The 352,410-nt window shown below is 66.4% G+C and carries 301 protein-coding genes, 4 tRNA genes, 1 rRNA gene and 4 pseudogenes (1 of these 310 running past the window's edge); 187 read left to right on the top strand and 123 right to left on the bottom strand.

The features are described 5' to 3' along the window. Nucleotides 1-188: 188 nt before the first annotated feature. The 5 genes from rrf to GFY24_RS07255 all read left to right on the top strand — a co-directional run bounded on the left by rrf (nucleotide 189) and on the right by GFY24_RS07255 (nucleotide 4,115). Nucleotides 189-305: ribosomal RNA gene (gene rrf, locus GFY24_RS07275) — 5S ribosomal RNA — on the top strand. A 114-nt stretch (nucleotides 306-419) separates the two neighbouring features. Beyond that, nucleotides 420-770, top strand: coding sequence for a YrdB family protein (locus tag GFY24_RS07270; RefSeq protein ID WP_153804115.1), 351 nt, complete (start codon nucleotides 420-422; stop codon nucleotides 768-770). Nucleotides 771-1,032: 262 nt separating this feature from the next. Next, nucleotides 1,033-3,078 (top strand): elongation factor G, encoded by a 2,046-nt coding sequence (fusA, locus tag GFY24_RS07265; protein ID WP_309230559.1) that lies wholly within the window; start codon nucleotides 1,033-1,035, stop codon nucleotides 3,076-3,078. A 157-nt stretch (nucleotides 3,079-3,235) separates the two neighbouring features. After that, nucleotides 3,236-3,661 carry an SRPBCC family protein gene (locus tag GFY24_RS07260; protein WP_194852769.1) on the top strand — a complete coding sequence of 142 codons (426 nt, stop codon included), beginning with the start codon at nucleotides 3,236-3,238 and terminating at the stop codon, nucleotides 3,659-3,661. Further along, a complete protein-coding gene (locus tag GFY24_RS07255; protein WP_153804113.1) occupies nucleotides 3,654-4,115 on the top strand; it encodes a MarR family winged helix-turn-helix transcriptional regulator in 462 nt (153 codons plus the stop codon). Before GFY24_RS07260 ends, GFY24_RS07255 begins: the two co-directional genes overlap by 8 nt. 1 nt (nucleotide 4,116) lies before the next feature. Here GFY24_RS07255 and GFY24_RS07250 read toward each other — a convergent pair whose 3' ends face one another. After that, nucleotides 4,117-4,941 (bottom strand): GNAT family N-acetyltransferase, encoded by an 825-nt coding sequence (locus tag GFY24_RS07250; protein WP_194852779.1) that lies wholly within the window; start codon nucleotides 4,939-4,941, stop codon nucleotides 4,117-4,119. Between the two features lie 102 nt (nucleotides 4,942-5,043). On the opposite strand from GFY24_RS07250, the gene GFY24_RS07245 reads away from it, so the two are divergent. The 10 genes from GFY24_RS07245 (at nucleotide 5,044) to GFY24_RS07200 (ending at nucleotide 14,899) form a co-directional block, all read left to right on the top strand. Continuing rightward, complete coding sequence (locus GFY24_RS07245; RefSeq protein WP_309230558.1) at nucleotides 5,044-5,691, top strand: HAD family hydrolase; 648 nt, start codon at nucleotides 5,044-5,046, stop codon at nucleotides 5,689-5,691. A 95-nt stretch (nucleotides 5,692-5,786) separates the two neighbouring features. After that, a complete protein-coding gene (locus tag GFY24_RS07240) occupies nucleotides 5,787-6,941 on the top strand; it encodes an ABC transporter substrate-binding protein (RefSeq protein ID WP_153804111.1) in 1,155 nt (384 codons plus the stop codon). 6 nt (nucleotides 6,942-6,947) lie between these two features. After that, on the top strand, nucleotides 6,948-8,783 hold the full coding sequence (locus tag GFY24_RS07235; protein ID WP_153804110.1) for an ABC transporter permease: 1,836 nt from the start codon (nucleotides 6,948-6,950) through the stop codon (nucleotides 8,781-8,783). Then, complete coding sequence (locus tag GFY24_RS07230) at nucleotides 8,764-9,633, top strand: ABC transporter ATP-binding protein (RefSeq protein WP_309230557.1); 870 nt, start codon at nucleotides 8,764-8,766, stop codon at nucleotides 9,631-9,633. The genes GFY24_RS07235 and GFY24_RS07230 overlap by 20 nt, the downstream gene beginning before the upstream one ends. Further along, nucleotides 9,626-10,369 carry an ABC transporter ATP-binding protein gene (locus tag GFY24_RS07225; protein WP_153804108.1) on the top strand — a complete coding sequence of 248 codons (744 nt, stop codon included), beginning with the start codon at nucleotides 9,626-9,628 and terminating at the stop codon, nucleotides 10,367-10,369. Before GFY24_RS07230 ends, GFY24_RS07225 begins: the two co-directional genes overlap by 8 nt. A 40-nt stretch (nucleotides 10,370-10,409) precedes the next feature. Then, entirely contained in the window at nucleotides 10,410-11,420 is a 1,011-nt protein-coding gene (locus tag GFY24_RS07220) for an LLM class flavin-dependent oxidoreductase (protein ID WP_153804107.1), read from the top strand. After that, on the top strand, nucleotides 11,417-11,908 hold the full coding sequence (locus GFY24_RS07215) for a hypothetical protein (protein WP_153804106.1): 492 nt from the start codon (nucleotides 11,417-11,419) through the stop codon (nucleotides 11,906-11,908). Before GFY24_RS07220 ends, GFY24_RS07215 begins: the two co-directional genes overlap by 4 nt. Further along, complete coding sequence (locus GFY24_RS07210; RefSeq protein ID WP_153804105.1) at nucleotides 11,901-12,542, top strand: peroxidase-related enzyme; 642 nt, start codon at nucleotides 11,901-11,903, stop codon at nucleotides 12,540-12,542. Before GFY24_RS07215 ends, GFY24_RS07210 begins: the two co-directional genes overlap by 8 nt. A 647-nt stretch (nucleotides 12,543-13,189) precedes the next feature. Then, entirely contained in the window at nucleotides 13,190-13,822 is a 633-nt protein-coding gene (locus GFY24_RS07205) for a TetR/AcrR family transcriptional regulator (protein WP_228566026.1), read from the top strand. Between the two features lie 213 nt (nucleotides 13,823-14,035). Further along, on the top strand, nucleotides 14,036-14,899 hold the full coding sequence (locus tag GFY24_RS07200) for an alpha/beta fold hydrolase (protein WP_309230556.1): 864 nt from the start codon (nucleotides 14,036-14,038) through the stop codon (nucleotides 14,897-14,899). A gap of 15 nt (nucleotides 14,900-14,914) precedes the next feature. Here the strand turns inward: GFY24_RS07200 and GFY24_RS07195 are convergent, their stop codons facing one another. Then, a complete protein-coding gene (locus GFY24_RS07195) occupies nucleotides 14,915-16,972 on the bottom strand; it encodes a prolyl oligopeptidase family protein (protein ID WP_153804103.1) in 2,058 nt (685 codons plus the stop codon). A 152-nt stretch (nucleotides 16,973-17,124) separates the two neighbouring features. Between GFY24_RS07195 and GFY24_RS07190 the strand changes: the two genes are divergently transcribed. The 3 genes from GFY24_RS07190 to GFY24_RS07180 all read left to right on the top strand — a co-directional run bounded on the left by GFY24_RS07190 (nucleotide 17,125) and on the right by GFY24_RS07180 (nucleotide 20,127). Then, on the top strand, nucleotides 17,125-18,102 hold the full coding sequence (locus GFY24_RS07190; RefSeq protein WP_153804102.1) for a dipeptidase: 978 nt from the start codon (nucleotides 17,125-17,127) through the stop codon (nucleotides 18,100-18,102). An 87-nt stretch (nucleotides 18,103-18,189) separates the two neighbouring features. Further along, the gene (gene lpdA / locus GFY24_RS07185; protein WP_309230555.1) at nucleotides 18,190-19,593 is read left to right on the top strand and encodes a dihydrolipoyl dehydrogenase; all 1,404 of its coding nucleotides are present in this window, start codon (nucleotides 18,190-18,192) and stop codon (nucleotides 19,591-19,593) included. A 93-nt stretch (nucleotides 19,594-19,686) separates the two neighbouring features. Continuing rightward, nucleotides 19,687-20,127, top strand: a complete 441-nt coding sequence (locus tag GFY24_RS07180) for a hypothetical protein (protein ID WP_153804100.1) — start codon at nucleotides 19,687-19,689, stop codon at nucleotides 20,125-20,127. 26 nt (nucleotides 20,128-20,153) lie between these two features. On the opposite strand, the gene GFY24_RS07175 is transcribed toward GFY24_RS07180, so the two are convergent. Beyond that, complete coding sequence (locus GFY24_RS07175; RefSeq protein ID WP_153804099.1) at nucleotides 20,154-20,543, bottom strand: helix-turn-helix domain-containing protein; 390 nt, start codon at nucleotides 20,541-20,543, stop codon at nucleotides 20,154-20,156. A 121-nt stretch (nucleotides 20,544-20,664) separates the two neighbouring features. Between GFY24_RS07175 and GFY24_RS07170 the strand changes: the two genes are divergently transcribed. Further along, entirely contained in the window at nucleotides 20,665-21,510 is an 846-nt protein-coding gene (locus GFY24_RS07170; RefSeq protein ID WP_153804098.1) for an SDR family oxidoreductase, read from the top strand. 98 nt (nucleotides 21,511-21,608) lie between these two features. On the opposite strand, the gene GFY24_RS43280 is transcribed toward GFY24_RS07170, so the two are convergent. From GFY24_RS43280 to GFY24_RS07150, 4 genes are all read right to left on the bottom strand, one after another. Further along, a complete protein-coding gene (locus GFY24_RS43280) occupies nucleotides 21,609-22,127 on the bottom strand; it encodes a transglycosylase SLT domain-containing protein (RefSeq protein ID WP_309230554.1) in 519 nt (172 codons plus the stop codon). Nucleotides 22,128-22,235: 108 nt separating this feature from the next. Further along, complete coding sequence (locus tag GFY24_RS07160) at nucleotides 22,236-23,567, bottom strand: RNA polymerase sigma factor (protein ID WP_153804097.1); 1,332 nt, start codon at nucleotides 23,565-23,567, stop codon at nucleotides 22,236-22,238. A gap of 7 nt (nucleotides 23,568-23,574) precedes the next feature. Next, nucleotides 23,575-23,931, bottom strand: a complete 357-nt coding sequence (locus GFY24_RS07155) for a YciI family protein (RefSeq protein ID WP_153804096.1) — start codon at nucleotides 23,929-23,931, stop codon at nucleotides 23,575-23,577. A gap of 89 nt (nucleotides 23,932-24,020) precedes the next feature. Then, nucleotides 24,021-24,398 (bottom strand): VOC family protein, encoded by a 378-nt coding sequence (locus tag GFY24_RS07150; RefSeq protein ID WP_153804095.1) that lies wholly within the window; start codon nucleotides 24,396-24,398, stop codon nucleotides 24,021-24,023. Between the two features lie 118 nt (nucleotides 24,399-24,516). On the opposite strand from GFY24_RS07150, the gene GFY24_RS07145 reads away from it, so the two are divergent. Together GFY24_RS07145 and GFY24_RS07140 are read left to right on the top strand one after the other, a co-directional pair. Beyond that, the gene (locus tag GFY24_RS07145; protein ID WP_153804094.1) at nucleotides 24,517-25,290 is read left to right on the top strand and encodes a TetR/AcrR family transcriptional regulator C-terminal domain-containing protein; all 774 of its coding nucleotides are present in this window, start codon (nucleotides 24,517-24,519) and stop codon (nucleotides 25,288-25,290) included. A 110-nt stretch (nucleotides 25,291-25,400) separates the two neighbouring features. Continuing rightward, the gene (locus GFY24_RS07140; protein WP_153804093.1) at nucleotides 25,401-26,042 is read left to right on the top strand and encodes a GNAT family N-acetyltransferase; all 642 of its coding nucleotides are present in this window, start codon (nucleotides 25,401-25,403) and stop codon (nucleotides 26,040-26,042) included. Between the two features lie 62 nt (nucleotides 26,043-26,104). Here GFY24_RS07140 and GFY24_RS07135 read toward each other — a convergent pair whose 3' ends face one another. The 9 genes from GFY24_RS07135 to ramB form a co-directional block, all read right to left on the bottom strand. Then, nucleotides 26,105-26,644 carry a carboxymuconolactone decarboxylase family protein gene (locus GFY24_RS07135; protein WP_153804092.1) on the bottom strand — a complete coding sequence of 180 codons (540 nt, stop codon included), beginning with the start codon at nucleotides 26,642-26,644 and terminating at the stop codon, nucleotides 26,105-26,107. Nucleotides 26,645-26,665: 21 nt separating this feature from the next. After that, nucleotides 26,666-27,424, bottom strand: coding sequence for a GntR family transcriptional regulator (locus GFY24_RS07130; RefSeq protein ID WP_153804091.1), 759 nt, complete (start codon nucleotides 27,422-27,424; stop codon nucleotides 26,666-26,668). A gap of 14 nt (nucleotides 27,425-27,438) precedes the next feature. Continuing rightward, nucleotides 27,439-28,131 carry an urea ABC transporter ATP-binding subunit UrtE gene (gene urtE, locus GFY24_RS07125; protein WP_153804090.1) on the bottom strand — a complete coding sequence of 231 codons (693 nt, stop codon included), beginning with the start codon at nucleotides 28,129-28,131 and terminating at the stop codon, nucleotides 27,439-27,441. Next, nucleotides 28,124-28,933, bottom strand: coding sequence for an urea ABC transporter ATP-binding protein UrtD (gene urtD / locus GFY24_RS07120; RefSeq protein WP_153804089.1), 810 nt, complete (start codon nucleotides 28,931-28,933; stop codon nucleotides 28,124-28,126). Before urtD ends, urtE begins: the two co-directional genes overlap by 8 nt. After that, nucleotides 28,930-30,096: an urea ABC transporter permease subunit UrtC gene (urtC, locus tag GFY24_RS07115; protein WP_153804088.1), complete on the bottom strand. Its 1,167-nt coding sequence runs from the start codon at nucleotides 30,094-30,096 to the stop codon at nucleotides 28,930-28,932. Before urtC ends, urtD begins: the two co-directional genes overlap by 4 nt. Further along, the gene (gene urtB / locus GFY24_RS07110; protein WP_153804087.1) at nucleotides 30,093-30,977 is read right to left on the bottom strand and encodes an urea ABC transporter permease subunit UrtB; all 885 of its coding nucleotides are present in this window, start codon (nucleotides 30,975-30,977) and stop codon (nucleotides 30,093-30,095) included. Before urtB ends, urtC begins: the two co-directional genes overlap by 4 nt. Before the next feature lie 141 nt (nucleotides 30,978-31,118). Further along, a complete protein-coding gene (urtA, locus tag GFY24_RS07105; protein ID WP_153804086.1) occupies nucleotides 31,119-32,393 on the bottom strand; it encodes an urea ABC transporter substrate-binding protein in 1,275 nt (424 codons plus the stop codon). Between the two features lie 302 nt (nucleotides 32,394-32,695). Continuing rightward, nucleotides 32,696-33,304, bottom strand: a complete 609-nt coding sequence (locus GFY24_RS07100; RefSeq protein ID WP_153804085.1) for a hypothetical protein — start codon at nucleotides 33,302-33,304, stop codon at nucleotides 32,696-32,698. Nucleotides 33,305-33,439: 135 nt separating this feature from the next. Next, nucleotides 33,440-34,849: an acetate metabolism transcriptional regulator RamB gene (gene ramB, locus GFY24_RS07095; protein WP_153804084.1), complete on the bottom strand. Its 1,410-nt coding sequence runs from the start codon at nucleotides 34,847-34,849 to the stop codon at nucleotides 33,440-33,442. 207 nt (nucleotides 34,850-35,056) lie between these two features. Between ramB and GFY24_RS07090 the strand changes: the two genes are divergently transcribed. Next, a complete protein-coding gene (locus GFY24_RS07090) occupies nucleotides 35,057-36,586 on the top strand; it encodes an ATP-dependent DNA ligase (protein ID WP_309230553.1) in 1,530 nt (509 codons plus the stop codon). 248 nt (nucleotides 36,587-36,834) lie between these two features. Here the strand turns inward: GFY24_RS07090 and GFY24_RS07085 are convergent, their stop codons facing one another. The 8 genes from GFY24_RS07085 to GFY24_RS07050 form a co-directional block, all read right to left on the bottom strand. Next, nucleotides 36,835-37,281: a DUF4254 domain-containing protein gene (locus tag GFY24_RS07085; protein WP_375336007.1), complete on the bottom strand. Its 447-nt coding sequence runs from the start codon at nucleotides 37,279-37,281 to the stop codon at nucleotides 36,835-36,837. A gap of 81 nt (nucleotides 37,282-37,362) precedes the next feature. Beyond that, nucleotides 37,363-37,686, bottom strand: coding sequence for a hypothetical protein (locus GFY24_RS07080; protein ID WP_153804082.1), 324 nt, complete (start codon nucleotides 37,684-37,686; stop codon nucleotides 37,363-37,365). Nucleotides 37,687-37,865: 179 nt separating this feature from the next. Then, complete coding sequence (locus GFY24_RS07075) at nucleotides 37,866-39,440, bottom strand: glycoside hydrolase family 20 protein (protein ID WP_228566025.1); 1,575 nt, start codon at nucleotides 39,438-39,440, stop codon at nucleotides 37,866-37,868. 5 nt (nucleotides 39,441-39,445) lie between these two features. Beyond that, a complete protein-coding gene (locus tag GFY24_RS07070) occupies nucleotides 39,446-41,050 on the bottom strand; it encodes a CocE/NonD family hydrolase (RefSeq protein WP_194852767.1) in 1,605 nt (534 codons plus the stop codon). Between the two features lie 281 nt (nucleotides 41,051-41,331). Beyond that, a complete protein-coding gene (locus GFY24_RS07065; RefSeq protein ID WP_153804079.1) occupies nucleotides 41,332-42,120 on the bottom strand; it encodes a DeoR/GlpR family DNA-binding transcription regulator in 789 nt (262 codons plus the stop codon). Next, nucleotides 42,117-42,992 carry a carbohydrate ABC transporter permease gene (locus GFY24_RS07060; RefSeq protein WP_153804078.1) on the bottom strand — a complete coding sequence of 292 codons (876 nt, stop codon included), beginning with the start codon at nucleotides 42,990-42,992 and terminating at the stop codon, nucleotides 42,117-42,119. Before GFY24_RS07060 ends, GFY24_RS07065 begins: the two co-directional genes overlap by 4 nt. Next, the gene (locus GFY24_RS07055) at nucleotides 42,989-43,885 is read right to left on the bottom strand and encodes a carbohydrate ABC transporter permease (RefSeq protein ID WP_228566024.1); all 897 of its coding nucleotides are present in this window, start codon (nucleotides 43,883-43,885) and stop codon (nucleotides 42,989-42,991) included. Before GFY24_RS07055 ends, GFY24_RS07060 begins: the two co-directional genes overlap by 4 nt. Further along, nucleotides 43,882-45,135 (bottom strand): extracellular solute-binding protein, encoded by a 1,254-nt coding sequence (locus GFY24_RS07050; RefSeq protein ID WP_309230552.1) that lies wholly within the window; start codon nucleotides 45,133-45,135, stop codon nucleotides 43,882-43,884. The genes GFY24_RS07055 and GFY24_RS07050 overlap by 4 nt, the downstream gene beginning before the upstream one ends. 121 nt (nucleotides 45,136-45,256) lie before the next feature. Between GFY24_RS07050 and GFY24_RS07045 the strand changes: the two genes are divergently transcribed. The 10 genes from GFY24_RS07045 (at nucleotide 45,257) to GFY24_RS07000 (ending at nucleotide 54,383) form a co-directional block, all read left to right on the top strand. Further along, the gene (locus tag GFY24_RS07045; protein WP_153804077.1) at nucleotides 45,257-46,201 is read left to right on the top strand and encodes an SIS domain-containing protein; all 945 of its coding nucleotides are present in this window, start codon (nucleotides 45,257-45,259) and stop codon (nucleotides 46,199-46,201) included. Between the two features lie 31 nt (nucleotides 46,202-46,232). Then, the gene (locus tag GFY24_RS07040; RefSeq protein ID WP_153804076.1) at nucleotides 46,233-47,171 is read left to right on the top strand and encodes an ROK family protein; all 939 of its coding nucleotides are present in this window, start codon (nucleotides 46,233-46,235) and stop codon (nucleotides 47,169-47,171) included. A gap of 67 nt (nucleotides 47,172-47,238) precedes the next feature. Next, nucleotides 47,239-48,480 (top strand): N-acetylglucosamine-6-phosphate deacetylase, encoded by a 1,242-nt coding sequence (locus GFY24_RS07035; RefSeq protein WP_153804075.1) that lies wholly within the window; start codon nucleotides 47,239-47,241, stop codon nucleotides 48,478-48,480. After that, entirely contained in the window at nucleotides 48,468-49,424 is a 957-nt protein-coding gene (locus tag GFY24_RS07030; RefSeq protein ID WP_309230551.1) for a hexose kinase, read from the top strand. Before GFY24_RS07035 ends, GFY24_RS07030 begins: the two co-directional genes overlap by 13 nt. Nucleotides 49,425-49,432: 8 nt before the next feature. Next, a complete protein-coding gene (locus GFY24_RS07025) occupies nucleotides 49,433-50,284 on the top strand; it encodes a class II fructose-bisphosphate aldolase (RefSeq protein WP_153804074.1) in 852 nt (283 codons plus the stop codon). Between the two features lie 107 nt (nucleotides 50,285-50,391). Beyond that, nucleotides 50,392-51,324: a hexose kinase gene (locus GFY24_RS07020; protein WP_309230550.1), complete on the top strand. Its 933-nt coding sequence runs from the start codon at nucleotides 50,392-50,394 to the stop codon at nucleotides 51,322-51,324. A gap of 97 nt (nucleotides 51,325-51,421) precedes the next feature. Next, complete coding sequence (locus GFY24_RS07015; protein ID WP_153804073.1) at nucleotides 51,422-51,829, top strand: hypothetical protein; 408 nt, start codon at nucleotides 51,422-51,424, stop codon at nucleotides 51,827-51,829. 99 nt (nucleotides 51,830-51,928) lie between these two features. Beyond that, on the top strand, nucleotides 51,929-52,756 hold the full coding sequence (locus GFY24_RS07010) for an ABC transporter ATP-binding protein (RefSeq protein ID WP_153804072.1): 828 nt from the start codon (nucleotides 51,929-51,931) through the stop codon (nucleotides 52,754-52,756). Next, complete coding sequence (locus GFY24_RS07005; protein ID WP_153804071.1) at nucleotides 52,753-53,583, top strand: ABC transporter permease; 831 nt, start codon at nucleotides 52,753-52,755, stop codon at nucleotides 53,581-53,583. The genes GFY24_RS07010 and GFY24_RS07005 overlap by 4 nt, the downstream gene beginning before the upstream one ends. Nucleotides 53,584-53,588: 5 nt before the next feature. Further along, entirely contained in the window at nucleotides 53,589-54,383 is a 795-nt protein-coding gene (locus GFY24_RS07000; protein ID WP_375336012.1) for an ABC transporter permease, read from the top strand. 4 nt (nucleotides 54,384-54,387) lie between these two features. Here the strand turns inward: GFY24_RS07000 and GFY24_RS06995 are convergent, their stop codons facing one another. Continuing rightward, nucleotides 54,388-54,753: a DUF4345 domain-containing protein gene (locus GFY24_RS06995; protein WP_153804069.1), complete on the bottom strand. Its 366-nt coding sequence runs from the start codon at nucleotides 54,751-54,753 to the stop codon at nucleotides 54,388-54,390. A 92-nt stretch (nucleotides 54,754-54,845) separates the two neighbouring features. On the opposite strand from GFY24_RS06995, the gene GFY24_RS06990 reads away from it, so the two are divergent. Continuing rightward, entirely contained in the window at nucleotides 54,846-55,949 is a 1,104-nt protein-coding gene (locus tag GFY24_RS06990) for an ABC transporter substrate-binding protein (RefSeq protein ID WP_153804068.1), read from the top strand. Nucleotides 55,950-55,954: 5 nt separating this feature from the next. On the opposite strand, the gene GFY24_RS06985 is transcribed toward GFY24_RS06990, so the two are convergent. Next, on the bottom strand, nucleotides 55,955-56,980 hold the full coding sequence (locus GFY24_RS06985; protein ID WP_153804067.1) for an XdhC family protein: 1,026 nt from the start codon (nucleotides 56,978-56,980) through the stop codon (nucleotides 55,955-55,957). Nucleotides 56,981-56,993: 13 nt separating this feature from the next. After that, nucleotides 56,994-57,626, bottom strand: a complete 633-nt coding sequence (locus GFY24_RS06980) for an NTP transferase domain-containing protein (protein ID WP_153804066.1) — start codon at nucleotides 57,624-57,626, stop codon at nucleotides 56,994-56,996. A gap of 78 nt (nucleotides 57,627-57,704) precedes the next feature. Here GFY24_RS06980 and uraD point away from each other — a divergent pair, with 78 nt between their 5' ends. From uraD to GFY24_RS06965, 3 genes are read left to right on the top strand one after another with little or no spacing between them, the layout of a single operon-like run. Beyond that, on the top strand, nucleotides 57,705-58,214 hold the full coding sequence (uraD, locus tag GFY24_RS06975; RefSeq protein ID WP_153804065.1) for a 2-oxo-4-hydroxy-4-carboxy-5-ureidoimidazoline decarboxylase: 510 nt from the start codon (nucleotides 57,705-57,707) through the stop codon (nucleotides 58,212-58,214). Then, nucleotides 58,211-58,528, top strand: coding sequence for a hydroxyisourate hydrolase (gene uraH / locus GFY24_RS06970; RefSeq protein WP_153804064.1), 318 nt, complete (start codon nucleotides 58,211-58,213; stop codon nucleotides 58,526-58,528). Before uraD ends, uraH begins: the two co-directional genes overlap by 4 nt. A 3-nt stretch (nucleotides 58,529-58,531) precedes the next feature. After that, complete coding sequence (locus GFY24_RS06965) at nucleotides 58,532-59,905, top strand: 8-oxoguanine deaminase (protein WP_153804063.1); 1,374 nt, start codon at nucleotides 58,532-58,534, stop codon at nucleotides 59,903-59,905. 10 nt (nucleotides 59,906-59,915) lie between these two features. Here GFY24_RS06965 and GFY24_RS06960 read toward each other — a convergent pair whose 3' ends face one another. Beyond that, nucleotides 59,916-62,666, bottom strand: coding sequence for a tetratricopeptide repeat protein (locus GFY24_RS06960; RefSeq protein WP_153804062.1), 2,751 nt, complete (start codon nucleotides 62,664-62,666; stop codon nucleotides 59,916-59,918). 217 nt (nucleotides 62,667-62,883) lie between these two features. On the opposite strand from GFY24_RS06960, the gene GFY24_RS06955 reads away from it, so the two are divergent. From GFY24_RS06955 to GFY24_RS06940, 4 genes are all read left to right on the top strand, one after another. Continuing rightward, nucleotides 62,884-63,261 carry a hypothetical protein gene (locus GFY24_RS06955; protein ID WP_153804061.1) on the top strand — a complete coding sequence of 126 codons (378 nt, stop codon included), beginning with the start codon at nucleotides 62,884-62,886 and terminating at the stop codon, nucleotides 63,259-63,261. Next, nucleotides 63,258-63,527 (top strand): hypothetical protein, encoded by a 270-nt coding sequence (locus GFY24_RS06950; RefSeq protein ID WP_153804060.1) that lies wholly within the window; start codon nucleotides 63,258-63,260, stop codon nucleotides 63,525-63,527. The genes GFY24_RS06955 and GFY24_RS06950 overlap by 4 nt, the downstream gene beginning before the upstream one ends. 122 nt (nucleotides 63,528-63,649) lie before the next feature. After that, nucleotides 63,650-64,468, top strand: coding sequence for a xanthine dehydrogenase family protein subunit M (locus GFY24_RS06945; RefSeq protein WP_153804251.1), 819 nt, complete (start codon nucleotides 63,650-63,652; stop codon nucleotides 64,466-64,468). After that, complete coding sequence (locus GFY24_RS06940; protein WP_153804059.1) at nucleotides 64,465-67,242, top strand: molybdopterin-dependent oxidoreductase; 2,778 nt, start codon at nucleotides 64,465-64,467, stop codon at nucleotides 67,240-67,242. The genes GFY24_RS06945 and GFY24_RS06940 overlap by 4 nt, the downstream gene beginning before the upstream one ends. Nucleotides 67,243-67,296: 54 nt before the next feature. On the opposite strand, the gene GFY24_RS06935 is transcribed toward GFY24_RS06940, so the two are convergent. Then, complete coding sequence (locus GFY24_RS06935; protein ID WP_153804058.1) at nucleotides 67,297-67,773, bottom strand: DUF1772 domain-containing protein; 477 nt, start codon at nucleotides 67,771-67,773, stop codon at nucleotides 67,297-67,299. 113 nt (nucleotides 67,774-67,886) lie between these two features. Further along, nucleotides 67,887-69,032, bottom strand: a complete 1,146-nt coding sequence (locus GFY24_RS06930; protein ID WP_153804057.1) for a lipase family protein — start codon at nucleotides 69,030-69,032, stop codon at nucleotides 67,887-67,889. A 459-nt stretch (nucleotides 69,033-69,491) separates the two neighbouring features. On the opposite strand from GFY24_RS06930, the gene aceA reads away from it, so the two are divergent. The 5 genes from aceA to GFY24_RS06910 all read left to right on the top strand — a co-directional run bounded on the left by aceA (nucleotide 69,492) and on the right by GFY24_RS06910 (nucleotide 74,919). After that, nucleotides 69,492-70,781, top strand: a complete 1,290-nt coding sequence (aceA, locus tag GFY24_RS06925) for an isocitrate lyase (protein WP_153804056.1) — start codon at nucleotides 69,492-69,494, stop codon at nucleotides 70,779-70,781. 280 nt (nucleotides 70,782-71,061) lie between these two features. After that, nucleotides 71,062-71,934 carry a 3-hydroxybutyryl-CoA dehydrogenase gene (locus GFY24_RS06920; RefSeq protein WP_309230549.1) on the top strand — a complete coding sequence of 291 codons (873 nt, stop codon included), beginning with the start codon at nucleotides 71,062-71,064 and terminating at the stop codon, nucleotides 71,932-71,934. A gap of 184 nt (nucleotides 71,935-72,118) precedes the next feature. Further along, complete coding sequence (gene metE, locus GFY24_RS06915; RefSeq protein ID WP_153804055.1) at nucleotides 72,119-74,437, top strand: 5-methyltetrahydropteroyltriglutamate--homocysteine S-methyltransferase; 2,319 nt, start codon at nucleotides 72,119-72,121, stop codon at nucleotides 74,435-74,437. Between the two features lie 72 nt (nucleotides 74,438-74,509). Beyond that, complete coding sequence (locus GFY24_RS42850) at nucleotides 74,510-74,632, top strand: hypothetical protein (RefSeq protein ID WP_255458611.1); 123 nt, start codon at nucleotides 74,510-74,512, stop codon at nucleotides 74,630-74,632. 89 nt (nucleotides 74,633-74,721) lie between these two features. After that, the gene (locus tag GFY24_RS06910) at nucleotides 74,722-74,919 is read left to right on the top strand and encodes an antitoxin (protein ID WP_309230548.1); all 198 of its coding nucleotides are present in this window, start codon (nucleotides 74,722-74,724) and stop codon (nucleotides 74,917-74,919) included. Nucleotides 74,920-75,089: 170 nt separating this feature from the next. On the opposite strand, the gene GFY24_RS06905 is transcribed toward GFY24_RS06910, so the two are convergent. The 6 genes from GFY24_RS06905 to GFY24_RS06880 form a co-directional block, all read right to left on the bottom strand. Beyond that, entirely contained in the window at nucleotides 75,090-75,341 is a 252-nt protein-coding gene (locus GFY24_RS06905; RefSeq protein WP_153804054.1) for a hypothetical protein, read from the bottom strand. Between the two features lie 131 nt (nucleotides 75,342-75,472). After that, nucleotides 75,473-76,084: a WD40 repeat domain-containing protein gene (locus GFY24_RS06900; RefSeq protein ID WP_153804053.1), complete on the bottom strand. Its 612-nt coding sequence runs from the start codon at nucleotides 76,082-76,084 to the stop codon at nucleotides 75,473-75,475. A gap of 76 nt (nucleotides 76,085-76,160) precedes the next feature. Further along, the gene (locus GFY24_RS06895; RefSeq protein WP_375336006.1) at nucleotides 76,161-76,340 is read right to left on the bottom strand and encodes a WD40 repeat domain-containing protein; all 180 of its coding nucleotides are present in this window, start codon (nucleotides 76,338-76,340) and stop codon (nucleotides 76,161-76,163) included. A gap of 83 nt (nucleotides 76,341-76,423) precedes the next feature. Further along, the gene (locus GFY24_RS06890) at nucleotides 76,424-77,101 is read right to left on the bottom strand and encodes a protein kinase (protein ID WP_309230570.1); all 678 of its coding nucleotides are present in this window, start codon (nucleotides 77,099-77,101) and stop codon (nucleotides 76,424-76,426) included. A gap of 8 nt (nucleotides 77,102-77,109) precedes the next feature. Further along, nucleotides 77,110-78,333: an AI-2E family transporter gene (locus tag GFY24_RS06885; protein WP_309230547.1), complete on the bottom strand. Its 1,224-nt coding sequence runs from the start codon at nucleotides 78,331-78,333 to the stop codon at nucleotides 77,110-77,112. A 63-nt stretch (nucleotides 78,334-78,396) separates the two neighbouring features. Next, nucleotides 78,397-79,449 (bottom strand): NAD(P)-dependent alcohol dehydrogenase, encoded by a 1,053-nt coding sequence (locus tag GFY24_RS06880; protein WP_153804050.1) that lies wholly within the window; start codon nucleotides 79,447-79,449, stop codon nucleotides 78,397-78,399. A gap of 107 nt (nucleotides 79,450-79,556) precedes the next feature. Here GFY24_RS06880 and GFY24_RS06875 point away from each other — a divergent pair, with 107 nt between their 5' ends. Beyond that, entirely contained in the window at nucleotides 79,557-80,288 is a 732-nt protein-coding gene (locus GFY24_RS06875; RefSeq protein WP_309230546.1) for a ZIP family metal transporter, read from the top strand. A gap of 87 nt (nucleotides 80,289-80,375) precedes the next feature. After that, a complete protein-coding gene (locus GFY24_RS06870) occupies nucleotides 80,376-81,479 on the top strand; it encodes a S1C family serine protease (RefSeq protein WP_228566023.1) in 1,104 nt (367 codons plus the stop codon). Here the strand turns inward: GFY24_RS06870 and GFY24_RS06865 are convergent, their stop codons facing one another. The 7 genes from GFY24_RS06865 to GFY24_RS06835 all read right to left on the bottom strand — a co-directional run bounded on the left by GFY24_RS06865 (nucleotide 81,480) and on the right by GFY24_RS06835 (nucleotide 88,659). Beyond that, complete coding sequence (locus tag GFY24_RS06865) at nucleotides 81,480-82,049, bottom strand: vitamin K epoxide reductase family protein (RefSeq protein ID WP_309230545.1); 570 nt, start codon at nucleotides 82,047-82,049, stop codon at nucleotides 81,480-81,482. Next, nucleotides 82,046-82,822, bottom strand: coding sequence for a thioredoxin domain-containing protein (locus GFY24_RS06860; protein ID WP_309230544.1), 777 nt, complete (start codon nucleotides 82,820-82,822; stop codon nucleotides 82,046-82,048). The genes GFY24_RS06865 and GFY24_RS06860 overlap by 4 nt, the downstream gene beginning before the upstream one ends. A gap of 249 nt (nucleotides 82,823-83,071) precedes the next feature. Next, a complete protein-coding gene (locus GFY24_RS06855; RefSeq protein ID WP_153804049.1) occupies nucleotides 83,072-83,923 on the bottom strand; it encodes a polyphosphate kinase 2 family protein in 852 nt (283 codons plus the stop codon). A gap of 103 nt (nucleotides 83,924-84,026) precedes the next feature. Continuing rightward, nucleotides 84,027-84,758, bottom strand: coding sequence for an ESX secretion-associated protein EspG (locus GFY24_RS06850; protein WP_153804048.1), 732 nt, complete (start codon nucleotides 84,756-84,758; stop codon nucleotides 84,027-84,029). Nucleotides 84,759-85,034: 276 nt separating this feature from the next. Next, complete coding sequence (locus GFY24_RS06845; RefSeq protein ID WP_153804047.1) at nucleotides 85,035-86,276, bottom strand: trans-acting enoyl reductase family protein; 1,242 nt, start codon at nucleotides 86,274-86,276, stop codon at nucleotides 85,035-85,037. Nucleotides 86,277-86,299: 23 nt separating this feature from the next. After that, nucleotides 86,300-87,733, bottom strand: coding sequence for an AarF/ABC1/UbiB kinase family protein (locus GFY24_RS06840; protein ID WP_153804046.1), 1,434 nt, complete (start codon nucleotides 87,731-87,733; stop codon nucleotides 86,300-86,302). Between the two features lie 194 nt (nucleotides 87,734-87,927). Then, nucleotides 87,928-88,659 carry a TetR/AcrR family transcriptional regulator gene (locus GFY24_RS06835; RefSeq protein ID WP_153804045.1) on the bottom strand — a complete coding sequence of 244 codons (732 nt, stop codon included), beginning with the start codon at nucleotides 88,657-88,659 and terminating at the stop codon, nucleotides 87,928-87,930. A gap of 127 nt (nucleotides 88,660-88,786) precedes the next feature. On the opposite strand from GFY24_RS06835, the gene GFY24_RS06830 reads away from it, so the two are divergent. The 6 genes from GFY24_RS06830 to GFY24_RS06805 all read left to right on the top strand — a co-directional run bounded on the left by GFY24_RS06830 (nucleotide 88,787) and on the right by GFY24_RS06805 (nucleotide 94,169). Next, nucleotides 88,787-90,133, top strand: a complete 1,347-nt coding sequence (locus GFY24_RS06830; RefSeq protein WP_153804044.1) for a DUF445 family protein — start codon at nucleotides 88,787-88,789, stop codon at nucleotides 90,131-90,133. A gap of 102 nt (nucleotides 90,134-90,235) precedes the next feature. Beyond that, the gene (locus GFY24_RS06825) at nucleotides 90,236-90,790 is read left to right on the top strand and encodes a helix-turn-helix domain-containing protein (RefSeq protein ID WP_153804043.1); all 555 of its coding nucleotides are present in this window, start codon (nucleotides 90,236-90,238) and stop codon (nucleotides 90,788-90,790) included. Next, entirely contained in the window at nucleotides 90,787-91,449 is a 663-nt protein-coding gene (locus GFY24_RS06820) for a heparin-binding hemagglutinin (RefSeq protein WP_153804042.1), read from the top strand. Before GFY24_RS06825 ends, GFY24_RS06820 begins: the two co-directional genes overlap by 4 nt. Nucleotides 91,450-91,572: 123 nt before the next feature. Further along, on the top strand, nucleotides 91,573-91,869 hold the full coding sequence (locus GFY24_RS06815; RefSeq protein WP_153804243.1) for a DUF2516 family protein: 297 nt from the start codon (nucleotides 91,573-91,575) through the stop codon (nucleotides 91,867-91,869). 84 nt (nucleotides 91,870-91,953) lie between these two features. Beyond that, nucleotides 91,954-92,934, top strand: coding sequence for an alpha/beta fold hydrolase (locus GFY24_RS06810; protein WP_153804041.1), 981 nt, complete (start codon nucleotides 91,954-91,956; stop codon nucleotides 92,932-92,934). Nucleotides 92,935-93,170: 236 nt separating this feature from the next. Next, complete coding sequence (locus tag GFY24_RS06805; protein WP_153804040.1) at nucleotides 93,171-94,169, top strand: alpha/beta fold hydrolase; 999 nt, start codon at nucleotides 93,171-93,173, stop codon at nucleotides 94,167-94,169. A 68-nt stretch (nucleotides 94,170-94,237) separates the two neighbouring features. Here GFY24_RS06805 and purU read toward each other — a convergent pair whose 3' ends face one another. Next, entirely contained in the window at nucleotides 94,238-95,128 is an 891-nt protein-coding gene (gene purU / locus GFY24_RS06800) for a formyltetrahydrofolate deformylase (protein ID WP_153804039.1), read from the bottom strand. Between the two features lie 183 nt (nucleotides 95,129-95,311). Next, a complete protein-coding gene (locus tag GFY24_RS06795; protein ID WP_309230568.1) occupies nucleotides 95,312-95,875 on the bottom strand; it encodes an N-acetyltransferase in 564 nt (187 codons plus the stop codon). A 70-nt stretch (nucleotides 95,876-95,945) separates the two neighbouring features. On the opposite strand from GFY24_RS06795, the gene deoC reads away from it, so the two are divergent. After that, nucleotides 95,946-96,605 (top strand): deoxyribose-phosphate aldolase, encoded by a 660-nt coding sequence (gene deoC / locus GFY24_RS06790; protein WP_153804038.1) that lies wholly within the window; start codon nucleotides 95,946-95,948, stop codon nucleotides 96,603-96,605. 66 nt (nucleotides 96,606-96,671) lie between these two features. Here deoC and GFY24_RS06785 read toward each other — a convergent pair whose 3' ends face one another. Further along, on the bottom strand, nucleotides 96,672-98,057 hold the full coding sequence (locus tag GFY24_RS06785; protein ID WP_153804037.1) for a DUF2993 domain-containing protein: 1,386 nt from the start codon (nucleotides 98,055-98,057) through the stop codon (nucleotides 96,672-96,674). A gap of 112 nt (nucleotides 98,058-98,169) precedes the next feature. Here GFY24_RS06785 and GFY24_RS06780 point away from each other — a divergent pair, with 112 nt between their 5' ends. Further along, nucleotides 98,170-98,772, top strand: a complete 603-nt coding sequence (locus GFY24_RS06780) for a type IV toxin-antitoxin system AbiEi family antitoxin domain-containing protein (RefSeq protein ID WP_153804036.1) — start codon at nucleotides 98,170-98,172, stop codon at nucleotides 98,770-98,772. Nucleotides 98,773-98,885: 113 nt separating this feature from the next. Next, the gene (locus GFY24_RS06775; protein WP_153804035.1) at nucleotides 98,886-99,677 is read left to right on the top strand and encodes a hypothetical protein; all 792 of its coding nucleotides are present in this window, start codon (nucleotides 98,886-98,888) and stop codon (nucleotides 99,675-99,677) included. A 54-nt stretch (nucleotides 99,678-99,731) separates the two neighbouring features. Here GFY24_RS06775 and GFY24_RS06770 read toward each other — a convergent pair whose 3' ends face one another. From GFY24_RS06770 to GFY24_RS06760, 3 genes are all read right to left on the bottom strand, one after another. Then, a complete protein-coding gene (locus GFY24_RS06770; RefSeq protein WP_375336005.1) occupies nucleotides 99,732-100,412 on the bottom strand; it encodes a class I SAM-dependent methyltransferase in 681 nt (226 codons plus the stop codon). An 86-nt stretch (nucleotides 100,413-100,498) separates the two neighbouring features. Beyond that, complete coding sequence (locus GFY24_RS06765) at nucleotides 100,499-101,014, bottom strand: DUF2505 domain-containing protein (RefSeq protein WP_309230543.1); 516 nt, start codon at nucleotides 101,012-101,014, stop codon at nucleotides 100,499-100,501. 31 nt (nucleotides 101,015-101,045) lie between these two features. Then, nucleotides 101,046-101,531: a DUF2505 domain-containing protein gene (locus GFY24_RS06760; protein WP_153804034.1), complete on the bottom strand. Its 486-nt coding sequence runs from the start codon at nucleotides 101,529-101,531 to the stop codon at nucleotides 101,046-101,048. 92 nt (nucleotides 101,532-101,623) lie between these two features. On the opposite strand from GFY24_RS06760, the gene GFY24_RS06755 reads away from it, so the two are divergent. After that, nucleotides 101,624-102,667: a UDP-N-acetylmuramate dehydrogenase gene (locus GFY24_RS06755; protein WP_153804239.1), complete on the top strand. Its 1,044-nt coding sequence runs from the start codon at nucleotides 101,624-101,626 to the stop codon at nucleotides 102,665-102,667. A gap of 63 nt (nucleotides 102,668-102,730) precedes the next feature. Further along, nucleotides 102,731-103,972, top strand: a complete 1,242-nt coding sequence (locus GFY24_RS06750) for an Ig-like domain-containing protein (RefSeq protein WP_309230542.1) — start codon at nucleotides 102,731-102,733, stop codon at nucleotides 103,970-103,972. Nucleotides 103,973-104,173: 201 nt separating this feature from the next. Here GFY24_RS06750 and GFY24_RS06745 read toward each other — a convergent pair whose 3' ends face one another. The 3 genes from GFY24_RS06745 to GFY24_RS06735 all read right to left on the bottom strand — a co-directional run bounded on the left by GFY24_RS06745 (nucleotide 104,174) and on the right by GFY24_RS06735 (nucleotide 106,384). After that, on the bottom strand, nucleotides 104,174-105,433 hold the full coding sequence (locus GFY24_RS06745; RefSeq protein WP_309230541.1) for a class I adenylate-forming enzyme family protein: 1,260 nt from the start codon (nucleotides 105,431-105,433) through the stop codon (nucleotides 104,174-104,176). Further along, nucleotides 105,430-105,585 (bottom strand): hypothetical protein, encoded by a 156-nt coding sequence (locus GFY24_RS06740; RefSeq protein ID WP_228566021.1) that lies wholly within the window; start codon nucleotides 105,583-105,585, stop codon nucleotides 105,430-105,432. The genes GFY24_RS06745 and GFY24_RS06740 overlap by 4 nt, the downstream gene beginning before the upstream one ends. 67 nt (nucleotides 105,586-105,652) lie before the next feature. Then, a complete protein-coding gene (locus tag GFY24_RS06735; RefSeq protein WP_153804032.1) occupies nucleotides 105,653-106,384 on the bottom strand; it encodes an SDR family NAD(P)-dependent oxidoreductase in 732 nt (243 codons plus the stop codon). A 97-nt stretch (nucleotides 106,385-106,481) separates the two neighbouring features. Here GFY24_RS06735 and GFY24_RS06730 point away from each other — a divergent pair, with 97 nt between their 5' ends. The 6 genes from GFY24_RS06730 to GFY24_RS06705 all read left to right on the top strand — a co-directional run bounded on the left by GFY24_RS06730 (nucleotide 106,482) and on the right by GFY24_RS06705 (nucleotide 113,301). Further along, nucleotides 106,482-107,306 (top strand): alpha/beta fold hydrolase, encoded by an 825-nt coding sequence (locus GFY24_RS06730; RefSeq protein WP_153804031.1) that lies wholly within the window; start codon nucleotides 106,482-106,484, stop codon nucleotides 107,304-107,306. 103 nt (nucleotides 107,307-107,409) lie between these two features. Beyond that, the gene (gene mshA / locus GFY24_RS06725) at nucleotides 107,410-108,777 is read left to right on the top strand and encodes a D-inositol-3-phosphate glycosyltransferase (RefSeq protein ID WP_375336004.1); all 1,368 of its coding nucleotides are present in this window, start codon (nucleotides 107,410-107,412) and stop codon (nucleotides 108,775-108,777) included. After that, nucleotides 108,774-109,292, top strand: coding sequence for a YbjN domain-containing protein (locus GFY24_RS06720; RefSeq protein ID WP_153804030.1), 519 nt, complete (start codon nucleotides 108,774-108,776; stop codon nucleotides 109,290-109,292). The genes mshA and GFY24_RS06720 overlap by 4 nt, the downstream gene beginning before the upstream one ends. 41 nt (nucleotides 109,293-109,333) lie before the next feature. Next, nucleotides 109,334-110,227, top strand: a complete 894-nt coding sequence (locus GFY24_RS06715; RefSeq protein WP_153804029.1) for an ROK family protein — start codon at nucleotides 109,334-109,336, stop codon at nucleotides 110,225-110,227. A 5-nt stretch (nucleotides 110,228-110,232) separates the two neighbouring features. Beyond that, the gene (locus GFY24_RS06710) at nucleotides 110,233-110,970 is read left to right on the top strand and encodes a phosphoglyceromutase (protein ID WP_153804028.1); all 738 of its coding nucleotides are present in this window, start codon (nucleotides 110,233-110,235) and stop codon (nucleotides 110,968-110,970) included. Nucleotides 110,971-111,249: 279 nt separating this feature from the next. Beyond that, a complete protein-coding gene (locus tag GFY24_RS06705; protein WP_153804027.1) occupies nucleotides 111,250-113,301 on the top strand; it encodes a CocE/NonD family hydrolase in 2,052 nt (683 codons plus the stop codon). Between the two features lie 83 nt (nucleotides 113,302-113,384). Here GFY24_RS06705 and GFY24_RS06700 read toward each other — a convergent pair whose 3' ends face one another. Then, the gene (locus GFY24_RS06700) at nucleotides 113,385-114,035 is read right to left on the bottom strand and encodes an NADPH-dependent F420 reductase (protein ID WP_153804026.1); all 651 of its coding nucleotides are present in this window, start codon (nucleotides 114,033-114,035) and stop codon (nucleotides 113,385-113,387) included. A gap of 88 nt (nucleotides 114,036-114,123) precedes the next feature. On the opposite strand from GFY24_RS06700, the gene GFY24_RS06695 reads away from it, so the two are divergent. The 3 genes from GFY24_RS06695 to GFY24_RS06685 all read left to right on the top strand — a co-directional run bounded on the left by GFY24_RS06695 (nucleotide 114,124) and on the right by GFY24_RS06685 (nucleotide 116,615). Further along, nucleotides 114,124-114,516, top strand: coding sequence for a helix-turn-helix domain-containing protein (locus GFY24_RS06695; protein WP_153804025.1), 393 nt, complete (start codon nucleotides 114,124-114,126; stop codon nucleotides 114,514-114,516). A 165-nt stretch (nucleotides 114,517-114,681) separates the two neighbouring features. Continuing rightward, nucleotides 114,682-115,929: an ATP-binding protein gene (locus GFY24_RS06690; RefSeq protein ID WP_309230540.1), complete on the top strand. Its 1,248-nt coding sequence runs from the start codon at nucleotides 114,682-114,684 to the stop codon at nucleotides 115,927-115,929. After that, nucleotides 115,926-116,615 carry a response regulator transcription factor gene (locus GFY24_RS06685; RefSeq protein ID WP_153804024.1) on the top strand — a complete coding sequence of 230 codons (690 nt, stop codon included), beginning with the start codon at nucleotides 115,926-115,928 and terminating at the stop codon, nucleotides 116,613-116,615. The genes GFY24_RS06690 and GFY24_RS06685 overlap by 4 nt, the downstream gene beginning before the upstream one ends. Nucleotides 116,616-116,806: 191 nt before the next feature. On the opposite strand, the gene GFY24_RS06680 is transcribed toward GFY24_RS06685, so the two are convergent. From GFY24_RS06680 to GFY24_RS06655, 6 genes are all read right to left on the bottom strand, one after another. Then, nucleotides 116,807-117,157, bottom strand: a complete 351-nt coding sequence (locus GFY24_RS06680) for a hypothetical protein (RefSeq protein WP_153804023.1) — start codon at nucleotides 117,155-117,157, stop codon at nucleotides 116,807-116,809. 250 nt (nucleotides 117,158-117,407) lie between these two features. Beyond that, the gene (locus GFY24_RS06675) at nucleotides 117,408-117,878 is read right to left on the bottom strand and encodes a hypothetical protein (RefSeq protein ID WP_153804022.1); all 471 of its coding nucleotides are present in this window, start codon (nucleotides 117,876-117,878) and stop codon (nucleotides 117,408-117,410) included. A gap of 14 nt (nucleotides 117,879-117,892) precedes the next feature. Beyond that, nucleotides 117,893-118,348 carry a hypothetical protein gene (locus tag GFY24_RS06670; RefSeq protein WP_153804021.1) on the bottom strand — a complete coding sequence of 152 codons (456 nt, stop codon included), beginning with the start codon at nucleotides 118,346-118,348 and terminating at the stop codon, nucleotides 117,893-117,895. Between the two features lie 42 nt (nucleotides 118,349-118,390). Continuing rightward, a complete protein-coding gene (locus GFY24_RS41020; protein ID WP_194852766.1) occupies nucleotides 118,391-118,945 on the bottom strand; it encodes a hypothetical protein in 555 nt (184 codons plus the stop codon). A 67-nt stretch (nucleotides 118,946-119,012) separates the two neighbouring features. Continuing rightward, nucleotides 119,013-119,684: a hypothetical protein gene (locus tag GFY24_RS41015; RefSeq protein ID WP_194852765.1), complete on the bottom strand. Its 672-nt coding sequence runs from the start codon at nucleotides 119,682-119,684 to the stop codon at nucleotides 119,013-119,015. 102 nt (nucleotides 119,685-119,786) lie between these two features. After that, nucleotides 119,787-120,767: a hypothetical protein gene (locus tag GFY24_RS06655; RefSeq protein WP_309230539.1), complete on the bottom strand. Its 981-nt coding sequence runs from the start codon at nucleotides 120,765-120,767 to the stop codon at nucleotides 119,787-119,789. Nucleotides 120,768-120,832: 65 nt separating this feature from the next. On the opposite strand from GFY24_RS06655, the gene GFY24_RS06650 reads away from it, so the two are divergent. The 9 genes from GFY24_RS06650 (at nucleotide 120,833) to GFY24_RS06610 (ending at nucleotide 129,738) form a co-directional block, all read left to right on the top strand. Continuing rightward, nucleotides 120,833-121,825: a Ppx/GppA phosphatase family protein gene (locus tag GFY24_RS06650; RefSeq protein ID WP_309230538.1), complete on the top strand. Its 993-nt coding sequence runs from the start codon at nucleotides 120,833-120,835 to the stop codon at nucleotides 121,823-121,825. Continuing rightward, entirely contained in the window at nucleotides 121,822-123,840 is a 2,019-nt protein-coding gene (locus tag GFY24_RS41685; protein WP_228566087.1) for a hypothetical protein, read from the top strand. Before GFY24_RS06650 ends, GFY24_RS41685 begins: the two co-directional genes overlap by 4 nt. A gap of 71 nt (nucleotides 123,841-123,911) precedes the next feature. Continuing rightward, nucleotides 123,912-124,793, top strand: a complete 882-nt coding sequence (locus GFY24_RS06640) for a sugar phosphate isomerase/epimerase (protein ID WP_309230567.1) — start codon at nucleotides 123,912-123,914, stop codon at nucleotides 124,791-124,793. Nucleotides 124,794-124,874: 81 nt separating this feature from the next. Further along, nucleotides 124,875-125,771: a thioesterase family protein gene (locus GFY24_RS06635; protein WP_153804020.1), complete on the top strand. Its 897-nt coding sequence runs from the start codon at nucleotides 124,875-124,877 to the stop codon at nucleotides 125,769-125,771. 34 nt (nucleotides 125,772-125,805) lie between these two features. Continuing rightward, nucleotides 125,806-126,627, top strand: a complete 822-nt coding sequence (gene proC / locus GFY24_RS06630) for a pyrroline-5-carboxylate reductase (RefSeq protein WP_153804019.1) — start codon at nucleotides 125,806-125,808, stop codon at nucleotides 126,625-126,627. Nucleotides 126,628-126,802: 175 nt separating this feature from the next. After that, nucleotides 126,803-127,054, top strand: a complete 252-nt coding sequence (locus GFY24_RS06625) for a helix-turn-helix domain-containing protein (RefSeq protein WP_228566073.1) — start codon at nucleotides 126,803-126,805, stop codon at nucleotides 127,052-127,054. A gap of 324 nt (nucleotides 127,055-127,378) precedes the next feature. Beyond that, the gene (locus GFY24_RS06620; RefSeq protein ID WP_003402602.1) at nucleotides 127,379-127,480 is read left to right on the top strand and encodes a 30S ribosomal protein bS22; all 102 of its coding nucleotides are present in this window, start codon (nucleotides 127,379-127,381) and stop codon (nucleotides 127,478-127,480) included. A 153-nt stretch (nucleotides 127,481-127,633) separates the two neighbouring features. Beyond that, nucleotides 127,634-128,728 (top strand): NAD-dependent epimerase/dehydratase family protein, encoded by a 1,095-nt coding sequence (locus GFY24_RS06615; protein WP_153804018.1) that lies wholly within the window; start codon nucleotides 127,634-127,636, stop codon nucleotides 128,726-128,728. Beyond that, nucleotides 128,725-129,738, top strand: coding sequence for a lysophospholipid acyltransferase family protein (locus tag GFY24_RS06610; protein WP_153804017.1), 1,014 nt, complete (start codon nucleotides 128,725-128,727; stop codon nucleotides 129,736-129,738). Before GFY24_RS06615 ends, GFY24_RS06610 begins: the two co-directional genes overlap by 4 nt. A gap of 61 nt (nucleotides 129,739-129,799) precedes the next feature. On the opposite strand, the gene GFY24_RS06605 is transcribed toward GFY24_RS06610, so the two are convergent. Beyond that, the gene (locus tag GFY24_RS06605) at nucleotides 129,800-130,855 is read right to left on the bottom strand and encodes an HAD family hydrolase (protein ID WP_375336003.1); all 1,056 of its coding nucleotides are present in this window, start codon (nucleotides 130,853-130,855) and stop codon (nucleotides 129,800-129,802) included. Between the two features lie 143 nt (nucleotides 130,856-130,998). Here GFY24_RS06605 and GFY24_RS06600 point away from each other — a divergent pair, with 143 nt between their 5' ends. From GFY24_RS06600 to GFY24_RS06575, 6 genes are all read left to right on the top strand, one after another. Continuing rightward, a complete protein-coding gene (locus GFY24_RS06600; RefSeq protein ID WP_153804016.1) occupies nucleotides 130,999-131,259 on the top strand; it encodes a glutaredoxin family protein in 261 nt (86 codons plus the stop codon). A gap of 341 nt (nucleotides 131,260-131,600) precedes the next feature. Beyond that, nucleotides 131,601-132,368, top strand: coding sequence for a redox-sensing transcriptional repressor Rex (locus GFY24_RS06595; RefSeq protein WP_309230537.1), 768 nt, complete (start codon nucleotides 131,601-131,603; stop codon nucleotides 132,366-132,368). Continuing rightward, complete coding sequence (locus GFY24_RS06590) at nucleotides 132,365-133,753, top strand: glutamyl-tRNA reductase (RefSeq protein ID WP_153804015.1); 1,389 nt, start codon at nucleotides 132,365-132,367, stop codon at nucleotides 133,751-133,753. Before GFY24_RS06595 ends, GFY24_RS06590 begins: the two co-directional genes overlap by 4 nt. Nucleotides 133,754-133,779: 26 nt before the next feature. Next, the gene (gene hemC, locus GFY24_RS06585) at nucleotides 133,780-134,823 is read left to right on the top strand and encodes a hydroxymethylbilane synthase (protein WP_375336011.1); all 1,044 of its coding nucleotides are present in this window, start codon (nucleotides 133,780-133,782) and stop codon (nucleotides 134,821-134,823) included. Nucleotides 134,824-134,896: 73 nt separating this feature from the next. After that, the gene (locus GFY24_RS06580; protein WP_309230536.1) at nucleotides 134,897-136,459 is read left to right on the top strand and encodes a bifunctional uroporphyrinogen-III C-methyltransferase/uroporphyrinogen-III synthase; all 1,563 of its coding nucleotides are present in this window, start codon (nucleotides 134,897-134,899) and stop codon (nucleotides 136,457-136,459) included. Between the two features lie 130 nt (nucleotides 136,460-136,589). After that, complete coding sequence (locus GFY24_RS06575) at nucleotides 136,590-137,021, top strand: hypothetical protein (protein ID WP_153804013.1); 432 nt, start codon at nucleotides 136,590-136,592, stop codon at nucleotides 137,019-137,021. A 112-nt stretch (nucleotides 137,022-137,133) separates the two neighbouring features. Here GFY24_RS06575 and GFY24_RS06570 read toward each other — a convergent pair whose 3' ends face one another. Continuing rightward, on the bottom strand, nucleotides 137,134-137,439 hold the full coding sequence (locus GFY24_RS06570) for a hypothetical protein (protein ID WP_228566020.1): 306 nt from the start codon (nucleotides 137,437-137,439) through the stop codon (nucleotides 137,134-137,136). Nucleotides 137,440-137,646: 207 nt separating this feature from the next. On the opposite strand from GFY24_RS06570, the gene hemB reads away from it, so the two are divergent. The 4 genes from hemB (at nucleotide 137,647) to GFY24_RS06550 (ending at nucleotide 140,215) form a co-directional block, all read left to right on the top strand. Next, on the top strand, nucleotides 137,647-138,624 hold the full coding sequence (gene hemB / locus GFY24_RS06565; protein WP_153804012.1) for a porphobilinogen synthase: 978 nt from the start codon (nucleotides 137,647-137,649) through the stop codon (nucleotides 138,622-138,624). A 16-nt stretch (nucleotides 138,625-138,640) separates the two neighbouring features. After that, nucleotides 138,641-139,153: a hypothetical protein gene (locus tag GFY24_RS06560; protein ID WP_153804011.1), complete on the top strand. Its 513-nt coding sequence runs from the start codon at nucleotides 138,641-138,643 to the stop codon at nucleotides 139,151-139,153. A gap of 298 nt (nucleotides 139,154-139,451) precedes the next feature. Further along, a complete protein-coding gene (locus GFY24_RS06555; RefSeq protein WP_228566019.1) occupies nucleotides 139,452-139,976 on the top strand; it encodes a hypothetical protein in 525 nt (174 codons plus the stop codon). Further along, nucleotides 139,973-140,215: a hypothetical protein gene (locus tag GFY24_RS06550; protein WP_153804010.1), complete on the top strand. Its 243-nt coding sequence runs from the start codon at nucleotides 139,973-139,975 to the stop codon at nucleotides 140,213-140,215. The genes GFY24_RS06555 and GFY24_RS06550 overlap by 4 nt, the downstream gene beginning before the upstream one ends. A 135-nt stretch (nucleotides 140,216-140,350) precedes the next feature. On the opposite strand, the gene GFY24_RS06545 is transcribed toward GFY24_RS06550, so the two are convergent. Further along, entirely contained in the window at nucleotides 140,351-140,785 is a 435-nt protein-coding gene (locus GFY24_RS06545; protein WP_309230535.1) for a hypothetical protein, read from the bottom strand. A gap of 240 nt (nucleotides 140,786-141,025) precedes the next feature. On the opposite strand from GFY24_RS06545, the gene hemL reads away from it, so the two are divergent. From hemL to GFY24_RS06500, 9 genes are all read left to right on the top strand, one after another. Next, the gene (hemL, locus tag GFY24_RS06540; protein ID WP_309230534.1) at nucleotides 141,026-142,363 is read left to right on the top strand and encodes a glutamate-1-semialdehyde 2,1-aminomutase; all 1,338 of its coding nucleotides are present in this window, start codon (nucleotides 141,026-141,028) and stop codon (nucleotides 142,361-142,363) included. Nucleotides 142,364-143,109: 746 nt separating this feature from the next. Continuing rightward, complete coding sequence (locus tag GFY24_RS06535; protein ID WP_153804228.1) at nucleotides 143,110-143,715, top strand: histidine phosphatase family protein; 606 nt, start codon at nucleotides 143,110-143,112, stop codon at nucleotides 143,713-143,715. Then, nucleotides 143,712-144,338 (top strand): TlpA disulfide reductase family protein, encoded by a 627-nt coding sequence (locus GFY24_RS06530; protein ID WP_153804009.1) that lies wholly within the window; start codon nucleotides 143,712-143,714, stop codon nucleotides 144,336-144,338. The genes GFY24_RS06535 and GFY24_RS06530 overlap by 4 nt, the downstream gene beginning before the upstream one ends. Nucleotides 144,339-144,340: 2 nt before the next feature. After that, nucleotides 144,341-145,159 carry a cytochrome c biogenesis CcdA family protein gene (locus tag GFY24_RS06525; RefSeq protein ID WP_309230566.1) on the top strand — a complete coding sequence of 273 codons (819 nt, stop codon included), beginning with the start codon at nucleotides 144,341-144,343 and terminating at the stop codon, nucleotides 145,157-145,159. Beyond that, on the top strand, nucleotides 145,159-146,784 hold the full coding sequence (locus GFY24_RS06520) for a cytochrome c biogenesis protein ResB (protein ID WP_153804008.1): 1,626 nt from the start codon (nucleotides 145,159-145,161) through the stop codon (nucleotides 146,782-146,784). Before GFY24_RS06525 ends, GFY24_RS06520 begins: the two co-directional genes overlap by 1 nt. Beyond that, nucleotides 146,784-147,773, top strand: coding sequence for a c-type cytochrome biogenesis protein CcsB (ccsB, locus tag GFY24_RS06515; RefSeq protein ID WP_153804007.1), 990 nt, complete (start codon nucleotides 146,784-146,786; stop codon nucleotides 147,771-147,773). The genes GFY24_RS06520 and ccsB overlap by 1 nt, the downstream gene beginning before the upstream one ends. 214 nt (nucleotides 147,774-147,987) lie before the next feature. Beyond that, complete coding sequence (locus GFY24_RS06510) at nucleotides 147,988-148,806, top strand: DUF6585 family protein (protein WP_153804006.1); 819 nt, start codon at nucleotides 147,988-147,990, stop codon at nucleotides 148,804-148,806. A gap of 126 nt (nucleotides 148,807-148,932) precedes the next feature. Continuing rightward, on the top strand, nucleotides 148,933-149,160 hold the full coding sequence (locus tag GFY24_RS06505) for a hypothetical protein (RefSeq protein WP_153804005.1): 228 nt from the start codon (nucleotides 148,933-148,935) through the stop codon (nucleotides 149,158-149,160). 324 nt (nucleotides 149,161-149,484) lie between these two features. Next, nucleotides 149,485-149,838, top strand: coding sequence for a glyoxalase superfamily protein (locus GFY24_RS06500; RefSeq protein ID WP_153804004.1), 354 nt, complete (start codon nucleotides 149,485-149,487; stop codon nucleotides 149,836-149,838). Between the two features lie 196 nt (nucleotides 149,839-150,034). On the opposite strand, the gene GFY24_RS06495 is transcribed toward GFY24_RS06500, so the two are convergent. From GFY24_RS06495 to GFY24_RS06490, 3 genes are all read right to left on the bottom strand, one after another. Next, complete coding sequence (locus tag GFY24_RS06495) at nucleotides 150,035-150,310, bottom strand: hypothetical protein (protein WP_153804003.1); 276 nt, start codon at nucleotides 150,308-150,310, stop codon at nucleotides 150,035-150,037. 98 nt (nucleotides 150,311-150,408) lie between these two features. Next, on the bottom strand, nucleotides 150,409-150,609 hold the full coding sequence (locus GFY24_RS43275; RefSeq protein WP_309230565.1) for a hypothetical protein: 201 nt from the start codon (nucleotides 150,607-150,609) through the stop codon (nucleotides 150,409-150,411). A gap of 71 nt (nucleotides 150,610-150,680) precedes the next feature. Continuing rightward, nucleotides 150,681-150,914, bottom strand: coding sequence for a BldC family transcriptional regulator (locus GFY24_RS06490; protein ID WP_067567119.1), 234 nt, complete (start codon nucleotides 150,912-150,914; stop codon nucleotides 150,681-150,683). A 225-nt stretch (nucleotides 150,915-151,139) separates the two neighbouring features. Between GFY24_RS06490 and GFY24_RS06485 the strand changes: the two genes are divergently transcribed. Both GFY24_RS06485 and GFY24_RS06480 read left to right on the top strand, forming a co-directional pair. Further along, complete coding sequence (locus GFY24_RS06485; protein WP_309230533.1) at nucleotides 151,140-151,469, top strand: DUF4229 domain-containing protein; 330 nt, start codon at nucleotides 151,140-151,142, stop codon at nucleotides 151,467-151,469. Then, nucleotides 151,466-152,551 carry a PLP-dependent cysteine synthase family protein gene (locus GFY24_RS06480; RefSeq protein ID WP_309230532.1) on the top strand — a complete coding sequence of 362 codons (1,086 nt, stop codon included), beginning with the start codon at nucleotides 151,466-151,468 and terminating at the stop codon, nucleotides 152,549-152,551. Before GFY24_RS06485 ends, GFY24_RS06480 begins: the two co-directional genes overlap by 4 nt. Nucleotides 152,552-152,597: 46 nt before the next feature. Here GFY24_RS06480 and GFY24_RS06475 read toward each other — a convergent pair whose 3' ends face one another. Continuing rightward, nucleotides 152,598-153,473: a helix-turn-helix domain-containing protein gene (locus GFY24_RS06475; protein WP_153804002.1), complete on the bottom strand. Its 876-nt coding sequence runs from the start codon at nucleotides 153,471-153,473 to the stop codon at nucleotides 152,598-152,600. A 140-nt stretch (nucleotides 153,474-153,613) separates the two neighbouring features. Between GFY24_RS06475 and GFY24_RS06470 the strand changes: the two genes are divergently transcribed. The 4 genes from GFY24_RS06470 to GFY24_RS06455 all read left to right on the top strand — a co-directional run bounded on the left by GFY24_RS06470 (nucleotide 153,614) and on the right by GFY24_RS06455 (nucleotide 155,276). Further along, nucleotides 153,614-153,913, top strand: a complete 300-nt coding sequence (locus tag GFY24_RS06470) for a hypothetical protein (protein WP_153804001.1) — start codon at nucleotides 153,614-153,616, stop codon at nucleotides 153,911-153,913. A 97-nt stretch (nucleotides 153,914-154,010) separates the two neighbouring features. Then, complete coding sequence (locus tag GFY24_RS06465; RefSeq protein WP_153804000.1) at nucleotides 154,011-154,232, top strand: helix-turn-helix domain-containing protein; 222 nt, start codon at nucleotides 154,011-154,013, stop codon at nucleotides 154,230-154,232. Continuing rightward, on the top strand, nucleotides 154,232-154,819 hold the full coding sequence (locus GFY24_RS06460; protein WP_153803999.1) for a Clp protease N-terminal domain-containing protein: 588 nt from the start codon (nucleotides 154,232-154,234) through the stop codon (nucleotides 154,817-154,819). The genes GFY24_RS06465 and GFY24_RS06460 overlap by 1 nt, the downstream gene beginning before the upstream one ends. 70 nt (nucleotides 154,820-154,889) lie before the next feature. Then, the gene (locus GFY24_RS06455; protein WP_153803998.1) at nucleotides 154,890-155,276 is read left to right on the top strand and encodes a phage holin family protein; all 387 of its coding nucleotides are present in this window, start codon (nucleotides 154,890-154,892) and stop codon (nucleotides 155,274-155,276) included. Nucleotides 155,277-155,278: 2 nt separating this feature from the next. Here GFY24_RS06455 and GFY24_RS06450 read toward each other — a convergent pair whose 3' ends face one another. After that, nucleotides 155,279-156,148, bottom strand: a complete 870-nt coding sequence (locus GFY24_RS06450) for a 1,4-dihydroxy-2-naphthoate polyprenyltransferase (RefSeq protein ID WP_153803997.1) — start codon at nucleotides 156,146-156,148, stop codon at nucleotides 155,279-155,281. A 60-nt stretch (nucleotides 156,149-156,208) separates the two neighbouring features. Then, nucleotides 156,209-156,664 carry an SRPBCC family protein gene (locus GFY24_RS06445; protein WP_153803996.1) on the bottom strand — a complete coding sequence of 152 codons (456 nt, stop codon included), beginning with the start codon at nucleotides 156,662-156,664 and terminating at the stop codon, nucleotides 156,209-156,211. Between the two features lie 80 nt (nucleotides 156,665-156,744). On the opposite strand from GFY24_RS06445, the gene GFY24_RS06440 reads away from it, so the two are divergent. After that, nucleotides 156,745-160,338 (top strand): BTAD domain-containing putative transcriptional regulator, encoded by a 3,594-nt coding sequence (locus tag GFY24_RS06440; protein WP_228566018.1) that lies wholly within the window; start codon nucleotides 156,745-156,747, stop codon nucleotides 160,336-160,338. A gap of 161 nt (nucleotides 160,339-160,499) precedes the next feature. Here the strand turns inward: GFY24_RS06440 and GFY24_RS06435 are convergent, their stop codons facing one another. The 8 genes from GFY24_RS06435 to GFY24_RS06400 all read right to left on the bottom strand — a co-directional run bounded on the left by GFY24_RS06435 (nucleotide 160,500) and on the right by GFY24_RS06400 (nucleotide 166,946). Beyond that, nucleotides 160,500-161,339, bottom strand: coding sequence for an ABC transporter permease (locus tag GFY24_RS06435; RefSeq protein WP_153803995.1), 840 nt, complete (start codon nucleotides 161,337-161,339; stop codon nucleotides 160,500-160,502). Beyond that, a complete protein-coding gene (locus tag GFY24_RS06430) occupies nucleotides 161,336-162,346 on the bottom strand; it encodes an ATP-binding cassette domain-containing protein (protein WP_153803994.1) in 1,011 nt (336 codons plus the stop codon). The genes GFY24_RS06435 and GFY24_RS06430 overlap by 4 nt, the downstream gene beginning before the upstream one ends. 128 nt (nucleotides 162,347-162,474) lie before the next feature. Further along, on the bottom strand, nucleotides 162,475-163,611 hold the full coding sequence (gene menE, locus GFY24_RS06425; protein ID WP_153804222.1) for an o-succinylbenzoate--CoA ligase: 1,137 nt from the start codon (nucleotides 163,609-163,611) through the stop codon (nucleotides 162,475-162,477). 109 nt (nucleotides 163,612-163,720) lie between these two features. After that, entirely contained in the window at nucleotides 163,721-164,071 is a 351-nt protein-coding gene (locus GFY24_RS06420; RefSeq protein WP_309230531.1) for a DUF3349 domain-containing protein, read from the bottom strand. A 25-nt stretch (nucleotides 164,072-164,096) separates the two neighbouring features. Further along, complete coding sequence (locus GFY24_RS06415) at nucleotides 164,097-164,390, bottom strand: hypothetical protein (protein WP_153803993.1); 294 nt, start codon at nucleotides 164,388-164,390, stop codon at nucleotides 164,097-164,099. Then, nucleotides 164,377-165,579 carry an anion permease gene (locus tag GFY24_RS06410; protein WP_309230530.1) on the bottom strand — a complete coding sequence of 401 codons (1,203 nt, stop codon included), beginning with the start codon at nucleotides 165,577-165,579 and terminating at the stop codon, nucleotides 164,377-164,379. Before GFY24_RS06410 ends, GFY24_RS06415 begins: the two co-directional genes overlap by 14 nt. A gap of 74 nt (nucleotides 165,580-165,653) precedes the next feature. Further along, nucleotides 165,654-166,040, bottom strand: a complete 387-nt coding sequence (locus tag GFY24_RS06405; protein WP_153803992.1) for a VOC family protein — start codon at nucleotides 166,038-166,040, stop codon at nucleotides 165,654-165,656. A 12-nt stretch (nucleotides 166,041-166,052) separates the two neighbouring features. Next, on the bottom strand, nucleotides 166,053-166,946 hold the full coding sequence (locus tag GFY24_RS06400) for a 1,4-dihydroxy-2-naphthoyl-CoA synthase (protein ID WP_309230529.1): 894 nt from the start codon (nucleotides 166,944-166,946) through the stop codon (nucleotides 166,053-166,055). A gap of 385 nt (nucleotides 166,947-167,331) precedes the next feature. Here GFY24_RS06400 and GFY24_RS06395 point away from each other — a divergent pair, with 385 nt between their 5' ends. Continuing rightward, complete coding sequence (locus tag GFY24_RS06395) at nucleotides 167,332-167,778, top strand: DUF6918 family protein (protein WP_309230528.1); 447 nt, start codon at nucleotides 167,332-167,334, stop codon at nucleotides 167,776-167,778. Between the two features lie 170 nt (nucleotides 167,779-167,948). Here GFY24_RS06395 and GFY24_RS06390 read toward each other — a convergent pair whose 3' ends face one another. Continuing rightward, on the bottom strand, nucleotides 167,949-168,776 hold the full coding sequence (locus GFY24_RS06390; protein ID WP_153803989.1) for a siderophore-interacting protein: 828 nt from the start codon (nucleotides 168,774-168,776) through the stop codon (nucleotides 167,949-167,951). Between the two features lie 88 nt (nucleotides 168,777-168,864). Between GFY24_RS06390 and menD the strand changes: the two genes are divergently transcribed. After that, nucleotides 168,865-170,499, top strand: a complete 1,635-nt coding sequence (menD, locus tag GFY24_RS06385; protein ID WP_309230527.1) for a 2-succinyl-5-enolpyruvyl-6-hydroxy-3-cyclohexene-1-carboxylic-acid synthase — start codon at nucleotides 168,865-168,867, stop codon at nucleotides 170,497-170,499. Here menD and GFY24_RS06380 read toward each other — a convergent pair whose 3' ends face one another. Together GFY24_RS06380 and GFY24_RS41010 are read right to left on the bottom strand one after the other, a co-directional pair. Beyond that, nucleotides 170,500-170,763, bottom strand: a complete 264-nt coding sequence (locus GFY24_RS06380; protein ID WP_153803988.1) for a hypothetical protein — start codon at nucleotides 170,761-170,763, stop codon at nucleotides 170,500-170,502. It abuts the gene before it with no gap. Between the two features lie 144 nt (nucleotides 170,764-170,907). Then, nucleotides 170,908-171,081: a hypothetical protein gene (locus GFY24_RS41010; RefSeq protein WP_194852762.1), complete on the bottom strand. Its 174-nt coding sequence runs from the start codon at nucleotides 171,079-171,081 to the stop codon at nucleotides 170,908-170,910. Nucleotides 171,082-171,099: 18 nt separating this feature from the next. On the opposite strand from GFY24_RS41010, the gene GFY24_RS06375 reads away from it, so the two are divergent. Both GFY24_RS06375 and GFY24_RS06370 read left to right on the top strand, forming a co-directional pair. Beyond that, the gene (locus tag GFY24_RS06375) at nucleotides 171,100-171,762 is read left to right on the top strand and encodes a hypothetical protein (RefSeq protein WP_309230526.1); all 663 of its coding nucleotides are present in this window, start codon (nucleotides 171,100-171,102) and stop codon (nucleotides 171,760-171,762) included. Between the two features lie 186 nt (nucleotides 171,763-171,948). Continuing rightward, nucleotides 171,949-172,440 carry a hypothetical protein gene (locus GFY24_RS06370; RefSeq protein WP_153803987.1) on the top strand — a complete coding sequence of 164 codons (492 nt, stop codon included), beginning with the start codon at nucleotides 171,949-171,951 and terminating at the stop codon, nucleotides 172,438-172,440. A gap of 6 nt (nucleotides 172,441-172,446) precedes the next feature. On the opposite strand, the gene GFY24_RS06365 is transcribed toward GFY24_RS06370, so the two are convergent. Further along, nucleotides 172,447-172,680 carry a hypothetical protein gene (locus GFY24_RS06365; RefSeq protein ID WP_153803986.1) on the bottom strand — a complete coding sequence of 78 codons (234 nt, stop codon included), beginning with the start codon at nucleotides 172,678-172,680 and terminating at the stop codon, nucleotides 172,447-172,449. Nucleotides 172,681-172,689: 9 nt separating this feature from the next. Next, the gene (locus tag GFY24_RS06360; protein WP_153803985.1) at nucleotides 172,690-173,310 is read right to left on the bottom strand and encodes a TetR/AcrR family transcriptional regulator; all 621 of its coding nucleotides are present in this window, start codon (nucleotides 173,308-173,310) and stop codon (nucleotides 172,690-172,692) included. 84 nt (nucleotides 173,311-173,394) lie between these two features. On the opposite strand from GFY24_RS06360, the gene GFY24_RS06355 reads away from it, so the two are divergent. Further along, complete coding sequence (locus GFY24_RS06355; RefSeq protein ID WP_153803984.1) at nucleotides 173,395-174,429, top strand: aldo/keto reductase; 1,035 nt, start codon at nucleotides 173,395-173,397, stop codon at nucleotides 174,427-174,429. Nucleotides 174,430-174,457: 28 nt separating this feature from the next. Here GFY24_RS06355 and GFY24_RS06350 read toward each other — a convergent pair whose 3' ends face one another. From GFY24_RS06350 to GFY24_RS06340, 3 genes are all read right to left on the bottom strand, one after another. Beyond that, nucleotides 174,458-178,993, bottom strand: coding sequence for a molybdopterin-dependent oxidoreductase (locus GFY24_RS06350; RefSeq protein ID WP_153803983.1), 4,536 nt, complete (start codon nucleotides 178,991-178,993; stop codon nucleotides 174,458-174,460). A 132-nt stretch (nucleotides 178,994-179,125) separates the two neighbouring features. Further along, a complete protein-coding gene (locus GFY24_RS06345) occupies nucleotides 179,126-179,842 on the bottom strand; it encodes a demethylmenaquinone methyltransferase (RefSeq protein ID WP_153803982.1) in 717 nt (238 codons plus the stop codon). A 92-nt stretch (nucleotides 179,843-179,934) separates the two neighbouring features. After that, a complete protein-coding gene (locus GFY24_RS06340; RefSeq protein WP_153804218.1) occupies nucleotides 179,935-180,354 on the bottom strand; it encodes a DUF3592 domain-containing protein in 420 nt (139 codons plus the stop codon). Between the two features lie 93 nt (nucleotides 180,355-180,447). Here GFY24_RS06340 and GFY24_RS06335 point away from each other — a divergent pair, with 93 nt between their 5' ends. Further along, on the top strand, nucleotides 180,448-180,951 hold the full coding sequence (locus GFY24_RS06335) for a DUF2505 domain-containing protein (RefSeq protein ID WP_153803981.1): 504 nt from the start codon (nucleotides 180,448-180,450) through the stop codon (nucleotides 180,949-180,951). 91 nt (nucleotides 180,952-181,042) lie between these two features. On the opposite strand, the gene GFY24_RS06330 is transcribed toward GFY24_RS06335, so the two are convergent. Next, the gene (locus tag GFY24_RS06330; RefSeq protein ID WP_153803980.1) at nucleotides 181,043-181,477 is read right to left on the bottom strand and encodes a VOC family protein; all 435 of its coding nucleotides are present in this window, start codon (nucleotides 181,475-181,477) and stop codon (nucleotides 181,043-181,045) included. Nucleotides 181,478-181,609: 132 nt separating this feature from the next. Here GFY24_RS06330 and GFY24_RS06325 point away from each other — a divergent pair. Continuing rightward, nucleotides 181,610-182,956: pseudogene (locus GFY24_RS06325) on the top strand (purine-cytosine permease family protein); the annotation flags it as partial. 15 nt (nucleotides 182,957-182,971) lie between these two features. Here GFY24_RS06325 and GFY24_RS06320 read toward each other — a convergent pair. Together GFY24_RS06320 and GFY24_RS06315 are read right to left on the bottom strand one after the other, a co-directional pair. Further along, nucleotides 182,972-183,391 carry a helix-turn-helix transcriptional regulator gene (locus tag GFY24_RS06320; RefSeq protein WP_153803979.1) on the bottom strand — a complete coding sequence of 140 codons (420 nt, stop codon included), beginning with the start codon at nucleotides 183,389-183,391 and terminating at the stop codon, nucleotides 182,972-182,974. Continuing rightward, a complete protein-coding gene (locus GFY24_RS06315) occupies nucleotides 183,388-184,662 on the bottom strand; it encodes a geranylgeranyl reductase family protein (RefSeq protein WP_153803978.1) in 1,275 nt (424 codons plus the stop codon). Before GFY24_RS06315 ends, GFY24_RS06320 begins: the two co-directional genes overlap by 4 nt. A gap of 173 nt (nucleotides 184,663-184,835) precedes the next feature. On the opposite strand from GFY24_RS06315, the gene GFY24_RS06310 reads away from it, so the two are divergent. Then, the gene (locus GFY24_RS06310; RefSeq protein ID WP_153803977.1) at nucleotides 184,836-185,858 is read left to right on the top strand and encodes a polyprenyl synthetase family protein; all 1,023 of its coding nucleotides are present in this window, start codon (nucleotides 184,836-184,838) and stop codon (nucleotides 185,856-185,858) included. Nucleotides 185,859-186,037: 179 nt separating this feature from the next. After that, entirely contained in the window at nucleotides 186,038-186,934 is an 897-nt protein-coding gene (gene htpX, locus GFY24_RS06305) for a zinc metalloprotease HtpX (RefSeq protein ID WP_153803976.1), read from the top strand. A gap of 67 nt (nucleotides 186,935-187,001) precedes the next feature. On the opposite strand, the gene GFY24_RS06300 is transcribed toward htpX, so the two are convergent. Next, nucleotides 187,002-187,493 carry a YajQ family cyclic di-GMP-binding protein gene (locus GFY24_RS06300; protein ID WP_194852761.1) on the bottom strand — a complete coding sequence of 164 codons (492 nt, stop codon included), beginning with the start codon at nucleotides 187,491-187,493 and terminating at the stop codon, nucleotides 187,002-187,004. Nucleotides 187,494-187,632: 139 nt separating this feature from the next. Between GFY24_RS06300 and GFY24_RS06295 the strand changes: the two genes are divergently transcribed. Beyond that, nucleotides 187,633-187,715: transfer RNA gene (locus GFY24_RS06295), tRNA-Tyr, on the top strand. Nucleotides 187,716-187,947: 232 nt separating this feature from the next. Beyond that, nucleotides 187,948-188,020: transfer RNA gene (locus GFY24_RS06290), tRNA-Thr, on the top strand. Here GFY24_RS06290 and GFY24_RS06285 read toward each other — a convergent pair. Further along, nucleotides 187,994-188,131, bottom strand: a complete 138-nt coding sequence (locus tag GFY24_RS06285) for a hypothetical protein (protein ID WP_153803974.1) — start codon at nucleotides 188,129-188,131, stop codon at nucleotides 187,994-187,996. The two genes, GFY24_RS06290 and GFY24_RS06285, sit on opposite strands and share 27 nt — an antisense overlap. Between GFY24_RS06285 and GFY24_RS06280 the strand changes: the two genes are divergently transcribed. The 24 genes and pseudogenes from GFY24_RS06280 (at nucleotide 188,096) to GFY24_RS41680 (ending at nucleotide 214,988) form a co-directional block, all read left to right on the top strand. Then, nucleotides 188,096-188,168: transfer RNA gene (locus GFY24_RS06280), tRNA-Met, on the top strand. The genes GFY24_RS06285 and GFY24_RS06280 overlap by 36 nt on opposite strands. 46 nt (nucleotides 188,169-188,214) lie before the next feature. Beyond that, nucleotides 188,215-188,385 (top strand): 50S ribosomal protein L33, encoded by a 171-nt coding sequence (rpmG, locus tag GFY24_RS06275; protein WP_029925945.1) that lies wholly within the window; start codon nucleotides 188,215-188,217, stop codon nucleotides 188,383-188,385. Nucleotides 188,386-188,595: 210 nt separating this feature from the next. Beyond that, complete coding sequence (locus tag GFY24_RS06270) at nucleotides 188,596-189,681, top strand: fused (3R)-hydroxyacyl-ACP dehydratase subunits HadA/HadB (protein ID WP_153804217.1); 1,086 nt, start codon at nucleotides 188,596-188,598, stop codon at nucleotides 189,679-189,681. A gap of 184 nt (nucleotides 189,682-189,865) precedes the next feature. Next, nucleotides 189,866-189,938: transfer RNA gene (locus GFY24_RS06265), tRNA-Trp, on the top strand. 61 nt (nucleotides 189,939-189,999) lie between these two features. After that, on the top strand, nucleotides 190,000-190,374 hold the full coding sequence (secE, locus tag GFY24_RS06260) for a preprotein translocase subunit SecE (RefSeq protein WP_309230525.1): 375 nt from the start codon (nucleotides 190,000-190,002) through the stop codon (nucleotides 190,372-190,374). A 115-nt stretch (nucleotides 190,375-190,489) separates the two neighbouring features. Next, nucleotides 190,490-191,272 carry a transcription termination/antitermination protein NusG gene (gene nusG / locus GFY24_RS06255; protein WP_309230524.1) on the top strand — a complete coding sequence of 261 codons (783 nt, stop codon included), beginning with the start codon at nucleotides 190,490-190,492 and terminating at the stop codon, nucleotides 191,270-191,272. Nucleotides 191,273-191,312: 40 nt separating this feature from the next. Continuing rightward, on the top strand, nucleotides 191,313-191,744 hold the full coding sequence (gene rplK / locus GFY24_RS06250) for a 50S ribosomal protein L11 (RefSeq protein ID WP_153803972.1): 432 nt from the start codon (nucleotides 191,313-191,315) through the stop codon (nucleotides 191,742-191,744). A gap of 81 nt (nucleotides 191,745-191,825) precedes the next feature. Next, nucleotides 191,826-192,536 (top strand): 50S ribosomal protein L1, encoded by a 711-nt coding sequence (gene rplA, locus GFY24_RS06245; RefSeq protein WP_153803971.1) that lies wholly within the window; start codon nucleotides 191,826-191,828, stop codon nucleotides 192,534-192,536. A 427-nt stretch (nucleotides 192,537-192,963) separates the two neighbouring features. Beyond that, nucleotides 192,964-193,530, top strand: coding sequence for a 50S ribosomal protein L10 (gene rplJ / locus GFY24_RS06240; protein WP_153803970.1), 567 nt, complete (start codon nucleotides 192,964-192,966; stop codon nucleotides 193,528-193,530). 64 nt (nucleotides 193,531-193,594) lie between these two features. Continuing rightward, nucleotides 193,595-193,969, top strand: coding sequence for a 50S ribosomal protein L7/L12 (gene rplL / locus GFY24_RS06235; RefSeq protein ID WP_153803969.1), 375 nt, complete (start codon nucleotides 193,595-193,597; stop codon nucleotides 193,967-193,969). 313 nt (nucleotides 193,970-194,282) lie between these two features. Next, on the top strand, nucleotides 194,283-195,341 hold the full coding sequence (locus GFY24_RS06230) for an ABC transporter ATP-binding protein (protein ID WP_309230523.1): 1,059 nt from the start codon (nucleotides 194,283-194,285) through the stop codon (nucleotides 195,339-195,341). Nucleotides 195,342-195,438: 97 nt separating this feature from the next. Further along, a complete protein-coding gene (locus tag GFY24_RS06225; RefSeq protein ID WP_228566068.1) occupies nucleotides 195,439-196,146 on the top strand; it encodes an ABC transporter permease in 708 nt (235 codons plus the stop codon). 51 nt (nucleotides 196,147-196,197) lie between these two features. After that, nucleotides 196,198-197,016: an ABC transporter permease gene (locus GFY24_RS06220; RefSeq protein WP_153804213.1), complete on the top strand. Its 819-nt coding sequence runs from the start codon at nucleotides 196,198-196,200 to the stop codon at nucleotides 197,014-197,016. Further along, on the top strand, nucleotides 197,013-198,368 hold the full coding sequence (locus GFY24_RS06215) for an MCE family protein (RefSeq protein WP_153803968.1): 1,356 nt from the start codon (nucleotides 197,013-197,015) through the stop codon (nucleotides 198,366-198,368). The genes GFY24_RS06220 and GFY24_RS06215 overlap by 4 nt, the downstream gene beginning before the upstream one ends. Continuing rightward, nucleotides 198,365-199,453, top strand: coding sequence for an MCE family protein (locus tag GFY24_RS06210; protein ID WP_194852760.1), 1,089 nt, complete (start codon nucleotides 198,365-198,367; stop codon nucleotides 199,451-199,453). The genes GFY24_RS06215 and GFY24_RS06210 overlap by 4 nt, the downstream gene beginning before the upstream one ends. Then, entirely contained in the window at nucleotides 199,453-200,460 is a 1,008-nt protein-coding gene (locus GFY24_RS06205) for an MCE family protein (RefSeq protein ID WP_153803967.1), read from the top strand. The genes GFY24_RS06210 and GFY24_RS06205 overlap by 1 nt, the downstream gene beginning before the upstream one ends. 2 nt (nucleotides 200,461-200,462) lie before the next feature. Continuing rightward, nucleotides 200,463-201,722 (top strand): MCE family protein, encoded by a 1,260-nt coding sequence (locus GFY24_RS06200; protein WP_153803966.1) that lies wholly within the window; start codon nucleotides 200,463-200,465, stop codon nucleotides 201,720-201,722. Next, a complete protein-coding gene (locus GFY24_RS06195; RefSeq protein WP_153803965.1) occupies nucleotides 201,719-202,972 on the top strand; it encodes an MCE family protein in 1,254 nt (417 codons plus the stop codon). The genes GFY24_RS06200 and GFY24_RS06195 overlap by 4 nt, the downstream gene beginning before the upstream one ends. Beyond that, entirely contained in the window at nucleotides 202,969-204,231 is a 1,263-nt protein-coding gene (locus GFY24_RS06190) for an MCE family protein (protein ID WP_153803964.1), read from the top strand. The genes GFY24_RS06195 and GFY24_RS06190 overlap by 4 nt, the downstream gene beginning before the upstream one ends. 138 nt (nucleotides 204,232-204,369) lie before the next feature. Beyond that, the gene (locus tag GFY24_RS06185; RefSeq protein ID WP_153803963.1) at nucleotides 204,370-205,269 is read left to right on the top strand and encodes a hypothetical protein; all 900 of its coding nucleotides are present in this window, start codon (nucleotides 204,370-204,372) and stop codon (nucleotides 205,267-205,269) included. A gap of 12 nt (nucleotides 205,270-205,281) precedes the next feature. Continuing rightward, complete coding sequence (locus GFY24_RS06180; RefSeq protein WP_153803962.1) at nucleotides 205,282-206,043, top strand: hypothetical protein; 762 nt, start codon at nucleotides 205,282-205,284, stop codon at nucleotides 206,041-206,043. Between the two features lie 615 nt (nucleotides 206,044-206,658). Continuing rightward, complete coding sequence (locus tag GFY24_RS06175) at nucleotides 206,659-210,144, top strand: DNA-directed RNA polymerase subunit beta (protein WP_309230522.1); 3,486 nt, start codon at nucleotides 206,659-206,661, stop codon at nucleotides 210,142-210,144. A gap of 133 nt (nucleotides 210,145-210,277) precedes the next feature. After that, the gene (locus GFY24_RS06170; protein WP_309230521.1) at nucleotides 210,278-214,231 is read left to right on the top strand and encodes a DNA-directed RNA polymerase subunit beta'; all 3,954 of its coding nucleotides are present in this window, start codon (nucleotides 210,278-210,280) and stop codon (nucleotides 214,229-214,231) included. Between the two features lie 100 nt (nucleotides 214,232-214,331). Beyond that, nucleotides 214,332-214,988, top strand: a pseudogene (locus GFY24_RS41680) (Uma2 family endonuclease). A 19-nt stretch (nucleotides 214,989-215,007) separates the two neighbouring features. Here the strand turns inward: GFY24_RS41680 and GFY24_RS06155 are convergent. Both GFY24_RS06155 and GFY24_RS06150 read right to left on the bottom strand, forming a co-directional pair. After that, entirely contained in the window at nucleotides 215,008-215,715 is a 708-nt protein-coding gene (locus GFY24_RS06155; RefSeq protein ID WP_153803958.1) for a hypothetical protein, read from the bottom strand. 107 nt (nucleotides 215,716-215,822) lie between these two features. Then, nucleotides 215,823-216,821, bottom strand: a complete 999-nt coding sequence (locus tag GFY24_RS06150) for a YafY family protein (protein ID WP_153803957.1) — start codon at nucleotides 216,819-216,821, stop codon at nucleotides 215,823-215,825. Between the two features lie 95 nt (nucleotides 216,822-216,916). On the opposite strand from GFY24_RS06150, the gene GFY24_RS06145 reads away from it, so the two are divergent. Continuing rightward, a complete protein-coding gene (locus GFY24_RS06145; protein WP_153803956.1) occupies nucleotides 216,917-218,053 on the top strand; it encodes an epoxide hydrolase family protein in 1,137 nt (378 codons plus the stop codon). On the opposite strand, the gene GFY24_RS06140 is transcribed toward GFY24_RS06145, so the two are convergent. After that, entirely contained in the window at nucleotides 218,037-219,005 is a 969-nt protein-coding gene (locus GFY24_RS06140) for a DMT family transporter (RefSeq protein ID WP_153803955.1), read from the bottom strand. The genes GFY24_RS06145 and GFY24_RS06140 overlap by 17 nt on opposite strands. A 39-nt stretch (nucleotides 219,006-219,044) precedes the next feature. Between GFY24_RS06140 and GFY24_RS06135 the strand changes: the two genes are divergently transcribed. Further along, nucleotides 219,045-219,575: a CGNR zinc finger domain-containing protein gene (locus GFY24_RS06135; protein ID WP_153803954.1), complete on the top strand. Its 531-nt coding sequence runs from the start codon at nucleotides 219,045-219,047 to the stop codon at nucleotides 219,573-219,575. Here GFY24_RS06135 and GFY24_RS06130 read toward each other — a convergent pair. Next, nucleotides 219,572-220,249: a TetR/AcrR family transcriptional regulator gene (locus GFY24_RS06130; RefSeq protein ID WP_153803953.1), complete on the bottom strand. Its 678-nt coding sequence runs from the start codon at nucleotides 220,247-220,249 to the stop codon at nucleotides 219,572-219,574. The genes GFY24_RS06135 and GFY24_RS06130 overlap by 4 nt on opposite strands. An 83-nt stretch (nucleotides 220,250-220,332) precedes the next feature. On the opposite strand from GFY24_RS06130, the gene mqo reads away from it, so the two are divergent. After that, nucleotides 220,333-221,841 carry a malate dehydrogenase (quinone) gene (gene mqo / locus GFY24_RS06125; RefSeq protein ID WP_153803952.1) on the top strand — a complete coding sequence of 503 codons (1,509 nt, stop codon included), beginning with the start codon at nucleotides 220,333-220,335 and terminating at the stop codon, nucleotides 221,839-221,841. Nucleotides 221,842-221,920: 79 nt separating this feature from the next. Continuing rightward, on the top strand, nucleotides 221,921-222,391 hold the full coding sequence (locus GFY24_RS06120; protein WP_153803951.1) for a PaaI family thioesterase: 471 nt from the start codon (nucleotides 221,921-221,923) through the stop codon (nucleotides 222,389-222,391). A 54-nt stretch (nucleotides 222,392-222,445) separates the two neighbouring features. Here the strand turns inward: GFY24_RS06120 and GFY24_RS06115 are convergent, their stop codons facing one another. Continuing rightward, nucleotides 222,446-223,453 carry an aldo/keto reductase gene (locus GFY24_RS06115; protein WP_153803950.1) on the bottom strand — a complete coding sequence of 336 codons (1,008 nt, stop codon included), beginning with the start codon at nucleotides 223,451-223,453 and terminating at the stop codon, nucleotides 222,446-222,448. Nucleotides 223,454-223,662: 209 nt separating this feature from the next. On the opposite strand from GFY24_RS06115, the gene GFY24_RS06110 reads away from it, so the two are divergent. Beyond that, nucleotides 223,663-224,499, top strand: coding sequence for a helix-turn-helix transcriptional regulator (locus GFY24_RS06110; RefSeq protein ID WP_309230520.1), 837 nt, complete (start codon nucleotides 223,663-223,665; stop codon nucleotides 224,497-224,499). 13 nt (nucleotides 224,500-224,512) lie between these two features. On the opposite strand, the gene GFY24_RS06105 is transcribed toward GFY24_RS06110, so the two are convergent. Genes GFY24_RS06105 through GFY24_RS06095 form a run of 3 tightly spaced genes read right to left on the bottom strand, consistent with a single transcriptional unit; the run spans nucleotide 224,513 to nucleotide 226,260 of the window. Continuing rightward, entirely contained in the window at nucleotides 224,513-225,499 is a 987-nt protein-coding gene (locus tag GFY24_RS06105) for a pirin family protein (RefSeq protein WP_153803948.1), read from the bottom strand. Continuing rightward, nucleotides 225,496-225,807, bottom strand: a complete 312-nt coding sequence (locus GFY24_RS06100) for a GNAT family N-acetyltransferase (RefSeq protein ID WP_153803947.1) — start codon at nucleotides 225,805-225,807, stop codon at nucleotides 225,496-225,498. Before GFY24_RS06100 ends, GFY24_RS06105 begins: the two co-directional genes overlap by 4 nt. Before the next feature lie 3 nt (nucleotides 225,808-225,810). Then, nucleotides 225,811-226,260, bottom strand: a complete 450-nt coding sequence (locus GFY24_RS06095) for a carboxymuconolactone decarboxylase family protein (protein ID WP_228566016.1) — start codon at nucleotides 226,258-226,260, stop codon at nucleotides 225,811-225,813. Nucleotides 226,261-226,443: 183 nt separating this feature from the next. On the opposite strand from GFY24_RS06095, the gene ribA reads away from it, so the two are divergent. Then, nucleotides 226,444-227,064 (top strand): GTP cyclohydrolase II, encoded by a 621-nt coding sequence (gene ribA / locus GFY24_RS06090; RefSeq protein WP_153803945.1) that lies wholly within the window; start codon nucleotides 226,444-226,446, stop codon nucleotides 227,062-227,064. Between the two features lie 39 nt (nucleotides 227,065-227,103). Here the strand turns inward: ribA and GFY24_RS06085 are convergent, their stop codons facing one another. After that, nucleotides 227,104-227,565, bottom strand: a complete 462-nt coding sequence (locus GFY24_RS06085) for a MerR family transcriptional regulator (protein WP_309230519.1) — start codon at nucleotides 227,563-227,565, stop codon at nucleotides 227,104-227,106. A gap of 230 nt (nucleotides 227,566-227,795) precedes the next feature. Between GFY24_RS06085 and GFY24_RS06080 the strand changes: the two genes are divergently transcribed. Continuing rightward, nucleotides 227,796-227,996: a hypothetical protein gene (locus GFY24_RS06080; protein ID WP_153803943.1), complete on the top strand. Its 201-nt coding sequence runs from the start codon at nucleotides 227,796-227,798 to the stop codon at nucleotides 227,994-227,996. 57 nt (nucleotides 227,997-228,053) lie between these two features. Here the strand turns inward: GFY24_RS06080 and GFY24_RS06075 are convergent, their stop codons facing one another. After that, nucleotides 228,054-228,545, bottom strand: coding sequence for a histidine phosphatase family protein (locus GFY24_RS06075; RefSeq protein ID WP_153803942.1), 492 nt, complete (start codon nucleotides 228,543-228,545; stop codon nucleotides 228,054-228,056). 226 nt (nucleotides 228,546-228,771) lie between these two features. Between GFY24_RS06075 and GFY24_RS06070 the strand changes: the two genes are divergently transcribed. Beyond that, nucleotides 228,772-230,442, top strand: coding sequence for an FAD-dependent oxidoreductase (locus GFY24_RS06070; RefSeq protein ID WP_153803941.1), 1,671 nt, complete (start codon nucleotides 228,772-228,774; stop codon nucleotides 230,440-230,442). Between the two features lie 71 nt (nucleotides 230,443-230,513). On the opposite strand, the gene GFY24_RS06065 is transcribed toward GFY24_RS06070, so the two are convergent. Continuing rightward, the gene (locus GFY24_RS06065; RefSeq protein WP_153803940.1) at nucleotides 230,514-231,020 is read right to left on the bottom strand and encodes a hypothetical protein; all 507 of its coding nucleotides are present in this window, start codon (nucleotides 231,018-231,020) and stop codon (nucleotides 230,514-230,516) included. A 126-nt stretch (nucleotides 231,021-231,146) separates the two neighbouring features. Then, entirely contained in the window at nucleotides 231,147-231,923 is a 777-nt protein-coding gene (locus tag GFY24_RS06060) for an acyl-ACP thioesterase domain-containing protein (protein ID WP_309230518.1), read from the bottom strand. Between the two features lie 172 nt (nucleotides 231,924-232,095). Between GFY24_RS06060 and GFY24_RS06055 the strand changes: the two genes are divergently transcribed. Together GFY24_RS06055 and GFY24_RS06050 are read left to right on the top strand one after the other, a co-directional pair. Further along, on the top strand, nucleotides 232,096-233,775 hold the full coding sequence (locus GFY24_RS06055; RefSeq protein ID WP_309230517.1) for a serine/threonine-protein kinase: 1,680 nt from the start codon (nucleotides 232,096-232,098) through the stop codon (nucleotides 233,773-233,775). A gap of 88 nt (nucleotides 233,776-233,863) precedes the next feature. Further along, a complete protein-coding gene (locus GFY24_RS06050) occupies nucleotides 233,864-234,838 on the top strand; it encodes an NADPH:quinone oxidoreductase family protein (protein WP_153803939.1) in 975 nt (324 codons plus the stop codon). Nucleotides 234,839-235,004: 166 nt separating this feature from the next. On the opposite strand, the gene GFY24_RS06045 is transcribed toward GFY24_RS06050, so the two are convergent. Together GFY24_RS06045 and GFY24_RS06040 are read right to left on the bottom strand one after the other, a co-directional pair. Then, nucleotides 235,005-235,319 (bottom strand): hypothetical protein, encoded by a 315-nt coding sequence (locus GFY24_RS06045; protein ID WP_153803938.1) that lies wholly within the window; start codon nucleotides 235,317-235,319, stop codon nucleotides 235,005-235,007. Between the two features lie 392 nt (nucleotides 235,320-235,711). Then, nucleotides 235,712-236,173 carry a hypothetical protein gene (locus GFY24_RS06040; RefSeq protein WP_153803937.1) on the bottom strand — a complete coding sequence of 154 codons (462 nt, stop codon included), beginning with the start codon at nucleotides 236,171-236,173 and terminating at the stop codon, nucleotides 235,712-235,714. Between the two features lie 247 nt (nucleotides 236,174-236,420). On the opposite strand from GFY24_RS06040, the gene GFY24_RS06035 reads away from it, so the two are divergent. Then, nucleotides 236,421-237,533, top strand: a complete 1,113-nt coding sequence (locus GFY24_RS06035) for a winged helix DNA-binding domain-containing protein (RefSeq protein ID WP_309230516.1) — start codon at nucleotides 236,421-236,423, stop codon at nucleotides 237,531-237,533. Between the two features lie 9 nt (nucleotides 237,534-237,542). On the opposite strand, the gene GFY24_RS06030 is transcribed toward GFY24_RS06035, so the two are convergent. After that, on the bottom strand, nucleotides 237,543-238,061 hold the full coding sequence (locus GFY24_RS06030; RefSeq protein WP_153803936.1) for an Lrp/AsnC family transcriptional regulator: 519 nt from the start codon (nucleotides 238,059-238,061) through the stop codon (nucleotides 237,543-237,545). Nucleotides 238,062-238,199: 138 nt separating this feature from the next. Here GFY24_RS06030 and hppD point away from each other — a divergent pair, with 138 nt between their 5' ends. The 9 genes from hppD (at nucleotide 238,200) to GFY24_RS05985 (ending at nucleotide 246,266) form a co-directional block, all read left to right on the top strand. Further along, the gene (hppD, locus tag GFY24_RS06025; protein WP_153803935.1) at nucleotides 238,200-239,381 is read left to right on the top strand and encodes a 4-hydroxyphenylpyruvate dioxygenase; all 1,182 of its coding nucleotides are present in this window, start codon (nucleotides 238,200-238,202) and stop codon (nucleotides 239,379-239,381) included. A 97-nt stretch (nucleotides 239,382-239,478) separates the two neighbouring features. Further along, nucleotides 239,479-239,625: a hypothetical protein gene (locus GFY24_RS06020; RefSeq protein ID WP_153803934.1), complete on the top strand. Its 147-nt coding sequence runs from the start codon at nucleotides 239,479-239,481 to the stop codon at nucleotides 239,623-239,625. Between the two features lie 64 nt (nucleotides 239,626-239,689). Further along, nucleotides 239,690-240,223, top strand: a complete 534-nt coding sequence (locus GFY24_RS06015; protein WP_153803933.1) for a DUF3558 domain-containing protein — start codon at nucleotides 239,690-239,692, stop codon at nucleotides 240,221-240,223. Continuing rightward, nucleotides 240,220-240,783, top strand: coding sequence for a DUF3558 domain-containing protein (locus tag GFY24_RS06010; RefSeq protein WP_153803932.1), 564 nt, complete (start codon nucleotides 240,220-240,222; stop codon nucleotides 240,781-240,783). Before GFY24_RS06015 ends, GFY24_RS06010 begins: the two co-directional genes overlap by 4 nt. Before the next feature lie 279 nt (nucleotides 240,784-241,062). Continuing rightward, nucleotides 241,063-241,437 (top strand): 30S ribosomal protein S12, encoded by a 375-nt coding sequence (rpsL, locus tag GFY24_RS06005; protein ID WP_019049359.1) that lies wholly within the window; start codon nucleotides 241,063-241,065, stop codon nucleotides 241,435-241,437. Between the two features lies 1 nt (nucleotide 241,438). Continuing rightward, on the top strand, nucleotides 241,439-241,909 hold the full coding sequence (gene rpsG, locus GFY24_RS06000; protein WP_030525248.1) for a 30S ribosomal protein S7: 471 nt from the start codon (nucleotides 241,439-241,441) through the stop codon (nucleotides 241,907-241,909). A gap of 175 nt (nucleotides 241,910-242,084) precedes the next feature. Beyond that, complete coding sequence (fusA, locus tag GFY24_RS05995) at nucleotides 242,085-244,190, top strand: elongation factor G (protein ID WP_309230515.1); 2,106 nt, start codon at nucleotides 242,085-242,087, stop codon at nucleotides 244,188-244,190. An 84-nt stretch (nucleotides 244,191-244,274) separates the two neighbouring features. Continuing rightward, nucleotides 244,275-245,465, top strand: a complete 1,191-nt coding sequence (tuf, locus tag GFY24_RS05990) for an elongation factor Tu (RefSeq protein ID WP_309230514.1) — start codon at nucleotides 244,275-244,277, stop codon at nucleotides 245,463-245,465. A 72-nt stretch (nucleotides 245,466-245,537) separates the two neighbouring features. Next, nucleotides 245,538-246,266 carry a carbon-nitrogen hydrolase family protein gene (locus tag GFY24_RS05985; protein WP_194852758.1) on the top strand — a complete coding sequence of 243 codons (729 nt, stop codon included), beginning with the start codon at nucleotides 245,538-245,540 and terminating at the stop codon, nucleotides 246,264-246,266. On the opposite strand, the gene GFY24_RS05980 is transcribed toward GFY24_RS05985, so the two are convergent. Continuing rightward, the gene (locus tag GFY24_RS05980; RefSeq protein ID WP_309230513.1) at nucleotides 246,263-247,060 is read right to left on the bottom strand and encodes an aspartate/glutamate racemase family protein; all 798 of its coding nucleotides are present in this window, start codon (nucleotides 247,058-247,060) and stop codon (nucleotides 246,263-246,265) included. The genes GFY24_RS05985 and GFY24_RS05980 overlap by 4 nt on opposite strands. Nucleotides 247,061-247,213: 153 nt before the next feature. Here GFY24_RS05980 and GFY24_RS05975 point away from each other — a divergent pair, with 153 nt between their 5' ends. After that, nucleotides 247,214-247,561, top strand: a complete 348-nt coding sequence (locus GFY24_RS05975) for a DUF1330 domain-containing protein (protein WP_309230512.1) — start codon at nucleotides 247,214-247,216, stop codon at nucleotides 247,559-247,561. Nucleotides 247,562-247,568: 7 nt separating this feature from the next. Here GFY24_RS05975 and GFY24_RS05970 read toward each other — a convergent pair whose 3' ends face one another. Continuing rightward, nucleotides 247,569-248,783 (bottom strand): NAD(P)/FAD-dependent oxidoreductase, encoded by a 1,215-nt coding sequence (locus GFY24_RS05970; RefSeq protein WP_153803929.1) that lies wholly within the window; start codon nucleotides 248,781-248,783, stop codon nucleotides 247,569-247,571. Between the two features lie 155 nt (nucleotides 248,784-248,938). Here GFY24_RS05970 and GFY24_RS05965 point away from each other — a divergent pair, with 155 nt between their 5' ends. The 4 genes from GFY24_RS05965 to GFY24_RS05950 all read left to right on the top strand — a co-directional run bounded on the left by GFY24_RS05965 (nucleotide 248,939) and on the right by GFY24_RS05950 (nucleotide 252,590). Continuing rightward, entirely contained in the window at nucleotides 248,939-249,289 is a 351-nt protein-coding gene (locus tag GFY24_RS05965; RefSeq protein WP_153803928.1) for an SPW repeat protein, read from the top strand. A gap of 5 nt (nucleotides 249,290-249,294) precedes the next feature. Continuing rightward, entirely contained in the window at nucleotides 249,295-249,915 is a 621-nt protein-coding gene (locus GFY24_RS05960) for a TetR/AcrR family transcriptional regulator (protein ID WP_153803927.1), read from the top strand. A gap of 98 nt (nucleotides 249,916-250,013) precedes the next feature. After that, nucleotides 250,014-251,231 carry a lipase family protein gene (locus GFY24_RS05955; RefSeq protein WP_153803926.1) on the top strand — a complete coding sequence of 406 codons (1,218 nt, stop codon included), beginning with the start codon at nucleotides 250,014-250,016 and terminating at the stop codon, nucleotides 251,229-251,231. Nucleotides 251,232-251,324: 93 nt separating this feature from the next. Further along, complete coding sequence (locus GFY24_RS05950; protein WP_153803925.1) at nucleotides 251,325-252,590, top strand: hypothetical protein; 1,266 nt, start codon at nucleotides 251,325-251,327, stop codon at nucleotides 252,588-252,590. A gap of 26 nt (nucleotides 252,591-252,616) precedes the next feature. On the opposite strand, the gene GFY24_RS41675 is transcribed toward GFY24_RS05950, so the two are convergent. Continuing rightward, nucleotides 252,617-253,150 carry a DUF3761 domain-containing protein gene (locus tag GFY24_RS41675; protein ID WP_228566015.1) on the bottom strand — a complete coding sequence of 178 codons (534 nt, stop codon included), beginning with the start codon at nucleotides 253,148-253,150 and terminating at the stop codon, nucleotides 252,617-252,619. 134 nt (nucleotides 253,151-253,284) lie between these two features. Here GFY24_RS41675 and GFY24_RS05940 point away from each other — a divergent pair, with 134 nt between their 5' ends. Both GFY24_RS05940 and GFY24_RS05935 read left to right on the top strand, forming a co-directional pair. Further along, a complete protein-coding gene (locus GFY24_RS05940; RefSeq protein ID WP_309230511.1) occupies nucleotides 253,285-254,025 on the top strand; it encodes a DNA alkylation repair protein in 741 nt (246 codons plus the stop codon). 224 nt (nucleotides 254,026-254,249) lie between these two features. Further along, a complete protein-coding gene (locus GFY24_RS05935) occupies nucleotides 254,250-254,789 on the top strand; it encodes a transglycosylase SLT domain-containing protein (RefSeq protein ID WP_194852757.1) in 540 nt (179 codons plus the stop codon). Nucleotides 254,790-254,874: 85 nt separating this feature from the next. Here GFY24_RS05935 and GFY24_RS05930 read toward each other — a convergent pair whose 3' ends face one another. Both GFY24_RS05930 and mftR2 read right to left on the bottom strand, forming a co-directional pair. After that, nucleotides 254,875-255,930 carry a ferredoxin--NADP reductase gene (locus tag GFY24_RS05930; RefSeq protein ID WP_153803923.1) on the bottom strand — a complete coding sequence of 352 codons (1,056 nt, stop codon included), beginning with the start codon at nucleotides 255,928-255,930 and terminating at the stop codon, nucleotides 254,875-254,877. Nucleotides 255,931-256,003: 73 nt separating this feature from the next. After that, a complete protein-coding gene (mftR2, locus tag GFY24_RS05925) occupies nucleotides 256,004-256,627 on the bottom strand; it encodes a mycofactocin system transcriptional regulator MftR2 (RefSeq protein WP_153803922.1) in 624 nt (207 codons plus the stop codon). Nucleotides 256,628-256,853: 226 nt separating this feature from the next. Here mftR2 and mftF point away from each other — a divergent pair, with 226 nt between their 5' ends. The 5 genes from mftF to GFY24_RS05900 all read left to right on the top strand — a co-directional run bounded on the left by mftF (nucleotide 256,854) and on the right by GFY24_RS05900 (nucleotide 304,402). Continuing rightward, the gene (gene mftF / locus GFY24_RS05920; protein ID WP_153803921.1) at nucleotides 256,854-258,254 is read left to right on the top strand and encodes a mycofactocin biosynthesis glycosyltransferase MftF; all 1,401 of its coding nucleotides are present in this window, start codon (nucleotides 256,854-256,856) and stop codon (nucleotides 258,252-258,254) included. A gap of 404 nt (nucleotides 258,255-258,658) precedes the next feature. Then, on the top strand, nucleotides 258,659-260,011 hold the full coding sequence (locus tag GFY24_RS05915; protein WP_153803920.1) for a GAF domain-containing protein: 1,353 nt from the start codon (nucleotides 258,659-258,661) through the stop codon (nucleotides 260,009-260,011). A 516-nt stretch (nucleotides 260,012-260,527) separates the two neighbouring features. Further along, complete coding sequence (locus tag GFY24_RS05910) at nucleotides 260,528-278,647, top strand: non-ribosomal peptide synthase/polyketide synthase (protein WP_309230510.1); 18,120 nt, start codon at nucleotides 260,528-260,530, stop codon at nucleotides 278,645-278,647. After that, nucleotides 278,647-304,137, top strand: a complete 25,491-nt coding sequence (locus GFY24_RS05905) for a non-ribosomal peptide synthase/polyketide synthase (protein WP_153803919.1) — start codon at nucleotides 278,647-278,649, stop codon at nucleotides 304,135-304,137. Before GFY24_RS05910 ends, GFY24_RS05905 begins: the two co-directional genes overlap by 1 nt. Before the next feature lie 46 nt (nucleotides 304,138-304,183). Next, the gene (locus tag GFY24_RS05900; RefSeq protein ID WP_153803918.1) at nucleotides 304,184-304,402 is read left to right on the top strand and encodes an MbtH family protein; all 219 of its coding nucleotides are present in this window, start codon (nucleotides 304,184-304,186) and stop codon (nucleotides 304,400-304,402) included. Between the two features lie 763 nt (nucleotides 304,403-305,165). Here the strand turns inward: GFY24_RS05900 and GFY24_RS05895 are convergent. Then, nucleotides 305,166-305,357: a DUF397 domain-containing protein gene (locus tag GFY24_RS05895; RefSeq protein WP_309230509.1), complete on the bottom strand. Its 192-nt coding sequence runs from the start codon at nucleotides 305,355-305,357 to the stop codon at nucleotides 305,166-305,168. Next, entirely contained in the window at nucleotides 305,354-306,247 is an 894-nt protein-coding gene (locus tag GFY24_RS05890; RefSeq protein ID WP_375336002.1) for a helix-turn-helix domain-containing protein, read from the bottom strand. Before GFY24_RS05890 ends, GFY24_RS05895 begins: the two co-directional genes overlap by 4 nt. A gap of 483 nt (nucleotides 306,248-306,730) precedes the next feature. Between GFY24_RS05890 and GFY24_RS05885 the strand changes: the two genes are divergently transcribed. Continuing rightward, the gene (locus GFY24_RS05885) at nucleotides 306,731-306,964 is read left to right on the top strand and encodes a hypothetical protein (RefSeq protein ID WP_153803916.1); all 234 of its coding nucleotides are present in this window, start codon (nucleotides 306,731-306,733) and stop codon (nucleotides 306,962-306,964) included. A gap of 13 nt (nucleotides 306,965-306,977) precedes the next feature. Here the strand turns inward: GFY24_RS05885 and GFY24_RS43190 are convergent. Continuing rightward, nucleotides 306,978-307,871, bottom strand: a pseudogene (locus GFY24_RS43190) (BTAD domain-containing putative transcriptional regulator). Nucleotides 307,872-308,171: 300 nt separating this feature from the next. Between GFY24_RS43190 and GFY24_RS05875 the strand changes: the two are divergent. Then, nucleotides 308,172-308,504, top strand: a complete 333-nt coding sequence (locus GFY24_RS05875; protein ID WP_153803914.1) for a hypothetical protein — start codon at nucleotides 308,172-308,174, stop codon at nucleotides 308,502-308,504. A 536-nt stretch (nucleotides 308,505-309,040) separates the two neighbouring features. On the opposite strand, the gene GFY24_RS05870 is transcribed toward GFY24_RS05875, so the two are convergent. Continuing rightward, nucleotides 309,041-310,249, bottom strand: a complete 1,209-nt coding sequence (locus GFY24_RS05870; protein ID WP_153803913.1) for a TetR/AcrR family transcriptional regulator — start codon at nucleotides 310,247-310,249, stop codon at nucleotides 309,041-309,043. A gap of 355 nt (nucleotides 310,250-310,604) precedes the next feature. Here GFY24_RS05870 and GFY24_RS05865 point away from each other — a divergent pair, with 355 nt between their 5' ends. Beyond that, entirely contained in the window at nucleotides 310,605-311,048 is a 444-nt protein-coding gene (locus tag GFY24_RS05865; protein ID WP_153803912.1) for an SRPBCC family protein, read from the top strand. A 12-nt stretch (nucleotides 311,049-311,060) separates the two neighbouring features. Here GFY24_RS05865 and GFY24_RS05860 read toward each other — a convergent pair whose 3' ends face one another. Then, on the bottom strand, nucleotides 311,061-311,381 hold the full coding sequence (locus GFY24_RS05860) for a multidrug efflux SMR transporter (protein WP_153803911.1): 321 nt from the start codon (nucleotides 311,379-311,381) through the stop codon (nucleotides 311,061-311,063). Nucleotides 311,382-311,418: 37 nt separating this feature from the next. After that, a complete protein-coding gene (locus GFY24_RS05855; protein WP_153803910.1) occupies nucleotides 311,419-311,757 on the bottom strand; it encodes a multidrug efflux SMR transporter in 339 nt (112 codons plus the stop codon). Between the two features lie 112 nt (nucleotides 311,758-311,869). Here GFY24_RS05855 and GFY24_RS05850 point away from each other — a divergent pair, with 112 nt between their 5' ends. Then, nucleotides 311,870-312,325: a MarR family winged helix-turn-helix transcriptional regulator gene (locus GFY24_RS05850; RefSeq protein ID WP_153803909.1), complete on the top strand. Its 456-nt coding sequence runs from the start codon at nucleotides 311,870-311,872 to the stop codon at nucleotides 312,323-312,325. Here the strand turns inward: GFY24_RS05850 and GFY24_RS05845 are convergent. Continuing rightward, the gene (locus GFY24_RS05845; protein ID WP_309230508.1) at nucleotides 312,322-312,918 is read right to left on the bottom strand and encodes a TetR/AcrR family transcriptional regulator; all 597 of its coding nucleotides are present in this window, start codon (nucleotides 312,916-312,918) and stop codon (nucleotides 312,322-312,324) included. The two genes, GFY24_RS05850 and GFY24_RS05845, sit on opposite strands and share 4 nt — an antisense overlap. Nucleotides 312,919-313,011: 93 nt before the next feature. Between GFY24_RS05845 and GFY24_RS05840 the strand changes: the two genes are divergently transcribed. From GFY24_RS05840 to GFY24_RS05815, 6 genes are read left to right on the top strand one after another with little or no spacing between them, the layout of a single operon-like run. Further along, nucleotides 313,012-314,598 carry a carboxyl transferase domain-containing protein gene (locus GFY24_RS05840; RefSeq protein WP_153803908.1) on the top strand — a complete coding sequence of 529 codons (1,587 nt, stop codon included), beginning with the start codon at nucleotides 313,012-313,014 and terminating at the stop codon, nucleotides 314,596-314,598. 8 nt (nucleotides 314,599-314,606) lie between these two features. Then, nucleotides 314,607-316,619, top strand: a complete 2,013-nt coding sequence (locus GFY24_RS05835) for an acetyl/propionyl/methylcrotonyl-CoA carboxylase subunit alpha (RefSeq protein WP_153803907.1) — start codon at nucleotides 314,607-314,609, stop codon at nucleotides 316,617-316,619. Then, nucleotides 316,616-317,776 carry an acyl-CoA dehydrogenase family protein gene (locus GFY24_RS05830; protein WP_153803906.1) on the top strand — a complete coding sequence of 387 codons (1,161 nt, stop codon included), beginning with the start codon at nucleotides 316,616-316,618 and terminating at the stop codon, nucleotides 317,774-317,776. The genes GFY24_RS05835 and GFY24_RS05830 overlap by 4 nt, the downstream gene beginning before the upstream one ends. Continuing rightward, nucleotides 317,773-318,267 (top strand): MaoC family dehydratase, encoded by a 495-nt coding sequence (locus tag GFY24_RS05825; RefSeq protein WP_309230507.1) that lies wholly within the window; start codon nucleotides 317,773-317,775, stop codon nucleotides 318,265-318,267. The genes GFY24_RS05830 and GFY24_RS05825 overlap by 4 nt, the downstream gene beginning before the upstream one ends. Then, a complete protein-coding gene (locus GFY24_RS05820; protein WP_228566014.1) occupies nucleotides 318,264-319,097 on the top strand; it encodes a CoA ester lyase in 834 nt (277 codons plus the stop codon). The genes GFY24_RS05825 and GFY24_RS05820 overlap by 4 nt, the downstream gene beginning before the upstream one ends. Before the next feature lie 11 nt (nucleotides 319,098-319,108). After that, nucleotides 319,109-321,046 carry an acetoacetate--CoA ligase gene (locus tag GFY24_RS05815; protein WP_309230506.1) on the top strand — a complete coding sequence of 646 codons (1,938 nt, stop codon included), beginning with the start codon at nucleotides 319,109-319,111 and terminating at the stop codon, nucleotides 321,044-321,046. Between the two features lie 29 nt (nucleotides 321,047-321,075). On the opposite strand, the gene GFY24_RS05810 is transcribed toward GFY24_RS05815, so the two are convergent. The 4 genes and pseudogenes from GFY24_RS05810 to GFY24_RS05795 all read right to left on the bottom strand — a co-directional run bounded on the left by GFY24_RS05810 (nucleotide 321,076) and on the right by GFY24_RS05795 (nucleotide 325,089). Further along, entirely contained in the window at nucleotides 321,076-321,384 is a 309-nt protein-coding gene (locus GFY24_RS05810) for a DUF4254 domain-containing protein (RefSeq protein WP_228566013.1), read from the bottom strand. Between the two features lie 213 nt (nucleotides 321,385-321,597). Next, the gene (gene add / locus GFY24_RS05805; protein ID WP_153803904.1) at nucleotides 321,598-322,623 is read right to left on the bottom strand and encodes an adenosine deaminase; all 1,026 of its coding nucleotides are present in this window, start codon (nucleotides 322,621-322,623) and stop codon (nucleotides 321,598-321,600) included. Beyond that, a pseudogene (locus tag GFY24_RS05800) lies at nucleotides 322,620-323,677 on the bottom strand (isopenicillin N synthase family dioxygenase). The gene add and the pseudogene GFY24_RS05800 overlap by 4 nt, the downstream one beginning before the upstream one ends. Nucleotides 323,678-323,682: 5 nt before the next feature. Beyond that, entirely contained in the window at nucleotides 323,683-325,089 is a 1,407-nt protein-coding gene (locus GFY24_RS05795; RefSeq protein ID WP_194852756.1) for a cytosine permease, read from the bottom strand. Nucleotides 325,090-325,232: 143 nt separating this feature from the next. On the opposite strand from GFY24_RS05795, the gene GFY24_RS05790 reads away from it, so the two are divergent. The 4 genes from GFY24_RS05790 to GFY24_RS05775 are packed head-to-tail and all read left to right on the top strand — an operon-like array spanning nucleotide 325,233 to nucleotide 326,838. Further along, nucleotides 325,233-325,829: an XRE family transcriptional regulator gene (locus GFY24_RS05790; RefSeq protein ID WP_309230505.1), complete on the top strand. Its 597-nt coding sequence runs from the start codon at nucleotides 325,233-325,235 to the stop codon at nucleotides 325,827-325,829. 58 nt (nucleotides 325,830-325,887) lie between these two features. Continuing rightward, complete coding sequence (locus tag GFY24_RS05785) at nucleotides 325,888-326,154, top strand: type II toxin-antitoxin system Phd/YefM family antitoxin (RefSeq protein WP_153803902.1); 267 nt, start codon at nucleotides 325,888-325,890, stop codon at nucleotides 326,152-326,154. Beyond that, the gene (locus GFY24_RS05780) at nucleotides 326,151-326,540 is read left to right on the top strand and encodes a type II toxin-antitoxin system VapC family toxin (RefSeq protein ID WP_309230504.1); all 390 of its coding nucleotides are present in this window, start codon (nucleotides 326,151-326,153) and stop codon (nucleotides 326,538-326,540) included. Before GFY24_RS05785 ends, GFY24_RS05780 begins: the two co-directional genes overlap by 4 nt. 34 nt (nucleotides 326,541-326,574) lie before the next feature. Further along, nucleotides 326,575-326,838 (top strand): DUF559 domain-containing protein, encoded by a 264-nt coding sequence (locus GFY24_RS05775; RefSeq protein WP_309230503.1) that lies wholly within the window; start codon nucleotides 326,575-326,577, stop codon nucleotides 326,836-326,838. A gap of 494 nt (nucleotides 326,839-327,332) precedes the next feature. Here the strand turns inward: GFY24_RS05775 and GFY24_RS05770 are convergent, their stop codons facing one another. From GFY24_RS05770 to GFY24_RS05760, 3 genes are read right to left on the bottom strand one after another with little or no spacing between them, the layout of a single operon-like run. Beyond that, nucleotides 327,333-328,370, bottom strand: coding sequence for a TIGR03617 family F420-dependent LLM class oxidoreductase (locus GFY24_RS05770; protein ID WP_153803901.1), 1,038 nt, complete (start codon nucleotides 328,368-328,370; stop codon nucleotides 327,333-327,335). A 60-nt stretch (nucleotides 328,371-328,430) separates the two neighbouring features. Beyond that, nucleotides 328,431-329,165 carry an ABC transporter ATP-binding protein gene (locus GFY24_RS05765; protein WP_153803900.1) on the bottom strand — a complete coding sequence of 245 codons (735 nt, stop codon included), beginning with the start codon at nucleotides 329,163-329,165 and terminating at the stop codon, nucleotides 328,431-328,433. A gap of 26 nt (nucleotides 329,166-329,191) precedes the next feature. Continuing rightward, nucleotides 329,192-330,250 (bottom strand): ABC transporter permease, encoded by a 1,059-nt coding sequence (locus tag GFY24_RS05760; protein ID WP_153803899.1) that lies wholly within the window; start codon nucleotides 330,248-330,250, stop codon nucleotides 329,192-329,194. 130 nt (nucleotides 330,251-330,380) lie between these two features. Here GFY24_RS05760 and GFY24_RS05755 point away from each other — a divergent pair, with 130 nt between their 5' ends. The 4 genes from GFY24_RS05755 to GFY24_RS05740 all read left to right on the top strand — a co-directional run. Next, nucleotides 330,381-331,535 carry a sensor histidine kinase gene (locus tag GFY24_RS05755; RefSeq protein WP_309230502.1) on the top strand — a complete coding sequence of 385 codons (1,155 nt, stop codon included), beginning with the start codon at nucleotides 330,381-330,383 and terminating at the stop codon, nucleotides 331,533-331,535. Nucleotides 331,536-331,552: 17 nt separating this feature from the next. Then, nucleotides 331,553-332,191, top strand: a complete 639-nt coding sequence (locus GFY24_RS05750) for a response regulator transcription factor (protein ID WP_153803897.1) — start codon at nucleotides 331,553-331,555, stop codon at nucleotides 332,189-332,191. A 47-nt stretch (nucleotides 332,192-332,238) separates the two neighbouring features. Beyond that, nucleotides 332,239-332,997, top strand: a complete 759-nt coding sequence (gene cobM / locus GFY24_RS05745; protein ID WP_153803896.1) for a precorrin-4 C(11)-methyltransferase — start codon at nucleotides 332,239-332,241, stop codon at nucleotides 332,995-332,997. A gap of 289 nt (nucleotides 332,998-333,286) precedes the next feature. Continuing rightward, a protein-coding gene (locus tag GFY24_RS05740; protein ID WP_153803895.1) for a non-ribosomal peptide synthase/polyketide synthase crosses the window boundary here: on the top strand, nucleotides 333,287-352,410 show its beginning. The gene runs 25,378 nt beyond the window's last position; only the first 19,124 of its 44,502 coding nucleotides appear in the window; the start codon lies at nucleotides 333,287-333,289; the stop codon falls past the right edge of the window.

Raw genomic sequence — 352,410 nt, 5'->3', positions numbered from 1 at the left:
GCCGGAACTGGAAGCCCGGTAACGGGTGCAGGTGACCGGTACTAATAGGCCGAGGACTTACCAACAAAGAAGCTACGCGTCCACTGTGCGGTATCTGAAACAACACACAGATCACCGAGAAGACAGATGAGAGAAGGGAATTCGTTCCCGGATCGGGTCTGGCTCTCTGTGTGACAGTTTCATAGAGTTACGGCGGCTATAGCGGTGGGGAAACGCCCGGTCCCATTCCGAACCCGGAAGCTAAGGCCACCTGCGCCGATGGTACTGCACTCGACAGGGTGTGGGAGAGTAGGACACCGCCGGAACATCATTCGAGAAGACCCCCAGCCTCCGGCTGGGGGTCTTTTTCGTATGTCCGAAACTTAGTTCGCGAGAGCACTGCTCTTGACTCGGAACGGTGATGCTGTAACCATGAGTGCATGACCACCGCGTCCCCTTGGGAAGTCCTGAATCTCACGCTCGCCTTTGTGCTGGAGCTCGTCGCAGTAGGAGTGATCGGGTACTGGGCGAGCCGGGCCGGGCGCAGCTCGATGACGAGGATTCTGTTCGGTGTCGGGGCGGCTGTCGCGGTCATGGTGCTGTGGGGGATGTTCGCGGCTCCGCAGGCGAGCTTCTCGGTCCCGGTGCTGGCGGTGCTCACCAAGCTCGTGGTCTTCGGTACGGCCACGCTGGCATGGTGGCGGCTCGGCCGTCGGGCGCTCGCGGTGGCCTTCCCGCTGCTCGTGATCGTGAACCTCGCGGTGATCCACTTCGGTCATCTGTCGCTCTGAAAAACCATGCGACAGAGGGGTTGTCGTGTTGGTACCGTCGTGCGAGCGATGCCGTCGGGGTGTCGTGAATCAGGAGGGAGCCGGAGATGCGTGACGCACGCACTACTGTCGCTGCCCGCCCTCGCTTCGAGGTGATCCTGGTGTCCTCGCCGGCTCGGTGCCGGCTGCGCGGCCGGTACTGAGTTACTCGGGCGACCTCTCTTTGGTTCGTCCGGAAATCGCGCTGTTCTGTATCCAGGATCAGCACGAAGGACGTAAGACCGTGCGTACCAATATTTCTCGGCAATCTCTCGATCATGTCCGTAATCTCGGCATTCTCGCGCACGTGGATGCGGGGAAGACGACTGTCACCGAGCGGATGCTCTTCCGCACCGGTATGACGCACAAGACCGGTGAGGTGCATGACGGCACCACCGTCACCGATTTCGATCCGCAGGAGCGCGAGCGCGGGATCACCATTTTCGCCGCGGCGGTGGCGTGCGAGTGGAGCGGTCACCGGTTCACGGTGATCGATACCCCCGGGCACGTGGACTTCTCGGATGAGGTGGAGCGGTCGCTGCGGGTACTCGACGGTGCGGTAGCGGTTTTCGATGCCGTGGCCGGAGTGGAGCCGCAGAGCGAATCGGTGTGGCGGCGGGCGGATCGGTATGGCGTGCCGCGGATCGCGTTCGTGAACAAGATGGATCGGGTCGGGGCCGACTTCGGCGCGGCCGTCGATTCGATTCGGGATCGACTGCATCCGATGGCATTGGCCGTGCAGCTGCCCATCGGTATGGAGGACGGGTTCACCGGTGTGGTGGATCTGGTTCGCATGCGGGCGATCACCTGGGTGGCGGGCTCACCGCTGGCAGGTGCGATTCCGGACCATCTCGCCGAGGCCGCTCGCAAGGCGCGTTTCGAACTGGAAGAGGCTGTGGCCGAGCGTCATTCGGCTGCACTGGACGAGTTCTACGCGCACTCCGGGCTCTCGGACGAGACACTTGTGCGGGCATTACGCGAGCTCACGCTGACCGGTGAGATCGTGGTGGTGCTGTGTGGTGCGGCGTACCGCGATATCGGTGTCGAGCCACTGCTGGACGCTGTCGTCGACTACCTGCCCTCGCCGCTGGATCGGCCTCCGGTGCGTGGTGCGGGGTTCGAACTGGCAGCGGATCCGGCGGAACCGCTTGCGGCACTTGTGTTCAAAGTGCAGGCGACCACAACGGGGCGGCTCACGTTCGTGCGCGTGTACGCGGGCACGCTCGGGAAAGGCGCTCAGGTACTGGATGCCGGTTCCGGGCGTATCGAGCGGATCGGCCGGATTCTGCGGGTGCAGGCCGATCGGCATGAGGAGCTGGAGCAGGCGGTGGCGGGTCAGATTGTCGCGGTGATCGGGCCGAAGCGGGCGCGCGCCGGGGCGACATTGTGCGCGCCGGATTCCGCCGTCCTGCTGGAGCCGCCGGCGATTACCGAACCGGTGGTGTCGGTGGCGGTGGAGGCGCGCACGAGTGCCGAAACCGAGCGGCTGGCAACGGCTTTGGCGCGACTGGTGGAGGAGGATCCGTCGCTGGTCGTGCGCACCGATCCGGAGTCGGGCCAGACGCTGCTGTCCGGTGTGGGCGAACTGCATCTCGAGGTGGCGGTGGAGAAGATCCGCCGCGAGCGCGGGATCGCGGTGGCGGTCGGGCGTCCGCAGGTGGCGTATCGGGAGACCGTATTGCGCGGGGTGTCCGGGTTCCGTTACCGGTATGCCAAGCAGAACGGTGGTCAGGGTCAGTTCGCGGATCTGGTGATCGATGTGGAACCCATTCCTGTCGATGCCGAGAAACTCCATGCCGCAAGCGATTTCGAGTTCCGTTCGACGGTGGTCGGTGGCCGCGTGCCCGCCGAGTATGTGCGGGCGGTGGAGGCCGGCTGTCGCGATGCCCTGACGGAGGGACCGCTCGGTGGTCATCAGGTGCTCGGCGTGCGAGTGACCCTCACTGATGGTTCGACGCATCCGGTCGACTCCTCGGAGCGGTCGTTCCGACTGGGTGGTCGTGCCGCGCTGCGGGAAGCCTTGCGAGCCGGTGAGATGGCTCTGCTCGAGCCGCTGGTCGAGTTGACGGTCACCGCACCGGAGGAGTCGCTCGGTGTGGTGCTCGGTGATATCGCCGCCCGGCGTGGTCGTGTGCTGGATTCGGTCACCCGGGGTGCGACGGTGGTGGTGACGGCGACGGCTCCGCTGGCCGAGGTGTTCGGTTACGCGACCCGTTTGCGTAGCCGCACACAGGGTCGCGGGACCTTCACCAGTCGTCCGCTCGGCTACGACAGGGCTCCGGTCCGGTAGTAGCTCGGAGGCTCGTCCGCCCGATCAGGTGGGGCCGGTCCGCGTAAACGCGGACCGGCCCCTTCTCGTTCGTATGACCCAAGGCGTCGATTGTTGTCGCGAATACGGTTACTGTTGTCGCAACAACAGAATCACCTCAGGGAAGTCAGGGCCGGTCATGATGTACTCGTTCATCGAAGAGGCAGTGATCAAAGGCGAGATCGACAAGGTTTGGGCGGTCGCGACCGATGTGGCGGCCTGGTCCGAGTGGGATCCGCACGAGGAGAAGTCGCGGATCGACGGACCGTTCGCGGCGGGCACCAAGGGCTGGGTCAAGCCCAAAGGTGCTCCGGCGGGCCCGTTTACGATTACCGCGGTCGAGCCCGGTAGATCGTGGACGAGTGAGGCGGGCATTCCGTTCGGGAAGCTGCGCGGGCATCGCACCTATAAACCGCTCGGCGACGGCACGCTGCGGGTGGCCGAGCAGGTGGAGGTCCACGGCCCGTTCGGTGCACTGTTCAAATTGATCTGGGAGAAGGCGATGCGGGCCGATATGCCGCGTACCTTCGCGGCATTGGAGCGGGAGGCGCTGCGGCGTGACTGAATCGGCGGCGGGGTCGCGCGGTATTCCGCGTGGCCCGCTCATGAGTCCGGGTTTCTGGTTGCATCACGCGGCCCTCGAATGGCGGGCGACCATGGAGCGGAATCTGCGCCCGCTCGGTTTGACGCCGACTCAGTTCAATCTGCTGGCGTCGGCGGGCTGGCTGGGGCGCGATGGTGAATTGCCGACGCAGCAGCAGGTCGCCGATATGTCCGGCGCGGATCGCATGATGGGGTCCAAGGTGATTCGCGTACTGGAGGAGCGAGGCTTGCTCATTCGCCAGCCCGATCCGGCGGACGCGCGCGTACTCCGAATCGAAATCACGGCTGCCGGAAGAGAATTGGCACGTAAAGGGGTGCGGACCGCGGTCGATACCGATCAGCAGATCTTCGGCGACTCCGGTGAGCGCCTGCGTGAGCAATTGCGACCCATTGCCGCACACCGGATTCCGGAGTGAATCACTTCACCAGGATGGCCCGGGTATAGAGCAGTGAGAAGCCGCGCCGCTGGGCGTTCTGCTGGGATTTGGAGCCGGGCTGGGTGGTGATGACGGCGATATCGCAGCCCGCCGCCGCGGCCTCGATGAGCCGGGCCGAGAGCAGCGCGGATTGGATTCCGTATCGCCGATGCGCGGGAAGTGTTGTGGCACCGGTGAGTTGGGCAATGCCCTGGGACATGCGCATACTCGCCACGCCCGCGATGCCCTGCTCGTGTATCGCGACATAGCGCTGTACCCCGGCGGCGGCGGTGAGATCGCGCATGGCGTCGGCGATGACGTCGCGCGGGAAGTCCTCGTGTGAGGCGACGCCCTGGGTGTCCGGGTGCGCGAATCCTTCGGTGACGATATCGAGCCAGATCTCGAATTCGCCTGCCCCGCTGTGCCTTATCTCGATGCCCGGCGGGGTGACGGGTTCGAGCGGTTCGGTGAGCGAGATGCCGAGCACATTCTCGTAGGAGATGAGCCGGTAGCCGCGCCCGGTGAGGAGTTCGCCGATTCCGGGATCGCCGAGGTGCGCCAATTCGACCTGTACCGGTGCGTCGCGGACGGCGAATTGCTTCTCCAGGGCCTCGAACTCGTGTTCGCCGGGGATACCGGCGAAGCCGAGTCCGGCGACCTTGTTGAGCGGGGAGCCCATGGCCGCGAAGGAGGCCACACCGCCGCCGATGGGTATGACGAATCCCGCTTCGTCGCCGAGGCGGGCGGCGGCGGCCGCGCTGCCGGTGGCGATCAATTCGGTCTCGACCCGTTCGATGCGGGCGCCGAGCTCGATATCGCAGAACAGGGGAGCGTGCTCGCTGGCCATGGCATCGAGCCTAGTTGGGTGGCGCAAGCGTTTTTCGGAGCCGCAAGCGCGGTGCGGTGTCGTGAACCGTATGGTCGGGGTGTGGCCTTTGATCATGTGGGCGGTGGTCCGAATGGACTCGTTGTCGGGTTCGACCTGGATATGACGCTGATCGATTCCCGTCCCGGTATCGCCGCGGTGTGGGATGCGATCGCCGCGGAGACCGGGGTGACGATCGATTCGGAGCTGGTGGTGTCGCGGCTGGGTCCGCCGCTGGCGGTCGAGGCGGCCGAATGGTTTCCGGAGGCGCGGGTGCCCGATGTGGTGGCGCTGTATCGGAAGCTGTACCCGGGATTGGCGATTATGCCGAGCGCTGACCTGCCGGGTGTGGTGGAGTCGCTGGCCGCCGTGCACGCGGCGGGCGGCAAGGTGCTGGTGATCACGGCCAAGAACGGTCCGCACGCGCAATTGCATCTGGATCATCTGGGCCTCGAGGTCGATGATCTGGTGGGTGGCGCGTGGGCGGAGGAGAAGGGTGCGGTGCTGCGCGAGCACGGCGCGTCCATCTATGTCGGTGATCATCTCGGTGATGTGCGCGCCGCGAAGGTCGCCGATGCAGTTTCGGTCGCGGTGACCACCGGTCCGTATGCGGCGGAGGAGCTTTCGGCCGAGGGCGCGGATGTGGTGCTGTCGGATCTCACCGCATTCCCGGCCTGGTTGCACGCATATCCGGATTCATCCCACCTTTGATTTCATGCTGATCGGAAGGGTGTTCGCGCGCCGCGTACCCGGATACCTTTGCGCTCCATGCCCGGCAGTGGCGCCGGCGAACGCAGAGGAATCAGATGAGCAAGCAGTGGTCCGGGTCGCGCCGGCTTCGGGTTTTGGCGGGTGTCGCGTCCGCGGCCATGGTGGCGGGATTGGTGTCGGCGTGCGGTGGATCGTCCGAGAACAGCGGCGACACCGTGTATTTCGGGGTTTCGGGGCCGAAGTCGGGGCAGTCCGCGGAGTACGGCCGACTGTGGCAGCAGGGGTTCGACCTGGCGCTCGACGAGATCAATGCCGCGGGCGGGATCAATGGCAAGAAGGTCGAATTGAAGTGGGAGGATTCGCAATCCGACCCGAAGCAGACCGTGCCGATCGCCACCAAGTTCGTCGGCGACAAGTCGATCATCGCCGAACTGGGCGACTTCTCCTCGCCCGCTTCGATTGCCGCGTCACCGGTGTACAACCGGGGCAAGCTGGTGCAGTACGGCTTCACCAATTCGGCGGTGGATTTCACCAAGGGCGGCGACTATTCGTGGAGTCCGTCCATCACCACCGATGTGTACCAGGAGCGCAACGCACAATGGGTGCGGGCCAAGGCCAAGAAGGTTTCGGTTGTCTATCTCGAAACCGACTGGGGTAAGCAGTCTTTCAAGTTCTTCCAGCAGTTCGCGCAGGAGAAGGGCATCGAGATCGCCTACTCCTCGGCGATCCTGCCCGATTCGCAGGACTTCCGGCCGGTGCTCATCAAGGGTCGCGATGCGAATCCAGAGGCGTTCGTGCACCTGGGTTACGGCCCGGACGGCGCGCTGATCGTCAAGCAGCTGCGTGATGTCGGGTTCGGCGGGCCGTTCTTCGGCGGCCAGAACACCCCGCAGTTCATTCAGCTGGCGGGCACCTCCGCCGAGGGCGACATTGTGAACGGTATCTACTCACCCGCCGATACCACTCCGAAGGTGCGGGACTTCACCACCAAGTTCCGCGACAAATTCCACACCGATCCGGGCGATTTCAATGTGTACGCCTATGACGCGCTGAATGTGCTGGTCAAGGCCGCCAAGTTCGGTGGCGCGACCCGCGAGGGCGTGCTGAAGGGGCTGCGCGAGATCAAGGATTTCGACGGAATCGGGTTGGGCACCTTCGCATTCGATCAGCAGACGCGGCGGCCGAGCGGAGTGAAGCCGATCGAATTGGTGCTGCGGAACGGCGCTTTCACGCCGACCGGAAATAGGTAGCCGGGAATGTTCGACACGCTGATAGCGGGTCTGGTGCACGGCAATGCGTATGCGCTCATTGCCGTGGGCATCACCCTGATTTTCGGGGTCGGCAATGTCATCAACTTCGCGCACGGTGCGATCTTTGCGTTCGGTTCGGTGCTGGGCTGGTGGCTGATCGCCCAGCACGGATTGCCGCTGTGGTTCGCGCTCATCGCGGTGGTCGGTGTGACCGCTCTGGTCGGGGTCGGTATCGATGTGCTGGCGGTGCGCCCACTGCGTCGCGCCCCGGCCATCGCGGCGCTACTGGCCACGGTGGCGGTGGGGTTGATTATCGAGAATGTGGTGGCGCTGGTGTTCGGGCCGGATACCCGGCCGTTCCCACAGGTGCTGTCCACCAATAACTTTCACGTCGGTGGGGTGCGCTTCGGCACCTCGGATGTGGTCATGTTCGGTATCACCATTTCGGTGATGTTGGGGCTGTGGGCCTTCCTGCGCTTCGGCCGGTACGGACTGGCGATTCGCGCCACCGCGCAGGATCCGGACGCGGCCGCGCAGATGGGGATCGGCGTCGGGCGCATTCAATCGCTGGCCTTCGCCATCGCATCGGGGCTGGGCGGGCTGGCGGGCATCTTCGTCGGCCTCTACAACTCGAATATCTCGCCGACCAGCGGCGGTGTCGTCGGTATGACCGGGTTCGTGGCCGCCACCATCGGCGGACTGGGCTCGATTCCCGGTGCGGTGCTGGGTGGTTTCGTGCTCGGCCTGGTGGAGGCGTTCGGTGTCTACACCTTCGGTGACGGGTATCGGGATCTGATCACCTTCGGGCTGCTGGTGGTGTTCCTGGTGCTGCGGCCGGGTGGATTGCTGGCGCGCCCGCCCGCCATCGAATCGGAGCCGCTGACCGGGACCTTCCTCGGTTCGGGACGGCAGTGGAGTATCCGCTGGTGGCATGCGCTGATCGCGTTCGCCGTTGTGGGACTGGTCATTCCGGTGGTGTCGAACGATTACGGCGTCTCGGTGGGTACGCAGATCGTGGCTTACGCGATCATCGCCGTCTCCATGACGCTGGTCGCCGGCTCGGCGGGACAGTTGGCCATCGGGCAGGCGGGGCCGATCGCCATCGGCGCGTATACCTCTGCGGTGCTGACGGTTTCACACGGCTGGTCCTTTCTGCCCGCCGTGCTGATCGCGGGAATCGTTGCGGCCGTGGTGTCTTCGGTGCTGGCCGCACCGCTGTGGCGGCTGGGCGGGCACTATGTCGCCATCGCCACCCTCGGAATCGGCATTGTGACGGTGGCACTGATCCGTAATTGGGAATCGGTGACGCGCGGCAGCTATGGGATCTTCGGGATTCCCGCACCGGAGTTGTTCGGATTCGAATTCACCACGCACACACAGATTTTCCGGCTGGAGCTGGTGGTGCTGGCGATCACCCTGGCTGTGATTCTCGGCGTACAGCGATCGCGCTTGGGCACCGCCATTCGAGCCATCGGCGCGGATGAGGTGGCGGCGCGTTCGGCGGGAGTGCCGGTGCGTGACTACAAGGCTCTCGCCTTCGCGCTGGCAGCGTTCTTCTCCGGAATCGGCGGTGCGCTGCTGGCGCACCAGTATTCGTATATCGATCCGACCGTATTCAACCTGCCGATGTCGCTGCTGGTGGTGACGATTCTGGTGCTCGGCGGGACGGCGTCACCGTATGGCGCGGTGCTCGGCGCGGCCGTATTGATCGGGGTGCCGGAAGCGCTACGGCTCGCGCCGGAACTGCGAATTGTGCTCTACGGCTTGGTTTTGCTGCTGGTCGTGCGGTTCCGGCCGCAGGGCATTCTGGTCAGGAGGGAACGTGTCCGAGTCACAGCCTGAACCGGTCTTGGCGGTCAGCGGTCTGCGGCGTTCGTTCGGTGGTGTGAAAGCTGTGGATGGATTCGAAATCACCATTGCGCCGGGCGAATTCGTCTCGATAATCGGGCCGAACGGCTCCGGGAAGTCGACCACGGTCAACCTGATATCGGGTGTCCTGAAGCCGGATGGCGGGGTGATCCTGGTGCGGGGCAAGCGGATTCGCCCGGGTCGGCCCGAGTACGCGGCGGCGGCCGGTATTGCCCGCACCTTCCAGAACGGCCGGGTATTCGGCAATATGACGGTCCGCGAGAATGTGGATGTCGGCCTGCAGACCACCCTGCGCGCGTCCCGCCCGCTGCGTGTCCTATCCGGAATTCCATTGCTGCGCTGGGTATCTCTGCTCGCGGAACTCTTTCTCGCACTGGCGCCCACACCGGCCGTGCATGCCGAGCGCAAGTCCGCCGCCGCCCACATCGACGCGCAACTCGCGCGCTTCGAAGAGCGGCTCGGCCCGCGCGCCGACCACGCCGCGTACACCCTGTCCTACGCCAATCGCCGCCGCACCGAGATCGCCCGGGCCTTGGCATCGGAACCCGATCTGTTGCTGCTCGATGAACCGGCGGCGGGTATGAACCAGACCGAAACCGCCGAAATCGGCAGGCAGCTGGCCGAATTGAAGGCACAGGGGCAGACCGTGCTGCTGGTCGAACACAAGATGGACCTGGTGCACGAGCTGTCCGATCGGGTGCTCGTGCTCGACGAGGGGCGGGTGATCGCGCAGGGAACCCCGGATGAGGTGCTGGCGGATCCACGCGTCATCGAGGCGTACCTGGGCCGTAGTCGCGCCGGGAAGGAGACCGCTCATGCCTGAATCCGATATCGTGCCGATCCTCGAATTCGACAGCGTCGTAGTGCATTACGGACCATCGCGGGCTTTGAACGAAGTATCCCTGCGGGTTCGGCCGGGCGAGATCGTTTCGCTGCTCGGCGGCAATGCGTCCGGCAAATCCACCACCATGAAAACCGCGCTGGGCCTGGTGAAACCGACCTCGGGCACGGTGCGCATCGACGGTGTGGATGTCGGCAATACGCCGCCCTCCGCGCGTATCAAGGCGGGTCTGGCCTCGGTTCCGGAGGCGCGTCGCGTCTTTCCCGCCATGACGGTGGCCGAGAACCTCTTCGTCGGCGGCTATATCCGCAAGGAACGCCGTTCGGTACTGGCCGCGCGGGCCGCGGAGATGTTCGAGCATTTCCCCCGCTTGGCGGAGCGGCGCAACCAGCGCGCGGGCACCCTCTCAGGTGGTGAGCAGCAGATGCTGGCCTTCGCGCGGGCGCTCATGAGTAAACCCCGGCTCATCTGCATGGATGAGCCCACCATGGGATTGTCGCCGCTGTTCGTGGATCGGGTGCTGGACGAAATCGCCCGGCTCAACCGGGAATTGGGGCTGGCCATCCTGATTGTCGAACAGCAGGCGGAGCTGGCGCTGAGCATCGCGCACACCGCGAATGTGCTGCGTTCGGGCGAGATCGTATTGCACGGACCCGCCGACGAACTCATCGACAATCCGGCGGTTCGCGACGCCTATCTGGGCAAGGTGACGGTGTGATCGGTCCGAAGCGTCCTACCCACACCGGATTGGAGACAGCATGACCCCGCGACATCTCGGGCTTTTCACCCGGCTGGTGCGCTCCGGCGAGAACGAGGATTCGGCCACCGTCTACCGGCACGCGCTCGAGCAATTCGAGCTGGCCGAGCGGCTCGGCTACGACGCGGCCTGGGTGGCGCAGCATCACCTGGATCCGGCGGAGGGCGGGCTGCCGTCACCGTTCGTGTTCCTGGCGCACGCGGCGGCGCGCACCCCGCGACTGCGGCTGGGCACCGCGATTGTCACCCTGGCCCTGGAGGATCCGATCCGGGTCGCCGAGGACGCGGCCGTACTCGATGTGCTCAGCGGCGGTCGACTCGAAATCGGTTTGGGCGCAGGGGGTTCCAGGCATGCCTTCGAGCTGTTCGACCTCGCCGGGGCGGATCGGCAACAGGTGTACGCCGACAAACTGGCCGCCCTGACCGCCGCCCTCGCGGGTGCGCCGCTGGTCGGCGGCCGTGCTTTGAATCCACCGGCGGGAACGCTGCGGAATCGGTTGTGGCAGGCCACCTTCTCCGCCTCGGGTGCGCGTCGTGCGGGACTGGCGGGGGATGGCTTGCTGCTGTCCAAGGCTCAGCCCCGCGATACCGCGACGGTCGGCGCGACGCTCTGGGAAATCCAGGAACCCCTGGTGGCGGCGTATCTGGCCGCACTGCCGGCGGCTGCCGAGCCCCGAATAGGAGCATCCCGAGGCGTTTTCGTGGCCGATGACCATGACACCGCGTGGGCGCTCGCCGAACGCGGTGCCGCGCGCTTCCTGGAGCAATTACGCCGCAATGGCGGTCCGGAGGTGGCGGGCACCGTCGAGGAGGTCCTGCAGGACTCCTTCGTCGGCACACCCGATGAGGTGGTCGCGAAGCTCTCGGCCGATACCGCGCTGCGGCAGGCCACCGATTTCATCGTGCAGGTGCATCCGGTCGATCCCGGCCGGGAGGCGACCCTGCGCTCCATCGAACTCATTGCCACCAAGGTTGCGCCGCAACTGGGTTGGCGGGAAGGAACGAAACAGTGACCGACAGTCTGATCGAAGGGAGTGCCGCCGCACGGGGCGCCACCCTCGATGTCATCGATGCCGTGCTGGGCGCGCACGCGGAATCGGTGCGCGAGCTTCGGCGCGAGCGACCGGCCGTCGTGGAGCACACCCGGGGCGTGTACGAAGCGCTGCTCAATGGCCCGGCCGCCGCGTCGGTGGGACGGGAGCGACTCATCGCCGCGGCGGTGGCGGTGGCCGAACTCGCCGGTGCGCCCGCGTTGGCCGCGCACTATGCCGGACTGGGAACCGTTCCGGCGCAGGGTGATCCGGTGCTGGCGGCGATTCTGCGGCATGCGGCGCTGGTGACCACCGCGCCCGCGACCGCCACTCGCGGGGATATCGACGCGCTCGCCGCCGCGGGGCTCTCGGACCGCGACATCGTGACGGTCGCTCAGCTCATCGGATACGTGCACTTCCAGGTTCGGGTATTGGCCGGACTGACTCTGATCGGAGCGGGACATGAGTGAGAACGCCACCGAGGTGCGCAGCGTCGAACCCGGCCGCCGCCCAGCGGGTTTCACCCAGGAACAGCTGGATTGGGTGCCGTGGGTGGAGCCGATCGCACTGGCCGACGCCGATGAGACCCAGGCCCCGCTGCTGGCGGGCGATCGCGGTATCGGCCCGTATTTCCGGGTGCTGGCGCGCAATGCGGAGGTGCTCGCGCACCGCAGCGGCAATGACAAGGAGATCTTCTACGGTCGCGGCGGATTGGCCCGTGCCGAACGGGAACTCGCCGCGACGGTGACCTCCCGGCACAACGGTTGCGAGTATTGCGCCTCGGTGCATTCGCGCTTCACCTCCGCACTCTCCAAACGGGCGGCGGAGGTGCAGCGGTTGCTGGACGAGGGCAATGGCGTGCGGATCGACGAAAGATGGGATGCGGTCATCGATTTCGTGGATGCGCTGGCGGCGAATCCGCCGCGCGGGGTCCCGGCGCATATCGAGCGACTGCGCGCGCAGGGCTTCAGCGACACCGAGATCCACGATCTGGTGTTGTCCGCGGCTTCGTTCTCCTGGGCCAATCGGCTTATGCTCACCCTCGGTGAGCCCGAGATTCCCGCTGGTAGGCCGAAATCTAGGGATATATCGGAAAAATTCTAGACTTTTCCTCGAAAAAGCTTCCCCCGGCTGGGTTCCGGTCGGTATGTTGCCGGTGGCAAACAGTCAGTGACGGCACTGACGCTGGTTATCGATCGGAGCACCACCCATGACCGACCTCATCTCTGACGTTCTCGTGCAGACCATCCTGAAGCTGATCGCGACCGGTTCGTCGAGCATCTCCGCCAAGTAGCCAGGCGAGTGCCACCTTTCGGCTACTGCGCGGAAGCCGAGGAGGCAGTGAGGGCCCGAACCCGGACGAGGGGGTCGGGCCCTTCGTCATGTCCGGGGGTGTGCGAAGGGCCGGCGGCGGTGATGCGCTGGCGGTTCGCGGGGTGCGAATATGCCGCGAAATAAATCCTAAAAAACTCCTGCAAAAGTATTCCGCCGAGTTCGACCGCTCTGTATCGTGTTGAACGGCAAACGATCAGTGACTTTCGGGCCAATGCGGCATCGGAATGCGATTCTCCCCCCGGATTCGCGTTCCGAACCCGGGGGCGGGTCCCCTGCCTTCACCCGCCGCCTCCGGGTGCGCCGCGGCGGCCCGAACCACTGAGCCAACTTTCGGCTATCGCGCGGGATACCGAAGGTGCAAACGAAGGGCCCGATCCATGACGAGGGGATCGGGCCCTTCGGTATTGTCTGGCGCAATGTCTCAGGAAACGAACGCGGGAAGAATGTACGCCGGGCAGCCCGTAGAAGACCGGCAACGGCAGCGTCGTGCACGTTTTCTGGAGTCCGGGCTGACGGTATTCGCGCGCGACGGATACGCGAACAGCTCCGTCGGCGCCATCTGCAAGGACGCCGGACTCTCCTCGCGGCAGTTCTACGAGGAGTTCACCGGGCGCGAATCGCTGTTGCTCGAGCTGTACGAGCAGATCGATCGCGAATCGCGGGAAGCCGTGGCGGCCACCATTGCCGATCACTCCGACGCCAGTGCCGTCGACATCATCGACGCCGCCGTACGCGCCTATATCGAGTCCATCGGGCGAGATCCGCGCAAGGCCCGGGTCGCGCTGGTCGAGGTCGTCGGCGCGGGGCCGAAGGTGGAGAAGTTCCGCCTGGAGCTGCGCCGCGCCTGGGGCGCGCTACTCGCCGGAGCCGCCGAGGATGCCGCCATGCACGGCGAAATCCCGCCCGGCGACTACGAAATGCGCGTGCTCGCCATTATCGGCGCGGTGAATTACGTGGTCGACGCCTGGAGCGGCTCCGAACCGCGGCAACCTCTCGACGAGGTCATCAGCGTGCTACGCCGCGTCATCATGGGTGCCGTCAGCGCCTAGTCACATCGCCCTCGGCTCGGTCACACCGAACCGCCTTCGGCCACACCGGTTTCTACCGTCGTGGTCGCGGCGGTCCGTGGCGTGCCCGCGAGTCCGAACGGGCCGTAGCGGCCCGTAGCGTTCGAATTGCGGGTCTGCGCGGTCTGACCCCCGCTGCGGAGTCCGCAGAGCGGCTGCGAGTACATGGGGCGGGTAAGCGGTAGCGTGCGGTGCGTGGAGACAGTGCCGATCCAGATGCCGGACGGAACAACCGTCACCGTGCGGCTGATTCCGGCGAAAGGCCCGCACCGGCATCCGATTACGCCCGATGCGCCCCGCCCGGTGGTGGTGATCGCGCCCGGGCTCGGCGTGCCGGGGGAGTACTACTCGCTGTTCGGAATCCCGCTGGCCGCACGCGGGTTCGATGTGGCTTTGCTGGAAATGCGTGGCAATGGCGACAGTCGGGAGCGCAATCGCAACGCGCCCGGCGGTTACGGCTATCAGGAATTGGTGTCGGTGGACTTCCCGGCCATGTTCCAGGTGGTGCGCGAACGCTTTCCGGACAGCACGCCGTACCTGCTCGGGCACAGTATGGGCGGGCAGCTCGGCATGCTGTACGCCTCGCGTATTCGCGGACGACTCGGCGGGCTGATTCTCGTCGCCTCCGGTACGCCGTATCACCGGGGTTATCGCGGACTCGCCGGGCCCGGGTTCCTGCTGGGCAGCGCGGCAATCTCGTTGACCGCCAACCTCGCCGGACGCTGGACGGGCGACACTATTATCGCTGGCAGCTTCGGCAGGCAGTCCCGGCTGCTCATCGAGGATTGGGCGCGGGTGGCCCGCACCGGGCGATTCCAGCCCGCGGGTGCGGATATCGATTACGAGGAACGTATCTCCCGGCTGAAGTTGCCGGTGCTGTCCATCACCATGACCGGTGACGATCTCACTCCGCCCGGCGCGGCGAGGCTGTTGCTGGAAAAACTTCCCAAGGCCGAGATCTCGACCTGGCACAACCCGGTTGCGCACGGGCACAACGGGTGGATCAGCGATCCCGGGAACACCCTCGACCGGGTCGAGAAATGGCTCCGGGACCGCTGATTCGCGACAGCGCCGTCAGGCGTCCTTCTCGATCAGGGTGCGGGTGAAGAACTCGTAGATGAGCGCGGCCTGGAACGCGGACTGCTTATTGTCCGCCGCGCCGCCGTGCCCGCCCTCGATATTCTCGTGATACCAGATCGGATGGCCCTGGGATTCCAAGAGCGCGGCCATCTTTCGCGCATGACCCGGATGTACGCGGTCGTCGCGGGTGGAGGTGGTGAGCAGGATCGGCGGGTATTCACCCTCCGGGTCGGTGTTCTGATACGGCGAATACCTGGCGATGTACTCCCACTCCTGCGGCTTTTCCGGGTCGCCGTACTCGGCCACCCAGGAGGCTCCGGCCAGCAGCAGGTGATAGCGCTTCATATCCAGTAGCGGCACCTGGCAGACAATGGCTCCGAAGAGTTCCGGATAGCGGGTCAGCATGACGCCCATCAGCAGACCGCCATTACTGCCGCCGACCGCGCCGAGCTGATCGTGTGTGGTGATGCCGCGGGCCACCAGATCGCGGGCGATGGACGAGAAATCCTCATACACCTTGTGCCGGTTGGCCTTTTGCGCGGACGTATGCCATTCCGGACCGTATTCGCCGCCGCCGCGAATATTGGTCATGACCCAGGTGCCGCCGCGCTCGAGCCAGCCCATGCCGGCCGCGCCGCTGTATGCGGGGGTACGGGAGACCTCGAAACCGCCGTAGCCGGACATGACCGTCGGGCCGGGAGAGCCCTGCCGATCCCCATGCCGCAGTACGAAATACGGGATCATGGTGCCGTCATCGGACCGCGCGAAGAATTGTTCGGTCTGCACGCCCGCCGCATCGAAGAATTCGGGTTCGCGCTTGAGTACCTCGGTGTGCCCGCTCACCGAACTCGACAGCAGCGTGGTCGGACTGGTGAAACCGCTTGTGGAGAGCATGAATTCGTCACCGCCCTCCAGCGGATCGAGATTCATGACGCTGGTGGTGGCCATCGGCGGGGTATCGGCCAGCACCTCGCGGGTCCAGCCGTCCGGGCCGGGGGTGAGCACATGCAGTTTGGTCTGCACGTCCTGCAGGGTGATGAGCAGCAGATGGTTCTCGGTCCAGCCGTAGCCGTGCAGGGCGGTATGCGAATCGGGGGTGAAGATCTCGTCGAAATCGCGTGCGCCGGACAGGAATCGCTCGAAATCGATGGCGATCAGCGCACCCGAGGGATGGGTGACGCCGTCGAGCTCCCACGGCGATTTCAGCTGTACCAGCAGCCAATCCTTGTACCAGGATTCCGACGCGTCGGTGGGGACGTCGAGATGCCGTAGCGTGCCGTCGGATTCGAGGAGATAGACCTCCTCATTGAAGAAATCGGTAGCACGGCCGACGAAATGCCTTTCGTAGCCGGGGGTTCGGTCGTAACCGGCGGAGACGGCCACATCGGTGGCGTCACCCTCGAAAACCGTTTCGGCGTCGGTCAGAGGCGTTCCGCGCTTCCAGCGCTTGGCGATTCGCGGATAACCGGAGTCGGTGAGCGCCCCCGGACCGAAATCCGTTCCCACATAGACGGTGTCGATATCGATCCAGCGAATCTCCGACTTGGCCTCGGGCAGCAGGAAGCCGCCGTTCTCGGGCTCGATGAAAACCTTTGCCTCGATATCGAATTCGCGCACCACCTTGGCGTCCGCGCCACCGCGGGACAGGCTGATCAGCGCCCGCTGCTGTTCGGGGCGCAGTACCGCGGCCCCACCCCACACCCAGTTCTCACCCTCGGCCTCGGCGAGTGCGTCGAGATCGATGAGGACTTCCCAGTCCGGCTCGTCCCTGGTGTACTCCGCGAAAGTGGTTCGCCGCCACAGTCCCTTGGGGTGCGCGCCATCGCGCCAGTAGTTGTACAGCCACCGCCCGCGCCGCCCCGGATAGGCGATCCGGGTATCGGTGTCGAGCATATCCAGAATCCGTGATTCGAGGCCACTGAACCGCTCCGAGGCCGTGAATCGCTCCAGCACCACCTCGTTGTGCGCCCGCGCCCAATCCAGCGCACGCTCACTGGTGACTTCTTCGAGCCACAGGTACGGATCCGTCACGCCCTCGTCAACACCGGTCATGCCTACATTGTTGCCGAGCCCCGGCGCGCGTGACGGCCGGTCGCCCCGGTTCGTGCGGGTTTGCCCGTTTCTCCGCGCCGGCGCCGGCCCGCTGATTCGGCGATCGTCAGTAGGATTGCGAGTTCGATGCCGATCCGCCAGGAGGTCCCGGATTGCTGTGGGAACAGCACTGCTGCCTGCCGCTGCTGCCGTCGGCCGATATCGCCGAATTGGCACGCTATCCACTCGGGTCGTATCTGTCGGTGAATGTGGGGTATTCGCTGCAATCCACTCGGGATTCGGTTGAGCTGATCGATCAATTTCGGCGGGATGCCTTGGCGGACGGCCGATTCCGGTTGGTCGAGACGATCGCCGACGCCGTTGAACCGGATCGGGATTCGATCGCGCTGGCGTTCGATCTGGAGGATTCCGCCCCGCTCGGCGGGGATCTCGACAATGTGAAGATGTTCTACGACCTGGGTGTGCGGTCGCTGCTGCCCAGCTACAACTACGCGAACGCGGCGGGGTGCGGCTGCCTCGATACCGTGGATACCGGTCTCACCGGGTACGGGCGCGAGTTGATTCGGACGCTGAACGAGGTCGGTATGTTCGCCGACGGCTCGCACTGCTCACCGCGCACCGGCCTCGATATCGCCGATGTCACGAGCGTGCCGATGATCTACAGCCACTCCAATTTCGCTGCGGTGTGGGCGCATCCGCGCAATATCACCGATGATCAGGCACGCGCCTGTGCCGCCACCGGTGGGGTGATCGGCATCAATGGCGTCGGTATCTTCCTGGGCCGCAACAAGCCTGGTGAGCGCGCCGAGCGTATCGAGGCCATGGCCGATCACATTGTGTACGGCGCGGAGCTGGTCGGAATCGAGCACATCGGTTTCAGCTCCGATTTCTCCTTCGACGGTGACGACTTCAATGACGAGGTGGCGCGGAATCCGGAGGTCTTCTCCGCAGAGTTCACGCGCTGGGGTCCATTGCAGTGGACTCCGCCGGAGGATCTGCTCGGCGAATCCGATGTTCCGGGTTTGGCTGCCGTGCTGGCGAATCGAGGTTTCTCGCCCGAGGATCGCGCCGCCGTCTGCCACGGAAATTTCGCGCGCATGGCCCGGCAGGTCTGGCGCGACCAGCCCTGAATTCCGGTGTTCGCCCTCTGATCAGCCGCTTCGAAACCGGGCAGGCTGGATGCGTGCGACCGGCGCGCCGGGGTTAGGCTCGCAGGCGTGACTTCCCACTACGATGTCGTCGTTCTCGGCGCTGGTCCCGGCGGTTATGTCGCCGCGATCCGCGCCGCTCAACTCGGCCTGCGAACAGCGATCGTCGAGCAGAAATACTGGGGTGGCGTGTGCCTGAACGTGGGCTGCATTCCGTCCAAGGCGCTGCTTCGGAACGCGGAGCTGGCCCATATCTTCCATAAAGAAGCCAAGACCTTCGGTATCTCCGGTGAGGTGAGCTTCGACTTCGGGGCCGCGTTCGACCGCAGTCGCAAGGTGGCGGACGGCCGTGTCAAGGGCGTCCACTTCCTGATGAAGAAGAACAAGATCGACGAGTTCGACGGCATGGGAACGTTCACCGATGCCAAGACGATCTCGGTCGCGCTGACCAAGGGCGGCACCGAGTCCATCACGTTCGACAACGTGATCATCGCGACCGGCACCGTCACCAAGCTGCTGCCGGGCACCTCGCTGTCCGCGAATGTGGTGACCTACGAGGAGCAGATCCTCACCCGCGACCTGCCGGGTTCGATCCTGGTGGTCGGCGCGGGCGCGATCGGCATGGAGTTCGCCTACGTTCTGAAGAACTACGGCGTGGATGTGCGGATCGTCGAATTCCTCGACCGCGCACTGCCGAACGAGGACGCCGACGTCTCCAAGGAGATCACCAAGGCGTACAAGAAGCTCGGCATCACCATCACCACCGGTGCGGCCGTGCAGTCCATCGATGACGACGGCTCCAAGGTGACCGTCGCGATCAAGGACAACAAGTCCGGTGCCGTCGAGACCGTCACCGTCGACAAGGTGCTGCAGGCCGTCGGCTTCGCCCCGCGTATCGACGGCTACGGCCTGGAGAACACCGGCGTGCAGCTGACCGATCGCGGCGCCATCGCCATCGACGATTTCATGCGCACCAATGTGCCCGGCATCTACGCCATCGGTGACGTCACCGCGAAGCTCCAGCTCGCGCACGTCGCCGAGGCGCAGGGCGTCGTCGCCGCGGAGACCATCGCCGGCGCGGAGACCCTGCCGCTGGGCGACTACCGCATGATGCCGCGCGCCACCTTCTGCCAGCCGCAGGTCGCCAGCTTCGGCCTCACCGAGCAGCAGGCCCGCGACGAAGGCTACGACGTGAAGGTCGCCACCTTCCCGTTCACCGCCAACGGCAAGGCCCACGGCCTCGGCGACCCGAACGGTTTCGTCAAACTCATCGCGGATGCCAAGTACGGCGAACTCATCGGCGGCCACCTCATCGGCCCCGACGTCTCCGAGCTGCTGCCCGAGCTGACCCTGGCCCAGAAGTGGGACCTCACGGTCAACGAGCTGGCCCGCAACGTCCACACCCACCCCACCCTGAGTGAGGCGCTGCAGGAGGCCATCCACGGCCTCGCCGGGCACATGATCAACTTCTGATCGGATCGCCCGCAGGACAATTCAATTCGGCCCGGTGCCAGTGAAAGTTGCTGGTACCGGGTCGTTTTCGTATCCGCCCGGTAGCTTGGTCCCATGACGGAGGGGACCGGCGTGCAGCCGGTGAAAAAGCGTGCGCGCCCGAATGCGCGGTTGGTGCTGGGTTTGGCGATGGGCTTGTTCCTCGGCGTATTCGCCACCCTGACAGTGCTGTTCATCGACGTGGACGTGCTCACCAGTCCACGGAATATCCAGATGCTGGTCGTCCCAACCACGGGTACCGCACTGGAGGGCGACCGCCGCATCATCGGCATCGTCGAGGAACGCAGCGGCCTCTTCCGGCGACACCAGGGGTACTACGTGTACGCGGGCTGCGAGGAAGACATGGGCTACGGCCACTTCGTCGACCTGGACTTCGGCATCCCGAGCCCCCCGGTGATCAAAGACGCGGTTGCGGAGTCGGGCGGCATCCGAGTGCGCTTCGACTCCGGCCACGAGTTGGTGATTCCTCCGAAGTCGCTCAACTGCTGGCGTTGAGGGGCGGGGTGTCGCCGGGGGCGGGGTCAGTCGCGGTGGTAGTCGTGCTGGGCCGCGACGATCTTCTCGATATTGGATTCGAGGATGCCGATGAGCCCGGCGAGTTGGTCGGCGACGTCGGCGCCGAGGTGGGTGAGGGTGTATTCGACGTGTGGGGGGATGGATTGCTGGACTTCGCGGTGGATCATGCCGTCGCGTTCCAGGTTCTGCAGGGTTTGGGAGAGCATGCGCTCGCTGATGCCGTCTACGCGGCGGCGCAGGGCGCTGAAGCGGGTGGGGCCTTCGCGCAGCGCCACCATGGCGAGTGCGCCCCAGCGGCCGGCCACATTCTGTAGCACCGGTCGGGAGGCGCAGTTCCGCGCGAAGACGTCGGCCTCCAGGGTGGGGTCGACGGTCTCCGGGTCGGGCGTGCTCATGATTCGAGATTACCTAACCTTTCGGGTTGCGGTGCGGGAATATCATGTGCTTACTATTAGTTAGTACACGTTGATACCGCAGCTCATTCCCTTGGATGCACCCGAATACCTGGAGGAAGTCATGACCGTCGCAGTCACCGGAGCAAGTGGTCAGCTGGGTCGTCTCACCGTCGAGGCGCTGCTGCGTGAGGGGGCCACACCCGTGGCCGTGGTCCGCGATGCCTCGAAGGTCGCCGATCTGGCCGAGCGCGGCGTCGAGGTCCGCGAGGCGAGCTATGACGATCCGGCCGCCCTGGATCGCGCCTTCGCGGGCGTCGACCGTGTCCTGCTGGTCTCGGGCAACGAGTTCGGTAGCCGAGTTACCCAGCACACCAATGTGATTCGCGCCGCCGAGCGGGCGGGCGTGGAACTGCTGGCCTACACCAGCATTCCGAACACCGAACGCAATGAGCTGATTCTCGCGCAGGAGCACCGCGGCACCGAGGCCGTACTGGATGAGGCGTCCGTACCAGTGGTGCGGCTGCGCAACGATTGGTACTGGGAGAACTACCTGAACGCGCTGGGTTCCGCCGTCGAGTCCGGCGTGTTCTATGGCGCCGCGGGCGAAGGCCGGGTGGCCGGGGCGTCTCGCGCCGACTACGCCGAGGCCGCCGCCAAGGTGCTCACCACTGACGGGCACGGTGGCCGGTCATACGAGCTCGGTGGCGCGGGACTCACCTATGCCGAACTGGCGCAGGCGATTTCGGAGGCATCCGGTAAGCCGGTGCGCTACCAGGATCTGCCGCAGGCCGACTACGCCGCCGCGCTGGTGCGGAACGGCGTGCCCGCGGGTTACGCCGCGGCGCTCGCGGACGCGGATGCCGGTATCGCGCAGGGCATTCTCGATATCGACAGTGCCGACCTGGAGAAGCTGCTGGGTCGCGAGGCCAGGTCGGCGGTCGAGGTGTTCCGGGCAGCCCTGAGCTGAGCGGGCCGGGTGGTCTGCGCACCGATCTGCATGAGCGGTCCCGCGCCGGAAATCCTCCGGGGGGACTGCTCATCATCGGATCCGGAACGCGGTCCGGCTCAATACCAGTGGTTTGCCTGCCAGAACGCCCAAGCCGCATTCGGACTGCCGTAGCGCTCGCACATGTATCGGTAAGCCCAGCGCAACTGGGTCACCGGATTGATCGGCCAGTCGAAGCCCGTCTCACTCATCTTGTGCGCGGGCAGCGCCTGCGCCAGTCCGTACGCGCCCGAGCTGGGGTTGATGGCGAAGGTCCGCCAACTGCTCTCATGGGTGATGATCTGATCGAAGGCGCCGAACTGGTCGAGCGGAACGATGGTGAGCGCGATCGCTTTCAGCGCCGGTTCGGGGTAGATGCCGGACGGGTCGGCGATCAATCCGATGACGGTGGACGAGGCGAACTCGGTGAGCTGGGGGAGTATCGCCGCAAGGGCGGAATCGCCGGTGGCCCCGACGGTGGTTGCGCCGGGGGTTCCGGCGGGTGTTTTGCCGGTGTCCGCGTGTGCGGCCGGACTGCCGACGCCGAGGAGTATCGGCGCGACCGAAATCGCGATAATTCCGAACGTTTTCGCAATCACGACTATCGGGCCAAAGGGTTCAACAGGGTGTAAACCGTACGCGGTCCGCACGATTCGATGGGGAGCCCGCTCGGTGAGTCGCCGACTGATTTGCCGGGTTTCAGCTGATCAGAGCTGCGTGCGGTCGCGCGGCGCGCCGAGCCGCTCCGCCCGATCGCGCAAAAGCGCTTGCTCGGTGCTGTTCGCGGTGAGTTCGGCCGCGCGCAGAAGTGCCGTGCGCGCCTCCGGGACGTGATCCAGCCGGGATAGCAGGTCACCCCGTACCGCGTGCAGCAGGTGGTAGTCGTCCAGCGCACCGGATTGCGCCGCTTTGTCGGCGAGTTCGAGCCCGGCGGCGGGGCCGTGCAGCATGGCCACGGCTACCGCCCGGTTCAATTCCACGATAGGTGACGGAAAGCGGTCGGCCAGAACGGAGTACAGGCCCGCGATGCGCCGCCAATCGGTCTCGGCGGCGGTCGGCGTCATGGCGTGTACCGCCGCGATGGCGGCTTGCAGCGCATAGAGTCCGGGAGCCCGGCCCTGCGTGCGGTTCAAGGCGTGCGCGCGGCCCAGGGCGGCGAATCCGCGCCGAATGTACAGCCGATTCCAATGCGCCCGATCCTGATCGGCAAGCAGCACAAGCTCATTCGCGTCGGTGCTGCGCGCACGGATCCGGGATGCCTGCAGTTCCAGCAGCGCCGCGAGCCCGTGCACCTCGGGTTCCTCCGGCAGCAATCCGGCCAGGATGCGCGCCAAACGCAGTGCGTCCGCACATAATTCGGCACGCACCCAGCGTTCGCCCGCGGTCGCGGTATACCCCTCGTTGAAGATCAGATAGATCACCTCGAGCACCGAGTCCAGCCGTGCGGCCAGCTCCGCCCCCTGCGGAACTTCATACTTGACGCGTTTGGTCGCGATAGTGCGTTTGGCGCGCACAATCCGTTGCGCCACGGTGGATTCCGGAACGATATAGGCGCGCGCGATCTCCCCGGTCGTGAGTCCGCCGACCATGCGCAGCGTGAGCGCCGCCCGCGCGGGTGGCGCGAGCACCGGATGGCAGGCCGTGAAGATCATCCGCAACAGATCGTCCGTAACCTCCGCCTCTTCGCCCGCCCCGCCGGAGCTCAGTGCGATCGACTCGGCCGAATCGGCGTGCTGTTCCCCGTGCTCGTCGATTCGGAGTTGATGCCCGAGTAATTCCAGCTTGCGGGCGAAGTTGGCGTCACGCCGAATCCGGTCGATGGCACGGTGTTTCGCCGTCAGCATCAGCCATCCGCCCGGATTCGGCGGCACCCCGTCGCGCGGCCACTGCTCCAGCGCCGCGACCAGCGCGTCCTGTGCCAGTTCTTCGGCCGTCCCGATATCCCCGGCCACCCGGGTCAATCCGGCGACCAGCCGCGGCCACTCGATTCGCCAGGCCGCCTCGACTGCCTGGCGTGCCTGCTCCCGCGGTGGCCGCATACCGGGTTCAGCCCTGGTCGTCGAGTTGGCGTACTTCGACTTCGATATCCCATTCCGGTCCGTGTACCCGCAGGAATCGCGAGGCCCATTCCGCCGCTTCGGCATTGGAGCGGGTTTGCAGCAGGCAGTAGCCGCCGATGTACTCCTTGGATTCGGTGAAGGGTCCGTCGATGACGGTTTGTTTCCCGCCGGTCTGGCGGATGCGGGTGCCCTCTTCGGTCGGCCGCAGGCCCGCCGTATCGAGGAGCACTCCGGCCTTGGTCATCTCCTCGATGAGCGTGTTCATATCCGCGATCAATTGTTCGTCCGGCCCGCCGTCGGGGGTCTTGGCCGGGTCGAGGCGAATCAGCACCATGTGTCGCATTGTTCGATCCTCTCGCTCTTCCTGTTCGTGGCGAGTCGCTTATCGGCCCACACCTACTCCTCGAATGGGAAGGATCGGAATCGACACGGCTAGACCCACTGCACGAGTTGGATCACGATTCCGTTGGGATCGAGGGTCTGGAAGTACCGCTCACCCCAGGGTTCGGTTTCGATGGGGGTGGCGATCGGGACGCCTTCGGCCTGGACGCGAGCGTATTCGGTGTCGATGTCCTCGACGGTGAAGACGACCAGGACGCCCTGTCCGGCGCTGCCCGCGCTGCTCGCCGGTTTGAAGGATTCCAGCCCGGTGCGCAGGTAGATGACATTGAGTCCGGCGTCCGGCCGGGTCAGGGAGGCGAAGCCGTCGGCGGACATGGCCTCGGTGAAACCGAAGTGGTCGATCAGGAATTTCGCCGAGGCGGCCGGGTCGGGGACGTTCAGGGAGAGGGCGGATGCGGTGATTTTCATGGGGTGCTCCTCGCTGCCGATAAATTCTGTACTAAGTACGCTGTACTTTGTACGTAAATTCCCGACGGGCCGCATCGTGATGCGCGTCACACGAATACGATCGGCGTGGAGGTGACGCATGGGTGCACGAGAACGCAGTAGTGCCGGGGATCCGGTGCGGACGCTGGAACTGCTGTGGCGCGAGCCCGGACAGGCCGGTTCGGCGCGTGGGCCGAAGCAGCGCACCACCGTGGACGCGGTGGTGGCCGCGGCCATCGAGATCGCCGATGGCGAGGGCCTGAACGCGCTCACCATGCGATCGGTGGCGGCGAAACTCGGGGTGACGCCGATGGCGACCTACACCTATGTCCCGGGCAAGGCCGAGTTGCTCGACCTCATGCTCGACAGCGTCTATCAGCGGATGTCTCGCCGGGAGCTCACCGGAATGCCTTGGCGTGAAAAGGTTTCCGTAATCGCGGCCGAGAATCGTGAACTGCTGGAACGGCATTCGTGGGTCGCCTACCTGCCGACCACCCGGCCCGCACTGGGTCCGGGCGTGACCGCCAAGTACGACCATGAACTACAGGCATTCGACGGGCTCGGCCTGACCGATCTGGAGATGGACGCGGCCCTGACCTACCTGCTCGGCTTCGTCACCTCGGTGGCCCGTATCGCCATCGATTCCGCGCGGGCCGCCGCCGACAGCGGTGAATCCGACGGGGAATGGTGGCAGCGCGCCGCCCCGCTGCTCGAACGAGTGCTCTCCGCCGACCGCTACCCGCTCGCCGTGCGGGTCGGAGCGGCCGCGGGGCAGGCGCACGACAGCGCGTACAGCGCGAACCACGCCTACGACTTCGGGCTGGCCCGTACCCTCGACGGTTTCGCCGCTCTCATCGAATCCCGCTCCGGCTGAACGGGATTCGCGCGTCGGCCGGCGAAACTTCCGGTGCGCCCCGCAGCCGGGCTGTGACCGATCGGGAATTTCCCGCGACAGTGCCCGGCCGCACGGGCAGAATTCCACTCATGGCGCGATCGATCCCGGCAATCGTTGCCGCCGAAGTCTTCACCCGAGCCGCGCAACCGGTGCTCCCGGCGGGCGAGGACCTGGTGTTGCGGCCGTGGCTGCGCCGCGACGCCCCCGAGGTGTTCACCGCCTTCCAGGACCCCGCGATTCAGCGGTGGCATCGGCGGACCGCCGAGACCGAGGAGGAGGCGGGGGACTGGGTGAGCGTATGGGTGCGGTCCTGGCATGCCGGGCGGGACGCGAATTGGGCGGTGGCCGACAGCCGGACCGGACGGCTGCTCGGGCGGGCCTCGCTCGTGGGAATGGAACTACCGCATGGCACCGCGGGCGTGGCCTACTGGGTGATGCCCACCGCGCGTGGGCGTGAGGTGGCACCGCGAGCGTTGGCAGCGCTCACCGCCTGGGCCTTCGACCACGCCGGGTTCCACCGCCTGGAGCTGCGGCACTCGGTCCACAATGCGCAATCCTGCCGGGTGGCCGCCAAGTGCGGCTTCGCGCTCGAGGGCGTCAACCGCAGCGCCACCCTGCATGCCGACGGCTGGCACGATATGCACCTGCATGCGCGGGTACAGGACGACCAGCCCACCGAAACACGCCCGCTCGCACTGGGTTCGCGCCCGCGTCATCGCGCCGAGCCGTAGCGGCGGTCACGGCCACGCGTGTGGTGGTCGAGCCGTCATCGCGGGGCCGTCACGGACCCGGGTCAGTGGTCTGTCTGGATGCGCAGGGCGGTGATGGTGCTGGCCAGGCCCTCGTACTGATTTGTCAGCAGCACGATTTCGATGAGGCGGCGCTCGTCGTAGTGGGTGGCGAGGGTCTGCCAGGTGGGCTCGTCGAGGTCGCGGGTGGTGACGAGTTGGTCGACGGCCGTCAGCAGCGCGCGTTCCTTGTCGTTCCAGCCGGGGGCGGACGGGCCGGTACGGATCCAGTCGAGTTTCTCCTGGGTGACGCCCGCGCGTTTGCCGAGGCGGATGTGATGGTCCATCTCGTAATCGCATTGCCGCAGGTGGGCTACCCGAATGATGACCAGTTCGGATTCGTAGCGGCGCAGCCGGCCGCCGGGCATGAGCTTGCCGGAGAAGTGCAGCCAGCCGCGGAACAGGCCGCCGGTGCGGCCCAGGGTGCTGAACAGGTGGGCGTCATCGGTGCCGGCGGCGCGGGAAAGCGCTTGCCAGACAACCCAATTGATCGGACCGAGTTCCCGGAGACGGCCGGGGGCTATGCGTGGCTGCGTCGACACCATGCCCAACGCTAACAGGGGTGTTCATTCCCGCACAGCCTGTGCGAGTTTGGTGAGTTCCAGGGCTCGGCGGGCGCGGGTCAGGACGTGGGCCCGGGAACTGGTCAGGTGCGCAAGCAGGGTGCGCAGGGCGGCGTCCAGGTCGCCGGCCAGGAGGCTTTCGGCTATGGCTATGTGGTCCTCGGTCATGGCGGCTACGCGTTCGGCGGTGGGCAGGTCGATGGCGCGGACCGGTCGGACGCGGGCGTGCACGGTGGCCAGGGCATCGGCCAGCGCCGAATTGCCGCCCGCCGCCAGGAGTGTCGAGTGGAATTGTTCGTCGGCGGCGATGAGCGCGGCCCCGGGTTCGGGCGGGTTGTCACGCATCTGCCGCCACAGTTCGAGTTCGCGGCGCACGGCTGTCGCGTCGTGCAGCAGCGGCGTGGCCCCATAGGTGTAGCCCGAGTCGCCGGTGTATCCGGCGTCGAGGTCGCCGAGTCCGACCGGTGTGGTCTGCAGGCGCTGGATTCCCCTGGCCTCCAGCACGATTCGCAGTTCGTACAGATCGCCGAGTTCGTCGACCCGCGGTCGGTAGGGGTAGAGCCCGTCGGTGTGGCGTTCCAGCAGTCCGTCGGCGTAGAGCCGGGCCAGCGCCTCCCGGACGGGGGTGCGGGAGACGCCGTAGTTCTCGGCGAGGCGCTCCTCGCCGAGGCGTTCGGTCGGTGCCAGCACCCCGGCCGCGAGATCTCGCTGTAGGGCCAGGTAGACCCGATCGGACAATGGAATACGCCCCCTGCGCGCCATGTCGGATCGCCTGATCAGATCGCCATGGCCAGTCGGACATCGGACTCCGCGCCCGCACCACCCGCCCCCGTGGAGGTGATGCGACCCGATTGCAGTACGTAGTACTGCTGTGCGGCCTGCAATGCGAAGCCGATGTGCTGTTCGACCAGCAGCACGCTCAAGCCGCCGCGATTGGCGAGATCGATGATGGTGCGCTCGATTTCGGCCACGACGGAGGGTTGGATGCCCTCGGTCGGCTCATCGAGAATGAGCAGTTTCGGTTCGGTGATGAGAGCGCGGGCAATGGCGAGCTGCTGGCGTTGACCGCCGGAGAGCAGTCCGGCCTTGCGGGTGAGCAGTTCCTGCAATGCCGGGAACAGATCCAGGGATTCGGCGATCAGTTCCTTGGCGCGTTTGCGGCCGTCTGCCACCACCTGCAGGTTCTCCATGGTGGACAGCTGTGGGAAGGACTGCTGCCCCTGCGGCACATAGGCGATGCCGCGTTTGACCCGGCGGGACGGGGACATCTTGGTGATGTCCTCGTCATTGAAGCGGATCTTGCCGGATGTGGTGGGTAGCAGGCCGACCGCGGCGCGCAACAGCGAGGTTTTCCCGGCGCCGTTGTGCCCCATGACGGCCACTACACCGTCGCTCGGAACAGTAAGGGACACACCGTGAATCACCTGCGTGCGGCCGTAACCTGTGTGTAGGTCAACGAGTTCAAGCATGGGCTGCCTCTTCCTTCTCGTCGCTGTCGGCCTCGGCTGCGGTGATCGGCGGCAGCTCGCCCGCCGCCGCGGTGCCGAGGTAGACCTGCTGCACCTTGGGGTCGGCCTGTACTTCTTCGACGGTGCCTTCGCTCAGGACGCGGCCACCGGCGAGCACCGTCACCGAGGTGGCGAAGGCGCGCATGAAGTCCATATCGTGTTCGACGACCACGACCACGCGGTCATTTCCGATGCGGCGCAGCAGGTTTCCGGTCTCCTCGCGCTCCTCGGCGCTCATGCCCGCGACGGGTTCGTCGAGCAGTAGCACCGCGGCGTTCTGCACCAGCAGCATGCCGATCTCCAGCCACTGCTTCTGGCCGTGCGCGAGAATTCCGGCGGGCTTGTCGCGCAGGGCGGTCAGGCCGATGGTCTCCAGGGCGGCTTCGATGGCGGGGAGCACCGACTTGCGCTTGCGCAGCAGGGTGAGCGCGGAGCGTCCCGAGCCCGCCGCGATATCGAGGTTCTGCAGCACGGTGAGCTGTTCGAAGACGCTCGCGGTCTGGAAGGTGCGGCCGACGCCGAGCCGGGCGATCTGATGCACCTTCTTGCCGATCAGTTCACTGCCGGACTTGCGCGCCGATCCGGTGGCCGGGGTGAGACCGGTGATGGCGTCGATGAGGGTGGTCTTACCCGCGCCGTTCGGCCCGATCAGGAAGCGCAGATCACCTTGCAGCACAGTGAGATCCACCTCGGAGACGGCTTTGAAACCGTCGAAACTCACCGAGAGGCCCCGGATTTCGAGGTATTCGCTGTCCATTGTCATGCCTGCACCTTCACTTCGTCATCGGCCGCCGCGCCGGTGGACATGACCGAGGCGACAATGGCCGCGCCCGCGCCGACGGACGGCCCCTCGGGCTTCGCGGGACGGAAGCGTTCGCCCAATTGCCTTGCCATCGGCCACAATCCGACCAGACCGGCGGGCAGGAAGCCGACCACGACAATGAACAGCGCGCCCTGGATGTAGGTCCAGCCCGAGGGGAAGTTCTCCGACAGGGTGGTCTGCGCCCAGGCGACGCCGATCGCGCCGAGTACCGGGCCGAGCAGGGTGGTGCGGCCGCCGATGGCGACGCCGATGAGGAAGGCGATGGAGGGCACCACGCCGATATCGGCGGGGGAGATGATGCCGACGATGGGGGTGAACAGCGCGCCCGCGATACCCGCGAAGAACGCGGCCACCACATAGGCGACGATCTTGATATTGGCCGGGTCGTAGCCCAGGAAGCGGACGCGTTCTTCCTGATCACGCACTGCCACAAGCAATTCGCCGTAGCGGCTGTTCATCAGCTGGCGCGCGACGGCGACCACCACGAGCAGCGCACCGGCCGCGATGAAGAACAGCATGCGGCGGTTCACCGGATCATCGAGCCGGAATCCGAAGAATGTCTTGAAATCGCTCAGGCCGGTGAAACCGCCGATGGTCTGCTGTCCGGTGAGCAGAATCGCCAGCGCCGCCGCGAGCGCCTGGCTCAGGATGGCGAAGTACGCGCCCTTGACGCGCCGCTTGAACACGCCGAAACCGAGTACCGCGGCGACGGCTGCCGGTAGCACCAGAATCCCCAGGATCGCGACCGGTGCCGAGGCGAAAGGCTGCCAGTAAGAAGGCAATTCGGAGATACCCGCGATGGACATGAACTCCGGCACATCCTCGTGCGCCTTGGCGGCATCGGCCATCTGCATATGCATGGCCATGATGTACGCGCCGATACCGAAGAACACGCCCTGCCCGAGCGTCAGCATGCCGCCGCGCCCCCAGGCCAGCCCGATACCGACCGCGACAATCGCGAAGCAGAGGAATTTGGCGAGCAGGCTCAACCGGAAATCGCTGAGCGCCGCCGGGGCGATACCGAAGAGAACGATTGCGGCCGAGGCGAATCCGCCCACGGCCTTGAACGAGGAATTGGCATTGAGCCGCTGAATGATTGTCATGCCAGGCTCCGGGTGCGGACGGTGAACAGGCCCTGCGGGCGTACCTGCAGGAAGATCACGATCACCACGAAGACGATCACCTTGGCGACCGAGGCGGTGGTCGAGTATTCGACGAACGAATTCAGCAGGCCCATACCGAAGGCCGCGATGACGGTGCCCTTGATCTGCCCGAGGCCGCCGATGACCACCACCAGGAAGGCGTCGACGAGGTAGGACTGCCCGATGGTGGGGCTGGTGGAGCCGATCAGGGTGAGCGCCACACCGGCGACCGCGGCCAGGCCGGAGCCGATGAAGAAGGTGCTGATATCGGTGAAACGCGAAGAGATGCCGGAGGTTTCGGCGAGACTGCGGTTCTGCACCACGGCGCGGATGCGCCGGCCCAGCGGGGTCGTCTTGAGCGCGGTGGCCAGGGCGATGACCGCGGCGACGGCCAGCACCATGATGAAGATGCGGGTCTTGGGTACCACGGTTCCGGCAATGGAAATGCCGCCGGTCAGCCAATCGGGGGCCACCACATTCTTGGCGGGCGCGCCGAAGATATCGCGGGTGACCTGCTGGAGCACCAGGCCGACGCCGAAGGTGACCAGCAGGGTGTCCAGTGGGCGGTCGTACATCCAGCGGATGAGCCCCATTTCCAGGGCCGCGCCGAGCAGACCGCCGACCAGGAAGCCGACGAACAGCGACACGATCAACGCGACGCCGGTGGAGTGAATGACTTGCTGCACAACGAATGTGGTGTAACACCCGGCCATGATGAATTCACCGTGCGCCATATTGATCACGCCCATCTGACCGAAGGTCAGCGACAGACCGAGCGCGGCGAGCAGCAGGATCGAGCCCAGGCTCAAACCCGTGAAGAGCTGTCCGACAGCGACTTCCATTGTGAATACCTCTGTGGTTCTCTCGCGCCGCCGTGGCGGGGCAGCGCGTCGTAGGTGATTCTCATGGCCGGGATAGCCGCCGTAACGGCCGGTGCGGGGATGGGGTCCCGCACCGGCCGCCCCTCATCGGCGGCTACCGGATTACTTGAGGCCCTTGGCCCAGTCGTAGGACTTCAGGTAAGGGTCCGGCTGCACGGCCTTGCCGGAGTCCCACACCGTGTAGATGAGTCCGTCGGCGCGGATCTCACCGATGCGGGCGGTCTTGGTGATGTGGTGGTTGGAGCCGTCGATGGTGACGGTGCCTTCCGGGGCGTCGTAACTCACGCCGTCGGCAGCGGCCTGAATATCGGCGACCGCGAAGGACTTCGCCTTCTCGACCGTGTTCTTCCACAGGTAGACCGAGGCGTACGCGGCCTCCATCGGGTCCGAGGTGGGCTTGTTGGCGCCGAAGGCGGCCTTGTACGCGGCGACGAACGCCTTGTTGGCCGGGGAGTCGACGGTCTGGTAGTAGTTCCAGGCGGTCAGCTGCCCGGTGATGTTCTGCGCACCGATGCCCGCGACCTCTTCTTCGGCGATGGAGACCGAAACGACCGGCATATCAGTGGCTTTCAGGCCCGCGTTGGAGTACTCGCGGAAGAACGCCACATTGGAGTCACCGTTGAGGGTGTTGAAGACCGCGCCCGCCTTGGAGTTGCGGACCTTGTTGACGATTGTGGAGAAATCGGTGGAGCCCAGCGGCGCGTAGTCCTCGCCCTTGATCTCGATACCGTTGGCCTTGGCGTACGCCTTGATCTCGCGGTTGGCGGTCTGCGGGAAGACGTAGTCCGAGCCGACCAGGTAGAGGGAGGTGATGCCCTTCTGCTTCAGGTAGTCCAGGGCCGGGACGATCTGCTGGTTGGTGGTGGCGCCGGTGTAGAAGATGTTCTTGCTGTCCTCCAGGCCCTCGTACTGGACGGGGTAGTAGAGCAGCGAGTTCAGGGTCTCGAACTTGGGCTTCATGGCTTTACGGCTCGAGGAGGTCCAGCCGCCGAAAACCGCTGCGACACAGTCGGAGCTGATCAGCTTCTCTGCCTTCTCCGCGAAGGTCTTCGGGTCCGAGGCGCCGTCCTCCAGCACCAGGTCGACCTTCTTGCCCATGACGCCGCCCGCAGCGTTGATCTGGTCCACCGCCATCTTGGTCGCGTTCGCGACGGTGACCTCACTGATGGCCATGGTGCCGGTCAGCGAGTGCAGCGAACCGATCTTGATGGTGTCCTTCGAGGTGTCTACGCAGGACTTGGCGTTGGAGCCCGAGGCGGTATCGCTGTCCCGCGAACCGCAACCGGAGACCAGTGCGACCGATAGCACCAGTGCCGTCGGAATGGTGATGGCCTTGACCAGGCGCTGAGTTCGCTGCCGACGGTGGGAATCTTGCATGGGCGGACCCTTCTCACTTACACATCGACGCCACGTGCGTCGCTTGCGAATACGGCCGCGTATACAACCGCTGTATTCGTGAGGGGAACCGTAAACGGGAAGTATTGCGCCGGAATGACTCTCGGTGACGGTCCGATTGCCGATGTTGCGCGGGCGTGAATTTCCGCTCACCGCAATGGGTCTCGTGCCGATCCAGTCGGCTATAACCGCTGATTAGGAGCCATAAAAGAGATCGGACCGGGTCAGCGTGAGCTGACTCCGGTCCGATCGGCACTGTGAGATGTCCTACCCGCGGGGGGCTACTACGAGGTGCACATCCAGCCGTCCTGCTCATCCGAATTCGGCACCGCCGCACCGGCGGCCGCGCCCAGCCCGGCCCCGATGAGGGCGCCGATGATCGCGGTGAACGGTACGGCGATCAGGCCGATACCCATGGTCGCGATGGCGATGGCGAACCCGACAACGCCGCCGACGAGTGCGCCGAGTCCACCGACCAGCCCCATACCCGTCTGAATGCTGCGCTGCCGCGGCGAACTCGGTGTGCAGTTGACGTACGGCCGGAACACCGGTTCGGCCACCAGCTTGGTGCCGTTGTCCGTGATAGTCGGCTGCAGCACAACCATATTGGTGCCATCGTCCACCGCCATCGGCAGCGTGGCGGTCACGGCACCCGCGGCATTGACAACCTGGATATCCGTACCGGTGAACACGAAGGCCCCATCGGTAAGCGTGGCCGTCACGGTCTTCGAAGCATCGGACCGATCAATAGCGTAATGAACACCTTGATCCACCCCCGCGAGATTCGTCACGGCCGCAGCCTCCGAATCCGGTGCGGCGTAGGAGATTCCCCCGCCGATCGCCGTAGCGCCAATAGTGAACATGGCCGTAACAGCGAACTTCCTGATATGCATTTGTCCCGCGTTTCCTTTGCTCTGCCCCGACCCCGGCGCGCAACCCGCGCCGCGAGCAAAAACCTAACACCACCCCCCGACAACTCCCCCAACCGATTTCACACAACCGGCGGGTACGAATTACCGCGCTGCGGGTTACTGGATTACGTAGGGCGAGATCGAGCTGCGGTGTTCGCTTATGTCCAGGGATTTACCCAGGGGTGGGAAGGCGCGCTGGGGGCAGTTGGAGCGTTCGCAGACTCGGCAGCCGGCGCCGATGGGGGTGGGTTTGGGGTCGTTGAGGTCGAGGCCGTCGGCGTAGACGACGCGGCCGGCGTGGCGGAGTTCGCAGCCCAGGCCGATGGCGAAGATTTTGGAGGGTTCGCCGTAGCGGGTGGCTCGGCGTTCCACCGTGCGGGCGATCCAGAGGTACTTGCGGCCGTCGGGCATTTGGGCGATCTGGGTCATGATTTTCGCGGGGTAGGCGAAGGTTTCGTAGACGTTCCACAGGGGGCAGGTGCCGCCGCTGGAGGAGAAGTGGAAACCGGTGGCGGACTGGCGTTTCGACATATTGCCGGCGCGGTCGACGCGGACGAAGGAGAAGGGGACGCCGCGCAGGCGGGGGCGCTGCAGGGTGGAGAGGCGGTGGCAGATGGTTTCGTAACTTTGGGTGAAGAAGGCCGAGAGGCGTTCGATGTCGTAGCGGAAGTCCTCGGACATTTCGTGGAAATGCGTATAGGGCAGCACCGTCGCGGCGGCGAAGTAGTTGGCCAGGCCCAGTTTCGCGAGCACCCGTGATTCGGGACTGGTGAAATTTCCTTCCTCGACCAGCTTTTCGATGAGATCGCCGCACTCCAGGTAGGCGAGTTCGGCGGCGAGTTTGAATACACGCTGCCCACCGGACAGGTGCGGAGCGATCTCCAGCCGGCGCAACTCCGGATCGTATCGGTGCAGGACGCCGTCACCGAGATCGATGCGCTCCACGATCTGCACCCCGTGCGCGGTGGTGAGCCGGCGCGCGATCTCACGTTTCAGGTCGCCGCCGTGGAATCGCATGCGGGTGGCGAGTTCCTCTGCGGCGGTATCCAATTCGTGAATGTAGTTCTGCCGCTGATAGAAGTAGTCGCGTACTTCCTCGTGCGGTTTCGAGATGGCCCCCGAACCACTGCCGTCGGAGAAACGGTCCTCGGTGGCGGCGGCCAGCTGTGCGGTCGTATTGCGGTAGCGGCGATGCATATTCACCATTGCGCGCGCCAAACCCGGGTGCGCGGAGACCATTTCGGCGATCTCCTGGGCATCGGCCTCGATGCTCAACTCCTGATCCATCACGACCTCCTGCAGCTCGGCAATGAGCCGGGTGTCGTCCTGGGAGGAGAAGAAGCCCGCGTCCACCCCGAAGACTTCGCTGATACGCAGCAGGACCGGTACGGTGAGCGGGCGGACGTCGTGTTCGATCTGATTTAGGTAGCTGGCCGAAATCTCCAGCTTCTTGGCTAGGGAGACCTGACTCAGCCCGCGTTCGGTGCGCAGCTGACGGAGCCGCGCGCCGACGAAAGTCTTGGCCATGTGCCCAGTTTATGGGCGGTTTCGCAGACCTGCCAACCCGGAATTAGCAACCTTGCTGAGGGCTGCGTCACAAGGTGTCGGGGGCTCCGCCCCAAACCCCCGAAGTGAAGGGACGCTGACGCTGGGTCTTGGGGGCTTCGCCCCCAAACCCCCGATCTGGGGTGGCAAGTCCCTTGACCTGTCGGACCCGCGGGTTACCGTCGGTGAGTGCACTTGTCGCAAGTCGTTGAGGCGCTGCGGGCAGTACGCGCGACCTCCTCGCGGAAGACCAAGATCAGTACTCTCGCCGAGCTGCTCGGGCGGGCCGAGGCCGATGAGCTGGGGCAGGTGGTGGCGTGGGTGTCGGGGGAGTTGTCGCAGGGGCGGATCGGGGCGGGGTGGCGGACGCTGACCGATATGGAAGTGGTCTCCGCCGAGGCTTCGACACTCACGGTCGGTGAGGTGGATGCGGTTTTCGCGGAGCTCGCGACGGTCAGCGGGAGTGGGTCGGTGGCGCGGCGGCGGGAGCTGCTGGAGAAGTTGTTCACCGCCGCTACCGCCGATGAGCACGATTTTCTGCTGCGATTGCTGACCGGGGAGATGCGGCAGGGCGCGCTCACCGCGATTGTCGCCGAAGCGGTGGCCAAGGCGTTCGAGGTGCCGATCGAGTCGGTGCGGCGGGCACACATGCTGTCCGGGCGGCTACCGGTGACGGCGCTCGCGGCGTCGACCGGTGGGGTGGCGGCGCTGGACGCGTTCCGGCTGGAGGTGGGGCGGCCGATTCAGCCGATGCTCGCCTCGCCCGGTACCGCGCTGGATGAGGCGATGGCCGAATTCGACGGTGACGTGAGCGTCGAACACAAAATGGACGGCGCGCGAATTCAGGTGCATCGCGACGGGGAACAGGTGTGGGTATTCACCCGCACCCTGCGCGATATCACCAAGAGCGTGCCCGAATTGGTCGGCCTGGTGAAGGAACTCGACTGCACCAGCGTGGTGCTGGACGGGGAAACCTTGGCGCTCAACGATTCCGGTCGCCCGCGCCCGTTCCAGGAGACCATGTCCAGGTTCGGCGCGGCCACCGCGCAGGAATTGCTCCTGCACCCCTACTTCTTCGACTGCCTGCACCTGGACGGCCAGGATCTGCTGGACGCACCCCTGCGCGAGCGCCGTGCCGCGCTCACGAAAGTCGCTTGCGGACTGAGTATTCCGGCGCTCCTGGCCCCGGACGGGGAGGCCGCCGCCGAATACTTCGACGGTGCGCTGGCCGCCGGGCACGAGGGCATCATGATCAAAGCCCTGGACGCCCCGTACGCGGCGGGCCGCCGCGGCCGGGCCTGGCTCAAGATCAAGCCCACGCACACCCTGGACCTGGTGGTGCTGGGCGCGGAGTGGGGTTACGGCCGCCGCACCGGTTACCTGTCGAATCTGCATCTGGGCGCGCGCGATCCAGATGGTGGTGAGCCGATTATGGTCGGCAAGACCTTCAAGGGGCTCACCGATGCCCTATTGCATTGGCAGACAGCCGAATTCCCGCGTCACGAGCGCGAACGTGACGGCAATACCGTCTACCTGTGGCCGGAGTTGGTGGTCGAGATCGCCATCGACGGCGTCCAGGTGAGCCCCCGCTACCCGGGCGGCCTGGCCCTGCGCTTCGCTCGCGTGGTCCGCTACCGCCCCGACAAGGAACCCGCCCAGGCCGACACCATCGACACCCTGCGCGCCCTCCTACCTGAAACCCCCACGCCCGCACCGTGACATTCCCAGCCACTTCACAGCTGGATGGATGCGGACTCCGAGGTTGGCGGCGCACGATGCGTTTATCGAGCTCGAGCCTGGTGGTCGTCAGGTGACGGGGAATGGGCACTGCCACCGCGCTCCCACGCGGGTTCCGTTCCCCGTAGACCACGGTCCGGGTCTCGACGGTGGATTGCGCATGATCCACCTGTGCTGTCGGCGGCGTCCCGTCCCTCGCCGGGCGCCGTCGACGACACGAAATCCGTGGTTCAGTACTCGTATTCGCGATTCCCGGTGAGATTGGGCAGGCGCCGCCGGCCCGCCGCCAATTCGTCCGCCAGATGTTCGTAGGCGAGCGCGAGTTCGCTGAGTCGCGTCGCCGCCTCGTGCATGGTCTCGTCCGGTGCGCAGGCCAGTGTCAGGTATGCCAGCGCCGAGAATTGCGCCAGCCGATCCACCACGGTGCCGACCGTTTCGGTGTGCAGGTGGGCGTCGCGCGCGGCCTTGGGCAGTTCGAGGGCCACCCAGCGATCGATATCGAGGACCATGCGCGCCCGCTCGTGATCGATGAATCCGGTGGCCCCGGCCGCCGCTGTCAACCGCCGCTCGTGCAGATCCGCCAGTAGTCCCGCGCAGTGCAGTACCGGATGTCGATCTTCGGGAGGCAGGCCCCGGCAGGCTTGCAGCAGCAGATGTTTCGGCGGGAGCAAAGGCACGGCGGCCATACTGCTACGCGAATATCTCCGATTGGCAACGGTATTCGCCTGATCTGGCACTTCGCGGCATGACCGGGCGTGTCAGTTCAGCCGGTCGAGTACCCACCGGCCGACCGCGGGATCACGTGGCAGCTGCTGGTGCGACACCGCACCGGGGCGCAGATCCTGGATGAATTCGTTGCTGACACCGGGTTCGCCGATGGACGAGGCCGCGCCCGCCGGGGTGCTGGTGGTGTCGTCCCGGGTGGCCGGCACCGCGTACCGGACCCCGGGTTGTGCGATCGGACCGTCGTTCAGCGCGCGCATGAAATCCGATCCCGCCTCGAGGTCCGCGCAGGCTGTGCAGAAGACCGGCAGCAGGGTGGAATCGACGGTATTACGCACCGGCGGAACCAGATTCGCCACATCGGTGAGGCCGGTCAGGGTAGTGCCATGGGTGACGACCGCCGAGCGCCACGATGGCCTCGGCGGCGGTGCGAGCCATCCGGGAAACTCGGCGCATCGGATCCTCCGCTCTGTTGTGAACCAATTCAGTCGTGAACCATTTATTTCCTGACTATTGCTGTGCTGCAAGGGATTTCGGCTCAACTGGTGGGCAGTCCGACCATTCGCACCTCGCCGGTGAATTCGCCATACCCGATACTTTTGGTCCCGGCCCACAGCTGTTGCGCCATGATCGGCAATCGGGTGTGCACCGGTTCGACTATCTCCTGCTCGGTTTTGGCGAACGGGTCGTCGGCGAAGATGAAGAGCTTCGAGCCGAGCAATTGCCCGCGCTGGTCCGGCCGCAATCGGGTGCCGTTCACGAAAAGTCCGGGATCCCAGGCGTACAGCAGCTCCGGTGGCGAGTTCAGCGGTGCGGCATATCCGCCGGTGCTCCAGTAGGTGGGCGTGAAGCCCGCATTGCTGAGCGTGAAGCCTTGATCGGCAAGGGATTCGGGGCCGTTCTGGGTGCTGATCCAGGGCAGTGGGCCGTCGCCGCCGGTCCAGTAGTCGACAATGATCGAGCGGTCCACGGGGGTGTGTCCGCCGCGCGGGATTCCGTCATTCCACATGCGTGCGGTCTTCCCGTAGGAGCGCACGATTCCATTCGCCCAGTTGAAGGTGTCCGCGACCAGATCCTCGCCGATCTGCGGATAGCGGCTGTAATCGCTGATGTACTCGTCGCCGCCGATATGGAAATAGCGGCCGGGGAACAGCGGCAGGAATTCCCGGAGCAGGTCTTCGATGAGCGGGCGCGCACCGGGATCGGACAGGTCGATGCGGCCCTCGGCGGTGCCCGCGAGCAGTCCGTCGGTGGCGGCGTCGATCGGGTTGGTGACCACGGGATGCAGGGCGAGCTCCGGATGCGATTCGAGAATCCCGTTCATATGCCCCGGGAATCCGATCTCCGGCATTACCTCGATTCCGTAATCGGCTGCGTACGCGATGATTTCGGCGATCTCGGCCCGGCTGTAATGCTCCGGGGAGGTGACCTCGGGATGCGACCGGCTCTCCAGACGGAAGCCGTAGCGATCCGAGAAGTGCAGTTGAATGAGGTTCATCCGGTAGTACGCCATTTCCCGGATGCGCTGTTCGATCCAGTCGACGGTGAGATATTTGCGGCCCAGATCCAGCAGCAGCCCGCGCTCGCTGTAGTCCGGCCAGTCGGTCACCGTTCCGGTGGGCAGTGCGCCGGTCCGCGAAAACCATTGCAGCAGTGTCTGGGTCGCGTGGATCGCGCCCTCGGCGGTCCGCGCCGTCGCGGTGACGGTCGCACCGATATCGATGCGATACGACTCCGGTTGGTCGGGACCGGATTGGTCGATGCGCAGCACCAGATCGCCCGGACCGGGCGCGCCATCCCCCTCCGTTATGGTGCGACCGGCCTTGTTCAGGTCCGTCGCGAACCGTGCCGCAATGGGCGCGGCCGCACCGGAGGCCACTATGCGGGCCTGGTCCGGGAGGGTGAAACTCCCCGTGCCCGGCGCGAATTCGTGCACACTCGGCACCGTGATCGGCAGGGTCGCGTCCGCTTCCGCATATGCGCTGGGCGCGGTGGTCAGCAATGCCGCGCCCAGCGTGAGTGACAGGGCGACCGCGCCCAGCGCATGCGTGCGGCCGAGCGCGTGCAGCATCGGTGCGATGCCGCCGGTCCGTCGAATACTGCTGCGTGCCAACCGATTCACGCTCCGCTCACCGGAAGCTCCACCACCGAGGGCGAGCTGAGCACCACGGTGCTGCCCATCGGCGTGGAACTCTCGAACGGAATCGGATCCTGGGTGGTGACGGTGAGCGTCAACCGATGTCCGGGTGCGAGATTCCAGTAGGTCGGCGCGAGATCCCATTCCATGACATCAGGTGCGCCGGGCGTGAGGCCGTGCCGGGTGATGGGCCAGTAGCTGATGTTCTTACCGGTGCCGTCGGGGCTCTCGTCGTAGAGGATGCCGATCATGGTGAGATCCGGGCCGGCCGGTGCCGCCGTGATCCGCAGGTGCGGGCTGCCCGAGACGACCCCGCCGTTCGCGAAGGGTGCGGTACTCCACACGCCTGCCGCATTGCGGTCCACGGTGCCGAGCGGAATGGCCGGTGCCAGCCCGAGCTGCGCCAGCGAGCCGGTGACGTAGGGGACCGCGGCAACGGACGTGGTCGGCGCGGAAATCAGTGCCTGACTCCAGGATTCGCCCGAATCCGCGCCCATGACACCGCCACTCGGTGCGGACAGCGGTAGTTCGCGCCCGGCTGCCCGTGCCGCTTCGACCGAGGGGAAGTGCACGAATGCGCTGGGATCGGACAGCAGGCTCACCGTATTGGCCGGCTGGATATTCACCGCCGGCTCACCGTCGATGCCATTGTCGGCACCGTTCACATAGTGGTCGAGCCACCGAATTCCGGCATCCCAGATCGAATTTGGCAGTCCCGCAACACCTCCCGCGCCGCCGCCGGTGGAGTGGTCGCCCGGCACCACGTACAGCATCTTCGGCCCGGTCAGCTGGTCGAACATGTCATAGATCGGCCCCACCGGCAGCAGGCTGTCCTGCCAGTCGTGCGCCAGGAATACCGCTGTCCCATTGGCATTGAGATTGGGAATCGCGTTCGCGAGCAGATACCGGTTCGGCATGGCGTAGAAGGCGCCCGAATTGTGGTTCACGATCGCGTCCAGGCCGTACTTCACCAACTCGGGGCTGAATCGATTGGTCGCGACCCCGGCCAGTGCGAGCGCGACGGGCCCGCCGGTCTTCGGAGTCCCATTGGGCGACAGTGCTTCTCCGGCATCACCCGGAGGCGAATCGGCCACGATCGCCTTGATGCGCGGATCATGCGCGGCCGCGATCAGACTCATGCCCGCGCCGTACGAGCCGCCCGCGATGGCGATCCGCTCCGGGTCGATATTCAGATTGGCGATGGCCCAGTCGATAATGGCCGAGGCGTCCTCGGCATCCTTCTCACCGAACAGATCCACTTCGCCCCCGGACAGATACATGCCGCGCGCGGTGTATTCGATGGACACGAAGCCCTCGCCGCTGGCCAGCTTGTAGGCCGAACCGATACTGCCGACGGCGGGCATACCCCATCCGGACGGCTGCAGTACCAGCGAATTCCTATGTGCCGCAAGGTCCGGTGGCGCGGTGATGACCGCATTCATCATCACCCCGCCGGCCCCAGGAATGAACAGCGTCGTGGCCTGCGCGCCCGGCACCGGCACCGCCGAGGCGGGCGAAACCCAGAGCGCCCCGCCCGCGACGATCAGGGCCGCGGCCGCCACGCCCCCGAGTAGTCGACCGCGCATCCCCGGCCCTTTCATCGCAGGCTCGCCAGCAACTGACCCAGATTGTGCAGCAGCGACATCGGGGACATGACCAGGTAGCCGACGATTGTACCGAGCAGATCGGGTGCGGGAAGTTCATGCATGGGAAATCCTCTGAGACAGCGCACGCTTTTCGGTTTACCAGAGAGTAAGTGAGCGTTTCTGCTCTGTCTATACGAAAATCGATCATTAACAATCAGACGCCGAAAGCGCGAAAAAGCCCCGAAAACCCGATCCGATGGTCAGGCTCTCGGGGCTCGAAGTCAGACCAGGTCCACCCGGACGCCCGCCGCGCGCAAGGCCGCCACGGCATCGGGGTCGGCATCGGAGTCGGTGACCAGCACCTGGATCTGCTCGATCGGGCAGATACGGGCCAGCGCGGTGCGATGCAATTTGTCCGAGGTCGCTACCGCGATGACATGCCGTGCGCGCCGGACCATTTCGGCGTTCACCCCGGATTCGTCCAGGTGGGTGCATTGCGCTCCGCCCTCGACGGAGATGGCGTTCACGCCGAGAACTACTGTGTCCAAACGCAATTCGGCTAGCGAGCGTTCGGCCAGGGGGCCGTGCAGTTCGTAGGATTCGCGACGCGCCATGCCGCCCAGGCAGATGGTGCGCAGGTATGGGCGGAGTACGAGTTCGGCGGCGATGTTCAGGGCGTTGGTGACGATGGTGAGGCGCTCGTCGGTGGCGGTCGCGAGATCGGGGCGACCGGCCAGGGCGCGGGCGACCGCGGTGGTGGTGGTGCCGCCGTTCAATCCGACCACGGCGTGCGTATCGATAAGTCCCGCAGCGTGTTCGGCAATGCGCTGTTTGGCTTCGTCGCCACCCCGGTAGCGGGCGGGTAGGTCGTAGGCGACCGAGGTCGCTACGATTCCGCCGTGGGTCCGGGTGGCGAGCTGCTGTTCGGCGAGGGCGGTGAAGTCGCGCCGGACCGTGGCGGGGGATACACCGAGTCGTTCGGACGCCTCCTCCACCGAAAGTCGGCCGGCCTCGGCCAGCAGCTCCAGCAGGCGGTTCCAGCGCATGGGTCGGTCGGCCGCTGCGGTCATTTCACGCTTCCTGCGGTGAGACCGGCGACGAGACGTTTTTCGATAACTGCGAAGAGGATGACGACCGGCACGATACCGACCGTAGAGATGGCGAAGACGTATTGCCAAGCCGTGTCGTATTGGCCGATGAACTTCGTCAAGGCCACCGACAGTGGCTGGTTCTCCGGGGTGGTCAGGATCACCAGGCTGGCGGCGAATTCATTCCAGCAGGCCACCACCGTGAAAATGGTCGCGGTGACAATGCCGGGCCACACCAGCGGCAGGCTCACCCGGGTCAGAATCTGCCGGCGGCTCAGGCCGTCCAGCTGCGCGGCCTCCTCGATCTCCACCGGGACCGAGGCGAAGAAGCTATGGAGAATCCACACCGCGAAGGAGAGATTGAAGGCCGAGTTCACCAGAATCATGGCCAGCCAGGTGTCATTGATACCGAGCGTGAAGAACTCCCGGATCAGACCCGTCACCAGCACGGTGGGTTGCAGCATCTGGGTGATGAGCACCAACCCGAGGAAGGCGACGCGGCCCGGAAAACGCCGTCGCGCGGTGTAATACGCGGCCGGAATGGCAACGAGCAGCACCAGCAGCGTCGCACACGCGGAGATGACGATGGTGCTGACCATATTGAACGACAGCGGGGTCTCCGGGGTGTTCCACATGGTGGAGTAGTTGTCCGGATGCCATTGCCGCGGAAGGTAAGTCGGCGGAATATGCAGGATCTCCGCGCGCGATTTGAGCGAGCCCAGCACCATGACGCTGTAGGGGATGAGGAAGATCGCCGCCAGCAGCGCGCCGACTGCGGTCAGCTCCCAGCGACGTCGTTTCCGCCGGGGCGCAGTGGATTTCGCCACCGCGGTGGGAATCGGGCCGGTCGTCATGAATCCACCTGCTCGGTCGGGCGGACCACCTTCACATAGATCGCGATAATGACCACGATCAGCGCGAAGTTCAGCACGCTCATCGCCGCCGCGGTATCGACCTGCTGATTCTGCCGAATCAGCTTGAAGGTCAACGTGGTTGTGGTGTCCGCGGAGAATCCGGCGATGCTCCCGGTCAGCACCTGCAGAATCGGCAGCGAATTGAAGGCATTGATGATGTTGATAATGCTCGCGACGGCGATCGCCGGGCGCAGCTGCGGCAGTGTGAGATACCGGTAGCGCTGCCAGGAGTTCGCACCGTCCATGCGCCCGGCCTCGGATATCTCACTCGGAATCGATTGCAGCCCAGCCAGAATCGTGTACGTCGTGAATGGCACCGAGACGAAGACGCCGACCGCGATGGCCACCAGGAATGCCGGACCCGGCTGTTTGGTGAACCCGTACCCGCGATCGAGAACGCCGATATCGACCAGGAACCGGTTGGCGATACCGACATCCGGATCGAGCAGGTAATAGAAGATCGTCGTGGTCATCACCACGGACGCCGCCCACGGCACCAGCACCGCCATGCGCACCGCGGTACGGCCCGGGAAGTCCTTGTTCAGGAATTGCGCCAGCGCCGCGGAGAGCAACAGCGTCAAACCGACCACCGCGACCACCCACACCACGGTGTGCACCAGGATCGGGCCCAGCTCCGGAATCGTGAAAAGCCTGCGGTAGTTGGCGAATCCGGCCGGACCCTGGTCCTGCCCGTACGGGCTCAGTGCCCGGGTGCTGGTCCACAGCATGTAACCGGCGGGGAAGACCACAATGGCCGCGATCAGCACCAGGACCGGGCCAACCCACGGCAGGGCGGCCAGCCCTGCCGTGAATCGTGTTGCGCGCCTGCTCAACTCGCCGCCTGCGAGATCTTCTTCAGCACATCGGCGGGATTCGCGCCCTGCGCGATGGTGCCCATCTGCTGTTTGATCGCGCCCTGCACCGCACCCCACTTGGGGTTGTTGCTCGGGTAGAACTTGGCGACCGGCAGGGTGGCCGAGAAGATCTTCGTCACCGGATCATCGGCGAGCGCGCTGACCGCGCTCTTGGTGATGGGAATGAAATGCTCGTTCTTGACGAAGTCGGAGTACACATCCGCGGTGAAGAAGTAGTCGATGAACTTCTTGATCGCGTCCTGCTTCTTACCGTCCTTCTTGAACGCCATCAGATGATCGGCCACGCCGAGCGTGACGGGTGCGCCGGTCTCGGTGGGCGAGGGTGCGGTGGCGTACTTCAGGGCCGGGTTCTTCTCGCTGATCATGCCGATCACCGGCGGCAGGCCCTCGATCATGCCGATCTTGCCCTGAATGAAGGAGTTGATCACATCCTTGCGGTCGGTGGCGCCGGGATTCGGCTGTGTCACACCGGCATCGGCGATGGCCTGCATGGCCTTCACGCCGCTCAGGTTCTGCGGATTGTCGATGGTGAGGTTGCTGCCGTCGGACCAGTTGCCGCCCGCGCCGAACGTCCAGATGGAGGTTTCGCCCTGCGCCTCCTCGCTACCGAGGGGCAGGCCGTAACCGGAGACGCCGCCGCCCAGCGCCTGGATCTTCTTGGCGTCGTCGGTCAGCTCCGCCCAGGTTTTGGGCGGGGTGGTGATGCCCGCCTTCTCGAAGAGTTCGCTGTTGTAGAACAGCGTGCGGGTGGAGGCGAACAGCGGTAGCGCCCACTGGGTTCCGTCGATGGTGGCGTTCTGCGCGAAGGCGGGCTGCACATCGGCCAGGGTGGAATCGGAGGCGATCTCCTTCGCCGTATAGAGCAGCTTGTCCTTGGCGAAGGTGGAGTAGGCGTCGATATTGAGGATGTCCGGGGTGGTGGATTGCGACTGCAGTTTCGTGCGCACCACATCGTTGATGCTGTTCCAGGATTCGATCTGCAGGTCGACCTTGATATCCGGATTCTTCGTCTTGAATCCGGCGATCACCCCGTCCCACAGCGCCTTGGTGCCGTGCGCGCCATCGCTGTAGGAGGGCACCAGCAATTTGATGGTGTTCGGATCGTTGTCGTCCGAGCTCTTGGAACCGAAGCCACAGGAGGAGGCGGCGAGCACCGCCGCGGTGAGTACCGCTACGCCGGTGAGGGTCCGTTGGAGACGTCTTTTCACTTGTGGAACCTTTCGATACACACACCCGGGTCAAACGGTGGATGATGAGGTCGACCGGGTGATCGTTGTCGAATCTAACCCAGCCGTGATTGATTGTGACTACTTTGGCTGTAAATTTGACATGAACGATCACCGGGCGCACGCTGAGCTGGTGCTGCCCTCCGCCGAACAAACCCCAGCCACTCACCTCGCCACCGAGATCGCCTCCCAGCCCGACAATTGGGCACGGGCACAATCGATCGCCTCCCGAAATCGCGCGCTACTGCCCGGTATCGGTGAGCGCGTGGCCGCGATCGGTTGCGGTACATCGCTTTTCATGGCCCGCGCGTACGCGGCCCTGCGCGAGCGCGCCGGATACGGACCCACCGACGCCTGGCCCGCGGGGCAAATCCCCGGCGGCCGCCACTATGACCGGTATGTGGTGATCTGCCGCTCCGGCACCACCACCGAGGTGATCGACGCCCTGCGCGCCCTGCCCACCGAGATCCCGCGCACGATCATTTGCTCGAGCCCGGGCACACCCGTGCTCGCCCTGGGTGATTCGATCCTCATCGACGAGGTGGATGAGCGCTCGGTCGTGCAGACCCGATTCGCCACCACCACCCTCGCCATCCTGCGCTGGAGCCTGGGCGAAGACCTCACACCCGTGATCGCGCAGGCCCGCGAAGTGCTCGCGCAGGAGCCCGCCGCCGCGCTCGCCGCCGTGCGCTACGCCGACCAGATCACCTTCACCGGAATGGGATTCGCCGCCGCCCTGGCCGAGGAGGCCGCGCTCAAACTGCGCGAATCCTGCCAATCCTGGACCGAGTCCTATCTGGCCACCGAGTACCGGCACGGACCCATCAGCATTGCCGCACCCGGTCGCGCCGTCTGGGCGTTCGGCCCGCTGCTGCCCGGCTTCACCGCCGATATCGCCGCCACCGGCGCACACCTCGAACATCGCGAGATCGATCCGATGGCGGATCTGGTTCGGGTGCACCAGCTCTGCGTACTCCGTGCCGCCGATCTCGGGCTGGATCCCGATCATCCGCGTAGCCTGACTCGCTCAGTGGTTCTCGATTCCTGAGCAGTCCCAGTACCCCGAGTGGAGCCCGATCATGAACCTGCAACCCGTCATCGGACTCGGCGCGGACGCGCTGATACTCGGCTTGGACGTCGGCGGCACCACCATAAAAGCGGAGGTCACCGATGCCTCCGGTGCGGTGCTGACCGCCGGTGATGTGCCCACACCGCGCGGCGCGGCGGCCTTCGACGCCATGCTGGAGCTCGGAGATGTGCTGCTGGACAAGCTCTCCGAGACCGATCGGGCGCGGGTGCGACGGGCGGCGGTACTGCTGCCCGGCGTGGTCGACACGGTCGACTCCATCGCGGTGTTCAGCGCCAATATCGGCTGGCGCGATATCGAGGTGGGGTCGCGCTTCACCGACCGCTGGGGTATGCCGGTGCTGCTGGAACACGATGTCGCCGCCGCCGGATGGGCGGAGTGGCGGTTCGGCGCGGGCAATGACCGGGACACGGTGTGCGTGGTGATCATCGGCACCGGAATCAGCGGAACCCTGTCCGTCGGAGGGCGATTCGTGCGCGGCGGCATCGGCCAGGCCGGTGAGTACGGGCATATCGCGGTGCGCAGAGACGGTCTACCCTGCCCCTGCGGAAACACCGGCTGCGTGGAGACGGTGGCCTCGGCCGCCGCCATCGCCCGCGCCTACACCCGTCGCACGGGCATCGAATGCGACAGCGCCGCCACGGTCTTCGCCCGCCTCGAACACGACGAGGACGCCCGTGCCGTGGTGGCGGATGCCGTCGACGCGCTCGCCGAGGGTCTACTCGGCGTCATCCACGCCGTCTGCCCCGAACGCATCGTGCTCGGCGGCGGACTCGCGGGCGCGGGCGACGCCCTCGCCCACCCGCTGCGCCGCGCCCTCACCGACCGCCTCCGCGTAGTCCCCGTTCCCGAGGTCGTCATCGGAACCTTCGGCGCCCGAGCCGGACTCACCGGCGCGGCCCTCTTCGCCAGATACGGGGTGCTGGCATGACGGGGAGGATGCGCGGCTTCGTGCGCAACGACGGTGCGCGGAATTCGGCCGGAGAGCGGGCGGAGCAATGAGCCGATCGAGTCGGAGCCGGACACGCCGCAATGCCGAAGCGCAGGGTGAGACCGGTGGAGCGGCCGGTGGACCGGATTTCGGGGTCGACGCGGGAGTTCATATTCGCGGGCGGATCTTCTCCCCGAGCCACGTCGTCGAGGACGGAGTGGTCTCGGTGCTGGGCGAGCGGATCATCGCGGTGCGCACGAATGAGCAATGGGCGGTGACACATCCGGGCTCGGGGGAGCTGCCCTTCGAGGGAATGCTGCTACCGGGTCTGGTGGATATCCACGTGCACGGGGGTGCCGGGCATCGGTTCGACACGGTGGATCAGGCCGATGCCATCGGGGCGGCCGAGTACCACCGGTCGCGGGGGAGCACCACCGTGCTCGCCGGAATCGTCACCGCCGCACCCGAGGACATGCTGGCGCAGGCCGCGGCGCTGCGTGAGCTCGCCGAGAGCGGGGTGATCGGCGGGATCTACACCGAAGGCCCCTTCCTGTCCGAGAGTCGTTGCGGGGCACAGGATCCGCGCTATCTCGCCGATCCCGATCCGAAGTTCACCCTGCGACTGATCGAGGCGGCGGGCGGGCATCTGCGCATTATGACGCTCGCGCCCGAACGGGACGGATTCGAGCCCGTGGCCCGCCTGCTCACCGAGCACGGCGTCACGGTGTCGCTCGGCCACACCGACGCGGAATTCGGTGTCTTCCGAGATGCCATGCGGCCCAATGGGTTCGCCAGCTCGGTCGCCCACCTGGCCAATGGCATGCCGCCGATGCATCATCGCGCGGCGGGGCCGGTCGCCGCCGCGGTCGCGGCTGCCGCGCGCGGGTACGCCACGGTGGAACTCATCGGTGACGGCGTGCACGTCGATTCCGGCTTCGGCGCACTGGTTTTCGCCGCCGCACCCGACCGGGTAGCCCTCATCACCGATGCGATGGCCGCGGCGGGAATGCCGGACGGCAGCTATCACCTCGGCCCGCAAGAAGTGCAGGTCAGCGGTGGCATCGCCCGGGTGGCGAGCGGTTCCATCGCCGGTGGCACCGCGCATCTGCTGCAATGCCTGGCCTGGGCGGTGCGGGAATGCGATGTGTCCCTGGCGGATTCGGTGCGCGCGGCGACCATGACTCCGGCCCTGACCGCCGGGCTCACCGATATCGGGGATATCCGGCCGGGCGGTTTCGCCGACCTGATCGCCGTCGACGAGGATTTCGGATTGCGGCGCGTACTGCATCGCGGGAAGTGGTTGTCGTGATCCTCACCGTCACCATGAATCCGGCCTATGACCTGACCTATCGGCTGGACAGGTTCGAATACGGTGCGGTGCAACGTATTCCGGCAGTGGAACAGCGGGTGGGCGGTAAAGGGATCAATGTCGCGCGGGTACTGCGCGCACTCGGGCACGACACCGTGGCAATGGGATTCGCCGATACCGCGTTCGGTCGGGAAGCCGCCCGGGAAATGCCGGTCGATTTCGTCGAGGCGCTGCCGCGAGTGCGCCGCACCGTGGTCCTGAGCGAGGCCGACGGCACCACCACCGGATTGTGGGAACCCGGTGCGGCACTGCATGATCCGCGTGCGGCGGACCAGCTGAAGCAGCGGGTCGCGGAACGGCTGCCGCGGGCACGCGGCCTGGTCGTCTCGGGGTCGCTGCCCGGTGGAGTCGATCCGGCGCTGCCCGCCGAACTGGCCGAGCTGGCGGTGCGGGCGGATGTACCCGTCATCTGCGATGTGGACGGCGAAGCATTGCGCGCGGCCGCGAAGGTATGGGGCGTCGTCCTCATGCCCAATGACGATGAACTGTTCACACTCACGGGCGTCCGGCCGGATGATCCGAGCGAGCTGGTGGAATCGGTGCAGCACCTGCTGAAGTCGGGCGTCGCGGCGATCGTCGCCACGCGCGGCCGCGACGGTCTGGTCGGGGTGATCCGCGGTGCCGGTTGGGTCGTCGGCACGACCGAACAGATCACCGGAAACCCTACGGGTGCGGGCGATGCGGCCGCCGCCGCCCTCATTGCCGGCCTGGCGGCGCCACCTCGCGGCGCATCCGAACTCGACTGGCCCGCACTGCTCACCGATGTGGTCGCAACCTCCGCCGCCGCCGTGGCGCGACCGGTGGCGGGCGAAATCGACGACACCCTGCGGACCCGGCTCACCCCAACGATTCGGGTGATGCCGCTGCACACCTGGCTCTACTAGGAGAATTCATGCCACTCACCCCCATTCCGAGATTGATCGAGCTGGCTCGGCCGGGTGGTCTCGGCGCGTTCAATGTGATCACCCTCGAGCATGCCGAGGCGATTGCCGCAGCCGCGGAGACCATGGAAAGACCTGCGATTCTTCAGATTTCGGAGAATACGGTGAAGTATCACGGCGGGCTGAAGCCGCTGGCCCGCGCCTGCCTGCAGATCGCCGAAGACAGCTCGGCCGCGCTCGCGGTGCACCTGGACCACGCGACCGATATCGAGCTGATCAAGGAGGCGGTGGAGGTCGGGCTCATCTCCGTCATGTATGACGGCGCGGCCCTCGACTACGCCGAAAATGTCTCCGCCACTGCGGAAATCGCCCGCTGGTGTCACGATCGCGACGTGTTCGTGGAGGCCGAACTCGGCGAGGTCGGCGGTAAGAACGGCGCGCATGTGCCGGGTGTGCGTACCGATCCGCGGGAGGCGGTCGCCTTCGTCGCCGCGACCGGAGTGGACGCGCTCGCCGTGGCCGTCGGCTCGGTGCACGCCATGCAGACCCGCGCGGCGGCCCTGGACACCGAGCTGATTGCGAGTTTGGCGAAGGTCCTGGAGGTGCCGCTGGTATTGCATGGTTCCTCCGGCGTCCCTGATGACGGCCTGCGCGCGGCGGTCCGGCACGGCATGGTCAAGGTCAATATCGGTACCCGGCTGAATATCGCGCTGACCGAGGCGGTGCGGGTCGTGCTGGCCGCCGCGCCTGATTCGTCCGATCCGCGAAAGTATCTGGGCCCCGGCCGATTAGGTATGCGACGGGATGTGGAGCACCATCTGCGAGTACTCGGTACGCGCGTACTGCGAGCAGTACCGAACTGATCCCCGGCGGATTGCCGCCTTTGCGAACCTTTTCGCTGTCCATTCGTGAGGTTTGGGTCTTGCGCCCACTCTGCGGACGTGAACTAGTTGTACGGGTGATCCTCACCGTGACCATGAACCCCGCCTATGACATGACCTACCGGGTCGAGCATTTCGAGCGGGGCCGGGCACACCGGGTGCGGTCGGTGGATCAGCGGCTCGGCGGCCGCGGTATCAATGTGAATCGGGTGCTGAACCAACTGGGCAAATACGCCCGCGCCACCGGATTCTCGGACCATTCCTTCGCCGCCGCGGCCGAACTCGAAATGCCCGTCGACTTCGTACACGCGCTGCCCTGGGTCCGGCGCACCGTGGTGATCAGCGAATCCGATGACGGCACCGCCACCGCGCTGTGGGAACCCGGCCCGCGCATCTCCGAACCACACGCCGTCGACCAATTACGGGTGCGAGTGGCCGGGATGCTCTCCGATATGAGCGGCATGGTCATCGCGGGCTCCCTGCCCGGCGGCGTCGATCCCGGCCTGCCCGCCGACCTCGCGCGCACCGCCGTACGTGCGGGCGTACCCACCATCTGCGATCTGGACGGACCCGCCCTGGAACTCTCCGCGCGCGTACCGGGCATCATCCTCACCCCCAATATCGAAGAGCTGGAACGACTTACCGGCCGACCCGCCACCACGGTCCCGGAAATTCTCACCGCCGTCGACCCCCTGATCGCCGCTGGTGTCGGCGCGGTCATCGTCACCCGCGGCGGTGCGGGCATGGTCGCCGTCACCGGCACCCGCGCCTGGTCCGCCGCCCTCCCCGAACCCCTCGCGGGCAACCCCACCGGTGCCGGTGACGCCGCCGTGGCAGCCATTATCGCCGCCCTAGCCGCCGGCCCGAACCCCAACTGGCCCGCCCTGCTCACCGACGCCGTAGCCACCTCCGCCGCCGCGGTGGTCATCCCCGTCGCGGGCGAAATCGACCGAGTCCTGCGCGACCGCTTGACCCCCACCGTCCGAGTCACCGAACTCGAACCGGTCGCCGCCCGCCCTTGATCACACCTGTGGATGGTTGTGGATAAATGGCCCTTGGCACGGTCACCGAACGGCGTGTTATCGGATCCGCGCGGCGTGGCGGGGTAAATTCGGCGGGATGTCGGACCTGCGAGTGCCGCCCGAACAGGGGCCGGGCGTGGACGACACGTATCGGATGCCACGGGCGGTGCGTGCGGCGCAGGTGATCGCCGTGCTGCTGGCCTTGATCGGGTTGGTCTGTACGGCGTCTTCCGGATGGTTGCTGGGGAGTCGATCCGCTATTCAGACGGCGGTGCCGTTCGTGCCCGCCTGGCTGCTCGGCTTGGTGGCCTTGACCTTTCACTCCGTGGGGCAGTCGGTGCGAATCGGGGCGATTCTGCTGGCCGTGCTCAATATGTTGTGGACGGTGCCGTCCATTACCGATGGGCATCCGCCGGGACCGCTCGGGCCCATCGCCTCACTCGTGGTGATCGTGCTGCTGTTTCGCCGGGAGTCTCGCGACTGGTTCGAACCGTCGCCCTGGTGAGCGCCCGGTAACCGGATTCGACCGGCGACGGTAACACGGTCGAAATCCAGTCTGCCGATTCGCAATCTCGGTGCAATTCCCTGCTCCTATGGTGACCCTATGAGTTCGGAAGCCGGCCCAGTGAGTTCGGACGTTGCCGCCGGAGGAACAGGCATTCATATCAGCGGTCTGAGCAAGACCTTCCGATCCGGGCGACGCAGCGTAACCGCCCTGGACTCGGTCGAATTGCATACCGAGCAGGGCGCGTTCCTGTCATTGCTCGGCCCGTCCGGATGCGGGAAATCCACCATCCTGCGCATACTCGCCGGGCTCGACACCCCGAGCGCGGGCACCGCCCGCATCAATGGCGAGACACCGGCGGAACTGCGGCGCAGACATGAATTCGGCATCGCCTTCCAGGACTCGGCGCTATTGCCATGGCGCAGTGTGGAATCCAATATCAAACTGCCGTTGCAGGTCGCCGGGCTGCCCGCCGATCCGGGGCTGATCGCGGATCTGATCGCGCTGGTCGGGCTGGAAGGCTTCGAGAAGGCCAAACCCGCGCAGCTCTCCGGCGGTATGCGGCAACGGGTTTCGATCGCCCGCGCGCTGGTGGTGAAACCCAAGATCCTGCTGCTGGACGAACCCTTCGGCGCGCTCGACGATATGACCAGACAGCGACTGAACCTCGAACTACTGCGCATCTGGACCGAAAAGCCCGCCACCACACTGATGGTCACGCACGGCATCGCCGAAGCGGTCTTCCTCTCCGATGTGGTGGCCGTAATGAGCCCGCGCCCCGGGCGGGTGGTGGAGATGGTCGATATCGACCTACCGCGACCGCGCACGCCCGAGATGATGCGCACACCGGAGTTCCACAAGCTCTGCGATTATCTCTCCGAATTGTTGTTCGGGCGCACCGGCCACGGCGGGGTGGTGGCGGAATGACAAGCGTGGCAGTCGATTCCGTACACGAGGAGGCACGCAGCCTGCGCGGCGGCCTGACCGCGCTGCGCGGGCAACTGCGCATCTCCAAGCTCGGCGGGCTCGCGGGGATTGTCGTCCTGGTGGCGGCGTGGGCCGCGGCCGCGGCCCTGCACGTCGCCAATGGCACCGTGCCCGGGCCCTGGCAGGTACTGCACACCATGTACAGCGACGGCTGGTCGCTGTACGGTCCGAACTTCAAGGTGACGGCCTGGGGTGCGCTGCAGGGCTTCGCCTGGGGCAATGCGCTGGCCATCGTGCTCGCCCTGCTCGTGGTGCTGATCCCGCCGATCGAAATGCTCGTCACCCAGCTGGCCATTCTCAGCTACTGCACACCGCTGCTGGCGCTGGGCCCGATCATTCTGGTGGTCTTCGGCGGGCGCACCCCGACGGTATTCCTGGCCGCCATGTACTGCTTCTTCCCGACCATGGTCGGCGCGGTCTCCGGGCTGCGCTCGGCCGACGGGACCAGCCTGGATCTGGTGCGGGCGTACGGCGGTGGTCGCTGGCAGCGCATGCGCCGGGTACAACTCATCGCCGCACTGCCGAATACGCTGGCGGCGTTGAAGATCGCCGCACCGTCGGCCGTACTCGGCGCGATCATCGGCGAGTACCTCGGCGGCGTGGACAGCGGCATCGGCGTCGCACTGACCGCCGCGCAAACCGCATACAATGTGCCGCGCACCTGGGGTATGGCCCTGGCCGCCGCCGCACTCGCCGGACTCGGCTACGCGGTGGTCGCGCTGATCGCCCGCCTGGCCCTGCCCTGGACCCGAGCCGAGGTGCGATGAAAACCCTGCACATCCTGCGACCCATCGGCAAATTCCTACTGCCGCTGGTGGTTTCGCTCATCCTGCTGGTCGTGCTCTGGTACGGCTTCCTGCAGCTGTACCCACAGGTCGGCCTGGTCGGCAAGAGTCCCGGCGATGTCTGGACCTACCTGGTCACCGGCCCCACCTCCGGCACGGCCAGGAGCGCCATCTTCGCCGAAATGCGAATCACCCTGCGCGACGCCGGAATCGGCTTCATCGCGGGTCTGGGCGGCGCCCTGTTCGTGGCGGCCCTGTTCGTCGGCGTCCCTGCCATATCCCAGGCGTTCCTGCCCGTGGCCATGCTGCTGCGCTCGGTTCCCCTGGTGGCCCTCACCCCGATCATCGTCCTGGTCTTCGGCCGCGGCCTGCTCGGTGTCACCGTCATGGCCGCCATCGTGGTCTTCTTCCCGGCCCTGGTCATGATCATGACCGCCCTGCGCAACGCCCCCACCCAGGCCATGGAACTCGTTGCCGCCTACGGAGGTTCGCGCTGGACCGCCATGCGCATGGTCTCGGTTCCGGCCGCCCTGCCCTCGGTCTTCGCCGCCGCCCGAGTCTCGGTCCCCGGAGCCCTGATCGGCGCCCTGCTCGGCGAATGGCTGGGCAGCGGAACAGGATTGGGCGCGGGCCTGATCCGGGCCATCCCCACCTTCCAATACAACCGCCTCTGGGCCTCCATCGCCCTGGTAACCGTCGTCTCCGTCTTCGCCTACGCGGTGGTCGGCGTCCTGGAAAACCTGGTGCTGGCCCGCTTCGCCCCACAACAGGGCCGCGACTGAGACCTCACACCGCGACGCACAACAATCCGGCGGCGACCAGCTCCACCCCGCAGTAGAACCAGATGGGATAGAAGCCGACGGGCCGATCCAGTAGCCGGGAGATGATGCGCCCCAACGCCATTCCGCCCAGCGCGGCGGCCACCGCGATCACCGCGCCCCGGCGGATATCGCCGATATCGGCGGCGGCCACGCCGAGCAGGATCGCGACGGCAATGCCGAATCCGCCGTACACGGCCCGGATCTCGGAGCGCGCCACCGGCGTCTCGACGGCGATACCGAACGGCTTCGTCAGGGCTGCGGGGGCGGCCAGCGCGTAAACGCCCATGAGTAGGAAGAACATGGCTACGAGACTGATCAGGACGGAGCTCATCACCCGATCATCCGCGAGTTAGTTAACCTGGCGCACACAAATACGTCGGTCAAAGCAAAATAATTGAAACTGAAAGCCTTTAGATTCGGCGGATGAGTTCTTTGCGCCGGCCGGGTTCGGCCTCTCCGTTGTCCATGGATCGGCGATCCTTTCTTCGGTATGCGGGTTTGACGGCGGCGGTGGTTGCCGGAGGGTCACTGCTCGCCGCCTGTGGGAAAGATTCCTCGGGATCGGGAAATGGGACCACCGATGACGGGTCGAAGTACGGGACCGTCGCGGTGCAGTTGTCCTGGTTGAAGAACATCGAGTTCGCGGGGGAGTACTTCGCGGATTCGAAGGGGTACTTCAAGGACGCCGGATTCGGATCGGTGAATCTGGTCGCCGGTGGCGCCGCCAGCACCTCGGTGGAGGCCGGGCTGGGGACCGGCAAGATCTGGATCGGCATGTCCGCGCCGCAGACCACCGCGCCCGCGGTGCTGGAAGGGTTGAACGCCAAGATCGTCGGGGCCACCTATCAGAAGAATCCGTTCTGCATCGTCAGCTCGGCGGGCAAACCGATCAATTCGCCACAGGATATGAAGGGGCGCAAGATCGGTGTGCAGGACACCAATCAGCTCATTTTCAACGCGCTGCTCACCGCCAACGGTATGACGCCGAACGATGTCACCATCGTGCCCGCGCAATTCGATCCCACCCCGCTCGCCAACGGTGAGGTCGACGGCTGGGTCAGTTATGTGACCAATGAGCCGATCACGTTGGCGGCCAAGGGATTCGCCAATGCCAACTTCCTGTTCGCGGACTACGGGCTGCCGCTGACCGCCGAGACGCTCACCGTCAGCCAGCACACCATCGACAATGAGCGCGAGAAACTGAAGGCGTGGCTGGTCGCCGATATCAAGGGCTGGCGGGACGCGATCACGAATCCGGCCGAATCCGCGCGACTGGCCGTCGAGGTGTACGGCAAGGATCAGCGCCTGGACCTGGACGAGCAGACGAAGGAGGCGCGGGCGCAGAACACCCTCGTGGTATCACCGGAAACCCAGTTCAACGGGCTCTTCGTGATGTCCGACGAGCTGATCGCGCACAATATCGGCGCCCTGGGCAAGTCCAAGATCGATATCAAGGCCGACAAGCTGTTCGATATGTCGATCCTCAAAGAGGTCTACACCGAGTACCCCGAATTGAAAGCGGCCTGATCGAACTACGACACCAGCGTCGAGCGATGATGCGGCGAGTCGCCCAGACTCGACAGCGGCTCGGCGGTGGTGCCGTTTCGATAGGCCAGTAACTCCGCGGCGATGGATACCGCGGTCTCGGCGGGGGTGCGCGCCCCCAGATCCAGCCCCGCCGGAGCGTGCAGTCGCGACAGTGTCTCGTCGTCGAAACCGCCCGCCTGCAGGGCTTCCATTCGATGTGCGTTCGCGGCCCGGGATCCCAGCGCGGCAAGGAATCCCAGGCTGGGTAGTCGCAAAGCGATTGTCAGCAACGGGATTTCGAACTTAGCGTCATGCGACAGCACCACAACCGCTGTGCTGGAATCGATTTCACCCGCCGCCGCGATGGTGTTCAGATAGCGGTGCGGCCAATCCACCACCACCTCGCACCCGGGGTAGGCGTCGGCATTGGCGAAGGTCGCCCGAGCATCACACACCGTCACCCGATAGCCCAGTAGTCGTGCCTGGATGGCCAGCGCACCCGCGATCGCGTTGGCGCCCACAATGATCAGCCGCGGCGGCCGGGTGAACGAGGAGACGAACACATCCGAATCCGGCAGTGACACCAGCTCGGTGCCGTGCTTGCGATCGGTGATCAAATGCTGGCCGATCACATCCGGATCCGAATGCCACACCACGGTGAAAACGGTGACCTGCCGCTGCGCCATCATATCGGCCGCCACATCCGGGAATTCGGGAAAATGCCTGCGCGAGAACGGTTCCGTGAAGACATCCAGGGTGCCGCCGCAATCCATTCCGGCATCCAGACCGCTCCCGGGAGTGAAACGGTTCAGCCCCCGGCGGCCGGTGCGCGCCGCCTCCACCGCGGCCTCGTAGGCGGCGGCCTCCGCACAACCCGCGGATACCGAGCCGAACGCCCGGCCCTCCGCATCGACCACCATGGCCGCGCCGATCGGAAGGGGAGTGGCACCGACAGTTCGCACCAGGGTGGCAAGTCCGCCGGTCCGCCCGCTGTGCCATACCCGTAGAAGGTCGTCGACGATATCGCGCATCACAAGCTCCCGATCACCGCGTGCCGCACGGGTAGTCCCGATCGATCCCCGTCGCAAGGTCATCACACGTGACGCACACCATATCCGCTCTTCCTTGTAAATAAGTCCCCGCCCCATAATTTCCCGTCGCATTCGCCAGCACGTCGGCCCAATGCCCCCGGCCCAATACCACCGGATGGCCCGGAACATTCCCGAAGAACGCACGCGCCAAACCACTCTCGGCGGCTTGTGCGGCATCTATCACCCGGCGCACCACATCCGGACCGACATCGGGGGTGTCCACCGGCATGATCGCGACATACTCCGGGGGTGCGTCCCCAACGCCGGCCACCGCGGCCAATCCCGCGCGCAGCGAAGCGCTCACACCGGTTGCCCAATCCGCCGCCCATACCGGATGCGCACCCGGCGGGACGGGAATGCGAGGGGTTTGCGACACCAGCCACGTTGGGGCAGAACCGGTTTCCCCCGCCGGGATGGCCGGACCGGTCGCCCCCAGCACCACGAAGACCCGTGCACAGCCGCCCTCGCGCAGCGCACGCACCGCCGCACGCAGCCACGCACCGTTCTCGGCCAGGGCTTTCGGCATGCCATAGCGGGTGCCGGCACCTGCCGCCAGCACCATGCCATCGCAGCGTTCGGGGGTCATGCAGGGCAGGTTAGCCGCGCGCGCTGATCTTCGCCCCTCGAGTGGCGGGGGCGATTGCCATAGCCGATGCTGGAGGTGATGACGGAGAACCGGATCGGACTCGACGAATTCGCCGCCCTCCCCGAGGCGGCCGCGGTGGAACTACTGCTGACCTGCTGCTCCGCACCCGCCTGGGCGCATGCCGTGGCCGCGCGCCGCCCCTTCGCGAGCATCGAGGAACTACTGCGCGCCGCCGACACCGAACTCGGCGAAATCTCCGAAACCGAGATCGACCGCGGACTCGCCGGACACCCCCGCATCGGCGACCGGCCGGACAGCGCCGACTCCGCGCGCGAACAAGCCGGTATGGCCGGCGCCGATCACGAGATACGTGCCGCGATCGCCACCGGAAACCGCGAATACGAGGCAAAATTCGGACATGTGTATCTGGTGTGCGCCACCGGGCAATCACCGCGGCAGTTGCTGACCATGCTCACCGCTCGTCTCGGGAACGACCCGGCCATCGAAAGGCGCATCGTGCGAGAGGAATTGGCGAAGATCAACCGCATTCGGCTACGGCGACTGGTGGATTCGGGAGACGCCGCATGAGCTCCCTGAGCACCCATGTCCTGGACGCCGTCCACGGTGCACCCGCTGCCGGGGTCACCGTGACGCTGTTCGATTGGGCGGGAACCGAATTGGCGTCCGGCAGCACGGATGCCGACGGCCGGATCGGGGCGCTCGCCGAGGTGGCCGCCGGTGACTACCGGCTGCGCTTCGACACCGGCGGCTACTTCACCGCGCAGGGCGTCGACGCCTTCTACCCCGAGGTCACCATCGCCTTCGCCGTCACCGGGGAGCGGCACTACCACGTGCCACTGCTGCTCTCCCCCTTCGCCTACTCCACCTACCGAGGTAGTTGACCCATGAGCGACGCAGCGGAACCGGGCAACCTGATCATCGAAGGCTGCGCCATCGCCACCGTGAACGCGGCGGGCACCGAATACCGCGACGGACATATCCTGGTGCGCGGCAACCGAATCGAGGCCGTGGGACCCGGACCCGCACCCGAGACGCCCGGCGCCACCCGTATCGACGGCCGCGGCTGCCTGCTCACACCCGGCCTGGTCAATACCCACCACCACCTCTACCAGTGGGTCACCCGCGGCCTGGTGCCCGATGCCACGCTCTTCGAATGGCTCACCACGCTGTACCCCATCTGGGCGGGTATCGACGCGGACGCCACCCGCATCGCCGCCACCGGCGGCCTCGCCGCGCTGGCACGCAGCGGCTGCACCACGACCACCGACCACCACTACGTCTTCCCGCGCGACGCCGGTGACCTGCTGGCCGCCGAAATCGACGCCGCCGCACAGGTCGGGCTGCGCTTCCATCCCTGCCGCGGCTCCATGGACCTGGGCCGCAGCGCGGGCGGCCTACCGCCGGACTCGGTGATCGAAACCCTCGACGACATCCTCACCGCCAGCGCCGAGGCGGTGGCGCGCTACCACGACACCTCCTTCGACTCCATGCTGCGCATCGCGCTCGCACCGTGCTCACCGTTCTCGGTCTCCGCCGACCTGCTGCGCGAATCAGCCGTGCTGGCAAGGGAACTCGGCGTTCGACTGCATACGCACGTCGCCGAAACCCTCGACGAAGAGGAGTACTGCCGCGCCACCCACGGCGTCACCCCCGCCGAATACCTGGAGAAACTCGGCTGGATCGGACCCGATGTGTGGTGGGCGCACGCCATCCACCTCGACGACACCGCTATCGGCACCATGGCGCGCAGCGGCACCGGAGCCGCGCACTGCCCCACCTCCAACAGTCGTCTCGGCGCGGGGATCGCCCGCACCGCCGACCTGCTCGCCGCCGGAGTCGCGGTCGGACTCGGTGTGGACGGCGCGGCCAGCAATGAGGCCAGCTCCCTCATCGAGGAACCCCGCAACGCGCTCTTTCTCGCCCGGCAGCGTGGAGGACCCCAATCCCTGTCCGTCCGAACGGCTCTCGATATGGCGACCATGGGCGGTGCGCGAATTCTCGGCCGTGCCGATGAAATCGGCTCGCTCGAACCAGGAAAACTCGCCGACTTCGCCCTCTGGGACCTGTCCACCCCCGCCCACGCGGGCATCGAAGACCCCATTACCGCCCTCATTCTCGGCTCCGCCCCGCCACTCGCCGCGCTGGTGGTGAACGGGCGAATCATTGTGCGCCACGGTGAAATTCAGACCATCGACGAGGAGGCCGCCGGCCGCGATGTCGCGCGCACGCAGGCCGCGCTGGTCGCCAAGGCCGGGTAGCGGGAGCCGGTCAGACCGTCACCCCCAAGGCCAGCAGATCCTCACGCACCTGCTCCGGAATGCGGACCTGGTTCCGCGCACACCGCAGCACCGCCTGCTCGAGCTCCACCCGGACCTGCTCGGCGATCCTGACCCCCATGCTCTGGTAGCGGGCCAGCGCCTTACCCAGGAAATCGCAGACCCGCCACTGGGGTCCGACCTCGGACACCAGACCGGCCAGCGCACGCAGCGCATCTGCCTCACCGTGCGGATCACGATTGCGCCGGGCGATATCCATCGAATCGGCGAAGAACTCCTGTGCCGCATCGAGATCGCGCACATCGCACGCTATCTGCCCCAACCCCCGCAACGCATCGGCCTCCAGCAGCGCATCGGCCATCTCGACGGCGATACCGTGCGCATCGGCCAATTGCGCCCGCGCGATATCCAAATCCCCGGTGTCCCTGGTGATCAGGCCCAACCCCCACAGCGACCAGCCGAGACTGTAGCGGTCGCCGATCTGCCCGGCGATCCCCAGCGCCGCCAGATAGTAGTCGTGCGCGGTCTCCCGCTCGCCCCGCGTGCGCTCGAGATGGCCCAGCCCACGCAGATTGCTCCCCTCGAATTTCGGATTCTCCAGCAGCCGGGCGATGGCCAGCGCGTCGAGATAGGCGCGGCTGGCCGGATGGTAATCCCCGATATGCCGGGTGACCTCGGCATAACCCCACAGTGCGCAGGCGGTCCGGAGCTGATCCCCGAGCCGGACCGCGATCGTGCGCGCCTCCTCGAAACACTTTGCGGCAGTGTCGTAATCGCAGGCCCGGCGGTGCACGGTGCCCAGCTCGTACAGGATGTCGCACTCGGTCAGCCGATCCCCGCGCCCGCGCGTGCTGTCCAAGGCGCGCACGAACAGCCAGCGCGCATCCGACCAGTACCCCAGCGTCGACAGATGCGAACCGAGTAGGCGCGCCAATTCACCGAAGTCCGAACCCGAACCCGCCACCCTGATGCAGCCCAACAGCATCTCCCGCTCGGTGGTCAGCCAATCGCGGGCCGCCGCGGCCACCGGATCCGTATCCCGCGGCGACGGCGTCGGAAAGCTCCCCGCTATATCGAACGGCCGCGGCACACCCGCCTGCCGGGCAATGCCGAGACAGTGCCGCACCAGCCGAGCCATGGCCGCGGCACGCTCGCTCGACGTATCCTCCAGATCGGCCTGAGCGCGCGAAAACAGCCGTGTCACATCATGAATGCGATACCGCACCGGTCCCACCGGCCGCGTGGGCCGCGGCTCCCGGGTCGGCGCGCTCGGCTCCGGCAGCCGCTTCGCGCGATCCAGAAAACCCACCTCGGAGATGCGGTGTATGAACGTCCCCGCCGTCGGCTCCGAGACCGCGGCCATCGGCGCGAGCGTGCCCGAGGTGATCTCCGGACCCGGAAACCAGCCGAGCAACCGCACCACCCGGCGCAGCTCCGGGTCGGGCAGCCGCTGATAAGACAATTCGAATGCGGCGCGCAGGGTTTCACCCTCCGCGGCGAAGCGGTCCAGAATGTGATCGGCCACCGACTCCGCCGCCCGATCATCCGGGGCCTGCCGCAAACCCTCTGCCAGACTGTCGAATTCGGCTGCCAGGGCCGCCAGCATATCCTCGCCACCGTGCGCGATCTGCCCGGCGATCAACCGGATCGCGAGCGGTAGCCGGCCCGCCGTATCCAGAATCCGCCGCACCGCGCCGACATCGTAATCCGCCGGCAGATGGCTCAATTCGAGGAAGAACTCCTCCGCCTCGGCCATGGTCATCGGATCCAGCTGCAGTGGTGCGGCCGCACCGGCCAGACCGGTCAACCGCCGCCGACTGGTAATGATCACCAGACAATCCCGCGCGCCCGGCAGCAGCGGCAGCACATGCCGGCTGTCCAGCGCGTTGTCGAACACGATCAGGAGCCGGTGCCCGCGTATCTCGTCGCGCCAGCGATGCCCGCGCCGCTCCGCACCACTGTCGATGGTCTCCGGTGCCACACCGATCTTCAACAGCAACTGCTCCAGCACATCCGCCGCGGTGCGTGGGGTCCGACCGGCGGTGTGGCCGTGCAGATCCTCCCAGATCAGACCGTCGGGATAGCGATCGGCGTGCGCATCCACCACGCACCGCACCAGCGCCGTCTTCCCGATACCCGCCAGCCCGTTCACCACATGCACCGCGGGCCCGCCATTTTCGAGATGCCGCTCGATCCGCTGCCGTAACTCCGCCACCTGCCGCTCGCGCCCCACGAACGGAATCATCTCGCCGGGCACCGCACCGCCCGCCATCCGCGGCAGCGTTGTACACCGCCGTGCCAGTTCGGTACGGAAAGCCACCCGATCCGTCCGGGGCATACAGTCCAGATCCGCGGTGTCCACCAACTGATCCCAACTGGTCCGATAGATGGTGGCCAGTATGCGCAGCGCATCCACCGTCGGCCGCGGCCGACTCCGACTCGCCCCCCGCAACCCCGGCCACGACTCGTACTCCGAAATCCGCGCCGCCTTCATCGGCGCGGAAGCCTTCCCCATCAGCCGATTGAACTCCTCCGCCACCTCCTGCTGAGTGAACTCGTTCGCCAGCCGCCAAGCCTTCCGCGGCCGACACCCCCGCTGCCGCAACTCCGCCGCCAACGGCTCCAGTAACTCGTTCTCCCGCAACCCCGTTCGGCGTAGAATCCCACGCAGTTGCTTTCGTGTATCGGCTCCGACATCACGCCCATGATCATCCGAGCCGTCGGATTCACCGTTTCGTGACACGGTGCGCCTCCTGTATCCAGCGAGCACCCGTATTCGGCCGCCGTCACTGGGATATTTCCTTGGTACCGCGCCGATTTCGCCTGGTCAAGGAAGCGTGACATGCCAAGAAATCCCGAGAACCGCTGGGATTCAAGGTGAACGGCCGAATCGCGACCATTGATTCATCAACCGGATCCGGATTGGGGACAGATCCAGGCGGCGGTAAAGGAATGGATCAATGACGAAAACTGATTCAGGCTGGCTCATTATCGGCAAAGGGGCTCACGAGGCGGCCTTTCGGATCGATGAGCCGGGCCCGCACCAGGGGCTGTGGGTGCTGTCGTACCTGCCGGCCCGTCTGTTGACGCGCGAACAGGCGGTGGCGGGGGTGGCGCTGGCCGAGATGATTATCGGTGGATTCGACAGGCCCACTGGGGAATTCGAGGGGGAGAATGCCGAGATGCACGCCGAGGTGCTCGGGCTTTCGCTCGTCGATGTGATGTGCAAGCTCGCGCTGCGCGATCCGGAGACGAGGCGGGAAGCGCAGCGGCGCTGCGATTCTCAGCGTGGGGTGCGGCGTCATCCCGGGCATGACGGATACGGGGTGAACCGATGATCTTCGATGTCGGACCATTCGTCTTCGTGGTGCCCGTGCCGCGACTGCACTCCGGGCTGTTCGCCGTGGCGTTCCTCGGAATGCTGGGCTTGACGGTATTCGTGATCATGGTGATCTCGGCCAGTTGCGGGGCATACGAGAAATCCATCGAACCCGGCTCCGTACCGCCCACGCAGACCCAGGTGGCGATTCAGTGCGCTCCGATCTGCCTCCCGGCGACGGATACGAATCGGACATCATCGCCGCTGGGTCCTTACGAAGAGTAACCATTACGAAACAGGCGCGGGGGTGGTCGCAATCTCCGCGCAACTCGTGGCTCGTAGGGTGGAGGGCAGGTCGTGACCGGCTGGCGCGGGGACGGCCCCGCAGGTGAGAGCGGGTGATGGCGATGGATTTGGATACGGTTCGGGAACTGGTGGTGGCCCGCGACCGGGCCGATCTGGATGGGCTGGGGGAGGGGACGGCCATATTGGCCGGGGGGACCTGGCTGTACTCCGAACCGCAGCAGCGGGTGCGGCGGCTGATCGATATCACCGAACTCGGCTGGACCGCGCTCACCATTGACAATGCAGGGCTGGAAATCGCCGCCACCTGCACACTCGCCGAATTGGCGGCGGGGGAATACCCGGCCGCGTGGAATGCGACGCGGCTGTTCGCGCAGGGGTGCGGGGCACTGGTCGCCTCGCACAAGATACGGCGGACCGCGACCGTGGGCGGGAATATCTGCCTGGCCCTGCCCGCGGGCGCGGTGCTGGCGGCCTTGACGGCGCTGGGCGGCTTCGGACTGGTGTGGGGGCCGCGCGGAGATCAGTGGATTCCCCTGTCGCACTTCGTGACCGGAGCGGGGGAGACGGTGCTGCTGCCCGGGGAGGTACTGCGGGCCGTACGGATTCCGGAGTCGAATCTGAGCTCGCGCACCGCATTCCGCAAGATCTCGCTCGCGCCACTGGGGCGTTCGGGGTCCGTCGTCATGGGGCGGCTCGATGCGGACGGCGGCTGCGTGATCACCATCAGTGCCGCCACCACACGACCCACGGTGCTGGAATTCAGCTCGCTACCGAGTGTTGGCGAACTATCGGCAATCGTGCTGGGACTGGATCCCGGCGTCTGGTACGACGACCCGCACGGCGCCCCCGACTGGCGCCGGCACGTGAGCGGGGTGCTCGCCGCCGAGATCGCCAGGGAACTGGCGGGAGGACGGTCATGAAATTTCGCGTCGACGGTGAAACCGTCGAAACCCCCACGCGCCCAGGGCAATGCCTGCGCACCCTACTGCGCGAGACCGGCCACCAAGCTCCGAAGAAGGGCTGCGACGCCGGAGACTGCGGCGCATGCACCGTACTGGTCGACGGCGCCGCCATCCACTCCTGCGTCTACCCGGCCCACCGCGCCGCGGACCGCACCATCACCACCGCCGCCGGGCTCGGCACGCCCGCGGATCCGACGCCGATACAGCGGCGGTTCGTCGACAATGCCGCGTTCCAATGCGGCTTCTGCACCGCCGGAATGATCGTCACCGCCACCGAACTGGAGCGCACCGGCGAACTCGATCCGGCCGCCCTGCCCGAAAACCTCAAAGGCAATCTCTGCCGCTGCACCGGCTACCGCGCCATCACCGAGGCCCTCACCGACTCGTGTTCGAATGGCTCGGCGGACGCGCCCGGAGCACGCTGCGGCGGTGCGGGCGCCGGAGTCGGCGCACTCGCCGGAGACCGCATCGTCCGAGGCGCGGAGCCGTTCACCATGGATATCGGTATGGCCGAACAGGATCCGGGGAAGCTGCCACCGGAAGGGATATTGCATCTGGAAGTGGCGCGCAGCCCGCACGCACACGCACGGATCATCGCGATCGAAACCGCTGCGGCAGCGGCGATCCCGGGTGTGCGGGCGATACTGACCTACGAGGACGCACCGGAACAGCTGTATTCGACAGCGCGCCACCAGATCCGGGAGGACGATCCGGACGACACACTCATCCTCGATCGGGTGGTGCGGTTCAAAGGCCAGCGCGTGGCCGCCGTGGTAGCCGATTCGCTCGCCGCCGCCCGGGCGGGCTGCCGGGCGCTCGTCATCGAATATGAGCTCCTGCCGGCGGTTTTCGACCCGCAAGAGGCGCTCGCGGCAGGCGCGCCGCTACTGCACGCGGACAAACCCACCGAATCCCGAATCGCCGATGCCGGGCGCAATGTGGTCGCCGAGGTGCACGGCCGGGTCGGCGATGTCACCGCCGGGCTCAGCGCCGCCGTCGAAGTGGTGCAGGGGGTCTGGGAGACACATCGGGTACAGCACGTGCACCTGGAAACCCACGGCAGCATCGGCTGGCTGGACGCCGACGGCCGCCTCGTATTGCGCACCAGCACCCAGGTCCCATTCCTGGTGCGTAATGAAGTGTGCCGCCTGTTCGGCCTGGACCACGACGTCGTGCGGGTATTCGCCGCGCGCGTCGGCGGCGGATTCGGCGGCAAACAGGAGATGTTCACCGAAGACCTGGTCGCCCTCGCAGTACTGCGCACCGGACTACCGGTGCAATACGAGCTCACCCGAACCGACGAATTCCTGACCACCTGTAGACATCCCATGCGTGTACAGGTCACCGCCGGGGCCGACGCCGACGGCAGGCTCACCGCACTCGCGGTCGATGTGCTCGTCGATGCCGGCGCCTACGGAAACCACAGTGCCGGAGTGCTTTTCCACGGTGTCGGCGAATCCGTCGCCATCTATCGCTGCGCGCACAAACGCGTCGACGGCCGCGCGGTGTACACCAATAACGTGCCCTCGGGCGCCTTCCGCGGCTACGGCCTGGGCCAGGTGATGTTCGGCGTCGAATCCGCCCTCGACGAACTCGCACGGCGAATCGGCCTGGACCCCTTCGAATTCCGCCGCCGCAATGTGGTGCGCCCCGGCGATGAACTCATCGGCGGCGCCGGGCATGCCGAACCCGACCTCACCATTGTCAGCTACGGCCTCGACCAGTGCCTGGACCTCGCCGAACAGGCCCTGCGCCGCGGCAATGGCGTGACCGCGCCCGGCCCGGACTGGCTGATCGGCGAGGGTATGGCCCCCGCCATGATCGCGACCGTCCCGCCGCGCGGCCACAGCGCGACCGCGCATGCCACCCTGCTGGCCGACGGAACCATCGAATTACGGGTGGGTACAGCGGAATTCGGCAATGGAACCACCACCGTGCATGCCCAGATCGCCGCCACCGTGCTGGGCACCGACTCCGGGCAGGTCACCGTCAAGCATGCCGATACCGATGTAACCGCCCACGACACAGGTGCTTTCGGGTCAACCGGCATCACGGTCGGAGGTAGAGCCACGCATGCGGCCTGTGAAGAACTCCGTACCCTCGTGCTGCGCCGGGCGGTCGCCCGCACCGGTCTGCCCGCCACCCTGCACACCCTCGAACCCGGCGGCGTGCGCGTCCAAGGCCGATTACTCACCGCCGCACAACTTGTCGCCGACGGCGAACTCACCGCCACCGCCACCCACGACGGCACACCCCGCTCGGTCGCCTTCAATGTGCACGCCTTCCGGGTCGCGGTACACCCGAACACCGGTGAAATCCGCATCCTGCAATCGGTGCAGGCCGCCGACGCGGGCACGGTACTCAACCCCGTCCAATGTCGCGGTCAGGTGGAAGGCGGTGTGGCCCAGGCCATCGGCAGCGCCCTCTACGAGAACATCCACACTCACGATGGCGACGTGACGACGAAAACCCTTCGCCATTACCATATTCCGCAATTCTCGGATATCCCGCCCACCGAGGCCCTGTTTGCCGAAACCGCCGATCCGCTGGGCCCGCTCGGCGCGAAATCCATGAGCGAATCCCCCTACAACCCGGTCGCCCCGGCCCTGGCCAATGCCGTCCGCGACGCCATAGGCGTTCGCCCGCACCGGCTTCCGATGAGCGCTGATCGCGTCTGGCGTCTGCTCCAGGACACACCTGCGCAGGTTGTGAACCTGTCGTCCGGAAGGTGACAGCACGACCGCGGCCCCGCACCTCAGGTGCGGGGCCGCCGGAATTCCGGTAGGTCAGAACAGTGCGATAGCGATGCCGAGGGCGGCCAGGGCGATGCCCTGCAAGCCGACCCGGTACGGCAGGATGCTGTCCCACTTATCCTGCAGCGCACGGGCATTCGCGGGGATCACACCGGACTTGGCGGCCGCGGTCTGTGCGGTATTGACCGGCTTGGCGACCCGGACATAGAAGCCGAGCCAGCTCACCAGGGCGATGACCGCGACCCCCGCCGCGACAGCCGCGCCGATATGGCCGCCGGCCACGGCGACCACGGTGGTCAGCACCGCGGTGATGATGCCGCCCGCACCGAAGATCGGCATCCGCTTATCGCCGTAGTAATGCCCCCAGCCGGCGGCGATCGTCACGGCGGCGTCATCGAGGTGCTTGTTGACCGATCGGGTGATGGCGGTGGCGCAGATATCGGTGCCGTAGACCGCGCCATTGGCGAGAACGGCGAGGATGGCGAGGATCTGGCCGGTGGTGGTGAGCATTTCGGTGCCTCTTCCGATTGAAATCTAGCATCGCTAGGAACTGAAGCAACCATAACAGTGGCGCTACTAGCTTGTCTAGCGTTGCTAGATTTCAATCCGGAAAGCCGCTCCGATCAGCCGAAGAGATTGCGCACGAACGGAACCGAGTCCACCAGCGAGGCATTCACCGTGCCATCGTGATTGGTCGGATACGTGTGCAGCGCGACCGGCTGGCCGTTCGCCTGCAGCTTGGCCGCGAACGTCAGCGTCGCCGGGGTGATCACATCGGTGTCCAACAGCCCCTGGCCCATGAAAAGTGGCTTGTCATAACCCGATTCGGGCAGCCCCATCACCCGCGTGAGCACACCCTGCAAATCCGGAAGCTGCGCCAGCGGACGCGCGAACAGGTCGCCGACCACCACATTGTTCGCGGTCAACTCCTCACCGAGCGAGTCCAGGCACGAGGTATTGGCATGGTCCAGCCAGTACCGCCCCGAATCATTGAGATACGACTCGATATTCAGGTCCGGATACGTCGTACGCAGGCCGTTCAGGATGTACAGCACATACCCGGTGGTGTGCGCGGGCAGCTTGATCGGCGGCACGCCCGGCCCCAGCGGCAGCATGATGTCCTCGATATACGCCGGTACGCCCGTTCCGACCGCGCCCCGGTAATCGAGTCCCGGTCCGCCGAATTCGGTCGCGTAGCGCGCGGTGAAGACCGCCGCACCACCACCCTGCGACTGGCCGACCACCACCCACTTATGCGACAGCGAGGAGTAATGGCCGGTCGCGGCCTTGACCGCGTCCACGACGTTATGTGCCTCGACCGTGCCATTGAGGTACGGATGATCGCCCGGCGTCCCCAATCCGGCATAGTCGGCGGCCACGATCGCGTACCCCTGCTTCAGCCACGTTCCCAGGTAGGCCCAGTCCCGTTCGCGCGCAGCCGGTCCGGCGATCGAGTACGCGCAGTCGTCACCCAGTCCCACGGTGCCGTGCGCCCAGGCGATGACCGGCCAGCCGCCTGTGGGCGCCTCACCGGGCGGGAAGTAAACCGCGGCACTGGTGGTTGTGGGCTGGTCGTTCGCGGTGGTGCTGCCGTAGAGAATTCGCTCCCCCCGCGCCGATCCGGGCAGGGTCGCGGCCGGTGCGAGCGGCTCGGCCGAGCTCACCGTGCCGATCTCGGCGGCGGGCTCGGCGGTGGCGCTCGGAGCGCTGACCAGTGCCGCGATCGAGGTGGCCGCCAGGGCCGTGGTGCACAGCCATCGTTTCCGCATCGGTGTCTCCTTAGGTTCTCTGACGTCGCACCTACGCTGGACGTGTGCCCAGATTAGGGCCTTTTCGGTACCCCGGGTGGTCCGTGCCACATCGACCAAGATCACAATCCCTTGTGAAGGTGCTCACAGCTCGCCGGACATCGGCGCGTCGCGTGCCGGTGGCCGTCGTCACCCAAACAGTACGGGCGTTATGCAAAACTGCACGTCAGAGCTACCCGCAAGTAGAAACCCCGGCTGCTATTAACAGGCAAATTTCGCAGGGTTAGCAAAACCCCCGCGAAAGCTAGCCGCGATTCACACTTGCAACAGGTAGACGGACATTTTTTCCTGTGCCATCGTGTGGAAGTACACCTCGCGGGCATAGCAAGCCTGCAAATTGCCGCTCCAGCAGTGTTCGAAACTCGTAAGAGGGACTGGACCGTGGGGCACCCGAGACCGAACGAAGAAGTGGAGTCAGAGATGTCGACCATCGGCACCCCGAAGACCGCTGCGGAGATCCAGCAGGACTGGGACACCAATCCCCGCTGGAAGGGCGTCACCCGCAACTACACCGCCGAGCAGGTTTCCAAGCTGCAGGGCACCGTCGTCGAAGAGGCCACCCTGGCTCGTCGCGGCTCGGAGATCCTCTGGGACCTCGTCAACAACGAGGACTACATCAACTCCCTCGGCGCCCTCACCGGCAACATGGCGGTCCAGCAGGTCCGCGCCGGCCTGAAGGCCATCTACCTGTCCGGTTGGCAGGTCGCCGGTGACGCGAACCTGTCCGGCCACACCTACCCGGACCAGTCGCTGTACCCGGCCAACTCGGTTCCGGCCGTGGTCCGCCGCATCAACAACGCGCTGCTGCGCGCCGACGAGATCGCCAAGGTCGAAGGCGACACCTCCGTCAGCAACTGGCTCGCCCCCATCGTCGCCGACGCCGAAGCCGGCTTCGGTGGCGCGCTGAACGCCTACGAGCTGCAGAAGGCCATGATCGCGGCCGGCGCCGCGGGCGTGCACTGGGAAGACCAGCTCGCCTCGGAGAAGAAGTGCGGCCACCTCGGTGGCAAGGTGCTGATCCCCACCCAGCAGCACATCCGCACCCTGACCTCCGCGCGTCTCGCCTCCGATGTCGCCGAGGTCCCCTCGGTCATCATCGCCCGCACCGACGCCGAGGCCGCCACCCTGCTCACCACCGATGTGGACGAGCGCGACCGCGAGTTCCTCGATGGCACCCGTACCGCCGAGGGCTTCTTCGGTGTGAAGAACGGCATCGAGCCCTGCATCGCGCGTGCCAAGGCCTACGCCCCCTACGCCGACCTCATCTGGATGGAGACCGGCGTGCCGGACCTCGAGGTCGCGCGCAAGTTCGCCGAGTCGGTTCGCAGCGAGTTCCCGGACCAGCTGCTGGCCTACAACTGCTCGCCTTCGTTCAACTGGAAGGCGCACTTGGACGACGCGACCATCGCGAAGTTCCAGCGTGAGCTCGGCGCCATGGGCTTCAAGTTCCAGTTCATCACCTTGGCCGGCTTCCACTCGCTGAACTACGGCATGTTCGACCTGGCCTACGGCTACGCCCGCGAGGGCATGACCGCCTTCGTCGACCTGCAGGAGCGCGAGTTCAAGGCCGCCGCCGAGCGTGGCTTCACCGCCATCAAGCACCAGCGTGAGGTCGGTGCCGGCTACTTCGACACCATCGCCACCACCGTGGACCCGAACACCTCGACGGCTGCCCTGAAGGGCTCCACCGAAGAGGGCCAGTTCCACTGAGAAGCACCCGCGGCCCGTTATTGCGTTGAGTGACAACGGGTTTCGAGTACTCACCCCGGGGCGGCAGTAGCATCACACCGCCCGCCGCCCCGGGTACTCGAACCCGTCGAGGGGAACGTGAGTTCCCCTCGACGGTGTTCACCCTCCCTTCCCGTCGACAGCCCCGGCGGGGAGGGTTTTTTCCTATAGCTTTGATTTCGAGACTTACCCCGAAGGCGCTCGGCGACACCGAGCCGGCACACCTTCGTACACAGCCCCCAAACGACAGCAGGAGTGGGACGTGAGCAGCAGCGAGAAGATTCAGCGCGTCGGCATCATCGGTGCCGGACAGATGGGCGCGGGCATCGCCGAGGTCTGTGCCCGGGCACATGTCGATGTGCTCGTGTTCGAGCAGACTCGTGAGCTCGCCGCCGCCGGTCGTGCCCGCATCCTGCGGTCGCTGGACCGCGCGGTCTCCAGCGGCAAGATCTCCGAGCGCGAGCGGGAGCAGACCGCCTGGCGGCTGCGCTTCACCTCCGATCTCGCCGACTTCGCGGACCGTCAACTGGTCGTCGAGGCCGTGCTGGAGAACGAAGATGTGAAGACCGCCATCTTCTCCGAGCTCGACAAGGTCGTCACCGACCCGAACGCGGTGCTCGCGTCCAACACCTCCTCCATCCCGATCATGAAGATCGCCGTGGCCACCAACAACCCCGAGCGGGTTGTCGGCATGCACTTCTTCAACCCGGTGCCGGTGCTGCCGCTGGTCGAGCTGGTCACCACGCTCAAGACCACCGAGGCCGTCTCCCAGCGCGCCGAGCAGTTCGCCTCCGATGTACTCGGCAAGCAGGTCGTGCGCTCCGCCGACCGCTCCGGCTTCGTCGTCAACGCACTGTTGGTGCCGTACCTGCTCTCGGCCATCCGCATGGTCGAATCCGGTTTCGCCACCAAGGAAGACGTCGACAAGGCCATGGTGCTGGGCTGCGCCCACCCGATGGGCCCACTCGCCCTCACCGACCTGGTCGGCCTCGACACCGTGAAGTCCATCGCCGACTCCATGTACGCCGAGTTCAAGGAGCCGCTGTACTCCGCCCCGCCGCTGCTGATGCGCATGGTCGAAGCGGGGCTGCTGGGCAAGAAGACGGGCACCGGCTTCTACCAGTACAACCGGTAGCGACTGGCACTCGGGTACACATCGGCTGCGCCCATCAGGGGCTTAAGCTGCAAATAAGGGCTGGTGACACCGGCCAGCCCACTCGGGGTGGACTCGAGTCCACTCCAATCAGGGCGCAAACTGTGCGGCGTCAACCTTCCGTGGTGGGCGCCGCACAGGTGACTTAAGGAGGAGTGGCGCGCTCATGGCCAATGTCACCGACGGCTTCGGATCGAGCATCCTGGGCTATCCCCGTATCGGACTGCATCGGGAACTCAAGCGTGCTCTCGAGTCGTATTGGCACGGAACGCTTTCCCGGGACGAACTGCTCGAGGTCGGGCGTGAGATCCAGGAGACGCAGTACCTGGAGCTCGCCGCCACGGGCCTGACGCAGGTGCCCGGCAACACCTTCTCCTTCTACGACCACATTCTCGACAACGCACTGCTTTTCGGTGCGGTGCCGAAGCGGTTCGAACCGCATCGGGAGGGCTTGGACCCGCTCGACTTCTACTTCCTGATGGCGCGCGGGCGGCCCGATCTGCCGCCGCTGGAGCTGGTGCGTTTCTTCAATACGCCGTACCACTATCGGCAGCCCGAACTCGACGCCGATACCGAATTCTCTTTGCACCCTGAGGCTTTGCTCGACGAGTTCGATCGCGCCAAGGCCGCGGGCATCGAATTGCGGCCCGTCGTACTCGGCCCGCTGTCGCTGCTGCTGCTGTCCAAGACCGGTCATGTGCCCGGCGAGACCGAGTTCGACAAGCTGGTGCTGCTGGACAAGCTGCTGCCGGTCTACGAGGAACTCTTCGAGCTGCTCGCCAAGCGCGGCGCAACCTGCGTGCAGCTGGACGAGCCCTGCTTCACCAGCGACCGTTCGCCCTCCACCATCGAGGTGTTCGAGCAGGCGTACCACCGGCTGTCGAAGGCTTCGCTGCGCCCGCGACTGCTCGTCACCGGACAGTACGGCGACTTCGGTGCGGCCCTGGAAGCGTTGGCGCGCACCAAGGTCGAGGCCATCGGCCTCGATCTGGCCAACCACCGCATCCGCCCCGAAGACCTGGCGAAGATCCCGGGTATCAGCCGTAAACGGCTGTACGCGGGCGTCATCAGCGGCACCAATGTGTGGCGCGCCGACCGCGTGGTGGCCCTGGAGTACCTGAACGAGCTCGCCAAGGTCTGCCCGGACATGGTGGTCTCCACCGGTGCGACCCTGCTGCACGTGCCCTACGACCTGCTCGTGGAGTACGAGTTGGAGGAGCACGTCGCCGACCGCCTCGCCTTCGCGAAACAGAAGGTGCTGGAAGTGGTTTCGCTCGCCAAGGCGCTCACCGAGGGTCCCTCGGAGAAGTGGCGCAAGCGGCCCACCTCGGTGCACTTCAAGCAGAAACACGCTGTGCGGCAACGGGTTTACAATGTCACCCCGGAAATGCGCGAACGCGCGCCGTACGCGGAACGGCGAATCGCGCAGCAGGCCAAGCTGAATCTGCCGCTGGTGCCCGCCACCACGCTCGGCTCCTTCCCGCAGACCAATGCCGTGCGGCAGGCCCGCTACGACCTGGGCCAGGGCCGGCTCTCCTACGACGACTACCGCAAGCGCATCGAAGCCGAGATCGAAGCCACCATTCGACTACAGGAGGACATCGGCCTCGATGTCTTCGTGCACGGCGAGCACGAACGCAATGACATGATCCAGTACTTCGCGGAGCTCCTGGACGGCTTCGCCACCACCCACTTCGGCTGGGTGCAGGTGTACGGATCCCGTTGTGTGCGACCGCCGGTGCTGTACGGCGACGTGTCCCGCCCCGCCGCCATGTCGGTGGACTGGATCACCTACGCGCAGTCACTCACCGACAAGCCGGTCAAGGGTATGGTCACCGGCCCGGTCACCATGCTCGCGCGCTCCTTCGTGCGCCAGGACCAGCCGCTGTTCGAGACCGCCGACCAAGTGGCACTTGCCATTCGGGACGAAGTGGTGGATCTGGAGCGGGCCGGTATCGTCATCATCCAGGTGGACGAGCCGTCGATCCGCGAACTGCTGCCGCTGCGGGCCAAGGGTCGCTCCGAATACCTGCGCTGGGCGGTCGGCGCGTTCAAACTCGCCACCTCCGGTGTGCTGCCGGAGACCCAGATCCACACGCACATCGGCTATTCCAGCCGCGGTGACGTGGTGCAGGCCATCGAGGAACTCGATGCCGATGTGACGGCGATCGTCGCCACCCGCTCCATCGAATGGGTGCTCAAGGCCCTGGAGGAGGACAATGCCGAGGGGCGCGGTCTCACCCACGGTGTCGGCCCGGGCGTGTACGAATCCCGTTCGGCCCGCATCCCGGATATCGACGAACTGGACCACGCCCTCACCGCCGCGGCCGAAGCCGTGACACCGCAACGCCTGTGGGCCAATCCGGACGGTGGTCTCAAGACCCGGCACCACTGGCAGCTGGACCCGTCCCTGCGCAATATGGTCGCGGCCGCCCGCCGTGTCCGCCGCCGGGCCATTGCCGCGGAAGGCGAAGCGGCGAAATAGTTCTCGTTCACGAACCTGTCACGAAGATGGAATTAGCCTGCGGGCAAGGTTCTTTCGAGACAGGAGACGCAGATGGATCCGACGGGTAAAGGTGATCAGCCGGAGCCGGTGGAGGGCTTCAAGCAGTTCAATGAAAGCGCCGAGAACAAGGCCGATCAGGAACATCCTGATCAGCCTTGGAAGAGTTCGCGCTAGTCGCGCACCCCACACCCGTCGCTCCCCGGCCGCGCCCGCCGCGCCCGATACCCTGTGGGCCGAGGTTGATTCGAGATAGGAGTTCGACGGTGGGTCTGTTCGACAATCTGAAGGACGCGGCGGGCAAGGCAGCCGAGCTGGCGAGCGAGCACGCGGACAAGCTGGATCCGCTGGTCGACAAGGTCGGCGACCTGGTGGACGACCGCACCGAGGGCAAGTACGCCGAGCATGTCGACAAGGCGCAGGACGCCGCCAAGAAGGCGCTGCACGAGCAGGCCGAGAAGTAGTAGTGGCCGGTCCCGCGCCACGGTGCGCGGGACTTTCGGCCGGGCAGTGACGGACGCGCTCGACGCTGAGCTGCCGACGGCGGCAATGCCATCGGTATTCGCTACTGCCGCGGCATGATTCGCGGTATCACGGCGGTGGATGGCTGCGCTGCCATCGGGGTGGGTGGTCGTTACCAGCCGTGATGACCGTTGTCGTGGTTGTTGTGCTCACGCTCGTAGCGGTCGCGGTAGTGGCCCCAGCAGTAGTTCCAGTCGAAGCCGCGGCTGTCGCGATCGCAGTACCAGTGGTAGTCGTCGCGGTCGTAATTGGCTGCGGCGGTACCGGTTTCGGCGGGCAGAGCCGATGCGATGCCCGCGCCGAACGGGAGAATGAACAGGGTGGCCGCCAGAGCGGTGGTGATGCGCTTCGCGGTGGTGGTCATGTGATCGGCTCCTCTTGCTGGTTCCGGGAGGTGTTTCCCGATGTATGCAATAGTGCTGACCTGCGGCGGACTTCTCTGTCACCGCATATGCGCTGCAAGTGTGTCCGTGCCGACACTTCCGCGCCGCCGCTTCAACGGTGGTCGGCGACCTTCCACAGCCGCACCGTGTTGTCGGCACTGCCGGTCGCCAGGAGCGTGCCATCCGGGCTGAACGCCACCGAGTGCACCGGACCGCTGTGCCCCGTCATCGGATTGCCGATCGGGGCGCGAGTCGTGTTGTCCCACAGACGAGCCGTTCCATCCCGGCTACTGCTCGCCATGAGTGTGCCGTCCGGGCTGAAGGCCACGGCCAGCACCGGCTCGCTGTGCCCGCTCAGCGGTTCTCCGGAGGCGGCGCGAGTATTGGTGTCCCACAGGCGAATCGACGCATCATCACCGGCGGTCGCCAGCAGCACCCCCGCCGGATGGAAGGCCAGCGTGCGCACCGCGCTATTGTGCCCGAACAGTGCCGCCCCCGACGCGAGCCCGGTCATGCCGTTCCACAGCCTCGCGGTGGTGTCCTGACTGCCCGTACCCACCAGCGTGCCTCTCGGATGGAAACCCACGGCTCGCACCGCGCCCGAATGCCCGGTCATGGTGGCCCCGGCGGGTTGCCGCGTACGCACATTCCACAGCTGTGCCGTGGTGTCGTCGCTACCGGTGACCAGTAGCGACCCATCCGGGTGAAAGGCTATGCCGCGCACCGCATTCGTGTGCTAGGTCAGTGGAGTGCCGACGGGCTGGCGCGTACGCGCATCCCACAGCCGGGCGGTATTGTCCTCACTTCCGGTGGCGAGCAGACTCCCGTCGGCTGAACGCGACCGCGCGAATCACCTTGCTGTGCCCGGTGAGCGGATCACCGTCCTGCTTGCCGGTGCGCACATCGAACAATCGCGTCGTATTGTCCTTCCCGCCGACGGCCAGCCGCGCGCCGTCGGGGCTGAACGCCAGTGTCAGCACCTGCGATGGCAGCGTGAGTTCGGTTGGCCCCGTGGGTGTTCGCGTTCCAGTCGCGGTGGCTGCGGAGTTTCGCTCCGGACGGTTCAGCGCCACTCCGCCGGCCGTGGCCGCCGCACCGGCGGCGGCCACCGCGCCACCGCGCCACCGATCAATATCCACCGCCGGGTGAAGCGGCGCGGGCGTACCGCGTGCTCCGGCCCGCCACCCCGGCGCGCGTTCGGATCATGCGGGGAGAGAGCCGTTTCCGCTTCTTCGCCCTGCCACACCGGGGACGGTCCGGCGGCCATTCGGCGGCCGCCGTCGATCGGGAAGTGCGGGCCCGCAACGGTTTCGCCGGAGCGGTCGACCGCGTCACGGGCGGCCGCGGCGAAGCCGGCGCAGTCGGGGAAGCGATTCTCGGGGCGTTTGGCCAGGGCGGTCGCCAGTACGGCGTCGAGTCCAGCGGGGAGGTCCGGCCGGTATTGGCGGAGCGGGGGCGGTGGTGCGTGCAGATGTGCGGCGATCACCGCCGCGTCATCGGTGCGCGGGTACGGCGGTTCGCCGGTCAGCAGTTTGAACAGGGTGCAGGCCAGCGAATACTGGTCGGCGCGGTAGTCGACCGGCCCGCCGCCGAAGCGTTCCGGCGCGGCATAGGCGAGGGTGGCGCTGACCCGGGAGTTGGTTTCGGCATCCTCGATGCTGCGGGCGATACCGAAATCGGTGACCACGGTACGTTCGAGACCGCCGATTCCCCTCTCCACCAACAGGTTCGCGGGTTTGATATCGCGGTTCAGCTGTTTTCCGGGGCCGGTCCCTTCTTCCCGGATCCGATTCGGCCGAGTCGCTCGGACAGGGGTTTACGCGGCCGCGGCGCGGGCGGATCGGCCGGGGCCTCCACCTCGTAGCGGCGGATGTACGCGCCGATGAACGCCTGCGCGGTAGCGGTGACGGGTATGGCCAGCAGTGCCCCTGTAGCCCCGAACAGTGCCGCTCCCGCCAGCACCGCACCGAAGGCCACCGCCGGATGCATATCCAAAGTCGTTGCGGTGATACGAGGTTGGAGAACGTAGTTCTCGAACTGCTGATACAGCACGATGAACCCGAGTATCCACAGCGCGGTCCGCGGACTGTGCCCGAGCGCCACCACCACGGGCAGCGCACCGGCCAGATAGGTGCCGACGGTCGGAATGAACTGCGAGACAACACCGACCCACAGCGCCAGCGCGATCGCGGACGGAATATCCAGAATCCGCATGGCCACGAAGTGCGCGAGCGTCGAGCAGAGTGCCAGCAGCGCACGGGAATACAGGTAGCCGCCGGTCTTCTCGACCGCGATATCCCAGGCGCGCAGCACATGTCGCTGCCGTCGCGGCGGCAGCACCGAGCACACCGCGGTGCGGAAGCGCGGCCCGTCGGCGGCGAAGTAGTAGGTGAAGAGCAGTACGCCCAGCGCCTGGAACAGCACTCCGATGGCGGTGGTGCCGATACCCCACACGTCACCGGCCAGCCCGACCAGCCAGGATTCCAGCCGGGAGCTCAATTGCGAGGCCCGCTCGGTGATATCCGCGCCGGAAAGATCGGTGTGGAAGGTGCGATTGACCCAGGCCACCGCGTCCTCGGTGGTGTGCGGAGCGTTCTTGACCAGCGCGGTGACCTGATCGACCACCAGATCGCCCATCGCCCAGACGAATCCGACCACCGCGGCCAGCGCCAGCAGGAATACCGCGCCGGTCGCCGGGCCGCGCTTCCAGCCGCGCGCGGCCAGCCAGTTCACCGCCGGTTCGATGGCGAAGGCCAGGAACAGCGACACCACCAGCACGGTGAGCAGGCCCTGCAATTTCTGCAGGGACCAGAATGTGACGACGATTCCGGCCACCGTGGCCGCCGCCAGCAGGTAGGCGCGCGGCAGCCAGGCCGGAATCGTCACGGTCAGTGCTCGCGACGCGGTGTTCCGCTCGGGTATGTCGTTCTTCTCGGGCGCTGGGTCCGGCGCGCCGCCAACCTCTTCGGACACACCGCAAACCTAGCCGTGACGTACCGTTCCCGGTGGGACAAGGTGGGCACTGCGTGTTGCTCGCTACATGGTGGCGGTGTCGATGACGAAGCGGTAGCGCACATCGCTGGCCACGACCCGGTCGTACGCCTCGTCGATGCGGTCCGCCGCGATGACCTCGATCTCCGCGCCGATACCGTGTTCGGCGCAGAAGTTCAGCATCTCCTGGGTCTGCGCGATACCGCCGATCATGGATCCGGCCAGCGACCGCCGGTAGCTCGCGATGGTGAAAGGTTTGACGGTGAGCGGATTCTCGGGCAATCCGAGAATCACCAGGGTGCCGTCCAGCGCGAGCAGCCGCAGATAGCTGTCGATCGGCAGATCCGCCGATACGGTATTCAGGATCAGATCGAATGTGCCGCGCAGGTCGCGGAAGGTCTGCTTATCGCTGGTCGCGTAGTAGTGGTGCGCGCCGAAGCGCTCGCCATCGGCCTGCTTGCTCAGCGAATGGCTGAGCACGGTCACCTCCGCGCCCATGGCGGCGGCGATCTTCACCCCCACATGCCCGAGCCCGCCCATACCGATGATCGCGACCCGCTTGCCGGGGCCCGCGTTCCAGTGCCGCAGTGGCGAATACAGCGTGACGCCCGCGCACAGCAGCGGTGCGGCCTCGTCCAAGCCGATGCCCTCGGGAATGCCGACCACGAAGCCCTCGGTCACCACGACCCGCGTGGAGTAGCCGCCCATGGTGTACCCGCCGGGCGCGAGTTCGGTTGCGACGGTGGTGTTGTAGGTCATGGTCGCGCCGCGATCGCAGTACTGCTCCTCGCCGGCCAGGCACGGTCCGCAGACCCCACACGAATCGACCATGCAGCCCACGCCGACCCGATCGCCGACCCGATGCCGGGTGACCTCGGAGCCGACCGCGGCGACCAGGCCCGCGATCTCGTGACCGGGCACGCAGGGGTAGCGGGTGCCGCCCCATTCATCGCGCGCGGTGTGGATATCGGAGTGGCAGATGCCCGCGAATTTCACATCGATCAGCACATCGCGGGGGCCGAGTTCACGGCGCTCGATGGCGAGCTTCTCGAATCGGCCATCGGGCGCGGAAACGGCATAGGCGGCAGCGGTGCTCATGAATACATGCCTACCTGCGCACGTATGGATTCACCAAGGATTCGTCCGGAATATCACGTTCGGCGCGGCATACTCGGGACCGGCCGACCGGTCGGCATGCTGGGCGGGTGGCGATTCTGCTGGCACTGGTGTCGATGTGCTCGACCTTCATCGGCGGACTGGTCGCGGACCGCATCGGCGAGCGTAAACGCCTGGTCCTGGGTCTGGCAGCGGGCGTCATGCTGGGCGTGGTCGCCTTCGACCTGCTGCCCGAGGCGCTGGCGGCCGATACCCGTCTCACACTCGGCGTTCCGGTGCCGCTGCTGGCCGCGGTGGTCGGCTTCCTCACCGTGCACATCGTCGAGAGGACGGTGGCCCTGCACACCGGCCACGAGGACGAATTCGGTACGCACCACCACGATTTCGCCTCGGTCGGCCTGGCGGCGGCCTCCGGGCTGGTATTCCACAGCTTCCTCGACGGACTCGGTATCGGACTTAGTTTCCAGGTGGACGCGGCCATCGGCGCGGCCGTCGCCATCGCGGTCATCAGCCATGATTTCGCGGACGGGTTCAACACCTTCACCCTGACCACGCTCTACGGCAATGCGCGCAAACGCGGACTGGCCATGCTCGCGGCCGATGCCATCGCACCGGTGATCGGCGCGATCGTGGGCACCTTCCTCGACGTCCCGGACCGATTCGTGGGCATGTACCTAGGTTACTTCGCGGGCTTCCTGCTGTATCTGGCGACCGCCGACATCCTCCCGGAGGCGCATGCGGGTAAACCGGCCAAGGCGCCGCTGCTGTTCACCCTGCTCGGATTGGGTTTCATGCTGGGGATCGCGGCGCTGAGTCACTGAAACACATGAAGAGCGGCGTATCGGCCACTTGACCTGGTACACCAGGAGATACAGGGCTCACGGCCGATGCAGTAGTCGGAGGAATCGATGCACGACGACCCGCGTCGCATGAATCCCGCTGGTCGCGGGCGACTCCCGGCCCTCATCTGCGCCGCGATCCTCGGCATCACCGCATTCCTGGGCTACCACGGTGATCTGGCGCGCTGGCCATTCCAGCAGGACCCGCCCACCGCCACCCTGCTCGGCCCGCCACTGCCACCGCTGGACACCGAATTGGTTTCGCACCTGGTGGATCCGGTACTGGTGAATATCACCGCGAGCATCCGCCCGTACGGTCTCGGCGCGGCGGGTTCGGGCATTGTGCTCACCGCCGACGGGCAGGTGCTCACCAGTCATCACGTCGTCAAAGGCGCTGATACCGTGACGGTTTCGGATATCGGCACCGGTGCGGTGTACCCCGCCACCGTGCTCGGTTACGACTCCTCGGCCGATATCGCGCTCATCGAACTCACCGGCGCGGACGGTCTGCCGATCGCGCGCATCGGCAATTCGTCGGGTCTGCGCCTGGGCGATCAATTGCTGGCCATCGGCAATGCGGGCGGCACCGGATCACCCACCTCGGTCGGCGGGCCGATCACCAATCTGGACAGCACTATTGTGGCGCGCAATTCGGCCGACCTGTCCCGGAAGGCCTTGCACGGCTTGATCGAAGTCGCCGCCGCCGTCGCCGCCGGGCAATCCGGGGGAGCGCTGGTGGATCGGTACGGTGCGGTGGTCGGCGTGGTGACCGCCGCCTCCGGAGACCTGCAGAAATCCCTCGGCCGCGGACCCGAAGGTTATGCGGTGCCCATCGACACCGCCATGCATGTGGTGCGCCAAATCCGTTCCGGCACACCGACGGACACCGTGCATATCGGCCCGACCGCCACCCTCGGCATCCTCACCTCCGATGCCCAACCGGCCGGAGCGCGCATCGATGTGGCGGTGTACGGGCAGCCGGCCTTCGCGGCCGGGCTCACCGAGGGCGAAGTGATCACCGCCATCGACGGGCGCGTCATTGTGGGCACCCAAACCCTCAAGGCCGCACTGAATTTCCGCAAACCCGATGATGTGGTGCGACTGGACCTGACCGAACCCGATGGCGGGCAGCGGACCGTGAGCGTGACGCTCATGGTCGGGCCACCCAACTAGTTACAGGTGATCAGACCAGTAATCCTGGAATTGGATGTACAGGATCAGAATCACCACCGCGTAGTAGACCGCGACAACCGTCCACCGCCACTCCATGACAATCTGCAGCAGCCCACGCGACTTACCCCACAACTGCCCGGTCACCACCGCCAGCAGTAGCGGCGTCACCGCCCACACCACCATGCACCACGGGCACAGCGCGTGAATCGCGAAGACCGCCTGATAGATCAGCCAGCCGATGAAACCCATGCCCAGCGCCAGACCGGACCACAGTCCACCCCAAATCCAGCGTGGCAGACCGATATTGGCGACGGCCAGCACGCCGAGCGTCACCACCACCGAGAATCCGACCACACCCATGATCGGATTCGGGAAGCCGAAGACCGCCGCCTGATCGGACTCCATGATCGTCGTGCAGGAGATGGTCTGATCGATACTGCAGAGCGGTTTGAAGCCCGGTTCGGTGAAGAGTTTGAACTTGTCGACCAGCAGCGTCACCGACGCACCCCAGCCGATCAATCCGCCCAGCAGTAGCGGCCAGGCGGATCGGGGTGCAGCCGAGATGATCACTTCGCCGCGGCCTCGATGACCGGCTTCAGCCCGTTCGGGCTCATCAGCGCCTGCGGGTCGGTGACCTGCTTACCGGCCACGTACACCGACGGGGTGGACTTGAGACCGGTATCGAATACGGCCTTGGTCTCGTCCTTCACATAGCCGGCGTACTTCTGATCCTTGATGCCCTGTGCCACAGCGGGATCGGTGTAACCGACCGAGGCGGCGATCTGGATCAGCTGATCATCGGTCATGCCGGTGCCGCCCTCCTTGGGCTGCTGGTCGTACATGGCCGCCAGCCACGCCTGGAACTTCGACGGATCGGCCGAGGCGACCACATAGGCCGCGCTCGCCGCGCGCGTGGAGAACTGGTTACCGCTGGAGGCGCGATCCAGGAACGAGATGATGTTGTACTCCACCACCGCGGTACCGCTCTTGACTTCGTCCTCCAGCACGGTCGCGTTGTTGTGCTCGAACATCTGGCAGGCCGGGCACTGCAGGTCGGCCACGACCTGCACCTTCACCTTGGCATCCGACTTACCGATCCGAATCGCCCCGCCCTCGGTGAGATTCGGCGGCACCGCGCCCGCACTCGCGTCATGGGTGACGACCGGAGCGAACGAACTCGCCGTGTCCTTGTTGTCGGACTTGCGCATTGCCAGCCCGATACCGATCGCCGCGATCAGACCCACCAGAACGACACCCACGCCGACCTGAATGAGAATCTTGCGATTGCGATCGGCCTGTTGAGCCTTGGCCAGAGGATTCTTGCGATCACCCGGTTTGCTCACCGCGCGCTCACCACGCCTTTCCTAGTCACGACTGCTGCGAGCCCATCTTGGCCCGCAAACCTGAGAGAATGCTGTAGCTATTTGCCCTCCGCTGCGCTCCGGGCGGGTTCGCGGCCCTGGGGGTCCCGGTTCTTCCCTCCCTCCGCTCCTCCGCTGCGCTCCCCCGCTCCACTCAGTCCAGAACCGGGACGGGCTGCGAACCTTTGGGGTCGGTCTTTATCGGGGGAATAGGGAGGAGTTGGGGCTGGGCTATGCCTGGGCGAGCTTCTTCTTTTCGGCTTCTACGTCGAAAGTGGCTTGCGGCCAATCGAGTTTGAGATTCTGCAGGGCGTCGATGAGGAGTTCGGTGACGGCCAGGCGGGCGTACCACTTGCTGTCGCAGGGCAGTACGTGCCAGGGCGCGTAATCGGTATTGGTGCGGTCCAGGACGGCCTGGTACGCCTCCTGATAGGCGGGCCAATAGGCGCGCTCGGCGAGATCGTTCGGGCTGAATTTCCAATGCTTTTCGGGGCGATCCAGGCGCTGCATGAGTCGCTTCTTCTGCTCGTCGAGCGAGACGAACATGGCGACCTTCAACACCGTGGTGCCCTCGTCGACGAGTTTGCGCTCGAACTTGTTGATCTCGTCGTAGCGCTTACCCCACACCTCCGGCGGCACCAGATCGTGTACGCGCACCACGAGCACATCCTCGTAATGCGAGCGGTCGAAGACGCCGATCTGCCCGCCGCGCGGCAGTTGCCTGCGAATTCGCCAGAGGTAGTGGTGTTTCTGCTCTTCGGCGGTCGGCACCCCGAAGGCCGCGTGATCCACGCCCTGCGGATCCACCGAACCGATCACATGCCGGACGATACCGCCCTTGCCGGCGGTATCCATGCCCTGCAGCACCAGCAGCACACTTCGGGTGTCGCCCTGCCTGCCGTTCGCGTACAGCTTCTCCTGCAGATCCGAGAGCACGCCGGCGCGTTCGGCCAGCAGTTGCTCCCCGGCGCGCTTATCGCCTTTGAAACCGGGAGTCGCGGATGTGTTCAGCTCGCTGACCTGCACACCGTCGGCCCGTAGGACCTTGGTGACCGGTTTCGACCAGGATGTTGCCTTCGCCATTCGTCATGCGTAACACGCTCGCGCGGTTCGTGTAGGCAAGCACGCCGAAATCGTTGTGGGGAGCCCGGGGTGAGCGGCGTGCGGATGCCGGGTGGACAGCGGGCTAAACCCGGGCGAGGCGCACCAGATGCTCGGCGAGCTCGGCATCCCCGACCGGGGTGAGGGTCAGGTCGGTGGCGGTGGTGAGCAGGTAACGGCCGTCACCGGAGAAATCCAGCCAGGTGCGATGCCGGGTGGGTGGGGAGAGCGGGTTCACCGGCTCCACCGTGACGGTGATGAAACCGCGGCCGTCCACCGGTTCACGCAGTTTGCGGCGGAAGTGATCGGCGGCCAGATCGGCCGAATCCGGTTGGGCGGCAGTTGTTTCGGTGTCGGAGTTCGCTTCCGGCTCCTCGGGTCCCAGTACGGCGTGCTGTGGTTCCCGCATCGGGGCATGCCGTCCCGGCGGCGCGGAGCCGATGATCTCCACCAGTTCCCGGCCGAGTTGATCTGCGGGACAGATCATTACCGAGACCGCGTCGGGCAGGGCGACCAGAATGCCGGCGCGCTGCTGCGCCACCGCCGCGAAGGCCAGAATGCGCCGGGGCGTGGGGGTGGTGCATTCGCCGTACAGGGTGACGGTGGTGGTGTCGGTGCGCGCGCACAGCATGAGCGCGGCGCTCAGGTCCGGATCGGTGCGGCCGAGGTAGCGGTGCCGCAATCGGGGTGCGACACCCGATCTTTCGGTGCGATCGTTGGCGCGCGGCAGCGTGTCGAGGGGATAGGGGCGGCGGTCCAGTTGGGTTTCGCGGGTCCAGACCAGCGCGAATTCGTCCGGGGTCAGCATCCATTTCATGCCGAGTTCGACCTCACGTCCGATAAGGACATATCGGGCGTCCCCCTTTCTCGCGGTACGACCCTCCATCCCGATCGCGACCCTACCGGAGGGTTTCCGCACCCGCGTCCCGTCGCGTAAGGGGGCTTACTGTGACATACCGCACGGTAGGGTTCGGCCGCCGAATGTGCGATCATCCCGACCCGGTCGACCGGTCGCAGTGGTGTGTCGCAGCGCCGCTCGGACAACAACGGGATCGGCTGCCATGGCATCCGATCCCGTTGCTACCCAGTCGATTCAGGCGATATCTACATCGATTGTCATGCCCGCCTTACGGAGTCGTTCGGTGAGGGCATCGCCCATGGCGGCGGCGGGGGTGAGAATGCCCGCCAGCTCCGGCAATCGGTCGAAGGCCAGGGTCAAGCCGGACTGGCCGAGCATGACCGCGGTGGCGGCGTAGCCGGGATCGCCCTTCCCGGCGAACGTGCACACGTACTTCGCGCCGGAGGTGGTGTGCGCGAAGGTGCGCATGGTGAACCAGCCACTGAGGCGGGCCTTTTCGCTCGGTCCGGTACCGGGCTTGGGGACCAGGCGGTCCAGCAGTTTGCGGCCCATCGCGACCCGGGACAGGACCGCGCCCGCCGCCATGGTGGCCACGATGCCGCCCGCCATACCCGCCGCCACCAGGGGAGCGGTGGCCGAGGAGCCCGCGCTCATGACCTCGCGGTAGCGGAAGTTCTTGCCGTACGGCCAGCCCAGCAGCCCATTGCTGCGGCGCACGATCTTGGAGTTGTGCGCACCCATGATGAAGGTGGCGACCCACCCGTTCAGGCTCGGATCGATATTCGAGGCCCGCTCCAGGGCCTGATCGGACTGCCGGCCCACATCCGGATCCATGGACTTGTCGGGGCTCAGCGAATACGGGTGCGACATGATCGCGCCCTTCTTCGGATCCGCGCCGATGGCCTCCATCATGGCGCGGCCGGAGTCGATGGTGCCGCCGCTCAGCCCGCCCTTGAGCCACGCCACCAGGGTGACATCGGTGAGCTCGCCGGTATTGTCGCCGACACTGCGCTGGTACAGCTGATACACGCTCAGATCCGACGGAATCGAGTCGTAGCCACAGGAATTCACGATCTTCGCGCCGGTCTCGGCGGCCCGTTCGGCGAAGCGGTCGATGCAGTCTCGAATGAACAGCGGCTCACCGGTGAGATCGGCGTAGTGCGTACCGTTCTCGGCGCACGCCTGCACCAGCGGCATCCCGTAGCGCAGGTACGGACCGACCGTCGTGACCACGACCTTGGTTCGCGCGGCGAGCGCGTCCAGACTGGCCTGATCGGTCGAATCCGCCTGCACCAGTGGCCATTCCGCCGCACCCGGCCCGAGTTCGGCGCGCACCGCGGCCAGCTTCTCGGCCGAACGCCCGGCGAGTGCGATGCGTGCCCCGGCGGGCGCGGCCTCGATCAGATACGCCGCCGTCAGTTTGCCGACAAAACCCGTCGCGCCGAATAGCACGAGGTCGAATTCCCTGTCTGCCATGATTTTTCCCGTCCGATGGGGGGTCACGCCTTGGCGGCGCGCTTACGAGTGGTCTTCTTCTTGGGTCCGGTGGTGGGAGTGGGCGCGGGCTGATCGTTCAGCCAATCCCGGTGTGCGATACCGAGTTCGGTGACCGGCTCCGCCCCGTACAACCATTCCCGGGCGACGCGATGCCAATTGCCGGTCGCCTCCAGCTGTCCCAGCATGCCGAAGGTGAGAAAGTCCGCACGCCGCGAGAACAGATGCTCCGGCGGCAGATTCTGCTGCTTCATCCCGGAGAATTCGCTGGCCCGCGGGTCGACGGCGAGTATGAAAGCGCCCGAGGCGAGCTCGGGCGTAATGGTGAGATCCTCGTCCACCAGCGCCCATTCACAGGCGGCCAGCACGTACTCCAGGCACTCCTCCGGCGTGATCTCCGCCGGAGAGTCGATCACGCCGCGCTGAATCATCAAGTCGCGCAATTCTTCCGCGTGATCCTCGGCGGCGGCGCGAATACAGGTGGCCTCGAACTCCACATGTTCGGGATCCATCCGGTTGTAGAGCCCGAAATCCAGGAACGCCACCCGGCCATCCGCGCCCAGCAGCAGATTGCCCGGATGCGGGTCACCGCAGAACTCGTTGAAGGTGAACAGCGAACCCACATAGAACCGGTAGATGATCTCCCCGACGCGATCCCGCTCGACGGCGGGCAGCGCCCGGATCTCCTCGAATCCGCGCCCCGGGAAGTATTCGCTCACCAGCACCCGCTGCGAGGACAACTCCGGGAAGGTATCCGGCACCACGATGAACGGATGCCCGCGATACAGCTCGGCGATCTGCTTCTGCGTATTCGCCTCGGCGACGTAATCGAGTTCGCTCTCCAGATTCAGCCGCAGCTCGTCCAGTACGGCCGGGGTCACCCACGGCATGGCGGACTGCAGGATGCGCCGGAACATGGCCAGGTTCTTCAGGTCCGCGCGCACCGCGGCATCGATCCCCGGGTACTGCACCTTCACCACGACGGTGCGCCCGTCATGCAGTTTCGCCCGATAGACCTGTCCGATGGAGGCCGCGGCAATGGGTTCGGGTTCGAAGTCGGCGAAAACCTCTTCGAGGGTCTTGCCGAAATCCTCCTCGATGACCGCGCGCATCACCTCGAACGACACCGAGGGCGCGCTGTCGCGCAGCACCGCCAGCCGGCGCTGAAAGCGTTCGCGGTGTTCCGGCGGAACGAGATCAAGGTCCAGCACCGACAGCATCTGCCCGAGTTTCATGGCGACGCCCTTCATGGTGCCCAGCACCATGACCATCTGTTCGGTGGCCCGGATCATGGACTCCTCGGCCATGCGCTCGCGCACCGCCTCCGAGCGCCCCCGCATGGAACGTCGAGTCTTCTGGGCGCGCAAGGCATTACCGGCGACGGCTATTCCCAGCTTGGTTCCCCGCGTAAGCCTGGATGTGGGCAGCTCTTTCGCCATCAGTGACCCTCCATTGGAACCGACACCCCCATTGGCGCCGACGCTGGCGGGTACCGAACCCGCCTCCCCGAAACTCTAACGCGCGGCTGAGAGCCGTCGAGGGCTGATTTGGCGGCCTGCGGTCCGGTGCCGAACCTATTTTGGACGTACCCCGGGAGTTACTCCGACCTTACGAGACCAGTCGGCGCGTTGGGTCAGGCTTTGTTCTCGGCATCGGGTAATACATGCGGCTTGGAGTTGAAGTACTTCCGGTCGCCGCCCGCGCGCACCATGCCCTCGATGGCGCTCCACGCCATCATGGTCAGGTAGTCGAGCATCTCGTCGCTGGACATGGTGCGGTTGGTGATCCACCAGTCCGTGGCCAGTTGGACGCCGCCGACGAGGACGTAGGCCCAGAGTAGGGCGCCCTCGGTCTGCACCTTGCGGTCGAAGGCCTTGTCGATGATGACCGCCGACACCACCTGCGCGAAGAGTTTCTCGAAGTCGGCGAGGGTGGAGGTATCGGTGGAGGAGCCGTTGCCCATGATGAAGCGGTAGACGTCGGTATCGGCGTCGACGGTGTGCACGTACGCGGCGAGCGTATTGCGCACCAGTTGGTATTCGTCGAGATCGTCGCTGATGGCTTCGTAGATGCGCGGCATGAGCGTGGTCTCGATGAACCGTTCCATGGTGGCCCGGGTCAGATCCTGTTTATCCGAGAAGTACCGGTAGAGAACGGTTTTGGAGACACCGATCTCGGCGGCGATCTCATCCATCCCGGCATCCCCGCCGCGCGCGCGAATGGCCGCGAGGGTGCCGTCGACGAGCTCTTCCCGGCGGTCGATCTTGTGCTGCTGCCAGCGCCGTTTACGCCCGTCCTCGCGACCCGGTCGAGGGGTGGCGCCGTCGGCTCGGGCTCCGGCGTCGACGGCTCTTTGGGTGGACAGCGTGACTCCCTGGTTCGTGTTGTGTGCTGGGCCTATTCAGCTTAAGCCTCGCATGCGCCGGATCGCCGACGTTCGGGACCGGCCCAGTAGCAATGAGTAACTTCCGGGAAGCAGCAGAATGGAACATATGGAGCAACCAGCCGGCACTGCCGGGGTCCTCGAATCGAGCGGGCGTGCGTCGCAGCCCGCCCCCGCACCGGGTGGAGCCTTCGCCGACCTGCTGGGCGATGAAGGCAAGGCCAAAGACCTCTGGCGGATGAAGGCCATAGCCACCGCGTTCCTGGCGGCGGCGACGGTGATCTACCTGTTCTGCCGCTGGACCGAATCGCGTGGTGCGGGCGGTGACTGGGTGGGTTACGTGCGGGCCGCGTCCGAGGCGGGCATGGTCGGCGCGCTCGCCGACTGGTTCGCGGTGACGGCGCTGTTCCGGCATCCGCTCGGCCTGCCCATTCCGCACACCGCCATCATTCGCAAGAAGAAGGACCAACTCGGCGCGGGTCTCGGCGATTTCGTGCGCACCAATTTCCTCTCACCCGATGCGGTGGTGACGAAATTGAATTCCGCGCAGATCTCGTTCCGGCTCGGCCGCTGGATGGCCGATCCCGCGCACGCCGAACGCGTGGCCGAGGAGAGCGCCACCATTCTGAACGCGGTCATGGGCGTGCTGCGCGACGAGGATGTCGAGCAGATCATCGATCAGACGATCGTGAAGCGGGTGGCCGAACCACTGTGGGGCCCACCGCTGGGCAAGGTCCTCAAGGAGTTGATAGCCGACAACCGGCAGGCCCCGCTGCTGGATCTGCTGGCCGAGCGCGCGCACCAGTGGGCCCTGGACTCGCAGGAGACCATCGATCGCATCGTGAACCGCGATGCTCCCTCCTGGGCACCCAAGTTCGTGAATTCGCTTCTCGCAGAGCGTATTTACCGCGAATTGGTGGAGTTCACCTGGAAGGTGCGCACCCAGCCCGATCATGAGGTGCGGCTGGCGGCGAATCGCTTCCTGGAGGATTTCGCGGACGATCTGCAATTCGACGACGCCATGATCAAGAAGGCGGAGCGCGTCAAATCCGAGCTCATGGGCCGCGAGGAGATCACCGGTCTGGCGCACGCGACCTGGCGCGCGGCCAAGCGGATGATCCTGGAGTCCGCCGAGGATCCGAACTCCACGCTGCGCCGCAAGGTGGCGGAGAACGTGCAGAACCTGGGGGAGCGGCTCTCGGCGGACGAGGGCATGCGTGACAAGGTGGACGGGTGGCTGGAGCGTGGCGTGCGCTATCTGGTCCTGAATTACGGCGACGAAGTCGCCACTCTGGTCAGCGATACCGTTGCCCGCTGGGATGCCGACGAGGCCAGTCGCAAGATCGAATTGGCGGCGGGTCGCGATCTGCAATTCATCCGAATCAATGGCACGGTGGTCGGCTCGCTCGCCGGGCTGGCGATCTACGCCATTTCAAATGTGCTGTTCCAGGGCTGATCCCGGCACCGCCGGGCGTTTGCCGTAATGGTGCTAGCAGAGCGCTTGCAAGAGTTAGCACCCCCCTTTAGAATTGATCGCACAACCGCCGGAAGGTCAGCAATGACACACGATCCCGAGGTTCCCGAATCGCTCGACGGCACCCAGGCGGAGACGTCCGCCGCCGACGAACGAGCGGGCCGCGTAGCCAACGCGGCCCACGACATCGGGGGCTTCATCCGGGCGCAACGCGAGGCCGCTCAGGTCTCGCTGCGTCAGCTGGCTCAACTGGCGGGGGTGAGCAATCCGTATCTCAGTCAGATCGAGCGCGGACTGCGTAACCCGTCCGCCGAGGTACTCGCGCAGATCGCGAAGGGTCTGCGGGTCTCCTCGGAGGTCTTGTACATGCGGGCCGGGTACCTCGAACAGAGGCCGCACGGTCCGGTCCGGGACGCCCTGCTCGCCGATACGGAGATCTCCGAACGGCAGAAGCAGGTCCTGCTGGAGATCTATGAATCGTTCCGCCGGGAAAACGCGGCGAACGAGGACAGAGGGGACGCGACGAACCACATGGGGGGCGCTCCCGGGGGAATCGAGGGTGCAATCGCCCTCAGGGACAACGAGGTTCCGAATGTTACTGCCGAAGTTCCGCCACGCCAGGAGAACGAGACATCATGACTGAACCCACTCGCACCGCCACCGTGACCAAGCCGCTCTACGCCACCGTCGGCGCAGGTGACGCCATCTACGCGTCCGTGCTCGACACCATCGAGAAGGTCCGCACCCGCGCCGCCGCCGCCGATGTCACCGGTCGTGTCGAGGTGGCTCGCGAGCGCTTCGCGAACCTGCCCGCCGACGCCAAGGGCCAGGCCGACGTGATGCGCCAGCGCATCGCCGCCCTGCCGTCCGAGCTACCTGAGGACCTGGCCGGGCTGCGTGAGAAGACCACCCCCGAGGAGCTGCGCAAGCTCGTCGACCAGTACTACCACCAGCTGCTCGACCTGTACGCCGACCTGGCCACCCGCGGCGAGGAGACCGTCGAGAAGCTCAAGACCAACCCGGCCTTCGAGGAGCGTTTCGAGCAGGTCGAAACCCTCTACGCCGATCTGGTCGGCCAGGCCCAGGACGTCATCGGCAAGGTCTCCGATCAGGTCGCCCCGCTGCTGGGTGGCGCCAAGGAAGAGGTCGCCGAGGTCGCCGACACCGTCGAGGCCGAGGTCGTCGCCGTGACCACCGAGTCCGAGCCCGCCCCGGTCGCCGAGGCTCCGGCCCCGGCCAAGAAGGCCCCCGCGAAGAAGGCTCCGGCCAAGAAGGCCGCGCCCGCTGCCAAGAAGTAATTCGGCGGTACGCGAAACAACCTGCGGCCCTCGCACATTCGATGTGCGGGGGCCGCGTTCGTCTGCGCGCGGGGGTCGGTGTCCGCCGCTAGTAGCACGAATGGGCGCGGCTGTCCTCGTATGATGGGGTGGGTGATGGGAATTCCCGGATTAATTCTGTCCGCGTTATTGCTGCTCGAGTTCGGCATGGTGGTGTTCGCGCTCGTTCATGCCGTGCGGCAGCGCCCGGACGCGTTCCCGGCGGTGGACAAGCTGACCAAGCCGGTGTGGCTGGCCATTCTGGTGGCCTCGCTCGGTGCGCTGGTGTTGATTCGGAACCCGATCAATCCGCTATGCCTCGCCGCGGTGATCGCCACCGGCGTGTACCTCGCGGACGTGCGGCCCAAGGTGGACGAGGTGCAGCGCGGCCCGCGCTGGTAGCGACACGATTTGGGTGCTTGCACTAGCTAGCACGCTCCGGCGGAGTTACTGTATCTAGCAGTAACACAAAGGAGTGTGTCACCCATGCGAGCAATGCTGCGAGCGCACCGGGCGAATCTGCGAAACCGGACCTATGCCAACGCGGATCTGAATCCACCGGCCGGTCCCTACGAGACCATCGAGGTCACCGGCACCGACGGTGCGCGCCTGCGAGTGCACGCCTACGGGCCCGCCGACGGCAATGCGCTGGTGCTGGTGCACGGCTGGACCTGCTGCCTCGAATACTGGAATCCGCAGATCAACGCCTTCGCGGACGACCACCGCGTCATCACCTACGACCTGCGCGGGCACGGTGAGAGCGAAGTGGGCACCGCCCCCCTCACCACCGACCTGCTCGCCGACGATCTGCAAGCGGTGCTGGAAGCCTCCTTGAAGCCCGGTCAGCGCGCCGTGCTCGTCGGCCACAGCCTCGGCGGTATGACCATGCAGGCGTGGGCCGGACGCCACCCCGGGCAGGTGCGTAAGCGCGCGGCCGCGGTGCTGCTCACCAATACCGCTGCGGGACAACTCATTGCCGAGACCACCGTGGTCCCGCTGTTCAATCGCGGACTGCTGCGACTGCCGTTCTTCCTCGGTCTGCTCGGGCTGAGCCTGCCGATCCTGTTCCCACCGGTCGCGCCCGTGCGATGGCTGTTCCGGCGGCAGATCATGAGCCTGGAATCGGTCGGCGATATCGCGGCCTTCGGGCAGAACATCGTGCGGTCCTGCCCGGCGCGGGTGCGCGGACGCTTCGGCAAACTGCTGTCTTATTTGGACGTCGGGCGAGGCGCGGTGCATTTGACCGTGCCGACCTCCCTCGTCGCGGGTTCGGCCGACGATATGACGCCGATCGTGCACGCCGATCGAATTGCCGAAATGCTGCGGGAGGCAGGCAGTCTCGACAGCTATCTTACTCTGCCGACCGGGCACCTCGGGAATGTCGAGGCGTATCGGGCGTTCAATGGCGAACTGGCGCGGGTTGCCCGCTCCGCCTTCGGAATTCCCGCGGCGGTCGTCAGCGCGTAGGTGAGGTTTTCTCACCCCTGGGGCTCATTGAATCGGGCAGAAAATCGGCCCAGGATGTGTTGTAGGTAACAGGGATTACTCCGATCCGCCGCCTCGAATGGCGAATGTGGTTGCGGCGGAACGGGTACCCCGGGAAAGCGGGGCCGCGATGCGACAGGATCGAAAAAACCTGCCGCTTGCTCTAGCAAGCGCCATAGCTAGCGCGGTAGTGTGCCCTGGAACACAAAGGAGTGCTCATGCTGGAAAAGCTGCCTGAGGCGCGTACGGACATGCTGACCGCGCCCTACCGTGCCGCCCTGCGGTCCCGCACCTACGCGACCGAGACGCTGAATACCCCGCGTCCCGCGCAGGTCATCCCCGTCACCACCCGCGATGGCGCGAAACTGCGCGTGCACGCGTACGGCCCCGCCGACGGTGAGGTCATCGTGTTCGCGCACGGCTGGTCCTGCGCCATCGAATACTGGAATCCGCAGATCAACGTCTTCTCCGGGGAGTACCGGGTGATCGCCTTCGATCAGCGCGGTCACGGTGAGAGTGAGAGCGGCACGCGCCCTTTCGGCGCCGAACAGCTCGCCGACGACTTCGCCCAAGTACTGGACGCGGTGTTGCGCCCGGGGCAGCGCGCGGTGCTGGTCGGTCACAGCATGGGCGGAATGACCATTCAGGCGTGGGCGCGGTACTACCCCGAGCAGGTCGCCGAGCGTGCCTCCGCTGTCGTGCTCGCCACCACCGCCGCGCGGCAGATTCCCAACCGCGCCACCGTGATTCCGTTCCTCAATGATCTGGTGCCCGCCCCGAGTTGGGTGGCCAGGATGCTGTTCGGTACCCCGCTGCCACTGCCCGGTGGTTCCGCGGTCGGCCTGATCGCCAAGTACCGCTTGATGACTCCGTCCGCCACCGCCGATGAAGCCGACTTCGGGCTCTCCATCGTGCGCTCCTGCCGTCCGTCGGTGCGTGCCTCGGTGGCGCGCGGTCTGCTGCACCTCGACTTGCACGGTGCGGCAGCGAATCTCACGGTGCCGACCACCGTGATCGCCGGGACCGCCGACCGGCTGCTGCCCGAGATCCACTCCCGGGAAATCGCCGACACTCTCGCCGATGCGGGATATCTCGACCGCTATGTCATTCTCCCCACCGGCCATCTGGTGAATATCGAAGCGCCACAAGCGTTCAATGCCGAACTGCATCGGGCGATTCGTATGGGCCGCCGCGGCTTGATTGCCGTCGCGGGCTGATACTCACCTTCCGAAAGTCGTAGTGCCCCTTCCACAATGGTGTGGGAGGGGCACTACGGCGTTCAGGTTCAGGAGAAGACGACAGTGCGGCGACCGTGTACCAGGACGCGGCCTTCCAGATGCCAGCGCAGGCCGCGGGCCAGCACCACGCGTTCGATATCGCGGCCCTGACGAACCATGTCGTGCACGGTGTCCGCGTGATCGATACGGCTGACGTCCTGTTCCAGGATCGGGCCCGCGTCCAATTCAGGGGTGACGTAGTGGCAGGTCGCGCCGATCAGCTTCACACCCCGGGCGAATGCCTGGTGATACGGGCGCGCGCCGACGAACGACGGCAGGAAGCTGTGATGGATATTGAGCGCCTTGCCCGCCCAGTGCTCGCACAGTTCCGGCGGCAGCACCTGCATGAAGCGGGCCAGTACGACGGCGTGCGGGTCGTGCGCGTCGACCAGTTTGCGGACCTCCTCGAAGGCGGGGCCGCGCTCGGCGGGATCCTTCGGGAAGGGCACGTGGTGGAAGGTGATGCCGTGCGCCTCGGTCATCTCGGCGAGATCCGGATGATTACCGATGACGGCCTCGATGGTGGCGGGCAGTTCGCCACTGGCGGCGCGGCCCAGCAGATCGTGCAGGCAGTGCCCGTCCTTGCTGACCAGCAGCACCGCGCGGCGGCGCTCACCGGTATCGAGCAGATCCCATTCGGTCTCGGGGCCGAGTTCGCCGGCGATGGCGGTGAAGCGGTCGCGCAGTTCGGTCAGATCGAACGGGACGGTGGCGGCCTTGATGGCCTGCCGGGTGAAGAACCAACCGGTATCCAGGTCGGAGTGGTATCCGGCCTCCACGATCGACCCCCCGAAATCGGCGATGAACGAGGTGATGCGGGCAATGATGCCCGGGCGGTCCGGGCAGCCCAGGGTCAGCACATAGCGACGGTCATCCAGGTTGCCGGGGCTCGAACTCATGCCGAGCAGCTTATTCCGGCCTCCCGGGCGGGTAGCGCTCGGCTCGGAGGCGCTCGTCAGCCAAGGTCGGCGACTGATTTCGTGCCGGTCGGGGTAACTCCTCGGGGACGCCCAAAATCGGTGTCCCGGCTGACTGGTACTACGCGTGCACCACGTTCCACGGCTCTCGGCCGTGCGCTGAAGTTACGGGGAGGCGGGACAGTAAAAGGGATCCGCATAGCGGAATTCGCCCTTGATCTCGGGGTCGTAGGCGGCCAGCGGGCGCACCTGGAAGTGTGAGGTCCACTCCGGCCGGTTCGGCACGATGCCGAGGCGGGTGCCGGGGACGAAACCGAAACGCGGGTAGTAGTCGAGGTGCCCGAGCAGGCCGACCAGGGGTTCGTCGAGGGCATCCGCCGCGCCGAGGGCCGCGTGCATGAGGGCCGAGCCGACGCCGCCGGCCTGTGCGTCGGTGCGGACGCCGATCGGGCCGAGGGCCAGGACCGGGAACGGTCCGATACCGGCGCGGGTGAGGCAGACGTGGCCGACGATGTCGTCGTGCGATTCGGCCACCATCGACAGGGTCGGCATCCAGCCGGAGTTGTCGCGCAGCAGCCGGACCAGCCCGACCTCGGGCGGATCGGCGGCGGGAGCGGTGGGGTGCGGTGGGCGGTCGACATTGGCGTTCGCGAATTCGAGTGCGAAGGCGCTGCGGTGCACCGCGTCGACCGCGGCGGCGTCGCCGGGTCGTTCACGACGGATCAGCACAAGTACGAGTGTGCGCGACAGCAGCGGGGACTCGCAACGAAATTCGCCATTGATGGCAAACTCACTGCTCATGGCTGAGATTTCCCGTCGAGACGTGGCCGCGATGATCGACCACACCCTGCTCGCGCCCGAAGCGACCGCCCAGGACGTCGACGTGCTGATCGATGAGGCACGAGAACTTGGCGTGTTGGCAATATGCGTCTCGCCGGCCATGCTGCCGGTGCGCGCGCCCGGCCTCGTGGTGGCGACCGTCGCGGGATTTCCCTCCGGCAAACATCATTCGCTGGTGAAGGGCGCGGAGGCGCGGCTCGCGGTCGATCAGGGCGCGAACGAAGTGGATATGGTCATCGATGTGGGTGCGGCCCGCGCGGGCGACTACAACGCGGTACTCGGCGACATCATCACCGTGCGAGAGGCCATGGGGGACCGCGCATTACTGAAGGTGATCATCGAATCCGCGGCGCTCACCGATGAGCAGATCGTCGAAGTCTGCCGGGCCGCCGAACAGGCCGGAGCCGATTTCGTGAAGACCTCCACCGGTTTTCACCCCGCCGGCGGTGCGAGCGCCCACGCGGTTCGCCTCATGGCCGAAACCGTCGGCGACCGCCTGGGCGTCAAAGCCAGCGGCGGCATCCGGACCTCCGAAGCCGCCGCCGAGATGATCGCGGCCGGAGCCACTCGCCTCGGCCTCTCCCGCTCCCGCGAAGTCCTGCAAGGCTTTCCGGCCTGAGCGCTCCCGCCATCTCGGCCCGAGCTCGGACCGTCGACGCGGTCCGAGCCCTGCCGGGTGACGAGGTCAGCAGTTGAGATTCGCGGTCTTGCCGGTGGAATCGGGTGCCTCCAGGGTGGTTTTGCCGCCCTTCAGGCTGACGTGCAGACCATCCGAGGTGACCTCGACCTTCGTCGGCTGCAGGCCCATCGGGTAGCTCTGCAGGCTCTCGGTCATGAGTTCCACGATGCCCGAGACCAAGTCGGTGGGCAGGCCGATGCCCAGGAATGAGGCGGACATGGTGTCCACCTCCACCTTGTCGCCGGCGATCTTCGGCTTGACCTGCAATTGGGCCAGTCCGCCCAGCACGGTGAAGCTCAGCGTGCCCGAGCTCGGATCTGAGGTGGCTCCGGAGACCAAGCCGCCCAGCGTCTTCGCAATGCCGTCATTGCTCCAGGTGACCTCGGCCTCGGAGCTGCCGATGGTGCCGCCCGCGCGGCCCTGATCCTGCGTCTCGATGTCATGGAAGGTGGCGTGTACGACCATGCCGACCGCCGGGCCGAACTTGCTGTCGTCACTGTCGACTGTCACAGAGCCGACCTTGTTGTCGAACATGGTGAGCAGCATGGGTTTCGCGCCGAACGACACATCGATCTTGGAGCCCATCTGCGCCTGGAACTGCGAGCTGATGCACTTCTCGACCGTGTGCCGCGCATAGGCTTCGCCACCGGCCAGGCCGCCGACCACAATCAGCGCCGCCACCAGGCCGATGATCAAGAGCGTCCGCTTCTTTCGCCCCTTGCGCGGAGAACCACCCTGCCCACCAGCCGCATTCGCGGTCGGCGGCGGCGTGATCGGCGGTTGCTGCGCGCCACCCGGTATCGAGGCCGCCCCGGCCGCATAGGCCGCCGCCTCGCTCGGATCGAGCGCTTCGGTGCGGTGTGTCCCGGTCGACCCGAGTACCTGGGTCGGGTGCGGACCGGAAGGTGCTCCGCCGCTCTGGAATCCGCCACTCTGCGCCGCGCCTTGACCCGCGATGACCTGGGTGCGCTGGTCGATAATCTCGGTGCCGGGCTCGGTGGCCTGCCCCGCATGCCACCACTCGGCGGCCTGGGGGTCCACGCCTTCCGGTCCTCGGGCCGCGGCATTCGGGTCCTGCCGCGACGCGCCGATGATCTTGGTCGTGTCGTCCGAGCCCGGATCGGCTGTGCCGCCCTGCCCGCCGATCACCTGGGTGGCGTCGTTCGCGCCGCCCGCACCGGCGGGATAGGGCGCGCCGCCTAGGACCTGGGTCTGCGATTCGTCACCGCCGGGCTTGTCGAGTCCGATCGGCTGATCGCCGGATTCGGCTGCGCCGGAGCGGATCTCGTAGTTCGCCGCGCCCGGGTGATCGGGTGTGGTGCCATTCGCGCGCGGAGCGTCGGCGTCGGAGGCCTGGCGCTTCGCGTCGTCCGAGGTGGGGTTCGAACTCATGGGGGCGATTCTTCCCGAGGTTTCTGTGTGAGCTCTGTGCTTCCGATGAGGTGTCGGTGGACTCTCTGCGGATTGTGACGTAACACACAGGAGGTCGGCGTAGCCTGAGTGCATGGCTGGGAACCCCGCAGCGGAGCCGGACCCCGAAGACGGCTGGCAGGCGCTGCAAGAGCTGGCCGGGCGGCACGCCGGATACTTCACCACCCGTCAGGTGCTGCAAACCGGTTGCGAGGCACGCATTCGCGACGGCCTGCGCGATGGCGCGGTCATTCGCGCCGGGGTCGGCCTACTGCGCTTGGGTCGGTGGCCGGACGGGCCACTGGACGAGTACGCCATGTGGTCGGCGTGGTTCGACGGCGCGGCCGCGGTTTCCCATCACAGCGCGGCGGAACTGCACGGTTTGGGTCGGCTGCGCCCTCGGTTTGTGCACATGTCGGCCCGCATCGGCCGTTTCCCGCTCTCCCCGCGACTGGTCGTGCTGCGCCGCACCTTCGCCCGCAAGGATGTGGAATCCGCGGGGACTTTTCTGGTCACGACTCCGCTGCGTACGGTCCTGGACCTCGCCGAAGCGAGTATCGGCCAGGCCGCCCTCGATGAGGTGGTCGCCGACGCCGTGGCCATCCACCGGTGTGCGCGCACCGAAATCCGTTCGGCCAGTGACACTCTCCCACCGGCCACGGCCGCTCGACTGCATCGCGCGTTGATCCGCGTGTGAGTGGGAACAGCGACCAAACAAGAACAAAAGACGGTGCTTGTCGACGGTATTCGCTTCGAGTTCTGCGGTGGTGCGATCCGTGGCAGGGTGAGGGTTTATGGGGACGGTCCGTGATGGCATGTGGGATCTGGCTTTTCCGCCTGGACCGGTTCGCCAGCGGGCGCACCGTCGCCGCGCTCGATGCGGTCGATGTGACGGCGGCGGCGCGGGGGACCGAACTGGAGACCGGCGAGATCGGCGGGACCGCGGCACCGATATCGCGACTCGAGGTGCCCTGGAAGGGTCGGCTGCTGTTCGAGGACGAACTCCGGGCGCAGTTGAGCGTGTGGGAGCGGCGCGGCATCTTCGAACCCGGTTTCGTCGCGGTCGTGCGGCGGGTGATCGAGAATCCGGAGTGGTTGCGGCTCCCCGGATTCCGGCTCTCCATGGTGGGTGCGGCGGCGGAGTTGAGCCCACTGCGGCCGCTGCTGTCCTGGGGTGTGGAGGTGCTCGCCGTGGATCGGCCGGGCCGGGCGCGCTGGGATCGGCTGCGCGATACGGCAGGTTCGGGTGCGGGTGTCATGCGGTTTCCGATCGCAGATGCGGGACCGGGCCCGGCCTGGACGAGCTCGGTGCGGGAAAGTTCGTGGCGCACCGCCGCCTACCGCGCGCTCGCTCATTTCGGCGTGGTGGTCTTCGACCCCGCTACTGCCCGAATCCTGCTGGCCGCCAAGCTTGTCCGTGATTTGATGTCGCCTGCCGAGTCTCCGGACAACCCGGAAGCTCTGTTCAGTGCGGGTGCGGCGCACGGCGGACTGTGGCGGCAGCCATTCGCGCCGCGGTCTCTCGTTGCGCCCGCTGCCTTTTCGGGTTCGATGCGGATGCTCCGCGACCGCGCCAGATCGGGCTTCGGCTCGGGAGAATGAGGCTGGGGTGTGGATCCCGGCCAAAAGCATGCCAGGATGACGGGGGTGGCGAGGCTAGCGAGGTGCGACGGCTGACCAGGGGATGGTGAGTTGGTTGTCGCGTAGGCGGCGGCGTTGGGGGCGGAGGGGGAAACCCTGCTCGCGCAATAGGTTTGCGGCGTGCCGCCAGCGGGCGCGGGGGCCGTAGGGGGCCAGGGGGGCGGTGTGCGACCAGGCGCGGTCGGCGGCGGTGAGTAGGGCGTGGATGGGTTCGCCCGGAATATTGCGGTGGATCAGGGCTTTCGGTAGTCGTTCGGCGATATCGGAGGGCTGGTCGACGGTGAAGGGGTCCCAGGCCAGGGTCAGGGACAGTGGCCCGGTTCGGTCCAGCAGGATCCAGGCGCAGCGGCGGCCGAGTTCATCGCAGGTGCCGTCCAGGAGCAGGCCGTTCGGGGCCAGTCCGGCGAGGATGGTCGACCAGGCTTGCGGCACAGCGGATTCCGGATACTGCCGCAGGACATTGAAGGCGCGCACCAGGTTCGGGCGCAGGCCGGCGAGTTCGAAGCCGCCGCGGGCGAAGGTGACACCGTCCCGGCCGGGCACCACACGCTCGGGATCGATCTCCAAACCCACGACGCGCAGGTCCGGTCGGATGGTGCGTAACCGCCCTGCCATTTCGAGGGTGGTGACGGGGCTGGCCCCGTAGCCGAGGTCGACCACGAGGGGTTCCGGAGCGTCCAGCAAACGTCGAGTCACCAAGGGGTCGTGCATGAGCCAGCGATCCCCCCGGCGCAGCCGGTTGATGCCGGTGGTGCCGCGGGTGATGGTGCCGATCGGTTTGATCAGGCGGCGTGGTGCTGCTGATCCAGCCAGCGCTGTGTCACCTCGGCCTCGGCTCGGAACAGGTCGATCAGGTTCACCAGCATGAGCTGTTCGAGCTTGCGTCCGAGGAATGGAATCTGCACGGTGGCGTGCGAGGAGGTGCGCAGGGTGCATCCGGTTTCGGTGGGGAACAGTCGCATACTGCCCTCCAGGGTGCCCGGTCCGCCGGGCATGAAAGTGGTGTATTCGCCGGTCACTTCGGGTCCGAAGGTCCCGTACTTCTCGGTGCGGGTGATCACCATGTCCTTGCGCATGAACGCCTGCGCCATATCGGGCAGGCTGTCGCGCGGTAGCACGTGCCGGGTCTCCACCTCGATGCCGTGGTCGCCGGCTTCGAGGCGGACGAGATCGTTGGGGGAGTGCTTGCGCATTTCCTCGATCCGCGCTTCCCAGAGGTCGCGGTTCTGGAGCGCCGCGTACACCTCTTTGGTGGTGTGCAGCGGATAGCGCGCGGAGTAGTCGAGTCGACGGGGCACGATCGGTCAGGTTACTGCCGCGAGGGGCTCGTCAGTGCGATCTCAGCCAATTGTCGGTGAACTCGGCTTCGCGTTCGAGGAGTTCGGTGAGGTGTCCTTGGATGGCGGCTTCGATCTTTTTGCCGAAGAGCGGGATCTTCACCTCGATGACGGCGTCCACGGTGAAGTCCGAACCGGTGCCGGATTCCTTCATGGTGAGGGTGCCGTTGACGGTGGCCGGCACGCCGTCGACGTGCGCTTCCACGGTGCCGCCGCTGCCGTTCCAGGTCTCGGTGCGCGGGATGACCAGATCGCCGGGGCGGACCGCGGTCACCTGCGCGGGCAGTTCGGAGGCCGGGATCGCCTGGATCATGTCCACGCGCACATCGTCACCGGAGATATTGATCGATTCGATGCGCGCGTCGGGGCCGCCGACCGCTTCGATGCGGTCCTTCCAGTACTGCTCATCGGCGAGGGCCGCGCGCACGGCGGCGGTGGAGTGGGTCGAGTGCGCGGTGAAGGCCAGAGGTGTCGCCATGGTCGGACAGGCTACCGTCTGTGCCTGTGCGTACTTCTGGGGTGGTGTCCTTCGACGACGTGCGGGACCGGCTGGCCGGGACCGGCGCGAGCCTGTCGGCAGCGGTACCGCTGGCCGAACTGACGACCTTGCGGGTGGGCGGCCCGGCCGTACTGGCCGAGTGCGCGTCCACGGAGTCGCTGGTGGCGACGGTGCGGGCGCTGGACGAGGCCGGTATTCCGGTGTTGCTCATCGCGGGCGGGTCGAATCTGCTCATCTCCGATGCCGGTTTCCCGGGCGTGGCGGTGCGGATCGCGACCACGGGCGTCGAGCTCGGTGACGATTTTCTGATCGCCGAGGCGGGCGCGAATTGGGATGCGGTGGTGGCGACTTCGGTGCAGGCCGGTCGCGGCGGCCTCGAATGCCTTTCCGGCATACCGGGTTCCGCCGGTGCGACGCCGGTGCAGAATGTCGGCGCGTACGGCGTCGAGGTGGCCTCGCTGCTGCGCCGGGTGCGGCTGCTGGATCGCGCGAGCGGCGAGATCCGCTGGGCCGAGCCCGCGGAACTCGGATTCGGTTATCGCACTTCGGTGTTGAAGCACAGCGCTGCCGCGGTGGTGCTGGCGGTCGAATTCGCCCTGCGCCCCGACGGCTCCAGCGCACCCCTCGGCTATCGCGAATTGGCGGCCGCGCTGGGCGCGCAGGAGGGTGAATCGCGGCCTGCCGAACTGGTGCGAGCCGAGGTGCTGCGGCTGCGGGCGAGCAAGGGCATGGTGCTGGACGCGGGCGATCACGACACCTGGAGCGCGGGCTCCTTCTTCACCAATCCGATCGTTCCGGAGCATCGGGTGGCCCAGGTGCGGGAGGCGATCTCCACACATGTCGGAGCGGATGTGGCGGTGCCCACGTGGCCGGTGCCGGGCGGGGTGAAGTTCTCCGCGGGCTGGCTCATCGAGCGGGCCGGTTTCGCCAGGGGCTATCCGGGCGCGCAGGCTCCCGCGCGGCTGTCCACCAAACACACTTTGGCTCTGACGAATCGAGGATCGGCCACCGCCGAGGAGCTCGCGCAGCTGGCCCGAGAAGTTCGCCAAGGAGTTGCTGAACTCTTCCGAATTCACCTCGAACCCGAACCTGTCACGGTGGGTGTCACCCTGTAGGGGTGGCTGATACCACGATTTCAGCGGCTGGTGGACCCGATTTGCGAGGGTAACGTCGAGGAAGTGAGTAGACGAGGATTCCCGGTCCGGCGGGCGGCGGCCGTACTGGCCGCGCTGTTGGCGGTGGTGGCGCTGGTGGCCGGATGTACGTCCGACAAGGGCGGCGGCAGCCCCGGCAAACCCGTCACACCGGCCGCGAAGGTGACCCCCGAGCCCGGTGACGGCGCCCAGAACGTCAACCCGACCGCACCCGTCCAGGTCTCGGTGACCGGCGGCCGCATCGACCAGGTGGCGCTGACCAACCCGAACGGTAAGCAGGTCACCGGCGAACTCAGCCCGGACCGCGCCAAGTTCGTGGTCACCGAGCCGCTCGGCTACGGCATCACCTACACCTGGTCCGGCACCGCCACCGGCACCGATGGCAAGCCGGTGCCGATCGACGCCAAATTCAGCACCGTCAATCCCAAGGCTCAGGTCTCGGCGACCATCAATATCGCCGACGGCCAGGAGGTCGGCATCGGCGCGCCGATCATCATGCAGTTCAACAAGCACATCGAGAACAAGGCCGCCGTCGAGAAGGCGCTGACCGTCACCACCACCCCCGCCGCCGAGGGTTCGTGGGCGTGGCTGCCGGACGACAACGGCGGCTCCCGCGCGCATTGGCGGCCGCGTGAGTACTGGGTGCCGGGCACCGAGGTGCATGTGGCGGCCAAGCTGTACGGCCTCGATATGGGCGCGGGATCCTATGGCGGGTCGGACCTGACCTCCGATTTCAAGATCGGCCGCTCGCAGATCGTGAAGGCGGTCGCCACCAGCCACCGCATGCAGGTCATTCGCGACGGCCAGGTTGTCTTCGATTTCCCGGTGAGCTACGGCGAGGGCAATGAGGACCGCAATGTGACGCGCTCCGGCGTGCACGTGGTCACCGAGAAGTACGAGGATTTCGTCATGTCGAATCCGCCGTTCTACACCAATGCCCGGGAACGCTGGGCCGTGCGCATCTCGAACAATGGCGAATTCATTCACGCCAACCCGGAATCCTCTGCGGCGCAGGGTAATTCGAATGTCACCAATGGGTGCATCAACCTGAGCACCAATGACGCGCAGTCCTACTTCCCGACCGCCCTGTACGGCGATCCGGTGGAGGTGACCGGCACCCGCATCCCGCTGTCGGCGGCGGATGGCGACATCTACGACTGGACCATCGACTGGAGCACCTGGAAGAGCATGTCCGCCCTGCAGGGCGAACCCGCTCCGGTGGTCTCGGCCGCCCCGATCACCCCGCAGGCCCCCGCGGGCCGCTGACTCGACCCTCACCACACGGCGCGGGCCCTCCCACTCGGGACGGCCCGCGCCGTTCGTCTGTCGAAATGGTGGATCGGCGGGCACCGTGGAATGTGCCGGTGACCGATCCGGGGCGGATCGATTTCCCGGAACGGGTTGGGACATGACGGCTTTCGGCCGTGGCGATTGCAGCCACGAATTCCTGTGTCAGCGGTCGCCCATTCAGATATCGGTCTCACCGCGCAGCAGCATGTCCTTCTTGCGGCCCATGAGTACCAGGGTGTCGCCGTCGAAGCGCGCCAGATCACCGGTGTGGATCTCACGCATCGGCAGTTCGCCGAGGTAGCCGTCGCACAGATTCGGGCCGGACAGAATCAGTTCACCGTCGTCGGCGATATCGGCGGTGACGCCGTGCACCGGTATGCCCAGCGGGTCGCCGGCGCCTTCGAATTCGAGTTTGGCGGTGCCGGAGTTGATTGCCACCGGCATGATCTCGGTCCTACCGTAGATGGCGAGGAATTCGCAGTCCGGCAGGGCTTTTCGTGCCCTGCGCAGCAGGGCGGTGGTGACCGGCGCGCCGCCGAGGGCGATTTCGCGCAGTCCGGCGGGCGCGGTGAGTTTCCCGGTTTCGACGGCGGTCAGCACCACCGTTAGATCGGCGGGTGTGAAGAAGGCGTGCGTGGCCGCGTTCAATCCCCGCGCGAATTCGATCGGCTCGATATGGGTTCGCAAACGCGGATACCTGGGCATGGACCACTGCGCGCCCGCGATCAGGGCGGGCAGGCCCATCATGAGCTGGTCGGTATGCAGGTGCGTACCGGGCCCGAGACTGCTGCACCCGGATATGGCCGCCAGGCCCGCGCCCAGCGAACCACGGGTGTGCACAACGGCTTTGGGTGCGGCGGTGGTTCCGGAGGTGAAGACGATCAGCGCCTCGGTATCCGGCGGCGCGAGCGAGCGTCCCGTATCGGCCGAGACCGGTGCGTCGTCCAGGAGCTCCCGCAGCGGAATCGAGGCCGCCGGGGTGCCGGGCAGTCGCGGTCCACTGTGTATGTGCCGCAACGGAAGTCGCCCGAACGCGGGCAGTGACAGCCTCAGGGTCCGGCCCACCCGGTGCAACGGTCCACTGAGCAGGTGGAGCAGTGATTCCGTTGCCGCCCAGGCAGGTTCGGCCAATTCGATACGCCGCGCGAACAGCTCCGGCTCGACGCCCGGGTCCACGAGGACGATAGTCCCGCCCGCCGCCATGGTTCCGAGGATCAGTACCACCGCGTCCACGCCCGGCCGAATCGAGAACAGCATGCGATCGCCCGGCTGAAATCCATTGTGGTAGAGCCGTTCCGCGACCGCGGTTATCCGGTCGTCGAGTTCGGCGTAGGTGAGCGGTCGCGCGCCCACCATGCCGAGTGCCGGATCATCGGGCTTGCACCGGACGTTCTCCCGCAGCAGCGCGAGAAAATCCGGTGTACCGGAGCCGCTCACCGGATATCCACCAATTCCGGCTGGCATCGGTGATCGGCGTACCAGGCGAGGGTTTTACGTACGCCCCAGGCACGCACCCGCCGATTGGACGCGTGCACCCGGACGTTCCGGCGGAGGCCGTAGTCGGTGGTGAGCATACGAACAGCATTCACCAATGCCCGATCCTCGTGCAGGGCTTCGGCGGCGGCCGCCGCGAATTCGCCCTGCCTCCTGGCGGATTCAGCGGCGCGCGAAACGACCCGGCTCGGCCTGATCGCGCGGTTTCACAATAATGGTGTCCAGATTGACGTGCGCCGGACGCGAAGCAGCGAATCCGACGATCTCGGCAATATCCTGTGCCATAAGCGGATCGATGCCCTCGTACACCTTGGCGGCGCGGTCGGCATCACCGTCGAAACGCACCAGCGAGAACTCGGTCTCCACCGCACCCGGGGCGATCTCGGTCAATCGGACCGGCTGACCCAGCAGCTCCCCGCGCAGGGTCCGATGCAGTACCGCCTGTGCGTGCTTGGCCGAGGTGTAGCCGGAGCCATTGTCGTAGTGGTGGAATGCCGCCACCGAGGTAATGGTGACGATCAGTCCGTCACCGGAGGCGATCAGTTTGGGCAGCAGGGCTTTGGTGAGTCGCAGCGTGCCGAGCACGTTCGTCTCCCACATCCACCGCCAGTCGTCGAGGTCGGCATTCGCGACCGTCGCCAATCCCTTTGCGCCACCGGCATTATTGACCAGCACATGCAACTCGCCGACCGCATCGGTGAATGCCCGCACCGACTCCTCGTCGGTCACATCCAGGGGCAGGGCCGTCCCGCCGATCTCATCGGCCAGCTTCTCCAGCCGATCGACCCGCCGCGCTCCCACATAGACGTGGTACCCCTGCTTGGCGAGCTCCCGGGCCGTGGCCTCTCCGATTCCCGAACTTGCTCCGGTCACAACAGCGGTGCGAGTGCTCATGTCCTGAGCTTAGGCAAATACAACGCCCCGGCTACCTCCGCCCTGCGCCCGCAGCGGGCGCGAGATCTCGGCAGAGCTCCCGGTTAGCCTGGCGGGTATGGCGATCAGGGAAGCACGTAGCGCGGACGGTACCAATATCGTTTACCGGGTAACCGGCCCCGAGAACTCGCGGCCTTTGGTGCTGCTGCACGGCTGGTCCGGAACCCTGCGCTGCTGGGGTCGCGCCGCCGACGAATTGGCCGGGCGTTACCGCGTGATCGCCCTCGATCTGCGCGGCCACGGTTACTCCGATGCCCCCGAATCCGGTTACGACGACCCGAAGAATTGGGCCGCCGATGTGGCGGCGGTGCTGGCCGCCGAGCACATCACCGCGGGCGCGGTCCTGCTCGGCTGGTCCTACGGCGGCATTGTCCTCACCGACTATCTTGCCGCCTACGGCACCGCTGCCGTCGCGGGTGTTGTCTACACCGGTTCCCAAGCCGGCATCGGCAAGAACGTCCCCGGCGCGCAGACCGGACCGGCCATGCAGAAGGCCATTCCGGATGTCTTCGAGGAGAGCGCCGGCCGCGCCATGCGCGGTTTCGCCGCCTTCGGCAATGCCAATACCGGTCCCGGCCGCGATAAGGGCGCGGACGCCCAGCGCCTCTTCGGCGGCAGCGTCGCCACCCTGCCCCGAGTTCGCAAGGCGCTGTTCTACCGCACGGTCGACAACACCGAAACCCTGGCTGCGCTGGATGTTCCGGTCTTCGTCATGCACGGCACCGCCGATCCGGTGGTCCCGCTGGAGAACGGGAAATACATCGCCGAGACCGTCCCGAACGCCACCACCTCCTACTGGCCGGACGGCCAGCACGGCCTCTTCGTCGAGGATCCGGACCGCTTCGTGGCGGAGCTCACCGCCTTCACCGAAACCCTGTCCTGACCGGTCGCTAACCCTGCCTTGACCGGGCCGTGCGCTGTGAGCCGAGTCACTAGGTCGGGTAACCCACGTATATTCACTTACCAGTGGCGTGCACACTGGTGTAGTGAGTCAACGTTCCGACCTACGGCCCAATCGGATTGCCGTGCTATCGGTACACACCTCACCCCTGGCCCAACCGGGCACCGGCGATGCCGGCGGCATGAATGTGTACGTGCTGCAGACGGCCATCGAATTGGCTCGCCGCGGCACCCAGGTGGAGATCTTCACCCGCGCGACCTCCTCCAATGACCAACCGCTCGTAGAGGCCGCACCCGGTGTGCTGGTCCGCAATGTGGTGGCCGGACCCTTCGAGGGTCTGGACAAGCACGATCTGCCCACCCAGCTGTGTCCGTTCGCGGCCGAGGTACTGCGGCAGGAGGCCCGGCACCCGCCCGGCCACTACGACCTGATTCATTCGCACTACTGGCTCTCGGGTCAGGTGGGCTGGCTGGCCCGGGACCGCTGGCGGGTGCCGATGGTGCATACCGCGCACACCCTGGCCGCGGTGAAGAACGCCTACCTCGCCGAGGGCGATATGCCCGAACCCGCCGCCCGTGTCATCGGTGAGAAACAGATTGTCGCCGAGGCGGATCGGTTGATCGCCAATACCGGCGAGGAGGCGCGGCAGCTCGTCGAGCTGTACGACGCGGATCCCGAGCACATCGATGTGGTGCTGCCCGGTGCGGACCTGAACCGGTATCACCCAGGTTCGCGCGCCGCTGCCCGCGCGGAGCTCGGCCTCCCCGACGATGAGCGAATTGTCGCTTTCATTGGGCGAATTCAGCCTTTGAAGGCCCCCGATGTGCTCGTGCGCGCCGCCGCGCAGGTGCTCGCCGAAGAGGCCGCGCTACCGCAGCGCCCGGAACGCCCACTGCGCGTGCTGATTGTCGGCGGACCCTCCGGCAGCGGCCTCGAACGTCCCGACGCGTTGATCGAATTGGCTGCCGCGCTCGGTATTTCGGATCGCGTCACCTTCCTGCCACCGCAGCCGCCGCATCGTCTGGTGCAGGTGTACCGGGCCGCGGACCTGGTGGCGGTGCCCAGCTACAACGAATCCTTCGGCCTGGTCGCCATCGAGGCGCAGGCCAGCGGTACCCCGGTGCTGGCCGCCGATGTCGGCGGGCTCGGCACCGCAGTGCGCGACGGTGTCACCGGGCTGCTGGTGCCGGGTCACCGCACCCCCGACTGGGCCGCGGGACTGCGCTCGCTGCTCGACAATCCGGCCCGCCTGGATCTGATGGGTGCGGCGGCCGTCGAGCACGCCGCGAACTTCTCCTGGGCGCACACCGCCGACGGCATGCTGGACAGCTATGCCGCCGCCCTCGGCCAATCGCGGGATCGCCGCAATCGCACCGGTACCGTGCACAACGACAGCAATCAAGCCAGATCGCTGGCGCTCTGGCGGCGCCGGATGGGAGTAGTACGCCGATGAGCGCCGTGCAGGACGAAACCGCCCGTACGACAGCGCAATTGATCGACGAGACACTGCGCGACCGCGAGATCGAATACTCGCGTGAGGCCGACGGCACCTTCGTGGTGGTGCTGCCCGGCGAACGCAAACTCAAGACGGTCATCGGCGTCGCCGTCGGCAAGCACGGCATTCGAATGGAGTCCTTCGTCTGCCGTAAACCGGACGAGAACTTCGAGGGCGTCTACAAATTCCTGCTGCGCCGCAATCGCCGCCTGTACGGCGTGGCGTACACCATCGACAAGCTCGGCGATATCTATCTGGTGGGCCGGCTGTCCACCCATTCGGTCACCGCCGATGAACTCGACCGCTGGTTCGGCCAGATTCTCGAGGCCGTGGACGCCGATTTCAATACGCTCCTGGAACTCGGATTCGCGGAATCCATTCGCAAGGAATGGAAGTGGCGGGTCTCGCGCGGTGAATCGCTGAAGAACCTGCGCGCCTTCGAGCATCTCGTCGACGCCGAGGACAAGGCGTAGCCTGCTCCGGGTAAACCGGAGGCGAAGGAGGGCGGCGGTCCATGGTGGCATTGGCGCTGGATATCGGCGCGACGAAATTCGCTGCGGGCGTTGTCGATTCGAATGGCGGCGTGAGTTCGGTGCGCCGGATCCAGGTCCCCGAAACCAAGGTCTGGACCGCCTGTCTCGAACTGCTGCTGACGGTGGCCGGCACGGCTGAGGTGACCGCCGTGGGCATCGGCGCGGCCGGGCCCGTGGATGTGCGCACCGGATCGACCGGACCACTCAATATCCCGGAGTGGGTACACGGCTTCGGCCTGGTCGACGCGGTCCGGGAGTTGTTCCCCGACGCGGTGATTCACTTCGCGGTCGACGGCGTCTGCCTGGCACTGGCCGAGCAGCGCTTCGGCGCCGCCCGGGGCGAACCGAACGTGCTCTGTATGACGGTGTCCTCGGGTATCGGCGGCGGCGTGATCTCCGACGGCCGAGTTGTCATGGGCCGCACCGGAAATGGCGGGCACGTCGGGCACATTGTCGTGCCCGGTAATGAAGAGCCCTGTGCCTGTGGCGGTTTCGGTTGTGTGGAGGCCGTGGCCAGCGGTAAGTCCTCGGTGCGCTGGGCGCGCGGGCAAGGCTGGACGGGCGGCACCGGCATCGAACTGTCCGCGGCCGCGCACGCCGGGGATGAGATCGCCCTCGCCGCCATGCACCGCTCGGGTACCGCACTGGGTATCGCCATCGCCTCCGCCGCGGCCCTGCTGGATACCGATCTGGTGGTGATCGGCGGCGGCTTCGCGCAATCCGGTGCGCCGCTCTGGGATCCACTGCGGGCGGCCGCCGCCGCCCACGCCCGCCTCCGCTTCCTGCGGGAATTGCGGGTGGTCCCGTCCGAACTCACCGACCAGGCCACCCTCGCCGGGGCCGCGCTACTGGCGAAACGGGGCGTGGAAAGATGACCCCCATGACGTACACCCTCGTGCTGCTGCGCCACGGCGAGAGCGAATGGAATGCCCTCAACCTGTTCACCGGCTGGGTGGATGTCCAACTCACGGACAAGGGTGTCGCCGAAGGCAAGCGTGCCGGTGAATTGCTGGCCGAGCACGGGATTCTCCCCGATATCGTCTACACCTCGCTGTTGCGCCGCGCGATCAGCACCGCCAACAACGCACTGGATGCCTGTGACCGCCATTGGATTCCGGTCGTGCGCGATTGGCGGCTGAACGAGCGCCACTACGGTGCGCTGCAGGGTAAGAACAAGGCGGAGATCAAGGACCAGTACGGCGACGAGCAGTTCATGCTGTGGCGTCGCAGCTACGACACCCCGCCGCCGCCGATCGAGGCGGGCAGCGAATACAGCCAGGATGCGGATCCGCGCTACGCCGGTATCGATGTGCCGCTGACCGAATGCCTCAAGGATGTCGTGGCCCGCATGGTGCCGTACTGGGAGGACACCATTGCCCAGGATGTCACCGCGGGTAAGACGGTTCTCATTGCCGCGCACGGCAATTCGCTGCGCGCGCTGGTGAAGCACCTGGAGGGCATCTCCGATGACGCCATCTCCGGGCTGAACATCCCCACCGGCATTCCGCTCAAGTACGAGCTGGACGAGAACCTGCGCCCGCTGGGCCCCGGCGAATACCTGGACCCGGAGGCGGCCGCCGCGGGCGCCGCCGCCGTCGCGAATCAGGGCGGCAAGTAACACGTAGTAACGACAAACGCGCTGTAGCCGAATTACTCGGTTGCAGCGCGTTTTCCGTTTTCTCCCGGCTATTTTTCACGCGCGCATCATCCGTTTCGGATGAAATGTGTACGTGATCCACCTCTCAGTACGGCACCGTAGGGTATTCAGCGGCAATGCGTTTCGAATTAGCCGCAATTTTGCCCGTTAAAAGAGGTGTCTGTAACCGGAGTTTGCAACTTACTGCCGAGTAGATATGCTCTGCTCGTTCGACCAATTGCGAGAGGTAGATCACGTTCGATGAAGCACGCGCTACGGGTCACGGTCCTCGCCACCGCGACCGCTCTGCTCGTTCCACTGTCCGCCATCACCGCTGATGCGGCCCCCGCCCCGATCGGCCCCGACGGCGGCGCGGCGGGTGCGGCCTGGACCGCCACCGAGGACGGCCAGCAGCAGTACCCGAATGTCTTCATCGAATGGGACGTCCCCATCACGATGAGCGACGGCACTGTGCTCAAGGGCAACGTCTATCACCCGGCCGACGCGTCGGGCCGCCCGATCGACACCCCCACGCCGACCGTGCTGAATATGACGCCGTACACCAAGCTGGTGTCGAACGTCGCCGACAGCGCCTTCGCGATTCCCGGCCTCGGCGACGCCCTGGTCAACGTGTTCCGGAATATCAACCTCTCCGGCACTCCCATCTCCGGCTTCGGCGAACTGCTGAACGCTGCGGGCAACGGCGAACTCCGCAACTTCTCCGTCGACCGTCAGCTCATCAAGTCCGGGTACACGCAGGTCGTCGTCGACGTGCGCGGTACCGGATTCTCGCAGGGCGAGTGGGACATGCTGCGCCAGCGCGAACAGCAGGACACCGTCGAGACCATCGACTGGACGTCCAAGCAGGGCTGGTCCAACGGCCGCATCGGCATGAACGGCCTGTCCTACAGCGCCATCAACCAGGTGCAGGCCGCGGAGAAGAACCCGCCCGCGCTGAAGACCATCTTCCCGATCGTGCCCGGCAGCGACCTCATCGACGATGTGCTCGCGCCCGGCGGCGGCTTCGGCTTCAACTTCATTCCGTTGTGGCTCAGCGCCATCAACGGCATGAAGTGGCTCCCGGACCTGGCCTCGATCGCGCAGGGCAAGTTCGACTTCAAATGGTTGCAGGACCGCGCCGACGACCCGTTCACGTATTTGGACGTGTTCATGTCGGCGTACACCAGCACCGATATGAACACCCTCGATCCGCGCGCGAAGGCCATGCTCGATGATCTGTCGTCGGAACGCCAGGCATGGCTCGGTGATCCGAGCCGGATCAATATCCCCACCTTCGTCACCGGTGGCTGGCACGACCTGTTCACCTACTCGGAATCCAAGATCTACAACGAGATTTCGGTGCCCGCCGGGCAGAAGCAACTGCTGATGGGCAACACGTACCACGTCACCTCCGGCTCCGAGGCCGGTCACCCCGGCCTGCCGCCGCGCCTGGACGTGCTGCAGCGCGCCTGGTTCGACAAGTGGCTCAAGGGGATTGACAACGGCGTCGACAAGTACGGCCCGGTCACCCTGCGTCAGCAGGGCGGCGGCTGGATCACCCAGGGCGGCTTCGGCGAATCCGCGCCCTCGGAAGAGGCCGCGCGCTACCGCCGCATGTACCTGTCGTCGCAGCGCAGTGGCACCGCGAACAGCCTTTACGACGGCTCGCTGACCGGTGACGCCAATGGTGATACCGACCGCATCAGTGTGTCGATGGGCCTGACCACGCTGTGCTCGAATGACGCCGCGCAGGGCAGCGCGGGCATTCTCTCCATCATCGACGGTTGCGCGCTGGACTCGCGGGTCGCCGAGATCAACGGCCTGACCTTCACCAGCGCCCCGGTCGCCGAGGCCACCACGGTCTCGGGTCCGATCGCGGTGCACCTCAACACCGTTCAGGACGCGGCCGACGCCTACTGGACCGTCACCGTCAATGATGTTGCGCCCGACGGCAAGTCGACCGTGCTGACCTCCGGCCAGTTGATGGCGTCCATGCGTCGGATCGACGAGGCCAACAGCTCGCGTTCGGACAGTGGCGATTACACCGATCCGCGCGCCTTCACCTCGCTCGACAAGAGCGAGCCGACGGTGCCGGGCGAGGCCACCACCCTCGATATCGCACTCAGTGGCACCGAGGCCCTGCTCCAGCCCGGACACCGGCTGCGGGTGGACGTCTTCGCGGGCAACTTCCCCAAGGGCCTGCCGATCCTGCCGATGCTCCTCGATACCGGTCTGAAGCCGCAGCATGTGCAGCTCGACCCGAATCGTCCGAGCTTCGTCAATATCCCGGTTCGCGGTAACACCGGCTGGTGATTCCGTCCCTCCGGGCATGAGAACCCCCGGGTGCGCACAACGGCGTGCGCACCCGGGGTTTTCTTCGTCCATGGGACGGGTGTTCACTCGTCGGCGTCGGCGAAGGTGGCTTCCATGGGCGGGAACATGGCGCGAGAGTCGTTGCCGCCGAACCACTGTCCGACCACGAAGGCAGAGGTGGCCTCGAGGTATCTGGCCTGAGCCAGTCCGCCCGCGTGGAACGGCTTCAGCTTCATATCCGAAACCAGTGCGGAGACCCGGGCGATCGCGCCGGCGTCGTCCCCGCACAGCGGGACCAATAGCGTGCGGCCCTCGAACTCGCGCCGCTCGGACTCCCAGACCTCCGCCGCGCACAGATTGAACGCCTTCACCACGTGCGCGCCCGGGACGGTCGCCGCGATGCGTTCGGCGACAGCGTCTTCGCTGAGTACGAACTTGCCGCTGTCGGGAAGGAACGCGTTGGTGCAGTCGATGAGCGTGCGCCCGGTGAGCGCCGGACCAACCAGCGCCAGCACCTCGGTCAACGCGGCCACCGGCAATGCCGGCAGTACCGCCTCGCCGAATTCGGCGGCCTCGGCGATACCCGCCGCCCGCGCCTTCGGCCCGATGGCGGTGGCCGTCTCCGTCGCCCGGGTCGTATCCCTGGCCCCGACCACGATGTCGTGTCCGGCCGCGGCCCACGCTCCGCCGAGCGCCCGTGCCATGGCTCCGGCTCCGATGATTCCGATTCGCATGTGAACTCCTGTGTCGTATTTGCGAATTCGACGTTAGGAATTTCGATACGCACCCCCGGGTGCGCAACGACGCCGGCAGGCTGGAGTCATGACGATCGAACCGACCGCCCCGGCGGTGGTGGCGTTCGCGGAGTACGGCGACTACGAATCCGATTGCCCGGCACGCCTGGCGGTGGATATCTTCGGCAATTCGTGGCTGACGGTGATCGTCTACACGCTGCGCGAGGGCCCGATGCGCCCGGTCGAGTTGCAGCGCGCCATCGGCGGTATCAGTCAGAAAATGCTCACCCGAACCCTGCGCCGCATGGAGCTGATGGGATTGCTGGAACGTCGCCGCTATGCCGAAGCCCCACCGCGGGTGGAGTACGAGCTGACCTGCGCGGGCACCGATCTGCTGACCCCGATCCTGGCCCTCGGGGTATGGGCGGATCGGCACGGTGACGCGGTTCGCGATGCCCTCTACGGAGACACCGCGGACTGATCACCCCACTGCGCGGTGGTTGCCACAGAAATGCCGAACGCCGCACCCGGTCAGTCGAAACATTGCGTGAACGCCGGGCCAATTCCCCGCGAAGCCCCTGTGACCTGCGTGAAACTTCCTGCACCCGGGGTCGGACGCGGCTGAGACAACCGTACGATTCAAAGTGTGAGCGTTCCACAGGCCGTGCTGTTGGCAGTCCTGGCGGCCGTCGTTGGACTGGCAGTCGGTGGATTGCTCATTCCCTATGTCAATGCCCGGCAGGAGCGGCTGCGCGCCGCCACCGACTCCGGACTGACCATGTCCCAGGTCCTGGACCTGATCGTGCTCGCCTCGGAGAGCGGTATCGCCGTGGTCGACCAGTACCGCGATGTGGTGCTGGTGAACCCGCGAGCCGAGGAGCTGGGCATAGTCCACGATCGGCTGCTCGACGAACGCGCCTGGGCCGCGGTGCAGCAGGTCCTCGCGGGCGGTACCGATATCGAATTCGAGCTGACCGCGAAAATCCCGCTGCCGGGCCGGGCGCGCCTGGCAGTCCGCGGTGTTGCCAGGCCGTTGTCGCAGGAGAACCCGAACTTCGTGGTGCTCTTCGCCGACGACGACTCCGAACAGGCCCGCATGGAGGCCACCCGCCGCGACTTCGTCGCCAATGTGAGCCATGAGCTCAAGACCCCGGTGAGCGCCATGAGCCTGTTGGCTGAGGCATTGCTGGAATCGGCCGACGATCCGGAATCGGTGCGGCACTTCGGCGAACGCCTGCACGGCGAGGCCCGCCGCATGGGCAAGATGGTGACCGAGTTGATCGCGCTGTCCCGCCTGCAGGGCGCGGAGAAGCTGCCCGAACTCGAGGCCGTCGATGTGGACAGCGTCGTCAATCAGGCCATCGAGCGCTCCCGTACCGCCGCGGAGGCCGCGGGTATTACGGTGAGCACCGATGCCACCAGTCGGCTCGAGGTGATCGGTGATCAGACGCTGCTGGTGACCGCGCTGTCGAACCTGGTGGAGAATGCCATCGCGTACTCGCCTCGGGGATCGCAGGTTTCGGTGTCCCGGGCATTGCGCGGCGGTCACGTCAATATCGCGGTGACCGATCGCGGAATCGGGATCGCCAAGGAAGACCAGGAACGGGTCTTCGAAAGATTCTTCCGGGCCGACAAGGCGCGTTCGCGCGCCACCGGCGGTACCGGACTCGGGCTGGCTATCGTCAAGCACGTAGCGGCCAACCACAGCGGTGAGGTCACGCTGTGGAGCAAGCTGGGCACCGGATCCACATTCACCTTGCGGATCCCGTCCCACCCCGCCGATCTCAATGGCGCGGACAAGAGACTTTCCGCCGGACTTCCGGCGGCGAAGAAGGAAACCGGCCCGCGCCCCCTCGGGCGGGCCAGAACCAACGGTGTGGAGGCAACCCGATGACGAGTGTGCTGATCGTCGAGGACGAGGAGTCGCTGGCCGATCCGCTCGCATTCCTCCTGCGCAAGGAGGGGTTCGAGGTCACCGTGGTCGGTGACGGCCCGTCCGCGCTGGCCGAGTTCGACCGGTCCGGGGCGGACATCGTCCTACTCGACCTCATGCTGCCCGGCATGAGCGGCACCGATGTGTGCAAGCAGTTGCGCGCCCGTGGCAGTGTCCCGGTGATCATGGTGACCGCGCGCGACAGCGAGATCGACAAGGTGGTCGGCCTGGAACTGGGCGCCGACGACTACGTCACCAAGCCGTACTCCTCGCGTGAGCTCATTGCCCGCATTCGCGCCGTACTGCGCCGAGGCGCGGGCGAGGAGGCCGACAACGGCGGCGAGACCAGCGTGCTGGAGGCGGGCCCGGTCCGCATGGACGTGGACCGCCACACCGTCCAGGTGAACGGCAAAGCGGTTACTCTGCCGCTCAAGGAGTTCGACCTGCTGGAGTACCTGCTCCGCAATTCCGGACGCGTGCTGACCCGTGGCCAGCTCATCGACCGCGTCTGGGGCGCCGACTACGTCGGTGACACCAAAACCCTCGACGTGCACGTCAAGCGCCTGCGCTCCAAGATCGAAGCCGACCCGGCCAAGCCGGAACATTTGGTGACGGTCCGCGGCCTCGGCTACAAGCTCGAGGCTTGACCGCCTCCCCGAGCCTTTAGCGCCCGGCTGAGAGCCGTTGGCGCTGGGCACGCGTGGCGGCGGTTGGGTGCCGAGCCGATTTCGGGGGTACCCCGGGAGTTACCCCGAGGCTCACGAAATCAGTTGTCCTGTACGTAAAAAACCCGCGCCTGCTTCGGAAACCGAAGCAGGCGCGGGTTTTTGGATGTGTTCTATGCGGCGGGGTCGGACTGCATGGTGTAGACCCAGCCGAGGCCCAGGCCGGGGATGTCCTGCTGGGCGAGGTTGATCCAGCCCAGGTCGTCCTGCTGCTTGCAGTCGTACCAGGCGACATCCTGGCCATTGCCGCGGCAGGCGATGGTCCGGGTGATGCCGTACGGGCTGACGATGATCAGCTTGCCGTTGTCCTTGGCGCTGAGCACATTCAGGTCGTTGTACGGCACGAAGTTGGCGGTCACGTCCGAGAACTTGGTGGGATCGGTGTTATCGGCACCGGCGTGCGGCGCGAGGCTGAGAACTACGCCGGCGGCCAGCGCGGCGACGGTGAACGATTTCTTGATCATGGGCAGGATGTCTAACACGTTCCGGTGAACCGGTAGTGGCGAATCGATGTCGCGCGTACTTCCCGCAACTCACATACCGAGGTCACCGACCAGGTAGAACTCCGAAACACCCTTGGACGCAGCCTGATTCGAATGCCACCCGTGATACACGCCAGTTCACCCGCTGTACACCTGTAGTCGTCGCCACACCGTCCCGCCGTGACCTTCGCGGCCCCGCCGCCGAACCCCATTGTTATCGCGGACACACCCGCTAGCTGCCCGCGCTGCCGCTGAGCCCGCCCAGCAGTCCGCCGAGGGTCTTGCTCGCGCTGCCGGAGCTGCCTCCCGGCGTACCCGGGTTGCCGCCGCCGGGTGTGCCCGGATTCGACGGGTCGGTGACGTTCACGGCGATGGTCTTGGTGTTCCCGCCCTGCGAGCAGGTGAGCAGATGCTGTCCGGCGGTGGTGGGCTTCCAGGTGATGCTGGAGTATCCGACCGGCCACGGCACCTTGGGTCCGCTCAGGTCGTTGCCGTTGTCGGTCCAGTACACCAGCAGGCCGATGCCCGCGCCGCTGAGGTTCGCGGTGAGCGTGTACTCGGTATTGACGGTGTGCGGATCGCTGCCCGAGATGGTGATCGAGTCGACGGTCGCGCTCGCCTGGGGCGCGGCGAGGACGACGACCGCGGCGGCGGTGGCGATACCGGCAATGCCCGCGCCGAGGCGCCGGGAAATGCTGCTCATACTGTGTCTTCCGTTCACTTGCCGGTGGTGCCGCTGCTGCCGCTGCCGAGCGGTCCGGCGGGCCCGAAGCCGCTGCCGGAGCTGGAGCTGCCCGAGCCGAGCGGCTTGTCCGCCACATTCACCACGGTGGATTGGGTGCTGCCGCCCTGTTCGACGGTGATGATGTGCTGTCCCTTGGTGGACGGCGTCCAGCTGATGCTCGCGTGCGCCGGCGGCCACGGCACCTTGGGGCTGCCGATGAATTGGCCGTTGTCGCTGAAGTACACGAGCAGCCCGGCCGAGGCGCCGCTGAGGGTGGCCGAGATGGTGTACGCGGTGTCGACCTGGAAGTTCGACCCCTCGACGGTGACGGTGTCGACGGCCGCGCAGGCGGTGGGGGCCGCGATGACGGCGGCCGCGGCGACGGCCGCGAAGCCGGTGATCCCCGCACCGGCTCGGCGAGCGGTGGTCCTCGGTGGTGCGATGCGCATAGTGTCTGCTCTCCTATCGATCAAACGTCCGCAGCCGAAAGGCTATGAGCTGCCGAGCAATCCGCCGGACAGGCCGCCGAGCAGCTTGCCCGCACTACCCGAGCCGCCGCTACCCGAACTCGCGCCCGGGGTGGTGGTCGCCGGGGGAGTGGTGGGCGGAGTGGTCGGGGGAGTCGTCGGCGGGGTGGTCGGCGGTGTCGTGCCGGGAGTGGTGGTCGGCGGGGTGGTGGTCGAGCCACTCGCCACATTGATCACGATCGACCGGGTGTTGTCCCCCTGTGCGGCGGTCAGAATGTGCTGCCCGGCCGTGCTCGGCGTCCAGTCGATGGAGGCGTGCCCGACCGGCCACGGCACCTTCGGCCCGCTGAAGTCGTTCCCGTTATCGCTCCAGTAGACGAGCAGGCCGATCGAGGCCCCGCTCAGATCGGCACTGAGCGTGTAGGTGTTGCCCACCCGGAAGTCCGAACCCGAGATGGTGACGGTGTCCACATTGGCCTGGGCGGTCGGCGACATCGCGATGACCAGCCCCGCGCCACCGGCGACGGCCGTCGCGGCGATACCCGCGCCGATACGGCGGCGAGAAATGTTGTTGCGCATGAAGTCTCCTGTGCATACCTGGGGACAACTTTGCGCCCCAGGGAATTTCGGAAGGAAGAGGTCGGCGTCAGAGACCGAACGGGAGCAGGCCGTCGGCGCTGCCCGTGCCACCGCCGCTGGGCTTGGTGGTGGTCGGCGGAACGGTCGTCGTCACCGGCGGAGTGGTGGTCGGCGGGACCGTGGTGGGCGGCGTCGTCGTGGTGGGCGGGACCGTAGTGGTCGGCGGTTCGGTGGTGGGCGGCACCGTCGTCGGGGGCACGGTCGTGGTGGGAGGCACGGTCGTGGTCGGCGGTTCGGTGGTCGGCGGCACCGTGGTGGTGGGCGGGACCGTGGTGGTCGGCGGCACGGTGGTGCTCGGGACCGACCCGTCCGTGACGGTGACCACGAGAGATTTGGTGCTGCTGCCCTGCGAGGCCGTGATCACATGCTGCCCAACGCTTTTCGGCGTCCAGTCCAGGCCGGCGTGGCCGACCGGCCACGGCACCTTACCGGCGGGGGTGAGGCTGTCGCCGTTGTCGCTCCAGTAGACGAGCAGGCCGATGGAGGCGCCGCCGAGGTCGGCATTGAGGGTGTAGCTGTTGCCGATCTTCAGGTCGCTACTCGAGATGGTGATCGAGTTGACCGCGGCATTGGCCTGGGGTGCCTGGGGCGCCGCGAGGACGGCGACGACGCCCGTCGCGACGGCGAGCCCGGCGAGTCCAGCGCCCAGTACGCGCCGATTGGGCGGGGTGTTGCTCATGAGTTCTCCTGTGCTGCGGCCCACGAGGGGTGTGGGTCCGTCGCACAGTAGGTGAGCAGTGAAGTGAAATGGGGTACTTTCAGAAAATTACCCGCAGATTAATTAACCCTGTTCAGTGGTGGTTGCCTTCTTCGCCCCGGTCTTGGCCTTCGTCGCCGTGGTCACGGTGCCGGCCTGCTCGGCCGCCTTGCGCACACTGTCGGCCGCTTTGCTCGCGACGGCGGCTTCATCCGCGGCCTTCTGCTGCGCGATCACCGTCGCCGGATGCACCGCCACGATGCCCAGCCCCTGCCGTCGCCGGCAATGCTGTGCCAGCTCGTCATAGGCGGGCTTGCCGAGCAATTCGATCAGCTCCGGCGCGTACGCCTCCCACACCGGCCGGGTGCCGACATGCGCGTCCGGCGATCCGGTGCAGTACCAGTCCAGGTCCAAACCGCCCGGGCCCCAACCGCGCCGGTCGTATTCGCCGATCACGGTGCGCAGGATCTCCACCCCGTCCGGCCGGTCCACCCAGTCCTGGGTGCGGCGGATGGGCAGCTGCCAGCACACCTCGGGCTTGACGGTGAGCGGTTCCAGACCCTTGCGCAACGCCATGGTGTGCAGGGCGCAGCCGATGCCGTTCTCGAAGCCGGGACGGTTGAGGAAGATGCACGCGCCGTCCACCCGCCGGGTGCGCAGCGCGGGCTCGTCGTCGAGGTCGTCCTCTTCCAGATACAGCTTCTTGCGGACCTTGCCCTCCTTGTCGAGAGCCTCCGGCATGAGCTGCCAATCCTCGGGTGTGAGCATTTTCACAGCCTTGGCCAACTTCTTGCCGTCGTCCTCGTCGGAGAGGAACGCGCCGTGCGAACAGCAGCCGTCGTCCTCGCGCCCGGCGATGATGCCCTGGCATGCCGGAGTGCCGAAAACGCACGTCCAGCGCGACAACAGCCAGGTCATGTCCGCCGCGATCAAATGCTCGTCATTAGCTGGGTCGACGAACTCGATCCACTCGCGCGGGAAGTCGAGCTCTACTTCGGGAGCCGGGTCGATCTTCGCCGCTGGTCGCAGCCCGGTTGGGCCACTCGCGGATGCACCTGCTGTCACAGTGCGGAACGCTAACAGCTCAGTCGCCTGGCCTGAAGTCGTGACGCACCCAGTACCGTGTTCTTGTGCGGCTAGGTGTACTCGATGTGGGAAGCAATACCGTCCACCTGCTGGTGGTGGACGCGCATCGCGGTGGCCACCCGATGCCTATGAGCTCTACGAAGGCCACTTTGCGGCTGTCGGAGAGCATGGACGATCAGGGCCGGATCACGCCCGCGGGAGCTGCGAGGCTGACCGCGACTGTGGCCGAGTTCTCGAGTATCGCAAAGACTTCCGGCTGTTCGGAGTTGATGGCGTTCGCCACTTCGGCGGTGCGTGAGGCGGCCAATTCCGAAGAGGTGTTGGCCCGCGTGCGCAGTGAGACCGGAGTCAATCTGCAGGTCTTGACAGGAGCCGAGGAGGCCGCGCATACGTTCCTGGCGGTGCGCCGCTGGTACGGCTGGAGCGCCGGGCGGATTCTCAATCTGGATATCGGCGGTGGCTCGCTCGAGATGAGCAATGGCGCGGACGAGCAACCCGATGTCGCTCTCTCCTTGCAGTTGGGTGCCGGACGGCTCACCCGGGATTGGCTGCGGCACGATCCGCCGGGCAAGCGCCGGGTGGCGGTGCTGCGCGATTGGCTCGACGCCGAGTTGGTGCTGCCGTCCAAGCAGCTGCTGGAGGTGGGCCGCCCGGATCTGGCGGTGGGCACCTCCAAGACCTTCCGTTCGCTGGCCCGGCTGACGGGTGCGGCCCCCTCCGCCGCGGGTCCGCGGGTGCGGCGTACCCTCACGAGTTCCGGCTTGCGGCAACTGATTGCGTTCATATCGAGAATGACCGCCGCGGACCGTGCAGAATTGGAAGGCGTGAGTTCGGATCGGTCACAGCAATTGGTGGCCGGCGCGCTGGTCGCGGAGGCGAGTATGCGGGCATTGTCACTGGATACGCTGGAAATCTGTCCCTGGGCACTGCGTGAGGGATTGATCCTGCGAAAACTTGATACCGACCTGGGTAGCGAACCGATAGCTGGCGGCTCGAACGGCGGCCAGCCGGCCACGATCGAAACGGTGTCTCGATGACCGAGGATGTAAGTCAACTGTCCGTCGCCGAACTTTTGGCGCGTAATGGGCAGGGCGCGGCCCCCAATGCGGGCGGTGGTGGGCGCAGACGTCGGAGTGGGCGCGGCATTTCGGTCGCGGATCTGACCGGCGATATACCGGTGGTGCGGAGCGGTTCGTCTTCGCACGCGGCATCGGATGACGGGGGCGCGGCGCTCGAGGAGAGCGCTCCGGCTGCCCCTGCGCCCCAACCTAATTCGGGCGAATCGGACTATTCAAACTATCCGAACTACTCGAACAATTCTGATTACTCGAACTTTCCGGATTACTCGGACTTTTCCTACAGCTCGCCGACTCCGCAGGCCGACTATCCGGACTACTCCGGCTATACGGCCGCGCCCGATCCGGAGCCCGAGTACTCCCCACTCTCGGGTCCCATCTCGTATTACGACCCGCTGGCCGCCCCCCAACCACCCTCGCTACCCGAGCCGTCCGGCTACCAATGGCCGGGTGGCTCCGACCGTCCGAACGGCCATGCCGCCCCCGCGCCGGAACAGCCGCGCTCCGGCCGGCGCCGCAAGCCCGACCCGCTCGATGCCGATGTCTCCCTGGCCGAACTGGAAGACCCCGCCGCCGCCGTCCGTGAGGAGGGCGGCCGCCGCCGTCGCTTCGATCCGGACGAGGACACCACCGAGGTGCGCCCCTTCCACGGCGCGGGCCGCTCCGAGCCCCCCGCCGGAAACGACAGCGCCATGGGCGCTCTCGACAGCGCCGGGCGTTCCCGCCAATTCGACGCCGCCCCCGCCTGGTCGCCGGAACCGGTGCCGCGCACACCCAGCGCGCCCACTTTCGATCCCCTGGCCGCCTCGCTCGCGCCCCCGCCGACCCCCGCCGCCCCTGCGGCCCCGCCCATGTCCCGCTCGGCCCGCAGGCACGCCGAGGCGCAGCGCGCGGTCGAGGCCGAACGCCCAGCGCCCCCGCCCGCTCGGTCGGAGCCGCAGTGGCAGCAGCCGGAACCCCAGTGGCAGAACGATCCCCGGCGTCAGCCCGAGCCGTGGCAGCCCAGCGCCCCCCGGCGTCAGCCCGAGCCGTGGCAGCCCAGCGCCCCCCAGCCCGAGGCCGATTGGCAGCAGAGCGCGCAGCGCCCACCCCAGCCGCAGCAGCCCTGGCAGGACCAGGACCAATGGCATGACGACGAACCGGTTGCCCCGCAGCGGGACGAACCGCGCCGCAATGGCCGATTCGGTCGCGGTGCGGCCGAATCCGGCCGTGGCGCGGGCGAATCGGGCCGCGCGGCAGCGGAGTCCGGTCGTGGTGCACTGCCCGCGTGGTCGGCGCGAAGGCGTCAGTCGCCCGAACCCGCACCGCGCGAGCACGGCTCCATCCCGACCGCGGCCTGGACCTCACCGGATCAGGATCAGCAGCTGGTCTCCGGCGGCACGGTTGCCGGGGATCTGCTGCACAATGCGCTCGAGCTGGAAGACGAACGCGCGGAACGAGATTCGCGTCGCGTCGGCAAACGTCGTATCGGCGGTTCGCGCCGTCGCGGTCATGACGAGCATCCGGAGCCGGACGAGCACCTCACCGATGTCTACTCCCCGCTCGACGAGGACGACGACTACGACGACGAATATGACGACGAGCCACGGGTTTCCATGGCCGAGCGCTTTTCGGCGATCACCTCGAAATTCACCGCGCGCACCGGATCACTCACCGCCGGAAGGAAATCCGAGCCCGCCCGGGCGGCCGGTAACCGGCTCTCCACCGAGGACGAGAACCGCCGGCAATGGCTGGTGCTGGGTGGGCAGAGTGCCGGCGCCGCGGTCACGGGGATGTTGCTGTTCAAGGGTTTCGAGCGCATGTGGGAAATGCTCCCGTGGGTTGCGCTGGCTTTGGCGATGATCGTGATTCTCGGTTTGGTCGCGCTCGTTCGCGTATTGCGCCGCACCGACGACATTTTCAGCACTGTGATCGCCGTCGTCGTGGGCGTCTTTGTGACGCTGGGACCGCTAGCCTTTCTACTCAGTACGAACTGAGCAGGGAGCGGGCAGTGGGGAATAACACGCAGGGGGCGAACGAAAACCGAGCGGGCCGAAGGGAAGTCCGAATCGGACTCTCCACCGCGTCGGTGTATCCGGAGAACACGGAGGCGGCGTTCCGGTACGCGGCCGAACTCGGTTACGACGGCATCGAATTGATGGTGTGGGCCGAACCAGCCAGTCAGAGCATCTCGACGGTGCAGTCGTTCATGCACAAATACGATATGCCGGTGCTGGCCGTGCACGCGCCGTGTCTGCTGATCTCGCAACGGGTCTGGGGGTCGGACCCGATCGCGAAGCTCACCCGCAGCGTGCACACCGCCGAGGCGCTCGGCGCGGCCACCGTGGTGGTGCATCCACCGTTCCGCTGGCAGCGCCGGTACGCCGACGGCTTCACCGACCAGGTGGCGGAGCTGGAGAACGCCGGCCCGGTCGCGGTCGCGGTGGAGAATATGTTCCCCATGCGCGTCGACACGCTGTTCGGGCGTGGTGATCGGTCGATCGAACGGCTCGAGCGGCGCGGTGGTCCCGGACGGTCCATCACCACCTTCAGCCCGTCCTTCGACCCGACCGATACGGGTTTCCGGCACTACACGCTGGACAGTTCGCACACCGCGACGGCGGGTATGGATCCGCTGCTGCTGGCGGGCCGCATGGGCGCGGGCCTCACGCACCTGCACCTGGCGGACGGTCGCGGTGCCGCCACCGACGAACATCTCATTCCCGGTGAGGGCACCCAGCCGGTGGCAGAGCTCTGTGAAATGTTGCTGGCCAAGGGTTTCGACGGTCAGGCCGTCATCGAGATCAATACCCAGACGGCGCGTACCACCATGGATCGCGCCGCCATGCTCAATCGCGCCCTGACCTTCGCGCGCAGGCATCTCAATGGTGTCGCCCCGGCTCCGTCCGGCGCTCCACAGCCGGAGCCGACCGGCGTCAGTCGCGGCTGAAGTGATTCATCCCACGAGACGGTGAGTCGGCCGGTCCGTCGCTTGTACGCTGTACAAACCATTCAGTGGAGAGGACAGCGGATGACAGCGGAGTTGACCGTCGATCTGGACCGGGCGAGCCCCCGCGCCGACGCGCCCTTCAGCCGCGTCTGCACGGTCACCGAGCTCTCTTCGGACGATCCCGGCATCGGCCGCTACGCCGGCGTCATCGACCGCGTCTGGACCATCGGCAAGAAGCTGCACGGCGGCACCATGGTCGCCGGTAGCGCCGCGGCCGCCACCGAATGGCTGCGCCGCACCGCCCCCGAGCGCGCCGAGATGTTCCCCATCGCCGCCAGCTCAGACTTCCTCGGCGCACCTGATCCCGGCGAGGTGGAGTACGAGGTCCGCACCCGCAAGATCGGCCGCCAGATCTGCCTGATCGACGCGAGTCTCATCCAGAACGGCCGCACGCTGGTGCACACCGCCTTCACCTTCGGCCACCTGGACGATACCGCCCCGGTCTACTCCGCCGACCATGCCGGCGACATGCCCGCCGAGCCCGATGAACATGCCCTCGGCTACGACGACGACAGCCCGATGGGCAAGATCGTCCATGTGGCACAGGGCGCTTCGGTCGCCATCGACGCGAAGTGGGCTCGCTTCCTCGCCGGTGAAACCGCCGAACCTCGTCTGCGCCTGTGGATTCGGCCCTTCGACGGTGACGAACAGGATCCGGACGTCGCCGCTTTCTTCGCCATGATGGCCGCCGACATGTCCCCGCCCGTCCCGATGAACCTCGGCCACTTCGGTTGGGCCCCAACGGTTCAGCTCACCACGTACCTGCGCCGCCGCCCTGCTCCCGGCTGGCTCCGTGTCATCGCGCACGCCCGCGAAGTCGGCGGCCGCATGTTCGACGAAGACCAAATCGTCATCGATTCCACCGGCGCGATTATCGCCCAAAGCCGCCAGCTCGCCCTCATCCCGCAATCGCGATAAAGCCATTTCCCGCCGACCCACTAACCTGAATTCCATGACAAGAGTTGCGGTGATCGGTGGTGGCCGGATCGGGGAGGCGTTGCTCGCGGGGCTCCTCGAATCCGGGCGGGCGAGTAAAGATCTGGTGGTGGTCGAGCCGGTTCCGGCGCGCGGTGAGTTGCTGGCCCAGCGTTTCGGGGTGCGGGTTACCGATGTGATCGCCGATGCCGCCGTCGGCGCGGATCTGATCGTGATCGCCGTGAAGCCGCAGGATGTGGACGGTGTGGTCACCGAGCTGGCCAAGGCCGCGCTGGGCGAGCAGGAGAACGAGGCGGTCATCGTCTCGCTGGCCGCGGGCGTGCCGACCGGCAAGTTCGAGGCCAAGCTGCCCGCCGGTTTCCCGGTGGTGCGGGTCATGCCGAACACCCCGATGCTGGTGGGCCAGGGCATGAGCGCCATCGCGCCCGGCCGCTACGCCCGCAAGGAGCAGCTGGCACTGGTCACCGAGGTGCTGGAGTCGGTCGGCAAGGTCGTCACCGTCACCGAATCGCAGATGGACGCGGTCACCGCGGTCTCGGGTTCGGGTCCGGCGTATTTCTTCCTGGTCGTCGAGGCCATGATCGACGCCTCGGTCGGCATGGGCCTGACCCGCGATGTGTCCACCCAGTTGGTGGTGCAGACCATGCTCGGCTCGGCGGCGCTGCTGGAGGAGTCCACCCAGTCTGCCGTGGAGTTGCGCGCGGCCGTCACCTCGCCCGCGGGGACCACCGCGGCGGGATTGCGGGAACTGGAGCGGGGTGCGGTGCGCTCGGCCTTCCACGAGGCACTGAACGCCGCAAAACGCCGTTCCGTCGAACTGGGCGCGAGCGCTGATTAGCCCTACTTCCCAGTAGCCAGTTTGCTGCCGGAGTCCGACTCGCCCCAGCAAAGGCTGATTTCTCACACCCGTCGCAGCAACACCACTGGTCCCGCTAAGCTTCAAGGAGCACGTGCGTGTCTGTTCCGCCGGTGGGGAAGCCGGCGGCGCGGGCGTGCCGGAGGTCAGTGGCGCAATGATGTCTGGAAACAGTCAAGCGAGGTCCGCGAACACCCCAGTCAGCGCAGTCGGCGGAAACGTTCTCGGTGGTGGAACCCAGTTCCTCACCGTTGCCGAAGTGGCGAATCTGATGCGGGTATCGAAAATGACGGTGTACCGGTTGGTGCACTCCGGTGAGCTGCCCGCGGTGCGGGTCGGTCGCTCATTCCGGGTGCACGCGAAAGCCGTGCACGACTATCTGGAGACGTCCTACTTCGACGCGGGGTGATCCCCGCGGGTTCGAGACGTGACGACTGATTTCGTGCGGTCCGGGTAACTCCCCGGGTACCGCCGAAATCGTCGTCGCGCCTAACCGCCGCCACGCATGCGTGGCGGTCAGCGGCACTCGGCCGGGCGCTGAAGGTTCGGGGAGGCGGTACAGCCCACCCGTTTCGTTCGCTCGTCGGTGGCCCGGTAACATGAACCGGCATCCTGTACGTGCCGGTGGTGCCGTCGGGCCCATGTCGGTCCGTTACGGGTAGGACTGTGCAGGGTTGAAAGTGTGCTCCCCGCGAAGGTGGGGATGACCCGAGAGAACGCGAGGAACAACCCTATGGGTTCTGTGATCAAGAAGCGCCGCAAGCGCATGTCGAAGAAGAAGCATCGCAAGCTGCTTCGCCGCACGCGCGTTCAGCGCAGGAAACTCGGCAAGTAAGCGCTGCGTCGTAGCTGGAAGCCCGTCACCTCGGTGGCGGGCTTCCGCTTTTTTTACGGTGACAGAACTCATCGTTAGATCCTGGTTAATACCCTTCGGGCAGCCCCCGTCTCGCGGTTACCCTTGGAGCGCGGGAAAACTAGAAATGGGGGCATGCGAGTGGGATCCGGTGTGACAGGTTCAGGCACCCGGGACGGTTCGGCGCCCAAGATCGTGTTGGTAACCGGTGCGAGCCGGTTCTTCGGTGGCAATGTGGTGGCCCGGCTGGCCGCCGATCCCGCCATCGAACGCATTATCGCCGTGGACGCCAAGCAACCGAGCCGGGAGTTGTTGCGCCGCATGGGCCGGGCCGAATTCGTTCGCGCCGATATTCGAAATCCGTTGATACGCAAGGTGATCGATGGTAACCAGGTGGATACGGTGGTGCACCCCGCGGCACTGTCGCGCCCGCCGTCCGGTGGGGGCCGGGCGGCCATGAAGGATATGAATGTCCTGGGCGCCATGCAATTGTTCGCGGTGTGCCGCAAGGCCTCCAGTGTGCGGCGCGTGGTGGTGCGTTCCTCTTCCGCCGTATATGGCTGCAGCGCCAAGGATCCGGTGAAATTCACCGAGGAAATGAGTGCGCGTACGCCACCGCGCGGCTGGTTCGCGCGGGACATGATCGAGGTGGAGGGATTTGTGCGCGGTTTGGCGCGCCGCCGCCCCGATATCTGCACCGCGATATTGCGTTTCCCGCCGATCGTGGGACCGCAGCTGGCGAATCGCGGTGTGCAGTATTTCCGTTCGCCGGTGACGCCCACTATCCTGGGTCGGGATCCGCGTATGCAGCTGCTGCACGAGGAGGATGCGATCGCCTCGCTAACCCATGCCGCGCTGGCCGCTCCGGGCGGCACCTTCAATGTCGCGGGTGACGGCGCCATGGCGTTGTCGCAGGCGATTCGCCGGGCGGGCCGGCTGGAAATGCCGGTGCCCTACGCCATGTTCCGTACCATCGGCCGCACGCTCATGGGTCCGGTGATGCGGGAGTTCACCGCCGAACAAATCGATTATTTTCATTTCGGCTGCGGTCTGGACACCACCAGAATGCGCAGCGAACTCGGTTTCGAACCGCGCTGGACCACAGTGCAGGCTTTCGACGACTTCATAGGGGGCGCAGCGTTGCGGCCCGTGATCGATCCTCGCTGGATCGACGCCGCAGAGAACAAACTTCTCGGCCTGCTCGGGGCCGGGACGGGAGCACACCAATGAGTGATGTAGCGAAGGTGATTCGACTTCACGACGTGGATATCGAGGCGCGGCATCGGCCGTCGCGCGTCTGGCCGGGGGAACGGGCCCTCGAGCCGGTGACCTCGCTGACCGATCGGCTCGCCGAAGTCGAAGCGCGCCAGCCGAAATCGCTGAGCGAGCTGTTGCGAGGGGCGGTGGTCGAAGGGGTCGGCCGTACCGCCGATTTCGCGCGCCGCCGGCTCACCGGTGACTATCAGGTCGACGAATTCGGTTTGGACGAACACCTTTTGGAGTCGGTGATCCTGCCGCTGCTGCGCCCGCTGTCGGAGCTGTGGTTCCGGGTAGAGGTCAGCGGGATCGAGAATATTCCGGAGGCGGGCGGCGCGCTCATTGTCGCCAATCACGCGGGCACCGTGCCGATCGACGGCATGATGTTGCAGCTCGCGGTACACGATGAACATCCCAAGCAGCGCGCGCTGCGGCTGCTGGCCGCGGATCTCATTTTCGAAATGCCGCTCATCGGCGGAATGGCGCGTAAGGCCGGACACACCCTGGCCTGCCCCGCCGATGCCGAAAGGCTTTTGCGCGCAGGCGAAGTCGCGGGCGTATTCCCGGAAGGCTACAAGGGAATCGGCAAGCCGTTCGGTGACCGGTACAAGTTGCAGCGTTTCGGCCGTGGCGGGTTCGTCTCGGCGGCGGTGCGCACCGGTGTGCCGATCATTCCGTGCTCGATTGTCGGGTCGGAGGAGATCTACCCGAAGATCGCCGATATCAAGCCGCTGGCGCGGCTGCTCGGGATTCCGTATTTCCCTGTGACGCCGACCTTTCCGCATCTGGGCCCGCTGGGCGCGATCCCGTTCCCGTCGAAGTGGTACATCGAATTCGGTGAGCCGATTCCGACCACCGAATACGAGCCGTCCGATGCCGATGATCCGATGACCATGTTCGAGATCACCGATCAGGTCCGCGAAACCATTCAGGGCACGCTGTACAAGAATCTCACCAAACGCCGGAATCCGTTCAGCGGCTAGAGATTTCGCGCCGACGAAAAGTATCGGCCCGATCCTGTTGGACCGGGCCGATTTTCGTGTTTCAGCTGGCTTTCGCGTCGCGTTTGCGGCTGATCACCGCGGCCGCCGCGCCACCGGCCGCGCCGAGTGCGAGTGCGGTGGGCACACCGACTTTCGCGGCCTTTCGGCCGGTGCGGAAGTCGCGAATCTCCCAGCCCCGGTTCTTGGCGACCTCGCGTAGATCGGCATCGGGGTTGATGGCCACGGCGGTGCCGACCAGCGAGAGCATCGGAACGTCATTGTGGCTGTCGGAGTAAGCGGTACAGCGCTTGAGGTTCAGGCCCTCGCGAATGGCCAGGGTGCGGACCGCGTGCGCCTTGCCGAGTCCGTGCAGGATGTCGCCGACCAGGCGGCCGGTGAAAACCCCGTCATGACTCTCGGCGACGGTGCCCAGCGCGCCGGTGAGCCCGAGTCGCTTGGCGATGACCTGCGCCAGCTCCACCGGGGTGGCGGTGACCAGCCACACCTGCTGTCCGGCATCGAGGTGCATCTGCGCGAGCGCGCGGGTGCCGGGCCAGATCTTGTCGGCGATGATCTCGTCGTAGATCTCCTCGCCGAGGGCGGCGAGTTCGGCGGTGGGGCGGCCCGCGATGAATTCGAGCGCCCGCTCCTTGCCGCTGCTCATATCGGCGCTGTTCTCTTTGCCGGTGACCCGGAATTTCACCTGCTTCCAGGCGATATCGACCAGGTCGGAGGTTTTGAAGTACTTGCGTGCGGCCAGGCCGCGCGCGAAGTGCACGATGGACGCGCCCTGCACCATGGTGTTGTCCACGTCGAAGAACGCGGCGGCCGTCAGGTCGCGCGGTATCGACGGACGGGGCTCGTCGTAGAGCAAGCGCGGGGAGGCGGAGCGCAATTCGGCGTCGTGCAGCGCGAGCGCGGCATCGGCGCTGGCCTCGCCGGCCAGATTGGCGCGGACCTCTTCTTCGCTGGGCCCGAACGGGCTGCGGGTGATTCTGGTGAACTGGTCCTGCAGACCCTGTCCCCAGCGGGCCGGGAATTCCCCGAATCGGCCCGCGATCAATCCCGACCGCGAGTCCTTCGAACCCGTTCCGGCCTCTTTCGATCGTTCCGGCACCAGTACCTCCGCCTGTTTTCGCCGCCACATTTGAGAGTCCGTGACCAATCCGGTTGGTGCATGCACCGGCATAGTCCACAGTAACGCCCAGCGGTGACGTGGACGTAGACGGCGAACGACATGACGGGTGTTGAATATTCGATATGAGCGATCCCACCCATTCGGTGACCCTGCTGACGCGCAATGGCTGCGGACTCTGCGCGGTCGCGCTGGAGCAATTACGGCCGATCTGCGCCGATTTCGGTGTCGAGATCGCGATCGTGGACGTGGACGAGGCCGCCGCCACCGATCCCGGCCTGCGCGCGGAGTACGGCGACCGGCTGCCGGTGGTGCTGTTGAACGGCCGCGAACACAGCTATTTCGATGTGGACGAGCCGCGCTTACGCGCCGATCTCGCGCGCTGAAACAGCGGGTCGTCCGGTTCGATCCCCAGTCCGCCCGACGCCGCCCCGTAACCGGGTGTTCGAGTGTTCGATTCCCGGCGCGTTGCATGGCGGGTTCCCGTTTCGCGGGGTTGAATGATCCCGGGGCAGGAGGCCCCCCGCAAAGTGACTGAATTCACCGACTTTGTGCAGGGCTTCACAAGCGGTTACGGTGGTGGCACGCAACCCGCTCTTATGCGGAAGCGACCCCGAACCCCAGACTCGACCTCGTCTGTTATGACCGCCCCGTTGACGGTCACCGGCGTCGGGTCGACAAAAGAACCCGGACACTCACCCCCGGCCGGACGAGGAGCGCAAGCGACGTGACAGAGCAGCATGAGACGCCGCAGAGTGGTGTCTCCGGCAAGGCTCTGCAGAAGGACATCCCGCAGGCCACGGTGGCGCGTCTGGCCACCTATCTCCGAGTTCTCGCCGTGCTCGCCGACGATGGTGTTGCCATCGTATCGAGTGAGGAACTGGCTGTCGCGGCGGGTGTCGGTTCCGCCAAGTTACGCAAGGATCTTTCCTTCCTCGGACCCAATGGCGTGCGCGGTGTCGGGTACGACGTGATCAAGCTGCGCGACCGTATCGAGGATGTACTCGGGCTCTCCGAGGGACACCGGGTGGTGCTGGTCGGTGCGGGTCATCTGGGCCGCGCACTGGTCGGTTACGGCGGTTTCCGCCGTCGCGGCTTCGCCATGGTCGGGCTCTTCGACAATGACCCGGCGGTCATCGACACCACGGTGTGCGGGCTGCCGGTACGCGATGTGGCCGAATTGACCGATGCGGTGGCCGTATTGGCACCGACCATCGCGGTCATCACCACGCCGGACGCCGCCGCACAGGGCGTCTGCGATCGGCTGGTCGCCGCGGGCGTGTTGTGCATTCTGAGCTTCTCGCCGGTGGCGCTGGACGCGCCGCCGCACGTGGAGGTGCGGCGGGTCGATCTGGCGGTGGAGATGCAGCTGCTCTCCTTCGAGCTCGCCCGCAACGCGGAGGCCGCACCGGAACCGGTGGCCGCCGTGGGCGATTCGGTGGGCGTGATCTACACGCCGGAGGCAACCAGCAAGGGAGCGGTGGTCCAGCCATGAGTGTGCTTCTCGTCGGGATCTCACATCGCAGCGCACCGGTTGCGGTGTTGGAGAAGATCGCGATCACCGAGCACGATCGGCCCAAGCTGACCGAGAAGATGCTGGCCTCCAGCCACGTCTCCGAAGCCATGATCGTCTCCACCTGCAATCGCGTGGAGATCTACGCCGTCGTCGATGCCTTCCACCCCGCGCTCGGCGAGATCAGCGAATTGCTGACCAAGCACTCCGGGCTGCCATTGCCCGAACTCACCAAGCACGCCTACGTCCGCTACGCCGAGGCCGCCGCCGAACACCTGTTCGCGGTGGCCTCCGGACTGGATTCGATGGTTATCGGCGAGCAGCAGGTGCTCAGCCAGATCCGCGCCGCCTACGCCGCCTCGGATTCACAGCAGGCCGCCGGGCGCACGCTGCACGAGCTGGCCCAGCATTCGCTGCGGGTCGGCAAGCGGGTGCATTCGGAGACCGGGATCGACCGCGCGGGCGCGTCGGTGGTCTCGGTGGCCCTGGATCGTGCACGACTGGTGCTGGGTCCGCTCGAAGGCCGCACCGCGCTGGTACTCGGCGCGGGAGCCATGGGCGGTCTCGCGGTCGCGCAGCTGGCGCGGGCCGGGGTCGCTCGCATCATTGTGGTGAACCGGACGCTGGAACGCGCTGAGCGGCTTGCCAATACGGCCACCACCATGCACGGCGTCGCCGCCGAGGCGATGGATATGGAGCGTCTGGTCGAGGCGATGGCCGCGGCCGAGGTGGTCGTCACCTGTACCGGCGCGGTCGGCACCGTGGTCAGCATTGCCGATGTGCACCATGCGCTTTCGGCTCCCGGCGCGAGTGAACAGCTGGTCATCTGCGATCTGGGGCTGCCCCGCGATGTGGATCACGCGGTGGCCGGGCTGCCGGGCGTCACCGTCATCGATATGGAGACGCTGCAGCGCGATCCGTCGGCCGGCGCGGCCGCCGGCGATACCGCCGCCGCACGCACCATCGTCGCCGACGAACTCGCCAAATACCTTGCCGGACAGCGTATGGCCGAGGTCACCCCGACCGTGGCCGCACTGCGGCAGATGGCCGCGGATGTGGTCGAGGGCGAGCTGTTGCGCCTGGATTCGCGACTACCCGAACTCGATGCCGCGCATCGCAAAGAGGTGGCGCGCACCGTGCGCCGCGTCGTCGACAAACTGCTGCACGCGCCGACGGTGCGGGTCAAGCAGTTGGCCTCCACACCCGGCGGGGACAGCTATGCCGAGGCGCTGCGCGAGCTGTTCGAACTCAAACCCGGTGCGGCGCAGGCGGTTGCGGCTCCGATGGAGATCTCCACACCGGCCGGTGCGCTGGCCGATGATTTCACCGCCGCCCATTCGGGGGACGAACAGGGGCTGACCGCATGACCGGAGCGATGGTGCAGGACACACAGATAGGGCGGGAAGCCGTGCCGGACACATTGCGTGGAACCGTCGACGCGCCGTGGCGCATCGGTACCCGAGGCTCGCTGCTGGCCCTGACCCAGGCCGGGCATGTGCGCGACGCTCTCATCGGCAACGGGCAGCAGGCCGAGCTGGTGATCGTCAAGACCGCCGGTGATCAGTCCTCCGCGCCGGTGCAGACCATCGGCGTGGGTGTCTTCACCGCCGCGCTGCGCGACGAATTGGCCGCCGGCACAGTCGATATCGCGGTGCACTCGTACAAGGATCTGCCGACCGCGCAGGACCCGTGCTTCGATATCGCGGCCATTCCGCCGCGCCAGGATCCGCGCGACGCCCTGGTGGCGCGCGACGGCCTGGTGCTGGGCGAACTGCCCGCCGGATCCCGGATCGGCACCTCCGCCCCGCGCCGCGCCTCACAGCTGCTGGCACTGGGCCTCGGTGTCGAGATCGTGCCGCTGCGCGGCAATCTCGACACCAGACTCGCCAAAGTTGCCAATGGTGAACTCGATGCCGTCGTGGTGGCCCGGGCCGGGCTGGCCCGTATCGGCCGCCTCGATGCCGTGACCGAATCGCTGGAGCCGGTGCAGATGCTGCCCGCCCCGGCGCAGGGCGCGCTCGCGGTCGAATGCCGCAGCGAGGACACCGAACTCGTAACCATCCTGTCCGCCCTCGACGATGCTGGCACCCGTGCCGCCATCACCGCCGAGCGGGCGCTGCTGGCCGAACTGGAGGCGGGTTGCACCGCCCCGATCGGCGCACTGGCCGAGGTCGTCGAATCCCTCGACGATGACGGCCGGGTGGTGGATGAACTGTCGCTGCGCGGTTGCGTGGCGGCGATCGATGGCTCGGACACCATCCGGGCCTCTGTGGTCGGCTCGCTCGCGGATGCCGCGGAACTGGGCCGTGCACTGGCGCGTGAGCTCTTGGAGCTGGGGGCGCGCGACCTGCTCAGTGACCCCGGAGATGCGAACCCGGGTGCCGAGCAATCCGACGACAGCAGCAGCAATCCCAGCCCAATGGAGAATATTCGATGAGTGAGCGCAGCGAACGAATCACGGACACAGCGCCTGCGGGCACCGCTGCGCCGAGCCCTAGCGAGGTGCAGCGGTGAGCCGAGCGACGAAGAAGCACCCCGGCCGGATCCTTTTCGTGGGATCCGGGCCCGGTGATCCTGCGCTGCTGACCGTGCGGGCCCGTGAGGTGCTGGCGCGGGCCGAGCTCGCGTTCACCGATCCCGATGTCGACAAGGGTGTGCTCGCCCTGATCGGCACCGCGTCCGAGCCGGGTCCCGACGGGCAGCTGCCGGTCGATGTACGCCCCGCGCTGGGTGATGCGGCCGAGGTCGCCAAGACGCTGATCGCCGAGGCCCGCAATGGTTTCGACGTGGTGCGCCTGGTCTCCGGAGACCCGCTGACCACCGATTCGGTGATCCAGGAGGTCAATGCCGTCACCCGTTCGCACCTGATGTTCGAGGTGCTGCCGGGCCTGTCGGCCGGAACCACGGTGCCCGCCTACGCGGGCATCGAATTGGGCTCCAGCCACACCGAGGTCGATGTGCGCGGTGAGGTGGATTGGGCGGCTGTCGCGGCCGCGCCCGGCCCGCTGGTGCTGCACGCCACCTCCGGGCATCTGGCCGAGACCGCCAGCGCACTGGTGGAGCACGGTATGGCTCCGCAGACCCCGGTGGCGGTGACCGTGCGCGGCACCACCCGGCAGCAGCGCACCATCGACGCCACCCTCGCGACTTTGAACAACGCGGCCTCGGAAATGGTCGGCCCGCTGGTGGTCACCGTCGGTAAAGAGGTCGAGAAGCGCGCCAAGACCTCCTGGTGGGAGTCGCGTGCCCTGTACGGCTGGACCGTACTGGTGCCGCGCACCAAGGAGCAGGCGGGCGAGATGAGCGAGAAGCTCGTCATGCACGGCGCGATTCCGATGGAAGTTCCGACCATCGCCGTCGAGCCGCCGCGCAGCCCCGCGCAGATGGAGCGCGCGGTCAAGGGTCTGGTCGACGGCCGCTACCAGTGGGTCGTGTTCACCTCCACCAACGCGGTGCGCGCGGTGTGGGAGAAGTTCGGCGAATTCGGTTTGGACGCACGGGCTTTCTCCGGTGTGAAGATCGCCTGCGTGGGCGAGGCCACCGCGGAGAAGGTGCGCTCGTTCGGCATCAACCCGGAGCTTATTCCCAGCGGTGAGCAGTCCTCCGAGGGCCTGCTGGCCGACTTCCCGCCCTACGACGACGTTTTCGACCCGGTGAACCGAGTCCTGTTGCCGCGCGCCGATATCGCCACCGAAACCCTGGCCGAGGGTCTGCGCGACCGCGGCTGGGAGATCGACGATGTCACCGCGTACCGCACCGTGCGCGCGTCCCCGCCCCCGGCGGAGACCCGCGAAATGATCAAGACCGGCGGTTTCGACGCGGTGCTGTTCACCTCGTCCTCCACCGTCCGGAACCTGGTCGGTATCGCCGGTAAGCCGCACGCCCGCACCATTGTCGCCTGCATCGGCCCCAAAACCGCCGAGACGGCAATCGAATTCGGCCTGCGCGTGGACGTGCAGCCCGAAATCGCCCAGGTCGGCCCGCTCGTCGAGGCGCTCGCCGAGCACGCCGCCCACCTGCGCGCCGAGGGCCTGCTGCCCCCGCCGCGTAAGAAGAGCCGCCGCAGCCGCTGATCCGGCCGCGGTCGAGTCGAACCGGTCCCCGCATCCGATGATGCGGGGACCGTTCATTTTCCGGCCTGGAACCGGTGCCCATGGAAGTGGTGGCATTTCACATTCCGGGAGCTGGCCTACTGTTCGCGAGATGAAGCGAATTGTAGTGAATATTGCTGGGGCAGCGGCCTTTTCGAGTGGAATCCTGCTGTCCGGCATGGGTTCCGTCGCCGCCGCGCCGCAGGGCATCCCGGTGGAATCCGCCCCCATCGCGGACTCGGGCTCCACGGCGGGAAATCTGCTCTCCGGCATTCTGAACACCGGCTCCGCGGCGATCAAATGTATGGGTGGCGGCGGTGATTGGTCATCCTTCCCGCGGTCGGCGGACGGTCCGAGCGGCTGTATTCCTGCGGGGCGCTATTCGGCGAGTGTTGGTGGCGTATCTCCGACCGATCCGATCGCCGATCCCGGCACTACGGGTTCAGCCGGGACCGGTTCCGCGCAGCTGCTGCTGAAGTGTCTGTCCAGCGGCTCGTCGGTGGCCCCGGGCGACCAGATGGGCTTCCCCGCGATCTGCCGCTGAGGATTTCGCGACCTCGGCTGAACTCCGTTGTTGCGCTCGCGAAGGACCTGATATCCGGACAGTCCCGCTCGTCGCGGAATCGGAGGGGGACTGTCCGGCATCGCGTCTCAGGTCAGCGCTGGGCCTGCATCATGCGACGGACCATGCGGCAGGTGGCGTCCGACGGCCAGTGCACACCGACGAATTCGGCGGTGTCCCTGATCTTTTCGTTGGTTGCCTGATCCGGCGCGAAGGTGCCCGCGTCCAGGAGCGCGATGGCAAGCCGCATGGCCTTGATGCGCCGATTGTGTGAGATGTACCAGGACCGCGGACGGCCCGCCGGTAGCGGCTGCTTGATGAGCGGGCGCCACGGGTGATCGATCACGTCCCCCTTTTTTGGCACTGCCGCCTCATCGGACATGTTTGTCTTGCTGGACATGTTGGGTACGGCTGCAAGCACGACCAATCCTCCCTGTCGCGATCGGAGTTCGCGGGGAAGAATCTCCCCGCAAACTCTTCGAACACATCTTCGATTCTACTCGGGACCACCGACAAAGTCCGCTGCTCACAAAGGTTTACGGGACATACGCGGCAAACCTCCGGAGGCCCTCGCGCAGGGCGGACGGCACGGGCATATCATCGCCCTATGACCGGAATGGACCGCCCACGGCGGTTGCGCCGCACCCCAGCTCTACGTCGCCTGGTGGCTGAAACCACACTGCAGCCACGGCAATTGGTGCTCCCCATGTTCGTCGCCGACGGGCTCGACGAACCGCGCGAAATCTCTTCCATGCCAGGCGTTTACCAGCATTCGATGGACTCGCTGCGCAAGGCCGCGGTGGAGGCCGTCGCGGCCGGCGTCGGCGGACTCATGCTGTTCGGCGTGCCGCGCGCCGAAGACAAGGACGCGGACGGCAGCCAGGCCAGCGATCCGAACGGCATCCTGAATCGCGGACTGCGCGCGCTGGTCAACGAGGTCGGCGGCTCGACGGTGGTGATGGCCGACACCTGCCTGGACGAATTCACCGATCACGGCCACTGCGGCGTGCTCGGCGCGGACGGCGGCGTCGACAATGACGCCACCCTGCGGCGCTACGTCGACATGGCCGTCGCGCAGGCCGAGACCGGCGCGGACCTGCTCGGCACCAGCGGCATGATGGACGGTCAGGTCGGTGCGATCCGCGCGGGACTGGACGCGGCCGGGCATATCGACACCGCGATTCTGGCCTACGCCGCCAAGTACGCCTCCGCCTTCTACGGTCCCTTCCGGGAGGCGGTGGGTTCCTCGCTGGAGGGCGATCGCCGTACCTACCAACAGGATCCGGCCAATCGCCGCGAGGCCATTCGCGAGCTGGAGCTGGATCTCATGGAGGGCGCGGATATCGTCATGGTGAAGCCCGCCATGTCGTATCTGGATATTCTGCGCGATGTCGCGGACCGTTCGACGGTTCCGGTGGCGGCCTATCAGATCTCCGGCGAGTACGCGATGATCACTGCCGCCGCGCAGAACGGCTGGATCGACCGGCGGGGCGCGATTCTGGAGTCGCTCTTGGGTATTCGGCGCGCGGGGGCGGATATGGTGCTCACCTACTGGGCCACCGAAGCCGCGCACTGGCTTGGCTGAGCAGGTTCTGCCCGCCGTGAATTCGATGATCCCCCCAACGGGTGCGCACCCGGTGCCCGAGGATGTGCGCACCTCCTGCCAGCTCTGGTGTGCGGCATTGGCTCTCGGTGTGGTGCAGGTGATCGCGGTGCTGGTCTCCCAGTTGGGGCAGCGTGGTGCGCTGGCGCAGGAGATGGTCGATCGCGCGCAGGGGACGAGTACGCCATTGACCTTGGCGCAGGCGCAATTACAGGTGCTGCTGGGGTTGACGGTGATCGCGCTGCTGTGGCTGGCGCTGAACGGTGCCGGCGCGGCCGTGGTGTATCAGCTGTGGCGTGGAAAGAATTGGGCGCGTGCGGTTCTCACCGGATACGGGTTCTTCCTGGTGCTCGGCGCGGCGCTGGCGATGTTCGGTAAGACCACCCAGTCCGGGGTGGCGGGCGTGGTCGCCGGTGGGGCCGCGATCGTGCAGGCGGTGCTGGCCGGTGGCGCCGTATTCCTTTGTCACCGAACCGATTCCGAGCCGCACTTCCGGCCCGGACCGCTATGAATACTGCGGAGTTTGTTACAGGCGTACTACCGGGTAAGGTGAGGGCTGTCACAGATGGTTCGGGAACCGGAAGTCGTCCGTCATGCGTTGTGGCATGGCGCGTTCGGTTCCGGAGAGGCGGAGGCAACGATGCGAGTGGTTATTCAACAACCACACAGCCTTCGGCGCGACGTGCTGGGGTTGAGTCTGCTCTTCGTGTTCGGATTGCTCACCCTCGCCGTGCTGTTGATTCCGGGCCTGCTCGCCTGAGCGCAATGCGCCGATCGTCCGGTTCGCCCGGCCCCGCTAGGTTCTACCTATGACCGACCCCGCCGCGAACGTGCTGTTCTCCGAGCCCGGTGCGCGCTACCGCACCATCGCCTACGGTCCCGTGCTGTGCGGAATCGTGCTGGGGCTGGAGGTTATTCGCGGCGGCGAGGCGCACTGGTTCGGGCTCATCTTCTGTGGCCTGCTGCTCGCCGGGTTCGTCTGGTTGCAGGTGATTGCCGGAAAGCGCCATATCAGTGTCGAACTCACCCCCGACACGCTGCGCGAAGGCACCGAAACGCTGCCGCTGCGCAACATTGCCGAAGTGTTGCCGGAACTCGATGAAGAGTCCTGGGATGATGAGGACTGGGAATCGGCGCGCGCACTCGGTGAACTCACCGGAGTACCGCGGCGGCGCAAGGGCATCGGACTGAAACTGCGCGACGGCAGCCTGGCGCAGGCGTGGGCGCGGGACCACCACACCCTGCGCGCCGAGCTGACGGCGGCGGTGACGGCGCTCGGCGGTTCCGATACGAAGCAGGACTCCGGCAGCGACGAGGAGAAGGAGGCGCGGTGATGCGCTGGCTCGCCGTAATCGCCGAATTCGTGATCGCCGCGCTCGTCGCGGTCGCCGGCCTCTGGTGCTGGCGCAATGGAGTGCAGACGGGGTGGTTCACCCCGACCGCGGACGCGCCCGGATTCTCGGCGACCAGGTATTCCGGGCCGTGGCTGGCCGGATCCGCCGCTTCGGCGATCATTGCCGGGCTCATCTTCATCGATATGGTCGCCAGGGGCGTTCGCACGCGCGGAGAATGACATCCATGACGCAGCTGCCGATGGTGTCGTTCTCCTGGCCGGACCTGCTTTCACCACAGCTGAATTGCCTGTTCAGCACCGGTTGGGCGGCATTCTGCCTGGAGGTGCCGCTGTCGTAGCGGCACCCAATTGTGTTCAGCCCCAGTTCTGGTAAATATCCAGCACCCGCTCGCCGCGGGTTCCTGGCGCATTGAAATAGACGACCACGGAGCCGTCGGGGTGATCGGCGGCCTCCGCCACCACCTGCCGCAGCGAGGCATGCACGCCGCCACTGTCGTCGCGGTAGATGGTGGTGTCCGGCTTCAGCCCCGCGCCCATCCGGCTCAGTGGCACGAACATGCTCACCACCGCCGGAATCGGCCCGTCCGCCAGAGCGGCTGTCTCGTCATGCGATAACGCCACACCGATTCGCCCCTGATCGGGCTGGGCGATCGGAGTCCCCGCGCTCGCCTGCCCGGCCCCTGCGATCAGTCCCGCCGAAATGCCCATCGCCACCAGTAGTCCCGCACCGACCCGCATACTGTTCAGCCCTCTCTCGATGCCCGCTCCCTGTGCCGTGAGATTACGCACCAGCAACTCTTCAGCGATCGATGTTGCGCCCGAACGATTCCGGCGTGTTGCCCCTCGATGCGTGATGTGCGGAGCTGTCACCTGCGGCGACGAACAGTCGGCCCGGGATCGGCGGCGGGGGAGACCTAGCGGATGCGGGACGCGCGAACAGGTGCGAAGATGACGGGTTCGGTGTGGGACAACCCACTCTCCTACACCCTGTCGTCGGCGGGCTCGCGGGCGGCTGAGAGACTGGGTGCCGTGAGTTCTTCTCCGCGTGTGAGCCAGGCGTCGGTGCCGGTCTCAGCCCAGCTTTTCGAACGCGCCGCGGCGGTCATTCCGGGTGGCGTGAATTCGCCGGTGCGGGCCTTCAATTCGGTGGGTGGGACGCCGCGGTTCATCAAATCCGCGAGCGGGTACACACTGACCGATGCCGACGGCAACGAGTACATCGACCTGGTGTGTTCGTGGGGTCCGATGATTCTCGGGCACGCGCATCCGGAGGTCGTCGAGGCCGTGCAACGCGCGGCCGTGGGTGGGTTGTCGTTCGGTGCGCCGACCGAGGCGGAGATTCTGCTCGCCGAGGCCATCGCGGCGCGGGTGGAACCCGTCGAGCGGGTGCGCTTGGTGAACTCGGGCACCGAGGCCACCATGAGCGCGGTCCGATTGGCGCGCGGATTCACCGGGCGCACCAAGATCATCAAGTTCAGCGGCTGCTACCACGGGCATGTGGACGCGCTGCTCGCCGACGCCGGATCGGGCCTGGCGACCCTGGGTCTGCCGACCTCGCCGGGTGTCACCGGTGCGCAGGCGGCCGACACCATCGTGCTGCCGTACAACGATCTCGCCGCCGTCGAGGCCGCCTTCGCCGCGCATCCCGGGCAGATCGCCTGTGTCATCACCGAGGCGGCGGCGGGCAATATGGGCGCGGTCGCGCCGCTGCCCGGATTCAACGCGGGCCTGCGCATGCTGACGCGGGACAATGGCGCGCTGCTCATCATGGACGAGGTCATGACCGGATTCCGGGTGAGCGCGTCCGGTTGGTACGGCCTGGAAGGTGTCGCGGGCGACCTCTACACCTTCGGCAAGGTGATGAGCGGTGGCCTGCCCGCCGCGGCCTTCGGCGGTCGCGCGGACATCATGAATCGGCTGGCTCCGCTCGGCCCGGTCTATCAGGCGGGCACACTGTCCGGGAATCCGGTCGCGGTGGCGGCGGGCCTGGCCACGCTGCGCGCCGCCGATGCCGAGGTCTACGCGGCGCTCGACCGTAATTCCAAGCGCCTCGGCGCGCTGCTCGGTGACGCGCTCGCGGCCGAAGGCGTCCGGCATCAGGTGCAATTCGCAGGCAATATGGTGAGCGTGTTCTTCGCCGACACCCCGGTCACCGACTATGCCGCCGCCAAGGCGGCCGAGACGTGGCGGTTCCCCGCCTTCTTCCATGCCCTGCTCGACGCCGGTGTGTACGCGCCGCCGAGCGCCTTCGAGGCATGGTTCGTCTCCGCGGTACTCGACGAGGACGCATTCGACCGCATCGCCGCCGCCCTCCCCGCCGCCGCGCGTGCCGCGGCTGCCGCCACCCCCGAAGGATCCGCCGCGTGACCTCCCATCCCGACACCGGTCTACCCGCCCCCGACCCACATCCGGCCCCCCTCACCCCGGCCGAAGCCTCCCGCCTGCTGGACTCCATCCGCCAGGCCGAGGACGAGCTCGCCGAGACCGGTGAGAACATCGCCGTCTCTCCGGCTGAAACCCCTTCGCCCGCAAAGAAATCCGCTGCCCGGGCCAAGAATGTCGCCAAGCAGGCCACCGCTGCCGTCGCCGAAGCGGAAGTGGTTTCCGTTGACCCGGAAACGGTTGCCATCGAGGGCGATTCGGACGCTGCCGCGCAGCAGTCCACGTCCGTAGCGCCGAGCGTCGAGGGTGGAACATCCGCTGATCCGGTGTCCACCGCCGATTCAGCCGAGACCGAGGCATCGCCCGCGGATCTGGCCGCCGCCGTGGCCGAATGGACCGCCGCCTCTACCGGAGCGGCTCCGGCCGATGCCGCGCCGAATGCCGCCGACGATGCCGAGATCGACTCCGCCGCAACGGATTTCTTTGCCGAGGAGCCGGTGGTGGCCGAGGTCGAAACGGCCGGAGGGTATTTCGCCGAGGATGTCGTGTTCGCCACCGATTCGGATGAGGAATCGAACTCCGAGGGTGGGGTGGCGGAGACTTCGGACACCGCCGCTGCCGCCGTGGATGAGTCCGCTGCCCTGTCCGATGCGGGCGAATCCGCCCTTGCCGCAAATGGTTTCATACTGCCCGGCGATGTGGCCGATGATGTCGAGACGATCGTGCATGTCATGCGGCACGGTGAGGTGCACAATCCGAAGGGGATTCTGTACGGTCGCCTGCCCGGGTTCCAGTTGTCGGTGACGGGGCGGGCGCAGGCGCAGGCCGTGGCGCGGTCGCTGGCCGATCACGATATCGCGCTGGTGGTGGCCTCGCCGTTGCAGCGGGCGCAGGAGACCGCGGAACCCATTGCGCTGCACCATGATCTGGTTATCCGCACCGATGACAATCTGATCGAGGCCGGGAACACCTTCGAGGGTCTACGGGTGTCGATGAGTGACGGCGCGCTGCGCAAGCCCCGGCACTGGTGGAAGATGCGCGATCCGTTCACGCCGTCCTGGGGTGAGCCGTATCTGCAGATCGCGCATCGGATGCTGGCCGCGGTGAACAAGGCTCGGGTCGAGGCGGCGGGGCGCGAGGCCGTGCTGGTCTCGCATCAGCTGCCGGTGTGGACGCTGCGCCGCTTCCTGCAGGGGCAGCGGCTCTGGCATGACCCGCGGAACCGGCAGTGCTCGCTCGCCTCCATGACTTCGCTTGTGTACCAGGGCGATACGTTGATCGACATTGTCTACAGCGAACCCGCGGGCGCCTCGGATCCCAAGGTGACGGGGGCATGAGCGGGACCGCGTCCGGCACCTTCGCACGCACCGTGTCGACCTTGCTGGCGAGCCTGTCCCTGGTGGCGGTGCTCGCCGGTTGTTCGACCGCAGGCAAGGACGCGGTAGCGCAGGGCGGGACATTCGATTTCGTCTCGCCCGGCGGTAAGACCGATATCTTCTATGATCCGCCGGAGTCGCGCGGGACGATCGGCAAGTTGTCCGGCCCGGATCTCATGACGGCCGGGAAGACCACCTCGGTGGACGACTTCCCCGGCAAGGTCGTGGTCGTCAATATCTGGGGTCAGTGGTGTGGCCCGTGCCGCGCGGAAGCGCCTGCGCTGGAACAGGTTTACGACGCCACCAAGAATCAGGGCGTCGCCTTCCTGGGTATCAATGTGCGCGACAACCAGCAGGACAAGGCGCAGGATTTCGTCACCGACAACAAGGTCGGTTACCCGTCGATCTACGACCCGTCCATGCGGAGTCTGCTCGCGCTCGGCGGTAAGTTCCCGACCAGCGTCATTCCCACCACGATTGTGCTGGATCGGGAGCATCGGGTCGCGGCGGTCTTCCTGCGGTCGCTGCTCGCCACCGATCTGCAGCCGGTTGTGGAGAAGCTGGCCAAGGAAGGTCAGCAGTGAACGTGACAGTCCTTGCCGGCGTTGGTGATTCGTTCCAGCAGACCGCCGCCACCGGGCCACTGCTGCTCGCGCTCGGCGCCTGTGTGCTGGCCGGGTTGGTGTCGTTCGCCTCGCCGTGTGTGGTGCCGCTGGTGCCCGGTTATCTCTCGTATCTCGCGGGTGTCGTCGGTGCGGAGGCTCCGCCGGTCACCGTGGAATCGGCCAAGCAGACCGCTGTCGTCGAACGCAATCGCGGGCGGATGCGGGTCGCGGGTGCGGCGGGACTTTTCGTACTCGGTTTCACGATAGTTTTCGTGCTGGCCTCCGCCACGGTCTTCGGCACGATCCAAGCTCTCAATATGAATCGTGAACTGCTGCAACGCATCGGCGGCGGCGTCACCATTCTGATGGGCTTGGCCTTCATCGGACTCATTCCCGCGTTGCAGCGTGACACCCGGATGGAGCCGCGTCGCCTGAGTGGCCTCATCGGCGCACCCCTGCTCGGTGCGGTCTTCGCGCTCGGCTGGACACCGTGCCTGGGCCCCACGCTCTCCGGTGTCATGGCCGTCTCGGCGGGCACCGAGGGCACCACTGCCGCGCGCGGTGTCGCGCTCATCGTGGCCTACTGCGTGGGCCTGGGCCTGCCGTTCGTAATCCTGGCGTTCGGGTCGGCGACCGCATTGCGCGGTGTCGGCTGGTTGCGCCGTAATTCCCGCACCATTCAGGTGATCGGTGGCATCCTGCTGGTTGCCGTCGGTATCGCCCTGGTGACCGGGGCGTGGGACCAGTTCATCTCCTGGATCCGCGACGCCTTCGTCTCGAATGTGACCCTGCCGATCTGATGACTGCCACCCTCGAAACCCCCGCCCCCGCCCGCCCGCCGCGACCGTCGCTGCCGCGCAGAGTGCTTGCCGTACTGCGTAATACGTGGCGCGGGCTGACCAGTATGCGCACCGCGCTCATGCTGTTGTTCCTGCTGGCCCTGGCCGCGATTCCGGGTGCGCTGCTGCCGCAGCGCAGTCTGAACAAGCAGAAGGTCGATCAGTACATCGCGGACCGGCCGACGCTGGGTCCATGGATGGATCGCCTGCAACTGTTCGACGTGTTCTCCAGCGCCTGGTTCACGGCCGTCTATGTGCTGCTGTTCGTTTCGCTGGTGGGCTGCATTCTGCCGCGCGTGCTCGATCACTATCGGGCGCTGCGCACGCCGCCGGTGAAGGCGCCGCGCAATCTGTCGCGGCTACCGCGCAACTACAGCGGATCCGATGCGGGGACACCGGATGAGGTCATCGAGCGCGCTCGGAAAGAGTTGCGCGGCTGGCGAACCGCGGTGCAGCCGGGGACACGCGACGGTGAGATCACGCTCTCCGCGGAGAAGGGGTACATCCGCGAGGCGGGCAATCTCGTCTTCCATCTCGCGCTGGTGGGTCTGCTGCTCGCGATCGCCATCGGCAAGCTGTTCGGTTATGAGGGCAATGTGGTCGTCATCGCCGATGACGGCCCGGGTTTCTGCACCACCTCGCCCGCGGTATTCGACTCGTTTCGCGCGGGCAATGTGAACGACGGCACCGGATTGTCGCCGATGTGTGTGCGGGTCAAGAACTTCAAGGCGGATTACCTGCCCAATGGTCAGGCCGCCATGTTCTCCTCGGATATCCAATATCAGTCCGGCAATGATCTGGATTCGGGGACCTGGCGGGACACCAGTATTCAGGTGAATCATCCGCTGCGAGTCGCCGGTGACCGGGTTTACCTGCAGGGCCACGGTTTCGCGCCGACCTTCACGGTGACGTTCCCGAACGGGCAGACGCGTACCGAGACCATTCAGTGGAAGCCGGACGATGCCACCACCTTCCTGTCCTCGGGTGTGCTGCGTATCGATCCGCCGGGTGGCATGTATCCGAGCGAGCAGGAACGGCGGCAGCATCAGGTCGCGATCCAGGGCCTCTTCGCGCCGACCGCACTGCTGCACGGTTCGCTGCTGACCTCCATGTATCCGGCCATGCGGGATCCGATGGTGGCGGTCGATATCTACAAGGGCGATACCGGTTTGGATACCGGTCGCGCGCAGTCGCTGTTCTCGCTGGATCCGGAGATGATCAAGCAGGGGCGGCTGGTCAAGGAGCAGCGGGTGAATTTGAAGCCCGGGGAATCCTCGATGCTGTCCGATGGCACCAAGGTGACCTTCGATGGTGCGCGGGAGTTCGTGAATCTGCAGGTGTCGCATGATCCGGCGCAGCAGTGGGTGCTGATCAGCGCGCTCGCCATGATGGCGGGTCTGCTGGTGTCGCTGCTGGTGAAGCGGCGGCGCATCTGGTTGCGGGTGTACCCCGACGCGCAGGATGATGGAGTACGACGTACCGTAGTAGAAATGGGCGGATTGGCGCGCACCGATCAAGCGGGCTGGGGCGGCGAATTCGACCGATTGCGTGAACGGTTGCTGACCGAGAACACGGGAGACAAATAATGCCGATCGACGAGACCATCGCGTCCTACAGCGATCTCGCGTTCAAATCGGCCATCGTGATCTACGCGCTGGTCTGGATCATGCTGGTGTGGCAGTTCGCCATCACCCGCACCGTGCCCACCACCGCACGGGAATTGGTCACCGTGGGCGGCGGTTCGGAGCCGGTGCCCGCGGCGGCTCCCGACGTGCCGGGGCGCATCGTGCCCACCGAACGAGCTCGGCGTCCGTTCCCGGAACGCCTGGGCAATATGGCTTTTGCCGTATTGTTCGTCGGCTTCGGCGCACACGCGGTCTCGATTGTATTGCGCGGCTTCGCGACTCACCGTTTCCCGCTCGGCAATATGTTCGAGTTCATCAGCATGGCCTGTGCCGCGGCGGTTCTGCTCGGCCTGGTGCTGCTGCGTGATCAGCGCTACCGCGCTATGTGGGCGTTCCTGCTGCTGCCCGTCCTCATCCTGCTGTTCCTGGCGGGCACCAAACTGCACGTGGACGCGGCCCCCGTGGTCCCCGCCCTGAAGTCGTACTGGCTGCCCGTACACGTGACGGTCGTATCCATCGGCAGCGGCGTATTCCTGGTATCCGGCGTAGCCAGCCTGCTGTTCCTATTCCGCATGTGGCAGCCCGCCGGCCACGAATCCGACAACCTCCTGGGCCAATTGGCCCGCCGCCTCCCCGACGCCCAAATGCTGGACCGCCTCGCCTACCGCACCACCATCATCGGCTTCCCGATCTTCGGCACCGGCGTAATCCTCGGCGCCATTTGGGCCGAAGCCGCCTGGGGCCGCTTCTGGGGCTGGGACCCCAAAGAAACCTGCTCCTTCATAGCCTGGGTCCTCTACGCCGCCTACCTCCACGCCCGCGCCACTTCAGGTTGGCGAGACACCAAAGCCGCCTGGATCAATATCGCCGGCTTCATAGCAATGCTCTTCAACCTCTTCATCATCAACATCGTGGTGAGCGGATTGCACAGCTACGCGGGCCTCAACTAGCGCTGTCCGCCTGAGGTTCTCGGAATCACCCGGTATTTAGGTACCGGGGTTTTTCGTATCGGTACGGGACGTGATTCGGCGACCGCTATCGGATAGAACTTGATCGTTGTATTTCGCAAGTGAAACGCTCTGAGCTGTCGTATGTAGGTTCGTGTCTCGTTATCCGATCCGATACCCTTTGCCTAGGAAAAGACTTGGCACCTAGGGGGGTCTCATGGCGGATAGTGTTGCGTCCACACCGGATTCGGAACTCTGGCGGCGGATCTGGGAGGGGGCCGCGCGCGCGGGGTTGGGTGCGCATCGTGCGGTTTATCCGGCGGCGCCCGCCCATTGGGCCGGAGTGCGGAAGGCTTGCTACCTACTTCTCGGCACGGCGACATTGACGGCGGTCGGGGTGGCGGCCGGACTGGAGTGGTTGCAGGCGCTGGCCGGATTCGTCTCCGCCATATTGATTTTGGCGGTGCCGATGGGAACGTGGCGCACCTGGCGTTATGACCGGAAGGTGGCAGGCAGTCGACTCGATCTGTTCGAGCACGGCATGGTCGCCGCTCTGCCCGGCGGGGTGTGCGTATTCCGCTATGAGACCGCCGAGGTGTTGCAGAACATCACCAATCACTATCGCAATGGCGCGTTTCAAGGCACCACCTATCACTACATATTCAGTTCCCCCGAGGGCGCTCGCGCGGTGCTCAATGAAGCGTTCTCGAATGTGCGGGAATGGGGGCCGGCGGTGCAGCGGGCCGTCACCGACGCGCAGTTGCCGAATGCGGTCGCCAAGGTGCGGGCGGGGGAGCGGGTCGCGTTCGGCGACCTGTGGATAAGCGCCGGTGAGGTTGGTTCCGGCGGCAAATCCGCCCCCTGGGACCGGGTGGAAGAGTTGGCTCTCACGCAGGGGCAGGTCTCGGTCGGGGTGGCGGGAAAATTCTTCAACCTGACCAACACCCCGATCAGCCGGATCCCGAATTTCTTTGTCTTCCAGGCACTTTTCGAGTACCTCAGGTCGGCCCACGGTCGTCTCTCCGTCGCCGAGTGAGAATCAGGCGTACCGCATCTCGAATGAGTGAGACATCACGTCACACCAAGCTGGGTTCCGGGTCGTGCGCGCTTGTACTGTCCATATGTCTGTGACAGCGCGTACCTGAATCCCTTGGGAGACGTCGTGATCGATCCTGCTTCGGCCGTCCTGCCGGTCGGCATCTGGCTCACCCTGCGTATTGCCTCGCGCCTCGGCGGCGGCACCGACCTCGACTATCGGCGGCGGGAAACGTGCGCCGCGTATGCGCACAGCACCCGTCAGGCGCACGGTCTGGCGCATATAGGGCGTCGCCTGCACCCGGTGGAAACCTCGGGAGACCGCGGGATAGTGGTCGAGCGGGATCAGGTCTAGTTGAATTCGGATGGGGCGGCCCGCCAGCCGACCAGTCAGGATGAGCCGATTCTGTTGCGGCTGTTCGTAATTGAGGGTGGAGAGGGTCTTCTTCTCGTCCGGATCCTGCGAAATGGTGATGGTGTGGCTGTCCGGGGCGATTCGGGTGGGCAGTTGTTCGCCACCGGGCCAATTCCCTTGCGGGCGAGAACGTTATGGCAGCGAACACCCCCGGCGTATCCGGCAAAACTCGTGCCCCGACCGCCACTGCCCCCGAAATCCGCGCCCCCGAATCTGTCGCTCGTAGGATTGACACGCCTATCCGTCGCGAGACAGGAGCATGAAATGCGCGCGAAACGCATAGTGGCCAACCTCCCGGTACCCGATATCGAGGCGGCGAAATCCTTCTACACCGACTTCCTCGGCCTGAGCACCGAGGAATTCAATATGGGCTGGGTTGCCCGCTATACCTCCCCCGACACCGGCGCCAACCTCCAACTCGTCACCCGCGACGCCGGCGCCCCCGTCGACTCGGTCATCTCGGTCCACGCCGACGACGTCGACGCCGCCTACGAAGAAGCCCAGAGCCTCGGCTACGAAATAGTCCACCCAATAACCACCGAACCCTGGGGCGTCCGCCGCTTCTTCGTCCGAGCCCCCGACGGCAACATCCTCAACATCGTCGCCCACCACGACTAGCGTTCGGACGCTCGCGCACCCATCGACCAGCCGCGAGCGTGCACTCATGGCGGCGATATGTCGTTTTCCCCGCCGAGGTTGCACGTTCGGCACTAGGTGGTGCGGGGCGAGAGGCGAATTCGCTTGGGGCGGTGGGGAAGTGGGTGTGGCTGACATGGGTGTCCCCGCCGGCCTGGATGGTGGCGGGGATTGGGGGTTAGGTGAGTTCGGGGTTGTTGGGGTCGGCGTTGGCGAGTTTGACCGCTTCGGTGGCGGCTTCCTTGGCTCGGGCGCGGTCCCATTTGTGGTTGTCGGTGTGGTTGTTTTCGGCGACTTTGGCCTGCATCGGTTCGAGCAGGGGGTCGGGGGGTGGGCCGGTGCCGGAGGCCAGGCGGGCGGCGTCGAGGTCGCGGCGTTGCTGGCGGCGCTCGGCGGAGTGGGTGTCGCCCTGCTTGCGGCGCGCGTCCTGTGAGAGGTTTTCGTCCTTTTCCATTGGGCACCTTCCCGGTCGCGTCGGATGACACCAGTATGCGCTTGGGAAAAGGAGGCCGGTCGGTTTGCTAGAAGGATGCCGACCGGTCTGTATTTGACCTAGTGATCAGGAGAGCCGGGTTCGCCATCCCGGTGCTGGCGCGAGAGTCGCCAGAGAAAATCGGGATCGTCATCGGGACCGATTATGCGGTTGCGTGGTGCCGATGCTGTGCCGGTGCGGGCCGGTCGCTGGGGCCCGAATGCTTTCCAGCACAACATCGCGACGGCCACTACCGCAATCAGTGCCAACAGGTACGTCACGTCGCTCACCTCCTGCCAACGAGGGTAATCCGTGTCCGTACCCGCAGCACCGCGGAATGGGAAATAGGGTTTTAGACGCGAGTTGCTTCGGTGGTGAGAGAGCGCAGGAGCTGCAGAACTTCGCTTTCGCGGAACCGGCGGTGACCGCCCGGGGTCCGCAGTGAGCCGAGCCGACCCGCATGAGCCCACCGGGTAACGGTCTTCGGATCGACATGGAACATTGCTGCTACTTGGCCGGGGGTGAGCAGGGTGTCCTGGCTGTTGACGGAACCCATTACGCGGCTCGCCGCGGTGAACGCAGTCATTCGCAAACCTTTCCGTTTTGTCAGATCCCTCATCAGTAGCGACATCGTTGCACTGCACCCCCCGAGTGTTCGAACAGTCTCGATTTGGTAAAGGGGAAGTAATAGACAAAACGGATATCCGTACTGTGTTCGCGGTCACGAATCGCCCCGATGCAGCGAATATCCAGCGACATTCGGGCAGAGGGCACCGCGTATGCCCGAATCCCCGTCACCTAGGCTGTTCCCGTGAGTGACGCAACCCCCGGCGCGAGTGACCAAACCCCACCGGAGAGCGCGGGCCGCCGACTGGCCAAGCATCTGGCCCTCTATACGGTCGCCCGGCTCGGCCTGGTCGTGCTTCTCGCCGCGATCATCATGGGCGTCGCGGCCATTGTGAACGTGGACCTCCCACTCATCATCGCCGCACTGTTCGCGCTGCTCATCGCGATGCCACTGTCGATGGCGCTGTTCAAAAAGCTTCGGACACAGGTGAACAAGGACATCGCCGCCGTGGACGCGAAGCGGCGTAAGGACCGGGAGCAGCTCATGACGCGACTGCGAGGCGAAGACAAGTGAAACGCTGCGATCGCTCGGCGCCCCGCGACTGGGTCGACAATGCGGTCCGGCTGATCGACGCCGACGCCCAGCGCAGCGCCGATACCCATCTGCTGCGCTATCCGCTGCCCGCCGACTGGGGTGTGCAGCTGTATCTCAAGGACGAATCCACCCATATCACCGGCAGTCTCAAACACCGCCTGGCGAGATCACTGTTCCTGTACGCCATTTGCAACGGCTGGGTCACCGAGGGCACCACCGTGGTGGAGGCATCCTCCGGTTCGACCGCCATCAGCGAGGCGTATTTCGCGAAACTGCTGGGCCTGGACTTCGTGGCGGTCATGCCCGCCACCACCTCGCCGGAGAAGATCGCGCTCATCGAGGCGCAGGGCGGGCGCAGCCACCTGGTCGAGAAGGGCCCCGAGATCTATACCGAGGCAGCGCGTTTGGCGCGCGAATGCAACGGCCACTACATGGACCAGTTCACGCATGCCGAGCGGGCGACGGACTGGCGGGGCAATAACAATATCGCCGAATCGATCTTCCAGCAGCTGGCCCTGGAGACGCATCCGGTGCCGGAGTGGATCGTGGTGGGCGCGGGTACCGGCGGTACCAGCGCGACCATCGGCCGCTATATCCGGTATCGGCGGCACGCCACCAAACTGGCTGTGGTGGATCCGGAGAATTCGGCCTTCTACGGCGGTTACGAGCTGTCGGACGCGGGCTATCAGACCGGCATGCCGTCCCGGATCGAGGGTATCGGCCGCCCGCGGGTGGAGCCGTCCTTCGTCGGCCAGGTCGTCGACTGCATGATCGAGGTGCCCGACGCGGGCTCGATCGCCGCCGCGCGGCATGCCGGCGGGGTGCTCGGCCGTCGGGTCGGTGGGTCCACCGGCACCAATCTGTGGGGTGCGTTTGCCCTGATTGCCGACATGATCGCCGCGGGGCGCAGCGGCAGTGTGGTCACCCTGCTGTGTGACGGCGGGGACCGTTATGCCGGAACCTATTTCAATGACGAGTGGGTTGCCGGTCAGGGGCTGACCCTGGACGAACCGACCGCGATCATCGATCGATTCATCACCACCGGTACTTGGTCCGGCTAGTTTGCGCACCGCACAGGGGTCGGCTGAGAAGGGTTGATCACCCTTCCTATTGTTTGCCGCTGATTTGCTGAAACGGCTGAGTGGGTGTTGGCTCGCGAAGTGAAGCATTCATATTCGGTCGCCCGTCAGGTCTCTTTGCGGTCTCGCCCGTGTTAATGGCCCTTGACGCTCGCGGCTTCTCCCGCATGACTGGACGGGTGACCGCCAGCGGTTGATCGACCCCCGCGCCGACCATGAGCATCCACGACTGCAGGGTCGAGGAGGTGCGCCAGAAATTCACGCGCAGCTCGGTGATGGCAAGGGTTTTCGGATCACGAACCAGCTTCGTGCGGTCGCGTCGGTCACTCGCGACGAAGTCATTGCGCCACAGGGGCTCGAACTCCGGACTGGCCGTGCAGTTCTCGATGATCTGCTCGGTCTGCTCGTCCGGTCCCTGTCGCGCCAGCAGCATGCGGAACATGCCGACGGCCTGCTGTGCCTCGCCCTGCCAGTCGACCAGGACGGTTCGCGCCACCGGATTGAGCAGCAGCCATTCTAGGTAATTGCGGCCGGGATCGAGTTGTGGGAACGCCTCGGCGTGCGCGGTATTGACGGCCAGGATGTTCATGGTTCCGGACATGTACGCCGCGATCTTGGGGTTCAGAAGCTCCAGGTACTCGAGATCGTTGGCGGTGGGGTGATCCGGTTCGGCGCGTGGGAACGGCCCTTCGGCCAAGGTCAGGCAATACTCGTACTCGACGGGCTGTAATTGCAATGCGGTGCCGAGGGATTCGATGACCCGGCGGGAGGGGTTCGCGCCGCCCTCGATCTTGGTCAGGTAGGGCGCCGATAGGTTGGCCAGCCAGGCCAATTGTGGGCGAGTGAGGTTCGCTGCCGTCCGGCGCTGGCGAATGTACTCGCCGAACGTTGGCACTCCATTCATTACTTAGGGTGACCTTACTTGTATAACCGTCTGGTACACACGCGGTTGCCGAGTGATACCCCCACGGGTAGGGCGATGAGGGGTGCGCGGTATCCCGTTCTGCTCCAATAGTTTGAAACAACAACAATTCAGGAGTCGAGTTGGGGCAGCAACCGGGACTGGTGGCTGACGTCAATGTGACGGTCGGGTCGTGGGTCATGGCCGCCGGACGAACTGAGGTCACCCGACCGCAGCGGGTGGTGACCGCCGGCGGGGTCGTGAACGCCTGGGAGCCCGCCGCATTCGGGCTCTACGAGGACCGCGACGGCGATATCTGGGAGAAAGAAGAGCGCGGCTGGCGGCTGCGCCTGCAGGGCGGCGTCGAGGTCGAACCCGAGGCGGTGTGGGGCTGGGTGGACGGGCATGTGTGCGATTACGCGCCGTTCGTGCCGTGGAGCTGAACCGCTGAACTGAACCTTCTTCGCCGCAAGCGAACCCGAATTCCGATTGTGTCAATTTTCGTTGACACGCTCAGGGTGTCAACGTAAATTGACGCTCATGAGTGAAGCAACGACTCTGGCGGCCGCCGCCGGCAGCCCCGACCCGCAGGTCGGGCTCCGCGCGGTCCTCGCCCTGCGTCGGCTGCTCGAACGACTCGAAGCCATCCAGGTCGGCAATGCCCGCAAGCAGGGCTGGTCCTGGCAGGCCATCGCGGACTCGCTCGAGGTCAGCCGGCAGGCGGTCCACCAGAAGTACAACCGGAAGGGCGGTATCCGCTGATGTTCGAACGATTCGACCAGGCGGCCAAATACGCGATCGTCATCGCACAGGAGGAGGCGCGCGAATTGCGTTCGCCGAGAATCGAAATGGAGCATGTGCTGCTCGGGCTGCTGGTCTCCCCGGATACCGGTTTGAAGCAGCTACTCGCCGACCGCGGCTATACCGCCGACACGGTACGAGAGGCTTTGATGCACAAGCGAACCACCGAGCCGCTCGGTGAAGAGGACGCGCAAGCGCTGCGCTCCATCGGGATCGACCTGGATGCCGTGCGCGAAAGCCTCGAAGCCACCTTCGGCGAGGACGCGCTCGATCGCGCCGTCCCCGCGGACGAACCCCGGCGCGGGCGGTTCCGGAGCAGCCGCGGCATGGACTTCGGGCACATCCGATTCGACCCGGACACCAAGAAGGTGCTGGAACTGTCACTGCGCGAAGCGATTTCCCGCGGCGACGACCGCATCGAGGCCGGACACCTCCTGCTCGGCATCCTGCGCGCGCCCAATGCCACCACCCGGCGGCTGCTCGGCGACGAGACCGCCACCCGCACACTCCGCACCGCGGTCGGCGACTATCTCGACCGCGCGGCCTGAGGGCGGGCTCCAAAGGTACGAACGCGTGTGAAGATCACCGCCGGAGGCGTTCGCGCCCTACGATCGGGGCATGACGCTCCTGCTACGTCTGCTGATCAACGGTGTGGCCATTTGGCTCGCGTCCGTATGGGTCGGTGGAATCGAGATCCACGGTCCCGCCGACCCCGCCACGACCACCGACAAGCTCATTGTGATCGCCGTGATCACGGTGATCTTCACAATCGTGAACGCGCTGGTGAAGCCCCTGGTGAAACTGCTGTCACTGCCTTTGGTGGTGCTGACGCTCGGGCTTTTCCTGCTGGTCGTCAACGCACTCATGCTGTGGCTGACCTCGAAGATCACCGAGCACACGGACTACCAGCTGCATGTCAACGGATTCTGGGCCGCGATCTGGGGCGCCATCATCATCACTCTGGTGAACTGGGTGCTCGGGATTCTCGTCCCCGACGAGGACTGAGCTCAGCCGAAGGTCAGTGCCAATCCGCTGCCGACCGACCAGATCAACATCGCCAAACCCGTACCGGCAAGGGCGGGAATGAGTTCCGGCCCGTTCTTCCCGGTGCGGACCGGCTCATTGGCCTTGACGGCGAGCGGCAATGCCAGCAGGCCGACCAGCGCCCACGGGGTGCGTGCGGCCAATGTCAGGGTGGCCAGGAACGGGACCGCCAGCAGCACGACATGCAGTGTGCGCGTACGGGTATCGCCCAGGCGCACCGCGAGAGTGGTCTTACCGCTGACCGAATCGGTCGGAATATCGCGCAGGTTATTGGTGACCAGCACCGCGCTGGAGAACGCGCCCACCGCGACCGCACAGGCCAGTCCGGCCCAGTCGACCCGCCCGGCCTGCACGAACTGGGTGCCCAGCACCGCGACCAGGCCGAAGAACACGAACACCGCGATCTCACCGAAACCGCTGTAGCCGTACGGGTTCCGGCCGCCGGTGTAGAACCAGGCCCCGGCCAGGCAGGCCGCGCCCACCAGCAGCAGCCACCAGGCGCTGGTCACGACCAGAATCAGGCCGAGCACCGCACCCAGTGCGAGACAGCCGATGGCGGCATTGCGCACCGCGCCCGGGCTCGCCAATTTCGAACCGACCAGGCGCAGCGGCCCGACCCGATCGTCATCGGTGCCGCGAATACCGTCGGAGTAATCGTTGGCGTAGTTCACGCCGATAATCAGGGACAGCGAAAGCAGCAGGCACAGCACCGCTTTCCACCACACCGCGCCATCGATCGAGGCGGCGGCCCCCGTGCCCGCCAGGACCGGAGCGATCGCATTCGGCAGAGTGCGCGGCCGAGCGCCCTCGATCCACTGTGCTGCAGTAGCCATGTATCGCAGCCTAGTGCGAGGGTTCCGGCAGTACCCGCCGGTGTGGTGGCCGCTACCCGCTCACCCTTCGGCGGCGGCCTTCAACTGGGCCAGGCCCTTCTCGAAATCCTTGCCGACCATGCGATCCATCGGCAGCACCTTGGCCATGAGCGCCATCATGCCGGTGCGCTCACCGGTCATGCGCCAGCTCACCGCGGTGCCCTCGGGCTGTGCGATGAATTCGAAGGTCACCTGATTGGTGTTCTTGATCGGCTTCTCGAAGTTCAACCGGATGCCGATGGCCTGCGAGGTGGCGGAGGTGATCTCCATATCGCCACGCCCGGCCTTGCGGTTGCCACTCCAGAAATACCTGGCGCCGATACCCCGATCGGCACCACTGTAGGTGCGTTCCATGGTCGGATCCAGACCCTCCCACGGCGACCACTGCTGCCACTGGTGGAAGTCGTCGACGAGCGCTTGGATCCGGGCGGGATCGGCCTTGATGACCGTGTCCCGCACGATGTCGAATTCGGTCATGATCGCCAGCGTAGGCGACCGCACCGACCGATCCCGTGAATCACGCACCCCCGGCGGCACTCACCTAGGATTGGCGAGGAATGTTTTCGGAAACAGGCAGTTCTAGCAGCGCCGGTACCGCCCGGCGAGCCCCCGCGGGCGACGCGGTTCTTCTGGCCCTGCTGGGCGAGGTCGCGGTACGCCGCGACGGTGGCCTCGCACCCGTACCCGGTGCCCGGGCGCGCCTACTGGTCGCCGCCCTCGCCACCCACCCCGGGCGCAGTCGCAGCGCCCAGGCCCTCATCGACGACGTCTGGGGCGAGGATCCGCCGCGCGCGCCCATGAACGCCCTGCACACCCAGGTCTCCCGGCTGCGCTCCACCCTGCCCGAGGGCGCGCTGGAGATCGGCCCAGCCGGATATCGCCTGGTCCTGCGCCCGGACCAGGTCGACCTGACCTTGGCTCAGCAGCTGGAAACCCGAGCGCGACAAGCGCATACCAGCGGCGATGACGCGGCCTGCCTGGCCTCGATCGACGAGGCGCGCGCCCTGTGGCGCGGCGATCCAGCCGCCGATCTACCGCCCGGCTCGGTCGCCGACGAACTCACCGAACTCGCCACGGCCCGCCGACAAGCCCTGGACACCCTCGAACTCGAGGCCCGCGAAACCATCGGTGACCTGCCGGGCGCACTCACCCTGGCCCGCGCCGCGGCCGCCGCCCAGCCCTTCGACGAGCCCGCGCACGCCACCCTGATGCGACTGCTCGCGGCCGCCGGCCGCGGCAATGAGGCTCTGGATGTGTTCGCCTCCTTCCGAACCCGCCTTGTCGACCAACTCGGCGCGGACCCGGGTCCGGCCCTCACCGCCATGAACACTGCACTGCTGCGTGGCGAACCGCTCCCGGGTTCCCGGCCGACCGGACCGAATCGCGATGGCCATCCCGCTGTGGTGGATCATTCGGCCACGACGAATTCCGATGCGGGATACGGGGACCACCAACCGTCGACCCTGCGCGAATTCCCGTACAGCACCGACGGATCGGCTACCGGGCGGGGCGCGGCGCTTACCGAACCCTCGACGTGGTCGGGTCCGACCACCGCGGGGCGCTTGTCGCAGCTGACGGCCGCGGCGAGTTATGCGGTGTCCTCGCGTGGCGAGGCTGCGGAAGTCGTCGGCGCGGCGATCGGATTGCGAGCCGCACCGAATCCGCTGCTCGGGCGGGAGGCGGATATCGATGCGCTGGAAGGGCTTTTGCATGGGTCGCGGGTGACCACGGTGCTCGGGCCGGGCGGGACCGGCAAGACCCGGGTGGCCAATGAACTGGGTGCGCGGGTGGCGCACGAGCGGACGGTGGCCCTGGTCGAATTGGCTTCGCTACGGGCCGATCCGGCGGGGGATGCGGAGACGCGGGCCGAGATCGAGGCGGCCATCGCGGGCACCCTCGGGGTGGGCGAGTTCAGCCGGGACTCGAACATTCTGCGCGCGAACCGCAACCGGGATCTGGGACGGCGGCTGCGGGAGGCGCTGTCCTCGCGGCCGATGCTGCTGATTCTGGACAATTGCGAACATCTGGTGGACGCGGTGGCCGAGCTGGTCGCCGATCTGGTGGGCTCCAGTGATCAGCTCACGGTGCTCGCCACGAGCCGCGCGCCACTGCAGATCACCGCCGAAACGGTATACCCTTTGCCGCCCTTGACCATCGACGCACACGGCTCCCCGGCCACCGAATTGTTCACCGCGCGGGCCCGCGCGGTACGGCCGTCGGTGCGACTGGACCCCGAGGCGGTGGCCCGGCTCTGCCGCACCCTGGACGGGCTGCCGCTGGCCATCGAACTCGCGGCGGCGCGCACCCGCACCATGAGCGTGGAGGAGATCGAGTCCCGGCTCGATCACCGGTTCGCGCTGCTGCGCAGCGGGGACCGCAGCTCACCGGAGCGGCATCGCACGCTGCACGCGGTGATCGAGTGGAGCTGGAACCTCCTCGATGGTGAACAGCGCACCGCCTTGCGCCGACTGTGCCGATTCCCGGCGGGCTTCACCCTCGCCGCTGCCGAGGTGGTGCTCGCCGGGGACGAAATCGCCGATGCCGCAACGGCTGTGGACGGCCTGGTCGGCCAATCCCTGCTCACCGTGCTGGAGTCGGACGACTCCGAGTACGACGGCACCCGCTATCGGATGCTGGAGACCGTCCGCGAATTCGGTGAGGAGCAGCTCGTCGCGACCGGCGAGTCCGACCGGGTAATGGATCGGATGGCCTGCTGGGCAAGGGAATTCGCGATCGACGCGATGCGGCGCTATCACACCGAAGACCAGGTGTCGGTGGTGCTCGGTGTCGCCGCCGAGGTCGACAATCTGAGCGCGGTGCTGCGGTACGCCGTCGACGGCCGCGACAGCGCCACCTCGCACGCGGTGTACCCGGTTCTGGCGCTGCTATGGGTGATGCGCGGGCACCACCTGGAGTTGATGTCCTGGACCAGCCGCATCGCGGCCATTCCCCTGCGCACCGGCCCGATCGGTGTCGAAGAGGCCGACCTGCAGATGTTCGGTCAGCTCATTCTGGGTCTGCACCTGATGTACCTGGGTGGCGGCACCCGCGAGTTGGTGCGCGCCCGCGCCCGAATCAGGCGGCTGGTGCGCGATGGGGTGGAACTGAGTCCGGCCTTCCGTTTCCTCGGCGAGACGGCCGCACTCCGGGTGGACAGCCGCAAACTGGCGCGCAAGCTCAATGACGGCGTGTACTCCGAGGACGCGCGCACCCGGGTGGCGGCGCTGCTGTTGCGCGCCAATGCCCGGGAGAACTCCGGTGACGTACACGGCTCCATTCGAGATGCGGTGCGCGCCTTGGAATCCGGTGGGCAGAACGATCTCTGGGGCACCGCCATGGTGTGCCAGCATCTCGGCGGGATGTACGGGCAGTCCGCGCGTTACGGCCGATCCGTGGAGTACTACCGGCGCACCGCCGAACTGTTCATCAAGCTGCAAGCCTATGAGGAGAGCATCGAGATCCGGAGTTATCTCGCCGTCTCGCTGGTGGGTATCGGGCAGATCGACCAGGCGCGCAAGGAACTGGTGCCGCTGCTGTCGGGTGTAGGCGTCGATCCCGCCGATCTGCGCACCACAGTGCAGCCCAACCATCGGCGTGCCACCGTGACCTCCGGATTGGCGGAGATCGAACTGGCCGAGGGCGATATCGACACCGGACTGGCCCGCTACTTGCAGTCACTGGCATTGCTGGCCTGGCCGACCGGTACGGCCGCGCCCGGCCCGGGCGATCTGATGACGGCCTCGGCGGTGATCGACGCGCATGTGTTGCACGGCCGGGCCGACTCGATGGCCGAATTGGTCGATCAGCTGGTCGAATCGGCGGTGCCGAAGCTCGGGCAGTACTGGGATCTGCCGCAGATCGGTGCGGTGGCCACTGCGGTCGGGAGCTATCTGCTCGCCATCGAGGGCGGTTCCGGCCGGGCGGTGGAATTGTTCGCGCTCGCGCCGAAAGTGTTTGCCCGGCAGGATTATCCGTCCATGCGCTGGCAGCGGCACCTGGAGTTCCATCAGCCCGCGGTGGGTGCGGAGCGGTTGGCGGCGGCGGTCCGGGCCGTGGCGCACTTCAATCGCCGGACCGCGCCGCCGCGCATTATGGAGCTGCTGAACGAAGTAGCCGCCAGCCCACCAGAGCCAGTGCCGCCGCACCGATGATCAGCAGCACGGTGGTTTCGGAGACGGTCTGACCGGGGCGTTGCACCATTGCCTCCCAATGGAATTCGGTATCCGCACCGAGCAGGCCCGGCAGGGCCGAGCAGCACGGCAAAATGCCCGCCCACCGTGGATTCGGTGGACGGGCATGAAGTGGAATTCGCTCAGGCGTGGCGCATGTACGCGCGCAGTGCGAGCGGGGCGAAGACGATGATCACCACGACGCCGCCGATCAGCGACCATGCCAGGTTGGCGGTGACACCGGTGCCGTTCATGAGTTCGCGGGCCGTATTGCACATGTAGTAGACCGGATTGGCCTTGTTGATGCCCTGCAGCCAGCCCGGCATCTTGTCGACCGGAGCGAAGGTGCCGCCCATGAAGGTCAGCGGGAACATGATCATCATGGAGATGCCCTGCACCGCGGCCGCGCTCTTACCGGTGACGCCGACCAGCGCCCAGATCCAGCTGATGGCGAAGGAGCAGAACACCACGACCAGTCCGGCCAGGACGACTCCGGTCACGCCGCCCTCGGGCCGGTAACCGAGCGCGAGGCCGACCAGAATGGTGAGTGTGGTCGCCAGACCGTAGCGCACCATATCCGCGAGCAGGGCGCCCGCGAGTGCCGAAATACGGGCAATGGGAAGGGATTTGAAGCGGTCGAAGACGCCCTTGTCCATATCCTCACGCAGCTGCGTGCCGGTGGCGACCGAGGTCAGCACCACGGTCTGCACGAGGATGCCGGGGATCAGCAGGGGCAGGTACGCCGAGACGCTGCCGCCGATGGAGCCGCCGAAGATGAAGGCGAACAGGGCGGTGAACAGGATCGGCTGCACGGTGACATCGAACAGCTGTTCCGGATTGTGCCGGATCTTGAGCAGGCCGCGATAGGCCATGGTCAGCGAATTCTGCGCAGTCTTCTTCAGACTGATGTGATTGCTGACCTCGGGAATGGGGGCCGGGGCGACGGCCGCGTGCTTGGCGGGGGCGGTGAGTGTGGTGGTCATGCCGCGCTCTTTTCGGTATCGATGGTGTCGTCCTCGGCGCCGTGTCCGGTAAGTGCGAAGAACACCTCGTCCAGGCTGGGCTTGCTGACGTTGATCTCCTCGACCCGAATATCGTGCTCGCGCAACCGGATCAGGATGTCGGTGGTGATGGCGGGATCGGGCAGCGGTGCGGTGATGCGACCCGCCTCCGGGGAGACGGTGGCCTCGACGGTCTTGCCCGCGCCGCGGGACAGGTACTCCGAGACCAGGGCGCGCGCCTCCTCGATGCGCCCGCGGTCCTCGAGGGTGAGCTGCAGGGCGGACAGCCCGACCGAACCCTTCAACTCGTCCGAGGTGCCGTCGGCGATGACCTTGCCGCGGTCGATGACCGCGATCCGGTCGGCCAGTTGATCGGCCTCGTCCAGGTACTGGGTGGTGAGCAGCACCGTCGAGCCCTCGCGGACCAGGCGGCGGATGGTCTCCCACATCTGGGCGCGGGTGCGCGGATCCAGACCGGTGGTCGGCTCGTCCAGGAACAGCAGCGGGGGAGTGGAGATCAGGCTGGCGGCCAGATCCAGGCGGCGGCGCATGCCGCCGGAGAAGTTCTCCAGGGCCTTGTTGGCGGCCTCCTGGAGTCCGAACTCCTCCAGCAGTTCGGCCGACTTGCGGCGGGCATCGGTCTTGGAGAGGCCGAGCAGCCGCGAGAAGATCACCAGATTCTCTGTGGCGGTGAGCTTTTCGTCGACCGAGGCGTACTGACCGGTCACGCCGATCAGGGACCGCACCGCGGTGGGTTCGGTCAGCACATCGCGGCCGAAGATGCGGGCGCTGCCGCCGTCGGGCTTCAAGAGGGTGGCGAGCATACGGATGGTGGTGGTCTTCCCGGCGCCGTTCGGGCCGAGTACGCCGTACACCGCGCCGCGCGGAACCGCCAGGCTCACGCCGTCGACAGCCCGCTGCTCCCCGAAAATCTTGACCAGGTCATTCGCCTCGATGGCGAGTGCCTCAGCAGGTGTGTATGAAGTCATGACACACACTCTGCGGACCAGCCCTTACACCACCCTTGCACCGCTATTGCGCGATCACGCAAGCCGCGCTTGCAGGGGCCTTGCGACCCCGCCCGCGCCGGATGACGAAGGCGGATCCGCCGGATGGATCAGTTGCGGGAGGTCGACTGGAGGTATTCGCGCAATGCTGCCCGGTCGGGCTTGCCGGGGCCGCGCAGTGGGAGTTCTTGCAGGACAGCGAGTTCGCGGGGCGCGGCGATGGCGTCGAGTTCGGCGGCCACATGCTCGCGGAGTTCTTCGAGGGTGGGGGCAGTAGCGCCGGGCGCCGTCACTATGGCGGTGACCACGCGCTGGCCCAGCCGTGCGTCGGGGAGGCCCAGCACGACGCATTCGGAGATGGCGGGGTGGGTGATCAGGACGGCCTCGACGACCTGGGGCAGGACCAGCAGGCCGCCGGTCATGATGGCCTCGTCGAGGCGGCCGGTGACGGTGAGGACGCCGTCGTCGTAGCTGCCCGCGTCCTCGGTGCGGAACCAGCCGGGTTCGGCGAAGGCGGGATGCTCGGGTTGATTGCGGTAGCCGTTGGCGAGCATGGCCCCGCCGAGCAGTACGCGACCGTTCTCGATGCGAACTTCGGTGCCGTCCAAGGGAATTCCCTCGTAGACGCAGCCACCGCAGGTCTCACTCATACCGTAGGTGCGGAAGACCGTGATGCCCGCGGCGCGCGCGCGTTCCAGGACCGGTTTCGGGGTGGCCGCGCCGCCGATGAGTACGGCATCCAATTCGGCCAGGGCGGCGGTCGCGGCCGGTTCGTCGAGGACCTTGATCAGCTGGGTCGGCACCAGCGAGGTGTATCGGCGCGGTCCGCGCATGCCTCCGATGGCGGCGGCCAGGCCCTCGGGCAGGAAGCCGTCCGAGACGTCGAGCACGGCCGGTTCGGTGCCGGCTTGAATGCTGCGCAGCAGCACCTGGATGCCCGCGATGTGATGCGTCGGCAGCGCCAGCAGCCACTGTCCGGGTCCGCCGAGGCGTTCGTGCGTGGCCTCGCCGCTGGCGCGCAGTGCGGCCGCGGAGAGCATGGCCCCCTTGGGGATTCCGGTGGTGCCCGAGGTGGTGACGACCAGGGCCACCGACTCGTCGATTTCCTCGCCGGGTCGCAGACTGCTGCTGAGGCGTTGCGCTTCGCGGCGGTCGGCGGTGGGTATGGGCAGCCAGGTGGGGCCGTTGCCCTCGAGGGCTTCCCGTAGGTGCGGCAATACGTCGCCTACCGATGCACCGGTGGGCATGGGCAGGGTGCGGAGGGTATTGCTCACGTTCGCGATCGTGTCATGTCGTGGGGTGGCCGTGCACCTGTGGGGGTCCGCGGCCGGGGGTCGATGGTGGTCGGTCGGTCGGTCAGTCGGACGTCGGTGTCGCCAGCGGCCATCCACCGGCTGCCAGCCGGGAGGCCACTCGAGCGATATCGTCCTCGCCGGGTTGCTCCTTGGCAACTCGGGAAATGGCGGCCTCGATCTCGGTGCGTTCGATCTCACCGGTGGCGACGCGCTCGCGGACGAGCTCCTCCACCACCAGCTGCACCTCGTAATCGGTGAGCCGCCGGTGCAGGACCGCGAGCAGCGCCACGTAGTCCGATTGCGGAATGCCCTGCGGATACCCGGCTTTGAGCCAGTCCAGGACTTTCTGCAGCACATTCGAGTGCGGCGCGGTGCGTGCCGTCTCGGGGTTCGGCTGTTCCGGAGTGGTCACCAGCGTGCCTTTCTGTCCCGTGGCGTCAGGCGCCGAGCAGATGGATGCCGAGCCGGGTGGCGAGGAAGCCGCGTGCGATGAACAGCACACCGGCCACCACCGCGATCATGACCACGGCGAAGCAGAGCGCGGAGACCGCGACGGCCACGGTCCGCGCGGAACCGGTGGCGCCGTCGTCGATCCGGGCGCGATAGCGGATACCGAGCGCGAACACGACGGGCAGTCCGGCCCCGAAGACCAAGGCGGCCAGGGTGACCCGCCACAGATCGCTGATATTGGACAGGAAGGTGTGCACGGCGTCGCTCCTATCCGATTCCATTGCCGACGGTGTGGTCATCGCTGCGCGCCGGGCCGGGCGCGGCGGTGTGCTCGTCCTGCCAGTCGGCATTCACATTGTGCGAATTGACCGGAGCCCGCTTGGAACGCCGCCAGATCAGCGTGGCCATGGCGATCAGCAACGCGAAAACGACCAGTACGCCGGCGGTACCGCCGATGGCGTGCAGAATGCCCCAGCAGATCGCTCCGACCACACCGGCCAGCGGCAGCGTCAGCACCCATGCCACCACCATGCGGCCGAGCACACCCCAGCGCACCTCCGCGCCGGGCCGTCCGATACCCGAACCCAGAATGGATCCGGTCACCGTCTGTGTGGTGGAGAGCGGCAGACCGAAGTGCGCCGAGGTGAGAATGATCGCGGCACTGGTGGATTCGGCCGCGAAACCCTGCGGCGGCGCGATATCGACCAGGCCCTTGCCGAGCGTGCGAATAATGCGCCAGCCACCCAGGCAGGTGCCCAGCGCGATGGCGACAGCGCAGGACACGATCACCCACAACGGCAGCGGATCGCTGGCCTCGGCGGAGCCGTGCGCGATGAGCGCCAGGAAGATGATGCCCATGGTCTTCTGCGCGTCATTGGTGCCGTGCGCGAGCGAGACCAGGGAGGCGGAACCGATCTGGCCCCAGCGGAATCCGTTCTCCACGGTCTTGCCATTGCTGCGGCTGGTGATCCGGTACACCGCCCAGGAGCCGAGCGCGGCGACCAGCGCGGCCACGATGGGCGCGGCCAATGCCGGAATGATGATCTTGGCGAGCACGCCCTTGCTGCCCGATGCCCAGATCACCCCGTCCCAGCCGAGCGCGGCGATGGTGGCGCCGATCAGACCGCCGAACAGCGCGTGCGAGGAACTCGACGGCAAACCCAACAGCCAGGTGAACAGATTCCACAGAATGCCGCCGACCAGACCGGCGAAGACAATGTCGAGCAGGGCACGCCCACTCACCTCGGAGAGGTCGACAATGCCCTCGGCGACGGTCGCGGCGACCGCGACGCTGAGGAACGCGCCTACGAGATTGAGCCCGCCGGAAAGGAGTACGGCTGTTCGCGGGGGGAGCGCACCGGTGGCGATCGAGGTGGCCATCGCGTTCGCGGTGTCGTGGAATCCGTTGGTGAAGTCGAATACCAGGGCCGTGAGAACAACGATCAGCAGAACGAGCAGTTCGGCAGACACGCCGTCCAGTTTGCGGTACGGAGTTCACGCTGTGTTAACCGGTGCCCCCGACGCGCCTCACAGCTACTCCCGTGCTAAGGCTTTCGGCTGTCGCGCCGGATCGGGTGGTCCGCTGGAATCTGCACCAGCACGATCGGCACGTCATCGGGATCGCGCACCCACATTTCGATCAGACCCCACGGTTCGCGAGTCGGTCCGCGATCGATGACGACTCCGCGCATGGCGAGCTCGGCAGCAGCGTCCGCACAGTCGCGCACCTGTAGCCAGATCGCCCCCGCGAACCCCGCCGGCCCCTCCCCGCGCCCATGCCCCGCGACCTCGAGCAAAGACTGCCCCGCGAAGAAGACCGTGCCCCCTGGATACTCCCGGGCAATCGCCAATCCCAACGTGTCCCGATAGAACTCCAACGTCCGCTGATAGTCGACCGGCCGCAGGATCAGGCGACTGCTCAAGATCTCCATGACTTCAGGGTGTCAGAAGTAGTACGGGTACGGAGACCAGTCCGGGTCACGCTTCTGCAGGAACGAGTCGCGGCCTTCGACGGCCTCGTCGGTCATGTAGGCGAGGCGGGTGGCCTCACCGGCGAACAGCTGCTGACCGACCAGTCCGTCATCGCTCAGGTTGAACGCGTACTTGAGCATGCGGATCGCCTGCGGGGACTTGCCGAGGATTTCGGCGGTCCACTCCAGGGCCACGTTCTCCAGTTCGGCGTGCTCCACGACCGCGTTGACCGCGCCCATGAAGTGCATCTCCTCGGCGGTGTACGGCCGGCCCAGGAAGAAGATCTCGCGAGCGCGCTTCTGCCCCACCATCTTCGCGAGGTAGGCGCTGCCGTAGCCACCGTCGAAGGAGCCCACATCGGCATCGGTCTGCTTGAACTTCGCATGCTCACGGCTGGCCAGGGTGAGGTCGCAGGTGACGTGCAGGCTGTGCCCGCCGCCCGCCGCCCAGCCGTTCACCAGCGCGATGACGACCTTCGGCATGAACCGGATGAGCCGCTGCACCTCGAGAATGTGCAGTCGCCCCGCGCGCGCCGGATCGACGGTATCCGCGGTCTCGCCCTCGGCGTACTGGTAGCCGCTGCGCCCGCGAATCCGCTGATCGCCACCCGAGCAGAACGCCCAGCCACCGTCTTTGGGGCTCGGGCCGTTCCCGGTCAGCAGGACCGCACCCACATCGGAGGTCATGCGCGCGTGATCGAGGGCGCGGTACAACTCGTCGACGGTGTGCGGGCGGAAGGCATTGCGTACTTCGGGGCGGTCGAAGGCGATTCGAACCGTGCCCTGTTCGACATGCCGGTGGTAGGTGATGTCGGTGAGGTCCTTGAATCCCGGGACGGGCTGCCACAGCGCTTCATTGAAGGTCACAGCCAAAACATAGCGCTAGCCGCCTCCCCGAGACTTCGGGCGGCAGCCTGGGTGCCGCGACATCTGTGCACCGCGGTGGCAGCTGGGCACACCGCAAGTTCTGGGCGTACCCCGGGAGTTACCCCTGGCGGCGCGAGATCAGATCTCGCCTCCGGATACGCCATTACCAGGCGGATATGCAGCGAACTTCGATTCTGGGTGCGCGAGATGGTCGAGCGACCGGGTTAACATCGCGAAACTGAAACGCTGCCAACCGATTGCGGCTGCTTTACAGTGCAGTTGCTGCCCAGGCAGCAAAGGCCTATCGGCATCGTGTGCGTGGGGAACACGATGCGTATAGTTCCATGCGCTCGTTCATCGAAAAACTATCCGGAGGAACCTGAAAGTGGTTGCAGCACTGTCTGAATCCCTGCTCGATGACGCCAAGCGTCCGGCCTTCCTGGCCGACGCCAAAGAGGTCCTGGATGCTGAGGTGTCGGACAAGGGCGGCGCGTCGGGACTTGCCGTGAAGGGCGGCTACGCCGCGGTGAAGAAGGTCAGCCCGACCATCGTCGGCGATGCGCTGGAGTCCTTCATCCCGAAGTTCGTGGCTTCGCTCGAGCCGTTCTGGTCCGAGTACCAGGCGTCCGGCGCCGGTTCGTTCGCGGACCTGCTGGTCTCCAAGCAGGATGAGGTCTCCGAGGCGCTGCTCTCGGTCACCGACGAGCGTGCCTCGGCGTCTTCGCGTCCCGCGCTGACCAAGGTCTACAACTCCATGCGGTCTTCGGCGAAGAAGCATGTGGGAGAGGCGCTTCCGCGCGTCGGTGCGCTGATCCAGCGTCACGCTGGTTGATCAACTGACCGGTCCGCGGCCCATAACGGGCCGCGGGCTGCATCCTTGGCCTCCGCTTCGCTCCGGCGGGTTCGTGGCCCTGTGAGCTCGGTTCTTCACTCCCTCCGGGCACTCCTTCGTCGCACCCTCCGGTCGCTCCAGAACCGAGCCGGGCCACGAACTGGCTGGATTCAGCCTGCGGCCTTACCAACTCGCCAGTAACCGGTGAATGTGATGTCCGCCTTGGGGATTTCGCGGTCCTGTGTCAGGTGCCGCCGCACTCCCGCCGTCAGTTTCTGTTCGCCCGCGAGGAAGCCGTAGATGCTCTTCGCCGGCAGTTCCGCGCGGCGCACCGCATCGGTGACCAGTACGCCCGTCGGGGCTTGCGGGTCGGTGCGGACCAGCCAATTCACCTGCACGCCTTCGGGTTCGCCCAGCTCCTGCCGGTCCTCGGGGTGCGAGATCTCCAGGTACGCGGCGCCTTCGAGCGTGCGCGGCGCGGACCGCAGAATGCCGGCGATACCGGGGACCGCGCTCTCGTCACCCACCAGTAGCGACCATTCGGTGTGGTCGGGGGCCTGGTAGGTGATGCCCTCGTCCAGCAGCCCCACCTTGTCGCCGGGGGTCGCGCCGGTCGCCCAGGCCGAGGCCGGGCTGTCATCCCCGTGTGAGTAGAAGTCGATATCGATCTCGGCGGTGCTGCCGAATTCGCCGAAGCCCGCGGCGCGGTAATCGCGCACCGTGTAATTGCGCACCAGCGGCCGGTGCTCCTTGCCCATCATGAGGTACTGCGCGTACCAGCCCAGGCTGCTCGCGGAGGTGGGGAGCTTCAGGCTGCCGTCCTTGCCGGGCAGGAAGAGCCGGAACCACTGGTCGAACCCCATGGCGGTGAAGCCCGCCAGCCCGTCCCCACCCAGCGTGACGCGCACGAAATTGGGGCTGATCCGTTTGCTCGCCAGTACCCGGGCGCTGCGGATCTCCCGATGTTCGGGCTTGACGTATTTGGGTCGCTTCGACATTGGCTTAGGTTAGCAAAGCCTAACTTTACGAACCGGATGTGAGCGGGCTGACGCAGCGCGAATATCGACTGTCTGAGAGGCTGGGAGGGTGAACCCTTCGACAGCACAGGCGCACGTCGTCGTCGACGAACTCGCGCGCGGCGGTGTGCGAGACGTGGTCCTGTGCCCGGGATCGCGAAATGCCCCACTGGCCTTCGCATTACAGGCCGCCGACGCCGCCGGGCGGATCCGCCTGCATATGCGCATCGACGAACGCAGCGCCGGATTCCTGGCCATCGGTCTCACCGCGTCCAGCGGCCGGCCCGTTCCGGTGGTCATGACCTCCGGGACCGCGGTCGCCAATCTCGGCCCCGCCGTACTCGAAGCCAATTACGCGCGCATGCCTCTGATCGTGCTCAGCGCGAACCGGCCGTACGACATGCTCGGCACCGGCGCCAATCAGACCGTCGAACAGTTCGGTCTTTTCGGCAGTCAGGTCCGCGCCACCATCAGCCTCGGCCTCGCCGAGACCGAGCCCGGCGCAGACCTCTACCCCAGCCAGAACAGTGTCTGGCGCTCGGCCGTCTGCCGCGTGCTGGCCGCCGCGCGTGGCACCCGCTCCGGTAATGCCGGGCCCGTGCACTTCGACATCCCGCTGCGCGAACCCCTGGTCCCCGATATGGCCGCCGGGGATCCGCTCCCTCCCGGCCGCCCCGGCGACCGCCCTTGGACCGCAACGCAATACGCGACCCTGGACGTCCCCCTCGATATCGACCTGAGCCAGGACACGGTGGTCATCTCCGGCCACGGCGCGGGCCACCGTCCCGAACTCGCCGCCCTGCCCACGGTCGCCGAACCCACCGCCCCCATGCACGGCCCGCCGCTGCATCCGTTGGCGCTGGGCCTGCTGAAACCGAAACAGGCCATCATCACGGGCCGCCCCACCCTGCACCGCCAGGTCTCCAACATCCTCGCGGACCCCGAGGTAACCGTCTACGCGCTGACCACCGGCCCCCGCTGGCCCGATGTCTCCGGCAATGTGGTCGGCACCGGCACCCGCGCCGTCACCTACGGCAAGCCGCGCACCGAATGGCTCGACCAATGCCGTGACCTGAACGAAAAAGCCGTCGCGGTGGTTCGAGCCGAACTGGCAGGTCACCCCAAACCCACCGGCCTGCACGTGGCCGCCGTAGTAATGGACGCCCTCCGCGAGGGCGATCAACTCCTGCTCGGCGCCTCCAACCCGGTCCGCGACTCGGCCCTGGTCTCGCACCCCCGCCCCGGCATCCGAGTCCTCTCCAACCGCGGCGTAGCCGGAATCGACGGCACGGTCTCCGCGGCGGTAGGCGCGGCCCTGACCCACCCCGGCCGGACGATAGCCCTCATGGGCGACCTGACCTTCCTGCACGACGCTTCCGGCCTGCTCGTAGGCCCCGGCGAACCCCGCCCCGAAGACCTCACCATCGTGGTGGCCAACGACGACGGCGGCGGCATCTTCGAACTCCTGGAACAGGGCGACCCCCAATACGCGGGCGTCTTCGAACGAGTCTTCGGCACCCCCCACGGTATGGACCTCGCTGCCCTCTGCGCCGCCTACCGGGTCCCGCACCGCCAACTCGATCCGACGGAACTCGCTGTGGCCCTTACCGAGAACGCCCACGGCATCCGAGTTCTGGAGGTGGCCACCGAACGCTCCAGCCTCCGAGAACTCCACGCCACCGTCCGCGCGGGCATAGCCAACTGATCAGTATCCGGTGGCGCCGTCCTCGTAATCGTCGTCCAGCGGGACGGGGATCGACTGCTCGACGAGGTCGCCCTCGTCGGCCGTCCATCCGCTGTTCCCTGAGGTGAGTGGGGTGAGTTCGGAATCGGCCTCCAGCAAGGTGTCCGCCAGTACATCCTTGTCCGGATAGGCGTCCGCGTCCGGATAGGCGGCGTCGCCGGGAAATGCGGTTGTGTGCTGCTCGACGAAGTCGGCCTCGGGCACATCATCAATACGCTCGGTCATCGGATGCTCCTCTCCTCCGTATCGGCAGAGCCGGGTGAAGTCGGGCACTACCGAGGATGCTCCGGAATGCCCGGCTCGGCAACCGGGTCGTCCGAGGCGGTCGGCCGGCGGGTGGTGGCGGGGAGTACGGCCAACGGGCCGTGGTCATTGCGGTGATGGGGGCTCGGGGTCGGAGGGGGCGGTGAGGCGGGTGTGCAGGCGGTCGCGGACCTGATCGGGGGTGTAGGCGCGGCGTTTGCGTTCGGAGCGGACTATGACCACGCCGGTCGCGGCTACACCTGCGGCACCGGCCAGGCCCAATATCTTCCAGAGGCGCATGGGCTTAGGGTAGTTGGCGTGTCACGTGGAGCGCTTGGAAGTGTCGGGTTGGACGAAGCGGTGGAGCTGACCCGGACCGGGGATTTATGGCTGTTTCGCGGGCATTCGGGGGCGGATCGGGCGATTCGGGGATTGACCAACAGTCCGGTGAATCATGTGGGGATGGCGATCGTCATCGACGATCTGCCCGCGCTCATGTGGCATGCCGAGCTCGGGCGGGCGCTGCCGGATGTCTGGTCGGGGAATCATCATCGGGGAGCGCAGCTGCATGATCTGCGGGCCGCGGTGCTGCGGTGGTCGCGGGAGTACGGGCAGCAGGGGTGGCTGCGGCAATTGGATCGGCCGGTGACGCGCGAGATGGAGGATGCGGCGTTGCGGGTGGTCGCGCGGCTGGACGGTATGCCGTTTCCGTCCACCAGCGCGCTGGCGGGGCGATGGGTGCGGGGCCGGGTGCCGCTGCCGAAGCGGTTGAAGCAGGCCGAGTCCGAGCAGGCCGGGCTGGAGAACGCGTACTGCGCGGAGATCGTCGCCATGACCTATCAGGGCATGGGTTTACTGCCCGCCAAACGTCCGAATTGGTATGACCCGGGCCGATTTTGGAGTGGTGACAAACTGCAATTGGAGCAGGGGTATCACCTCGGCGGGGAAATTGTGGTGGAGATGTCCGGCGCGGTCGCATAGCGCCGCCGGAAACGGCCTGAACTGGCGTTATGGCACGAGGCGGGCGATATCGCTAACCTCGTGATCGGGACAATTGCGGCGGTTCACCGATCTCGTCACCTGGGGAATTGTCGCGCTGTCACCAATTTGGATCTGGATTGGATTCGAAAGGTACCGCACGACAACTGATTTGGAGTCCTCGTGGGAATGGAATCGCGTAGTGTGCCGGAAGCCGTTCAACCAACGCTCGATACGCCGCATGGCGGTTCCAGTCCCTGGTATGAGGGCTCGCTGTGGTGGGATGCGAAGTCCGTGCTGGTGACCAGGTCCGTCGGGCCGGGGACGATGGCCACCACACCGCATCTGGTGGTGCCCGCCGAGTTCGGCCGGCTGGCCTTCCTGTTGTCCTCCTATGGTGCGGAGGCGCAGCAATTGGCCGACGACAGCCGGGTGGTGATTCAGTCGGGAGACTGGCGTGGGCGACCCGCGCTCGGATCGCGGCAACATTATGGAATCGCCCGGGTTGTCGGTGACGCCCAGTTGGCCGCACGCATGCAGGACGGCATGCGGATCAAATACGGTGCGCGAACCACATTGGCGCGCATGGCACATCGCTTCGCCAACGGCTCCATCCCCTACGGTGACCTGGTCGCCCTGGTGGACCTGCTACCCCAGCAGCCGCTGATGCTCACCCGCTGACACCGCCTACTCCCCATCGAGCGGCCCTTTGTCCGCGGGATGTTCCACCAGCGCCAGCACCCGGCTCGAGATGAACCGGGCGGTGCGCACGGCCGTACCCGTCCGCGTCACCTCACTGACTTCGACCACCCCGCGGGCAATCCGCACTTCTACCCGACGACCCGCTCGGCTGGCTATCACTTCGTAATTCCGGGAACCGTCGCCGGTATCGACGACAATCTCCACGCGATCACCCTTCATCTATCGATTCTACGGTGCCAAGGTAACGAAAACCCCTGACTGAGCGGCGATTACGGCGGATTCGACGGCGGCGATGACGGTACTTTCGCCCGGTGGCGAACCGCTGGTCAGTAGGCGGTAGTAGAGGGGCGCCGAGACCGCCGACAGGACGGCGCGGGGATCGGTGCCGGGTGGGACTTCACCTCTGGTAATGGCGGATTCGATACAGGGCGACCATTCGGTGAGCCGGGTGTCGTAGAAGGCGTGCAGCGCGGTGGCCGCGGTGTCATCGGTGGTGGCGGCGGCGATGAGCGCGCGGAACAGGCGGCCTTGGCGCGGATCGGTGAGGGTGTTCGCCACCAGTTCGGCATTGGCGCACAGATCCCCCCGCAGCGAACCCGTATCACTGTGCGGCAGTGAGGTTTCCGCCATGTCGACGAGCAGGTCGGCGACCAGTCCGGCGGGGGTGCGCCAGCGGCGGTAGACGGTGGTCTTGCCGACCTCCGCGCGGGTGGCCACCTCGCTCGGATCCAGGTGCGCGAAACCGCGTTCGGCGAGCAGATCCCCGGCGGCGCGCAGTACCGCGTCGCGGACGCGGGCGGTGCGCCCACCCGGGCGGATCGAGCCGGGAGTGGTCGGGTCCTGCTCCATAATGGGCCTCCAGTTCCATTTGTGCCGGAGTGAGTGTATCGTCTGGTTTGTTAATGAAACCGTAGTCCCGTTAGGAGTGGCGCAATGGAACACCGTCGACTCGGCGCATCAGGTCTCATGGTTCCGGCTTTGAGCTTCGGCGCGGGCACCTTCGGTGGTCGCGGGGAACTCTTCAGCGCCTGGGGCGACACCGACGCGCGACAGGCCCGCCGCCTGGTGGATATCAGCCTGGAATCGGGTGTCACCATGTTCGACACCGCGGACGTCTACTCCAATGGCGCGTCGGAAGAGGTTCTCGGAGAAGCGATTCGGGGACGCCGCGATAATCTGCTCATCTCCACCAAGGCAGCACTGCCCACCGGCCCCGGACCGTACGACGCCGGTTCCGGTCGCGCCCGCCTCATCCGCGCAGTGGAGGGTGCACTGTCCCGGCTCGGCACCGACCGCATCGATCTGTTCCAACTGCACGCCTTCGACGCGGGCACACCGGTCGAGGAAACCCTTGCGGCACTGGATGATCTGGTGCGCGCTGGCAAGATTCGGTATGTCGGCGCATCCAATTTCGCGGGCTGGCAGCTCATGAAATCCCTTGCGGCAGCGGACCGTTACGGTTTCCCGCGCTATGTCGCGCACCAGGTCTACTACTCGCTGGTCGGCCGCGACTACGAATGGGAGCTCATGCCCCTCGGTATCGACCAGGGTGTCGGCGCGGTGGTGTGGAGCCCGCTCGGCTGGGGCCGTCTCACCGGCAAAATCCGTCGCGGACAACCACTTCCGGCGGGCAGCCGGTTGCATCTAACCGCGCAGGCGGGTCCGCCGGTCGATGACGAGAAGCTCTACGACGTCGTCGATGTCCTCGATGAACTGGCCGCCGAGACCGGCCGCACCGTCCCGCAGATCGCCCTGAACTGGCTGCTCACCCGCCCCTCCGTGGCGACCGTCATTGTTGGCGCGCGCAATGAGGAGCAGCTGCGGCAGAACCTCGGCGCGGTCGGCTGGAGCCTGGACACCGAGCAGATCGCCCGTCTCGACAAGGCCGGTGCGGTCACCCCGCCGTACCCCTACTACCCGTACTACCGGCTCCCGGATTTCGCGCGCCTCAATCCGCCCGCTGTCTAGGGCGCGGAGTACAGCGCCGGTGCGGGTTTCAGTAGACGTCGCGTACGTAGCGTTTCTCGGCGACCAGTTGCTTCTTGAAGGTCAGCGCGGCCTCCTCGCTCAATTTCCCGTGAATTCGGGCGATTTTCAGGAGGGCGTCGTCCACATCCTTGGCCATGCGCGCGGCATCACCGCAGACATAGAAATGCCCGCCCTCGCACAGCCACGACCACAACTCCGCACCGTGCTCGATCATCCTGTGCTGCACATAGATTCGCTCCCGCTGATCCCGCGAGAACGCCAGATCCAACCGGGTCAGGAAGCCCGAGCGGAACATATCCTCGAGTTCCGCACGGTAATAGAAGTGATCCGCCGCATGCTGATCACCGAAGAACAGCCAATTGCGGCCCTTGCAGCCCAGCGCCCGCCGCTCCTGCAGGAAACCTCGGAACGGCGCGATTCCGGTACCCGGCCCGACCATGATCATCGGTGCGTTCGGATCCAGCGGCGGCCGGAAATGCGGTGCGCGTTGCAGGAAAATCGGCACCTTCGACCCGGCCCGATCCGCCAGGAAGGTGGAGCTGACGCCGCCACGCCGCGCCGCCGACGGGGTCACCGGCTCGCCATAGCGCACCACACCCACGGTCAACTGCACCTCGTGCGGACTCACCAGTGGACTCGAGGAGATCGAATACTGGCGCGGCTGTAGCTTTTTCAGCACACCGAGCCACTCCACCAGATCCGCCCCGGCGGGGAAATCGCGCAGCACATCCACCGGCTGCCGATCCCAGAGATACCCCTCGAGCTCATTGCGATTGTCCTTGCGCAACAGTTTCGCCAGTCGTGGATGCGCATTGCGCTCCGCGATGAAGGACAGCAGATCCGAACTCACCTTGGTGATGTCGTAGCGGGTGCGCAGCGCGTCCGCCAGCGTCAGCTCCGCATCATCGACCTCGATGACGCGGTTACCCTCCAATCCGGTGACCGCGAGCCATTCCGCCACCAGCGCATCACAATTGGCGGGCCGAATCCCGAGCGAATCCCCGACCTCATAACGCGCGCCGAGGCCCCGCAGATCGAATCCGAACTGCCGCACCTCTTTCCCGGACCCCGGGCGGGACAGCGGCTCATTACGCACCAGCGTCGACAGCACCGGCGCATTACGCGTGAACGGCGTGGCCAGTGTCGCGACCGAGGACCGCCCCGCACCCCGGCCCCGCGTCCCGCCCGCGGACGAGCCGGCATCACTCGCGGGTGTACCCGCTGGGCCGAACCCGCCGGAACCCGTTGCCCCGGACACGAATCCGCCGGAACCGGTTCCCCCGGAAACGAAACCACTGGAGCTTGCCGCGCCGGCGGTGAATCCTTCCGAGTTCGCCGTGCCGGCCGTATGCGCGCCGAAGTCCATTGTGCCGGAGCGGAATCCACCAGAATCGGATCGGCCGGTGGTATTCGCGCCGGTGTTGTCACCGATGGGTGCGGGGGAGTCGGGCGCGTGCCATCCTGCGCCCGGGTCGGCGCTGCCCAATGCGGCCGTCACATCGTCGATCCACTGTTCCGACAGCGGTTCGTGATCCGGTTCGCTGTCGACGCGGGGGAGCAGTCGCTTCGCCCCGCGTTTCGCCAGCAGTTCGTCGAGTTTGCGGCCGTGACCGCAGAAATCGTCGTAGGAGGAGTCGCCGAGCGCGAAGACCGCGTAACGCAGGCCGGACAGCCGGAGTGCGCTGTCGCTCAGTCGATCCCAGAAGTCCGAGCCGTTGTCCGGTGGACCACCATCGCCGAAGGTGCTGCTGATCACGAGCACATCGCCGGTCAGGTCGGTGAGCTCGGCGGAGTCCATATCGAGTAGCCGGGGGCCGAAACCGATGCCGGTGAGCCGGGTCGCGACGGCGGCCGCCAACTCTTCCGCCGTGCCGGTCTGGGATGCCCAGAGCACCGTCACGGTCCGGGTACTCGCACTGTCACTCGGGCCGAAATCCGTTGTGGCGGAGCCGAGTGTGGCGTCCACCTGATGCTGCGCCGGCACCTCGGACTGCGACCCGCGTGAGTACATGCCCGCCAGCAACCCGTCGATCCACATCCGGCTGCCGGGGGAGAGGGGCGCTGTTTCCGGCAGTGTCGGTACCCCCGTCACCGGAAGTGATTGCAGTGCGGCGAGATACCCGCCGAGGTAGATCCGTTCGGTCTCGCTCAGGGTCGGCGCGGTGGTCCGCTCCAACCCGAGCATGGCCGACAGCGGATGCGCCCCGCCGCCGGTCGAACCCGCTGCCGCTGCGAATGATTTCTGGAAACGGCCGAACGGACTTTCTAAGCCTCCGTTCGGAATCGCTACGGCTCCGTTCGGACTGGAATAAGCTCCGTTCGGACCTGTTGCGCTGCTGTCCTCCGGCCGTACCGGACCCGACACCGCCGCGACCTTGCGCAGGCGCACCGCACACGCCTTGAACTCGGGTTGCAGCGAGGCCGGATCGACGGCGTCATTGGTGACGGCATTGATGGTCAGATATTCACCCTGCTCGTCATTCCAGTGGAATGGTGCGAAGCAATTCCCCGGCAGCACCCGATCGCTGATCTGCACCGGCAGCACCGCCCGCCCGCGCCGGGACGCGATCTCCAGCTGGTCGCCGTCGCGCACATCGAGTGCGGCCGCATCCTCGGGATGCACCTCCACGAACGGCGCACCATTGAGTTTGACCAGTTTCGCGATCTTCCCGGTCTTGGTCATGGTGTGCCATTGATGTTGCAGCCGACCGGTATTGAGCACGAACGGGTGATCGTCGTCCGGCATTTCGGCGGGCAGCAGATGCGGGCGTGGATAGAAGACGGCCCGCCGGCTCGGCGTAGCGAAGGCGAGTCGCGGCTGCCGCCCGTCGGCGGCGGTGAACAGTTCCTGGCTGACGCCGTCGTTCACATACCGAATCGGATTGCGCCGCCGCACCGGATCCGGGCACGGCCACTGCATCGGCCCGTCGCGCAATGCGTCATAGGTGATGCCGCGCAGATCATATCCGGTCACCGGATTCGTGAATTGCCTTATCTCCTCGAAGATTTCGGCAGCGGATTCGAAGTCGAACCCGCTGAATCCCATGGCCCCGGCGACATCGGCGATCAACCGCCAATCCGGTCGCGCGTCCCCGACCGGCTGTACCGACTGCCGCAGCAGTGTCAGGTTGCGCTCCGAATTCACCATCACCGCATCGGATTCCGCCCACAGCGTGGCGGGCAGCAGTAGATCCGCGTACGCGTTGGTGGCGGTATCGGTGTACACATCCTGGGCGATCACCAGCTCCGCCGCCTCCAGCCCGGCGATCACCGTGCGCCGATTGGCCATGGAGGCAACGGGATTGCTGCACACGATCCAGCACGCCTTGATGCTCCCGTCGGCGAGCCCGCGGAACATATCGACGGTCCCGGGCCCGGCTTCGGAGCGAATAGTACCGGGCTCCAGTCCCCACGCCTGCTCGACGAACTCGCGATCCGCCGCCGCGAGCAGGCTGCGCTGACCGGGCAATCCCGGTCCCATATAACCCATTTCGCGCCCGCCCATGGCATTGGGCTGCCCGGTGAGCGAGAACGGCCCGGACCCGGTCCGGCAGATCGCACCCGTCGCGAGATGCAGGTTGATAATCGCATTGCTGGTCCAGGTGCCGTGCGTGCTCTGATTCACGCCCATGGTCCACAGCGACATCCACTCACCCACCGCGCCGATCCACTCGGCGGCGGTACGAATATCGGCCTCGGGCACCCCGGTCAATTGCGAGACCACGTCGGGGGAGTAGTCGGCCAGGAATTCCGGCATCGCCTCCCAGCCCTCGGTGTGCTCGGCGATGAATTCGGCGTCCACGGCACCGTTTTCGACCAGCAGATACAGCAGCCCGTTCAGCAGCGCGAGATCGGTGCCCGGTGTGATCTGCAGGAACAGGTCCGCGCGCGCCGCGGTATCGGTGCGCCGCGGATCCACCACAATGAGTTTCGCGCCCGCCTTGAGCCGATCGGCCATGCGCAGGAACAGAATCGGATGGCAGTCAGCCATATTCGCGCCGATGGCGAAGAACAGATCGGCGTGATCGATATCGTCATACGATCCCGGCGGCCCGTCCGCGCCGAGCGACTGCTTGTATCCGGTGGCCGCACTGGCCATACACAGCCGCGAATTCGCCTCCATATGCACGGTGCGCAGGTGGCCCTTGGCCAATTTGGTTGCCAGATACTGGGCTTCGATGGACATCTGCCCGGAGACGTACAGCGCCACCGCATCCGGTCCGTGCGTATCGATTATTTCGCGCAGTCGCTGCGCGGCCTCCAGCACCGCCTCGTCGACGGGTACGGGTACCGGCGGCTGCCCGCGGTCGGGGCGGCGGTACGCGGACTCCATGCGCCCGTCGGCACGCATCATCTCGGCGTGCGTCGCGCCCTTGGTGCACAGTCGTCCGGCGTTCACCGGATGTAGCTTGTCGCCGCTCACCTTCGCGATCACCTGCGCGCCCGAGGCGTCGGCCGCGGTCCGCACGGTGATACCGCAGCCCACTCCGCAGTATGAGCACGCGGTTCGAATGCTCGGCGGGGTAGCGCTGGAATCAGGCATAACCCCGATCTTCGTCACCCCCGATTGCGCCGGATTTACCGAAGGTTATCGCCAGGTGACAATCCACCTCACAAGCGTTCGCGACCGCCGTGAGGTGCGCGAACACTGTGAGACAAGACACTCCGCGGGTGTTCAGCCCAGCTTGTAGCCGCGATGCAGTGCCACCGCGCCGCCGGAGAGATTGCGCCACTTCACCTGTGACCAGCCCGCATCGGCGATGCGCAATGCCAGCTGCGACTGCGTCGGCCAGGCCCGAATGGATTCGGCCAGGTACACGTAGGCGTCGGGATTGCTGGAGACCTTCCGCGCCACCGCGGGCAGCGCCTTCATCAGATACTCCATGTAGATGGTCCGGAAGGGCGCGAAGGTCGGGGTGGAGAACTCGGCCACCACCAGTCGCCCGCCCGGCTTGGTGACCCGCAGCATTTCGCGCAGCGCCAGATCCGGATCGGCGACATTGCGCAGACCGTAGGAGATGGTGACCGCGTCGAAGGACTCGTCGGCGAACGGCAGCGCCATGGCATCGCCCGCGACCATCGGCACCCCGCGGAAGCGCCCGGCGGCCAGCATGCCCTGCGAGAAATCGGCGGCCACACACCATGCGCCGGACTTGGAGAGTTCGAGGGTGGAGACCCCGGTTCCGGCCGCCAGATCCAGTACCCGCTCACCGGGCCGCAGCGCCAAGGCTTTTCGCGTCGCCCACCGCCAATAGCGGTCCTGACCACCGGAAATCAGCGTATTGGTGAGGTCGTATCGCTTCGCGACCCCGTCGAACATGGAGGCAACCTCGTGCGGCTGTTTGTCCAACGAGGCCCGCACCAATTCCCGCTCTTTATTCACGGTGCCCATTTTGCCCTCCGCTTCGCTCCGGGCGGGGTTCGCGGCCCGGGGAGTCCCACCCCTCCCTCCCTCCGCTCCTCCGCTGCGCTCCCCCGCTCCACTCAGTCCAGGCGCGGGACGGCCGCGAACCAAGGGCGTTTGCGCTGTGGGCGCAAGCCGAGCAGCCACAGCACGGGAATCGCGACCAGCCACGTCACCACGATCACCGATGCCGCCGGGATGATCGCGACACGCGCATCGCGACCCGCCACCCGAACCAGGTCCGGATCACTGCGCATGTACTCCACATTGATGCGTTCGCCCGCAGTCAGTTTGGTCGGATAGAGGACACCGACCTTCGGATTATGGGTCTCCCCATCGGGCGTCACGAAGGTCACCGCGGAGCGCAGCCGACCCGCCGAGAGCACTTCGCCGCTGGTCACGCCCATATCCGAACTGATCAGCCGATCATCGCGCCAGGCCGCCAGCACCAGCAGCGCCGCGAGCACGCTGATCGCGCAGGCGAGCACGGCCACCGTCATCCGAGCCTTACGGAAGCGCTGCGCCCGGCTGACAGACTGGCTGGTTTCCGACACTTCACCAGGCTATTCCATGACTGGACTACGGTTGCCGCCATGTCCCGTAAATTCAGCTTCACCGTGCAATACAGCGTTCCGGTAGAAGAGCTTCACCGGGCACTGACCAATGACGAGATGTGGCACGCCCGCTTCGCGGACGCGTCCACCGCAACACTGGAACTGTCCCATCCGGACGGTCCCGGCACCATTCGCATCCATATGACCGAAAAAGCCCCCGAGGACAAGATTCCCGGCCTGGTCAAGAAGGTCCTCAAGAGCGACCTCGTACTCGAGCGCACCGACACCTGGGGCGCACTCGACGGCGATATCGCCAAGGGCTCCTTCGCCGGCGCCTCCGGTGGCATCACCACCGAGATGGCGGGCACCTTCGAATTGCGGTCCACCGCCGAGGGTTCCGAGATCGAGGCCGCGGGCACCGTAACCGTGAAGGTTCCACTGGTCGGCGGCGCCATCGAGCCGCTGGCGGAGAACCTGCTGGAGAAGGTCATGAACAGTGAGCGCAAGTCCGTCGAGGCCTGGTTCACCGCACAGAACGCCTGATATCGAGAAGACCTGAACCAGGCTGATTCTCACCTTCGAGGGGTACCCCGTGGCCGCGCCCACCCGCGGCTACGGGATTTCCGAAGACGAACTAGCCCCGCGACGGATCGAACTCGCGCGGCTCGGTGAGCACGAGCCAGTTGCCCGAATTGTCGCGAATGATCGCCTCCACGCCGTACGGGCGCTCGGACGGCGGCTGTACGAACTCCACGCCTTCGGCGGTGAGCTCCTCGAAAGTCTTCTGGCAGTTCTCGGTTCGCAGCCCCAGCGCGCCATGCGTGCCATTGGCCATGGACCGGCGGATCGCCTCGGCCAGATTCTCATCCAGCGGCGGCCCCGGGATCATCAGCGTCACCTCCAGCTCCAGATGATCCGGATGCGCCACCGTCACCCAGCGAAAGCCGTTGTCGCCCATGGTGATATCGCTGACCTCCACGAAGCCGAGCTTGTCGATATACCACTGCTTGGACGCGGACTGATCGGTCACGTAGACGGTGGTGAGGGAAACGTTCGTAATGGTCGTCATGCCATAAGGCTATGGACTCGCTCATCCGCCGCGCTTCTCCGAAATTGCGGTGTCGCGCGCCCGGTTCGCCACCCGATAGCGCGCCCCGCGCCACCCGAGCCGGCCCGCAACCGCGGTGAGTGTGACGTAACCATCACCCGAGGCAGCGGCTTCGGCTACAAGGGATCGATCGTCACCAATGTGGTGTTCGCGTCCTTCACCTTCATCTTCTTCACGCTCGAGGGCTCGATCATGGCGTAGGGCCTGAAACTCGGCCTGCACGTACCACTTCCACTCGGCTATCTGGCGTCGACGCTGCTGATCTTCCCGCTGGTCATCTACGGCATGAAGACGCTCACCAAACTGCAGGTGTGGACCACCCCGCTGTGGCTCATCCTGATGGTGCTGCCGTTCGCGTTCCTGCTGGTGCGGCACCCGGATTCGGTCGGCACCTTCCTGTCGTACGGTGGCAAGGACGGCCAGGGTGTGAGCCTCACCGGCGCGCTGCTCGCCGCGGGTGTCTGCCTCTCGCTCATCGCGCAGATCGCCGAACAGATCGACTACCTGCGCTTCATGCCGCCGAAAACCCCCGAGAACGAGCGTAAGTGGTGGGGTTGGATGCTCCTCGCCGGCCCCGGCTGGGTGCTGTTCGGCGCGGTCAAGCAGGTCGTCGGCCTGTTCCTCGCGGTGTACCTGATCGCGAATCTGCCCGGCGCACAGGACATCGCGAACCAGCCGGTACACCAGTTCCTGGAGATCTACCGCGACATGATGCCCGCCTGGCTCGCCATGACCCTGGCCGTCGTGCTCGTGGTCATCAGTCAGATCAAAATCAATGTGACCAATGCCTATTCGGGTTCGCTGGCCTGGACCAACTCCTTCACCCGCCTCACCAAGAACTACCCGGGCCGCCTGGTCTTCCTCGGTTTGAATCTGCTCATCGCGCTGATTCTGATGGAAGCCAATATGTTCGACTTCCTGAACAATATTCTCGGCTTCTACGCCAACTGCGGTATCGCCTGGATCGTCACCGTCGCAACGGATATCGCGGTCAACAAGTACCTGCTGAGGATCTCGCCCAAGCAGCCGGAGTTCCGGCACGGCATGCTCTACGACTACAACCCGGTCGGCCTGATCGGCTTCGGACTGTCGGCGATGCTGTCGATCATGACCTTCTTCGGCCTCTTCGGCGAGACCCTGAAGCCGTATTCGCCGATCATCGCGGTCATCGTGTCCTTCCTCGCGACTCCGGCGACGGCGATTCTCACCAAGGGCAAGTACTACCCGCGCCGCATCGACGACGGTATCGAGGCCCCCATGTTCGACGAACACGGCAACCCGTCCGGTGAGACCCTCACCTGCCACATCACCGGCATGGACTTCGAACGCCCGGACATGATCGCCTCCCCGGTTCCCGGACCCGAGGGCGAAATCCAGTACATCAGCTCACTGGCACTGTCGACGGACAAGACCGGCATCCACGTCCTGCCACCGCAGTAGTCACGAAATCCGCTGCTACAGAAGCGGTTTCCGATCAGAGAGACCGTGCATGAAGATGTAGCAACCCGGTATGTGGGGAGCGCCCTCGGCGGCGAACTTGGCCTGATACTCCGAGGGTGACATTCCCACCAACTCGGTGAATTTGCGACTGAACGAACCGAGGCTGCTGTAGCCGACCATCATGCAGGTCTCGGTCACGGTGATATTGGTGGCGCGCAACAGATCCTGCGCCCGCTCGATGCGGCGCTCCGCCAGATACAGCGCGGGCGTCTTGCCGTAGGTCGCGGCGAAACAGCGCAGGAAGTGATACTTCGACACCCCCGCGGCCGCCGCCAGCATCTCCAGATCCAGTGGCTCCGCGTAATTCCGGTCGGCCAGATCCCGAGCGCGCCGCAGATGCGGGAGCAGCTCCTCGGGAACCGGCCGGGGTGTCATGCGAACGGTTGCAGTTTGTCGAATCGCATGGACGCGCGCCCCGCGCCTCGCCACAACCGGGCGGTGAGATCCACATCCTCATCGGTGACCAGATTGCCCATCACCCGGACGGCGGTGCGCTGCAACAGCTTCGACCGCATCACCGGCGGGCCGCCGAACGGCACCGCCTTCGGATGAGTGGCGAGCGCCGCCAGTCGCCGCGCCACCGAATAGGTGCGGCCGTACCGTTCGCGCAGCATCTCCGGCCAGATCCGCGTCAGATCGGGCTCGTCCAGCAGGCCCGAAAGCATATGTCCGCCTTCGAGTCCGTAGTCGATGCCCTCGCCGTTCAGCGGATTCACACAGCCTGCGGCGTCTCCGACCAGCGCCCAATTGCGCCCGGCCACATGGGAAACCGCGCCACCCATGGGCAGCAGGGCCGAAGCCACCGCGCGCGCTTCACCTTCGAAACCCCACTCTTCCCGGCGCAGCGAAACATAATGCTGCAGCAGCGGTTTCAGTGCGATATGCGAAGGCCGCTGCTCGGTGGCGAGTGAACCCACCCCGATATTGACCTCACCATTGCCGAGCGGGAAAACCCACCCGTACCCCGGCACCAATTCATTGTTCGCATCCCGCAATTCCAGATGGGAGGTGATCCACGGATCGTCATGCCGCTCGGACTTGATGTACGCCCGCGCCGCCGTGCCATACGCGTACTCGCGATGCCAGGTGCGCCCCAACAGCTTCCCGACCGGCGACCGCACCCCATCGGCGACGATCAGCACCTTGCAGGACACCGCCCGCAAGCCACCCTCGGTCTTGACGGTGACCCCGGTGACCCGATCACCGTCCCGGGCGACCTCGACGACCTTCGCGCCCTCGACCATGCGGGCACCGAACTTCACCGCGGTATCACGCAGCTTGTCATCGAGTTCGGTTCGCGGAACAGCGCTTCCATACACCGGGAACGACCCCTTGGGCCACGGCAGCAGCGCCTCCCGCCCGAACCCGGCCATCCGCAGCCCGTGATTGACCGTATGCGCGCGCACCCAGTCCCCGAGCCCCAGATGCTCCAGCTCCGCCGTAGCGCGCGGCGTCAGCCCGTCACCACAGGTCTTGTCGCGCGGGAACACCGCCGAATCCACGAGCAGCACATCGCGCCCCGCCTGTGCCGCCCATGCCGCCGCGGCCGAACCCGCCGGTCCGGCACCCACCACCAGTACATCGGCATGCGCCGGCAGCACATCCGACGAGTGCCCCTGCTCCGGCGCGATTTCCGCTGAACCCATGGCCTCAATACTTGCAGCCCACCGAGATCGGTGTCGATGTGGCTGCGGATTGGGGGCGGCCGACGCCATACTGCAGTGTTCTGTGCATCCCACTACGGTGGTGTCCATAGGGGGCTGGGTGTCCACACGCTAGGTTCTTTGGCGTGGGGTCGGACGCGGCACTGGGAGATGAAATGAGCGCATCGGCTGTGAGCGATGAGAGCACGGTGGTGGCGGGGGTGGATCTCGGCGATCCCGAGCTCGCGGTAACAGTGCGTAAGGGTCTGGTCGAAGTCGAGGACCTGCTGATCACCGAGCTGTCCGACGGGGAGGATTTCCTGCAGGAGGCGGCGCTGCATCTGGCCAAGGCCGGCGGTAAGCGATTCCGGCCGCTGTTCACCATTCTCACCGGTCAGCTCGGCCCCAATCCCGACAGCCCGGACCTGATCACCGCAGGTACCGTGGTCGAACTCGTGCACCTGGCCACCCTCTACCACGACGATGTCATGGACGAGGCCCCGATCCGCCGCGGTGCGCCCAGCGTGAATTCGCGCTGGGGGAACAGCGTCGCCATCCTGGCCGGTGACTACCTGTTCGCGCACGCCTCGCGCCTGGTCTCCACGCTCGGCCCGGACGCGGTGCGCATCATCGCCGAAACCTTCGCCGAACTGGTCACCGGCCAGATGCGGGAAACCATCGGCGCCCGCAATTCCCAGGATCCGGTCGAGCACTACCTGCGCGTGGTGTGGGAGAAGACCGGTTCGCTCATCGCGGCCTCGGGTCGCTTCGGCGGTACCTTCTCCGGCGCGGGCCTCGAACATGTCGAGCGCCTGGCCCGGCTCGGCGACGCGGTCGGCACCGCCTTCCAGATCTCCGACGACATCATCGACATCTCCTCGGCGTCCGAGCAGTCCGGCAAAACCCCCGGCACCGATCTGCGCGAGGGCGTACACACCCTGCCCGTCCTCTACGCCCTGCGCGACGAGGGCTCCGAGGGCGACCGCCTGCGCAAACTGCTGGCCCGCCCGCTCGAGACCGACGCCGAAGTGGAAGAGGCCCTGGACCTGCTCGCCCGCTCCCGCGGCATGGTGCTGGCCAAGGAGAAGCTGCAGGGCTACGCCGATATCGCGCACGCCGAACTCTCCGCCCTGCCCGGCGGCCCCGCCAACGAGGCCCTGGAGCGACTGGTTCGTTACACCATCGAACGCGTCGGTTAGCGGGGAACTTCGCGCCTACCCGAGGCGTTGAGCAGGTGTTACGTGAAGTGACAACTGATTTCGTGAGGTGCGGTAACTCCTCGGGTACGCCCAAAACAGGCCGGGCACCCGGCGTGAGTCCTGGAACTGAGTCTCGCGGCACGTAGTGGCAGGCCTGAAGACGCGGAGAGGCGGGACAGTTGCACGGGTACGCAAATGGCGTGAAGACCTTCGGGCTATTGGTCGGCATGTCGGCGCTGATCGTGTTCGCGGGAGCCATGTTCCGCAGTCCGACGATTCTGATCCTGTCGATTCTGCTGGCCGTGGGCATGAACGCCTACGCGTATTTCAACAGCGACAAACTCGCTTTGAAAGCCATGCACGCGCAGCCCGTGACGGAGCTGGAAGCGCCGGTCATCTATCGCATCGTGCGCGAATTGGCCACGGCCGCAAGGCAACCCATGCCGCGGCTGTACATCAGCCCGACCAACGCACCCAATGCCTTCGCCACCGGGCGCAGTCCGCGCCATGCCGCGGTCTGCTGCACCACCGGCATTCTGCAGATCCTCGACGAGCGTGAACTACGCGCGGTGCTGGGTCATGAACTCTCGCATGTCTACAACCGCGACATCCTGATCTCCTCGGTCGCCGGCGCGCTCGCCTCGGTCATCTCCGGCCTCGCCAACCTGGCCTTCTTCGCCAGCGCCTTCGGCGGCAATCGTGATGGTGAAGGCCCGAATGTGATTGGCATCCTGCTGGTTTCGCTTCTCGGCCCGATCGCGGCCGCGCTCATCAAACTCGCCGTCTCGCGTTCGCGCGAATATCAAGCCGACGAAGACGGCGCAGCCCTCACTGGCGACCCCCTGGCTTTGGCGTCAGCGCTCCGCAAGCTCGAACGTGGGGTTCAGGCCGCCCCGCTGCCCCCGGAGCCGCAGCTGACCGCACAGTCGCATCTGATGATCGCCAACCCCTTCCGCGCCGGCGACAAAATGGCGCGCTGGTTCTCCACCCACCCGCCCATGGCGGAGCGCATCGCCCGCCTGGAAGCCATGGCGGGCGGCCCCACCGGCCCGACCGCGGGGCCACACGAGTACTGAGTCGTCGAAACAGGAACGAGGTCCGAAGCTTTCGCTTCGGACCTCGTTTTTTGTGTCTCTTCCGCCGCTAGCGGTAGTTCACGAACTGCAGGGCGACCTCGAAGTCCCCATTGCGCAGCATCGACTGCACGGCCTGCAGATCATCGCGGCTCTTGCTGCTGACGCGCAGCTCCTCGCCCTGAATCTGCGCCTTGACGCCCTTGGGGCCGTCATCGCGAATCTTCTTGGCGATCTTCTTCGCCTGCTCGGTGCTGATGCCCTGAATGAGCTCGCCTGTGATTTTGTACACCTTGCCGGAGGCTGCCGGATCGCCCGCGTCGAACGCCTTGAGCGAGATATCGCGGCGAATCAGCTTCTCTTTGAAGACATCCAGCGCGGCCTTGACCCGGTCCTCCGAGTCGGCGGTGAGAATGATCTTCTCCTCGCCCGACCATTCGATGCTCGCGCCCGTCCCGCGGAAGTCGTAGCGGGTGGCCAGCTCTTTGGCCGCGATATTCAGCGCGTTGTCCACCTCCTGACGGTCGACCTTGCTGACGACATCGAACGACGAATCGGCCACGCTTGTGCTCCTGTCCGAGATCGGAAATTTTGGGGTTGCCTCGCCGAAGGTAGTCCGTCCGGCACCGCGTTTTCCAGCCGGTTTGCAATCGGGGCGGGTGTTCGATGTATTCTCGTCACCGCGCTGCAAGGCGTACCCAGGCAGATTGCCCGAGCGGCCAATGGGAGCGGACTGTAAATCCGTCGGCGAAAGCCTACGTAGGTTCGAATCCTACATCTGCCACCGCGAAACCCCCCGAGACCGATGGTCTCGGGGGGTTTCGTGCATTCGGTGTGACCCGGCCGGGTGTGGTCGACGCCGTTGTCGACCGGCATCCAGCCTTGTGGGTGGAGTACCCACTCGAAACGCGGTAAAAACATCCTTTGACCACCCGGTTTGTATACTTGGTGAGATGTTGTGTAACCTCGTTCAAGTCTTCAGCGCCCGGTTCCAAAGACCGGAGCAAAGCAGACATGCCCCCTTAGCTCAGTCGGTAGAGCGTTTCCATGGTAAGGAAAAGGTCAACGGTTCGATTCCGTTAGGGGGCTCGCCGGATTGCCGGTGGTGACCGACTCGGCATCCAGATCGATGGACCGGGCTAGCGCCGCCGCGAATCCTCGCATGGCGGTGTAGCTCAGTTGGTAGAGCAAACGACTCATAATCGTTGTGTCGCCGGTTCAAGTCCGGCCATCGCTACCCATACTGATTAACCACATCAGGCTTACCGGAAAGAGGGCGCATCGTGGCCGCGAAGTCCACTGATATCCGGCCAAAGATCACCTTGGCCTGCGAGCAGTGCAAGCACCGTAACTACATCACCAAGAAGAACCGGCGTAACGACCCGGATCGTCTGGAACTCAAGAAGTTCTGCCCGAACTGCGGTACCCACCGGGCCCACCGCGAGTCTCGCTAACTTAACCCCGCGCGTTCTACCGCGTGGAAGAAGTGCCGGATCGGTTCGCCACTACGTTCTCCCTACCAGAGGACAGTGGCACCCGGTCCGGCACTTGGTGTATATAGCGGTGGTTCAGCGCTCTGCCGGTCCCCGGAAACGGGATCAGATAGGTGACTCTCTGCCGTGACAATCAACACCGAGATCGATTTGGTCGGCGATACTGCCGAGATGGTCAGTAATACCGACGCCGAAACAGTCATCCAGGGCGAGGCTTTCGATCCTGCCGCCCACGCCGCCGCCATGGTCGGCCACCACTATCGGGTGGAGGACTACTACGAGGTCGGCCGCGAAAAGGTGCGTGAGTACGCGCGTGCCGTGCAGGACTACCACCCGGTGCACTGGGACGAGGATGTCGCCCAGGAGTACGGCTACGACAGCCTGGTGGCCCCGCTCAGCTTCATCTCACTGGTCGGAATCCTGGCCCAGAGCAAGCTCTTCGAGCAGATCGTCACCGGCTACGACCTGAGCCAGATCATGCAAACCGATCAGATCCTGGAATTCCACCGGCCCATCAAGGCCGGCGACCAGCTCACCTGCATCGTGTACCTGCACTCGTTCCGGCAGGCGTTCGGCGGCGACATCATCGTCACCAAGAACGATGTGATCGCGCAGAACGACGAACTGGTGCTCACCACCTACACCACATTGATCGGCCGCAGCGGCGGTGATATCGATCCCAATGTCGGTGACGCGGTACGCAATGTGCTCATGCACGGCGTCGGCCCGGAGGAGACCCCGGACCATCGCCCGCGCACGGTGGAGGAGAACGCGTCCGTGCTCACCACCGCGCCGCTCCCGGTGGCCGCCGGCGGAAATTTCGTGCCGAGCAAGCACGCCATCCGCTTCGAGGATGTGGCCGTCGGCGATGTGCTTCCTGCTCGCGTGGTGCGGCTCACCCGCGGCGATCTGGTGAACTACGCCGGTGTCTCCGGTGATGCGAATCCGATCCACTGGAGCGATGAGGTCGTCAAGCTCGTCGGCCTGGAAAACGTTGTGGCGCACGGCATGTTGACCATGGGCCTGGGTGGCGGCTTCGTCACCTCGTGGCTGGGCGACCCGGGTGCGGTGAAGGAGTACAACGTTCGTTTCACCAGCCCCGTCTACGTGCCCGTCGACAAGGCCGCGGAGATCGAATACACCGGCAAGGTGAAGTCGATCGACCCGGAGAACCGCACCGCCGTGGTCGCCATCGTGGCGAAATCGGAGGGCCGCAAGATCTTCGGGCGCGCGACCGCGACCGTCCAATTGGCCTGATTCGACCGTGGACCCCCGATTGGCGATTGCCGCGTGAGATACCGTAGACTCGGTAGTCTGGGGTCACCAGCCGATGCGCGCTGCTCGCAGGAGCGGCGCGTAGGTCTGTAAAGACATGGCGCGAGGGCCCCGGCGTACAACTGAAGAGATACTGTGGTGGGACGAGCAACACCCGTCCTACCGAAGGGGCGTAGCTCAATTGGCAGAGCAGCGGTCTCCAAAACCGCAGGTTGCAGGTTCAAGTCCTGTCGCCCCTGCACGCGTAGCGATTGCTTGCAGGTCGCTCGAAACGGTCAACAGCGACGAGGAAGGATCGACGTGAGCGACGAGCGGGATACTCGCCACGAAGATGGCGATGACACCGCCGCAGTGGCTCGTCCGAGCGGCAAGCGTTCCGCCCGGCGTCGAAATGCGTCGGCGGCGACGAATGTAGCGACGATCGATCGTCCTGCGTCAGCGGCCAAGGCGAACAAGAAGTCCGGCAAGGCCGGTGGCGGTGCGGGCAATCCGTTCAAGCGCCTTACGAAGTTCCTCAAAGAAGTAATCGCGGAGCTTCGCAAGGTCATCTGGCCCAACCGCAAGCAGATGGTCACCTATACGAGCGTTGTTCTGGTGTTCGTGATTTTCACGATTGCGTATATCGCCGGGTTGGATGTGGCGTTCATCAAGGGTGTCAACTGGCTGTTCGGCTAGCTGACCGTCGGCGCCGGTAACCGCTCCCCGAGCAGAGGCGGGGGGACGGGACCATCCGTCTGGGTAACCCCGGGCGCGCAAAGGATTACGTGACGACAAGGAAGCGAGTGCCCCAGTGAGCACCCCGGAGAACGGCACAACCGACGAATTCCAGGTCGACGATCTGGTGGAGGAAACCACCGACGTCGAGGAATTCGTGGACTCCGCCGACGCGGAGGAAGCCGCTGACGAGCCGACCGCCGAAGAACTGGCCGCTCCTGTCGATGCCGAGCCCGCCGATCCGGTAGCCGAGATGAAGGCCGCGCTGCGTCGCGCCCCCGGCGACTGGTACGTCATCCACTCCTACGCCGGTTACGAGAACAAGGTGAAGACCAATCTCGAGACCCGCGTGCAGAACCTCGGTCTCGAGGACTACATCTTCCAGGTCGAGGTTCCGACCGAAGAGGTCACCGAGATCAAGAACGGCCAGCGCAAGAACGTCAATCGCAAGGTGCTGCCGGGTTACATCCTGGTCCGCATGGAGCTGAACGACGAGTCCTGGGGCGCGGTCCGCAATACCCCCGGTGTGACCGGTTTCGTCGGTGCGACCTCGCGCCCGTCCCCGCTGTCCATCGATGATGTGGTGAAGTTCCTGGTCCCGGCCGCCAAGCAGCAGAAGCCCGCCGCGGGCGCTGCCGCCGGTTCCGAGACCTCGGGCGAGACCCCGATCATCAAGCCCACCATCGATGTGGACTTCGAGATCGGCGAGTCGGTCACCGTCATGGACGGCCCGTTCGCCACCCTTCCGGCCAGCATTTCCGAGATCAATGCCGAGCAGCAGAAGCTCAAGGTGCTGGTCTCCATCTTCGGCCGCGAGACCCCGGTCGAGCTGGCGTTCACTCAGGTCTCCAAGATCTGATCAGACTTGCAAACCGCAAGAACCTAACCAAGGAAGAAAGATGCCCCCGAAGAAGAAGAAGGTCTCTGGGCTTATCAAGCTCCAGATCAAGGCCGGTGCGGCCAATCCGGCTCCGCCCGTTGGTCCCGCGCTGGGTCAGCACGGCGTGAACATCATGGAGTTCTGCAAGGCTTACAACGCCGCGACCGAGTCGCAGCGCGGGAACATCATCCCGGTCGAGATCACGGTCTACGAAGATCGTTCTTTCGATTTCAAGCTGAAGACCCCGCCTGCCTCGCAGCTGCTGCTCAAGGCCGCCGGTGTGCAGAAGGGCTCCGCCGAGCCGCACCGTCTGAAGGTCGCGACGGTCACCATGGACCAGGTCCGTGAGATCGCGAAGACCAAGGCCGAGGATCTGAACGCCAACGATATCGAGCAGGCCGCGAAGATCATCGCCGGTACCGCTCGCTCGATGGGGATCACCGTCTCCTAGTAGCCATTCGGCTGCACATCCCGTGGGAGGGCCGGCCAGGCCCGCACACCACGTCTGAACTTACGGACAGGACAGAACAACATGGCAAAACGAAGCAAGGCTTATCTCGAGGCGGCCGCCAAGGTCGACAAGTCGGCGTTCTACGCCCCGCTGGCCGCTGTGCGGCTCGCGAAGGAGACCGCCACCACGAAGACCGACGCGACCGTCGAGGTTGCCGTCCGTCTCGGTGTCGATCCCCGCAAGGCCGATCAGATGGTCCGTGGCACCGTCAACCTGCCGCACGGCACCGGTAAGACCGCCCGCGTCATCGTGTTCGCGGTCGGCGACAAGGCCGCCGAGGCCGAGGCCGCCGGTGCGGACGCCGTTGGCGCCGAGGACCTGATCGAGCGCATCCAGGGCGGTTGGCTGGACTTCGACGCCGCGATCGCCACCCCTGATCAGATGGCCAAGGTCGGTCGTATCGCTCGCGTGCTGGGCCCGCGTGGCCTGATGCCGAACCCGAAGACCGGCACCGTCACCCCCGATGTGGCGAAGGCTGTCAACGAGATCAAGGGCGGCAAGATCAACTTCCGCGTCGACAAGCAGGCCAACCTGCACTTCGTCATCGGCAAGGCGTCCTTCGACGAGAAGAAGCTGGCCGAGAACTACGGCGCCGCTCTCGACGAGATCCTGCGCGTCAAGCCCTCCACTGCGAAGGGCCGCTACCTCAAGAAGGTGACGTTCTCGACGAACACCGGACCGGGCATCCCGGTGGACACGAACCGCACCCGCAACTTCGCCGAAGAAGACTGATTTTTTCGGCGGACTGGCGTAGCAACGCACAAGCCTGAGGGCCGGTACAGGGAAACCTGTACCGGCCCTTTGCTTTTGGGGGTTCGGGGGCGAAGCCCCGGAGAGTTACGAGAGTTGGTCCACCCCCGTTTTGGCGGATAGATGCACGTCCGCTATGCTGGTCCACGGTCGCCGACTTGTTCGGTGATCACCCCACATCGTTCTACCGAAGACCGTTGGTTGCTGCCGTGAGGCAGTCGAAGGTCCAGCGTTATTGCTGGCGGCCCACGCAGGGAGAGCCGAGGTTGGGAAACCACTGCGAGTTCACTCGCCTTGTGTTTCTTCTACGCCCCGGGACTCTGCGTCCGCGGGGCGTTCGCTTTATCGCTGGCCCCTGGCGGTGTTGGTAGTTCATATACGAACCGACCATCCAGAGAGGAGGCGAAGTATGGCAAAACCCGAGAAGGTCACCGCGGTAGCGGAGATCACGGAGCAGTTCAAGGGTTCGACCGCCACCGTTGTCACGGAATACCGTGGACTGTCGGTTGGCAAGATCACCGAGCTGCGTCGTGCGCTGGGCGCGGACGCCACTTACTCCGTCGCCAAGAACACCCTGGTCAAGCGCGCAGCTGCCGAAGCTGGCGTCGAAGGCCTGGATGACTTGTTCGTCGGTCCGACCGCTATCACCTTCATCAAGGGTGAGCCGGTCGAAGCCGCGAAGGCGCTCAAGGCTTTCGCCAAGGACAACAAGGCGCTGATCATCAAGGGCGGCTACATGGACGGCATTGCGCTGTCCGTGGCCGAAGTTGAGCGGATCGCCGACCTGGAGTCCCGCGAGGTCCTGCTGGCCAAGCTGGCCGGCGCCATGAAGGGCAATCTGTCGAAGGCCGCGGCGCTGTTCGCAGCCCCCGGCAACCAGCTTGCCCGGCTGTTCGCGGCCCTCGAGGAGAAGAAGGCGAACGAGGGTGGCGCTGCCGCTCCCGCCGCCGAAGCTCCCGCGGCCGACGCCGAATAGGTCACTACCCCAAACCTTTTCGTTGCCGCTCGCGCGGCGATGAAACCATCGAAAGGAAACATCAATGGCTAACGTTGACGAGCTGCTCGAAACCTTCTCCGGCATGACCCTGCTCGAGCTCTCCGAGTTCGTGAAGGCGTTCGAGGACAAGTTCGAGGTCACCGCTGCCGCTCCCGTCGTGCAGGCCGGCCCCGGCGTTGCCGTTGCCGAGGCTGTCGAAGAGCAAGACGAGTTCGATGTTGTCATCGAGTCGGCCGGCGACAAGAAGATCCAGGTCATCAAGGTCGTTCGCGAGATCGTCTCCGGCCTGGGCCTGAAGGAAGCCAAGGACCTCGTCGAGAGCGCCCCGAAGGCCATCCTGGAGAAGGTCAACAAGGAGGCCGCCGAGGCCGCCAAGGCCAAGCTCGAAGAGGCCGGCGCCAAGATCTCCGTCAAGTAATACTTGCCGGCGATCCCATAGGAAGTACGGAGTGTTGTGGGGGCTTCCCCCACACCCCCGAAAACCTGAGGGTGTTGTACTTGAAAAGGGCGGTTCCCGTTGGGGGGCCGCCCTTTTCGCGTATTCGAGTCCTCGTAATTGCGCTGTGATTCACCGGTGTGAAATGTTTCGTTACCGACCGGTCAGGTCTCGGTGTCCGAGACGGGGTATATGCGATACAGTGGCCGGACCCACTGTGATGCGCCACACCGCGCATTGAAAAATTCGTGGTGCGCCGCAGTGGGGCGCTCGTCGGAGAATTGTGGAGGTTGGCGTGGGCGTCGAGGTCAGGACCGAAGGCATCACCAAGTCGTTCGGTTCCCAACGGATTTGGCAGGACGTCTCATTGACGCTGCCGTCGGGGGAAGTCAGCGCGTTGCTCGGCCCCTCCGGTACCGGTAAGTCGGTCTTCCTGAAGTCGCTGATCGGTCTGCTGCGTCCCGAGCGCGGCTCCATCTACATCGATGGCACCGATATCACCACCTGCTCCAACAAGGAGCTGTACGAGATCCGCAAGCTGTTCGGTGTGCTGTTCCAGGACGGCGCGCTCTTCGGCTCGATGAATCTCTTCGACAATGTCGCGTTCCCGCTTCGTGAGCACACGAAGAAGAGTGAATCCGACATCAAGAAGATCGTCATGGAGAAGCTGGAGCTGACCGGTCTGCTCGGTGCGGAGGGCAAGCTCCCGGGTGAGATCTCCGGTGGTATGCGTAAGCGCGCCGGTCTGGCCCGCGCCCTGGTGCTGGATCCGCAGATCATCCTCGTCGACGAGCCGGACTCGGGTCTGGATCCCGTTCGTACGACCTATCTTTCGCAGCTGTTGATCGATATCAACGCGCAGATCGACGCGACGATCCTGATCGTCACGCACAACATCAACCTGGCGCGTACCGTCCCGGACAATATCGGCATGCTGTTCCGCCGCAACCTGGTCATGTTCGGCCCCCGTGAGGTGCTGCTGACCTCGGAAGAGCCGGTGGTGAAGCAGTTCCTGAACGGCCGCATGCAGGGCCCGATCGGCATGTCCGAGGAGAAGGACGAGTCGCAGATGGCCCGCGAGCAGGCCATGTTCGACGCCGGTCACCACGCCGGTGGCGCGGAAGAGGTCGAGGGCATCATCCCGCAGATGAAGGCGCAGCCGGGTATGCCCGTGCGTGCCGCCGTGGGCCGTCGCCGGGAGCGGGTGCGCCAGATTCTGCACACGCTGCCGCCCGCCGCGCAGGAGGCGATCCGGCACTCCATGGAGGAGAACGGGGATGCCGACACACAGGTGATGCCCGCCTACACGGGTGGGTATGACGCCACGGTTCGACACAACTTGACCAACGGGTAACATACCGCCCGTGAACCAATCCCTGACGCGGCTGCGCACCCCGGTCGAGTCGGGACTTGCCCAGGCCGGCAACATTTTTGCGCTGCTGTTGGATGTTATGCGCAAGACCTTCCGACGGCCTTTCCAGGTGCGGGAATTCATCGAGCAGTCGTGGTTCATCGCGAGTGTCTCGATTCTTCCCGCCGCCCTGGTGGCAATCCCGTTCGGCGCGGTGGTCGCCCTGCAGACCGGCTCGCTCATCAAGCAGCTCGGCGCGGAGGCGTTCACCGGTGCCACCAGCGTGCTCGCTACGGTTCAGCAGGCGGCGCCCGTGGTCACCGCCCTGATCATCGCCGGTGCCGCCGGCTCCGCCGTGGCCGCCGATCTCGGCTCGCGCACCATTCGCGAGGAGATCGACGCCATGGAGGTGCTGGGCATCGATCCCATTCAGCGCCTTGTGGTTCCGCGTGTACTCGGCATGATGCTGGTCGCGCTGCTGCTCAACGGTCTGGTCGCGGTCGTCGGTATCTGCGGCGGCTATTTCTTCAATGTGGGTTTGCAGGGCGGTACGCCCGGCGCCTACCTGGCTTCGTTCTCCGCGCTCGCGCAGTTGCCCGATCTTTGGATCGGCGAGATCAAGGCTTTGATCTTCGGACTCGTCGCGGGCGTCATCGCCGCTTACAAGGGTCTGCATCCCAAGGGGGGCCCGAAAGGAGTAGGTGACGCCGTGAACCAATCCGTGGTTATCACGTTCCTGGTGTTGTTCTTCCTGAACCTGGTGCTGACCCTGATTTATCTTCAGGTCGTCCCGGCCAAGGGCGCGTGATCCATGGTTGTTTCGCAGCGCACCAACGCTATTCAGCGGGGGGCGCGCCGGATGACCGGTGTGCTCAAATCCCCCGTCAATCTGGTCGACCGGGCCGGCGATCAGATGTCGTTCTACACCCGGGCCGTCAGCTCGATTCCGCGGACCGTCGTGCACTACCGCAAGGAGGTCATGCGGCTGCTGGCCGAGGTGACCTTCGGTTCGGGTGCGCTGGCGGTCATCGGCGGCACCATCGGTGTCATCGTCTTCATGTCGGCCTCGGTCGGTGTGGTCGTGGGCCTGCAGGGTTTCAAGGCCCTGGATTCGCTCGGTTCGGGCGTGCTCACCGGCTTCCTGACCGGGTACATCAATACTCGTGAACTCGCGCCTCTCGTTGCGGCGCTTGCGCTTTCGGCGACGGTCGGGTGTGGTTTCACCGCGCAATTGGGTGCCATGCGTATCTCCGAGGAGATCGACGCGCTCGAGGTGATGGCGGTGCCGGGTGTGCCGTTCCTGGTGACCACGCGCGTGATCGCGGGTTTCGTGGCGGTCATTCCGCTGTATATCGTCGGCCTGCTGGGCACCTATGTGGCTTCGCGGATGATCAGTATCTATTTCAACGGGCAATCGAGTGGTTCATATGATCACTACTTCCAATTGTTCCTGCCACCCGAAGACGTCATCTATTCATTCCTGAAGGTGCTCGTCTTCGCGTTCGTGATCATCCTGGTGCACTGCTACTACGGCTTCAACGCGTCCGGTGGTCCGGCGGGCGTGGGTGTGGCCGTGGGTCGTGCGGTGCGTGCGGCCATCGTGCTGATCAATGTGCTCGATTTCTTCCTCAGTCTTGCCATTTGGGGCACGACCACGACGGTGCGGGTGGCCGGATGACCAATCCAGAGCGGGTGCTGTTCTGGCGTCGCACCGAGAAGCTACGCAAGCGCACCATGGGTGTGCTGTTCTTCGTGATCGTGGCGCTGTTCCTGTGGACCACCGTCGCCATCTACAACAAGCAGTTCGTCGACACCGTGCGGGTGAATCTGCTGACCGATACCGTTGGAAACGCCTTGACCCGCAATGCGGATGTGAAGGTCCGCGGTGTGACCGTCGGTGAGGTGCGGTCGAGTTCGTACGACGGCCATCAGGTGACCCTGGACCTGGCGATCGATCCCGGTAAGGCCGGCAGGATTCCCGCCAATGTGACCGCGCGCCTGCTGCCCAAGACCCTCTTCGGTGAGCGTTATGTCGATCTGGTGTGGCCGGAGCAGCCGGACGGCAAATTCCTCGCCGCCGGTATGACCCTGCATCAGGACACCAGCGGGCACGCCATCGAGGTGAGCCAGCTGCTGGATCATCTGCTGCCGCTGCTGCAGGCGGTGCCGCCGCAGTACCTGGCCTCCACCCTCGGCGCGATTTCGCAGGCGCTACAGGGCCGGGGCGATGAGCTGGGTAAGACCATCGACCGCCTGGACACCATCTTCACCCAGGTGAATACCGAATTGCCCACGCTGCAGGAGGATTTGAAGAGCTTTGCCGATGTGGCCGCGGTGTACTCCGATGCCGCACCGCAATTGGTGGACGCGCTGGACAATCTGCGCACCACCAATGCCACCATCGTGGACAAGCGCCCGGATATCGACCGGATGCTCGCCACGTTGACGCCGAGCTCATCGGATCTGGCGGACTTCCTGACGGCCAACCGCGACAACATCATCGATGTGGCGGCGGACTCCCGGCCCGCTCTCGAGGCCCTCGCGAAGTTCTCGCCCGGCTACACCTGCGCGCTGAAGAACTTCGCGCAGATGAAGCCGCGCATCGACGAGCTGTTCGGTAAGGGCACCGACACGCCCGGTTCACGCGTGACGGTGGAGATCGTCAATCCGCGTGGCCGCTACGTGCCCAACCAGGATGAGCCGCGCTGGTTCGATTCCCGTGGCGCGCTGTGCATTCCGGAGTACCCGCTCGGCGTGGACCCGGGCCAGTACACCGACGGTTCCGCCAATGACGGCTCCTACCAGCCGCCGAGCCGGACCCCGGGTGATCAGAACATCGGTGTCATGCCGGCGCCGCAGTACAAGGTGTTCGGCCCGCACGCGCCGACCACCGCCGGATCTCCGCAGGAGCAGCAGACCCTGAACTCGATCTACGGTGCGGCCAATGGTGTCTCGCCGGACCAGGTGCCCAGCTGGATGTCGCGCATCGCGGCACCGGCCTTCCGTGGCAGCGAGGTGAGCCTTCGATGAAGGAACTGCTGCGCGGCCTCGGCGGCACGCTGACCAAACTGATCGCCTTCATCGTGGTGACGGTGCTGGCCACCGGCATGCTGGCGCTGACCATCGCCAATTACGGTGGCGGCGGCACCAAGTTCAATGCCCGCTTCACCGATGTGACGTCGCTGAATCCGGGTGACGAGGTGCGCATCGCCGGTGTGCGGGTCGGCAAGGTGACCAAGGTGTCCATTGTCGACAAGCGACTGGCGAATGTGGAATTCGAAGTCACCGACCGCAATTGGCTGCCCGCCTCCACCACCGCTCAGATCAAGTACCGGAACCTGGTGGGGCAGCGCTACATCGCGCTCGAACAGGGTGCGGGGGAGCAGGGTCGCAAGCTCAACAAGGGCGGAACCATTCCGCTGGAGCGCACCAAGCCCGCCTTGAATCTGACCGAGCTGTTCAACGGTTTCCGGCCGCTGTTCCAGACGCTCACCCCGGATGATGTGAATCAGCTGTCCTACAACATCATTCAGGTGTTCCAAGGCGAGAAGGGCACCATTACCGATCTGGTCGCCAATACCGCCGCGCTCACCAACAAGATCGCCGACAAGGATGCGGTGATCGGCTCGGTGATCACCAACCTGAATGCCATTCTGGCAGCGGTGAACGAGCATGACGGCCAGCTGGATCAGCTGATTGTCAATACCGAGGCGCTGGTCTCGGGGCTGAACGCCGATCGCGGCACCATCGGCTCGGCGGTCACCTCGCTCGGCAATCTGGCCACCGCCACCGCCGATCTGCTGGTGCCGGTGCGGCCGAATCTGCAGGGCGCCATCGCGGGCCTGAATCAGTTGACCGGCACGCTCAACGACCGGTCCGACGAGGTCAACGAGGGTCTGGCGAATCTGCCGATCAAGATGGACAAGCTGGGCCGGGCCGCCTCGTACGGCTCCTGGTTCCAGTTCTACCTGTGCGGTATCGACATCGTGGCCGGGCCGGGTACGGCCGACGCGCCGCAGCTGAATCTGCCCGCGGCGATTCAGAACATGCCGACCGTCAATCAGCCGGTCTATACGAATCCGGCTCCGCGCTGCCATGGGAAGGGAGGCCGCTGATGGACGATCGGGTAGTGCTCGGTAAGCGCAGTCCGGCGTTCATGGGCGGACTGGGCCTGGTCATGGTGCTTCTGGTGACCATGTCCGCGTTCAGCCTCGACAAGTTGCCGATTCTGGGCGCCGGAACGAAGTACACCGCCGAATTCTCCGAGGCCGCGGGGCTGAAGAAGGGCAATGAGGTTCGGATCGCCGGTGTGAAGGTCGGCCAGGTGCAGGATGTGCGCCTGGACGGCGACAAGGTGCTGGTCGACTTCCGTACCCAGGACGCCTGGATCGGCAATGAGACCACCGCGTCCATTCAGATCAAGACGCTGCTCGGGCAGAAGTATCTGGCGCTGGATCCCAAGGGCTCCGGTGCGGCCGATCCGGAGCAGGATATTCCGTTGTCCCGCACGGTTTCCCCGTACGACGTGGTGGACGCGTTCAGCGATGCCGCCGCCGATATCGAGGAGACCAAGACCGATCAGCTGGCGCAGAGCTTCCGGGTGCTCTCCGATGCCTTCTCCGGCACGCCGCCGGAGATCCGCGGCTCCATCGACGGTGTCGCCCGGCTGTCCGAGACCCTGGCCAAGCGCGACGACCAGCTGAAGAAGCTGTTCGGCGCGACCAAGAAGACCACCCAGGTACTGGCCGACCGCAATGCCGAATTCGAGCGGCTCATCGGTAATGGCGGGCAGTTGCTCGCCGAGCTGAATGTGCGCCAGCAGTCGATCGCGCAGTTGCTGACGGGTGCGAAAACCATTGCGGCGGAACTGACCGCGCTGGTGCACGACAACGAGGAGCAGATCGGCCCCGCGCTGACCAACCTCGAGAAGACGATCGACATGCTCAACGCCAACCAGGCCAATATCACCAAGACGTTGCAGCTGGCGGCCCCGTTCTACGGGTTGTACTCGAACGTGCTGGGTACCGGCCGCTGGTTCGACGCGGTGATCACCAATATCCTGCCGCCCGCCCTGCCCGATATTCCGGGCGACCGTGCGCCGATCCGAAAGATGGGAGGCTAGCAATGGCGACGAATCCGCTGACCGCCCTGAAGGCGACCAGTACCAAGAGCAAGATCATCGCCGGAGTGGCCACCCTGGCCGTACTGGCCGGCGGAGTGGCGTGGTGGGGGCTGGACAAGCTCAACACCACCACCATCACCGCGTATTTCGATCGGTCCGTCGGTATCTACGAGGGCTCCGATGTGCGCATCCTGGGCGTGCCCGTCGGCAAGGTCGCCTCGGTGACCCCGGAGGGCGAGCAGGTCAAGGTCGTGCTCGACGTCGACCGCAAATACGATGTGCCCGCCGACGCCAAGGCCGCGCAGATCACCCCATCGGTGGTCTCGGACCGGTACATCCAGCTCGCGCCCGCCTACAAGGGCGGACCCAAGATGGGGCGAAATGCCACCATCCCGAAGGACCGCACCGCGACCCCGGTCGAGGTGGACCGGCTGTACAAGAGCATTACCGAGCTCTCGGATGCCTTGGGCCCCAATGGAGCCAATAAGGACGGCGCGGTCAACGAGCTCGCCCGCACCGCCGCGCAGAACCTCGCCGGCAATGGTGACGCGCTCGCCAACAGCTTCACGCAGCTGTCCAAAGCCGCTGCGGCGCTTTCTGATTCACGCACCGACCTGTTCGACACGGTGAAGAATCTGCAGCTGTTCGTGAAGATGCTCGCCGATAACGATTCGCAGGTGCGCACCTTCAATACCCAGCTCTCCTCGCTGGCCGGATTCCTGGCCGACGAGCGTCGCGACCTCGGTGACGCGCTCGCCCTGCTGTCCGTCGCGCTCGGCGATGTGGCCCGGTTCATCGACAACAATCGGGAACTGGTGCAGAACAATGCCGATGCGCTGACCTCGCTCACCAAGACCCTCGCCGATCAGCGCGACAATCTGGCCACGGCGCTGCCGCTCATTCCGACGGCGCTGAGCAACCTGATCAACGTGCACAACGGTGAGACCGGCACCCTGGATATGCGGCCCAACTTCACCGATCTGCAGGACCCGTTCGGTGTCATCTGCCGAATGCTGGATCTGGGCAAACTGCGGCCCGGCGATCCCAAGTTCGACGCCATCTCGCGCCAGCTCAGGCCGATCCTGGACAACTGCTCGGCGCTCACCGATCAGCTCACCAAGGGCGTGAAGACCCCGACGCTGGTGCTGCCGTTCGGCATCCTCGGCGCGGACAACGAACAGCGCAATGTGGTGCCCGGCACCGTGCCCGGCGTGCCGTCCGATCAGCAGCCGCCGTCGGCACAGGAGGGTGGACAGCGATGAGCCGCAAGCGTTTTCCCGCGCTCGCACCGGTGCTGTCCCGGCGCGGCCGCACCGCCGCCCTGGCCGCCACGCTCGGCGCGGTGACCGTGGTGGTGGCCGGCTGCGGCGGTAACGGTGCGTTCAGCGTGCCGCTGCCCGGTGGCGCGAGCGTGGGCGATCACCCCATGCACCTGGATATCCGCTTCTCCGATGTGCTGGATCTGGTGCCGCAGTCGACCGTCAAGGTTGACGGTGTGGCCGTGGGCCGGGTCGACAAGATCGAACTCGCGCCGGACGGCTGGACCGCCAGCATCAAGGCCGTGGTGAACGCGGATGTGAACCTGCCCGCCAATGCGCGCGCCGAGGTGAAACAGTCCAATCTGCTCGGCGAGAAGTTCGTCGAATTGACCGCTCCCGCAAACGATCCCGATCCCACTCGGTTGAAGGACGGCTCGACCATCAAGGTCGAGAACACCCGTACCGCCACCGAGGTGGAGCAGGTGCTCGGTGCGCTCTCGCTGCTGCTCAACGGCGGCGGCGTGGCGCAATTGCAGCCCATCGTAGTGGAGCTGAACAAGGCACTGAACGGGCGCGACGGCAAGGTGCGCTCACTGCTCGAGCAGGCGAACAAGCTGATCGACGGATTGAATCAGCAGGTCGACGACATCACCCGCGCACTGGACGGGCTCGATACGCTCTCCAGCCGCGTCGGGCAGCAGACCGTGCAGATCGGCAAGGTCCTGGACGAGCTGCCGCAGGGCATCAAGATCCTCAATGAGCAACGGCCGCAACTGATCGCGCTGCTCGCGCAGCTGGATCGGGTGGGCCAGGCCGGATTCGACGTCCTGGATCACTCCAAGGACAACCTGATCACCGACCTCAGCTCGCTGCGTCCCACGCTGCAGGAGCTCGGCAAGTCCGCGGGCGATCTGGTGACCGCGTTCCCGCTCGTCCCGACCTACCCGTTCCCGGACGAGGCGATCAAGTCCGCGTTCGGCGGTCAGGTCAACACCTGGCTCTCGGTCGACCTGCAGGTCGGCACGCTGCTGTCGAATCTCGGTGTGGGCAAACAGGATCCGGTGTACATCCCGCCCGCCGGTCGTCAGGTGAACGTGGATCCGAGCAACCCGTACTACAACGGCAACGGTCCGCGCGGTGGCTGGCCCACCATCTCACTGCTGCCGCTGCCGCCGTCGGTGGTGCCCGCGGTCGCGCTGCCCAACGATCCGCTGGGATCGATCCTGCAACAGCTGGGAGTGGGTCCGCGATGAGCCGTCTGGTACGCAATCAGCTGATCATGTTCGTGATCATCGCCGTCCTCGGCGTCGCCTTCGTCGGCGCCAAGTACGTGCGGCTGAACAATATGCTCGGCTTCGGCCTGTACAAGGTCACCCTGCAGATAACGGATACCGATAAGCAGGCGGCCGGAACCGGCAACCTGTCCAAGGGCGCGGAGGTCACCTACCGTGGCGTCCCCGTCGGCCGGGTCGGCAATCTCGACATCACCCCCGACGGTGTGGTCATCACCCTCGAAATGGACGCCGGCAAGCCGAAGGTGCCGCTGAGCGCGAAGGCCGTCATCGCCGATCGCTCCGCCATCGGTGAGCAGTTCGTGGACCTACAGCCGACCGGCAACGGTGCGCCGTACCTGAAGGACGGCTCGGTCATCACCGGTGCGGTACTGCCGCTGCCGGTGGAGACCCTGCTCGCCAGTGTCGACCACTTCGCCCAGACCACCGACCTGGCGGCGCTCAGCACCGCGGTCACCGAACTGGGTAAAGCCTTCGACGGCAAGGGCAATGACCTCAAGGTGCTGGTGGACTCGCTCAACAAGTTCACCGCCACCGGTATCGACTCACTGCCGCAGACCATCGCGTTGATCCGGGACGCGCGCGGGGTGCTCGCCACCCAGTCCGAGCAGGGCCCGGCCATTCGCAATTTCAGCCAGGGCCTGGACCAGCTCACCGCGCAGCTGCGCTCCAGCGATCCGGATATCCGCCGGCTCATCGGCACGAGCACGAGTGCGGGCAATCAGATTCAGAAGCTGCTGCAGGAGAGCGGACCGGCCCTGACCCAGGACCTGACCAATCTGCGCACGCTGCTGCTGACCATCTCACCGAAGTTCTACGCGCTCGGACCGGTACTGCAGATGCTGCCGCTGCTGTCCATCGGCGCGTCGGCCACCGCCCCCGGTGACGGCACCACCCACTTCGGCCTGGTGCTCGAGACCAACAACCCGCCCGCCTGCACCCTGGGCTACGAGGGCACCAAGGCCATCCTCGACCAGATGAAGGCGCAGAATCCGAACTTCGACGATTCGCGCGACGACTTCCCGTTCAACACCGAGGCGAAATGCACTGCCCCGCAAGGCAGTGAGTCCGCAGTACGCGGTGGTGCCCGCGCCGATCTGGCCGACCCCAGCGTCGCCCAGCCGTGGGACGACAAGCCCAAGTACGACCCGGAGAAGCTCAACCTGAACCCGGTCGCCAATCAGTTGGCCACGCTCATGGGCGTGACCACCAAACGGTGACGTGCCCCGCCGGAACTCGGCAGCGCGTCCCATCGAGCACGGTCCCGTGCGCCCTCGAATCCCGCGGGCGCACGTTTCCGGCGTGGTAATGCGCACAGTCGACGTGGTTCGGCGCGGAGAGGAAAGTATGGTGGCGGCGTGAGCCAGCAAAAGGACAGCAACCAGGAGGAAGAGCTCGGTAAGCCGATCGACGATCCGGCCGCCGACACCGCCCTGGAGTCGAGCTCCCCAGCTGACTCCGTGCCGGAGACCCCGGCCGACACCATCGAGGCCGGCGATACCGTCGTACTCGACAAGTCCGGCGACTCGACCGCCGCCGACGCCGGGGACTCGACCGACACTGTCGTGCTCGACAAGTCCGGCGATGCGCGCGGGAAGTCATCGAAGCCTCGCGAATCGGACTCCGCCGCAACGGAATCCGACCGCACCCCGGCGAATGCCGTTGCGGCCGTGGACACTCCGCGGCAGGTCGTGACCATCGCCTCGATCGCACTGCTCGTCGTGGCCGCCGTCGCCGCCGCCTGGTTCGGCGGCAGCTGGATCGCCGGCGGCCTGATGCGCGACAAGCCGCGCGCCGACGCCCGCGATGCCGCCCTGGCGGCCGCCCAGCAAGCCGCCATCAACATCACCTCGATGAACCTGAGCGATATCGACGGCTCGCTGAAACTGGCCCGCTCCTCGATGACCGGCGACCTGCTGGACGCCTCCAACAAGAACGACGCGCAGATCCGCAAGACCGCCACCGACTCGAATGTGAACACCACCTCGAAGGTCGTCGGCGGCTCCGTCACCGAACTCAACTCCGAGCGTGATCAGGCCGGGGCCCTGGTGGTCCTGGAAGTGACCGAATCCGGTGCGGGCAAGCCCGCCAACCGCCTGCGCTACACCTGGTCGGTGGATGTCGTGCTGAAGGACGGGGTGTGGAAGGCCGATCAGGTGCAGCAGGTCGCGGACCCGGTCACCATCGGCGCCGCCGCCCCCGCCCCGCAGGCCCCCGCCGCCCCGACCACGCCGCCCGCCCCGCAGCCGGGTAACTAGGAGACCGCGATCATGGCCAATCGACGACCCGTCAATCGCGTCAGCTCCAAGCGCCGCCCCGCCGCCCAGCGCAGCAGCGGCGCCCGCACCACCGCCGCCGATGTCCGTGGTACCGAATCACCGCGCGGCGCAACGGGTTCCACGCGCGGTGCGAATACTTCCGCACAGGGCTCGGCCACCCGCGCCGGCGGCCGCTCCGATAAGGCCCAGCGTGGCCCCAGCCTGTCCGAGATCCCGTCCGCGACCTCCAAGCGCCCCCAGGCCCGTCCGGGCGATTTCTGGCGCAGCTGGCGGGTCGCGATCATCTGCGGTACCGCCGCCGTCCTCCTCGCCGCACTGGCCATTGTCGGCGCGCTGCGCCCCGGCGTGGACGACGGCAACAAGGCGTACGTCGACAATGCCACCACCGATCAGGTCAAGGCGGCCGCCCGCGTGGCCCTGACCACGATCTACGGCTACAACGCCAAGGACATCGACAAGTTCCGCGATACCGCCCGCGCGGTCATGACCGGCAAGATGCTCGAGGAGTTCGACAAGGACAAACTCCTGGACACCGGTATCGACGCCATCAAGCAGACCCAGACCGATACCAAGGCCACCGCCGACCCGATCGGCGTGACCCTTCTCACCGGTGATCGCGCGGAACTGCTGGTCAACCTGAATATCGCCGCCATCAAGGACGGTAAGCCGCAGCCTCTGGCGTCCGGTCCGATCGTGCTGCACATGCAGCAGGTCGGCGGCAAATGGCTCGCCTCGGAGATCGCGGACCGCTAGAGCACGCCCACGCGGCGTGACATTCCCGGCGACAGGCCCCGATTTTCGGGGCCTGTCGCATTGCCGGGGCGCTCATCGCGCGACGTAGCCGGGTGATCTTGTACTGGGGCAGGGGATCTCGCGGTTTGTCAACTTCTCGCGCCACTTGACGAGTTTCGTCCGACCCGTCACGCTATTCACAACAGCGGCGGCTGTCACAGGGGATCAGACGCCGACGAGGCGCTCGAGGAACGCAGCCAGCGGACACCGAGCCCGGTCGGCAGACGGTGTGATATCGCCGCTGAGCGGTACCCGATCGCATCGCTCCGCGGTGTTCGATCCGGCCGTGACGTGGTCTTGACGCCGCATCAGTGCGGTGTGATCACCACCGTGACACGCTTCGGCGCGTTAGCCCTCCGGGGTTCACCACGGGTGGTACTTTGACACCCCCGTAGGTTTGGGTGTAGTTTTGGACGTTGCGCTGGCTGCCTCCTGTCCATACCTCGATCGCATCGACGAAAGTTCCACCTTCCGGTGTTGCTTCCGCTGTTTGCTGTTCGGGTTTCGTTCGGGTTGTACCAGCGGAATTCGTAGCAGACAAGCGACGGTCGCGGACCACCACGCGACGCGCGTGAGGTGCTGGAAGGACGCATCTTGGCAGTCTCCACCCAGACCAAGGCCGGTATTCCCGGAGCCCCGAAGCGGGTGTCTTTCGCGAAGATTCGTGAGCCCCTCGAGGTTCCGGGTCTTCTCGATCTACAAACCGACTCATTCGCCTGGCTGGTCGGTGCACCGACTTGGCGGGAAAAGGCAGTCGCCCGAGGCGACGTCAACCCCTTCGGTGGGCTCGAGGAGGTGCTCGAGGAGCTCTCGCCGATCGAGGACTTCTCCGGTTCCATGTCGCTCTCCTTCTCCGACCCGCGCTTCGAAGAGGTCAAGGCCTCCATCGAAGAGTGCAAGGACAAGGACATGACCTACGCGGCGCCGCTCTTCGTGACCGCGGAGTTCATCAACAACAACACCGGTGAGATCAAGTCTCAGACGGTCTTCATGGGTGATTTCCCGATGATGACCGACAAGGGCACGTTCATCATCAATGGCACCGAGCGTGTTGTCGTTTCGCAGCTGGTTCGTTCGCCGGGCGTGTACTTCGACGATTCCATCGACAAGTCCACCGAGAAGACGCTGCACTCCGTGCGTGTCATCCCGAGCCGTGGCGCGTGGCTGGAGTTCGACGTCGACAAGCGCGACACCGTCGGTGTGCGTATCGACCGCAAGCGCCGGCAGCCGGTCACCGTGCTGCTGAAGGCCCTCGGCCTGACCGCCGAGGAGATCGTGGAGCGCTTCGGCTTCTCCGAGATCATGATGTCCACCCTGGAGAAGGACAGCACCCCGGGTCAGGACGAGGCGCTGCTGGACATCTACCGCAAGCTGCGTCCGGGCGAGCCGCCGACCAAGGAGTCCGCGCAGACCCTGCTGGAGAACCTGTTCTTCAAGGAGAAGCGTTACGACCTGGCGCGCGTCGGTCGCTACAAGATCAACAAGAAGCTGGGCCTGAACCTGGACCAGCCGGTCACCGGCTCGACGCTGACCAAGGAAGACATCGTCGCGACGATCGAGTACCTGGTGCGCCTGCACCAGGGCGATCGCATGATGACCGCTCCCGGCGGCTCCGAGGTTCCGGTCGACGTCGACGACATCGACCACTTCGGTAACCGTCGTCTGCGTACCGTCGGCGAGCTGATCCAGAATCAGATCCGCGTCGGTCTCTCGCGTATGGAGCGCGTTGTGCGCGAGCGCATGACGACCCAGGACGTCGAGGCCATCACGCCGCAGACCCTGATCAACATCCGTCCCGTCGTGGCCGCGATCAAGGAGTTCTTCGGAACTTCGCAGCTGTCGCAGTTCATGGACCAGAACAACCCGCTCTCGGGTCTGACCCACAAGCGCCGCCTGTCGGCCCTTGGCCCGGGTGGTCTGTCCCGTGAGCGCGCCGGCCTGGAAGTCCGTGACGTCCACCCGTCGCACTACGGCCGCATGTGCCCGATCGAGACCCCGGAAGGCCCGAACATCGGCCTGATCGGTTCGCTGTCGGTGTACGCGCGGGTCAACCCGTTCGGTTTCATCGAGACCCCGTACCGCAAGGTCGCCAACGGTCGCGTCACCGATGAGGTCAAGTACCTCACCGCCGACGAGGAAGACCGCCACATCCGCGCCCAGGCGAACTCGCCGGTCGACGCGGACGGCAACTTCCTCGAGGCACGCGTGCTCGCGCGGCACGGCAACGAGGAGATGGAGTACGTCGACGCGAACGCGGTCGACTACATGGATGTCTCGCCGCGCCAGATGGTTTCGGTCGCGACCGCCATGATTCCGTTCCTCGAGCACGACGACGCCAACCGTGCCCTGATGGGCGCGAACATGCAGCGTCAGGCCGTGCCGCTGATCCGTTCCGAGTCGCCGCTGGTCGGCACCGGTATGGAGCTGCGCGCCGCCGTCGACGCCGGTGACGTGGTCGTGAACCAGAAGGCCGGTGTGGTGGAAGAGGTTTCGGCCGACTTCATCACCGTCATGCACGACGACGGCACCCGCCGCTCGTACCGCATGCGCAAGTTCGAGCGCTCCAACCAGGGCACCTGCGCGAACCAGCGTCCGATCGTGGACGAGGGCACCCGCGTGGAGGCCGGTCACGTCCTCGCCGACGGTCCCTGCACCGAGAACGGTGAGATGGCGCTCGGCAAGAACCTGCTCGTGGCGATCATGCCGTGGGAGGGCCACAACTACGAGGACGCGATCATCCTGTCGCAGCGCCTCGTGGAGGATGACGTGCTCACCTCGATTCACATCGAGGAGCACGAAATCGATGCTCGCGACACCAAGCTGGGCGCGGAGGAGATCACCCGGGATATCCCGAACGTCTCCGACGAGGTCCTGGCCGACTTGGACGAGCGTGGCATCGTCCGTATCGGCGCCGAGGTTCGTGACGGCGACATCCTGGTCGGCAAGGTCACCCCGAAGGGTGAGACCGAGCTGACCCCCGAGGAGCGCCTGCTGCGCGCCATCTTCGGTGAGAAGGCTCGCGAAGTTCGCGACACCTCGCTCAAGGTGCCGCACGGTGAGTCCGGCAAGGTCATCGGCGTCCGCGTCTTCTCGCGTGACGACGACGACGATCTGCCTCCCGGGGTGAATGAGCTTGTGCGCGTTTACGTTGCGCAGAAGCGCAAGATCCAGGACGGCGACAAGCTGGCCGGCCGCCACGGCAACAAGGGTGTCATCGGCAAGATCCTGCCGCAGGAGGATATGCCCTTCCTGCCGGACGGCACTCCGGTCGACATCATCCTGAACACGCACGGTGTTCCGCGTCGTATGAATATCGGTCAGGTGCTGGAAACCCATCTGGGTTACATCGCCAAGACCGGCTGGCAGGTCGACGGCAGCCCGGATTGGGCCAAGAACCTGCCCGCCGAGATGCTGGGTCAGCCCGCTGACACCAATATCGCCACCCCGGTATTCGACGGTGCGCGCGAGGAGGAGCTGACGGGTCTGCTGACCTCGACGCTGCCGAACCGCGACGGCGAGAAGATGATCGACGACAACGGCAAGGCGGTGCTGCTCGACGGCCGCTCCGGCGAGCCGTTCCCGTACCCGGTCTCGGTCGGCTACATGTACATCCTGAAGCTGCACCACCTGGTGGACGACAAGATCCACGCGCGTTCGACGGGTCCGTACTCGATGATCACGCAGCAGCCCCTCGGTGGTAAGGCCCAGTTCGGTGGTCAGCGCTTCGGTGAAATGGAGTGCTGGGCCATGCAGGCGTACGGCGCCGCCTACACGCTGCAGGAACTGCTCACCATCAAGTCCGACGATGTCGTCGGCCGCGTGAAGGTGTACGAGGCGATCGTCAAGGGCGAGAACATCCCGGAGCCGGGTATTCCGGAGTCGTTCAAGGTTCTGCTCAAGGAACTGCAGTCGCTGTGCCTCAACGTCGAGGTGCTGTCCTCGGACGGTGCCGCGATCGAGATGCGTGATGGCGATGATGAGGACCTGGAGCGCGCCGCGGCGAACCTGGGCATCAACCTGTCCCGCAACGAGGCTGCGACGGTCGACGACCTGGCGCAGTAAGAGCGATCGGTCTGGGAGCGCCTTCAAAAGCGCTCCCAGGCAGACCCTTTCGAGCGACCTGCAAGCAGTCGCTACGAGTGGGATTTAGCGAACTTTTGCTCATACTCAACCCGAACAGGGGAAAGGAAGTTACGTGCTAGACGTCAACTTCTTCGATGAACTCCGGATCGGCCTGGCGTCCGCTGAAGACATTCGGCAGTGGTCGTTCGGCGAGGTGAAGAAGCCGGAGACCATCAACTACCGCACGCTGAAGCCGGAGAAGGACGGGCTTTTCTGCGAGAAGATCTTCGGTCCCACCCGGGACTGGGAGTGCTACTGCGGTAAGTACAAGCGGGTCCGCTTCAAGGGCATCATCTGCGAGCGCTGTGGTGTCGAGGTGACTCGTGCCAAGGTGCGCCGTGAGCGGATGGGCCACATCGAGCTGGCCGCTCCGGTCACGCACATCTGGTACTTCAAGGGTGTCCCGTCGCGTCTGGGCTACCTGCTCGACCTGGCGCCGAAGGATCTGGAAAAGATCATCTACTTCGCCGCCTACGTGATCGTCGGCGTCGACAACGAACTGCGGCACAACGAACTCTCCACGCTCGAAGCCGAGATGGAGGTCGAGAAGAAGAACGTCGCCGACCAGCGCGACGCCGATCTCGAGGCCCGCGCCCAGAAGCTCGAGGCGGATATCGCCGAGCTCGAGGCCGAGGGCGCCAAGTCCGATGTGCGTCGCAAGGTGAAGGACGGCGGCGAGCGCGAAATGCGTCAGCTGCGCGACCGTGCCCAGCGTGAGCTGGACCGCCTCGACGAGATCTGGACCACCTTCACCAAGCTTTCGGTGAAGCAGCTGATCATCGACGAGATCATCTACCGCGAGCTGCAGGACCGCTACGGCGAGTACTTCACCGGTGCCATGGGTGCCGAAGCCATCCAGAAGCTGATGGAGAACTTCGACATTCCGGCCGAGGCCGAGAACCTGCGCGAGATCATCCGTACCGGCAAGGGCCAGAAGAAGCTTCGCGCGCTGAAGCGTCTGAAGGTTGTCGCCGCGTTCCAGATGAACGGCAACTCGCCCATGGGCATGGTGCTGGACGCTGTGCCGGTGATCCCGCCGGAGCTGCGCCCGATGGTGCAGCTGGACGGTGGCCGCTTCGCGACCTCCGACCTGAACGACCTGTACCGCCGCGTCATCAACCGCAACAACCGTTTGAAGCGACTGATCGATCTGGGTGCGCCCGAGATCATCGTGAACAACGAGAAGCGCATGCTTCAGGAGTCGGTGGACGCGCTGTTCGACAACGGTCGTCGTGGCCGTCCGGTCACCGGTCCGGGTAACCGCCCGCTGAAGTCGCTGAGCGATCTGCTCAAGGGCAAGCAGGGTCGTTTCCGTCAGAACCTGCTGGGTAAGCGTGTCGACTACTCGGGCCGTTCGGTCATCGTGGTCGGTCCGCAGCTGAAGCTGCACCAGTGTGGTCTGCCGAAGCTGATGGCGCTCGAGCTGTTCAAGCCGTTCGTCATGAAGCGTCTGGTGGATCTCAACCACGCGCAGAACATCAAGTCCGCCAAGCGGATGGTCGAGCGTCAGCGCGCTCAGGTGTGGGATGTCCTGGAAGAGGTCATCTCGGAGCACCCGGTGCTGCTGAACCGTGCGCCCACCCTGCACCGCCTGGGTATCCAGGCCTTCGAGCCGCTGCTGGTCGAAGGTAAGGCCATTCAGCTGCACCCGCTCGTGTGTGAGGCGTTCAACGCCGACTTCGACGGTGACCAGATGGCCGTGCACCTTCCGCTGTCCGCGGAGGCGCAGGCCGAGGCCCGCATCCTGATGCTGTCCTCGAACAACATCCTGTCGCCCGCCTCGGGTCGTCCGCTCGCCATGCCGCGACTGGACATGGTGACCGGCCTGTTCTACCTGACTCGCCTCGAAGAGGGCGCGAAGGGTGAATACCGTTCGGCCGCAAAGGATCACGCCGAGTTCGGCGTGTACTCCTCGCCGGCCGAGGCGCAGATGGCCGTCGACCGCGGTGAGCTCACCGTGCGTTCGCTGATCAAGGTCCGCCTGACCAATCAGCGCCCGCAGAAGGAGATCGAGGCCGAGCTGTTCCCGGACGGCTGGCAGCGTGGCGATGCGTGGACTGCCAAGACCACGCTGGGTCGCGTGATCTTCAACGAGCTGCTGCCCGCGGATTACGCGTACATCGACGAGCCGATGCCGAAGAAGCGTCAGGCGGCGATCATCAATGATCTCGCCGAGCGTTACCCGATGATTGTCGTGGCGCAGACCGTCGACAAGCTGAAGGACGCGGGCTTCTACTGGGCCACGCGTTCGGGTGTCACCGTCTCCATGTCGGACGTGCTCGTTCCGCCGGAGAAGGCGGAGATCATGGCGCGTTACGACGCGCAGGCCGATCAGATCGAGAAGAAGTACCAGCGTGGTGCTTTGGATCACCAGGAGCGCAACAACGCCCTGGTCAAGATCTGGCAGGAAGCGACCGAAGAGGTCGGTCGCGCGCTGCGTGCGCACTACCCGTCCGACAACCCGATCATCACGATCGTCGACTCGGGCGCCACGGGTAACTTCACCCAGACTCGTACCCTCGCGGGTATGAAGGGTCTGGTGACGAACCCGAAGGGTGAGTTCATCCCGCAGCCGATCAAGTCCTCCTTCCGTGAGGGTCTGACGGTTCTGGAGTACTTCATCAACACCCACGGTGCGCGAAAGGGTCTGGCCGACACCGCGCTTCGTACCGCCGACTCGGGTTACCTGACCCGTCGTCTGGTGGACGTGTCGCAGGACGTCATCGTGCGCGAGACCGACTGTGGCACCGAGCGTGGCATCGTGGTGCCGATCGCGGAGAAGCAGGCCGACGGCTCGCTCATCCGGGACGCGCACGTCGAAACCTCCACGTACGCACGTACTTTGGCGTCGGACGCAATCGACGCCAAGGGCAATGTGGTGGTCGAGAAGGGTCACGACCTGGGCGATCCCGCCCTGGAGGCGCTGCTCGACGCGGGTATCACCGAGGTGAAGGTCCGCTCCGTGCTGACCTGCACCACCGGCACCGGCGTCTGCGCGACCTGCTACGGCCGTTCGATGGCGACCGGCAAGCTGGTCGATATCGGTGAGGCCGTCGGTATCGTCGCGGCGCAGTCGATTGGTGAGCCGGGTACCCAGCTGACCATGCGTACCTTCCACCAGGGTGGTGTCGCGGGTGACGACATCACGGGTGGTCTGCCCCGAGTGCAGGAGCTTTTCGAGGCTCGTGTGCCCAAGGGCAAGGCGCCCATCGCGGAGGTCTCGGGTCGCGTGCGGCTCGAGGACGACGACCGCTTCTACAAGATCACGATCATTCCGGACGACGGGTCGGATGAGGTCTTGTACGACAAGCTCTCGAAGCGTCAGCGTCTGCGCGTATTCAAGCATGAGGACGGTTCCGAGCGTCTGCTCGCCGACGGCGATCATGTGGAGGTCGGCCAGCAGCTGCTGGAGGGCTCCGCGGATCCGCACGAGGTGCTGCGCGTGATGGGCCCCCGTCAGGTGCAGATCCACCTGGTCCACGAGGTCCAGGAGGTCTACCGCTCGCAGGGTGTGTCGATCCACGACAAGCACATCGAGGTCATCGTTCGCCAGATGCTGCGTCGTGTGACGATCATCGATTCGGGTGCGACCGAGTTCCTGCCCGGTTCGCTCGTCGAGCGCGCCGAGTTCGAGAACTCGAACCGTCGCGTGGTGTCCGAGGGTGCCGAGCCGGCTTCCGGCCGTCCGGTCCTGATGGGTATCACCAAGGCGTCGCTGGCCACCGATTCGTGGCTGTCGGCGGCCTCCTTCCAGGAGACGACTCGTGTCTTGACGGATGCGGCGATCAACTGCCGCTCCGACAAGCTGATCGGCCTGAAGGAGAACGTGATCATCGGCAAGCTGATCCCCGCCGGTACCGGTATCAACCGCTACCGCAACATCCAGGTTCAGCCCACCGAGGAAGCCCGCCAGGCCGCGTACGCGGTGCCGTCCTACGACGACACCTACTACAGCCCCGACGGCTTCGGCACCACCACCGGTGCCGCGGTCCCGCTGGACGACTACGGCTTCAGCGACTACCGCTAAAGCTTCTAGTAGGGCAAAACATTCGGCCCCCGCTCCGATTCGGAGCGGGGGCCGCGTGCTTTAAGGAGGAGTCTCGGATCGGCGTCTCTCCATTTGGATCATGGCAAATGTGGCACAAACAGTGCGTTTGACACGCGTGAGGTCAACTACGCTGGCTGGTATGACCGCACAGCCGCACTCCGATGAACCGATCCGGACTCGGTTGGTGTCGCTGCCGATGCCCCCGGCCGGTGGATTCACCGCCGAAGATTTGCCACGTCTGATAGAAGTTGTCGATGGCCGCTTCGAGTTGCTGGACGGTGACGTCGTGATGATGGCTCCGGCCACACACTGGCACAACGAGGTCAGTGATCTGCTGAAGCACGGACTCCGGACGGTTGCTCCCCGCCCGTTCGTCATCGCTACCGAACAAGGCATCAACCTTGGCGGCAGCGTGCCCGAGCCGGACGTTCTCGTGGTGTCGCGGACGGCAGTCCAGTCCGACAGCCTGGTCTTCGAACCTTAGGATGTTCATCTCGTCGTCGAGGTGGTCTCACCACGAACGAAGACGAAGGACCGCAAGCACCGGCCGCTGCAATACGCGGAGGCGGGCATCAAGTGCTTCTGGCGGGTCGAGAACGAGGACGACCAGATGGTCGTCTACACCTTCGAGTTGCTACCTGAGGGTGGCTATGCCCCGACCGGTGTTCACCGAGGACAGCTCGAGGTCGATCGCCCGTTCCCGATCGATATCGAATTGCCCGAAGTCACTTGGTGATTCGGGCAATTTTGCCTGGTCAGTTCTGAGGTTGTGGGGCGGGGAGGGATTCGAAGGCGGGGCGGATGGTTTGGGAGGCGCCGGGGACGAGGGTGTCGGCGTAGGTGAGGGCGGCGTTCACCGCTTCCTGGCCGCCGCCCTGTTGGAGGCCGATGGCCGCGCCGACGATGCTGCCTACGACGAGGCCGATGGGGGCGGTGATTATGTCGAAGACGAAAAGGCCCGCGGGGAAGCCGAGTAGGAAGCCGATGGCTCCGCCGATTGCCGCGCCGGTGAGGACGGTGGGCATATTGGCTTGGACTACGTCGAAGAAGCGCTGTTGGGCGTTGACATCGCGTAGGGGAGTGGGGGATTCGGCTACCGGGGTCAGGGTCAGGCGCTTGTTGTCGGTGTCGATCGCCGGGGTGAATTCGACAGATTTTCCGGCGATGTCGTATTTCAGTGGGACCGTTGCCAATACGCGGCCGGCGTCGTCGGTGGCGATGATCGCTTCGCCGTCCCAGGTGGCGAGGAAGCGGCCGGCTTGCAGGGTGCTGACGGTGGCGCGGCGGTCTTCGGTGAGGGCGACCTGGTAGGCGACGCCGTGGTCGGTGCCCTGGACCTGGAGGCTCGAATTCGCCGGTGCGGGTGCCGGTTCGGCGGTGGCGGTGAGCGCACCGCTCGCGGTGAGCGCCACAGTGGCGGTGAGGCTCAGTAGCACTGGCGCGATGGATTTGGGTTTTGCCATGGTGGTGCCCCTAGCGTCGCGGGCTGCGCGGAGCCCGATGTTTGCCGAGAAACGTACCGGCGGTAATGGGGGAGGGGAACCCTTTCGTCGCATATGCGCCGCGCGCCTCAGCTATTCGGGTGCAGGGAATTTCGTGGTGAATTGTCAGCGGGTAGGGCGCGGGCGATTCGGGCGGCGGCCACGCTCAGGTGGTGTTCCAGTTCGGGGGAGTCGCGCACCTCGAATTCGACGCCGAGTGAAATGAGCTGGCTGGCAAGCCATTCCGGGGCATCGTCGCGTTCTTCGCGAAGTCGGCAGCTGTCCGAGTCGTGGGTGCCGAGTGCGCCGGATGCCTCGCCGAGGCGTCCCGCGATCCGGTACGCGGGGGCGTGCATGGTGATGTCGACGCGATAAGTCTTTGTGCCCCAGTCGGTTCGGGCACCGGCGACGTAGGCGGCGGCATCGGTGGCGGGCAGTTCGCGGGGTGTGAACCGGGCCCCGGTGGGTTGCGGTCGTTCGACCCTGTCGACCCGGAAGCTGCGCCAGGCATTGCGATCCAGATCGAATCCGACCAGGTACCAGCGGCGATGCAGGGTGGCCAGGCCATTGGGTTCGATATTGCGCCGGGTTTCGGTGCCCGCGGCATCGCGGTAGGCGAAGCGGACCCGTTCGGTATTGGTGACGGTGGCGGCGAGTGTGGCGAGTACCTCCGGATCGGCGGTCGGTCCGTCGCCACTGAATGTCGCTGTGGCCGCGCCGATTACCCGAACCCGTCGCCGAAGTTTGTGCGGCAGTACCTGCTCCAGTTTGGCGAGCGCGCGCACGGACGCCTCTTCGATTCCGGCCACGGCCTGCCCGGCCGCCGCCCGCAATCCGACGGCGATCGCGACGGCCTCATCGTCGTCGAGCACCAGTGGCGGCAGCGCGGCCCCGGCTGCCAACCGGTATCCGCCGGTCACCCCGAGCGTCGCCTCGACGGGATACCCGAGCTCTCGTAGCCGGTCGATATCCCGCCGCACCGTCCGATCACTGACGCCGAGCCGGTCGGCCAGCTCGCTACCCGGCCATTCGCGCGGGGTCTGCAGCAGGGACAGCAGTCGCAGCAGTCGGCCGGGTGTGTCGTTCATGTTCTCAATAATCGCGCACATCTAGGACAAAAACGGTCCTAGATGCCTCCTAACGTCGTTCTCGGCTCGAACAATCGCCACTTCAGGAGGATGAAATGACCGCGATCCGCCCTTTCCGTATCGATATCCCGCAGTCCGATCTAGCCGACCTGCACGAGCGTCTGCGCAATGCCCGCTGGTCGGCGCCGTTGCCGGGCAAGGACTGGAAGCGCGGTGTACCGGTCGACTACCTGCGCGAGCTGGCCGAATACTGGCGGACCGAATTCGATTGGCGGGCAATCGAAGCCGAGCTCAATGAGTTCCCGCAGTTCATGACCGAGTTGGACGGCCTCGACGTGCACTTCCTGCACCTGCGTTCACCCGAGCCGAATGCGATTCCGCTGCTCCTCGCGCACGGCTGGCCGAACTCGTTCGTGGAGTTCAGCAGGACCATCGGTCCACTGACCGATCCGCGTGCGCACGGCTTGGACCCTGAGCCGGCGTTCCATGTTGTCATCCCCTCGATCCCGGGCTTCACCTTCTCCGAGGCCCCGCGTGACACGGGCATGACCGTGGCCCGTGTGGCGCGCATGTTCACAACGCTGATGGCGCGCCTCGGCTACGACCGCTACGCGGTACAGGGCGGTGACCTGGGCGCGTATATCGCCCCCGAAATGGCCTCGGCCGCACCGGATCACGTGATCGGCGTACATCTCGACGGCGGTGTCGGCATCCCGACCCTCGAGGATGTACCGTCCATGACCGAAGATGAGCGCGTCGAATGGGGTGCCATGCGGCAGTGGATGACCGGGGTCGACCATCACGCCCTGCTGGGTACCGCACCGCAGACCTTCGCGCACGCGTGGACCGATTCGCCGGTCGGCCTGGCGGCATGGCTTATGCACAAATTCCACGAATTCACGCCTGCGGCAGCACATGTCGAGGACGTCCTGGATCGTGATCTGCTGCTGACGAATATCAGCCTGTACTGGTTCACGAATACGGCGGCGAGTTCCTCATGGCCCATGTACGACGGTCTGGCCGCGGGTGGTGGTTTCGGCTGGCCGTCGGGTCAGCGCGCGGTGCCGACCGGGGTGTACGGCGGTGGTTCCGCGCTCATGCGCCGACTCGCGAAGCGGGACAACACCATTGCGTATTGGCCGTCCGGTAATCCGGGCAATCATTTCGTCGCCATGGAGGTGCCGCGGGCGCATACCGCCGATATTCGCGCCTTCTTCAGTGCGGTTCGCTGAGGGTCGGATCGGCCGGATTCTCCTGCGGTTCACCCAGTCGGACCACGACGACGCCGGCGAGAATCAGTATGCCGCCGAGCAATTGGATGGCGTGCGGGGCCTGGCCGAGCAGGGCCCAGGCGAACAGGATGGCGGCCAGTACCTCGGTGAGGGCGGCGAAGGAGGCGAGCCGCGATCCGAGCATTCGGGTGGCGGCAATGCCGGAGACGTAGGCGAGCGAGGCGGTGATGACACCGAGCGCCAGCAGCGGCTGCCACCACTGCGCGGTGAAGCCCTGGAAGGCAACGGGATTGGTGGTGGCGTGTAGTGGCACGATGCCGGCCAGTCCTGCGATGAGGATGCCGAAGCCGCCGATGAGCAGTCCGCTGGTGGCCAGTACGGTACCGGGGACGGCTTCTCCGGCACTGCCGGACATGATGAAATACGCTGCCGCGCCGACCATTGCGCCGAGTGCCCACAGCACCCCGATCCAGCTGGTCGGCACATCGGAGCGCAGGTCCAGCACGAGCACGAGTCCGGCGATACCGATGAGCGCCCCGAGAACCGTTGCGCGGCCGGGTTTCTGTTCGTGTCGCAGCCACAGCCAGACGACCACCGCGATGGGTGCGGTGTATTCGATGAGCAGTGCGACGCCGACGTCCATATACGCGACGGCATTGAAGTACGCGAGTTGCGCGCCGGCGACGGCGAGCAGCCCGTATCCGGTGAGCAGGGGGATATTGCGGCGCAGCAGACCCCAGTTCCCGTGCAGTTGTACGACCGCCACGGGCAGCAGTACGGCCGCGCCGAGCAGTACGCGCACGATGACCACTGCGGCGGGACTCCAGCCCGCGTTCAGCAGCCCGCGCGCGAGTGCGCCGGAGAGCCCGAAGGACGATGCGGACAGCGCCGCCAGCAGCAGCCCATTGCCGAGTCGGCTGCGCACGGGGGTGTCATGTGTCATCGTCGCCATGACTGATGACGCTAAGGGGTGTATGTGTAATATGTCAACATGGTCTTTACTGATGACACGGTGTCCGCCATGGCCGCCGCCGTCGATCTGGTGAATTCGGCGGAACCTCCGGACACGATGACCGAAACCGCCCAGTTGAAGGACTTCTTCGTCCGGCACGGCTATACCGGCTCCCGCACCGGCGCGGCGGCGGAACTCGATGCCGTCCGCGCCCAGCGCGCCCTCCTGCGCCGCCTGCTGACCAGCGATCGCGATACCGCGGTCGAACTGGTGAACGCCATCCTGGCCGAGTATCGCGCGGTCCCGCAGCTGGTCCGCCACGACGGCCTCGACTACCACATTCACGCCGTACCCCCGGATGCGCCGCTGCCGGTGCGCATTGCCGTCGAAACCGCCATGGCCATGATCGACGTGATCCGTGCCGACGAACTGAGCCGCCTGGCGATCTGCGCCGACGACACCTGCGAGGGCATCGTGCTGGACCTGTCCCGCAACCGCTCCCGCCGCTACTGCAGCACCGCGTGCGGAAATCGCAATGCGGTGGCGGCGTACCGCGCTCGTCAGCGTTAGGCGCGTGCGGCGGCCAGCCCGACCACGCCGTGTACGAATGTGTCGATGCCGAGCTGGATGAACGACTCCCGGGAAGTGATGTCGCCCAGGTCATTCCAGGCGGCGAGAATATTCGGGTAGCGCTCGGCCGGAAGCTCCGCGTGCAACGCCTCGGCCTGGGCGAGTAGCAGCGCTCGTCGTTCGGGTTCGAGGCCGACGCCGGTGAAGAGCGGCTCGTTGACCAGGCTCATGGCGGTGCGTGCCCCCTGTCGCGCCAATTGTGTTGCCTCGCTGACGTCGAACCCCGCCCCGCGCAGTAGTCCGATCAGCCGCTCCATGAATTCGCGCCCGGTTTCGGAGTACACCACGCGCGGAATGATGATCGGGGCTGCCCCCGGATTCTTCTCGATCATCCGCACGAAATCTGTGACCAGCGAACGTAATTGGCGATCCCACGGCTCATCCGGATCGGCGGTGATCTCCAGGTCGCGACATGCTCTGTCGCCCATGGCATTCAGTAGTTCGTCTTTGTTCTCCACATGCCAGTACAGCGCCATCGGTGAGACGTCGAGTGCGTCGGCGAGCCGCCGGAAGCTGAGTCCGTCGATGCCGCGGCGGTAGGCCAGGTCGAGCGCGGCTTCTATCACGGCGTCGCGGCTGAGGCGTTGCCTGTTGAGTTTCTCACGTCCGGCCATCGCCCAACTATACGCATGTACAAGCGAGTGTTAGCGTGCCCCTACGCTTTACGAGTCCAATGGGGGTCTCCGGAGAGATGACTATGAATACGCGAACGGCCCTGCGTCCCTACGATGTGGTGTTGGTCGGCGGCGGGATCATGAGCGCCACCCTCGGTATCCTGCTCAAACACGTGGAGCCGACCTGGTCGATTGCGGTGTACGAGCGACTTCCCGAGCTCGCGGCGGAGGCTTCGGCCCCCTGGCATAATGCCGGTACGGGGCATTCCGGACTGTGCGAACTCAACTACACGAGCGAAACCGCGGACGGCGGTATCGATATCGCCAAGGCCGTCGCTGTCAATGAGCATTTCCAGCAGAGCCGGCAATTGTGGGCTTCCCTGGTGGAGGCCGAAATCCTCGGCAAGCCGGACACTTTCATCAATCCGGTTCCGCATATGACCCTGGTGCACGGCACCGACGATGTGGACCATCTGCGCCGCAGGCACGAAACCCTTTCCGCGCACCCGCTTTTCAGCGCCATGCGGTTCAGTACCGAATCCAAACTCATCGAGGGCTGGGCGCCACTGCTCACCGAACGCCGCGGCCTGTACGAGCCGTTCGCCGCGACCCGTGATGTCACCGGCAGTGATGTCGATTTCGGTTCGCTGACCCGGCAGCTGTTCGCGCACCTGGAGGCCTCGGGCGTGGAGATCCACCGCCGCTGCGAGGTGCGCGGTATGCGCAAGAACAATGATGGCTCTTGGCAATTGCGTATTCACCAGTTCACCGACAATGACCGTCTCACCCGCTGGGTGGATTCCCGTTTCGTCTTCGCGGGTGCGGGTGGCTGGGCGTTGAAACTGCTGCAGAATGCCGGGCTGCCGCAGGTGCAGGGCTACGGCTTGCTACCGGTGAGCGGTCGCTTCCTGCGCTGCGACAATCCGGCGATCGTGGAGCGGCACGATGCCAAGGTGTACGGCAAGGCCAAGGTCGGCGCACCGCCGATGTCCATGCCGCACTTGGATACTCGCGTGGTCGACGGTAAACGTGCCCTGCTGTTCGGCCCGTATCCCGGCGCGAATCCCAAGTTCCTCAAACAGGGCTCGGTGCTGGATGCCCCGGCTTCGCTGCGCTCGCACAATGTGGGTCCGCTGGCGTCGATGATCAAGGAAAATCCGGGACTGATCTGGTTGCTGCTGTCCCAGGTGACCGCCACCCGGGGTCGCAAGATGTCGGCGCTGCGCGAATTCGCGCCCGCCGCCGCGCCCGGTGACTGGTCCCTGATCTCGGCCGGGCAGCGCGCCCAGATCGTGAAGCGGGATGCGAGCGGCCGGGGCGCACTGCAATTCGGTACGGAGGTGGTGGCCTCCTCGGACGGCACCATCGCGGCGGTGCTCGGCGCGTCCCCGGGCGCGTCCACCGCACCCGCCATCCTGCTGGATGTGCTGGAGCGCTGCTTCCCGCGCTATCGCGGCCTGTGGGCCGAGCCGCTGCGCGAGTTGATTCCCACGCTCGGCCTGAGCCTGGCCACCGATATGCGCCTGGCCCGGCAGACCATGTCGCGCACCGCGGAGATCCTGGGTCTGGTGGCTCCGGACAATCTGTCCTGACAGCAAGCGGACATGGACAAGGCACCGCCGCGCCCGGTATGAAATTGGAACAGGTTTCAATTTTCGGTCAGGAGATGCGATGGACAGCGCCACCATGGGCGATATGGTGATGGCGGGCTTCAAGAAGCTGGGCTTCATCCAATTCACCGGTATCGAGGGGGTGGAGTTCGCGAGCGGCCGCAATGTGGTGAGCATGGCCCCGAAGCCCGAGCACCTCAACCACAATGGCGATATCCACGCCGCGCTGCTCTACGGCCTGGCGGAGACCGCCGCCATGGGCGTGGCCATTTCGGGCATCGTGGATCTGATGGCCGATATCTTCATCGTCGCGCGCGACGGGCGCATCACCTACCTGGCACGCGCCAAGGGTGAGCTCGGCCCGTTCACCGCGACTGCGGAGCTGTCCGAAGAGCTGGTCGCCAAGACGCGAGCGAATATCAAGTCCCACACCGAAATCGAATTCGAGGCTCCGGTCACCATCACCGACAGCACCGGAAAGGCCGTGGCCGCAGCGGCTTTCACCGCGGTGATCCGGCCGCGCCGGAAGTAGTCCGGACAGCGGACGGCCCGGCGCACGCGTGCCGGGCCGTTCCGGTGCGCCGGTTCAGCGCTCGCTGTCCAGCATGGCCAGCTGTGCGTCGGCATAGCGGCCACCCGCGACCTGATCGGCGGGGACGGCGGCCTCGATGGCGGCCAGCTCCGCTTCGGACAGCTGAATGTCCAGCGCTGCAAGGGCTTCCGCCCAGCGTTCCGGACGCCGCGCGCCGATGATCGGCACGACGTCCGCACCCCGCGACAGCACCCAGGCGATGGCCAGCTGCGCCACACTCACCTGATGTTCGGCCGCGATGACGGCGAGAGCGTCCACCAGGCGCAGGTTGGCGGTGAGGTTCTCGCCCTGGAAGCGCGGGCTGTGCGCGCGGAAGTCGGTGGGCGCGAATTGCGCTCCGCTACGCAGTGAATCGCTGAGCAGCCCGCGCGAGAGCACCCCGTACGCGGTGATACCGATGCCGAGTTCCCGTGCGGTGGGCAGGATTTCGGCTTCGATCCCGCGCGAGATGAGCGAGTACTCGATCTGCAGATCGACGATCGGATGCACGGCGGCGGCCCGGCGCAGCGTCTCCGCGCCGACCTCGGAGAGTCCGATATGCCGTATGTACCCGGCCTCGACCAGCGCCGCCAGCCCGCCCATGGTCTCCTCGATCGGCACATTCGGGTCCAGCCGCGCGGGCCGGTAGATATCGATGTAGTCGGTGCCGAGCCGTTGCATCGAGTAGGCCAGGAAATTGCGGGTGGCGGCGGGCCGCGTATCGACGCCGCCGAATTCCCCGCCGGGTCCGCGCAGCGCCCCGTACTTCACGCTGAGCAGCACATCCTCCCGCTTGCGTTCGGTGAGCGCCTGCCGGATGAGCAGTTCGTTGTGGCCCATGCCGTAGAAGTCGCCGGTGTCGATGAGGTTCGCGCCGGAGTCGATGGCCGCGTGCACGGTCGCGATGGAGGTCTGCTCATCGCTGGTTCCGTACATACCGGACATTCCCATGGCCCCGAGGCCGATACGGGAGACGGCGGGCCCGGTCTTGCCGAGCTGGACGGTGTGCAGGTTCTTCGTCATGGTTACAAGCCTGCGCGCTGTAGCCGGGGATCGGGAGAGGACCGCTTATCCAGGGATCGCCGATCCCTGGTCGGGCGGTCGGCGCGGGTGCCCGGGTGGCCTTCCGGTCGGGCCGGTGGGCGGTGCGCACCTATCGATCCAGGCCCGTCGCACCAGACGGGGACCGGTAGTACCTGGCTAGCGGAGCCCGCGCGCGCGAGAGTGGTGGAGTGAACCGCGACGAATTGGCCGACTTCCTGCGCCGCCATCGGGAGGCCCTGCAACCTGCCGCTGTCGGGTTGCCGCCGGGCGCGCGCCGGCGCACTCCCGGCCTGCGCCGCGACGAGGTCGCCATGCTCGCGGGCATGTCCACCGACTACTACACCCGCCTGGAGCAGGCGCGCGGCCCACGCCCGTCCACCCAGGTGCTGGCCGCGCTGGCGCGGGCGCTGCGTTTCACCGACAACGAACGCGATCACCTCTACCACCTGGCCGGGCAGCAGCCGCCCGCGCGCGGCGGTGATACCCATGTCGGCCCCGGCATTCTGCACGTGCTCACCAAACTCGACGACACCCCGGCCTGCGTCATCTCCGATCTCGGTGAGGTCCTGGTGCAGAACCGCATGCATACGCTGGTCTCCGGCGATTTCTCGCAGCGCCGCGGCCTGGACCGCTGTATACCGTGGCTCTGGTTCACCGCCCCGCACGACCGGGAACGCTTCCTCCCCGAGGACCGGGACGGCCTCGCCCGCCACCATGTGGCCGGTTTACGCGCCACCGCCGCGGCCCGCTCCGGTGATGCCGATGTGACCGACCTGGTCGCCCGATTGCGTTCCGCCAGTACCGAATTCGAGGCACTCTGGAGTGAGCACGAGGTCCGCGCCCACGCCGGTCACAACAAGCGCATGCTGCACCCCGAGGTGGGCCTGCTGGAACTGGTCTGCGAGCCCCTGCTCACCCCCAGCGCCACCCGTCAACTCCTGATCTACTACCCGAAGTCCGGCACCGACACCCAGGAGAAATTGGACCTACTCCGCGTGATAGGCACCCAATCCCTCACCCTCTGAAGGGTTTTCGCGGTCAGTCGTGCGGTACGCCGCAGCGGCGTTTGCGGGGCTTCAGGTGTAGTGGGGGGAGTGGCGGGGCGGGGATGCGCTGGTCCGGGGTGTGGCCGGCGATATCGGGGAAGCGGGTGAGATCGTGTGCCTCCCAATCGTTTCGGGCCGCCTCGATCTCCTCGTGACTGCGCGTCACGAAGTTCCACCACATGACCAGGTCCTCGTCGAACGGTTCGCCGCCGACCAGGAGGGCGTGCGCGCCCGTAGTGCTGGTGAGCGCGAGTTCGGCGCGGTCGCTGCCCAGGTAGAGCAGGCTGCCGGGGGCGGCGGTATTGCCGTCGGCGGTGAGTTCGCCCTCGATCACCAGGATGGCGTGCTCGAAGTCGGGGTTCAGCGGGAGTGTCAGCTCGGCTCCGGCGTCCACGCGTAGATCCGCGCCGACGATCGGGGTGTAGGCGGTGGCCGGTGAGGTCTGCCCGTCGAGTGAACCGATCAGGACGATGCCGTGCAAGCCGTCCCGCTCGAACTCCGGCAGTTCCCGATGCTGTTCGAAATGCGGTGCGATGGCGGCGGTTTCGCCGGGCAGCGCGATCCACAATTGCAGTCCGGCCCCGGATTCGTGGCCCGTCACCCGGTACTCCGAATGCGCGATACCCCGCCCCGAGGTCATGATGTTCAACTGCCCCGGCCAGATCTCCACATCCGAGCCGACACTGTCGCGATGCCGGATGCGCCCGTTCAAAGGCCAAGTGACGGTTTGCAATCCGATATGCGGATGCGGATCGATATCGTGCCCTTCGGGATTGGCCGCCGAGCCGGAACCGAAGTTGTCCAGGAAGCACCACGCGCCGACGGTGGGCAGATCGCGCTGTGGCAGCGACCGGAAGACGGTCACGCCGCGCACACCGCCCAGCGGCACCTCACGGGAGGGGAAGTACTCCGCACGCGGTCCGGGCCGTCCGGAGGCTTCGCACAGCGCCTCTTCCGGATTCGGCTCCAGATCGCTCATCGCTTGATCCCCTTGCCGAGCACGTGTTCCTCGTAATCGGGGTGCTTGTCCAGCCAGGCTTTGATGAACGGGCAGCGCGGCACGATGACCCGTCCGCGCGCGATCACATCCTCGACGGCCTGGCGGGCGAGCGCACTGCCCAATCCCTTACCGCCGAAGGCTTTGTCCACCTCGGTGTGGATGAAGGTGGTGTCATTGTCGCGCTCGCGGTATTCGGTGAACCCGGCGAGCGTGTTGCCGTACCAGATTTCATAGCGGTGTTGCGCGGCATTGCGGACGACGGTCGCCGCCACGGTTTGTTCGCTCATTGTTCAGTTCTCCTTCCGCACCCGCACGGGATGTCCACTCATGATCGAGACGCGATTGAACGCGCCGATGGTGGTCGCGGCCCAGATCAGCACAGACATCTGGTCATCCGACAAATGTTGCCGCGCAGCAGCATACTCACGCTGGATGCGGTGTTCGTCCGGCAGCGCGGTGACGGTTTCGGCGACGATCAGGGCGGCCCGCTCCTGCTCCGAGTACAGCTGTGGACTGCGCTGCCAGGCATCCAGTACCGCGAGTTGCTGGGTGCTCACACCGGCGTCCCGGGCGGCCCGGAAGTGCACGTCCAGGCAGTAGGCGCAGCCATTGAGCTGGGAGACGCGCACGTTCACCAGCTCCAGCACCGCCCGCCCCAAATCGACTGCGGCAGCGGCGTTTCGGACCGCGGTGGCGACACTGTTGAGCGCGTGGAAGACCTCGGGTGTCTGCTTGTCCATCCAGACACGGTCATGGGATACGAGCGACTGCATAGTGGAGGCATAGTAAGCCGCGAAAGTGAAACGTGCCCTCCGGTTTGCCGAGTGCGGCATGTTTTCTGAATCGAACCGTGTTCGGAATATCGGGCGGGATGCGGCGGTTGGCAACCCAGCAGTATGTCGATCACGAATCTCGGAGCGGCCATGAGCGCAACAGCGACCGACGGTGCCCGCGTGCGCACCCGGGTACAGATTCCGCTGACCTTCGCCGACGGTTATGCCACCACCGCCCAGGCCGTCACCTTCGACGGCCTGGCCGACGGGCGCGAACACGTCGCGCTGGTCCTCGGCGAACCCGGCGACAACCCACTGGTACGACTGCACTCGGAGTGCCTCACCGGCGATGTCTTCGGCTCCGCGCGCTGTGACTGCGGCCCGCAACTGCGCGAGGCCGTGCAGTTGATCAGCGCGACCGGTGGCATCCTGCTGTATCTGCGCCAGGAGGGCCGCGATATCGGCCTCTACAACAAGCTCGACGCCTACGCCCTACAGGACGGCGGCCTCGACACCTACCAGGCCAATGCCGCCCTCGGCCTGCCCGAGGACGCCCGCGACTACACCGCCGCCGCGCAGATGCTCACCGCGCTCGGCGTGGACGAACTGGACCTGCTCACCAACAATCCCGAAAAGGCGCGCCAGCTCACCGAACTCGGCGTCCGGGTGCGCACGATCGTCCCCACCGGCGTGCACGCCACCCCCGACAACCTCCGCTACCTGCGCGCCAAGGTCGAACACACCGGCCACACCATCAGCCTCGCGGGCTGAGCGGGTGCCGCGACAGCGCGTGCGAAAGGGATTGCGGCGCTACGGTTTCACCACCGTGCGCCAGTCCGTGGCGTTCGGATCGCCTTCGTAGTGCGCGATCTTGCAGTCGAGGACGGCGATGGTCTGCTCAAGTTCCTTGATCTGCGCGAGCGCCTCCGCGCGGGTGTGATAGAACATCTCCAGCCGCTCCGGGTAGGTGTGGTCCCCGGCGCGCACGAGTTCGGCGTAGCGCACCATATCGGCCACGGACATGCCGGTGAGCCGCAGTTTTCCGATGAGGGTCAGCCAGTCCAGGTCGCGATCGCAGAACCGCCGCTGCCCGGCATGATCGCGGCCGACATAGTTGAGCAGGCCGATGCGCTCGTACCAGCGCAAGGTGTCCCGGGTGAGCCCGCTGCGCTCGGAAACCTCACCGATCGAATACCGCGGCCGCTCGTACTCGGCGCTCCGCTGCGCCGATACCGCGGCGGTCGCCGCCTGTACTGATATCGCTGTGCCCACGGCCCCGCCCTCTCTGTGCTGCAGCACCGCCCGGCGCATGACCGCCGGGCCCGCTCTTCCAACCCTCGACGCTAGTGACTTGGAGTGCACTCCAAGCAAGTCTCATTCTGCCGAATACGAGCGTGGCTCGCAGGGTGGCCGGTCGTCCCGTCGCGCACTGTTCCGGCGTGCCGGGGTGCGAGGTCTCCTTCAGCCATGAATCGTCCGCCGGACGCGCCTACTCTGGGGGCATGGCAAAAGAGATTGATCGGTCGCGCGCGAAGTCGGCGCTGGAGACCGTGAAGGAACAGCCGGTCATCGCCGCTATCGCCGCCTTGCCGGTGCTGGTGGTGTTCGGCGTGGTGTGGGCGCTCACCGGCTTCTTCTGGGCGCTGCTCCTACTACTCGTGGTCGGTGGCGTCGTCGTATGGCGCGGAAAGTTGCTGGGCTAGACCCGAATTCCGGCGCGGGCCGATACGCCCCGTGGAATCCGGTACCCCCGCGTGCGGCTAGCGCGGTACGTGGAAGTGGGTCAGTTCGCCCGTGCCCGGGTCGAGGTCCACCCAGGGGCGGTCGAATTCCAGGACGGCGAGCGCCGAGGTTGGGAATTTCGTGCTGAGTTCGTCCGCCGCCGCCGAATCCCGATTGGCGGCCAATTCCCATGCGGTCCAAGGCATTCCGGGAGAGTGGCCGATCATCAGCAGCGTCCGCACCGAATCGCCGGCCTGGCGCGCCAATTCGATGAGCGCGTGCGGTGACGCCTCGTACATGGACTTCTCGTACGAGACCGGTGCGGTGATACCGGTGGCCGCGAGTGTTTCGCGGGTCCGGGTGGCGGTGGAGCAGAGCACCGCGTCGATGGGCGGCTGGGTGGTGCGCAGCCAGTCCCCGGCGAGTCCGGCCTCGCGCAGTCCGCGCGGCGCGATCGGCCGTTCATGGTCCGCCACGCCGTCCGGGTAGCCGGATTTGCCGTGGCGCATCAAGATGAGAGTCCGAGCCATCTGCACTACGTTATGCTGCACCGCTCCACCTGCCGAGACTGGTCTCACATCAACCGATCCCGCTCCCGGCAGGAGACGCCTCTCACACTCGAGGCACACTGAAAGGTGCTGCCACACCTGCCTGCTGTGAGGTGCCGGAGCGCCGATATATTAGAACGTGTTCTACCGCCCTGCTCGAACCCCGAGCGGAGTAGCACCACGCGACTGTTTCGAGGATCTGCGAGATATGGCCTATGTGATCACGCAGCGTTGTTGCAACGACGCCAGCTGCGTTCCCGAGTGTCCGGTCGATTGCATTCGTCCCACCCCAGAGCAACGCGAGTTCGCCACGACCGAGCAGCTCTACATCGACCCCGATACCTGCATCGACTGCGGCGCCTGCGTCGATGCCTGTCCGGTTGACGCGATCTTCTCCGAGGATGATCTGCTGGCGTCGCTGGCGCGGTTCAAGGACATCAATGCCGAGTACTTCGTCCGGCATCCGCTCGAATCCAACTTCGAACCGCTGGTACCGCCCACCCGCGCGCCCAAAGAGCTCGGCACGCTCCGCGTCGCCATCATCGGCGCCGGCCCGGCGGCCTGCTACGCCGCCGAGGAGCTACTGCGCCGCGCCGATGTGGAGGTGGAGCTGTTCGATCGGCTACCCACCCCCTACGGCCTGGTGCGCGCCGGTGTCGCCCCGGATCATCCGGGCACCAAGGGGGTCTCGAGCCTGTTCGAGTCGGCGTTCCGCCGCGACGCGCTGCAGTATCGGCTCAATGTCGAGGTGGGCAACCACATTTCGCATGCGGAGCTGCTCGCGCACCACCACGCGGTGCTCTACGCGCACGGTGCTTCGACCGACCGCAAACTCGACATCCCGGGTGAGGACCTGCCCGGCAGTATCTCCGCCACCGAGTTCGTGGCCTGGTACAACGGGCATCCGGACTTCGCGGACCGCGAATTCGATCTCTCGGGTGAGCGGGCCGTGATCGTCGGCAACGGCAATGTGGCCCTGGATGTGGCGCGTGTGCTGACCGTCGATCCGGACGAGCTGGCCAAGACCGATATCGCCGATCACGCCCTGGACGCGCTGCGCCGCAGCAATATTCAGGAGGTCGTGGTGCTCGGCCGTCGTGGCCCGCTGCAGGCGGCGTACACCTCGTCGGAGTTCCTGGCGCTCGGGCACCTCAAGGGCGTCGACGTCATTGTCGATCCGGCCGAGCTGGAGCTCGATCCGGCCAGCCGGGCCGAGCTGGACGATCCGGAGTTGGAGCCGTCGCTGGAGCTCAAGTACACCCTCGCCAAGGAGTACGCGGCCACCACGCCGAAGCCGGGCAATAAGCGAATCGTCTTCCGCTACCAGGTCTCTCCCACCGCCATCACCGGCGACGGCAAGGTCGAGACGGTCGAGTACGTGCACAACGAACTCGTCGGTGAGAACGGCCGTATTCTGGCCCGTGCCTCGGATCGCACCGGCAGCCTGGACGCCACCCTGGTGTTGCGCTCCATCGGCTACCGCGGTCAGCCCATCGCCGATATCCCGTTCGACGAGAACAAGGGTGTCATTCCGAACGCGCAGGGCCGGGTAGTGGATGCCGAGGGCAATCCGGTGCGGGGCGTCTATGTCTCGGGTTGGATCAAGCGTGGTCCGCGCGGTGTGATCGGCTCCAATCGCGTCGATTCGCAGGAGACCGTCGACCACCTCATCGACGACTTCATCAATGGCAAACTCGCTGCCCCGCAGGCGGATCGGGCCGCGCTCGACGCGCTGCTGTCCGAGCGCCAGCCGGATATGGTCGGCCGCGAGGGCTGGAAGGCCATCGATCAGGCCGAGCGCACCGCGGGCAAGGCGGCGGGCCGTCCGCGCGTGAAGTTCACCAGCCTGGAGGACCTCCTCAAGGCCGCCAAGGGATAACGCGTCCCGGCAGCGCGAACGAAGTGTGGCCCACCCGATTCGGGTGGGCCACACTCGTTTTCGGCCGCGTACTAGTCGGCGAGCAGGTTGATCAGCAGCCCGTCCTTGGCGCACATGGACGGCACCTGTGCGTCGGGCTGGGCATTGCAGCTCCAGCCGTTGACGGTGGCGACATCGGAATCGCTGATCGTCTGCACGTATTGCGTTGCGACATTGATGGCTTCGGTGCAGCCCACCCGACCGGCGGGGGTACCGACGGCGATGACGGTGCGGGTACCGCCGCCCGCATCGGTGACGGTTCCGCAGTCGGAATTGTCGATCGGGGCCGCACCAGTGGTGGTCGGCGGGACGGTGGTGGTGGGCAACGGCGTCGGAGGTACCGATGGCCGGGTCGGGTTGGGCGACAGGGTCGAACTCACCGGCGGCGGTGTCGGCTGTCCCGTGGTGGTGGCCGCCGCAGTGGTCGGCTTCGCGGCCGCGGTCGTGCTCTTCGCCGAGTCCGAGGAGCTACCGCAGGCGACCAGCCCGGTGATCAGCAGCGGTGTCACGGCGAGCAGCGCGAAACTCACAGGCTTCATGTCGGCGATCTCCTCATCTCGATCACCGCGTGGCGATCGGCCTGGGGAGAGTGTGTCAGGCAAACATTCAGCGATCGATATTTTCGCCGGGAATGTCCGGCGAACAAGCGATTTCGGCCGCACCCCTCACTCGGCGGGCAGCGGTCCGATCCGCACCGTGGTGGTGGTGATCCCGCCGACCACGAACCACAGCCGCAGCACCGGATGCCCGGTCCGGTCACCTGGCTCGTACCGGCTGCGCACGCTCACATGCTGACGCGCCAGCACCGGCGCGAGATACTCGATGACCGCCCGGTGCGGTCCGGCCACCAGCTTCGGATAATCCACCAGATACTGCTCCACGGCCTGCCAGTACGCGGCATTGTTCACATGGTTGTACTGGTCGATATCGGTGGCGCGCACCGGATAGGTCAGATCCGTATCCTGTTCCGGCGGTGTGTGATCGGTGAGCCAGGGCCGCCAGCGCAGCCGATGCTCACTGGTGGTGCGGGCGAGCTCGGCCAGCCCCTCGTCACTGATCCGGGTCGGCATATTGGTGAACTCGTTGATATTGATCCAGAAGCCCTCGGTCTCGATGAGACCGCCGTTCTCGCTGGTGACCCGCACCCGCATATTCGTCCACCGGGTCGACATGGCCGAACACCAGCGGGTCAACTCCACCCGGTCCGGCCAGTGGATCGGCCGGACCACGTCCACCACCGTGCGCCGCACGATCCAGGCCGGATCGGTGCGGTGGAAGAAACCGGAATGCATTTCCTCCCAGGCAATGTCCTGCAAATAACGGGCTACGGCATCGAAACGTAGCCGCTGATAGGGATCCACGTCGCCAGCCCGGACAGGCCACGCCGAGGCGAAGCCCATGCCCTCCTCGGGAAGCGGGGCGAGTGGCTGATCGACTGACACTTGGTGCTCCTCGCGCTGCACGGTGTGCCGCGTTTCGTGCGGTGCTTGCTCGACATGACTTTACGGGGCGTGCGTCACACACTCGCGTCGAGTCGTCTGTACTCCTATCACTCGAGGCTCGCGGGCCGTAGCCTTTTCCTGGGGCAGGGACCTACACAGGGGAGACGGCTCAGTGGCCGCAGGAGACAGGGCCGGTCAACGGTTCGGACAATATGAGCTGCGCCGACTGCTCGGCGTCGGCGGAATGGGCGAGGTCTACGAGGCGTACGACACCGTGCGCGAACGCACGGTCGCCATCAAGCTCCTCGATGTGGAACTGGCCAAATCGCCCACCTATGTGGAGCGATTCCGGCGCGAATCGCATACCGCCGCACGCCTGCAGGAGCCGCACGTCATTCCGGTGCACGACTGGGGTGAGGTGGACGGGGTCCTGTTCATCGATATGCGCCTGGTGGCCGGACGGGATCTGAAGGCATACCTCTCCGCCGAGGGACCGATGCCGCCGCAGCATTCGGTCGGCGTTGTCGAACAGATCGGCGCGGCCCTGGACGCCGCGCACGCGATCGGCCTGGTGCACCGCGATATCAAACCCGCGAACATTCTGCTCACCGGTGAACTCTTCGCGTACCTGGTGGATTTCGGTATCGCACACGCGGAATCCGATGTGCAGTTGACCAGTATGGGCAGCGCCATCGGGTCCTTCGCGTATATGGCACCCGAACGATTCGAACACGACACCGCCGTCTCGGCGAGCGCGGATATCTACGCACTGGGCTGTGTGCTGTACGAAAGTCTCACCGGCGAAATACCTTTCAAGACCGACAGCAATCTGGCCACCATTCGCGCCCATATGATGGCCCCGCCGCCGCGACCCAGCGTGCGCACCGGCGTGCCCGCCGGCTTCGACCAGGTCATCGCGACCGCCATGGCAAAGGAACCGGCCCGCCGGTACGCCTCCGCCGGGCAATTGGCCCGCGCCGCCCGCGCCGCACTGCTGCCCGCCGACAGTCAGGTCACCCGCACCTCGGTCGGACCGGCCATGGTGGTTCCCCCTGCCGCGCAGACCTTTCCGCCCCGGTATCCGCAGACCTCCGGACCGGTCGACCTCCGCGATCAATTCTCCGGCCGGGTGGGTCACGCCTCCGGACCGGTGGCGTACCTCGACCACTCCGCCGGCCAGGCCGGCTATGGCGGGCATCCCTCGGGCCCGGTCGACTATCAGGCTTCGCAGCCCACGCGATTCGGCATTCCGATCACACCGCAGCGTGAACATCCCTCCGCACCATTGCCTTTGCCGCCGCCGCAGCGCAACACGCTGCCGATGGTGGTCGGCGCGCTCATTGCCGTGGTGCTGCTGCTCGGCGGCATTCTGGGCTGGTTGCTGTTGTCCGGCAAGGACAATGGGGGTACGGGGACGCCGGTCACCGCGTCCGGCATCCAGACCACAAGTAATCCCACCGCGTCCGGCAACACCACCTCCGCCGTGACGACCGTGCGCACCACTGCGGCGCTGTCCCCGCTCATAGGTTCCGTATCCGGTACGGACGCACAGGGTTTCGCGGGCAATCCGCGCTGCGATGCCGACAATCCCGCCTACGCGATCGGCCGCACCGCCGCCTCACGCGTGCTGATCTGCCGCACCGGGGTCGGCCGCTACTACTACAAGGGCGTCCGCATCAGCGACGGTGCCGGCATCGAACTCGACGATCCGGTCCCCGACGGTTCCGGCGGCTTCAGCGTCACCAATCCCGCCGACGGCACCCGGTACCGCATCACCGCCGCCGCCCTCACCATCGCCAAGGGTGGCACTGTGCTTGCCAACGAAACCATGATCGAATACGCCCACCGCTGACCGGTACCGCACGCGGACGGTGACACGCCGTGTGCGCATGGGTTACGTTCGGATCGGTGTCCAACGGTGGATTGATCGGAGATATGGCATGCGCGCAGCTGTGGTGAGCAAGCTGGAGGGCCCCGAGAGCATCGAATTGCTCGATATGCCCGAACCCACCGCCTACCCCGGCGGGGTGGTCATCGAGGTGCACGCCGCCGGTATCGCCTTCCCGGATGTACTCATGACCCGCGGGCTGTACCAGATGAAGCCGCAGCTGCCGTACATCGTCGGCTGCGAGGTCGCGGGCATTGTGCGCGAGGCCCCCGAGGGCGCGCATGTGCAAGCCGGTGACCGCGTGGTCGCGCTGACCCTGCTCGGCAATGCCGCCGCCGAATTGGCCGTCACGCCCGCCGAAATGGTGTTCGAACTGCCTGACAATGTCTCCCTGGAGGCCGGTGCGGGCGTGCTGTTCAACGATCTGACCGTGCACTTCTGCTTGACCAAGCGTGGCCGCCTGGCACCGGGTGAGACCGTGCTGGTGCACGGCGCGGCGGGTGGCATCGGCACCTCCACCCTGCGCATGGCGGGGGCGCTCGGCGCGGGCCGCGTCATCGCGGTGGTGAGTACCGAGGAGAAGGCCGAGGTCGCCCGCGCGAACGGCGCGACCGATGTGGTGCTCACCGATGGCTGGCTCGCCGCGGTCAAGGAAATCACCGATGGGCGTGGCGTGGACATCGTGCTGGATCCCGTTGGCGGCGACCGCTTCACGGACAGCATTCGTTCGCTGGCCTCGGGTGGCCGGGTACTCGTGGTCGGCTTCACCGCCGGCGATATCCCGACCGTGAAGGTGAATCGCCTGCTGCTCAAGAACGTCGAGGTGATCGGCGCGGCCTGGGGCGAATGGGTGATGACGCATCCCGGATATCTGAAGGAGCAGTGGGCCGAGATCGCGCCGCTGCTCGCCAATGGTGATATCGCTCCGCCGGATCCGGTGCTGTACAGCCTGGCGCACACCGCCGAGGCGGTCTCGGCGCTGGACAAGCGCACCGCCACCGGCAAGGTCGTGGTCACCCTTCGCTGACCGGTGCCATCCCGTCACGTGGACGCCGGAATCGCACTTCTAACGGCCACGGCTAGTTGGGCACCTACCGCTCAACGGATGCCCTGTAATGCCGAATTGAGTGTGGTGGATCGAGGCTCGACAACAATCGAACCCTTCTGCGCCAGTTGCCAGCCCGGTTCATGTGTCAGAGGTTGTCGATCGCGGTACTTAGATCATCGCCGTAGCTCGACCAACACAGAATAGGTTCGTCCGGAGTGGCTCGTTGGCCCATGTACCACTCACCGTCATCGACGCAACGTGCGAGGTACAGACCGGAGAAGTCCACGATGAGGTCGATATTCAAGGGGACGCTCTGGTCAGGTTCGTTGGGGGCTAGATACACCGGCGTGCTTGGGTCCAGCAATCGCGCGGCGCCATCCCGCGAACGTCGCCGCACATCTCCAATGGTCCAGCCATCTGGAAGTGGCGTGTTGTCGTCGACGTTCTCCGTACTCACCATGAACATCCTGTCATGCCACATACCGCGCTGACCGAACCGGCCAACCCGGGGCATCGGAAGATCGACGGGCAGAGCGTCGTATGGCCGGCGGCAGTGTTCGCTCATGCTGATGTGAGATGAGTTGTGGTACAGGCCATCCGGAATGTTGTGAGGTATGCCTTAGCTTGGTGAAAGACACCGCCTCATGTCACGTGGACGCCGGAATCACACTTCTAACGGCCACGGCTAGTTGGGCACCTACCGCTCAACGGATGCCCTGTAATGCCGATGTCAGTGCCTTGACGGCACAGCGCAACCTTCATGACACAGGGGCGTCTTCGTGCGCATGTGCAAAGGTGATCGGCGACCTCGAAGCGGGCGTGTGAGCGCGACGCCGGACTATGGGCAACCGCTCAGATCGATGTCGAGTCGTGCAGATCTTCGACCCGGACAGGTTCATGGTTAACGAAAACCACTGCCACGCCGTAGGGTTCGCAGATCGGCAATCCGCCCTCGACGAAGCGCAGGAGCCATTCGATGCTGTCGTAGAAGTTGAGCTGGGGGCGGTCGACCGGGAACGTCGTAGGATCGAACCGCTCGAATCGACGCACGCCCGCGGGTGTCGAACCGAAGGACGCGGGGTCGGCGATCAGCTCGGTGTGAAGGAATCGCAGGCCGAGTAGCAGGTAATGGTCCATGTCGCCCAGCACCGTCGCGATCAGCGCCGAATCGGCGGACCGCCCCTCTGGGAGAAGTACATTCACCTCGACCGGATCGTCGAACAGACTGCTGCTGATCGCGGCCGGTGGAGACCAGATGCTCTCGCCTTCGGGCCCTGGTTGAGCTGTGAACGGTCCGAAGCCTGCGATGAACACGACGCCATCATAGGGACCGCGCGAGGTGGACTGGCCTACTGCACAGAATGTCCTCTCCTGCTGCATACCGCGCTGACCGAACCGGCCAACCCGGGGCATCGGAAGATCGACGGGCAGAGCGTCGTGTGGCCGGCGGCAGTGTTCGCTCATGCTGATGTGAGATGAGTTGTGGTACAGGCCATCCGGAATGTTGTGAGGTATGCCTTAGCTTGGTGAAAGATACCGCCTCATGTAGCGTGGACGAATTGTGAAGCTCTCCAATCAGGTTCTGAATCGTACGTTGCTCGCGCGACAGCACCTGCTGGAGCGCAGCACGCGCACCGCGCCGCAACTCTGCGATCACCTGATCGGATTGCAGGCGCAGGACATGCTGCCGCTGTTCATCGCATTGTGGAGTCGCACAGTCGATTTCGACCCGGCCGTGGTGTCGGTGGCACTGGATAACCGGTCACTGGTGCGAATCACCTTGATGCGCGGCACCATTCACCTGGTCACCCCGGCGGACGCCTTGTGTATCGCGCCGCATATCCAGCCGGAGCTCGAAAAGATCCCGTTCCGTAAGGGATTCAACTTCGGCGCCATGGTCGGCCTGGATCCGGACGAGGTGCGCGCCCACGGCGAACAGGTGCTCGGCGACGAACCCATGTCCGCCGCCGATATGCGCGCCCGGGCCGCGGCGCTCTACCCCGACCGCGATCCGGGCGCGGTGCTACAGACCTGGCTCTACCAGCTCCCCGTCCTGCAAACCCCGCCGCGCGGGCGCTGGCGGGACAGCAGCCGCCCGGTGTGGTCGCGTGTGGAACCCTGGCTCGGCACGGGTCTCGACCACGACTACCCGCTCGAAGAACTACTGCTCCGCTACCTGCGCGCCTTCGGCCCCGCCACCACCATGGACATGCAGACCTGGTCCAAACTCACCGGCATGAAAGCCGCCGTCGCGAAACTCGGCGACCGCGTCCGCACCTACACCGACGACCGCGGCCGCACCCTCTACGACGCCGCCGACGCCGAACTCGCCGACCCGGATCTGCCCGCCCCCGTCCGACTCCTGGGCTGGTACGACAATGTCCTGCTCTCCCACCAGGACCGCACCCGCATCATCCCCGACGGGTCCGCCCCACCCCTGCGCGCCTTCGCCTCCCAGGTCTCCGCCATCCTCGTCGACGGCTACCTCGCCGGCCTCTACAAGATCTTCCCCACCGCCGGCACCGCCCGCCTGCGCATCAGCCCCACCCGGGAATGGACCCGCGCCGAACGCACGGCAGTGGAAGCCGAAGCCCACGCCCTACTGGCCTTCGTGGAACCCGACCGCACCCCCACCGTCGAAATCCTCACTCCGGGAGCAGATCTCAAACCCTGACGGGTCGGCTCAGTGCGAATTCCGGTACGCCGGAGCCTTGCTCGACCCCGCCGGGGTGAGCGTCCGGAGCAGCGGGAGGGTGCGCTGCGGAACCACCGTCGACAGCACGATCACGCTGTGCGACCGCGAGATCGAGGAGCTGCGGTCGATGCTGAGCAGCACGCTCTGCAATCCGGCATGTGAATCCGCCCCGATCCGGCACAGCACATCACTGGAACCGGTGGTGGCGTACGCCTCCAGGACCCCGGGAATCGCTTCCAGATCCGCGGCCACCGCCTCCAGCGCACCCTGGGCGATTTCGAGCGTCACGAACGCCTGCACATCGAAACCCGCTGCGGTGACATCGATTTGCGGATCATAGGAGGCGATCACACCCGCCTCCTCCATGCGCGCGATACGGGATTGCACCGTCGCGCGCGCGACTCTGGTGCGCCGCGACAGCTCCAGAATCCCAGCCTTCTGGTACTCGTGCATTGCGGTCAGGATGGCCAGGTCGAGTTCGTCCAGCTTGGCCGGAGTGCGTGCCATGGCGGGACCTCCGCTTCGGGGTGATGAGGTATTCAAATTGTCCAGCACCAGCCCGGAAATGGTGGCGTAATCCGCCAGGGTGTCTACGAGAACTCGCCGATATTGCTCAGCAGACCCGCCCGGCGATTTGCTGGATACATGAGCATCGAGGTTGCTGGACAAGACACCGAAGATCTTCGCCGACTGGTGGGCCTGATCGATCATGACGCGGCCGCCGACCCCTTCCCCGTCATCGGCTGGGACGCCCTGGTCTGGACGGTCGGCAATGCCACCCAGACCGCCCACTTCCTGGAATCGGCCTTCGGTATGCGGCTGGAGGCGTACTCCGGCCCCGAAACCGGCAATCGCGACCACAAGTCCTACGTGCTGCGCAGTGGCGGCGCTCGTTTCGTGGTGTGCGGCGCGGTCGATCCACAGAGCCCACTGGTCGCCCATCACGATCGGCACGGCGACGGCGTCACCGATATCGCCCTCGAGGTCCCCGATGTGGACCGCTGTATCGCCTGGGCGCGTACACATGGCGCGACCATCCTGGTCGAACCACACGATGAGACAGACGATTTCGGCACCGTTCGCTCCGCCGCCATCGCCACCTACGGCGAAACCCGGCATTCACTCATCGACCGCTCCCGCTACGACGGCCCCTACCTGCCCGGATTCATCACTCGCCGTTCCCGATTCGAGCCGCGCACCGGTGCGCCCAAACGCCTCTTCCAGGCCATCGACCATGTGGTCGGCAATGTAGAGCTCGGGCAGATGGACGAATGGGTCGAGTTCTACCGCCGCGTCATGGGTTTCGAGAACATGGCCGAATTCGTCGGCGACGATATCGCCACCGAATACTCCGCGCTCATGAGCAAGGTCGTCGCCAATGGCAATCACCGCGTGAAATTCCCGCTCAACGAACCGGCGGTGAGCCGCAAGAAGTCTCAGATCGACGAGTATCTGGAGTTCTACCGCGGCCCCGGCGTCCAGCACATCGCGCTGGCCACCGGCGATATCCTCACCGCCGTCGACATCCTGCGCCGCGAGGGCGTCGAATTCCTGGACACCCCCGACACCTATTACCAAGACGCCGAACTCCGTTCGCGCATCGGCCACGTCCGCGTCCCGGTCGAGGAATTACAGAGCCGCGGCATCCTGGTCGACCGCGACGAGGACGGCTACCTGCTCCAAATCTTCTGCAAACCCATCACCGACCGCCCCACCGTCTTCTTCGAACTCATCGAACGCCACGGCTCCCTCGGCTTCGGCAAGGGCAATTTCAAGGCCCTTTTCCAAGCCATCGAACGCGAACAGGAGGCCCGCGGAAACCTGTGAGCGGTTGGGCGCCAACGGATCTGAAGTGGGATGAGCGCCGACCTGGGGAGGGATACCGCTGATGTGGACTCGCATCTGGATCGCATGGATCGCACTGATGCCGGCAATGTTGGTTACCGGTGCGGTGCTGATGTTCGCCACCGACGACAACGGCCATTGGGGTCGTCTGCTGTGTCAGATCGTCGTGGTGGCAACGCTGGGAGTCGGTTTCGTCCGGGAGCGCAGGCGCCGGGCGCAGCGATAGCGGCTGCCGCGCTGATCACGGCCGCGTCGCGCCCCACCGCGCACTCGTCGGTAGAGTCTGCGGCATGCGGATGACGTCGGCGATTGTCACGGGGCTGAGCCTCGCGCTGCTGCTGTCGGCCTGTGGGGGAAGCGGTGATTCGGACACCCCGAGCGGACCCTTGCGCCCACCCCCGAAGGTGGCGACACTGGGGCCGTTCGTGGGCGAATGCGGCCACCTCACCGACGATGAAGTGCGTGATCTCGGCGGACTGGGCACCGTGTCCCGGGCATTCAAGAACGCGGTCGGCTGCAATTGGCAGGCCGCCGGAATGAGCTCGGCCAGCGTCACTTTCGCCTCCTACCGGGGCAGTCCCATCGACCGCGAGAAGGCATGGGTGGCCAGCGTCGGCCGCAATCCGCAGACCATCGACGTCGGCGGTAAGAAGGGCTTCCAGGCCCTGGACCCGAGCGGCGGCGTCTGCGATCTCGCCGTACAACTCGATGACGACTTCTTCGAATGGTCCATGTCCTACGGCGCCTTCGGCCCGGGCAATATGGGCAATCCGTGCGACCGCACCCACAAGATGGCCGAACTGACCGTGCAGAGGCTCGGATGAACCCGCGCATTCGCGGTGGCGCGGCCGTGCTCGCGGTCCTCGCGCTGGGCACCGTGCTCACCGGTTGCGGCAATACCGTGCCCGGCACCGCACTGCCCGCGGGCGGCACCACCACCGACGGCGGTGGCAAGATCAATACCAAGTTCGACAAACTGCTCCGCGAGTGCGAGGTGGTCTCGCTCGACGACATCGGTAAGACCGTCGGCGAAGGCACCTACGTGAACCCCTCCTTCAACGGAGCGGTCTGTATGTGGGATCTGGACGGTGGTACCGCCGGAAGCGGCATGGTGACCCTCAGCTGGTACGAGGAGGGCTCGCTCGCCAATGAGAAATCCAATAACGACAAGCTCGGCTATGTGACCAACGACATAACCGTGCAGGGTCGGCGCTCGCTGGAGACCCATCGCCCCAATGACCCGGATTCGTGTGGTGTCAGCGCACCCGCCGCGGACACCGGGATCGTCGGCTGGTGGGTGAACTATCGCAGTGGTTCCAGTCATGGAGATCCGTGCGAAGCGGCCCGCAAGCTGGTGGAGTTGACTCTCAACCTTGCGCGATAACGGCTCTACCAGGTCCGGTTCGCGGACCCCTTTTTGCCCCCTGTAAAGGGTGCGGGTATCGTGGACCGCTGTGCCCGGAAGCATTCGGGCAGGTTTGTGTGCAGTACGTAGGCCAGCGAGAGCGGCTGACCGTTCCAGCGTGCCCGGATTTCGGACACCGCGCTGCTCATGACACGCCCGACCTCGTGGTGAGGAAATACTGCGGGAACTGGGCGAGAAGCTCGAATGACAAAGACATGAAGTTCCAGACACCTGGTTACTAATAAGGAAAGCCGGTCTATGCCAACCATCAACCAGCTGGTCCGCAAGGGTCGTCGCGACAAGGTCTCCAAGACCAAGACTGCGGCCCTGAAGGGGAGCCCGCAGCGTCGTGGCGTGTGCACCCGCGTGTACACCACGACCCCGAAGAAGCCGAACTCCGCGCTGCGTAAGGTCGCGCGTGTTCGCCTGACCAGCGCGGTCGAGGTCACGGCGTACATCCCCGGCGAGGGTCACAACCTGCAGGAGCACTCGATGGTGCTCGTCCGTGGCGGTCGTGTGAAGGACCTCCCGGGTGTGCGCTACAAGATCATCCGCGGTTCGCTCGACACCCAGGGTGTGAAGAACCGCAAGCAGGCTCGCAGCCGCTACGGCGCCAAGAAGGAGAAGAGCTGATATGCCACGCAAGGGCCCCGCACCCAAGCGTCCGCTGATCAACGACCCGGTCTACGGGTCCCCGCTGGTCACTCAGCTGGTCAACAAGATCCTGCTGGACGGCAAGAAGTCCACCGCCGAGCGCATCGTCTACGGTGCCCTCGAGCAGGCGCGTGAGAAGACCGGCACCGATCCGGTCGTCACCCTCAAGCGCGCGCTGGACAACGTCAAGCCCGCCCTCGAGGTGAAGCCCCGTCGTGTCGGTGGCGCCACCTACCAGGTGCCGGTCGAGGTCCGTCCGGGCCGCTCCAACACCCTCGCGCTGCGCTGGCTGGTCAACTACTCCCGCGCCCGTCGCGAGAAGACCATGATCGAGCGTCTCGCCAACGAACTCCTCGACGCCAGCAATGGCCTGGGCGCTTCGGTGAAGCGTCGCGAGGACACCCACAAGATGGCCGAGTCGAACCGGGCCTTCGCGCACTACCGCTGGTGATTGGACGCCCGGCCCCTCCGTTCGGATGGTCCGGGAGTCGAGTCACAGTCCGGCGCGGCAAGCAGCAGCCGCAAGGCACGCGAGCACCGCGCCGGGCGTTGACACAGTGATGACCGCTGGAGAAGCCAGGGTCGTTCCCGAAGATCCCAACTAGCTACGAGCGGGGAAGATTTCCGTGGCACAGGACGTGCTCACCGACCTCAACAGGGTCCGCAACATCGGCATCATGGCGCACATCGATGCCGGTAAGACGACGACCACCGAACGCATCCTCTTCTACACCGGCATCACGTACAAGATCGGTGAGGTGCACGACGGTGCAGCCACCATGGACTGGATGGCCCAGGAGCAGGAACGCGGCATCACGATCACGTCGGCCGCGACGACCTGTTACTGGAACGACAACCAGATCAACATCATCGACACCCCCGGGCACGTCGACTTCACCGTCGAGGTGGAGCGTTCGCTCCGCGTCCTCGACGGCGCCGTCGCGGTGTTCGACGGTAAAGAAGGTGTTGAGCCGCAGTCCGAGCAGGTGTGGCGTCAGGCCGACAAGTACGACGTTCCGCGTATCTGCTTCGTCAACAAGATGGACAAGCTGGGCGCGGACTTCTACTTCACTGTCCAGACCATCAAGGATCGCCTGGGCGCCCGCCCGCTGGTGATCCAGCTCCCGATCGGCGCCGAGGATACCTTCGAGGGCATCGTCGACCTGGTCGAGAACAACGCCAAGGTGTGGCGCGGCGAGACCAAGCTCGGCGAAGAGTACGAGGTCGTCGAGATCCCGGCCGATCTCAAGGAGCGCGCCGAGCAGTACCGTCAGGAACTGCTCGAGACCGTCGCCGAGTCGGACGAGTCGCTGCTGGAGAAGTTCTTCGGCGGTGAGGAGCTCTCGATCGAGGAGATCAAGGGCGCCATCCGCAAGATGACCGTCGCCTCCGAGCTCTACCCGGTGCTGTGTGGCTCGGCGTTCAAGAACAAGGGCGTTCAGCCCATGCTCGACGCCGTTGTCGACTACCTGCCGACCCCGCTCGACGTGGAGTCTGTGCAAGGCCACGTGCCGGGCAAGGAGGACGAGGTCCTCACTCGCCGTCCGTCCGTCGAGGAGCCGTTCGCGGCGCTGGCGTTCAAGATCGCCACGCACCCGTTCTTCGGCAAGCTGACCTACGTGCGCGTGTACTCCGGCCGGGTCGACTCCGGCGCCCAGGTCATCAACGCGACCAAGGGCAAGAAGGAGCGTCTGGGCAAGCTGTTCCAGATGCACTCCAACAAGGAGAACCCGGTTCCCGAGGGCGTCGCCGGCCACATCTATGCGGTCATCGGCCTCAAGGACACCACCACCGGTGACACCCTGTGCGATCCGCAGAACCAGATCGTGCTCGAGTCCATGACCTTCCCGGACCCGGTTATCCAGGTCGCGATCGAGCCGAAGACCAAGGCCGATCAGGAGAAGCTCGGCGGCGCGATCCAGAAGTTCGCCGAAGAGGATCCGACCTTCAATGTGAAGCTGGATCAGGAGACCGGCCAGACCATCATCGGTGGTATGGGCGAGCTCCAGCTCGACATCTACGTGGACCGCATGAAGCGCGAGTTCAAGGTCGAGGCGAACATCGGCAAGCCGCAGGTCGCGTACCGCGAGACCCTCACCAAGGCTGTCGAGAAGCACGAGTACACCCACAAGAAGCAGACCGGTGGCTCGGGCCAGTTCGCCCGCGTGATCATCGCTCTGGAGCCGTTGACCGACGCCGAGGACGGCGCGACCTACGAGTTCCAGAACAAGGTCACCGGTGGCCGTGTGCCGCGCGAGTACATCCCGTCCGTTGACGCAGGTATGCAGGACGCCATGCAGTACGGCGTGCTCGCGGGCTTCCCGCTGGTCAACATTCGGGCCTCGCTGCTCGACGGCGCCTACCACGAGGTCGACTCCTCGGAAATGGCGTTCAAGATCGCCGGTTCCGCTGCACTCAAGGAAGCGGCTCGTAAGGCCGGTCCGGTGATTCTCGAGCCGCTGATGGCAGTCGAGGTCATCACGCCCGAGGATTACATGGGCGAAGTGATCGGCGACCTGAACTCTCGCCGTGGCCAGATCCAGGCCATGGAGGAGCGCAGTGGTGCCCGTATCGTCAAGGCGCTGGTTCCGCTGTCTGAGATGTTCGGCTACATCGGTGACCTGCGGTCCAAGACCCAGGGCCGGGCCAACTTCTCCATGGTGTTCAATTCGTACGCAGAGGTTCCGGCCAATGTGTCGAAGGAGATCATCGCCAAGGCGACCGGCGAGTAATTCCGGTTACCTGATCCACCCCCTGTAATAAACCACCGCACTGCTGCAAAAAAGCACGCACTTAACTAGTCCAGGAGGACCACAGTGGCGAAGGCGAAGTTCGAGCGGACGAAGCCCCACGTCAACATCGGCACCATTGGTCACGTCGACCATGGCAAGACCACGCTGACCGCGGCGATCACCAAGGTGCTGGCTGACAAGTACCCGACCCTGAATGCGGCGTTCGCGTTCGATCAGATCGACAAGGCGCCGGAGGAGAAGGCTCGTGGTATCACGATCAACATCTCCCACGTCGAGTACCAGACCGAGAAGCGCCACTACGCCCACGTAGACGCCCCGGGCCACGCCGACTACATCAAGAACATGATCACCGGTGCTGCGCAGATGGACGGCGCGATCCTGGTCGTGGCGGCCACCGACGGCCCGATGCCGCAGACTCGCGAGCACGTGCTGCTCGCCCGTCAGGTCGGCGTGCCGTACATCCTGGTCGCGCTGAACAAGTCGGACATGGTCGACGACGAGGAAATCCTCGAGCTCGTCGAGATGGAGGTCCGCGAACTGCTGGCCGCTCAGGAATTCGACGAGGATGCGCCGGTCGTGCGCGTCTCCGGTCTGAAGGCGCTCGAGGGCGACCCGAAGTGGACCGAGTCCATCGTCGAGCTCATGAACGCCGTCGACGAGTCGATCCCGGATCCGGTTCGTGAGACCGAGAAGCCGTTCCTGATGCCGATCGAGGACGTCTTCACGATCACCGGTCGTGGCACCGTCGTCACCGGTCGTATCGAGCGTGGCATCGTGAATGTCAACGAAGAGGTCGAGATTGTCGGTATCAAGGAGAAGACGACCAAGACCACGATCACCGGCATCGAGATGTTCCGCAAGCTGCTCGACAACGGCCAGGCGGGCGACAACGTCGGTCTGCTGGTTCGTGGCATCAAGCGTGAAGATGTCGAGCGCGGCCAGGTCGTCGTGAAGCCGGGCACCACCACTCCCCACACGGAGTTCGAGGGCCAGGCGTACATCCTGTCGAAGGACGAGGGCGGCCGCCACACCCCGTTCTTCAACAACTACCGCCCGCAGTTCTACTTCCGTACCACGGACGTGACCGGCGTCGTTACCCTCCCCGAGGGCACCGAGATGGTCATGCCCGGCGACAACACCGAGATGACTGTCAAGCTCATCCAGCCTGTCGCCATGGAAGACGGCCTGCGTTTCGCGATCCGTGAGGGTGGCCGCACCGTCGGTGCCGGTCGCGTCACCAAGATCATCAAGTAAGACCTGGTTCTTACTGAAAAGGGTCGTTCCCCTCGGGGAGCGGCCCTTTTCGCTGTCTGCGAGACTTCTCCCGTGCGCCCACCTCTGACCGTCGCCACCGCTCAGATCGCCTGTGTCCCCGGCGATATCGAGGCGAATATCGCCCGCCACCTGCCATTGCTCGCCGAGGCCGCCCGGGCAGGGGCTCAGGTGGTGCTCTTCACCGAGCTTTCGCTGGTCGGCTATGAGCTGGAGTTGATCGCTCGTGATCTCCCGGAACTCGCTGTGACGGAGGCGGATCCGCGCCTGGATGCGCTACGGACGGCCTGCGTCGAGTACGGCGTACATGCGATCGTGGGTGCGGTGACGCCGACCGCGACCGGATATGCCCTGTCCTCCTTGGTATTCGACGATCGCGGCGAGTTGATCGCCAGCTACGCCAAACATCATCTGCACGGCCGCGAGATCGAGTTGTTCGAACCGGGCAGCGCGCACCCGATTGTCGAAATCGCGGAATGGCCGCTCGGTCTTGCTATTTGCGCCGACCTCAACTATCCGGAACATGCCCGTGTCACGGTTGCCGCGGGTGCGGTCGTCTATCTCGCGAGCGCTCTCTATACGACCGGTGCGGAAGATCGGCGGGACAACCACCTTCGCGCCGCGGCATTCGAAAACAACTGCTGGACAGTACTTTCCGCCTACGCGGGACAGTGTGAACTCGGTCCGACCACCGGTGGCAGCGGTATCTGGAATCCGGGCGGTATCCTGCTCGGCCGAGCGGGCACCGACACACCCGCTCTCATCACCGCAACGCTGACTTAAGCGTCCTGCGCCACGGGGATTTCCCCGGTGTCGGCGGGCAGCGCGCCTAGCAGTCGCCCGGAGTCGAAAGTGGCTGCGGCGGTGGGGAGTTCGGCGGGGCGGCCGCTGGCCAGGACGCGGAGTGAGCCGGTGCCGGTGGTGGGGCGGTCGAGGGCGTCCATGCGGCGCAGGGTTTGGGCGGCTACGGCTTCGGCGCTGTCGAAGACTCGGATGCCCGGGGGGAGGGCGGCGAGGATGGATTCCAGGACGAGGGGGTAGTGGGTGCAGCCCAGGACTATGCCTTCGGTGTCAGCGGGGGTGCGGGCGGCGGCGCTGGTGATGGCCTCGGTGATGGCGGGCAGGTCGCCGCGGTCGATGGCGTCGGCGAGGCCGTGGCAGGCGACGCCGATGACTTCGGCCGCGCCGGCGAAGCGGGTGATGAGGTCGGCCTGGTAGGCGCTGGCGGTGGTGGCGGCGGTCGCCCAGACGGCGACTCTCCGGCAGGCCGCGGCGGCGGGTTTGATGGCGGGGACGGTGCCGATGACCGGTATGCCGGGGCCGACTTCGGCGCGCAGCGGTTCCAGTGCGGTGACGCTGGCCGTATTGCACGGCACCACAATGACTTCCGCGCCTTCGCGGAGGGAGGCGCGGGCGGTGTCCAGGACGCGGTCGATGACCCACTGCTCGGGTTTGGGTCCCCAGGGTGCGCCGTCGGGGTCCATTTGCAGCAGTAGATCGATATCGGGCCGCAGCTTGCGCAACCACGCCCCCGTGGGCAGCATCCCCAGTCCGGAATCAATGAGCGCGACGATCACAGCTGTCACGGTAGTGAAAGCCTGCGCGCGCCCGCGAACCGCGGGTCCGGATTGCGGCTTTACCCGGAAGGTAATTGGGTTCGGTGCGGGGCGGTTCTACCGTTCGAGGTGGTCGCCGGGTGCTGGCGACCGGTTCGAGCGAAGGAGTGTCTCGTGTCCGCCTATGGCTTCGCGCATCTGCGGGATCGGCGTCCGCATCCGGAGATTCTGGAGTATCTGGAGCGTATTCAGGACACCCTGGATCCGTTCGCGGGCCGCTTCGTCATTCACGGTCCGCCGGTGGAGGTGGTGGAGGGGGAGTGGCCGGGCAGCATGGTGTTGCTGGAGTTCCCGACCCTGGAGCGGGCGCGGGCCTGGTATCGCTCGCCCGCATATCAAGAGATCTTGCATTTGCGCGCCGATCACATCGACGGTGACCTGTTGTTGATCGAGGGTGTCGGCCCGGATTACGACCCGCGTGAGCGTGCCGCCAAGCTTCGGGCGCAGAGTCGGCCGCGCTGAGTTCGGTTCAGCCGACCGGGGTTTGGTGTGTGGCGGCGAGCTGTGCGCGCGTCTTCATGACCTTGCCGGTCATGCCGGCGCCGACGACCGCGACGAGTGTCCCGTCCCGGAACAGGTGGGCCAGGAATTTGCGTCCCTTGTCCTCGACGATCTGTACCTCGTCGGCGAGTGCGGGGCTGCCGAGCACCTGGATCTTCACGTCGTACTGATCGCTCCACACGTAGGGAACCCGTACGGCGGCAGGCGGTTCCACCTCGAGCAGGGCGCAGGCGAGCAGTTGCGCCTGTTCGCCCGCATTGGTCCAGTGTTCGACGCGCTTGTTGCGTCCGGTGTCGAGTCTCCAGGCGGCCACATCGCCGACGGCCCAGACGCCGTCGACACTGGTGCGCCCGACCTCGTCGGTGAGCACGCCGCCGCCGTCCGCGGGTGCGGCCAGGGGGATGCCGGAGTCGGCGAGCCAGTCGGTGACCGGTATCGAGCCGACGCCGATCACGACGAGGTCGGCGTCCACGACGGTGCCGTCGCCGAGTCGCACGCCGCGCACCGCGGGCCGCGAATCGGACTGTGCGGCAGTCGAATCGGTGATCAGTTCCGCGACGCCGACCCCGCAGCGCACGTCGACGCCTTCCTCGCGGTGCATGCGCGCCACGAGTGCGCCGATCTGTTCACCGAGGGCGGCGGCCAGGGGAGTGGCCTGTGGTTCGACCAGCACCACGTCGACCCCGCGCGCCCGGAAGCTCGCTGTGAGTTCGCAGCCGATGAATCCCGCGCCGACGATGACGGCCCGTCGCGCGGTCGCGAGGTCTTGACGCATTCCGTCGGCGTCATCGTGGGTGCGCAGTACGTGTACGCCACCGGCGTCGGGGAAACTGGGAATGCGCCGGGGCCGCAGTCCGGTGGCGATGATCAGCCGGTCGTAGCCGAGGCTGCTGCCGTCGCTGAGCGCGACCTGCCGGGCCGCGATGTCGACACCGGTGGCGCTGACCCCGAGCCGCAGGTCGATGTGGTTTTCGGGGAAGAATTCGGCGGGTCGCAGCGCGGTGTCGTCGATTTCGCCGCGAATGAACTGTTTGGACAGTGGCGGCCGGTCGTAGGGTGCGCGGTTCTCGTCGCCGAGCAGGGTGAGTTCCCCGGTGTAACCTGCGCGTCGCAGTTCCTCGGCGGTCCGTAGTCCGGCCAGTCCGGCGCCGACAATTAGAACGTGTTCTACCGAGTGCGACATGCAGCTCACCATATCGGTTCCGCAGGGGCCTTGACGCTGTGTCACGCGCCACATCCGATCAGGTGCTGAATCGTAGCCGAGCATTTATTGATCGGGCGGTCAATCAGGACTAAACCGGAAGGCAGGACATATCCTCAGCCTTTAGGAGGCACCCCATGTTCACCGAGAGCCGTACCCACGCGGTGACCGTTATCCTCGGCGCCATCGCCGCCCTGTCGCCCCTGTGGGTCGTCCACAGTGACAAGGCCATGTGGTCCCTGGTCGTGCTTGGCGTACTGATCGCCTTCACCGGCCTCGGCCTGACCGCCAATCTCGTCGACGGTATCGCCGACTACGCCCTTGCCGTACTGGGCGCACTGCTGTTCCTGTCCCCCTGGGTGATGGGCTTCGATTCCTACAACGGAGCCTCGTGGACCGCATGGGTCGTGGGCGCGCTGAGCGTGGTCATGGCACTGTCGGCCATGCCGGCGGTGACGGGACGTCTGCACCTGGGTGCCAGCCACTGATGCAGATGCATCGACCGGGAGCGGGGCGCCGCCGGACCAGGAAGCTGGACGGCGACGCCCGTCAGCTCATTCTCGATGCCGCGGAAAAACTGTTCGCGGCACAGGGATTCGATGCGACTCCGACGGCCGCGATCGCCACGGCCGCCGAGGTCCCCAAGGGTTTGGTCTTCTATTACTTCCCCACCAAGGACGCGATTCTGTCGGCGCTGATGGCCGAGCGCGTTCCGGCGCAGCCCATCGATGACATCGATGCGCTGGTGGCTCCCGGTGATCCGGTGAAGAGCCTGGTGAATCTGGATGCGGCGCTGAATCTCCGGGACAGTCGTTCGGGGGTGTTGCGGGTGATCATGTGGCGTGAGGCGGATACGCATCCGGATGTGCGTAAACAGTTGCGGCGCATGCGAGATCAGATGCTCGATATCACCGCGCGGGTCTTGCAGGCGAGTGCGCCGGATCCGGTGCAGCCGAACACTCTGCGCGCTTGTGCGGCGGCGTTCGTCTCGGCCATGTTCGCGATCGCGAGTTCGGATCGGTTGCACGCGCTGGATGGTCTGACGCTGCCGACCTCCGATGAGATCTTCAATGTGGCGCAGGTGGTGGCGGCGGGTATGACACAGCTCGGCTGATTTGCTGGCGTGTCACCACGCGTTCTCAATCTCTCCGCACGACACTCGATACGGGACACAGTCTGTCGCATATCCAGCGAATTCATGGCGGAGGCACAATGAGAGCTAAATGGTTGCTGCGCAAGCTCAGGTTTATCGGCGCGGTCACGGTGGGGTGTGCGATTGTCGCCACCGCCCCGGCCGCGACGGCTGATCCCATCTACCCCCAGCCCGATCCGGACCCGTTCTACGCGCAGCCCGCGGATATGGCGAACTATCAGCCGGGTGATGTGATCGCCTCGCGAATCATGCCGCCGCTGTTGTTCTTTCCCGACACCACGGTGACGGCGATCAAGTTCCGTTCCACGAATTCGCAGGGTGCGCCGATCGCGGCGATCACCACCGTGCTGACCCCGCGCGAGCATCAGCCGGATGGTCCGGTGCTGTCGTATCAGCACATCATCAATGGTCTGGGCAGGGAGTGCGCGGTGTCGCGGGTGCTGTTCACGGCGGATCCGAATCTGTTCGTGAAGGAATCGATGGCCTTGAATGTGGCGCTGCGGCGCGGTTGGTCGGTGGCGCTGCCGGATCATCTGGGCCCGAATTTCGCCTATGGCGCAGCCAAATTGGGTGGTCAGATCACCCTGGACGGTATTCGCGCGGTACAGCGGCTGCCCGAACTGCAGGCGGCGAACAGCCCGGTGGCCATGGCCGGATACTCCGGTGGCGGGATGGCGACCGCGTGGGCGGCGGCGCTGGCCCCGACCTACGCCCCCGAATTGCGGATCGCGGGTGCGGCGGCCGGCGGGGTGCCGATGAATATGGTGAAGATGGTGAGTGCGCTGGGCCTGCAACCGCATCCGGCGTTCGGGCTGGCGATGGCGGCGGCGATCGGGCTGGAGCGGGAGTATCCGGATCGGCTGCCGATCAGCACGCAGATGAATCAGCTGGGTCTGGCGGCGCGTAATGCCATGGCCGATGGCTGCACCAACGAGATCATGGCGGTCGGCGCGGGGCACAGTGCCGGCGAGTTCGCGGCAAGCACCTCGATGATCGATGATCCGGGTGCGCGGGAGGTGCTGGAGGAGAACAGTCTGGAGCTGTTCGACGGGGTGCCGAATATGCCGGTGTTCGAGTGGCATTCGCCGAGTGATCCGCTGATTCCGGTGGATGCCATAGTCAATACCGATCACCGCTATTGTGCGGCGGGGGTGCGCTTGGAGATGGATATGAACGGTGCGCCGGAGCATCTGTCGGCCGCGGTGTTCGGAATGCCGTCCGCGCTGGCGTGGGTGGATGCGCGTTTGCGGGGTGAACCGGCGCCGTCGAATTGCTGAGCTGAGGTCAATGCCCCAATACCGTTGCTCGTGAATCGCTTTCGCCGCGGCCCGACTCGCATGGGCCGCGGCGGCACGGTAAGAATGTCGCCCATGGATGCCGATTTCACCACCGGGTTGGGTTCGTCCCTGAACTCCCGCCAGGAGAGCTACCGCCTTACCCATCCGGAGGGCTCCGACCAGGGCTCTTCCGTCAATCCGGTGCTGACCGGCATCGACACCGGCTCGCCCGCGACCCTGGGCCGCACGGCCCTGGATCAGCCCGAGCAGCCGGTGCAGTGGTCGTCTCCGATGACCCGCCGCACCACCGAATCCGATTCGCCGCCACGCCGTTCGGTGCAGGATTTCGCCGCGGCGCCGCGGCTGTCCACATCGGAGGTGGATACTCCGCGTCGTTCGGTGCAGGATTTCGAATCCGCGCCCACCTTCACCGCGGATTTCGGCTCCGCCACCAATGGTCACGCGGCCACGAATGGTCACGCGGTCACCAACGGTCATGCCGTTCCCGAGGCCGAACCCCGCCGCGCGACACAGGATCTCGAATCCTCGCGCCGCGCCGCGCAGGATCTGGAGGCATCATTGCGCCGCGCCTCCGATCTGGAGGCCGCGGCCCGTCGCGCGGCGGCGGATTCCGAACCCGCCGCGCGCGTGGCGGCACCGGACTCGGAACCGTTGGCGCGCCTGGCTGCCCCGGAAGCAGAACCCGTATCGCGGATTACCGCGGCCGACCTGGAACCGTCTTCGCGCCTTGCCGTCCCGGATGCCGAGTCGGTATCGCGGCGTGCCGCCCCGAACGGTGCGGCGTCCGCGCACCGTTCCCTGGCGGATCTGAATTCGTGGTCGAGTCACTCCGCCGCCGAACTGAACTCCTCCCTGGCTCGTGATGCGCGCGAGTCGAATTCGACGTCGCGTCGTGCCGCACCGGAATCCAATTCCACGTCGCGTCGTGCCGCACCGGAGTCGAACTCCACGCCGCGCCGCGCCGCGCCGGAGTCGAATTCCTCTGCCAACCATGCCGCTCCGGAGTCGGCGCCGTCCTCGGGTCGGCGCGCCGCTCCGGAACCCGAACTGCCGCAGCCCGCTCCGACCGCGGATGGTGCACGGGCGCAGGAGTTCCGGGCCGAGGATGCGCCGAATATCGATCTGCACCACATCATGCGGCTGCTCGTCGCCAGCCATGATCTGGATGTGGCGGCGCAGGCCGCCGAGGCGGGTGTGGGCTCGGTCGCCGAGCTGGCGCAGGCCGCGCGCCGAACCCGCAGTGCCGCGGTGGATCTGGTGGCTGCCTGGTACGGCGGCCCCGATCATATGCGTCGATTCGGCGAGGTGCTGTTACAGGCCGCGGCTGAAACCGCTTGACGCCGAGCATCGTTCGGTACGCGACCTCACAGCCAGCGTTGTACGCCGCCGTGATGGGAGCAGGTGCCGCTACGGTGCTGGCTGAATGAATATGTGCCGTCGCCGCAGAGGGCGGTGGCACCGGAGGGGGCGGCGGGCGCGGATGCCGGATCGTGCACGCAGTCGCCGCTGGAATTGGTGTAATAGCCTGGGCCGCAAGAGGCTACGGGGGCGGGTGGCGAGTCCGGTTGCGGGGCATCGGTGGTCGTTACGACTACCGGCGGTGCGGCGGGAATCGGCCGCTGCGGCAAGGCGAGTGGGGCGATCGCGCTGGGCGCGGCGGTGGTGACCGGTGCGGGCGAGGTATCCGGGGCCTCCGGCATCGTGGATGCGACCGGGACCGCCGAGCTGATCGGGGTCGCCGAGGTGACGGTTGTGGTGGGGAACGGGGTCGCGGACACCACCACGGGATGGGTCGGGGTGGGTAGTGCGGTGGTGCTGGTGGCGGAGCATCCGATAAGTGCGAAAAAGCCGAGTACAGCGGTGATTACGCCGAGGGCGCCGCGTCCCGTTATGCGCATTTGAGTGTCTCTCCAGGAGGAAGGTCACGCGGGATACGCGGCCTGTGCTCCGGGCATCGCGACCCGCCGGGCTGCCATTACCGCATTCGGCGTGGGGGCGGGTTCGTGTCGGTCGGGTGTTCGATCATGGGGTGGTGACCGGTGAATTGATCGCGGCGGCGGTGCGGGCGGAATTGGCGAAGGTGGCCGATGCGGGGGATGCGGTGCAGCTGCGGCGGTTCTTCAAGACGGGTCCGGGGGAGTACGGCGAGGGTGATGTGTTCATCGGGGTGCGGGTGCCGAAGACGCGTGCGGTGGTGAAATCCTTTGCGGGGATGCCGCTTTCGGAGATCGATGTATTGCTCGACAGTGCGGTGCACGAGCATCGGCTGGCGGGTTTGGTGATTTTGAATGGGGAGATGGCGCGGGCTTCGCGTAAGCGGGGTGTGGATGTGGCGGCGCAGCGCCGGATCGTGGAGCTGTACCTGGCGGCGGTGCGGCGCGGCCGCGTGAACAACTGGGATCTGGTGGATGGGTCGGCGGAGTTCGTTCTGGGCCCGTGGTTGCTGGATCGGCCGCGCGATGTGCTGTTCGAGTTGGCGGGTACGGATTCGCTGTGGGAGCGGCGGGTGGCGTTGTTGACGACTTTCGCCTTCATCAAGGCGGGGGATACCGGGACGACCCTCGAGCTGTGTGAGCGGTTCCTCGCGGACAGGCGCGATCTGATCCAGAAGGCGGTGGGCTGGATGCTGCGCGAGATCGGCAAGCGGGTCGATCGCGCGATTCTCACCGGGTTTCTGGATGCGCACGCGCCGGCTATGGGCCGGACAGCTTTGAGCTACGCCACAGAACACCTGACTTCGGAGCAGCGGGCGTACTATCGATCGCTGCGCTGAGCTGCGCGATCGTTATAGCGCGCGGCGGCTTCACGGCCTCCCGGATCCAATTGTTCATCTTCAGTTTGAGCTGCGTTAATTTGCCGCAACCATTCTGTGACTTGTCAGGAACAGACCGCACGTTCTGTTATAGCCAGACGTACTCGACCTTCATGCGGAATCCACCCGCATTACGAGACGCCCTCCGGCGGCGGTGTTCACAACACAAGTCAGCAGGTCATCGAATGAGAAAACTGTTCCCCCTTGTCGTCCTCGCCGCGCTCGCGGTGGTGCCCGCCGTCTCCGCGCATGCCGATGTCCCCGGTGTGCCCGCGGAGCTGCAGCAGCCTGTTGAGCAGGTGCAGCAATTCGCTCACACGCTGCCCGCGCCGCAGCAGGATCAGATCCGCCAGTTCGTGCAGACGCTGCCCGCGCCGTACACCGAGCTGCTGCCGCCGACCTTCTCCGACGATCTCGACGGCTGGATCAAGAACGCCCTCTACGTGATGGGTAAGAACAACATTCCGGGCGATTACGACAGCATCTTCCGGAACATCATTCGCGAGTCCGGTGGCAACCCCCGAGCCATCAACCTCTACGACTCGAACGCGGCCGCGGGCATCCCGTCCAAGGGCCTGCTCCAGGTCATCGACCCGACCTTCCAGGCGTACCACGTGGAGGGCACCTCCTGGGATATCTGGGACCCGGTCTCGAATATCACCGCCGCGTGCAACTATGCCGCGCACCGCTACGGCAGCATCGCCAACGTCTTCTCGGCGTACTGAGTTTTCCCACCTCTCGGGCGGACTTGTCCCACAACGGATTCGGCCGACGCATCACCATGCGGCGGCCGAATTCCTTTGTCCCAGTTCAGAACTGGATCTTCAGGCGGTCCGTGACCGGCCGCGCCTGGCAGCCCAGGATGTACCCGTTGGCAATGTCCTCGGGGTCGAGGATCTCGGCGTTCTCCATCTCGACGCTGCCCTCGACGACCGTGCACGCGCACGACCCGCACTCGCCTTCGAGGCAGGAGTAGGGCACGTCCAGACCCTTCGACAGCATGATGTCGACGAGCGTCTGACTGCGCGGCCACTCGAGTTCGTGTGTCTCCCCGTCGAGTTCGACCTCGACGGTGGCCGCGTCGGCGGCTTCCTCATCGCTGATCTCGGCGGGCGCGGTATCGGCGAACGGATCACCGGAGAGCGAGTTGAACACCTCGGCGTGAGTTCGATTGCGCGGCACCTCGTTCTGGGCGAGCGCGTCGTGTACCCGATCCATGAACGGCTTGGGCCCGCACATGAACGCCTCGTATCCCGCGTAGGGCGCGGTGAGGGTGGCGAGTGCGTCGGCGGTCGGCAGTCCCTGTAGCGGCTCGAGCCAGTGGATGACGGTGAGTCGCTGTGGATGCTTGTCGGCGAGTTCGCGCAGTTCGGCGGCGAAGATGACGGATTCGGCGTCGCGGTTGGCGTACACCACCACCATCCGCCCATTGCCCCGCGCGAGTGCGGATTTCAGGATCGACATGACCGGTGTGACGCCGGAGCCGGCCGCGAACAGGAGCAGATCCTCGTCGAGGTTCTTGGGTGTGAAAACCCCTGAGGGCGGCAGTACTTCGATCTCGCTGCCCGCGGTGAGGTTGTCGCACACCCAGTTCGAGCCGTATCCGTCGACGGTGCGCTTGACCGTCACCTTGGGCTTGTCGTCGGTATGCGGTGAACTCGCGAGCGAGTAGCAGCGCGCGACGGACCCGGTGAGGTCGCTGGGGATGCGCAGGGTCAGGAATTGGCCCGGCTGGTAGGTGAAGCGTTCGCGCACGTCCTCGGGGACGTCGAATACCAGCGATACCGAATCGGCCGTCTCGTTGATGACCGCGGAGACTCGCAGCACCACAGATCGCGAGCTGTGCGGTACGTCGACGGTGGTCATAGTGTCCTCTCGAACCCGGCGCGGTGTGGGATCCCGGCCCAGTGTGCCCAAACTAGAACGTGTTCTAGTTTCACTATACGTGGCTGTCTTGCTGCCGGACAAGCTGAGCCTCGAGACCGGCCACCAGCACATCCATCGAGAAGTCGTACGAGTACTTCCCGCGCAGGTCGCCCAGGTGTTTCATGGCCCGCTCGACGGCCTCGGGCAGGGCCCGATCCTGGAGTGCCCCGCGGTCGCGCGGATTCACCTTGCTGCGCCCGAAGAGGTAGGTGTGGATGGTCGCGTAGGCCGCGAGCACATTGCGTTCGTCGAATCCGGCGTCGAAGAGTATCTCCATCACCGCGGCGATCAGGTCGAGCTGTTTGCCCAGCATCTGTTCGATGAGGACGTCGCCGAGTCCGGGGTGGCGGCGCAATTTATCGTCGATCTGATCGATGAGGTCGCGCAGTCGCAGCTGCCAGGGCCCGAATTCCGGTGGCGGCTTGCGTACTCCGGTGAGTGCGGCGGTGGCGACCAGGTCGAGTAGCTCGCGTTTGTCCGCGACGTAGTAGTACGGGGCCATCGGTGAGACACCGAGTTCGCGGGAGAGCCGGCGCATGGAGAGTTTCTCCACGCCGTCCTGGCGGACCACCCGCAGGGCGGCTTCGACGATCTCCGCTTCGGAGAGAGTGCTGCTCCCGCCCCCGCTTGTCTGCATGCGTCCGACTCCCATACCACCTCGAGCACTCTTCGGTCGGCATCGTGGGTCCGGATTTCCGTCCCCTGCCTGTTCACCTGCCGGTTTTTCTGCCTCCGCAGTCTAGAGCGCCGGGTGTGGCGGCGGTTCCGCTGTGGGTGGAGCGCACGGACTTACCGGACTATCCGGATAGCGAGCGGCGCGCCAATCATGATTGCTGAGCGTGTGCTGACCTAGCATTCCAGGAATGCGCCATGATCGCCTTCCCGATGGTTTCGGGGTGCGGATCGATCCCAGGGTGCGCACTTACTCCGGCGGAAGGTTCCTGGTCGGCGGCTCGCCGAACAGGTTGCTCCGCTTAGCGCCGGAGGCTGCGGCCATGATCGGTGACGGGTACCTCGAGGTGACCGACCCCACGTCCGCTCGGGTTGCCAGACGTCTACTCGATTCCGGGGTGGCGAATCCGCGGCCGCGGCTGCTGCCTTCGCTGGAGGATGTCACCGTCATCGTCCCGGTGCACAATGACCCGGATGGCCTGACCCGGCTGCTCTCGGCGCTGCGCGGCTACACGGTGATCGTGGTGGATGACGGTTCGGATCGGCCGGTGCTGATTCCGCCCGCGCGCGGCAATCGCTGCCGGGTGACGGTGCTGCGCCGTGACCGGCGGCACGGCCCGGCGGCGGCCAGGAACTTCGGATTGCGGTGCGCCGCCACTGAATTCGTGGCGTTCCTGGATCCGGATGTGGTGCCGCGCACGGGTTGGCTGGAGGTCATGCTCGGGCATTTCAGCGATCCGAAGGTGGCGCTGGTGGCCCCGCGCATTCTGGCCATGGATCCGGATTCGACGCTGCTGGCGCGGTATGAGCACACCCGTGGTTCGCTGCATCGTGGTCGCCGGGAGTCGGCGGTGCAGGCGCACGGTCCGGTGCCGTATGTGCCGAGTACCGCGCTGCTGGTGCGCCGGCTCGCCTTGCTCGCCGAGGGCGGTTTCGACGAGGCCATGGCGGCGGGCGGGGATATCGATCTGTGCTGGCGGCTCGATCGCGCCGGGTGGCGGTTGCGTTATGAACCGGCCGCCCGGGTGGCGCACAGTAATCCGGTTTCGCTGCGAAAGTGGTTCGCGCACAAGGTGACCCACGGCACCGGGGTGGCTCCGCTGGGGCAGCGGCATGCGGGTATGGCGTCGCCGTTGTCGATTCCGATCTGGACGGCGGTGACGGCGCTGCTGTTCGGCACGCTCACCCGCTGGGGTGCGGCGGGCGGCGTCGTGACGCTGATCCTGACCCTGTTCCGGCTGCGCCGGGTCTTCGCCGAGCTCGACAATCCGACGCGGGTCTCCGCGATATATATGGCGCGCGGTTTCTCGGGCGGCATGTGGCGGCTGGCCTCTTCGCTGTGCCGCCATTACTGGCCGGTGACCCTGCTGGGCATGCTGTGCTCGCGCCGTATCCGTCATCTGGCGGTGACGATCGCGGTGGCGGACGGCCTGGCAGACTGGTTCATCCACCGCGAGGCGGGCAGCCTCGACCCGACCCGCTACGTGCTGTGCAAGCGCCTGGAAGATGTCGCCTACGGCACCGGCCTGTGGTGGGGTGCGGCCAAACTCCGCGATGCGGCCGCCCTGCGACCGACCTTGCCGCCCAACTGATTCCGCGAACCGCCCACCATCCGGTACCTGTCCCCGACCAGTCATCCGACCTGCCATCCGGCCCGTCATCCCGGCCTGGCCCCCGTCATCCCGGCCTGCGCCCTTCGTCATCCCGGCATGCTTTCGGCCGGGATCCACGCCCGCGGTGCCCCGCCCCTCGAATGCCGGAAAGTCGCACTCGCCCTTGGCAACCGCCGCGCCGATGATCGCCCGGTGCGGGCGGGCCGCTATCGTCCTCTGGCTCGGCCGTACACCGTAAGGGCCGGGCATGTCGCACATCAGAAATAGACGGGGCTCACATTCTGCGAGCCTCGGTTTCGGGTGTGACCTGCGGGACAAAGCAACGGCTTCGTAGCTGTGTGCGGGACCCCGTAGGTACTCTTTGGGTTCGGAAAGAAAGGCAAATGGTCAGCAATCTCGCAGGTGGGAGCAGTCCGCAGCACGGTGCCGAACCGGGCACTCAGTTGGGTGCGCTCGAGGCCTATGCCGCGCAAGCCCACGGATATCTCAGTGTGGGCGGCGAACAATTGGGTCAGCTGCCTGGTTTGTTGCGACCGATGGTGCTCGAGTCGTGGCTGCGCAGTGTGCGCGGCGGCGTCGATCCCATGGACGACAACGACAGTCGCGGACTGCGCGGCGCTGATCTGGAGCGTTATCGCGACGCCCATCCGATCGCGGCTGTCATGCCGCTGGTGGACAAGTTGCTGCTGCGTGATGCCACCAGTACGGGTCTGATCGTGGTGGTGGCCGATCAGTTCGGCCGGGTGCTGTCGGTGCACGGCAATTCGGATCGGGTGCAGGCGGCCGCCGAGGCCGGTTTGCGTGAGGGCAATGACCTGAGCGAGCGCCGCGTCGGCACCAATGCGGTGGGTTTGGTGGTGCGTACCGGCCGGGCGGCTTGGATCCACGGACCGGAACATTTCCTGCATCGCATCCATCAGATCACCGGAGCGGCTGCGCCCGTTCATGATCCGGACGGCCGTCTGGTGGGTGTGCTCATGATCGCGGGTGGGGTGCGGGTCGCGCGCCCGGAGATCCTGGCTCTGGTCAAAGCGGCGGCGACGGCGGCGGAGATGGATCTCCTTCTGGCGGCGGTTCGTTCAGGCCATGATCGCCGGTCGGGTGCGAATGCGCCCATGCCGGAGCGGCTGGGTCTGGAGGTGCTGGGCCTGGGTCAGCCGCAGTTGACGGTGGCGGGTGAGCGAGTTCCGTTGTCGCAGCGCCATGCCGAGATCCTATTGCTGCTGGCAGAGCACCCCGAGGGGTTGTCCGCCGATCACTTGGCCCTACTGCTCGATGACGCGGATCTGGACAACGCTACGATTCGTGCCGCCATGTCGCGTCTGCGCTCGGTGGTGGGCCCGAATGTGTTCGGTTCGCGCCCTTACCGTTTGCGGGTTCCGGTCGCCACGGATGTGGAGGCTCTGCGCGCCGCCCTCGATTCCGGGGACGTCGACGCGGCCGTGCGGCTGTACGCGGGTCCGGCCCTGCCGCGCTCGAATGCGCCGGGAGTTATAGACATTCGCGATGAATTGCGGGTGCGGTTGCGCACCGCCGTGTTGCGTTCCGGTGAAGCCGCCGTCCTGAGCAAGTGGACCGCGGGTGCGGAAGGCCGGGACGATGCGGCCGCGTGGGCGGCCTATCGTGCCACGGTTGACCGGGAGTCTCCGCTGTATTCGCAGATCGAGGCGAAGATCCGCGTGCTCGATCGGCGTCTGGGCGCCGATGCAACGCAGATGCAACGTTTCGACTCATAGTCTTCGAACCCGAAAGTGCGCCCGGTCACACCGGGGCTCTGACGTGTGGTTGCACCCACATTCTTCGCGGTTGAAGCGTAATCTCTGAAACCAACTAGACGCTCGTCCAACTTTTTTTCGGGAAAAAGTTCCGTTTTATTCACTTTGCCCCTAGTCTTCGCAATGCATGGACCGGCATCCATGTGATGCAGGTGACAGGGCATCGTCCACGCCAGTCGGGTGGGCAGCGTTCGGCAGTGAAGTTGGAGGAGCGAAGACAGCACGACAACCCGATGCGGATGACCCGGAGGCCTCCGCATCCCGGCCGAGATACGACGGGCAACCCGGCCGGTATGAGCACTAGTTGAAATCACGCGCGGAAGCGTCATCCCCGACGCCGCGCATTCGTCGAATCCCCCAGGGCAATGCGGTTTTCCGCGACCTGGCGGCCGGTACCCACCGGCCTGCCCAGGTCTATTTCGCGATGCCCGAAAGCGTTCGGCCACATAGCAATTCGGGCAAATCGAGGAGGCTCTGGTGCAGGGTACGGAGTTGGGTGGTTTCGGACCGGGCAGCGATCGGGCGGTGGGCAGTGCGCCCGCGCCCGCGGCCTTCGAACTCACTCCCGGTCAGCTCGGCCTCTGGTACGCCCAGTTGCTCGATCCGGATGTGCCGATCAATGTCGCGCAGTACGTGGACGTGCACGGCGATCTCGATGCCGCCGCGCTCGAAACCGCTTGTGGCGCGGCCATTCGTGAATTCCAGGCCGTGGTGGTGCGGTTGATCGAGGTCGACGGGCAGCCCCGGCAGATCGTGGATCCCACTCTGCCCATACCGGTTCCGTACCTGGATCTGCGCGGCGAGGCCGATCCCGTTGCCGCCGCACGGGATTGGATGCACGCCGACTTCTCCGCCCCCGCGGATCTGCTGCACGATCGGCTCTTCGCCGGTGCGGTGCTGCGGGTCGGCGACCAGCGGTACTTCTTCTACCTGCGCTGCCATCACATCCTGTTGGACGGATACGGCGCGCTTACCATCACCATGCGTATTGCCGAGCGCTACAACGCGCTGGTCACCGGTGGTGAACCCACGATGATCGAGCCCGGCGACATGTCGGTGCTGGTCGAGTCCGAGCAGCGGTACCGGGCGAGTGCGGAGTTCGCCGAGGATCGCCGGTACTGGGCCGATCGGGTGCTCGGTCTGGAGGCCACCACCCTGGATCGCCGTACCGCCGCGGCCGCTCCGGCCAATCTGCGGTTCGGGCGGCAGCTGCCGCAGAGGGTGCTGGACCGGGTGAATCAGGTTGCCCGCGAGACTGATTCGAAGACCGCGGTGGTGCTGCTGGCGGCCTTCGGCGCGTACCTGGCCCGGCTCACCGATCAGCGCGAAGTGGTGCTCAGTCTGCCGGTGACGGCGCGCACCGATGAGTACACCCGGCGGTCGGCGGGCATGCTCTCCAATATCGTGCCGCTGCGGCTGGCCGTCGGTGACGACGCCAGCTGGGGTGACCTGCTGGCCGGCGCCCGGCTCGAATTGTCGAATGCGCTGCACCACCAGCGGTATCGGCATGAGGACATTCGCCGGGACGCCGATCGTGACGGGCAGCAGACCCGGCGCGCGCTGTTCGGGCCGCTCGCCAATTTCATGCTCTTCGATCTGGCACTGCCCCTGGGGTCGGCGACCGCGCGATATCACGTGCTCACCACCGGTCCGGTCGAGGATCTGAGTCTGCAGGTGTACTACGCCGACAGCGATCAGGTGCATCTGGAGCTGGAGGCCAATCCGAACCTCTACGGCAGTGACGATCTGGCGCGGCAGCACGCGCGCTTCACCGGTTTCCTGGAGCGACTGCTGGAGCTGGATCCGGCCACGCCGCTGGCCGCGGTGCCGGTCATCACCGAGCTGGAACGCGAAGTGAGCCTGCGGATTTGGAATGACACCGCCCGTGACTTCGCCGAGGCGGAGCCGCCGGTGCCCGCCGAGGCGACGCTGGTATCCATGTTCGCGGCGCAGGCCGCGCGGACGCCGACGGCGGTCGCGCTGCGGTACGCCGGGGAACCGGCCGTCGTACTGACCTACGCACAGCTCTCCGGCCGGGTGAATCGACTTGCGCGGCATCTCATTTCACTGGGTGTCGGCCCGGAGACGCTGGTGGCGCTGCATTTGCGCCGCTCGCCGGAGCTGGTGACGGCGCTGTACGCCGTGCAGGCGGCGGGCGCGGCGTATGTGCCGCTGGACCCGGATCATCCGGCCGATCGCACCGCGCACATTGTGGCGACCGCGCGCCCGGCCGTGGTGCTGACCGGCGCCGCCGATCGGCCCGCCGTCGAGTTCGGCGCACCGGTGCTCGTACTGGACGAACTGGCGCTGGACGGATACTCGAGCGCGCCGCTGGCCGCGTCGGAACGGCTTGCGCCACTGCGGGCTTCGAATACCGCCTATGTCATCTTCACCTCGGGGTCGACCGGTCTGCCCAAGGGCGTCGCGGTGACGCATCGCGGGATTGTGAACCGGCTGGCGTGGATGCAGTCCGAGTACGGGCTCAATGCCGATGATGTTGTGCTGCAGAAGACTCCGGCCACCTTCGATGTGTCGGTGTGGGAGTTCTTCTGGCCGTTGCAGATCGGCGCGACGCTCGTCGTCGCGACGCCGGACGGCCATCGCGATCCCGGCTACCTGGCCGAAACCATTGTCCGCGAGCAGGTTACGGTCGCGCACTTCGTGCCCGCCATGCTGGCCGTGTTCCTCGGTGAGCTGGTCACGGCGTCGGCGCGGGATATTCGCCTGCGTTTGGTGTTCGCCTCCGGTGAGGCGTTGCCGGCCGCGACGGCGCAGCGCCTGCGGGCGCTGACCGGTGCGCGGTTGCACAATTTGTACGGCCCCACGGAGGCGGCGGTCGACGTCACCTTCCATGAGGTCACAGACTTGGATACCGAGGTGGTGCCGATCGGCGCACCCGTATCCAATACCCGGCTGTACGTGCTTGATTCACGTTTACGGCCGGTTCCCGTAGGGACTCCGGGTGAGCTGTATCTGTCGGGGGTTCAGCTCGCCCGGGGCTACGTGGCGCGACCGGGATTGACCGCGGAGCGCTTCGTCGCCGATCCCTTCGCCGCGCCCGCTGGGCTCAGCGCCACGGGTGAATTGATGTACCGCACCGGCGATCTGGTGCGCTGGACCGCCCAGGGTGAGCTGGTGTACCTCGAGCGCACCGATTTCCAGGTCAAGCTGCGTGGTCTGCGCATCGAGCTCGGTGAGATCGAAACCGTGCTGGCCGCACAGGATTTCGTGCACCAGGCCGTGGTGGTGGTCCGAGACGAGCAGCTGGTCGCATACCTGGTCCCCGCCCGCCCCGCCGAGTCCGCCGCCCAGCCTATTTCGATGGATGTGGCCCAGTTGCGCACCGCCGCTGCGGCCGCACTGCCCTCCTACATGGTCCCGTCCGCCTATGTGGTGCTGGATGCGTTGCCGCTCAATGCGTCCGGCAAGTTGGACCGCCGGGCGCTGCCCGCTCCGGAGCCGATTGTCACGGTGTATCGCGCGCCGGTGTCGGTGGTGGAGCAGTCGGTGGCCCGGGTCTTCGGCGAGGTGCTCGAGCGCGAGGGCCTCGGCCTGGATGACGATTTCTTCGCCCTCGGTGGCAACAGCCTGATCGCCACCCGGGTGGCGGCGCGGATCAGCGGTGATCTGGGTTGCCGTATCGGTGTGCGTGAGCTGTTCGGCGCGCCGACGGTGGCGGCCGTGGCCGAGCTGATCGAGCGCCAGTTCCTTGATGAGGATGCCGAATTCGGCATGGCGATACCGGAATTGGCGGTGCGCGAGCGCCCCGAGGTGCTTCCGCTCTCGCCCGCTCAGCAGCGCATCTGGTTCCTGAACCGGTTCGCCACCGGCAGCGCCGACTACAACATGCCGTTCGTACTGCGCCTGCGCGGCGATCTCGATGTGGCGGCCATGCGCGCCGCCATCGCGGATCTGGTGGCCCGGCACGAGGTGCTGCGCACCGTCTTCCCGCAGACCCCGCAGGGCCCCTGCCAGCGGGTACTTCCGGCCGCGTCGTTGTCTCCGCGTGCCGCCCTGGAGTCGCTCGCGGACCGGCCGCTGACCGATGCCGCCGCCGCGGAATTCGATGCCGCCGCGGCGGGCCTGATCGCGGGGACCGATCTCATTGCCGCCGCCGAGCCGATCGCCGCGGCGGAGCTGGATGCCGAGCTGCGTGATTTCGCGGAGCGCGGCTTCGATCTCGAGACCGAGATCCCGTTCCGCGCCCGGCTTTTCGATATTCAGACAGACGATGACAATGCGGACGAAGCAGACTTCGCACTGTCGGTGGTGCTGCATCACATCGCGGCGGATGGGCTGTCGCTGCCGGTGCTGGCGCGGGATCTGGTGGCGGCGTACACCGCTCGGCTCGCGGGGCATGCGCCCGGCTGGACGCCGCTGCCGCTGCAGTACGCGGATTACGCGCTGTGGCAGCGCGAGCGGCTCGGTGCCGCAACGGACCCGAATTCGCTGCTGGCCCAGCAATTGGAGTATTGGACCCGCACGCTCGCGGGTGCGCCGGAGCAGTTGGATCTGCCTTCGGATCGCCCGCGCCCGGCGGTGGCGAGTGGCCGGGGTGCTACCCACCAGCTGGAAATACCGGCCGGTCTGCACTCTCGACTGCTGGAAACCGCTCAGGAGCATGGGGTTTCGGCCTTCATGCTGCTGCACGCGGTGCTCGCGGTACTGCTCGCCCGCCTGTCCGGGGGTGATGACATTGTCATCGGCACTCCGGTCGGCGGGCGTGGCGAACGCGACCTCGACGAACTGATCGGTATGTTCGTCGGCACCCTGCCGCTGCGCACGCGGATCGACACGCGCGCGAGCTTCGCCGAATTGCTCGGCACCGTAAGGGAATCCGATCTTGCTGCCTTCGCGCACGCCGATGTGCCGTTCGAGCAGCTGGTCGAGGCGTTGAATCCGGCGCGCTCACAAGCGCGCCATCCGGTCTTCCAGGTGACGTTGTCTTTCACCGGAGTAGGGAATGTCGGCGTCGAACTGCCCGGATTGCTTGCCACGGCGGGTACGCTGGATACCGGAGTGGCCAAGTTCGACCTATCGATCGCGGTCACCGAAAGCTTCGCCGGTGCCGGTCCCGGGGAAGGTCCGGCACCGGCGGGGATCCAGGCGGAGTTCGCTTTCGCCACGGACCTCTTCGATTCCGCCTCCATCTCCGTGCTCGCCGCGCGCTTCCTGCGCCTGCTCGATGCCGTCACCGCCGCGCCCGCGACCATCGTCGCCGACCTTCCCCTGCTCTCCCCGCGTGAATACGCGAACCTCACCACCCGTACGGGCGGTCCGGCGACCGCTTCGGGTCTGCTGCCCGATGTGCTGGCCGAGGCCGCCGAGGCGGATCCGGACGATATCGCCCTCTGCGATGAACGCCGTGCCGTCACCTATGCCGAACTCGATGCCGCTTCATCGCGTTTGGCCCGGCTGCTGATCGACCGCGGTATCGGCCCGGATGATCTGGTCGCCATCGGCGTGCCCCGCTCCATCGAGCAGGTCACCGCGGTCTGGGCCGTGATCAAATCGGGTGCGGGCTGGTTGCCGGTGGATCCGGCCTACCCGGTGGACCGCATCACCCACATGGTGACCGATTCGCATGCGGTGCTGGGTCTGACCACGGCCGCCTCCCGTGCCGCCCTGCCCGGCCCGCTGCCCTGGCTGCTGCTGGACGACCCCGAATTCCGCACGGCTTGTGCGGGTTTCGCCGCCGATCAGATCACCGATGCCGAACGGGTGCGTCCGCTGCACGCGCAGCACATCGCCTACGCCATCTACACCTCCGGCTCCACCGGTCTGCCCAAGGGTGTGCTGGTCACGCATGAATCCCTGGTGAGCCTGGCGGCGGAGCAGACCGCGCACTACTTCGGTCATCCGGGTGCGCGGGTGCTCAGCGTGGCTTCGCCGTCGTTCGATATCTCGGTGGCCGAGCTGCTGCTGGCCGTGAACTCCGGTGCCACCCTGGTGATCGCGCCCGCCGGTGCGACCGTGGGTCAGGAGCTCGCGGATTTCGCACGCGCACAGCGGGTTACGCATCTGGCCATGACCCCCTCGGCCGCCGCTTCGCTGGATCCGGCGGAGCTGCCGGATGTGCGGTCGGTGGCGGTCGGTGGTGAGGCGGTGCCGGCGGAGCTGGTGCGCCGCTGGGTCGAGGCCGGGCGGACCATTGTCGACGCCTACGGCCCGACCGAGACCACGGTCATCGTGAATATGTCGCAGCCGCTGCGAGCCGGTGAGCCCGTCCATGTGGGCCGCCCCATCCGCGGTGTGCGCGAGTGGGTCCTCGATGCTTCGCTGCAGCCCGTTCCGGTGGGTGCGACCGGCGAATTGTATGTCGCCGGAACACAATTGGCGCGCGGCTATCACGGCCGCCCCGAGCTGACCGCGAATCGTTTCGTGGCCTGCCCGTGGGCTCCGGGTGAACGCATGTACCGCACCGGCGATCTGGTGCGCTGGGCCGCCGACGGCTCCGTTGTCTATGTGGGCCGCAATGACTCTCAGGTGAAGGTGCGCGGCTACCGCATCGAACTCGGTGAGATCGAGTCCGCGCTGGCCGCACACGAGCAGGTGCGGCAGGCCGTCGTGGTGGTGCACAACGACGCCGTGCGCGGCGATCAGCTGGCCGCCTACCTGGTTCCGGCCGATGCGCGAGCGGGTGTGCGGACCGAGGCGGTGCGGGCGAGCCTGCAGGGTCGCCTCGCCCCGCATATGGTGCCGGCCGCGTTCACGGTGCTCGCCGAATTGCCGATGACCCCGAACGGCAAGCTGAATCATCGCGCCCTGCCCGCACCGGAGTTCACGGCCCGCGAGTTCCGTGCCCTCACCACTTCGACCGAGCGCCTGGTGGCTGCCGCGTTCACCGATGTGCTCGGTGCGAGCACACCGATCGGCGCGGATGACGACTTCTTCGATCTGGGCGGTAATTCGCTCATCGCCACCCGGCTGACGGCCCGGCTGGGCGCGGCCCTGGATGCCCGGGTGCCGGTGCGGCTGGTCTTCGATGCCCGCACGGTGGCCGAATTGGCGACCGCCCTGGGCGAATTCGCCGGTACGGGTGGGCGTCCGCCGCTGGTGGCGGGGGAGCGGCCCGCGAGTGTGCCGCTGTCCTACGCGCAGCAGCGCATGTGGTTCCTGAACCGTTTCGACACCGAATCGGTGGCGGACAACCTGGTCGCGGCTATTCGACTCTCCGGTGCCCTCGATCGCGATGCGCTCGCGGCCGCGCTCACCGATGTGATCGAACGCCACGAAACCCTGCGCACGATCTACCCCGCGACCGACGGTATCGGCCGCCAGCAGGTGCTTTCGCTCGCCGAGGCCGCGGTCGGCCTGGTCACCGAGGACATCGCGGCGGCCGACCTGGACGCGCGTATTCGCGCCCTGGCCACCACGCCGTTCGCGGTCGGTACCGAGGTGCCGTTGCGGCTCAACCTGCTTCGGGTCGACGACGCCGAGCACATGCTGGTGTTCTCGGTGCATCACATCGCCGCCGATGGCTGGTCGGTCGCGCCGCTGACCCTCGATGTGATGGCCGCGTACTCCGCGCGCCACCGGGGGACCGCGCCGGACTGGTCCGCACTGCCGGTGCAGTACGCCGATTACGCGCTGTGGCAGCGGGAGCTGCTGGGCAGTGCCGAAGAGTCGGATTCACTGCTGGCACAGCAGATTTCATTCTGGCGCAGTGAGCTCTCGGGGCTGGCTCCGGAGCTGTCCCTGCCGTTGGATCGGCCGCGTCCGGCCGCTGCCTCCGGGCGGGGCGCACGGTATGAGTTCGCCCTGGACGCCGGAGTGCACGCGCGGCTGCGGGAGCTCGCCGAGCGGTCGAACGCCTCGCTGTTCATGGTGGTGCACGCCGCGTTCGCCGCACTGCTGGCCAAGCTCTCCGGACAGTCCGATATCGCGATCGGCACCCCGGTGGCGGGGCGCGGTGAGCCCGCGCTGGACGGCCTGGTCGGCATGTTCGTCAATACCCTGGCCCTGCGTATCGAGGTCGCAACGCGTACCGGGTTCGCGGATCTGGTTGCCGCCGTGCGGGATGCGGATCTGCGCGCCTTCGCGAACGCCGATGTGCCGTTCGAGCGCCTGGTGGAGGCGCTGAATCCGGTGCGCACGCCGGGTCTGCACCCGCTGTTCCAGGTGGTCCTGGATTTCCAGAACACCGCCGGCGCAACCCTCGAACTGGAGGGTCTGGAGGTGTCGCGCCTGGATATCGATACGCACACCGCCAAATTCGATCTGCAGCTCTCGGTGTCCGAGAGCGCCGACGGCGGCCTGGCCGCCGTATTCACCTATGCCACAGACCTGTTCGATGCCGACGGCATCGAGGTGCTGGCCCGTCGTTTCCGGCGAGTGGTCGCGGCGGTGGCGAGTGATTCGGCACTGCCGGTCGGGGATATCGAGGTGCTCGAGGCCGAGGAGCGGCAGCGGGTACTGCACGAGTGGTCTGCCACCGGTGTGGACGACTCCGAATCCGGCACGCTGGCAGCACGTTTCGCCGCCGCCGTGCTGATCGATCCGCTGGCCACCGCCATCCGCTCCGGCGATACCACCCTCACCTACGGTCAACTCGACGCGCGTGCCAATCAGCTGGCACGGCGCCTCATCGCCGCCGGCGTCGGCCCGGAATCCCTGGTGGCCGTGGCACTTCCGCGCACCGCGGAGCTGGTGGTGGCTCTGCTCGCGGTGCTCAAGGCCGGTGGTGGCTATTTGCCGATCGATCCGAATTACCCGGCGGATCGCATCGAATACGTCCTCGACGACGCCCGCCCGGTGTGCGCGCTCACCAGCGCCGCCGCGAATCTGCCTGGGTGTTGGTTCGGTGGCCCGGTCCTGGACCTCGATACCGTGGATCTGACCGGTTACGCCGATACCCCCATCACCGACGCGGACCGTCGCGGCACCCTCGATCCGGCGAATACCGCCTATGTCATCTACACCTCGGGTTCGACGGGCCGCCCCAAGGGCGTGCTCATTCCGCATCTGAATGTGGTTCGGCTGCTGGACAATACGCGCCGGCACTTTGCCTTCGGGCCGTCCGACGTGTGGACCATGTTCCACTCGTACGCCTTCGACTTCTCGGTGTGGGAGCTGTGGGGTCCGCTGCTGTCCGGCGGCAGTGTGGTGGTGGTCGACTACTTCACCTCGCGTTCGCCGCAGCAGTTCCGCGAATTGCTTGCCGCCGAACGGGTTACGGTGCTCAACCAGACCCCGTCGGCCTTCTATCAGCTGATCGCCGCCGACCAGGCGAACGCCGCCGATGATCTCGCGCTGCGCTGTGTCATCTTCGGTGGCGAGGCCCTGGAGCCGCAGCGGTTGCGCGACTGGTTCGCCCGGCATCCGCAGGCTCCGGCGCTGGTCAATATGTACGGCATTACCGAGACCACGGTGCACGTGTCGTACCGGTCGATCACCGCGGCGACCGGTTCGGCGAGTGTGATCGGCGGTGCGCTGCCGGGTCTGGTTGTGCGGGTGCTGGATTCGCGGTTGCAGCCGGTTCCGGCGGGTGTGCCCGGGGAAATCTATGTCTCCGGTGGGCAGTTGGCCCGCGGTTACCTGTCGCGTCCGTCGCTGTCGGCGAGCCGGTTCGTGGCGGACCCGTACGGTCCCGCCGGTGCCGCCGCCTATCGCACCGGTGACCTGGCGCGCTGGACCGCGACCGGGGACCTCGAATACCTGGGCCGCGCCGATCAGCAGGTGAACCTGCGCGGCTTCCGGGTGGAGCTCGGCGAGATCGAGGCCGCCCTGTTGGCCGAGCCGGGTGTGCGGGAGGCGGCCGTGGTGGTCCGGCACGACGATATCGTCGCCGAGGACCGCATTGTCGGCTACGTGGTGGAAGCCGCGAGCGTCGATACCGTCGCACTGCGGCAGGCGATCGCCCGGCAGCTGCCCGAACACATGGTGCCCTCCACCATTGTGGTGATCGATCGAATTCCATTGACGGTCAATGGAAAACTGGATCGCGCCGCACTGCCCGCCCCGACCTTCGAGGCCGCCGCGTACCGGCAGCCCGGTACCTCCGCCGAGATCGCGGTCGCGGGTGTGTTCGCCGAACTGCTCGGCATCGAGCGGGTCGGTGTGGACGACGACTTCTTCGCGCTCGGCGGCAGTTCCCTGCTGGCGGCCCGCGCGGTCGCCCGCATCGGCGCGGCCCTGGATTGTGAGATCCAGGTGCGCGCACTCTTCGAAACCCGCAGTGTCGCAGCGCTTGCCGAATACGCGCACGAACTCCCCGGTGCGGGTGCGCGTAAGCCGTTGCTGCCGCGTATGCGCCCGGAGCGGCTGCCGCTCGCGCTCGCCCAGCAGCGCATGTGGTTCCTGAACCGGTACTGGGCCGCCGAGGAGACCTCCGGTCCGGGTGCGGCCGCGGACAATATTCCGCTGGTAATCCGGTTCTCCGGGGTGCTCGACACCGTTGCCCTGGCGGGTGCGCTCGCGGATCTGGTGCAGCGGCACGAGACCCTGCGCACCGTCTACCCGGATGGTGTGGACGGGCCGGAGCAGCTGATTCGGACTGGGGCACAGAGTGTCCCGTCGGTTGTCGCCGAACTGATCGACGCATCCGAGCTGGACGCACGCCTGGTCGCCGCCGCCACGCACGGCTTCGACCTGACCGCCGAAACACCTTTGCGCGCAGAGCTTTTCCGTATCTCCGATACCGAACATGTACTGGCCCTGGTACTGCACCACATCAGTGCCGACGGCTACTCGCTCGGCCCGCTGGCCCAGGATCTGATGGCCGCGTACACCGCGCGCCACACCGGTCAGGCCCCGGCCTGGCAGCCACTGCCCGTGCAGTACGCGGATTACACGCTGTGGCAGGCCGAGGTGCTCGGCTCGGATACCGACCCGGATTCCGAGGCGGCCCGCCAACTGGCTTACTGGAAGACGCGGCTCGCCGGTCTCCCCGAACAGCTGGATCTGCCCGCCGATCGCCCGCGCCCGGCGGTCTCGACCCAGCGCGGCGGCAGCCACCATTTCACCGTCGCTGCCCACCTGCACGCGGAACTCGCCGCCCTGGCGCAGAAGCTGGACACCACCATGTTCAGCACCGTGCACGCGGCGCTGGCGATCCTGCTGTCCCGCCTGTCGGGCAGCACCGATATCGCCATCGGCACCCCCGTCGCCGGGCGCGGTGAGCAGGCCCTGGACGGTCTGGTCGGCATGTTCGTCAACACCCTGGTGCTGCGCACCGAAATCGATCCGAAGGCCGCATTCGACACCCTGCTGGCGCAGGTCCGCGCCGGCGATATCGAGGCCCTCTCGCACACCGACGTGCCCTTCGAGCGCGTGGTGGAGGTACTCGCCCCCGCCCGCGCCCAGAATCGGCATCCGCTGTTCCAGGTGGCGCTGACCTTCCAGAATTTCCCGCTCCCCGCCCTGGAACTGCCCGGCCTGCACGTGCTCCCCGCCCAGATCGAAGCCGGCATCGCCAAGTTCGACCTGCAGTTCACCGTCACCGAAACCTTCGGCGCCGAGGGCCGCACCGGCGGCATGGATATCGAAATCACCTACGCCACCGACCTTTTCGAGGGCGCAGGCATTGCGGCGCTGGCACGCCGCTTCGAGCAGGTGCTGGCGACGGTTGCCTCCGACCGCATGATCGCGATCGGCGATATCGAGCTCCTCCGCGCCGATGAGCGCCGCCAGGTGCTGACCGAGTGGAATGCCACCACCCGCGACCTCGCCGCCGAACTCCCGGAAGGCGCTGCGGCAAACCTGGTTTCGCTGTTCGAGACGCAAGCGCTGAGCACCCCCGACGCGACCGCGCTCGTGTTCGCGGGTATGCCCGAGCGAGGCGAGGCACGGGAATCGCTGTCCTATGCGGAGTTCGCCGCGCGGGTGCATCGCCTGGCCCGCCATCTCATCGCTCGGGGAGTCGGCGCGGAATCGACCGTGGCGCTGGCGATTCGTCGCTCCACCGATCTGGTCATCGCCATATACGCCGTACTGGAGGCCGGCGGAGCGTACGTCCCCCTGGACCCCGACCAGCCCGTCGACCGCATCGACTACGTCCTGGACACCGCCCGCCCGGTCGCGATCCTGACCACGGCCCGCGATGCCTTCACCACCGGTAGCAACGTGCCGGTCCTCGAGGTCGACACCCTCGACCTCGACGGCTACTCGGCCAAACCGATCACCGATTCCGAACGCGGACAGGCGATCCGCCCCGACCACACCGCGTACGTCATCTTCACCTCCGGCTCCACCGGCCGTCCCAAGGGCGTCGCCGTGGAGCATGGCGCGATCGTGAATCGCCTGCTGTGGATGCAGCACGAATACCCGATCGACGCGAACGACGCTGTGCTGCAGAAGACTCCGGCCACCTTCGACGTGTCGGTATGGGAGTTCTTCTGGCCCTTGCAGACCGGCGCGCGCCTGGTGGTGGCCAAGCCTGACGGTCACCGTGACCCGGTTTACCTGGCCCGGGTCATCGCCGAAGAGGGCGTCACCACAGCCCATTTCGTGCCCTCGATGCTCGCGCTCTTCGTGGCGACCCTCAACAGTGACACCGCCCCCGTCTCGTTCGGTGAGGGGATGCGTCTCCGGCAGGTGTTCGCCTCCGGGGAGGCGCTGCCCGCCGCGACCGCGCAGCAGTTGCGCGAGTTGACTGGCGCGCGCTTGCACAACCTTTACGGCCCGACCGAAGCCGCCGTCGACGTCACCTTCCACGAGGTTGTCGACGCCGACGAGATCTCGGTGCCGATCGGCCGCTCGGTGTGGAATACCCGCACCTTCGTGCTGGATGCCCGCCTGAACGCCGTTGCCCCGGGCATCGCGGGTGAGCTGTACCTCGTCGGCGATCAGCTGGCGCGCGGTTACCTGGGTCGCCCCGATCTGTCCTCGGATCGCTTCGTGGCCAACCCGTTCGGCAGTGCCGGTGACCGCATGTACCGCACCGGTGACCTGGTGAAGTGGAATGCCGACGGCGAGATCGAGTACCTGGGCCGCACCGATTTCCAGGTGAAGCTGCGTGGTCTGCGTATCGAGCTCGGTGAGATCGAATCCGCCCTGACCGCAATGGATTCCATCGCCCAGGCCGTGGTGGTGGTGCGCGCCGATGATCGTCTCGGCGATCAGCTGGTGGCCTACCTGGTGCCCGCCACAACTGCTGCCGCCCAGGCCGGTGCGGCCACTGCCGCCGACGGCGTGCGGGTGGACGTCGTGCGCGCTGCGCTGGCCGCGACGCTGCCCGGGTACATGGTGCCCGCGGCGTTCGTGGTGCTGGAGGCGCTGCCGCTCAATGCTTCCGGGAAGCTGGATCGTAAGGCGTTGCCCGCGCCGGTGTTCGAGGCGAAGGTGTTCCGGGCTCCGGCCACTCCGGTGGAGGAGATTGTCGCCGGGGTGTTCGCCGATCTGCTCGGGACCGAGCGCATCGGTGTGGATGACGACTTCTTCGAGTTGGGTGGCAGTTCGCTGCTGGCGGCCAAGGCGGTTGCCCGTATCGGTAGTGCGCTCGGCACGAATCTGGGTGTACGGGCGCTGTTCGAGGCGTCGGCGGTCGGCGAGTTGGCCGCCCGCGTCGAGGTCACGCCGAAGTCGGGTGCTCGCCCCGCGCTGGTCGCCGGTGTTCGGCCGGAGCAGCTGCCATTGTCGCCCGCGCAGCAGCGCATGTGGTTCTTGAACCGCTTCGACGGTAGTTCGACCGCCTACACGATTCCGCTGGCCCTGCGCCTGTCCGGTGATCTGGATGTGGCCGCTATGCGGGCCGCCGTGGCGGACGTCGTCGCGCGGCACGAAACCCTGCGCACGGTCTACCCGGAGACGGCGGCCGGTCCGGTGCAGGTAATTCTGCCCGCCGCTCGGGCCGCGCAGCCGTTGCTGCCGATCGATTGCACCGAAGCCGAACTGCCACAGCGCATTCTGGCGCTGACCAGCGAAGCCTTCGATGTCACCACCGAGGTTCCGGTACGACTGCGGCTGTTCCGCATTACCGATGCGGCGCACGGCGAGTACGTGTTCGTCGGTGCCCTGCACCATATTTCGGCCGACGGTTCGTCGCTGGTGCCGTTCGTGCGGGATCTCATGCTCGCCTACGGCGCGCATCTCGCCGATACCGCCCCGATGTGGTCGCCGCTGACCGCGCAGTACGCCGATTACGCCCTGTGGCAGCACGCCCTGCTCGGCGCCGAGGAAGACGCGGAATCCCTGTCCGCACAGCAGCTCTCGTTCTGGCGCGAGACTCTCACCGGTCTGCCGGATCAGCTGGATCTGCCCACCGACTTCCCGCGTCCGGCGCGGCAGAGCCTGCGCGGCAAGCGAATCGAACTCCCCGTCGATGCCGACCTGCATGCCCGCCTCACCCGGGTGGGCCGTGCGCACGGCGCGACCCTGTTCATGGTGGTGCACGCGGCCTTCTCCGCGCTGCTGGCCCGCCTGTCCGGCACCGCCGATATCACCGTCGGCACCCCGATCGCCGGGCGTGGCGAGGCGGCCCTGGACGACATCATCGGCATGTTCGTGAACACCCTGGTGCTGCGCACCGAAGTCGATGCCGCGGAACCGTTCTCGGCCCTGCTGGGCCGGGTACGCACCGCCGATATCGCCGCGTTCGCGCACGCCGATGTGCCGTTCGAGCGCCTGGTCGAGGTGCTCAATCCGGCGCGCTCCACCGCCCGGCACCCGCTTTTCCAGGTGGGTTTCTCCTTCCAGAACCATGAGCGAGCCGCCCTGGAGCTGCCCGGTCTGACGGTCTCGGAGGTCGACTTCGACAATGAGATCGCCCAGTTCGACCTGCACCTGTTCGCGGTCGATCACTACGGCCCGGCGGGTGCGCCCGCCGGCATGGCTCTCACGCTCGGCTACGCCACGGATCTGTTCACCGAGGACACCGCGCTCCGGTTCGCCGATGCCCTGCGCCGAACACTGGAAACCATTGCGGCGGAGCCGGATACCATCGTCGGCTCCATCGACCTGCTGGGTTGGGACCTACGTGAGCAGGTGCTCTCCGCCTGGAACGCCACCGCGCACCCCGTCGCCCCGGTCACCCTGGTCGATCTGGTCGACGCCCAGGTCGCGGCGACCCCGAACGCCATCGCCCTACTGAGCGCCGAGGGCGAAACCACCCTCACCTATGGCGAATTCGATGCCCGGGTGAACCGTCTCGCGCGCCGTCTGATCGCCGACGGCGTCGGCCCGGAGCATACGGTCGTGCTGGCCATACGCCGCTCCATCGACCTGGTCATCGCCATGTACGCGGTGGTCAAGTCCGGTGCCGCCTACGTCCCGATCGACCCGGATCACCCCGCCGATCGCATCGCCTACATTGTCGAAACCGCAGCCCCGGCAGCCATTCTCACAACCACCCGCGATGCGTCCCCCGGCGAGCCTTCTTCCCCCCGTCATCCCGGCGCGCTTTTGGCCGGGATCCACAACACCGCCGTCGACGTATTGCGGATTGACGAACTCGACCTGTCGAGCCATTCGCCCGCGCCGATCCACGACGACGAACGGGTACGCCCGCTGCGTCCGCACAACCCCGCCTACCTGATCTTCACCTCCGGCTCGACCGGCAAGCCCAAGGGCGTAGCCGTCCCGCACTCGGCTATCACCAACCAATTGCAGTGGCTGCGTGACACTTTCGAACTGGACGCGAATGACCGATCCCTGTTGAAGACCCCCGCCACCTTCGACCTCTCGGTCTGGGAGTTCTGGTCCCCGCTGACCACCGGCGGCAGCCTGATCGTCACCGCCCCCGGCGACGAGCGTGACCCGGATCGTCTGCGCGCCCTCATGGACACGCATCTGGTCACCGTGCTGCATCCGGTCCCGTCCCTGCTCGGCATGCTCCTCACCACCGGCCCGCTGCCCGATTCGGTGCGCGCGGTGCTGGCCATCGGCGAGGCCCTCCCGGCCGCGACCGCGACCGAGTTCCTGGACAACCCGGGCAAGGCTCGCCTGTTCAACCTGTACGGCCCGACCGAGGCGGCGGTATCGATCACCGCGTTCGAGGTGACCGAGCGTCCGGACCAGGCCGTCTCCATCGGCACCCCGGCGTGGAACAGCGGTGCGTACGTACTGGATTCGCGCCTGCAGCCGGTACTGATCGGTGTCCCGGGCGAGCTGTACCTCTCGGGTGCGCAGCTGGCTCGCGGCTATCACGGCCGTCCGGGGCTCACCGCCGATCGTTTCGTCGCGAACCCGTTCGGCGCGGGCCGCCTGTACCGCACCGGCGATATCGTGCGCCGCCGCGTGGACGGTTCGCTGGAGTATGTCGATCGCGCCGACTTCCAGGTGAAGATCGGCGGCTTCCGTATCGAACTCGGTGAGGTCGAGACGGTGCTGCGCCGCCAGGACGGTGTGACCGCGGCCGTCGCGGTGGCCCGCACGGAGGGTGGCAGCGGCGCCCGGCTGGTCGCCTATGCGGCCGTCCCGGGTGCCGATCCGGCCCGCTACGACGAGGTGGCGGCGGGCCTGCGCACCGCGCTCGCCGCGGACCTGCCGCAGTACATGGTTCCGGCGGCCCTGGTGGTGCTGGAAGCCTTGCCGCTCAATGCCAATGGCAAGGTGGATCGCGCGCGCCTGCCCGAGCCGGCGTTCACCGCCGGCGCGTACCGTGCCCCGGTCTCACCGACCGAGCGCCTGGTGGCTGCCGCCTTCGCCGAAGTGATCGGTTTGCCCGCAGCGGCCGCTGCCGGTCCGGCCTCGGAGGTGGAGTCCCGCACCGGAATTGTCGGCCTCGACGCGGATTTCTTTGCCCTGGGCGGTAATTCGCTCATGGCGACCCGTCTCGCGGCGCGCCTCGGCGCGGACCTGGGTGTACGGGTGCCCGTGGCGGCGGTATTCGAAGCGCCGACCGTACTGGCCCTGGCCGAGCGGCTGGCGGCGATCGATCCGTCGGACGTGCGCCCCGCGCTGGTCCGGCGTGCCGAAGAAACCCTTGCACCGCTGTCGCTTTCGCAGCAGCGCATGTGGGTCGTCAATCGGCTGACCCCGGAGTCCGGCGCGTACAACGTGCCCGCCGCCATTCGACTCTCCGGAACCCTGGATCGCGAGGCACTCACGGCCGCCGTGCGGGATCTGTTGGCCCGCCATGAGATTCTGCGCACCTGCTACCCCGAGGTGGACGACGAAGCGGTGCAGCGGGTGCTCACCGTCGACGACGTGCGATTCGACCTCGCGCCGATCGCCGTGAACGGCACCGATATCGACGACAGGATCGCCGAAATCGTCTCGGCCGGTTTCGATGTCACCACCGCACCGCCGGTGCGCCTGGCCCTGCTGTCGGTCTCGCCTACCGAGCATGTGCTCGTCGTGGTCATGCATCACATCAGCACCGACGGCTACTCGATCGCTCCCATGGCGCGAGACCTGGGGCGGGCGTACACGACTCGCCTCTCCGGCACTGCCCCCGCCTGGACGCCGCTGGCCATCCAGTACGGCGACTACAGTGCCTGGCAGCGCACGGTCCTGGGCGACGAACTGGATCAGGACAGTCTGCTCAACTCGCAATTGGCGTTCTGGCGCACCGAGCTGGCCGGTCTCCCGGAGCAGCTCTCGCTGCCCACCGACCGCCCGCGCCCGGCCCGTCGCGATATGCGCGGCGAGACAGTCGATTTCGAGCTCGAGGCCGAGCTCACCGCACGGCTGTCGGAGGTGGCGCGCGAGCACGATGCCACCCTCTTCGGTGTCCTGCACAGCGCCTTCGCGGTGCTGCTGTCCAAGCTGTCCGGCCTCTCCGATATCGCCGTCGGCGCACCCGTCGCCGGTCGCGGTGAGCGCGCCCTGGACGACCTGATCGGCATGTTCGTCAATACCGTGGTGCTGCGCGCCGAGGTGGACGCCCGCGCCCCGTTCCACGAGCTGCTGCGTCAGGTCCGCGATCGCGACCTCGCCGCCCTCGCCCAGGCGGATGTCCCGTTCGAGCGGGTGGTGGAGGCGGTACTGTCTGCCTCCGGTCGCGCCCGTACCAGCGCGTACACCCCGCTCTTCCAGGTCATGTTCACCTTCCAGAATATGAACACCGGCACAGTGACCCTCCCCGGTCTCGAGGTCGAGGTGCTCGAACCGCGCCTGACCGAGGCCAAGTTCGATCTCCAGCTGACGGCGCTGGAGCAGTACGACCCGCAGGGTCGCGTCACCGGATTGCGTATGCAATTCGCTTACGCGACAGACATTTTCGAAGCGGCCACGATTCGCCTGCTGGCGGAGCGGCTGCTGTGCGTGCTCGACGCGATTGCCGCCGATCCGGCGATCACCGTGCGCGCCATCGATATTCGTACGGATTCGGAGCGGCCTCGCAGCGGCAACTCCGGTCCGGCGTCCACCCCGGCTTCCGGCGCCTCCGCGCGCCCGGCCGAGGTGGAGCGGACACCCGCCGAGGTGCCCGCGGCCGAGCTCCCGGCGCTCATCGCAGCCGCCGCCGAGCTGGCCCCCGACACTGTCGCCGTCTCGCACGGCGCGCACAGCGTCACCTACCGCGACCTCGCCACCAAACTCGCCACCGTCGCCCGTGCCATGGGTGCCGCAGCGAAGCCGGAGGCCCTGGTGAATGTCGCACTCGCCGGTTTGGTGCCCGGCATCCTGGCCGCCCTCGGTGCGGGTGGCCTGTCCCAAGTCCTGCACACGCTTTCGGGCGCGGCGCAGGCGCTGGTTCAGTCAGAAGGAGACCTCTGATGTCTCGTGTGGAGTCGGTCGCCCTCAACCCGTTCGGTAACCATGCGGCGCTGCGTAGCGCCTATGGCGCCGCGGACCTGCCCAATCTGATCGAAACGGTGGCGAACCTGGAGCCGGAGCGCATTGCGGTCCGGCACGGGGATGTCACCGTCGGCTACGGCGCGCTCGCCGCCGAGCTGGGTGCGCTGGCCGAGGCCATGGGCGGCGCACTCGAACCCGAGGCCCTGGTTCAGGTCGTGATCTCGGGGCAATTGCCCGCGCTCATGGAGGGGGAGGAGGGCGCGCTCAGCGCCGTCCTGGACGACCTCCTGGACGATGCCGTCGAGGCCGCCGCCGGAGTGCTCACCCCGAACCTGGCCCCGGTCGAGACCCTGGCGACACTGTTCGAGGATCAGGTGCGCCGCACCCCCGACGCGGTGGCGCTGCAATTCGGCGGGGAGAGCCTGACCTACGCCGAATTCGATGCCCGTGTCAACGCACTGGCACACCGCCTGCTCGCCGCGGGCGTCGGCCCGGATGTACTGGTGGGCTTGGCCGTTCGGCGTTCGTTCGAACTGCTGGTCGGCATGTACGCCATTATCAAGGCCGGTGGCGCGTATGTGCCGCTGGATCCGGATCATCCGGCGGAGCGACTAGCGTACGTCCTATCCGTGGCGAATCCCGCTGTGGTGCTGACGACTTCGGCCGATGAGCCGGAGTTCGAGACCGCCGTGCCGGTGCTGCGCATCGACGAATTCGAGCGCACCGCATCGGCCACACCTGATTCGCCGGTCACCGATCGCGATGTGCCGCAGCCGATCGCGGACAATATCGCCTACGTCATCTTCACCTCCGGTTCGACCGGGCGACCCAAGGGCGTCGCGGTCTCGCATCGCGCGATCGTGGCGAATCTGCGCTGGCGGCAGCGCCTGTACCGGATGCACTGCGGTGACGCGGTACTGCAGAAGACCCCGTTCACCTTCGATGTGTCGGTGTGGGAGTTCTTCTGGCCGTTGCAGGTCGGCGCGCGCCTGGTGATCGCCGAACCGGACGGGCATCGCGATCCCGCGTATCTGCTGCGCACCATCGCCGACTACGGCATCAGCATCGCGCATTTCGTCCCGTCCATGCTCTCGGTCTTCATCGCCGAGGCCGCCCGGGACGGCGTATCCGATTCGCTGCGTGCGGTTTTCGCCTCCGGTGAGGCGCTGCCCGCCGCCACGGCCGCCGATTTCCGCGATGTCAGCGGAGCCACGCTGCACAACCTGTACGGCCCCACCGAAGCGGCCGTCGACGTCACCGCCCATGAGGTGACCGCCGCCGATATCGTGCAGGTGCCCATCGGCGCGCCCGCCGATGACACCGATCTGCTGGTGCTGGACGACAATCTGCGACCGGTCCCGGCCGGAGTGGTCGGCGAATTGTATTTGGCCGGAGTGCAATTGGCACGCGGCTATGTGGCGCGGGGCGCGCTGACCTCGGAACGTTTCGTCGCCAATCCCGAGGGCGCGCCGGGCGATCGCATGTACCGCACCGGTGATCTGGTGCGCTGGCAGCAGGTGGACGGCGGCCCGAACGAGCTGGAGTACCTGGGGCGCAGCGACTTCCAGGTGAAGTTGCGCGGTCTGCGCATCGAACTCGGCGAGGTCGAGGCGGCACTGCTGAGCCATGACAAGGTGGCGCAGGCGGCAGTCGTACTGCACCATGGCGCGACCGGTGATCACCTGGTCGGCTACGTGGTCCCCGCATACGACAGTGCGGCCGCCGTGGCCGGTATCGGGACCCCGGTTGCCGCGAATGCCTTGGACACCGCGGCGGTGCTGACCGCCGCGCGTGAGCGACTACCCGAGTACATGGTGCCCGCCCTGCTGGTGGTGCTGCCCGAGTTCCCGCTCAACCAGAGCGGCAAGCTCGATCGTCGTGCCCTGCCGGAGCCCGAATTCACCGACAGCGCGGTGGAATTCCGCGCCCCGGAGACCACCGCCGAACTGGCCGTTGCCGCCATCTTCGCCGATCTGCTCGGTACCGACCGGATCGGCGCGGACGACGACTTCTTCGCCCTGGGCGGCAATTCGCTCATCGCCACCCGGGCCATTGCCCGGGTCTCCGAGGCGCTGCGCATCACCTTCGATGTGCGCGACTTCTTCGACCGCCCGACCGTGGCCGCGCTGGCCTTGCTCGCCGATGACCCGGCGGCCCGGGCGAATTCGGATGTGGAGTTGCTCGGTCCCGCCGAAATCGATGTCGACCGCCCCGTGCTGGCGGCGGGGGAGCGGCCCGCACTGGTTCCGCTCTCGCCGGCACAGCAGCGCATGTGGTTCCTGAATCGCCTCGCGCACACCGAATCGGAGACTGCGGCCGATGGATTCGACGCGGCGGCGGTCGACAATGTGATCGTCGCGCTGCGCCTGCGCGGCGACCTGGACGCCGCCGCTCTCACCGCGGCGGTCACCGATCTGATCGCCCGCCACGAGGTGCTGCGCACGTCCTACCCGCAGACCCCCGCCGGCCCGATTCAGCTCGTGCACTCCGCCGTGCTCGGTCCGATCTCCGCCGGGCACCCGGTCGCCGCCGAGCTGACTCCCGTCGATATCGCGGACGCGCTGCTACGGTCCGCCATCGAGGCCGAGGCCAGGCGCGGATTCGATGTCGCCGCGCAGATTCCATTGCGGCTGCGGCTCTTCCGGGTCGATCCCACCGATCACACGCTGGTGCTGGTCGTGCACCATATCGCCGCCGACGGTGTCTCGATGGCCCCGCTGGTGCGCGATCTGGTGGACGCCTACACCGCGCGCCGGGCGGGGGAGTGGCCCGGCTGGGCTCCCCTGGATATCCAGTACGCGGATTACGCGCTGTGGCAGCAGCGGCTGCTCGGTGCCGACTCCGATTCGGATTCGCTTGCCGCCCGCCAGCTTTCGTTCTGGACCCGGGAGCTGGCCGAACTGCCGGCGCAATTGGATCTGCCCGCCGATCGGCCGCGCCCGGCGGTGAGCGGATATCGCGGTGCGACAGTCGGTTTCGACCTCGACGCCGACCTCCGCGCCGCCATCGACCGGATTGCCGGCGAGAGCCGGGCGACCCCGTTCATGGTGTTGCACGCCGCGCTCGCCGCGCTGCTGGCGCGCCTGTCCGGCACCACCGATATCGCCATCGGCACCGCCGTCGCCGGTCGTGGTGAGCGGGCCCTGGACGATCTGGTCGGCATGTTCGTCAATACCCTGGTGCTGCGCACCGAGGTGCGCGGTGACCTCTCCTTCGCCGAACTGGTTTCGGTTGCGCGGGAACGGGATCTGCGCGCCTTCGCGCACCGCGATGTGCCGTTCGAACGCCTGGTGGAGGTGCTCAATCCGGTACGCGCCCGCAATCGCCACCCGCTCTTCCAGGTGGCACTGGTGCTGCAGAACCTGGGCGCGCAGACCCCGGTTCTCCCGGGCCTGGCAGCCGAACTGGTCGAATTCGACTCCGGCTTCGCCAAATTCGATCTGCAATTGACCGTCGCCGAGGACGGCGACGGCTATCGCGCCGAATTCAATTACGCCACAGAACTCTTCGACGCGGCCACGGTCGGCGAGTTCGCCGCCAAGTTCACCCGCCTGCTGACCGCCGCCACCGCCGCCCCCGAACGCCCGGTCGGCGATATCGACCTCCTGGACGCCGGTGAGCTCGACTATGTCGTCGACTCCTGGAACGCCACCGGTCACAAGGTCCCGGACCTGTTCCTGCACACCGGTTTCGACGCCCAGGCGCAGCGCACCCCCGCGGCGCGCGCCCTGGTGTTCGGCGATACCGAACTCACCTACGCCGAACTCGACGAGCGCGCCAATCGCCTGGCCCGCCTGCTCATCGAAGCCGGTGTCGGCCCCGAATCCCTGGTCGTGCTGGCCATGGCGCGCTCGGTGGAGCTCATTGTCGCCATGTACGCCGTGCTGCGCGCCGGTGGCGCGTACGTGCCCATCGACCCCTCGCACCCGATCGAGCGCATCGGCCACATTCTCGAAACCGCCGATCCGCAGCTCGTATTGACCACCGCCGGTGACGGTTTCACACTCCCGGCGGGTGTCGACCTTCCCCTGCACCGCGTTGATGAAATGGACCTGGACGGGTACCGGCCCGGCCGTGTCACCGATCGCGAGCGCCGCGCCACCCTGCACCCGGAGCATCCGGCCTACGTACTATTCACCTCCGGCTCCACCGGTAAGCCCAAGGGCGTCGCCGTCAGCCATCGCGCCATCGCCAATCAGATGGCGTGGATGCAGGCCGAGTACCGTATCGGCCGCAAGGATGTCTACCTGCAGAAGACGGTCTCCACCTTCGACGTCTCGCTCTGGGGTTACTTCCTGCCGCTGCGCGCCGGTGCCACCATGGTGCTGGCCGCCCCGGACGGGCATCGCGATGCCCGGTACCTCGCCGAAACCATCGCCGAGCACGGGGTTACGCTCACCGACTTCGTGCCGTCCATGCTGGCCGTCTTCGCCACTCATGCCGAGCCCGGCGAACTCGGTTCGCTGCGTGAGGTTTTCGTCGCGGGTGAGGCGTTCTCGCCGGAGACGGTCACCGCTTTCCGCGCGGTCTGCGCTGCCGGCCTGCACAATTTGTACGGTCCCACCGAGGCCGCGGTCACCGTCACCTTCCGCGAGGTCCGCGAGGAGACGCAAGCCGTCCCCATGGGCGAACCGGAGTGGAATACCCAGGTCTACGTACTGGATTCGCGCCTGCGTCCGGCCCCCATCGGCGTACCGGGTGAGCTCTACCTGGCGGGTGTGCAGCTGGCGCGCGGCTATCACCGCCGCGTCGATCTCACCTCGGATCGCTTCGTGGCCAACCCCTTCGGGTTCGGTGGCGAACGCATGTACCGCACCGGCGATCTGGTGAAGTGGACGCCGGAGGGTGAGCTGGTCTACCTGGGCCGCATCGACTTCCAGGTGAAGTTCCGCGGCCAGCGCATCGAACTCGCCGAGATCGAGACGGCACTGCTCACCGCCCCGGAGGTCGCGCAGGCCGCGGTCCGGGTCATCCCCGGTGATACCGGTGATTTCCTCGCCGGATACGTAATCCGCACGCCCGGAACCGAACTCGACACCGATGGACTGCGCGACCGGCTCACCGAACTGGTGCCCGCGTACATGGTGCCCACCGTGATCGTGGAGCTCGCCGAGTTCCCGCTCGGCACCAGCGGCAAACTCGATCGCGGCGCCCTGCCCGTTCCGACTTTGGCCGCCAAGCGTTTCCGTGCCCCGGTCGATGCCGCGCAACGCGTAGTCGCCCGCGTCTTCGGGGAGGTACTCGGCCTGGACCGGATCGGCCTGGACGACGACTTCTTCGCCCTCGGTGGCAGCTCCCTCTACGCCACCCAGGTCACCGCCCGCACCGGAGCCGAACTGGGCGTGCGCATTCCGGTCCGCACCCTTTTCGATGCGGGCACAGTCGAGAGCTTCGCGGCCGCCGTCGGCGAATTGTCCGGTGCGACAGCGCGTCCCGCGCTGGTCCCGCAGCCGCGCACCGATCGCGTCCCGCTCTCCTCCGCCCAGCAGCGCCTGTGGTTCCTCAATCGCCTGGAGAGCGAACAGGAGCGCCCCAGCAGCTATAACCTGCCCGTGGTGCTGCGCCTGTCCGGCCGCCTCGATGTGATGTCCATGGAGCAGGCCATGCTGGATGTACTGGCCCGCCACGATGCCCTGCGCACCTACTTCCCGGACACCGAATTCGGTCCGTACCAGAAGACTCTGGACCCCGCCGATGTCGGTCTCACGCTCAACCCGGTTCCGGTGCGGGAGTCCGAGATCGTCGCGGCCGTCACCGCCATCGCCGAGGCGCCGTTCGATGTGGTCCGCGAATTGCCTTCGCGCATAGCCCTGCTCGTGGTCGATCGCGGCCCCGGCGCCCCGTATGACTCCTCCGAGTACGTGCTGGTCATGGTGCTGCACCACATCACCGGCGATGCCCTCTCCATGCCGCCCCTGGTCGCCGACCTGATGCGCGCCTATACCGCCCGCCTGTCCGGTGCCGCCCCCGGCTGGGAGCCGCTGGAAATCCAGTACGCCGACTACAGTCTGTGGCAGCGCGCCCTGCTCGGCTCCGACACCAACCCGGGCGACCTGGCCCACCAGCAGCTGGAGTTTTGGCGCGACACCCTCGCCGGACTGCCCGCCCAGCTGGCCCTGCCCAGCGATCGCCCGCGCCCCGCGCAGCCGCAGAACACCGGCGGCACAGTCGATTTCACCGTTGGCGCGCAGGTGCTGACCGGACTCCGCGAGCTTGCGCTGCGTGAACACGCCACCCTCTTCATGGTGCTGCACGCCGCCTTCGCCGCCACCCTGGCCCGCCTCTCTGGCACCGGCGACATCGCAATCGGCACCCCCGTCGGCGGCCGTGGCGAGCGTGAATTGGATGCCCTCATCGGCATGTTCGTCAACACCCTGGTGCTGCGCACCACGGTCGACCCCGCCGCTCCCTTCACCGATCTGCTCGCCCTGACCCGCGACACCGACCTGGCGGCCTTCGCCAATGCCGACCTGCCCTTCGAGCGCCTGGTCGACGATCTGGTGGTGGACCGCTCCACCGGCGCGCATCCGCTCTTCCAGGTCATGCTGAGCTTCGGTGAAGACCGCGGCGAGGCAATGGAATTGCGGCTCCCGGGCTTGACCGTGACGTCCATCGAGCTGCCCGATACCGTCGCCAAGTTCGACCTGCAATTGGTCGTCAACGAGTCCGTGGACAACCGACTCGTCGGCAGCCTGCGCTACGCCTGCGAACTGTTCGACCCCGCCACCGCGACCACCTTCACCACCCGGCTGTCCCGCGTCCTGGCGGCCGTCGCCGCCGACCCTGCGGCCCGCATCGGCGATATCGACCTGCTCGCCGCCGCCGAGCAGGAGTTGGTTCTACACCGCTGGAACGAGTCCGCCGCACCCGTGGACCCCACCGCGACACTGGTCTCGCTCTTCGAGACACAGGCGCTGACCAGCCCGGACGCACCCGCCATCGAATTCGATGGCACAGCTCTGTCCTACGCCGAGTTCGCCGCGCGCGTGCACCGCCTGGCCCGCTACCTGGTCGATCAGGGCGTCGGCGCGGAAACCTCGGTGGCGCTCGGTATGCGCCGCTCCCTCGATCTGGTGATCGCCATGTACGCGGTCATCGCGGCGGGCGGCGCATACGTGCCGCTGGATCCGGATCATCCGGCCGAGCGCACCCGCCATATTGTCGAGACCGCCCGCCCGGTATGCGTTCTCACCTCCGGTGCGGACCTGGAAGGCATTGCGGGACAGCAGATTCGCCTGGACCGGTTGCAGGCTCATGGCGGCGGAGCGCTGTCGGGCTACTCGGCGGCCCCGCTGACCGATGCCGACCGCCGCGCACCGCTGCACCCGGCCAATACCGCCTACGTCATCTTCACCTCCGGCTCCACCGGCCGCCCCAAGGGTGTGGCCGTCTCGCACGCCGCGATTGTGAATCGCCTGGTATGGATGCAGGCCGAATACCGGCTCACCCCCGCCGATATCGTGTTGCAGAAGACCCCGGCCACCTTCGACGTGTCGGTGTGGGAGTTCTTCTGGCCCCTGCAGATCGGCGCTCGACTGGTCGTGGCCCGGCCGGACGGGCATCGTGATCCGGTATATCTGGCCGAGCTCATCGCCGCTCGCGGCATCACCACGACGCACTTCGTGCCGTCCATGCTCGCGGTCTTCCTTGTGACGGTCGAATCGGGCAGGTCGGTAACTCCCGGCGGAATTGCGCCCGAATGCTCCTCGCTGCGAATGGTTTTCGCCTCGGGGGAGGCGCTGCCCGCGACGACGGCGCAGCGGCTGCGCGCCCTGACCGGAGCAGAACTGTACAACCTCTACGGCCCCACCGAGGCGGCCGTGGACGTCACCCACCACCGCACCACCGATGCGGACACCGTCACCGTGCCGATCGGCCGCCCGGTCTTCAATACCCGGTTGTACGTACTGGATTCGCGGTTGCGCCCGGTGCCCGCCGGGGTGCCCGGTGAGCTGTACCTCGCCGGTGCGCAGCTGGCCACCGGCTACGTGGCCCGCCCGGATCTGACCGCGGACCGCTTCGTGGCCAACCCCTTCGGTGCGTCCGAGCGGCTGTACCGCACCGGCGATCTGGTGAAGTGGACCCGGACCGGTGAGCTGGAATACCTGGGCCGCACCGACTTCCAGGTGAAGCTGCGCGGTCTGCGGATCGAACTGGGTGAGATCGAAGCCGCACTCACCGCACTGGACGCGGTGGCACAGGCCGTGGTGCTGGTCCATGACGATCAGCGCCTCGGCGGCATGCTGGTGGCCTACCTGGTCGCCGCGCCGGGCGCGCGGATCGTCATTCCCGAGGTGGAAACCGCACTGGCCCTGGCACTTCCGGCCTATATGGTGCCCTCGGCCTATCTGGTCCTGGATGCCTTGCCGCTCAATGCCTCCGGCAAACTGGACCGCCGCGCGCTGCCCGCGCCCCGCCCGGCACACCGAGACTTCCAGGCCACCAGCGGTTCCGCCGAAACTCTGGTCGCGGAGATCTTCGGCGCCCTGCTCGGTGTGGACCGGATCGGGGCGGACGACGACTTCTTCGCCCTCGGCGGTAATTCCCTGGTCGCCACCCAATTGGCCGCACGCCTGTCCAAGGCCACGGGTGTGCGGGTGCCGCTGCGCGTCATCTTCGACGCCTCCACCGTGCGCGCGCTCGCGGCTCGAATCGAACTGTCGGACAGCGATATCGCGGTGGCGCTGCCGCCGCTGGTTGCGCAGGAGCGCGGGGATGTCATCCCGCTCTCCATCGCGCAGCAGCGCATGTGGTTCCTCAATCGCTTCGACGCGCGTGGCGGCGGCTACAACATCCCGTTCGCCCTGCGCCTGACCGGCGCGCTCAATGTGGCCGCGCTCCAGCACGCCGTCATCGATGTGATGGCCCGGCACGAAACCCTGCGCACGCTATACCCCGAGCGGGACGGTGAGGCCACCCAGCTCATCCTGCCCGCAGGTACCCAGCTGGTGGAGCTGGTACCCGAGACGGTCACCGCCTCCGAACTGCCCGCGCTGGTGGAATCGCTGGCGCGCACGGTCTTCGATGTCACCGCCGAGGTGCCCGTCCGGGTGCGACTGCTGCGCCTGGCGGATGACCCGAACTCGCATGTGCTGCTTTTCGTGGTGCACCACATCGCCGCCGACGGCTGGTCCTTCGCACCGCTCACCCGGGATCTGGCGAACGCCTATGTCTCGCGCTGCGCGGGCATCGTCCCGAATCCCGCGCCGCTGCCGCTGCAGTACGCGGACTTCGCGCTCTGGCAGCGCGGCGCGCTGGGCAGCGTCGACGATCCGGATTCGGCCCTGACCCGCCAGCTGGGCTACTGGACCCGTCGCCTGGCCGGGGTGCCCGATGTCCTGACCCTGCCCGCGGATCGTCCGCGCCCGCCCGTCGCGACCGGCCGGGGTGGAACGGTCACCGGTCGGTTGGATGCCCAATTGCATTCCGCCCTAATGGAATTCGCCGCCGAGCAGCGCGTGACCACCTTCATGGTGCTGCACACCGCGCTCGCGGTCCTGCTGGCCCGGCTCTCCGGCACCGGTGACATCGTGATCGGCACCCCGGTCGCGGGGCGCGGTGACGAGGCCCTCGACGAGCTGGTCGGCATGTTCGTCAACACCCTGGTGCTGCGCACCGAGGTGCGACCGGACGCCTCGCTCGGTGAGTTGCTCGGCGAGGTGCGCGGCACCGATCTGGCCGCCTTCGACCATGCCGCGGTACCGTTCGAAACCCTGGTCGACGCGTTGAATCCGGCGCGCTCGCAGGCGCACACACCGCTGTGCCAGGTGACGCTCACCCTGCAAAATCACGCCCAGCCCGATATCCGGTTGAACCGCCTCGCCATCGAGGCCCTCGAGGTCGAGGTCTCCACCGTCCAGTTCGATATGGACTGGACGCTGTGGGAGACCACCGATGGCTCCGGCGCGTCCGCGGGTCTGGATGTGCATGTGAACTATGCCGCTGACCTTTTCGACGGATCGACCGTCGCGGAGTTCCTGGCCGCCTATGAACGACTGCTGCGCGCCCTGATCACCGACCCCCGCGTCACCGCGGGCGATGCCGAGATCATGTCGGTCGCCGAGCGCGGCCTACTGCTGTCGGACCGCAATGCCACCGCCCATGCGCTGCCCCGCGAAACCCTCGCCGATCTGCTGGACGCGCGCGCCGCTCGTGATCCGGAGGCCGTGGCGCTCATCTTCGAAGGTGCGACGCTCAGTTACGCCGAACTCGCCGCGTGTGCCAATCGTCTTGCCCGCCATCTGGTTTCGGTGGGCGTGGGCCCCGACGCGATTGTTGGCGTCACCGCCGAGCGCTGCCTCGATATGGTGATCGCGCTGTACGCCATCGTGCAGGCGGGCGCGGCCTACGTGCCCGTGGACCCTGCGCATCCGGCGGACCGCATCGCCCATGTGCTGGGCACCTCGAACACCTCGCTGGTGCTCGCCGTCGGCGGGGCTGTACTGCCCGAACTCGACGGTGTGCGCGTCATCGACATTGGGGCACTGGAGCTTTCGAGCCTCTCGGCGGCACCGCTCACCACCGCCGACCGCCGCGGCGAGCTGCGCCCGGACAATCTCGCGTACGTACTGTTCACCTCCGGGTCGACCGGCCTGCCCAAGGGCGTGGCCACCGACCACCGCGCCATCATGAATCAGCTGCGCTGGTTGCAGGATCGCTACGGCGTCACCGCGGCCGACCGCATCATGCAGCGCGCGCCGCTCACCTTCGACGTCTCGGTGTGGGAGTGCTTCCTGCCCGCGCTCGTCGGTGCGCCCCTGGTGATTCCGCGTCCCGGCGGCCATCAGGATCTGGACTACCTGGCCGGACTCATGCGCGAGCACAGGGTCACCATCGCCGAACATGTGCCGTCGGTACTGGCCGCCCTGATCGCGGAGGGGCACGGGGACGCGCTGCGTTCGTTCCGGCATCTGCACACCGGTGGTGAGGCGCTCTCCGCCGAACTCCTCGTCCAACTGCGCGCCGGGGTCTCCGGTGCCGTGCACAACGCCTACGGCCCCACCGAGGCGGCCATCTCGACCATCTACCACGAATTCTCCGATGCCGACCCGGAGTTCGAGGTGGCCATCGGCCGCCCCAACTGGAACACCCGGGCCTATGTCCTGGACGCGCGGCTGCGGCCGGTGCCGACCGGCGTCACCGGCGAGCTCTACCTGGCCGGTGATCAGTTGGCCCGCGGCTATCAGGGTCGTGGCGCGCTGACGGGCGAGCGCTTCATCGCTGATCCGTTCGGTGTACCCGGCTCGCGCATGTATCGCACCGGCGATCTGGTGCGCTGGAACCGGGCGGGTGCGCTGGTCTACCTGGGCCGCAACGACTTCCAGGTGAAGCTGCGCGGACAGCGCATCGAACTCGGTGAGATCGAGGCCGCACTGCTGGCCGCGGACGGCGTCGCCAATGCCGCGGTGCTGCTCGCCAAGGACTCCGCCGGTACCGATTGCCTGGTCGGTTACGTCTCCGGGGCGGGCCTGGCCGCCGAGCGGGTGCTCACCCAGGCGCGGGCCCAGTTGCCCGCCTACATGGTTCCCGCACATCTGGTGCTGCTGGCGGAGATGCCGCTCACCAGTGTCGGCAAGCTGGACCGCAAGGCGCTGCCCGCCGTCGAATTCGCCGCCACCGGTGCGGCTTTCCGCGCGCCCCGGGAGGGTGCGGAGTCGGTGCTCGCCACCCTGGTCGGAGATCTGCTGGGCGGCACCGCCATCGGCGCGGACGACGACTTCTTCGGCCGGGGCGGCAATTCGCTGCTCGCCATGCGCCTGGTGGCCCGCGCCAATGCGGCGCTCGGCTGCGAACTGAGCGTGCGCGAGGTCTTCGAAGCGCCCACCGTCGCCGAACTCGCGGCCCGGGTACTGCGCGGGGATCGCCATGCCCCGCGGCTCGCGCCGATGCGGCGCTCGGATCGAATCCCGTTGTCCCTGGCCCAGACCCGCATGTGGCTGCTGAACCGGTTGGAGCCGGAGTCCGCGGTCTACAACATCCCCGCCGCCATCCGCCTTGCCGGTGATCTCGATGTGCCAGCCCTGAACGCCGCCCTGGCCGATGTGCTCGGCCGGCACGAGGCGCTGCGCACGGTCTTCCCCGAGGACGCGGCCGGGCCCATGCAGGTGGTGCTGTCGCCGGACGACGCGCGACTGCCCGAACTCGTCCCGATCGGCACCGATGACCTGGCCGCCGCCGTCGCCGCGGTGGCCGGGCGCGGTTTCGATCTGCGCACCGAACTCCCGATTCGCGTACACCTGTTCCGCACCTCGCCGGGGGCCTCGAGCACCGAGCACGTGCTCGTCATCGTTACCCATCACATTGCGGCGGACGGTGTCTCGACGGTTCCGCTGGCTCGTGACCTGGTGGTCGCCTATGCCGCACGCGCGGCGGGCGACGCACCGCGGTGGGAGCCGCTGCCGGTGCAGTACCCGGACTTCACGCTGTGGCAGCGCGAGGTCCTGGGCAGCGCCGACGATCCGGAGTCGGTGCTGGCCGGGCAGATCGCGCACTGGCGCACCGAATTGGCAGGGCTGGCACCGGTACTGGAGTTGCCGGCCGATCGGCCCCGCCCGCCGGTGGCCTCCGGCGCGGGTGCCGCTGAGCTGTTCGAGATCGACGCCGACACCACCGCCGCCATCGCGGAATTGGCTCGGCGGCACGGGGTTTCGACCTTCATGGTGGTGCACGCCGCCTATGCCGCACTGCTGGCCCGGCTCGCGGGTACCGAGGACGTCGCCATCGGCACCCCCATCGCGGGTCGCTCCGAACAGGCCCTCGACGAGCTGGTCGGCATGTTCGTCAATACCCTGGTATTGCGGACCGCGGTCCCCGGCGATAGCACCTTCGCGCAACTGCTCGGCACGGTCCGCGAGACCGATGTCCGGGCCTTCGCACACGCCGACCTGCCGTTCGAGCGCCTGGTCGACGAGCTGAATCCGGTGCGGTCCCAGGCGCATTCGCCGCTGGTACAGGCACTACTCACCTTCGAGCATCGTGATGACACCGTGCTGCGGCTGCCGGGCCTCGAGGTATCGGCCTACCCGCTGGAGAACACCACCGCGCAGTTCGATCTCTCGCTGGCCTTCACCGAGATCGCGGACGACCACGGCCGCACCACCCTGCACGGCGTACTGCGCTACGCCACAGACCTTTTCGACGCGAGCACCGTCGCCGGATTCGCCACCCGCTTCGAGCGCGTACTGGCCTCCGCCATCGCCGATCCCGGTGCCCGCGTGGGTGATATCGAACTGCTCGGCGCGGATGAGCGGGCGCTGCTACTGGAGGAGTGGAACGACACCGACGCCGACCTGTGGCTGGACGGCGGTGTGCCGTCGCTGGTTTCGCTCTTCGAGGCCCAGGCCACGCGCTCGGCGCCCGCACCCGCCCTCACCTTCGAGGGGCTGAGCCTGTCCTATGCCGAGTTCCACGGGCGAGTGAACCGCCTGGCCCGGCACCTGGTCGCACACGGTGTGGGACCGGATTCACCTGTGGCCCTGGGGATGCGGCGTTCGATCGACCTGGTGGTCGGCATGTACGCGGTGCTGTCCGCGGGTGGTGCCTACGTGCCGCTGGACCCCGATCAGCCCGCCGACCGCATCGAGTACGTGCTCGCCACCGCGGATCCGGTGGCGGTGCTGACCTCCGGCTTCGATCTGGAGCTCGATACCGCGCAGGTGCGCCTGGATCACCTGGACCTGTCGGGCTACTCCGACCAGCCGCTCACCGATGCGGAGCGGCTCGGCCCGATTCGCGGCGCGAATATCGCGTACGTCATCTTCACCTCCGGCTCCACCGGTCGCCCCAAGGGCGTCGCGGTAACCCACTCGGCGATTGTGAACCGCCTGGTGTGGATGCAGTCCGAGTACCAGCTCGACGCCTCGGACGTGGTGCTGCAGAAGACCCCGGCTACTTTCGACGTCTCGGTCTGGGAGTTCTTCTGGCCGCTGCTGACCGGTGCGCGACTGGTCGTGGCCAAGCCGGACGGCCATCGCGACCCGGTCTACCTGGCCCGAATCATCGCCGAAGAAGGCGTCACCACGGCACACTTCGTGCCGTCCATGCTATCGGTGTTCGTGACCGAACCCGAAGCGGCCGAATCCCGTTCGCTGCGCCAGGTCTTCGCCTCCGGCGAGGCACTGCCCGCCGCCACCGCACAGCGGCTGCGCGGGCTGACCGGCGCGAGCCTGCACAACCTGTACGGGCCCACCGAAGCCGCCGTCGATGTCACCTCTCACGAGGTGACCGACGCCGATACGGTCTCCGTGCCGATCGGTCGCCCGGTGTGGAACACCCGGGTCTACGTGCTCGACCCGCGCCTGCACCCGGTTGCGCCGGGCGTCGCGGGTGAGCTGTACCTCGCGGGTGAGCAGTTGGCGCGTGGGTATCTCGGTCGTGCGGATCTGTCCGCGGATCGTTTTGTGGCCAACCCCTTCGGTGCGGGCGTGCGTATGTACCGCACCGGTGATCTGGTGAAGTGGAATGCCGATGGTGAGCTCGAGTATCTGGGTCGTACCGATTTCCAGGTGAAGTTGCGTGGTCTGCGGATCGAGCTCGGCGAGATCGAGTCCGCGCTCACCGCATTGGATTCGGTCGCCCAGGCCGTGGTCGTGGTGCGCGCCGACGATCGCCTCGGTGATCAAGCGCAGGCCGGTGGCGTGCTGGTGGCCTACCTGGTCCCTGCCGCGGGGCCGGTGCGCCTGGATGCGGTGCGCACCGCGCTGGCCGCCGCGCTGCCGGGCTATATGGTGCCCGCGGCCTTCGTGGTGCTGGAAGCGTTGCCGCTCAACGCCTCCGGCAAGCTGGATCGCAACGCGCTCCCCGCTCCGGTGTTCGAGGCCAAGGTGTTCCGGGCTCCGGCCACTCCGGTGGAGGAGATCGTAGCGGCCACCATTGCCGAGGTACTCGGCCTCGGCCGGGTCGGTCTGGACGACGACTTCTTCGAGCTCGGCGGCAATTCGCTCATCGCCACCCGGGTGGTGGCCCGGCTGTCCGCGGCCGTGCGGGCCGAGATCGGCGTACGCGCGATCTTCGAAACCCCGACCGTCGGCGCGCTCGCAGCGGCGGTGACCGCGCTGGCCGGTTCCGGCGGCCGTACACCGCTCACGGCACAGGTTCGCCCGGATGAGCTGCCGCTGTCCCTGGCCCAGCGGCGCATGTGGTTCCTGAACCGCTTCGACGCCGATTCGGCCGCCGACAATATCCCGCTGGCGGTCCGCCTGACCGGCGCGCTGGATGCGGACGCGCTCATCGCGGCCGTCGGCGATGTTTTCGACCGCCACGAAGTACTCCGCACCTACTATCCGGAAACCACTGCGGGCGAACCGATTCAGGTGATCCGGCCGATCGGATCTCGCGCCGCGACCGTGCCCGTGCTGGACGTCACCGAGGCCGAACTTCTCGATCGGGTCACCGATCTGGTGACGTCCGGATTCGATGTGACCGCCGATATTCCGCTGCGGTGGTGCGTTTTCCGCGTGACCGACGCCCCCCGGCCCGCCCATGTGCTGGTCGTCGTGCTGCATCACATCGCCGGTGACGGCTGGTCCATCCAGCCGCTCGCACGGGACGTCATGACCGCCTACTCGGCTCGGGTGGCGGGCAGCGCACCCGCGTGGGAGCCGCTCGCGGTGCAGTACGCGGATTTCGCGCTCTGGCAGCGCGAAACCCTCGGTTCCGAAAGCGATCCGGAGTCGGTGCTGACCCGTCAGCTCGACTACTGGACCGAAACCCTGGCCGGACTCCCCGATGAGCTGGAGCTGTCGGCGCACCCGCGCCCGGCCGTGGCCTCGTATCGGGCAGGCACCCATCGTTTCCGGGTACCCGGCACGCTGGTCGCCGCGCTCGACAGCGTCGCCCAGCGCTACGGTGCGACTCGATTCATGGTGTTGCACAGTGCTTTCGCCGCCCTACTCGCCCGTTCCAGCGGCACCGCGGACATTGCCATCGGTACCGCCGTCGCGGGACGCGGCGATCAGGCGCTCGACGATCTGGTCGGCATGTTCGTCAATACGCTGGTGCTGCGGACCCCGGTCCGGGCACAGGACGGCTTCGGCGATCTGCTGCGTCAGGTGCGCGAGCGTGATCTGCGCGCCTTCGCGCACGCCGATGTGCCGTTCGAACGCCTCGTCGAGGTGCTCAATCCGGCTCGCTCGCAGGCCCGGCATCCGTTGGTTCAGGTCCTGCTCACGCTACAGAACCTGGATCAGGTCGAGATGGTCCTGCCCGGTCTCGAGGCCGGCGGCCTGACCGTCGATCAGCGGACCGTCAAGGTGGATCTGCAGCTCACCCTCGGTGTGAACGCGGCCACCGGCGATCTCGACGGTGAATTGCTCTATGCCACGGATCTGTTCGATGCGCAGGACGCGGCAGCGCTGTCCGGCCGGTTCGAGCGCATCCTCGCGGCTGTCGCCACCGACGCCACGCTGCCCGTGGGCGATATCGACCTACTGGGCGACCACGAGCGACTCCAGGTATCCGAGCAGTGGGCGTCCGGTGCCCCGGATATCGCGGAATCCGCTGGCGCGCAGTCGAATCCGTTCACCGCCGCGGACGCCACGCTCGCGACGCTGTTCGAGCAGGCGGTGGCGGCGAACGCGGAACACACCGCGCTGCGTTTCGGGTCCGATCAACTCACCTACGGTGAACTGGATCGGCGCGCGAATCGACTGGCGCGCAGCCTTATTCGCAATGGTGCCGGACCGGAGTCGCTGGTGGCGGTACTGCTCCCGCGCTCGCTCGAACTGGTGGTCGCGTTGCTCGCGGTGGTCAAGACCGGTGCCGGTTACGTGCCGATCGATCCGACCTATCCGGCCGATCGCATCGCCTACGTCCTCTCGGACGCCCGCCCGGCCAGCATCGTCATCGACCCGGCCGTGACGGTTGAGTTGCCCGCCGGATTGCCGGTGCTGGTGCTGGACCCGAACGATCCGGTCGACGGCGACGACTCCGCCATCACCGATGCGGACCGCCGGGCGGTGCTGCGCCCGGATCATGTCGCGTACGTCATCTACACCTCCGGTTCCACCGGCCGCCCCAAGGGGGTCGCGGTCTCGCATCGGAATGTGCTGCGGCTCATGGCCAATACCGATCGCGAATTCGGGTTCGACGCCGACGATGTGTGGACCCTGTTCCACTCCTACGCGTTCGACTTCTCGGTCTGGGAACTCTGGGGCCCGCTGCTCTACGGCGGCACCCTGGTCGTCGTGGACTACTACGTGTCCCGCTCGCCGGAGCAGTTCCTGGAACTGCTGCGCCGCGAACGGGTTACGGTGCTGAACCAGACGCCGTCGGCGTTCTATCAACTCGCCGAGGTCGAGCGCCTGGCCGCGGGCGAACAGCCCCTCGCGCTGCGGTACGTGATCTTCGGCGGTGAAGCCTTGGACCTTCGCCGTCTCTCGGAGTGGGTCGCCCGGCACGGGGATTCGGCACCGCGGCTGGTGAACATGTACGGCATCACCGAGACCACGGTGCACGTATCGCATCGGGTGCTCGATGCCGAGACCATCGCCGCGGCCACCGGCAGCATTGTCGGCCGCGCCATCGCCGGTCTGCGCGTGCACGTCCTCGACGAGCGCCTGCACCCGGTCCCAGTGGGTGTGGCGGGCGAAATGTACGTCGCGGGTGCGCAATTGGCGCGCGGCTATCTCGGCCGCCCCGATCTCACCTCGGCGCGTTTCGTCGCCAGCCCCTTCGGTGTGCCGGGCACCCGCCTGTACCGCTCGGGCGACCTCGCCCGCTGGAACCGCCGCGGTGAACTCGAATACCTCGGCCGCGCCGATGATCAGGTCAAGGTGCGCGGCTTCCGTATCGAACTCGGCGAGATCGAGGCCGCGGTGCTGGCACGACCGGGTGTCGCGCAGGCCGCGGTGATCGTGCGCGAGGACACCCCCGGCGATCAGCGCATCGTGGCATACGTCGTCGCGGAGAGCGCCACCACCGGTACCGATACCTGGCTGCTGGAGGTTCGTGAGGGAGCCGCCGAACAGCTGCCCGCCTATATGGTTCCCGCCGCGCTGGTCGCGGTCGACAGCATTCCGCTGACCGTCAACGGCAAACTGGATCGCCGTGCCCTACCGGCTCCGGCGGTGCGGGCCCGCGCCTTCCGCGCGCCGGCGACCGCCGCCCAGCAGGCCGTCGCGGCGGTCTTCGCCGAGGTACTGGAGCTGCCCCGGGTCGGCCTGGACGACGACTTCTTCGACCTGGGCGGCAACTCCCTCATCGCCACCCGGGTACTGGCCCGCCTGGCCGAACGACTCGGCTCCCGCCTGCCGGTGCGAGCCCTGTTCGAAGCCTCGTCGGTGTGGGCCCTGGCCGAACGTTATGCCGAGGCGGACGGTGCGCCCGCGCTCCCGGCTCTCACCGCCGGTCCACGCCCGCACCGGATTCCGCTGTCCCCGGCGCAGCAGCCCATGTGGTTGATGAACCGGCTGGATCCCGAGTCCCCGGCCTACAACCTGCCGGTGGCCATGCGCATTCTCGGCGATCTCGACCATGCCGCCATGCGGGCCGCGTTCACCGATGTGGTCATGCGCCACGAGGTGCTGCGCACCGTCTACCCCCTCGACGCCGACGGTGACGGTCATCAGTTGATCCTGCCGCCGCACACCGCCATGAACCTCGAGGTCGAGAATGCGCGGGGTGAGCTCGCCGGGCGGGTGGCCGAAATCGTTTCCGCCGGTTTCGATGTCACCACCGAGGTGCCCATGCGCGCGGTGCTGCTGCGCGAATCCGATGCCAGCCATGTGCTGGTGCTGGTGCTGCATCACATCGCCGCGGACGGCTCGTCCATGGATCCGCTGCTGCGCGATCTCATCGGCGCGTATTTGGCCCGCACCGTGGGGTCCGCGCCCGCCTGGCAGCCGCTCCCGGTGCAGTACGCGGATTACGCCCTGTGGCAGCAGCGGGTGCTCGATACCGTTGCCGAACAGGAGCTCTCGTACTGGCGTGACACGCTGGCCGGTCTGCCCGACGAGTTGCCGCTGCCGGCCGATCGGCTGCGCCCGGCGGTCTCCTCGCGCCGCGGCGCAGTGGTGCGCGGGCGCATCGGCGGCGGTGTCGGCGAGCGCGTGCGGGCAATCGCCAAGCGGCACAACGTGACCACGTTCATGGTGTGGCATGCGGCGCTGGCGGTACTGCTGGCCCGGATGTCCGGCACCGACGATATTGCCATCGGCACCCCGGTGGCCGGTCGCGGCGCGAGCCGGCTCGATGATCTGGTCGGCATGTTTGTGAACACCCTGGCCTTGCGCACGCGCCCGGCGGCCGACCGTACATTCGTCGAATTGCTCAGCGAGACAAAGGATGTGGATCTGGCGGCGTTCGCGCACGCCACCGTTCCGTTCGAACAGGTGGTCACCGCGCTCGGCGTGGAGCCCACCCAATCCCGGCATCCGCTGTTCACCGTGACCCTGAGCTACCTGAACCTGACCCAGGGCATGCACGGCGTACCCGGTCTGGTGTTGGATAACGTCGACTTCGACGAGACCGCCGCCAAGTTCGATCTCACCTTCACCATCGGTGAGGAGCTGGACGCGGACGGTCATCTCGCGGTCGAAATCACCTACGCCACCGACCTTTACGATGAAGATACGGTCGCCGAGCTGCTGCGCCGCTTCGGCCGGGTACTCGGCGCGGTGACCCTCGACCCGCAGACCCGGATCGATGCGATCGAACTGCTCGCACCCGCCGAGCGGGCCGCCCTGGTAGCGCGTCGCGGACCGCGCGCGGTACCCCAGCGCACCCTGGCCGAGACCATGGCCGCGGCCGTGGCCCTGCGCCCCGAGGCCACCGCGCTCATCCACCGGAACGAGCGCCTGAGCTATCGGGAACTCGACGAGCGGTCGTCTCGACTGGCGCGAATGCTCATCGATCGCGGTGTCGGCGCGGAGGATTTCGTCGCCGTCGCGGTACCGCGCTCCATCGATTCCATGGTGGCGCTGTGGGCGGTCGCCAAGACCGGTGCGGCCTTCCTGCCGGTGGATCCGACCTATCCGGCCGATCGCATCGCGTACATGCTCTCCGACTCCGGGGCGACCATCGGCCTGACCGTGCGCGCTTTCGCGGAAAAGCTTCCGGTACACGCGGATTGGCTGATTCTGGATGCCGATGAAACCCTGAACAGCCTGTGCGAGATCAGCGGTGCGGCCATCGGCGGCACCGAGCCGGTGCGGCCGGTACACCTGCACAATGCCGCCTGGATGATGTACACCTCCGGCTCCACAGGCCGCCCCAAGGGCGTGGTGGTCAGCCATACCGGCATCGCCGGGGTCGCCGCCATCCACGAGCAGCGCTGCCCCACCCGGGCCGGCGATCGCGTGCTGCACCGGGCCTCGCCCAGTTTCGACGCCTCGCTCATGGAGCTGCTCATGGCGCTTCCGGTCGGCGCGGCACTGGTCATCGCGCCCGCGCAGGTCTTCGGCGGGACCGAGATGAGCGATCTCATCGAGGCCGAGCGGGTTACCCACGCGCTCATCACACCCTCGGTGCTACAGACCCTCGATCCGGACAAGCTGCGCGGGCTGCGCTATCTCTCCGTCGGCGGTGAGGGTTTCGGCGCGGATCTGGTGGAGCGCTGGGGCGGTGGGCGCGAGCTGTACAACTCGTACGGCCCCACCGAGGTCACCATCACCAGCAATATGAGTTCACCGCTGCGCCCCGGCGACGGGGTCGTGCTCGGCGGACTCGCGCCGGGTCTGTCCGCGGTCGTCCTCGATGCCCGGCTGCGGCCGGTGCCGGACGGTGTGACCGGCGAAATGTATCTGCGCGGACCGGGTTTGGCGCGTGGCTACCATGGCCGCCCCGATATCACCGCGGACCGGTTCATCGCCGATCCGTACGGTGCGCCCGGCCAACGGCTCTACCGCACCGGCGATCTGGTGCGCTGGGCCACCCGTACGGTCGGCGGCGTCAACTACCCGGTGCTCGAATACCTGGGTCGCTCCGACGATCAGGTGAAGATGCGCGGTCTGCGCATCGAACTCGGTGAGATCGACGCGGTGCTGGCCGCGCACGAGGCGGTCGACTTCGCGGTCACCCTCGGGCACGCCTCGGCCACCGGTGACATGTCGCTGGTGTCGTACGTGGTCCCGGCCGCCGGGCGCACCCTCGACACCGAGGAGTTGCGCGCCTTCGCGGCCCGCTCGCTCATCGCCTATATGGTGCCCGCCGCCATTATGGTGATCGACGAGGTACCGCTCACCCCGACCGCCAAGCTGGACCGAAAGGCCCTACCGGAACCGGTATTCCGCACCGCGGAGTTCCGCGCGCCGGGCACGGCCGCCGAGCGCACAGTCGCGGCGGTCATCGCCGAGACCCTGGGCCTGCCGGTCGGCACTGTCGGTCTGGACGACGACTTCTTCGGCCTCGGCGGCAACTCGCTGAGCGCGGCCAAGCTCTCGGCTCGGCTCTCGGCCCGACTAGGCACCCAGGTGGCCATGCGCACGGTCTTCGAACACGCCACGGTGGCCGCCCTGACCGCCGCGGTGGCCTCCGGCGAGGCGCTGCATGGGCCGATCCTGGTGCGCCGCGGCGAGACCGGGCCCGCTCCGCTCTCCCCGGCGCAGCAGCGCATGTGGTTCCTCAATCGTTTCGACGGCGAATCGGCGGCCTACAGCATTCCGCTGGCCATGCGGCTCTTCGGCGACCTCGATATCCCCGCGCTCAATGCCGCCATCGCCGATGTGGTGGTGCGGCACGAGGTCCTGCGGACGGTGTACCCGCTCACCGAATCCGGTCCGGTGCAGGTGATCCTGCCGGTCGCCGAGGTGAACACGGTGGAGCTGAAGCCCATTGCGGTATCCGCCAATGAATTGCTCACGGTCGTCAATGAATTCGTCACCGACGGTTTCGACGTAACCGCCGCGGTACCGCTGCGGGCTCGGCTGTACGCGCCGATCGGCAGCACCGACGAGTACGTGCTCGTGGTGGTCGTGCACCATATCGCCGCCGACGGCTCCTCCATGGCACCGCTGGCCCGCGATGTGATGACCGCCTACTCGGCCCGCCGCGCCGGAACCGCGCCCGCCTGGACGCCGCTGCCGGTGCAGTACGCCGATTACGCGGTGTGGCAACGGGAACGGCTCGGCGCGGAGGACGATCCGCAGGCGCTGATCTCCACCCAGTTGCGTTATTGGCGGGACACCCTGGCCGGGCTGCCGGATCAGCTGACCCTGCCCGCGGACCGGCCGCGCCCCGCGGTCGTCTCCACGGCGGGCCGAGCGCTCGAGTTCACCCTCTCCGCTGAACTGCACGCCCGGCTGGCCGCGCTCGGACGATCCAGTGGTGCAACGCTTTTCATGGTCATGCACGCCGCCTACGCGGTGCTGCTGGCGCGCCTGTCCGGCAGTTCCGATATCGCGGTCGGCACCCCGGTCGCGGGTCGTGGCGATGACGCGCTCGACGATCTGGTCGGCATGTTCGTCAATACCCTGGTGCTGCGCACCGAGGTCGGCCCGGCCGCCGGATTCAGCGAGCTGTTGCGCACCGTGCGCACCGCGGATCTGGCCGCCTTCTCGCACGCCGATGTGTCCTTCGAGCGGCTGGTCGAGGTGCTCAATCCGGTGCGCTCAACCGCCCGGCACCCGCTGTTCCAGGTCGGCTTCTCGTTCAACAATGTGAGCGAGGAGGAGTTCGCGCTGGACGGGCTGCGGGTCGGCGCGGGCGAATTCGAGACCGGTATCTCGCAATTCGATCTGCACCTGGTGCTCGCCGACCGCTACCGAGCGGACGGTGCGCCCGCGGGTATGGCCGCCACCCTCACCTATGCGACCGCCCTCTTCGACGAGGCCACCGTCGCCGGATTCGTGGCCCGCTTCCAGCGGCTGCTCGAAGCCGTGGTGGCTCGGCCCGGCGCGCCGGTGGGTGCGCTGGAGTGGCTCGCCCCCGAGGAGCGGGTCCGCATTCTCGAGCACTGGAACGACACCGCGCACGCGGTGGACGACGCGGCCACGCTGGCGGGGCTGTTCGAACGCACCGTGGCGATGACGCCGCGGGCTATCGCGGTGGTGGCCGATCAGCCGGACGGGCGGATCGAGCTCACCTATGCCGAACTCGGTGCACGGGTGAATCGCCTTGCCCGGCATCTGATTTCGATGGGTGTGGGTCCGGAGTCTCGGGTGGCGCTGGCGTTGCGGCGTTCGGTGGACCTCGTCGTGGCCATGTACGCGGTGTCGGTGGCCGGTGGTGCGTACGTGCCGGTGGATCCGGATCAGCCTGCCGAGCGCACCGATTACATTCTCGAGACCGCGGCACCGGTGTGCGTGCTCACCAATGCCGAGACCGAGTTCACCAGCTCGGCCGCACGTGTGGTGCGGATTGATGACCCGGCGGTCGGCCCTCTGGGCTCCGGCTCGGTTACCGATGCGGAACGGGTTGCGCCGCTGCGGCCTTCCAATACCGCGTACGTGATCTTCACGTCCGGTTCGACCGGTCGCCCCAAGGGTGTGGCGTTGCCGCATGCCGCGGTGGCGAACCAGTTGCAGTGGAAGACAGCCGAATTCGGGCTCGGTGCGGATGACGCGGTGCTGCTCAAGACGGCTGCGACCTTCGACCTTTCGGTGTGGGAGTTCTGGTCCGCCGCTGTCTGTGGCGGTCGTTTGGTGATCGCCTCGGCCGATGGTCATCGCGATCCGGGATATTTGAACCAGCTGATGGCTCGTGAATTGGTCACCACGTTGCATGTGGTGCCCTCGATGTTGGATGCGCTGCTCACCGAATCCGTTGGGGCGCTGACGGGTTCGCTGCGTCGGGTGCTGGCAATCGGTGAGGCGCTGCCCGCGTCGGTGGCGCAGCGTTTCCGTGCCGCCAACCCGGCCGCGCGGTTGTTCAACCTGTACGGCCCGACCGAGGCCGCCGTGTCCATCACCACGCACACCGTGACCGAGGCCGATCAGGCGTCGGTGGCGATCGGTGCGCCGGAGTGGAACAGCCGGGTCTACGTGCTGGACGCTCGCTTGCAGCCGGTGCCCGTCGGGGTACCCGGTGAGCTCTACCTGGCGGGTGCGCAGCTGGCGCGCGGCTACTACGGCCGCAGTGACCTGACCGCGGATCGCTTCGTGGCCAACCCCTTTGCCGCTGGTGAGCGCATGTACCGCACCGGTGACCTGGTGGTGTGGAATGGCGACGGCGAGTTGGAGTACCGGGGCCGTACCGATTTCCAGGTGAAGATCCGCGGCTTCCGTATCGAGCTCGGTGAGATCGAGGCCGCGCTGCTGGCGCTGCCGGAAATCGCCCAGGTCGCGGTGCTGGCCAAGGCGGATCGGACGGGTGACCGTCTGGTCGGCTACCTGGTTCCCGCCGAAGGGGCGGAAATCGTTGTACCGCAGGTGGAATCGGCACTGTCGGCCGCGCTGCCGTCGTACATGGTGCCCGCCGCCTTCGTGGTGCTGCCCGCGCTGCCGTTGAACGCGAACGGCAAACTCGAGCGCAAGGCTCTGCCCGAGCCCGCCTTCGCCCCACGCGAATTCCGGGCTCCGAGTACCGATGTGGAGAACGCTGTCTGCACGGCCTTCGGTGCGGCGCTTGAGGTGGACCGAATCGGGCTGGACGACAACTTCTTCGAGCTCGGTGGCAATTCACTGCTGGCGGTACGAGTGGCCGCGCAGCTGAGTGACGCACTCGGCGAACGGGTTCCGGTGGTGCTGCTGTTCACCGCACCCACCCCCGCCGGGGTGGCGGCACGGCTTGACGGTCGCGGCGGAGTGGGCGCGGACAGCGCCTTCGACATGCTGCTGCCGCTGCGTCCGGACGGTACCGGCGCACCGCTGTTCTGCATTCATCCGGTCGGCGGTGTGGCCTGGTCCTTCGCGGGCCTGACCGCCTATCTGGAGGATGACCGGCCGCTCTACGGCCTACAGTCGCCGACCCTGGGTTCGGCTGTGCCACTGCCGGATTCGATCGAAGAGTGGGCACGGCTGTATGTCGGCGAGATCCGCCGGGTGCAGCCGGACGGTCCGTATCACCTGCTCGGCTGGTCGCTGGGCGGTGTGCTGGCGCATGCGGTCGCCGTACAGTTGCAGGAGCTGGGACAGCCGGTGGCGGTGCTGGCCATGCTGGACAGCTCACTCGAGGTGGACGCGACTGCGCCCACCAGTATTCCGGTCGCCGAGCTGCTGGGCGGACTGCTCGGCGATGCCGGTGCGGTGGCCGATCTCGCACCGCAGCAGCTGGCCGAACGGATGTCCGAACTACCGGAGCCGTTCGCCTCGCTGGGCGCGGAGCGGATCACCCGCATTGTCGAGGGCGGCGTGCGCTCGCTGGCGCTCATCGGCGGTTACCATCCGCGCCGGTTCAAGGGCGATCTGCTGTATTTCGCTGCCGCACTGGATGACCCGAGCGGCAAGGTCGGTGTCTCCGGTTGGGCCGATGCCATCGACGGGGTGGTGCACTCGCATGCGGTGCAGGCCACGCACTGGCGGATGACCACACCCGATGCCTTCGTGCATATCGGCCGCGTGCTGAACGCGGTACTGCGCCGGCCGAGTGGCCGCTGACAGTCCCGCCCCATCCGAACCCCCCTGCTGAGAAAGGTAATCGGTAATGAGCAACCCCTTCGATGACGAAGACGCCCAGTTCTACGTGCTGGTCAATGATGAGGCGCAGCATTCGCTGTGGCCGATCTTCGCCGCCATTCCCGGCGGCTGGACCATCGCGCACGGTCCGGCCCAGCGCCGCACCTGCCTGGACTACGTCGAAACCCATTGGACCGATATGCGCCCCAAATCGCTGGCCGATGCCATGGCGACCGAGATCGACTAGTCTTCACTCGAAATAGCTTGCGGCACAACAGATTCCGCAAAATACTCGGGGCGTGCGTACGCCCCGTGCGGCGGTCCCGACGACAGTGCGGGGGTCTGTCCGCGAACGAAGAAAGGAAGAAGATGACCACTCCTCCCACCACGGATCCCACCGGCGGCGTCGACATCGGCGGCATCCTCACCATGGTGCTCAAGTTCCTGAGCGCCGGCTCCACCACCAGCTACACCCCGCACTGATTCGTCAGCGCGCGATACATCTGTCTTCTCGAAAGGAACGAAAAATGCTCAGTGGCAGCGGTTTCACCGACCTGCTCATGGCCTTCGCCCACCTGGTGAGCTCGGGCTCGTCCACCTCGGTCATCCAGCCCACCCCGCCGCCGGTGGTCACCCCGACCGTCTAGGAGCCCAAATGTTCAGTGGCAGCATGGTAAACGACCTCTTCGCCACCCTCGCGAAGATGCTCGGCACCGGCTCCTCCTACACCTTCCCGCCGCAGCAGTAGCGACCGGAAGCGCGTGAGGCCGCCGGAGCACTCAACCCCGGCGGCCCCACAAACCACCTGAATACCGCCGCGTCGTACCGTTCCACCACTCCCTGCCGGACCGGTACGCCGCGGCGCCCAGGCATCTCGAGTATCCCAGCCCTGACACCGCGCCAGTCCCATCTCACTGATCGATACAGCGCGGTGATATCAATACGTGCGACAACGCGAAACGCTCGACTTGGATACCCAGCCGAGCGCCGCTCGCGGTATGGATTGTGGTTCAGCGGTCCCAGATGTCGCTGCCGAGGAAGCGGTCCCACTGCTCGTTCGTGAAGAACAGTTCGGGGCCACCCGGATTCTTCGAGTCGCGCACGCCGACACGATTCGTGTCGAGGTAGACCTCCAGGCACTCGTTCCCTTGCGCGGACCGACTGGATTTGAACCATCTGCGGCTGGGCGGGTTGTTGGTCACGCGGCGTACTCCTTCGCGATTTTCAGCACCAGTTCCCTGGTGTCCTCTTCGGTTAACGCTACCTGCTGAATACCTTCGATCGCCTGCCTGTATCGGGCGATCACGTCGTCGCGTTCCAGGTAGAGCGCGCCCTCCGGCCCTTCGGTGTAGATGACAGGGGGCTCTACCAAACGGCTTGTCGTCGGCGGGAAGTCGAGCAGGGTGAACGATTGGACCACCAGCCCGGGGTACATGCCCACATGGTGCGGAACGACTCGGATCGAGACGTTCGGTCGTTCGCTCAACTCTGCGAGCCGTTGCAACTGCTCTCCCATTACGCTCGCCCCTCCGGGCTGATGGAGAAGCACCGACTCAGAGACGAACGCGTCCAAGTGCAGGTCGTCCTCGGTCAGCCGCGCTTGGCGTCGGGCAGCCAATTCCAGCCTGCGCTCGATATCCACCGCGGACAGACCCGAGACTGTCGCATTGATGACTGCCCGCCGGTACTCCGAGGTCTGCAAGATGCCGGGCATAAGGACGAGTTGATGCGAAGTCATGCGCCGCGCACCCGTCTCCAGCTTCAGATAATGGTCGAACCATGTTCCGTATTGGCCCGCATAGGATTGCCACCAGCCTTTGTGCGTTCCCTGATCTTTGGCGGCCTTGGCCAGTCGCCGGACTTCGTCCCAAAGCTCCAGGGCCTCAGCACGTTCGATGCTTCCGGCCTGATAGAAATCGAGTAGCCGCTCCAGCTGCGGCGTCGACAACTTTGTCGGTAGACCCTCCTCCATGCGCATAACGGTCTGCTTCGAAGTGTCAGCGTGTAGTCCGGCCGCCAGGAGAGATCGATCTCCGCGCAGTGTGCGGAGAAATCGCCCAAATGCCCTGCGGGGGACTGTACTTCCGGCCATTTCGTTAGCCTCGCTATCTGGGGATCGCGATGGTGGACCGCCGTATGATCGCGGCCCCACGGTGGATTGCCGCACCAAATACCAGTCCACTGTACGAGCCCATCATAATTCGTGGAATCCAGGTTGATGGACGTTCCAACAACCCAATTCTGTTGTCTACTTGCCGAATAGCACCGGCTTGCGGCATCGGGAATGACCGCAGGTGCTCCGACCAATATGGAGTCGAGCATTCGCAGAGGACGACTGAAATGCCTTGGGATACCTGGATGTTGCTTGGAATAACCGGATTGTGCGTATCCGTGATTTGTTGGGCCGCTTGGGGTTTCCACCAGGAGAGCCGCCGTGATGCCCGGTTTCTCAGACTCGAGCTCGGGACGGGCGGATATCTCACCGTCCCCGTCGCGGGCGGGCGGCGAACCGGACGATTGCACCGAGGCAAGCACCGAGCCCGGCCTTTCGCCCACGCAGGGTGGTGAGTGAACCATGACCAACCCCTATATCGCCCCCGCGAGCCTGCCCAGCCGAGTACCCGCCCGCAACGCCGAGCAACATCCCGCAAATCACGCCAAACCGACTGTCCACCTACCGCTTTCGGATGGCGACATCGCCTCCCTGCTGGACCTGCACGGCCCCCGCTGCGCGAACGACGGCTGCGAACTACGCACCTACCTCCTCGCGCTGCGGAACGCCCGGCGCAACACCAACGAGCCATCATGACCGGCCGGCCCGCCTAGCTGAAATCCGTTGCCCCGATATGCATGTAATCACACGGGCGCCAGCTCGGGTGGAATGCGGACCGAGACCCAACTTCCGTGATCGCGGCGGTTTCCCGGAGCACACCGTGTTCGCACGTGTATCCACTCTGCGCCCGTGCCCGGCGAATTCGAATGGGCGCCGCGGGCGGCGATACCTCAACCCCCGCGAGGGTTTCCGAGTGACTCAGGATGGCCGACTCCAGCTCCCGCAGCGCCGGACTCGGGTCGATTCCGTATTCCGCGCCGAGAAATTCGCGCGACCGCCGCAGCGTGGCCAGTGCCTGCGCCTGCTATCCGGCCCGGTATTGCGCGGTGGCGAGCAATCGCGCGATTTCCTTGCGTTCGGGATGTTCGTCGAAGAGTGCGCGCAGTTCGATGGCGACTTCGGCGGGCCGATTCAGTTCGAGTTCGACGGCGGCGCGCATTTCGGCGGCGGTGAGCCGTAAATCGGTGAGTCGCGCGGCCTCCTGTACGGCCCAGCCGAAGGTGGTGAGCCCCTCGTAGGCGGCCCCGCTCCAGCATGCCGGCGCGGTGTCCAGCAACTGCCTGCGTTCCAGTAACGCGGGCGGTGGGCCGGGTGCGTGCAGCCGCTGCTCGTACTCGCGCAGCAGGCTCTCGAAGTGCCAGGCATCCACCGACTCGGGCGCGAGTTGCAGTGCGTAACCGGAGGATTCGGAGACCAGATAGCGCGAGCGCGCCCGCCGCGGGTGGTCTGGTTCGATGAGCCGGCGCAGATTGTGGATGTGCACCTGGAGCACCGAGCCGGCGGTGGACGGCGGATTGCCCTCCCACAGTTCGTCGATGAGCCGCTCGGCGGAGGTGGCGCGGGCACCGGCGGCGATCAGGCGAGCGAGAACGGCGCGCAACATACTCGCACCCGAGCCGACCGGTTGGTCGTCGAGGCTGAGGCGAATCGTCCCGAGTACCTGGACTTGCGGTTCGACCATGATCCGCGACACCCTCCGCGCCGAATCTCATGATTATTCCACCGCCCCGCGGTGCGATTCGGCGGAAACAGCGCGCCGAATTCGACTCACCCCCTTCGCTTCCTGTATCCGCGAATGTTTGGCAAATATATTTGTGCGGAAGACAAGCCGTAATCGCCGCGAAAGAGGCCCGGAAGTGTGGGAGCGAATACTTTTCGATACGACACAACGAGGGGATTTCCAATGGTGACGGTTACGGAATCCACAGAACGCGAGAAGGCCGCAACCGCGGCGGCAGGCCGCACCGAGTTGCGACCGACCGTTCCCGCGCAGTCGCTGTCCGATTGCTATCAAATGGAGAGGAACACCATGGGTCGGAGCATTACGGTCGAGCCGAACACCGTCGGTCTCTACTGGGACCGCGACGGTGATATCTGGCAGCGTGAGGAGGCCGGTTGGCGCCTCATCCTGCAGAGCGGAGTCGCCGTCGATCCGATCTCATTGTGGGAGTGGGAGGACGGGCACGTACAGGACTACGCGCCGTTCACGCCCATGGCGGTTTTCACCGCCGCATAAGCTCCGCCGGAGCGCGGTGACGGCCGATGTGATCCAGGCGCGGCGGCTCGATATGTTCGAGCTCGGCCCGCACCCGGGCTTGCGAGGCTCTCGACGGCGGCATGATGGGCGGCGCATTCGCCGAAACCCAGTGCCGCGGTGGATAGCCCGAGCACCGTATCCATCGGCCCACACCCCGCTCCCGTATCCTCCGGGCCGGCAATATTGCCCGTATACGGCCATAAAGAAACCGCTTGGTATGACGGCAAACAATTAGCAAATGAACTCGGGCGAAAGTCGAACCGATCCCGAAAGAAAGCGGCACGGAAGTCGAGTGCCGAAGAATTAGCTGAACCGACACGGTGATGCCGACGAGTGGCCGTCGAGGCTGACCGCAGCGCCGTGTCGACCATCGCGACAGTCGGCGGGTAGGCAGTGCCCAACTACCCGCGGTCGATTGTGGCGGACCGGGTGGCGTCGCGTCGCGTGCCCGGTCGCGGCGGTAGCCGGGGCTCCGAGTATTCGGGGTTCCGGCGCCGCCGCTCCCAACCACCCGGCTACTCCCGCGCGGCCCCGAACAGCGTGACCTCCATGATCCGGATCACCCGCTCCTGCGAGCAGATTCGCGGATCGTCCCCGAACACCCGCCCCATATCGACCACCATCCCGAACCCGGCGTGCACCAGGATTCTGGCCTCCCCTTCGGAGAGCTCCGGCCGCACCGCCACCAGCAGCCGCACCCATTCGGCCACGATCAACCGCTGCACATTGCGCAGCATGGTGCGCTCCTCGGGCGAAACATGGCCGAACTCCGCGTAATACACGTAGGTGAGCTCACGCTCGGCGAAGGAACCGGCGACATAGAGGTCGATGAGCTTGCTCAAAGCCTCGGCGGGCGTCGCCGAGGACGACACCGCCGGACCGATCGCCCCCGACACCCGATCGGCCGCACGCCGGAACGCTGCCGCTAGCAGATCACCCTTACTCCGGTAGTACCGGTACACCGCCGAGGCCGCGGAAAGCTCTGCCGCCGAGGCGATGTCCTCCACACTCACATTGGGATACCCGCGCTGATGGAAGAGCTCGACGGCCTTCCTCAACAGCAGCTCATGCTTGAACGACCGCGGAATCTCGGTGCTGCGCGGCACATCGGCATCGGTTCCGGGCGGCGGTAGCTCGGCCGCGATGATCGCATCGCAGATCGAATGCAGCAGGGCGGTCAGCGGTTTCACCGGCAGCGCCGCGTGATGGTCGCCGATACTGCTGACCACACTGAACAGCGCCACCGCCCGCACCGCGCGATCGTCCTCGTCCAACTCCGGCCGCACATCGCCGATGAGCCCGCGCAGGATGGTCAGCGCCCCGGTGAACTGATCCGAGAGTGTCTGCCGATCGGTCTCGTCCAGATACCGCTGCTCCCAGCGCACCAGGGTGACGGTGGCGCGATTGGCGATGGACTCGGCAATGATCCGATCCAGCACACTCGCCAGTCGCTCGCGCGGGTCGAGTCCCTTGGCCTTCTCCGGCGGAGTGGTGGCATCGATGGTGAGTTGACCCAGCCGCAGCAGCTCCTCGCGGAACAGCGCGTACTTGCTCGGGTAGTGCCGATACAGTGCGGCCGAGGAGATTCCGAGGCGCGTGGCGATATCCTCCATGCTCACCCCGTGGTAGCCGAGCGAGCCGAAAGCCGCCGCCGAGGTGGCGGCGATCTGGGCGCGCCGGTTCTTCGGGCGGCGGCGGATCACGCGCTGCTCCTCGACATTCATGGCGGTAATGGTAGCCACCAGGTCTTTTGCCGCCCTGCCGGGTTGGCGGCCCCGGGGCACCGCCGGCCGGTCGGCGATCGGCGTGCCGGGTGGTATCGGCGGTAACTTCGAGATTCTCGATGCGGCGTCGGGGCTGTGGGCGGCAGATCGGCCGGCCCGGACTTCGGCAATCGCCGTCACTGTGTCGCCGGATAACGAAAGACTGCGCCGCCAGGTAACGAAAGACTGCGCTGCCCGATAACGAAAGCATAAGGGGCTCATCTGATTCGGCGTTTCGCGCGCGTTTCCTTCGACGAACCGGTGACGTATCTCGTAGGCTGCCCGGAGGTTCGAGCCAGATCAGAACGGAGCCGGCATGCGCACGGTTGATGTTGAGCGCACCATCCCGGCACCGCTGCCGGACGTGTTCGACTGGCTGACCGACACGACCAATTATCAACGCGTGCCATTCGTTCGCCGGGTCACCCTGGTTCGTCCCGGTCATACCACCGGGCACGGCGAGGGCGCGGTGCGCCTGATCGTGACGCCGATGATTCGCCTCACCGAGGAGATCGTGGAGTACCGGCCGCAGGAGATCATCCGCTATCGGTTGCTGAAATCCATTCCGCCACTGCGACATCAGGACGGATTCATCTCCTTCAGGCAAGTGTCGCGCGGCACCCGAGTGCGCTGGTTCTCCACCTTCGAGATTGCCGCACCCATGCTGGCGGGGTTGTGTACGGCGGTCACCCTGCCCATCATCCGCGCCGGATTCATCATGGTGATGCGCACTGCGGAGCGCGAACTCCGCGGTGCGTGAAGGCATTTCGGGTTACGCGCCCGCCGCGATGCGCAGCGTGATCGCGCCCGCGATGATCGCGGCGAACGAGATCAGTTTGGGCACAGTGATCTTCTCCTTGTAGATCAGCGCGCCGAGAATCACCGTGCCGACGGACCCGATCCCGGTCCATACCGTGTACCCCACACCCACATCCAGGGTGCGCAGCGCCAGGCTGAGCGTGAAAATGCCTGCGGCGGCGGCCAATAGCGTGAACACCGAGGGCCACAGGCGGGTGAACCCCTTGGTGGCATTGGTACCCAGTGCGAACGCGATCTCGAAGACCGCCGCGATCATCAAATATCCCCAGGCCATGACCGGCCCCTCCAATGTTGTTGTGGATGAATGTGAATCAAGCCGCGGACGGCGCTGTCAGCCTGTCGGAGAGCTTCAGCCCGAGCACTCCGCCGATAATCAGTAGGAACGCAAGGACTTTCGCGGGTGTCACCGCCTCATGGAACAGCGCCGATCCCAGGATGACGGTGCCGACCGAGCCGATTCCGGTCCACACCGTGTAGCCCACGCCCACATCCAGTGATTTCAGCGCCAGGCTCAGGAAGAAGATGCCGCCCGCCGCCGCCCCGGCCGTCAGCAGTGACGGCCCCAACTCGGTGAAACCGTGAGTCGCGTTGGTGCCCAACGCGAATACCACCTCGAAGACCGAGGCGATCAGTAGATAAGCCCATGCCATGGGAGACTCCCTCGCCAGTAATTGCATGTATATGCAAACTCTTTGCCCGAAGAAGCATGCATGTACATGTAAACTCGTGTCAAGCATGAACTCTCCGACGCCAGGAGTCCCGATGTCCCCGCAGGCCACCGCCACCCTCGACACCCAGCTATGGAACCGCATGCTGGCCCTGCACGCCCAGGTCGAAACCCGCCTGAGCACCGCCATGCAGCGCCGGCACGGCCTGGGGTTATCGGAGTATCGGGCGCTGGTCTTCCTGGACGATGCCCCCGACAACGAACTCCGAATGCAGGAACTGGCAACCAGACTCGGCCTCAATCAGAGTTCGGTGACCCGGCTGGTGGCTCGCCTCAATGCCGCCGACCTCACCTACCGCGACCTGTGCCCCGACGACAAACGCGGTATCTACACCGTCCTCACCGACGCCGGCCGCACCCGCTATCAACAGGCTCGCTCCACCTACGCCGAAACCCTCACCGCCGCATTGGCTGAAGCCGCCGAATCGGATCCGGCGGTCGCCGCGCTACTGGTCGCGGGGCGCAAAATCGAAGCGGCGCAGGGGAATTAGTCCGAGAGCGCGGCCATGGCCATGCGCCGTAGCACCGGGCGGGCCCGGGTGGCGGGCGCGGCGGGCGCGCTGTGTGGGGTGGAGTTGATCAGGCCGAAGGTGGCGTGCGCCTGCACGCGGGCGGTGGCCTCGGGGAGATCGGGGTGTAGATCGCGTAGGACGGCGACCCAGACCTCCACATACTGCCGCTGAGTCCGGCGCACCTGCCGGCGCGCGGACTCGGGCAGATTCTCCAGATCGCGATCCTGGATGCGAATGAGCTCGGGCTCGCCGAGGGCGAAGTCGAGGTGGAAATCGATCAGGGCGTCCAGCGCCGCCGCGGGGGAGTCGGTCCCGGACGCCACCGCCTTGCCACCGTCGAGCAGCCGCTGACTGATGCCGACCAGCAACTCCACCAGTAGCGCTTCCTTATTGGGGAAGTGGCGGTAGACCGCCGGGCCGCTGATGCCCGCCGCCGCGCCGAGATCGTCCAGGCGCATACCGAGGAAACCGCGATCCGCGATCAATCGCGCGCCCGCGGCCAGCAGTTGCTGCCGGCGCTGGGCCTTGAGCTGTTCGCGCCGGGTTTGGGGCAAGGTTTCCGTGCTGTTCACCGTGGTCTCCCTCCGCGGTCCTGGACAACTCAGTTAGTGAAGATTATCTTAGATTTGAGTTATTGGCGATTAACCGAGTGGCAGGATGGCGGCATGACGGTGACTGGGGAGGTGCGCGCCGGCAATCGGGCAGCGCATCACGCGCTGGTCGATGAGCTGCGCGAACGCTTGGCGATCAGCGCGCTGGGCGGGCCGGACAAGGCCCGCGAGCGGCATCTGTCGCGCGGGAAGCTGCTGCCCAGGCAGCGCGTGGATCAGTTGCTCGATCCCGGCTCGCCGTTCCTGGAGCTGTCGCCGCTGGCCGCGACCGGCCTGTACGGCGACGAGTGTCCGGGCGCGGGTGTCATCGGCGGTATCGGCCGGGTCTCCGGGCGCGAATGCGTGATCATCGCCAATGACGCCACCGTCAAGGGCGGCACCTACTACCCGATGACGGTCAAGAAGCATCTGCGGGCGCAGGAAGTGGCGCTGCAGAACAATCTGCCGTGCATCTACCTGGTCGACTCCGGTGGTGCGTTCCTGCCCAAGCAGGACGATGTCTTCCCCGATCGCGAGCACTTCGGCCGCATCTTCTTCAATCAGGCGAATATGAGCGCCAAGGGGATCGCGCAGATCTCCGCGGTCATGGGCTCCTGCACCGCGGGCGGCGCGTACGTCCCGGCCATGAGCGATGAGACCGTCATCGTGCGCAATCAGGGCACCATCTTCCTGGGCGGTCCGCCGCTGGTGAAGGCCGCCACCGGTGAGGTGGTCACGGCCGAGGAGCTGGGCGGTGGCGAATTGCATTCGCGCACTTCCGGTGTCACCGATCATCTGGCCGAGAGTGATCAGGACGCGCTGCGCATTGTGCGCAATATCGTTGCGACCCTTGGCCCGAAGACGCCCACGCCGTGGGAGGTCCGGCCGACCGTCGACGCCATCGCGCCGCAGGACGAGCTGTATGACATTGTCCCCGTTGATCTTCGGACGCCGTATGACGTCCGCGATGTGATCACCCGCATGGTCGACGGCGGCGAATTCCAGGAATTCAAGGCCGAATACGGCCGCACCCTGGTCACCGGCTTCGCGCACATTCACGGCCATCCAGTCGGCATCGTGGCCAATAACGGCGTGCTGTTCAGCGAATCCGCCATGAAGGGCGCGCATTTCATCGAACTGTGCGACAAGCGCAAGATCCCGCTGCTGTTCCTGCAGAACATCACCGGCTTCATGGTCGGCCGCGACTACGAGGCGGGCGGCATCGCCAAGCACGGCGCGAAAATGGTCACCGCCGTGGCCTGCGCCCGCGTGCCCAAGCTGACCGTGGTCATCGGTGGCTCCTACGGTGCAGGCAACTACTCCATGTGCGGGCGCGCGTATTCGCCGCGCTTCCTGTGGATGTGGCCCAATGCCCGCATCTCCGTCATGGGCGGTGAACAGGCCGCCTCGGTGCTGGCGACCGTGCGTGGCGATCAGCTGGACAGCTCGGGCAAGCCCTGGTCGGAAGAGGATCAGGAGGCGTTCAAGGCCCCCATCCGCGACCAGTACGAGGCGCAGGGCAATCCGTACTACTCCACCGCCCGGCTCTGGGACGATGGCGTCATCGACCCCGCCGATACCAGAACAGTTGTCGGCCTGGCGCTTTCGGCGTGTGCGCAAGCACCGCTGGAAGACGTCTCCTACGGCGTCTTCAGGATGTGATCGCCTTGATGAACAAAGCACAGCCCGTCGCCTTCGATACGGTGCTCGTCGCCAATCGCGGTGAGATCGCGGTGCGCGTCATTCGCACCTTGCGCGCCATGGGAATTCGCTCGGTCGCGGTGTACTCCGACGCCGATGTGAATGCCCGGCACGTGCACGAGGCCGATGTGGCGGTCCGGCTCGGACCGGCCCCGGCGCGTGAGTCCTACCTGGATATCGCCAAAGTGGTGGACGCCGCCGTGCGCTCCGGCGCGCAGGCCGTACACCCGGGATATGGCTTCCTGTCGGAGAATCCGACCTTCGCGGCCGCGCTGGACGCCGCCGATATCGTCTTCCTCGGCCCGCCCACGCAGGCCATCGAGATCATGGGCGACAAGATCGCGGCCAAGAACGCGGTCGCGGCCTACGGCGTACCAGTGGTGCCCGGTATCGCCCGGCCCGGTCTCACCGATGCCGAATTGATCGAGGCGGCAGCCGAAGTCGGCTATCCGGTACTGGTGAAGCCGTCCGCCGGTGGCGGCGGTAAGGGTATGCGCCGGGTCGAGGATCCGGCCCTGCTGCCCGACGCGCTGATCAGCGCCCGCCGCGAAGCGGGTGCGGCCTTCGGTGACGACACCCTGTTCCTGGAGCGATTCGTCAACCGCCCCAGGCATATCGAGGTGCAGATTCTCGCCGACGAATTCGGTCAGGTGCTGCATCTGGGTGAGCGCGAATGCAGTCTGCAGCGCCGCCATCAGAAGGTGATCGAGGAGGCTCCGTCACCGCTGCTCGATGCCGCCACCCGGGCCCGCATCGGCGCCGCCGCCTGTAATACCGCGCGCAGCGTGGACTATGTCGGCGCGGGCACCGTGGAGTTCATTGTCTCCGCGGACAAGCCGGACGAGTTCTTCTTCATGGAGATGAATACCCGTCTGCAGGTGGAGCATCCGGTCACCGAACTGGTCACCGGCGTGGATCTGGTGGAGTGCCAGGTGCGTATCGCCGCCGGGCAGAAGCTGGCGGTCAGCCAGGAGGACATCAAGCTCACCGGGCATGCCATCGAGGCCCGCGTGTACGCCGAGGATCCGGGCCGCGGCTTCCTGCCCACCGGCGGTACGGTGCTGGCGCTGTCCGAGCCGGAAGGTCAAGGCGTGCGCGTGGATTCGGGTCTGCGCGCCGGAACCGTGGTCGGCACCGACTACGACCCGATGCTCTCCAAGGTCATCACCCATGCCGGTGACCGCGAGTCCGCCATCAAGAAACTCGATGCGGCACTGCGGGATACGCAGATCCTGGGCGTCCGCGCCAATATCGACTTCCTGCGCTTCCTGCTCGCCGATCCGGATGTGCGGGCCGGAGCCCTGGATACCGGTCTGCTGGATCGCCGCGCGGTGGACTTCGCGCCCGCGCCGGTCACCGATGCCCAATTCATCGCCGCCGCAACGGAACTGTGGCTGCGCGGCTGGCCGTCCACCGCCGCCGATCCCTGGTCGACCCCGAACGGCTGGCGGGTGGGCGCACACGCACCCACCGGATTCCGGTTGAGCGGTGGCGATCGCACCGCGCACGTCTACCTCTCCGGTACCCCGGATCGGGCGCTGGTATGGGTGGAGGGCGGCGAAAAGCATTCGCTCACAGCCACATCCGATGGTGACTGGCTCACCGTCACCCTGGACGGCCTGCGCGGCCGCTATCGTGTCGCCACCGCCGACGAGCAGCACTGGGTGGCCGACGCCACCGGTGTCGCGCAGCTGCGCGAGGTCGCCGAGGCCGATATTCGCGGCGGCGGTGAACACGTCGGCGATGCCGAAATCGTCAGTCCCATGCCGGGTTCGGTGATCGCGGTACCCGCTGTCGACGGCAGCGAGGTCGAGGCGGGTGCGCCGATCGTCATTGTCGAAGCCATGAAAATGGAGCACACCCTCACCGCCCCCGTGGCCGGTCGGGTGGAACTCCTCGTCGCAGCCGGAGTCCAGGTCAAGCTGGAGCAACTACTGGCCCGCATCATTACCGCTGATTCCCAGGAGAACACCGCGTCATGACCGATTTCCTGTCCACCGGCACGCTGCCGGACGAGTACCGCGAACTCGCTCTCACCGTCCGCGACTTCGCCAATCAGGTGGTGGCCCCCGTCGCCGCCAAACACGATGCCGAGCACAGCTTCCCGTACGAGGTCGTCAAGGGCATGGCCGATATGGGCCTGTTCGGCCTGCCGTTCCCCGAGGAATTCGGCGGTATGGGCGGCGACTACTTCGCGCTCTGCCTGGCCCTGGAAGAGCTCGGCAAGGTCGATCAGAGCGTGGCCATCACCCTGGAGGCGGGCGTCTCGCTGGGTGCAATGCCGATCTACCGCTTCGGTAATGACAAGCAGAAGCAGGAGTGGCTGCCGCTGCTCGCCAGCGGGCGCGCCCTGGGCGCGTTCGGCCTCACCGAACCCGGCGCGGGCAGCGACGCCGGCGGTACCCGCACCACCGCCGTGCTGGACGGCGACAGCTGGATCATCAACGGCAGCAAGCAGTTCATCACCAACTCGGGCACCGATATCACCCGTCTGGTCACCGTCACCGCCGTCACCGGCCAGACGGATGGTAAGAAGGAGATCTCGACCATTATCGTGCCCGCCGGCACGCCCGGTTTCGTGGCCGAGCCCGCGTACAACAAGGTCGGCTGGAATGCCTCGGACACGCATCCGCTGAGCTTCACCGATGTGCGCGTGCCCGCCGAGAACCTGCTCGGTGAGCGCGGTCGCGGCTACGCCAACTTCCTGCGCATTCTCGACGAGGGCCGCATCGCCATCGCGGCGCTCTCGGTCGGCGCGGCGCAGGGCTGCGTGGACGAGAGCATCAAGTACGCCAAGGAGCGCGAGGCGTTCGGCCGCCCCATCGGCAGCAATCAGGCCATTGCCTTCAAGATCGCCCGCATGGAGGTGCGCGCGCATATGGCCCGCACCGCCTACTACGACGCGGCCGCGCTCATGCTGTCCGGCAAGCCGTTCAAGAAGCAGGCCTCCATCGCCAAACTCGTCGCCAGCGAGGCCGCCATGGACAATGCCCGCGACGCCACCCAGATCTTCGGCGGCTACGGCTTCATGAACGAATATGCTGTGGCGCGGCACTACCGCGACAGCAAGATCCTGGAGATCGGCGAGGGCACCACGGAGGTGCAGTTGATGCTTATCGGACGCGAGCTGGGCCTGTGACCGCGGGCAGCACGCCGGAGGTCCGGCGAGTCGTACAGCGCGGCCTGTGGTTCGAGGAGTTCGAGCTCGGGGTGGTGTACGAGCACCGGCCCGGCCGCACCATTACCGAAGCCGACAATGTTCTGTTCACGACGCTCACCATGAATACCCAGGCACTGCACCTGGACGCGGCCTTCGCGGCCACCCAGGAGCCGTTCCGCCAGCGCCTGGTGAACTCCATGTTCACCCTCTCGACCCTGGTGGGTCTCTCGGTGGCGCAGCTGACCCAGGGCACCATCGTGGCCAACCTCGGCTTCTCCGAAATCGCCTTTCCCAAACCGCTTTTCCACGGTGACACCCTGTACGCCGAAACCGTCATCACCGACCTGCGGGAATCCAAGAGCCGTCCCGGCGAGGGCATCGTGACCTTCGCGCACACCGGCCGCAATCAGCACGGGGATGTGGTGGCCACCGCCACCCGCAAGACCTTGGTCAGAAAGCAGCAGGCATGAGCTGGGAAATGCCCGGACCGGCGTGGCTGTTCTGCCCCGCCGATCGGCCCGAACGCTACGAAAAGGCCGCCGCCGCAGCCGATGTGGTGATCATCGATCTGGAAGACGGGGTGGCCGAGGCCGATAAGGCCGCCGCCCGCGAGGCGCTCATCGCCAATCCGCAGGATCCCGAGCGCACCGTGGTGCGGGTGAACGCGGCGGGCACCGTCGAGCACATGCTCGATCTCGACGCGCTGCTGCGCACCGAGTACCGGCGCCTCATGCTGCCCAAATGTGAATCGGCGGAACAGATTACGCGGCTCGCCGATTACGAGGTGATCGCGCTGATCGAATCGCCGCTCGGGGCCATGGCGGTCGGCCGGGCGGTCATGGTGCGCAATGCCATCGGCGTCATGTGGGGCGCGGAGGATCTGGTTGCGGCGCTCGGCGGCAACTCCAGCCGGCATGCCGACGGCAGCTATCGGGATGTGGCGCTGCACGTGCGGTCGCAATCGCTGTTGGCCGCCAAGGCATATGGCAAGTTCGCGCTGGATTCGGTCTTCCTGAATATCGCGGACCTGGAGGGGCTGGCGCAGGAGTCGCTGGACGCGGTCGCGGTCGGCTTCGACGCCAAGGTCGCCATTCATCCCAGCCAGGTACCGGTCATCCGGCGCGCCTACGCCCCCGTGGCGAAGGAAGTCGACTGGGCGCAAAGGCTTTTGGCCGAGGTGCCGAATCATCGGGGTGTATTCACCTTCGAGGGCCGCATGGTGGATATGCCGGTCATCCGGCATGCCGAGCGGATCGTGCAGCGCGCGCAGGTCGCGGACAGCGCCGGATACGCGTCGTAGGAGGTAGAGCGGTGGAACCACAGTGGGTGCCGAGCGCGGCGGATATCGCCGGGGCGCGGGTTACCGATTTCGCGGCATTCGTGACCGAGCGGACCGGGGCGGCCCTGCCCGACTATCAGTCGCTCTGGCAGTGGTCGGTCGATGAGCTCGCGGGCTTCTGGGGCGCGCTCTGGGACTACTTCGAGCTGGGGGCGCGCACCGGTGCGGTGCTCGTCTCCAACGAAATGCCCGGCACCCAATGGTTTCCGGCGCAGCGGCTGAACTACGTGGACCAGATCGTGCGGCAGGCGCGGACGGATCGGCCCGCCATTCTCGGCGTCGATGAGGACGGCAGCGTTCGCGAACTGTCCTGGGCCGAACTCATCGGCAGCACTGTGGCTTTCGCCCGCATACTGCGGGAACACGGCGTCGGCCCCGGCGATCGGGTCGCCGGATATCTGCCGAATATCCCCGAGGCGATTATCGCCTTCCTGGCGACGGCCAGCCTGGGCGCGATCTGGAGTGCCTGCGGTCAGGACTACTCCGCGCAGGCCGCACTGGACCGGCTCGGTCAGTTGGAGCCGAAGGTGCTGGTCACCGCGGACGGGTATCGCTTCGGCGGCAAGGTGCACGACAAGACCGCCGATATCGAGGCGCTGCGCGCCGGGCTGCCTTCGCTCGCCGCCACCGTACTGGTATCGCGCATCGGCAAATCGCTGCCGGATGTGGTCTCCTGGGATGACGTGCGGCCCGACCTGGACGCCACCGAAATCGAGACCGTACCGGTCGAATTCGGGCATCCGCTGTGGGTGCTGTACTCCTCCGGCACCACCGGCAAGCCCAAGGGCATTGTGCACGGGCACGGCGGCGTACTGCTGGAGCACCTGAAAGCCCTTGCGCTGCAATCCGATATCGGGCGCGACGACACCTTCTTCTGGTACACCAGCCCCAGCTGGATGATGTGGAACTTCCAGGTCGCCGGATTGCTGGTGGGCGCGACCATCGTCACCTACGACGGCAGCCCGGCGGCCCCGGCTCCGGATGAGCTGTGGGACATAGCCGCTCGCACCGGTGCGACGGTGGTCGGCACCAGTCCGGGCTATGTGCTGGGCTGTGCCAAGGCCGGGGCGGTCCCGCGCCGCGATCACGACCTCTCAGCGCTGCGCATGGTCGGTATCACCGGTTCATCGCTGCCCTCGTCGTCCTCACTGTGGTTGCGCGACAATGTGGGTGAGCATATTCCGGTCGCCTCCATCAGCGGTGGTACCGATGTGGTCTCCGCCTTCATCGGCGGGGTGCGCACGGTTCCGGTCTGGCCGGGCGAGCTCTCCGCTCCGTATCTGGGTGTGGCCCTGGATGCTTGGGACGAGCAGGGCCATCCGGTGCGCGGCGAGGTCGGCGAGCTGGTCATCACCAAACCGATGCCCTCCATGCCGGTCCGCTTCTGGGACGATCTGGACGGAAGTCGTTACCGCGACGCCTATTTCGATATGTTCCCCGGAGTCTGGCGGCACGGTGACTGGATCACCATCAATGACCACGGCAGCATCACCGTGCACGGGCGCTCCGATTCGACATTGAACCGGCACGGGATTCGCATGGGCAGCGCCGATATCTACCAGACGGTCGAGGCATTGCCGGAGGTCGCCGAGGCATTGGTGCTGGGCGTCGAACTACCCGAGGGCCGCTACTGGATGCCGCTGTTCGTCGTCCCCGCACCCGGCGTGGAGCTCACCGATGAGGTGAAGGCGCGCATCAATGCCGCCATCCGCACCGAGGTCTCGCCGCGGCATGTCCCCGACGAAATCATCTGTGCCCCCGGCATTCCGCACACCCGTACCGGAAAGAAGCTCGAGGTTCCACTCAAGAAACTCTTCCAGGGTGCGGAACTCGCCAGGGTCGTAGCGCCCACCGCCGTGGACGATCCGGCGCTGCTCACCTGGTACGCCCAGCACAGCCCGCCGAAATAGGCGGAACCGCACAGGTATTCCCGGCGGACTCAATGTCCGCCGGGCAGGCGGCGGCGTCCGGTACACACCTCGGACGCCAAATCCTCATACCCCACCGCCAATTCGGCCAGACTCTCCCACACATTGGTCAATTCCTGCCCCGACGCATGCGCCAGCGCCGCATAAGCGTGAGCAGTCAACTGCGCCAGTCGATCGATAACCGCCCCGAGCGTCTCGGTATGCACCCGAGCCGCCCCATGCGACGGTGGCAACCGCGACGTAACCCAGCAATCGATCGTATGCACCAATTCGGTACGCAGACTGTCGAGTTCGGCACAGGCATCCGGCGGCGCCGCCATCTTCCGCCCGTGTAACTCGGTTAGTTCATGCGCCGCACTAAGTACCGGATGCCCCGGAAAACTTGTCCCCCGGCACGCCAGCAGAACCTGCCTCTTACTAGGAAGCGCTTCCCTCATCGCGACCACTCCTCTTCCGAGAACTGCGAATTCAAAGAACGCTATTCCCCTAAAATGACCATCCCGTAACCTCCACCCCAACACCCCATTTCGCGATCATCCGACCGTCGCACGCACCGGGGTGAGGTGCTTGCGAACCCGGCCACGCAGCGCGGATTTGTCTGATTCGTCCAACCATGCGCCCGCAATAGCGTTCACTGTGAACGTCAGTAGTTGGTCGGCGTCGTAACCCAGTGCCTTGTGCAGGACTTCGAAATCATTGGTCGGATCCGTGCCGAACATCGGCGGATCATCGGAGTCGATCGTCACCCGGAGGCCGGCTTCGACCATGGCGGCGATCTTTTCGTGTTCGCCATTGCCGTTGCCGGAGTAGCGGCCGATATCCGAGCTCACCGGAGTACAGGTGAAGACAATGCCCTCCTCCCGGCAGCGATCGGTTATGCGCGGGCTGTCCACCACGTGATAACCGTGGTCCACCCTGGTGCAGCCCAGGACATCGAGGAGGATTTCGATATTCGGGGGCGGACCCGACTCGGAGTGGGCGGTGCGATTCAGGCCCGCGCGACCGGCGATTCGATACGCCTCGTGAAAAAGTTGCGGCGGGCCCTGCACCTCCGCATAGTCCAGGCCGATGCCGACCACTTCGTCGCAGCGCTGTTCGATCACCGTGCGCACCAGGTCGACCGCCGCGGCGGGAGTGTCCTCGCGGTTGACGGCGATAATGATGCGGCTGCCGATTCCGGTGTCCTGCTCGGCTTCTCGCATTCCGGCCCGGATGCCGTCCAGCAGCGTGCGATAGTCGACGCCCGGATGCGCGGGCGGACTCACGAAGATTTCCCGGTGCAGCACACCATGTTCGGAGCCGAGCGTGGTCAGCGATTCATAGGTGATGCGATGGAAGTCGTCGGCATCGCGGACCACCTGCCCGACCATGTCGTAGACCCGCAGGAATTCGTCCAGGTCGACATGGCTGTCGATGTCGTAGAGATCTGCGGCGGTGCGGCCGCCTGGCATCGGCACCCCGTGTTTACGGGCAAGTGCCGCCACGGTTTCGGGCAGCACCGAGCCGGTGAGATGGCAGTGCAGGCTGACCTTGGGCAGTTCACGGAAAGGGATCGTCATGCGCGGTCTCTATCGGGTCGTGCGGCCGCCAGCACCCGGGCGGCCTCCCGCGGCGCCTTCGTATTGGGCTGTCCCGCACGGGAACCCGCGAGCTTGGCGCGCAGATGCTCGCCGACCGTGACCGGCTCGTACTTGCTCCCGTCACCGATACAGGAGGGCAGTGTCTCGATGAGGGCGTCGATATTGCCGTCATGGAAGTACGCGGCGCTGCGGCGGCGCGCGATGGTGCCGTTCACAATCGGCGGCTTCACCCGGTGCAGGGTGGAGAGCCAGCGCTCATTGGTCCAACGCGCCATCAGGTCACCGAGATTCACCAGGACCGCGCCGGCGGCGGGCTGCACATCGTGCCAGCTGCCGTCCGCCCCGAGCACCTGCAGGCCGGGCGTCTGATCGGCCCACAGTACGGTGAGAATGCCGTAATCAGTGTGCTCGCCCATGCCGATGAGATCGCCGTCCAAATCACCGTGCCCGGCGGCAGCGCGTAATTGTTCATCCGCATCACATCCATCGAATGATCGGTGAAGCGGTCGAAGAATCCCGCGGTCAGGTCCAAGGCGTCCGCGAACGCGGTGGTGAGCGTGCGGGCCACCCGCTCGGCCTCGGCGAAGTACGCCTGCACGGGCGCCCGGAATTGCGGAACGTGCTGCGGCCAAAGGTTTTCCGCATAGTCGGTGGCGGACAGCTCGAGCTCGGGATAGTCGGCGGTGGTGGTGCCGATATTGAACGCCTCGAAGAAGTCGTTCATCCGGGTCGCCGATTCCACGCCGAGACTCAGACTCAAACTCTCACTCTTGGGCGGTGCGTAGCCGCGATTGACGGCGGGCGGGGTGCGGTACTGCTTCTTGGTTTCCAGCTCCAGCCCGAAGAAGTCGTCCAGCGCGCCGGTAAAGCCCTCGATCACGTTGTGCGGCACCGCATGTCCGACGATCTGCATGAAACCGACTGTGCGAGCGGCCTCGTCGAGCTGCCGTGCGACCGCGCGGCGGGCCGGTGCGTCACCGTCACCCACATAGGGCGCGATATCGATAGCGGGTACATGGAATTCCACAACCATTCCTCTCAGACAGTTGCTTCGGCGGGGACGGTGCGGCGGGCGGTCAGGTAGTAGACGATGCCGCCCATCAGCAGTCCCGCCGGAACGCTCAGGTCCGCGCCGTTCAGGAGTTTCGCGATCGGCCCGGTGAAGATGCTGGTGTCGATGCAGCACAGCGCCGCCAGCATGCCCGCGGCCTGCGCCATCACGCCCGGCATATGCAGGCCACCGGGCCGCAGGTAGCGCCCGCCGGCCGCGCCGAGTGAATCGAGGTCGTAGCGGCCGCGGCGCAGGAAGTAGTCGATGACGAAGATCGCGGCCCACGGTGCGAACCAGACGATCATGAAGAGCAGGAAGTTCGAGACGAAGGTATTGAAGTCGGCGGAGAACACCACGATCGATCCGATGAGCGCGCAGATCACGCCGTCCAGCACCACCGCCTGCCAGCGGCCGATGCGAACTCCGATGGCCTGCAACGTGACTCCCGAGGAGTACAGGTCGATGGCGTTGAGCGAGATCATCTGTGCGATCACCAGCACCAGGTACGGGCCGAGGAACCAGCCCGGGTACACGCTCGGCAGTCCGCTGATGGGGTCCGACGCCTGCTCGGTCAGTAGCGCCACGCCGATGCCGAGCAGCATGAGCAGTGCCTGCGGCACGCCGCCGCCGATGGTCACGGCCGCGACAATCCGGCGGCGCGGGGTGGAGCTCGGCAGATAGCGGGAGAAGTCGGCGGCATTGGGCGTCCAGCCGAGCCCACTCGCGCTGGCGGCCAAGGCGACTCCGCCGAGAAGGGCGGTCCAGCCCGCCGGTTGACCGACCGTGATATCCAGCTTGTCGGCGGTCAGCCAGGCCATGATCAGGAACAGCGCCGCGAACGGGATGACGAGCATATTCAGCACCCGGGTGATAGCCGCGTGGCCGAGGCTCGGCAGCAGACTCTGCGCGATCGAGAACAACACCAGCAGAACGACTTTCGTGGGGGTGCCGGCATGTACCCCGGCCATATCCAGCAGCGCCGAACCGGCCAGCACCAGGATCACCAGATCCAGTACCTCGTAACCGATCTGCTGCAACCAATTGCAGAAGGCGATGGGCCGCATGCCATTGCGGCCGAAGGCCGCCCGGGTGACGGTGAATGTGGTGGTGCCCGCCGCCGGGCCGGGCAGGCTGGCCAATCCGGCGAGCACCCAGGTCGCGGTGCCGATGGCCACCGCGGCCAGGGCCTGCCACACATTCAGGCCGATGACGATGAGCAGCGTGCCGTATACGACCACCTGCACATTGAGAATGACTCCGCTCCACATGAATCCGAGTTGCCGGACGGTGCCGGTGCGCTCGGACTCCGGAATGTGGTCGATGCCGCGCTGTTCGACCAGCCGGGTACTGCGAATGGGGGCGGTGACTGGTGGGTCGCCGTCGAGAACCGACATCGGGCACGCTCCGATTAATGCGGGGAATAATAAGTGACAGCAATCAGATTCGCCTACTTGTATGGCCGTAGCGGTCACCTGCGTCACAAACATGTAAACGCCCGCGCACCCGAAGTTACTCGGAATCAGGCACACTGGCCTGTGTGAACGAGACACCGACAGCCCCCGGAGGCCCCGACGAGTCGAGCCTGGCCGAACTCGTCGGCGGCGTGGTCCGCGACCTGCGCGAGAAGTCCGGGCTGTCAATGCGTGAGCTCGCCAAACGCGCCGGAATCTCCCAGCCCTTCCTGAGCCAGATCGAACGCGGCGTCAGCGCCCCCTCCATGCTCACCACCTACCGCCTGGCCGCCGCCCTCGGCGTCACCCCGGGCGACCTGCTCCCCAGCCCCGCCACCAACCACGTCACCGTCGTGCGCGCCGACGAAGGCGTCCGCCTCCCCGTCGGCGACCGCCCCGACGCCGCCATCGGCCGCGCCATCCACATGCGCCCCAACAGCCCGCTCGAGGTAATCGAATACCTGGTGGAGCCCGGCCAATTCATCGGCGGCTGGTTCGAATCCACCGGCGTCACAGGCGTTTACGTGGTCTCCGGCCAACTCGACGTAGAACTCGTCGGCACCGGCAGCATCCGCCTGGGCCCCCGAGACTTCGTGGACTTCCCCTCCACCATCCGCGACCGCTGGCACCTGATCGACAACCAACCCGCCCACGTCCTGCTGGTAATCGCCCATCCCAGGTAGTCCCAACTGGGATTTCAATACCTGTAGCACTCTGTAGCAACAGGGCTACACTGGCCTTATGACTCAGCCTCAGCGGGTCTCGGTACGTGAGCTGCGGAACCACGTAAGTGAGGTACTCCGTCGCGTCGAAGCGGGCGAGACTCTCGAAGTCACCGTGAATGAGCGACCTGTTGCGCTTCTTGTACCGCGGCACGAGCGGCCGTCGACGGTGCCTACCCGATCCTTTTTCGCGGAGTTGCCTTTGGCTGATCCCGGTCTCCGTGATGAGCTGTCGGCGGAGTTGATCGAGACCACGGAAGATAGCAGGGATCCGTGGCAGGGGTGAGCGTCGGGCTGCTGGATACATCAGTATTCATCGCGCGAGAAACGAATCGCCGAATTGATCTCGGCTTGTTGCCGGAGGAGTCGGCCGTCAGTGTCGTGACCATTGCCGAGTTGCGGTGGGGCGTGCTGATGGCCGGTGACGACGAGGCACGTGCCAGTCGGCTCGAAACCTTCACTGCCGCACAGCGTCTCCAGCCTATTCCGATTGATGAACGGGTGGCGGCGGCGTGGGCGCTGCTGCGGCAAAGGCTGAAGAGCGCTGGCAAGAAAATGGAGATCAACGACTCGTGGATCGCCGCGACGGCGATCGCTCACGGCTGGCCGGTTGTCACGCAGGACCTTGGATTTCCGTCCGAGATCCCAGAGCTGACAGTCATTCGCGTTTGATTTGATCGGATTGCCCTCTCCCGCTACGCAACTCGTGGTTCGCGACAAGTCCGGCAACTTCATCGCCCGCCTCGATATGGGCTGGCGCCACTGGCAGGTCGGCGTCGAGTACGACGGTGCCCAGCACTACACCGATCCGGCTCAGCGTGCGAAGGACATCGATCGTCTCGCCATTCTGGAATCTCTCGGGTGGCAGGTTATTCGCGTCAGTGCCTCGCTTTTGTATCGCCGTCCTCAAATTGTGCTCGGTCGAATTCGGAGTGCTCTCAGTGACCGGGGCGTGCGGTTCGATACGTGATCGGGGTTCGATCCGCGCGTAGACGGCTTGTATCCGGGGCCTTCGTAGCCGAAGACCCTGCGGGGCAGTACGTTCCAGCGGGGTTCGGAGGATGGCCACGATTTTTCGGAGTGGGAACCTCGCCTGCCGTACCCGACTTGCCCTTCCGCACCCAGGTCCGAATTGTCCCGTCTACGACGGGAAGACCGGCTGTGGTCCCGTTCTCGGGACCAAACCCCCAAAGACCAAGACGCTCAATGTGCTGGACGTACGATCAGGGGGTACTCAGTACCCCCTGATCGCACGTCCAGATCTTTTTTCTTGTTTTGTTTTGTTTTGTTTTTGGGTGTTTGGTTCTGAAGGTGACCACAGCCTGCCAGCCAGGCTGGTAGGTGAGGATTCGCGCCTGATGGGGGAGCGAAAGTCGGGTACGGCAGGCAAAGTAACCAGCACTGCCAGTCTCGGCTTGTCCGAACGGAGCCCCGCTGGAACGTGATCCGGACCTCGTGCCCCGGCTACGAAGGCCCCGGATACATACCCCGCACCACGCTGAGCATCACCCGGAATTCCGGGTCAGCGTCTTGGGTAGGTGGCAGATCGAGAGAGATGCCATCACAGAGACCGGAGTACCAGGAGTCCAATATGGCCGGTAGCTCGGCGTAGGTGCCTTGCGGGACAAGGGCATTCAGTAGTTCGTCGGAAAGCAGACCGGGGAGGGTCTCCCACGCTCCGGCTTGTGCCGAGGCGCTCAGATCATCCGCTGTCTTCGCGAAACCGAGTTGATCGAGGGTGCCGCGATAGGCGGGGGTCGAGTAGAGGAACGCCAGTTCGGAGCGGAGTGTTTCGCGGGCTGTCGCGACTGCGGACGCATTCGGTCCGGTAATCACCTTGGGCACCACTATGATTCGCGGTCCGCCATCCGTACGCCCGGTGCGTTCGGCGCCCGTGCGTAGGGCGGGTAGGACCTGTCCGGTCAGTGAAACCGGATGTGATCCCGTCGGGTGTGCGACGAATCCGTCGGCGACGGCACCGGCGAGCGTGCACATTCGGGGGCCGACGCCGCCCATCCAGATGGCGGGTGCGGGTACGTCCAGCGGTCCGGGGTTGAAATATGGCTGTAGACGGGTGAATTCGTAGTGGGTGCCGTGGTAGTCCAGGGGAGTGCCGTGCTGGAATGCTGTGAAGATGGCTCGCAGGGCTGCCGCGTAATCACCTAGCTGCGCTACGGGATCGGTCCACGGGGTGGAGTAGCGGCCGACTATGTTGCCGCGGACCTGGGAGGCGATGCCCAATTGGAAGCGGCCGGCGGAGAAGCGGGCGAGATCCCATGCGGCGTAGGCGGTTAGCATCGGGCTGCGGGGGAAGGCGACCACCATGCTGGTGCGCACCGTGAGGGTGGTGCTGTGTTCGATCGCCAGTGCGCAGATGCTGAAGGGGTCGCGGAGGGTTTCGGAGATGTGGACGGTGTCGAAGCCCAGTGCTTCGATGCGGTGGATTCGTGGCGCTACCTCCGACAAGGGGGTGTCGGCCGGTAGCGATGTCACGAGTTCCATGACGGTCCTTAGGGATCGGCTCGGCTACGGTGCCCGGCGAGCGGAAGCCGTCCGATCCTTTCAGACCGCGTGTGCGGCGGTGTTCGCGGTCTCCAGGGTGAGGTTGCCGTCGACCATGCGGTAGATGGTGTCCATCTGGTGCAGGTGCGCGAGGTCGTGGGTGACCAGCAGGGTGGCGGCCTGATGTTCGCGGGCAATGCGCACGATGAGTTCGATAATGGCCGCGCCGCGTTCCTGATCCAGGGCGCTGGTGGGTTCGTCGATCACCAGTAGCGATGGATCGTTCATGAGGGCGCGGGCGATATTGACGCGTTGCCGCTGGCCGCCGGAGAGTTGGCCGGGGCGCTTGTTCTCGTGCTCGGCCAGTCCGACCGCGTCGAGCAGTTCGCGGGCGTGCGCGCGGGCCGCGCGGCGGCGGGCGGGGGAGACGAACCAGGTCTGGCCCAGGTGGACCATGGCCTCGAGTTGCTCCACCGCGGTCAGTGCGGGCACCAGATTGGCCTGCTGGAAGACGATTCCGATGGATTCGCGGCGCAGCGTGGTGGCCTCGCGGCGGCCCAGCGTCGCAAGATCGACTGTGCCGCTGTCGGTTTCGAGCTCGATGCGGCCGGAATCCGGGCGGATCATGGTGGAGGCCGCCGCCAGCAGCGTGGACTTGCCCGAGCCGGAAGGCCCGGTGATGGCGGCGATCTCGCCACCTCGCACCGACAGGTTGATCCGGTTCAGCGCCGTAATTCGCTCATTGCCGTCGGGGAAGGTGAGCATGAGGTCGGTGATGGTGAGCGCGTTGGTCATCGCGAGACTCCTGGGAGACAAGGTGTTCAGCGCACCTGGTTGAGGGCGTTGAGCGGGTCGGTGGTGACGAGGAAGCGCAATGCGAAGCCCGCGCCGAGCAGGCCGAGCAGCACCAGCGCCGCGGCGGGGAAGAGCGTGGTGCTTGCGGTCAGTACGAAAGGCACCGCGTCGCCCATGAATACGCTCGCCAGCGTGGTGAGCCCGACACCTATGCCGACACCGGCCACCAGCACCACCAGGGCTTGACCCAGTGCGTCACGCACCAGCGAACCCGTAGTCGCCCCAAGGGCTTTCAGCGTGGCGATATCGGGTGCCCGCTGCACCGTCCACACCGTGAAGAACGCGCCGATCACGAGCGCCGAGATGGCGAAGAGCATGGCCGTCATGAGTGTCAGTGAGCCGTTCTCGGCCTTGTACGAGCTCATGGCCGACAGCGAACCCTTGGAAGAGGTCGTGGTGGTGTGCGCGGTCGCATTGATCGCGGACTGATCGCTGACCCCGGAGACCGCGATAATCGTGGCGGCCCCGGCACGCGGATTGAGCGCCTGCCAATCCGAGAGCGTCATCCACACCACCGGCGTGTGCGCGTACCAGTCGTCCTCGGTCACGCTCTTGACGGTGAAGTTGCCGGCGCCCAGCGCGACGGTGTCACCCGCGGCGGCATCGAGATTCTTGGCGGCGGCTTTGGACAGCACCACCTGACCGTTCTCGGTTGCCGTGCGATTGCCGAACGGGGTGCCTTCGACACCGAACAGGGCAACCTGGGCGGGGGAGGCGCCGTCGTGGGTGGCCCGGGTGCGGCTGATGCCGATGGGGTCGACGGTGCCGGTGGAACCACCAGCCCGCTGCCACTCCTGTACCTGTTCCGCACTCAGCGCCGAGGAGTCGAAGGAGGCCGCGGACCCGGTGTCGGCGAAGACCACCGTGCTGGTTTGCAGCGATTGGATGGCGGAGATGTTCTGATGCGCCAGACCGGCGGTCAGGCCGCTCAGGAAGCTGACCAGCAGCGCGACCATGGTCACCACCAGGGCGATGAGGAGGAAGCGGCCACGGGCGGCCCGCAGATCTCGGAGTGCTACGAACATGACTCCACTCTGGTGCGGAACGCCCGCGAATCCATCGCGCCGGGGAACGAATCCCGATCAGCCAAGGGAGGTGCGGCGTTTCCTACTTTCGATGGATGCCGCCCGGGTTGCCCGGCATAAGCTGATCGGCGTGCATCGATCGCCCATGACCCCCGTCCTCTCCGCCGTGCAGCTCGGCCTGCATGCGCTGGTGGTGGCTTTGACGGCGGTGGTCGCGGCGCGGGCGATCATCGCCGATTCCCATACCTATGTGGTGGTGGTGCTGTCCGCGGCGTTCCTCGGGGCGTATTTCGCAGGTGGCCTGTTCCGCCGTCGATTGCTGGCCGCACGGGTCTGGCTCCTGGTGCTGACCATGCTGTGGCTGATGCTGGTGGCCTTCGTCCCCGAGGCGGTCTACCTCGTCTTCGGCCTCTTCTTCCTGTATCTGCATCTGCTGCCGCGCAATTGGGGTCTGATCGCGGTCACCGTCACGACGGTGATATCGGTGGTCGGCTTCGCGCTGTATCGCGGCTGGACCTTCGGCGGCATCATCGGCCCGCTGCTGGGCGCGCTGGTGGCGGTGGGTATCGGCCTCGGTTATGAGGCGCTGTTCCGCGAGGCCGCCGAACGTCAGCAGCTGATCGACGAATTGCTCGCCACCAGAAACACTCTCGCGGAGCAGGAGCGCACCGCGGGCAAGATGGCCGAGCGGGAGCGGCTGGCGCAGGAGATCCACGATACGGTCGCGCAGGGCCTGAGCAGTATTCAGTTGCTGTTGCACGCCGTGGAGCGCGCCGCCCCGGATCACCCGGCGCTGACCAAGATTCGCCTCGCCCGCGAGACCGCCGCCGACAGCCTGGTCGAAACCCGCCATCTCATAGCCGAACTCACGCCTGCCGCCCTCGAAGGCCAATCCCTCGCGGGCGCGCTCACGCGAATCACCCAGCGCGCCACCGCTCCCGGCCTCGACGCCCAAATGCTGGTGGAGGGTGACCCGCATGCCCTGCCCATGCCGATCGAGGCCGCGCTGGTGCGCATCACCCAGGGCGCGGTCTCGAATGTGGTGCGGCACGCGCAAGCTCAGCGCATGCGGGTCACACTCACCTACGCCGGGGATGCGGTACACCTGGATGTGGTGGACGACGGTATCGGCATCGCACCCGAGGTGCTGGACCAATCCCCTTCGGGGAGTTTCGGTCTCAATGCGATGCGCAATCGGGTGGAGCAGCAGGGCGGCACCATGGGTGTGGAGTCCGAGCCCGGTCATACCGCCGTCACCGTCTCGTTCCCCGTGGAGGAGCAGTGACTTCCGCTGGAGGAGAAATGATCCGTATCCTGCTCGCCGACGATCACGCCATCGTCCGCGCGGGTCTGCGCGCGCTACTGGATTCCGGTGTGGCCGAGAGTGATTCGGGCTCGGATATCGATGTGGTCGGCGAGGTGGCCACCGCCGAGGAGGCCGTCGCGTTCTGCTCCACCACGCAGGTCGATCTGGTGCTGATGGATCTGCGCTTCGGCCCGGGCAAGTCCGGCGCGGATGCCACCGCCGCCCTGCGTGAGCTGCCCGATCCGCCGAATGTGCTGGTGGTCACCAACTATGACACCGACGCCGATATTCTCGGCGCGATCGAGGCGGGCGCGGTCGGCTACATCCTCAAGGACACCCCGCCCTCGGAGCTGCTGGCCGCGGTCCGCTCCGCCGCCGAGGGCGACAGCGTGCTGTCCCCGTCGGTGGCCTCGCGCCTGATGACCCGGGTCCGCAAGCCCGACACCACGCTTAGCCCGCGCGAGATCGAGGTGCTGCGCCTGGTCGCGGACGGTCACTCCAATCGTGAGATCGGCCGTCGACTCTTCCTGAGCGAGACCACCGTCAAATCCCATCTGGTGCACATCTACGCCAAGCTCGGCGTGAAGTCCCGTACCTCCGCGGTGGCCCGAGCCCGTGAGCGCGGGGCGATCTGATCCGCCTTCGAATCGGACCCTGATTCGCCTGTGCCAGACTCGCCCGCATGACTGTGCACTTCATCGGCGCCGGACCCGGGGCAGCTGACCTGCTGACGGTGCGCGCGGTGGGCCTGCTGCGCGAGTCGCCGGTCTGCCTCTACGCCGGGACGTATCTGGACCCCGAGGTGCTGGCGCACTGCGCGCCCGAGGCCGAGCTCATCGATACCCAGGGCCTGAATCTGGATCAGATCATCGAGCACTGTGTGCGAGCGACGAACGAGGGTAAGGACGTCGCGCGCCTGTGTTCGGGTGACCCGTCCATATATTCGGCCCTGTCCGAGCAGACGCGCCGACTGGACGCCGCCGGTGTCCCCTGGGATGTCACCCCTGGCGTCCCGGCCTATGCGGCCGCTGCGGCCCTGCTGGGCACCGAGCTGACGGTCCCCGAGCTGACTCAGTCCGTGGTGTTGACGCGCACGCAGGCGCGCTCGACCGCTATGCCCGAATCCGAGTCGCTGGCCAACTTCGCCCGCACCCGAGCGACTCTCGTATTGCACTTGGCTATAACTCGTATCAGGCCCCTCGCCGCGGAGCTGGTCCCGGACTACGGCCCGGATTGCCCAGTGGCCGTTGTCTACCGGGCCAGTCAGCCCGAACAGCAGGTCCTACGCGGCACCCTCGCCGATATCGCGGACCGGGTCCAGGCCGCGGACCTGCGGCAGGCGGCGGTGATCCTGGTCGGCCGGGCGCTGGCGAAGTCGGTGGATTGTGCCCGGTCACACCTGTACGACCCGGCCCGCGACAGGACGCATATCACTGGCTGAATTCGCGAAATGCAGTGATAGCGAAGAGCTATGGTACTTCTTCGTTGCGGGTTGCACCCTGCCGGTAGATTGGTTCGGGTGCTCAGCAGCTTTGTACCAATAGCGGTCGGTAGACCTTTGGACGTTCGTACGCCCATGTAACAACTTCGGTCGACTGGGTAGATAGCCCAGAGGATCTCAAAAATACGTGAAGTGAGCCCCGAGCATCGGACGCCACCCTTGGCTGGTGTGGCGTCCTGTTCGGGTTTTCGGTGGGGAGCGCTGTGGTGTTCCAGAAGCGAGGTTTGGGTTGGACCGGCTAGATTTCGGCGGCAACGGCGAAGCTGGCAGCGAAATCGCGCCGGGATCGGGCGAGGCTTTCCCGCTGTCGCCCGCGCAGCTGGGCATTTGGTACGCCCAGCATCTCGACCCGCAGGTGCCGATCAATATCGCGCAGTACGTCGAACTGCGCGGTGAGATCGACGTACCGCTGCTGGAGCAGGCCATGGTCGACGCCTCCCTCGAGGTGGGCTCGGGCTTCCTGCGCATTGTCGAGCGCAATGGCGAACCGCTGCAGATCGTGGATCCGTCGCTGGACCGCACGATCTATCAGATCGATGTGCGCGATGCCGAAGACCCGCGCACCGCCGCCCTGGAGTGGATGCGCGCCGACTACAGCCGCCCGCTCGATATCACCGCCGACCGCCTCATCCGCTCCGCCATGATCCGGCTGGGCGCGGACCACTACTACTGGTACGCCCGCGTCCACCACATCGTGCTCGACGGCTTCGGCGCGATGACCTATATGAGTCGTGTCGCGGAGATCTACACCGCGCGATTCGATGGCTCCGAGCCCGCCGCCTCCAAGGCCACCCCGCTGGCCACCCTGGTCGAGCAGGAGTTCGCCTACCGCGACAGCACCCGCTTCGTCTCGGACAAGGCGCACTGGGCCGATCGAGTCGCCGGTCTGGAAGAGGGGACGAGTCTGTCCGGGCGCAGTGCGCCGCCCTCGGCCATCAACACCATTGCCACGGCCTCGCTGACCCCGGATCAGAGCATGCTGCTGGACACCGCGGTGGCCGTGCACGAATCCTCCCCGGCGGCAATGCTTATCGCCGGTTTCGCGAGCTATCTGGCGCAGTGGACCGGCTCCGAGGACGTCATCCTCTCGCTGCCGGTGACCGCGCGTACCACCGCGATCATGCGCCGCTCCGGCGGCGCGGTCTCCAATATCGTGCCGCTGCGCCTGCGTATCGGCCAGGGCACCACCATTGCCGAACTGCTCAAGCAGGTCACGGTCGAGGTCTCCGGCGCGCTGCGGCATCAGCGCTACCGGCATGAGGACATTCGCCGCGACAGCGCCGGCGATGGCGTGGTGACCCGGGAGTTCTTCGGTCCCTGGGTCAATATCATGCTGTTCCACAATGAGGTGGCGCTCGGCCCGGTCACCGGTGAGTACAGCGTGCTGTCCACCGGTTCGGTCGAGGACCTGGGCATCAACTTCTATCAGTCGGTGGCGGGCACCCGGAACCACATCGACTTCGAGACCAATCCGAACCTGTACTCCGAAACCGAGACGCACCAGCATCATTCGCGTTTCCTGGAGTTCTTCGACCGGTTCCTGTCGGCGGCGGCCGAGCAGCGGGTGTGGGGTCTGCCCATCACCACCGCGGCCGAGCGCAGTCGGACGCTGGTGGAGTGGAATTCGGCGGGGCATGAGGTCCCGACCGCCACGCTGCCCGATCTGCTGGACGCGCAGATCCCGCTGACGCCGGACAATATCGCCCTCGAATTCGAGGGTGCGACGCTCACCTACGCCGAGTTCGGCGAGCGCGTCAATCGCCTGGCCCGGTTCCTGATCGCCGATGGCGTCGGCCCGGAATCGCTTGTCGCCCTTGGTATGCGGCGTTCGCTCGACCTGGTGATCGGTATGCACGCGGTGCTGCGCGCCGGTGGCGCGTACGTGCCCATCGACCCGGATCATCCGGCCGATCGCACCGCCTACATCCTCGAGTCCGCGGCACCGGTCTGTGTACTGACCACCGCGCGCGACGACCTCGCGCTGCCGGAGTCGGTGCGGCGCTTGGAGATCGACACCCTGGATGTGTCGGGCTACTCGAATCAGCCGGTGACGGACGCGGATCGGATCGCCCCGCTGCGCCCGCTCAATACCGCGTACGTCATCTATACCTCGGGTTCCACCGGCCGCCCCAAGGGCGTCGCGGTCACCCACCACGCCATTGTCAATCAAGAACTCTGGATGCTCGACGAGTACGGGTTCACGGCCGACGATGTGTACCTGCAGAAGACCGCCACCACCTTCGACGTCTCGCTGTGGGGCTACTTCCTGCCGCTGATGGTGGGCGCGAAGATGATCATCGCGACCCCGGACGGGCATCGCGATCCGATGTACGTCGCGGAAACCATTCAGCGGCACGGGGTTACGGTCACCGACTTCGTGCCGTCGATGCTGACGGTTTTCGTCTCGCATGCCTCCGCCGCTCAATGTGCCTCGCTGAAGAGCGCTTTCGTCATCGGTGAGGCCCTGCCGCCCGAAACCGGCGCGAGCTTCCGCGCACTGACCGGTGCCGGTCTGCACAACCTGTACGGACCCACCGAGGCCGCGGTCTCGGTGACCTACTGGGAGAACACCAGCGCCGATACGGTGACGGTGCCCATCGGCGTGCCGGAGTGGAATGTCGATGTCTACGTGCTGGATTCGCGGCTGCGACCGGCCGCCATCGGCGCCTCGGGTGAGCTGTACCTGGGCGGGCGTCAGCTCGCGCGCGGGTACAAGGGCCGCCCGGACCTGACCTCGGATCGCTTCGTCGCGAATCCCTTGTCGCCCAATGGCGAACGCATGTACCGCACCGGTGACCTGGTGCGCTGGAACGAGTCCGGCGCGCTGGAGTACATCGGCCGCACCGACTTCCAGGTCAAGTTCCGTGGTCAGCGCATCGAGCTCGGCGAGATCGAGACCGATCTGCTCGCGCACCCGGCCGTCAGCCAGGCCGCCGTACTGGTCATGGACACCGCCACCGGCCAGCAGTTGGTCGCGTACGTGGTCCCCATGCCCGGCCAGAGCATCGACCCGGCCGAGCTGACCCGCTTCGCCGCCGAGAAGCTGCCGACCTACATGGTCCCGGCCTCGATCATGGTCCTGGATGCCTTCCCGCTCAACACCTCCGGCAAGCTGGACCGCAAGGGCCTGCCCGAACCGGTGTTCAGCGTGGACGCCGCCGGCTACCGTGCCCCGCGCACCGCCGCCGAGGAGATCGTCGCCGGCATCTTCGCCGATGTGCTGGGCCACGAGCGCGTCGGTATCGACGACAACTTCTTCGATCTGGGCGGTAACTCGCTCGTCGCCACCCAGGTGGTGGCCCGCATCTCGGCCGCGTTCAGCACCCGCCTGGGTGTGCGCGCGCTCTTCGAGACGCCCACCGTCGCGGGTATCGCCACCCGTATGGAAAACGTTGCCCCGTCCGATGTTTCGCGGCCGCCGCTGGTGGCGCGGCCGCGCCCGGACCGGGTGCCGCTGTCGCTGGCACAGCAGCGCATGTGGTTCCTGAACCAGTTCGATCCGAACGTCCCGACCTACAACCTGCCGTTCGTGGTGCGGTTGCGCGGTGGTGTCGATATCGAGGCGCTGGAATCGGCGCTGCACGATGTGGTGGCGCGCCAGGAATCGCTGCGCACCATCTTCCCCGAATCCGGGGACGGCGGCCTGCAGCAGGTGCTGCCGATGGCCGAGGTGGATCTCGGTATCGAGGTCCAGACCATCGACGAACACGAATTGTTCTCCAGCCTGGCCGAATTCGCCTCGCGCGGCTTCGATGTCTCGCGTGAGCTGCCCATTCGGGTGCGGGTGTTCCAGGTCGGCGCGGCGACCGCCGAATCGGCCGATTACGCCGTCGCGTTCGTGGTGCATCACATCGCGGCGGACGGTTTCTCGTTCGGACCGCTGTCGCGCGATATGACCGCCGCCTACCTGGCGCGGGTGTCCGGACAGCAGCCCGCGTGGGCTCCGCTGCCGGTGCAGTACCAGGACTTCTCCATCTGGCAGCGCGAGGTGCTGGGGTCGGAGTCCGATCCCGAATCGATGGCCGCACGCCAGATCGCCTACTGGCGTTCGTCTTTGGCGGGTCTGCCCGACCAGCTGGATCTGCCCGCGGATCGCCCGCGCCCGCCGGTGCAGTCCTTCCGGGGTAACCGGGTCACCTTCGATATCCCCGCCGACCTGCACACCCGGCTCACCGGATTGGCACGCGCGCAGGGTGTTTCGCTGTTCATGGTGCTGCACTCCGCGCTCGCGGTGCTGCTCGCCCGCCTGTCCGGAACCTCCGATATCGCCATCGGCACCCCGGTCGCCGGTCGCGGTGAGCAGGCCCTGGACGACCTGATCGGCATGTTCGTCAACACCCTGGTGTTGCGGTCGGAAGTCCGTGGCGCGCAAAGCTTCTCCGATTTCCTGGCACATACCCGGGAAGGGGATCTGGCGGCGTTCGCCAGTACCGATGTGCCGTTCGAGCGCCTCGTCGAGGTCATCAACCCGACCCGTTCGCAGGCGCGGCATCCGCTGTTCCAGGTGATGCTCTCCTTCCAGGAGATGTCGCACGGCTCCATGGAGCTGCCCGGGCTCACCGTCTCCGCGGATGAGCTCGAGGTCGATATCGCCAAATTCGATCTGCAGTGGACGCTGACCGAGCAGCGCGGTATGTCCGGTGAGCCCGCCGGACTGTCGGTGGTGCTGTCCTATGCCACCGATCTGTTCGACGCCGAGACCGTGGCCGAATTCGGGCACCGCTATCTGCGGGTGCTCGAAACCGCCGCCGCCGCACCGGAAACCGTCATTCGCGATATCGACATCCTCAACGAGGATGAGCGCGCGCAGGTGCTGGGCGACTGGAGTCGCAATGCGCACCCGCTGCCCGGCGCCCAGACCGTGCTGGACCTGTTCGAGGAACAGGTTCGGCTGCGCCCGCACGGCACCGCGTTGATCTTCGACCCGGGCGAGCGCGCCGGCAGCATGTTCGGCGCCGCAGCCGAAGTCGGCTATGCCGAGTTCTCGAGCCGGGTGAATCGCCTGGCGCGCAAGCTCATTGCCGAGGGTGTGGGCCCGGAAACCCTGGTGGCGGTCGGTATTCGCCGCTCCATCGACATGCTGGTGGCCATCTACGCCACCCTCACCGCCGGCGGCGGCTATGTGCCGGTCGATCCCGATCACCCGGCCGAGCGCACCGACTACGTGCTCGACAGCTCGCGGCCGGTGGTACTGCTGACCACCACCGATGATGCGGTGGAAGCCGCCGATTGCACTGTGCTGCACCTGGATTCGCTCGATCTGAGCGAGTTCGACGCCGCGCCCGTCACGTCCGCCGATCGATTGGCTCCGCTGCGCCCGTCGAACACCGCGTACGTGCTGTACACCTCCGGCTCCACCGGTCGCCCCAAGGGCGTCGCGGTCCCGCACAGCGCGGTGCTGAACCAGATCGCCTGGATCACACACGTATACGGCATCGACGACACAGATGTCATCCTGCAGAAGACCCCCGTCACCTTCGACGTCTCGGTGTGGGAACTCTTCGGTTCGCTCGCCGTGGGCGCACAGCAGGTCATCGCCGCCCCGGACGGGCACCGCGATCCCATGTACCTGTCCGAGGTCATCGGCCGGCATCGCGTCACCATGACCTCGTTCGTGCCGTCCATGCTGAGCGTCTTCGCCTCCAGCGCCTCGGCCTCCGAATGCCTTTCGCTGCGTGCGGTTCTGGTCGCCGGTGAGGCGCTGCCGCCCGCCACGGTGACCGCGTTCCGGCGGTTCTCCACCGCGGCCGTGCACAACCTGTACGGCCCGACCGAGTTCACCGTGCACGCCACCTACGCGCCCATCGGGACGCCCACCCCCACCGTGGTGCCGATCGGCCGTCCGGTGTGGAACGCGCACACCTATGTCCTGGACGAGGGTCTGCGCCCGGTCCCGGCCGGTGTGCCGGGTGAGCTGTACCTGGGTGGCACCCAGGTCGCGCGCGGTTACTACGGCCGCCCCGACCTGAGCGCCGAACGCTTCGTCGCCGACCCGTTCGGTACGCCGGGCGAGCGGCTGTACCGCACCGGTGACCTGGTGCGCTGGAATGCCTCCGGCGCACTCGAATACATCGGCCGCACCGACTTCCAGGTGAAGTTCCGCGGCCAGCGCATCGAACTCGGCGAGATCGAGACCGCGCTGCTCGGGCACCCGTCGGTGAACCAGGCCGTGGTGCTGGTCATCGATACCGTCGCCGGTGACCAGCTGGTCGCCTATGTGGTGACGCGCGGCCCGGTCGACCTGGACAGCGTCAAGGCGCTACTGCACCGCACGCTGCCCGCGTACATGGTGCCGTCGGCTTTCGTTGTGCTGGAAGCCTTCCCGCTCAATGCCTCCGGCAAGCTGGATCGCCGCGCACTGCCCGCGCCGGTGTTCGAGGTGCGCGAATTCCGTGCTCCCACCACGCCTATCGAAGAGATCGTGGCGCAGATCTTCGGCGAGGTGCTGGGCATTGCCCGCGTCGGCGTCGACGACGACTTCTTCGAACTCGGCGGCAACTCGCTCATCGCCACCCAGGTCGCCACCCGCCTGGGCACCGCCCTGGATACCCGCGTGCCGGTGCGCATGCTGTTCGAGGCCGCCACCGTCGCGGCGCTCGCGGCCCGTGTCGAATCGCACGCCGGTGACGGTGCGCGCAAGGCCCTGGTGGCCCGCGAACGGCCCAGCGAGATCCCGCTTTCCCTTGCGCAGCAGCGCATGTGGTTCCTGAACCGGTTCGACACCGCCTCCGCGGTCAACAACATCCCGGTTGCGATTCGGCTCTCCGGTGAACTGGATGTGGCGGCGCTGCAGGTCGCCGTCATCGACGTCATCGATCGGCACGAATCGCTGCGCACCGTCTTCCCGGAGACCGTGCACGGCCCCGTCCAGCGGGTCCTCGACGCCGCGCAGATCGTGCCCGACCTGACCCCGGTGCCGGTCACCCAGGCCAATCTCATCGACCATCTGGTCGAGTTGGCGTCGATGGCCTTCGACGTCACCGATGACGTGCCGATGCACGCGGCGCTGTTCGAACTCAGCGACACCGAGTTCGTACTCGGCATGGTGGTGCACCACATCTCCGCCGACGGCTGGTCCATGGGCCCGCTCGCGCGCGATGTCATGGTCGCCTATGCCGCCCGCACCTCGTGGGAGGCCCCGGCCTGGGCGGAACTGCCGGTGCAGTACGCCGACTACGCGCTCTGGCAGCGCGAGGTGCTCGGCTCCGAGGACGACCCGAACTCGTTGATCTCCAAGCAGATTCGGTACTGGGCCGACAACCTCGCCGATCTGCCGGACGAGCTGGTGCTGCCCGCGGATCGCCCGCGCCCGCCCGCCGCCTCGTACCGGGGTGGCACCTACCCGTTCGCCATCTCCGCCGAGATGCAGCAGCGCCTGGTGGAGCTGGGTCGCCGGCACAATGCCTCGCTGTTCATGGTGCTGCACAGTGCCCTGGCGGTGCTGCTGGCCCGGATGTCGGGTACCAGCGATATCGCCATCGGCACCCCGGTGCACGGTCGCGGTGAGGCCGCGCTGGACGACCTGATCGGCATGTTCGTCAATACCCTGGTGCTGCGCAGCGAGGTGGACAGCGAGAAGACCTTCGCCGATCTGCTCGCCCAGGCCCGCGAGAGCGATCTGCACGCCTTCGCGCACGCCGATGTGCCGTTCGAGCGCCTCGTGGAGGTGCTCAACCCGGCGCGTTCGCAGGCCCGGCATCCGCTGTTCCAGGTCATGCTGACCTTCCAGAACACCCGGCAGGCCAGCCTGGAACTGCCCGGGCTCTCGGTCAACGGCATCGACTACGACGCGCAATTGGCCAAATTCGACCTGCAGTTGACCCTGCAGGAGGCGCAGGACGCGCACGGGGAGAACGCGGGCATGTCCGCCGAGTTCTCCTATGCGCGTGACCTTTTCGACGAGTCGACGGTCGCGGCGTTCGCACATCGACTGGATCTGATTCTGGCGGCCGTGGTCGCCGATTCGGAGCAGCCGATCGGCGATATCGATCTGCTGATCACCGGTGAGCGCGAGCAGGTGCTCGACGGGTGGAACGACACCACCTTCGAGCTCGGCGAGGTGCTGCCCGCACTGCCCGAAACCGAAGCGGCGACGCTTGTTTCGCTGTTCGAGGCGCAGGCGCTGACCAGCCCCGATGCGACCGCCGTCGTTTTCGATGGGACAGCTCTGTCCTACGCCGAGTTCTCCGGCCGGGTGCATCGCCTGGCCCGCAAGCTCATGGCGCAGGGCGTCGGCGCGGAATCGCTTGTCGCACTGGCTATCCGCCGATCCGTGGAGCTGGTGGTCGCCATGTACGCGGTGCTGGAGGCCGGTGGCGCGTACGTGCCCCTGGATCCGGATCAGCCGCTCGAGCGCATCGACTACGTCCTCGATACCGCGCATCCGGTCGCCATCCTGACCACCGAGCGCGACGACTTCGTGACGGGCCGGAATGTGCCGGTGCTCGAGGTCGACACCGTCAACCTCGACGGCTACTCGGCCGCACCGATCACCGATTCCGAACGCGGACAGGCGATCCGCCTCGATCACACCGCGTACGTCATCTTCACCTCCGGTTCGACGGGTCGCCCCAAGGGTGTGGCGGTCGAGCACGGTGCGATCGTGAACCGTCTGCTGTGGATGCAGCACGAGTACCCGATCGACGCGAATGACGCTGTGCTGCAGAAGACTCCGGCCACCTTCGATGTGTCGGTGTGGGAGTTCTTCTGGCCCTTGCAGACCGGTGCGCGCCTGGTGGTCGCCAAGCCCGACGGCCACCGGGATCCGGTGTACCTGGCGCAGATCATCGCCGAAGAAGGCGTCACCACAGCGCATTTCGTGCCTTCGATGCTCTCGGTCTTCGTTGCCACCCTCGGTAATGAGAACGGCGACTCCACCGTTGCCGCGCCCCGGCTGCGGCAGGTGTTCGCCTCCGGTGAGGCGCTGCCCGCGCCGACCGCGCAGAAATTGCGTGAGCTCACCGGTGCGCGACTGCACAACCTGTACGGCCCGACCGAAGCCGCCGTCGATGTCACGTACCACGAGGTCGTGGACGCCGACACCGTGTTCGTGCCGATCGGCCGCCCGGTCTGGAACACCCAGACCTACGTCCTCGACGCGCGTCTGAACCCGGTCGCGCCGGGTGTCGCGGGTGAGCTCTATCTCGCGGGCGATCAGCTGGCCCGCGGCTACCTGAGCCGTCCGGATCTGTCCTCGGATCGCTTCGTGGCCAACCCGTTCGGTGCTCCCGGTGCGCGCATGTACCGCACCGGTGACCTGGTGAAGTGGACCGGCTCCGGCGAGCTGGAGTACCTGGGCCGCACCGACTTCCAGGTCAAGCTGCGTGGTCTGCGTATCGAACTCGGCGAGATCGAGGCCGCGCTGCTGGCGCAGCAGGGCATCGCCCAGTCCGTCGTGGTGGTGCGCTCCGACGCGCACGCCGGCGATCAGCTGGTCGGCTATTTGGTGCGCGAGCCCGAGGCCGTGATCGATGTGGAGGCGGTCAAGGCCGCGCTCGGCCGCTCGCTGCCCGGCTATATGGTCCCGACCGCGCTCGTGGTGCTGGATCACTTCCCGGTCAATGCCTCCGGCAAACTGGATCGCAAGGCCCTGCCCGCACCGGTCTTCGAGGCCAAGCGTTTCCGTGCGCCCGCCACCCCGATCGAGGAGATCACCGCCGCGATCTTCGCCGAACTGCTCGGTATCGACCGGGTCGGCGTGGACGACGACTTCTTCGAACTCGGCGGTAATTCGCTCGTCGCCACCCAGGTGGTCGCCCGCCTGTCCGCCGCGCTCAATGCCGAGGTCGGCGTGCGCGTGCTGTTCGAGGCCCCGACCGTGGCCGCACTGGCCGCGCGCGTGGAGTCGCATGCCGGAACCGGTGTGCGCCAAGCGCTTACGGTCCGCACCCGGCCCGAACATCCGCCGCTGTCGCTCGCACAGCAGCGCATGTGGTTCCTGAACCGGTTCGACACCGATTCCGCGGCCAATAACATCCCGGCGGCCGTAAGGCTCACCGGCGCACTGGATCTCGCCGCGCTGCGCGGTGCGATCGCCGATGTGATGGCCCGGCACGAATCGCTGCGCACCATCTACCCGTCCTATGAGGGCGTCGCCTACCAGAAGGTGCTGCCCACCGCCCGCGCCATTCCGCAGCTGGATGTGCTGGACGTGGCCGACGGCGAATTGTTCGCCGCCGTCTACGATTTCGCCGGGCGCGGCTTCGATGTCACCACCGAACCGCCGGTGCGCCTGCGCGCCTTCCGCCTGGCGGCGGACGATCACGTGCTGGTGCTCGTCGCGCATCACATTGCCGCAGACGGCTTCTCGATGAACCCGCTGGTCCGTGACCTGATGACCGGGTATGTGGCGCGCAGCAACGGGGAGGCCCCGGGCTGGCCGGAACTGCCCGTGCAGTACGCGGATTACGCGCTGTGGCAGCGCGAAACCCTCGGCTCCGAAGAGGATCCGCGCTCGCTCGTCACCGAACAGCTGGACTACTGGCGGAACACCCTGGGCGGGCTGCCGGACGAGCTGCGACTCTCCAATAAGCCGCGCCCGGCCGTCGCCTCGTACGAGGCCGGTACGCACCGCTTCCGGGTGCCGGGTGAGCTCATCACCGGACTGCAGCGGGTCGCGCAATCGCACGGCACCACGCTGTTCATGGTGGTGCACAGCGCTTTTGCCGCGCTGCTGGCCCGCCTGAGCGGCACCGATGACATTGCCGTCGGTATTCCGGTCGCCGGTCGTGGTGAGCAGGCCCTCGATGATCTCGTCGGCATGTTCGTCAACACCCTGGTGCTGCGCTCGCCGGTTGATACGAGCGAGAGTTTCACCGAACTGCTGAAGAAGGTGCGCGAGCGCGATCTCGCGGCCTTCGCACACGCCGATGTGCCGTTCGAGCGCCTGGTGGATGTACTGAACCCGGCCCGTTCGCAGGCGCGGCATCCGTTGTTCCAGGTCATGCTGTCGTTCCAGAATCTGGGGCGCACCGCGCTGGAGCTGCCGGGGCTGAGCGTCGCCGAACTGGGTATCGATCAGCAGTCGGCCAAATTCGACCTGCAGCTGACCCTGTCCGAGGTTATGGACGGCTCCGGCATGGATGCCGAGCTCGTCTATGCCACAGACCTTTTCGACGGCCTGTTCGCCCAGGTATTCGCGCAGCGGTTCGAGCGCATGCTCACTGCGCTCGTCACCGATCCGACCATGCGGGTCGGCGATGTCGAGCTGCTCGGTGACTGCGAGCGCCAGCGGGTGCTGCGCGGCTGGAACGACACCGCGTTCGAGCTGGACGCCGCGCTGCCGGAGGTCCCGGAAGGCGCTGCGGCGACCCTGGTTTCGCTCTTCGAAGCGCAGGTGGCACTGACTCCCGACGCGACCGCGGTCACGTTCGAGGGGACACCCGAGCGCAGCGAGGCAAGGGTAGAGCTGTCCTATGCCGAGTTCGCCGGTCGGGTCCGGCGGCTCGCCCGCTGGCTCATCGCCGAGGGCGTCGGGCCGGAATCCTTTGTGGCGCTGGGTATGCGCCGCTCCATCGATCTGGTGGCGGGTATGTACGCCGTCACCGTCGCCGGTGGCGCGTATGTACCGCTGGATCCTGATCATCCGGCCGAGCGCACCCAGTACATCCTGGAGACCGCGCGGCCCGTCTGCGTGCTGACCTCCGGTGACGACTTGGATGTGCACCTGGAAGGTGCTGCGGCACGCCAGGTTCGGATCGATCAGCTGGATCTGTCGGCCTTCGCGGACACCCCGCTCACCGATGCCGATCGCCTGAGCCCGCTGCGCCCGCGGAACACCGCGTACGTGATCTTCACGTCCGGTTCGACGGGCCGCCCCAAGGGCGTGGCCGTCTCGCACGCCGCCATTGTGAACCGCCTGGTGTGGATGCACGCCCAGTACGGGCTGGCCGCCTACGACGTGGTGCTGCAGAAGACCCCCGCCACTTTCGACGTGTCGGTGTGGGAGTTCTTCTGGCCTTTGCAGGTTGGTGCGCGCCTGGTCGTCGCCAAGCCGGACGGTCACCGCGATCCCGCCTATCTGGTGCGGCTCATTACCGCCGAGCAGGTCACCACGGTGCACTTCGTGCCGTCCATGCTGGCTGTCTTCGTGGCCGAGGCCGGTGCGCCCGAATGCACCAGTCTGCGTAATGTCTTCGCCTCCGGTGAGGGCCTGCCCGCGCCGACCGCGCAGCAGTTGCGCGCGCTCACCGGTGCGCGCCTGCACAATCTGTACGGCCCCACCGAGGCCGCGGTCGATGTGACCTATCACGAGGTCACCGATGCCGATACCACCTCCGTGCCGATCGGTGCGCCGGTCTTCAATACCCAGGTGTACGTGCTGGATTCGCGGCTGCGGCCGGTTCCGGTGGGTGTCGCGGGTGAGCTCTATCTCGCGGGCGATCAGCTCGCCACGGCGTATGTGGCGCGACCGGATCTCACCGCGGATCGCTTCGTGGCCAACCCGTTCGGGGCCGGCGCGCGCATGTACCGCACCGGTGACCTCGTCGTCTGGACCGGTCAGGGTGAGCTGGAGTACCTGGGCCGCACCGACTTCCAGGTCAAGCTGCGCGGTCTGCGTATCGAACTCGGCGAGATCGAGGCCGCGCTCACCGGGCTGAACTCGGTGGCGCAGTCCGTGGTCGTGGTGCGCCACGATGAGCGCACCGGTGATCAGCTGGTCGCGTATCTCGTTGCGGCCGATGGTCATATCGACCTCGATGCGGTGAAGGACGCACTCTCCCAGCAGCTTCCGGCCTATATGGTCCCGGCGGCCTTCATGGTCCTGGATGCCTTCCCGCTCAATGCCTCCGGCAAGCTCGATCGCAAGGCGCTGCCCGCACCGGCCTTCGCGGCCAAGGTGTACCGCGCCCCCGCCACCCCGGTGCAGCAGACCGTCGCGGGCGTCTTCGCGGATGTACTCGGCGGCGAACGCGTTGGTCTGGACGACGACTTCTTCGAGCTCGGCGGCAACTCGCTGATCGCCACCCAGGTGGTGGCGCGCCTGTCCACCGCACTCGATGCCGATATCCCGCTGCGCGCGCTCTTCGAGGCCACCACCGTGGCCGCCCTTGCGGCGCAATTGGAATCGCGTGTCGGCACCGGCACCCGTGCCCCGCTGGTGGCGCAGGAACGGCCCGCCGCGGTGGCACTGCCGAACGGTGAGTCCGCCACGCTGGTGCCGCTGTCCCCGGCGCAGCAGCGCATGTGGTTCCTCAACCGGTTCGACAACCGCACCGCCGTCAACAACATTCCGGTGGCGCTCAAACTGACCGGCGATATCGATATCGCGGCCTTCAATGCCGCCATCGGCGATGTGCTGGCTCGGCACGAGGCGCTGCGCACCATTTACCCGGAGATCGCCGGTGACGGCTTCCAGCGGGTCCTGGAGCTGTCCGAGATCGACTTCGAGGTGCGCACCGAGACCGTCGGTGCGGCCGAATTGCCCTCGCGCATAACCGAACTCGCGAGCGTCCACTTCGACGTCACCAGCGAGCTGCCGTTCCGCGCCACCGTGCTCACCCTGAGCCCGGAGCTGGGCGTACCGCTCACCGGTGGCCGTCATGCGGCCGTCCCCGCCACCCATGTGCTGGTTCTGGTGCTGCACCACATCAGCGCGGACGGTTTCTCCCTGCGTCCGCTGCTGCGCGATGTGGTCGGCGCGTACCTGGCCCGCAGTGGCGGCGCGGCACCCGCCTGGACGCCGCTGCCCGTGCAGTACGCCGACTACGCGCTGTGGCAGCGCGAGGTGCTCGGCGACGAGCGCGCCGCGGACTCCATTGCCGCACAGCAGGTGCACTACTGGAGTGAGCAGCTGCGCGATCTGCCCGAGCAGATCGAACTGCCCGCCGACCGGCCGCGTCCGGAGATCGCCACCAATGCCGGTGGGACATACGACTTCTCGATCGACGCCGACCTGCACCGCGCGCTCACCGCGCTCGCCCGCGAGCACGATGTCACCCTGTTCATGGTGCTGCACGCGGCACTGGCCACCTGGTCCGCACGCCTGTCCCGCTCCACCGACATCGCCATCGGCACCCCCATCGCGGGCCGTGGCGACCGAGCCCTCGATGACCTCATCGGTATGTTCGTCAACACCCTGGTGCTGCGCACCCCGGTGCTGCCGGACGCCGCCTTCCGTGACCTGCTGGCCCAGGTCCGCCGTACCGACCTGGCCGCCTTCGCACACGCCGAGGTGCCGTTCGAGCGCCTGGTGGATGTGCTCAGCCCGGTGCGCTCGCAGGCACATCACCCGCTCTTCCAGGTGGCGCTCACCTTCGAGGCCGCCGGAGCCAAGGACGCGGGCGCGGTCTCGCTCCCCGGTCTGGAGCTGGCCGCCGTCGAATTCGACGCGGGCACAGCCAAATTCGATATCCAGCTGACCGTCGGCGAGCGCGCCGACGATTCGCTGAGCCTGTCCTGGAACTACGCCACCGACCTCTTCGATCCGGAGACCGTCGCCTCCTTCGCCGAGCGTCTGGTCCGCATCCTGCGCACTGTTGCCGACGACCCGGCGGTCCTGCTCGGCGATATCGACCTGCTCGGCGGCGTCGAACGGCACGAGGTGTCCGCGCGCTGGGTCTCCGCCGGTGACGACATTGTCGAACTGGCCGCCGCCGCGCGTGCCGCGGTCGCCGAGAACCGCCACCCCGCGGGCGCTTCGAACTCGGTGAACGGTGCCCACGCGGGCATATCCGCCCTGACGAACGGTGCCGCTTCGAGTGGCGCGTCCGGCGTGGCCGGCGCCGAGCGTATTACGACCGACGAGCTGGCCGAGGTGCTCTCGCCCGGTGGTGCGCTGGGTGCGGTGGCGGAGCTGTTCACCGATCCGGTGGCGGCACTGTCCAGCCCGTTCGTGGACGAGAACGCCACGCTGTCGAGCCTTTTCGATCTCGCCGCCGCGGCCAATCCGGAGCGGGTCGCGGTGCGGTTCGGCGAGGACGAGCTGACCTATCGCGATCTGGACCGGCGCTCGAATGTGGTGGCGCGCAGGCTGATCGAGGATGGCGCCGGACCCGAGACCCTCGTCGCGGTGCTGCTGCCGCGCTCGCTGGACCTGGTTGTCGCGCTGCTCGCGGTGATCAAGACCGGTGCGGGTTATGTGCCGGTCGATCCGACCTACCCGGCCGATCGCATCGCGTACGTGCTGTCCGATGCCGAGCCGACCAGTGTGGTCGTCGACTCGACCGTGACGGTGGAGCTGCCCGCCGGGTTGGCGACCGTCTCGCTCGACGGGTACACCGTCGAGGCGGGCGATGTGGAGGACGCGGACGATTCACCGATCACCGACGCCGATCGCCTGGCCGCGCTGCGCCCCGATCACGTCGCGTACGTCATCTACACCTCCGGTTCGACCGGCCGCCCCAAGGGTGTGGCCGTCGCGCATCGGAATGTGGTGCGGCTCATGGCGAATACCGATCGCGAGTTCGGATTCGGCGCCGATGACGTGTGGACGCTGTTCCACTCGTTCGCGTTCGACTTCTCGGTCTGGGAACTCTGGGGACCGCTGCTCCACGGTGGCCGGTTGGTCGTCGTGGACTACTACGTCTCGCGTTCGCCGGAGCAGTTCCTGGAGCTGCTGCGCCGCGAACGGGTTACCGTCCTGAACCAGACCCCGTCGGCCTTCTACCAGCTGGCCGAGGCCGAGCGCATGGCCGCCGTCTCGGGTGACGAGCAGTCGCTCGCGCTGCGCTACGTCATCTTCGGTGGTGAGGCCCTCGAGCTGCGTCGCCTGAGCGATTGGGTTGCGTGCCACGGTGATTCGTCGCCGTACCTGGTGAACATGTACGGCATTACCGAGACCACGGTGCACGTCTCGCACCGGGTGCTCGATGCCGGCACCATTGCCGCCGCAACGGGTTCGGTCGTCGGTCGCGCCATCGCGGGCCTGCGGGTGTACGTGCTCGATGAGCGCCTGCATCCCGTTCCGGTCGGTGTGGCGGGCGAAATGTATGTGGCCGGTGCGCAATTGGCGCGCGGCTACCTCGGCCGCCCCGATCTGACCGCCGGTCGCTTCGTCGCGAGCCCGTTCGGTGCGCCGGGCAGCCGCCTGTACCGCTCGGGTGACGTCGCGCGCTGGAACCGCTTCGGCGAGCTCGAATACCTGGGCCGCGCGGACGATCAGGTCAAGGTCCGCGGTTTCCGTATCGAACTCGGTGAGATCGAAGCCGCCGTGCTGGCGCAGCCGGGCGTGGCCCAGGCCGCCGTCATCGTGCGCGAGGACGTGCCGGGCGATCAGCGCATCGTCGCCTATGTGGTCCTGGAGAACGGGACCGACGCGACCGATGCCCGCCTGCTGGAGATCCGCGACGGTGCGGGCGAACGCCTGCCGTCGTATATGGTCCCGGCCGCCCTGGTGGCCATGGATCGCATCCCGCTGACCGTCAATGGCAAGCTGGATCGCCGCGCCCTGCCCGCTCCCGCGGTGCAGGCCAGGGCTTTCCGCGCGTCGGAGACCCCGACCCAGGAGACGGTCGCGGCCGTCTTCGCCGAGGTGCTCGATCTGCCGCGGGTCGGCCTGGACGACGACTTCTTCGATCTGGGCGGTAACTCGCTCATCGCCACCCGGGTGGTCTCGCGGATCGGCGCGGCCCTGGACATCACGGTCGCCGTGCGCACTCTCTTCGAGGCGAGCACGGTCGAGGCCCTCGCGGCCCGGATCGAATCGCATGCCGATGGTGCCTCGCGCGCCAAACTGGTGCCGCGTCAGCGCATTCCCGGCGAGCTGGTGCCGCTGTCCTTCGCGCAGCAGCGCATGTGGTTCCTGAACCAGTACGACACCTCGTCGGCGGCCTACAACCTGCCCCTCGCTATTCGCCTCACCGGCGAACTCGACACCGCCGCACTGGAACTCGCGGTCGCCGATGTGGTGCGCCGCCACGAGTCGCTGCGCACCAGGTACCCCGAGCACGGCGGTACTCCCATGCAGGTGGTCGTGCCCGCCGAGGAGGTCGCCCTCGACCTGCGTCCGGTCACGGTTTCGGTCGCGGACCTCACCGGCGTCGTAACAGCCTTCGCCACAGTGGGTTTCAATGTCGCGGACCAGGTTCCGTTGCGGGCGAGGCTCTTCCGCGTCGGTTCCGAAGCAGCTCCCGAGCACGTGCTCGTCGTTGTCGTGCATCACATCGCGGGCGACGGGTTCTCGATGGCTCCGTTGACTCGCGATGTGATGGTGGCCTACTCGGCGCGCACTCAGGGTGCGGTGCCGGGGTGGTCTCCGCTGGCGGTGCAGTACGCGGACTTCGCCATCTGGCAGCGGTCGGTGCTCGGGTCCGAGGAGGATTCGTCCTCGCTGATGGCCCGCCAGGTCGGTTACTGGCAGCGGAATCTGGACGGGATTCCGGATGAGCTGGCGCTGCCGGCCGATCGGCCGCGCCCGGCGGTGGCCTCGCATCGCGGTGCCACGCTTGCGCGCACCCTCGACGCGGAGTTGATCGGCGCGCTGGAAGATATTGCGCGCCGGCGTGGTTCGACGCTGTTCATGGTCATGCACAGCGCGCTCGCGGTGCTGCTGGCCCGGCTCTCGGGCGGCGATGACATTGCCGTCGGTACCCCCGTCGCCGGTCGTGGCGAGGCCGCGCTCGACGATCTGGTCGGCATGTTCGTCAATACCCTGGTGCTGCGCACCGGTATCGACCCGGCGGAATCCTTCTCCGATCTGCTCGATCGCGCCCGGCATATCGACCTGGACGCCTTCGGGAATGCCGATGTCCCGTTCGAGCGTCTGGTGGAGCTGCTCGCTCCGGAGCGGTCGCAGGCCCGTAATCCGCTGTTCCAGGTCGTGCTCGCCTTCCAGAACCTGGATCGCGGCACCCTCGAGCTGCCCGGGCTGACCGTCGCGGCGTTGGATCTCGACGAGAACATCTCCCGCTTCGACCTGCAATTCACGCTGTCCGAAGCGGATTCGGGCATGGCGCTGGCGCTCACCTACGCCGTGGATCTCTTCGACGAGGCCACCGCCGCCGGTTTCGCGCAGCGCTGGCTGCGCGTGCTGGAGGCCATTGCCGCCGATCCGGAGATCGCGGTCGGGGCCATCGATATTCTCGACCGGTCCGAACGGACCGACCTCACCGCGCGCTTCGGTGCCCCGGCTGTCCCGGGCCGCACCCTGCCGGAGCTGCTGGCCGAGGCCGTGGCCCGCGATCCGCAGGCTACCGCCGTCCGCTTCCAAGGGACAGGTCTGTCCTACGCCGACCTCGACCAGCGCTCGAATCGCCTGGCGCGCTTGCTCATCGAGCGCGGTATCGGCACCGAGAACCTGGTCGCCATTGCCGTCCCGCGCTCGGACAACTCCTACTTCGCCGAGTGGGCGGTCACCAAGACCGGTGCCGCCTTCGTCCCGGTCGATCCGAACTACCCGGCCGACCGCATCGCGCATATGGTCACCGATTCGGGTTCCCCGGTCGGCCTGACCGTGGCCTCGGTCCGCGCCGATCTGCCGGAGTCGGTGGAGTGGCTGGTCCTGGACGAACTCGACCTGAAGTCGTTCTCCGCCAACGCCATCGCGGATACCGATCGGGTGCGCCCGCTGCGCCCGGAGCATCCGGCGTACGTCATCTACACCTCCGGCTCCACCGGCGTCCCCAAGGGCGTCGTGGTCAGCCACGCCGGTCTGGCCAACTTCAGTGTCGAGCAGGTCGAGCGTTACGGCCTCGACTCCGCTTCGCGCGCACTGCATTTCGCCTCGCCGTCCTTCGACGCCTCCATTCTGGAGTTCCTGCTCGCCATCGGCGCGGGCGGCACCCTGGTGGTCGTCCCGCCGGGCGTCTACGGCGGTGAGGAGCTCTCCGAGCTGATCCGCTCCGAGGGCGTCACGCACGCCTTCATCACCCCGGCCGCGCTGGCCACCTTCGATCCGACCGGACTGGATACGCTGCGCGTACTGTCCGCCGGTGGTGAGGCGGTCCCGGCCGATCTGGTCGCCAAGTGGGCGATTCCATTGGCGGACGGCAGTATTCGCGCCTTCCACAATGGTTACGGTCCGACCGAGACCACCATCATGACCAATATCAGTGATGCGCTGGTCGCGGGCGATCTGGTCACCATCGGTGGCCCCACCCGCGGTATGCAGTCGCTGATCCTGGACAACCGGCTGCGCCCCGTGCCGGTCGGTGTCGCGGGTGAGCTCTACCTGTCGGGTATTCAGCTGGCACGCGGCTACCACGCGCGTCCGGGCCTGAGCGCCGACCGGTTCGTCGCCAACCCGTACGTCGCCGGCCGGCGCATGTACCGCACCGGTGACGTGGTCCGCTGGACGCACACCGGCGAGGTCGAATACGTCGGCCGCTCCGACTTCCAGGTCAAGGTGCGCGGTTTCCGTATCGAACTCGGTGAGATCGACGCCGCCCTGGCCTCGCACGAGAGTGTGGACTTCGC

It is taken from the genome of Nocardia sp. SYP-A9097, assembly GCF_009649815.1.
GTDB lineage: Bacteria > Actinomycetota > Actinomycetes > Mycobacteriales > Mycobacteriaceae > Nocardia.
This window is presented reverse-complemented; position numbering and strand designations above follow the sequence as displayed.

Coding starts and splice junctions, on each gene's coding strand:
- GFY24_RS07195 (WP_153804103.1), bottom strand. CDS start 16,972: ATGACCGGTGTTGACGAGGGCGTGACGGATCCGTACCTGTGGCTCGAA.
- GFY24_RS41015 (WP_194852765.1), bottom strand. CDS start 119,684: ATGAGCAACACCCCGCCCAATCGGCGCGTACTGGGCGCTGGACTCGCC.
- GFY24_RS06715 (WP_153804029.1), top strand. CDS start 109,334: ATGGTGGCATTGGCGCTGGATATCGGCGCGACGAAATTCGCTGCGGGC.
- GFY24_RS06780 (WP_153804036.1), top strand. CDS start 98,170: ATGGCTGGGAACCCCGCAGCGGAGCCGGACCCCGAAGACGGCTGGCAG.
- GFY24_RS06615 (WP_153804018.1), top strand. CDS start 127,634: ATGCGAGTGGGATCCGGTGTGACAGGTTCAGGCACCCGGGACGGTTCG.
- GFY24_RS06080 (WP_153803943.1), top strand. CDS start 227,796: ATGGCAAAAGAGATTGATCGGTCGCGCGCGAAGTCGGCGCTGGAGACC.
- GFY24_RS06190 (WP_153803964.1), top strand. CDS start 202,969: ATGAGCCGTCTGGTACGCAATCAGCTGATCATGTTCGTGATCATCGCC.
- GFY24_RS06370 (WP_153803987.1), top strand. CDS start 171,949: ATGGAATCGCGTAGTGTGCCGGAAGCCGTTCAACCAACGCTCGATACG.
- GFY24_RS06815 (WP_153804243.1), top strand. CDS start 91,573: ATGGGGTGGGTGATGGGAATTCCCGGATTAATTCTGTCCGCGTTATTG.
- GFY24_RS06490 (WP_067567119.1), bottom strand. CDS start 150,914: ATGACTGCGTTCACCGCGGCGAGCCGCGTAATGGGTTCCGTCAACAGC.
- GFY24_RS06380 (WP_153803988.1), bottom strand. CDS start 170,763: ATGACCGAGCGTATTGATGATGTGCCCGAGGCCGACTTCGTCGAGCAG.
- GFY24_RS07170 (WP_153804098.1), top strand. CDS start 20,665: ATGACCGTCGCAGTCACCGGAGCAAGTGGTCAGCTGGGTCGTCTCACC.
- GFY24_RS06495 (WP_153804003.1), bottom strand. CDS start 150,310: ATGGAAAAGGACGAAAACCTCTCACAGGACGCGCGCCGCAAGCAGGGC.
- GFY24_RS06200 (WP_153803966.1), top strand. CDS start 200,463: ATGGCGACGAATCCGCTGACCGCCCTGAAGGCGACCAGTACCAAGAGC.
- GFY24_RS06075 (WP_153803942.1), bottom strand. CDS start 228,545: ATGGCTCGGACTCTCATCTTGATGCGCCACGGCAAATCCGGCTACCCG.
- GFY24_RS07270 (WP_153804115.1), top strand. CDS start 420: ATGACCACCGCGTCCCCTTGGGAAGTCCTGAATCTCACGCTCGCCTTT.
- GFY24_RS06140 (WP_153803955.1), bottom strand. CDS start 219,005: ATGGCGACGATGACACATGACACCCCCGTGCGCAGCCGACTCGGCAAT.
- GFY24_RS06980 (WP_153804066.1), bottom strand. CDS start 57,626: ATGACCCCCGAACGCTGCGATGGCATGGTGCTGGCGGCAGGTGCCGGC.
- GFY24_RS06590 (WP_153804015.1), top strand. CDS start 132,365: ATGAGTGTGCTTCTCGTCGGGATCTCACATCGCAGCGCACCGGTTGCG.
- GFY24_RS06870 (WP_228566023.1), top strand. CDS start 80,376: ATGCACGACGACCCGCGTCGCATGAATCCCGCTGGTCGCGGGCGACTC.
- GFY24_RS06070 (WP_153803941.1), top strand. CDS start 228,772: ATGGCCTATGTGATCACGCAGCGTTGTTGCAACGACGCCAGCTGCGTT.
- GFY24_RS06935 (WP_153804058.1), bottom strand. CDS start 67,773: ATGCTCACCACCACCGGCCAGATCCTCGCCATCCTCGCCGTTCTCGCC.
- rplJ (WP_153803970.1), top strand. CDS start 192,964: ATGGCAAAACCCGAGAAGGTCACCGCGGTAGCGGAGATCACGGAGCAG.
- GFY24_RS06775 (WP_153804035.1), top strand. CDS start 98,886: ATGGCATGTGGGATCTGGCTTTTCCGCCTGGACCGGTTCGCCAGCGGG.
- menE (WP_153804222.1), bottom strand. CDS start 163,611: ATGCCCACCGGTGCATCGGTAGGCGACGTATTGCCGCACCTACGGGAA.
- ccsB (WP_153804007.1), top strand. CDS start 146,784: ATGCCGATCGACGAGACCATCGCGTCCTACAGCGATCTCGCGTTCAAA.
- GFY24_RS06030 (WP_153803936.1), bottom strand. CDS start 238,061: ATGGCACGCACTCCGGCCAAGCTGGACGAACTCGACCTGGCCATCCTG.
- GFY24_RS06950 (WP_153804060.1), top strand. CDS start 63,258: ATGATCTTCGATGTCGGACCATTCGTCTTCGTGGTGCCCGTGCCGCGA.
- GFY24_RS06680 (WP_153804023.1), bottom strand. CDS start 117,157: ATGATCAAGAAATCGTTCACCGTCGCCGCGCTGGCCGCCGGCGTAGTT.
- uraD (WP_153804065.1), top strand. CDS start 57,705: ATGACGGAGAACCGGATCGGACTCGACGAATTCGCCGCCCTCCCCGAG.
- GFY24_RS05765 (WP_153803900.1), bottom strand. CDS start 329,165: ATGACCAACGCGCTCACCATCACCGACCTCATGCTCACCTTCCCCGAC.
- GFY24_RS05860 (WP_153803911.1), bottom strand. CDS start 311,381: ATGGCCTGGGGATATTTGATGATCGCGGCGGTCTTCGAGATCGCGTTC.
- GFY24_RS06320 (WP_153803979.1), bottom strand. CDS start 183,391: ATGACACCCCGGCCGGTTCCCGAGGAGCTGCTCCCGCATCTGCGGCGC.
- GFY24_RS07130 (WP_153804091.1), bottom strand. CDS start 27,424: ATGGCGCGCAGGGGGCGTATTCCATTGTCCGATCGGGTCTACCTGGCC.
- GFY24_RS06345 (WP_153803982.1), bottom strand. CDS start 179,842: ATGGGCACCGTGAATAAAGAGCGGGAATTGGTGCGGGCCTCGTTGGAC.
- GFY24_RS06215 (WP_153803968.1), top strand. CDS start 197,013: ATGACCAATCCAGAGCGGGTGCTGTTCTGGCGTCGCACCGAGAAGCTA.
- GFY24_RS06905 (WP_153804054.1), bottom strand. CDS start 75,341: ATGACCACCACCGCGAAGCGCATCACCACCGCTCTGGCGGCCACCCTG.
- GFY24_RS06220 (WP_153804213.1), top strand. CDS start 196,198: ATGACCGGTGTGCTCAAATCCCCCGTCAATCTGGTCGACCGGGCCGGC.
- GFY24_RS07060 (WP_153804078.1), bottom strand. CDS start 42,992: ATGACGACCGGCCCGATTCCCACCGCGGTGGCGAAATCCACTGCGCCC.
- GFY24_RS07010 (WP_153804072.1), top strand. CDS start 51,929: ATGAGTTCGGAAGCCGGCCCAGTGAGTTCGGACGTTGCCGCCGGAGGA.
- metE (WP_153804055.1), top strand. CDS start 72,119: ATGGCCAATGTCACCGACGGCTTCGGATCGAGCATCCTGGGCTATCCC.
- GFY24_RS06145 (WP_153803956.1), top strand. CDS start 216,917: ATGACCGCGATCCGCCCTTTCCGTATCGATATCCCGCAGTCCGATCTA.
- GFY24_RS06705 (WP_153804027.1), top strand. CDS start 111,250: ATGAAGCACGCGCTACGGGTCACGGTCCTCGCCACCGCGACCGCTCTG.
- GFY24_RS06880 (WP_153804050.1), bottom strand. CDS start 79,449: ATGAGCACCGCTGCCGCCTATGCCGTTTCCGCGCCCGATGGCCGATTC.
- GFY24_RS07140 (WP_153804093.1), top strand. CDS start 25,401: ATGGCGCGATCGATCCCGGCAATCGTTGCCGCCGAAGTCTTCACCCGA.
- GFY24_RS07235 (WP_153804110.1), top strand. CDS start 6,948: ATGTTCGACACGCTGATAGCGGGTCTGGTGCACGGCAATGCGTATGCG.
- GFY24_RS05795 (WP_194852756.1), bottom strand. CDS start 325,089: ATGTCGGTTCTCGACGGCGACCCACCAGTCACCGCCCCCATTCGCAGT.
- GFY24_RS07135 (WP_153804092.1), bottom strand. CDS start 26,644: ATGGTGTCGACGCAGCCACGCATAGCCCCCGGCCGTCTCCGGGAACTC.
- GFY24_RS06930 (WP_153804057.1), bottom strand. CDS start 69,032: ATGCGGAAACGATGGCTGTGCACCACGGCCCTGGCGGCCACCTCGATC.
- GFY24_RS05850 (WP_153803909.1), top strand. CDS start 311,870: ATGTCCCCGCAGGCCACCGCCACCCTCGACACCCAGCTATGGAACCGC.
- GFY24_RS06010 (WP_153803932.1), top strand. CDS start 240,220: ATGAACCCGCGCATTCGCGGTGGCGCGGCCGTGCTCGCGGTCCTCGCG.
- GFY24_RS07145 (WP_153804094.1), top strand. CDS start 24,517: ATGGGTGCACGAGAACGCAGTAGTGCCGGGGATCCGGTGCGGACGCTG.
- GFY24_RS06700 (WP_153804026.1), bottom strand. CDS start 114,035: ATGCGAATCGGAATCATCGGAGCCGGAGCCATGGCACGGGCGCTCGGC.
- GFY24_RS06610 (WP_153804017.1), top strand. CDS start 128,725: ATGAGTGATGTAGCGAAGGTGATTCGACTTCACGACGTGGATATCGAG.
- rplL (WP_153803969.1), top strand. CDS start 193,595: ATGGCTAACGTTGACGAGCTGCTCGAAACCTTCTCCGGCATGACCCTG.
- GFY24_RS06335 (WP_153803981.1), top strand. CDS start 180,448: ATGTCCCGTAAATTCAGCTTCACCGTGCAATACAGCGTTCCGGTAGAA.
- GFY24_RS06785 (WP_153804037.1), bottom strand. CDS start 98,057: ATGAGTTCGAACCCCACCTCGGACGACGCGAAGCGCCAGGCCTCCGAC.
- GFY24_RS06945 (WP_153804251.1), top strand. CDS start 63,650: ATGGATTTGGATACGGTTCGGGAACTGGTGGTGGCCCGCGACCGGGCC.
- GFY24_RS06130 (WP_153803953.1), bottom strand. CDS start 220,249: ATGGCCGGACGTGAGAAACTCAACAGGCAACGCCTCAGCCGCGACGCC.
- GFY24_RS06805 (WP_153804040.1), top strand. CDS start 93,171: ATGCTGGAAAAGCTGCCTGAGGCGCGTACGGACATGCTGACCGCGCCC.
- GFY24_RS07100 (WP_153804085.1), bottom strand. CDS start 33,304: ATGCATATCAGGAAGTTCGCTGTTACGGCCATGTTCACTATTGGCGCT.
- GFY24_RS41685 (WP_228566087.1), top strand. CDS start 121,822: ATGACCGAGGATGTAAGTCAACTGTCCGTCGCCGAACTTTTGGCGCGT.
- GFY24_RS06730 (WP_153804031.1), top strand. CDS start 106,482: ATGGCGATCAGGGAAGCACGTAGCGCGGACGGTACCAATATCGTTTAC.
- GFY24_RS07005 (WP_153804071.1), top strand. CDS start 52,753: ATGACAAGCGTGGCAGTCGATTCCGTACACGAGGAGGCACGCAGCCTG.
- GFY24_RS06050 (WP_153803939.1), top strand. CDS start 233,864: ATGCGCGCAGCTGTGGTGAGCAAGCTGGAGGGCCCCGAGAGCATCGAA.
- add (WP_153803904.1), bottom strand. CDS start 322,623: ATGACGATCCCTTTCCGTGAACTGCCCAAGGTCAGCCTGCACTGCCAT.
- GFY24_RS07035 (WP_153804075.1), top strand. CDS start 47,239: ATGAGCCGATCGAGTCGGAGCCGGACACGCCGCAATGCCGAAGCGCAG.
- GFY24_RS06520 (WP_153804008.1), top strand. CDS start 145,159: ATGACTGCCACCCTCGAAACCCCCGCCCCCGCCCGCCCGCCGCGACCG.
- uraH (WP_153804064.1), top strand. CDS start 58,211: ATGAGCTCCCTGAGCACCCATGTCCTGGACGCCGTCCACGGTGCACCC.
- GFY24_RS06810 (WP_153804041.1), top strand. CDS start 91,954: ATGCGAGCAATGCTGCGAGCGCACCGGGCGAATCTGCGAAACCGGACC.
- GFY24_RS05970 (WP_153803929.1), bottom strand. CDS start 248,783: ATGTCGCACTCGGTAGAACACGTTCTAATTGTCGGCGCCGGACTGGCC.
- GFY24_RS07205 (WP_228566026.1), top strand. CDS start 13,190: ATGTCTCAGGAAACGAACGCGGGAAGAATGTACGCCGGGCAGCCCGTA.
- GFY24_RS06450 (WP_153803997.1), bottom strand. CDS start 156,148: ATGGCTACTGCAGCACAGTGGATCGAGGGCGCTCGGCCGCGCACTCTG.
- GFY24_RS05820 (WP_228566014.1), top strand. CDS start 318,264: ATGAGCTGGGAAATGCCCGGACCGGCGTGGCTGTTCTGCCCCGCCGAT.
- rpsG (WP_030525248.1), top strand. CDS start 241,439: ATGCCACGCAAGGGCCCCGCACCCAAGCGTCCGCTGATCAACGACCCG.
- GFY24_RS06405 (WP_153803992.1), bottom strand. CDS start 166,040: ATGGAGATCTTGAGCAGTCGCCTGATCCTGCGGCCGGTCGACTATCAG.
- GFY24_RS06955 (WP_153804061.1), top strand. CDS start 62,884: ATGACGAAAACTGATTCAGGCTGGCTCATTATCGGCAAAGGGGCTCAC.
- GFY24_RS06535 (WP_153804228.1), top strand. CDS start 143,110: ATGCGGCACGGTGAGGTGCACAATCCGAAGGGGATTCTGTACGGTCGC.
- GFY24_RS06180 (WP_153803962.1), top strand. CDS start 205,282: ATGGCCAATCGACGACCCGTCAATCGCGTCAGCTCCAAGCGCCGCCCC.
- GFY24_RS06620 (WP_003402602.1), top strand. CDS start 127,379: ATGGGTTCTGTGATCAAGAAGCGCCGCAAGCGCATGTCGAAGAAGAAG.
- GFY24_RS06350 (WP_153803983.1), bottom strand. CDS start 178,993: ATGCCTGATTCCAGCGCTACCCCGCCGAGCATTCGAACCGCGTGCTCA.
- GFY24_RS06210 (WP_194852760.1), top strand. CDS start 198,365: ATGAAGGAACTGCTGCGCGGCCTCGGCGGCACGCTGACCAAACTGATC.
- GFY24_RS07015 (WP_153804073.1), top strand. CDS start 51,422: ATGTCGGACCTGCGAGTGCCGCCCGAACAGGGGCCGGGCGTGGACGAC.
- GFY24_RS06625 (WP_228566073.1), top strand. CDS start 126,803: ATGATGTCTGGAAACAGTCAAGCGAGGTCCGCGAACACCCCAGTCAGC.
- purU (WP_153804039.1), bottom strand. CDS start 95,128: ATGAGTTCGAGCCCCGGCAACCTGGATGACCGTCGCTATGTGCTGACC.
- mftF (WP_153803921.1), top strand. CDS start 256,854: ATGCGCCATGATCGCCTTCCCGATGGTTTCGGGGTGCGGATCGATCCC.
- GFY24_RS05875 (WP_153803914.1), top strand. CDS start 308,172: ATGGTGACGGTTACGGAATCCACAGAACGCGAGAAGGCCGCAACCGCG.
- GFY24_RS07070 (WP_194852767.1), bottom strand. CDS start 41,050: ATGCGCGGTCGACTACTCGGGGGCGTGGCGGCCGCGGCCCTGATCGTC.
- GFY24_RS05830 (WP_153803906.1), top strand. CDS start 316,616: ATGACCGATTTCCTGTCCACCGGCACGCTGCCGGACGAGTACCGCGAA.
- aceA (WP_153804056.1), top strand. CDS start 69,492: ATGTCGACCATCGGCACCCCGAAGACCGCTGCGGAGATCCAGCAGGAC.
- GFY24_RS05885 (WP_153803916.1), top strand. CDS start 306,731: ATGACCAACCCCTATATCGCCCCCGCGAGCCTGCCCAGCCGAGTACCC.
- GFY24_RS05835 (WP_153803907.1), top strand. CDS start 314,607: ATGAACAAAGCACAGCCCGTCGCCTTCGATACGGTGCTCGTCGCCAAT.
- GFY24_RS06310 (WP_153803977.1), top strand. CDS start 184,836: ATGAGCGCATCGGCTGTGAGCGATGAGAGCACGGTGGTGGCGGGGGTG.
- deoC (WP_153804038.1), top strand. CDS start 95,946: ATGGCTGAGATTTCCCGTCGAGACGTGGCCGCGATGATCGACCACACC.
- GFY24_RS06120 (WP_153803951.1), top strand. CDS start 221,921: ATGGACAGCGCCACCATGGGCGATATGGTGATGGCGGGCTTCAAGAAG.
- GFY24_RS06465 (WP_153804000.1), top strand. CDS start 154,011: ATGAGTGAAGCAACGACTCTGGCGGCCGCCGCCGGCAGCCCCGACCCG.
- GFY24_RS06685 (WP_153804024.1), top strand. CDS start 115,926: ATGACGAGTGTGCTGATCGTCGAGGACGAGGAGTCGCTGGCCGATCCG.
- GFY24_RS06455 (WP_153803998.1), top strand. CDS start 154,890: ATGACGCTCCTGCTACGTCTGCTGATCAACGGTGTGGCCATTTGGCTC.
- GFY24_RS07260 (WP_194852769.1), top strand. CDS start 3,236: ATGATGTACTCGTTCATCGAAGAGGCAGTGATCAAAGGCGAGATCGAC.
- GFY24_RS06575 (WP_153804013.1), top strand. CDS start 136,590: ATGAAGCGAATTGTAGTGAATATTGCTGGGGCAGCGGCCTTTTCGAGT.
- rpsL (WP_019049359.1), top strand. CDS start 241,063: ATGCCAACCATCAACCAGCTGGTCCGCAAGGGTCGTCGCGACAAGGTC.
- GFY24_RS06840 (WP_153804046.1), bottom strand. CDS start 87,733: ATGGCGAAAGAGCTGCCCACATCCAGGCTTACGCGGGGAACCAAGCTG.
- GFY24_RS07210 (WP_153804105.1), top strand. CDS start 11,901: ATGAGTGAGAACGCCACCGAGGTGCGCAGCGTCGAACCCGGCCGCCGC.
- GFY24_RS06855 (WP_153804049.1), bottom strand. CDS start 83,923: ATGGCGAAGGCAACATCCTGGTCGAAACCGGTCACCAAGGTCCTACGG.
- GFY24_RS06045 (WP_153803938.1), bottom strand. CDS start 235,319: ATGGTGAGTACGGAGAACGTCGACGACAACACGCCACTTCCAGATGGC.
- GFY24_RS07065 (WP_153804079.1), bottom strand. CDS start 42,120: ATGACCGCAGCGGCCGACCGACCCATGCGCTGGAACCGCCTGCTGGAG.
- GFY24_RS06065 (WP_153803940.1), bottom strand. CDS start 231,020: ATGAAGCCTGTGAGTTTCGCGCTGCTCGCCGTGACACCGCTGCTGATC.
- GFY24_RS06530 (WP_153804009.1), top strand. CDS start 143,712: ATGAGCGGGACCGCGTCCGGCACCTTCGCACGCACCGTGTCGACCTTG.
- GFY24_RS06735 (WP_153804032.1), bottom strand. CDS start 106,384: ATGAGCACTCGCACCGCTGTTGTGACCGGAGCAAGTTCGGGAATCGGA.
- urtB (WP_153804087.1), bottom strand. CDS start 30,977: ATGGAAGTCGCTGTCGGACAGCTCTTCACGGGTTTGAGCCTGGGCTCG.
- GFY24_RS06205 (WP_153803967.1), top strand. CDS start 199,453: ATGGACGATCGGGTAGTGCTCGGTAAGCGCAGTCCGGCGTTCATGGGC.
- GFY24_RS06360 (WP_153803985.1), bottom strand. CDS start 173,310: ATGGAGCAGGACCCGACCACTCCCGGCTCGATCCGCCCGGGTGGGCGC.
- GFY24_RS05785 (WP_153803902.1), top strand. CDS start 325,888: ATGACTCAGCCTCAGCGGGTCTCGGTACGTGAGCTGCGGAACCACGTA.
- GFY24_RS07180 (WP_153804100.1), top strand. CDS start 19,687: ATGACGGAGGGGACCGGCGTGCAGCCGGTGAAAAAGCGTGCGCGCCCG.
- GFY24_RS06225 (WP_228566068.1), top strand. CDS start 195,439: ATGCGCAAGACCTTCCGACGGCCTTTCCAGGTGCGGGAATTCATCGAG.
- ramB (WP_153804084.1), bottom strand. CDS start 34,849: ATGGCCAAGACTTTCGTCGGCGCGCGGCTCCGTCAGCTGCGCACCGAA.
- GFY24_RS41675 (WP_228566015.1), bottom strand. CDS start 253,150: ATGCGCATAACGGGACGCGGCGCCCTCGGCGTAATCACCGCTGTACTC.
- GFY24_RS06020 (WP_153803934.1), top strand. CDS start 239,479: ATGCCGGCAATGTTGGTTACCGGTGCGGTGCTGATGTTCGCCACCGAC.
- GFY24_RS05840 (WP_153803908.1), top strand. CDS start 313,012: ATGACGGTGACTGGGGAGGTGCGCGCCGGCAATCGGGCAGCGCATCAC.
- GFY24_RS06270 (WP_153804217.1), top strand. CDS start 188,596: ATGGTCAGTAATACCGACGCCGAAACAGTCATCCAGGGCGAGGCTTTC.
- GFY24_RS06330 (WP_153803980.1), bottom strand. CDS start 181,477: ATGACGACCATTACGAACGTTTCCCTCACCACCGTCTACGTGACCGAT.
- GFY24_RS06850 (WP_153804048.1), bottom strand. CDS start 84,758: ATGAAATGGATGCTGACCCCGGACGAATTCGCGCTGGTCTGGACCCGC.
- GFY24_RS05750 (WP_153803897.1), top strand. CDS start 331,553: ATGATCCGTATCCTGCTCGCCGACGATCACGCCATCGTCCGCGCGGGT.
- GFY24_RS05855 (WP_153803910.1), bottom strand. CDS start 311,757: ATGGCATGGGCTTATCTACTGATCGCCTCGGTCTTCGAGGTGGTATTC.
- mftR2 (WP_153803922.1), bottom strand. CDS start 256,627: ATGCAGACAAGCGGGGGCGGGAGCAGCACTCTCTCCGAAGCGGAGATC.
- cobM (WP_153803896.1), top strand. CDS start 332,239: ATGACTGTGCACTTCATCGGCGCCGGACCCGGGGCAGCTGACCTGCTG.
- GFY24_RS07025 (WP_153804074.1), top strand. CDS start 49,433: ATGCCACTCACCCCCATTCCGAGATTGATCGAGCTGGCTCGGCCGGGT.
- GFY24_RS06720 (WP_153804030.1), top strand. CDS start 108,774: ATGAGCGCCGTGCAGGACGAAACCGCCCGTACGACAGCGCAATTGATC.
- GFY24_RS05900 (WP_153803918.1), top strand. CDS start 304,184: ATGAGCAACCCCTTCGATGACGAAGACGCCCAGTTCTACGTGCTGGTC.
- GFY24_RS05870 (WP_153803913.1), bottom strand. CDS start 310,249: ATGAATGTCGAGGAGCAGCGCGTGATCCGCCGCCGCCCGAAGAACCGG.
- GFY24_RS06475 (WP_153804002.1), bottom strand. CDS start 153,473: ATGAATGGAGTGCCAACGTTCGGCGAGTACATTCGCCAGCGCCGGACG.
- GFY24_RS05760 (WP_153803899.1), bottom strand. CDS start 330,250: ATGTTCGTAGCACTCCGAGATCTGCGGGCCGCCCGTGGCCGCTTCCTC.
- GFY24_RS06990 (WP_153804068.1), top strand. CDS start 54,846: ATGAGTTCTTTGCGCCGGCCGGGTTCGGCCTCTCCGTTGTCCATGGAT.
- GFY24_RS06460 (WP_153803999.1), top strand. CDS start 154,232: ATGTTCGAACGATTCGACCAGGCGGCCAAATACGCGATCGTCATCGCA.
- GFY24_RS07045 (WP_153804077.1), top strand. CDS start 45,257: ATGAACGATCACCGGGCGCACGCTGAGCTGGTGCTGCCCTCCGCCGAA.
- GFY24_RS06435 (WP_153803995.1), bottom strand. CDS start 161,339: ATGACCACCACACTCACCGCCCCCGCCAAGCACGCGGCCGTCGCCCCG.
- GFY24_RS05770 (WP_153803901.1), bottom strand. CDS start 328,370: ATGGAACTCGTGACATCGCTACCGGCCGACACCCCCTTGTCGGAGGTA.
- GFY24_RS06670 (WP_153804021.1), bottom strand. CDS start 118,348: ATGCGCATCGCACCACCGAGGACCACCGCTCGCCGAGCCGGTGCGGGG.
- GFY24_RS41010 (WP_194852762.1), bottom strand. CDS start 171,081: ATGCGCCTCTGGAAGATATTGGGCCTGGCCGGTGCCGCAGGTGTAGCC.
- GFY24_RS07175 (WP_153804099.1), bottom strand. CDS start 20,543: ATGAGCACGCCCGACCCGGAGACCGTCGACCCCACCCTGGAGGCCGAC.
- urtD (WP_153804089.1), bottom strand. CDS start 28,933: ATGACAATGGACAGCGAATACCTCGAAATCCGGGGCCTCTCGGTGAGT.
- GFY24_RS06150 (WP_153803957.1), bottom strand. CDS start 216,821: ATGAACGACACACCCGGCCGACTGCTGCGACTGCTGTCCCTGCTGCAG.
- GFY24_RS06315 (WP_153803978.1), bottom strand. CDS start 184,662: ATGGGTTCAGCGGAAATCGCGCCGGAGCAGGGGCACTCGTCGGATGTG.
- GFY24_RS06570 (WP_228566020.1), bottom strand. CDS start 137,439: ATGTCCAGCAAGACAAACATGTCCGATGAGGCGGCAGTGCCAAAAAAG.
- GFY24_RS07240 (WP_153804111.1), top strand. CDS start 5,787: ATGAGCAAGCAGTGGTCCGGGTCGCGCCGGCTTCGGGTTTTGGCGGGT.
- GFY24_RS05810 (WP_228566013.1), bottom strand. CDS start 321,384: ATGGCGGCGCCGCCGGATGCCTGTGCCGAACTCGACAGTCTGCGTACC.
- GFY24_RS06710 (WP_153804028.1), top strand. CDS start 110,233: ATGACGTACACCCTCGTGCTGCTGCGCCACGGCGAGAGCGAATGGAAT.
- GFY24_RS05915 (WP_153803920.1), top strand. CDS start 258,659: ATGGTCAGCAATCTCGCAGGTGGGAGCAGTCCGCAGCACGGTGCCGAA.
- ribA (WP_153803945.1), top strand. CDS start 226,444: ATGAGCGCAACAGCGACCGACGGTGCCCGCGTGCGCACCCGGGTACAG.
- GFY24_RS06500 (WP_153804004.1), top strand. CDS start 149,485: ATGCGCGCGAAACGCATAGTGGCCAACCTCCCGGTACCCGATATCGAG.
- mqo (WP_153803952.1), top strand. CDS start 220,333: ATGAATACGCGAACGGCCCTGCGTCCCTACGATGTGGTGTTGGTCGGC.
- GFY24_RS05950 (WP_153803925.1), top strand. CDS start 251,325: ATGGATGCCGATTTCACCACCGGGTTGGGTTCGTCCCTGAACTCCCGC.
- GFY24_RS06390 (WP_153803989.1), bottom strand. CDS start 168,776: ATGTCGAAGCGACCCAAATACGTCAAGCCCGAACATCGGGAGATCCGC.
- GFY24_RS06015 (WP_153803933.1), top strand. CDS start 239,690: ATGCGGATGACGTCGGCGATTGTCACGGGGCTGAGCCTCGCGCTGCTG.
- GFY24_RS05965 (WP_153803928.1), top strand. CDS start 248,939: ATGTTCACCGAGAGCCGTACCCACGCGGTGACCGTTATCCTCGGCGCC.
- GFY24_RS07155 (WP_153804096.1), bottom strand. CDS start 23,931: ATGCGACACATGGTGCTGATTCGCCTCGACCCGGCCAAGACCCCCGAC.
- GFY24_RS06985 (WP_153804067.1), bottom strand. CDS start 56,980: ATGCGCGATATCGTCGACGACCTTCTACGGGTATGGCACAGCGGGCGG.
- GFY24_RS06820 (WP_153804042.1), top strand. CDS start 90,787: ATGACTGAACCCACTCGCACCGCCACCGTGACCAAGCCGCTCTACGCC.
- urtE (WP_153804090.1), bottom strand. CDS start 28,131: ATGCTTGAACTCGTTGACCTACACACAGGTTACGGCCGCACGCAGGTG.
- GFY24_RS06600 (WP_153804016.1), top strand. CDS start 130,999: ATGAGCGATCCCACCCATTCGGTGACCCTGCTGACGCGCAATGGCTGC.
- GFY24_RS07160 (WP_153804097.1), bottom strand. CDS start 23,567: ATGCGGCCACCGCGGGAGCAGGCACGCCAGGCAGTCGAGGCGGCCTGG.
- urtA (WP_153804086.1), bottom strand. CDS start 32,393: ATGCAAGATTCCCACCGTCGGCAGCGAACTCAGCGCCTGGTCAAGGCC.
- GFY24_RS07220 (WP_153804107.1), top strand. CDS start 10,410: ATGACCCCGCGACATCTCGGGCTTTTCACCCGGCTGGTGCGCTCCGGC.
- GFY24_RS05865 (WP_153803912.1), top strand. CDS start 310,605: ATGCGCACGGTTGATGTTGAGCGCACCATCCCGGCACCGCTGCCGGAC.
- GFY24_RS05955 (WP_153803926.1), top strand. CDS start 250,014: ATGAGAGCTAAATGGTTGCTGCGCAAGCTCAGGTTTATCGGCGCGGTC.
- GFY24_RS06695 (WP_153804025.1), top strand. CDS start 114,124: ATGACGATCGAACCGACCGCCCCGGCGGTGGTGGCGTTCGCGGAGTAC.
- GFY24_RS05905 (WP_153803919.1), top strand. CDS start 278,647: ATGTCTCGTGTGGAGTCGGTCGCCCTCAACCCGTTCGGTAACCATGCG.
- GFY24_RS06635 (WP_153804020.1), top strand. CDS start 124,875: ATGACAGCGGAGTTGACCGTCGATCTGGACCGGGCGAGCCCCCGCGCC.
- GFY24_RS06440 (WP_228566018.1), top strand. CDS start 156,745: ATGTTTTCGGAAACAGGCAGTTCTAGCAGCGCCGGTACCGCCCGGCGA.
- GFY24_RS06195 (WP_153803965.1), top strand. CDS start 201,719: ATGAGCCGCAAGCGTTTTCCCGCGCTCGCACCGGTGCTGTCCCGGCGC.
- GFY24_RS05890 (WP_375336002.1), bottom strand. CDS start 306,247: ATGGCCGGAAGTACAGTCCCCCGCAGGGCATTTGGGCGATTTCTCCGC.
- proC (WP_153804019.1), top strand. CDS start 125,806: ATGACAAGAGTTGCGGTGATCGGTGGTGGCCGGATCGGGGAGGCGTTG.
- GFY24_RS06830 (WP_153804044.1), top strand. CDS start 88,787: ATGGAGCAACCAGCCGGCACTGCCGGGGTCCTCGAATCGAGCGGGCGT.
- GFY24_RS05935 (WP_194852757.1), top strand. CDS start 254,250: ATGAGAAAACTGTTCCCCCTTGTCGTCCTCGCCGCGCTCGCGGTGGTG.
- GFY24_RS05930 (WP_153803923.1), bottom strand. CDS start 255,930: ATGACCACCGTCGACGTACCGCACAGCTCGCGATCTGTGGTGCTGCGA.
- GFY24_RS07225 (WP_153804108.1), top strand. CDS start 9,626: ATGCCTGAATCCGATATCGTGCCGATCCTCGAATTCGACAGCGTCGTA.
- GFY24_RS06285 (WP_153803974.1), bottom strand. CDS start 188,131: ATGAGTCGTTTGCTCTACCAACTGAGCTACACCGCCATGCGAGGATTC.
- GFY24_RS06940 (WP_153804059.1), top strand. CDS start 64,465: ATGAAATTTCGCGTCGACGGTGAAACCGTCGAAACCCCCACGCGCCCA.
- GFY24_RS06365 (WP_153803986.1), bottom strand. CDS start 172,680: ATGAAGGGTGATCGCGTGGAGATTGTCGTCGATACCGGCGACGGTTCC.
- GFY24_RS06510 (WP_153804006.1), top strand. CDS start 147,988: ATGGCGGATAGTGTTGCGTCCACACCGGATTCGGAACTCTGGCGGCGG.
- GFY24_RS06095 (WP_228566016.1), bottom strand. CDS start 226,260: ATGGACAAGCAGACACCCGAGGTCTTCCACGCGCTCAACAGTGTCGCC.
- GFY24_RS06760 (WP_153804034.1), bottom strand. CDS start 101,531: ATGGCGACACCTCTGGCCTTCACCGCGCACTCGACCCACTCCACCGCC.
- GFY24_RS06995 (WP_153804069.1), bottom strand. CDS start 54,753: ATGAGCTCCGTCCTGATCAGTCTCGTAGCCATGTTCTTCCTACTCATG.
- GFY24_RS07150 (WP_153804095.1), bottom strand. CDS start 24,398: ATGAAAATCACCGCATCCGCCCTCTCCCTGAACGTCCCCGACCCGGCC.
- GFY24_RS06675 (WP_153804022.1), bottom strand. CDS start 117,878: ATGAGCAGCATTTCCCGGCGCCTCGGCGCGGGCATTGCCGGTATCGCC.
- GFY24_RS06445 (WP_153803996.1), bottom strand. CDS start 156,664: ATGACCGAATTCGACATCGTGCGGGACACGGTCATCAAGGCCGATCCC.
- urtC (WP_153804088.1), bottom strand. CDS start 30,096: ATGACAATCATTCAGCGGCTCAATGCCAATTCCTCGTTCAAGGCCGTG.
- GFY24_RS06415 (WP_153803993.1), bottom strand. CDS start 164,390: ATGGAATCGGATAGGAGCGACGCCGTGCACACCTTCCTGTCCAATATC.
- GFY24_RS06845 (WP_153804047.1), bottom strand. CDS start 86,276: ATGGCAGACAGGGAATTCGACCTCGTGCTATTCGGCGCGACGGGTTTT.
- GFY24_RS06100 (WP_153803947.1), bottom strand. CDS start 225,807: ATGAGCGAACAAACCGTGGCGGCGACCGTCGTCCGCAATGCCGCGCAA.
- GFY24_RS07040 (WP_153804076.1), top strand. CDS start 46,233: ATGAACCTGCAACCCGTCATCGGACTCGGCGCGGACGCGCTGATACTC.
- GFY24_RS06430 (WP_153803994.1), bottom strand. CDS start 162,346: ATGACTTCATACACACCTGCTGAGGCACTCGCCATCGAGGCGAATGAC.
- GFY24_RS06825 (WP_153804043.1), top strand. CDS start 90,236: ATGACACACGATCCCGAGGTTCCCGAATCGCTCGACGGCACCCAGGCG.
- GFY24_RS06340 (WP_153804218.1), bottom strand. CDS start 180,354: ATGACGGTGGCCGTGCTCGCCTGCGCGATCAGCGTGCTCGCGGCGCTG.
- GFY24_RS06115 (WP_153803950.1), bottom strand. CDS start 223,453: ATGACGAAGAACCTGCACACCGTCCAGCTCGGCAAGACCGGGCCCGCC.
- GFY24_RS06555 (WP_228566019.1), top strand. CDS start 139,452: ATGACCGACCCCGCCGCGAACGTGCTGTTCTCCGAGCCCGGTGCGCGC.
- GFY24_RS41020 (WP_194852766.1), bottom strand. CDS start 118,945: ATGCGCAACAACATTTCTCGCCGCCGTATCGGCGCGGGTATCGCCGCG.
- GFY24_RS42850 (WP_255458611.1), top strand. CDS start 74,510: ATGGATCCGACGGGTAAAGGTGATCAGCCGGAGCCGGTGGAGGGCTTC.
- GFY24_RS05960 (WP_153803927.1), top strand. CDS start 249,295: ATGCATCGACCGGGAGCGGGGCGCCGCCGGACCAGGAAGCTGGACGGC.
- GFY24_RS06355 (WP_153803984.1), top strand. CDS start 173,395: ATGGAACACCGTCGACTCGGCGCATCAGGTCTCATGGTTCCGGCTTTG.
- rplA (WP_153803971.1), top strand. CDS start 191,826: ATGGCAAAACGAAGCAAGGCTTATCTCGAGGCGGCCGCCAAGGTCGAC.
- hppD (WP_153803935.1), top strand. CDS start 238,200: ATGAGCATCGAGGTTGCTGGACAAGACACCGAAGATCTTCGCCGACTG.
- rplK (WP_153803972.1), top strand. CDS start 191,313: ATGCCCCCGAAGAAGAAGAAGGTCTCTGGGCTTATCAAGCTCCAGATC.
- GFY24_RS06965 (WP_153804063.1), top strand. CDS start 58,532: ATGAGCGACGCAGCGGAACCGGGCAACCTGATCATCGAAGGCTGCGCC.
- GFY24_RS06155 (WP_153803958.1), bottom strand. CDS start 215,715: ATGGCAAAACCCAAATCCATCGCGCCAGTGCTACTGAGCCTCACCGCC.
- GFY24_RS06105 (WP_153803948.1), bottom strand. CDS start 225,499: ATGAGCGATCTGGAGCCGAATCCGGAAGAGGCGCTGTGCGAAGCCTCC.
- GFY24_RS06135 (WP_153803954.1), top strand. CDS start 219,045: ATGGTCTTTACTGATGACACGGTGTCCGCCATGGCCGCCGCCGTCGAT.
- hemB (WP_153804012.1), top strand. CDS start 137,647: ATGACCGGAATGGACCGCCCACGGCGGTTGCGCCGCACCCCAGCTCTA.